Below are 461,373 nucleotides of genomic sequence, written 5' to 3' on the forward strand. Positions count from 1 at the left end.
CTCTTTCATCCCTTTCAATCTTAGTTAGCCAGTCTGGTTATTCAGTTAATCTCTCATTACTTGAATATTGGAATAATGTCGTTTTGCATCAAATATATATCGTCATATCGATTGGCGTAGTTAGTGGCAGTTTTAACAACCACTAAATCCAGTTCTTTGACTATACCAACCATCTGACCGCCGTGCCCGATGCCATAAATGGCTTTGTAGGTTTTGCCATCCACAAAGTGTTCGTCCAGCCACCAGTAGTAGCCATAAGCCCTGCTGTCTGCGTTTATTTTTAAATGGCTGTGAATGGAGTCTTTAATCCATTCTTTCGAAACAAGCTGTTCACCTTGCCATTTACCATCATCATTGACCAATATGCCAAGTTTTAACATATCCCGTGGGCGTAGATAGCCACCGCCAGCGGCATTGCTTACGTATCCCATTTGTCCCGAGATATAACCGTTTATGAAGCACAGCTTGGATAACGCGGAATCGGAAATGGCTTCAGTCAGGAATTCTTTGTCGTATTGCCGGGCGATGATTTCTCCCACCACCGTCACGTTACCGCCGTTGTAGTTAAATTTGGTTCCCGGTTTTTCGGAGAGAGGGTGGCTCAGAATAAATTCGAGCGGATCATAGCTCGCCATTTCTTTTGAACGTGGGTTGTTTGGGTTAGTGTAGGGAATGCTCCATTCGTCCCATTGAAGACCGGAACCCATCATAAGCATGTGCTTAAGGGTGATAGATGCTTTGTCACCCTGAAGGTATTCAGAATACTTGGGAAGAAGTTCAGCGACAGACTGATCGATACTTTTCAGTTTCTTTTCTTCAATGGCAACTCCCGTGGCAAGGGAAGTCAGACTTTTGGTTATCGACTGAATTGAATGGGGGTAATCGCGCTTCCAACCGTTCCGGTATTTTTCAATCAGCAGTTTGCCGTCTTTCATTACCAATAAGCTGGTGGTGTGCTGATATAACGGCGCGTTGTCATCAAACTTCTTGTAAAGTGCCGAGAGCTTTTCGCGGTCATAAACTGGGTTCTCATCTTTCTCTAGCCAGTCATCGTTACATTCCTGCTTTGAGTTGAGTGGTTGAATCCACGGTGTCTGGTAGAGCTTCTCTACCAACTTTTCGCCTGTGGCGTCTTTAATCCGATAAAGATCCAGCTCGTTGCCCCAATAAGTAATCGATGCCAGTCTGTATTCCCCATTTGCCCCTTTTTTGAACTGTCCTCTGGTGCCAGTGTTTTCGAGTTGAGAATGGAATTCGCCATTCTGCGAAATAGCAATGGGCTCATTTCCCCAGGCAGTAAGCAGGTAGTGTTTCCTTTTGTCGCGATAAAATTTTATATGAGGCAATCCATCGAATTTGGATGTGTACAATCCCAAAAACTGGTCGGTGTCACTCGATTCCTGAGCGTTGGCAGCCAAGGGCAGAGCTGCGGTCAGGATTGCGGCTAGTGTACAACTCAGGCATGTCAAAGACGAAGGTGTTCGCATCATAATATCCCCACAAAAGTCAGTATTTTTTAAGATATAGAAAACGGGTTTTCTATTGAACTTTGAATGTTCAAAATGCGATGTAGAAAATAAAATTGCTATAAATCAGTGAAATAGAGTTTAACTGAGGATGTTTAACGCAAGCTCGATAGGGCATTAACAATCGTTAATGCATGAGAATGAAGGTTGGCTAACATGCCGCTAGCCAACCAAAGTTAGAGAATATTAAGCGCCTGTACAGGTGTCTGCACCTTGATCCAGCCAAGCACCGAATTTGCCTGTGTCTGCTGGCTCTTCCTTAGTCCAGTGTCTTGCTTTCCAGATTCGGTCTTTCCAGCTCACTAATTCGCCCGACTGGTAAGCTTTTCCGCTTTGCCAGGTTTGTGCGCATCCGTCGCCCGGGTTAGTCGGACCAGAAGAATCCGTCACTGTCGCTTTAATCACGGCGGTGTGAACAGTAGTCCCCGTTCTGTCGGTTGTGAAATCCAGCTTCACTTCTGCTGTACCTGCGGCAGTTGCACCAAAGGTAGCCTGAATAGAACATGCACGACCCGCAAGCAGGGTTTCTGTCGTACATCTGTCGATGGTCATAGCTGGAGTTTCAGCAACGCCAGCGCCAGTCAGAGTGGCAGACGTAATGTTGATGTCTGCTGTGCCCGTATTACGGATTGTGAAGAAATGCTTCTTAGTCTGACCAAGTTCAAAGCCTTCAACCTGAAGTGATTTCTTGTAGCTGAAAGCAACCTGATCATCCGGGTTGGTAAGTACACCGTTGATCCAGTCGTGGTAATGAGTTACGTCGCTGTATACGCCGTATTTACCCGGACGCGCACAACCGCGACCCCAGCTCACTACCCCAAGCTGGCTCACTTGACCGCCCTGATTTACAACGATAGGACCACCACTGTCACCAGAACAGGAATCCTTGCCACCTTCCAGATAGCCAGCACAGAACGCCGATTTACCAATATAGCCATTCTGGTATGGTCCACCTGCTGCGTTACAGGTTTCTTTAGACACCAGAGGTACATCCACTTCTTGAAGTACTGTTGGAGGTGGTCCTTTCTCTGCCGTGCGTCCAAGACCCGCTACCGTCAGAAGATCACCAACGCGAACGTACTGGCTCAGGTTGTTCTGACCGAGATTGACCGCCGAGAAGCCTTGCGGAATGGTTTTAAGTTCGATGATAGCGATGTCGTTTAAACCGTATTCTGCAACATAGTCAGGATGCATAAATACGCGTTTAACGTCGAAGCGCGTTCCTTCTTTGTTTTCAAATTTGTATCCGCCAAGCTTCACATCAAAAAATGCGGTGTGCTTATTGCGAAGACAGTGCGCAGCCGTCAGTACAAAGCCGTCACCAATGTAGCTACCGCCACAGAATGAGCGTTCGCTGGAAGACGGGACGATCTGAGCGTAAAACGGCCAGTCGGCAGTGTTGGCGTCTGAACCGCCGACAATTCTTGGTGAAATGGTGTCTGAAGCACTTGCAGTAGCAGGCAAGATCAAGCTGGTAGCCACTGCCAGCATGCTTAGTTTCATCTGTGATTTCATGCTTTATCCTTTTTGTTAGTCGTACCCAATTTCTCGTTGTAATTTGGGTATATGCCTCAGTGGGCATAAAGCATGTTAGTCGTCCGAATTTTGCTCAACAAATGGATTTCGAAAATAAAACTAAGTTAATAAATGATTATGTACTGAGTATCAAAACACGGATTGAAACAAAGTCGTGATCGGACATTTTAGGGTGACTTTTATCTGAAATTATTGATAGATAACGCATTGAAATATAATAAGAATAACGTTCTTTAAATCTCTGTTGTTCACGCAGTGAAAACTGATGTTTTATGCAGAGAAAAAGAAAACTTACTCCCGGTTTTCAGGAAGAGAATGAACAATTTTCGATCAGTGAATCGGTTTCAGATTGAGGGATTGTTTAAAATAACTTTTGAATTGTGAGTTGCGTATACCCAAGTGACCTCATGATGCAGGATTCAGAGCCTCATATTCTGGTTCACTTCAAGGAAAAGAGTGCAGCGGAAGGACAAGTCCTTTCCAAGATCTTTGACGATGAAGTGGGACAGAATATGGGCTCCCAAGGGCGAGTTTAACTGGCTTTCATACTGCGTTACCGATTCTTGATTTAGAACCACTAGATCTTCCAATCGGTGTCTTGTCTGAAAGCCAGTTAATTCTCGCTGAACCGAGCATCTTGAGGTTACTTGGGTATAATACTATTTTTATCATTAGTGTGCCCAAGGAGAGGGAGTAAAAGTGACCAAATCATCGTCTGCAACCATCTCTGACGTCGCTCGAAAAGCAAACCTGTCGAAGTCTGCTGTCTCTCGTTATCTTAATGGGAATCTGAATCTCGCCCCCGAAACCGCAGAACGTGTAAACGAAGCGGTAAAAGCGCTTAATTACAAACCGAGCCGATTGGCCCGGAGGCTGAGTGCAGGCGTCAGTGAAACTATCGGGCTGGCGGTACCGGACCTTTCAAACCCCTTCTTTTCAGAATTGGCGGATTCCGCAGAAGCGACCGCGTCTCTACACGGATATGAGCTGACGATATGCATTACCCGAAGCGAACCTGATCGCGAAGGGTTGTACATCGGCTGGCTGGATACCCGCAATATTGATGGTTTGCTATTTATCACCAATCGACCTGATGACGGCAGTCTGAACACACTTATTGGTGAACGAACAAATGTGGTTTTGCTGGACGAAGATGTACCGGGAACAGGTGTCATCAAGATCTTTTCCGATAATGTGAAAGGCGGCTATCTGGCTACGCAGAAACTGATTGAACTGGGGCATACCGACATTGCTTATGTAGGTGGTCCCGAAACTCTAATGAGCGTGCAGGAACGCTTTGAAGGCTACCAGAATGCAATGGTTGAAGCGGGGCTAACTTGTCATTCTTCTCGCATTTTTTATGGCGAATATTCACGCTCTTACGGGAATCAGGTAGCAGATTGGATCGCAGCGTTAGAAAAGCGACCGACGGCGATTTTCTGCGGCAGTGACTATATCGCAATCGGGGTGATCGAAAGCCTGAAAAAATATGACATTCAGGTGCCTGACGACATTTCCATCATCGGATTCGATGACGTAAATTTCGCGGGACTGCTCACCCCATCGCTCAGCTCTATACGGCAATCTGCACAGGTTTTGGGGAGACTGGGCGTGGAAGCCCTGCTTGGCATTTTAAAGCAGACTGATCTGGAAGCGTCTTCCTCACCGACCAAACTGCGCCGTATACCTGTTGAGTTAGTGATACGGGATTCGATCAAATCACTCTCATAGATTGTTGGTCGCTGAAACAAAAAGGTTGGCTGAACACCCCATTCAATCGGAGTATTAGCCAACCATAGTTAAGACCCCTAAAAGGGAGCCTGACACAAGAATTCATCACGCGTTCTCACCAGAGGATCTGATCGTGATTGTGCGAAGACTTGTCTGAATTAGTCGAACGTAAACGGAGTGTTTGGACTGGTCACAACGCCGTTAATCCAGTCGTAATGATGAGGAACGTCGGCATACACACCATATTTTCCTGGGAGAGCACAACCTTCACCCCAACTTACGATTCCGAGTTGAGTGACTAACCCACCCTGATTAACCACGATTGGACCGCCACTGTCATAGGCACAGGAATCTTTACCACCTTCTTTCAATCCTGCGCAGAACGCCGATACGCCAATGTAGTCCTGAGCGTAAGAACCTCCCGCTTCGTGACAGGTTTCAGCTGAAACTAAAGGTACACTTACTTCCTGAAGTACATCTGGTCGCCCACCATGCTGAGCAGTGAAGCCAAGACCAGCGACGGTGAGGAGATCACCAGCACGGGCATACTGGGCAAGGCTGTGCTGACCAAGATCTACAGCCGGAAAGCCTTGAGGAATGGTATTAAGCTCTATTACCGCGACATCGTGTTTCACGGTAGTTGAGTTGTAACTTGGATGCGTAATTATCCGTTTTATATCAAAGCGAGTTCCGTCTTTGCTATTAAACTTATAGCCACCCAGCTTTACATCGAGTGTTGCACTGGATCGGTTAGCGACACAGTGTGCAGCGGTCAATACAAAACCATTGCCAATATAGCTACCGCCACAGAAAGGTTCGTCAGTGGAAGAAGGAATAAGTTGAGCAAAAAAACGCCAGCTTGCAGGGTTGGCATCCATTCCTCCAATGATTCTTGGCGATACGTTGTCTGAAGCATTAACTGTAGTGGGCAACATTAAGCTGGCAGCCACAGCCAGAATGCTTAGTTTCATCTGTGATTTCATGCTTTTATCCTTTTCTATTTTTGTCAGTAATATCCAAATTTACTTACGTATATGCCTCTGTAGGCATAAAGCATGTTAATCGTTTAAAAATTGCTCAACAATTGAATTTCTATAATTAAATGTAATTTATAAAATACACACCCAGAACATCAAAGCATGAGCTGAAACAAAGTGCCACTAGGACAGATTAGAGTGATTTTTATCTGAAACCTCAGCCAGAGCGTGAGGGTATTGAAGTAGCAAAGTCGCGTTTTCCTATTCGCTTATTGGTTTCCATCTTTTGAGAATTACGTGTGGATGAGGAACACTGCTTTTTCCTAACGAATTCAACTGGCTTGTTATGAAAGCCTGCGATCTCTCCATTTTTCTGTGATTAAAAAGTGACCGTTATTGTTGACATTATCAATTTCACTGGTTAATAATCGATCAGGTAAACCGGTTTACAAAACAAAAATGGACTTCAGAAAAGGACGAAGACAATGTTTAGGGAAACATGGAAATTACTCACTTCATTCACGGGAGTAGCCGCTTTGATTGTGGCTATGTCTTTTCAGCCAGCACTAGCGAAAGAGAAGCTGAGATTCGCGTTGGTTCAGATCAATCAGCAGGCTTTATTCTTCAATCAGATCAACGAAGGAGCGCAGAGAGCCGCAGACAAAGCTGGTGTTGAGCTTCTGATCTATAACGCTAACGACAAACCTTCTGCTCAGAACGACGCTATCGACGCCTACATCCAGGACAAAGTGGATGCGATTCTGGTGCTTCCCATTGACGTAAACGGTATTCGACCTGCCATTGTTTCTGCCAAGGAAGCGGGTATTCCGGTTGTGACCATTGATGGAATCGTTGAAGGAGTCAACGACGTTCAGGTGGGGGTTGATAACCTGCTTGCCGGTAAACAGATTGGCGAGTTTATGACTCAGTACATCAATGAAAAAAGCCTGAATAACCCGAGTGTGGGTGTAGTCGGGGCTCTGAATTCCTATATCCAGAACGTGCGCCTGGACGGATTTAAAAACGGGCTTTCCAAAGGAAAAATTGTCGACACGGTGGACGGTCGAAATGTTCAGGATGTTGCCCAGACTGCGGCTGAAAACTTGCTGATTGCGAATCCGGGAATGAATCTGGTGTACGCCACAGGTGAACCAGCACTGATTGGTGCACTGGCCGCGACGATTTCACAAAACGCCAAAGACAGAATGCGTGTATTCGGATGGGATCTGACCGCGCAGGCAGTAAAAGGCATCGATGAGGGCTGGGTAGTTGGTGTGATTCAGCAAAACACCTTCGGTATGGGCGAAGCAGGCGTTAACGCTGCGGTTGACCTGGTTAAAGGTAACGCCGTGGACAAGCAGATTGATGTTCCCGTCACCATTGTGACCAAAGCCAACGTGGATGATTTCCGGTTCATGTTCAAGTAGCGCACACAGCAAGCAGTAAAGGAGATCATTTGATGAATACGGATGTGCATCTGGATCGAATCAAAATGACCGGAATCAGCAAAACCTACGGGGCGATTCAGTCACTACGCAATGTCGATTTAACACTCAAAGCAGGTGAAGTGCTGGGCTTGGTGGGAGATAACGGGGCAGGTAAATCGACGTTAACCAAAATTCTGTCTGGGGCGGTGTCGCCAACCAGCGGCACTATTACCCTAGAAGGAAAACCTGTGGTGTTTGAATCTCCGGCTGATGCAAGAGCAGAGCACATCGAGATGGTGTATCAGGATCTCTCGCTGTGTGACACGGTTGACGTCGCCGGAAACCTGTTTATGGGAAGAGAGCCGCTCAAATCGGTGTGCGGTCTCAAGCTGATGGATAAGGCGGTTATGCATCATGAAGCGTCTGAAATGCTCAAAGGGCTGGGGGTGAAAATTCCCAATACCCGGACTCAGGTGCAACATCTGTCTGGCGGGCAGCGTCAGGCAATTGCGATTGCCCGCGCGGTGGGGTTCAACCCTAAGGTACTCATCATGGATGAACCCACTGCTGCGCTGGCGGTTGCCGAAGTAGAAGCCGTTCTGGAACTGATCAAAAAAGTGAGCGAGCTTGGTGTGAGCGTCATTCTGATTACTCACCGATTGCAGGATCTCTTTCTGGTCTGCGACCGGATTATGGTGATGGCTGAAGGGCAGAACGTCGCCGAGAAAAAAATCGATGAGACGGATCTTGCTGATGTGGTGGACCTGATTGTCGGGCAGAAATTTACGGCGCAATCCGCGCAGGGACTGCCATCTGCTAAGGGCTCCTCATCAGCTCGTGGCGAGCAACTCAACTCAGGAGGCGCATAATGGAGAGCCTTTCGATGACGGATAACTCAAGGGAACTGAACCACTCATTTTTCCGAAGACTGATGTTGGAACACGCAGGAGTGGTTAGCATCGCAGCGTTTTTCCTGTTGTGCGTGGTGGTGTTCTCGCTGAGTACTGATCACTTTATGACTTCCGGAAATCTGCTGAATGTTTTAAGGCAGAACGCACCGCTTCTGATTGTGGCGTCCATCATGACGCTGGTGATCACCACAGGAGGTATTGACCTTTCGGTGGGGTCAACTCTGGCACTGACTGGCGCATTGTCGGCGGTTGCGCTCAGCCACTGGGAAGTGCACTGGGCTGTGGTGGTGGTAGCTGCTCTGGCGCTGGGGGCTCTTATTGGAGCGATTAATGGCTACTTTATCGCGTATGAGGGGATTCCTGCTTTCATTGTGACTCTGGCTTCACTCACCATCATTCGGGGGATCGGGCTTCTGATTACTCAGGGATATTCCATTCCAATCCCGGATGACTCGCTATTTGCGCATATTGGTCGCGCCTGGCTGTTTGATGTGCCATTACCGGGCATCATCGCTTTTGCCGTGGTGGGCTGTGCTTACCTTACTCTGAATAACATGAGATACGGCCGTTACGTGACGGGCATTGGTTCAAACGCGGAAGGCGTAAGACGGGCAGGGGTGAATACCAAATCCATCATCTCTAGTGTTTATGTTCTCAGTGGGATGGCGGCGGCTTTAGCTGGAGTGATCATCACGGCAAGGCTGGGCAGTGGCTCGTCCAATCAGGGAGTGGGTTTCGAGCTGGAAGTGATTGCGGCTGTGGTGATTGGCAGTACCAACCTGTTTGGCGGGCGCGGAACCATAGTAGGGACAGTGCTTGGTGCATTGACCGTTGGGGTCATCAATAACGGTTTGATTCTGGCGCACGTTTCGCCTTTCTACACCCAGATTGTTACCGGTGTGATTATCTTGATCGCCATCTGGCTGAACACCCGAATCTTCAATCCATCATCCAGCTCAAAGGGGTAAGTCAGGTATGAAAAAAGGCACGATATTTACTCACCCTGATCCTCTGCCTCTTGGTGTGAACTCGGGTTGCGTCATGACGGTACTGGGTCCCATGCCAGTAGAGCAGATGGGCGTAACTCTGATGCACGAGCACATTTTGGTGGATGCATCAGGGAAATGGGTGCCCCCATGTTGCTGTTCCGACCGTCACTTTGCTGAGCGTGAAGTGAGCGTAGATATGCTGAGCGATCTACGTCGAAACCCCCTCATCAACAAGGATAACTGCCAGCTGTTCGACGAGGCGTTAGCCATTGAAGAGCTGATGTTTTATGTGGAGCTGGGGGGCGAAACTGTGGTTGACCCCACCAATATCGGAATTGGTCGGGATCCACTTGCGTTGCAGAGAATATCGCGCCGCACCGGGCTCAATATTGTAATGGGAACAGGGTTCTATCTTGAGTCTTCACACCCGGAATACGTAGCGTCCAGCTCTGTGGAAGATCTCACCGCTAAGCTGGTGTTTGATGTGGGTAGCAGCGAGGAAAAACCTTCGGTCATGGCTGGATTCATTGGTGAGATTGGCGTATCCAGCCAGTTTACTGCCAATGAAGAGAAAAGCCTTCGCGCTGCGGGAAGAGCCAGTGCGCTCACTCAGGTGCCCATTCAGGTACACCTGCCGGGCTGGGAGCGTTTGGGGCACCAAGTGCTGGATGTACTGGAGTCGGAAGGAGCAGACCTGAAACATGTAGTTTTGTGCCACATGAATCCGTCTTATGACGACGAGAGTTACCAGCACGAACTGGCAGACCGAGGGGCATTTCTCGAATACGACATGATCGGTATGGACTACTACTACGCCGAGGAAGATGCGCAGTCGCCCAGTGATCAGGACAACGCCAAAGCCATTCTCAAGCTGATTGAATCGGGCTACGAGCGGCAAATTCTTCTGTCTCAGGACGTGTTTCTAAAGTCGATGCTTAAAAAATATGGCGGCAACGGGTACGGCTATATTCTCAAGCATTTTGTGCCTCAACTTCGCAGGCTGGGTGTATCGGGTGAGCAATTGGAAACGCTGATGATCACCAATCCTACCCGTGTATTTTCAAATATTGATTAGACACCAATTTAGCGGTGCCCGGGAGGCTAGGGTCACCAATAACAAGGATGAAAAACCATGACAAAGAAAAATGTTTTACTGGTCGGTGAATCTTGGACGACCAATGAAAGCCATACAAAGGGGTTTGATTTGTTCGCGACCGCGACATTCAAAACCGGAGCAACGGATTTTCTGCAACAACTGGAAGACAGTAACTACCAGATCACCTACATGACAAACCATGAAGCGCAGGAAGGGTTTCCAACTGAGCTGGAAGAGCTGAATATTTACGACATCGTCGTACTGTCTGACATTGGCACCAATACTTTGTTGTTGCACCCAGACACCTGGGCAAAAAGCGCCAGAACCCCTAACCGACTCAAGCTGATTAAAGAGTATGTGCTGGGAGGTGGCGCACTGATGATGATCGGTGGTTACCTGAGTTTTCAGGGCATCAATGGCGCTGCCCGATACCACGGAACACCAGTAGAAGATGTGCTGCCAGTGACCTGTTTGCAACGAGATGATCGAGTGGAAGTGCCAGAAGGGTTCGTTGCCGAACTCGTTGCGGATCACCCTGTGTTAAGTGGCGTTAAGGACGAAGAATGGCCCTACCTGCTTGGGTACAATCAGGTAGAAGCCAAAGAGGGGGCAACGGTACTGGCTGTAGTACCGGAATCGCAGCATCCGTTACTAGTATGTCAGGAATTTGGTCGTGGGCGAGCATTAGTCTGGACGAGCGATATGGCTGTGCATTGGGTACCTGAGCCTTTCATTGCGTGGTCGGGTTATAAACGCATCTGGACGAACTGCTTCGACTGGCTGACAGAAATACCTGCCACCGCTTAAGACACGAAAAAGGTAAAGCTTATGGACGCGGTATCCCTGACGCAACGGCTGATCAACATTCAGACACTTAACCCGCCCGGTGATGAGCAAGAATGTTCGCGTTACCTCACGTCACTTCTGGAACTGGAAGGTTTTCAGGTTCGCACTCATTGTTTTGGTGAAGGGCGGGTAAACCTGATAGCGGAAATGTCAGGAGCAGAAGGAGGGGAGCCGCTTGGGTTTACCGGTCATATGGATACCGTGCCGCTGGGCAATGCCGACTGGGGGAAATCACCATTTGGCGGTGAAATCGAAAAAGGGCGCCTGTATGGTCGAGGCTCCAGTGATATGAAGTCCGGGATTGCAGCGTTTATATCAGCATGCATCAAAAACAAGGCGGTTATCAAAGAAGGTAAAGGAGTCGTTCTCATTTTGACAGGCGGAGAAGAAACGGGCTGTGACGGAGCAAAAGCCATGGTCGCCGATATCGTTGATTTCCCCGAAGTTGGTGCGTTGATTGTCGGCGAACCCACCAGTAATTACCCCGTAATTGGACATAAAGGTGCGCTGTGGCTGAAAGCGTCGTTTAAGGGAGTCACTGCCCACAGCGCCATGCCAGAGCAGGGGCATAATGCGATTTATGACGCGTCGGAAGCGGTGTTTTCTCTGAAGCATTTATCGATTGGAGAAAGCCACTCTCTGATGGGGAGTACCACTCTGAACATTGGCACTATTCAAGGGGGAATCAACATCAACTCCGTACCCGATCATTGTGATTTTCATATCGACATCCGTACCGTAGAGGGCATGAATCATTCTTGTGTCAGTCAGAAAATTCAGCAGCTAATTGGTGGTCAGGGGCACTTAGAAACGGTCATGGATTTGCCGCCTATGCTGTCAGACGCCAGTCATCCGTGGATAAACTTATGCTATCAAGTGTGTCAGGTGGACTCGTCCAAAGAACTGAAACCGGCGATCATGCCTTACTTTACCGATGCAGCCATTCTTAAGCCGCGGTTGAACAATATACCGACTGTCTTGTTGGGACCGGGAAGCCCAGAGATGGCGCATCAGACTGACGAATACTGTTATGTAGAGAATATTGTCCGGGCTGTTGATATCTATGGAGAGCTGATTTCTTGCTGGCAGTTAAACACGCAAGAGTCTTGAGTTAGTGTCTCCAGTCGATATCACCGAATGGTTCAAACACGAACTGGTGGGGCTGACAGAACTCGCTGGGTTTTCCTTCAAAATGGCATTCCTCTGTATGGAAGGCTTCAACTTGCTCTACGTCTCCACATGCCATTCCAACGGACAGGTTACTTAGTGCCTGTACTTCTCCCGGTTCCAGCTTATCCTTCCCCAGCGCGATACCACAATTGAAAGTACCATATTGATTGTGCACTTTAATGTTCATTTTTAAATCGGTTAGCTTGGTATCGGTGGCATTTTTAGCCACATAAATACAGCGACAGCCTGTAGGGGTCGTCGTGAAAGACTTGGGGTAAATGCCCACGGTCTGATTCATGACCGATGAGAAGATGTCCGTTTTCTTGGTCGATCGGGTTGCGGATTCATCGGTTAAGCAACCTGATAGTGCTGGCGTTAACATCAGCAGTAGGGTCCTGTTCATGATTGCACCTTATCTGATCAATCTTCTTGTTGTTTGAAAATAGACATTTAAATAGCAAAGAATATGCCTTTTGCGAATTCAGCTCTTGTCAAATCTTGATGGATTAATGCGAAAACCCCTCAAGTTCTTATTCTTGATACAAATACTTGTTTCAACGGGAAAATCCGTTGAGCTCATCATCAAAACTTAAATTTAAGCTGAACTTAGAGTACGAACAAAGCGGGCAATTATTTGCCCTATAAGCAACATTTTGCTTGAAGCCATATCTCCTATTGATGACGTTTTAAATACCGTTCTCTGAACTTTGCAGTAGCACACCTTTCTCACCGATGAACTGATGTATAACTTTGTATTTCCATACTTTTAGAGACGCGCATGACCCGCTTACTGATTGTTGAAGACATTCCCGCATATAGACAGTTTTTATCTCAGCTTTCGGATTCTGAGCAGATCAGCCATTGCGACAGCGCCAGTTGTCTGGCGGAGGCTTTCGAGCTGGTTAAGCAGCATCAATACGATTTAGCCTTGGTTGACTTGGGCTTACCCGATGGTAATGGTCGTGAACTGATCGCTCACTTAAGAACGCAATCCTCAAAAACGGAAATCATGGTGCTGACCATCTTTGGCGACGAAGACAATGTGCTCAAAGCCATCGAAGCGGGGGCTCGTGGTTACTTGCTGAAAGACACCCCATTCGAACAGATAGAGCAGGCGATTGCTAACCAACTCGCCGGAGGCGCGCCCATGAGTGCCGCCGTTGCTGCCCATGTGCTGAACCAAATTCAGGGAGGGCAAAAAGAGCCTTTGCCGAACCCATTAACGGGTCGGGAAAACGAAGTACTGACTTTGCTGGCAAAAGGGCTTAAAAGCAGCGAAATCAGTAATATGATGGGTATTTCTCATTACACAGTGAACGATCATATCAAAGCGATTTATCGCAAACTTGAAGTCAACAGCCGCTGTGAAGCGGTGTATGAAGCCAATCAACAGGGGCTGATCAAGTAGCTCTAAATAACAGAACATCTTTCTAACCCCTGCCTCAACTGGCTTACTTCGCTTCCAGCACCATGATACGCTCTTCCAATCGTTGAACCTGCTGGTGCAGTTGCTTGGTGGTTTCCAGCAGCAGAGGGATCAGCCCTTCATAGTCGACACTCTTCATGCCTTCTGCGTCTTCATCCACAAGTGATGGGATCACCGCTTCTACCTGTTGGGCAATCAGTCCGTATTCCGTGGTGTTGCTGTGGCTGTCTTTCCACAAAAACGTCACGCCATTCAACTGACTTAGGATTTGCTGTGGTGACAGGATAGGGTTGATGTTTTTCTTGAGCCTTTCATCAGACGTTCGGCGAAAGTTACGCGCTTTGATGGCTCCGGTTTCCCCATCGACGTGAATATCGGGGGTATCCTTGGGGGTGATGACTTTAATTGAACCGGTTTCGTTGTCGATGCGTTCTGTTACCGCTGCCACACTGCCCACACTGATTTCTTTGCGGCACTCCTGTTCTTCACAGAACACTTTATCGGACACGGTTGATTTGGTGCGAACGCGGTTTGGCGTAATAACCGTGCGGTTGGCGCGGCTAGAAAATTCTGAAGTGATGATTAAGTTGTCGCGCAGAATCTCAACGCCAGTGCCTTTGTTTTCTTCGGCTCGCTGACCAAAACGAAAGTGGTTTGCGATGTTGTCGATGCGGCGGGTGCCCAGTTTGATGTCGGTAGTCATAATTAAGTCCTTTTAGTTTTGAGTTGGCGTAGAAAAGAGCCCGAATGGTAGCGGAGTTCCGGTACTGCTGAGTGTGCCGTTGGCTTCTTCTAAATCGAATGAGAAGGTCGCGCCGTTGATCATCACTTGCAGATTCACGTTGGCGACTTTGTTCACCCCCGATGTCGCGCAGCGAAGGTGCAGTTTGCTGACGGATTTCATGGGAACTCGTGCTTCGGTATCCAGCACCACTTGTTCGGAAGCATAAAGCTTCATCGCCCCCTGATTCACCAGCGATTTCACCACCAGCGGAAACTTGCGATCCCCGTAATGGAGGTTGAACACCAGCTTTTCTGCGTTGCTTCTTGCTTGTACCGTCAGCGTTGCCCCCAGCATGTTTAACGTTTGATGAGGAATCAGATTTCGAAGTGAACCATTAAATGGAATTCCGAGTTCTTCCGTGGCTTTACGAACGCGATAATTCGGTGCGATTTGCCCCATCACTTTACGCAGACTGAAAGTGTGATGGTCGGTCATCATGGATTGCAGACGAGCAAAATACTGGTTTGCTCCGGATTTGTTGGGATGCAGCATGTGGGCTTTCTGGCAAGACACCGCAGTGAGCAGGTTTTGTCCCAGTTCCAACCCTTCCGATGCAGAAAAACTCAACGTTGCCTGATATTTCGGGCACATCTTGACGCGCTCGCGAGTGACCAGAGGATCGCCTCGCAAACCCCACACCTGCGGTTGCCGTGTGAACATGGCTTTGCTGGCGGACAAACCGGGGTGAACAAACCAGATGGGCGCTTTGCCGCTGGCGGTGAGTTGTTGGTTGACCTTGTTGGCTGCTCGCATTGCGCCCAGTTCCATGGCGGTATAGAACAGGTAAGCATTGAGCTTGATGATATCGAGCTGGTCGGCTGGCGCAGTCAGCCCGTCGCCCATCCAGCCGAGAATGTCATCAATGGGCGTGAGTGCTTCGGCAAACTCAATAATGGTGTCGGCAAAACGGTTTCCGGTTCGAAAGTTAGCAATTTCCTGCAACACCGAACCCGCTTGCTCCATCACGTCTAATACCTGCTCCACACTTTCAAATTTTGAATGCGGAGAAACGGCCGGGAAGTATCCCGTATAAATGATCAACGCATTGGGGCACTGATTTCTGGCTTTTACCAGAAACGGAATCAGGCGATCGTCGACCAGTCCATCTAGCTTTTGCACCGTCTTTTCAAAATCGGTGGCGGCAGACTTAAACCCCACGTCGTTGGCGATGCCGTTCATCAGCAGCAAGTCGACGGTTTCAGGTTGTTCGATGTCTGTGAGTTGTCTGGTTATGGTCGGGTACGACGCAGGCAAGTCACCAAAATAGGTGGGTTGCGGCAAGTTGGTGTCGTAGCTCGGGCGTCGGTGGTGCTCGTTGTCGTTTCCGATGATGGCACCAGAGTGGGCTTTGTAATCGCCAGTGACGGGTTGGTGAAGATCCCGCACGTTTGCGCCACTATTTACGTTTTGTCGAAGCCAACTGACGAGTTGATTCGCATAGGTTAAGTGACGGGGAATACCTTGCCCCCACATCACGGAATCACCAATAACGGCTATTCGCATCATGTCCTCCTTGAGTGTAGATAAGTGTTATCTGGCTGGTTTTTTCCTAGCGCAGTTACCAGTGCGGCAACTGTGCTAGGCAATGATGAATAATGTCGGCATCCCGCACGTTTTGCGTCCTTTCTAAAGGGGCGATCAGCTCCGTGGCGGAATCCACTTTTATGCCTTCGTGACCTCGCCCGGCGACCACCACGATTTCATCAGGCTGCTGTGTTTTTAAGGCTTGATAAATGGCGTCCGTCCGGTTTTTGATGACTCGGGCATGTGGCAGGACTTTTTTGAGTGGTGCGAAAATCTGTTCAGGCGGCTCGCTACGTGAGTTATCGCTGGTAATAAAGGCTTGGTCTGCAAACTGTCTGACACTTTCTGCCATGGGTGCGCGTTTGCTTCTGTCTCTATCACCACCGCAACCGAACACCACCACCAGCTTCTTGCCAAAGGTTTGATTCAGTGAATCCAGAGATTTGATAAGCCCGTCTGGGTTGTGGGCAAAATCGACAAACACCTGCCTGTTGCCTTTAGTGGCGATGGATTCTAGCCGACCGGGGGGCAGAGAAAGAGTGGGGATATATTGGCAAGCCTGTGTGAGTGCTTCCTTACCGTAAAGGCTCTGGACAATGCCGAGTGAAGTCAGCAGGTTTTGAACGTTATGTTCGCCAAAGAATGGGCAATCTCCCTGCCATGCATAGCCGTTAAGGTTGAGCGACAACGTGCTTCCCTCTAGCCGCCCAAACCATCCGGGAGTGGACGTTGAGTCGGCAAATAACCGAGCGTTCAATCCAGTACTCTGGCTTGCTGCGACCCATTTGGGGTGCATGGGATCTTGCTGGTTGATCCACACATCAGCGCCGGCTTTACAATGCTTCAGCAGCTTAAGTTTGGCATTGAGGTAGTCTTCGAGGGTGGGGTGGTAGTCCAGATGATCGTGCGTTAAGTTGGTAAAGGCGGCGCAATCGAACTCGAAATGTTGGTATTGCCCAATTTCTATCAGGCGACTAAAACACTCCATCAAACAGACATCCACCTGATTCTGTTCGGTGAGATCTTGAATGAATTCGTGAACCCGTTGGCTGGAATTGCAATACCAGGGGACTTCTTCAAACTCCCCATCCAACCCCACCCCTAATGTGCCCCAACTGGCTGCATGAATACCTAGTTTTGAAAGCAACTGCCTTGCTAATTCTACGCTGGTGGTTTTGCCATTAGTTCCAGTAACTGCTGCCCATTTCATTGTCGAATCCTTTCGAATCAGTTTACTTGCGTGACTGGATATTTACGTTACGCGGATAAGGGGGATTCACCATCCCCAGTTTTAGGGGGACTTGGTTGCAGAGTGGATAGAAATGACAGTAGACTGAGTTTTTATAAAATAGTGAACGGTATGCAATCGAGCGAAAGGACATCGCTGAACAGACCTGAAAGCGCATCTCGGGAAGTATTTGTGCGCTTGGCGATCATTGTTTTGGTGCCTGTTGTGGCAATTTACGCACTGGTATCGTTGCTAAGGTATGGTGATCTTGTTTCTTTGCCGTCGGTGCAGTCAGGTGTTCTGGTTCTTAATGACAATGAAACCATCAAGCTGATAGATGTCGCTCTACCTCATCATTACAGCCAGCACCTCAATTTTTCTTATGGCGAGTATCGGATCTCGCTTCCTATAGTCGACAAAGATTCGAACGCGACCACGGCTATCTTTCTGCCGCCTTTTCGTGACACTGCCGAGTTTTACTTGGGTGAGCAGTTGATTTGGCAGACGGCACCGATTGCTCATTCCCGCGACTCTATGATGCCAAGGTTTCGCTATCGCCCTTCCTATCATGAGTTGCCCAATTCGTTATTTGATGGGACGGAACTGCTACTCACTGTAAAAATCGCGTCCAGTGGCGGGCTGCAAATGCCCGAGATTTTTTATGGTACGCCAGAGCAGGTGAAGCCCTACTATCAGTTTCAGTACTGGTCGCAGATTGGGCTGCACATTGTGATGCAGTGGCTGACTCCGCTGATTACATTGTTTTACCTTCTGCTGTGGTGGTTTCGCGGCAACAACACTGAGTATCTTTTCTTTGCTTTGGGCTTTGCATGCTGGGCAATGAGTAATATGACATTTACGGTGTCGTCGCTACCTATTTCCCAACAAACTTACTGGATGACAACGGTTACGGTGCAGCCTTTCCTGACCTTGTTTATGATACTGTTTTTGCATCGCTGGTATCAGCTTAAACGTCCGTCTGTCGAGTTAATCGTAGGTGTGGCGACATTGGTTCTGGCTGCATCGTCTTTCGTGCTTTATGAATATGAACCGACCAAGCTATGGTGGCGGTTTAACGAAAGCGCTTTGCGTGGTTATGTCGCGTTGAGCTCGGTGTATATCGGCTATGTATTGGTGACTCAGGCGTTATTCAATCGCAGCAAAAGTGCCTTGTTACTTGCTACGGCAGGAATGATTGGCGTGGTATCTGGGATATTAGATTCGCTGGATGGGATGCAGCTTCTGGAGATGCATTTCCCGCTAAGCGCCCATGCAAACTTACTTATTTTTCTGACTTTGTGCGTGCTTCTTATCTATCGATATGCCAGTGCACTAAACCGCAGTGAAGAATTGCAAAGAACTCTAGAACAGAAAGTAGTGGAAGCCGTCGCGCTGTATAAAAAAGAGCAGGCAGTGGCGCATGAGTTGGAAAAGAAACAAGCATTAATGGATGAGCGTCAGAGCCTGCTTTCTGACATGCACGATGGATTGGGCAGCCAACTCGTTGAGCTGATTACGTTACTAAGAGTGCCGAACACCAACCAAACCGATATTCAGCTCAAAGCAACCCAGTGCCTGAACGATTTACGCCTGATTCTTGATTCACGCAACCCGCTTTTCGACGCACAATTCAGTGTGTTACTCGGGCAATGGCGAGCGCGCATTGAACCCGTGCTTCAAGCTGCCGATATAGAACTGGAATGGTTTGTGGAGTGTGAAGACAGCGCCGTGACTCTTACACCACAGTCCAAACTGGACTTGTTACGCATTCTGCAAGAACTGATTACCAACGTAATCAAGCACGCTGAACAAGCCACAAAAGTGAGCTTTCAGTGCATTCAAAACGACTCCCAGCTCATCATTCGGGTACAGGACAACGGGAAAAATTCCAAAGACTCTGTTGATAAGAAATCTGATGGATATGGTTTGTCGTCGATTCAAAATCGCGCAAAAAAGATGAATGGTCAGTTTTATTTTGAGCTGAAAAAAGAAGGGGGAATTGCGAAAGTGACAGTACCTTTGTAGAAACTTCAAAGGGTTAGGTGACAGGTCTTACTTCCATCTGTTTTGACTTAGATGAAAGCCTCACGTCTTTACTGAACAACAAGCTGCAAGAGGGGACATTACATTCATAACATTAGTCACAAATCTGATAATCATATAAAAAATCACGAGATTTATGACCCTGCTGGGCAATGTGCAATTCGGTTTTCTTCTACATACATTTCCACTGTGCAGTCACTCGAAAAGTATCACTGCTAAGTAAATACTCATTTGAGTGCGTCGCCAACTCTACGCAACATGTAAGTTGATCCAATAAAGCGGCTTCGAGCAAAAAGTGGAGCTGATAACGTTGAACATCTTACATCTGAGGTGCGAGAGATTTTAATGACAATTTTCAAGAAGAATAAACTCATTTTTGCCGTTTCTTTAGCCGTTGGTGCAATTAGCCCAGTCAGCGCATTAGCCGCTGATGTTTGTGCCGGCATCAATGAATACCCGAACTGGCCACAGGTCGATTGGGCTGGTAACCCGAACCACGCTAAAAAGGGTGACCAGATGCAATACCAGGGCAAGGCGTACACCGCTAACTGGCATACATCGTCTATTCCGGGTTCCGATGGGTCTTGGACGTTTGCTTTTGACTGTGCGGGTACAGATCCTGGCCCAGGTCCGGTTCTTGGTGATGCCACTCTGCTTATCCGTAAAGACCCAGTGAACTTAGAAGTGGCGGGCTGGCCAAGTAAGCTGGCTATCGGTACGTTCACAGATAACTCAGCGACACTAAATGGTGCGCTGGCAAGCTCTAAAGTTGATTCTGTATTCAGCGTCGTGACTAATGCGGCGGATGTGCTGGCAACACTTAAGCAGTCAAGAGAAGTAGAAAAAGTGAATGGCGGTGAAGCCATCGTACCAGTAGCGGCTGTTTCTACCGCGTCTGGTCTGGGTGATGCCGACATTCTGACTTACGCGAATCTGGTTGCGCATTATCAAAACCTTATCCAGATTGCCGCTCAGGTTCAGGTATTTAAAGACAGCGCTCATGCATCGCCGGGTTCTATCGTTCTAAACGAAGATTTATTGGCAACGTGGCAGGCGAACCAAGACACAACTTTCGCGACCACATTTGGTGTTGATGGGGCATTTACGGAAGTACAGGTTAAGCGTGCATTGCGTGAAGCGATCACTAATGCGGGTACCCTGACGGTAACGAACGCGGCAGGAACATCGCAAAGTATTTCAAGCCTGTACAACCTGTCGGCTATCGATACGGCAGTGACAAAACTGGAAGACAACATTAAGGGCTGGGTTGCGTCTCAGAACTTTGTGATTGAGCAGTTTGCCAAAGACGCGTCTTACGGTTGGTCACTAAGCGTTTCTAACCCGGGTACAACAAACTGGGTTCACAAAGACTACGCTGGGTTGCGCTCAACATGGAATGCGGCATCTCAGTCTGTGGTTTCATTTGTGAACTGGACAGGCGCTTACGCAGATGCGGCAGCGAAGCCTGACTTCCTGGTATTCAAGCAAAGCAGCAACAATGGTCTTTCCAATGCAGGTCGTGCAGAGCACGCATTTGGTCCTGTTGCATGGGATAACTACCTTGTTTATGTTAAGCAGGTGACCGATTCCATCAATGTACCAGCAATGTTGTACAAACTGCCGGGCGCACATCTGGCTACCAATTCACAATCTGGTAACTATGACGTGGCAACTCAGGCTGGTACTGCAGCCAGCTTCTTCATGGGCGATAAGTCTCTGGGTAAAACATCGGCTAACCTTCGTAGCGATGTTGCATCGATTGCTCTAGACAGTGCAACTTACGGTGTTTCTTCAGTTGCTTCTTTGGTCGAGCAGGAATCTCATGACTGGGGCGTAAGCCAACTTCGTCGCGCGGCTTACAGCAACGTATTCTCTATTCTTTGGGGAAGTGACACATCGACGCCTGTTGTCTCTGCTACAACGAACACGGACTGGCTGAAAGGCAAAGTGGCGGCATACCAAGCCAACCCAATTCCACTTTACTATGTGCCAGAAAGCCAGACAGCAACGCCGTTAACTTCTATCGCAGCACTTAATACAGACTTAGAAGGTGCTGAAACGGTAATGGATAACGAGGCGTTCTTGTATGAGCTTCCGGGCAACAAGTGGGCTCCTTCTACTATCTACAAGTGGAAAGACTTCTTGAAAGCACTGAACTCCATGCACAACGTTGGCGTTGCGGGTAACCAGTTCTGGCTGATTGATCCTAACGCAGATGTTGAAACCAATAAGAAGTACGCCAAAGTCGCTATTGCCGCGTTCCTGTCTCAAAGCATGCAGGAAACCATCCGTTACAACGCCTGTGATGAGAACAACTGGGCAGAGATTAAGTACGGTGCACCAGCAAACCACCCGAACAGCGCGTCTTGTGGTCAGCTAGACCAGAAATACGCCGATTACGGTTACAACCCTGTAACGGGCAAAGATCACCCTTACTCTTGTCCACGTAACAGCAAGCTGGAGCTTTCTGCAAATACGCACGCTTCATGGTATGGCGCGCCAGCTCCTATCTTCGTAGCACCAGATGCAGTGCTTAAAGAAGAAGGCAAAATGGTCGCGGGTGCCGCAGGTCGCTGGGATATCAATGGCGAGCACTGTATGACGAGCCCTCAAACCATCGACGAGAACAAGCAAGTTTGGGAACGCTCTAAGTGTGAGATCTACGCTGGTCAGAAAGCGGGTGCATTCTTGTGGGATGGCAGCAGCAAGCAGTCCATCGAAGGTTGTGGCTGGTGGGGTCGCGGTGTAATCCAGACCACAGGTCGTCAGAACTTCGGTACGCTGAACCACTTCATTGGTCGTAGCCATGTTGACCCAGAAACGGTTGGTCAAACTATCGAAGGGACTCTGGTTGAAGCAGCTCCGGCTAACCCGCTATACGCTGACCTAGACCTATGTTCTAACCCTCAGTTGATTTGTTCTACGGAAGAGAACACAGAGATCAAGTGGATTGCAGGTCTGTTCTTCTGGATGACGTCTGTACAGAACTACAGCGATGTAGGTGGCCCATACGCAGCCTGGAACTATCATGATGAGCTAAAAGCTTACGTTGATGGTGGCATGGTAGGTACTAAGTTTGTTGATGCGGTATCCGGTATTGTTAACCGTGGTTGCCCAGACGATGCTTGTCCGGTAAGTGGTAAAGTTCACGCGATTGCTGAACGTCGTGCAAACTTCAAACTGGTACTTCAGAAGCTTGGTCTGAACCCACAATAATTTGTTGGTCTAACTAACTTAATTTCCTTGAATGGAACAGAAAGGAGCTCTCATTGAGAGCTCCTTTTATTTCAGCTAGGTAACCCTAGCTGCATTTTCCAAACTTGATGTTCATGTTGTCTGTTTTTTTATCGTAAACAACGTCGCCTTTTTTGCTCAGCGCTTTTAGTGCTCCTGAACCTTCCCAGCCACCGATATTAGAAGCTTTGAGTAAACTTCTGAAATCTAGCTTGCTTAGCGAACATTTACCCGACTCTTCGAGTGTACTCTTCAGGCTTTCTGTTGGGACGGGTACCGCTTTTTCACCTCCACAAGCGGCTGTTTTGGCGATCACTTCGCCACCTCTGTCTTTGTATTCAAGCGTGCCTTGTTCAATGAGGTAATCCTTCATTAAATGAAGTGTGGGGTGAACCCTAACTCCTAAACTCTGAGAGATAGCTTGCGATGTTTCTAAATCCGTAAGGTCGGCAGAACAGTTATTCTGTTCAATTTTTTGAACGAAATCGGCAACGAGATTATCGATGGTATTGGCGGAAACAGAGGTAGAACCGAACGCCACGGTCAACGCCAGCGCAGTAGGAAGATTAAATTTCATTATTTTGTCTCATTAGGCTTTTGGATGAAAAGCCTAATGATGATTGGTTGCTCGAATGAATCTTTTATGTGTTTGTAAATTCTTGGTAAATAATCAAAATTGAGATGGCTACCCTCAAGTTCCAGCAACAAAAAGAGGTTTGTTCAAATTAGTCTGCTGGACCAATTTGAGAAGCTAAGTAACCCTTTAGGCTGGAAGCGGCAGCAATCACAAACAAGCCAGCCAGAGTGAATTCGACGTAAACTGCCGTCATGATTCCCTCATTTACAACACCCCGATCCAGTTCATGTAAGCCTAAAAATCCTAATGCCACCAATACAGTTGTGATCATTAAACAAAACTGAACTCTTAAATGCGGTTTGATTATTTGAAACCCTAGAATATTGAAAAACGCCATTCCTAACATCAGCATGGCGGCGCGCTTACCCATAAACAATGCATCTGCATTACCAGGTAAACCTACGTCAGATAAGAACGTAGATGAAGAGAAAAAGAGTAGATTAAACAAGTAAATAAATAACAACGCCGATATTGCAGTTAAAATCTTATAAAGCATAAATGCACCTCAATCTTTTGTTAAATCCAATTCTGGAGTCAGTTGTTGTTTAAATTATGTTCAATGATTTAATGAAAACACTATCGACAAATAAGATCAATATTAATTTTATATATATAGTGTTTTCTGTTTTCTGTTTTCTGTTTTCTGTTTTCTGTTTTCTGTTTTCTGTTTTATGTGAGAGATAAGGTCAAACCATCGTTAAGAAGGGTAACACCGCAACAGATGCTAGACATACGTAGATAGCAGCGATTGATAAGAAAAGTATGAAGAAGTGCTGAAAGGGGAGTTTTGATTCTTTTGGTGAGGATTAGATGTTCAGATTGCCATCTTAATCGACGACAATCCGAACTGTGTTTTAGAGTTAATTAAGGTCAGCTTGCTCGGTCTGACTGGTATTCGGAGAGTTGAATTTTGCTTGATTGGTCAATACAAGCAAAAACAGCACAACCATCAGCGATGCGGCGAACCAATATGGGAAGCTTTGATTGCTCTGGTACAACACGGTGGCAATAATAGGAACCAAAATAGAAGAAAGCCCTTGGACTGCCGAGATTGTACCTGCAGCTGCACCTTGCTCATCCTTCCCTACCGAATTGGCAGTGATTGCTTGTATTGTCGGAAACAGTAGCCCCAGCCCAAAAGCCATGAATACGTAACCCGCAATAAGAGCTAAGGCAGAGTGTGCGACGGAAACGATACACAAACCAGCAACAGAAGCGATAGGACCAATTATACAACTCTTGAGCAATAAATTGCCTTGGCTTTTAGCTAACATGCCCTGCGTGATTACCAATGTAATCCCTGTGATTGTCAGAACAATTCCCGAGAGTTGCGCTGTCTCTTCTGCTGTGTCTCGGATACGATCCAACACAAGAAAACCTATGATGATTTGAGCGGTGATAACAGCAAACATACAGATAAACATTGCGATTGCAGGAAAACGAAGCCGAGGATCGAAAAAGCTAATTGTGTTTTCTGGCGGCACAATGTTTGTTTGTGTTTCGGGCAGGCGGATTTTAATGAAAATCCATGCTATGACGGGGAATATTGATAATACGTAGAGTGGTAGCGTTAGCGAGTACTGAGATAGCCACCCTCCCAGAGCGGGACCAGCAACTAAGCCAATAGCACTAGCCGCCCCAATACTAGCCATCGCGCTTTGTCGCTCCTTTGCTGTGGTGATGTCTGCTACAAACGCAGTGCTGACAGGTGCAATAGCTGCCAAAAACAATCCAACCAGAGCACGGGCAACGATCATACCAACCAGTATGACGAATGTATTGAAAGTTGCTTGTAAAGATAAGTCCAACCATATCGTCATAAGTATAAAGGAGATGGCGTAACCTAAAGTAGCGATCAGCAATACAGGTTTTCGACCTTTTCGGTCACTGGTCGTACCCCATTTCTTAGCACTGAGCAACCACGTAATGCCCGACATGGCTACCACAAGCCCTCCGTGCCATTCCAATAGTCCCACTTCACGAATAATAGGGCCGATCACTGGAATGATCGACATCATTGCAGTCATGCAAACCGCATTTAATATAAATAACTGCTTGAGAGGGCTCATAATATTGATTTCCATATCAAAATGACAAAAACATCTTGTTGAATATACAAGCTATAAATTTCTATTAAAAGGAATTAATGAAAAAGATTCTCATTATCAATTTTGAGGTGCATAAAGGACTTGTTGACAACCTAACGGGAACAATACCCATATAGCATTCTGCTGAAATGACCTTAGTTAGACGGGTTGATAGCTCGTAGTGACTACCTAGTCACCAGAGTGCTATCTTTCTATCAAGGTGATGATACAACCTTTCGTTGGATAAGCTCGATGAACCCTTCCAAGAGTGAGCCCTACGCTAAATTATCGAGTGATATAAATTCGAATGGTGTACGGTTTGGTGGGAAATGACTTGTAACTAAATTTTTATTCGTAAGCGTTGTTTGATCGGTGTTGAACTATTACTCAATATTAATTGAATGGGATTCTTATGATGTATTTCAATCCATTGTCAGATTTTACCTGAATACTGCCCTCCAACGCCCATATAACGGTCATATAAATAATTGTCGCACTAAATCCTAAATGTTTATCAATTCTTTTGGTTGTGAAGAAAGGGTCAAAAATCTTTTCCAAGTTATTGAATTCCATTCCTACACCATTGTCTTGATAAATTATATTCATTTCTTTACCAATATTTTTAAATTCAATGTCGATAGCCCTACTTTTTATTCCTTCAAATGCGTGATCTATGGAGTTTTCAATTAATTTATCAAATAATTTGAAAATAAGTTTTTTCTTTGTCGGAACAGTAATGTTGTCGCAAGATAAATTCACTGTTACATCGTTCTTTTCAAGGAGTTTTTCATTTGACTCAACAACACTATTCATGAGTTCACAAAGATCGACTTCTTCTGTATCCGATATATCATGCACGGGTAATGTTTTAAATGCTGTAACCAGTTGATTTAATTTACTTAGATTGGTTGTAACTAGCTGTGAGATGTCTTTATCTTGGTCAATCCAATCACTAATATCATCTCGTTTAATGGTATTTGATTCTAGCTTAACGTTCATTTTTTCCGCGTGGTCCAGCAAATGGCTACTCGCTGTTACGCACACACCTATCGGCGTGTTCATTTCGTGCGCCACCCCCATGATAATATTGATCATAGATGATAATAACTGCGCACGATATTTCTCTTTCTGCGCTTGTATCATTGACAATACACTCTTAACGCGAACGAGCACTTCCCGAGACCGGAATGGCTTGGTTATATAATCATGCCCGCCAGCAGCAAACGCTTCTTCTATAGAGTTAGTATCTGAATTTGCGCTAATGAATATAATAGGGATTTCACTTAATTCTGGGTCTGATTTAATTTTTGTGCAGGCTTCAATACCACTAATTCCTGGCATGTTAATATCCATTAAAATGAGATCAGGAAGAAACTTAGCTGCGCTCTTTATGGCCATTTCACCGCTTATCGCGACTCTTATGTTGTAGCCTTCACCTACTAATATGGACTCTAAAAGTTTTAAATTAGCAGGCGTATCATCTACTATCATAATTTCGTTCATTCGAACTACCCCCAGTCCGCGATAGTTAATTTATTGGATTTTCGATGGAATTTAATCTATCCAAAATCTTCGCTAGTTCAAAACTCTCCAACATCTCTATTAACCATTTTGACTCGTTGGTTAAATCCGATGGTAAATCTACGCACAATTTGATTGCATTCTCGGTATCCCCTATCTCAACAAACTCGACGAGCGCGATGCGCTGATCGTCTGGCAGTAATCTCAAGTTGACATCTTGATACTCTATATTGTCGCCAGATCTGTCCTTATTAGAGCTTGATTCGACAATGGAATGTTCTAGATGCTTGAGCAAACAGCTAATCAATGTTTGTTTTGCCAGAGGTTTAGTTAATAGGTCATTACAGACTTTGAGTAGGTCTTTTTGTTCTTCAACCATCGCAGAGGCAGTCACCATAACCAACGGCATACAGTTGGAACCCATGTCCTCTCTGAGTTTAATGCACAACTCTTGACCATCAACAACAGGCATTTTGAGATCAGTTAAGATCAAATCTGGATTGAAATCATGAACTTTATCTAAAGCATCCTGCCCATGTTTTGCTTCTAGAATGTCAAACTTCCAGTCAGATAAATAACTTGAAATCAGATTTCTATTGTGTGGAATGTCATCAACAATCATGATCTTGGCGGGTTCGAAGAGTATTTCTTCAAAATCGATAGTTGAGCTCTCAGTGGCGAATTCGGTTAATTCTGCGCTGCACTTTTCGACATCAGGTATCATTATGCTAAAACATGAACCCTTATTTTCTCCCTCACTGGAAACATTGATTGTACCGCCCATCAAATGGACAATTTCTAGGGTAATGGCCAGCCCAAGACCCGTCCCTCCATATTCTGAACTTTTTTGCCCAGATATTTGCTCAAAAGCGTGAAAAATACGTTCCTGCTGGGATTTTGGAATGCCTTTCCCCGTATCGACAATGTCGATATAGATATTAACTTTGGCTTCATTGCTTGAAGCTGAAGTTCTGACCTTAACCGTGACACTGCCATCGCGGGTAAACTTGACGGCATTACTACACAGGTTAATCAAAACTTGTTTTAGCTTTAACGTGTCTAGCAACACGCATTCTTCTATGTCATCACTGAGTTGTATTTCAAACAGGATATCGCGCTCACTGGCTTGCTGGTAAAAGAAGCTGTGCAGTTCGTTTAAGAGGCGTTTGAGTGAAGTAGGGTTGTACTCAAGTTCCATTTTTCCCGACTCAATTTTAGCGAGATCGAGGACAGAGTTGATTAAAGCAAGCAAGGTATTACCAGCAGTGTTAATGGCCGTTAGGTAACTAATGCTTTTGCTGTCGTGCATTTGGGTCTTTAGCATTTCAGAAAAACCCAGCACGGCATTTAGTGGTGTTCGTAATTCATGCGACATGTTAGATAAAAACTGGCTCTTTGCTTGATTGGCGCGTTCCGCTTCATCTTTCGACATCTCCGCCTTTTTTCGAGCCTCTTCTGACTGCATCTGCGCTACTGACAGTTCCGCTGTACGCTCCTTAACACGTTTTTCAAGGTCCTGATTTAATCTTTGAATGTCACCAAGCATTGTCACTCTTAGAATTGCCGTGATCCCCATTCTGAAAAGAGTCGAGATAAATTCATTACCTATATGTTGTCGTTGAATGGTTCCTTCTTTGCCTGTGGCATCGAAGATGGCAATGACGCTGTCTTCATGAACCATAGGCATGCAGCATCTCAGCTCATCTCCATCCTGAGCAAACTCTACTTGTTTATGCTTGATTGAATCCGACATTAGGGTGTCGATGCTTTTGATTTCACCAAAATCTTTGCAGAACTGCTTATTTTCTTCGTCCCAAATGAATATTTTGCAAGAATCCAAGTGCAAATAATCTACGAGTACCTTTTGAATAATGGAAAGTATGTAAAGTTTTGATTGTTCTCGATTATCCGAGGAAATAAACTCTGAAAGCTCTTCTCCTGTTGTGTTTAAGGTATTTAAATTAGATATCTTTTTGCGAATGGAATCCCGCATAATCTCAAAACTATTGGCGAGACTTCCTATTTCATCTTCTCTCTCTGTCTCAATGTCATAAGATAAATTCCCTTTGGCTAATTCATCAGAAGATGTTTTTAGCTTTTGTAAGGGATTAATAATGACAATCATAAGAATCATATAAATAGCGACGTACAGTACTGTAAAAAGAACAATACTTTCGATAACGGTGGTGATGATTAAGTCTGTTAATTTATCTCTTAAAAATTTCTTCGTTACATAGACTTTTGCAACACCCATTATTTCATCATCGGCTGAATCGTCTGACCCCACCGAATTAAATAATATCGTTACTTCTTTATGATAAAGGTCTTCGCTAGTATTTTGAAAATCTTCACTAATGTTGACTAGATTCCAGTCTTTATTTCGGGTTTGACCATGGGTAACGTACGTGTTGGTTGCGTCTTTGATAAGGATTGAATGAACCTCTTTGTCATTCATTTCTGTTGTGATGATCTGATATACCTGGTCACCATAAAAATTGTAGAGCAATTTCCCTAACCCTAGCGATAATCGAGTTAGGGTGGCTTCCATTTTTTCTTCAACTTGTCTTTCCAGTTCTTTTTCAGACTGGTAGTAATTAAACACGCCCAATATAGAACTTATAATAATGAAAACTATAAGAAGGGGGACTCCAAACTTGCTACGAATACTATTGAATAAATTGGAATTTTTCATATTTTGAATTCTTCGTAGTTAATACAACGTATACCCCAGTAGCTTGTTATTTAGGCGTTGCCATAAGTGTAGTGCCAGTTAAAAGCCCCTCACATCATTCAGCGTGTATACATTTTTTTCCTTTTCTAGGTTGGCTATTGCCTGGGTCGCCCCTTGATTAAGAACGTCTACCGAAGACCAGATTGCGCCCTTAAAATCGGGGTTTTGCTTTAGGAATTCTTCTACTGCTGCTTGCGCTTCTTGTACAGATTGGTCCGAAAGAGCGATCTGAGTTCTGCCTTTAACATCAAGGTTGTCGTACGTTTTTAATACCGCATCCATAATCCTTGCTCTTCTTCGGGAAGCAACATTATCGTCCGCCGTAATAACCAATAATTCCGTCTTGCTATTTTTTGTCATTTTGTCAAACAGAAGTGGAGTGATTAACGCTGACAATGTGTAGTCGTTTATGGTTAATCCGTCATTCACTTCCAACCCCCAGCGCCCATCAAGCGTAGGCCAGGAAGAGGAGTCGCTGTATTGTTGAGAAAACTCTCCTGATTCGCTCCAGGGGAATTTACCAACAGGTGGGAGGTTATCTTGAGTGACCAGAATTGTAGGGACGTACAGGTTATATGGCACAACATCACCGCAATACACTTTCTCAGTTTCGGTGTCTTTGTTGAAAATGTCGTTCATGCAGTCCGCCACCTGTCTGCCCATCATCTCAAAGTTCTGAGACTCTGTTGCCAGAAAAGGTGGTCTCTGTCTGATCATGTCAAACGTCCATTTGTTTCCGTCAATACCTGTGGTGTATACGCTATTCCCTTTTCTTGCTTTCAAAATAGCTTGTGTAGCGCCAGCGGCAGGCTCGTCCCATGCAGCCCATACCGATCCGTCGAAGTCAGGGTTATTGCTTAAGTAGTCTGACACGAAGTTTCTCGAATCCTGCACTTGTCCGGGGATACTGGTGTGATGCATTTTGACTAATTCTATTTCTGGGTATTCAGCCAGAATGGCTTCCATTATGTCCGTTCTTTTTCGAATACCATGATGATCTAGCCAGGTAATGCCTAACAGTTCTTTCTTGTTATCAGTAAGCATTTTGTCAAATAAATATTTTGTTACTCTCGCGGACAAAAAGTAGTTATTTGAAGTGATATTTGTGACAACGTCTTTGTGGAATCCAGCATCACCATTTATCACTGGAATGCCTGCCTTTTTGGCTTTTAAGAGTGCAGACTCGATTAAGTTTGGATCCAACATGTCGTTGAAAATGGCATCAACATCGCGTTCTATGAATTCCTCAAAATATTGGTCTGCCTTACTATAATCGCCAAAAATTTCGGCTTTAATGACATTCCAGCCATATTCTTTGGCTCGTAATGAAAACGAATTACCAAATCTAAGCATCGTATTTGATTGAAAATCAACTGTAATGATGGCAACAGTCTTTTGCTTTTCGGCTGCCATCGAAAACAGAGGATTTAATAAAAAGACTGTGAAGATTATCGTTAGTAGCTTAGCTTTAGGATTCCACATTTATATACCCGCTTTCATATTTTCGTTTAAGGAAATAGCCTTAAAAATCTTTGCATTCTTACCTAAACTGAACGCAATAATTATTTGTGAAATCCGCTATTTTTCTAGGTTATGTTGTCTAAACAGCGATGAGGAAAACACATTTAAAAAGATAGTTTAGGTTGATTTAAAACGCCAACCATAGAGACAATAGGATAAGAAGTATTATATCGGTTACCGCGTTTTTTTATGTCTGTTCACACACTTATCGCGACTCACATGGAACCGAAAAAGTTAGGGAGATTGAGCTTTTACAAAAAGAGGGCTTTGGTATAAATCCTTACTGCAGGATCAAGCGTTGGTGTAGCAAATCGGGTGCCACAGTATTTTAATGAACTCTCATCAGCCAAATAGCTAAATGGGAAGCAGTTATTACCCAGTTACCTGAACAATGTTTGTCGGTCCTGTTATGCCTGCGCCGCCGGTACTCTCGATATTGTTATCTATGGCAGTACCTAAGATCTGAACATGCTCGGCATACCGACCCAAGTAAAACCCGTATCGCTGCCAATGACCTCGATTACTTTCATTTTTATCGTAAGCACTGCATGTGATTAGCTGAATGTGTTCGCCCCAGGGGATATGGAACCCATCAAAGTCAGCCGACGGATCATCCGATTGCCAACTATTGGAATCGGCATGGCAACTTGTCAGAGAGTTTGGACCAGCATCGATATAAAAACCATGTCCACTATTATCTTGAGCCTCGCAAACACTGTACATTCCGCGCACGCTGCGGATATTCCATCCGTTTAACCCCGAGTACCAAGCTTTGCAATTGGTGAAATGATTGTTTGCATGGTCTACATAGAAGCCATGACCCGCGCTGCTTCCAGCATCGCATTGATGGTACATACCGTCGGGTGAAGCTATGAAAAACCCATGAGCTTTGTTTCCCTCGGCAGCCCCTTCATCTCCGACATTGTAAACACGTATGTTGGATGCTTTTGTGGCGCGCATATAACTTCCCGCCACATGAAAACCATGTTGATTTGTTTCGTATATATAAATGTCTTCGAAGTGATGGATTGCGTCAGAACCCTCATCAAAGTCACCTTTTGAGTTAATGTGGTAGTAAATGCCCTGAACGTTTGCCCCATTGTAGCGATTGCCGTTAATGCTTAAGAATCCTACTCGTGATTTATGTATACGAGAATTCAATGGTTCAATCACTGCGCCTTGCTCACCATCCTGGGAGGTCCATGTGTCCACTGCCTTAAGAATCGTTGCCCGACCGCTACCGAGTAAAGTAGTGCGGTGGCGCATCTTGATAGCCCCTTTACAAACGTAGGTTCCGGGTGTCAGATGAACCACTCCACCTTTACTTCCTAAATCCGCCAAAGCTTGATTGATAAAGTTCTGATCGTTTCTTCCATTGCAAACATAATGTGCAGCCTCTTTGTCTCGGGCACTGGCATTTTTTGCCGCTACAATCAGACCGAAAAAGTGGTCGGAATCTGAACTTGTTTTTTGCGTAGCACGGCTTTCTTGTGGTTTATGCTCGTTGGCATTGGTTAGCTGACTGATAAACGTAGTGCTGCCAACGCCTGCTAGCCCTATACGTTTAAGAAATTTTCTTCTGTTCATTAGCTTTCCCTGTTGGTGTATTCATGAGTCAAAAACTTTGATGAGTACCACCATAAAAGCTCCGCCTGACCTACGACACCTCAACAACCTTGACGAGAATAAATGGTGGCAACGTTTACTCAACATCGAGTTCAGGAAGATGATTTATGATAATCACGAGAGAAAAAGCTTGTTAAGAGAGGGGAGTGGATAATCACTTAAGTTCTTATAAAAGAAACGGACTCTGTTATTAGGGGATGAATTAACTTTGTTGTTCAAAACTTAATTTCCCGCCACCCAGTATTTGGGTGGCAATATCTTTCTAGAGCTTAACCTTAGCAACAAGTTTTCGAATAAACAGCTTCAAATTATTCACTAAATTATTTGGTGCGCACTAACAATATGAACAGTCATCATCAGGGCTGTAGTAGAGGTACTCTGATTTGGTGGAGTCCCACCGAAAATATGAGATATGAGTATCAATGCATTGTTTTATGTCATCTATTACGTCTTGCACTTGGTCTTTCTTAATGATTTGAATATTAGCAATTCGATGGTAAAAAACAGTCCAGGAAACAACAGCGTGATCCCATCGAACGCCACCATCGTCACTGGTTGTGAATATGTAGCGCGGTGGATCTATTTTCCTGGTATGCTCCCACTCTTTGGCAATTAGTTTGTCTAACCCTTGGCTGCCAGCTTCACAGGAAGATAATGATACAAAGACTTCTCCGTCGTAATCATTCATGTCTGTAAAGATTGGTTTCATTGCTTCGAATACTTCTCGCCATCTGAGAAAATCGCTACCAAATTCTATTCCCTTTTTATTGCCGTGTGCTGAAATGTGGATACATAACGGCATGAGTTCTTCACCTCTCGGACCATGGCTAGAGTCGATGGAAGAGATGTAGTTGCAATACTTGATAAGATCTTTTTCCGAATAGGCGATAAATTTGGCGACTTTGTGGCCGAAAATTTTACACACTTGCTCTAGTGCTTCAGCCTCCGAGCGTTCGTTAAGCAAATCCATAGGGTCAACACATTCAATAATAAAAAGCCTGATTTTGTTGTACATTTTTCTAACTGATAACGTGGTCTTAATTTAATTGACAGGAGAGTAAATTAAGGAGGTAGGTGTGAGGAGAAACTATTTTTATTAGAGTAAAAATTGCGACAGAAGTAACAGTATCAGTATGGATTATACGCTTTCTTCGGCGTTGTTTTTCGCAGCTCCATTGCTTTTAGACACTCTTCCTAACTAAACATACTTTTCTTAATATCGTTCTATATATTGAAATACCAATGAATAAACTCATTCCAAGAAAACCATATTCTTTCTGGCTGATTTGGTTTTTCATTTGATGCACTGAATAGCAAAACACGATGACTCTTTAAGTCGTAAAAATAACAAGATTGCGCTTCCAAGTTGGTAATTGGTATGCAGTTATCTCCGACTGGAAATGAAGATTGAGCGCTAGAGAGAAGCAACGAATAGTCTGAATTGATAATAAACCAAGGAAGGTGGAGCAGTTCGATATGTCGACTTTTAAACGTCGGTCCGTCTTCCACGTGTAGGTAAAATTGCGCTATAGAACTTTGCAATTCTATCCCATATGAACTCAACGCTTTTTGATAGTCTTGAGTAGTTTCATCAAACCACCACGATTGCGATTTAAAGAACTGAACAGATTGTTTATCTAACATGTTTCTTCCCAAAGCTAACCAAAGAAAAAGCCCATAAAAGCGCACAGCTGGTCCTCTGGAAGGATCTCGCGAAGCTTTTGGTTGATATCAGCTAGATACTCTTCCTTATACTCTAGAGTGTCTTCGTTTAATACTTCAAAGTTATATTTCTTGTATTGAATATCAATAGCGGTATGTATGGATTGGAAAAAGTCTTCCAGGTTATCGGCGATTAACTTCGGATTTCCGCTCTCATAGGCAGCCCAAACCGCAGCCTGTTCACTTGTGGTATTCACCATAACGGGTTCATCGTCAAACAGTGCAATTACAACACAATCTTGATCCCACCCATTACATGGCTGCCCATTTGCGAGAGTGCGATAGCCCATTTGTGCTTCAGCTAGATTAGAAAAGGTAATGAAATACAAAACGGAGCTTCCAACCTCTAAGCATGTGCCAACTGTTGGACCCTTTGTAGAATAGTATTGTTCTAGTCGAACATTTGAAGGCAGATCTGTAAACCATTCAACAGAATGATTTTCTTGAAAGCCGCCGCGTTGTTCATGAGATTGCATCAATTCGTTTATTTTGTTTAAAGTAGAGTTGATTGGCACCTGATTGACCCCTATAACGTTATCCACTGAAGGTGAAGAAATTAACGGTAACAAAAACGATACTATTACCAATAGTTTAAGTGATGGGATAAACTCAATTTACTATATTTGGTAGCGCTTCTTTCAGCTCGTCAAGTTGCCTCTTATTGGCTTTTATCCATACTCTCTCTAAATTACGCATTGATGTTAGGGTATCTATTGTTTTTTCATGCTTAATTACATTGGTATCACTTAGGTATAGTGCCAATATACTGCTGTTTCCATGTAATGCCTCAATATTTAGTAACTGCTTATTGCTACTCATATCTAATATTTTAATATCTTCAAGAGAATGCATAATCGGGTCTATATTTAATTTAGGACATTTATTTAAAGATAAAAATTTTAAATTTTCGATATTTCCAGTGATTTTGGAAAGCTTACTAGCGTGAGATATACTTAACGCCTCGATAGACTCAGAAAGCAAATTAACAGATTCTAAAGATCGAACGATTGATAAGCTTAAAGATTTTGATTTAAATATCTCAATATTGTCTATTTTGGAGTTGAATATACTTACGTGATCATTGTTTTCAATTGATTCTGAAGGTAAATTTTGCTCTAGATACCCCTTACGTATGAAAGCTCTTATTGCTATCCAATTGTCTTTAGACCACTGAACTTCGTTAATAAACTCAAGTACAGGGTCTAAAGAAGTAAAAGTTGGTAACGAGCTTTCCCATGTTTTCCAGTCTGATACACCTTTAGGCGCAGATTCTATGTAATTTTTAAAAGTTGAAATATTCATACTGAAAATCAGAGAACCTAACTAATTAATAATACTCGGTTGTACTAATTGATTCAAACAATACGATTGATTGCTTCCGCGAGTATCTACTTTAGATTTTTAAAAATTATGACTTTACTTTCTTGAATTCTAGGCCTTTAAGGTTTGAACACATATCTTTTATATTTTGGTTAATTATTATGTAGCCATTTTTCTCTTTAATTCTAAAGATAGGGGAATTTCCTATTTTTTTAGTGTCAATGTACAAGTCAATAATTCTCATTGACTGTGTTCCGCTTCTATACTTTTTATATTTTATCTCAGATCTTTCAGTATCAACACACTCATAGCTATTTATAACAAATAGAGCTGAGAAATCTGAATTACTGTTCCCACTTTCATCTATTATTTTTGCTGGGAAAGTTACTATGTCTTTCTCTAGAAATTCTGAAAACACAGATATTAGCTTTCTACTTACAAGAGGTAGACCTATAGTAGGTAGGATATCGTATTCATTGATTTTATTATCTATTTTCTCGATTTCATAAATTAGCTCTTTGCCCTGAGGGATTTTTCCGTTAAGAGCGTCAACATAATCTACTTCATTATTATCAGAGTAGTTGAAACAAACATCTTTAAAATAGAAATCTTGCAAATCAAAGTACATGACTTTCTCCATCAGTGTTTATATTTTTTAACCACATACAGCTTTACCTTGTCTAAGGTTTTGACGAGTTTCTCTACGTAGATCGTCGACTGCATCTTTATATTGTTGCTGGCTCCATTTTTCTTCTTTTCCAATCGCTGAAATTTCATCGAGCTCCGCTCTCATATCTCTATTGTATTGTGCATGCGCTTTGTTCCAACCATTATGTACACTCCTTGTTGGATGTATGGAACGATCTTTTGGAAGGTAGATTAAGTTCTTAGTGCCATCTATGTCAAAGCCTGCCGATTTTAATGCTGGGTGAGCTTTCATAGATCTGGGTATAACGTGGTGGTTTTGGTATCCGCTGATCTTAGGCATGTTAGTGTAATTCCAACCAGAAGCTGGTTGTGTTTTGCCGAGAACTAAACCAGAAGGATCCACCCAATCCATCGGATTGTGCACGTACGCTTGTGGTCTTAAACCACCAGCAAATCCGATGGGGTCTGAGCTTAAATACTGACCGCTGTCTGTATCGTAGTAGCGGTGCCGATTGTAGTAAAGCCCCGTTTCTCGGTCGTAAATCTGCCCTTGGTAACGCAAGTCACATTCAATTGGGTCGTTAGCCGCATCACTGGCGTATTTCTTTAACAAGCCTTGTTGATGTTGCTGCTTATAGCCACCCCAAACTTCATGCTGCCCCCGCCAGATGATGTCACCTTGTTCGCTGCACAGCTCACGTGGCGTACCAGCGTGATCGGTCACCACATAGCTGAGTGCCGACGTGCCAAGCACGTTATCGGTATTGATTTGCGCCAGTGGTCGGAAACTGTCGGGTTCATACACCCATTCAATGGTGCTGAGGGCCGTGCCATCCGCACACACTTTCTGCTGCTGAATCAGGTTGTCACCGTCCCACAAGTAATGCAGGTTAGCTTGTTCGGTCTGGCTTTGCTCGCACTCTTTTGCGATGCGCCTTCCAAAAGGGTCATAACGATATCGCCAACGTTCTTGGTTGGGCAGTTCGACTTTAATTAACTGATCAAAGGCGTTCCAGACGAACTTGGTGCTTTTCGCTCTGTAACCATTCTGCTGCTCGATTTTTTCTATAACCCGACCGCATTCATCGTAGCGATAGGTGTAAGGACCTTTTTTCTCAACCCTGCCCGCACGGTCGTACTGGTGTGTGTGCTTCTCTTCGCGCTTTTGGGCGAGCTCAATTACGTTGTCAGCTAGCGGTAGAGTGCTTTGCTGGTTGAGGTTGAAATCGCTGTCGTAGCCGAAGAGCTGAACCTGAGTCGCCTTATCTTTCCAGGATTTTGTTTGCCGCACTTCGCTGATTTGACCATTCGGATTCAAGCGAAGGTCGGTTTTACCGAAGTAAGATTCATCGATGCCGACCAGGCGGTCGAGGGCGTCGTATTGATACTTACGCAGTAAATATCGGTCTCTCGGCTGCGCGGCAAGGTCGGCGGTTTGCTCGTTCAAAAAACCAAGCTGCTGATGTTCCAGTAAGCCCGTTTTGCTCCACTGATGGTGTAGCCTGAATCCGTTCTGGTTGTCCCTTAAGGTTTCAAAGCCCGCCTTGCTGTGGTTAAAATTTAGAGGTTGATGGCTGCCAATGCCTAATTGTTGGAGTTGTCCTTTCTGCCATAGCAACTCTAACGGTGTGTTTGTCCCTTCTAACGATTCGCGAATGCCCGCGCTGTCGTAGCGGTGTGTCAGGGTTTGCCCATTCAGCGTTTCTTTAATGACCTGTCCGGAAGCGTTGTATTCAAACCCAACCCAAGCGTCGCCATTCTCTGCGCTAAGAAGGCGAGAAGCCTCATCGTACTCAAACCATGTTTTACTCGTGGCATTGCCTTCGTGGTCGAAGGTTTGTATCTCGGCAAGCTGACCGCTTTCGTTGTAGTCGTACTGCAGCACATGGTCATTGGGTTTGGTTTGAGAAACAATTCGACCCGCGGCATCGTAGCCGAAATGGTGTTTGCGCCCGTCGTAGTGACGCTCAGTTTTCACTCGCCCTAGGGCATCAAATTCGTATCGCCATTGGTGTCCCTTACTGTTGGTCACACCCGCGAATTCGGTTTCCACGTTGTAATGGTAGTGGGTAGTCGCGCCTAATGGGTCGGTGGCAGACGCCAATTTATCGAATGCGCCATATTCATAGCGAGAGACATTACCAAGGGCATCAGTAATGGCGGTGATGTTGCCTTCAATATCGTACTCGAATTGGGTTTTCGACCCGTCTTCATACTCAACTTGGTAAGGAGATAAGCTATTGCCTTTGTAGTACCAGCGCCGGGTAAGTTGCTCATCACTTGTGCGTTTCACCAATCGACATTGTTTGTCGTAGTAAAAGGTAAATCCAACTCCGTTGTCGGGGGAAACCCGTTCCAGCATCCCCTGAGAGTTGTAGCCATAGCGTGTTTCTGAACCATCGGGCAAAGTTGTCAGTGTTCGCTGACCTAGCGCGTTGTATTCATGTCGCCACTCACGAGAATCGGGATCTTGTACCGACACCAGTGAGCCAGCCGAGTTATAAGCGTAATGCCACGTACTCGCCAGTGGGTCCGAGTAGCTCAGCAGCTGTCCGTTTTCATCGTAGGAATAGGTATGAACCTGCCCATTAGGCTCGGTGACCCGAGTGACGTTACCCCAATCGTCGTATTCGTATTCGGTGCGCTGACCTAAAGGATTGGTTATAGCGATTAAATTATCAAAATCCCATTCTTGAGTAGTTTGGTTCCCATCAGGATCTACGATTTTTAAAATTCTATTTTTTTTATCGCGATAATATTCAGTTACACCACCAAAAGAACTTTTATAGTAGGTTATTCCTTTGTTGTCATCATATCTAACTTGATCATTCCAATAGCCTTCTGCACTGCGAGTTGCTATTGCCCTGCCTTTTTCATCATATTCATGTTCTACCCAAGTATTAGATAAGTCATCCCATCGGGTTAACCAACCTTCGTCAGAATACTGGTAGTTAAAGTTTCTTCCTTCGCTAGCTCTTACAGAAACTAAGCGCCCACGCTTATCATAGCTATAGCTAGCTATCGTTTGAATGAACTGTTTGTTTTCAGTCAACAAGTCTAGTTTATGTATACGTCGATTTTTGGTGTGAACCTTAATAAGCCTATTATTGGAAAGTACTATCCATTTTAAGGTTCCCCTATCACTTAAGAAGTGAATCTTATTACCACTACGATCTGATATTTTGGTTAATCGAAGCTGATTACCCAAAGCATGCCCAAAATGCAGGTTTATTCCAGTTCTGCTCTTTAAAACCATTTCTTCATTTGTTCGGTACAAACGTAATTCTGGTTTAAGAGAAGAACTAGTGGATTCACTTTCTTTTGGAATCAAAAATGTAGCCGTAGAATAGTCTATGTCTACAAATGTTGCTAAGTTGCCATTTATTTGTAGGTAAATATCCCAGTTACTTCTCCATTGAGAACCTAATAATCCAACTTCTTTTGTACCATTAGAGTGGTAGTAGCGTTTATGCTCGATAGATAATAGGCCAGGTAAGTTAAAATCTTGCCTCACTTCATAGACTTTGCCTGTGGACATATCAATTGGTTCACCACGACCATTACAAACTCCAGAACATGCTTCTTTATCAGCGTGTTGAGCATCAGAAGCGCTTCCATTTTTTGTAGAAGAATTTTGCCGTTCTCTTCCCGCATTGGTGTTTTCAGGCTTTTTAGCCGACCCTTTCTTCTTCGCCGTACCTGTCACGCGCGTTACGACTTTCCCAATAAACTCTTTTACTTTATTGGTGAGCCAGGCAATCATGTCAGCCACCTTTTCAGACAGCTTTTTCATGGCATTAATCATGCCTTGAAAGGCGTCTTTCATTAGCCTGATGATCCATGATGCGCCGTCTTTGAGAGCCTGAACAAGACCAGCGATGATCTTGTCGATCAAATCGACCGCTTTCTTGCCGTACTCTTGCAGCTTAGAACCAAAGTCAGACAGGTATCTGACCACGTTTCCGTTGGACAAGCTTCGAATGGTTTTAATGGCAAGTTGGATGGCTGCTGAATCGGATTTACGCAGTGCATCAATGACCGCATTACCGGTTTTTTTCACTGCATCACCTAAGCCAGGAACAAAGCCGATACCAATCAATGCGCCAGAAGCCCAGTGCCAAGTATCGAGATCTTTACCTTCGTAGGTTTTCCAACCCCAATCACCCAGGTCGTACAAATCCATGGCTTGCCCGACAACAGGAACAAACCCAAGGGCAATCTGGCAAAAAAGAAGGATGGCAGAATTGTCCTGAGACTGACCCGCGACTTCTGCAGCCAGGCTGGTATGAATGTTTTTGACCGCAACACGAAGATCTCTGGGACCTTCGTTTATCTTTTCATTTAGCTCCCAAAAACGCCGATACGCCGGGTCGTATTTGTCTTCCACACTCCAGGTACCAAACCAGCCTTCGTCATCAATATCGATAAATGCATCAGAGCTGTCATCCTTGTCATAAGTTAGGATTTTTTCTCGACTCAGAATGCTGTAAAGCGAGAAGTATTCTCCCGCAATCGCGGCATGAATTGGGTTGTGTTGAAGAGAAGGGTTGTTCGCGATCGCTTCCTCTGGGCTGAATTCATCGCTGCCTTCATCAAGCAATAACTCGAATCCACCACAGCCCATGTTTTCGATCTTGCAAAGCCCTTTATCGTCAGTGGTGCCCTCGATATCGGTGCCATTACTGTCTTTCAGAATAAATGGAGCATTAGGCACTGGCTTTTCGTCATCGTAGTGATAGCGGATGAACACCTCGCAGCCGCACTCGACACAGCCGCCAGAAAGCACGTTGTCGGTCGAGAAATTCTGCTCGGCAGCTTCTGCGCTGCTCATAAGCTGTGTTTTTCTGTCCTGACTCATCCTTTCGGCTCCTTATCCAGTTCTTCTAAAGCTCGTTGATACAGCATATCCATGCGGGACTGAGTACCAATCGCCGCAGGTTTTTTAAGTTGTTGTTTTGCCCATGGGGTTTCAACAAATTGCTCACCAAATACCGTGGCTAAGCTCAAATAGCGAACGACATCTTTTTCTGTGTTGAACTTGAGTTGGTTAGCAGTATCGATGTTGCGAAGTAAAAAAGAGGAGAGGTCTTCATCGCTCCAGTTTTTTACTTCGCCGTGATGTTTCTTTAAATGATCCGCGTATTTCTTATGCTGGTGGCGATGCGCAAACGCTCTGAGAGCCGAGTTTTGAGTTTCACTAATAAGCTGCGGTGAGCGGTGTGCAAGGGTTTGCTGCGCTTTGGCTTTCAACCTAATTTGCTGAACGTCATCTTGATCTTTGTGCCAGTAAGCAAAGGCTTCTATTGGACCAAACAGAGAGGTGAGCTCTACGTCGTTGCTGGCATTCAGTAAAACTTGTAAGACATCCCAGTCGGAAAGGCGCAGAAGCATTGGACCCTGATCTCCGCTCTCTTTTGGCGGTTCAATAAACGTCCACTCACGAATATGATTTAAGAGATAAAATAACGGGTTTTCGTATTTTGCTTTATCTTCATTCAGGGTGAGGATAATCCCCCAATTAGGCTGGAAGGCGATCGTCTCTTCAAAATCTTCCCAGCTATCCAATTTCAACAAATAGGGTGAAATGGACGCATGAACCCTACCCATTTCCCCCCAATACAGGCAGTTTTCTTGGTTTTCAGAAGGGCTTTCATTTAGCGCTTTGTCTGCCAATGTTCTGACCTGAGGGTTGATGACAGATTCAGCCAGCACAAATATTGGTTTGTCTTGAGCGTTTTCCTGCCATTGGGCAAGCGGAACTCTGTCAAAGATAAGGGGGTGGGAATCAGTCATTGCTTAACTCCGCATGACCTTCGATGCCTAACCAGCCTTCTTGTTTATATTCATTCAGTAAATCAGGTTCCCGTCGCGATCGTTCATGAAAATGTTTGATTGACTCGCGAAGAGGGTACTGACGCAGAAGTTTTTGAAAATCAGGGTGATTATCAAAATGGCTACTTAAATAAAACCGGTACATAGCGTAGGTTTCGTGAGCGAGTGAAGACTCGTCGGGGAATTTCTCAATGGCGATAGAGAGACCTTCCCAAAATCTTTCCCGCACATTGACGTAGGGCAAAAGCCAACCGTATCTAGGAGCGAGTTCTTCGTGAAGTTTGCAAGCTAAGGCATTCACACGTTTTTCGTAAAAGAGAGCGTCGTACTGAGTTTGTGTCAGTGTTAGTTGGATGAACGCTTTTTGCGATTCTATCTGTTGTTCGTTTAACCAAGCTTGATCGGATATTTTGACCAGTGCCTGGGTTTTCTCTGGAGAGTGCGGAGCATATAAAGAATCGTGCTGACCGCTAAAAGCTGATTGCTGATTTGAAGTAAAGACTCGCCACAATTTTTGGAGCACTGAAAAGTCGTAGAAACGCAAGATAGCCTGATCCCCGTTTGGGTAAATGCAGGTTAGCCACTTAGCCCAATGTGCCTGGATGTCATTCAGTGAGCCCGGATAAACGCCAACCAAACCAAAGCGAAGAAACGCGTCACCCTGCTCAAGCAACCAATGGAAAAGCGTTTCTCCGGGGTTGCCGTTTTCTATCTCAATGAGTAATGGGGAAAACTCAAGAAGCTGGTGATATTCCGTATCTCGGTAAAGAGGGATAGATCGAGCATCGTGACGACCAGAAAAAGCATTCCAGAACTCATCCAATTTAGGAAACAGCTGTTTGTCGACAAGTAAATAAAGAGTGCCAGTCGTATTCGACATAATATCGAACAGCGATACGCTTTTAGTTTCTATATCGTCGTTGGAAGATTCTGGCATCATAAGTACTATCCCGATCTGTATTCGTCAGATCTTCATGTTTCGGAAACTTTGGTCTTGCAGCGCTAAAAGCGGTGCTCTATACCAAAACGTTCTTTAAGGATCTTTTCATCTAGGCGTTTTTCTTGCTCGGTTTGTTCACCTAGGAACTCATTCACACCTTCCACTTTGCATTCGGCTTTAGGCATATAACCGTGTGGTTCTTGGCAAAATACAATGTTATTGCGAAAGCGTTCACCGAAAGGCGTCAGAGCAGGAAATTTCACACCCTTTTCAACAAGTTTCTGCTGGATCTTGAGCATCTTTTGGTAGGCTTCGGTGGATTGATCCATATGCTCTAATTCTTCTTGAACACTGTAGGCAACCGAAATTCCTTCATTATTCATCGCATAAGGATCCGCTCCATGGTTTAGCAAGTAGAGAGAATCATCAAACCGAACTGGAAGAATATGTATCAAAGGTGTATTGCCAAGAGTATCTCGGGCATTCACATCGGCACCATATTCGACCAAAAGCTGCATGGCATTGCTTTGCTCAAGCGCAGGCGTATTAAATATCAAAGTTCGTAAGCTTCCTTCATTCGCAGTATTGGGGTCCATACCACTTTCAAGAAGAGCTTTTAGTGGTTCGTCACTTTTTCGCCACATGGCGTGGTAAGCGACGCTGCCTAATTCCGGCAACTCAATAGACGGATCGGCACCTAATGCCATCAATGCTTTGATGGCTACGGGGTTTTCATCATTTACAGCAAAGCCAAGCAGTGTCATCCCGTGTTTTCCTGGGGCATCGATATCTTCAAGCGCTTTCCCAAGTTTGGTGATTTTTTCGCCGTCTTTTTTCTTTATCGCCTTTGCAATGTTCAGCATATCCCCTTCAAAAAAGGCGTCGGCATAAGGTTTGCTGCCAAAAATATTCATCAAATCTCCTTTTGCTGCCATAGATAAAGCAAGCAGCCCTGCAATCAGAAGCCATCCCCACTTTTTCATTAAGCTCCACTCTTAGTTAGTGTGTGTAAGTCGTTCACTTTACGCTCTTCTAAGGCTAAGCGCACTTGATCCATTCCGTGCATATCGACTTTTTCTTTGGCTTTTACCGCACCATAACTGATAGGAGCAGCAATCGGTGAAACTAAGCCCGTCGCCGTTGCCGCCCCTATCGCTTGGGGGGTAAGAGACTTGGTTTTTGGTAATGTTGTGTCTAAGGATTTATTACGCACTGCATCGTGCATAAAATGCTTTGACAGAAAGTTCTGTTCTTGAACGTAGGTCAACATATCGCCATCAGTTCGATACCCTTTAATCAACGTATCTGGACCTTGCTGGGCTTTAGGGACGCCGTAACGCGCTACTGTGTTAGGGTGTAAACCGGCAGCATTGAAAGTTGTCGCTTCAATATTGGCCGCTTTAGCCGTAGCACTGCTCATTCCTCCCCCGAGAGAATGCCCTGCTGTTTCTACTGGCTTTCGACTCTTTCTGAGCTTTTTACCTATCTGGACAGCTCTTTCGTAGTAGGCGGATTCTTTGTCTAAACCCTGATTTACATTGTTTTTCCAATCATCCAGCTTGGTCATTTCTGTTCCCCGCAACACCACTACGGGCTTAGCGCTAGAACCAAAGACGTTTTTGTCGGGCATGTATACTTGCGCACGAAAATTGCTGTCTGGAATGGTTAAATCTTCTGGGTACAATCCTAATGAAGATAACTGTTCAGGTGATGCTTCAGACCATCCAGAATCGCCTTCAAAGTCCTTTCTTAGCTGTAAGCGCCGCTCGTCTAGTTTGTTATCGGGTTTGCCAACTGTGTAAACGTGGTCAGATAACATGGCCTTCTCAGCCGCATCCATATCCATAGAGAATCGACCTGCGGCTTCTGGGTTAGTCGATTTTGCCCGCTCTGTAATTTCTTCTCGCGCTTTTCTTCGCTGTGCTTTTGTGGTGTTGGTTTCTAGCACATCTAGCATTTCTTGTTTGTCTGCACCGTTGTCGACTGCCGTAATAATGGACTGTGCCAGAGAACTCATTTCTTGCAGCTCCATGGCTTTGTTCAATAGTGCGATGTCAGCTTGAACTGCCATTTTCTGCAATGCAGATTTGTAGAATTCAGGTGTAAAGATAGAGCTCGCCCAACCACTGCCCAGCGGCTCCGCCAAAGGCGTTATCTTTAAAAACGGTGACTTGCTTGCAGCCGCGCCTTCCGCACATTTGTGTGCGGGTGAGGAGTAGGGGGTATCGCCAATGAACACGTCACCAGAACCTGCGGCAACGGAGCCTCCACAACCAATCGCATCGCCTACTCGAGAAGCCGGCTTTCCATTTATGGAAACGGTGGAAGAGCCTGCCGAAATGCTTCGACCATGGATACCATGTGGCATCTTGGGGCAAGGGCAGGCGTGCAGCAATACCGTATCGCCCTGTCTGGCGGCAGGTTTACCGTTGATGAACACATCGCCACTGCCTGCAACAATCGGTGTGGCGGGAAAACAGCCATGTCCGGCACAGCTGTCTCCAAGTCGAGCTGCTGCTGGCATTAGGTTCTCCTGTCCGGATCGTCCGGCTCTTGCGGTTTCGCAGGTGGCTGTGGCTCAACCGCTTTTGGTGCGGTGCCGCTTCCTGGCGAACCACCTTCGTTAATCTTCACCACGTTTCCTGAAATGGTGATCCCACCGCCATCGATTTTGACGAAGCCTCCCGGACCTTTGATGGTCAGTTCCTGTTTGGCTTCCAGTACGATGTTAGTGGCATTCAGATAGCTCTCATTGTTCACCGCGATACGTTGGTTGGCGCCGATCTCTTTTTCTTCAGACGCAGACATCGACGTGACGCTGCCCCCTTCAATTTTGGTGACCATACCGCCAGAGATAAAACGGTTCACTGCGCCAATGACTCGCTGAACTAAGTTACGACCGACTTTGTAGTGGTGATCCTGACCAAACTCTTCGGTCACATTCTTACCCACCAAACGGTGCGTATTTTCTGTCACCATCTGGAAGAAGTGCTGACCGACTTTTTGGTGAAAATCGAGACCAATCGATTCGCGACTGATGTTGTTAATCACGACATCTTTGTCTTTTTGAGCATGAACATAGATCTGTTCGCGAGACGCTTCATCTTCAAATCTCAGCTCATTAAAACCTTCGCCCAAATGCGTTTGGGTTTTGAGTACTGTCCGAGTCTTATGGCTCGGCAAAATATAAGGCGTTACGTTGGTGGCGTGATAAGTGCGCCCTGTAATGATCGGCTGGTCAGGGTCACCATTTAAGAAAGAAACAATCACTTCATGCCCAATGCGTGGAATGGCGATCATGCCATATTGTCCGCCTGCCCAGCCTTGGGAAACCCGCACCCAACATGAGCTGTGTTCATCTTGTGAGGATTCGCGATCCCAAGGGAAGTGAACTTTTACCCGACCGTGTTCGTCGCAGAAAATCTCTTCGCCAGCAGGACCCACAACCATAGCGATCATCGGACCGTCTACCTGTGGCTTAGGCAGAGGCTTGGCTCTCCACTGAGTTTGCGCCGGAATCACAGTAAACTGGTTACTGTAGGTGGTCGCTCCGCTTCCTCCTTCCTCTTCAAGTGCCTGAGGCTGAGTGCCTGAGTGAACGGCATTTATTATGATCCATGCGCGATTACATTTCGGGTCAAGGTGGTCGGTAAGCGTGAATTTAACCCCGGCTTGCAAACCAGCGTGATTGCTTTGTCCATGCGCAATATGAGATTCGCGGCGAAGGTATTCCAGACGATATTTACTGAATGCCTGACCACTTTCGTCGTCTTTGTAGCGCGTTGGCGCATCGTAATGTTCGTACCCATCACGCTGGTACGCCATATCCTTGCCAAGCTGTTCTTGTTTAAAGGAATAGGTGGGCTTCTTAAAACTGTATTCCTGAAAGGTTACGTTGGTGACGTCTGAACGAACTCTTTCATTTAAGCCGAAGACATAGGGAGTATCTATCTGCCCCCCTGCCAATGCATTGTAAGTAACAGGCAGAGGTAACTCATCGTAGGTTTGGCTGTCGTCACTGAAAACAATGGTGTGCTTTCCTACTTCATGAGTAATTCGATAAACCAACCCTTCTTCAGCCGCCAAACGGTGCATAAATTCAAGATCAGTCTCGCGGTACTGAACACAAAACTCCCTTGGCTGGCAGGATCGTTTTAGGGAAAAGGCATAATCGTTGATGCCCATTTCCTGAAACAACACCGACAAAATATCGGGCACATTCTGGTTCTGAAAAATCCGGCTATTCTGGCGCAGCGATAATCGTTCGATTGCTGGCACTAAAGTAAGAGAATAAAACGTGTGCTGTCGACCCGTATCTCCTTTAAAAAAGGCTCTGACGATGCCGTGTACAACTTGCGTCACTTCCCCGTTTTGAATGATGGTTAACCAGGCGCTTTTATCTACGATTTGATCTGGAGAAATATCAGTCTGGCGACTAGCCAGCTCAATCTGGTATTTGAATCCATGGCAATGATTGTAATCAGATAGCGACTCTTGTCCCTCATACTCTCGAACGATAAGGGTATCTGGAGCCAACCCATCAACATCTAGGGTAAAATTTAAGGTGCCCATGCATTCATTCCGTTTTGCAATCTAATCCGCGCCAAAGCGTTGAGTTGGTAGTGAAAACGCAAAGCCACAATTCGTGACTTTGCGTCATTGCAGATGACCAGTATCTTGGGGAGCACGCCAGTACAAGGGGGAGCAAGCACTGGCGAAGCGTGATACTGGTCATATACCTGATTATGCTTCGACAGGTTTACGCCAGTCGTCTGAACCTGAAGTACCAGCGTTCACGTGATCCCAGTTGATCTTGCGGTAAGACAGAGAAACGGTAACGTTTTGCGTGAAGTCGGCGTTTGTTGGATCCTGACAGTGTGGCATCTCACAGTGGATATCAACGATAGAAGCGCTCTCAAGAGAGGTTGTGAAGAAGTTCTCTTGTTTACCTTCAATCGATGTGCGGTACCACTTCAACTCAACAGATTTCATTTTCTCGCCAGACGCCAATGCGTTGTACAACAGCGGAACAGCTTTGTTCAGTGCCACCGTAAATTTGAACGGCTTGTGCACACGCTGACCTGAAGGCTGCCCAGATTGAGGGTCTGTAGGTACTGTCACGTTGTGGTCAAACTGCTGAACTAGCATTTGGTCTTCGTGACCTTCAACGAATGCATCACCGATAGAATCGGTAGACAATGCACCTGCGGTAATTAGCCCCTGCGTTTCACCTTCGATGGAGATATAACATGGAGTTGGCATATTCAATCCTCTTTTGACTTGGGCAGCTCCTAATTTGGCAACAACCCCGTTTTAAGCAACATATTAATAACAAATAGATGTAAGCGTTTATTCGCTTTTTTCAGTTGTCAATCGACGAGTCTAATAAGGCAATTGCCGTGCCAAATAATAAATAACTCTAAAATCATAGGGTTATGTTTATTGCGATATATGACCAAGCAATTAATTGCTTTTGTCTGGGCAATTTATTGCTCGAACAGCGAATAAATGCCTGGATCAAAGTCACGTGATAATAAATTTCACCGAATTAACATTTAATTAGTAATTGTGAGGTTAATACAATAATTAATATTTTAGTAATTGCTTGTGTTTGCGTGATTGTCTCAGTTTTGATTTTATAAATATCTTGATTAATACAGCCTATTGTGAATGCATGAATGATAAATGAAAGAAAACTTTCTATTGGCAAAATATATTAGATCAAGTAACAATGATAAATGTCATCAGAAATTTCATATCAAACTTTTACTGTTGGGAAATGTGGTTAACTGTTGAATAGCAAGAATTTTTATAGTGGTTTGTTGCATTTGATCTATACATTTAAGTTTGATGATTAATGATTGTAATTTAGTCACTTACGGTAGTGTCTGTCTTTTAATTGAGATGTTTATCATCTTGTTTTTGTGATGGTTGTAACGGTTTTACTTTATCTTGATATAGTAGGTTAAACACACAAATTGATTGAGCTGAATCGGAAGATAAATAAAAGAACTGATCGCAAAATCATAATGAAAATAATCTTAAAAATGAGAATTAAATAATTTTTCGCTTTGGCTGGTGAATTTCTAGACTGATATTTAAAAATTGGTTCTAATTAGGCTTTAATGGTGTATATGGATTTATCGTACAGCAGATGTACGCGCTTTCTCATACCTTGTTTATACGTCATCCTGTCATTCTTGACTCTCCTAAATAGAAGCTCATTACAAAGTATATAAAGAATTTTGCTCTGGTTAGCAGGGCGAATCTGTGTTTGTTTATTGCCATTCAACTTGTTTTTGGAATTGCGAAAGCAGTGGTGAATTCCAATTTCGAGGCGGAAGTTTGTTCGCAATAAATTCAACATTGTATGGGTTTAAGACCCTAGAAAAATTGGGACAAACGAAGGAGACCGTAATATGTCCAAAGAAGGCAGTGTTGCCCCGAAAGAAAGAATCAATATCAAGTACATTCCTGCAACGGGCGATGCTCAGGCAGAAGTGGAATTGCCGTTGAAAACTTTAGTGGTTGGGGACTTTAAAGGGCATCCAGAAGAAGCCCCTTTAGAGGAACGTAAACCTGTCAGCATCGACAAGAATAACTTTGAATCTGTAATGAAAGAGAGCCAGCTGACGCTGTCTACCTCAGTTTCAAACAAGTTAGTTGATGAAGACGACGCTGATTTACCTGTCGAATTGTCATTTGAGTCTCTTGCAGACTTTACTCCAGACTCCATCGTCAAACAGGTTCCTGAACTAAGCAAACTGATCGAACTTCGCGAAGCACTACTGGCGCTGAAAGGTCCATTAGGCAACGTGCCAGCATTCCGTTCTCGTCTTCAAGAGCTCCTGTCTTCAGATGAATCACGTGAAAAGCTGCTAGCGGAACTGGATCTTGTGGCAAGTGATGAGAGCGAAACCTCTGATCAGGGAAATGAATAACCAGCGTGAAAAACAGGAACGAAAGGATAATTCCGATGACAACAAATGAAGTCGCTGTAGAAAGAACAATAGAGCAGCAGCCAGCAAATTTACTTGATGAAATCATGGCGCAAACCCGTATTGCACCAAACGAAGAAGCCTACGACATCGCCAAAAAAGGTGTTGCTGCTTTCATCGAGAATCTCGTAGGTTCAAACCGCACTGAAGAACCCGTTAACAAGGCTTTGGTTGACCAAATGCTGGTGGAACTGGACAAAAAAATTGGTGCTCAGGTTGATGAAATTCTTCACGATGACGGTTTCCAGAATCTGGAGTCATCTTGGCGCGGTCTTAAGTTGATGATCGACCGCACCGATTTCAACGAAAACAACAAAGTTGACGTGTTACATGTAACCAAAGAAGAGCTTCTGGACGACTTTGAGTTCGCTCCAGAGACCACTCAATCGGGTCTTTACAAACACGTTTACTCATCCGGTTATGGCCAGTTTGGTGGTGAGCCAACCGGCGTTATCATCGGTAACTACGCGTTCACCCCATCTACACCAGACATGAAACTGCTGCAATACATGGGTTCGCTTGGCGCAATGGCGCACGCACCATTTATCTCCAGTGTCGGTCCCGAGTTCTTTGGCATTGATTCGTTTGAAGAGCTGCCGAATCTGAAAGACGTTAAGTCTACGTTTGAAGGACCTAAATACACCAAGTGGCGTTCACTTCGTGAATCTGAAGATGCGCGCTACCTGGGTCTGACAGCGCCTCGCTTCTTACTTCGTGTGCCATACGATCCAACAGAAAACCCTGTGAAGTCCTTCTCTTATGAGGAGAACGTCAGTGATTCTCACGAAAGCTACCTATGGGGTAACACCGCGTTTGCATTTGCCACTCGTCTGACAGACAGCTTTGCGAAATACCGCTGGTGTCCGAATATCATCGGTCCTCAAAGTGGCGGTGCGGTGGAAGATCTTCCTGTTCATGTGTACGAATCCATGGGTGCATTGCAATCCAAGATCCCAACGGAAGTATTGGTCACAGACCGCAAAGAGTTCGAACTGGCGGAAGAGGGTTTTATTGCTCTGACCATGCGTAAGGGCAGCGATAACGCCGCGTTCTTCTCTGCGAACTCAATTCAGAAACCAAAGATTTTCCCGAACACCAAAGAAGGCAAAGAAGCCGAAACCAACTACAAGTTGGGTACTCAGCTGCCTTACATGATGATCATCAACCGTCTTGCGCACTACATCAAAGTGCTGCAGCGCGAACAGATTGGTGCCTGGAAAGAGCGTCAGGATCTGGAGCGTGAGCTAAACGGTTGGATCAAGCAATACGTGGCGGATCAGGAGAATCCACCGGCAGACGTGCGCAGCCGTCGTCCACTTCGTGCAGCCGCTATCGAAGTGCATGACGTGGAAGGCGAGCCAGGCTGGTACCAGGTGTCGCTATCGGTTCGTCCTCACTTCAAGTACATGGGTGCGAACTTTGAACTGTCTCTGGTTGGTCGTCTGGATCAAGCCTAATGGGATACATCGCACCTGAAGAAAGTGTGTACGGTGTCAGCCTCTTCGAGCGTTTAGAGGCTGACGCTAAACCCATTTCACTTTCAAAAGGCCCGGACTCTGCCGAGGTACTGCGATCCATCAAAAGGAATGTGTCTAACATTCTGAACACCCGAATCGGAGAGTCACTGAGCTCTCCGAATCTTGGGCTGGTGGATTTCAACGATGCCACGATGGCGATGCTGGATCTGTCTATCCGCGTGAAACTGTCGATAAAGCGTTGCCTGGAGGAGTTTGAGCCTCGGCTAAAAGAAGTCGACGTGATGGTCATTCAGGATGAAAGAGAGCCCCTGAACTTACGATTCAGTGTGGCAGCGACCATAGATACATCAGCGATTCATGAAAGGGTAAAGATCAATTTACTCCTTGATAACAATAGAAAATACCGAGTAGTAACCTAGTGGCACAAGACAAATATTTCAGAGATGAGCTGGCGTTTTTAAAAGACCAAGGAAAACAGTTTACCGAGATTCATCCTCAACTTTCTCGCTTCTTGAATGGTCGGAATACCGATCCGGACGTCGAGCGCCTGTTGGAAGGCTTTGCCTTTTTAACCGGTAAGCTGAGAGAGAAAGTCGAAGATGAATTTCCCGAGTTAACCCACTCGATCATTAACATGCTGTGGCCGAACTACCTTCGTCCTATTCCCAGCATGAGCATTCTCAGATTCAGCCCGAAAGGCAATTTCAGTACTCGTCAGGTCATCAAAAAGCAGACCAAAGTCGATTCGGTGCCCGTCTTCGATACGCCTTGCCAGTTTCGCACTTGTCGTGATGTAGAAATCTACCCGATTGTTTGCGACCGAATCTCGGCGATTCACACCAAAGATGCCAGTAAAGTGTCGCTGGAAATGTCGATGCTGAACAAAGACGAATCGATAGGCTCAGTAGAACTGGATTCGCTCCGTTTTTATCTGGGCGGCGATACTTACAGCGCGCAAAACCTCTACTTGTGGCTGGGGCACTATCTAGATTCGATTGAAGTGGAATACGACGGTGGCAGCGTTAAAGTGCCGACTGATGTGTTTGATGTTGTCGGATTTGATAACGACGGTTTACTGCCATATCCGAAGAATGTGTATCAGGGTTACCGGATTTTTCAGGAATACCTCGCCTTTCCGGAATCGTTCCACTTCTTCGATTTGAAACACATTGGGCGTTATATTCCCGATCATGTAACGGGCAAGTTCACCCTTCGTTTCCACTTTACGCAGACCTTGCCGGGCAGCACTTTGGTATCGGATGAGAGCTTCATTCTGTACGCCACGCCAATAGTCAATCTGTTTCGCCATGATGCGGATCCGATTGATTTAACAGGCAAGCGAACAGAATACCGAATTGCACCCTCCAGTCGTTACCCAAGGCACTATGAAATATTCAGCGTCGATCACGTGGAAGGGTGGCAGGAAACCTCGGACGGAAGAGTCCGCGGTCAGCGCCGCGTATACACTCCCTTTGAAAGCTTCCAGCACGAGATAGAACTGGCTCGCCAGAGGCTGGCGCTGTACTACCGCGTTCGAGTGAAAGACAGCATCCGCAAAGACGGCTTTGATCATCATATTTCGTTTGTCCGCGGTGACGAAACTACAGGTTACCTGCTCGACGAAGCCGTCACGCTTGAACTGACGTGCACCAACCGACAACTGCCAGCAGAACTGGCTGTCGGAGACATTTGCGTCAGCACGGACACATCGCCCCCATTTGCTGATTTTGAAAACATCACCATCCCAACGCAAACCCTGCGCCCGGTACTGGATGGCAGTTTGCTGTGGACGCTGATCTCCAATTTGTCGCTGAACTACTTGTCGCTGCTGGACAAGAACGCGCTTTGCTCTGTGCTTCGCGCTTACGATTTCCGCTCACTGGTGGATCAGCAGGCGGCGCGCATCTCGCGTCAGCGTATGGATGGCATTGTATCGATTGAATCTGAACCCCTGGACAAGCTGATCGAAGGCATGCCTGTTCGTGGGTTGTTATCGCGAATCACCATGGACCCGAATGCGTTTGGTTCGGAAGGGGATTTGTACCTGTTTGGCACTGTACTCAGCCAGTTCTTTGCGTTGTACGCCAGTATCAACTCGTTCCACGAGTTAGTAGTGGTTAACGCCGAGAGTCGAGAGGAATACAGCTGGGGTAACCAGCATGGAATGCAGCCACTGATATGAGATCAACCAACCTTGAGCCGATTCAGGACGAGTTGGCAGAGCTGGATGTCAAAAGCTTCAACTTCTATCAGTTGGTGGAGTTGCTGCTGCAACTGAATGGCATGGATCCCGAAGACGAAGATTGGGAGCGCCAGTGTCAGTTCGTGTTTAAGTCGAACCCTAGTTTAGGGTTTTCAACGTCTGATGTGTCGTCGCTCGATACCAAACACGACGACAGAATGGAGCTGGAAACTACCTTCCTTGGGTTAACAGGATCGCAGTCGCCGCTTCCCGGGTATCTGCTGGAACAGGTGTTAACTGAAGGCGAGTTCGGCTTACGTGGACCGTTTCTCGATTTCTTTAACAACCGAATGATCACTCTGGTGTATCGGATTTGGCGAAAGTACCGCTATTACATTCGGTTTCAGGAAGGCGCGAGCGATGACTTTTCCGCTCAGCTTTTCGCATTGGTGGGGTTAGCCGACCCTGATCTTCGCGGCGAAACGCCCATCAACTGGTGCAAGATGCTTTCTTACGCCGGCATGTTGGCAGGGCGAAGCCGCTCACCACAGGTGGTGTCAGGGATCATTGCTCACTGTTTCGATATTGAAGACGTCGAGATTCGTCAGTGGGTGAAAAGAAAAGTCGATATTCGCAAAAACCAGCAGATGGAGCTGGGTTTAGCAAACATGAGTTTGGGTGAAAACACGGTCGTCGGTGAACGCGTGACCGAGTGTAATGGCAAATTCACTTTGGTACTGAAAGGACTGAGCCAGAAGAGGTTTCGCGATTTTCTACCAACAGGAAAAGATTACCTGCCACTTTGCAAAGTTGTGGAATTCGTTCTGCGAGAGCAAATGGCGTACGACCTGGAATTGCAGCTAGAGGAAGGCGCAGTATCTGCCATGGTACTGGATCATCGCATTGATATGCCTCTTGGCTGGTCCACCTTTTTAGGTGAAGGCGACACCAAACAGAGTGTCACCATTCAGGTCAGGCAGTAGAGGCGGATGGAAGTGGAACAGAACAAACGTTTGAACTTGATGGTGTCGAATACCAAGGAGCTGGAGCCCGGTTTAACGCCTTCCTGTGAGTTCACAGAGGAAGGCGGTGTGATTGGTTCCAGCCCAAGTTCGCACTGGATTTTGCAGGATCAGCGCCGAGAAGTGCAGGGCAGCCATTGTGAAATTTTGGTGTACGACAACCATTTCTGCGTACGCGATCTTTCCGGTCACACCTATGTGAACGGGGCAACCATGCCTGTCGGCAAAGGGAAGATGGCGCAAATCACCACCAAAGATACCCTGAAAGTAGGCGTGTACGAATTGATGGTGGTGAGTGGCACCAGTCGCGCTGCGATGAACTCTCACAACCAATCACTCGATCAGCTATTTACTGAAGATGCTGCTTTAGTCAAAGGCGATCCGGAAACAGAAAGGTTGGTCGCGTTGCGAGACGACGTTGAATACGTCGATCCGCTTGATGTTCTGGAAGGGGGAGAAAGCGCCCAGGAACACAAGCAACTGTACGCGGAAGAGGAAGAAAAACTTTCGCCAGAACAGATCGAGGCAAATCACCTTCTGGCGGATGAAGAACTGGAAAGTCGCGAAAAGCCAACCTTACAAGCAGACAGCGAATACGAAATTTCGTCTGCCATCAAATTGAAAAAACGAAGCCGCTTCAATCCATTTTCGTTTTTTTCCAAGTCAGAACCTGACGCTCAAGTACCCGAGCCAGAAATGGCAACCGAGAGCAGTGAAGCGCAAACCCATTCACAGCCAGTTGAAAACAGTCAGCAGGCTAATCAACCCATTGAATCGTACGTTGCGGAAAACGCAGGTGCGCAAAACGAGTTCAGAACAGAGGGCTACATGATGGACGATAAAACCCTGGATTTATTAGAAGAAGAAATCGCCCAAAACGAACAGTTTAAGGCAGAAATGCCGCTTGGCGATGACAATAACCACCTGCTATCGGGTCCTTTGTTCCGTGGTTTGGGTGTGTCCGTTGCACCGTCTCACCAGTCTGGCGACGTGCAAATGACTTCAGAGGAAATCGGGGCTGCGCTTCAGGCTGCGGTAAAAGGTCTGTTGGATCTGCACCAGCATGTGGACGATAGCCGCTATGGCGTGATCAACAAGAATCTCCAGCCGATAGAAGACAACCCACTTCGCTTGGGCATGTCTTATGAAGACACGGTAAAAACCCTGTTCAACACCAATCCGGGTGCCGTTCACCTTTCCGCGCCATCGGCGATTTCTGAAAGCCTGAAAAACCTCAAAGATCACAACGATGTGGTGCAAATGGCGACCACTCTGGCTCTGGGACAAATCGTTCGTGCCTTCTCTCCAGAAGTCTTGATGCGCCGTTTCCAGAACTATCGCCGCTCTTACCAGACGCCAGAACAAAATTCAGATGCGTGGGCGTGGGAAATGTACCAAAGCTACTACAAAGAGCTGACGTCGGATCGCCAGCAAGGCTTTGAAAAACTCTTCTGGGAAGTATTCGACCAAGCGTACGACCGCTTGCTACGTGAGAAGCAGATGGAGTCGTGATCGTGAGACAAGTGCTGTCCATATTGTTGGGCGTTGTGTTGTTAGCGGGATGCAGTTCCAGCGAAAACGTGAAAGAACTGCCGACCGTAGTGTCATTCAGCATGGTGGCAGATGAGGGCGTAAACCCGAACGTATTCGGCGAGTCTTCCCCTGTTGAGGTTCAGGTCTTCGAACTGGTGGACGATTCCATGTTCATGTCAGCCGATTTCGACCAGATCAATGAAGACCATAAAAAAGTGCTGAAAAGCAATTACATACAGGTGTACGACTACGTATTAACTCCCGGACAGTTCAAATACGTAGACGACATTTCAGTGGACGAAGACACCCGATACATCGGGGTACTGGCGAAGTTTGCCGAGCCAGAACTGAGTGAATGGAAAAAGGCAGTGAAGATCATCAATTTGGGTCGCAAGTACCACTTGCTGATGCTTTTTAAAGATTACGACATCAAGTTAGAGAAGGTGGAATAGAGTATGTATTCTCGAAATAGAGTCGTGTGGAGCGAAGGATTATTCATCAAGCCACAGCATTTTCAGCAGCAACAACGCTACATGGAATATGCGCTGGATGAGCGAGTGGCGTCAGCAAGCCAATATCTGTTTGGGGTGTCAGAACTGTCTCTGAACCCAGAATACTTAAGTTTTGGTCGCATAGCGATTGAACGCGCAGTAGGCGTAATGCCAGACGGCACGGTATTCAAAATTCCACAAGAAGATTTGATGCCCGAAGCGTTGGAAATTGCCGACGATTCACTGGCAAACCAGATCGTGTATCTGGCGCTTCCGCTTCGCAGTGATTCATTAGCCGAAATCAGCTTCCCGGATTCTCAAGGCACAGGTCGTTACACCGCGCGCAAACAAGAAGTGCGCGATGTGCATACACCGCAAGGCGACAGCACGGTATTGGATGTTTCGCCTGTTCAGCCTCGCCTGATGTTAGAAAAGCAAGATCGCAGTGCATTTGCTTCTATCGCCATTGCCCGAATTCTGGAAAAGAGACCCGATGGCAGCGTCATGCTGGATCCGGATTTTGTCCCTTGCCATTTCAACGTAGTCGGCATTCCGCATTTGCACCGCTTCATCAGTGAAATGTCGGGTCTGATGCGTGAGCGTGCCAAGAACATTGCCCAGCGCATTGGCTCGCCAAGTCAGGGCGGGGTCGCGGATGTATCAGACTTTATGTTGCTGCAATCGCTGAACCGACTGCAGCCACAACTGCAACATTTGTCTTCTCTACGCAGCCTGCATCCCGAGCGTTTGTACGAATCGCTGACCGCCATTTGCGGAGAGCTGGCGACCTTTACCGATGAAAGCCGAATGCCTCCGCAATTTACCGTGTACCAACACGAAATGCCGACCGAGTCTTTCCAGTCTCTGATGGTGAAATTGCGCCAGTCACTCAGCATTGTGCTCGAACCGCGTGCCGTCTCCATCCAGCTACAGAAACGTCGCTTCGGGCTTATGGTTGCCCCAATTCAGGACCAAAGTTTACTGGAATCGGCGGATTTCATTCTGGCGGTGCGCGCACGTATGCCACTGGAAGATCTTCGTCGTCTGTTTGTGCAGCAAACCAAAGTGGCGTCGGTGGAAAAAATCCGCGAGCTTATCTCTCTTCAACTGCCGGGTATTCCCGTCAACCCGCTTCCTGTGGCACCAAGACAATTGCCTTACCACGCGGGTTACACCTACTACCAGCTAGACAAAACCAGCGAAGCATGGCGCATGCTGCAAAACGCCAGTGGCTTTGCCTTCCACGTCGCGGGCGAGTTCGACGAACTGGATCTGCAATTCTGGGCAATTAGGAGCTAATCATGATCGTCACTGAAGAATTCAATAAAGACCGCTACGACGAGCTGCTGTTTGATCAGGTGAAAAGCATCGACGCGGATCAGGATTACTGGTTCAAGCTGCGCGGTGATAACCAGAACAAAATGATCGACGCTGCGACCCCGCTCCTGGGGCTGTCGCTGCGTATCCGTTCACTGGCCCAGTGCGACAACATCGAATCCATTTACAAGCAGGCTCAAGAAGAGATCAAAGCCATTGAAATGGAACTGGTTCAGGTGGATGTAGAACACGCGATGATCATGGCGTACCGCTACGTGTTGTGTGCAGTACTGGATGAAGCGGTGATGAGCACGCCTTGGGGGGCAGACAGCACATGGGCAGAACATTCATTACTGACCCGCTTTCACAACGAAACCTGGGGTGGCGAAAAAGTCTTCACCATTTTGAACCGCTTGCTTAGCGATCCACCTCGCTATCGTCCGTTGCTGGAGTTCATTTACCTCTGCCTGATGCTCGGGTTTGAGGGTAAATACAAAGTGGTGGAAGGCGGAAAAGAAGAGCGTGAACGTGTCGCCATCAAGCTTTACGAAACGCTTTCAAGGTTAGATGACAAAGAGCCAGAAGAGCTGACCAGCGCCACAGACCACGTGGTTGCCACCAAATATCGCTTGAGCCGTCAGATGCCGATTTGGCTGATTTTTGCAGGCTTCGCGGGTTTGTGGGCAGTGGTGTTTTTTGTGTACCGCTACATGCTTCACAGCAAGTCGCTTGATGTACTCAATCAGCTGAATCAGATTCTTTAAAACACATTCTATATAACTCAAAGATATCAATAGATTTTATTTTCATTTTTCAATGTCAAAGGTTGCGCCGTGATTCGAATCGAACTTCCTACATTAATCAGTAAACTGAACGACCAAAGCAAACTGGCTCTGGAGCAAGCTGCCTCACTGTGCCTTGAACACGAACACTCTGAAGTCACGTTCGAGCACTATTTGCATGTGTTACTGGACAATCCACTCAGTGATGTGCGCGAAATTCTGCGCAGTGGCAATACGGACCATCACGAAGTTCAGGATTTGGTACACGGTTCGTTTCCGCGTGAAACGGGACACGATACCTACCCGGTTTTCTCGCCATTGCTGATTGAATTGCTGCAAGATGCCTGGTTGTTGGCGTCGACGGAAATGAATCAGGATCATCTCCGATCAGGTGTGATTTTCCTGACCGCCATCATGCGTCCGGATCGTTATCTGCCGTTGCCTTTGGCAAACAAATTCCAGTCTTTGAATCGCGAAACCCTTCGCCGTGAGTTCTTCAACATTTTGAAAGACTCTTCTGAAACTCCGGTTGAAGAAAGTACAGGTAAGAAAAGCAAAGCACCTGTCGGCAACGACGGTCAGCGAGCGCTCGACAAATACTGCGCAAACGTCACCGCACAAGCGCGCAATCAGGAACTTGACCCTGTGCTGTGCCGAGATGAAGAGATCAATCTGATGATCGACATCCTCTGCCGTCGCCGCAAGAACAACCCAATTGTAGTGGGTGATGCCGGTGTCGGTAAAAGTGCGGTGGTTGAAGGTTTAGCCAATCGCATTATGGACGGAAAAGTACCCGATAAGCTGAAAAACATCGAACTGATGAGCTTAGATTTGGGCTTGCTGCAAGCGGGGGCTGCGGTAAAAGGCGAGTTTGAAAAGCGCCTTAAATCCATTATTGATGAAGTGAAATCGTCGCCAACGCCGATCATTCTGTTCATCGATGAAGCACACACGCTGATTGGAGCGGGCAATCAAGAAGGGGGAGGCGATGCCGCCAACCTGTTGAAGCCTGCGCTGGCGCGTGGTGAATTGTGCGCCGTGGCCGCCACTACCTGGAAAGAATACAAGAAATACTTTGAAAAAGATCCTGCTCTGAGTCGTCGTTTCCAACTGGTGAAGTTAGATGAGCCGTCTGCGGATCAAACCGTCGATATCCTTCGCGGTCTGTGCGAAGTGTATGAGAAGAATCATCAGGTTCTGATTTCAGACAGCGCGTTAAAAGCCGCGTCACACTTGTCGGCACGTTATGTATCAGGTAGGCAACTGCCGGACAAAGCAATTGACGTACTTGATACCGCGTGCGCGCGTATCTCCATCAATCTGAGTACGCCACCGTCTCGGATGTCGGAGCTGGAAACCCTACAGCATCAATACGAGTTAGAGCGTCGTATGTTGGAGCGTCAGGTTCAGATTGGTCAGAAGATAGATGAAGAGCGTCTTGCCACCCTGATCGCCAAAGACGAAGAGTGCAAAGCTGAGTATCAGGAAACCGAACAAGCCTGGCAGAAACAGCGCGATTTGATCAACGAGATGATCGAACTGCGAACAACATTGCTCAGTGATGACCAGTCGGAAGATGATCTTGCCAACACCAAACAAGCATTAGAGGCTCTATACGAACAGCTTGATCAAACGCCTTTTAAGGATCGCCTGATTCACCCAGAAGTTGACGACCAACAGGTTGCGGAAGTGATTGCAGACTGGACTGGGGTGCCAATTGATCAAATGAATACCGATGAGCTGACCAAGCTGACGCACCTTCCAGAGATTCTGGAAAACGCCATCAAAGGTCAGGATGTCGCCATCAATCGCATTCACAAACACCTGCTGACCGCCCGTGCCGATTTAAGACGCCCGGGAAGACCAAAGGGCGCCTTCCTATTAGTTGGGCCAAGTGGTGTGGGTAAAACCGAGACCGTGGTGCAACTGGCAGAAGAGCTGTACGGCGGTAAACGCTTCCTGACCACCATTAATATGTCGGAATACCAAGAGAAACACACAGTTTCCAGACTGATTGGTTCGCCTCCGGGGTACGTAGGCTTTGGTGAAGGCGGTGTGCTAACTGAAGCGATTCGCAAGATGCCGTATTCAGTCGTGTTGCTGGATGAAGTGGAGAAAGCCCACCCAGAAGTGCTGAACCTGTTCTATCAGGCGTTCGACAAGGGTGAACTGGCGGATGGAGAAGGTCGTTTGATTGACTGTCAGAACATCGTGTTCTTTCTGACTTCAAACCTTGGCTTCCAGACCATTGTCGATTACGCCGAGCGCACCGACGAAATGGACGACGCGCTCTACCCAGAACTGGCGGCATTCTTCAAACCAGCATTGCTCGCCCGAATGGAAACGGTGCCGTATCTGCCGCTAGGTGAGGAGGTGATGGAGAAGATTGTTCGCGGCAAGCTGAGCAAACTCGAAACCACCTTAACCGAGCGCTACAAAGCGACGGTCGATATTGCTTCCAGCGTGATCGAAGAAATTCTTTCCCGAACTACACGTTCAGAAAACGGCGCACGTATGCTTGAAGCCATCATCGAAGGGCAGATGTTGCCACCCATTTCTCTGGCGTTACTTGAGAAACTGGCGAACCAAGAAACCGTTACTCATATAGCCATCTCTGCCGAAGACGGCGAATTCATCGGGAAGGTGGAATAGCATGAGTGATTGGCTAAAAGTCGCAGACAAACTGGTGAACGCCAGAGAAGCCTCCGGCTTGGTTCAGGTCATGCTGGATACCTTGCAGCACGACCTGCATGTAGACAAGAGCTTCTTTGTTGCCGTGACACCAGACGGTCGCCAACTGATTACCTTAAATCGCGTGCCGGATCTCTGCTGGAACGTCACCGATTTTGAGTGCCCATTTGCCCATGTACTGCAAAACGGCGGGCAAAAAATCATTAATCACGAACATCTGGTCTATTGGGAAGGGGACACCAACTTTACCTCCCTGATCGACGGATGCAGACCGGATCAGAAAATTGTGATTACCCCACTTCACAGCCGTTCAGGCGCGATTTTGGCTTTGTCAGTCAACTTGGTGAATGTGGCGATGTGGATAAACGAAGTGGGGCAGTCGAACTATTTGCGTTTCCTTAACCTGTTCACCCGTCATTGGGAGTGGCTTGGTGATTTGAACGCTGCTTCCGCATCAAAAAGCCAGTTGAAAGAGTCGCTCTCCTATGTGGAGCAAACTCAGACTATTCTGAAACAGTCGGACTCTATCCGCAGCAAGCTGGTGGGCGACAGTACGCCGATGAAAGCGCTGCGCGAACAAATTGCGACGGCGTCACAGTCGGATATGACGGTGTTGATTCAGGGTGAAACGGGCGTGGGTAAAGACGTAGTGGCGTCTGCCATTCACGAGCTTTCCTCACGTCGGGACAAATCGCTTGTGGCGATCAACTGTGCTGCGATTCCGGAAAACTTGCTGGAAAGCGAGCTGTTTGGTTACACCAAGGGTGCGTTTTCAGGTGCAACCTCAAATAAGCCGGGGCTGATAGCGCTGGCAGATGGCGGCACCCTGTTTCTTGACGAAATCGGCGATATGCCACCGATGCTGCAAGCCAAGCTTCTTCGCGTATTGGAAACCCGCACTTTCCGTCCTTTAGGGGCAGAAAAAGAACAGAGCTCCGACTTTCGCTTGGTGGCGGCGACGCACGTGGAACTGCGCCAGAAAATTGAAGAGAAAACCTTCCGTCAGGATCTGTTCTACCGTCTGTACCAGTTCCCGCTTAACGTACCGAGTTTGAAAGAGCGGATGGAAGACGTCGAGGTGCTTGCCAAGCATTTTATCGACCAGTTTAACCAAGCCAATGGCACACGCGTGCGCGGTATTCACTTCAAAGCGCTCGATATGCTGATGCAATACACCTTCCCCGGAAACGTACGCGAACTGCGTCATCTTATTGAGTTTGGCTGTGCGCACCTGCACAACGGACACGAACTGATGGCGGATGAGTTAGGGCGATACATTCAGGATACCGGAGGGATGGCGGCCAACGAAGACAACGTTCAGGACGTGCCGGACGAAGAACAAACGCTGCTGTCGATTTCTGATCTCCGTTCAGCAGTGAAAAGTTACGAATCCAAGATCATTGCGATGCGCCTGCGTCAGTACAAAGGCGACCGTTCCCGTGCGGCAGAAAGCTTGGGAATTCCAAAGCGCACTTTGGCGGATAAATGTTCCAAACTGGAGATCAATATCTGATGTTTCGACGCACTTTACTTACGGCAAGTCTTCTTATTGGCGCTTCAGCTTCGGCATTTGCAGAAGACAAATCGGCTCAGGTTTCTTCTGCCGACGCGTTAATGGAAAAAGCGCAGCAGTGCCGAACCATTGCGTCCAAAGTCGAAAGACTGTCGTGTTTTGATAGCTTGTTTGGAACCCCCATCGCTGATGCAGCTGTAGAGCAGGAACTGGTGCGCCCAGAGCCTTGGCAACGTGCGGTGAAGAGTGAAGCTCAGCGAAACGGGCAAGTGGGCTGGCTTCGCAGTGAAACCATCGACAGCAATGGTGAGAAAGCCTTGTGGTTTACCGTCACCTCAAACCCTAGGGTGGAATCGACAGAAGCGCCCGTTATTTTAATGGCGAGCTGCATCAACAAAATATCCCGTTTAGAAATCTTGTTCCCAGAAGTGCAAAAAGGTGCGAGAGCCGATGTATCGCTGGGTTCTGAACGCCAACGATGGACGTTTGATGAGCAGGGCATGGTATTGCGCTCCGGTCGTGGGTTAGCCGCTATTGGCATCATGCGCCCTCTGGTTCGAGCGTCACAAATTCACGTTCGTTCCAATGCGGATCGTATCGATGGTCTGGTGTTTGAAACCGAAAACGGAAAATCAGCAATCACCGAATTGCGGGAGCTGTGCCGATGGTAGTCATGGATGAGCAACCTGTCAGCATGGATGACAAAGCGATTCGGGAAAAACTCCGCGCGCCCATTTCGGAAGACAGCCCGGTGGGTGAGCGTGTTGTGGATGATCCGGTGTTCGATTTTGTTGAAAGCCAGATGATGAAGGTCGGTTCGCTCTCTCATGCAGAAGTTCGCTGGGCAGAAGTGGAAACCGGGATCATTTCCCTGTTTGAGCAAAAAACCAAAGATCTGAAATTGATGACTCACCTGTTGCAGTGTTTTCACCACAGCAACACGGTGGACCGATTTTGCCTGTCGATGCAAGTGATGACGGACTTTATGGCGACCTATTGGGAAACTTGCTACCCAGCGCCCGGTGCGCGAGGCGTGTTGCCGAGGCGCAAATTCTATAGCCAGATTATTCAGCGTTTCGATACGGCGTTGGAAAAGCTGGTGAAAGGCACTCTTCCTGTCACTGAACAGCAGAGCGAAGCCATTGGTAAAGCCAAGATCGCGTGGAGTGATACAGCAGAGAAACTGTCTCTGGACAATGACAACTTTATCGCCTTCATCCGCAAACTGGAACGCTGGTTAGAGTCGAACAAGCTGCAAGACCTGCCATCTTCTGCGCCGGTTTCTTCGGCAGAGTCGAATTCTGTTTCCCAGTCTTCTGGAAATGCTGCCGTAACGCCAAGAGCAGTCGAAGTGGATACTGGCAACGAAAAAGCGATGAAGGCATCGTTGCAAAAGGTCGCCGATTTCCTGAGCGAATTTGAATACGGTCATGCACTGAGCGTTCGCGTTCGTCGCTTTTCCGTCTGGTCGTCGATCACGACGCCACCGGATGGTGACCATAAGGGTGAAACTCAGCTTCGCGCCATGGTGGGGGAGCGTGTCAGCGAATATTACGAACAGTTGCAACGCAACCCCGATCTGGCGTTGTGGCGCAAGGTCGAGCAGAGCTTAACCATCGCGCCTTACTGGTTTGATGGTCAGCATTTAAGTGCGCAAATTGCCGCTAAGATTGGTCAGCAAAGCTGGGCAGACGCCATTCTGGAAGAAACCCAGAACTTTCTGGCTCGCATCCCCGAGCTGTCGGGTATGAGCTTCAAAGGCGGCGTGCCCTTTATTGGGGAAGACACCCGAAGCTGGCTTAAGTCGAATGAGCGCGTGCAAACCACCTCTACCGTGAACAGCTGGGATGACAAGCGACAGGAAGCGTTTGTGATGGCTAAAGAAGCGGGGTTGTCCGTCGCCATGGCGATGCTCAACGACGGTTTGTCTGCCGCCAAAGAACCACGAGATGTCTTTTACTGGCGGCTGCTAACCGCCGATTTATTAGCAAACAACGGGCTAGAAGCGATGGCGCATCAGCACTATCAATCCCTTTATCAATCGGCTATCGAAACCAAGGTCGAAGACTGGGAACCGTCGCTCATCAATCAATTACAACAATTCGTCGTAACGGAATAATACAAGGTAAGAAACATGGGGAAGTTTATCAGCGGCTTGCTTAAAAAAATGGGTCAGAGCTTCAAATCGGCCATTCCGATTTTGCTGGTCGCGCTGTGTGTGCTGATCATCGTCGCCATCTGGTGGGCAGGTCCGATGCTGGAATATCAGGAGACATTCCCATTGTCTTCCGTGATGTCTCGCGTGATTGCGAGTGTGATTTTCTCGCTTATCTGTATTGCCTTCTGGGGCATGTATCAGTGGAAAGCGCTGAACCGCTTTAAAGCCAGCATCAAGCGAGAAGAACAGCTAAAAGCGGACCCAATTCTTCAGTTTGAAGAGCGTCAGGAAGTTGAGTTGAACCAGATCATGGTCAACATGAAGGAGAACCTCAACAAGCGCAATTACCTTTACGCCCTGCCTTGGTATTTGGTGATTGGTCTGGAAAATGCGGGTAAAACCAGCCTTATCAACCGTTCCGGTCAGAATTTTGTGTTCTCTACCGTGATGCGTGCATCGGGCAAGAAAAGCGAAAACCCTTACAGTTTCGACTGGTGGATTGGCGAAGAGTCGGTGCTGATTGACCCTGATGGCGAGCTGCTGACTCAAGGCTACAACAACGAAGACAACGACGGTCAGATGGAACGTCGCCTATGGGTGCACTTCATCGAATGGCTTGAGCGCACCAGAAGCCGTCGCCCTTTGAACGGCGTGGTGATTGCCCTTGATGTCGCGCAATTAGCCTCCGGCACAACTTCCAGCCGAAAAGCTTACGCCAGCCTGCTTCGCACCCGTTTACGCGAGCTGATGGAAACCTTGTCCACGCGTATGCCAGTGTATGTCACGTTAACCAAAATGGACTTGCTACACGGCTTCGAACCTTTCTTCCGTCATTACCCAAAGAGCAAACGTGACGAAGTGCTGGGTTTCACCTTCTCACTAGATTCAGTCGACAATCTCGACAAATGGCTGGATGAATTCACCGAAGATTACGGTCGATTTGTTGAGCGCATTAAAGAGAGTTTGCCACTGTCGCTGCTGGAAACCATGGACAACTCTGAACGTCAGAGCATTTATGGCTTTACGCGCCAGATCTCGGGTCTGAAAGAAGTGCTGCACGAATTCCTGCAAGATGCACTAGGCAGCGATCAGTTCTCGACGTCGGCTCTGGTTCGTGGTGTTTACTTTACCTCGGTATTCCAGCAGGGCGTGCCTTCCAACGCCTTTGATGATGCGGCATCGCGCCGTTACGGTCTGAGCCATGCGATCAACCGAGCGCAGGACGCGAAAAACTCCACGGTTTACTTCACTCAGAAACTGTTCAACGGGATCGTGTACCCAGAGGCGGGCTTGGCGTCGGACAACTTCCGCGTAGCTAAGCAGAAACGCCGTATTGTGGCGTTGTCGACGGTGGTATGCCTTATCGCCACCTTTATGTTGATTGGCAGCTGGCACGGGTACTACATCAAGAACGTCAATCAGGCGGATGCAGTACTGGCTAAGGTGAATGAATTCCGCAACAAGTACCCGGAAGATCTCTCTTTGCTGAATCAGAAAGAGATTCTGGAGCCATTGGATACCATTCGTGAAGCCACACTGGAGTTTGGTTTCTTCCGTGAAAAACCAGAATACATTTCGGACATGGGCTTGTACCAAGGGCATATGATTGGTCCTAAAGTCGAGCAGACATATCTGGCTTTGCTGGAAAGCCGTTATTTACCGTCTTTGATGAAAGACATCGCACTGGAATTGTCGAACGCGGAAAACGAAGAGCATCAGTTGGAAGTACTGCGCGTGTTCCGAATGATGATCGACAAGAGCGGTCGTTACAAAGAGTTCGTTATGGATTACTTCTCTAAAAACTGGCAGCGACAGTTTGTAGGGAACCGTGTCACTCAAGAACGTTTGCTAGAGCACCTCGATTACGCCATGAACCACACCGATTTGGCGACTCAGTACAAAGAAGGTGATCAGGCGGCAATTGCCTCGGTGAAACCTTACGAGGGGCTAATTTCTAAAGCGCAGCGTGATTTAAGTGCGATGTCCATCGAGCAGCGTGTATACCGTAACCTGAAATCCAATTCTTCAACCTACCTTGGTGCGCCCATCAATGTGCGAAATCAGGTGGGACCGGTATTTGATGTGGTCTTTGAAGAGCGTGTCATCGACAGTGAAAATCTGATGGTGCCGCGCATGCTGACCAAGCAAGGTTTTGATAGCTACTTTATCGAGCAGTCGGATTCGGTTTCTGAGCTGGCGTTGATAGACAGTTGGGTATTGGGGCAAACACAAGTGGCGGAATTCAGCGCTGCAGACAAGATTGCTCTGAAGAACAAAATCCGCTCGCTCTACGTCGTCGACTACACCAATACATGGCGAAACGCGATGAACGAAGTGGATGTGAAGTACTTCGTCGACATCAACAACGCTGTTTTGGTGCTGGATAACCTGACGGGTAGCACTCAGCCATTCACCCGTTTGCTTCAAACCCTTGAAGACAACACCCGCTTGTTCAGCGAGTTGCCAGAAAATGAAGAAGCGCGTGAAGAGTTGCTGAAATCACCGAAGTACAAAGTCGCGTCCATGATTCATGCGCCGTTTGCAGAGCTGAATTCCATGCTGCATGCGCAAGGCGCTCAGCCAGCGTACTTCGATGAAGTACAGACTGCGGTAGTGCAGTTGCTGAATTACCTGAAAGCGATTCAGGATGCACCAGACGTTGGGCGTGCTGCGCTGGAAGCGACCAAAGCGCGAATCAGTCTGAGCAACGCAGACCCTATCTACACGCTAAAACGCATCGCTTCTGGCTTGCCAAGCCCGCTCGACAACATGGTGTCTAAAATTGCCGACGAGAGCTGGTACGTGGTGAAGCAGGAAGCCATTAAGCATCTGGAGATCCGCTGGCAGCGTGACGTGTATTCGGTGTTCCAGGAGAAATTTGCCTCCCGTTATCCGTTCGACCAAGAGTCGCGTAAAGACGTGGCACTTGAAGATTTTGAAGAATTCTTCTCGCCAGACGGCACCTTGGACAGCTTCTACAGCGAGCAGTTAAAGATGTTCATCGAAGAAGGGATCTCCATTTCTGAAGATTCGGCGCAGCAATCGCTGATTCGTCCTGAAGTGCTGGCACAGCTTAAACAGGCGAAGAAGATCCAACGTGCCTTCTTTAACCGCAAAGGGATTCTGGATGTGGCGTTCTCTCTTGAGCCGATTCGCCTGACGTCTAACAAGCGACGCTCAGTGATCAACATCGATGGTCAGTATGTGGAATACAGCCACGGTCCTCGCCAGTCGGTGGAACTGATTTGGCCAAACACCTTGCGCGGAAGCTCGGTGTCGAAAGTGACGTTAGTACCAACCAAGTCGAACTTGTCGCCGCGTAGTATCGAGCGCAAAGGCCCTTGGGCGCTGTTCCGACTGCTTGATAAGAGTGAAGTGGTAGGGGGCAGCATCACCAGTGTGGATTACAAGTTCGCGATCGATCGCGGTGATGTGTCTTACCGCTTGTATTCCGAAGCGGCGGTGAATCCGTTTAAAGAACGTTTGTTCGATTCGTTCAAACTGTCGAGCACTCTGTACTAGCTCGCAGAAAGTCAGTCACACATTAAGATGCATGGCGCGTTAAATCGCGCCAGCAAAAATAAGGTATTTGGGTGTCAAACAAGATTTATATCGACCACGGAATTTTTACCATACTGAGCAACCAGCCTTCGCTCAGGGATTCCGAACGCTATCAAAAAATTCGCAGTGAAATTAATGGTCGAATGGGATTTTTATCTGGGGCGACTCAGTGGGAATCCGTGTTTAATGAATGCATCAAACTGGGCACCGAAGTGGGAATGGACTTCCTGCTTACCAGCTACTTTTCAGTTGCAGGGTTTAAGGTTGAGGGAGTGAAAGGCTTTGCATCGGGGTTAGAGCTGATGCTTGCCGCCTATGTGGAAGACAAAGATCACCAGGCACTTTCAAGCCATCACAAGCAAGAAATCATTCAGTGGATGACCAGCAAGGTCACGTCTGATCTCAAACTGATCAAGCCCAATAAGGACCAGATTCGTGACCTGTATCGCTGTGAGCGTGCTTTGCAGGATCTCAATGAGCTGTGCGAGCGTTTTCAGCCTGAATCCAGCCCGAATTTCGAAGGCATTGCCTTTAGTATTTTCGAGCATATTGACCGTATCGAAACCGTCACTCAAGTGGTTCAGAAGCCAGATTTGCCAACCGACAATACCAGTAAGTCTGGTCGGAATATCTGGATGTTTTTCTTTATCCTTGCATGGGCATTAACGGTTGCGGTGGCTTACTTTTACTCGGTTGAACGTTTAAAGGTCTGCTACGCCGTAGAAGGCATGAAGCGCACTGTGACTGCCCCAACGGAAGAGCTGCTTTCAAAGCTGACCGAGGAGTCGGTTGCCGAGCTGCCACCTGATGAACAAATTGTGATTCGCTCTGCATTGGTGGATGCCATGGACAGCGATTTGAAGATCACGGTTTACCAGCAGTACCTCAACGTCGTCATGTTGATGGAAAAAGCCAAAGAACTGTTCCCGGATAACCCGGAAGTGGAAGCCGCAATCAAGAAAATTGAGGTACAAAGCCAAGGGTATCGTGAAGAGTTACAACGCGATTTAGAGCGTTTCTATTCTGCGAGGACGCTGGCAGCGAATCTGGTGAATGAAACCAAGCACGCTAATAACCAGGAAAGTGCTGAGAGACTGGAGCAGTACATTTTGAGCCTGTCGCCCATCTACAGTCGCAACGCTTATATTCAGGAACAAATTGATAAGCAAAACTACGATCTCGCGAAAGAAGAGCTGTCGGTATTGCAGGAACGCGTCGCCCGGATCGTATGGCAATTGTCCTCTTATCAAAATGCGCTTTCAGACGTCGCTCATGACCCGGTCGTCGCGGTTAAGAGTAGTGAAGAAATTGCCATTGAAGAGCCAGGTGCCCAACCATTACCAGGTGCTCAACCATGAAAGGGGTAAAACAACTTCTGACGCTGTCACTGCTCTGTCTGCCATCAAGCAGTTATGCCTTGAATGAAATCGAAGACATCACTCCAGAGCAGGCGTTTGAAAAAGGGCGTGTGCTGAGGCTGCAATACCACAACGAACAGGCGCTGGAATACCTGAAACATGCCGCAGACTCGGGGCATTCAATGGCTGCTTTGCTGTACGCCGACGAGTTAGCCACACTGCCCCATGCGGTCAGGCGTCAGGAAGAGATTATCCACTACACCTTGCAAGCTGCAGAAGGTGGAAACATCTGGGCAATGGAGCGGTTGGCAAACACCAATCGCTCGGGTAGTGAAGAGAACCGGGTTAAGTGGCAGCAGCGCTTTTTAACGTCATTGAAGCAAGAAGCCGAAAACGGCAATACCAAAGCCATTCTGACGATGTTTTATCTGAAAAGAGATGAAAAATATAAGCAAGCCAAAATCTGGCTGACCAAAGCATTGCAACAGGAATCTGAGCGGGCAAAGCTGGCAGAAGTCGAGCTGGTGGAGCAGGGATACGAAGAGTGGTTTGTACTGCCGGGAAACCGAATGAAAGAAAGTAAACAGCGATACGCCGAACTGGCTGAAACAGGCTATCTGCCTGCTGTGAAAAAAACGATTCAGTTACTGATAGAAACCGACAAAACCCATCAGGCGGTGGTTTGGCTTGAGGAAGCGGTGCGAATGGGGGATGCGACGTCTTTGGCTCTGCTGGCAAAAGCATATGCAGGTAATTACCCCAAAACCCGAGTCGAGAAAGACTTGGTGAAATCCTACAGCTACTACCTCAATTATCTGGATGCGATGGGGTCAGACAGATTGATCGGAACCCGCAAGCGGATAGAGAAAGAGGAGCAAGCGGTGAAGGAACAACTCTCTGAAACGCAAATTGCTGACGCAGAAAAGCTTCATCAGGAATACAAGAAAAATCACACCGTGATGTTGTTTGAAACCCCTTGGAAATATGAAATGAACTAGGTCAACAACCTAGTTCATAGCCCTTTATGCTTTTCGATTTACTTATACTGTGTCTCCACCCCACTTCCTTATTGGTTGGGTATTTGGGAGGCTTGATAATCCTTGCGATTTTTTACTATTACTCAACGAAAGCGTTGGTTATTTTTGCTGGTTACTATCTTATCTGGGCAGTAGCATTTGCCCCCATATCTATCCCCACTCTAATTGAATTCCTCAAAGGTTGGCTACTTCCAAAGCACTTCAACTCATATGGTGACGTTGTCCCCTGGTTGCTATTTGGCAGTATCCCACTGGGGCTTGTTGTCACGTTCATCTGGACACTGTTTTGTCTGTTTGGCGAAGTGAGTCCAACGAAGAAGTGATGTCTCTCAAAGATATTTTCTATTTGATATTCCTTTCCGGTGGGCACAAACAGGTGCCTCAAATCTGAGAACACCTCCCTGCGCGTGTTAACTTTGAGATTAACGGACAGAGCTCAGAGTTATACACAGATTTTGTAAACATGGCGGACAAAACGCTGGCTCGAATGTGATAGAAATGCGGGAAGAAGATCGGCTGATAAGGCTTATGTCACCGATTTGTTGGCAGATTTATACGTTTCACGATTCCCGTAAAGATATAAAGTTGGCTTAGATGAAAACAAACACAGGGAACCCGTTGCTTTACTTAAAGGCTTTCATACTCTCCTTCGTGATCGCCATGTTGAGCTATTTTTCAATTCAGGGTGCAGTAGGGTATTACCTTTGGAAGGAGCAGAACAAAGACGCAATAAGAGTGCTTGAGACCGTCAGCAATGTTCACAAAGAAGTGGTGGAAGTGCTGACCACTCTGAATCATTTGCAACTGAGGACATGTTCTGAAGAACATAACCTGATGATGCGAAAGCTGCTCTTCACTTCCGATTACATTAAAGACATAGGGTATCTGGAAGACAACACCCTCTTTTGTACAACCGGAAAGGGCAAGCTGTCTCCACCTTTCGTTGGCGGTGCGACGCCACATCTGGTCACCGAGGAAGGCTTCAAATTCTGGCGTCATGTCAAACTCATCATTCTCGACAATACCTACGATTCTCTGGTGATCCGCAAAGGCAATTACAACATTGTGCTGGATGAGAAATCACTCAACGAATTGATTGATGACAGCTTTCTCTGGGAGCTGGTGTATCTGAAAAAATCAGACGTCATCCACTTTGGCGGTCATGAGGGAATTTTCTCATTACCCGAACCAACCCTCTGGAATTTTCTGGATGGAGAAGGCAATAATCTGGTAAAGCAGTGCGATATTCGAAGGGCTTTTTGTTTAGGGATGAAGTTGAACCCAAACAAACTGGATAGTGATACCGCTGTATTGAGAGTCTTCACCATCGCGACTAGCTTACTGATTGGTTTGTTCGCCTATATGTTCAGTGTGAGATGGTTAAAGTACCTTTTCTCTGACCGTTATCGAATCAGAAAGGCGATTAACTCGAATTCCTTCCATTGTGTTTATCAACCCATAGTGGATCTGCGAACCCAAAAAACCATTGGGGTCGAAATGCTCACACGCTATAGCGACCGTCGAGGTAGTATAGAGCCCAACGAGTTCATCCCTATCATCGTACAAACCGGTCAGACCTGGCAATTTACCCAGAACATGATGAAGAAAGCCATATCGGAGCTTCACCGAATAGATAACCTGCCAGCAGAATTCAAACTGAACGTGAACATCTTTTCTTCAGACATCAATAAGAAGTCGATTCTGGAACTAGTGAACGAAGAGGGAACCTACGATTTCCGAGGGGTATTGGTTCTGGAGGTCACAGAGAGTGAGGAGCTGGAAGACAGTTCAGCATTGCATAAACTCAGAGTCTTGCGAGACAAGGGGATGCAGATAGCAATTGATGATTTTGGCACCGGCTATTCCAACTTGCACCAGTTAAGAAAGATGAACGCTCACAGCCTTAAGATAGATCGCAGCTTTATTCAAGAGATGGAAGACGCCTCCATTCGCTCTTCTTTGATTGAGCATATTGTCGCGATAGCCAAGCAAGAGAATCTTTTGCTGGTGGCCGAGGGAATAGAGAACTCTATCCAACATCGTATTCTTAGAGAGATGGGGGTTGAGTATGGGCAGGGTTGGGCTTTTTCTAAAGAGCTGAGCCTTGTCGAGTTTGAAGAGTTTTGGTATCAGGAAATGGAAAGACAATCCAATTTAATTGACGTTTGAGTGTTGAATAAAAAATAGAAACCCATTAATTAGGATTTTCTTATTTTTTATAGGGCAGATATACAAAGCCGATAATTATTATCGGCTTTAGAAATAAAGACCCTAATATTTATTAGATAATATTATATTAAGTTTAATTGAATTAGTATTTGCTTAGTTAAAATACACTCTTACTTCATCAAAATAATCACAAATCTTGTGAGAGTGTGCATGGTCAATAAGAGCAACACGACGTCCATTTTGAGCTGCGGCGAGTAAGTTATCCAGTATTGAAGGCCCCATTGAATCGTTAAGGTTACGATAAATATCTAAGATGTAATCCTGACCATTAATGTTAACCACGACCATGCTGTCGTAGTCTCGACCATAGTAGCCACCAGTAGAGATGTTGTTGATGTAACCATTCACACATTCTTTTCCTTCTTTAGGTGTTGCAAGAGCAGGAGCAGAAATAACAGACGCGGCTAATATAGCCCCAAAAAGTGCTTTTCTCATATTATTATCCTCATTAATGTTGCCAAAGTTGGCGAAAATAGGCGATTTGCCTTTCGAGGAGAAATTAACAGCGAAAAAAGAAAAATTTGTTGAAAGTGCTCACATAAAAATAATGGAAAAAAGGTCACTTATTCTTGGGTTTCATTTATAGAACACGATGATGAAATAAATATGAGACAGGAATAAGGCAGTACAAAATATTATTTGTTACGATGAATTTCCAATTATATAATAACCGGATTTTTTGAGATTATAAGTAATTAACACCATTCACTCAGTAGTCAAATCACATTGGCTGTTACAGCCATTCTTAATAAACCGAGGCGCGCTTCACACATCTTAAGTTAGCTGTGTGCCAGCAGACGGTTAAATCAAAAAATGAACCGAACTCACTACAAAGTCTGATGTCCACATACCCGGCATAACAGACAACAGGGGCTAGGTTTGAAAGACTACAACGCATATCTTTTTGATATGGATGGGACATTGGTAAATTCCGAACCTTTAAAAGGGAAAGCCTTGTCGCTCGCGTGCAAAGACTTTGGAGCAGAAGTGGACTTCAATATCTATAAGCGCGTTATGGGGGAAAGCTGGGCTGCAGTAACCACACACTTTTTTGAAGAAGGGGGAATCTCCCCAGATCTGGACGCATTTAACCTGTGCTTTAGAAAGCACTATGAAGGGTTATTGAGCCAAGAACTCGCGTTGCATTCCGGGGCATTCAATTATCTGGTTTACCTCAAGCAGTCGGGAAAGGCATGTGCACTGGTAAGCTCTGCAGCCCCATGGATGGTTGAACAAATATTGAAATCCCTTCAGATAGAAAGCTTGTTTGATGTCGTTATCACTCAGGCAGACGTATCTGAGCATAAACCCAGCCCAGAAGCGTATCTTCTTGCACTTGAAAGATTGGATGTTTCACCGGAGGAAAGTGTTGTGATTGAAGATTCGGCGGCGGGAATAGAAGCCGGAAGAAGCAGTGGGTGTGATGTATTAGCTATTCGGCATGACTTCAACGCTATGAATGATTTCCAGCACGCGAAAGGTGTGATTTCAAGCTTTGAAGAGCTATGAATAGTTGAACGACACCTAAAAAGTTTTTCACTGGGCTGCAATTTTGCAGCCCAGTTTTTGTTGCTTTCAGCCACTAGGCTAAAGTTTCTTATGGTTGCTGAGCCAGCTTGGCTTCAAGATCCGCAATTCTTGCTTCTAATGACTTGATGTAAGCCATGATGTCACGATCACCGATAACCGCCATTGGTGCCATAATCATTTTTTCTGCTTCTACAAATGATGTTTTTACAGACTGTGCATCAACTGTTGTGCTGTCCTGCTTACCGTAAATAGATTCTTCAAATTTCAGGCTACCTGCTCTTATCTTGGTTTCTGAACGCCCGACAGAGAACCGATCTGACAGCGTCACATCTGTTGGACGAACATAGGTCTGGAAGTAAGTGCCTTCTGTTTTATTCGCTACATACACCTGATTTTGGTTGATACTGGTGTAGTTAGTGATCCCATCACCCGCTAGAATCTCGTCAGTTTTTACTCCCGCCAAAAAGCGATGAGGGTGTTCTAGCCTGATTTGTGACAACCCTGACTGACACTCTGGAATACTCTGCCAGAACCAGGAACTGGAAACATCAACGCCCTTGTGCGGATCATTCTGAGCACGGAAAAATGCCCCGTCTTTCTGAATCTCATCACCATTGTAATATTGTTGATGAATGCTGAATTCCGGGCAATGTGCAGCCATAGAAGGGAAAGCAATTAGTGCGACTACAGCAGATGCAATAAGTTTTAGTTTCATCGTGTTTCCTCGTTTCTGATTGAATGTCCGAGTGTAAATCTTAACCACGTCGAGAATTTTATATTCTTATCAATGATTTATATTTCATTCGATAGCTAATCGCTCTTGTTACGAGAAACTGCGACAGAATTGGCAAATCTTGGTGTCTTATACCCAAGTGTCCTCAAGATGTATGAATCAGATCCTCATATTCTGTTTCAGTTCAAGGAAAAGAACGCAGCGGAATGACAAGTCCTTTCCAAGTTCTTTGACGATGAAATGGAGCAGAATATGGGATCCCAAGGGCGAGTTTAACTGGCTTTCATACTGCGTTACCGATTCTTGATTTAGACCCACTAGATCTACAAATCGGTGTCTTGTCTGAAAGCCAGTTAATTCTCGCTGAACCATGCATCTTGAGGTTACTTGGGTATACATACAATGAAAAAATTTACGATATGCGCAAAGTCATAAATTGTTTTTGAAAGAATTATATTGTTAGTTCTATCAATATTTAGTCGTCCAAATAATTCCTGAATAATTTTGGTTTGAGTTAACCGTATTTCACTAGGTTCATTAATTAAAAAAGATGAAGAAAAGATCATAAATTTTATGACATGTATTCCATTGAGCCTGAAACGAAATGACAGAATAATGTTTGTAAAGTGGTTTCGAAAAATACGATAAAATTCACTCGCTTATTATTTATATAAGATTGAAGTAATACACAATATTAAAGCGGATTTTTTACAAAAGGCAGGTTTTACAATGTGCTAATAATGCGCTGATAGTTGATGAGCTTATGTATGAATTTAATTTATTTTATCTATTTAAAACAATGGTTTAAATTATTGTTGAATGTGTAACCTTTCCCCTGTGTATACACTAGTTTGTGTGATGTTAATTCCGGTCGATCCGTTTTGTATATTCAATATCGTGATAATGCTCACGGATGGTTAATCATTGTCCGTTTGCTGGTGTACTTCTAAATTTATTTGTTTAATTTAATTCGCAAGTTCAATTTATAAATTAGTGAATGTCATTCTGGATAAAGAAATAAATATTCAAATTTACAATATAATTAGCAGATAAAAATATCATTAACCTTGATGTGAATATCAAGGTGCGAGTTATGTTTTTTTTTAAATTAGCATCAATTAATTTCCAAAGTGGGTATCACTTGGGCGGGGAAGTTATGCCTGAATATAAAGTTTTCTGATCTTTCGAGGAGATTTCAGGCGCTCCAATTTTATCCATTAGTTCATGGTCATGAGTTTGAAAGAATTCGCACACTATTTCGGATAGAGGTGTGATAACGCCTACAGCTTTTAGGGTTGTAGGGAACTATCAATAACTCGTAATGAGTTGATTTTAATGTAATAAAAGTTGGAAGGATATCAACAATGAAATCGAAACTACGACTACTCAGTGTATTAGTTGCAGGCACATTCGGTACCGCATTTGTACAAGCGGAGGAAAACTCAGTGCAACCTCGTATTATCGGGGGGTCTGAGGTTGCTCATTCAAGCGTTCCATATCAAGTGGCTTTACAGACGCCTTCAGGTTTTCAGTTCTGTGGGGGAACCATCATAGCACGAGATTGGGTATTAACGGCAGCTCACTGTGTTCAGGGGAAATCTGCGAGCGGCGTTCAAATCAGAATTGGTGTTGCTGATCTCAGAACAAGCCAAGGGGAAAAGCACAATGTATCGCAAGTCATAATCCATGAAAGTTGGGGTACTTCAGGCGTAAATAACGACATTGCGCTTCTGAAACTCGCGACACCAGTTGATGCGAAATATCCAATCGCCAAACTGCCTACACCAGCAATTAAAGCGCAATTAGCTTCCGTGGGTAATTCTCTGAAAGCATCCGGTTGGGGACGATTCAGTACTTCTTCACGTGACACCAGCCCAGTTCTGAAAGCAACGGATCTACCAGTTATTTCTAACTCAGAGTGTCAGCGCGTAATGGGCAGTGCACCAGTAAGTGATCACTTCATATGTGGATATAAACCTCAAAATAGCGCATGTAATGGCGATAGTGGCGGTCCATTAGCTGCTAGATCGGGCAGTGACTACTACGTATTCGGTGCAGCAAGTTGGGTAACCAAGAACTGTACCACTGCTACTGCGTATACCGACGTGACCAAATTCGTTCCTTGGATCTCTCAGAAATCTGGAGTCACACCTGATGGTGGCGGCACAACGCCACCTCCAACAGATGGCTGTTCTGGTGTTGCTGCTTGGGAACTATACAAGCAATACAAACAAGGTGACCGTGCTGTTGCCAATGGCACATTGTTTGAAGCGAACTACCGCCATTACGGCGTGAATCCATTCAGCGATTACTGGGGCTACTGGACAATGGTTCAGACCTGTAACTGATCCTGCAATTCTTGCCAGCTACATATCGAAGCTGGCTTTCCAAAGTGTTAACGAAACATCTCGATATTTTCGAAGTATTCGAGCTTCGAAAAGAAATACACCCCAGAAGTGGAAATGAGGTCTGGGTGTGTATTGCTTGCAGATCAAAGACAACTGCAAGTTTTAAAGCTCGAAAGAGCATAACCAAAATCAATCATTTGGAAGGATATCAACAATGAAATCGAAACTACGACTACTCGGTGTATTGGTTGCAAGCACATTCGGTACCGCATTTGTACAAGCGGAGGAAAACTCAGTGCAACCTCGTATTATCGGAGGATCTGAGATAGCTCATTCAACCGTTCCATATCAGGTGGCTTTACAGGCGCCTTCAGGTTCTCAGTTCTGTGGGGGAACCATCATAGCGCGAGATTGGGTATTAACGGCAGCTCACTGTGTTCAGGGGAAATCTGCGAGCGACGTTCAAATCAGAATTGGTGTTTCTGATCTCAGAACAAGCCAAGGGGAAAAGCACAATGTATCGCGTGTAATCACACACGAAAGATTCAACTCTTCGAATTTAACCAACGATATCGCACTTCTTAAACTTGCTACGCCAGTAGATGCGAAATATCAAATTGCCAAACTGCCTACACCAGCAATTAAAGCGCAATTGGCCTCGCCCGGTAAAACATTGAAAGCCTCTGGCTGGGGGCGTTTTAGTGGCTCGTCGGGTTTTGGAAGCTCGATACTGAAAGCGGCTGACTTGCCTGTTGCAGATTGCCAGCAAATTACAGGAAGACCTGTAAGTAGCGATTTCATTTGCGGGTACAAACCTCAAAACAGTATATGCATGGGTGACAGTGGTGGTCCATTTGCAACCCAGCACGGTAATGATTACTACGTATTTGGGGCAACAAGTTGGGCGCCTGACACGACCTGTTCTGGAGCAAGTGGATTTACCGACGTGACCAAATTCGTTCCTTGGATCACTCAGAACTCTGGAGTCACACCTGCTGGTGGGGGCACAACAACACCTCCAACAGATGGCTGTTCTGGTGCTGCTGCTTGGGAGCTATACAAGCAATACAACCAGGGCGATCGCGCTGTTGCCAATGGCACACTGTTTGAAGCGAACTACCGCCATTACGGCGTGAATCCATTCAGCGATTCCTGGGGCTACTGGACAATGGTTCAGACCTGTAACTAATCCACTAAACCGAGCCAGTCCCGCATAGTGGCTGGCTCATCGCTGAAAGTGTTAACGCTCGAAAGAGCATGAATAAAATCAATCCTTTGGAAGGATATTAATGATGAACGGAAAACTACGACTATTGTCTGCGCTTATCGCAGGGTCGTTTTGCATTGCAAACGCTAACGCGGCTGAAAGTGATGTTCAGCCAAGAATTATTGGTGGTTCAGAAGTGTCTCACTCTTCAGTGCCTTATCAGGTTTCGCTGACTATGAATGGTGGTCACGGCTGTGGTGGTACTTTGATCGACACTAACTGGGTTGTGACAGCAGCACACTGTGTGGATAACGCTTCTGCGGGAAGTGTTCAAATTCGAGTTGGTGTAACGGATCTTCGTACATCACAGGGTGAAACGCATAACGTATCTCAGATCATCGTACACGAAGGCTGGGGAAGCAGTAACAAATCAAGTAATGATATCGCGCTGCTGAGGCTGGCTTCACCTGTCGGCTCCCAATACGCGATCGCTAAACTACCAACACCAGAAATTAAAGCTCAGATAGCGTCTGTGGGTAGCTCAGTGAAAGTATCTGGCTGGGGGCGTAACGTTGCTGCAATTCCTGCGGGAAGCCCTGTTCTGAAAGCAACCGATCTCAATATTATTTCTAACTCTGAATGTGCTCAGCGTAACAACTCGAGTGTGTCCGACGACTACATTTGTGGTTACACCGCCAATACAAGTGCTTGTATGGGTGACAGTGGTGGTCCATTTGTTAAGCGCTCAGGCAACGAGTACTACTTGATTGGTGCCGTAAGCTGGGGACCGGGTACTTGTGATGCAGCCACAGCATTTGCTGATGTTACGCACTTTACGCCTTGGATCACTCAGAAGTCAGGCGTTTCACCTGATGGTGGAGGTACAACACCACCACCACCACCACCGCCACCAACAGACGCTTGTTCCGACGTTGCAGCATGGGAGCTGTACAAGCAATACAATCAGGGTGACCGCGTTGTCGCAAACGGCACTCTATTCGAAGCGAACTACCGCCACTATGGCGTGAACCCATTCAGCGATTACTGGGGTTACTGGACAATGGTTCAGACCTGTAACTAATCCACTAAACCGAGCCAGCTCCGCACAGTGACTGGCTCATCGCTGAAAGTGTTAACGCTCGAAAGAGCATAAATAAAATCAATCCTTTGGAAGGATATTAATGATGAAAGGAAAACTAAAATTACTGTCTGCACTTGTTACGGGGTCATTTTTCATTGCAAATGCCAATGCGGCTGAAAGTGACGTTCAGCCAAGAATCATTGGTGGCTCGGAAATATCTCACTCCACCGTGCCTTATCAGGTTGCACTTACGAACAGCCGTGGCAGACAGTTTTGTGGCGGTACACTGATTGACTCTAAGTGGGTTCTTACTGCGGCGCACTGTATTGATGATAAATCTGCAGGAAACGTCAAAGTACGAGTGGGCGTTACTGACTTACGTACCTCTCAGGGGGATACACATAACGTATCTCAGATCATCGTGCACGAAGGATGGAGAGGTAGCGTAACTGCGGGGAGCGACGTTGCACTGCTAAGATTATCTTCGCCAGTCAGCTCAAAATACAAAATCGCAAAACTGCCGACACCAGAAATTAAGGCGCGTCTTGCTTCGGTAGGTAACTCCGTCAAAGTGTCAGGTTGGGGACAAACAGTAACGGGTAACCCTTCTGGAGGGAGCGCCGTGCTAAAAGCAACCAATCTGAACATCATCTCCAATTCAGAATGTAGCCAGCGAATTGCTCAGCCAGGTAGAAGCGTGCCAAAAGACAACATTTGTGGCTACAAAGCTCGCACAAGTGCATGTTATGGCGACAGCGGTGGTCCTTTCGTGAAGCAATCGGGTGGCGATTACTATCTGATAGGGGCAGTAAGCTGGGGTAAACCTGGTTGTGTTGCGGCCACGGCATTTGCCGATGTGACTCAGTTTGTTCCTTGGATCACTCAAAAGTCCGGTGTAGCACCAGATGGCGGAGGCACAACACCACCACCACCGCCGCCAACAGACGCATGTGCCGATGTGGCAGCTTGGGAACTTTACAAGCAATACAAACAGGGTGATCGTGTTGTTGCGAATGGAACATTATTCGAAGCGAACTACCGTCACTATGGCGTGAACCCATTCAGCGATTACTGGGGTTACTGGACAATGGTTCAGACCTGTAACTAATCGAGAAACTAGCCCGACTTACTGTAAGTCGGGCTTTTCATTACGAATCAATTTCTGAGTGTTGTTGCAATAAGCTATTGATATTGGGTATAAAGATTCAACGTCAGTAGATAAGGAATAACAATGAGAGACTCGCTCAGACAGAAAGTTCTGCAAGTATGCAATAAGAAAATCTCACAGAAAGGCGATAACGTAGGCGTTTCGTTTTACGCGTTTTTTGCCAACAAAAATGACGACCCAGAACTTCTTATGGAAGCCGCAACCTGGTGGATTCAGACCCATAAACTCGACCATTTTGAAAAAGCACACAAGATCATACAAATGGTAGAAGAAGGGTTGTGATGAAAGAGAAGTTTAAACAGTTGGCAGAGCTGGGTGCTGGGGATTTCCAGCATTTGAATGGTTCTCTGACGGAGCACTTAAAAGGCACTCAAAACATTCTTAAGCAGTGGGGAGCGTCGGAGGTGTTGCAAACCGCGGGTCTATTTCATGCTGCTTACGGAACAGCCGGTTTTGATGAAAATATGGTGTCTCTCGATCAGCGTAAGTACATTGCTGAGATCATCGGCGAGGAAGAAGAAGCGCTGGTTTACCTCTATTGCTCATGTGATAGAGATCATGTTTTCCCACAATTTAATAAAGAAAAATCGATAAAATTTCGCGATCGATTTAATGAGACATCGATCGAAATTGACGACAAAACCCTGAATTTATTTTGTGAGCTCACTGTCGCCAATGAGCTGGAACTCGTGCTGGCTAGCGACGACTTTAAGAAACAGTATGGAGAAGAACTGTTAGAGCTATTCAGGCGCATGGATGCCTACCTATCACCTCAGGCGGTAAAGGCTTACAGGGAAGCTTTATCTGACCTTTAGAGCTCATTTCTTTGACTGCTATTCCCAATACAAATCTTGTTAAGCTAGCCTAAACGCTGGCTTTTTCAATTGGCTCAATTGACTTATTTGTAATCAAAAACCCGTGAATTTTCCGCTCCCTCAAAAACATGATCAAGATCTCACTAATTTAGTCATAAATTAATTACCAGACATTATTCTATATTTTTATTTGTCAAGTTTTATTTTCTATTTGTTTGACTTTTATTTTGATGATCTTAAAAATTATCGACGTTTGTTCCAAATATTGGTGCTTGAATACGTGTTTCTGCACATATTTTAAGCGACCATCAAATGAGATAATTGTAAATGACAATCAAATGGAATCTTGGTCTTGGTGTGCTCTGCACCATGTTAATGTCGGGGTGTCAGCTTACTCAGCAAGGGCATCAAGGGCGTATTTACGATCCGACTAAGATAGACGAATACCAGTTACCCATTCTTATTGAAAATGTTCCTGTCGTTCAGAGTTTTCGACAAACCAGAGTGAATGAAACCTGGTTCTGGACTCAGTTAGGAAACGACACTTTTTTACCGGGAGAGAACCTAGTCGTACAAGTTCTTGGCACTCGCCCACTAGAACAACCTCCAGCCATGTTTGGTTTTAACTTACCAACAGAAAATGGCGCATTTTCTATCAATTCTCTCGGACCCTATCAGTCTTGGGCCAATGAAACCGAAAGTGGCGAACGTTGTATGCATGCTCGCCAGAATGCGAGGAAAGATTCGCTCTGGATTTCAATTTTTACTCGCTATTGCACATCTGACAAAGATAAAAGCCTTACTTGGGTCAGCCATTTCAAACCATCTTTAATTCTAGAGAAATACTAATATGAATCCTGGCTTCACGAAGCAGCTATTCAAGGGGCTGCTGCTTCTTTGCGCCCTTTATGCGCTGTATGTTCTTGCAACGCTCAATATTTCAACAGAAACCCATCTCTGGCTGGCGGCGAGTTCGTTCGTTTTGATCGTATTGCTGTCCAGAAATCTGTCGACAAGAGCAACCACATTTATCCTCTTCATCGGCGCGTTTATTTCGTTTCGCTACATTTACTGGCGATTTCAGGAAACCTTACCGTGGGAAAGCGGGCTGGACCTCCCGTTTGCCATGTTGCTGTTTGCCGCAGAGTGCTACGGCATTCTGGTTTATATCATGGGCATGTTTGTCACAGTTAAGCCATACGAACGTAAACGAGTCCCCATCAGCGAAGATGAACACCTTCCAACCGTGGATGTGTACATCCCTACTTACAACGAACCTATGGATGTGGTGGGACCTACTATTCTGGCGGCATCACGTCTTGATTACCCGGGGGAATTTCGTGTATTCGTGCTGGATGATGGTGGAACCCAGCAAAAGTTAAACGACCAAAATGCAGACGCAGCGGAAGAAGCTCGATCCAGAGCCGCTGCCCTAAAAACGTTTTGCGAAGAAGTGGGTGCGTCGTACATTACACGAGAAAAGAATCAGCAGGCAAAAGCCGGGAACATCAATCATGCGTTGGGTAAGACGTCCGGCGAACTGATCTTGATCTTAGATGCGGACCACGTTCCAACAAAAGACTTTCTGATGAATACCATCGGGCTTTTCCAGCAGGATTCCAAACTTGGTTTTGTGCAAACGCCACACTTCTTTGTTACACCCGGTCCGGTGGAAAGAAACCTTGGCATTGAAGACAAAGTCCCGTCAGAAAATGAAATGTTCTACAACAAAACGCTGGTGGGCATGGACTTTTGGAATGGATGCTTTTTCTGCGGAAGCGCGGCGGTGATTCGTCGGGCTGCACTGGAAGAGGTGGGTGGAATTTCAACAAAAACCATTACTGAAGATGCCGATACCGCACTGAACATTCACTCGAATGGCTGGAGCAGTGCTTACCTCAATATGGCGATGGTCGCGGGGCTATCTCCTGATACATTTGGTGCTTACGTGACTCAACGTTCCCGTTGGGCGCAGGGAATGATTCAGATCTTCTTACTCAACAACCCGCTTTTCAAAAAAGGGTTATCGTTGCCACAAAGGATCTGTTACCTCAATTCCACGCTTTATTGGTTCTTCCCGATATTCCGTACCGTGTTCTTGATTTCGCCTTTGCTGTATCTGCTATTGGATCTACAGATATTTGTCGGCAACACCAAAGACTTTCTGATTTACGTGATTCCACACCTTGTTATCAGCGTTATGATCACCCAGAGGCTGTTTGGCAAAACAAGGCGGGCATTTTTCTCAGAGCTCTATGAAACTGCGTTGTCAATTTATCTTTGCCTGCCGACATTATCGGTACTCATTAAGCCCAAGAAGCCAAGCTTCGTGGTGACGCCGAAAGGTGAAACCACTCAAACGGTTTCTTTCTCGAAACTAACACCGTTTATGGCGTCTCTATGTGGCTTGGTGGTATTGGCAGAAATATGGGGTATTTACCGTTACATCCAGTTCCCTGCCGAGCAAAGCCAGCTCATGCTGGTGATCATGTTTAACACTTTCAACCTGCTTCTGATTGTGCTGTGTCTCGGAGCCATGCTGGAAAGGCAACAACGTCGAAGCGAACCGAGATTACTGGTGAATGAAAAAGCGGTGATCAAGCAGGGTGAGCAAACCATTTACGCCACCTTGAATGACATTTCTCTTAAAGGCGCGAAGCTCACATTGCGAGGAGCAGGGCATGACGTTCAGCGCGGTGACATCATCAATGTTGGGTACTTCTCTGAAAGTGGTCGCTATTCCAAGAGTAAGAAGCCTCACTACAAATTTGTAAATCTGAACATGAGAGTGGTATCGGTGAAGAACGGACCTCAGGGTCATCAGATCAGCTGTCTACTCGCCAGTCAGTTGGCAGAAGACATGCAGGTACAGTACGCCAAGGCATATGGACAAAGCAGTCGATGGAAGCAACGCAGGCAGTATGAAGAAAGCCTGAAACGTGGCGTGATTGCCTCTGTTGTCGGGTTGTTTTCTCTGGCATGTCACCACCTCACCCGAGTACTGACAACGTCGGTGAAACAGAAAGTCAAAACATCGGATTATCAAGGAAGAAAGGAACTTCAAAGTGAATAGGTTAATGACGTTATTCATGCTTATTCTGGCACCATTGGTATACGCCGAAAAAAGCATCAAAGTGCCATTGCACTATGCGACAGACAAAACAGGTGACTTGGTTCTGAGAGGTCAGAGCCAGACCATCACCATTCCGATTTCCGTTTTAGATGGGCAAAAAGTTGAATCGGTAGATTTGGCACTTTCTCTGTATAACAATAATCAGATTGATCGCACGCTTCTTTGGATTGCTGCCGGAAATCGGAAACTGGCGAATGTTGAGCTAAGGCAGCGCAACCGGCTTCAAACGGTCGATATTAAAATTCCGCCTGAGCTGATTTCCGTACAGAATCCGCACATCAAACTGCGTGTTCAGCACCTGCTGGATAAAGAACCGGCTTCGTTTGATTCATCGGCATTGCAAACCACTCTGAATCTGGAGCAGTCGCACTATACGCTGACCTATTCTCAAGATTTAGGGGCAAGCATCCAAACCTTGCATTCTTTTGAGGAGATGATTCAAAGCGGACAAAATCGCCATTTCCCTATCCATCTAGTGTCTTTGATTGAAGAAAACAGCGCATATTCGCTGAACGTCGCTTCCTCATTGGTTCAGGGGTGGACATTGAAAAGTGGCAGGGACGATAACCAGTTTGACTATGCGATGGATTCAAATCGAATCACTCCATTAACCGGGCCAACCATCGTGTTCGGCAACAAAGACAGGTTGCTTGAGACTGGCTGGTTAGATGAAGATCTCTACGAGAAAATCAGTGGCCCTTTCCTGAGCACCGATGTTTCAGTGAAGGGCATAGAATGGTTGATGATTATTTCGGGTGAAAATGATGGAGAGGTGCGCAAAGCCGCGGAGTATTTTGCGCAAAGCAATCACCATCTTCCAAAGCAGCCCCATATTGTCGTGGCTGAGAATGCGTTGACGGAAAATCGCATCTTGAGCAGTGATACAGAGTACCCGCTCTCTCTGTTTACATCTCAGACTAACCTTACGGATTCGCCGCTGGATCTGAAGATCATCATGCCAAGCAACATTCTTTTCAGCGGGGAAGACAAGGCTCAGATAAACCTTTTGCTTTCCCACACTCGCGTTGATCCTGGGCAAGGCTCGATGGTGTTGCGTGTAAACGGAAACTTTACCAGCAGCCTGCCTTTGCGATCGAGTTACTGGAGAGATTCTCAGCACTATCGGCTGAACATCCCGATGCGAGATTTCAAGCCGGGCATTAATAAAATCAGTGTTGAGGTGCATGGTCCGGTTGGAATCCGCGATCAGCAAAGCCGATTCACTGCATTCATGTCGGACAAGTCAAACTTAAAGTTGGGGTCATGGGTCAGTTTTATTCCAACAGAGAGCCATCAGGTTTCCGCCGCTGATTTATTGGCTCTGGCGAACGAAAATGGCAGTTTGGCGCAGGTTACCGTTGATGATTCAAACCCCGCGCAACTGAGCAAATTGTGGCGACTACTCGGCTACGTTTCACATTCGACGCAGCAAGTGTCCAGCAAGCTAATGGTGACCGGCGAAGCCGAGCAGAAGCGAGAGTTTCACGTGGCACTTAACCCGATGGACCTATCAAGTGAATCGGTTAGTGAAACCAGTAATATCGCCGAAGTTAAACAGCAGTTGTTCGAGTTTGTCGCTGAAGATCAAAACAGTGAATACGCCAGTTCTGAGGTGCCTTTTGTATTTGCAGACGAAGCACAGGCAGTCGTAAAACACGACAAAGACACAGGCTGGTATCGAATTCAGTTTATGGAAAGCACCGTCCAGCAATTCGACAGCTTTCTTCGAAGTGACGCAGCAAAACCGCCTACAGGTGTGTTAAGCGAAAGGAATTTTTCAAGCAATATTCAGCAGTTCATTACCGCCGTATTCATTGGATACCCTGTCGGTCTGGCATTGTCTGCCCTGCTCATCATCTGGCTGATGTCAGCCGTGGTTACCCGCTATCTGGAGGAGCGAAAATGCGGTTAAAAGCGATTAAATTAGGTGGGTGTTCGTTACTCTTATTGAGCGGTCATACTATTGCGTCGCCAGCGTGCAGCAACGACAAATCCATGTGGACCACTTACAAGAAGAATTTTGTAACCCGTGAAGGAAGAGTCGTTGATAACGGCAATCGGTATATTTCACACAGCGAGGGGCAGGGATATGGAATGCTCATCGCTGAACACTTCGGTGACAAGAAAACCTTTGACCGTGTTTGGGAATGGACTCAGGTGAATCTCGGTCGCAAACAAGATGATCTGTTTTCCTGGAAATGGCAGCCGAAGAAGCCTCATGTCCCAGACATAAACAACGCCAGTGATGGCGATATTCTGATTGCATGGGCTTTGTTGCGAGCGGAACAGCGTTGGTCGGGAAACCAGTACCGCGCCAAAGCAAAACGAATCATCAATGAGTTAGAGCAATCGCACTTAAAAGACACACGTGGTGAGTTCATATTATTGCCGGGTGGTTATGGCTTCGAGTTCAGCGACAAAACCATTGCCAACCTTGCGTATTGGGTATTCCCGGCATTTGACGATTTCAGCCAATTCGATTCGACCTGGAATCACCTCTCGGTCAGTGGCATGGATATCTTGAATAAGAACCTGTATGGACACCATTTATTGCCGCCAGACTGGCTGGAAATAGGTAAGGGAGGTTGGCAGCCAGCGAAGAAGTTTGAGCCTCAGTTCAGCTACTCAAATTATCGGATTCCACTGCATCTGATCTGGGGAGAAAGACCTCACCGAGTGACCTGGATGTTCAATAACTGGTTAAAAAATAGCGATGCTGCTTGGGTAAACGTAAATACCGGAGAAACGGCACCTTACCCGCCACCAAAAGGCGCGATTGCAATTTCACAGCTTGTTGAAGCCGCAAGTAATCCGAAAATCCGTGATAAGGGAATTACCGTTCGACCAGAAGGTAAGGATTATTATTCAGACAGCCTGGTGCTGCTTTCCCATATCGCCTACAACGAGAGGTTCTGCCAATGAGACATTATCTGGCAATCACCGCATTACTGACCAGCCCGGTATACAGCCAGGTTGAACCGGATATTACGCTATTTGACGATCGTATTGTGGTTGAGGTGAGCGAAGAAACAACATCAGGTTTTGATGAAAACCAATATTGGACCATGCTCAATGAGCAAGGATGGGAAGCGACAAAGAAAGCAGTTCAGGGACAACCCATTTCTCCAGAATTGAGTGGGGAACTTACCTATCAGGAGACATTGAAACAACTCGATACTCTGGTAGCCAAAAGGAAAACCGCAGGCGCGACGGATCTTATTGATGAGCATCCCGAATGGCAGAGTTGCGATCGCATTCAGTGGCTGTGGCTGGATCTGAAAAACGAAGTGAGCACGGGTTATGGAAAAAACGCCCGCGCGAAATTCCAGAACATTCTGGATAACTGCTCGGGGCATGAACTCAGCACTACGCAAAAACTGCTGAGCTGGACATCAGGGCAGGCAAAATCTGATGTACTTTCTCGATACCAGTCCAGCCCTAATTACGATGCAAAATCAGGAGCTAAGATTCAAAGAGATTTAAATGCGGAAAAGCAGACGTTTGTCCGCATCGATGAAAACAATCTTGACCAGTCTGAACGACGCGTTGCAGGTAAGCAGGATGCCAAGCTGGCCGAGCTTCTGGGCTGGAGGTATCTGGAAAGCGGTCAGCCGGAAAAGGCATTAGAGTGGTTTGAAAATGCTATTGGTTGGGGGGGCGCAACCTCAAAACGTGTGGAAGGTAAACTTTTAAGCCTACAAGGTTTAGGTGAACAAAAGCGTTTGCACGTCGAACAACAGATCTGGGCGAAAGAGTTTTCTGAGATCGCTAAACTCGATTTTGGAGAAGGGGCAGAAATAGACCTCGCATGCGAATCGTCCCCTGAGACTTGTTTGGAAGCACTGCGTGATAAAGAGACGTTATCACCGCAAGAGCTCGCTCTGAAAGGTTGGAAGTTGTACGAATTGCAAAGACCTATCTCAGCAGCACTGGCGTTTGAGCAATCCCTCGCGACGTTGCCACCAACTGATGAGGACTGGGATCTGACTCAATACGGTTACATGCTGTCTCTGGAACATGCGGGATATACCGACAAAGCAGAGATGATCGCCACACAAATCAACGACACCGAAAAGCGCGGTAAAATCGACAGGCAGATTGCGTTAAAGCAGGTCTACTATGCCTTTGAGCAAAAAGAGTATGACGAAACGCTCTTTCGCATTTCACAGTACGAAGCTATTTTCGGAAAGGAAGTCGAGCTGATCGAAATGAAAGCCTGGGCTTTGTACAACAGTCGACGAAAGAAAGAGGCGCTGGACGCATACACTGTGCTGGCGGAATCTTTTCCGCATGATGAAAAAATCCAACGCTCGTACCAGATCCTGAAATGCGGTTTCGCTGTGAATTCCAGCGTATGCCAAGGTTTAGGATACTAACGGTCAAGATCTGTCTAAAGTAAAAAATGAAACCCCAAGCACCTTGTTTGGGGTTTTAATCCACTGTTATTTCCCTCAGAGCGGTAACAGAATATAGAGTTCTAAATCACACATCTTAAGGTGGTTTGGGCATACAGCCTTGCCAATATCTCCTGCCTTTGTGATCCTCGATATAAAATGAGGACACGACCATGACTTACGAAGAATTTAATCAGTTTTGTGGTGATTTACCGGCAACGACCCACGTTATTCAGTGGGGCGATTCACATGTCTGGAAAGTTGGGGGCAAGGTATTTGCCATTGGAGGCTGGGGTGAAGATAAAAAGCCCGCTTATATTTTCAAAACCTCAAATAACAACTTTGATTTTCTTAGTGATCACGAAGGCTACCGTCCTGCTCCTTACTTTGCCAACCGTGGGATGAAGTGGATTCAACAGACAGACACATCTAAAGAGAAAGACGAAGAACTGATTTACTACATCAAGGAGTCCTACCGAATCGTCTCTCTGGGGTTAACCAAAGCCAAGCAGAAAGAACTTGGGTTAAATCAGGATTGAAGCTGAATCGCTTCAAACCATCAATTCCAAAAGCCTCTTTATGTTGATGCTCGGATTGGGCTACATCCGAGCATCACGATTTCCCAATATTCTTTCTTCAAGACCCTGTTCTTGCGTCCTTGGCACAAATTTATCAACCATTACCTGAGGGTTAATTATTACCATCTTAAGATGATGGGATTTCTAGTTTTGTTCGAAAATTGCGCAATAAAATTTGACATTATTAATGTCAATGTGGCATTAATGATGTCATGAAAAAGACAAAAGAACTGTATGAATTGATTTGGGCGTCGCGCCCTTTGATGCAAGCGGCTGAAGTCGTTGTGGAGAAAGGTCTGGCTGGAACAGGGTTGACGGTGCGAATGCGTGCTGTGCTTGAGGTGTTGCATAACCAAGGTGGACTAGCGGTTCCTGAAATAGCACGTCATCTCGATATAAATCGCCAGTATGTTCAGGTTATGGTCAATGAAACCTTGAAGTCTGGGTTCACTGAAAAAACTGAAAACCCAAGGCATAAACGCTCTAGTCTTATCTCACTGACCCAGTCTGGTCGGGACGTTATCAGGCAAGTGATGGAGCAGGAGAAAGAGCTCCTTGATGAGATATCAACGGACCTACCTGAAAAAGACATCACAGCGGCTCTTTCGCTCGTAAAGTATTTGGTTAATGAGCTTAAAGCTAAGAGTAAGGATTGATAATGATGACAGGGTTTCTGATTGCTCTACCATTTATTGCCCTGGTTGCTTGGCTTGCCAACGGTATACGCCTTATTGGGAAAATCAGCGAAGGGCAACCTATAGGCGAACGACCCAATACGGCTATTTTAATGGTTGATCTTCAAAAAACCTTTTGGGACTCAAATCTGTTTACTGAACGTTCAATGTCTGATGCTCAGACAGCAATTATTGACGAATTGAAGAGCGCAAAAAAGCAAGGATTTCCCGTTATTGCAATACGACAGGAATGGTCCATCCTCTCAACGAAAGTACTGGCGCGTTTAACCATGGGAGGAAAAGCAATAGCAGGAACCGAGGGAACGGAAATCGCCGAGCCTTTTACCGGTTTTCCAGATTATGTTTTAACCAAACGGGTGCAAGATTCATTTGAGACGGGTGAGTTGGATCTGCTACTGGAAAAATTAGATGTCGGAGAATTACAGATCGTAGGTTTAGATGCCAGATACTGTATCAATAAGACGGCGATGGCAGCGCTTGGTCGCGGTTATAAGGTGACGCTTATAGAAAAAGGAATCTTGGCCGCTGAACCTAAACAAGGACGAAAGGTGTTGAAAACGGTATCTCAAGCCGGAGCAAAACTGAAATAGCGATATACGTGTGAAGTCCCAACTACAAGAAAATTAAGATAAATACATAAAACTTCCTATCCCAGCCAACCAGAGAATCTTGTAACATCCCAAAGCGGTATCACTGATTATCCTACTGGATATTCGACGATGCTCGACCATTCGCGAATTAATTTTATGTCTGTTTGACGAATTACTCGAACAGAGATTCGCCTATCTAAAATACGTATTAACAAGGTTAGGGATATGATGAAAAAGGTAGTTTTCACACTCATTGGTTTACTGTTTATAAATGGCGTTGCGGCTGCTGAGCGTTTTACCAACAGAACAATAGTTGGAGCTGGTGTTTATTACAGTGGATCGAAAAGTATTCTATTTATCGACATCAATGGAGATAAATCTGCGATGACAGGATGTGCTACGACTAAGCGATTTGCCATTGATAGTACTACTCCAAACTTCAAAGAAATGGTTACAGTCGCTATGACGGCATATGCGACAGGTGAAAATTCGGTTGATATCATTGTAAAAAAATCTTGCACTCATTGGAGTAATTCTCAAGATTTAGTTGGAATTAAGATTGGCAAGATGCCATTTTAAGTAATTGTTCTGAAAGGCATGCATAGCGTAGGGCTGAATCATTTAGTGAAGGTCTCAAACGGAAGTTTGATTTGGTTGAGACTATGTTTTTGTTTAAGGAGAAGAAATGGAAGTCTTTATGTATCTGGCGGCGTTGCTGCTGGTCGTCGTAACGTTTGCACACTCATATCTGGGGGAGCGCTACATTCTTATCCGGCTTTTTAAGCAAGACAACCTTCCCAAGCTTTTTGGCAGTGATGAATTCACCAAGAAGACCCTTCGCTTTGCATGGCATGTCACATCTGTTGCGTGGCTTGGGCTTGCGGCTATTTTAGTCGCGCTTACCCAGCCCGATCTCAGTAAACCTCTGATTGGAAAAATTATTGCTATTATTTTCGCTATCCACTTCCTCATTGCTTTATTTGGCTCAAAAGGGAAGCACCTTTCCTGGGTGGTGTTTGGCTTGGTAAGTGTGTTGGTATGGTTTGGTATTTCGATCTAACAATACACTTGATCATTCAGTTTTAGCGTTAGTCGAACTCGCTTCAGATTGTAGGTGTTCGACAAACATCGAGACTTTCTTCGGTAGATGCTTTCGCGATGCATGGTAGGCATACAGAACCAGATCGTCAGGCTGGTATTCAAGTGTCACAATTTCCAATAAGCCAGCTTCAACGTCTTTTCTACAGGAGTCTGCGGGCAGTATTGCAAAACCAAAACCTGCCAACGCGCCCGATTTCGCCAGGCTTCCACTGTTTACTTTAAACGATGACTTAACGTTTTGAGTAACTAACTCGCCATCTGGTTTTTTGAATATCCACGGTGTTCCCCCCGCAGCAGTGAGGCTGCTAATGCAGGGAACATGGTTCAAATCCGTTACCTTGTAGGGGCGGGAGGACTCCTTTATCCGGTTTGGAGACGCAACGACCACACTTTCCCATCGTTTGATTTCCTTAGCTACCCAATTATTGTCGGGCAGTGCTCCCCTGTGGAAACTTAAGATCAGGTCAAAGCCATCAAACAGATCTTCTTTAGGGCTTAAGCTGGTGTCGCAGCATAGCTCTATGGAAGGGTATTTCTTACAGAATGCAATCACTGATTTTGCCAATTCCGAGCTGTCTGGCATCACTATTTTAAGCTGTCCGATAACTTCATGTGAGTGCCGACTGATGTTTTTTAGGGCGTCATCCAGTTTTTCAAGCAAAGGCAAAGTTGCTGCGTAAAGTTGGTCTCCGGCGTGAGTAGGGGCGATTCGACGTGTTGTTCTTTCAAACAGCTTGGTATTGAGTTTGTCTTCCAAAAGAGCAATATGCCGACTGACGTTTGATGTGGGCAGATTCAAGGTGTCAGAGGCTTGTTTAAAACCGTTATTTTCGTACACACAATGAAAAGTTCTGAGCCATTGCTGTTCTACCTGATCAATCATTTATTGTCCCAATTTATTGGATTCTAAAATTCGTTTTCGACACTTTATCGCCAGAGGTGAGTTAATACAATGTTCTTACCGTTCATGAGTAAAGGCTCGATAAGTGAAAGAAAAAATAAAGAATAAAACTATCCATCTTCCTCAGTTTGAGATGACCATTCTGTTCCTGATACATTTTCTGGTTGGTCTTGATGCATTGGCTATTGTCCCTTTCAGTTCAATAATGACGTCATACGTTGGAGCTGACACCGCTTGGTCTGGTTATCTGGTTTCTGCATATTCCATCTCAGCCGCAATAACTTGTTTGTGTATAAGAGGGGCTTCTAACATCAGGCGTGAGAAGAATCGAATGCTCTTCTTTCTGGCAGGAATCATACTGACCACTTTCTTTACTACCTTGGTGCATGATTTCACCACAATGATTCTGTGCAGGATTTTGACCGGAATTTTTGGTGGTGCGCTGGCAGTGGTAAACCTGAACTACGTTATTCTGAGGTCTGGTGACGAGAACAAAAAGCGCAATACTGCGGTTCTGATGAGTTCGTTACCGCTGGCTCTTGCGGTCGGTGTTCCACTCCTGATTCTGTTGGCATCTGGGGAGAACTGGCGTCTCGCTTTTCAGTTTTTGTCCGTGAGTTTACAGCTCGTCTCCATTCTCCTTTTTGGAATTGATCGTTCTGGCGATAAACATCAGATCCCAAACGTCGCAGCTCCAAATAGTGACCTGTTTTCAGTGTCAGACGCGATAAAAAGTCGTACGGCTTGGTTTTCTATCCTATTGGCGTTTAGCGCGATATTAGGCACCTTTGCCGTTTCCACTCAATTTCCTGTCATGCTTTCTGTGAATTTGGGTATATCACCTAATCTCCTCAGTATTTGTTACCTCGTGAGTGGAGTAGGGGCTTTCGCCGCAGTACAGTTTTATGGTCGGACAAAAGCGAATGAAAGGAATGTAGGGCTCTTAATCCTGTTGCTGTCGATCGCTATGGTTGTGACCGTTATTTCGGGCTTTCAGACGAAAAGTGTCGAATTGGCGTCCATCGCATTCAGTGTATTTGTTGTTGTCAGTTCTACTCGAACGCTTGTGCTTGTTACTGAATTGATATGCGCCTTACCAGCCCGTGAGCGCGTGTTTTTAATCAGCGCTCAAAACTCTATCCAGCATCTTGCGGTGGGGGTGGGCGGAATGCTAAGCAGCTTGGTGATTTATTCGAAAATGGACTCAACTCTGGATTTCTCACCCTTGTTATACATCTCTTCACTCCTGGCGTTAAGCACGCCAATAATCTGGTATTGGTACAAAAAACAGTAAGTGTGAATTTTGATGTACGGAATAGGTGGAGAAAAAGCAGAGTAAAAAATCTGCCAGGTATTGACACTCAATCTTGCCATATCGGATAGTGAAAAATCTTTACTGTCACAGAGGTAACTTGTTATGGAACCAAGAAAAGTTGTAGAACAATGGGTTAAGGCTTTTAACCAAGGTGATGCAAATAAAATTGCTGACTTTTACCATACTAACGCCGTCAATCATCAAGTTGCCAATGAACCCGTAGAAGGGAAAGCTGCCATCAAATCCATGTTTGAGGCTGAGTTCTCAGCGGCAGAAATGGTATGCATTGTAGAGAATATCTTTCAGGATGGAGAGTGGGCAGTTTTAGAATGGAAAGATCCGATTGGCTTGCGAGGATGTGGATTCTTCAAGGTTGAGGGCGGTTTGATCATGTTCCAAAGAGGTTACTGGGACAAACTCAGCTTTTTGCGGGCACATAACCTGCCAATTCCAACTGAGTAGTGTCAACCCGTTCTTCATATTGCCCCGCTCTTCAGAGCAGGGCAATATTTCAATTCTTAAGCCTCTTCCTGCGACTTGCCCCCTAAGGTTATCGTATCCAGATCACGCATCAGATAAAGTGCCAGACATGCAGCTAGCATCGGCCATGCGGTGAAAAACAGAAGGTTGTTGAATGGGTCCAGGTATTTCATGAAAGACGAGAAAGTAGAAAAACCATGGAGAATCAGTGCCAGCAAGTAGGTCGTCGATTTTTGAATACCTAGCGCCAAGGCAGCGACAAACACAAGCTGAACCAAACCAATGATCAGTGAGAACCCTGCTGAAACATCCAGCCCGTAAAACTTAGCAAACACCTTGGTTGAGTGTTCGGGAACCAGAATTTTATCCATAGCCCAAATAAAGAAAACCAATGCGACAGTCACGCGAAGTGCGAGCAGGCCATAAGCGATTTGTTTTTGTTGTTTCGATGAGATATTCAAGGTTTGTATCCTCTGATTAAACGAATGCGGACACAGACAGACCGAGTGTCATAAGATTTTATTTCTGAATGTTCGGTTATTTTATAAATATGACGCAGTTATATTATGAAAATGAAGCAAAGTCACAATTTTAGTGTGCTGTATATTCAAACTAAGTGTGTAATTGTTTAGTGCGTCGAATATTTTTTGAGCATCTATTATCGGAGGAAGTCTTAATTTTTATTTACCCATAATCAAATTGGGATAATTCATGCGGGTCTTGAAGTTGAGATATTTTTTGGTATGACGTTGAAATTTTTTATTGATTATTTAATAACATGAAAATTAGAGTTTTCTTATTAATGTTTTTCGTTTTATTCTCAATATTAATAAAAAAGCAGCCGCATTTAGCGGCTGCTCTTGTTCAATTCTGATCAATCAAAGTACCGAAATTTCTTCAGCCTGAGGACCTTTAACTCCTTGAGATACTTTGAATTCAACTTGCTGTCCCTCAGCGAGTGTCTTAAAGCCTTCACCGGTAATTGCTGAAAAGTGTACAAAAACATCTGGACCATTGTTTTGCTCAATAAAACCAAAACCTTTTGATTCATTAAACCACTTAACTTTTCCGGTTACTTTATCTGACATGTTGTTCCCCTGAATTTCTTTATTGGAAATAGTTGTTTGAATGCGAATTTTGAAACTAACATATTTCTAATAAGGAACAAGTGGTAAATTCAATAATTAGATCATTATTGAATTAACTTAACTTTATTTATCCTTGAGTGCTTACTGTTTGTCGCGAAATTGATAAATCCTTTCAGAATAACATCAGATATTGGGTGAAAATCTCAGGTGTTTTAATTGCTTGTGTTTATTTAACTAGATCAAACCCTTCGTCTATCCACCCGGTGACGCCTCCGATCATCTTCTTTACTGGTCGACCAAGCTTCGCAAGGCGAATAGCTGCTTTCTCCGTTGCATTGCAATGGGGACCTGCGCAATACACCACAAACAACGTATCTTCAGTGTAATGGGACAAGTTCTTCGGGTTAATCTTTGAGTGAGGTAAGTTTATCGCTCCCTCAATAAAACCTTTTTCAAAGACCACTTCTCCTCGCACGTCCAGCAAAACGAAGTCTTGCCGGTTGTTGGTCATGGCATGATGCACATCCCAACAATCCGTTTCGAAGCGAAGTAAAGATTCAAAATGCGCCAATGCCTCTTCACTGGATGCCGCTGGAATTCTTGATACTGCTGATGTCATAAGTTTTTCCTTTTCTTAGTATTTGCCTATGACTCATTGTGGTTGAAGGTGGGTTGACTGACGATTGGCTTATAAGTCATAGTTCGATAACTTTCAGCCATTATTAAGACCAACAGATCTTAGAAGCCATGTCATTGGAGAGAGAACCATGCGAGTTGCTATATTGAGTTACCCAAACGTTGCTTTGTTTGAACTTGCTTGCGCCGTCGAGCTGTTTGCGTTGCCAAGACCTGAGTTTGACGATTGGTATGAATGCGATGTGGTCACGTTTGAAGATACGGAACTGGAGTCAACAGCCGGATTGACGCTTCGGGCAAAGTGCGTGCAAGATCTTGACCGCTACGATATGTTGATCGTTCCTAGCTGGTTGGCTGAGGGCAATGATATGCCAGGCGTTTTAAGGGCGTCGGTCCAGTCCTTTTATGAGTCCGGAAAACGCATTGTGTCCTTCTGTTCTGGCGCATTTTTGCTAGCAGAACTGAATGTTTTTCAAGGACGCGATGCGACAACACACTGGCGATACGCTGATAAATTCAGAAAGCGATTTCCTCATCTGAATTACATAGACGATGTACTTTACATTTATGATGGTCAGGTAGGGTGCTCTGCCGGAAGTGCTTCCGCGATTGATCTCGGGTTAGAAATCATCAGGCAGGATTTTGGCTACGCTATCGCCAATCAGGTCGCCAGACGGCTGGTGGTTTCTGCTCATCGCCTGGGCGGGCAATCGCAGTTTGTTGAGACTCCTATTCTGGCTGTACCAAATCAGTTCTCTGAAGCGCTGGACTGGGCGCTTTCTCATCTGAACGAGAACATTGAAGTGGACCACTTGGCCGCTCGCGCCAGCATGTCGAGACGAACATTTGATCGCAAATTCCGAAGCAGTTTTAATCTCAGCCCCAAAGCCTGGTTAACTCAACAGCGACTAGAAAAAGCTAAAACGTTGTTAGAGAACAAAACCTACAGTGTTGAAAAAGTCGCAGACCTCAGCGGCTTTGATAATGCGATCACCATGCGTCATCACTTCCGAAAACAACTCAGCATTTCACCCAATCAATATCGCCAGCAATTTGCGGATACCTGATTAAACTTTGTTCTCTCATCCCTTTATCTATAAGGGATTTGAGAGTTTTTATAAAACTACATCGCAAAATTGAAAGTAAGTGTTGCTATGCACTCGATTTACCAAATCTTCGTGGTAAATTCTCAGCAAGTTGTATTGCGTGCTCACCAGAAGCACCGAAGTTTTGTATTTTGTAGGTTTTGTAGTGATAGATTTGATGGCTGTTTCAGGGTTAGTCCTGTTTCTGCTAGGAAGTGTTCTTATCCTCACTGAAGCATTTCGTAAAAGTAAGCTCTGGGGATTGGGCTGCCTGTTTTTAGGTCCACTGATGGGGCTCGTCTTTACTTTTCTAAACTGGAACAAAGCCAAAATTCCAACCGCAATGTGGATCACAGGTTTAGTGCTTGTTCTTCTTGTTTTCTTCAAACAGCAACTCGCCACACAAAGCGGTGTTGTCCTTTAATTTCCGCTATATAGTTACCTTTATATCATCTATGTTATAAGTCCTTTATATCAATAAAAATTGCAGGGAGCAGGGTAGGTGATAGTTTGTGAAACGGATCATTTGATTATCCGTCATTATAATTTGGATGATGCGAACTTCATCATTCAACTTCTTAACGAAGAAGCCTTCATTCGCTACATCGGCGACAGACAAATTCGCACCATTGAAGCGGCACAAAGCTATCTTTCGCGCATCATTGCCAGTTATCAGGAGTATGGCTTTGGACTGAACATGGTGACGTTGAAAGACGGAACCCCAATCGGAATGTGCGGAATTCTAAAACGTGCAGAGTTGGAGAGCCCTGATCTTGGTTATGCGCTTTTGTCGTCTTACTGGGGACATGGTTACGCAGAGGAAGCAGGATCGGCGGTGCTAGCAAACGGATCGACAGAGCATAATCTCAGTACGATTCTTGCCGTCACTTTGCCAGACAATCAAAGCTCGAATCGGCTTTTGATCAAACTTGGTTTTGAGCTTACAGGAACGCAATCACTCTACGGTGAAGAGAATAACCTTTACGCCTACTCATCCTGAGCAATACAACTAAAATAAGGAAGCAATATGTACAAAGGAAGCTGTTTATGTGGCGGTGTGGAGCTAACCATTTCCGGATCGATAACCGACATCATTCATTGCCATTGCTCGTTGTGTCGAAAATCGAGTGGTACGGCTTTTGCGACCAACGGTTTCGTCAACACAAGTGAATTTGAAATCACCAAAGGCGCTGAACTGATGGGCTTCTACGAAGTTAAACCGGGTAAAAAACGCCATTTCTGTACCCGATGCGCCTCTCCTGTCTACAGCTCCAATGATGAAAACCCGAGTAAAATCAGAATTCGTCTGGGCATTCTGGATTCTGACATTGAAGAAAGACCCATCTCCCATAACTTCGTGACATCCAAAGCCAACTGGGACAGCCTAAATGAAGATTTACCTCAATATGAGACCTTTGAACCAAGCCGACTAAAGTAATGTTCAAATTAAAAATTAAGCTTAAGAAATAGAGAGTTACATTGTTAGAAAACTTGTGCTAGGCAGTGTTTTCATTAAGTAGCATATGATACTTTGAGTGTGTCAATTTGAATATGAGAATATTTGCGTATGAATTCACTTCCCAGTATGCAGCAACCTGAAGGTAGTCTGTATTGTGGCGCTTACTGTCTGGTGGCGACTCTTTATGCTTTCAATAAGCTTCCATTTCACTCCCCATTGACGCTCAATCGTTACAACCGGGTGGATAAAAGTTTTTCTAATACCAGTATACAGATTGAAGACAGTTCCAATCTGACGGAGCTGGCGATGGATTTTTATCAGGTGACCGGGATTCTTGAGGAAGGTTTTAACCCAGAATACATAGATGAAGCAGGGTACAATTCGCTTGGTGCAATGCTCTATATATTGAAGGAGTGTGGGTTGAAAACGGAGGTGCTGTTTAAAGATCCTGACACTCACGTACAGATCCAGGGTGCATTCCCAACTGAAATTGAATTGGTGAATAAACTTGAAGTGCCCATTTCCTACCTGAACTCTGATTCCTCCACGCCTGAAAATGGATTATTGATTTCCGTTATTAGCTACCCAAACTTGCACTACGTAGTCAATAATTCGAGTGGCGAATGGTTTGATTCTGACCTGGAAGAGCCTTTGTTCCACTGGGATCAGATTGAGCGATGGGATTCCAGTGACAACAAAAGAGAAAATTCCTCCTGGTTAGGCATTTCCGTCCGCGTGACACAATAGGATACGTATTCTCATCAATAAAAATCGGAGCCAAGGCTCCGTTTTTTAATTGAAGTTAAGGCTACATTTCTGCCAGAAAATCCTCTAAAGGCTTGATGTCGGCAAGCATGGTTAACTCAGCTAAAGCGGTTTCATGCACGACATCCGCAGTTATGGTTTTCTCTCCTAACTCAAGGTCTTTTGTTGCGCAGGCATCCTGAATCACCGTCGCCTGAAAGCCACGCTCCATGGCTCCTCGGGTTGTAGTGCTGACGCACATATGAGTCATCATTCCCGCTATTACAACTTGTTCTACTTCGAGCTCGCGCAAGGTGTTTTCAAGCGCTGTTTCCCAAAAAGAGTTGGGATAGTGTTTGGTAAGCACCGGTTCATCAGAATGAGGCGCCACACCAGCGTAGATCTCCTGCCCCCTTGTTCCGGGAATCATAAATCCCAGATCTTGCGATGCCGCAGCATGCTGAATGTGTATAACCGGGCGCTTTGCATCTCTGAATGCATCTAGCAATTTTTTAGCATTCTCGGCAGCTTGCACCGGACCCTGAAGTGTCAATGCACCCCCTTCAAAGTAGTCGTTCTGGATGTCTATCAAAACCAAAGCAGTATTGTTCATGTGGAAAATCCTTATTGCTATTTCAAGAAAACTGATTGCTAATTCAGGAGATAATGTACATAAACAGCCAAGATGATTTAATGGCGTAAATTGACTTTTTATGGTTAAATTTCGCCAATATGAAAACACTGAATATTTACATACTGACGTTTCCTGAAGTGATGCCTTCGGCGGTTCAGGGAGTCAAAGATCTATTTCAGATTGCTAATCAGCAGTTTGGGAGTAAGCAATTTGATGTAAGAGAGCTTGCTTATCAAAGCTCAGAACCAGTGGATGGGAATGCGTTGATTTTCATTCCTCCGTGTTTGTCTGCCGATCTGCCAGATTTCCAAACTGAGGCTGTCATCACTCTGATACGAGAATGGCACCGCGCTGGTGCTGTGATTGTCTCTTCTTGCGCTAGTGTGTTTTGGCTGGCAAATGCAGGCTTGCTGGATGGCAAATACGCGACGACTCACTGGCGGCTTTGCGATCAGCTTGAGCGCGATTATCCCTCTATTTCCAAAGTCTGCACCCATGAAATGCTGGTGGATGAAGGAGACATAGTGACTGCTGCGGGGCTTTACGCTTTTCAGGATCTGGCGCTTCACGTTATGGCGAGGTACGCCAATTTTGAGCTGGCTAAACAGGTCGCAGATTTTTGCCTGTTAGATTTTAAAGGCCGGATGCAGGCGTACTACCAGAGGTTTATTCCTGATCTTACTCATGGTGATGTTGTAGTGCTCAAAGCGCAGCAGTTTTGTGACGCGAACTTTAGCCAAGATCTGGCGGTGGCAGATATTGCGCAGCACTGTCACTTGAGCGAGCGAAGCCTGCTACGTCGATTTAAGAGTGCGACGGGCTACACACCAAAGCAATACATCATTCAACTTAGAGTTGAACGCGCCAAACAATTGATAGAACTGGAAAATATTACTATTGAAGCGGCGGGAGCTGCGGTAGGGTATACAGACGTCAGTAACTTTACCAAGCTGTTTAAAAAAACAACGGGTATTACTCCCGCAGAGTTTAAGCAGCGCGTAGGTTAGCTTCATGACGGTAAGGAGTAAAAATGAAAGGCTTTGCAACCTTTGCGATAGTCAGCAATACACTAGTGCTCGCGCTCATTGTGATTCTGGAATATTCGACCGGTTTTTTCGGTCTTCAATATTGGACGGACTACGCGTTTTTCAATCTTTTGGTCTTATGGGGAATAGCCATGGTGCTGTTCAAGTTTCCTCCGTTGACTAATGATTTTTCTGATACAGATAACAGATCAGCAGATGCGGCAGGATCTCTTGTAGATACTGAAATTGCTGATGAGATTGATGAAGAACGTTTTGAAGAGAATGTAGTGCTTTACCAGAAGTTTTTTGTTTCCGGTGTTCCAGCGCTATTGGTGTGTATAGCAAGTCAGTTTATTTGAGGTTAATAATGATAAGAAAATTTACCCAGTCAGATATTGATGCGGTACTGGATATTTGGCTGACCGCTTCCATAGACGCACACAATTTTGTTGAAGCTGATTTTTGGCGAGATCAGATAAGTAATATGCGAGACGTATACATTCCAGCGTCGGAAGTTTACGTGTTTGAACTGAACGGTGATGTCGTCGGCTTTTATGCGTTGTACGAAGACAGCTTAGCGGCGATTTTTGTCTACCCCGACTTTCAGGGGCAAGGGTTAGGGAAAAAACTCATTACGCATGCAAAGTCACGTCGTGATTCCCTGACCTTATCGGTTTACAAAGACAATCAGGCAAGTTACCAGTTCTATCTTTCACAAGGGTTTAAAGTGATCAGTGAACAAACGGACGAGCACACTGGCTATCCAGAGTACACCATGACCAATTAAGGTCAGTCGATTTGCCGTTGTTAAAGTAGACTTAAAACAGTTCTAAGGAATTTAAATGGAATTCATTCCTTTCAAACCTGAACACGCAGAAACCATCACTACATGGTTTAGAACCAGAGATGAATTTTTGGCTTGGGGTGGTCGCGTGTTTCACTGGCCGCTAACGGCAGAATCAATTTGCCAACGATCGAAAGAAGAAAATCTTAAATTCTATGTTTTGATTGATGATGAAGCTCCGGTCGGGTTTATCGAAATCAATCGTGTGTCTGCAACTGAATCCCGCCTTTGCCGAGTTGCCGTCAATCCGGATATTCGAGGCAAGGGAGTAGGTAGGAAACTGGTTGAATTTTCAATGCAGCAAATCAGGCAAGATCCTGCGGTAGAAGAAGTGTCATTGGCGGTATTTCACAGTAACACGTCAGCAAAACGTTGTTATGATTCGGTGGGTTTTAAGGTCGTGGATAAAGCGCCGTACTTTAAAGTGTTTGATGGAGTTGAGTGGCCAATCTACCAGATGAGTTATAAACTTGTAGCCAAGTGACTTCCAGAGACCACTTAGGTATAGATAAAACCGGGCTGTGATTCGCCCGGTTTTTGCTTTCTTTATCTGAATGATTTTGGGTTTAGCGTGAATCAGCTATCACGGGATTCGTACTGATAATCCACATCGACTACCGCACGGTATTGCACTTCTCCGCGTTTTTTCGAGAACGCTTCGATATGCATTTCAATGTCTTTCACTTCGACGCTGTTGTAAGAGACAGTGTAGGCGGTTATCGGCAGCTTCTTGACTAGCTCACTTGACGTCATTTGGTTGATTTCATCCATGAGAGTATATCCGGCGTTCATTGCCTGCTCCTGCGTGGCAAAGCCTTCTGTTGTTATCGAAGTGGCACTGTTGTTCAACTGAGTTGATGCGAATGCCGTAGAACTTAGTAACAGAGCGGTAGCTAACACGGTTACTTTCTTCATAACAATACTCCTTAAAAGATTCTTGGGGTAAACCAGCCTGATAGCTATCCGAGACTCGCCGAGAGGCTAGTGAGCGATTAGCTCTATTGCTATCAAGCTGGTAACACTCATATTACTGATTACTTTGTAAAGAGTCCGTCAGGCTAGGTAAAACTCCGTCTAGATATTTGTAAAGCTTCCATCAGCAAATTGACTTTGAAATCAGCTACTCTTCAAAATCTTTTAAGTAACCTTTTGGAGGAGGAGTCCAGCTTCGTTCAGATACGTCGTGTTTGCCGCGTCGGTCACTGTGTAAAGACGCTTTCAGCGTTTCCTCTAACTGCATAAAGAGCTTGAGATAATTGTTATCAAAACGCTGTTCTCCGTCTGACTCTTCTACCCAGGCTTGATACAGAACTTCAGAACCTTCTTTTTCTACATCGACATAGGCGGCTTTTTGCTGTTCCACCTGGAATGGATGCGTGCCCAGGCTTCTCAGAGCTTGTGCTCCAACCTCCAGTGCACTGTGGAATGTTTCCTTTTCGATAAAATCGGCGCCAGCCTGGCGAAGGGCGTGCTCATGAACTCTGTCGTAAGCGCGTGCAAGGATGGTCACTTTCGGGTAGGTGTGTTTCACGTACTGCACCAGTTCAACCGCACTTTCTCGGGCATCCATCGCCACAACCAAAAGCTTGGATTCTTCAATGCCTGCCGTGTGCAGCAAGTCTGGGCGAGTGGCGTCACCAAAGTAAGCCTTAGTGTTAATCTTGCGCAGGTTATCTACCTGAGAAGCCTCGCAGTCCAGAACCACAGTAGGGATGTGATTGCTCACCAGCAGTCGGTTAACTATCTGACCAAAACGACCGACACCAGCAATAATGACCTTGCCCGTTTCCTCAATATCGTCCTCGGCACGGCTGTTTTCATTGTCGATGTATTTTGGCACGATCACTTTATCAAACAGAATGAACAGCCCCGGTGTTAGGAACATAGACAGGGCAACAACCATAGATAAAGTTTGCGCCAGTTCGGTTGGCAATACGTGGCTTTGCACCGTGAAACTCAGCAGAACAAAACCGAATTCACCCGCTTGAGCCAGACTGAGTGAGAACAACCAACGGTTGCTGGCTCGAATGCCAAAGAATAAACTCAGCACCAATAGCACCGAGGCTTTGAGCAGCATGACCCCGATAGTCATGCCTATGATGGCAAAGAACTGGTTACCCAGAATATCGAAGTTAATACCAGCACCAACGGTAATAAAGAAAAGACCTAACAACAGCCCCTTAAACGGGTCGATATTGGATTCCAGCTCATGTCGAAACTCACTGTTTGCCAACACCACACCCGCGAGAAACGTACCAAGAGCAGGGGAGAGCCCGACCAAGCTCATTAGTGCAGCAATCCCGACGACCAGCATCAGCGCGGTAGCGGTAAAGATTTCACGCAGCCCGGAACTTGCTACAAACCGGAACAGAGGCCGGCTAGCAAAGTGACCGCCGACGACCAAAGCAACAATAGTAACGATGATCACCAGCCCGTAAGCCCAGCCCGGTAAACCCGCCACCAGACTCATTTCTTCGTGATGGTCAGCTGCTGCTTGCGCTGCACTTTGCGCTTTTTCAACCAGTTCCGGCAGCGCTAGTAACGGAATAAACGCCAGCATTGGGATAACGGCGATATCTTGGAAAAGTAATACCGAGAAGGCATTACGTCCGCCTTCGGTTTTAGACAAACCTTTCTCATTGAAAGTTTGCAGAACAATAGCGGTAGAAGAGAGCGCGAAAATGAGGCCGATACTGAGTGCAATAGTCCAAGGTTGATCAAGCCAAAGGGCAATGCCCATAACGGCAGCCGTAGTTAAACCGACTTGCAGACCACCCAATCCGATCAGCCTGTTTTTCATCGACCAGAGCATTTTGGGTTCCAGCTCTAAGCCAACTAAAAACAGCATCATGACAACACCGAACTCTGCAAAATGCTGAATCGTCGTTGTCTCTTCACCAACTAATCCAATAACCGGACCAATGATGACGCCTGCAATAAGGTACCCCAACACACTGCCTAAGCCGAGCCTTTTGGCGATAGGAACCATGACCACCGCGGCAATCAGGTAGATAAAGGCTTGAAGAAAATAACTGGTCATTGCGCCTTCTCCTTAAGCAGCGGTGATAAGTCGTTGGTAATTTTGGATGCGGTTGCTGCTTTATCCATATCAATCTCGTCTTCCACCAGAGCGGTAAGCAGTTCCTGATATCGTTTGGTGTGCCCTTCGATCCTTCCTTCTTCCGCTGCGGTGCGCGAGCCAAACAGAACGAACGGAGCTAAGTAGTTCATTCCGGTAAGAGACGACATCTGCTCCAGAGGCTGGAGTAACTCGCCAATGGTGAAGTGGTTGTATCCATCGGTACAGTAAGCGCTTTCAGTGCCGCCGGCAGTAATGGCGCACATAAAATGTTTTCCATGAAGAGCTTTACCTTCAGAGCCGTAGGCAAAGCCATATTCCAGCACCAGATCCTGCCACTCTTTGAGAATGGCAGGGGTCGAGTACCAATACAGAGGAAACTGAAATATCACAATGTCATGATCTCGCAGTCTTTGTTGTTCCCGGTCGATATTAATGTTGAAGCGAGGGTATTCGTGATAGAGGTCGACCAAAGTGACGCCTTCAACGTGTTGAGCCGCTCGGAACAGCGGGATGTTCACTTCAGATTTTTTATGAGACGGATGTGCAAAAAGCACCAGAACTTTCTTTTGGGGCATAGATCTTCCCTGAACTTTTTTGTTTGTTTACGAATACCATACAGTTTGTATCAGGTGTGTAACAAGGTTATTTATTTTTATACTCAAGTAATCTCAAGATACTTGGTTCAGCGAGAATTAACTGGCTTTTCAGACAAGACACCGATTTGAAGATCTAGTGGGTCTAAATCAAGAATCGGTAACGCAGTATGAAAGCCAGTTAAACTCGCCCTTGGGAGCTCATATTCTGTCCCATTTCGTCGTCAAAGAACTTGGAAAGGACGCGTCATTCCGCTGCGTCCTTTTCCTTTTCCTTGAACTGAAACAGAATATGAGGCTCTGAATCCTGCATCTTGAGGTCACTTGAGTATACATCTTGAGCAGAATTCTTGAGCAACCCCGCGATTTTTTGATTGTGCATGAGCCGCGAATAACTTTTTTCTGAATATGCGCTATCGATTATTTAAAAACAGAGGGCTTAGAGAGCCTTCTAGGTGCCTTAAATTGGCGATTTTGAGGGTTTTTAAGTTCTTGTTTTTTAAGGTTTTAAAATGTTTGTTTTTCAAAGGGTTAGAGTGTTAGTTTAGCGACACATTCAGTTTTTGAGAGAGCCCTAATGGAATTTATCGAACAGCACTTCACTGAAGAGTCTTTTGCCCGAAATGAAATGATGGAGTATCGATTTTTCAGGTGCACCTTTGAAAGGTGTGACTTTTCACGTGCCGACTTAACCGACGCACTTTTTGAAGATTGCCAGTTCTTTCAGGCAGGGGCACACGAAGGTTGTCAGTTTCAGTATGCCAATTTGAAAGACGCCAGTTTTAAAAACTGTCAGCTGGCATTGGCGCAGTTTACAGGTGCCAACTGTCTCGGTACTGAATTCCGACAATGTGACATGAAAGGTGCGAATTTCCTGAAGGTCAACTTTGCAAACCGCGTGAGTCATCAGGTCTACTTTTGCTCTGTTTACATAACGGGTTGCAACCTCTCTTACGTGAACTTTGAAAACGCCTGTATTGAGAAGTGCGACCTTTTTGAGAATCGCTGGACAGGTGCTAACCTCAATGGGGCTTCTTTTAAAGGCTCGGATCTGTCGCGAGGCGAGTTCTCAGAAGATGCGTGGTCGCAATTCCGTTTTGAGCATTGCGATCTTACTCATACGGAGCTTTATGGTCTGGATCCGAGGCGTATTTCCTTAAATGGTGTGAAAATCTGCGAGTGGCAACAAGAACAACTCCTTGAACCTTTGGGTGTGATTGTTCTTCCGTAGGTTTACTGGGAAAAATTCTTATTACAGCGAGATGTGAGAAGTCAATTCCATAACCGTGATGGTTAAAAATCTTGCGATAAAGCGCAGAAATCCGCCAGTTTCTTGATGGTTTTGTAATCTGGTGCACACCAGATCAATAAGTTATATGTTAACTTTTATTTCCTCTTGGTCTTGAGCCGTAAAATATACCTAAAATTATAAAGGTTAATGGCTCACAAAATGCCAGATATGAACAAGTAGGTTACGTTGAAATAGGATGTTTTGATGTTTAAAAAAGTGGACGTTCCTAGTATGACTTCTGCAGGGTTGAAAGTCGGTGACTCTGTGATTGATATAGAAAAGATTGAAGAGCTTTATGTTGAGGATTACACCACCTCAGACAAAATGAAACGCGCGTTGCTGATTGCGTTTGTTTTCAGTTTTGTTGGTCTTCTTGTCCACCCTCTGTACGCAGGTTTGCCTATATTCTTATTGGTTTTCTGGTACACCTACGCTAAGTCACCCGTGTATGAATTACGCGCTATTGTGAAATCTGGTAACCCAGAAACACAGGATCTGGATACAGGGCTTCACAAAACCATTTGCCGCGAAGATTACATTCTCGTGATAGAAAAGTTCCACGCTATCAAAGCGTATAACGAAATGACGGCACATTAGGTCAGGGCTTTATTGTGACTTGGTCATTTGCGCTGCTGGCGGCAGTCATTCATTTATTTACTCTTTCCAAAGCCCGTAGCTGGGCTTTTTATCTGAGCAAACCACTTCCTGTTATTTGTTTTCTGGTGCTCGCTGCAACGCATTCAGAAACTTACCCATTTGCCTGGCTTATTGCTTTTGGACTCGCGTTCTCTGCTATTGGTGACGTGTTTTTAATGCAACCGAAAGACAGGTTTATCGCCGGGCTGGTGTCTTTCTTTATTGCCCATGTCGCCTATGGATGTGCCTTTTGGAGTCTGATAGAGGGCAGTATGACTGCCTGGTTGCCAGCCGTGCTATTTTCGGCAGGCATCATGGTGTATCTGCTTTTGCTCCCTTCGCTTGGAAAGCTTAAGCTGCCTGTGGCGTTTTACATTTTGGTGATTGTTCAGATGACCTGGGCGGCAGGAGCCTGGTGGTTACAGGATCATTCTCTCGCAGCCAAAGCGGCATTTGTGGGTGCCATTGTTTTTATGGTTTCGGATCTTGTGTTAGCTATGGATCGATTTAGAAGTGCAGGGCGCTATGCTCAGCAAATATTGATGACCAGCTACTACGGAGCGCAGGCGCTGATCACCTATTCTCTTGTTGTCTATTAGGCTGAGAGTGTATTTGCCCTAAAGCCCATCAGCCCATAAAAGTGACACGCTTAATCAGTCCATCTACCACTTCATAAGCGGCGATAACTTTCACGCTGTTTTCCACTTCGCAAGAAGGCAGACTGGAAGATTCTGCCAGTTCATGATCCACCAGAAAACAGTCGTGAACAATGCGTTTAAGTGAGCTGGCATTCAGGTAATTCAGGCTGGCGAACTTCTTTCCATAGCGCTCAATCAGCGTATCTTTTCCTGTGTACATTAAGCCTTGAGAGAAAGAGTGTATTTCCACATCATCGTGATAGGTTGCCGCGAAAGCTTCGATATCACGAGCGTTGTAGGCGTCGAGTTGTTGATCGACGATGGCAATGGTGGCAAGTTCCGTTTCAGTATGCATCTGGTATCCCTATTTTTTGTTTGGCGAAGAGGGTATACACAATTAAGCAAAAGGTATAGTCAAATGGCTTCAAGATGCAATGTTCGCCAAGTATAAAACCATTCAAAATTAGGTGCCCCATGGTTCATTTGGGACTAGAGGGTGTTTCAAAGTTTATCGCTTTAAAGTAGTTCACAAGATATTGCGAGACGATACGGACACGCTCTGATTTACGTAAGTCCGGATGCGTAAGTATCCATAGATCACTGGTTTTCCCAGGTTCAAATTCGGCGACTTCTAACAGTCCTTCCCGCCGCTGGTCAACGGGCAAAAAGGCAATGCCGTGTCCGCTTTGAGCGTAATAAGACATTGCGGTTAACTCATCACACCGCATCACAATAGAACGAGAAAAGTGGGCTTCTAGCCAAGAAAAAGCAGGCAGGTTAAGCATGTTCCCCATACCACCAATTAAAGGAAAGTCGGCTAGTGTTTCTAAAGTAGGTAAGGCGGAATAGGAGTTCTCAAACTGCTTTGAAACAAACATTCCCCAAGGAATAGTTGCCGCTTTTCGCCCTATTAAGTGTTCAGGCGGAGAGCTGGTGGCTCTGATCGCAATATCGGCGACTCGGGAGTTAAGGTTGTATAAATCATTACTAGACAGAATTTCGTATCGGATATCGGGATAGTCACGGGTAATGGAAGCTAAGACCGGAGGCAAATAATGGTTGGTAATATTAAACGGAGCCGTAATTTTCACGATTCCCTTAGGTAAAAACTCCTTTCCGACGATATGACGCTCAATTTTCTCTGCGCTCTCCTGCATTGAAAATGCCAGCGCCAATACTTCTTCTGCCAGCGGAGTTGGCTTGTATCCTTTCGAGCCACGTTCAAAAAGCTTGCCACCAACCTCTTTTTCCAGAGACTCGATTCTTCTCAACACCGTGGTGTAGTTAACCCCTAAAGCCTTAGCGGCTGAGGTAATTGAGCCGTTTTGGGATACGTAGGTCAGCGTCTTGAGTGAGTTCCAGTCCATGATTGCAATTTTGCAGTTGTTTAATGCAAAAATTACAACTACCGACGCATTAATGCAATTTGTAAGCTTTGATTGTGGGCATCAAACAGGAAGCCTTCATGAATATTTCACCAAGGTAACGCTTGCTGAACCTATCCACTGCCTGACATTCGCAGTGGCAAATACGCTATTACCACGGAGGTAAACCATGCAAACTGAAAGCTTAGAACTCATTAGTTATAAACTGTGCCCTTATGTGCAAAGGTCTGTGATTACACTGCTGGAAAAAGGCATACCTTTTACTCGTACAGATATAGACCTTTCCGCTAAACCCGACTGGTTTAATGCACTTTCACCTAATGGCAAAGTCCCTCTATTGCGACTAGATAAAGAGCATATTATTTTTGAATCGGCGGTCATTTGTGAGTTTCTCAATGACAGTTCAGGTGGCACCTTGTTGCCTAACACACCATTGGCACGAGCAAAACACCGCTCATGGATAGAGTTTGCCTCACAGACCTTAAATGCGATAGGGCAGTACTATTCAGCCAAAGACAGAGCAACTTTCAACCACGCCAGGCAACAATTGCGCAGCCGCTTTGAAACGCTTGAAGAGGTGATATCTGGTCCTTATTTTTCAGGAACAGCATTCATGCTTGTTGATGCGGCTTATGCTCCCGTTTTTCGCTACTTTGATGTTTTTGAACAGCGCATGAGCAACGACTTGTTTGATGGGCTTGAGAAAGTAGGGCAATTGCGAGAGATACTGGCTACAAGATCGTCCGTTAAAGAGGCAGTAGCCAAAGATTTTGATTCGGCACTTATTGCTTTTGTTATGAAGAAGCAAAGTTATCTCGCGGGGTTACTCCACAGTGGTGATTTGGAAGGAACATAATTGCTGAAGGTGACTGAGTAACTGCATTAAACACTCATGCTGATCAATATTGAAAAGCGACATACCTTGTCTAATTTTTGCGCATTGCTTTTTTTATTTTCAAGGTATATAACTAGATAGTTACAATTTAAATTATTGGTTGTTGATCATTTACTAATGCAAAGGAGTGCAAAATGAAAAATGCAGTAATTACAGGTGCCTGCTCAGGAATGGGGCTCAGTGCGACCAAGCTTTTCCTGGAAAGAGGCTGGGGTGTCGTTATGGTAGACATTAGTGAGGATACGGGTGCTGAGCACATCAGACAGCTCAAAGAAGCAGGTTATGAAAACGTCTGGTTTTACTGCTGTAACATCGGTAAGCGTGATGATGTAGAAAAGCTCGCCAGCTTTACCATGGAAAACGCCAAGCACGTAGATTGTGTTATCAATAACGCTGGGATCTGGCGTGGTGGTGAACTGCACGAAACGTCTGAAGAGGACTGGGATGCGATTTTTGATGTGGACGTTAAATCTGTTTTTCTGACGACCCGAAGCTTTGTACCGCACATGATTGAAAATGGGGGAGGCACCATAGTGAACACCGCGTCGGTGTCTGGGCTATACGGTGATTACAGCATGGCGGCTTACAACGCAGCAAAAGGCGCGGTGGTGAACCTGACCCGAGCCATGGCGCTGGACTATGGCAAGTACAATATTCGAGTGAATAGCGTCTGTCCTTCTGCCTGCGCGACCCCGATGTTTTTGGCGAATCCAGATGATGTGATTGATCTGTTCAACAAAAAAAACCCGCTTGGCAGAATCTGTACTCCTGATGAAGTCGCTGAAGCCATGTACTTCCTTGCAACTGAAGCCTCCCGTTCATGCAACGGGGTGAACCTGCCAATCTCAGGTGGAATGGACGGACATACCGGGCAACCCGTTCAGTAGGTTGGCATACCCTGATTACAAACCCCCACTTCAAAATACTTTGAGGTGGGGGGAGAAGTTACCAGTTCAACACATTGAACGGCTTAGTGAGTTTGCCACTGACCAAGTCACTGTATATGGCTTGAGGATCGTCCATTTTCAGATCCTGAGTAAGATCATTCAGTGGAATTACCCCATCTAAAGACAACCACTTAAGCGCACGTTTGAACCCATCGAAGGTACTGTAAGGTGCGTTATTGTAACCTTCGTAAAGCTCTTCCCAGACAAAGTCCCTTGAAAGCAAAGGCACTTCCCATTCCCAGCCAGAACGAAGGTTGACGTAGTTGAAAAACACTTCATTCAAAATCGCATGAGCCAGCATGTCGGTGTTGGCTTTCCAGGGTACGCCTACCAAGACGACTTCGCCGTTTTTGCGTACTATTCGACACGCATCGAGTATGGCGGCTTCGTGACCGGAGCAGTCAATCACCAGCGCGACTTTTTTCGCGTAATCGGGATCCTCTAGAGGGAAAGAAGGCAAAGCATTAAGCCCGCTTTTTATCGCTTCTTCACGGCGTTGCGGATTGGGATCTATCACTGCAACGTCGTAGCCAGCCAATTTACATTGATGAGCGGCGAGATAACCAACGGGGCCCGCGCCAGACACAATCACTTTATCGCCCGGTCTGGCTTTTGTGGTCATCAAAGTGGTCATGGAAACGCCCATCAACCGAGCTATCACACCTGTGGATGCTGACATTCCTTTGGGCAAAGGCACCACATACATTTCATCAAACTGTTGTGCAGAGCGATGTCCGCCCATACACAAAACGAGTTGTCCCGGTTTGATGCTGCTAACCTTGCTGCCCAATTCCTGAGCTTCAAAAACTGCGGCGTACCCCGGTTTCAACGGATATTCCCCTTGGGTAAACCAAGCGGTTTCTGTACCGGGGCTAATCAGAGAGCACACCGTTCTACCCCGGATTTCTGTCTCTCCTAAAGGTGGGAGTTCAAATTCCCATAATTCAGCCGTATTGGGGGCGGTGAATACGATTTCTTTGTTCATGCTGCGCTCCGTTTTGCTGATGAAGAACCGCCATTTGGCAGGAGGTTTTCCTGAGTTGCCTTGTCAAAAATACTGACCTGAGACATATCGAAACTGACGAACAGGCTCTGCCCCTCAGAAAAGGACGTGGTACTGGAAACCAGCGCACACATGTCGATATCCCCAACCGTCAGGTTAATCAGTTTCTCCTGACCCAAATACTCAATCAGAGTCACTTTCGCTTCCAGTGACGGTACATCTTTAAATGCCTGATGAGAGAGAAGAAGGTGATCAGGGCGAACCCCAAGAACAATGTTGGAATCGGTGGGCGCTTTCGCCAGCTTGATAGCACTGAGTGGAAAGCTGGCACCATTAAACAGAACCTGATTTTCTGCCCCGTTTTGTTGGAGCTGTGCATCCAGCAGGTTCATTTCCGGGCTACCGATGAAGGTTGCTACAAAGGTATTTGCAGGGTGGCGGTAGATGGATTCTGGTGAGCCGATTTGCTCTATCAGCCCGTCCCGCATCACCACGATTTTATCCGCCAGCGTCATGGCTTCGATTTGGTCGTGGGTAACGTAAACGACCGTCGATTTTAACGTCTGGTGGAGCTTGGCGATTTCAAAACGCACTTTACTTCTTAGCTTGGCATCCAGGTTGGATAAAGGTTCGTCAAACAGAAACACATTGGGTGTGCGCACCATGGCTCTGCCCATGGCAACTCTTTGTCTTTGACCGCCCGAAAGCTGGCTGGGTTTTCTTTCTAACAAGGTGTCCAGCCCCAGCGTTTCAGAGACGTTTTTGATGCGCTCCTCCACTTCCGACTGCGAAAGCTTCTGAGGTTTCAGGGCAAACGCCATATTTCCCCGAACCGTCATATGCGGATAAAGAGCGTAATTCTGAAACACCATGGCAATGCCACGATCTTTAGGAGGCACATCGTTAACCCGCGAATCGCCAATACACAAATCCCCCGAGGTGACGTCTTCCAGCCCTGCAATCATACGAAGGGTTGTGGTTTTGCCACACCCAGACGGACCAAGCAGGACAACGAATTCGCCCGGCTCAATGTTTAAATCAATACCATGGACGATTTCGGTCTCTCCATAGCTTTTCGTGATATTTGTTAATGTCACTGATGTCATGAATTTTTCCTCTTAACCTTTAACCGAACCCATGGTGAGTCCTTTCACCAGCCAGCGCTGGCAAGTGAGAACGAAAATAACCCCCGGAATCAAAATGATGAATGAGCCCGCCATAATTCGACCCCACTGCACCGCATCGCTCGACCAGAACGACATGACCGCAACGGTGACCGTCTGAGCGTTAGACCCGGTGAGCATCAGCGCGAACAGGAACTCGTTCCACGAAAAGATAAAGCAGAACACGGCAGACACCGCGAGCCCCGGAGCGGTCAGCGGCAAAGTGACCCGGAAGAACACTGAAAGCAGCCCGTGCCCGTCTACCTGCGCAGCTTCTTCCAGTGCCATCGGGATCTCATCGAAGAACCCTTTCATTAACCAAACCGTCAGCGGAATGTTGAACGTGGAGTAAACAATGATGAGTGCCAGCGGGGAATCCAACAGATTGACCGATTTAAAAATGATGTAGTAAGGCACCACCACTGCAATCGGCGGGAACATTCTGAGAGAAAGGATCCAGAACGCGACATCGCCTACCCATTTCCCCTGAATCCGAGACAGAGCATAAGCTGCCGATGCACCAACAATAAGGCTGAATGCGGTTGACCCGAGCGCAACAATCAGGCTGTTGAGGATCTGCAAATGAAACGGCCTCATGGTGAACAGATCGTAATAGTGTTGCAGTGTTGGCTCGAAGAAGAATGCTGGTGGCTGAGAAAACATGTACGCAGATGGTTTTAACGACGACATCAGAATCAGATAGATGGGCGTCATAAAGAGCACAAGCGCAATGGCGACAAAGAAATAAGTGAGTAACTTCTGTTTCATGCGATACGCTCCTTACCCATTTGTCTGCGGGTTCTTCTGCAACGAGCGGAAGAACAGCGTGATCAACACAACGATGATGATCAGTGAAACGAACGATGCGGCAGCACCGACTCCCATACGCCAGAAGGTAAAGCTCTGGCGATAAATGAATAGCGAAAGCACTTCGGTTGAATCGCCCGGCCCACCTTTGGTCAGCACGAAAATGATGTCGTAAATTTTGAAGGCATCAATGGCTCGCAAAAACAGCAGGCTGATCAACACAGGCTTGAGCTGTGGCAGAGTAATATGGAAGAACACATCCCAGTTGGAATTGCCATCGATCTTTGCCGCTTCTAACGGTTCCGGTGGCATGCTCTGAATCGACGCGGCGATACCCATCATAAAGAAAGGCGTCCACTGCCAGATGTCCGCAATGGCTATGGCGGTAAGCGCCCAGTTGGTGCTGGTGATCCAGCCTACAGAATCAATGCCGACCAGCCCCAGAAAATAGTTGAGATAGCCCAATTCCGGGAAGTAGAGGAACAGCCACACCAGCCCGACAATCACAGGGGCGATCATCATAGGAATCAAAAGCAGCGTTCTTACTACAGCCATTCCGGGAATTGGACGCGTAACGAGATACGCCAGCCCCAACCCCAGAATTAATTGCACCGATAAAGTGGCACCCATCAGTTTGAAGGTGGTGACCAGTGAATGAAAAAAGGGTGAAGAAGTCAGAATTTCTTGGTAATTCGCAATCCCAACGAACACTCTGGGAATAAATGGCTTCGCAAGGTCATAACTGCGAAAGCTTAGCCAAAGTGCATACAACATTGGGTAAATAGTGACGGAAAACAGAACAACAACCGCGGGCAACAGAAACGTTGTGGCGAGTGCTCGGTTTCTCTGTTTGATAAAACTCATAGACGAAATCCGTGTCAGCACATTCTGTGCGAAGAAGACTGGGCGCCTGCCCAGCCTTTGTCCGTAATACAAAGGTCAACAAAACCCTAAGGTTCGCAAGCCCTAAGGTCTGTAAACCCTAAGTTATTGAAGAACCTCGACAGGCACGTCGTTGATCCAACGTAAGCGCATGTCTGTTGGGAAGATCTTCAGGCGAGAGTTGATTTGCGTACAGGCTTTCTCCAACGCTTCTTCAGCCGTTGCGGTTTCTCCTGCAACAAACTTGTTCAACTCAATACCAAACGACTCTTCGACATCGGCGTAAAACGGGTGGAAGATACGGCGTTTGGCGTTGTCCTGTGTTTCCAGAAGCACCTTGTAGTAAGGGTATTTTTTCTGAAGTTCAGGATCGGCAAGAATCGATTTATGGAACTGACTTACGCCAGAACCTTCATTAGCAAAGCGACGCATCAGATCGCGGCTGGTACTCCACTTAATGAATTCCCAAGCTGCATCTTTTTGCTTGGTGGAAGATTTGCTGTTGATAGCAAAAGACAGAGCACCGGTGTATGTCGGCTGCGGTTTACCTTCTCCCGTTGGGCTTGGTGCATAGCCTGCCTCACCAATAGTAGGCAGTACCGCTTCTTCCGGGTTGGTCAGACGGACGGTTCTGACCGACCAGTAACCGGATGTCGCTGTTTCGCCACGCTCCATGTAGCCTGTGCGGATATCCCACATCAAACCCAGATAATCAGGCGGGTTGAACTTCACCAGTTCCTTCATCACGTTTGCAGCTTTCACATGCGGTTCGCCCGTCATGGCGCAAAGACCTGTTTTCGGATCCCAGTAATCACCACCGAAACTTCTCATGATAGGGAAGTAATCGTGCGTGATTGCACCCGCTACCCGGCTAAATGCCTGCGCGTTGCCGTAGAAGTCCTTGGATAACGTTTTACCTGCTAAGGTATCGCCTTTCTTACGCGTAAAGAATTCCGCGATATCAATGTACTGTTTCCAGGATTTAGCAGGGGCTAAGTCATAGCCATATTTCGCTTTAAAAGCGGCTTTCTCGTCGGCATTTTCATACAGATCTTTACGGTAGTTCACCGACCAAATCATGCCAGACGCCGGGAAGGCGAGCAGTTTGCCCTGCCACGAATTTTCTTGTAGCTGAATTGGGATGATGTCATCCAGGTGAACTTCATCGGCATCGCGCTTCACGCGAGAGGTAAGATCTTCCAGCGCGCCGGATTCACCCAGAACCCCCACCCATGGGCTATCTACCCAAAGTAGTTGATAGGTCGGGCTATTTGCGCTCGATTCAATAATAATTTTGTCGATTAAACCCGGGTAAGGGAACTGATCAATTTGAACGTCGATCCCTGTTTTTTCTTTAAACTCTCCAATGATGGGTGCGACTCGGGTTACCGAGGTATCCCCAATGGCGAGCATTTTCAGTTTGGTTCCTGCGAAAGGTTTGTCCTGTGCGTGTCCGGGCATTGCCAGCAGCGCAGACAGACTGATCAAGCAAGCCGATATCATCCTTTTCATGGCTATGGTTCCTTGTGCTGTTCGTAGTTTGGTTAAATTCGCGCATTACGTCCTGGCGCGATGTTGTCTTTCTTAGGGTTTTGGCGACCACATTTTAGGACCGCCGTCCTTTTCGTAGCCCATTGGACCTTCGGTGCTGACAATTTCCATGTACTGACCCCAGGGAGTACGGAAATACAGCCAGTTCAGTCCTTCCATTGGACCTGCATCAATCAGAGTGGGACCTTCAAGTAAGTCGACACCCATGGCTTTCATTTTTTCGGCGCTTTCGTAAACGTTGTCGACTTCAAGCGCGATATGAAAACCGCCAATCTCACTGTTCATTTTCAGTGGTGAAGCGTCTTCACCGCTGTATTCGAATATTTCCAGTGCGCCACCTTTACCACACTGCAAAACGCGCATGTCTTTGATTCTTCTGCCCGCGTTTACACCGAGTCTTCTGTCCATGAACTCATCATCGACGTCCACATACCCCACATTCATGATGGTTTCTGCTCCGAATACTTCGGTAAAAAACTCGACGGCTTGCTCGATGTCTGGAACGGTGAAGCCAATGTGGTTAATTCCATGTACTTTGATCATATTCATATACCTATAAGTAACTAGTTAGTTATTGTTAGGGTAAAATACCCCCCATCCTTTTATTGGGGGGCAAAAATCAATCGTTAGGTGTTGGGGCGTCTTCTCGGATCAATTGTTGTTTTTTCAGCGTTTCCCAGAATTCGGTCGGAATCGCCTGATTGATCCAGTCAAGATTCTGCTGAAGCTGTGAAACGTCCCGGGTACCCGGAATAATGGAAGGCACACAAGGGTGCGCGAGCACAAATTGCAGCGCAGCCGCTGGCAGGGCGACGTTAAACTCTTCACAGACGGCTTCAATCTTCGCGACTTTCTGTTTGATCTCAGCAGGAGCGGGGGCGTAGTTGTATTTGGCTTTTTCGGTGGCACCTGTAGCAAGAATACCGCTGTTGAAACCTCCACCAATAATGATGGACGCGCCGCGGCTTTCACAAAGTGGCAGAAACTCGTCCAGCGCTTCCTGTTCTAACAAGGTGTAGCGACCGGCCAGCAAAAAGCTGTCGAAGTCTCTTTCAATCAAGGCTTGATGGCAAACCTGCCATTCGTTTACACCCACACCAATCGACTTAACAACGCCTTCGTCACGAAGTTGGCTCAACGCTTTGTATGCGCCATCCATGGCCTCGCGAAAACGAGCAGGCTGCGCATCTTTCCCGTGAGTAAAGTTATCGATGTCGTGTATGAAGGCGACATCAATTCGCTCCAGCCCCATACGCTGAATCGAATCTTCGATGCTGCGCATGGTGCCGTCGTAGCTGTAATCAAATTGCATTTCGAAAGGGAGGGCGTTCACCCAAGGCGTAAAATCGATTTTTTCGCGAGCCTGAGGTTTTAAAATTCGACCCACTTTTGTGGATAAGGTGAATTCGTTGCGGGGCTTCCAGCGCAAGGCATGACCGACACGTACTTCCGACAAACCATGACCGTACATAGGCGCAGTATCGAAGTAACGGATGCCTGCATTCCAGGACTTTTCAATCATGGCTTCGGAGGTGGATTCATCAATAGGGCGGAAGATATTTCCTATCGGCGCGGCACCGAACCCCATGGCGGTTACCTCAACGCCACTTCGACTGAACGTGTTGATTTTATTTGCTTTCATAACCATTCCTCTGGTCAACAGAATCTACAATTTGAAGTGTCTTCTCTTGAAGCCTACTGGCTCCATACGGCATGAGAATGAAAAAGCAATGTTGTAATTATGTAAACAGTTAGTTACTTATTTTGCAAGTGTCAATTCTAAGAAAGGTGATGGAGACGTTTTCCTGTGACGTCACCATATGGAGTTGTGGGCACATGGAATAGAGTATATAAGAGGGAAGTTTGGCTGATTTAGCGGAGGTAACGCTCGTGCTGACCGACGAGCGCCGAACTCCTTGTTTGATGAATTTAGGAAACTTTTACCTGAACTTTCAACACGTCTGGTCGGCTCTGGCTAGCAACCTGCTCAAAGGCATTCTGGATATCCTCAAGCGGGAAAGTACAGCTGTTAAAAGCGTCCGTTTTGAACCGATAGTGCAGAAGCAGCGTCATCGCATCGTGCATGTCTTGACCCATTCCGGCAACAGATCCCTTAATGGAGGTTTCTTTCAACACCATATCCAACAGCTTTAGTGAAAGGGCACCGTGTTCATCTGTAATACCAAACGCACTGACGTGTCCTCCCGGTCTGATCAGCTCAAACGCTTTTTCGTAAAGTTGCGGAATGCCGACACTCTCGATAACAATGTCCGCTCCTCTGCCTTCGGTATGGTTCATGACTACTTGCTGAAGCTGATTCATATTCGTTACCGCAATATCAGCGCCGACATCCAGTGCCATTTGCGTTCTTTCTTCTGAAAGATCAGCAATGATAATGGGCGCTGCGCCAATCAACCGCATCATTTGAACGTGTAAATTGCCAATGGGTCCAGCTCCCAGAATAACGACGCTTTGACCGAAACTGACCTGTGCTTTGCGCGCTGCCCGAACCACACAAGCAACCGGTTCAACAAGGGAAAGTAATTCTAATGATGTTCCCTCAGGTGCAACCAGCACCAATCTGGCTGGGACGCTGATGTACTCGGCAAACGCTCCATTTTCATGAATGCCTATTTGCGAAATATCCGGACAATTCATGATCTCGTTCTGGCGGCAGTAGTAGCAGTGACCGCAGCCTTTATTGATGTCCACGGTGACAGACTGACCAATTGAAAGGTGGTTCACGCTCTTGCCTAATTCCGTTATCACCCCTGAAAACTCATGCCCTAACACCATGGGCAGTTTGTCGGCGGAGTAATGACCGTTGAAGATGTGCATATCGGTTCCGCAAATGTTGCAGTTAGATACCTTAATTATTACCTCATCGTCTTTTGGGGTGGGTTTTGCCACTGTTCTCAGCTCGAATTTCCCTGGCTTGGTCAGGTATGCGGCTTGCATTTCACTCATATAAACCTCCTTGTTGCCGTTCAAGGCGAACGTACTTTAGTGAGAGATGGACTTGATAGTATGTAAATAGTTAGTTACATATTTGCAAGTAACAGCTCTAAGAAAAGTGACGAAGGCGTACTTTGAATTGGTCGAACAGAGAAAGATGGAATAGAGCGTGAAGAATGAAAAGAGGAAGCTGGAAGTGTGCCCGCACGGCTTGGCGAGCACAGCTTACAATCAGGCTTTAACCATTCGCAAAATGGTTTCCACATTAAATGCGAGACGCTCTTTTAGAGCATCCTCTGCCATCAGATCGCGGTTAAATAAAATTGAGCCTGTGTATCGGTTGGTGAAATAGTAGTAGCTCACCGCGGCCATGGTGATGATCAGCTGAACAGGATCGACGTCTTCACGGAACACACCAGATTTTACTCCGCGCTTAAGAATCTCCTGAATCATCGAAACAAACGGGTCACGTAAAGATTCGATGACTTCCGATGATTTCAAATGCTCAGCTTTATGAAGGTTCTCACTGTTAACCAGCGTAAGGAATTCAGGGTTATCCAAATAGTATTGCCAGGTAAACTCGACCAGTACGGTCAGTGCTCTCTCAGGCTCCATTTCTTCGAGATGAAGCGCTCGTTCGGCTTTTCGAATGTCGAAATAGGCTTGTTCCAGAACCGCTTTAAACAGCTTCTGCTTACCACCGAAGTAGTGATAGATCATGCGTTTGTTGGTTTCAGACCGTTCGGATATTTCGTCGACCCTTGCTCCCGCGTATCCATTTTGCGCAAATTCGTATTTGGCTGCCTGAAGAATACGTTCTTTAGTGGCTTCGCTGTCCCTTTGATGAATCGGTTTTTTCGCTTTCTGATTCGCCACAATTGTTTCCTGTTGAGTATGTTTACCGTTGTGCACAAGAGTTGTGCGGAATATTGGGTATCATAAAGTAACTATATATTTACTAGCCTGCAACTGCTAATCGGTACAGTGCGATCTTTCTATAAGTTTTCTAAGTCTAAACTCCATTTGTGATACGGGGTGAATCTTTTCATCTGTTCAGGAGGTCACATAAATAACAGTTGAAAATTTAATCGTTCAATTATATAACTAAATAGTTACTTGGTGTTCATTCATACAAAATAACCATTACAAAACACCAAAAAGTGAAACAAAGGAATGTGCTAAGGCACTAACATTTAAGGATAAAAGATGTACGACTATCTTATCATTGGTGGGGGTTCGGCTGGTTGCGTATTGGCTTCCCGACTCACTGAAAATCCCAACAATCGTGTTCTGCTACTGGAAGCGGGACCTGTCGACAAAGACATGTATATCCATATGCCCATTGGCTTCTTTAAGACCACCAAAGGTCCCTTGGTTTGGGATTACTTTACAAAACCAACGGAGCATCTTTCTAACCGTTCCATTGTTTACCCACAGGGAAAAGTGATAGGTGGCGGCAGCTCGGTTAACGCACAGGTATTTACTCGTGGCTGCCCAGAAGATTACGACCGCTGGGCGAATGAAGATGGCTGTGCTGGCTGGTCATATGAAGACGTAAAACCTTACTTTGTACGCTCAGAATCCAACCAGACGTTTGCCAACGAACATCATGGCACCGAAGGTCCTTTGTCGGTCTCCAACCTTATTTATAAAGATCCACTCTCTCACCGATTTATCCGCAGTGCTCAACAGGCGGGATTACCTTACAACCCAGATTTTAACGATGGGAAGCAGGCGGGCGTGGGTTTTTATCAGGTAACTCAAAAAGATGGCAAACGCTGCAGTGCCGCGGCTGGTTATTTAGCCCCTGCGCTCAAGCGACCAAACTTAACGGTGATCACTGGTTGCATGGTTCATAAGCTGCTGTTTGAAGGCAAGTCTGCCATTGGGGTGGAATGTGAACATGGCGGCAAGAAGCATACTTACAAGGCAAATCAGGAAGTGATTCTCGCTGCTGGGGCAATTGCGTCACCAAAAATTCTGATGCTAAGTGGTGTTGGCGATTCAGAATGGCTGGAAGAACATGGTATCGATGTGGTTCAGGAGTTGCCGGGTGTTGGTAAGAACCTACAAGACCATTATGACATCGATACGATTCATGAGCTGAACGGACCTTACAGCATGGAGCGCTACAACAAGCCGCTCAGCAAGCTGATGGTTGCGCTGCAATATCTGATCTTTAAAACGGGTCCCGTCACTTCCAACATAGCCGAAGCGGGTGCATTTTGGTGGGGGGACAAAGAGCAAAAAACGCCAGACATTCAGTTTCACTTCCTGCCCGGCGCTGGCGTTGAAGCGGGTATTCCAGAAGTACCTTCTGGTTACGGCGTGACGTTAAATTTCTACCAACTGAGACCACGTAGCCGTGGCACAGTGGAACTTGCCAGCACTAATCCTGCTGATAATCCGGTAGTGAACACCAATCATATGTCTGACCCTTACGACGTTCAGGTCGCGATTGAAGGGGTTAAGTTATGCCGAAATATGATCAATCAGCATGCTTTCAATGGCTTGATTGAGCGTGAGCATTTCCCAGGGTCGCATGTGGAATCTGATGAACAGATCATCCAGTTCTGCCGCGATCATGGTCGTACCGCTTACCATCCAGTCGGGACGTGCAAGATGGGTGCAGAGGACGATGCTATGGCGGTGGTCGATACCGATCTGCGAGTGAAAGGCATCAAAAACCTTCGTGTGATTGACGCATCGGTGATTCCAACTATTGTCAGCTCAAACACCAATGCTGCAGCCATTATGGTGGCAGAGAAAGGCGCAGATTTAGTGCTAGGAAAAAGCGCCTGATAGCGCGCTTTTTATTTGAATTTAAATTAACTAACTAGTTGGTTATATATTGAGGTGTTCATGGAGCACGTAGGAAAATCGAAACAATTGCAGGTGGGTGAGGTCGCTCCGTTGATATTTGACGGGGCAACCATCGCATTGTGTGGTTCTGGAGGTGGTTTGCTGGAAGCCGATGCTCTGTTCAAGGAATTGGAACAAAGCTTTCTGACAACAGGGCACCCTAAAGATCTCACTTTGGTCCATGTTTTAGGCATCGGCGACGCTCAGGAAAAAGGGTTACAGCGCTTTGCTCACAAAGGCATGGTGAAAAGGGTGATTGGGGCACACTGGAGCTGGGCACCCAACATGCAGGCACTGTGTCGTAATAACCACATTGAAGCTTATACGTTTCCTGCCGGGGTGATCTCAGGGGTACTGCGCGAGACTGGCGCTGGTCGCCCCGGCTTTTTTACCAAGGTTGGGTTGGGTACGTTTGTTGACCCGGACCACGGTGGCGGAAAAAGCAACGACGTCACCAAGCAGGATTTAGTTGAAAAGCTGAACGTGGATGGTGAAGACATATTGCACTTCAAACCCATAAAAGTGGATTTCAGTTTTATTCGCGGCAGTGTGGTCGACAATAATGGCAATCTTTCCACTCGTCATGAACCGGTTGATCTGGATGCGTACACCATGGCATTAGCCGCCCACAACTGCGGCGGTAAGGTGATTGCGCAGGTCAAAAGCCTAACCGATTCGCCCATTTTGCCTGCCCGAGCCGTCACAGTACCCGGCATTATTCTCGATCATGTGTTTGTCGAACCCAGCCAGGAGCAGTGTCGGATATCAGAATACGACCCTTCCATCAGTGGTGAACAATGGAGCCACGACGAAGGCAGCAATCCTGAACTGAATGAACTTCCTTCTGGCGTTCGCTTGTATATCTGTGAACGTGCAGCCAATGAAATCAACGGTGCTCGCTCAGCCAACTTTGGTTTTGGTATTTCGGGGGGCATTCCGGCGGTACTCGCTAAACGAGGTGTACGTTACTGGGGAACGGTAGAGCAGGGCATTCACAACGGCGACATGCTAGATGGTGAAATGTTTGGCGCGGCGAGAAACCCGCAGGTCATAATCAGTTCGCCGGAGCAATTCGACTTTTTTACTGGCGGCGGTATTGATATCACCTTCCTTGGGATGGGAGAAGTCGACCTGGAGGGCAATGTGAATGTCTCTAAAATTGGCGACAACCTTGTTGGTCCAGGGGGGTTTATCGACATCACCTCCGGTGCTCAAAAAGTCGTATTCTGCGGCACCTTCGAAGCCAAGGGGCTAAAGGTTCACAAAGATGCGCAAAGCAACCTGATTATTGACCATTATGGCAGTGTTCCAAAAGTGGTTGAACAAGTCGGTCACATTACCTTCAGCGGAAAGCAGGCGTTTAAAAACGGACAACAGGTTATCTACGTGACCGAACGTGCGGTGTTCAAACTGACCGAGCAGGGTTTGACACTGATAGAGATAGCCAAGGGAGTTGACCTTCAGAAAGATGTGCTCGACCGACTTCCTTTTAAACCTGTGATCGCACTGGAGAGCGCCAATGCGTGATTTCTCATCCAGCACGCAGGCGTTAGCACTGAACACAGCAACACTGGGGCACAACGTGCCGGGTAAAGGATTTGGCTGGAGCACAGAAGCGCTTATCGATAACTGTGCAGAGCTTGGCTTTTCAGGCATCACGTTCTGGCGTCAGGAGTTCAGTCAGCATCAGAATTTAGATTCAGTAGGTAGAGCCGTTAGGGGGGCAGGCATGTCGGTGTCGGGACTATGCCGCTCCCCATTTTTTTGCGGACCCTTTGCACCCGACCTAAAGCAGGTGAAGGATGATTTCAAACTTGCCATCGATCAGACTGCCGAACTTCAGGCAGAATGTCTGGTGATTCTGACCGGGGGTGTACCTATTGGGATGAAAGGCATAACTGCGGGCTGGGGTTTGATTGAATCCATTCTCGCAGAAGCCGCGGAGCATGCCGCCCAAAGTGGAGTCAAACTGGCGTTAGAGCCTTTACACCCAATGTACGGCGGCGATCGTTCCTGCATTGTGACCGTAAAAGATGCGCTGACCATCTGCGAAAATGTAGGTGCGCAAAATCTGGGTATTGCCGTTGATGTGTATCACGTGTGGTGGGATTCCCAGCTAGAAACTTCCCTTAAAGGTACAGATAAAGTGTTCTCCTTCCATCTGTGTGACTGGCTGGCTGAAACCAAAGACCTACTTCTAGACCGAGGCATGATGGGGGATGGTGTCGCCGACATCCCAGAGATCCGCCGAATCGTCGAGGACGTCGCTGGCTATCAGGGACTGTGCGAAATCGAAATATTCTCTGAATACTGGTGGAGCCAGCACCCCCGAAAAGTACTGGAGACATGTGTAGAACGGTTTAAAGGCTGTTGACTTCAAACCGAAAAACCAACCACTTCCGTTTGGCTGCGCTCGCAGCCTTTTACCTGAAAGTTACAAGCGTCTGGCTTAGCGAGATGAGTTCGCTATTTGCCATCAAATGTGATGAATTTGCGCTTTGTTAAAGTCTTTCTTAATCGCGAAAATGTGTTGTTGATTTTTAGTGAGATGCCGCTCATTTCTTTGTCCTCTTTTCCTCCTGCTTATCTATTTTTGTTCATAACATTTCCCATGCCTTTATCTTTTGTTTAAATATCAGTGAATTGAATGTTATTTGTCTTATTCATATGTCGCGTGACAGGCAGTGAATGATTTGTATAGACATCTCGTCATCTAATAATTTTTAGCTTTACAATGAAATGAGGATATAAAAACATGAAAAAGTTACTTTTGTTTCTGTCAGTACTGTTAGTTTCTAATGTATCGTTTGCTGATTCGTACAAAGAATGTGTAGAAAATACCTCCAGAGTCTATGTGGGTGATGATGGTATTCTCTGGCTTTCTTTCAAGGATGGGGGAAGTGCGTTGATTAAGCGTGACGATCCTGATTTCAAAAATATTCTAACAGTAGTGACTGCTGCCCACATGGCTAATAGAAGCATTATCGTTAGATATGTAGATCCAGCAGCCACATGTTCGGGGCCTGTTCGTTCTGATGTTCGCGGTGTTTGGTTAAATTAGAAGTTAACAAGAGAATCTAAGCTGACCTATAACACGTGGTATTTTTAGTTTTTTGGCAGTATCGCGATTGTAGTGGTTTTCAGTTACTGAATGTGGCTTCAAGTAGATAGAAGGAATTATCGAATGGAACTAAAGTGTCACTGCGGAAATGTCAGCTTAGAATTGAGTTCCATCCCTGAAGAAGTAGGTGAGTGTAACTGCTCCATTTGTCGTCGTTATGCCGCAGCTTGGGCGTACTTTTCTACTGATCAAGTTAAAATTAATTTTAATGAGAAAACCGCCTTCTATTGTTGGGGTGACAAAGAAGTCGAATTTCATCGTTGTAACTTATGTGGCTGTTTAACGCACTACATAACAACAGAGAAATGCTCGGAAGATATTTTAGCTATAAATATGCGAATGGCTGAAAATGAAGTGCTTTCACGTATACCAGTTCGCAAGATTAATGGTGCATCACGATAATTACCCTAACGCATTATCCCCGATCTCAATGAACATATTTCAGGGTGAGAGAGTAACATTAGAAAAGGCTAAATAAAGAACTCTTTAGCTTTTTTGTTTTTCATTGGTGTTAATTCGGATTGCAATTTAGTGCTTCCATAATTTTTGGTCTTACAGAGGCATCCATATCAGCAACACTTATGGATTCTAAATGCGTGAGCAATGAGTTTTCAGATGGTTACGTAAATTTTGTTCTGGGAACAATTATGACTGTGGTCTCTGCATTAGCGATAGTTTTAAGCTTTACCGCCTACGTCAAAAAAGAGAGCGAGCCACGCTAATGTACTTCTCCTGTTTTTGATAGAAAGCTTTATTGTTGTGGTAGTCTGGCAACTACTTGTACGTATGTTGTATGGCTATTAAGAAAGATGAAACAGTCCATTGTCGGTTACCATAAAGATGAATTTGATGATTGGGTGGCGGAATTACAGTGTGGTCATTTTCAACATGTCCGGAATAAACCTCCCTTTATAAACAGACCTTGGGTTGAAACGGAGACAGGTCGTGATTCTATGTTGAGCTACGAACTGAATTGCAAAAAATGCGATTTAGGTGAACCGAAAGATCAGATTTAGCCAGCTAGGTCTATGTATTCAATGATATTCTTACTTTGATGGCATCTAATAGGAAGAATTTAGGAGAAAAGGATGAGTGATGCAAAAGCAGGTGCTTGTTTGTACATATTGACAGGACTGTTACAGCGCTTGGAAAAGGAAAATTCAGGATTGATAAAAGATATGATTGAAGGAGTCAAAGCTGATCAATTGTCCATTTCAAATAGCCTGCCGGATCTGCCAGAAAGAGAAAAAATTGATGACGTGTTTAAAGAAACACTAGTTACTCTGGAGAGAGCAGACCAACTAATGGCTAACAGTAAAGATTCATAGTAGGTTGATTAAAAAAGGATCGTCAGAAATGAAGAACCCAGTTGGCTATTTTGAAATCCCTGTGCACGACATTGACAGAGCCATAAAATTTTATGAGGTCGTGTTCGGTCATCAATTTGAACGAGCCGTAATTGATGGCAATGAAATGGCAATATTTTCGTCCAACGATCAGTGGGAAGGGATCACCGGAGCTTTGGTTAAGGGAGAAAGCTATGTCCCGTCAAAAGACGGTTCACGGCTCTATTTCAATACAGAAAATATAGAAGAAACATTGACTAAAGTGTCGTCTCAAGGAGGTAAAGTTCTTTATCCCAAAACATCGATTGGAGAGTTAGGCTGGGTCGCCGAATTTGAAGATATTGAAGGCAACTGTATAGCACTCCACTCATCTTGAATTAGCAAATAAAGGTTTAATCAGGCTTCGGCTCAGATAGCCGAAACCTGAGTTCTTTAAGCTATATTTTCCTGCCGATGGACTTTAGAAGTTCTCCAATGATCCCTACTTCTTCACTTCCTAACCTTGAAGAGTTGTTTCCATGTAAGTCGTGATCTTTACTCAAGAATGCTTCAACAATTTTATCCTTAGAAGAATTATCATCAGATGAACCTTTATAAGCGACATAGAACTTTCTAATAAACATATCTTGCTCTTCTGTTTTAATAAGTTCGGCGTAATGGCTTCTATATAAGTTAGAAAGATATCTTAAAATTGCAATGAAAAATGTTGCGACAATTAATGATATTGAAAGCCGCTTAATCAAGTCATCTCTTAAAAATTCAGGCTTGTGTATTTCTTCGATAATTTCTTCTGATGCCTTTTGGGCTAATTCTAGAGCATTTTCTATTTCAGCTTTGTTATAAACTAGAGAATCTAAATAAATATCTATTTTTTTAATCACTTTTGACATTGTCAAATTGTCTTCGCTTTTTTGATTCGATGCTTTGTTAAATTTTTTCTCTGGTAATTCATATAAATAATATTTTAAATTTATTGCGTATCCTAGCCCAATTAGTTCATCAATTTTTGATCTAGCCTTTAAAAGCTCACCATCTTTTAAGTCAATAGGAATGTTCTCTGTTTTGATTCCTTCATTTTGTAAGTAATTAAGCAGAGATTTATTACTATTGTGGATATTAATAGATATGGCATCTATTTCATTACTTAAGATAGATGTGTATTTATAAACACCGGAGCTTGAAGTGTTGATTATGATGTAACCAAAAAATGAAATTGTAAATATAAATACTAGTCCCATTGATATTAGAGAAATTAAAAATCTATTTGTTGATTTTTGATAAGTGATACGTTTTTCATCTAATCTATGTAGTAAAAAAGGGATAAAGTCTAAGCCGTTTTTATTATCATTCTCTCCCCTAGGTAAGGATGTTCTTAGAGCTGTCGCAAACTCCTTTGAATCTAAAGTCTCACATACAATATCTTCTATATATTTGCTTTGATCGGCTTTGTTTATTTCTTTGATCTTACTATAAAAAATACTCCAGAATATAACTACAGCAAGAAAAGTATGAAGTATGTATTTTATGTTATACGAAAGAATAAAATAAATATCTATTAGTATACCTTCATAATCTAGTACTCTCCCTAAGTAATAATTCAAAGACTCAAGTGTTGAAATTGCCAAAAAATAAAATATTAGGCATTTTTTTGCTTCTGATGCTATATTTTGGGGTGCTTTTAAATATATGCACCTTATCCATGAGTAAATCCTCCATATCAACACTATTAAAATTACAATTATTGCGATTAGCATAGCTAATGCTTCATAATTTACTCTCATATATACGATTCCTTTCGCTATGTGTCAGAATAAGAATCATATTATAAGCATCTAATTTATATGTGACTTTGCTCTTATTAATTGAAAAAATACGTCTTTTTTTTGATGAAACTTAAATAAGTATTTGTAGTTATTACAAATATTTCGTAGATACTACATCCCCGAATAATTCGGTCCACTTGCACCTTCTGGTGGTGTCCAGGTGATGTTCTCACTGGGGTCTTTTATGTCGCAGGTTTTACAGTGAATGCAGTTCTGGCTGTTGATTCGAAAAGCGGGCTCTGCATCTTTTGAAAACTCCACCTCATAGACACCGGCAGGGCAGTAAAACTGTGCGGGCTCACCAAATAGCCGCAAGTTGGTGCTGATCGGTATGGTCGCGTCTTCAAGCTTCAGATGATTGGGTTGGTCGTCCCGGTGAGACAGGTTTGCCAGATAGACAGAAGACAATCGGTCGAAGCTGAGTTTGCCATCCGGTTTTGGGTAAGCGTAGGGCTCAACAGTCGATAAGGTTTGCAGTGATTTGGCATCTTCACTTTGGTGATGCAACTGCCATGGCGCGTTGCCTTTGAACAATCGGCTTTCGATGGTTTGCACTGCTCCGCCCGCCCAGCTTCCCCATTTTTTAATCGAAGGGATGAGGTTACGGGAAGCATAAAGCTCTTGGTGTAACCACGAACTTTCGAATAACTGGGTAAAACACTGCGATTTGTCCTGCTCTGTTTTCTCCCAGCTTTCAATGATGGACTGCGCGGCAAGCATGCCGGATTTCATTGCCGTATGAGTCCCTTTTATTTTGGCAACATTGAGCGTGCCTGCATCACAACCTAGCAAGAACCCGCCGTCGAAACTCATTGCTGGAAGCGCATGAAATCCACTCTTGTTGATGGCTCTCGCACCGTAGCTGATGCGTTCTGCGCCTTCGAGGAGATCGTTTAACCAGGCATGGTGTTTAAGGGACTGGAATTCCATAAATGGCTGTAAAGAGGGGTTACTGTAATCCAGATCGATCACCAGACCCAAAGAGACAAGGTTGTCGCCATAGTGGTAACAAAACGCGCCGCCATTCGCCTTTTGGCTGAGTGGCCAGCCAATGGCGTGCTCTGTTTTTCCTGGTACATGCTTATCTTTCGAGATTTTCCATATCTCTTTAAAACCCAACGCAAAATGGTTTGGATCTCTGCCTTTATCCAATTCGAAATGGCGGATCAGTTGCTTGCCTAAGTGACCTCTTGCTCCTTCACAGAAAAGGGTCTGTTTAGATTTGATGTGAATTGCCGGTACGTAGTTCGGGCTTTCAGAACCGTCTTCGTTTAAGCCCATTTCCCCCGTAATGATACCGTCAACCGCGCCATGTTCATCAAAGGCGATGGAGTCGGCGGTAAAGCCTGTAAAGATCTCGACCCCAAGGTTTTCGGCATGAGAAGCCAGCATCTGACACAAAGCGCCAAGGCTTATCACCCAATTTCCCGTGTTATCGAGCTCTCTAGGGAGTAACATGTGTGAAATACGGAGCTTGTCATCGGTGTTTTTAAGCCAGTAGAAATCATCCTGAGTAACAGGGTGACCAAAATCCGGTGACTGATCCCGCCAGTCGGGGATCAGCTCATCCAATGCTCGGGGTTCAAGCACCGCACCAGAAATGATGTGTGCCCCGACTTCTGCCCCTTTTTCCAATACACAGACAGACAGCGCTTTTCCCTGCGCTTCACCAAGTGTTTTAAGCTGAATGGCACTGGCAAGACCGCTTGGTCCTGCCCCTACAATCAGCACATCGTATTCCATTACATCCATAATAAATATCTAGTTAGTTACGCCATAAATCTTCAAAAAACGTTTCATTCTGTCAGCAGCAAAATCCGGATTTCTGAGCAGGCTGGCTTGATCCGCCAGTTTAAACAGCTCTGTGAAGTAGGTTATTGGTCGCATGGATTGTGCGCCGCCCACCATTACAAAGTGATCCTGAAAGCCGTTCAGGTATGCCAAAAAGACAACCCCAGTTTTGTAGAAGCGTGTAGGGGCACTGAATATCAGGCGAGAAAGTGGCACGGTGGGCTCTAAAATATTCATAAATGCCGACTGATTTCCTTTTCCCAGCTCCGTCAAAGCGAGCGCCGCTGCCGGAGCAATAGCGTCGAATATTCCAAGTAACGCATGAGAATAATGGGTACTGTCACCAGCAATCAGTTCGGGGTAGTTGAAATCATCACCTGTGTACATTTTCACGCCAGCAGGCAGCCTTTTGCGCAACTGGATTTCTTTCTCTGCATCCAATAGTGAAATCTTGATACCGTCGATTTTGTCCTGATTTTCATGAATCATATGAACAACCGTATCCATAGCTTTGTCGACATCAGCGGTGCCCCAATATCCTGTTAGCTGAGGGTCGAACATGTCGCCAAGCCAGTGCAGAATCACAGGGTTGTCCGCGTCTTTGAGCACGCTTTGATATACCTTAAAATAGTCTTGCTCTGATTTAGCAGTTTTCGCCAGAGCGCGACTTGCCATCAAGATGAGTTTCCCGCCGACAGACTGAATCGCATCGATTTGCTCTCGATACGCAGCGATGACTTCATCCAGAGAGTAATGTTGGTTATCGTCGAGTTGGTCCGTACCGCAACCGTGATAAATCAACGCATCAGGCATATCTGAAACCGCTTCCTGAGTATGACGAATCAGCGCCAGCGCATCGTCCCAGGTTAACCCCATTCCGCGTTGTGCGGTGTCCATCGCTTCAGCAATACCGAACCCCATCGACATCAGATAGTGACGGTAAGCCAGTGTTTTCTCCCAATCCAGCGAAGCTCGCCCAGAAGGCTCAGTCGACGTTAACGGGTTTGCCACAACATGCGCCGCTGAAAAAGCTATGCGGTTAAATACCCCAGAGTTAATGGCGCTTTCATCAAGCGTGTTTCCAATCACCTGATACTTGCTTAGCTTCTGCTGTTCATCAGGCAAGATGATATGTGTCATAAAAAGTCCTTTTAAAATCGGCTGACCAGCATGCCGGCATCAACCGAAATAGTTTGTCCTGTGGTATAAGGCAGTTGCGCTGTTGCCAAAGAGGTGACCACTTTTCCTACCTCTTCCGGTACCCCAATTCGAGGCAGAAGAGTAAACCCATTTTCCACCCGTTCCCTATAGAGGTGCATGGAAGGCGCGGTCATTTCGGTCTCAATAAGACCTGGCTGAATGTCGTACACCGCAATGTTTTCACGCCCCAACCGAACTGCAAATAAGTTAGATACCATCGCCGCAGCCGCTTTAGACACGCAATACTCAGAACGGTTTTCGCTAGCCGCCTTGGCGTTGGAAGAGGTGATGTTGATGATCGCAACCGGATGATCGCTCACCGGATTGGCGACACGCACCTTAGCGAATGCCTGCGAAAGAAAGAACATCGCTTTGGTGTTAATGAGCTGGCATCGGTCGTAGCTCTCTGGTGTTACATCCAGAAGATCGCCTCGGTTTTGTACCGAAACGCCTGCATTGTTTACCAAAGTGGTTATGCTGCCCAAGCTGGTTTCCACCTCTTTGAGCCAGTTCGCATGAGAATCAATGTCTGAAACGTCGCCGCAAAGCGCCATATGGGGCTGACTGATCTTTTTCAGCTCAGCCAGCGTTTCTTGCAATGCAGGGGAATCTTCCCGGTCATTCACCGCAACACGGTATCCCGATTTAGCCAACGCCAATGCGATGGCTTTACCAATTCCGCGAGCACCGCCCGTCACTAGTGCGACAGGCGAACTCATGATTCCGCTCCGTTTTTCAGAAGCTCTCGGGCGATAATGGTTCGCTGAATTTGGTTAGTCCCTTCGTAAATCTGAGTGATTTTGGCATCACGATACAAGCGCTCTGCTTCAACCCCGCGGATAAAACCGCCGCCGCCATGAATTTGCGCCGCATTAGCCGATTGGGCAACCGCCGTATCTCCGGCATAACATTTGGCGATGGAACACGCTTTTGTTGCGGGTTTGCCTGCGTCTAATAACATCGCAGCCTGATGAACCAGCGCTCTTGCCGCCGCAATCTCTTTCGCCATATCGGCCATCATCCACTGCAAACCCTGATTGTCGCTAATAGGCTTACCAAATTGTTTACGGGTCTGAGAAAACTCGACCGAAGCTTCTAAGCCAGCCTGTGCAATGCCTGTCGCCAGTGCAGCAATGCCCACTCGCCCTTTATCCAGTGCACTCATCATCATGTAAAAACCGCGACCTTCTTCGCCAAGCAAAGCGTTCTGATCCAGTTGAACATTATCAAAAAGCAGAGAGCCAACCTGCGACGCACGTTGCCCCATCTTTTCTTCTTTCGGCGCTTTGGTTACGCCTTCAAGTGCGCAGTCCACAATGAAAATACTCATCCCACGGTGACCTGCATCCAAATCGGTTCTTGCCAGTACAAAGGCGTAATCCGCAACAGGAGCATTATGAATCCAGATCTTTTCGCCATTTAGCTGCCAGCCTTGATCTGTTTTGGTTGCAGTGGTGCGAATGTTCGACACATCCGATCCAGCTTCGGCTTCTGTAATGCAGTAGGCGACGAATTTCTCAGCGGTCAACACTTGAGGGAAAAGCCGGTCTTGCTGCTCCTGATTGCCGTACTTACTCAGTAAGAAAGTAATCAGCTCTACCAAGCCACACTGGTCTGCAATAGACGCGTAACCGCGTGACAACTCTTCCATTACGATGGCGTAGCTTAATGTATCTAAGCCGATGCCTCCGTGTTCCTCTGGGGCGGTAATCCCCAGTAATCCGAGTTCTCCCATTTGCTTATAGATATCACTTGGAAACGCAGAGTCTCTGTCCAGTTGTTCTGCTCTTGGTTTTACCACTTCCTGTGCAAACCGACGGGTGGTTTGCTTTATGTCTTCATAGACGTCCAAAGGTAATTGTGGAGTCACTAACATTTTTCACTCTCCTTGTAACTATATAGTTACTTATAATGAAATCTTGTGCTAAGGTCAAACATAAATCGGTTAAAAAATAACTGATAATGATAAATGAATTATTAATTGGTTAAGTAAAACTACTTATAAAACAGAAAGATAAATTTACGTTGAGAGTGGAATATGGCAGTTCTTAGTTTACCAAAGGAAGTAACACACTATCAGATGTGGATAAATGGCGAGTGGACTTTAGGCTCGTCTAATAACGTATTTGAGCGACAAAGCCCTGGTCACGGCGTGGCGGTTTCTGTCTATCCGCGAGGAACGAAACAGGATGTCCTCGATGCGGTGAGCGCCGCCAGAAATGCCTTCGACGATGGCGCTTGGTCTCGCTGCTCTGGCGCAGAAAGAGCAGACAAACTGGCAGAAGTTGCACGACTGATTAAAGCCAGCCAAGAAGACATCGCTTACCGTGAAACATTAGAAACGGGTAAGCCTATTTCTCAAAGCCGGGGAGAGGTGATGGGCGCGGCGGGTTTCTGGGATTACGCAGCAGGGCAAGCCAGAGCACTGGAAGGAGAGAGCTTCAACCAACAGGGAGAAGACACGCTCGGTTTGGTGCTTCGCGAACCTATCGGGGTGGTGGGTTTGATCACGCCATGGAATTTTCCTTTCTTTATATTGTGTGAGCGCCTGCCTTTTATTTTGGCTTCAGGGTGCAGTGTGGTGATTAAGCCGAGCGAACTGACGGCGGGCACCACTCTGATGCTGGGTAAGTTGATAGAGCAGGCGGGCATTCCTAAAGGGGTAGTGAACATCGTGACCGGTCCGGGCTCAGAGCTTGGCAATGCCATGAGCCATCACGAAGACGTCGACATGATCTCCTTTACGGGCTCTACTCAGGTCGGCAAAAGCGTACTTGAAGGTTCTAAAGTCAACATGAAGAAGGTGGGTTTAGAACTGGGTGGCAAAAACCCTCATGTGGTGTTTGCGGATGCCAATCTCGATGAAGCGGTCGATGGCGTCGCCTTTGCCCTTTGTTTTAATGCGGGTCAGTGCTGCGTAGGAGGAAGCCGACTTCTGGTAGCATCTTCAGTGGCGGATGACTTTATCTCGCGTTTAAAAGATCGGCTTGCCAAAGTGAAGATCGGCGATCCCTTGGATGAAGATACACAGGTGGGTTCAATGATTGACCCAACGCATTTTGGCAAAGTGAATGAGTTCCTGGAAAGTGGCACCAAGCAAGGCGCGACATGTGCCTACGATTTCGGTGCGTGTACTGGCGTTCCGGAAAAAGGGCTGTATTTCTCTCCTAAGGTTTTCCGAGATGTACCGCCTGAAGCCGACATTGCTTCGGAAGAAATCTTTGGTCCGATCTTAACCGTCAGTGAATTCGACGATTATCAGGATGCACTAAAGCAGGCGAATGATTCGGTGTATGGCCTGTCTGCCAGTATTTGGACACAGAACTTAAGCACCGCAACCAAGGCAATGCGCGACATTCAGGCAGGTCGCGTCTGGGTGAATACCACCATTACCGGCGGTCCGGATATGCCTATTGGTGGCATGAAACAGTCTGGTTTAGGAAGAGAAACAGGTAAGTACGGGATTGACGAGTACACCGAGGTGAAATCGATCCATGTATTTACTGGCAAGCGCGATATGTGGGTATCGTAATTTATTGAATTAAGCGAGGAGGCGGAGACCCGCCTCTTTTTAGAAATTTAAATAACTAATTAGTTACTTGAGGTTGAAGTATGAAGGTATTGGTTCCGGTAAAAAGAGTGGTGGACCACAACGTTCGGGTTCGGGTGAATGATGAACAAACGGGCATTGAACTGAATAACGTAAAGATGGCCATGAACCCATTCGATGAAATCGCGGTAGAAGCGGCGATCGCGTTGAAAGAACAGGGGAAGGTGACGGAAGTGACCGCGATATCGATTGGCGAGAAAGAGTGTGAGAGCGAGCTGCGCCATGCTATGGCAATGGGGGCAGATAACGCAGTATTGATTGGATGCGATCAATCGCCAGAGCCACTTGCAGTGGCCAAACTGCTGGCGGCGTATTGTGAAGAAAACCCCTGTGACCTGGTGATTATGGGTAAACAGGCCATTGACGACGACTGCAACCAAACCGGGCAAATGCTAGCGGCGTTGATGAATTGTCCGCAGGCGACGTTTGCCTCGGAAATTGAAATCGAAGGCAGAGACATCAAAGTGACACGAGAGGTAGACGGCGGACTGGATACTTTGGCGTTTGAAGCACCGGGTGTGATCACCACCGACCTACGCCTGAATACCCCTCGTTTCGTCAGCCTGCCGAACCTGATGAAAGCCAAACGCAAACCCGTGGAACACAAATCCGCTGACGGTTTTGGTGTGAATGTTTCACCTAAGCTGGAGGTACTTTCTGTAGTGCCACCAGAAAAGAGAAGTGGTGGCGAAATGCTGGAAAGCGTTTCTGCGCTGGTGGACAAACTGAAATCGCATAAAGCCGTTTGGTAAGGAGTCAAAATGAAACTACTAGTGATTGGTGAATATGCCAACGACAAGCTCAGCGATGCGACAGCAAAAGTGGTCAGTGCCGCTTCTTCGGTTGCCGAAGATATTCATGTTTTGCTGACGGAAACCGATTCAGCCATAACCGAACAGGCAGCGAGTATCGAAGGGGTGTCAAAAGTCCTGAGCTGGGAAGTTGCTTCTCAACAGGCCGAAAGCCTTGCTCCGGCGATTGCCGAGATTGCACAACCTTATGACGCCGTGTGGGTATCAAGCTCAAGCTTTGGCAAAGACGTTTTGCCACGAGTCGCGGCGCTACTGGACGTGATGCAGGTTTCTGATGTGGTCGAAGTGGTCGACAGCAAAACCTTTGTTCGCCCTATTTATGCTGGCAACGCTCTGCAAACGGTGAGAAGCCACGATGATAAACAGCTATGTACCATTCGTGCATCCAGCTTTAGCGCAGCGAATACTGGTGATGCGCCAAATGCTCAAATCGAAACGATTCAAAATGAACAGCCTCAACCTAAGACCCGTCATGTCGGAACACAGTTGAACCAGAGCGAACGCCCAGAGCTGACCTCGGCTGAGATTGTGGTTTCAGGTGGTCGCGGGATTGGCTCGGAAGGGGCATTTCAGAGAATTTTGATGCCTTTTGCGGATGAACTGGGCGCGGCGGTTGGTGCTTCACGTGCAGCTGTCGATTCAGGCTTTGCTCCCAACGACTGGCAAGTTGGTCAGACAGGGAAGATTGTCGCTCCTGATTTCTATTTTGCAGTCGGCTTGTCTGGCGCTATTCAGCATATCGCTGGAATGAAAGATTCGGGCGTGATTGTGGCGATCAATAAAGACCCAGAAGCCCCCATTTTTGAGGTGGCCGACTACGGTTTGTGTGGCGATTTGTTCGAGATCTTGCCTCAGTTGCAAGCTGAACTGAAAGCACAATGAATGATGGGGTTATCTTGCCCTGTCCTTATTAACATAAATATCACATTTGCACATAAAATCACCATATTTTTCTTGAGAGGTCAAAGGGTGTGTGTTAAAAGTATGTAACTAGATGGTTACTTAAAAATAAGATCATCTACACTTGATCAAAAGCGTATCTGAAAGAAGGATTTTGTTATGTCATTCATCAAGACATTCCTGGAAAAGGAAACCATATCGAGACGCAACTTCATTATCGGCAGCGCCTATGGAGTGGGCGGTCTGGCAGCGGCATCCACATTTGGTACAGGGTCAGTTTTTGCTGCAGGGCAAAAAACGGCTCCCGTACTGGCTTGGGGCTATCGCACACCAGATAACCCTTACTGGAACACCATTGTGTCTGGCGGTAAAGCGTTTGCTGAATCTTTAGGTATGGACCTGACCCATATCATTCACGGCGGAAACAACGAAAAAGTTGTTGCCGACACCAAATCGTTGCTGTCCCTGACAAAAGGTCGTCTTGCTTTGGCGGTGGATGCGAACGATTCTCCAAACGCACGTGCTGTCGTTCAGGCGTGTAAAGATGCCAACGGATTTGTCAGTACCATCTGGAACAAAACTGACGATCTTCATCCATGGGATTTCGGCGACAACTACGTGTGTCACATCAGTTGGTCGGACTATGAGCCGTCACAAATGACAGCCAAGATCCTGCTCGACGCCATTGGCGGTAAAGGTGGCATCGTGGGTATCGGTGGTATCGCTTCTAATGTGCCAGCGATTGAGCGTAAAGCGGGCTTGTTGAAAGCAATGGAAAGCTACCCGGATGTTGAACTTCTTGACTGGCAGGCAGCCGACTGGAGTACGTCAAAAGCCGTTGATGTAATGAGTACTATGCTGACTCGCTTTGGCGACGACATTAAAGGCATCTTCTCATCCAACGACAGTATGACGCTGGGTATTCTGGAAGCCCTTCGAGCAGAAGGTCTGGCAGGAGAAATTCCAATTGTCTCCTACGATGGCACTCCTGACGTTGTCAAACTGGTAATCGACGGTGAAGTGCTGTGTACCGTGAGCACCAACCCATACTGGGCAGGCGGCATTGCGTTGTCTCTGGCGTATCACGCTGCGATTGGCACATACAAGCCTTCGGAAGAGCCAAAAGAACATCGCGAGTTCTATGGTCCTGCCGTCATCATTACTCAAAAAGACGCGAAAAAGTGGTACGAGGAAAACGTCGCCAAAATTCCGACCTATGATTGGGAAGACTACTTCTCGCTTACAAGTGGTCAGATTAAGTACCGAACGTTTTAACCACTGACATTTCATGGGGCATGAAAATGCCCCAAGTAAGAACATAAGGAAGTGATATGTCATTGAATATCAGTAAGTCGACACTGCAACGCTGGGCGCCCGTTTTGGTGCTGGTGGTGTTGTGTTTGATACTTACCGCCATCAATCCCAATTTCTTTTCGATTCGCAATTTTGCGCGTATTGCCACAGCCTCTGCTGCGCCACTTATGGTCGCGATTGGCGTGACTTTCATTATTCTGATGGGGTCGATTGACCTGTCAATGGAAGGGATTGTCGCATTCAGTGGAGCCATGCTTGCCATCTTGATTGGCTATTTCGGCGGGTTCGAATCCTGGGGCTGGCTTGCCATTCCACTGGCACTGCTTATTGGTGCTGCACTGGGTCTGGTGAACGGCTTGTTGCACGTGATGCTCAGAATCCCTTCGTTTCTCGCCAGTCTGGGGATGGGGTTTACCTGCATCGGGTTAACCATGTTCCTGACAGACGGAAACCGTATTCAAGCCAAAGACAGCGTATTTCGAATGCTGCTGACTGAGCGATTCTGGGGCTTCCCACTGATGGTATACGCCGCACTCGCGGCACTGGTTCTGGCGTGGTTTATTCAGAATCACACGTCATTAGGCAGACACTTCTACGCCATAGGGGGAGGGGAAGAACTGGCACACGCATCGGGTGTGAAAGTGAACCGAGTTCGCGTACTGGGGTTCGCACTGGCCGGGGCGTTCTTTGCTGCAGGTGCAATATTTGCGGTGGCGCGTATTGGCTCTGTCGCCAGTAACCTCGGAGACGGATACATGTTCATTGCCATTACCTCAGTGGTTGTTGGGGGTACGGCACTTACAGGGGGCGTCGGAGGTGTCTGGCAAAGCCTGATTGGTGTACTGATCGTCAACGTTATCAACAATGGCATGGTTTTGGTGGGCTTCCCTACCTACATCCAGCAAGGCGTTCTCGGGTTGATGGTGATTCTTGCCGTCGCACTTGCTACTAACCGCCAACTGGCGCAGCTCGTCAAATAGGAGTTTCTGATGTTGCAGTTTGTAGACGTAGATAAAACCTTCCCTGGCGTGCATGCCCTGAAAAAAATTAACTTCGAAATTCACCCCGGTGAAGTAGTTGGGCTAGTCGGGGAAAATGGAGCGGGTAAATCGACCCTGATGAAGGTGATTTACGGCGCTTATCAACATGATGGCGGTCAGGTTCTGATAGACGGTCAGCCCGTTAAATTTGAAAACCCAAGACAGGCGATGACTCAGGGGATCGGAATGGTATTCCAGGAGCAGTCCCTCATCCTTAATCTGAGTGTGATGGAAAACCTGTTCCTAGGGTTTGAAGACCAGTTCAAGACCTTTGGCATTTTGAACTGGAAAGCGATGGCAGAAGCCGCTCGTGTTCAGCTTAAAAAAGTGAAGCTGGATATTGACCCTAGCGTAATTACTTCGAGCCTTTCTTTTACCCAAAGGCAGCTAGTGGAGCTGGCAAAGGTACTGGCACTTGAAGAGCGCGTGGATGGCGATCTGGTGATCTTGCTGGATGAGCCTACATCGGTATTACCAAGAAAAGAGATTGAACTGCTGTTTGCCTTGGTTAGAGAGCTGACATCACGCGCTTCTTTTGTGTTTGTATCTCATCGAATGGATGAGGTGATCGAACTTTCTGATCGAGTTTACGTGATGAAAGATGGCGAAGTGGTTGAGCACCTAAAGCGCGAAGAATGCGACATCAAAAACATTCAACGCAAAATGGTGGGTCGGGATGTCGATCAGGAATACTACCGCGAAAACAAGCAAAAGCCTTATGACAGTCAGACACCGCTTATAAAAGTGAGCCAGTTGTCCAAAAGTCAGGCGTACCAGGACATCAACTTTGAACTGCACGCAGGCGAAGTTCTTTGCTTGGTCGGCACTGAAGGGTGTGGCAGCGAAGCGGTGATGAGAACACTGTTTGGTCTGGAGAGACAGGATGCAGGAGAAGTCCTCATCACTGGCTCAGGCAACGGGGCAGAGAGTGTCACTCAGGCGGTCAGTTCTGGAGTGGGATACATTCCACGTGAGCGCAAGATTGAAGGCATAGTTGGTGGTATGTCGGTATTCGAAAACATCACCTTGTCCGACATGCACAATTACGCCAAGTCGGGTGTATTGGATGTGACGAAGGAGCGCGCAGTCGCCGAGAAATGGGTATCAAACCTCTCCATAAAAACGCCGACCATCGACACCTTATGTTCCCGTTTGTCGGGAGGCAATCAGCAAAAAGTCGTGCTGTCGAAATGGCGAAATAGTGGGGCGAAAATTATCTTACTCGACCACCCAACTCGTGGGCTGGACATCGGCGCTAAGGAAGACGTTTACGAAATGGTGCGTGCCCTTTGTGATGATGGCTGTGGTGTGATCCTGATTGCCGACACCCTGGAAGAAGCCATCGGGCTTTCCCATACTCTGCTGGTGATGAAAGACGGTCAGGTCACGCAACGCTACGACAGTGCAGATGGCAAACCGGATCAGCAGGCACTGCTGTTTTATATGGTTTAAGGATAACGGATGTCTAGAACGAAAGTAATGTTGTCAGATAGACAGGAAAAGGAGCCGGGAAAAAACATGTGGAAATCGCTTAAAGGGACAGGAAAGTTGTCGGCCTATTTTCCGTTGATTACCTTGTTGATTCTTGTCTTGCTGGTGAGCTTGTACGATTCGAACTTTGTACGTATTCAGAACTTGCTGCAGCTCACCCAAGATATTTCAACGCTGTTTGTCATGGCATTGGGGATGACCTTTGTTATCTACATCGGCGGTATTGATCTGTCTTCCCAGTCGGTCGCCAGTATGACCACGGTGATTGTCACGCTGCTTCTGCCGACGTTAGGTGTGGGAGCTGCGTTAGCCGCAGTAGTGGTGGGTGCCTTGTTTGGCTTGATTTCCGGTTGGGTTCACGTTCGGTTCCGCATTGCCTCATTCATTGCCACGCTTGCAATCGGGGGGATTGCGTATTCGACGGGTCAGGTCGTATCGGGTCAGCGTTCCGGTTATATGGACGCCGCGGCAAGAAACGACAGCTTTGGCTGGATCGTGGGCAATACAGCGGGTATTCCTCACGAGATTCTGGTTGCGGCTGCGCTGCTTATCATTTGTCTGGTAATAGAAAAGCGCACCATTTTAGGTCGAAGCTTCAAAGCCGTTGGAGCAGGGGAGCTGGCAGCGGTTGCCAGTGGATTACGTGTTAACCGAATCAAGATCGCCGCGTTTGCTCTTTCAGGTGCACTTGCTGCGTTTGCCGGAGTGATGCTGGCAGCTAGGCTGTCGGGCGGCTCGCCCACCATGGCGGATCAGTTTCTGCTTCCTGCACTGGTGGCGGTGCTGATTGGTGGAACACCCCTGACAGGCGGCGTTGGCGGGGTGTTGAATACCTTAGTGGGCGCCATGATTGTTGCGGTAGTGCGTACCAGTATGACCTACCTGCATGTTCCCGCTCAGGCACAACAGATCTTCTTTGGCTTGGTGTTGATAGTCGCCATTGCGCTGACCATTGACAGAAGTAAGATCGACGTACTGAAATAACCCCTTCAAAAATACAATCAGGAAGGCAAGTTCTTCCTGATTGTTTATTCCAATATCTTTACCAACTCCAAATCGTTGAGAACCACCGAACTTAAACGTTCCTTGCTCCGTTTCCCTGTTTCGATAAATCCATGTTTCTTATAGAAAGTCAGAGCAGGTTTGTTTGTATCCAATGCCCATAACGTGACTTGGCTTACAGATGAACTTGCCAATTTCGATTCACATTCTTCCATAAGTTTAGAACCGACCCCTTTACCAAAATGGCTTGGTAACAGGTAGATAGAGCTGATTTCGATACTCTGAGATGGGAGGTTGGGTTGAGCTTTTTCAAAACAGATAAAACCGACGACTTTCTGATTTTCTTCGGCAATAAGTAAATTGGCGAGTCTTTTACTGACCACGTTTGTCCACAGCTTGGTTCTACGCTCAATAGTTTGCTGTTTAATAAATTCGTCGGGCATAAGACCGTGATATGCTGCCTGCCAGGACGTAACATGGACATGTGCTACCTCGGGTACGTCTTCTAAGACGGCCTCCCGAATTCTAATCTCCATTCTCCTATCTCCTTGAAATCATGAATATCCTTTGAACGGATAATACTGACTTTCAATGCGTTGTGTCTGTTTAAATTGTTTCAAAGACTCAATACTTGACCCGACTATAGGAACAGGGTTCAAAATAGAAGTTAAGAGACAGTGAAGGGTGAGTTATGTTGACAGTGACACAACTGGCGCGAGAGTTTGGTATCTCACGAGCCACGATTTTGTATTACGAAAAAGAAGGGCTGCTTTTCCCTGCCAACCGTTCTGAAAACGGGTATCGAAGGTATGGCACTAAGGAAGTGGAAAGGCTGGAAGCCATTACTTCTTATCGATCTTATGGATTGCCCGTTTCCCGTATTCGCGTATTGCTGGAGCAGAAAGGCAAATCTCAGACACAGATCCTCAAAGAGCACTTTTCTCAGCTTAAGCAAGAAATTCAGACCCTTCGAAACCAGCAAAAAGCGATCGTTACCTTGTTACAGGAACCGGAAATGCTGACGAAGAACATCGTGACAAAAGCGCGGTGGGTACAGATTATGGAAGCCGCAGGATTTAGTGAAAGTGACATGGTCACGTGGCATCAGAAATTTGAAGCCATAGAGCCGAGTGAGCACCATAAATTTTTGCAGTCACTCGGCATCGATGACGAGGAAATAAAGCGTATTCGTGACCTTTAATGATACTGCTCGCGATAGCTTCCCGGTGATACGCCTTTCCAGGTGGTGAACGCGCGAATAAAGGAATTAGCTTCCTGAAAACCCAATAAGAACGAGATCTCGCCCAACGACATCTGGGATTTTTCCAAATAGTGATCCGCCAGTTCAGCGCGAACCGACTGCAATACCGACTGATAGCTTTCCGCTTCGGCAGTCAGTTTTCGCTGTAAAGTTCGTTTACTCATCGCCAGTTTTTCTGCGACTGTTTCAATGGCGCTGTTGCCTGCGGGCAAAGACTCCATCAACACTGCTTTAACTCGTTCTGTAGTGGTGGCAGATGAATCCAGATCGATCAGTTTCTGATTCAGGCTGGACTCAAAAAATGCCCACATGGCAGCGTTGGAAGTTATAAAAGGTTTCAGCCCGTCCTCGGCTGAAAACTGAACTTGCACCTGCTCACCTTGGGTAAGCTTACAGCCAAAATACTCCTCATATTCCTGAACGCTTGGTGGTAGCTTGGGCAAAATGACCTTGGTGGGTTGCACTCGTTCACGAGTGGCTAACCTTGTGAGTTGTGTAAAAAACACCACTTCAGTTAACGCTAACGATTCTGGTAAAGCGCCAACATGCCCGTAACAACTGATGTTCAGGGTGGTGTGGGATTTTGAGAAATCCAGATCCAGAATCATGGGACCAATCAGTGGCTTGTATTGCTGGATGCGTTTTAACGCGGTATTGAGGTTAGGACTGCATATGGAAGCAAAAAGCGGTGGATCGAACGCCTCCACAGACAAGTGCTTCGCAATAAGAAGCGGAAATGCTCTTTCGCCTGCTGCTTTGGCTAACCCCTCCCATAGCTGGAAATACTCCAGTGGAGTCAACGTTGCGTTTGGGCGGCTGAAAAGGTCCGCAGGTAAGCCTGAATACGCCAGCACTGCGGCAACGTCAATGCCCATGTCAGTAACCAGTACCTTCCAGGAAGGAGACACAACGAACTTGCTGGCTCTTTTCATTGGTTGTTTTCTCTCTTATTAATGGCGTTGTTTTAAGCGGTCTTTTCCATGGTTTTGCGCGACAGCTTCAATACTGTTTTACGCGGCAAAAATGGGGTGATCCAATTTAGCATAAACTTAAGCCCGCCCTCATTGAAAGCCACCAGTTCACCTTTTTCCATCGCGGTGTAGCCACATTCCGCGACGGAACGAGGTGACTTAGCGTTCTTGAATACATCCACGCCTTCAAGGTCACCGGCTGCCACAAAACCAGTTGCAACTGCCCCCGGGCAAAGTGCGGTGACGGTCACCTTGGTGTCTGAAAGTTCTTCTGCCAATGCCTGTGAAAAAGACGTCACGAAGGCTTTTGTCGCGTAATAGACCGCCTGAAGTGGTCCGGGAATAAAGGAAGCAGTGGAAGATACGTTCAGGATTTGCCCTTGGTTACGCTCTACCATGCCTTTTAGATACAGGTGACTGAGGTTCATCAGTGTGGTGATGTTGACCTGAACCATCGACTGCTCGGCAGCAAGTTCTCGTTCATGAAAAAGCCCATGACCACCAAAACCAGCGTTGTTGATTAAGGTATCTATCTGCAAACCCAGAGATTCTGTCTGCTCAAAAACCTTGTTAGCAGCATCTGGTTGAGAAAGGTCTTCGGCAATCACATGCACCTCAACCTTGTGATTTTGCTTGAGTTCAGAGGCGAGGTTTTCTAGCTTATCTTTGGAGCGAGCCACCAAAACGACATCGCCGCCTTTTTCCGCGTGAATCTTCGCCAGTTCCAAACCGATACCGCCTGATGCGCCTGTGATAAGTGCTGTGTTTGCCATGATGTGTCTCCTAATGTCGAATGCGTTGTTCGTTGATGTAGGAGTATCTTAGCCATTCCAATCGCGCCACTCACTAGCGAAAGACGACAACTCGCTAGCAAATGGCGCAACTTAGTTATGGAATGATGACAATTGGAGCGGTCAGCCGTTCATGATTTTCATCAAAGGGGAAGGAATAAGCGGGGCTTCAGTCTGGCTCTGAACCTCATCGAAACGGACACCTTCAGCGATTTCAGTCATGACCATTCCCTGAGATGTGATTTCAAATACCCCCAGTTCTGTCACCACCATGTCGACCTGACCAGTGGCGGTTAAAGGGAGAGTACATTGTTTAAGAAGTTTGGGGTTGCCTTTGGCTGTGTGCTCCATGGCAATGATGACCTTTTTCGCCCCGACCACCAGATCCATTGCACCTCCCATCCCCGGCACCATTTTCCCCGGTACTATCCAGTTGGCCAGGTTGCCTTGCTCGTCCACTTCTAGTGCACCCAAAACGGTGGCATCGACATGACCACCGCGGATAATGGCAAATGAGTCGGCGCTATTAAAATACCCAGCTCCTTCAACAGCGGTGATGTATTGGGCTCCGGCGTTAACCAAATCCCAGTCTTTATTGGTTTCATCCGCCATTTCACCAATACCGAGTAAGCCGTTTTCTGCCTGAAAGAGAATCTCTATTTCCGGGCTGATTTCATTGGCAACCAGAGTCGGTAAACCAATGCCTAAGTTCACCACATCACCGTCGTTAAACTCTTGGGCTACACGCTTGGCGATGCGCTGTCTGATTGCTTGTTTGGATGTGCTCATCAGGATGTCTCTTTCTGGTAGATGTGGTCGACGTACAGGCTCAGAGTATGAATGGCTTCCGGTTTTATACTGCCAATGTCCACCAGCTCAATGGCTTCAACAATCACGGTCTCTGCGGCGGTCGCCATGATGGGGTTAAAGTTCTGAGTGGTTTTGTTGTAGAAGACATTGCCACGTGTATCGACTTTGGAGCCGCGAATCAGCGCCAAATCGGCTTTAAGTGGCGTCTCTAACAGAAAAGTTTCTCCATCGACCTCCACCGTTCTTTTTCCCTCTGCCACTAAGGTGCCCAGTCCTGTTGGGGTTAATACACCACCCAAGCCAGCCCCACCTGCCCGTATCCTTTCCGCTAAAGTACCCTGAGGAACAAGCTCAACTTCCAAATCACCCGAATTCATCTGTGCACCTGTTTCAGGGTTTAACCCGATGTGGGAAGCGTAGAGCTTTTTTACTCGCTTTTGCGCGATCAGTCGGCTGACACCGTGTTCCGGATAACCTGTGTCGGTGCTGATTAGAGTGATGCCTTTGATGTCATTCTCGATAAGTAGGTCTATCAAACTCTCTGGCGCACCTGTCGCCATAAAGCCACCAATCATGATGGTCATGTCGTCTTTGAGCAGTGAGGCTACGCCTTGTTTGTCGATACTTTTTTTCATTGGCTTACCTGCATGGTTTCACAATAACAGCGGTGCCCATGCCACCACCAATACACAAAGATGCCAGACCGAATTCGCTATTGTCTCTTCTTAGCTGGTAGATCAAGGTGGTGACAATGCGATTGCCAGAAGCCCCAATGGGGTGACCGAGTGCAATAGCGCCACCATTTGGGTTACTGCGTTCAGTTATCCAGTCTTCCGATACATTATGTTGCTCGCTAAGCTGTTTAATCACACCAAGTGACTGAGCAGCAAAAGCCTCATTGAGCTCAAAACAGTCGATCTGCCCGAGTGACATATCAGCTTTTCGCAGCGTATTGGCAATGGCGTTAACAGGACCGAGCCCCATTACTTCTGGCTCAATGGCAGCCTGACCGTATTCCACCAACTCAGCCAGCGGCATCAGGTTGTGTATTTTCACCGCACTGGCGGAAGCCAGCAAAATAGCGGATGCGCCATCATTAATCCCTGAGGCATTGCCAGCCGTTACACTGCCTTGTTTATCGAAAGCAGGACGAAGACCGCCCAGCTTTTCTAGAGTGCAGTCGCGCTTGGGAAATTCATCCTTCGCTATGGTGATTTCGGATTTGCGAGTGGCAATGGTGACGGGGGCAATTTCTTCATCAAAGCGCCCTTGGTCTTGAGCTTTAATGGCTTTTTGCTGGCTGCTGAGCGCATATTCGTCCTGCTGCTGGCGTGATATATCAAGCTTATCGACAATGTTTTCTGCCGTGATACCCATAGGGTAATCATGAAAAGCATCGGTCAGACCGTCTTTTAAAATCGTATCGACCACCGTTTGATGCCCCATGCGGTGCCCGCGGCGATTATCACCAGAAAGCACAAACCCGGCGTTGGACATGCTTTCCATACCGCAGGTCATCACCACTTCGCAATCACCCGCACGAATATGGCTGGCGGCATCGGTCAGGGCTTTCATGCCACTGCCACAAATCATGTTAAGGGTATAAGCCGGGACTGATGACGGGATCCCAGCGTGGATCGAGGCTTGTCTTCCCGTACCCATTCCATTGCCTGCGGTGAGCACATTTCCGACGATCACTTCGTCTATTTTGTCGGGGGCAATACCTGATTGCTCAATAGCCGCTTTCATCGCATGTGCGCCAAGTTCAACCGCACTGAGTGAAGATAACCCCCCATTGAAATTGCCTATTGGGGTACGTTTCGCAGCGACGATATAAATGGGTTCCATCTGATTTCCCTTCTTCCGGATCGTGTTTGTTCCAGTGTAGGGAAGTTATTGATGTAGGTGTTACAAGCAGAATTTCAAAGCCACTTTGCATATTTGCAAACTTCGAGGTCTACTAGGGATTCAAAAAAAGAAAGCCAGAATTTGAAAAGGAATTTAAAAAGAATGTGTTTAGAACATCTGGGGAATGTAGGGATATGATGTCGTTATCCAAACCCCAAGCCCGAAAACTCGCATTACTTTCACAAGGGTTACCGCCCAAGTCTCCTAAGTCTCACTCTCCTGCCCATACACTTAATGTGATGGAGCAAATCGGTTACGTACAGATTGATACTATTTCGGTGGTTCAGAGGGCACATCACCACGTATTGTGGAGCCGAAACCCTAAATACCGACCGGAGCATCTCGATAAACTGATTGCCGACAAAAAAGTGGTGGAATACTGGTCGCACGCTGCTTCTTTCCTTCCGATGAAGAACTATCGTTATACCTTGCCGCGTAAAGTTGCTATCAAATCTGGTGAGCAAGCTCACTGGTATAAGAAAGACCACAAATTAATGAACCACGTGATTACACGTATTCAGGAAGAGGGACCTTTACTCGCAAAAGATTTCGAATCAAAAGGCACCAAAATTAACGGTTGGGGCGCGAAACCCGCCAAACGGGCACTTGAATACCTCTTTATGCAGGGAGACTTAATGATTCCCGAGCGTCGAGGTTTTCAAAAAGTGTACGACCTTACTGAGCGCGTGTTGCCGTCGGATATTGATGTTTCTGTTCCTTCACCTCAAGAACACGCACGGTTTCTGGTTCTGAACTACCTGAAAGCCCACGGATTAGGGACCATTCCCGAGTTTGTTTACCTGCTCAAAAACGTAAAAACAGAGGTCGTCAGTGCCATTCAGCAATTGAGTGAAGAGGGTGTGATTGTTGAGGTGGGCGTAGAAGGGAATTCGTTTTGGGTGCTTTCGGAGTCTTTGTCTTTGCTAGATGCTAGGCTTAACCGAAAACAAGCGAAAATTCTGTCGCCGTTCGATAATCTACTGATACAAAGAAAGCGTGCCAGCACTTTGTTCAATTTCGATTACCTGATTGAATGCTATGTCCCTGAAGGCAAGCGCCAGTACGGGTACTTTTGTCTACCCATTCTCTGGAATGGAGCCCTTGTCGCAAGAGCTGACTGTAAAGTTGATAAGAAAACCGCCACACTAAATGTGCTTCATTTATTTCTGGAACCTTCGCTCAAAAAGAAAGGGGACTTTCTGGAGGCGTTGGAGCAGGAGCTAGCGATCTTTAGCACGTTCAATCAATGCGAACACTTTAAAATCTGTAAGATCTCGGAGTGCAGGTAAACCTGCTACTCCAGCAAGAATGACTTAAACAGTTTGGCGGCTGGGGAAGCCTTATGCTGAGGTTGATAATACAGGTTAAGGCTCCACTGACTGGTTTGGTACTCGTTTAAAAGCCGAACTAGCTCCCCCGTTTCCAGTTTGGGCTGAACAATGAATTCTGGCAGATAGGCAATGCCCGCTCCCTTTAAAACACCCTGCAACAATAAATCGCTGTCGTTCACCTCCAGCGATTTTGGCACTTTGACAATCAGAGTCTCCTTATCTTTTTTGAATATCCAGTCGTTACTGCCTGTCAGAGTGGTTGCGAACAGGCACTGGTGTTCGGATATATCGGTTGGATCGTTTGGTTTACCGTGTTTCTCTAGATACTTCGGTGAGGCGACAGGAATAAAAGGATCAGACATCAGCTCTCGACGGACAAGGTGAACGTCTCTGTCTCGGTATCCCTGATAATGGGCGTTTGCACTGATGATAAGATCTGCTTTATCAGAGTAATCCAACGCCCAGGGGGTCACATTCAGGTTGAACGTTACTTTGGGGTGCGTTTTCATGTACTCAGAAATTTTGTCCATTAAGAAGTGGTTGGCGTACACAGGAGTACAAGCCACATTGATATGCCCATTGGTTTCACTTTGAAAACCTTCCAGTTTGCGACGAATTTGTTCCGTGTTATCGACAATTGGAGCAAATTCATCAAACAGAGTCTGACCTGCTGGGGTGGGAGTGAGCAGCCGATTGGAGCGATGGCATAGCGTCATCCCAAAGTGTTGTTCCAATTCCTGCAACCAACGGCTCCCAGCCGATACAGAAAGTTCAAATTCTCTGGCAGCAGCCGAAATAGAGCCAGTGCGAATTACCGAAACAAAGAACGCCATTTTGTCGAGCATATCAGACCCTAGATACTGAAACCTTTATCTGGACTTTAAACGAAACTGCGAATTCTTGGTTCAGAAGAGAGTGAAAATGTGAGTTTGAGTGGTGCACAGCCCTGCAAAGCAGGGCGTAAAAAACGGCTATTGGGGTATAGAATCGCACGTTATAAGAAGTTTGTTATTACCTTTTCGAAGCGTAATGTGAGAGGACATACTGCCTTCGCCTTGTTCCCGAACTGAACTTCGTGTTACCAGCACTTCATCGTTTCTCTTGATGATAGTGTTAAACGCACTGACAAACGGCTTAGAAACGGAATGTTCCACAACGACTGCGTTTGCTAACGAAATTTCAATACCTGGGTATGAAAATAGCGAATAGCTTTCTGATTTATATTCGGGCTTTAGAGGGACAGGTTTGGCAATAACCATGTTTCCTTCGCCCTGCAAGAAGCCTTCGTTTAATAGCGCACAGCTAATCTGTGATGCAAAAACACTTGGTGCGGAAAATCCTGCGAACAAGATAATGAGCGATGTAGCAAAGGCAATTTTCATCACAATTCTAAAGTCATTTTTATGGAGCGTTACTCTAAATCAAAAACAGCATGGCTTTTAACTAACCATGCTGTTTTGCGATCAGGTGTAGACGTTTTCGATTTAAATTCTTACTTCGGGCTCGCATCTGAAAAGGCAGATAAGGCAAGGCAGTTGCTCTCTATTTCTTTCAGCCTTGGGTACGCCGCCAGATTGAACTCGAAGCGGTGCGCGTTAAAGAGTTGCGGTATCAGGCAGATATCGGCAAGAGTTGGGCTCTCACCACAGCAGAAAGTTGAATCAGATTTAGACAGCTTTTGCTCCAAGCCATTAAAACCTTCTTTTAACCAATGGTGATACCACGCCATTTTTTCTTCCTCGCTGTGCCCCAATTCACCAGTCAGGTGTTTCAGTATGCGGAGGTTGTTAAGCGGGTGAATGTCGCAGGTAACATCGTAAGCCAGTGCGCGGCATTGTGCTCGTTCAACCGGGTGCTCAGGTAAAAGTGGCAGCTCTGGGTAGAGTTCATCAAGGTACTCGATGATGGCCAAAGACTGAGTGATGATGTTGCCCTGCGTTTCTAAAGCGGGCACTAGTCCAGCAGAGTTCACATCCAGATACTCTGAACTTTTCTGATCACCATCCAGTAAAGAAACAGGGATAGACTCGCAGTCCACCCCCTTTAGGTTCAAAGCAATCCTCACTCTGTATGCCGCACTGGAACGAATGTAATCGTACAGTTTCATTGGTTTTCCTTAATCCAATTGATATTTGGCAACCGTTTGATCAATCTTTCCGAACAATGAATTGCCGTCTTTATCGAACATTTCAATTTCCACTCTATCACCGTACGTCATAAACGGAGTTAAAGCCTCACCTGAGTCAATGATTTCAAGCATACGCTTTTCTGCCAAGCAGCATGATCCTTTGCTGCGATCAATGTTGGAAACGGTGCCAGAACCAATGATGGTGCCCGCAGCAAGGTGTCGGCTTTTTGCAACGTGAGCAACAAGCTGGTGGAAGTTGAATGTCATATCTACCCCAGCTTCTGGTGAGCCAAATTTTTCGCCGTTAAGGTGAACATGAAGTGGTAGATGTACCTTACCTTCGCTCCATGCGTCACTCAGCTCATCGGGTGTAATGGCGACGGGCGAAAATGCCGATGCGGGCTTTGACTGGAAGAAGCCAAACCCTTTGGCGAGTTCGCCCGGAATCAGGTTGCGCAGCGACACATCGTTAACCAGCATGAGTAGCTTGATGTGTTTTTCTGCGTTTTCTGGTTGGGTGCTCATTGGTACATCGTTGGTGATGACCGCAATTTCACCTTCAAAGTCACAACCCCATTTATCATCGGCGAGTTGAATTGTTTCACGGGGACCGAGAAAACCATCTGACATCCCCTGATACATCAAAGGGTCGGTCCAGAAGCTTTCCGGCATGGTTGCGCCCCTTGCCTTGCGAACCAGCTCGACGTGATTGACATATGCACTGCCATCAGCCCACTGAAAGGCACGGGGGAGTGGGGAAGCGCAATCTTGCTCGTTGAACTGAAAGGCTTCTGGAACTTCCCCTGCGTTCAGTGCCTGATAGCGAGCTTCCAGCTTAGGCGAAATTTCTGTCCAGTTGTCCAAAGCAGATTGAAGGGTAGGCGTAATATCTGTTGCCAGCGCAGCATGCGTCAGGTCGCGAGACACAACCACCAGTTTCCCGTCTCTTCCGTGCTTGAGTGATGCGAGTTTCATCCAGTGTTCTCCTCAATTTTATGATGTTGTTATAGGTTATAGTCATTACTTGGCGGGGGTGCGCCAGGAATAAACGTAATCCGGGTTTTCTACCGACTTGGCAGTGTCTGTCATATCCAGTGGGATCCGGGTATCTATCATGACTGCCACTTCATCGGTTTCTTTTTTAGGGTTGCTCTGGCTTGCGGCTAATGCCTTAGGGTGCGGACCATGTGGAAAACCGCAGGGGTGGAGCGTGATCATGCCAGCATCAATATTGTCTCGGCTGAAGAAGTCACCTTTGTGATAGAAAAGCACTTCATCGTAGTCGTCGTTGTTGTGGTAGAACGGCACTTTAAGCGCACCCGGATCGGTCTCTATCGGGCGAGGGACAAAGGTACAGATAACAAAACCGTCTGCCACAAATGTGGTATGGGCGGAAGGTGGCAAATGGTAGCGGTGGCTCATCAATGGGCGAATGTCGCGCCAGTTCAGACGAAACACGGTTAGGTTGCCTTTCCAGCCAACGGCGTCGAGTGGGTTAAACGGGTAAGTGACACGGTTTAATTTGTTGCGGCTTTTGATGTGCACTTTCCAGCTTTCATTGCTGCTTTTCTGGCGATTGAATGCATCATCGATTTTCGGGTGAACCAATACTGCCGGGTCGAAGATGGCATGATCGCCCACCATACCTCGATCCGCACTCATATAAGAGCTGTTGGTGGCTTCTATCATTAGCATCACGACCTGATCTTCGGTTTCTATGCGCCATGAAGTAGATCTTGGGATCACCAGATAATCCCCTTCACTAAAACGGATATGCCCGTAATCGCAAAACAATGAACCTTCCCCTTGGTGGATAAACAGGCAGTCATCGCCATCACCATTTCTTACCAGATGTTTCATGCTTTCACTGGTCTTCCAGATTCGGACCCGAACATTGGCATTTTCCAGCAGGTTAGGCGCAGAAAGCGGGCAACTTTCATCGACTTCAACCTTGTTGGTATCAAACGCATGAGGGCGCAAGTCGCCTTCCCATTCTGTCCATCCGGTTGGGGCGTGTTCGTGATACATGTGAGTAGCCGGACCAAAAAAGCCTTCTTTTCCCACTTCTCGTTCAAACGCATTCTCTGGTAAATCACAGTGAGCCTGTACCGACGCTTCCCCTTCTTTTAAAGGGAAAGAAAACCATTTACGCATAACCTTCTCCTTGGTTTTCGACAACCAATTTATAAGATTGATAATCGAATTATAGTTTCAAATGTAACTAATTCGTATGTATGTTAGCCATCATTTAACCGTTAAATCAACAAAAATTTATCATATTGGTTACTTTTCTGTTGCATTTGATACTTTCGTGTGGTTGTATTTTTAACGTTGGTTACGAATTGAACGAAGGTTTGACTCGGAGAAATGGAAACACCAACACCTATAAATAAAATTACAAATGAAACCAAATGGAGTTCGACATGAGGAAGTTAAACTGGGCTGTGGGCGCTCTGGCCACGGTGTGTGTAAGTGCATCATTCCCTTCAATTGCTACGGATAAAACCCTTCTTATCAGTTCTTGGGCATCCCCGAATCACGGGATTAACAAGATCGTGTGGCCAACGTGGGGGCAGTGGGTAAGCGATGCCACTGACGGGCGAGTGAAAGTCAAAGTGGAATACAACATGGGTCCACCCCCAGCCCAAGCCGATATGATTGCTGATGGTATTGGTGATGTGACCTGGTTTTTCCACGGATTTAAGCCCGGTCGGTTTGAACTGACTAAGTTGCCCGAAATTCCTACTTTCGATAACACCCTGTCTTCAGAGGACGCTTCCATTGCCTACTGGCGAGTGTTCGATAAATACCTGAAAAAGGGGAAAGAACACCGTGGACTGGTTGTGTTAGGCGTTGGTGTACATGGACCCGGTTCGATCATTACCCGCGAGAAAGTGTCGACGTTCGATGAATTAAAAGGCAAGAAAATGCGCATTGCGGGCGATGTCATGTCGACCATAGGTAAGAACATGGGTGTTGCCCCAGTAGCGCTGCCCCCAACTAAAGTTTACGAAGCTCTGTCGCAAGGCGTGGTGGACGGCGCATTCTTTACACTCGAAACCCTCAAAAGTTTCCGCCTAAATGAAGTGGCACCTAATGTCGTGACCTTTCCGGGGGGCTTATATCGCGGCAGCTTTAGCATTTTGATGAACCCGGATACGCTGGACGGACTGTCTGCAGAAGATCGTAAAGCGGTGTTGTCTGTATCTGGCGAGAAGCTGTCTCGTCTGTTTGGACAAATGATGGATCAGGCAGATGAAGCCGGAGTCAAAGACACACTGGCAAAACAGGGCAACATTCAGGAAGCAACACCGGAAATGATTGCACAGGCGAAAACCTATGCAGAAGGTTTGGAAAAAGCCTGGCTGAAAAAAGCCAAAAAGCGCCGTATCTCCGACCCAGAAGGTGCTCTGACCTACTATCGCGAACAGGTTAAATCTCTGGGAGCTGAATAATGAGCCCTGTACTGAATCTTGCAGGAGGAATACGTCGGTGTCTGGAGGTACTGGCGTCACTCGCGCTGCTAATGATGCTGGTAGTGACAGTGATTGATGTGGTCGGGCGTTACTTTTTCAATGCTCCCTTACCCGGCGGAGTAGAGTTGGTAGAAATTTTACTGGCATTGGTGGTGTTTGCTGCTTTTCCTCTGATTACCTGGAATGAAGAACACATCTGCGTGGATTTACTGGATGACTGGTTTCCTCGTGCGATGATCGATTTGCGCCAGTTTGTCATCAGTCTGGGGTGCGCGTTTGCTCTTGGTCTGGTGGCATGGAAAGTGTGGGGGTTAGGCTCTCGCTCTCTTTCTTATGAGGAAGAGACGGATATTCTGGCCATTCCTCTGGGTTACGTGATGTACTTTATCTCGATAACCGGATGGCTATCGATGGTAATGACGCTACTGCTTGCGGTGCTGTATTTGGCGAAGAAAGGACCAATGTCGGCGCAATCGGCAGAAGGAGAGCAACCATGACAGTGACATTAATTGGTTTTGCCGTTCTTCTCGCGCTGGTGCTGTTCCGCATTCCTCTTGCCTACGCGATGGGCATCGTTGGGTTTGTCGGGTTCGGCGTTCTGGTTGACTACAACTGGACAGCCACACTTTCGATGGCAGCAAGGCGCATCATCGATACGGGACAGGATTATAGCCTGTCGGTGATCCCACTCTTCGTGCTGATGGGTAATCTGGTTAATCGAGCCGGTCTCTCTCAGGAATTGTACGCCGCCAGTAATGCGTTTGTTGGTCACCGGAAAGGTGGGTTGTCGATGGCGACCATTCTGGCGTGTGGCGGATTCTCTGCCATCTGTGGTTCCAGCCTGGCAACAGCGGCTACCATGTCCAAAGTTGCTATGCCGCCAATGCGCAAATACGGCTATCAGGACAGCCTTGCAGCCGCTTCCATTGCCGCGGGTGGCACCTTGGGGATATTGATTCCGCCCAGTGTCATGCTGGTGGTGTACGGCTTGTTGACAGAAACCAGTATTCGAGAGCTGTTTGCCGCAGGGCTGATCCCCGGTCTGTTAGGTGTCGGGCTTTATCTGGCGGCGGTGAGATGGGCGGTATTCAGAAATCCAAATTCTGCGCCCCCAATGGAAAAACTGCCGTGGCGCGAGCGCTGGCTGGCACTGAAAGGTGTTTTCTCAACGGTTGCTCTTTTTGTGCTGGTCATGGGGGGAATATACGCAGGTATCTTTACCCCAACCGAAGCGGCGGGTATTGGTGCGGCAGGTGCGCTAGTCATCGCAGGGCTAAAAGGTCAGCTTAACCGGAAAGTTCTGCATGAAGTGTTGCTGGATTCCGCGAAAACCACAGCGGTATTGTTCAGTGTAGTGATTTCTGCGTTGATCTTCTCCAACTTCATCAACCGTGCAGGTTTTACCGATGCATTGCTGGAATTTGTGACCAGTATGGATATGACCCCCTTCATGGTCATGGCAGTGATTCTGCTGATATACATTTTGCTGGGGTGCATTTTCGAGAGCATGTCGATGTTGCTGCTGACTGTACCCATTTTCTTCCCGCTTGTACAAAGTTTGGGCTTTGACTTGGTCTGGTTCGGTATTCTGGTGGTCGTAGTCACAGAAATCAGCCTGATCACGCCACCCGTCGGGATGAATGTGTTTGTATTGTCTGGCGTAATGAAAGACATTAAAACCAAAACTATATTTCGCGGAATAGTCCCATTCTGGACTGCCGACATGCTGCGTCTGGTGCTGATTGCACTTATCCCAGCGTTGTCTCTGGCTCTGCCGAATTGGTTGTACAGTGGTTGATTGAGGTATACATCTTATGGGGCAGTTTACATTTTCACTTGACGAGTTCTTACCCTACAAACTCGTCAGAACCGCAGAGCAGGTCGCGGATAGTCTGGCAGAACTCTATCAAAAAGAGTTTGGCATAACCCGACCGGAATGGCGCATTATTGCCAACTTAGGTGCTCGTGAAGATGTGATTGCCCGTGACCTCTCGGATGTCACTAATCTGGACAAAGTCAAAGTGTCCAGAACCTTAGCTAGGCTGGAAGAAAAAGAACTTATCACTCGCGAGAAAACCGAGAACGATCAACGTGCGACCCACATTCAACTGACTGAGAAAGGTCAGGCGTTGTATGAAAGAATCATTCCCCGTGCTTTGCAGTGGGAGTCCGAAATACTCGATGGTTTAACGGGCTCTCAGTATCGCGATCTGTTTCGCGCACTGGATGCGCTCAAGCAGTCTACCGATGCGGTTTACCAAAAGCACTCAGGTAAAAGCTAACTACGTAAGCATCCGTCACGTAAACACTGATCAGCCACGAGTTTTAACACCCTCTGCTATGCTCAAAGTGATGATGAATTTTCGTCATCACTTTTTTATTTGCTGTCGTTTAGGTAAGGGTTGTTATGGTTTTACGTTTTCTCGGAATAATGCTGGCTGTACTTGTTCATTCTCATGCAATGGCGACCAGCGCATCTTCGGCATCAATTCAGGTCGTCACAGGTAACCTTCCCCCTTATGCCTATGTAAAAGACGAAAGATTAGAAGGCGTAGCGACAGATATCGTTCGCGAAATCATGCGTCGGGTAGGACATGAAAAGCCAATTCGAACGGAGCCTTGGAAACGGACCGTCACCAAATCGGTGTCTGGGAGACTGTCTTTCCCATTTGCCCGAATTCCGCCACGTGAGGGTAAATACAAATGGATAGGTCCTATACTGCAAGACAGCTTTTCCTTTGCGACACTGGAATCGGATGAAGCAACTTACCTAAGTTCGGATGACTTCAAAGCCAAAACCATCGGAGTGAATCGCGGTGCACCAACGGCAGGCAGGCTGAAGAAGATGGGTTTTGAAAACTTAAACGAAGCCCGAAGTGAATCCGCCAATGTGAAAATGCTACAGGCGAAACGCATTGACGGCTGGTACTCCACACGGTTGATGATTCAGTCTCATATGGGAAAAGAGGGCGCGCCGTTCAAAGTCGCCTACGATGATCTGCCCATTGAGATGTATGTAGCAGCCTCGCTAGACATTCCCGACAGCATTGTAGAGAAATGGCAGGCAGCACTGGATAAGATGAAAGAAGACGGCACTTATGAAGCGATATTAGATCGCCACAGTGTCAGGCTTCCTTAGCTTAACGCTTTAATATTCATAAACGTTGAACTCTTTGAGCAGGGCGTCATAAGTGCCATCTGCTCTCAATTCACTCAATCCTTTGTTAAAAGCGTGCACCACTTCCTGTCCGTCTGGAATGTTTTTGGACACGAGCAGGTAAAGAGGGGAACGGCTGAGTGGCGGCTGAATGTAAACCACATCATCCAGTTTGCTGTGGCTCAGTGCTCTGGCTTCGTAACGGAAGACTGCGAAGGAAACCGCGATCATATCGACGCGTTCGCGAAATAGCTTCCTTACATTCAGAATCTGATTTGAAGCCTCTTCTTTGGTGAGGTAATCCGCACTGTCAAACTCTTTCCCGTTTGCCCAGCCTAAGCTGACTCCGATTCGATAAGGCTTCAAATCCTCTAGCGATTCGTAGTGCTTCACGCCCAATTTATTTAGTGCGACTAATCCAACATCTACATTGAAAATCGGGTCGCTGTAGAAATACTTTTCTGCACGCTCTTCGGAGTAATAACCGCCCATTGCGACATCGTATTCTCCTTTTTCTACGACTGCGAGAGCCCGTTTCCACGGAGTGAATCTTATGCTGCTCGAATAGTGAGAACGCAGAAATGCTTCCTGCACTATTGCAGTCACAACACCATTTCTTTTGAGCTCAGAGCCGTAGAAAGGTGCCCAGTCTACCGTCACCATTTTTACGGTTCTGGCATGAGTACCAACAGAAAAAAATGAGCATGCGAAAATAAAAGCGATAAATAAGGGTCTAATAACCAACATAACGTGTGTTCCGGGTTCTTTGTTTTTTTAGTAAGTATAGGAGCTGGTTAAAAAACGTACTTGCGTTTTGTATGTGGTGCAGGTAAACCTAAGGTAACCGCAATCGGCGAAAAGTCGCTTTTGTGGTCAGTAGATAAACACCAGACTGGGAGGTGTGAATGCAAGATGTTCCGCACGGATTAACAGAAGGAATAGTTACTCAACGTGTTGATTGGACAGACAATATGTTCACGATTCAGGTGCAGGCGAGTATCGAATCTTATGTGGCAGGTCAGTTCACCAAACTTGGATTAAAGATCGATAACGAAGACTGGGTGCGCCGGGCATATTCAATGGTGAACTCACCTAATCAACCTCAAGGTCCCGATTTTCTTGAATTTCTTATCATCTCAGATTCCGAAGGTCAGCTTTCTCCAAAGCTCTTTGAATTGCAGGTCGGCGATTCAGTTTATGTCGATAAACGACCTTCCGGTTTTATGATAATGAGCGAGATCCCTGAGTACGCGAAAGAGCTCTGGTTCCTATCGACGGGTACAGCGGTGGGTCCATTTCTTGCGATGCTGGAAGATAAAGAAGAGTTTGATAAATACGAAAAGGTGGTGCTGGTTCATGCAGTTCGCGCCAGTCAGGAGCTGATTTATCAGGATAAGATCGCAAAGGTCCACCACGATCTGGGTGGCAAGTTTATGTATGTTCCCGTGGTATCCCGAGAAGATAACCCTCAAGCCCTGAGAGGGAGAATTCCAAAGTTGTTATTGAACGGGGAGTTATTGCAGGCGACCAACTTAGATTTGGATTCCAGTAAGAGCTTCTTTTACCTGTGTGGCAACCCAGCTATGGTGAAAGACACATCAGAAGCGCTAAAAAAACTGGGATTTGAAAAACACTTACGTCGCAAACCTGGACATTTCAGCTACGAAAATTACTGGTAATTTAGAAAAACGATGAAAACTCAGCGAGGGAATGCATGAACATTGACAGGCTTAAGGCGGCAGAGACAGACTTTTTGATTCGTGTGCCGGGAGGGTTTAACAGTCCGGAGATGATCGAGATTGGCAAAAAGCACAAAATGGATCAGATGATCGCGCAGGCGCAGGAGGCATTCAGCGAGGAAAAATTTACGGATGCTCAGGGCACTGCGGAAATGATGACCAAAATGGTCAGTCGCTCTTCCATGGTTTCAATGTTTGAAAAACCAAAATTCCGGGATTACGTCAAAGCCATGACTCATCAGGAACGAGAGGCTTTAGCTTACTCCTTGAAAGACATACTTCATGGCGATCAGGAGTACGGTTTTAACACCATGCTGGACTTACTCAGACCTGTAAAGCTTGCCAAATGGTCGCTGGTCACCATCTTGCCTAACTACTATGCACCGCTGGATGAGGTGTTTGTAAAACCCACCACTGCCAAGGGTGTGATTAAGTTTTTTGAGCTGAAAGGGCTGGAATACAAACCTGCACCTACCTGGGATTTCTACCAAGAATACCGCAGGCAGATTTTAGAAATGCGCAAACACGTCAGTCAGGATCTCTCCCCTAACAACGCGGCATTCTGTGGTTTTCTGATGATGACCATGGAGAGCTAAGCTCCCGGTTTCTCACTCAATTCCGAAGATATCGAAAAGATGTCTGGAGAAAGATCAACGTGTTCACAAAGGGTAGGAATATCTTCGATTTCTATCCAATGCCCCGTCTCTCTGATGTACCCCTCATCCTTGAGTTTGGTGAGGGTGCGCGACAGGGTTTCTGGTGTCATTCCCAATTGAGTTGCCATCAGCTTCTTAGAAGCCGGTAAGGGGATTTTTCCTTCGTACTTCGCCGCTTCTTTTCGATATATCTCAGCGAGTTTCATGATCAACCTTTGCGGTGCACTTACTTGTGTGAGGATATCAACGGTATTCATTAGCTCGTGGATTTTGTTAGACATGAAGTGCATTGTTTTGAGCGAAATTTCAGGTTCGCTGGTGAACACTCTTGCCACATCTTTGTGATGAAACAGCGATAAAGTGGTGTCCTGATCTACTCGCGCGCTCATCGGGTACTGGCGCGGATTCATAAACATGGCCATTTCTGCTATCCATCCACCCGACATAAACACTTTAAAAAGCTTTTCATCGCCATTGGGCATCAACCGAAACAGCGAAACTTTGCCTTTTTCCACCCGAAACATGTGTTTTGCCTGATCACCCCGCTCAAACAGCACAGCACCCGCTGAGTAAGTTTTTTCTTTTCGGCAGCTGAGCAGGTCGGATTTTTTCTCGCTATCCAGCAGAGAAAGAATGGTGTCGGGCATTTTGGTTACCTCAGATTGATGATCGTCAAGCGCGGATCAAAGTCGTTTATTATAGATTGTAAATAACAATCATTATCAAAAGAAGGGGCGGCTACATGGAAAGTATCAGTGCACCATTTCGCTGGATCGCCATCATCTCTTTTTTGTTATTCCTACTTTCTATCATAGTTTTTACCTAGGAGCGCCAAATGACCGAAAGAACTGTTATGCCGGGCGAGGAAAGATCCGTCGATAAAATGCCCGGTCACTGGGTGTTAGCGCGCTTAGGAAAGAAAGTATTGAGACCCGGAGGCAAAGCGCTGACCGAGAAGATGATCGACTCGCTCAGCATACGATCATCAGATTTTGTGGTGGAATTTGCGCCCGGATTGGGCTTTACCGCCAGGTTGTGTTTGTCTCGGAATCCGGCGTCTTATACGGCAATTGAACAGAACGAACAGGCGGCTGAACTGGTGCGGCGTTATCTGGCTTCACCCAATCAACAATGTCTGGTGGGAAACGCACAGTCGACCGATCTGGATCAGGAATCGGCTTCCGTTGTGTATGGAGAAGCCATGCTGACGATGCAGCCTGAACCGAGAAAGTCAGACATCATCGGAGAGGCAGCTCGCGTTTTGGAAAGTAATGGTCGTTACGGAATACACGAACTCTGCTTAATGCCAAATGAAATTGATGAAGATCTGAAGCGTGAAATTCAACGAGACATCGCTCAGGCAATTCAGGCACCAGCAAAACCCATTACCCCCGAAGAGTGGGCTGAGCATTTGCACTCTCATGGATTTAAAATTCAGGCTACACACCTCGCCCCTATGCACTTGCTGGAATCTAAGAGAATGATCGACGATGAAGGGTTATTGGGGTTCTTGAGGGTGCTTAAAAACTTAATTCTGGATAAGGAGGCACGTAAAAGGGTGATAGGGATGCGAAAGGTATTTCGTAAGCATCGACAGCACCTTGGAGCAATCAGCATTGTCGCAATAAAAGAGTAAAAGAACAAAAGACGAAAGAGTATAGCGGAGGCAATGTTGCCTCCGCATTTTGTTCTATTTTTGGTAAAGCTCGGTTTCTGGATAGAACGCCTGCCAAGCGAACCAGAACACCATCACCGATGGAATCAGGTTTCCATTGCTGTCTTTCACGACAGGGTGGCGTGCATTTTTCTGATAACGCACCTCAAGTTTTTTGCCGCCTAAGGTGTCGCTAAATTCTGGGTTATTCTCTAATTCTGATATTGGATAGGCTTTGGCTTTCCCATCCACAATCACGCCAACAACCCATTCTTTCTGAGACAGTTCATCGCGAGTATTAGGGACAGGAAACATTGGGGTGTCAGACGCGAAATAGCGGGCGTATGCCTGACCAAAATAATCTCGGTGGAATCCGGTATCCAGAGATAGGACTTCGCCATTTGGGTTTCTTTCCTTCCACGCTTTCCAGGTCATGTGCTGCGAAGGCATCCACTTAAGGCGTGTGCCTGCTTCTTTGCCGCTAACGGACGTTAAACCTAGCTGTGTCCATAGCGACTCAGTTTCACGATCGTACATTAAAACGTCGCTTCTATAGAGCAATCCGGACACGCCAAAGCTTCGTGCTTTGCCGTTCACTCTTGCATCAAAGACCATCCCGGTGCCGCAAAGTGGGCAGTAGGTCACCGCAAACGGTGTTCCTTTGATTTGGTCGTTTACTATCTCATGCCACACCAAAATTCGGGTGGGATAGGCGCGAGCAACGCCATCGATTTCCACTCCAAGCACTATGTCATCATTTTGCAAATAGTCGACCTTGCTCGCAGCAATGAAATTTGGTTCATCGATTGATGGAATGCCGTCTCGCGGTGGTCCACCGTGCAAAATTTCGCTGGTTTCAATGGTGGCATCAGAGAGCTCAAATCCATTGAGTGAGTATGCATTTGCCTGAATAATCAAGGTAAACCACCCAATTAGCAGCACCGTCCCTAGTGTAGAAAGCTTCATAACCGTATCCTCGACGCTATTTTATCCTAGAGAGAGACCGTACAAATGACGGTGAAATTTCATGCTTTTAGCTATTGATAATTGTTCTCAATTCCATTACCTTGCGTGCCGTTGTGATGTTATACAATAACACTTTAATTAATAAACACAGTTGGAGATAGGTTAATGAAAGGACGTTTTTTGAAAGCACTTGGTGTAGCTGCTTTGGCTTTAGGCAGTGTTACGAGCGCTTTTGCTGACATTCATTTCAAGGACGTAATCGGTAGGGACATACATTTAGAAAAACCAGCAGAGAGCATTTTCCTAGGTTTTTATTTTGAAGATTATCTGGCGATTGCTGGACCAGATGCATACAAAAAGGTATCTATTTTCCCTCGTCACTCTTGGAAAGATTACCGCCAGTCTCAGTGGGAAACTTACAGCAAAATCATTCCTGAACTAGAAACTATCGTTGATTCTGGTTCCATCTACACAGGCACATTTGATTTTGAAAAACTGCTGTCGACTAAGCCGGATGTGGCATTGGTTGCGGCATGGCAATACAAGTCTCTTGGCGAAAAAGTTGAGATCCTTGAAAAAAGCGGAATCAAAGTTGTTGTTGTGGACTTCAATGCTCAAACGCTTGAAAAGCACGTAACCAGTGCTCGTGTTATCGGTAAAGTGATGGGCACAGAAAAGCGTGCTGAAGCGATTGCGACAGAATACGAAAATACAGTTAACGACGTAAAACAACGCGTTGCAAAGTACCTGAAAAACCACGATGCACGCCGTGTGTATGTTGAAATTGGTACCGGCGGTCCAAATGAGTTTGGCAAGTCTTACTCTAACGCGATGTGGGGTAACATCCTGAACATGGCGGGTGCGGATAACATCGCAAACGGCAAATTCAAAGGTTCTGCTCACCTGACTCCTGAATACGTACTGAGCAAAGATCCAGAAGTTATCTTTGTTTCCGGTGCTCACTGGGCGAAGCACAGCGACAGTGCATTGCTTGGTTTTGGTACCACAATGGAAGAAGCGCAGGCAAGATACCGTCCATACCTGAACCGTGCTGGCTGGAAACAACTGACAGCGGTTAAGAATGGCGACGTTTACGGCATGTATCACTCAGGTACTCGTACAATTTACGATCACGTATTCCTGCAATACCTGGCGAAATCTATCTACCCAGAAGCGTTTAAAGACGTTGACCCTAAGAAGTCGCACCAGAACTTCTTTAACAACTACATGCCGCAAGCTCTTAAAGGTACTTTCATGATTCAGGTGGAAGGCTAAGTCATGAGCGAAGCGGTCAAAGCGTCGTTGCCGTCTGATCTTAGTTCAGGCAGCGGCATCTATCAGCGAATGCAAAAGCGGCGGATCAAAGTTCTGCTGGCGACATTGCTGGCGGTGGGCGTTTCCGTTTTATTCGATATTGGTACTGGCTCATCGTGGCTAGGTGTGGATCAAGTTGTTGAGGCGCTCTTAGGCGGACCGTCTGGTGACAGCTTATCAACGACCATTGTCTGGCAGCTTCGGCTGCCAGTTACTCTCACCTGTATTGTGGTTGGTGCATCTCTTGGTCTGGCTGGTGGTCTGATGCAGACCTTACTTGCCAACCCGCTAGCAAGTCCCTATACCCTTGGTGTTTCTGCCGCAGCCGGATTCGGTGCTGCGCTGGCATTACTGTCAGGCTTTTCTGTCTTTGGTCTTCATTGGTTAGGCGTACCATTTGCTGCGTTTGTCACCTCTGGACTCGCGAGCATGGCGATCTACATGATAGGTCGAAGCCGAAACATGGATGCCAAAGTACTGATACTTGCCGGTATCGTTGTGCTGTTCTTTTTCCAGGCGTTGCAGTCTCTGGTTCAGTATCTGGCTTCCCCGGAAGTGTTACAGCAGATTGTATTCTGGCTGTTCGGCAGCCTGCTTAAAGCAAGCTGGTTGTCCTTCTTTGTTTCCGGAGCCATTTTGCTTTTTGGTCTTGCGTTTGCCTTGCCTAAGGTGTGGGCGCTGACGGCTCTGTCTTCGGGTGAAGAGCGCGCACAGGCTCTGGGCATTAATACCAGCAGACTCAGGTTACAAATGTTCCTGCTGTGTTCATTGCTAACAGCGGGTGCGGTTTCGTTTGTCGGAACCATAGGATTTATCGGTCTGGTTGCCCCTCATTTAGCCAGAATGCTGGTGGGTGAGGATCAACGTTTCTATTTGCCACTGGCAACCTTTATGGGCGCACTACTTCTTTGTGCTTCGTCCCTTGTTGCTAAGCTGATTGTGCCGGGCACCATCATCCCGATTGGTATTGTCACCTCTTTGGTGGGCGTACCGTTTCTTCTTTATTTGCTGGTAAGCAGGAGGTTTAGCTAATGAAGTCGCTTTCAATAGAAAATCTTGCCGTAACAGTCGGGCGAAAGCCTGTTTTGAAGAAGGTAGAAGCGAGCTTTAGTGGCGGAGAGTTTTCCGCCATTTTAGGACCGAATGGCGCAGGTAAAACCACATTACTCAAAGCCATTATGGGCATCATGCCTTACAAGGGTAAGGTAAGTTCACGTGGCAGAGACGGGCAGGCGATACCACCCAAGTCTTTCTCATATCTCTGCCAACTCAATAAGTCTTCCAGTCAATTAACTGTGATTGAAGTGGTGTTACTGGGCTTAGTTCATCAACTGAGCTGGAACATTACCTCTGAGCAGGAACAAAAAGCGGAAGCCATTCTTAATGATTTAGGTCTGATTCATCTTGCGACAAGACAGTTTTCTCAGCTGAGTGGCGGTCAGCAACAGCTCGTATCGTTGGCACAAGCGCTGGTTTCTGAGCCAGACGTATTGTTGCTGGATGAACCAACAAGTGCCCTGGACCTCAAACATCAGGTTCAGGTTTTAGACCTTGCTCGTCAATATACCCGAGCAAAAAACACCATCACCATTGCAGTGCTGCACGATCTGTCTCTTGCTGCTCGCTACTGCGACCATCTTCTGTTACTGGACGATGGCGTGGTGCAACACAGCGGTAAGCCAGACGACGTGCTCGATTCTGAAAAACTCAGCCGGATATATCAGGTACATGTGGACGTAGGTTGTTGCATACATGGGCACACTCACGTAACCCCAGTTCGAGCTCTCGAAACTGAGTAAGCATTATCAGGATTTACTATGACAATGACTAGCAGGCACTATCAATTATTAGTTGCCATATCTACCTTTGAATCTCAAATTCATACATTAACCAATTACAGCATTGAAAGTTGCGAGTGTTTTACGCTTTTGCAGGAAAAACTGGACGAGCTCTGCTCCTGGATTCTGCAGGAAAAACAGCAGACGATCAGTGATGAACTCGGGTTTAACCCAGAGCATGATCGTCAGGTCAAACGGCTGCGTGAAACTGCGGTAAAAGCGTTGTGTATGCTGGAAAAGCACCAGTCTCAATGTGCCAGAGAGCATCAGCTCAGCGTCAGTGAATACTTATGTCAGCTTTCTGAAAACGCACAAATTGAACTGCGAAGTGCGGGAATTGAAAACCACTCCCGAGTGTTGTTTATCGGTTCAGGCTCTTACCCGCTTTCAGCGTTTACTATCTCTCAACTGACGGGTGCCGTGGTTCATGGTATCGACATTGACGAGCAGGCGGTCGCGCTGGCAAATCAGTTAGATTCGTCTCATTTGTCTACCACCTTTGGGTGTCAGGACTTGATCACTGAATTTGAGTCCTTTCGCCCGACTCATGTTGTGGTGGCTTCTCTGGTTGAACATAAATGGGAACTGCTCAACCAACTTAAACCTTATCTTGATTGCTCTCACCGTGTATTGGTGCGATTTGGTAACGGTTTGAAATCGGCGTTCAATTACCCATTCAACCCTAACCTGATGGAAGGCTGGGATACGCAGTTGATTCACAACAAAGCCGCGGTATATGACACCGTGTTGATGGGGAGAACGTAATGGCAGCATCATTAGGCAGAGTACTCATTGCTGGTGCTGGTCCGGCAGCGTTTCAGACCGCCAGAATCATCAAGAATCAGTGCGAACAACTTGGTATCGTCAACCGTTCTTCAAAGCGATGGCAGCCAATGTTTGAATGTCTGAACAGTGAAGGTTCGGCGCAGGTGATTGCCGCAAAACCCTCTTTGGAGCCACTCGCCGGACAAGTTAAGTTCGATCTGGTGTTTGAAGATTTAACGGCAACGGATGGTCAGTGGGATACCTTGGTTCTCGCGACACCGTCTCATGCCTATTCAGACGTACTGGCGGCGTTGCCTAAATCTTGTCTGGGGTCTGTAAAACAAGTGATGCTGATTTCCTCCTTGTTTGGTGGTCACAAGCTGGTGAAAGGCTTTTTTGCAGAACTGGGTTTAGCGCCGAATGTGCTGGTGTTCTCCAATTACTTTGCTGCAACCAAATTCAGTGCCAGTGAAGCTGGTGTCAGTGTGACAACCAAAGCAGCGAAAAAGCGTATCTATGCTTATTCCAGCGCTTATTCGAGCCAAAGTGGATGTGCGGTGCTGAATTTGTTGGCTCAAACGTTAGCGGAAGTGGGTGTTGAAGTCGTTGAGCTAGACAATGGATATAGCGTAGAGGGGAGAAACATCACTTCTTACGTTCACCCCGCGTTTTTCATTACTCCTTTCTCTCTCAATCACATTCTGAGTGACTCGGGAGACATTAAGTACATGTACAAGCTGTTCCCAGAAGGGCCAGTTACGACAGAAACCATCCATACTCTGGTTGAGCTGTGGCGGGATATTTCGACATTAACGCAGCACTTTGACGGAACACCGTTTAACTTGCTCCAGTTCCTGAATGACGACAACTATCCCGTGCACCCGGAAACCATTCGTCGTGATCAAATTGATCAGTTCATGTCCCTTAGTGCCATTGAGCAGGAATACCTGATTTATGTCCGATACAGCGCGATTCTGATCGACCCGTTTTCTACGCCAGATGCAAATGGTCGCTACTTCGATTTCTCTGCGGTGCCTTACGCGAAAGGCAAAGTAGAGAATGGGAAGTTACATCTGCCTCGTGTGCCCAAAGAGGACTTACAGACTCTGTACTGGTTTAAAGCACTGGCGGACGAGCAGGGAATTGAGCTCCCGACGGTGAATCGTGTACTTGGCATATTCGAGTCCTGGTTGAGTGAACATGACCTTCCTAACCATTTAGTTGAAGAATTTCACACTCAGGCGAGCAACTGCCTTCACTGGGTGAGACGATCGACCGATCTTTAGAGGAAATCATAATGAATAAAGGTGTGGCGTTAGCCATATTTTCTGCGTTTATTTTTAGTGTGATGAACGCACTTATCAAAGCGGCCAGTTTAACCATTCCCAGCTCTGAAATTGTCTTCTTCCGAAGTGTCATTGGTACAGTGCTGATTCTGGGTCTGATGTGGCAGGCAAACGTCCGTTTTTCAACCTCTGGGGTTCCGCTACTGGTGCTGCGCGGTCTGTTTGGAGCTTTCTATCTTCTGGCATTCGTCTACACCATTGTACACATTCCTTTGGCGGATGCGGCAATTCTGGCGTACTTGTCTCCGTTCTTCGTGATATTGCTGTCCAGTCTGGTTTTGGGAGAAAAACTCCCCAAAAAAGCGGCGTTTCTGTTGCCTACCGTGCTGGTCGGGGTGGCGTTAGTCGTGAATCCGTTCAACTTCGATTCGTTTAACATCTACGCTCTTGCGGGTGTGGCGAGTGCGTTGTTTGCGGCGGGTGCCTCCATCACTATTCGTCATCTGAGCAAAAAGCATCACACCTACGAGATTGTGTTCTACTTCCTGTTCACCGCTATGCTGGTGTCGGGTTACCTGATGAAAGACGAGTTTGTCATTCCACAAGGTATTGCCTGGGTTTACCTGATTGCCATTGGTGTGGTTTCTTTAATTGGACAGATTTTCCTGACCAAGGCGTTTACCCATGAAAACGCAGCGGTAGTCGCGGTAACGCGTTATATCGGTCTTGTTTTCAACGTGCTTTGGGGCGTTATCTTCTGGAACGAAATCCCGGACTGGATGACCACACTGGGTGGAGCCACTATCGTTGTGGCGTGTATTGCACTTTCCTGGAAGAAGCAGCCAGCCAAACCAGCAAACGAAGAACCAAAACCAGCAGACGCTAAAGCGTAGCTTGAGTATAAGACATTGAATTGCCTCTCATTCACGCTATAGTTAGCAAAAACATGGAATGTAGGGGCAGAAATGAAAATAGTTAAGCTGGGGTGGCAACAGACCATCCCTGTGCGACATGAGGTACTTTGGCCAGATATGCCACCAGACTTTTGTCATGTGCCGGGCGATGAAGATGCGCTGCACTACGGTGTGGAAGTCGATGGCAATATTGTTTGTGTAGCGTCCATTTTTATTGATGCGGTGGCAAAGTCCGCAAGGCTGCGTAAGTTCGCCACTCTAATTGAACATCGTCATCAGGGATATGGCAGCGCTGTCATTGAATATGTGCTCAACCAGTTACCTGAGCAGGGCATTGAATATTTCTGGTGTGATGCTCGTGAGTCTGCCATGGATTTCTACACCAAGTTTGGCATGTCTGCCGAGGGTGATGCTTTCTATAAGTCTGGAGTGGAGTACTACAAGATGGGGCGAAGCTTATGACCGATGGTTCTGTTCACGAGCAATACATGAGAAAAGCGCTTGAGCTTTCCAAACAGGCGCTTCCAGGCTGCCGACCTAACCCCCCAGTGGGCTGTGTGTTTGTGAAAGATGGGGAGATAGTAAGCGAAGGTTTCTCTCAACCTCCGGGGAATCACCATGCAGAGGCTGGAGCAATTGCCAGATACAAAGGATCGTATGATGGGCTGGTAGCTTACGTCACGCTTGAACCCTGTTCTTTTCAGGGTCGAACGCCTTCTTGTGCCAAAGCACTTGTTAAAGTCAGACCCGTTAAAGTGTATGTCGCTATTCTGGATCCGGACACTCGTAACAGTGGTGCTGGGATTAAAATTCTTCAGGATGCCGGTATTGATGTGGAAGTAGGGCTGTGTGGTGAAGACGTGTCCAACTTTCTCGAACCCTACCTGATAAAGAACTGAATCAAACGTTAATCTTGACCGGATATGGATATTAAAGCCGCCTCATAAAGAAGCGGCTTTTTTATCGAATTAATGCTACATTTATACGAATCATATATATTTCGCATATAAAACGTATAAAGAGAGCAGATTATGGGAATTGTTAAGATTGGCGATGAACTGCATGAAGAGATCCGAAGATCCAGCAGTGTTATGAACCGCTCCATTAATGCGCAGGCTGAATTCTGGATAAAGATGGGTAGGCTGGCAGAGCTGAACCCGACAAAAACTTTTCAGGAATTGATTCTAGAGCAGATGCACCAGGTGCCTGCTGAACTTAAAGGCGTGATTAATGAGTAGTGTACCGATTAAGACGGAGCAGGAAATCGAATGGATGCGTGAGTCTGGTCGATTGCTAGCAAAGGTGTTTACCTACCTCGATAGCAAAATCGAGCCGGGTGTCTCTACTTATGACATAAATGAGTGGGTAGAAGAGTATATTTTTGAAGTGTTGGATGCGCGCCCCGCCAGCATCGGGCAATACGATTATCAATACGCACTGAACAGTTCGATTAATCACGTCGTCTGTCATGGTATTCCAAACGAAAACGACATCTTACAAAACGGTGACATCGTTAATATTGACATCACGCTTGAGAAAAATGGGTTTATTGCGGACTCCAGTAAAATGTACGTTATGCCGGGGGCATCACCTCAGGCTCATCGCTTAGTCAAAGCAACCTACGATGCCTTGTGGAAAGGTATTGAACAGGTTAAGCCGGGAGCGACACTGGGGGATGTAGGGCATGCGATTCAGAGTCATGCTGAAGAAATGGGCTATACCATAGTTCGGGAGTATTGCGGACACGGGATTGGGCGTGAAATGCATGAAGACCCTCATGTACTGCATTACGGTCGCAAACGCTCTGGGTTGAAACTGAAAGCTGGTATGACGTTTACCATCGAGCCGATGGTGAATCAGGGTACTCACCGAACTAAACTGAAATCGGATGGCTGGACGGTGATCACCAAAGACAGAAAACTCTCTTCACAGTGGGAGCATACTGTTTTGGTGACCGAGACAGGCTATGAAGTGCTGACTTTGCGCCCTGATGAGGTTTAAACCCTATCTCTTGAATTAAGCTCCGAAGATTAGAATTTTTTCGGAGCGTAGCCAGTCATTGCTTGCAGTTTCAGTTCCTTACCCAGTTTTGTCATTGGATGGACGACAACCAAGCCTTTCACCGATTTCTTCAGTTTCCCCATATCCGCTTGTTCAGCTTTGGTGATTTCACGAGAGAATGGCATGTTAAGCAAGTTTTTACGCTCTTTGTTCATGTCGTATTGCTGCTTGTGCTTCATCGAGTTCGCTTTTTTACTCAATTTTTCTATTTCATCAGCGAACTTTGAAATCATTGCCTGATCACCGCGCCCTTTCGCCGCATCTAATTTACGCTGGCAGTTGTTTATACGGTTGTGAAGCTTTTGAAGTTCTTGCTTTAGGCTCATGGTGATCATCTCATTGAAAACAGAAAGGGCGGCGAGTGTAGCATAAGCTTCCACTACTGCCCTAGCTATAAATGCTCGTGTCTTTCACTGGAAGAAAGACGAGAGGGTTTAGTTTGTCCGTGAGGTCGAAATCACAAGGTGTTTTGTTATCTAAAGAGAGCCAAGCTTATCGGTTTCAGATTAAATCGACTGTCTGAGCCTTGCCAGCATGTCGGCGGCTTGATCAAACTGGAAATTATCCAGCAGCTCGCTCATTTCATTCAAAGGTGAAGAATCCGCCAGTTGATATTTCTGCAATTCCTCGACAATCGTCAGTGCTTCAGTATCGGCTTCCAGTAGCGCAGTGTTTAACTGTTCCAAAAGCTTATGAAAGCTACTGTCGATAGCAATTTTGTCCTGAGGTTTTTCTTCCGTTTCTTTGATTTGGGAATTCACCATTTCTACAAACGCCATCATCTTCTTCACATCATCAGTTGCAGGGGGTTCGCCACCTTTGATTTGTTTTTCCATGAATCGCGACATCTGGTGAATATAGTCGACCGAAAGATTGGCAGAGGCTCCTTTGATGGCGTGCAGTTTGTCCTTCGCCTGATCCAGTTCCTGATCCTGAATCATCGCGAGCAATTCCTTCAGATCAGATTCCTGTGATTTAAAGAATCGTTTCAGCGTGGAGAAATAAATCTCCGTATTACCGGAAAGACGCTTCAAACCACCTTCGAGGTCAATACCTTCCACTTCTGGGAATGTATGTTCGCCGTTCAAGTTGGCAGCCTTGTTGCTGTTCCCGTTCATCTCGATGGAACCCGCACGTTCCGCACTTGATGGAGCCGCATTGGATTCTTTGCCATTTCGGCTTTGCGTAAATTCGCTGATTTTTGCCAACAGGCTCGGTACATGTATGGGTTTGGCAATGTGCGCGTTCATACCCACATTCATGCAGCTTTCGACGTCTTCACGCATGGCATTTGCCGTCATGGCCAGAACGGGTAAGGTCTTGTCATCGTATATCTTGCGAATCTCTTTCGTGGCTGTCAGGCCATCCATAACAGGCATTTGCATGTCCATAAGGACAACATCGAAAGTATTGCTGTCCAGCATCTCCAGTGCTTCTATACCATGATTAGCGATGCTGACCTGTGCCCCTTCATTTTCAAGAATAGTGGATGCAATTTCTTGGTTAGTGATGTTGTCTTCCACTAACAGAATGCGAGTGCCTGAGATGTCGTGAACCACTTCTGGGGATTCTGCTGCTTCTTTAATCTCTTCTTTGCTGATGTAACTGCCAAGCGTATCGACGATGGTATCAAGAAGATTCGATGGATTAATGGGTTTCAGCACTAAGCCATCAATAATGTGCCCGTACTGGTCATTGAAATCGAGCTGATTGCCGTATGCGGTGATCAGAATCATCTTCGAACCGGGGCTGAGATCGTGCTTACGAATGTGTTCGATGGTCTGGATGCCATCCATTTCGGGCATTTGCCAGTCAACCAACAGCAAGTCGTATTGCTTCTGTGCCTCGTCGAGGATGTGGAACGCATCACTAGCATTGGATGCCACATCAACTTCAAACATCATATCCGACAACATACTGGCGACAATAAGCCTTGCGGTATCATTGTCATCAATAACCAATGCGCGTTTGTGCTGAGTGATGAGGTAGCGTTCTTTGGTTGGTCGCTCTTCTCCAATATCAAGCTCTAACTCGAACCAGAAATGCGATCCTCTGCCGTAATAGCTGCTGACCATGATCTCGCCACCCATCAGTTGAATGAGTTGCTGTGAAATGGACAGCCCGAGACCGGTTCCTCCATATTTACGGGTAGTAGAGGTATCACCCTGACTGAACGCCTGGAAAAGGCCAGACATTTGTTCTGGTGTCATGCCTATACCCGTATCCTCTACTGAGAATTTGAGCACTGCGCTTGATTCATTCCTAGATTCTTCTGATACCGTAACGATAACTTCACCACTATCGGTAAACTTAACGGCATTTCCGGCAAGATTGATCAACACCTGACCCAGTCTGAGCGGGTCACCAATCAGTTGGTTAGGAATGTTCGGTGAGACGTTAAAAATCAGTTCAATGCCTTTATTTTCGGCTTTAACGGACAAAACGCTGGCAAGGTTATCGAGTACCTTGTCGAGGCTAAAATCGGTGTTTTCAATTTGAAGTTTGCCCGCTTCGACTTTGGAGAAGTCCAGAATGTCGTTAATGATGCCCAGCAGTTGCTTACTGGAGTAATCAATTTTCTCAACATAATCGCGCTGCTTTTCACCGAGATCCGAAGACAGAACAAGGTGGGTCATCCCCATTATGGCGTTCATTGGCGTACGGATTTCATGACTCATGTTGGCAAGGAAATCACCTTTGATCTTGCTGAGCTTATCGGCAGATTCTTTAGACTCAATCAGGTCGCGTTCAAGACGTTTGGTTTCCGTGACATCCATAAAGGTACCAACGATACCCATGATGCCATTGTTCTGATCGTAGAACGGTGCTTCGTAAACAATGAGATTTCTGTCTTCACCTTTCCCATTGGTCAAAACCATTTCAAACTGCAGGCGTTTTGTCCCCTGAAGCAGTTCCAGTTCGTAACGTTTGAGTACATGAACCGTGTCTTCGTTAAACAAGTCTTCTATGTGGTTGCCCAAAACATCTTCCACTTTGAGTTCCATAAACTCACAGAACTGCTCATTTACACCAAGGTATTCGCCTAAGCGATTCCGGTAATACGTCGGGTTCGGAATGGAATCAATAATGTGCTGGTTAAGCTCTAACTGGCGTGTCACTTCCTGTTCGGTTTCTTTTTGTTGCTCGATGTTCAGACCAAGCTGGAACGCGATGCTAAAGTTTTCAACCAGCTCGTTCAAAATACGAAGGTTATTACCTGTCAGCTTGTTTACTGTACCAATCTGGAGCACGCCAAGTGGTTTATTGTTTGCCTGAATTGGGAATGCATGAAGCTCCAATAACTCAACTGTCATGTCACCCATGGCAAGTTTTAACGGCGTTTCTTTTTTGGCTTCCACCACCAGATGAGCACCGCTTTCTAAGCAGTAATAAGGGAAAGTGTGGCTATCGGGAGTCGGGTCGAACAAAGTACCAAAGTTGTCGATAGCGACTAAGTCACCGCTTTTGTTCTGGTAAAAGGTGATTAGCGGGAAAGAAAAATGGGTGCTTAAGAATTGCTTCGTTGCTGAGATGACTTCTTCTAACTGCTCTTTACCGCGAATCACGTCATTGTAATTCTGGACGGTTTGCCCAATTCGTAATTCGTTTCTCAGGTTGAATAGCAGGGAATTAATCGCACTGGAAAAGTCACCCAAGTCGCCTTTCACTTTTTCGCTTAGGGTAAAATCGTAATCCTGATCATTCACCTTAGAAATCACCTGATTCTGCATTCTTCCCAGAGGTGCGATATAGACGCTCCACAAGAGAAGGAAAGAGATCATCAGGAAGAACCCTAACATCAACACGCCGAGCAGCATCAGATTGGAGCTGGTTCCCACCATGTCTGCCGCGTTCTTATGTTCCACTGCCAAGCGGTCAATACTGGAAAGATAGGCAGTTTCGATGGCAGACATGATCTTGGATTTCTCATCGAAGTAGGTTTGTCCGTAAAGGAGGTCCAGCGCATTGCGCCTGCCTTGAGCAGTGGCGAGTTCAATTTGTTTAAAGGCTTCTTCTTCCAGTTTCACCAGTTGATCCGAAGTAGCGAGCGCCAAGGCGAGGTTGTTCACTTCGGTTTCGGACATACCCGCTTTATTGATTCGTTGAAGGAAGGTGTCGCCTACAAAACCGGGTTCGAGTGAAAACTGAAGGTTATTTTCGGTAGCGATGACATCCCAGTAATCGTATTCATGCCCCGGTGGGAGAGGGGCTTTGCCATTTCGCACGTCAAGCACTCGCTGGAAGAGCTGTTTCCATTTTGTGTCACCTGTGACGGCATAGGCACGAGCAAATTTGGTCAAATTATCAGAACTTTGCTTAAGTTCATTCCCCATTTTGATGAGTTCTGACTGTTGTAAGAGTATTTTTTCTTCTTCACTAAAAACATCTATCGTCCTGTTAGCCACAAAAATGATGCTAATGTTCACAACAAACATTAGTAAAAACAGTAGGCTAAACAGTGTTTTCATTTTCATTGGCGACACCAGGAGACATCTTGTACACATCTTTACTTAGCATAGTTAACAATGTGCACTTTACCCAAGAAGACAACTGTTTGATTTCAGAAATTTTAATTTGGCTCAATAACTCTCAATTTCCTCGTCTATACTTGAGTAAAAAACCAAGGTTTTGCGGGATATATGTACGAACTTTTGATTGTTGATGATGTAGCAGAAAATTTGCGGATGTTGCAGTTGATAATGCAGCAGCCGGAATATCGAATTCGAGCTGCAACCAGCGGACAAATTGCGCTAAAACTGGTTGAGAAGCAGAAACCGGATTTGATCATATCTGACATTAAAATGCCGAGAATGTCTGGGATTGAGCTGTGTAAAATCCTGAAAGAGAACACAGACACCAGCGATATTCCGGTGATCTTTGTCAGTGCGTTTACCGATGTGGAAAGCATAGTTGAAGCGCTCGATTCTGGGGGTGTGGACTACATTTCGAAGCCTTATCGCCCGCAAGAAGTTCTGGCGAGGGTAAAGACTCAACTTTCCCTGCGTGAAGCTCAAAAGAAACTTCTTAAAAAAGAGCTCACATCTGCTCTTAACAATTTGGTTGTCGGTGTTGCAAACGAGATTAACACCCCTCTGGGGACCAGTATCCTCACTTCCACACACATGAAAGAAACAATTTTGAGCTTTGAACAACAGTTCAGAGAGCAAAAGATTACCAGCGCGAAACTTAAAGACTTCATTATCTTCTGCCATGACAGTGTTGACCTAAACTTAAACAACCTGAATCGCGTTGCGGACATGATGGAGATGTTTAAGTCGATTTCAGCGACAGATAACGAGCTGGATATTGAAGAAATCAGCCTGATAAAAGTGATAGAAAAAGTGATTGCCCACTATCATGGCAAGCTCGCAGAATCCGGCATTATGGTGAAGCTGGACGGCGATCAGGAAACCCTGAAAACCGACCCTAAACTGCTGGGTATTGTATTCAATAACCTGATAGAGAATTCACTGGTTCACGCTTACAACGGAACCGATGAGAAGCGCAATATTCATCTTGCCTGGCAAAAAACAGGGCAGCATCTTACTATAACTTACTGGGATAATGGGGTCGGTGTGGAGCAGGAAGCGCTTTCTGAAGTCATTCGACCTTTCTATACCACAAAACGCGGGCGTGCTGGTCATGTGGGCTTGAGTGCGACCGTCGCAGCCAATATTATTAATTCATCTTTAGCCGGAAGCGCCAAACTTTTATCCGATGAGCGCGGTCTGGTGTGGCAAATTCAACTTCCATTCGAATTGTAGTATACGGCTGGAGTGCCTATGACTTATTCCGCAGCCATTCGCTGTTCTTTTATGAAAGCGACGAAAAAAGACCTACCCGCTGTTAATGCATTGATCCAAGACTCCAAAGCTTCCTGGGGCTACGAACCAGAGCTGCTTGCTTTGTGGAGGGAGGGTTTGACCATCCGAGAATCTCACCTAAGTGAACGAGAGCTGTATAAGGGGTTGACGCCAGACGGGCTGATTTGCTGCGTCTATTCGTTCAGTAAAACCACAGATGGTGTATTCGAGCTGGAAGACTGCTTCGTTGAACCAAGGTTTCTTGGGCTAGGGTTGGGGCACCAAATCATGGCAGATCTGCTTGCTCGGCTTAATGAGCTGGGGGCCAAGAAAGTAATTATCGTTGCCGATCCTAACGCCGTAGGCTTCTATCGAAAATACGGAGCAAATCAGGTGGGAACTTATCCATCGATTCCTGAAGGGCGGCAGTTGCCCGTGTTAGAAATTGAAATGCATGAAAAAGGCTGAGATATCTCAGCCTTTGCTTTTCTAAATTACCGCGAGTTCAGGTTAGTTTTCACTTAAAGCGAGTTTGGCACCCAGACCAGCAAAACTGGCGGCGAAGGTTTTCTGCAAATAGCTGATTGCGCGCTTAGACTGAGTAACGTACTGACTCACAGTATTGGCCAACAACCCGTACCCAATAAAGACAATAAACGTCATCAACATAAATACACTTCCAAGAATAAGCATGCTTCCTAGGGTGGAGCTGCTGTCAGCCGGGACAAACTGAGGCAAAAATGCCAAAAAGAAGAGAGAGAGTTTTGGATTCAGGATGTTGATTAAGCATCCCTGAATGGCAATTTTTTTGAAGCTGACTTCGTTTGATTTGGCGAAGGTCATTTCACCTTCTGAGCTAGAGCGCCACATTCCCCAGGCAAGATACAACAAGTAAGCTACACCAATGTATTTCACTACCTGAAAGGCGAGGGCGCTGGTGTGTAAAATGGCGCTTAGCCCGAGCACACAAGCCAGCAGCGCAGGTATGATCCCTAGTGTGCAACCAAAGGAAGCGGCGATACTGGCTTTTCTACCCTGAAACAAACCTGCAGAAATTGTGTAAATCACGCCCGTACCCGGAATCAACACCACAATGAGCGAAGTGAGCAAAAATTCCATACTTATCATCTGATTTTCCTTAAATTATTTTCTACTAACTTACCTTATTTCGGGTTAGTAGTTTCTTTATATCCCGACTAACTTTTTTTTAATTTTTGTTGGTATTTTTTTAACAACTTGGTTACCATTTATACGTTACTGAAGCGGTAACAAGCAATGACAATTTGGATAGCAAGGAGGGAATATTGGACTATCAAACCATAATTTTTGATTTTGACGGAACTATCATAGAGCCCCGGCAAGGCTTCATACGGTCCATAAATTATTCGCTGCAAGCACACAACTTCCCCAGTTACCCCGAGCAGCAATTAATAAACTACATCGGCCCCCCGCTAGACCTGACCTTCTATGACATCACCAAACAAAACGACCCAAAACTCATACAATCCTTAGTAGACAAATATCGCGAACGTTATTCCGAAGTCGGATACAAAGAAAACTCTCTTTACAGTGGTATAACCCACGCTCTCAAAACTCTTCATCAATCACAACAATTCTCCATTGGCTTATGCACATCCAAACGGGCTGATTACGCCAGTCAAATTTTGGAACTGCATGGTATTCGAGATCTTTTTGACTTTGTAGACGGTGCGGATATCGGCACCGAGAAGTGGCAACAATTAGAAGCATTAAAAGCCGAAGGCGTCATTTCTGAAAAGTCACTTATGGTGGGTGACCGAGCGGTAGACTTAACCGCCGCCCATAAAAATGGTTTGAAGAGTGCCGGGGTATTGTGGGGCTATGGTTCCAAGCAAGAACTAACCGCAGAAAACCCAGCTCACTTGTGGAGTAAGCCTGAAGAGATTTTGAAACTGCTGGAGCATAAATGCTCTGGTTGCCACTAATGTCCACACATCTTGGTAAAAATCGTTACAATGTCGCGTCATGTCTAGTGAGAACCATTAATGAGTGAAGAAATTGAAGTAGAAGCGCTAGGGGTAGAGGTCGCGTCTCAGCCAATAGAGCTCTATAAAGTGTTAAAGATTGCCAATGCAGTCAGCGGTGGTGGTGAAGCAAAGTACGCTATTTCAGAAGGCTATGTTGCTGTGAATGGTGAGCTGGAAACCCGCAAGCGTCGAAAACTGTATGACGGTGACTTGATTGAGTTCAATCAGGAATACTACGTTGTGATTTGCGATGCGCCTGTCACTGTAGCTGAACCCAAACCAGCAAAACAGGACAACCGCAAAGCCGAAGCCCCAAAAAACAAAAAGCCAGCTTCTGGTAATAAAAAACGGGCAAGCCATAAATCGGCAAATAATGGGAAAGCAGAGAAGAGCACTAACGTTTCCCGCGATGGGCAAACTGGTCGTGGCTCTATAGAGTTTTGATCTGAACACCGCTAAACGAGCCAACTGGCTCGTTTATTCTTTACTCAAATATTTTTCCATCTCTTCCTTCGGCACCATGCCGCCACCTGTCGCCCAGACCAAATGCGTTGCGTTTTTTAGCTTATTCGCATCAATACTAATCTGCTTTTGATACTCGCGGTTTGAGATGACATGTGAAGGTCCAGCCATCCCTGCCAAAGCGGATGGTTCGAGTTGAATGTTTTCCGATTGGTTGAGCAACTTTAGCAGGCGATACATATGTTCATCCGAAAGGGTATAGAAACCGCCCAGAAGGCGTTCCATGGCTTTTCCTACAAAGCCGGAAGCTCTGCCTACTGCCAATCCGTCTGCAGCGGTAATGTTATCAATCCCCAAATCTTGTACGGCAACCTTATCATGTAGCCCAGTGTGCACACCAAGCAGCATGCAGGGTGAATGGGTGGGCTCTGCAAATATACAATGAACATGATCGCCAAACGCCATTTTTAAGCCGAACGCAACACCACCTGGCCCTCCGCCTACACCGCAAGGTAAATAAACGAATAGTGGGTGGTTTTCATCGGGTGCGATACCTTGCTCTTCGAATTGTTTTTTAAGTCGTTCGCCTGCCACGGAATAGCCCAAAAACAGAGTCTGGGAATTCTCATCATCAATAAAGAAACAGTTGGGATCTTGCTCTGCTTCTTTGCGCCCTTGTTCCACAGCGACTCCGTAGTCCTGCGCGTATTCAACAACGTTTACTCCATGACTTCGGAGCTTGTCTTTTTTCCACTGACGGGCGTCCGCCGACATGTGCACTGATACCGAGAACCCCAGTTTAGCGCTCATGATTCCAATGGATAGCCCAAGATTCCCAGTAGAACCGACCGCAATGCTGTGCTGGCTGAAGAATGATCGGAACTTGTCGGTATTAAGTACTCGATAGTCGTCTTGATAAGTGAGAAGACCCGCCTCTGTTGCGAGCTTTTCGGCATGAGTGAGTACTTCATAAATCCCACCTCGTGCTTTAATGGAACCTGAAATGGGAAGATGACTGTCTTTCTTCAGCAGAACAGTACCGGGAAACTCTATTCCATACAGATTGCTCAATTCCTTTTGCATACAAGGGATAGCGACCAGTTCGGATTCAATAATTCCCCCTTTCTGTGCAGTTTCAGGGAACACTTCAGCCAGATATGGAGCAAATCTTTCCAATCGGTCGCTGGCGGCTTTTACCTCCTTATCGTTAAGCCCAACGTATGGCAGAGCTACCTCTAGGCTTGTGGCTTTTGGATTTGCCCAAAATACCTCTTCCAGATCCACCAACTTTTTCAGCAATGGGTAACGTTGAATTAACTGATGGGGATTTATCATGGTTTTTCCCTGAACTCTCTGTTGAATCATGTCGTCGAGGTTATTAAAACGCCTTCGATTCTTAATGACAAATGATGATTCATCACGTTTGTGTGAATTCAGTTCAACTAACAGATCTCGGTATCGCGTACATTCAAACAAGCACACGCGCCAGATAAGGACGGTTTATGAAAAATGCAAAAGATTTCTGGAATAAAAGTGCCCCTAAATACGCTAAGCGCAAAGTAAGAGATGAAGCGGTTTATCAGAAGAAACTGGCGATTACGCAAGACTACTTCGACAAAGACTGGAATGTTTTAGAGTTCGGTTGTGGTACGGGGACAACCGCGATTACTCACGCACCTTTCGTCAATCATATCTTAGCGATAGATATTGCCGAGACGATGCTGGAAATTGCCAGAGACAAAGCGCAACAAGCCGACGTAGAAAATATAGAGTTCAAAGAAGGAACACTTGCCAGCACTGGTCTTCAGCCAGCAAGCTTCGATGCGGTATTGGGTTTAAATGTGATGCACTTAATGGAGAATCTGGAAGACGAGGTAAAGCGAGTTTATGAGCTGCTCAAACCCAATGGCATTTTTGTTTCCAGTACGGCGTTAATTGGACAGTTAAATATGCTTTGGCAACTCGTCATTCCTGCCATGCAACGTTTAAATCTTGCACCATACGTCAACCGTTTCACCAAAGATGAACTGTGCACAATCCTGCTTAATACCGGGTTCTCAATTGAATATGAATGGCAACCTGAGAAGGATTCGGTATTTATCGTGGCAAGAAAGCCGGATTCAGAGTCATAGAGTCATTCTCTTGTTTGAAAGAAGAATACCCATGGGCGCGTTTATCGCGCCTTCTCATTTATCACTCGTTCTCATCAATACACAGAGTGATTAAACCTACCAATCGTTGCCTTAAGTAACAAATTCAGACCCTTACAAAAGCACCAAACAAATCCATATAGCTCTGATCTAATGCATGTTCGGCTAGGTCGAGCATGTCGATTTTGCATTTCTATTCCAGTTGAAAGCTGATTTTCAGGCGCCTTTTGGAGCAACAAACCTCAATTAATTCTCGCTATTTCTATTTATAACTTTATAAATATCAACTTAAGTATTGGTATTTTATAAATGTGATATTTTGCGCAATAAGGGTGAAACATTCCGAGTAGGCTGATTTTAGCGTTATTGAAATAGCGTTCTAAAAACGAGCATGTATTGCAATTCAATTAATACTAGGAGGTCATCATGCTTGATCGTAAATGGAAATGGATAGCTGCTGCTGTGATATTGGGTCTGGCTAACACCGCTTACGCTGGGTGTTTCAACCCAAAACTGGTCACTCAGGCTTTGAAAGAAACGGTAGGCACAACGCATAAACCGATAGTTGTTGCTCATCGAGGGTTATGGGCTGGAGACAAAACGAATAGCCTGCCGGAAAACAGTTTGTCTGCCCTAAAAGCTGCTGACCGTAAGTGTATCGAAGCGGTGGAGCTAGACGTAAGGAAAACACAAGACAATGTTCCATTTTTGATGCACGACTTTACTCTGGGGAGAACAACAAATGCTTATGAAGTATTAGGAGGTCCAAAGTTTATCCCAGAGAAAAATACCGGCACCAATCCTAAATCTGGGGATCTACCGTGGGCAACCATCAAGAATCTGAAGCTGCTAAGCCCTGATAGGAACAGTGTTACCGCAGAGAAGGTGGTGTCGATAAAAGAAGTCTACGATTACTATTATGAGCAGCGAATGAGCACGGTATTAGTCTTTGATATCAAGTCTAAAGAGAGCGCCATCGCTATTGCTAAATTGATCGATGAAGATACAAGAGATTACGGAGCGGGCATTAAAGCATCGGATATCACGATATTTAAGATCAAAGCGACGATGTACCCTTTCCCTAATGAGTTTGTTCAAGACCTTAATCAACATAACATCGCTGTCCAACCTATGGTGATGCCTATCTACACTACCAATATGCTTCAGGAGTTTCAGGACAAAGGCTGGAATATTTCTGACTCATTGCAGGCTTGGATAACCAGAGACAAAATGGCTGAAATTAACCTAAAACAGCCAAAAGGCTTGCTGAGTAACTTGGTACAAACTGCTCATGATGCAAAAGTCGCTCTTGGTAATTTCAATGCGATACCGGACTACAACGGTCCTGGTCCTATCCCGAAAGACATCCCGAGAAATAAAGCGTTTTACGATAGTAACGGCACATGTTGTTATCAATTGTCTGAAAGGTACGCTACTTTTGAAGGCGTAAGTGACACCGACGACAGACGAGGCGACAGAACGTTTCTTTTTGGTCAGAAAAGTCAACATTTCTCAGTAATTACAACGGATGCACCTACGAAAACAATCAATGAGTTGGAGAATTTGGGGTTAAGAAATACCCAAAATTATGGTGGTCCCCAAGCTAATGTGGCAATCCTTGCATGGGATGGAGAACCTGGCGGTCAAATCTGGGGGGATGGACCAGTCTGTATTTTCGATCACCCTACCAGTGTTACCGAGCCGCACCCTACCTTAAATGCGGGTTACGCGTGGATGTATGCCTGTGCTTTAGCTCAACCCTATAGAGCAGGCTATTCCGCAGAACTTGTTATAAATGCAATTGATCCTACGGCAGATTCGCAATTTGGTTCTGATGGTATAGGCACAAGAATACAGATTAAGGATAAAACAGGTAAATGCTTAAACTACGACATATCTTCAACAGAGACGTTTTTTGACACGAACTGTAGCGGTGCCTTTGCTACATTTTTCCGGACGAAAGACAAACATATTCGTACCAGTGCTAACGAGGGTTACTGTTTAGGTTCGCGAAGAGGAGGATTGTACTGGGCGAATGAGTATGGAGTAACTTATATCGCTGGATGTGAAATTAAAGATGTTTGGCAAAAGTGGCTCTTTACTAAAGATCCGTGGACGTACACTCCTCTGCCAAATTAGAAATCATCATAAAAAATGAGTTTCTGATTCAACATGCTCGGTCGTCAGACCGAGCATGATTACGCCACTATTTACGTCCCAAATATGAAACGAAAGGTATTTGAAACCTATTCAGCTTGGAATGCTTTGTCGGCGAAAGGTAAGGTTAAACGGATGACACGCAAGTTGTTGAGCGTTTTCCTAAAAACTTTCATCGATGGAGACGACATGGAAAAGACCCATCACAGTCGGCAACTGCTGGAAATTCTTCGAACAATTCTGACCAAATATTTGGTCGTCATATCCGCGACCTATCAAATGTTCCGTCACCCTCATGACTTTTCTGACTATATTGATGGTTCTTCAGAAAGCGTAAAACGGTCCATCATCTATTTCGCAGAGGCGATTGTATTGCTTTTTGTCGTGCCTTCGCTGGTGCTAAAAGATCAGTCTTCTCTGAGTTTTATAGAGCAGGACTTAATGATTCTGTTCTCCATTATTATCATTGCCGCTATTTGTTTCGTTTTTTACCACGCCTTGTGTTTCTTTGAAAAAAGACCTTTGAATTTCTGGGCAACCATGAGCGCTGCCTTTTACTCGTATGGTTTGGTGATGCTGTGTATTTTGCCGTCCATTGTGGTTGAGGATCTTTCTAAGCTAAAACCTAGTGTTAGAGAGGCTCTTAGTGGTTTTGAACTGATCATGTCTGTTATCGGTGTATATGGTATGTACATCTACGTTTTTGCTTTTCATCGTTGGATATCTGATATCAATGACGTCTCAGCGATAAAATCATTCTTTGTGTTTTGGCTGGTGGCGATCTCAAGCACGGTATTTTTTGCATTGCTCCCGTTGAAGTAGGATGTCAGAAGCTTCAGAGGCATTCATTCCAGTGTGCTGATAAACCAATCAACGAATTTTGTGTTAGCTTCATAATGGAATGACAGGCATTTCATGGAGCGATATGTGTACACCAAACAAGACCGATTTTCCAAGCAACAGACTCTGAGCAGTACGCAGCTATCTAAGCTGCATACGTTTGAAGCTGCCGCCAGACATGGTTCTTTCTCTCTAGCGGCAAAAGAGCTGTCTGTTACCCCGAGCGCCGTTTCCCATAAAATGACCAAGCTGGAAGAGGAGCTGGGTATAGCGCTTTTTCACCGAGTTAGCCGAAAAATCTCCCTGACAGAAGAGGGAGAGCGAATGTATCAATCCGTTCGAAGCACTCTGTTTGCCCTTAATCAAGAGCTGCTGGATATCAAAGTGGGTGACATATCTGGCACGCTCACAGTGTATTCCAGACCGTCTTTTGCCCAATGCTGGTTAGTGCCGAGACTGAAAGACTTCAACCAGCGTTATCCTGCGATTGAGATAAAGATCCTGACGGGAAATGAAACCATCCATCTCAAAGGATATGGCATTGATGTTGCCATTTACTTCGACGACAAGAAGCCGGGTAATCTCCAGTGCACTGACATTCTCTCAGAATCCGTATTCCCGGTTTGCTCACCAGAATATGCGGATCAGAACGATCTGTTTAATCACCCCCAAAATCTTGAGCGAGTAACCTTGCTCCATGATGATCAGGCGTGGGATATCGATTCTGGTCGAAGTGAATGGGAAGAATGGGCAAGTGCCAATCAAGTTCATTTAAGCCCTTCTTCGCAGTCGAGTATGTCGTTTGATCGCTCCGATCTTGCGCTATTTGCGGCAATGCATCACTCAGGTGTGGCTATGGGCAGAAAGCATCTGGTTCAGTCGATGCTTGATTCTGGCTCCCTGGTCGCTCCGTTTGAAGGGACAGAAGTCCCGTGCAAACAGAAGCATTACGCGGTAAATGAACCAGACAACACGCCTAAAAAAGTCACGTTGTTTCTAGAGTGGTTAAAAGAGCAGGCATTACACCGATAAAGAAATTCTTTATCGCCAGCTAAGAATTTATGATTCGTCAGCCGGATTTGAAGTTCCTATAGTGAACTCATTACCGAATACAAAGGCAAAACGAGTATGGAAAGCAAATCAAAAACGGCAGCTCAGCCGCATCTGGAATTTAATGTCGATTTCGAGAAGACGGTCAGTGTCCCGACACAGTCGCAGCAGTTTGCCCCAACACCCATGGTCGGTGTAGAAAGAATTATGTTTGAAAGACTGGGGGGCGAAGTTGTTAAGCGAGCGACATCAGTGGTGCGCTATCAGCCAGAGAGCTACTTTGAGTCGCATGTTCACGCAGGTGGGGAAGAATTCATTACGCTAAGCGGCGTCTTTTCTGACGAGAACGGCGATTATCCAAAAGGCGTTTACGTTCGCAACCCAGTAACGTCGATACACAGACCTCACTCCAAAGATGGCTGCGAAATCTTCGTGAAACTGGGGCAAATGCCCGAATCCGAGAACCAAACTTCTTTCGTGCTAGACACCACCCAGGCTAAGTGGCGAAAAGAAGACAACGGAATCGCGTCGCTTCAGTTGTGGCTATCAGAATATGAAGACACACAATTGATTCGATTACCTGCTGGTTCCGTTTTTCCTGAGCAGCAGTTTGATGCCTCGACGGAATTTTTTGTATTGGATGGCAGTATTCAGCTTAACGACGAACATTTGGATACACGTTCGTGGGCAAGAGTAAAACCGAAACAGTCCATCAATATACGCTCCAAAAACGGTGCAACCCTGTACCGCAAAATCGGGATAGGCTTCGTTAGAAGTTAGTTCTCCCAACCCCATAAAAACTTAAATCAATCATTATCACAACGATCTGTGAGGGATCATTATGTCTAAAGAAAATGAAATCACCGTTTATGAAACCACTGGTTTTCCAAACCCAGCTCGAATTCGTGCTGCACTAGCAGAGAAAAATGCCTTATCAGCCGTCACCTTTGTTGAAGTGGATGTGATGAATAAAGAACACCGAACTGAAAGTTTTTACGCCAAGAATCCCTTAGGGACGGTTCCTGTTATGAAAACCGCAGAAGGGGAATATCTTTCGGAATCGACGGCGATTACCGAATACATTGATCACCACTTTGACGGACCATCGCTTACAGGCAGCAGCGCGATCGAGCGAGGTCGAATTCACATGATGCAGCGCCGTGCAGAGTCTATGGTCATGGATGCGGTGGGGGCATGGTTTCACCATGGAACAGAGGGATTAGGGCCGGATCTTGAAGTCAACCCTTGCCCTGAATGGGGGAAGAAACAGCACGCAGTGGCGACAGAAGGTATGCGTTACTTTAACGAAGTGCTGTCTAAGTCTACTTATGTTGCAGGAGAGGCGTTTTCAATGGCAGACATTACCTTGTTTTACGGACTCGCTTTTGCGGACTTTGCCAGCGTAGTCATTCCTACTGAGTATCACCACCTTATAGAGTGGCGAGAAAGAATGGCTAAGCGCCCAAGCCTCGCATCGTAATTACACTTATATCTGAGTTATTAGCCAAACGTGAAAGTCTTTCGCCTTGGCTTTGTTGCATTGTTTAATCGGCGAAACCACGTAATAACTGTAGGAAGAACAGTAACTGGTATCTCCAAATGGGCGAATCAGCTTGGCCTCTTCCAAATCTTTCATAACCAATGCTTCTCTATCTAGAGCAAGCCCTTGTCCACGAATGGCGGCTTCAATCACTTCAGAAAAGCTATTGACCTTCAGCCCGCTGGTGGAGGTGGTCGACGGGATGTTGTTTCTGGTGAACCATTCTTGCCAGCCTGGGTATTCCTGGCTCTCGGGTACGGATAAGTCGTGAAGAAGAGGCAAGGCAGACCAATCGACTGAAGTCGAGGAAGATAAATTATGTTGCGCAGCAAACTCAGGGGAGCAGACCGGGAAAATCGCCTCATCCATCAGTTTGTCGCTTTGCACGTTTTCCCATTCACCACGACCGTATCGAATCCCCACATCAATGCCTTCACTGGTGTAGTCAACCGGCTTTATGTGGGTTTCCACTCTTAAATCGTATTCTGGAAATTGAGCTTGGAAGTCAGCAATTCTCGGCATGAGCCACTTTGAGCCAATCGATGGGCTCACAGCCACACGCAGCGTGTTATCGAATATGTCGCTGTTGAGCTTGCCCAAACCACTTAAAATACTGCTGAATCCCTGCTGGATATCTGGGTAAGCCAGTTTGGCTTCTTCAGTCAGTTTTAGACGGGATTGACCGGAATTGGAACGGATGAATAGCTGGACACCCAGCCATTCTTCCAGTTGTTTAACCTGCTGACCCACAGCGGCAGGGGTAACGTTCAGTTCATTTGCGGCTTGGGGAAAACTCAGATGCCTTGCCGTGGCTTCAAACGCACGAATCCCATTAAGGTGCGCCAATCGGTTCATAATTCACATTGAGAAAATCAGACAATAATCAATCTTATACCCGACTCACGATGAAATGCTAGTTGTGTGAATCGAGATTGTCCGCTGGCACTTGTTCACGCTGATTCAAACCGTAATCTCTTATCACATCGGCAACCCTTAAGCGGTATTGAGAAAACAGTTCGGTTCTTCCTTTCTCCTGAGCCACGCGATGTGAAACCTGTGTTCGCCACCTTTTAACGGCTTGTTCATCCCGCCAGAACGACAAAGATAAAAACTTATTGGGTGAGACCAGACTTTGAAAGCGTTCCACGGAAATAAAGCCGTCTATGGTAACCAGATCTTCTTTTAACTGGCTTGCGATATCAAAATACTCATCGGTGCCGCTTGCTCTGGGCTCTACCTCAAAAATGACGGCAATCACACAGCACCTCCCTGAGAGTTTGGAGCCTGTTTATAGGTGGAAGACACCACTTTTAGAAACGTCCGTTTTTCCTCGATGATGAACTGCTGATCCTTCGCGAAATTGAAGTTGGATTTTCCCTGTTCTGATTCTTTCAGCCTTTTTCTGTAGGCTTCATATTCTGACAAAGAGGGGAAACTGATGAGCCCGTAAGCACAATAGTTGGTGCCCTCGTGTGGGACAAAATAACCGAGCAAGTCGCCACCGCATTCGGGTATGATTTTGCTCCAGTTCTCCGCGTATTGTTCAAACAGGCTGACTTTAAATGGGTCGATTCGGTATTCAATAAAACATGTGATGGTCATGGTTTTGGTCTCCTTACTGCTTTTCCAACAGTCTAAGTGCCCAGATATTCCATGCTTCGATGCTCATCGAACTAAAGGTGCCCATTTTGGTGTAACCTCTTAGTTCAACAGACCCTAATCTCAACCACCTATTAGCTTCAACTTAACCAGAGGTAGAATTTCCAAATGGAACCGGACATTGCTTATATCGCCAGTTTGATTGGTGACAACGCACGCTCAAAAATGCTGATGGCGTTGATGGGAGGAAAAGCCCTTACCGCTACAGAACTGGCTTTGGAGGCGGATGTTACTTCACAAACTGCTAGCAGCCATTTGATGAAATTGGTGGAAGGCAGGTTGCTGGTGGTGCGAAAACAGGGCAGGCATAAATACTTCCAACTTAAAGACCAAAGAATTGCAGAGTTGCTGGAACAGCTTCTCAATATTACGGCGGCATTGGGGCAAGCCATTTCAACGGGGCCCAATGATGAGCGATTGAGACGTTCGCGCGTTTGTTATGATCATCTTGCGGGAGAGCTGGGTGTTCAGCTGTTTGATAACCTGGTAGAGCAGGGATGGGTCATAGAAAACGCCGACGAAGCGACTCTCACCGATAACGGTCATGCTTATTTCCAGAAAATGGGTTTTGACCACACTCAATTCAAAAGCCGACGTCCCACCTGCAAAGCCTGCCTGGACTGGAGTGAAAGGCGCAGCCATATGGCGGGTAAACTCGGGCAATGGATATTAGACGATGCGCTATCGAAGGAATGGGCAATTCGAGACCTGGATTCTCGTGCGATACAGTTTACCCCTCGCGGGCTAAGCCAATTTTGTAAGAAATATAAGATGTCCATATAGGGTGTAATCCCTTGCTATTTATGGGCTCAGCCGATAGCCTCTTTTACACTGTAAATTTTCTACTTGTTTGATTTAATGCCTGTTCCTGACTCCGTTTTTTCTTCAAAATTAATCTTGATTCGCCATGGTGAAACAGAATGGAACCGGGCAAAGATCATGCAGGGCTGGTTCGACAGTAAGCTAACGGCTAAAGGTCGCAATCAGATTCGAAGCGCAGCGGTTAAGCTTCAAGCACTTCAATGCCAGTCACCGATAGCGATTTATACCAGCGACCTCGGCAGAGCCATGGCATCGGCTCGAATCATTGCGAATGAAATCAACGGATATCTTGTGGTCGATAAAAGACTGCGAGAACGAAACTACGGTGAGTTTCAGGGCAAACTGATAGGCGATTTACCCCCATCTTCATTTCACCAAGCTATTGAATCAGGCAGCCAGTATCTAGATAGAATTCAATCTGTTATGTCAGATATCACCAGAAGAAAAAGCTCTTACCCTACAGTGGTGGTTGGTCACGGTGAATGGATAGGTACTTACCTAAAGCACTATTCCCACCAAGCTGCATTTGAAATCCCAAAAAATGGAGAGAGCTTTTTTGTCCGAGAGAAAGAAAATGCTGAAAACGGAGGCGTGCAATGATGGAGTGGCTAATTAGCCTATTGTTGAGCGTTCCATTTTCCATTTGTCTGGCGTTGCTATTGGATGCGTGGTTAGGTGAGCCGAAAAAATTCCACCCTTTGATAGGTTTCGGAAATGCAGCGAACTGGGTGGAACACAAACTTAACCAAGACGGGGCTTCACGAGCTTCTGGGTTACTGGCCTTGCACATTATGGTACTGCCCTTGGTGCTGATTATAGGGGCATTGTCTGTATGGCTGACCAATGTTTCAGGTTACGCCTTGTTTGCTTTGAATGTCGTGACTCTTTATGTATGTGTCGGACAAAAAAGCCTGATTCAGCATGCAGATTGGATCTTCCAGCCTTTAAAACACGGTGATATGGAAGGGGCAAGAGAAAAAGTAGGCTGGATTGTCAGCCGAGAAACTAGCGAGATGACGGAATATCAAATCACCTCGGCAACCGTCGAATCTGTTCTTGAGAATGGCAATGATGCGGTGTATGGCGCATTGTTCTGGTTCGCAATATTAGGCGCACCTGGTGCCGTTTTGTTCCGTGCCGCCAACACCCTTGATGCCATGTGGGGCTACAAAAATCCGCGTTATAAAGAATTTGGTTTTGTGGCTGCAAGGCTGGATGATGCGATGGGATACATTCCTGCCCGTTTAACCGCCCTGAGCTATGCCCTTTTAGGAAACACGTCAATCGCACTTCGCTGCTGGAAACAGCAAGCTTCGGCTTGTTCTAGCCCTAATGGTGGTCCTGTGATGACTGCTGGGGCTGGTGCACTCAACATTACGATTGGTGGTCCTGCGGTTTATCATGGCAAGCTTCAGGATAAGATCTTTATGGGCGAAGGGGACAGAGCCACAGCGGAAGATATCCCAAGAGCGTGCAGGCTTATCGTCCGAACTAGCTTACTGTGGTGTGGTTTGATGTTGGCTGTAAGTGCAGTAGGAGTGCTATTTTGATTCATCACGGTGGAAAGCTGCTGGAAATGGCAGATAAATATGGCATTCCTTCCGAAGAATGGCTTGACCTTTCAACTGGGATAAGCCCCTTTACCTATCCTGTGGGTGACATTCCCAATGTCATCTGGAACAGGCTGCCAGAAGAACAGGATGGGCTGCTGGAAGCTGCGCAAGCATATTATGGTTCTATGTCTTGTCTGCCCATTGCCGGGAGTCAGGCGGGTATTCAGACCGTGCCTCAGGTTCTTGTTGCTAATCACCCTAAATCAGAGCCGCTCACCGTGCTGTTGCCCGCAGTGGGGTACAAAGAACATCAACATGCATGGCAACAGCTCGAAAAGGCAGGTCGAGTTAGCATCGAGTTTTACCGCAATGAACCAACAAGGCTTCAGATAAAAAGTGCAGACGTGTTGGTGGTCATCAACCCCAATAATCCAAGTACCATTAAGTTCTGTTCTGAAACGCTAAAGCATTGGCTTGCAGACATGCCAGATAACTCAACTCTGATTGTTGACGAAGCTTTCATGGACATCACTCAGGAGCAATCCATACTGCGCTTTTACCCGCAAAGTGTGCCAGATAACCTTATGGTGTTTCGCTCCCTTGGCAAGTTTTTTGGATTAGCGGGGCTTAGGGTTGGGTTTCTGTTTGCGAGCGAATCAAAAATCCGCTCTGTGCATGAATTACTGGGACCTTGGGCTGTCTCTAACCCGGCTCGGTTTGCGGCAAAAAAGGCGCTTTTGGATTTGGAGTGGCAAGCCGAAAACCGAACCCGATTGCTTGAAATGGGAAAGCGCATGAAATCGCTACTCGCCCGGTATTTTGACAGCGTTGACGGACACACTCTGTTTTACACCGCCATGAATGATCGTGCACCAGAACTGTTTGAAAGACTAGCCGAGCAAGGGGTGTTGGTTAGGTTATGCGATGAGAAAAATGCACTGCGCTTTGGTCTGCCACTGCAAGAAGCACAGTGGCAGAGATTAGAGAAGGTATTGGATTGCGTAATTGAATAGCGAAGTAGGCGTTAAGACTTGTTCGCCGGTTTACGGCGCGGTCTTCGGTTACTCTTCTTTTGGTCATCGCCATCTTTTGAATTACGGCGATTCTTTGGCACGTAATTCAAGATAGAAATCGGCACTTCTTTCTTTGGCTGAAACCCTTCAACCTCTTTACGGACAATCAATTCGCCAATCAGGCTTTCAATCATGCAAAGGTTTTTGAAGTTGTCTTTCGAGACAAAAGAAATGGCTTCGCCAGACTTGCCTGCACGACCCGTACGACCAATGCGGTGAACGTATTCGTCTGGCGGGAACGGTAAATCGTAGTTCACAACGCGGTTTAGCTCGGCGATGTCGATACCACGCGCTGCAACCCCTGTTGCCACCAGGTATTTCAGTTTGCCAGCTTTAAAATCTTCCAGTAATTGGGCGCGTGCTCCCTGGCTTCGTCCACTGTGGAAGGCTTCAGCTTTGATGCCGCGTTTTTCCAGCTGCGTGACCAGTTTGGCTGCGCCGTGTTTGGTCTCTATGAAGATCAGCGTCTGATCCCAGTTATTTTCCGTGATCAAATGGCTAAGCAGGGCGGATTTCTTGTCTTTATCAACGGTAACCAACCATTGGTCAATCTTAGGCTTCTCCGCATTTTGCAGGTGAAGCGAAATTTCAACCGGATCAGGCACCGCAGTCTTAGCCAGCTCACGAACCTTGCGCGATAAAGTGGCAGAGAACAGCAGGTTTTGCACATCTTCAGGCAATCGCTCGACAATCTTATTGATGTCTTCGATAAAACCCATGTCGAGCATTTTATCGGCTTCATCCAGAACCAATATCTCTACTTCGTCGAATCGCACCGCACGCTGGGTGTATAGATCCAATAAACGACCCGGTGTTGCCACCAGAATGTCGATGCCCTCAATCAGCTTTTTCTTTTGCGGACTGTCATCCACACCGCCGTAGATCGCCAGCGATTTAAGGTTAAGGTGTTTCGCGTACGCTTTGATGCTTTTGTCTACCTGAACCGCCAGCTCGCGGGTAGGTGCAAGAATCAGCGCACGAAAACGCTTTTTCTTTTGAGTTTCAGACTGGCTCAGTGTTTCCAAAATCGGCAGGACAAAACTGGCGGTTTTACCACTGCCCGTTTGTGCCGCTGCAATGATGTTTTTACCCTTTAACGCCACCGGAATGGCTTGTTCCTGAATAGGGGTTGGCGTCTCGTATCCCAATTCAGAAATGGCTTGGGTGATAGGGCGGCTAAGACCGAGTTTGGAAAATGGCATGTGAAAATCCAATTGAGTTGAAGCACACGTCAACAACATTAACGCGTCAGAATGGCGCGGAGTCTAACACGAACTCGCTAAGGTTAGCTATTCACGACTCTCTTTGGAAACAGGTCGAGTTGGTCTGTTTGCTTCATGCCTAACTCAAAGGCTTGTCTCACACTCTTGTTGAGGCTGGAGAGGACATCACGTTTCTGGAATCCACGTCGGGTTGCCAGAACAATTTTCCGTTTGGGAAGGGGTTGAAGTACATCTCTGACGTAGCGGCGACGGCGTTGCCCCATGTAAAGGGAGGCGAGGCGGGGAATCAATGTGATGCCTTTGCCCAATTCTACAAATCGTCGCATGGTTTCGAGGGAACCGGATTCCATGATCAGGTTCGCGGTGTCCATGTTCATCAAAGGGTTACAAGACCCAAGCTGAGAGCCGATTTGTTCAATAACATCAGACGCCAGATGAAGCCCATGTTTAATGGCAATATTCATGTCGACACTGGCTTCGCCAAATAGAGGGTTGTCTTCAGAAACATAGGCGACATAGGGTTCGTCGCCTACCTTAAACTGATAAAACGCGTTTTCCTTTTCTGGAAGACAACAGATAGCCGCATCAATATCCTCATTAAGTAATGCCTGAGTTATTGCATCCACAGGCATTTCACGGATGTGGATATTGAGTTTGGGGTGAGTATTGCCAAAATCCGGAAGAAATAACGGCAGCAAGTAAGGTGCAATACTCGGGCAGATTCCTAATATACATTCGCCTGAAAGGTCATTTTGTTCGGATTCTGCCAAAATCTGGAATCGGGAAACCTCTTTTAAGATACACCTTGCCTGCTCAATAAGCTTTACGCCTTTTCGCGTGGGGACGACGGGTGTTCTTGTCCGGTCAAAGATCATCACATCCAATTTGTGTTCCAGCTTCTGAATCTCTTTGCTCAGTGTGGGCTGGGCTACGTGGCACAGTTTCGCGGCTCTGGCAAAGTTACGTTCAGAGTCAACAGAGACGATGTATTTCAGTTGTGACACGTTCATAAATCAAATGCAATTGATAATTATTATCATTTGAGTCTATGCATTTTTTCTTCGAGGTCAACTGTTTTGTTTAATAAATGCACAAAAAAGAATTGGTTAGTTATTTATAGCCTTTAGCTATGAGCTCTATAGCTAAAGGGATTTAGCGAGCTTTGATGTTCTGCTTCATGCTTGGTGACCGAAAGGAATCGAGTTTAAGGAGAATACCTATGGCTTTAGTGAATGAACTCGCCTCATACGTTGAAAATGCAAGCTTTGACCAGCTTTCCGACGATGCGAAACGCGAGTTAAAAATACGTCTATTAGACAGTTTAGGCTGTGCTATCGGGGCACTGGAAGGTGCACCCATCCGAAGAATTAAAGAACAAATTGACGAGTTTGGCGGAGCGCCTCTGGTCACGCTTATTGGAGGAGGAAAAACCTCCCCCGATCGAGCGGTACTCTACAACTCCGCCTTGGTTCGCTATCTGGACTACAACGACAGTTATCTGGCTAAAAAAGAAACCTGTCACCCTTCTGACAACATCGGAAGTGTGCTGGCAGCCACGGAGTACGCGAAAGGGCATGGTCGCGATTTCCTGACGGCGCTTGGTGTGGCTTATCAGGTTCAATGCCGTCTGTCGGATGTCGCGCCTGTCCGCCATAAAGGTTTCGATCATACCGTTCAGGGGTCATACGGCAGCCGCTGCTGGCGCTGCAAAAGCATTGAACCTGAATGCGGAACAAATCGCGAATGCAGTCAGCATTTCAGCGACCGCGTACAACGCACTTCGCGTTACCCGAACAGGCAACCTTTCGAACTGGAAAGGGCTTGCGTTCCCCTCTACGGGGTGGACTTCTACTCACTCAGCATTTCTGGCGATGCGCGGTATCACCGGTCCGGAAGAAGTCTTTGAAGGCAACAAAGGGTTTATCGATGCAATTGCCGGAGATTTCCAAATTCACTGGGCTGATGAGAATCTTGAAAAAGTCACCGATACCATTATCAAGAAATACAACGCCGAAATTCACTCTCAGTCGACCCTTGAAGGTCTGATTGAGTGGCGAAACGAGCATAACATCGACCCATCCCGAATCCGTTCAATTGAGTTAGAAACGTTTGATGTGGCTTATCACATTATTGGTGGTGGTGAAGAGGGCGGCAAAAAGCTGATTCGAACCAAGGAAGAAGCCGACCACAGCCTGCCGTATATGATGGCGGTCGCCATATTGGATGGACAGGTACTGCCTGCTCAGTACAAGCCAGAAAGAATCGAAAAACCGGACGTTCAGGAGCTGCTGCAAAAAGTGCATGTGAGTGAAAACCCAGACTACAGCGCAAGGTTCCCGGCACAAGAAGCCATCTCAGTCCGCATCACCTTAGACGATGGCACTCAGTTCGATGTTGCAAAAGTCGACTACGAGGGTTTCCACACTCGCCCTGCAAGCTGGGGGTTCATTAGAGAAAAATTCGACAGCCTGGCATCCCCGTTTGCTGACTCGCAGCTAAGACAAAATATTTTTGAAGTCGTCTCTTCATTAGAAGACTTCTCCATCTCTGAATTAACACAACTGTTGGCTCAAGTCCGCCGCGTTGCGGACTGATACAAGAAGGAACTTAAACATGACTGATATTAAAACCCATGATGTTGGATTTAACTTTCTCCAGCGCAATAAACGACCTGAAAAACCGCGCACAGTAGGGTTAACTGAAATACGCGCAGCGTACTATTCCAACTTTGGTCTGAATTATTTCAAAGACATCTTAGAAGCCTCAGGCAACTATGTGGATTCGATTAAGTTTGCCGGTGGGTCGTTCACCTTTATGAATCCGAAAAAAATCCGTGAGATTAACGATCTAGCCCACGATTATGGGGTGCAGGTTTCTACGGGCGGCTTCATTGAATATGTGATTCGCTATGGTCGTGATGCCGTACAGAATTATGTGCAGGACACCAAAGAGCTGGGCTTTGACATTATCGAAATCTCAACAGGTTTTATCTCCTTGCCGACTGAAGACTGGCAGCGAGTGATTGAAGATGTCCAGAAAGCGGGGCTGAAAGCCAAGCCTGAAATAGGCATTCAGTTTGGTGCAGGTGGCGACACCGAGCAGGCGGGTCTTGAAAGTGAAGGTATACAGGATACGGGCTTTGCGGTAGAGCAAGCTAAACGCTTCCTGGATGCTGGGGCTTACATCATCATGATCGAATCTGAAGGCATCACAGAAAATGCGGATCCGTGGCGTGTAGATGTACCGGCACAGTTCATCAATCAGGTTGGGTTAGAGAACCTGATGTTTGAAGCCGCCGACCCGAAAGTGTTTGAGTGGTACATCAAGAACTACGGCATCGACGTGAACCTGTTTGTGGATCACAGCCAGTTGGTTCAGCTCGAATGTTACCGTCAGGGTATCTGGGGAACTAACTCAGTCTGGGGGCGCATCAGTAGCTACCGATAGGTAGGCACAGAACGGGAAAAACTATCTTTGTTTGGACTTTATGGCGAGAGAGTCGTCCGCTCCACAATGTACTCTTAGCCTTTGTCATCCCCCGAATTTTTTCGGGGGATTTTTTTGCATTCGACCCATGAGTATAAAGAGCCAAATAATGATTAAAGGATTCCTTTACATGCAATTGTCACAGTGGGTTGTGAAGTACTCATCCATAGCGTTTTTTAGGTAACGGGACATGTCGTCGCGGTTGTACTTCCTCACGCTGTAGCTTTGTTCCAGATGAACAAAACGTTTCTGCGAACTGCTGGCATTAGTGTGGCAAGCGTTTGAAGAGTGGTTGGTGAAACGCCCCTGCACGTTCCAGGTGCCGCCTAAGCTGGTTGTGTCGTTCCCATAAATACAGGCTTCAATCAGGTTTTCACTTTCCACCTGACGACGCAATGCATGCATAAAGCTCGAGCTGTTGTCACTGGTGGCGTATCGCACCCCTTCACTGATATTGAGCATCTTACTGCTGGTGGTGCCACACTGCTTTTGCAGCTTTTTCAGGGTGGTAGAGCCAAAACCGTGGTACTGGATAAAGACGGTGTTAGGTGTCGCAAATTCATCAATGCTTTCATGCACAGACTGAAAATACGACGATGTTTGGTGGGCAACGTCGCTCTCTTTGTAATTGCCGTTGGTGCACTGGCTGAGTGTGGTATTGCTGTTTCGGTGTGTACCCGCCAGCATCAGATATTTACTGCTGGTGTAGAAAAAGTCATCAATGGACTGAGTGGCGGTAAACAGGTCGTGTCTGGGGTGTGGTGCCTGCAAAACTGCGCTGACGCCACTTGGGTCATAAACGTAGGTCCCCCCGCCGTTAGAGCGAGAATCACTCAATGGGTATTTTTCCTGCAACACATAAAACAGCTTCCCAGTAACCGAGTCGTGGTATTCAATCACATCGTAATCGAGTGGAGAAACCAAGTTAGAGGCTGCGGATGTGTTGCCGTCCATCAACGCCTGAAATGCCGATTTAAACGTCGCAAGATCCTGAGCTGAAGGCTGCTCCCAGGCATTATCTCCTTTCGACCCGTAATCGATGCCTTTCAAATACGCTCTCAAGTCACCGAGCATGATTTTTGTTTGAAAGTGTATCGGATTTAAGTGATCGGGAAACGGGGGCAATTGATTGGCAGCCGCAGGGAAAACAGCCAAAGCCGAAGCAATCGCAATTCCGGTCAGAGTAGTTTTACGTTTTGCTGCAAACTGACGAGTTATTTCTATCAACATGAAGACTCCTTTCAATATCTACCATTTATTGATTGTGTGAATGTAATGGCTAAGATATTTGAGCTTAACTGTATAACATGCTGATCTTTATGTAAGTTGAACGCTTTTTTCTAGTTTATAGACAAGTGTTTCATATTCGTGAAATCTTGCCTTTTGTGTAGAAAATTTGTTAGCCCGAAGTCAGGTTATCTGTGGTCAGCTTCTCTGTATGGTCGATGTTAAAAGCCCAGCGCCCACCATGGCTCCTCCTCCCACTTTATTGAGTACGACTCTGGATCGATAGCTTTGCATTTTGTGACTGATGATTCCGGAAAAATAGGCAAAACAGCTGATCGTAATGGAAATAACACCGAGAAACGTGACCATTAATATCAGTAACTGAGGTAACGCAGGTGAAGCTGATGAAACAAATTGGGGCAAAAATGCCACAAAGAAAACAATACCTTTAGGGTTAAAAGCAGTAACCAGAAAAGAGGATCGAAATAATCCAAAACTTGAAAGACCGGATCCTTTAAGAGTGATGTCTGTTTGCGGAGCTTCGCGCCACGCTTTAATACCAAGGTAGATCAAGTAGCCGACACCTAACCATTTCAACACGAGAAACAAACTCGCGGACGTCGCCAGAACAGCTCCAAGACCAATCAACGAAAGCGTCATCGCCGTCAGGTCTCCTAACAACACACCTAAAACCAATGGTGTCACCGATTTTCGACCATGCGCCAATGCCTGCCCAACAACTAAGATCACTGTTGGTCCCGGAATAATGGCAAAGACAAACACGACGGTAACAAAGGCAACCCAAACTTCCATGTTCATAGTTAAGTCCTCAAACAGTTCTGAGTGACCTTTGAGTGTAATTCACACAAAACAAAGCGGCTATCAACATAGGTGAGACTGTGAGTGATTTTTGTACGAATTGACGTTTGCTTTAGTCCGATGAAATTTGGTTACTTATATGTTTCATGATCTACTCTGTCTGCTGTTGCCAAGTGATCGTATGCGGCCTCACACCATTTGGCGATGTCTGCATATGCATCTACGTTTGCTGAATTTTGCTCGTGTTTAAAATCAGTGCTCACACTCATTAACAAGAGCATAGCTATGTGCTCAGGTTGAGGCTTCTGGATCATAAGCATTTTTTCGGCATAGTCGCGAATGTCATTACTTGGAATTCTATGACTCAGCTCTTGGTACTTGCTGGTAAGCCTATATACCGAATCAACTTGAAGATGCAGGCTTGAGAACCTGAAAATTGTCATTAATTCGAGATGCCAAAGAGCCTGCGATCTCTGGAAGAGTCACTGCAAAAAATTGGTCTATCGCCGCCTTGAAGTCCCGTTTTCGTTTGAAGTAAACGTTGTTCCTCGACTTCTCATTCATCACTTTCCATAGCCGCTCTATTGGGTTGAGGTTTGGACTGTAAGGCGGAAGATAATGCAGTTCAATATTCAAGACAAACGCCGCATCTTTGACTAAGTCACTTCGGTGATATCCCGCACCATCTAAGATGATATGAAGCTTATGGGTTAACGGATAGCTCTCTCTTAACTGACAGAAAAAACGAACAATCGATTCACTGTTAATGCGCTCATAATCGTGGACAATGGTTGCCCCAATATCCGAAAGGTTCAGTGCACCAATCATGTTCAATCGGCTACGATTACCCGTTGTTTCAATCACTTTATCCTGACCAGCTCGTATCCAGCCATGAGATATTTTTGTGGATAGTGTTGGGTGAACGGCATCGATAAAGACTATTGATTCACTCTTGCCACATCTTGCCTTTAGCGCTTCATAAGCCTCTATGAATGCAAGCTGCTTTGCTTCATCAAACTTGTGTGGAACGCCTTTCGGTTGCTTGTAGCTAAAACCATTGTGGTGAAGCCATTTGTTCATACCCGAAACCGTGTAATCAAGCCCAAATGCCTCTTTAACGTAGGCGACAATTTGATGTGTGTGAGAATAGGTTTTCTCAGTCAAATGCTCGATTAGGTTCATTGTTTGAGTAGCAGAAAGCTTACTTTGGCTTCCACCATTTTCAGGCTTGAGCTTGTTCGATTGCAGGTAATCTTTGATATGTTGTCGAACAGTGGATTCATGAATAAGAAGTGCATCAGCAATTTCCTCGGGACTCCAACCATTACTCGCGTGGATAACTGCTTTTATACGGTCACGAACTCGTCCATCACGAGTCGTGCTATGTTGTTTTTTGAGTTCTTGCTTCTGTTGATTGGTCAGAGTAATTTTCATAGCTGCTAGCATGATCCTCTATTCGAAGAAAATCAAGCACCTTCAATGATCACGGGTATAAACCATAACTCGCTTGGATGGTGTGGATTCTTCGGGTAACGTATTGACGGTTGCTTTTAATGCGTCAATTGCACACTTAGTTGATTTCTTTCTAAAAGAAAAAGCTCTTATTACAAACGCCAAAAATACAAAAACAAAAGCAAAAGTTACATATGTCATTACGTACCCTAAAGTTAACTGGTTAGCTACCGTGAACTAAAGTTTAGTACTATGCCTATAGTTTCGCATTTGTACTCGCTGGCGTATTTAAAGATCACATTAGCCTACGATATTATGTTTTTGGTGCAGTTTGTTTGCATCTGATCGCATATGCTTGATATCAGGCTTAAACCTAGTAGAGAAAGAAGTAGACTTGGCTTTTTTACTAGTATGTGAGTTTATTAATGCTTGAGTTTACATTTGAACTGAATGGTGAAGAGCTTTCTGAATTGAAATGTGGCGCTTCGTCTTATCCTGCATTCTCTGGTGAAGGGACAAACAGAAACGACAAAACGGCTCAATGTATCGTTGGGAGTGGTCCAATTCCAGTAGGGACGTACTATATTTTTGATAGGCAATCGGGAGGAACCCTTGGCCCGTTGCGTGACTATTTTTCTGGAAAAGATCAATGGTTTGCTCTCTACGCAGCTGACAGCAAAATGGATGATGAAACCATCTGTGTAAATATCAAGCGAGGACAATTTCGATTACACCCTAAAGGTCCTCTTGGCGTCAGCAAAGGTTGTATTGTTGTTGAGCATCAGAGTGACTTCGCAACTATCAGGGCACGACTAAAAAATACGTCCACAATTAAGGTACCTGGCGTCGGGTTAGAGACCTATGGAAGAGTGATTGTGAAATGAAAGCCATCGCAGTAAAGCTGATTCTTGTCGTAATTTCTACTTTATTTTTCTCATTTATTTGGTTGAGATATCCTCAGTTTTTTCCCAGCTTATCTGAGGATCAAGCTATTAAGTTAGTAAACTTTTTTGGAGCCAAAAATGGTGAGCAAATAGCCGATTTAGAATTATATTTGGTTATGACCTGTTCATTTGTTTTTTCCATAGCTCTATGCCTAGCGTATATTATTAAGGCGAAAACTAGTGACAAGTAGCGATTGAACGCTGAATAACCAAAGTTTAATGCAGGTATCTTGATAGCCGTTAATCATGATCAAATGATTAGGTTAAGCTTCTTGCAATCAATCCAACAAAAGCGCCTCGTCATCGGCGACGATCTCTACATTTGGGTGCAGCTTTAGCAGGCTGGCGGGGAGTAGGGTTGTGATGTCGCTGTCGAGAAGTTTGTTTAGGATTTGCTGTTTGTGTTTTCCCGTCACGACCAAAATCACTTTGTCACACTCCATTATGTCGCCCACGCCAATTGTGATTCCAAACTCCACATCATATTGATTGTTCACCATTGGGTGCTTCTTCGACATCGGGTGCAGTTCAACCACTGAAGTTCTGTGGGGCAAGGAATGCGAAGGTTCAAGAAAGCCAATGTGCCCATTCAGCCCCAGACCCAGGATGCACAGTGAGGAGGAGGGCATGTCCGCCAAACGTTCCCTTACTCTTTTGGCTTCATCTTCAATCGGGCTTGCTGATCCATCAAGTGAGAGATAGTGGTGAGGCTCAATTCCCCAAGGTCGAATCACTTCCCGTTGCAGTTGATATTCGCAACTGCTGCCATTGCCTTCAGGCAAGCCAACCCATTCGTCCAGTTTGATGATGGTGACTCGGGATGTATCGGTATACAGAAGTTGTTCTGCCGCAATCTGATAGGCGTCGGAAGGAGTGCCGCCGGATGCCAGAATAATTCGACACGCTGGGTTTAGCTGAACCTGCGCGGTTAGCTGGCGGGCTACATAAGTGGAGACATCTTGATGGGTTTTCAAATGAGTAATATTCATCATTTATCCTTTGATGGCACCTGCGGTTAAACCAGACACTATCTTGCGTTGAAAAATCAGTACCAGAACAACTAAAGGAACCGTCACTATGACCGACGCAGCCATGATTGCGCCAAAAGGCAGTTCGTAGCGGCTGGCTCCTGAAATAAGAGCGATGGCGACAGGAACGGTGCGCACTTCGTCATTCAGCACAAACGTAAGCGCAAACAGAAATTCGTTCCATGCCGCGATAAACGCCAGTAATCCGGTACTGACCAGAGCGGGGGCGAGTATCGGAAAGAAAACATGAGTGATGATTCGCATGGTAGAACAACCATCCATTCGTGCCGCGTCTTCCAGTTCCTGTGGCAGTTCTTTCATAAAAGTGGTGATGACCCAGACAGTAAACGGCAAGGTAAAAATCATGTACGACACGATCAGCGCCCAAAGAGTGTTGTACAAGCCGAGCAGATTGATCATGCCCAGCAAGCCAGAAAGAATCACCACCTGCGGAAACATCGACACACTGAGAATCGCCATCAGCATCGCCGTTCTGCCTTTGAAGTTAACTCGCCCAAGCGCGTATGCGGCAGTAACAGACAGCACTAACGAAAGTACGACCACAGCGGTTGCGACAAACAGGGAGTTAAATATGTTTCGGATAAAGGTGCCATTGCTGAGCACGCTGATGTAGTTATCCCAATGAATGGCAGGAAAGAACTCCACTTTGAACAGGTCGGCACCTTGTTTAAATGAAGACACGATTGACCAGTAGAACGGAAACAAAGTGTAGAGCGCAATGATGATAACCAAGAGATAAAACAAAGCTCGGCTTAGTGCTGTTTGTGTGGAGTATTTCATCGGGACTCCTTACTTGTCAGGCTGCTGCGAGACACGTAGAGGTAGCCGACAGTGACAAGGGCGACAATAAAAAACAGTAATGTTGAAGCCGCAGCGCCAAACCCTAAGTCCTGAAAATCGACCATCTGTTTTCTGGCAAAAATGGACATGGTGATGGTGGATTCGCTGCTGCCCGTGAGCACATATGCCAGATCAAACATCCGTAATGCGTCAAGCAGGCGGAACACTACAGCAACCAAGATGGCAGGTTTTAGCAGTGGCAAAGTGATGTGCCAGAAAACGCGCCAGGCGGGAACATTGTCGACTTTAGCCACTTCATAAATGTCTTTAGGGAGCATCTGAAGCCCCGCCAGAATCAGCAGGGTCATAAATGGCGTGGTTTTCCATACATCGACAAAGATGATTGCAGTCATTGCCCATTCCGGATCTGCCGTCCAGGCGATTTTTTCACTGATGATGCCCAGCGACATGGCAAGCTGATTAATCACACCATACTGATCATGGAACATCCATTCCCACATTCTGGCAGACACAATGGTGGGAATTGCCCACGGAACCAGCACAACAGCACGCATAATGCCTTTAGTGGGGAGGTTGGCGTTAAGTATCAGGGCGATACCTAACCCCAATATTGTTTCGAATGCGACGGATACTACCGAGAAGTACAAAGTATTCCAGACAGAGTTCCACCAGCCAGAGTCGGTCAGCAGAAAGGCATAGTTTTCAAACCCGACCCAGCCAGCCTGTTCGGGTTCCATAAGTTGGGCATCAGTGAAAGAAAAGTAGAAATTCTTCAGTAGTGGGTAAAGTGCCACAAACGCCAGCACCAGTGCCATTGGCAAAATGTATAGCCAGGCTTCATACACCTTTTGCTGCCTGAGCCGATACCCAATCGGCGCTTTGTCAAAATCGCCGCTCATGGGTTTGTCCGCGCATCAATGTTTTTGCCATTGGCATCAAAGCAGTGAATCTCATCCCAGTTAAGCGCCAGCCAGACTTCTGTATCGGGTTGATAGCGGTGCTGACCATCGACGGCAACCACGAGTTTGAGGTGGGTACTGACTTTGCAATAAACATAGCTTTCACCCCCCAGAATTTCCGTGTGCGTAACGTGAGCTTTGATATCGTTGGAAGAGGATTCGAGAGAAAGTGCGATGTCTTTAGGGCGAACCCCAATCATCATTTTCTTGTCCATCAGCTTTCCTTCGACAAGATCGAGGTGCCCGCCCTGAAAATAGAATCCGTCGGCTTTCATTTCGCCTTCAATAAAATTCATTTTCGGAGAGCCGATAAACCCGGCGACAAAGCGATTCTTTGGCTTGTTGTATACGTCCAGCGGCGATCCAAATTGCTCGATCACACCGTTATTCATGACTACGATTTTGTCAGCCAGCGTCATGGCTTCGACCTGATCGTGGGTCACGTAGATGGTGGTGGCATCCAGCCTTTTGTGGAGTGTTGCAATTTCGACCCGCATATCCACCCGAAGCTCTGCGTCCAGATTGCTCAGGGGTTCATCGAACAGGAAGATTTTCGGCTCGCGTACTATGGCTCTGCCAATGGCGACTCGCTGACGTTGTCCGCCAGAAAGCGCGGCGGGCTTGCGATCCAGCAGGTACTCCAGTTTGAGAATTTCAGCCGCGTTTTTGACCCTTTTGGCGATGGCGTCTTTGGGTAATCGCGCAGTTTTTAAGGCAAATGCCATGTTGTCCCAAACGTTCATGTGAGGGTAGAGGGCGTATGACTGAAAGACCATTGCCAAGCCTCTCTGACCCGGAGCGACGTCGTTGACCTTTGTTCCGTCAATGAACACGTCGCCATAAGATTGCAGTTCCAGCCCGGCAATTAAGCGCAATAACGTCGATTTTCCGCAGCCTGACTGACCGACAAAAACGATGAACTCGCCCTGCTCAATGGATAAATTGATGTCCTTGAGGACTTCAGTCTGACCAAAGGATTTGTAGATATTCTTTAAAGACAAAACTTCCATGCACTGTCTTCCTGTTTCACCCTAACTCATGTGTTCTGCAATGGCTAAAGCAGCGCCTACGGTGCCAGAGCGATGACCAAATTTGGCTTTGTAGATGGGAATGTTCTGACACTCTTCCGCCCAGATTCGGTCTCTGAGCGTCACTTCCATAAACATATGGTAAATGTTGTGGGCGCACCCCAGACCACCTCCCATCACGATCGCTTCCGGATCCAGCATATTGACCATTTGGGCGAGCAAGCTTCCCAACACTTCACTGGCTAACTTTATGTATTGCCTTTCTTCACCGATGGAGAGCTCCGCTTTGGTCAATAGTTCGGGCAGAGTGTTGTAACGCTGGTCTGGATGGCTCATATTCCAGCAGTTCAGCAGCCCTGAACCGGATACCAGCGCTTCTGGCAAATAGTTAACTGCGCGCAGGTCAGGCGTGCAGGCAGTTAAGGTATTGCTGGCGAAGTGAATCGCGTACCCGTTTTTACCGCGCCAGGGCTTCCCGTTGTTAAATAAGGTATAGCTCAACCCAGTGCCAAGTGAGACATAGACAAAAGACTGGTGATCTTTACCTGCTCCCAGAGCAGCTTCGGCAAGCCCGGCAACCCGTACGTCGCTCTCAAACAGAACGTTTTCCACCGGGAAATCAGACTGGCTTAATGAACGTAAATTGAAATTCCAGTCACTCACGATTTTTCCATCGCTGTTCACCAGTTCTGGAAAGGCAATGCCGCATCCCTTGACCGGAATACTCTTAACGCTGGCGAACTCTAGGTGATGAGAGAGCAGCTTTTGAATGTCTGCAATGATGTCTTTTTTGGGGCGCTGCTTTTGAGTCGCCATCTGGGTTTCGCACAGTATTTTCCCTGTAGACACATCCACTAATGCCGACGCCATTTTGGTTCCGCCGATGTCGATACCAACGTAGGCATCGGGCAAGGCTTCCGCTGTTTTGTATACCGCTTGTTGACTCATGGTGTACCCAGCCCGAGTCGTCTGGCGTAGTCAAAACTGTTTTTGGCATGGGTATACGCCATGTTGTGAATGTCAGGGTAGATGTCTTGTTCAATGACGGCAAAACCTTTAAACGACTGCTTTTCCAGCTCTTGTTTGATGGCGTGAAAATTCACGGCACCTTCGCCAAGAGGCACCATTACTCCGAGCTCGAATGCTTCGTCGTCACTCAGGTTTTTCTGTTTCACCTTTTCACGAATGGATTGGCTCATGTCCTTGAGGTGGTAATAGTGAATTCTGGACCCAAACTCGCGAATAAAATCCTCTGGCACGCCTCCGGTATATAGGTGATGCCCGGTATCAAAGCATAGGTTGACGTAATCAGGGTGGGTGTCATTCAGCAAGCGTAAAATCTGATGCTCGTTTTCAATACATGTGGAGATATGTGGGTGGAAAACGTACTCCAGCCCATACTCTTCCTTAACTATTTTGGCGGTTTCCCCTATAACGGAAACCACGTGTTTCCAGTCCTTAAGGCTAAGATTTCTGTCGCTGGGGTGTTTGTAGAGACTGTCACCATCCATAAAGACAAAATACTTTGCGCCCAAGGCTTCCAACAACGGGCAGATCTTATTGATGTCTCGTTTAATGTTGTCCAGTGCATTGGGGACGATTAAGTCAGACATATGGGCAGAACTGCACACCTGAAGGTGGTGGGCATCCAGTTCATACTGAAGTTGACCTATGTCTGTTGGCAGATAGCCGTAAGGGCCCAGTTCAATGTTTCGGAATCCGCACAAGCTGGCTTCATCAAGAAATTTTTGCCAGTTTGGTTGCATGTGATCTTTGGGATACCAAACCCCCCAGGAACATGGGCAGGTGGCTAAGGTAATCTTGCTGCTCATGACTTACCCTCTTGCTGGCGATCTTCTATGTATAAGTTCTCTGCGATGCAGTCTATGGCTTGCAGAACCAACTCTAAGTCCTGTTGTGAATCCTGCAGGCTGGTGAGCACGGGGGCGTTGGTCGTGAGAGTTTTATGCCAGTAGAGAAGCTCCAAATTGAACTGATCCTGATAGAACGGACCGTGCATTTCGCTTGGATGATGCCCCTCACCACTTTGAAGCTCCAGGCTGGTGGGTAAATTGCGAATGTAAGGGGTGGGGTAGTTGATCTTCAGTCGCTTGGTGTCGGACGTAATTTCTATACTGGCATCGACTCTTGGGATGTTGTCGATCAGGATTTCATAGGTTGCGAAAAATGACCCGTAATCCAGCGTCAGCCCGATATTTTCACCCGTTGGATTACAAAATGCACTGACGACGCGTTTTGGCGGCTGAATCAGTTGCCGAAGCGCGGCCAGGTTGTGAATCGCAGCCCCGGTCAGCACTCGGTAACATTTCCACAAAAGATCAGAATGCGCTTTTGCTCCGAGTAATTCGTGCCTCTGGAGATCTTCTTCCAACTTGCTTCGCTCAATCTGACTGATGTCATGATCAGAAGGGTAATAGAGGTCGGATACTTGTGGCAGAAAGTAATCGCCTTCGCGTTGCAGATCTTTCACCCGAACGCTTTTGATTTCGCCTAGTTCAGAAAGCTTGGTTTGAGCAAGGGCGTACGCTTTGGCATACACTCGCATGTATCCGACAGTAACGTCGACCTGATGCTGAGCCGCTAATTCTATGAGCTCACTGACATGTCGGGGAAGCAAACAACTGGGCTTTTCCAGTAGTATCGGTTTGCCTGCCTGCACGGCCAGTTTAGTGTGTGCGAAATGCATCGGGTCGGGGGACATGATGATCACCGCATCAACGCTGTCACTCTCTATCAGTTCTTCCGCGCTGTTGTAGCCATTGGCAACGTGATAGCGCTGGCAGACTTCAGTAACCAGTGTCTGGCTGATATCAAATACCGCAGTGACCTGGAATTTATCGGGGTGATGAAACAGGGTTGGAAGGTGCAAACTTTGAGCGGCTTCTCCCAAGCCAATGAGCCCCAGTCGAACAGGTGATGTCAGCATACTGTTCTTGTTTCCCTAATGTTCTCTGATTGACTGGGCAGGAGCGAATTTCGCCCCTGCCGTTATTATGATTATGGGTTACCACTTACCACGACGCTTCAGGCGTTTCAGCTCGGCTTCCATTTCATCCAGCGCTTTCTCGGCACTGATGTCTCCTGCCAGAGCCTTATGCACTTTTGTCCAGATAGCGTTACTCACCCTGCTGTACTGGTCACCAGTAACTTGTGAAGGTCTGGCGACCACATTGGCGAACGAGGTTTGCATGTCTGCAAGAAACGGATTGGCGTTGAGGACATCGCTGTCTTTATAAAGCGCAGGTAACGTCGGGCTGTAGCTGGCTTCAATCGCGCGTCTCTTTTGCTCTTTCATACCTGTCAGATATTCCACCAGACTTACGGCAGTTTCTGGCGAGCGAGAGTACTTGGAAACCCCAAGCAGAGCGGTTCCGTAGCAGCCTGCATTGATGCCGTTAGCCGCACCTTTCGGAAGCGCCATTACACCAACTTTGTCTTTGATAACAGAGTCTTCAGAATTGGCGAGGCTCCATACGTAGGACCAGTTACGGTGGAACAAGGCATTGCCGTTCTGGAATACGCCACGTGAGGACTCTTCATCGTAGTTCAGAGTGCCCGGCGGGCTAATGGTGTTTATCCAGCCAGCGGCGGTGCTCAGTATTTCGCGATTGGCTGGCGTGTTTACGGTCACGTTGCCATCGCCGTCAATAATGGTGCCGCCATCCGTCGAACCGAACCACTCGATGGCATTACAGGTCAGCCCTTCATAAGAACGTCCTTGCCACGCATAGCCCCAGAAATCGGCATTGCCTGCCGCTCTTTCTTTCTTCTGAACATCCGAAGCGATTTTCGTCAGCTCCTGATAGGTGGCTGGTGGCTGGTGCCCGTATTTTTCCAGCAGGTCTTTGCGATAAAACAACATGCCTGTGTCCATGTACCAAGGAACAGAAAGGACTTTTCCATTCACTGTGGTACCGTCGACAGCCGCTTTAAAATGCTGATTCAGCGTGTCGGAAGAAACGTGTTCACGCATATCCAAAAGGTGGGATTTAAGTGCTCCCGGCCAGATGGTATCGAGAATCAGAACATCAATGTCTTTCGACTTAGAGACCAAAAGTTGTTGATAGAGCGGCAACACGTCGTCCCAGCTAGCGGGTAACGTGACCACATTTACGGTATTTCCTGTCTGTTTCGCCCAAGCATTTGTGCCATCCTTGCACAGCTGTAACTCCACTCCGGATGAACTACAAAACACTGTGACTTCTTCAGCTGATGCTTTAAGTGCAAGGCTGTTTGCCAGTACACCTAAAGCCAGTATGGGTATGAGCTTTTTCATATCACCTCCATGTGCTTCGTTATTAAATCCATTAAATGGAATTAAATGATAAAACTGTCATTATTGTATATTTTTTGATCGATTATTTGTGATCTCGGAATGGTTTAATTTCTTATAATGAGAAAAATCAGTCGGTTAAAATTTGGACGAATTTTTTATTCAACCGAATTGGTATCTGGGCATGATTCTGGACTTCTGGTAACGTGAAAAATCAGAGCATAAGAATATGCTTAATAAAACATGAGAGATCCTCAACGCGTATCTAAGAGGGCACAAAGGAAGCAAAGAGGCGGTTTTGAAAGGAAAGAATCACGTACAAACAAAGCGTTCTAATCTCAGTGTGGTGTTTGAAATCATACGCCAAAACCCTCGTATTAGCCGTGTTTCAGTGGCGCAAATGTCCGGTCTGCGCAATCAGACCATCACTAATCTGGTTCGTGAACTGATTCAGACGGGGTACGTTCTGGAAGTCGGTAAAGTTCAGGGCAAGCGGGGGCAGCCACAAACCTTACTGGAAGTGAACCCAGCCTCCTGTGTGTCTATCGGTTTGCAGATTGATCAAGGCTTCATCAGCGGAAGTCTGGTAGACCTGAATTTGGAAACGTTGGCAGAGCATCAGGTTGTGCTGGATAGCCTTGAACCCGCTTATGTTGTTTGCCAGCTTTCTGCACTGGTTGAAATGCTGATTCAGTGCGTTCCCGATTCCAGAAAAAGTATGATTGGAGTTGGCGTAGCCGTGGCAACGCTGGTCAAGGACGACACCGAGCGACATCTGGTTGGTGTAGAATGGGAGTCGTGGAACAAGTTTAACCTTACCGAGCAACTTAGCCAGAAGCTTGGCTACCCTGTGTATCTGGAAAATGATGCGACCTCTGCGGCAATTGGTCACAGTTTTGGAGGCGGTCGCGACCGGTTAGAGAACTTTATATACCTTTACATTGGCAATGGCTTAGGGGCTGGTATCATTACCAATAACCAGCCATACAAAGGGGCGTGGAGCAATGCAGGTGAAGTTGGTCGTATCCACTGGCACTGTTCTGGAGACGTGGAGTACATAGAAACCCATCTGTCGGTTCAGGCATTAAAAACCATGGTTAACTATTCGGGATCCGATATAGAACTGCCTGCCTTCATCGATCAAAACTGCCTACGCAGTAAAGCGTGTGAGAACTGGGTTGTTGAGTCAGCAAAGCGCCTTCGGTATGTCATCAATATTCTGGAAAACTTGTTTGAACCGGAAAGTATTGTGGTTGGAAGCCGGCTTTCTGGAGAGGTAATGGACCGTCTGGTGGATGCTACTTTGCCCCTGTTTCCGTCGATTTGTGAGCGTCATGAACGAACGCGAAAAAGGATCACTCTCAGCCATCATTCCGTGTCTGTAGGGGCGGCTTCATTGCCTTTGTTTGGGCTGTGTCACCCTGATCGACATGATCTCTTCGAGTGCTCGCACCAACTCCCTCCTACATTCAAAGTGGTTGATTTGGAAGAATAGATATAAATATGATAATGCTTACCTACTTAGCCAACACCTAAAATCGAATGAATACAGCGAACCAAATCAGACTCGTTTCTTTTCAGATTGAAGAATTTCCCAAGGCATACGCCATTTTCAAAGAATACATGAAGCCAGTGATTGATGACGCGCTAGGCTGGGATGAGGCGTTTCAATCTGACGGCTTTTTTAACCGTTTGAAGCCGGAATGGTGCTACTGGATAGAAAGTGAAGGGCACAACCTAGGTGTGGTGATTCACAAAACCACTGAGGAATCGGTTCATGTGCACTTTCTGGTGGTGTTTTCGCAAGCTCAGGGGAAGGGAATTGCGCAGCAGGCGATGAACCTGATTGAGCAAGATGCGATTTCAAAACAGCTTCCGGTGACCTTAAGTTGTTTTAAGAACAATATTGCCGCGTTGAATTTATATCAAGGGCTTGGTTTTAAGGACATTTCAGAGGATGAATTGTTTTTTGATATGAAAAAGCAGGTGGAATAAAAAGGCAGGAAACCCTGCCTTTGAAATACTTTGGGATAGATTACAGGCTTGCCAGGATGGTTTCTGCTTTGCTGCCTTCGAATGTTTTTGGAGGCTCTACATTCAATGTTGTCACCACACCATCTTCAATGATCATCGCGTAACGCTGAGAGCGTACTCCGCCGAATGATTCCGTATCCATTTCCAAACCAAGTGCTTTTGTAAATGATGCATCACCATCCGCCAGCATTTTGATTTCGCTAGCGTTCTGCGCATCGCCCCATGATTTCATTACAAATGCATCGTTTACTGAAACACACGCAATTAGATCGACACCTTTTGCTTTCAGCTGATCAGCGAGCACAACGTAACCCGGCAAGTGCGCTTCAGAGCATGTTGGTGTGAAAGCACCAGGTACCGCAAATAACACGACTTTTTTGCCTGCAAATAGCTCGGCTACATCGTGGTTAGTCATGCCATCTGCTGTCAGTTCGCTGAGTGAACCTGCTGGAAGCTTTTGTCCTTGTTCAATCATTACTTCATTCCTTTTTCATTGTATTGGGGGGATTGAGTGTACGCCGATTCAGGGGAGGTAAAAACACTCAGACTTTGAGGTTAATTGGATTGTGGCACCGAGTTATCATGCTCATTCAAAAAAGAGACTTCTGGGTACTCCACCCGATAACCCAAATCATCCAGAATGGCGACAGTGATTATCCCAATATTCTCTCCATTTGCGCCTACTTCATGAGTCAGTGGAGGAATCCTATTTCCGTTTTGGTCATAGCGAACAGGGTCATCAATCAGAACATGGTCATACAAATGGTCACCCGTGCGGGAAAAAGGCAAGCAAGGGTACTGGTTGTCGTAGAGGTGGTTGTACCATCTCACCGCCTGACTGTGCTCCAGACAATAGGCGGGTCCCCGCATAAGGGCGTTATCTTCAAGGTAGGCACCCGTTAAAATCCCGATTCCAAACACATGTGCCAGTTCGTGGCGCAGGGTGGTTTGATAGTCGGTGGGATCAAATTCGGGGTGATGTGTACGGGTATGTATTCGTATCGTTGCTGACTTTGGAAAAGCGGCATCCGCAATATCGACATATTCTTCAATAACAGCATCACCATCTGACTCGATGGCATCTGTTAATTCGAAGTGTATTGATATTGTATGATGAGAAATACCATCAACGGCTTTGACGTACTTTAGCCATTCCGAAGCCGCATCCAGATATCGGGTTTTATCGTATTCTGAAGCATTCTGAGAAAAACTCAGGTTCATGGTTATTCCCTCATTTTGGACGTGTTGATTAAGAGCACCAAAGCTACTGAATGAAAAAATGACACTGATAAAAGCGAGCAAGTGGCTCAGTTGTTTTAAAAGATTTCTACAAATCAGGCAGAGTAAAGGCTGAATATAAGTCATCTGTGGGCTTACTGTTTGAAAATCCATTTATTGAAAAGGATTATACAAATTTATCAGTAAAGTTATGTAAGGCTGTGTAACTGGCATTTCATTATTAAAATATAAGGAACGAGATAGGATAAAATTACGATTCTATTCACAACCTATTAATATTATGGAGAGAAAAAGAGACCGATTCTTGTCTTATATTTAAGAGCGAAAATGCTAACTCTGTACTATAAAAAACACTATTTTTAAAAAGTGTGACCTTCAACCAGAGAGTATTAATAAAACACATTTTTATTTTTCTAATTCGACACAGCTAAATTAATAATGCGTTCATCTTAGAAAGGGTGGATGCTATGAGCAAAATTATACTGTACTTTGTTTTGATTTTGGGTGTCGCCGCATTGGTCGTTATTGACGAGAAAGACGAAACTCAAGATCACCAAAAGGCAAAACAAAGCGTGGAAAGCAGTGATGGTACAGCACCATCTTCCCCTCCAAAAGAAACGAGCAATAACTTAAGCGATGGTACAACTGTCGTTATACATTCAGGGGTGAGTGTCGTTGAGTCAGCTGAATCTTCCTATGATTCAGAGCCCACTCAGGTGTCAGACCCTTGGTTTGAAGTGACGGATACGCTAACCATCGATAGTCTTAAGCCATTAAGTGAAGCCATTGAAACGTTGTTGGCTATTGAGTTTAAAGATATCGACGAACTGGCTGAACTTGCTTCTGGCGATAAGGTGAATCTCACTCTGCCTAACGGAGAAGGAATTTTAATCTCCGTTACACATGCCAAACAACAACCTAATCATATTAAAACCTGGTCAGGTATATTTGAAACACAGGGTTCTCAATTTCCCGTTGTATTTACTTTCGGTGAAAGCAATGTATTTGGATTTATCGGTCATCCTGATGCGGAATACAAAATAACGGGTATTAAAAATACCGCGTGGTTATACGAAGTTCCTACCGAACACTATTTTGAAGCCCCTCATTAACTATTTTCTAACTCAGACAACCCTCAAATAATAAAGGAAAAAGTATGTATAAATTAGGCATTGCTGCAGCCTTGGTGGCAGGAGTCTTTACGCCTGTTATTCACGCAAATGAAGCCCCTGTTCCCGTTACTACACAGATAGATCTGCTTGGCGTGTATACTCCGGGTTTAAAGAAACACTACAACGATGAGCCTGTAACTGCCATTCAGCACAGGGTGAATGTCGCGAACATGGTGTTTGAGATGAGTAAGGTGGACGTGAATGTCAATCTGGTTGGAACCATGGAAGCCAAATACGATGAAGGGGAAAGGCAGATCTCGCAGACAGATGCTTTAGGAGCCATAACACCCGATACCAAAGGTTACACCAACAAAGCGTTCAACAAGGTTGAAGGAAAACGTAAAGAACTGGGCGCTGATATGGTGACTTTGTTTCGCAATCTAAACGTGAATAACTCCCCCGATCACAGGAAGAAAAAGATCACCAAAGGAAACAAAACCTACACGTCTATTTCTACGAGCTGCGGAAGAGCCCATACGTTAAGGAAATACGAGCACGACAACGCCCCAGCGCTAGTGAAACGTAAGCTGTATAGCCACGTTTATACCAACGAGTGTAAAGACGATACCTTAGTACACGAGCTCGGACACAATATGGGGCTGTATCACGCGCGCGAACAATATTCAGGGAAACTGCCACACACCAATGGATATTCGTTCCCGGGAGCATACGGCTATGGCGTTGAAGGTCAGCTAGCGACTACCATGGCATACAACCACAAGTTTAAGGTGAGCAAAAGCACCTATACGTTTTCTAACCCAGATATCCAATGCAATGGGGTTCCCTGTGGTCTGAAAGACGTCGCCAATGCGGTGAAAACCCTTCGCTATACGGCGCCATTGGTTGCCAAAGTAATGACAAGACCTGTTCCTCAGCCTCAGATAAATTAAAAACTTCCTGATTCCATCTTGCTACATTCAAGTGCGGGTTGTGCCCGCACTTTTTCAATTCAACGAATTTGGTTACTTATCAAATTACCCGTTTCCAACTAATAAAACACTCAACCTCCTACATTCGAATGTTCATTTCCTCTAAGCCTACCTATATTTTCATTAGAGCTTACAGCGAATGCTGATGAGCTTTTAAAAACAATAAGGCGACCCCGTTTGTGCTGTCGGAGGTTAGCCAATATGACACTGGAAACAACAAGGAAAATCTGATGAGCAAGCCGATAGTAGCTGATAATAAGCCGATCAAAGTCGATCTCAAAAAAGGAGACGATTACTACTTCTGCGCCTGCGGGCGTTCCAAAAACCAGCCGTTTTGCGACGGCTCACACGCAGGGACAGACTTCAAACCAAAACATTTTACGGCTGAAAATGATGGAGATGCCTACCTGTGCCAATGCAAGCACACCGCCAATGCACCGTTTTGCGATGGCAGCCATAAGCAGTTTACCGCTGAGCAGGTAGGTCAGGAAGGGCCAGGAGTTCAGATTCAGGCTGGGTCAGCACCAACTGCGTCTGCAACCAAAGAAGAACCCACAGTGGAATTCATTCACCAGTTGGCAAGAGAAGGGCTGTCGAAACTTGGTCATCATGGTCCCATGACGTCTATGGGGGTGCCGAGATACCAATTGCCACACTGGGATGATTTACAGGTAATGGTGGCGCAAATGGCCACGAAGCCACTTCTGGAAGATGTGGCAGTAAATACCGAACTGGTCATAGGTCCTGAAACTAAAAAGCCTCTGACCTTAAAGATACCGCTATTTGTCTCGGACATGAGCTTTGGTGCGCTTTCAGAAGAAGCCAAAGTGTCGTTGGCAACCGGCGCTGAACTGGCTGGAACGGGTATCTGTTCTGGCGAGGGTGGCATGTTGCCAGAAGAGCAGGCAGCCAACTCTCGCTATTTTTATGAACTTGCGAGTGCGGGTTTCGGATACAAAGAAGAATTGCTCACCAAGGTACAGGCATTTCATTTCAAAGGTGGACAAGGTGCAAAAACAGGCACTGGAGGACACCTTCCCGGCACCAAAAACATTGGTAAGATCTCGCAGGTTAGGGGGATTCCGGAAGGGGAGTCTGCTATCTCGCCTCCAACCTTTAAAGATTTGAATTCTGCAAAGGATTTCAAAAAATTTGCCGATCGAGTGCGTGAAGTCAGTGGCGGCATTCCCATCGGATTTAAGCTGAGCGCCAACCATATCGAGAAAGACATCCAGTTCGCACTGGATGCCAGCGCAGACTACATCATTTTAGATGGGCGAGGCGGTGGCACAGGCGCTGCACCAGAAATGTTCCGGGATCATATCAGTGTGCCTACCATTCCGGCGCTAGCCCGAGCGCGTCGCTACCTTGACCAGCAGGGAGCAAGTGGGCGTGTCACCTTAATTATCACTGGCGGCTTAAGAGTCCCTATGGACTTTGTTAAAGCCATGGCGCTTGGTGCGGATGGTATTGCGGTATCCAACAGCGCAATGCAGTCCATTGGCTGTGTGGCAGCGCGCATGTGTAACACCAATAATTGCCCCGCAGGGATAGCGACACAAAAAGCGGATCTGCGACAGCGATTAAATGTTGCCAAAGCATCGAACCAGTTGAAGAACTTCTTTGAAGCCTCAACAGAACTGATGCAGGTAATGGCGCGAGCTTGTGGACATCACTCCTTGAGTCAATTTAACAAAGAAGACTTAGCCACCTGGCATCGTGAGATGGCGCAGCTTTCTGGGGTGAGGTATTCAGGATTTGAGTCCATTTAACCTCAGGAGCGAAACAGAATGCCCATCGAATCATTCGATGGGCATTTTTATAAAATGCTATTATACCCAAGTCACCTCAAGATACTTGGTTCAGCGAGAATTAACTGGCTTTTCAGACAAGACACCGATTTGAAGATCTAGTGGTTCTAAATCAAGAATCGGTAACGCATATGAAAGCCAGTTAAACTCGCCCTTGGGAGCCCATGTTCTGTCTCATTTCATCGTCAAAGAACTTGGAAAGGACGGGTCATTCCGCTGCGCTCTTTTCCTTGAACTGAAACAGAATATGAGGCTCTGAATCCTGCATCTTGAGGTCACTTGGGTATATATTCTTAGGTATAATCCCAACCTTTTCAGAAAGTAAAGTCAGAAGGGAACACAAGGTGATTGAAAGAAAGCGTGGTATTTATCAAGGAAGAAACAAGTCTTCCGCATACAAAGATCTGGTCTGGACGGTTGCTACGTCCTCCGATACGTCGTTGGATATTGTTGGTCAGACTCAGCTTACGTTAGATACCATTCAGAACAATCTGAACGAACTCGACAGTGACAAAACGCAGATTGTGTCGGCGCAAGTTTATATCGCGAATATGGCTGACAAACCCCTAATGGATAAGGTGTGGTGTGACTGGATGGGTGAGAACCCAGATCACTGGCCTCAAAGAGCGTGCTTAGGTGTCGACTTGGAAGGGGATGTGCTCATTGAAGTAACGGTGACAGCAGTCAGATAACCAGATATAGCCACTCGAAATTCCAATTAGCGCCCAATCTTATTATTGGGCGTTTTTGTGCCAACCTTCAAATATCCAGCCGCAGTCTTTATCTGAAAACAGGGTATATTGAATAGCTGTTCTATTCCAAGGAAGGTAGAAATGGAAACATTACTCAAAGAATTTCCCACCGTAACCGAAATACAAGTCGCGTGGGGAGAAATGGACGCTCTTCAGCACGTGAATAACGTCGTTTATTTTCGCTATTTCGAAACCGCAAGATTGGATTACTTCAAAAAGATTGGTCTGCTTGTTGATATTCAGCAGTCTCAGATTGGTCCGGTATTGAGCGAAACGCAATGTCGCTACAAGCTTCCGGTTACGTTTCCAGATACGCTTTGGATTGGTAGCCGGGTAATTGATCTTCAGGAAGACCGCTTCACCAAGGAATATCACGCGTTTAGCGAAAAGTGGGGAAAGATAGCCACTATCGGTAAGGCGACTTGCGTGATGTTTGATTTTAAGAACAACACGAAAACCCGCATTCCGGACAACATCAGGGACTCTATATTGTCGGTGGAAAGTGAAGTGGGAAATACACTCTAAAACCTGTGGCAAGTAAAAAAGCGAACTCCATTTGAAGTTCGCTTTTTCTATGTTAATCGCGTGGACGGCGTCTGTTTTTATTTTGCCCAGAAGATCGGGCTTTGTGGGCTGAAGCTGCCTTAGCCTGAGACTTTAGAATGGACTCGACTGTCAGCTCCATGGGCTCTTTTGGATCCAGCCCATGTCTGAATGTGCGAGCGCGCGGCGGAAGTTGATACTCTTCTTCTGAAGCGCGAGGCATTCGCTTAAAGCGATACAGATAAAAGTTTTCTACCTTCTCCCTCGCCCAGTCTGTCTTTTTTAAGTACTTAACGCTGCTGGCAATGGAAGGCTTGGTGTGAAAACAGTTAAAGCGCATCGCAGCGTCTAAAATATCCCATCCGTAGAAGTCCACCAGCTCCTGCAACATGGTTTCCATTTTTAAACCATGGAGCGGGTTATTTTTTTGAAGTTCGATTCTTTCTTCTTCAGTCATCATAGCGATTTACCTGTTCATACGGACTTGGGTGGCGCATGGTGTCACGGCTTTGTTTTCTTGTCACCAATTTAAATGAATTTACTTATTCGCAAACCCAACCATCACTTTGGTGAGTAAGCGAATCAGTTCCTGTTGTTCATTCTGTTCCAGGTGAGAAAGGGCACCCTGATTAACTTGATGCGCTAAAGGCTGAAGTGTGTCTTTAAGCTTTCTGCCTTCTTCAGTCAGATAAATCCGATAAGATCTCCGACTGTTTGGATCCGCTTGTCTTTCCACCCACCCTCGATCTTCAAGTTTATCTAGGGTTCGCGTTGTGGTGGAATTCTCGATACGGGATTTGTCAGAAAGCTCTCGCTGAGTCACGCCTTCCTGCTCCCACAGACACATCATCGTTGGCCAAAAGCTTTTGGGGAAATCATGTTTTGCCAGCTCTTGTTCAAGCATCTTAGCCATGTGTGATGCGACGACGTTTACTTTCCAACCAAAACTTTTCTCACGTTCAAATGTTTCGCTCATTGTTATCTCTTATGCAAATGCAACTGTTGCAATGGTAACGGAAATTGCAAGCACTAGCACCATTAACGCACGAGTATTCGACGCAAAATAGAGGCTTGTGTTCGCGCTGATTTGTTTTTGAACCCCGGTGACCATCGCCCAAGTCAATGGCGTGCCTTTGAGTTTGTAGATAAGAACAGCACCAACATGAAAAGCGATCAAACCTGGAAGTAAGTTCGCTCCGATCATGTGCAGTTGCTCAACGATCATGAACACTTCCTCGGTTAGCAAATTTCCGACGATGGGCATTTCGTCCAACATACCCGCAATTGTCATTCCAGAAATACACTGGAAAAGTAAGGCAGAAAGCATCACCACCACCATCCACCCTCCGGCTGGGTTATGGCCTAACGACGCAGATTTGCCCGATTTTAGGTAGTTCATAACGGCTTTAGGCGAGGCAATAAACTGGCGAAATCGACTGGTTTGACTGCCAGCGATTCCCCACAAAACACGCCATACCAGTAATGTGAATAGTGCCAACCCTAGCTGGACATGAGGTCCATTTCCCGAGAACCCTGAACCCATTAAGGCTACAAAAAGCAGAGCCTGAAGCCAGTGATAGATGCGTGTTGGTAAGTCCCAGATTTTCATAACTCGTTTCCTCTTTCTTTGTTGTGCCACTAATAATTTAAAATGCAACTATTGCAAATGCAATAGTTGTTGTGTAAATTGTTTCCATTCCAAAGATAAGAGGGGTGTTTAAATGGTGAGAGCGTCTAACAAAATGGCATTAACGGTAATGACAGGGTTGATGCTAACTGTGCCAACTTGGGTGCAAGCGGGTCATCAAGACTGGATTACTATCCGGCAAGAAGCCTTTGAGTTGATCGAAAAACAAACCGATCAGGTGGCGGCACTTCTCAGAAAAAGATTGGCAAGCGGTTTTGGAGGTGAGCGAGCAACTGGCTGAAAACAGCGTCGATGTTAAAAGACGCGTTTCCGCCAGAGAGCCAAGCCGGAAGTAAAGCGAAAGATTCGGTCTGGACTAAACCCGAAAAATTCCATTCATTAATGCACGACTTTGGAGAAGGGTACGCAACTCTTCTTTCCGCAAGTAAAGAACAAAATTTGTCGTTAGCGGAGCAGGGACTGAATCAGGCAGAGAAGACCTGTCGTGCCTGCCACAGAAGCTATCGATCACGTTGGTAGGCAACATGTTCCCACTTATCGTGGGAGATCGGTGCTCTCGTTTACCTTTGTACTCAACGAGGTGACCGAAAACATTACAACTATGAGGTAATGCAATGAAAATTATGATTAAAGCGATCGTTTTGGTAGGCGCAATGCTGTCAGCTTTTACCGTATATGCAGTGGACTTTGGGGTAGAGCTGAAATGGAACACACAGGATCAAGACAAAGTCCTGAAAGCCATGCCGGAACAGAAAGAAGCATTTGGGCAGCTTATTAAAAAGGGCTCGATTAAAGACATGTACATCTACGAAAGTGAGATAGATGGAAAACCGACCAGACTTATCAGGTTTGTTATCAGCGGGGACAGTGAAAAACAGGTGCGGAATACTCTAGAGAAGCTGCCACTGTACAAACAGAATCTGGTCAAGATAGTTGATGTTCTTCCTTTGGGATCCAAATGGCTGGATAAGACCCCTCTGGTATACAACTACGGAATTACCATGACCTGGAAAGAGGGGATTGACCCTGCTGAAATAGACCGTGTTCTGGGCATCGACCTGCAACGCGTCGTAAGCCTGAATCAAGCCGGATTTCTAACCTCTGCGTATCTGAATACGCAAGAAGTGAGCAAGGGTGTGACTCGTCCGGTTTACCATGTGGCATTCATCGCTCAAGATGAAGCTCATGTAAAAGAGCTTTCCAAGCAATTTGAAGCCATTCGCATGGGCTATGCTGAAATTCAGGTTCAACCTTTGGGTAATAAAGTGAACCTCGACAATCTGGTCGGCAGCCAATAACAGGATAGATAAGGCAGCGAAGCTGCCTTTTTTCACTAGAAACCAACGACAAAAGTTGATCGGTTAGAAGTCGCGAGCGTATTAAGAAGGGTGCACACTTTTTCGCTAATTCGACGCCGAGCCTCTATGAAAACAAAAACCATCCGCTTAATTCTGGGCGACCAACTGAATTACCAACATTCTTGGTATCAAAACATCGATGACTCCATTCTCTACGTGATTGCAGAGCTCAAACAGGAAACCGACTACACCAAACACCATATCCAGAAAGTGTGTGCGTTTTTCTCTGCAATGGAGTCCTTTTCTGCTTGGTTGACTGAATCGGGTCATCAGGTCAAGTATATGAATCTTGACGACACAGCGGCTTTTGCCGACCTGCCTGACTTGCTCACGAATTTATGCCTTCAAACAGGTGCCAGTCAGCTGCAATATCAGTCCCCTGATGAATACCGGTTGTCTCAGCAACTCTCTAAACTGGACATTGAAGGTGTTTCCATAACATGCGTGGATACTGAGCATTTCATGCTGAGCGTGGAGTTAATCCCCGGTCAGTTCCCTAAAGGAAAGCATGTGCTTATGGAGCATTTCTATCGGCGGATGAGAAAGCAGTTTGGCATTCTGATGGACGCCAATGACAAACCTGTTGGCGGAAAGTGGAATTACGACGCCAATAACCGAAAGAAGCTAAAGCCAGCAGATATCGACCAGCTTCCTGAGCCGCTAATGTTTGCCAACGACATCACGACCATACTTGAGCGAATTGAACGCCATGGCGTAGTGACGATGGGAAACATTGGTGAACAATTACTGTGGCCGGTAAATCGTTCCCAGGCGTTGAACTTGCTCGCCCACTTTTGCCAGATCTGCCTGCCGCTTTTTGGCACCTTTCAAGATGCGATGACCAGCCAACACAAAGCGAAATGGAGTCTGTATCACAGCCGGCTTTCTTTCGCGATAAACGCAAAAATTTTGTCACCGCTGGAAGTCATCGATGCCGCACTGACTCGCTATGAGCAACCTAGCAGCAATGTATCACTAGACCAGATTGAAGGCTTTGTTCGCCAAATTATCGGATGGCGGGAATACATCCGGGGTGTCTATTGGGCGAACATGCCGGAATATGCTGAAAAGAACCATCTGAACGCCACGCGTGCATTGCCCGACTATTTCTGGACAGGTAAAACCCAAATGCACTGCATGAAACAGGCGATCGACCAGTCATTGGATTATGCTTACGCACATCACATTCAAAGACTAATGGTGACAGGCAATTTCGCCTTAGTTACAGGCTGCCAACCAGACGAAGTCGACGACTGGTATCTGGGCATTTACGTGGATGCTATTGAGTGGGTAGAAATGCCTAATACGCGCGGCATGGCTCTGTTTGCCGACGGTGGTGTGATTGCGACCAAACCCTATGCTGCAAGTGGATCTTACATCAACAAAATGAGCGATTACTGCAAAGGTTGCCATTACGACGTGAAACAGCGCAGCGGAGAAAGTGCCTGTCCATTTAATGGTTTTTACTGGCGATTTATGAATCAACACCGCGAACTACTCAGCAAAAACCCAAGAATAGGGATGATCTATCGAAGCTGGGACAATATGGATCTGGAAGTTCAGGACGCGATACTCGATACAGCAGAAAGAAACTTACAAAGAATTGAGGAGCTTTAAATTGAACCGAATGGTCGTAGGAGGAAATGGGGGAATTGGGCTGGCAATGGTCAGGCACCTATTGGATGCATACCCAAACGATTGGGTATTTGCCACTTATCGTCGTGAGAAGCCAGTCATTACAGCGAAAAACCTTCGCTGGGTGAACATGGATGCTTCGGATGAAACTTCAGTAAAGTCTGTGTTTGATTCCATCGACGATTTGGATTGGCTGATCAATGCCGCAGGTTTTCTCCATTCACAAAGCAAACATCCAGAGAAGAACATTCAACAAACCGACAGTGCCTTTTTTCTGGAAACCATGAGCGCCAATACGCTACCAACTCTGTTGCTTGCAAAACACGCCTATCCTTTGCTGAGAAAGAGTAAGCAGCCAAAATTTGCATCGCTGTCTGCGCGGGTAGGGAGCATCAGTGATAATCGGCTAGGAGGGTGGTACAGCTATCGCGCATCCAAAGCAGCACTTAACATGATCATCAAAAACCTGAGCATTGAGTGGAGCCGGACCCTTCCTAAAGCCACGGTTCTGGTGCTCCACCCAGGCACAACGGATACCGCATTATCAGAGCCGTTTCAACGAAATGTGCCCAAAGGAAAACTGTTCACACCCGAACGTGTAGCATGGGATTTAATCAACATTGTCGAAAGCGCTGAGCCATCACAAACCGGTCTTTTTCTGGCGTATGATGGCTCAGTGATTCCTTGGTAGCAGGTCGTTTTTACCTTTTATTCAAAGTAATCTAGCTACCAAAAATATGACTCCATTTATCTTTACATGCCTGTTCGTATGACGCATCGCTTGAAAAACCAAGTTTTGAGAGCATGTTACTGCGTTCACTATCACTGAAAATATGGGCGTCGTGGTTACCCGGAAGAGTACCGCGCACCATTTCCAGGCAAGTCTTATGGTTCGCTGGGTCAGTCAGATAACCCTCGAGTGTTTTGTTGATTTTCCAACGTGAAGAAATGCACAACCCAACACTATCTTGCCCTTTACAAGCTGCAAGCTCAGCCGCCTTGGTAAACTGCGATTTTGGGATAGTAATATCCAGCTTATCTTCAACGTATCGGAAAAGATCTCTTTCGCCGTAAATGTCATCACCATGACTTAACCAGCGATCCACCGTTGGGAAATACAGCATGGAATGGTTCAAAGAAAACGGAGACTCGGCGGCTGGTAGCGCGTTATTACCTAAAACAATGGATGAAGGAATATTCAGTGTTTTCGCTAATGAATGAACAATTCGGGTTGCACTATGGCAGCCTTTAATTGCCATGTGTGGGGTTCTCAATCGAAGGAAAGAAAACGGAACTGGCATGTACCTTGGTACATCAATACTGCTCTCCACATCGATGGGAGTCGATTGCCCGGCTCTGTTCTTGTAAAAAATGTCGGAGCTGGAGCCGTGCTCGAACTTCTGAGTCAGTTTAAACAGTTCTCTCAAGGCATCTTTCTGAGTGCTCGAAGCCGAGATTTTCGTGCCAAAGCTTTCCATCAACCACTGATAGTTCTCGTAAGGGGAAGAGTTGTAGATATAGGTAAACTTAGGTGAGAAGAACGAGGCAATGTCAGCAACCGTCACCGAATCGAGGGAAGGGTGCTTGGTGGTGAAACGTCGGGTGGCAGTATTCAACATTTCATAAGATGTGTAGGCCATCAGAACGTTTTTCTCTTTCCACATCGAGTGAAGTTCTTCAGAAGTGTTATTGGTAAGAGACCATGGAACGCGGTCGTTTACGTCCATCCATAGTGCCAAGGCAATGTGGCTCGCGATGATCTGGGTGGTTTTGTACAGCGGTGTGGTGTGCTCTTTCCAGTCTTGGCAGTTTCGCTCAATGTGGTCAATTTTGCAGGCGAGATTGGCTTTGCGTTGTTCCTGATAGGGAAGGTGCTTTGATCTCTCCGAGCAGGTTTCACCAGAAATAATGGCGCACTTCTGAATGTTCTGCTCTGGTTTATAGTCTATTAGTGAACCCTGACCAGACTCCAAAAGCTCCAAAGAGTCGCCAATTTTTCGGGTTAAGAACGCATTTCTTTTGTCTATCCATTCTTCGACCAAAGGACGTATCTGTTTTAACTCCGGTGCTTTCTCTAGGTAATATTCCGAATCAATCGCAGTCACCATCGCATCAACAATGTGCTGGTTAGCAGGTTTAGACAGAAAGTCCTTGTACTTGTGGGGCATAGACCCCCAATCATATTGCTGAAAGTCTCCTGAACTCTGCGCGTGCGCTTCAGAAGAAGAAAATGGCAAAGCGGAAAGCAGTGACGTGGAAATGATGAGTGTGGAAAAAATGGATCGGCGAGTATTCACAAAATACCTTTGCTATGTGATTGAAGAAGCAAGGATTTTAGATATGTCAATACGCCCATGCAATTTGTCGATCTGGCTTTTATGATGTCCATTCAGCAAGAAAGAGGGTATTGCGAAACTTCTTATTTTTGAGCTTTATATGTAATTCTTAGGTTGTTTTAAAGTCTCAGTTACCCAGTGATATCGACCCATTTAGTTCATATTGCAAGCGAGCTGATCTTTCAAAATTAGATGTCGTTTTTTTTAATCTGCCAATAAAAGTAAAGGACCATCGAAATCGCAACTAAGTGTATGGCAGCATAAGAATATTGGGAAACAAAACTAGAACTGAACAGGAAAAGCCAGCCTGCTGCTGCACCCCAGACTTTTCCTACATCAAAAGACAACGACAATATACTTGGCACTATAGTAAGAGCGCTAAAAGAATGGATGATTATGTACAAAATAGTGGATTGGCTATCACTTCTTAGTTGTATAAGAGGTAATATCTCATTGCCAACAATCGCAGCGCAGAAAGAAAGGAAAATAAGCGTTGCGAGAACCCGCAAATACTTTACATTTCGCTCGAACATCTCATGTCTTCCTACAGATTAACCCTTAATTGAGCAGACACAATGCTTTAAACACTAAAACTGCCGTAAACACCAAATGCTATGGATGTTTGTCGGGCTGAGCTTTTGTTAGCACTAGCCACTAATATAAAAATATCTAACGGTTTCAGTGTCTCCCCAAAGTGAACAGCTATTGGTACCAATTACAGTAACGTCCTTTCCTGTAGAATAAGCCGTTAGTATGCCTGAAAGTTGGGCTTTACCGGCATCTGTCTTAGCATCGATAGCCCACCTATTCCTAAAGTTATTGCCAACACATGCAGGAACATCAGTGCGTGCGCCCGTATGACGAAATAAAATCACCCCATTAGCATTAAACTCAATTAGTGTGACTTTTCCTTTACCTCCATTTCCTGCCATGGAACTAAAAGGCAATAAAATTAATACAAATAAAAACATTCTAAACATATTACTTCTCCAGATTTAAATATTAGAGCTAACGAATGACTGGATTCACCTTTGAGAACTCAGCCACGCTGAGGCGGTATCGACTTAGCGAAAAATCACTTTAGTATCCACGTCGTCGACTTCAAAGGGAAGGTCATTATCCAAAAATACGTCACTCGTCCTAAGCTGCTGACTACCATAGCAAATATGCCACCTATGCGTATAGAATTAGAAGCATGTGGCGGCGCGGATTTTTGAACGAAAAGCATACGGTTTAAACGAGGTTAACCGATGAATGTCTAGTGCCCCAACGAAGAGCCGTTGGCTGCGCTGATACCGCAATAAGAGAGTCTCTATATGTGCTTGTTGTAAGCCATGCATAATGACCGAAATGACAAAAGGAAGTAGATGACTTTGTTGTTCGAGATGGATTGGCTGCTAGCGCAGCCAAGAGAATCTTATTGCCTATTGACAGGGGGAAGGCTTATATGTGTTAGATTTATTTAATCCAAACGGCTTCAGTTATTTGCTTCACAGTAGGTGTGCAGCTAGCAGGTGACCCATCCTCACCTTGGAGGTATCTAAAAGTCACGCTTTTACCCCCCATATGTGCAGAAAGTAGAACCGACAACATTCGATCTACAATTTTCTCATCATTTGCAACAAATGGTAACCTTACTACACTCGGGCTATACCCATCACCATGCTCAACATGTATTTTTGAAGTGGTGGATGTGTAGCCTGTAAAAATACTTTCAATAGGTCGCATACATTCCTTTCTTGCAAAAGCATCTTGACATGAAATAACTAAAGCGATTCCAACTAATATCTTTGTTTTGATCATAACTTCATCCTTAAAACTAACGAATGACATGGATTCCCCCTTCCTAAAATCTGCCACACTGAGATGGTATCGATTAACACTGGAAGCACCATGTCTAATTGTGCTTATTTTAGCGGTATCGACTTAGCGAAAAATTACTTCAGTATCTGCGTCGTCGACTTCAACGGGAAAGTCATTCTTCATATGTCAGGCCCTCGCCCTAACTTACTGACTAAAATAGCAAACATATTACCAATGCGTATAGGATTAGAAGCGTGTGGCGGCACGCATTTTTTGAAGTGATGAATCCAAGAGCTGCAAGGCTAACCGATAAATACCTAGTGCCCCAACGAAGAAGCGTTGGTGCGTTAGATCGCAATAAGAGAGTCTCTATATGTGTTTGTCGTAAGCCGTGCTTAATGACCGAAATGACAAAACGAAGTAGATGACTTTGTTGTTCGAGATGGATTAGCTGCTGACACAGCCAATAGAGCGTTATTGCCTATTGACAGGCGGAAGGTTCATATATGTTATATGCAATCACACGACTATTATTGGTTCTTGTGGTGAACAATAGCCAGAACTTATTTGTAAACGCTGTAGTTTCATTGGATGAATCTGCATCTGATAGAAGCCTCCATCTTTAACAGCATGGAATAAGCCTATTTCTGTTCCATATTGTTTATTTACTTTATCAATTAATTTCTGAGCTTTTATACATTGCTCAGTTGTTACCCTACAGCCTAAAATAACAGCTTGCAGTGTTTCGACATCAAAATTATGCGCTGTTTCAGAAGATTGCCCAAAATAACGGATTTCTTTTTCATATGCCCATGCTTCAGACTTTGTACAAATCAAGTTTGGGATATACATTTCTAGCTGTGCTTCGGTGGTAGAATTTTCAAAAACTAGTAAGTCAGGAACTTTATTACTGTATTGAACACTCTGACGTTTGAAGTTTCCTTCGAACTCAAGGTTATCTCTGTCAAAGCAGTAACACACACCCTTATGATCATTAGCATAATGTGCCCACATCAATGGTTCAGTCGGTCTTTCAGTAAAGCAGGTTACGACCACCTCTTGCAGCTTACTTTCAATGAAGTCTTTAACTCTATTACGATCACCCCACTCAGCACCATCAAAGATTTCCGACTCTGAAAACGCTGTTGCGCGTTGCTCTGTCGCCAATATATGAACATGATTATAGGACGCTTCGAAAGGGTCATTTAAGCTATCAAGCTTTGAGAAGCCAAGCGTTTTATTGTTTAAAGTTCTCTCAAGATCCTCAAGTTTTCCGTATTTATAAATATAGTTTTCTTTTTCTTCAAAATTCTTCAATTTCATACTACTTCACTTGCACATAACGCCAAAATCATGGGCTGGCAGGCGCGCTTTAGGGCGCTTGCGGCCTGCACCTGACTGTCCCGATGAATTTATTGGTTATGTTTTTTCTCCAAGCCTAATGTTATGTACCTTGAAGATGCCTCCGCAATGCTCATCTATTGTGTCGTATTTGATTGCTACTGGCTTATCTCCCATATAAGCTGCTAATGCGATAGATTGAATCGAATTAGATGTTTCTGGAGTATAAAACCACTTTCCGTTTACTTTTATATTTACGGTATCGCTTTGACATTTGTGAACATCGACAGCTTGAATGGTTTGAATAGGTCCTTATTCCCATTTTTCAGCTGCACTAGCTGATAGTGAGAGTAAAAAGCACAGTAATAATGAATGTCTCACGATATCTCCTAATTAAAAGGTAAACATAACGAATGACATGGATTCCCCCTTTCTAGAATCTGCCACACTGAGGTGGTATCGATTAACACTGGAGGCACCATGTCTAATTGATCTTATTTTGGCGGTATCGACTTAGCGAGAAATCACTTTAGCACCCACGTCGTCGACTCTGACGGAAAAGTCATTCCCACAAATCCTTTACTCGCCCTAAGCTGCTGACTACCATAGCAAATATGCCACCAATGCGTATAGGATTAGAAGCGTGTGGCGGCGCGCATTTTTTGAAGTGATGAATACAAGAGCTGCAAGGCTAACCGACAAATACCTAGTGTCCCAACGAAGAGCCGTTGGCTGTGGTGAGATCGCAATAAGAAAACCTCTATATGTACTTGTCGTAAGCCATGCTTAATGACCGAAATGACAAAACGAAGTAGATGACTTTGTTGTTCGAGGTGGATTGGCTGCTATCGCAGCCAATAGAATGTTATTGCCTATTGACAGGCGGAAGGCTCATATGTGTTATGTGGTCAGTAACCCAGTTCCGATTCAAATTCCTCATCTAGCTCTAACGATTCAATCTCTTCATTGTAGTCACGCCAATGAGTAAGAGGACGAATAGCCGAACTTAGAATAGTACTGCTCTTAACATCAAACTCTAATCTAACTAGAAATGATGCCACTGTCCTTAACCCGACTTTGGTCCATACTGAGTCTAGAACTTTCTTCCATAAAATCTGCTCTTCACGAACTATAGACTCAGCGCTATTGAAGCCAATGTCACATGAGAAGTTACCGATTATAGAAAGGTCACAATATATATAATAAATATCTTCAACCTTATGCCTAACTTGAGGAATATCTAAACTAATCAACTCTTCTAAATTATATAATTGAATATTTTCTGCATCATATGGAGTCCCTGCCCAACCGGGATCATCAAAATCATATCCATCCAACTTGCTTTCTAAATTACATTCAACCCAATCCCATATATCAAGGTTATGCAAATTATTAGTAATTGCTGCTCTTCGTAGCGCTTGAGAACTAGTTTCCTTATCACCATCAAATTCAGCAATAAACTCATCTACAGATCTATGAAACCTCATTTCCCACGAACGCTCTAACTTATTTTTTGCTTCTAGGGCAATGTCGGGATCAGGTTTTTTTGAATGAGGCTTAAAGAAATCATTTGTATTAGCAGTAATGAAGGATACACGTGTGTCTTCTTGAACCAAATCCAGAGTACTAAGCCAAATGAGCGTGTCTCGAAAACCTTTATCACTTTTAGTAAACGGTTTTATACGTTTTAATGACCGTTCTGCAATCTTCTCTACATCTACCTTAGGCGTTTCTAATATTTCTCCGCCAAACGAAGTAATAGTGCTTTCGATAAAAGATTCCCATCTAGAAACCAAGTCGTCAACATCCCAACTTTCCTCATCCGGAACTAAACTTAAATTAAATAAGCGGACTAGGTTCCCTAAATTGCCTTGAGTACGTGCATTATTCTCGTCTTTTTTTCTGATTAGCGTTTCGACTCTATTTCTCAGGTGGTTACTTGCTTCTAAGAAAGCGATTTTAGGAATGACGGGCTTGTGCTGAAGAAAACTATGTGTCAGTAAATACTGAAAGCCTTCACTCTTCATCCAGAAATCCTTGATCAATACATTGGCGTCGAAAACGACGTAATAGTTTATTTTTTCAATCATATTTCATGTATCTCAATTTTAAAGATTCCATAATGCATGGCATGGATACCCCCTCCTTAGAATCTGCCACACTGAGGTGGTATCGATTAACACTGGAGGCACCATGTCTAATTGTTCTTATTTTGGCGGTATCGACCTAGCGAAAAACCACTTTAGCATCCACGTCGTCGACTCTGACGGAAAAGTAATTCTCCACAAATCCATTGCTCGCCCTAAGCTGCTGACTACCATAGCAAATGTGCCATCTATGCGTATAGGATTAGAAGCGTGTGGCGGCGCGGATTAGGTAATGGCACTCAGTTTGATAAGAGCCGAGATTTCTCCGCTTTGTTAGGGTTGGTTCCCAAACAGTATTCGACAGGAGGGAAAACCCGACTGGGCAGGATAACTAAGCATGGCGACAAGTACCTGAGAACCTTGCTGGTTCATGGAGCACGAACCGTGATAGCCAACTTAGGCGATAAGCAAGACAGGCTCAGCCAATGGTGTCGCGGCATATTAGAACGAAGAGGGATGAATCGGGCGATTGTCGCACTGGCGGCTAAGAACGCTCGAATTATCTGGTCACTGTTACACAACCAGACGGAATATGAGAATTACGCTGCTTAGTTCCCAATAAACCAAGCAGCAGAAAGAGAGTACCCACCGGGTCAGAGCAAACGCAATGGATGGAGATAGGTTAAGACCACGAGCGGAGAGCCTGTTAAGTTGGGCGGATATACTCAATGTATAGCTGCAGTCCAAAACCTATCACTTAAAGTTTAGTAAGTGCTTGACAGTGTGTAACTCCATACCGCTAGTTTAAGCCACAGATAACATACGGACTAAGCTCCTCAATATTGTATGCACCATAAACCAAATGTGCCACGTGTTGGTTGTAGGTTTTAACTCTATTATGTTTCTATTAAAACTTTCTTAGAACTTGCTGTGGAACCAAGAAGCATCAGTGTTATCTAGCGTAGGGTAACCTTTGTAGCAGCCATTAGTTCTAACCTGAACAGGTTTCCCAGAAGCATGAGCAGCTAATGCAATACTTAGCCATCGATCAATTTGTGGGTGATTTGGCGCAACGTCAATACGGTTGCGAGGACATCCTGGTTCGTTAATCGTTACATCAAATGCAACAAAAAATCGCCCATCACCATAAGTACCAGTATAAGTTACATTAGCTATTAGATTATCTGATGCCGATATGCTGAACGGTGAATACATTAAGCCTACTAAAATAAAAAGCTTTTTCATGTTAACTCCTTTTACCTATAAGAAATCAAAAAACATAACGAACAACATTGACTCCCCTTTCCTAGAATCTGCCACACTGTGGTGGTATCGACTAAGCGAAAAAACACTTTAGAATTCAGGTCGTCGACTCCAACGGAAAAGTCATTCTTCACATGTCCGTTCCTCGCCCTAACTTACTGACTAACATAGCAAACATACTACCTATGCGTATAGGATTAGGAGCGTGCGGTGGCGCGCATTTTTTGAAGGGATGAATACAAGAACTACAAGGGTTAACCGATAAATGCCTAGTACCCCAACGAAGAACCGTTGGCTGCGGTAAGACCGGAATAAGAGAGCCTCTATATGTGTTTGTCGTAAGCCATGCTTAATGACCGAAATGACAAAACGAAGTAGATGACTTTGTTGTTCGAGGTGGATTGACTACTATCGAAGCCAATAGAATGTTATTGCCTATTGACAGGCGGAAGGCTCATATGTGTTATGTATGTACTTACTGTTTTTATTGTGACCAAGAAAGTTCGTTTTTCAACTTACACTCAAGGCTCGTCTTTAACATTGAACGAAAACCTTTTTCTTGGTTGCCGTTTGCATAAGTGTCAACAAGATCATCCAAAACTATTATGATGTCGTTAGCTTGCTCATCATTTAGGTCAAATTCTGCTTTGTAGTTGGGAGTATTTACTGTTTGCCAATTAGTTGCGTTGATATTTCTCGAGTAGATCGATGACAAGCTCTTCCCATTTTCCATAGTCACTGTTGCTTTCAACTCTGTAACAGGTTGTTCTTCTGATATTTTTTCAATAGCCAAAGTACACTTTGTCATTTCCTATTTCCTCCAAATACATAACGAATGGCATGGATTCCCCTTTCTAGAATCTGCCACACTGAGGTGGTATCGATTAACACTGGAGGCACCATGTCTAATTGTTCTTATTTTGGCGGTATCGACCTAGCGAAAAACCACTTTAGTATCCACATCGTTGACCACAACGGAAAAGTCATTCTCCACAAATCTGTTACCCGCCCTAAGCTGCTGACTACCATAGCAAAAGTACCACCAATACGTATAGGGTCGTAAGCGTGCGGAGCGCGCATTTGTGAGCGAAAAGCATAGATCCAACCAAGGCTAACCGATAAATGTCTAGTCCCCTACGAAGAAGCGTTAGATCGCAATAAGAGAGTCTCTATATGTGCTAGTTGTAAGCCATGCTTAATGACCTAAATGACAAAACGAAGTAGATGACTTTGTTGTTCGAGATGGATTGGCTGCTAGCGCAGCCAATAGAGTGTTATTGCCTATTGACAGGCGGAAGGCTCATATGTGTTAAATGCGTTCTAATTGTTTCTTTGCCGCAAAAATAAGCTCGTCAATTGCTCTGTCTTTTCTGCCATCAATGTACAAGTAATCTTGTAACAATGGAGGAATATCCTCATGTGCAACCCCTAGATTTACAACAATCAGGGATTTGTTTTTTTTCATTCGGTTGCTAATAAAGAAGTTTGATTCTGCTTCTGTCCAACCTGAATGTTTCGACAAGAAGTTGTTGGACATGAAAAGTACACCCAAATCACATTCATTTAGCCCTTCATTAATTCGGGACGTGATACTGTCCCCTGGAATTATCTCCTCTTTGTCATACCAAGCTTTGATTTGTGATTTTTGTAGCTGACTAAAATAATCATCAACTACATGCTTGTCTCGCGATGAATGTGACAAAAATATTTTTTGCTTTTGCATAATAGGTGCACCCCATACTTCATACATTAGCCCCCGATCTGGGAACAAGAACAATTCATTAGCTTCACTAGAGAATATAAGATCAACTTCTTCTGAGTCGCAAAATGTAGTAATTGAATACCCACGCCTAGAAAATGCAGCTTCTGTAAGCTCATCCATTAACACATTAAACGTGCGGCTCTTGTTTGGATAATGAACAGACAACCAATGATCAAAATCACAGTCATCTTTTTCAAAGTTTAGGAAAAGAAACAGCTCCAAGTTATAAGGATTGTTATTGATTAATGTTCCACACCCTACGAGAGTCTGACTATCGAATCTATCAAGTATTTCTTTAACAAAAACCTTTTCTTCTGCTCGATTACCGTAATCTAATGAAAACAGATACATCTTATGATTCATTTCAAACAGTTTCCTTATGGTTATTAACCACCATTGTTACAATACAAAAGTATCAATACTTAAGTATTTAACGCTCCGCTAAGTGGCTAGCAACGTATAACACAATACATAAAGATAGCTGCCGTAAACACTTTACCAAACTAGAACCAAAATTGCCGAGCGTTGATAGTCCGTCTTGAGCGGTTTGTTATGTACTCAGACTTCTACGTCAATCTAAAAACTACCCTGATCTATATCACACTAAAAAACGCCGCCTAACTGCGGCAGTAAAAAATGGACTCCAGATACGTACTCGCAATAGCATTGACTACAGCCCCAGGAAGTCTGGGAATTTTCACCAACAAGGGAGACTATAGTGATTGAACAATTCTTAATTAGCTTCATAGCCAGCGTACTTGCAACATTAGTCGTAGATCTATATCAAAATAGGGATAACTAAGTCATTCGAGTGGCAAGCTTAAGGTCTTGCCACTTCTTACTAACTCTCATTCTCGGGTACATAACGCCACGCTTAATCCGCTGCCAACGCAATACAACGGCTACCGCATTGCACCTAAACACAATTATTAATGCAAACCAAAAATGCCACGTGTTGGCGGTCGGCTTGAAGCTTTGTATGGATAATCTTTCCTGAATTCGGGTAATGTGAGACCCAGGCTTTAGCTGCAACTAAAGCTTTCTATAGGGTAGTTCGATTGAATGCTGGCTCCTCTGTCGAGAGACCGATAACAAACATGAACACCCCATAGGACTCCAAGCACAAACCTCGAATAGTCGACTGGGTCTCGAACCCGCATTTCGCAAGCAAGAGTTAGCTTATTATGATTACCAACACACTTCAAAACATTAATATCGGCGTTGATACTGGCAAGGCGCAACTCGATATTTTTATACGACCACTTAATCTCTTTTTCACTGTCTCAAACAACAACAAAGGCATCAAAGACGCCATCAAAACGATAAAGAAACACTCACCTGAACGCATCGTTATTGAAGCAACCGGACGTCTAGAAATGCCCTTTGTCCTGGCATGTGCAGAAGCCAAATTACCTATTGTTCGTGCCAACCCTATTCACATTAAACGCTTCGCAGGAGCCATTGGTCGAAGAGCTAAAAACGACCGATTAGATGCTGAGCTTATCGCTCATCACGCAGAAGCAATCAAGCCCGACATCTCCATCATAAAAGCAGAAAACATACGATTGATGAGTGACTTAGTCATACGTCGCAATCAGCTACTCTCTATGCAAACAATGGAGAAGAACCGTATTCAGGTATTGCCAAAATCTCTCCATTCGACCATCAAGCCAATCCTAACTGCCATGAAAAACCAGATTTCAAACATCGAGGATAAGCTGGTTAAACTCATCGAATCATGTCCAGACTATCAGACCAAAAACGACATCCTGCATAGTGTTCCTGGCATTGGAAATATCGCATCAGCATCAATCGTCAGCAACGTTCCCGAGCTGGGGTACATCACCAATAAACAAGCCGCTTCCCTCATTGGTGTTGCACCCATTACTCGAGAAAGTGGGCGTTACAAAGGCAAGCGGGTGATTCAAGGAGGAAGAGCGCAAGTTCGAACCGTTTTATATATGGCGATGATGTCTGCTATGCAGTGTAACCCTATTTTCAAAGCGACTTATACGCGCCTCGTTCAATCAGGAAAACCGAAGAAAGTCGCTATCATCGCCTGCGTTCGCAAGATGGTTGTCATCTTAAACTCAATGCTAAGAGATGGCGTCATGTGGGATGAAAATATAGCTAAGAACTAGCTATTGACGCCATAGTCGTTTGTTATAGCTCAGATGCCACTTGCTCATACAAATTAAGAGCATTTTTTGCATTGTTCTCGACACCAATAAACCGCGAAAAACCAGACCTTAGACCTTCATAATTTCCTGAGAGAACAGCGCCGCTCCCTGCTTTTATTTTTTCATTAATTTCATTGAGCTCATTATATAGTAGAGTCATTAGCTCTAACTGGCGTTGATTAGTAACATGAGAACTCTTCATTACGTCAATCAAGTAATTATTCTTGAGATAAGACGGCTGATAAAGAAAAAGCAATCTATTATCATTGTTTAGGTCATCCGCCAAAAACGTTAGTAGATTAGTATTAATTTTTTTCTCCGCAAGAAACGCAGCTCTCCATTTATGAACTGACTGTAGCTCTTTGTTTTTTCGATATTGTAATTCCAGTAAATTTGCATTTTCAATTGAATGTTTAAGTTCCGTCTTGGTTATACTTAACTGCTCTTCTAGTTCATGCTGTTTCGACAAAGACTCGCTTAGGCTGCTCTCCAAGCCAGCAAGCAGCGCTTGATTCTCACTTTTATCCACACTATCAAAGTAGATTTTTCCACCACATAAAAAAAACACTATAAAACTGTTTATAGCTAATGACTTTGCAATTACAGCTTTTCTTCTCCACCAATTGTCATGGAAATCTTCTGCTATCAATGTAAGTGCACCCAAAAGTGCGGATAAAGTGGTAAATATAGCTAGAGCTATTTCAATAATCATAAGTTCCCTTGAGCTATAACGAATGACATGGATTCCCCTTTCCTAGAATCTGCCACACTGAGGTGGTATCGATTAACACTGGAGGCACCATGTCTAATTGTTCTTATTTTGGCGGTATCGACCTAGCGAAAAGCCACTTTAGCATCCACGTCGTTGACCACAACGGAAAAGTTATTCTCCACAAATCTGTTACTCGCCCTAAGCTGCTGACTACCATAGCAAATATGCCACCTATGCGTATAGGATTAGAAGCGTGTGGCGGCGCGCATTATTGGGCAAGAACACTCAATAAACTGGGACATGATGCTCGCATTATGGCGGTTAAATATGTGGTGCCACACCGAGTGAAAGGAAAGAATGACCTCAATGATGCGGTCGCCATATGCCAAGCCGTTCAACACACATCCACTCGCTTTGTGCCTGTAAAATCCTCCGAACAACAAGCCATATTGTCGGTACATCGAATGAGAGAGCACTGGGTTCGTGAGCGAACGGCATTGATGAATCGCATACGAGCCTTGCTGTCCGAGTTTGGACTTATCATGCCCGTCGGTCAGTCCTCTTTAATGAAGCAAGTCCCACTCCTCCTTGAAGAGGCGGAAAACGAGCTGCCACAACTGGCAAGAGCCACCATTGCTGATGCCTACCACCACTTGGAGCACCTGAACCAGCGTATCGCCGACACAGAACAAGCTTTTCACGCATTCGCTAAAGTCAGTGACAATGTTCAGCGCATTATGAAAGTCAGAGGCATCGGTCCACAAACTGCCACCGCAATCCTCGCTTCCATAGGTAATGGCGCTCAGTTTGATAAGAGCCGAGATTTCTCCGCTTGGTTAGGGTTGGTTCCCAAACAGTATTCGACAGGAGGGAAAACTCGACTGGGCAGGATAACTAAGCATGGTGACAAGTACTTGAGAACCTTGCTAGTTCATGGAGCACGAACCGTGATAGCCAACTTAGGCGATAAGCAAGACAGGCTCAGCCAATGGTGTCGCGGCATATTAGAACGAAGAGGGATGAATCGGGCGATTGTCGCACTGGCGGCTAAGAACGCTCGAATTATCTGGTCACTGTTACACAACCAGACGGAATATGAGAATTACGCTGCTTAGTTCCCAATCAACCAAGCAGCAGAAAGAGAATACCCACCGGGTCAGAGCAAACGCAATGGATGGAGATAGGTTAAGACCAAGAGCGGAGAGCCTGTTAATGCGGCGGACATACCCAATGTCATCTAACGAATAAGGCACCGCAGTCGCGCAAAGTCATCAGGGTCATGGTGAGCATAAATCACCAGCAAACAGACCGAATGTAGAGCGGCAGTCCAAACCCCATCACCTGAAGTTTAGCGGATGTTTGACAGCCGGGGGAACCCATGTAGCCCTGTTAAGGTGATGAGATGGTCTCCCCCTACCACTTCACTTCGTGTTAAACCATGTTTGAAGTGAAGACATCAAAATGATGAAGGAACTGACCATGTCACATCACAAAATCATCGGCATCGACTTAGCCAAAAACGTTTTCTTTCTCTTTGAAATCAATCATAAAGGAAAAAACATTGGGCGTAAAAAAATCTACAGAACTAAGTTACTTAGCCACATCGCAAATATAGAATCTTCCACCATTGCCATGGAAGCGTGCTCTTCTGCTCACTACTGGGCTCGGGCATTTTCAAATTTTGGGCATCGCGTTCTTCTCTACCCGCCTCAACATGTCAAAAGCCAGCGGCGAAAACAGAAAAATGACTATAACGATGCTGAAGCGATTGCGGAACTCGCTCTTTATCAAAGAGACCACCCCGTCCCTCATAAATCCATTGAACAGCAGGATGTACAGTCGCTCATCAAAATGCGCAGACTTCTTGTGACGGAAAGAACTCGCTTAATCAATCAGGTTCGAGGGCTTCTTGCTGAATATGGTGTCATTATTGCCCGAGGGAAAGCCTCATTCAGAAGAGCCATTCCAGAGGTCTTAGAAAACCCGGATAACCAACTCTCTCCGATTCTTCGTGAACTTATTCAGCAGCAGTATGAGAGGTATCTGTCTATCGAACGACAAGTCGACTGGTTTGAAAACAAGTTGGCTCAGACACTCAAGCAATTTGATAATGCAAAACGGCTCACTTCCATACCTGGATTCGGTCCTTTAACCAGCCAGGCTGTGGCTGTCCGGTTAGGGTCAGGACAGCAGTTTAAGTCTGGTCGGGATGCTTCCGCCGCTATGGGGCTGGTGCCCAAACAGGATACGACCGGAGATAAAGTCGTGCTATTGGGAATAACCAAACAAGGCAATACCTATATTCGGTCGTTGCTTGTTCACGGTGCCAGAGCGGCATTAAGAAGGGCAAAGTACAAGTCAGACAAACTGAGCTTGTGGACACTGGAGCTTGAAAAACGGCGAGGCCCTAACCGCGCTGCCGTCGCGTTAGCCAATAAACTGATGCGGATTGCATGGGCTGTCATCCGCAGAAATGAAGAGTATCAACCAGCCTAAAAGACAATACCGTAACCTTTTGCAAAGTACGTAGTGAGATGAATAACAGGATAAATCCTACACGTTGAAAACCTTCTGCTCACGTTGGTTATTAAAACCGATAAGGTGATTAGGACTTCGTGTTCGACTGCCTCATCTTGGCCAAGGCAATAGCCGCTAAAACAGGCCGTATATATGGTAGTTAACCTGCGCTTTGAATCGGACTATTGACTTGCAAAACAGGGGGAGACCATATATGTGAGCAACGATTGGCTATACTTGAGCGAAGCGAAACTGCCAAGCGTTGCGAATCACTCTTAAATGCTTTGTTATAAGCCGTTAACTCAGATTTCAAAACCTACAATCTTTGATATTACTAACCGTTGAAATTCTACTGACTTTTTAAGTGGAAAGTACACCGTGCCCTTTTTATACTTAGCTGTAGGATGCGTAAGTACATTCCTTGTATTTCTTATATATTCAACCATATCATCGAATATAATGTTTTCGCCAAGTTCTGAAACAACCTCTTGTTTAAAGTTAATATTCATCTCGGTCAAGAACTTTGAAAACTTCGACTCACCATTTGAAGATTTCTGATTACGTGCTAGATACTCTAATATTTTAAAATATGGTATAAACCTTAATTCTTCTTTTATTTTATAAGCTTTGGCTATTAATTCGTATAACTTATCATTATTCTTTGATATATAGCTAGAATTATTAAAATCTTGGAATTCACCAATAAGTTCTGACAGTGAGGGTTGATCAAAACCAAAATCATCATCCAGATCGTCAGAATCACTGTCAGGTTTAAATACATCATCCGGAGAAAGGTAAGAATTTCCTTTGGCTAATACTCTATTTACTAGTGCTTGTGCATATTGTAGAACAGCTGCCGCTTTTGTTTCCTTAGTCGAAAATGATATAGAAACATAATGATACATGTCATTTTCAACATAATAACTTTTCATAAATGGATTTTTACAACCGATCACTAAGATCGAAAAATCACTAGGGGACCCGATGCGAACCGTGACTGAGTCAATTATCGTATTTACTTCGTACTTTTCAGAATGACTATCTAGAAATTTGTCACCATCAACTTTGAAGATAAACTCGTAGTAGTTATCTACTTTCAGTCCATTAAATCCAATTCTTTTAACTTTCAAAGTACTTAGAAACTGATTTGAGGCAGTCAAGTGCTGATCGTTTAGATCAGACTCGTCTTGTAATGCTTCCGCTACCAATAAAGGGATTTCAAACCTACGTCCTTGTAACTCAACTATTTTGTTTTCTAAATCAATTCTCATCATTTTCCTCTAGGCTTATAACAATTATTATCAGACAAAATGTCCAAATAATTCATCCACAAGCGCCTATTTCGGCTTGTGGATTTCTGTTTTAGGCTAGCACATAACATTATGTAATACATGGAATTATTGTGTATTCGGGCAGGAAGCTGGTCACAAGAATATGAGGCGTTTTAAAACAAAGTGGACATTGCGCATTATTTAATCAGCCAGTGCGTAAAAACAGTGCTGGTGCACCAAATGAAAAAAGTCTCTTTTTATTGAACGCGCAAGAACCGTAGTTATTTTTCCTCTTGTTCCGAGTTCATGGTCAGGAGTTCAATAATCGCTTCGACTGCCAGCCCCATATCTTCATCAGAAGTAAATTCGGCAGGGTTGTGACTCAGCCCATTTTCACTGCGAACAAACAACATACCCATGGGAACCAAATCAGCCATGGCGGAAGCATCGTGTGTTGCGCCAGAGGGCAGGGTAAACGAAGGCTGACCAATATTCTTGAGCGCGGTTTGCAATCTTGATTGAAGTTCATCCGAACAAGGTTGCGCGACCTGCTGGTAGGTTTTTTCTGTAGTGACCTGCAATGAACGTTCTTTTGCGAGCTGAGCAGCGTATCGGTGAATATGCTCTCCAGCCTCTGTTCGCGTTGCGTCGTCGGGGGAGCGTATCTCAACACTAAAAGCGGCGTGGCTGGGTACGGCATTAACCACATTAGGTTCGACATGTAACCGACCAACGGTAGCTTTGAGATCCGCGGTTTGCCGCGCATAGGATTCAGCCTCAGCAATAACATGGGCGGCGGCACTTAACGCGTCTTTCCTGAGCTCCATTGGGCAGGTGCCAGCGTGGGCAGATTCACCGACAAACTGGATCTCATGCCGTTCAATACCGCAGATTGCAGTCACAACACCGAGTGCCAGGTTATTGGATTCGAGGACCGGTCCCTGTTCAATATGCACTTCTAAATAACCTAATAGGTCTTTTGGATCTCGGGTAAGCAAGTCTAAACCTTTGCCTGATAAACCAAACTGAATCATGGCTTCACGAATGCTGATGCCTTGCGCATCTTTAAGATCAAGCACAGAAGTATCTAGAGTGCCTGCCAGTGCTCTTGGTCCGATTAGTGCTGTAGGGAATCGAACGCCTTCTTCGTCGGCAAAGACCATGATCTCAACAGAAAAAGGGAGTTCGACCTTTTGTGAAAGAATCTCTCCCATTGCAATTATCGGTAACACAACGCCCATGATCCCGTCGTACCTGCCGCCTTTTCTAATCGAATCCTGATGAGAACCAAACAACAGGGTTTTAGAAGAAACCGGGCTGTTATAGCGACCAATTAAGGTGCCCGCGTTGTCTAGCGTTACCTCTAATCCGGCTTGCTCCATCCAAAGCGTAAGCTGATCAATGGCTTGTTGGTGTTCGCTGGTGAAGGGGCGGCGGGTCACACCTTCCTGAGTCTCAGAATATTTTGCCAGTTGGGTTAACCAGTTTTGTGCTTTAGTGCCGTAATTTTTCATGAATGGTTCTCGGGTTTTAAATGGGTAGGAACGGATGTTAACCACTGCTGATATTGCGGGTCGCAGGTTTTGACGTAGAGGTTTTGCAGCGCTTTAACAGGGGCTTCGTTGTCGTCAATCCGAAGTGATAGTGGCGGCTTATCTGGGGAAACAACGAGTAGAGCCGCGGATTGCAACCCTCGTATGTCTCCTCCGGCACATTCCCCCATGGCAAGGCTGTGCAGCAAGCGCTCAATAAAGGGCAGGGTTGAAGACTGGGCGAACTCGACCATCCGAGACAGCACCTCTTCACCGGTTAACAGGTTTCCTGCGGCTACCCCGTGATCAAACTGAATATTGCCTCGGTATTGGGTGTTTTGAGATCCAGTGAATACCGCAGTCTGCCCATGAACGTTCAAAGCCGCGAGTTGTCTGTGCTCTTTTCCAATATCGGGCATTACCACCTTGTCGAGCGCGTTTTCTGGGGATAACCCTTTTTTCATCAGTGTCAGCACATTTTCACCCCACAATGTGCTCGGGTCAGAACCCTGAGAGGCTGAAATACCACTCAACGGATCCGCCCTTAAAACCCAGCCCCCTACGCACAAGTTACCAGTCGCCGCTACGCCGCCGAGCGCATTGCTATTGGGATCCTTCATCAGCAATGAAAAGGTCATCTGCCATCCTCTTTCCTATGCTTAGTAATCTAAGCAATAGATATGTTCGTAATGTATTTATCATAATAAATGCTTGCGACATTATATTTATCATGATAAATCTGTTTAAACAATAGCCAGGAAGAGTAAAAAACACACTAAGGAAGGAGATAACACAATGAACGTGTTCCACCGACTATTTACAATTTGCGTATTGGTAATGGGAATAGTACTCCCCACAGCGCAAGCTCAAACTCCGCCTAACGTGCTGATTGTTGGGCAGATAGCGGAACCAAAAAGTTTGGATCCACATGCAGTGACAGCCGTGAATGATTTCCGGATTCTGATGAACGTCTACGACGGTTTAGTACGCTACAAAAGCGGAACGTTAGAAGTGGAACCCGCACTGGCAACGAGCTGGACAATCAGTGAGGATGGCAAAACGTACACCTTTACGTTGCGCGATGGGGTGAAGTTTCACGATGGCAGTGTTTTCAATGCTGAAGCGGTGAAATTTAACTTTGATCGTATGCTGGATGAGAAACATCCGTACCACAATACAGGACCATTTCCGCTTTCTTTCTTCTTTTCTGCCATCGAAAACGTTAAGGCAGTGGACAGCAAAACCGTTGAGTTTACCCTTAACGCGCCTTACGCCCCTTTCTTGTCGAACCTTGCGTATCCTACAGGGTTGATTGTTTCTCCTGATGCAGTAAAAAAACACCAGAAAGACTTTGGACGTCACCCTTCGGGCACTGGCGCATTCAAGTTTGCTGAGTGGGAATCCAATGCCAAAGTCGTGGTGGTCAGAAATGATAACTACTGGGGAGACAAAGCCAAGCTTGAAGCGGTTGTTTTCCGCCCAATTACCGATGCCAACACCCGTGTTGCGGAAATGCTGGCGGGTAGCTTAGACATCATGGTTGAAGTGCCGCCTAACGCATTGGCTGAATTCAACTCCGACCGTTTTGCTGTGAAGCAACAAGCCGGACCACACGTCTGGTTCCTTATCCTGAATGCCAAAGAAGGACCATTCGCAGATAAACGCGTTCGTCAGGCAGCAAACTACGCCATCAATAAGAAGGCGTTGGTAGACAATGTTCTGGAAGGAACGGCAGAAGTGGCCGCGGGTCCGACGCCACCTGCATTTGCCTGGGCATATAATGAATCGCTAGAGCCTTATCCTTACAACCCTGAAAAAGCGAAAGCTCTTCTGAAAGAAGCGGGTGTAGAAGGGGCGAAACTGACGTTTTATGTGACCGAAGGGGGCTCGGGTATGCTGGATCCTATCCCAATGGGAACCGCAATTCAGGCAGACTTAAAAGCGGTTGGTCTGGATGTCAGCATTGAAACCTACGAGTGGAATACGTTCTTAGGCAAAGTGAACCCAGGTCTTGAAGGCAAAGCAGACATGGCGGAAATGGCCTGGATGACTAACGATCCGGATACCTTGCCATACTTAGCGCTTCGCACTCAGGCGTGGCCAGATAAAGGCGGATTCAACTCTGGATACTATTCAAACCCAGAAGTGGATAAATTGCTGAATGCGGCACGTGAGTCCACGGATCAGGCGGAACGCGCCAAACTGTACAAAGAAATGCAAAAAATTGTGCAAGAAGACGCTCCATGGGTTTTCGTTGCCAACTGGAAGCAAAATGCCGTCACCAGTTCGTCGGTGAACGATTTTGCTTTGCAACCGTCTTTCTTCCTACTTTTGAATAACGTCAGCAAGTAATTCACTTACTGCGTTATTCACTGACTAAGCTTACAGTAGCCGGAGCCAATGCTCCGGCGCTGATTCCCCTTATACCAATGGAGTAATGGTATGGGTCAATACCTGCTGCACAGGCTGATTTCCTCAGTGCCCGTATTGTTGGGCATCACAGTGATCGTGTTCCTGATTATGTCTCTGATTCCCGGCGATCCTGCTACCGCCATATTAGGGTCGTACGCAACACCTGAAAATGTACAAAAACTGAATCAGGAACTTGGGCTCGATAAAAGCCTGATAGAGCAATATTTTATCTGGATTTCTAACCTGCTACAGGGGGATCTGGGGCGTTCGTACTCGTTGAATCGACCAGTATTGGATGAGGTGTTAGAACGTTTTAATGCCACCTTAATTCTGGCTGGAACCAGTTTTGTTCTGTGTGCGTTTTTTGGTGTGGTGGTTGGTGTTATCTCTGCGGCGCGTCAGTTTTCGTTCACCGACAGACTGACTACATTCGTCGTCTTGCTTGGCATTTCTATCCCTTCATTTTTCCTCGGCATGATGATGATTCTGCTGTTTGCGATTCAGCTTCGCTGGTTCCCAGTGTCTGGCATGTTCGCAATTTATGGCGGGGGCGATTTGCCCGATCTTATTTCCCACTTGGTGATGCCTTCGCTGGCCTTGGCTTCCGTTGCCACAGGGGTGATTGCGCGCTTGGCTCGTTCAGCCATGCTGGAAGTCCTTAGGCTGGATTACATACGCACAGCCAGAGCAAAAGGGGTCCGTGAGCGTTCGGTGATTTGGAAACACGCCCTGAAAAGTGCCATGGTTTCGATTGTTCCTGTACTGGGGATTCAGGCTGGGTTTGTTATCTCAGGGGCGGTTTACATCGAGATGGTGTTTCAGTGGCCGGGAATCGGGCGCATGTTAGTGAACGGCATTTTGCAGCGAGATATTCTGTTAGTGCAGGGCGGCGTTGTGTTTGTCGCCGTGTGTTACGTGTTATTCAATATATTGGTGGATATCCTACAAAGCCTGCTAGACCCGAGGATTCGTTCATGAAGCTGTTTTTTTCGTTATTGCTCAGGAATCCTCTGACCGCGATTGCACTCATTGTTTTTGGCTTCTTGATACTGCTGGTTTGCCTGACGCCTTGGTTAGGTCTTCAGGATCCAGATGCCACCAATACGGCGAACAAGTTTTTGCCCGTGTTTTCTCCCAATCATTTTTTAGGAACCGATCACTTGGGGCGCGATCTCTTCTCTCGTCTGATGTGGGGAACGCAGCTCAGCCTGCTGGTGGGTATCTCTGCATCCATTGGTGCGGCGGTGATTGGATCCGCGATTGGTATTGTTGCCGGTTACTTTGGTGGTCGGGTCGATAACCTGTTTATGCGGACTGTCGACATGCTTATGGCGTTTCCTTACATTCTCCTTGCCCTGGCGATTGTGGCGGCACTGGGACCGGGTTTGATGAATGCGCTGATTGCTGTTGTTGCGGTCAACATTCCCTTTTTTGCCCGAAACATTCGTGGGGTAACCGTTGGCATTGCTCATAAAGAGTTTATTGATGCAGCACGTTTAGCGGGCATGTCTCACTTCAAAATTATCTTGTTTGAAGTGCTGCCCAACGTGATTCCAATTATTGTGGTGGCGATGTCGACCACCATTGGATGGATGATTCTTGAAACGGCCGGGCTTTCTTTTCTTGGCTTAGGTTCTCAACCTCCTCAGGCGGATTTAGGTTCCATGCTGGGGGAAGCGCGTAATGCCTTGATCTCATACCCACACGCCAGTGTTGTGCCCGGGCTGATGATTTTCCTTATCGTTATATGCGTGAACTTACTCGGTGACGGAATCCGTGATGCTCTTGATCCGCGTTTGAAATCCGGGGCTTTGTCGCGCCCTGCGGCAGCAACCAAAGTGAACCTGGAAGAACCGAATTCAGCCACGCCCGACCACCCGCAAGATGCACTGCTTTCTGTATCGGGTTTACACACGCGCTTTTACATCGGGCAACGAGTGTACAAAGCCAGCAATGGAGTGTCTTTTCACATAAAGGCAGGGGAATGTCTGGGTATAGTGGGGGAGAGCGGTTCAGGTAAGTCGGTCACTGCACTCTCTATTATGGGGCTGATTCCTTCGCCACCCGGTGTGATCACTGGTGGGTCTATCCAGATGGGAGGGGAAGAACTGATTGGCATGCCATATCCGCGTTTGCGACAACTTCGCGGCGACAAAGTGGCGTATATTTTCCAGGATCCTCTGTCCACTTTGCATCCGCTACTGAAAATTGGAGAACAGTTGACCGAGGCGATTCTCGTTCACCACTCCATCTCGAAATCACAAGCCAGAAAGAAAGCCATCGACCTGATGGAAGCGGTACATATTCCCAACGCAGCGGAGCGCATTAACGCGTACCCTCATGAGTTGTCTGGTGGTATGCGACAGCGCATTGCCATTGCTATGGCGTTGATTAACGACCCTGAACTGATCATTGCAGACGAGCCAACCACAGCTTTGGATGTGACGGTACAGGGGCAGATACTGGCGCTGCTTGATGAATTAAGGCGCGAACGTGGTGTCGCGATTTTGTTTATCACTCACGATTTTGGTGTGGTTTCACAGCTGTGCGATCGGGTTGCCGTGATGTATGCCGGCGAGATCGTAGAAGAGGGCAGTACTCAGAACGTCTTGGCTTCGCCAAAACACCCGTATACCCATCGGCTTATTCAATGTGTACCTGAATTGGGGCGGGGGAAAACACAATTGCATGCGATAGAAGGGTTGCCTCCACTCACCAGCGATTTACCCATTGGCTGTAATTTCGCTGCCCGTTGCAGCAAAGCCACCGAGACTTGTCGCCAGCAATCACCGAAAGAAGAACGATCATCGGATCGGTTTGTTCGCTGTCACTTCCCAGAGGGTTCCCAAGCATGAGCACGATATTAAACATACAGTCCCTATCGAAAACTTATTGGGTATCGGCGGGATGGTTCAATCGCAATAAAAAAGGCGTTAAGGCGCTCAATAATCTCTCTTTAGCGGTCGAGAAAGGCGAAACATTAGGAATCGTTGGCGAGTCTGGCTGCGGGAAATCGACGCTCGCCAGAATGCTGGTGGGGTTACTGGAGCCGAGTGAGGGGCAACTCTCGTTTGAAAATGAATCGTCGAACTCGGGTGGTCAGCTCGGGCAGCACATTCAATATGTTTTTCAGGATCCTATTAGTTCACTGAATCCGCGAAGAACCATTCAAGCTTCCATGGAAGCACCATTAAAAGCGTTGCATCAATTGCCTAAAACTGAACGGGAAGAGCGAATCAGAGAAGCCTTTAAGCAAGTGAGTTTGCGAGAAGAATTTTTAGAGCGTTATCCCCATGAGTTTTCGGGTGGGCAGGCACAGAGGATCGGAATTGCACGAGCACTGGTCGCCAAACCCGAGATATTGGTCCTTGATGAGCCTGTTTCCGCGCTTGATGTGTCGGTTCAGGCACAGGTGTTGAACCTTCTGGCAGACATCAAGGAAGAAAATAACCTGACGTACCTGTTCATCAGCCACGATTTAGCGGTGGTCGAAGCGGTCAGCGATCGGGTTGCCGTGATGTATTTTGGAACATTAGTCGAGCTGGGTCGCGCAGAACAGATTTTCAAATCACCCAAACACCCTTACACTAAGTTGCTAGCGGAAAGTGCTCCGGTTGTAGGACGTGCAATTCAGGTTCCTGATAAAGACGCTGAATTGCCCGATCCACTTAACCCTCCGAAAGGGTGTGCCTTTGCTTCCCGTTGCCCCAATGCCAGTCACCAATGCATGGAAAGCGTTCCGAAATTGAATGAGCTAGAAGGAAATCAGTTTGTCGCGTGCCACCACCCCGTTTACCAGTAACATTCTGAACCAAGAGAATACCGCGAAATTAAGACGCCCTTATCGCGCTGCAGAAGCCATTAAACAGTGGATAGTGGAACACGGGTTGCAGCCGGGCGATCCTCTTCCGCAGGAGCATGTCTTGATAGAGATGTTCAAAATGTCGAAGGGCACTATTCGTGAAACCATGCGTATTCTGGAAGTGCAGGGGCTTATCCGCACTCGTACCGGTCCCAAGGGTGGCGCGTTTGTGAATGCGGTTTCCGAACCGTTGGCGAGTAACCTTCTCAGCAATTATTTCTACTTCCAAAACCTTTCTCTTTCTGATATTTACCAGCTTCGTCGTACTCTGGAGCCTGAACTCGCGGCGTCGCTAGCGGGCAAGCTGAGTGAAACGGATTTAGATCGGCTAGAAAACATCATCAACAAATACGCAGAACCCGCAAAAACGCTGGAAGAAGAACGCGATCACCATGTCGATTCGCTGCAATTTCATATCGCTCTCGCTGAGTTGGCAGACAACCCATTGTTAGGTTTTGTGATTCGGTTTATGAGCAGGATGCTGACGGATATGACGGTGACTCGGGAACTGTATAACCCACCAAATATCGAGCTATGGGAGAAAGGGACGGCTTATCAACTCAAGTTGATCGAGGCGTTAAAATCCGGGGATGCAAAAGCGGCAAGAGAAATCATGGCAGAACACATGGTAATGGCACAAGAGCGAATGGAAGATCAGGAAGTGGAGCTATCAAAGCGCTTTTTGCCTCCCGTTGGACATGCGTGATGCAGCATGAGCGGGTTGATATCCATTTGTGTTTAAATTGTATTACAGCACCGCTTTGTATCTGTAAGCTTTCCGGTTTGCCTAATAAATGAGAATTATTGAAAAATATATCAATAATGAATCTATTTTCCGTTCCTAATTACCCACAATTTGAATAAGACTATAGCTATGCCTTACTCGGTGGGGAAAGAAGATGTACCTCAAGAACAACAAAGTCGCTCATTTAGAAGCGTCGGTCAGAAGAAAGCTCATCAACTTGATTCTGGTTTTAGGCAGCATTTACAGCATATTTGGATTGATTGCGCTCGCTGTCCGCACCTGGAACTTCGGTTTCAACAGCACACTGATAGTTAACTTTATTTTGATGTGCTGGCTGCTCTTTATCACCATCCGTCGACACAAAATCCGAACCCGCAGAAAAGCCATTTATATTGTCATGATCCTTTTCATTAATTTTGCGATAGGATTTGTGTCAATCGGACCGATGGCAGGCAGTATTCTGTTGTTTCCATTATCGATATTTGTGGTTTCCATGTGTTTCCGGCAAAGCTGGACTAATCGCTATATTGCCGTGATCTCGCTGTTTTGTATTAGTGTTGCTGTCGCCTTCATTACTGATTTTCTAACGCCCAAAATTCTGGTTGCCGATCTATTGCACAGCCCGGCACACTGGGCTGGTTATGTGATCTGTATGATGATGTTTTTCAGCATTACCAGCTATTCACTGTACAAGTATCGGGATGCAACCCGACGCCTGATCCACGAACTGCAACTCCAGCGGGACTATATTCAGTGGCAGGCGAGTCATGATGACCTGACCCAGTTGCCCACTTACAAATTAATGCGTGAGCTTTACTATCAGGCGTTAAAACGCAACAAAAACACCAAATATCAGGTTGGGTTGCTGTTTCTGGATTTGAACAAATTTAAAGAGGTCAACGATACCTACGGGCATGATGCCGGTGATCATTGCTTGAGGATCACCGCAGAAAGACTAAAAACCGCCGTCAAGCATGATGGGTTTGTCAGCCGGATCGGCGGAGATGAGTTTATCGTGGTACTTGAACAAGTGCGTGAAAAGCAGGATGTTCAGGCACTCACCGACAGAATTCATACCCTGATGCGTGAACCAATCATGCATGATGGTCATTGCTACGTCGTCGGTGTTAGCGTAGGGGCAGCCATCGCACCAGAAAACGGGCACGACTTAGAAAGGGTGAAAAAAGCGGCGGATCAGGCGATGTATCAGGCCAAACTGTCGAACCAGCCTCAGTGCATTTTTGCCACATAGCGATACGCATCTGAATTGGAATAAAAGCTGGTGAATCATTCACCAGCTAATCTGTCTTGTTGCCCCCAGAATTCAGCAAACTCATTCAGAGTCATGCCTGCTTTGTTTCGCAGATTCGGATCGCATTCATGACCATAAAGTGTCTTAGCAATCGAAAATTCTCCCTTAATGAGAGCACCCATAATGGCAGTGTTTCCCCGTTTATCCTGAATACAGGAATCGGCTCCGTGTGCCAGCAAGGTATCTACGATGTCGGACTGACCATGATAAGCCGCGACCATAAGTGCGGTGTAACTTTGTGGGTTGGTTTGATTTATGGGGAATCCGGCATTGAGAAAGGTTTTTATCACGTCGGATTCACCGGTTCTGGCAGCGGCAAAGAAGTAGCGAATAAGCGAGCTTTGCTGCTCTGCAAGTGACTCGGATGAAGAAGCCTGCGGCTGGCTGGCATAAGCCAGTGAGCAAGTGAACAACAGACTTGCGAATGAGGCAAAGATGGATACGAAAATGGATTTCATGACAACCTCCAGTATTTGAGGTGCCCGTACACCACCACTCTAATTGGCAGAAAAGAGCAGGGGAAGTGGCGCACGGGGCTTGGATATTTAATTTTTAATTACATATTTGCGAACTACATGCTTGCGAACTACATCCTTGCGAACTTGGTCACCTTCGCCATGTCGCCTTTGACTGCGCTGGTAATGGCTTTACCGAAGTCTTCATCAGCACGGTAGAAGTGGCTAAGCATGATGTGTTTGATTTCATCATCGGCTACTTTGCCCAAATCGCCCGCCAGATTAGTCACCAGGTCTTCCTGTTCCTGTGGTGACAAGCTTCGATACAACACACCAGCCTGGAAGAAGTTGCGCGGATTGCTGATCGCCTGCTGTTGCACTGTGCCATTCAGCGGAGTGCGAACTGCTCTGAACTTGGTATCTTCCGCCAGATCTAGCTTGCGGCTAGGCTGATAGTTGATATCGGAAGTTGTGTTACCAAAGTTGGACGCGCCCTCCTGGTTGTGATTACGCACTTCCACTTTCGGACGGTTCACATGGAATTGAGAGTGGTTTGCGCCTAAGCGATAAATTTGCGTATCGGCATAAGAGAAGATGCGACCTTGCAGCAAACGGTCTTCCGAAGGCTCAATACCCGGAATTAAGTTAGAAGGTGCAAAAGCGGATTGCTCGGTTTCCTGAAAGAAGTTATCTGGCACACGGTTAAGTGTCATAGTCCCGACTTTCTGATCCGCAACGTCCAACCACATTTTAGTGGCGTCTAAGCCGTTGTAATCGAGCTTCATCAGAGCTTCAGGTGTCAGAACTTTTACGTAAAGGTCCCATTTAGGAAAGTTGCCTTTATTGATTTCCTGATAGAGATCGTTGGTCAGGTGGTTAAAGTCTTTACCCTGAGTTTCTACCACTTCATGAGGGCGTAAACCTTGTGTTCCCTGCTGGCTCTTCCATTGGAATTTAACGTATTTCACGTCACCCGATTCGTTAATCCACTTAAAAGCATGTACACCAAAACCGTCCATTTTACGGTAGCTGGCAGGTACACCAATGTTCGAGTACACCCAGGTAAGCATATGGGTTGACCCTGGCTCATGGCTGAAAAAATCGAAGAATCGATTCGGGTCTTGCACGTTAGAAATAGGAGACGGCTTCAGTGAGTGAACCATGTCCGGGAACTTAATCGCATCACGAATAAAGAACACAGGCAGGTTATTCCCTACCAGATCCCAGTTACCCTGATCGGTATAAAATTTTGTGGCAAACCCACGTGGATCACGCAGTGTCTCGGGAGATCCCTTAGGATGAACGACGGTAGAAAAACGCACAAATACCGGCGTTTTCTTGCCTTTTTCTGCAAACGGCGCAGCAATGGTGAGATCGGAATAATCCCCACTAGAAACAAATTCACCATGAACACCTGTTCCTCTGGCATGCACAACACGCTCAGGGATTCGCTCACGGGCAAATCTTTGAAGTTTCTGAATTAAATGCACATCCTGCAGCAGCACGCTGCCCGTAGGACCTGCCGTAATCGAATTTTGGTTATCTCCAACTGGTGCGCCGTTGTCACGTGTCATTGTTGTACTGTGTGCACTAAACGTAACGCCCATTGATAAGATAAGTAAGCTTTTGACGACCTGCATATTTGCTTCCTTTATATACAAGATTCAAAGCTCTTTTCTGCCAACAAGCAGTATAGGGTTTTTATATTTCTGATTGGAAATAGGTTTTTTCTATAAAATTAATTGGTGATTTCTATTAAAACGTTTTCTGTGCAACTTGGGAGGAATATCAATATCAGGCAGGCGAAAATCACTATAGCGTAAATTTCACGCAATTGACACATTAATCAAAAAGGATGTGAAACGAATTAGTTTCAATCGCTAAAATTCAATAAAACCACGTTAAATGGTAGGAAATTCAATGCAACGTTGATTAACGTGCAGAAAACGATCATAAATTTGTCATGTTCAATTTTTACTCTTGTCCGTAGTTTTTATATGGGTTTGAAGTGAATATGAACATCAAAGATGTCGCTCAGCTTGCGAACGTGTCCACCACTACAGTGTCTCGATACATGAATAAGCCAGAGTTGGTCGCACCAGATGCGTCAGAACGTATCGCCAAGGTCATTGAGCTAACGGGCTACTCTCCAAGAAAGCAATTCACCGGAGTTAAACTCAACACCAATCCCACTGTAGGGTTGATGATTCCCAGCCTGAATAACCCGGTGTTTGCGGAAATCGCGTCTGCCATTCAGTCTAAAGCTCGGTTCTACGGATACTCCACCCTCATCATTGATACTCAATACCAGAGTGAGCTCGAAAAGCTGGCCATTATCACTCTGTTGCGCCAACGGGTTGCCGGAGTGTTGCTCACGGTATCTTCGACACAGAACAACGAAGCGCTCTCTCTGCTGCGAGAGTTTGGCTTTCCTTATTGCTTGCTACATAACCAAAGTGAGTCGGAAGAAGCGTGCGTTTACGTCGACAACTATCAGGCGAGCCGAGAAGTCGCTTTTGCCCTGCATAAAAAAGGTCATACCAACTTTGGTGTTGTCACTATGGATTTTTCTGCCTCTGATCGCGGCAAAGCAAGATTCGCGGGTTATACCGATGCGTTAAAGGAGCTTGGTTACGACATCAGCCAGATCACCCATGTGGAACAGCCTCCAAACAGACATGCCCCAGACATTCACGATGACAGCTTTTGCCCTAACAGTAATGTGACCGCGTGGTTTTGCACCAATGATCTGCTGGCACTGCGCACGTTGAAGGCACTTCGCAAGCAGGGAGCAAAAATTCCGGAAGACGTGAGTGTTGTTGGTTTTGACGGAATGGCACTGGGAATGCTGTATCACCCACAATTAGCCACGGTTTCGGTTCCATACCAAAAGATGGGAGAAGTTGCCGTGGATTTACTGCTGAATGAACGCATTGCCCATAACCGGACGAGGCAGATCAGCAGACAGATTGAAGTAGGTCATCAACTGATGATGACTGGAACGGTGGCGTAAGCGCTACAGGAAAAACTTAACTTTTACATCAAGGAGTGAAACCCATGTTATTTAAGTCGATTGCCGGGCTTAGCCTGGTTGCAATCACCTTCGCTGCATCTGTGCAGCCAGTGCTTGCCTCAGACGCCACCTGTTACAACTGCCCGCCAGAGTGGGCTAACTGGGGTGGTCAGCTTAAACAAATCAAAAAGGAGCTGAATATATCGGTTCCGATGGATAATAAAAACTCAGGTCAGACGCTCTCTCAGCTGATTGCTGAGAAAAACAGCCCAGTTGCTGACGTGGCTTATTACGGCGTCTCTTTTGGTATCAAAGCGGCAGAGCAAGATGTCGTCACGGGTTATAAGCCAAAGAACTGGGACCAGATCCCGGCTGGCTTAAAAGATCCGGATGGTAAATGGTTCGCCATTCATTCAGGGACTCTGGGTTTCTTTGTGAATAAAGATGCTCTGGAAGGAAAGCCAGTACCTGAATCCTGGGCTGATTTGCTTAAGTCTGATTACCGAGGAATGGTGGGGTATCTTGACCCGACCAGTGCGTTTGTTGGTTATGCGGGTGCAGTAGCGGTAAACCGTGCAATGGGAGGCGATTTGTCGAACTTTGATCCGGCGATCGAATACTTTGCCAAGTTAAAGAAAAACAAACCGATTGTGCCTAAGCAAACTTCCTATGCGCGTGTGCTTTCTGGTGAGATCCCAATTCTCCTCGATTTTGACTTCAACGCTTATCGAGCCAAATACAAAGACCACGCTAACATCGAGTTTGTCATCCCTAAAGAAGGTTCTCTGGTGGTGCCCTACGTGATGAGTCAGGTGAAGAACTCCCCAAATCCGGAGAATGGGAAAAAGATTCTGGACTTTGTTCTCTCAGATAAAGGCCAGAAAGTATGGGCACAAGCTTTCTTAAGACCTGTTGTGGCATCGGCTATGGATGAGGAAACCAAGAAGAAATTCTTACCTGCGAGTGACTACGCTCGTGCCACAGCCATTGATTTTGCCAGTATGGCAGGTGCGCAAACGGGATTTGCTCAGCGTTACCTGAAAGAAGTGAAGTAACCGGACTGGGCGGCAGTATCACTGTCGCCTCTGTTTGAGTGAGATATGAATAAGTACCTAATTTTGATTCTTCCTGCTGTGGTCATTAGCCTAGCGTTTTTCGTTTTGCCTGTTGCTCAGCTGATTGCTTTGTCTGAACCCATGAATTACCTTGCCATTATAACCAACGAACAGTACTACCTGAGCTTGTGGTCCACCGTGGTGCTTGCTGTTGTAGTAACACTTTTGACACTGGTGATCGCCATCGTTTGTGGTTTGTTTCTGACTCGGCATGAATTTTTCGGTAAGCGTTTCCTGATTGCGATGATTAGCTTTCCTCTGGCATTCCCCGGTGTTGTTATTGGCTTTTTCGTCATCATGCTGGCAGGCAGACAAGGGCTGTTTGCACAACTTGGGCTATGGATGGAAGGCGAACGATGGACGTTTGCCTATTCTATTGCAGGTCTGTTTGTTGGTTATCTCTACTTTTCCATTCCTCGGGTGGTGCTTACGGTGATGGTCGCGGCTGAAAAGCTGGATTATAGCTTAATGGAGGCTGCTCGTTCACTCGGTGCAGGTCCATTAAGAACATTCAGAGACGTGACATTGCCCGCTTTGGTTCCGGGTTTGATTTCCTCTGGTTCGCTTTGTTTTGCTACTTCCATGGGGGCTTTTGGTACCGCTTTTACATTGGCAACAGACCTGAATGTGCTGCCGATGACCATCTACACCGAGTTCACGCTCAGTGCCAATCTTCCTATGGCAGCGGCGCTCAGCATTGTGTTAGGTGCGGTGACCTGGCTTTGTCTGATTGTTGCTAAGCACTATGGCATGGCTGCTGTCAGCATGGGAGCATAACAATGAAGCGAAACTACACGTTTTATCTGCCTCTTGCTTTTACCGTTCTGGTTTGTGCGTTCTTGTTGGTTCCGGTGATCATGTCGGTTCTGGCTGGTCTCACCAATAACTATTTTGTCGGTCTCAAAAGCGGTCTGACCCTGCGATGGGTCATCGAAGTATGGACGCTTTACGCAGACACATTATGGCTGACTCTGCTGGTGGCAGTGGCATCTGTGGTATTCAACCTGATTGTGGGAATCCCTCTGGCTTACTACCTTGCTGCCCACCAGTTCCGACTATCGGAAATACTGCAGGAGCTGATTACTCTGCCGATTGCCGTCCCGGGCTTAGCGATCTCTATCGGGCTTATCACGACCTATGGGCACTTTTCTGATTTCCGATCTAGTTGGATGTTTATTCTGACAGGGCACGTAATTTTCACGTTGCCTTTTATGGTCAATGCCATTCTTGCTGCGCTCAAGAGCATAGATTTTAAAGTGCTGGAAGAAGGTGCTGCCAGCCTGGGAGCCAGTTTCTGGCGTCGATTTGTCGATATCATCGTGCCCAACTGTATGACAGGCATCGTCAGCGGCACCCTTATGACGCTGACGCTTTCTATTGGTGAATTCAATCTTACCTGGATGCTCCAAACTCCGCTGACCAAGACTCTGCCTGTCGGTTTAGCCGATGCTTACGCTTCCATGCGCCTGGAGATTGGTTCCGCCTATACCCTGATATTTCTTTTGCTTTTACTTCCTCTCCTGATTGCCACTCAACTTCTAAAGCGCAGTCAGAAATCGCCAACTGTTACTGACCCTATGTAAGGAGCTGTCTTAGTGAGTCATGTTAGTCAAAACCCGGGTATTAGCCTGAACAGAGTAAAGAAGACCTTTCCTGACGGTTCCGTTGCCTTACAAACTACCGATCTGGAAATAGAACCCGGTGAAATTCTGGTGTTGCTTGGACCTTCTGGATGCGGAAAAACCACCACTCTAAGAATGATTGCTGGTCTGGAAAACTGTGACAGTGGTGGAAACATTCTGTTCGGTCAACAAGATGTCACCGATCTGCCAATTGAGAAGCGTAATGTGGGGATGGTATTTCAGTCTTACGCGCTGTTTCCCAATATGAATGTTTCGCAGAACATTGAATATGGGCTAAAGATTCGTGGAGTGGCTGAAGAAGAACGTAAGAAGAAGCTTGAAGATATGCTCTCCATGTTTGATTTAAAGCCGTTTGCGCTTCGAACCGTTTCGCAACTCTCAGGCGGACAAAAACAGAGGGTTGCACTGGCTCGCGCCATTATTGTTGAGCCTGCGGTACTACTACTGGATGAACCCTTATCCGCATTAGATGCGTTGTTGCGTAAGCGTTTAAGAAATGACATTCAAGTACTGCTTAAGAAGCTTCAGATTACCGCTGTCTATGTGACGCACGACCAGGAAGAAGCCATGGCAATTGGCGATCGCATTGCGGTACTCGATCATGGACGAATCGCGCAGATTGGGTCACCGGAAGAAATCTATCGTCAGCCCAAATCCGACTTTGTGGCGGACTTCATCGGGGAGATCAATCACTTCAAAGGTGTGAAAGATGGGGAGCGTCTGAGGTTGTCTAATCTGCAGACATTGCCCTTGCCAGAAGAATTTCAAAAACCTGCGCAGAATGGCAGAGCGTTGTCGCTGTTGGTTCGCCCGGAAGACATTGTGGTTTCTAATCAGGAGCATGATGACCTGTGCGGCAGAGTGTCACATATTGCCTTTTTAGGAGACAGAACGCGTATAACCATTGACTGCGGCTTAGATCAGCCAGTACTGGCTGACTGTTTCGACCGACGGGAATTCAGGTTAGATCAGGTTGTTCGCCTGTCTGTTGAATGTCAGCACATGATTTATATGGAGGACAGCAATGTTTATCGCACAACTGACTGATTTACATATCAAACAAGATGGAAAGATCGCTTATCAGAAGGTCGATACGTTGCAATGTTTTAAGGATGCCATTGAGCATATTAATGCCTTAAACGTTGATCTGGTGGTGTTAACTGGGGATTTAGGCGATTTCGGAAAGGAAGAAGAGTACGTCATTATCCGTCAGGAATTAAAAAAACTGAATGCTCCAATTCGTATTATTCCCGGCAATCACGACCATAAGGTCAAGCTGCGTGAAGGGCTGTCTGATTTAGTCGATTATGAACATCCGCTGGAGTGCAATTTCGCCCTAGAAACCGAGCATCATCATTTGATTGGTCTGGATTCTTCTGTTGTCGGTAAGCCCTTTGGCAATATCGCAAAGGATAGCCTGAACTGGCTGCGGGAAAAGTTACTGGATACCTCTAAACCAACGCTACTGTTTATGCATCATCCTCCGATAAAAGTGGGGGTTGAGCATATGGATGTGCAAAACCTTCATAACTCAGAAGATCTCTGGGATGTGATTGCCCCTTTCAATCAGGTCAAAGCGGTTGTGACGGGTCACCTGCATCGACCAGTTTGCGGAATTTGGAAGCACCTTCCGGTTTGGGTCGGACCTTCTCATAGCCACAGTGTCGCGTTAGATTTTGATAAAGAAGGCATTCCATCGTTTCAGTTGGAGCCCAAAGCGATTCGTCTGTTTAAACTTGATGAGCAGGGCATTGTTGGTCACATCAGTTATATCGGACAGCACGAAGGTCCTTTCCCGTTTTTTGATGGAAGTGCACTGCTAGACTAAAAAGCGCCGCGAGATCCCCTCGCGGCGCTTTCATCTACAAAGCTTTAGCAGCAAGTTGCTCGGCAATGTAATCCGCTTGACGAATAGCCAAGGCGACTATGGTTAGCGTCGGGTTTTCTGCTGCGCCAGTGGTGAACTGGCTACCATCGGAGACGAACAGGTTCTTGATGTCGTGAGACTGTCCCCACCGATTGACGACGCCGTCTCTGGCTTTTTCACTCATCCGGTTAGTACCTAAGTTATGAGTAGAAGGATAGGGCACTACTCGGTGAGTTTTTACTGCACCAACGGCTTCGTACACTTGTTCCCCTTTCTCATAGGCGTATTCTCGCATGGCGACATCGTTGGGGTGGTCGTCATAATGCACATTTGGAATCGGCAATCCATGGGCATCTTTCTCATCCGTGTTCAGAGTGATTCTGTTTGATGAGCGAGGCATGTCTTCCCCCACCAGCCACATACCAGCCATGTTTTCATACTGCTCCATGGCGTTAGCAAAGTCATTGCCCCACGCACCCGGTTTGAGAAATGCAGCGAGGAAAGGAAGACCGAGCGAAAGGGTTTCCATTTCAAATCCACCGACAAATCCCCGGCTAGGGTCGTGAACCGATTCGTCTTGAATGATCCCTGCCATCGTGGTTCCGCGGTACATGTTCACAGGTTTACTGAACTCGGCATACACCGATCCTGTCATATGGCGCATGTAGTTTTTGCCCACTTCACCCGAACTGTTAGCCAGCCCGTCTGGGAACATACTGGATGCAGAGTTGAGCAAGATTCGTGGGCTTTCTATGGAGTTACCCGCTAAACAGACCACCTTGGCTTTCTGGTGATGATGATTGCCTTCCTTATCGGCGTAGAGCACGCCGTCTGCCAGCCCTTGGTCGTTATGAGTGATTTTCAAAACGGTTGATTCGGGTCTGAGCTCGAAATTGCCTGTCGCTTCTGCTTTCGGGATTTCCGTGTAAAGGGTCGACCATTTTGCCGACATTCGACATCCCTGAAAACAAAAGCCCAACTGCATGCACGCAGGTCTGCCATCACGAGGCTGAGAGTTGATCGCCATTCTTCCAGAATGAACCTGCTTATACCCCAGCTTTCTGGCACCAGCCTCCATCACCTTGAAGTTGTTATTTCCCGGTAAACCCGGAATACCGTGAGTTCGGGTCACGCCCATCTTGTCTTCTGCTTTGTCGTAGTAGGGTTCTAGTTCTGCAAGCGTCAGGGGCCAGTCGAGTAGGGTCGCATCTTTAACCTCGCCATAATGGGTAAGTGTTTTGAACTCGTGTTCCTGAATTCTCAGGCTTGCACCCGCCCAATGTAATGTTGAACCCCCAACCGTTTTACAGATCCAGGCAGGAAGGTTGGGGAAGTCTCGTGCTACTTCCCAAGTACCTGATGTGGTTCTTTTATCCAGCCAGGCTTCTTTGCCGAACATATGCCATTCGTCATTTTTGAAATCACTGGCGAAATTTAAGTGAGCACCAGCTTCGAGACACACGACCTTAACGCCTTTTTGGCACAATTCATTGGCGAGTGTGCCACCACCTGCTCCCGAACCAATAACCACGACCACACTGTTGTCTGATAAATCAAATTTAGCCATGGGCTCCCTCCTTACTCACTTTTGGTAGCCAGTCGATATCATCAAATCCGCGGTGCATATATCCTCCTTTGGGGAAAGAAGGACCTTCATAGCCAAAGCGCTCCCAAATCTTAGGGTTGTTGTAGAGTGACACGACCATGTTGCCACGCACGCTTTGGAAGAAAGGGTCAGTAGCTATGCTTTCTAACATCGCTTGCTGTTGTGTCACCGACATATCAGCAAACTTGGCAGCTTTTAGCTTGCTCAAACCTTGCTGGAACGCACTGAGTGCATCACCCGATAAGGAGGCATCAATACTCTCCACACAAGATCCGTAGAAAAAATCTTCCAGGTGAGGGTGTGGGTAAATACGCCGACAGAGTGTCAGCAGTAATCTGGCTTCATCCGTGTTCAGGTTACTGACGCTGAGCTGCCATTTCTGATCGGCTAACGAGTAGCCTGATAAGCTCAGTGTGAGGGCGGTTGCCGCGCTGATGCTCGAAAGTTTTAAAAACTTCCTGCGGCTAAAATTGCGATCGTTCATCCTTACGACCTCCAGTGTAATTTCCGTTATTGAAAGCGACCGTATTTCTGTAAGAACTCGATTTTGTAGCCATCGGGATCCGTTAAGAAAAAGAATGTCGCCATGGTTTTATTGTTATGTTGCATTGATTTAACTGGTGTCGGAGAAAGGGCTAGATCGACCAGTTTTTGGTGCACTTCATCAATATTTTCAACGCACACAGCAAGATGCCCATAAGCGTCACCATGGACGTATGGCGTTTCTCTGCCGTGATTGAGGGTTAATTCAACTTCAAAACCCGATTTGGGATCACGCAGATAGGTCAGAGTGAACGTCTCAAATTCAAATTGATCCGCCAGCTCCAAGCCGAGTGCTTGGGTATAAAAGTGAATGGAACGATTCAGGTCGAGAACCCGAATCATAGAGTGGATGGTTTTTGTCATATGTGGCTCACTTTGCTTTGTTGATTTTTTAATCAATATAAACGTGAACCACGGGTAGGTGGTGGTAGCATACTACCACATGTTAAAAAAATGTAACTTTTAGATGATTGATGCTAGCAGCACTAGTGAGCTTGTACCCGAAGCTGATGCTTTGCGGTATTGATAACGTCCGCAGGTTGTGACAGATACATCACGCAGGAGCAGCGTAACAGCGACGCAAAATTGGATACTTCGCCGTGCAGCTCGGTGGCTTCATCATAGAGGAGTGACAAGAACTGCCCGGTCGTCATGTGCTGTTTTTCCGCAATATCATCAATGATGGTCCAGAACTTCGCTTCCAGCCGGACACTGGTAGAGTGACCACCCAAACGTACGGAGCGGGAGATGAAATCGTAACTTTCTGGCGATTGCCCTGCAAATACATAACACATGACGTTCTCCTTAACGGTCTGCATGCACTTCCGATTCGGGTAAACAAAATCCAGAGATCGGAAATGGGTTGCGCACTTAATGGTTGTTCACTTTTGGTGCAAATACAAATTGTGCAGAAGCGGGTTTAAAGGGCGATTTATTTCTAATTAGTTGATTTTAAAAAGACCTACGCTTTTGGTTTCACATATCCTTATAAGATAAAGATGTTTGCTTCTCGTTTATGAGACGGCGTTTATGAGCGAATGGAATAAGTGGCAGTCTTATCTTTCCATATCGAAATAGAGTGTTTTTGTTAACCTAGTTGTTAAACTTAAAACTGAACGTTGCGAGGAAAAATGGAACAGAGCATTGTCCATATCGCATTGGTTGTAAAAGATTACGATGAAGCGATCGATTTTTACGTCAATACACTGAATTTTGAACTGGTAGAAGATACTTACCAACCCGAGCAGGACAAACGCTGGGTGGTGGTTTCACCTCCCGGTTCAAAAGGTGTCACCTTGCTTCTGGCCAGAGCTTCAAAGGAAGAGCAGGAACCGTTTATCGGAAACCAGGCTGGCGGTCGAGTGTTCTTATTTCTGCGTACCGATGATTTCTGGCGCGACTACGAAAGCATGAAAGCGAAGGGCATTACTTTTATTCGAGAACCCAGTGAACAAGATTACGGCACAGTAGCGGTATTTGAAGATCTCTACGGAAACCGCTGGGATCTGCTTCAGCTTAACCCTGAACATCCAATGGCAAAGCGCTAGTGGGCAGCTCTCTCTGATAGAGTTCTGACTCCGAGACTGATTCACTCCAGTACTTTACCTAACCTATCGATTAAACCGCGAACTTCGGGAAGGTGTCGGTCATCTTGATGGGTCACAAGCCACTGGTTGTGACCCAAACCTTCCACAATATTCCCCTGACGGACTAGGGTTGCCTGGGAATCGCCAATGAATGTCGGCAGTAGGGCAATGCCTTTTCCAGCCAACGCCAGATCCAGACTGTTCCTTGGTTCATTAACTTCACAGACGGTATTGTTTCCTACATGCTTATCTAGCCATCTGGCAGATGGGATGTCCGCCAATACTTTGATCCATACATCAGGGGCATTTTGGGTTGAATAGGGTGCAAATTCTACTTTTTGGAGCCGGCGGCATACCAAGGTTTCTTCTGTTGGTCTCTGATTTCGGATGCCGATAACCACTTCCCGATGAGTAATATCCAACACCTTTTCCGTAGACACAAAGCGAAGCCTAATGTCAGAGATGCCGTCCATAAGTGTATTCAGGTTTTCTATCAGATACAGCGTCGTCCATGTACCCGCGGAAACTTTGACTAGAGGGCGAATAGCATTAGATGTGAGTGGTGTTGTCACGTTAACGATCTTTTCTTCTATCTCGCTTAGTTCTTTGAGCAAGGCTTTGCCTTCTGCCTGTAACTCGTAGCCTTTGTCGTGCCTGATAAACAGCTCTTTACCGAGACCTCTTTCCAGTGCATGCATTCTTCTTCCAAGAGTTGCCGCACTTCGTTGAGTTGATTTGACCGCAGCGGACAAGCCGCCCTCGCGAGCCACTGCTAAAAACAGCTGAAGGTCATTCCATTCGATGTCCTTTTTATTCATGAAAAGCACCTTTCATTTCATTCCATTGATAAAAAGATACTGAACCTTAATCTGGTAACAGGTCAAGGTTATTTAGCGACTTTGCATCGCGGAGGTCAGCAATGAATCTAAAAATGCTATCAAGACAAAGACAGGTAGAAAGTCACACAACTTACGAGAGGAAGACGATTGAACAAAAAGAGGAAGACGAGTTTTACGAGTTTTTTGGGACGGATGATATAGGCCATTTTTACAAACTGATTTGCGCCATCTCTTCATTTTTTGGCTTCGCTGCGACCGTATTGAAGAGGATGAAGGCTAAAGCAATGAATTTCCAGTTCTGGAGGAAAACCAAGTGTTAAGTTCGACTTGGAAATCTGAGTTCAATTTACTCAAGCAGTTTTTATAAATTTCATAGATGAATGTCAATGAACAGAATTTAACCTCAGTTATACTGGCTTCCTTTAAATACAAATGTCAGGAAAGCTATGAAAGAATTCGAAAAAATGTGCCAAGGTCTGGATTATGATGCGTTTAGCCCTGAGTTCGATGTACTAAGAAATCAGGCTTTCGATTTACTCCAGAAAATCAACCAGCGACAGTTTGAAGCCGCCAAACCCTACGTCGCAGAGCTGTTTGCGCATGTGGGGGAAGGCAGCGTGGTGTGTCCGCCTTTTCAGTGTGAATATGGCAAAACCATTTCGATAGGTGATGGATCCTTTATCAATATGGGTGTCACTATGTTGGACAACGCTCCGATTCACATTGGTAATAACGTGCTTATCGGTCCCAGTGCTCAACTGTATACACCAACGCATTCTTTAGACCATAGATTGCGTAAAAAGTGGGAAATTCAGTGTTTACCTATCACGATTGAAGACGACGTCTGGATTGGTGGCAATTCAGTGATCTGTCAGGGTGTAACCATAGGCGCTCGCTCAGTCGTGGCGGCTGGATCGGTTGTGACTAAAGACGTCGAACCTGACACTCTTGTCGGCGGGGTGCCCGCGAAGAAGATTAAGTCTCTCAACAGTAGCCAATAGTTGGCAGACATATAACGCATAGGCTGCTTGGGCAGCCTATTAGAGGAAACCGTTAGTCTGGGAGGTTTCTCATTTATTTGACTCAGTTCAAAATTCATGAAAATTTGGTTTAAGAACCTTATAGGTCGCTGAGGACTATTTAAGGTTTTTTTAAAATTAATTTACTTGTTCTCGTTATTTTCTAATAAATTTTAAATTAACTTTATTTTTATTTTCTTGTGAATTAACGAGGAGCTTTTCGATACCTACTTGTTTAATTGATATTTTAGATACGTCTTTTCTAATATTGAGTGATATATATCTGAATGATAATTTATAAAAATCTCAACGACTGTTGGTATTAATGTCAAACGGATAAGGAATATTAATTATGACAATAGAGTTAAAGAAAAGGGATTATGCGATAACAGTTCACGATATTGATTTAGACTATATCAAGGGTTCTGAAGTTCGTATTATCGAAGAAGGCTTTATTCACCATTATGTAGCAACTTCAGATATTTCTCAGGGAGTGCCGATATCTAATCCTTTGTGGGAACATTTGTATACGGTGAAACGAGATACGAGTCCAGCTAGTCAGCGAGGCCTAATTCCAGAACTTGATATGGATAACTTGCCGCCTCCTTTTGATACCTTAGAAGGTCGTGACCGTGAATACCTGTTTTTTGAATGCCTTCGAGTCGGTGTCGATTCACCTAATGGCTACGTGTTAGGGCGTATCGGTAAAAATCAGTATGGTGATGAGTGGTCTTTGGCGGGCAACTCTGCTGGCTTTCAAATAATTGATGGCGTGTTAAGTGTTCAGGATTCTTCCCAAATAACGACGACTGACACACGTATTATTGAGGTATCCAGAACGCGTAATAACCTGACTCAAACCACTAAACTTGAAGTCACCGTTTATAATGATGCGATGAATGCACGTTTTGTTGTTCAACATGGGGATGCCGGCAACGACGGAAAACAACCTCATAAGCCAATTTTGGAATCAGAGCTGTCAGTCCCAGTTTCTTATCAAATTCATGAAATATACTATCGAAGGGGCGACATATTTGAGCTTGGTATAATCATGAATGAGGATCAGACCTATGGCGCATTTGGTGATCCTCATTTAAATAAACCCAAAATGATAGTGACTGCTAATACGGCATTAGTTCAAAGCAACGGTAACTATCGTGAGCATCTGGTTGAAGGTATGAGGTATCCACTCGAACCAGACGGTTCAAAAGGCAAAATTATTAAAGATAAAAAGAATACATTGATTAAAGACATTGAGTTGGACTCAAAAAGCTCGGATTTGTCAGGCACAGATATGACGGGACAAGTCCCTATATATGTCTTCGGTTCGGAGAATGTAAGTTTACTTAGAATAACCCTGTCCGGAAATGATAAGCATGCTAATTCTGCTGGAATAAAGTTAATTGAGTCTAAAGGAACAAAAATAGAGTTTTTGCGAGTAGTGAATGTCTATGGTGATGGAATTTATGGCAAGGCAGTGAACAGAGGAGATGGGGTTCTACGACCAATAGAAATCTCGTTCAGTTATTTCGATATACCCCTAGGAGGTGGCGCTGATTGCATTCAGTTTACGGAAGAAGGTGATGGTTTGAGTGGACGATGTTACGATATTTGGGTACATGATTGTGTCTGTTTGCAATCTTTCGAATCAGATAACCTGAAAGGTTCAATGTCTATTGAAGCCAATTATTATCTGGTTGAGAACTGTATATTTGGTGGCAAGTTTTTTGGTATTGGTCTTGGAGGTCGTAAAGGTACCTGTCGTAACATCTATGTACATTCAGGTGGAATACGAGCCGATCATCCAGCCCTTTCGAGTACGTTTGGCATAGGTGTTGCGGCTAAACATGTATCACGCTCTATTAGTATCTACGATAACACCATTGGAGGTCACTTAGGGATGGCTTCAGGTATCCTGATTTCAGGCTATGATCTTGGGGATACCACTGATCGGGAAAATGAACGCCGGCGTTTCGATATATTGGTTAATCACAATCGCGTCTCTGCGGTTAGGTGGTGCGCCAGTGTCCGCGTTCCCTGGACGGGTGAAATTGTCAACAATCTTTCATTCGACAACACCATTAGCGATGTATATCTGCGAGGCAATTCAGATGTATTAGGTGATTATGTCAGATATGCCAGAGACAGTAACGGTGACATCATTAAAGATGGTAATAACCAGCCCGTTGTTGAAGAAGTTCTGTCGACCATAAACCATCAGATAATAGAAGCACCTAAATTAAGCAGCAAAGCATTTCGTCTGAGTCGTCCGCTATTACCTATTACCGGAACGCCCGCTGTGGGGAATACTCTTTCAGTGAGCGCTGACAGTGAATTGAAAGATGATGAAAAAGTGGAGTCTTATCAGTGGCGAATGAATGGTCAGTTGATTCCTAATGCCAATCAGGCGTCATATACCGTAACTGAGCTGGTGGAAGACCCTAGAAAACCTCGATTTTCTAGTATGAATAGTGCGGAATTCAGTTGTGTCGTGACCATCTCTAAAAACGGTGACAGAAACCAGATTGATTTTCTGTATAGCGAATATTTGAGAGCTTAGTCCTGTTGTAAATCTGAGTGTTGGTTATCCAACACTCAGATAAATCGACTCAGTAAGTATCAAACAGACCTGACTGATAGTCGCGTATGGTCTGTTCAATTTCTTCCATCGAATTCATTACAAACGGTCCGTAATGAACAATCGGCTCATTGATGGGCTGACCCGCGAATATCAGCACTCCGGAATCGCCCTGTGATGTCAGCTCTACGCTTTCTCCAGCAGAGAGCAATGCCATGTGACCTTGCTTGAGGTCGCGGTCACCAACGGTGATGTTACCTTTGTAGGCATAAACCATCATGTTAAACTCCGATGGAGTGGTCAGCGTTACATTTGCTGTATCTGGTGCTCGCCAGTCTGCCACTGTTGCAGGTACACCTGTTTTATTCAATGGACCTTCTAGCCTTTCGCCATCAACCGTTAGCGATCCTGCCAATAGGCGAACTAAGCTGCTTCCGACAGGATGTTCCGTCACCATTTCAGGTTGGAAATCGAAGTACTGAGCGGGCTTCATTTTGTCTTTGGATGGCTGGTTAATCCAAATCTGAAAACCGTGAAGATTGCCCTCTTCCATTATCGGCATTTCGCTGTGAATCACACCGCGACCCGCCGCCATCCATTGTGCGCCTCCGCTTCTTAATTCGCCCACATTTCCCATGTGATCTCGATGCTGGAAATGACCTTCCATCATATAGGTTAATGTTTCGATGCCGCGATGTGGATGAGGAGGAAACCCACCCACATAATCTTTTTTATCATCCGATTTCAGTTCATCAACCATTAGGAATGGTGAAAAAGCCTGGTTATTGAAACCGGCGATACGGCGAATTTTTACTCCATCTCCATCAGACGTTGCCTGAGAAGGAATGATCTGACGAATTTCTCTAGTGGACATATCTCACCTCATATGAACTGTGATTAATGGACTCAGTATAAGGCGACAACTCCTTCAAGAAGATAGCAAGACTTCGAGAGTCTTGTTCGAAAAATTCGAATGATCGAAACCCTAATTATTCATGGCACGATTACTTCCTGTTGATTCGCCAGACAGAGAAAACCACCAGCATCATGCCAATCGCGTGATACACAGTAAACGCTTCGTTAAGAATGGTGATGGCAAACAAGGCGGTGATTGAGGGACCAATATTGCTGGTAATACTTAAAACCGACGGTGTTAGCCGAGCCATAGCCGCCGCCATAAAATACGAGGGCACGACGGTACAGAACACCCCCAAGGTAACCCCAAGAACGATTAACTGAGGTGACAAAGCACCGAGCTCAATACCGTGGTAGACGTGCTGCCCCATGATCGCTAACCCTGCACTTGCCATGCCGACACTGTTAAACAGCTGGCTCCCCATTTTTCCAATGATTCTTTTACTTAACACCAGATAAACAGCGAAGATAAGCGCAGAGCCTGCTGCCATCAGGCTGCCCAACCAAACCTTGTCTCCAAGCTGCTGCATGTCATGCGACACGATGAAAGCGACACCAAGGTACCCAAGAAGGATGGCTGTTATCGTTCCGGGTTTGGGTTTCTCTTTCAAAAATATCCAACTGATAGCAACAACAAAAGAAGGAAACAGGAAAATCACCAAACGTTCCAGCTGGGCTGAAATATGTTCCAGAGCCAGAATATCCAGTAAGGCGGCGAAGTAATAACCGAGGATACCCACAAGAGCGGCTTGCCAGCCATATGTGCGGAGCGATGTACGCGATTCCTGGCTGCGGCATAGCCAGAACAGAATTGCGATGTAGAGAGGAAGTGAGCTAAGCGCACGAAGACTCATGATTGAAGTGGCATCGCCACCATACTCGTAAGCCAGTTTGATGAAAACTGGTTTGATTGAAAACATAACGGTACCCGCCAACGCGAACATTACGCCTTGCCGATACTGGGTTGAAGAGGATGCTGCTGCCGCTGTGTCGCTCATTATTCACTTCCTTTGTTTTTGAACATCGGCTGTGAGAAATGGCATTAGACTCCGGCTGCATCACTCACAGCCGGAAATAGAGAATCCTACCGACTGAATGGCATAAGTTTGAGAAGCCAGAGTGATAGGATGAAGGTATTCATAAGAATCTCAATTCGTGATGAACTTTTAACCTAACCAAGGCGTTAACCAAACGCAAGCGTTTTCTTTTAGGGGTGATGAAACTCCAATTAACTTGTTGCACAGTAAAGATGGTGCAATGAACACAGAAGCAATTCGGCAATCTGGTTAGTATGTATTTGCACAAAGCACTTTGAGTGATGTTGATGCGTTTACTTAAAACAGGTGATTACCGATGAATATTAATAAAGAAGAACGGGAAGCCGTTTACAAAACGATTTTTTGCCGCCGGGACGTTCGAAGAGATTTCAAACCAGACCCCATCCCAGAAGAGACATTGATGCGAGTGCTGACTGCTGCACATCATGCGCCGAGCGTGGGTTTCTCTCAGCCATGGGATTTCATTCTGGTAAAAAGTGCTGAGACGCGAGCAGCAATTAAGCGAGACTTCGAAGAAGCGAATGCCTATTCAGCTGAGTTGTTTAAAGAAGAGAAACAAGAACAGTATCGGACGTTCAAACTGGAGGGTATTGAAGAAGCGCCAATGGGGATCTGTGTGACTTGTGACCGGGAGCGCAACGGTCCTGTGGTGATTGGTCGGACAGTCAAGCCAGAGATGGATCTCTATAGTACTGTGTGTGCAGTCCAGAATTTGTGGCTGGCAGCTCGGGCAGAAAACCTTGGGGTAGGTTGGGTGAGCATACTCAATGATCAGGCTTTGCGAGAGACGCTTAACATACCCGAGAGCAAGGCGATCATCGCTTACCTATGCATTGGTTTTGTGGAGAAATTCAAAGACAAACCAGAGCTGGAGACCGCAGGGTGGTTACCCAGAAGCAGTCTGGAATCTGTAATACATCATGAGCAGTTTCAAACTAAAAGCTAAAATTATTTTAGGATGACTCCAAACAAAAAAAGCGCGGGAATGTCCGCGCTTTGATAGGAGATAAAATCGGATACTATCCCGCGTTTGCCATGCCGTCTTGCTCTTCAATATTCAGATCAAGCGGAACCTGTATCTTAAAACACGCGCCTTGGTTTTCTTCGGCAACACATTGGACATTCCCTTTCAGCAACTGAACCACCATATTGTAGATGATGTTGGCACCTAAGCCGCTGCCGCCTCCACCTCGCTTGGTGGTAACAAAGGGCTCAAAGATTTTCTCGCGTACTGATTCATGGACCCCTTTACCTGTATCCCGATACACAATGTACAGGTTGTCCATGTCAGTTTGAATGTCTATGTAGATGTTGCGTTCGCCATCCCACTGATCAAATCCATGTCGGATGCTGTTGGTGATTAGGTTGGTAAAAATCTGAATATACGAGCTAGGATAGCTTTCCAGTTCGATGTTGCTGGCACATTCCAGATTGATGGTAACTTTGGCAACACGAATTTCATGCGACAGTGATAAGAGCAGTTTGTCGATGATTTCCCGCATATTAAATTGGTAAGCGGTCTGGCTGGTTTGATCCACCGCGACTTCCTTGAAGCTGCACACCAGTTTCTCAGCCCTTTGCAGATTGGTCACTAATATTTCCGTCGACTGCTTGAGAGACGTTAATGTTTTGGAGAACAAAGCTTTAGACAGGTTACCTGTTTCAAATCCTTTGCTCAGAGCGTCAACGTTTTCCTCCAAAAAGCTGGTGGCGGTAACACTGATTCCAAGAGGCGTATTGATTTCATGGGCAACACCACCCACCAATCCACCTAATGACGCCATTTTCTCTGCTTCCACCAAACTTTGCTGTGCTTCCTGCAGCTTTTTCAGCGTGAATTGCAGTTCTTCATTTGCGGTTTCCAAAGACTGAGTTCGCTCACGTACTTTTTCTTCCAAACTGTGGTTTAGCGTTTCCAGTTGTTGTTGTGCCTGACTAAGTTGAGTGACGTCGTCACCGAAACAGAGTACCCGGTTTGATTGATCATCCAGTTCAACGAAGCGCCACTGAATGGTCATGGGTTCGCCATTACGGTCTTTGGTGGACACCACCACTTGATCGCTCGGCAGATTGACGATCATCTGGTTCTCTTCTTCCAGATTCCAGAATCCATAAGCAAATACTCGGAACCAGTACTGGTTGATAACCTCATCTTCTGTTTTGCCTATGCGATCCAGCGCTTGAGCATTCACCATCAAAATAGTGAATTCCAGTCTGTCGATCATGCAAAGCAAGTTTGGGGAATTATCGACAATGGTGGCGTTGTACTGCATTTGCTGCGTCAGGTTTTGTTTGTCTTTAATCTGCTCTGTCACGTCCGTGAACACGTAGCAGCGACCACCGCCTTCTAGCTCCAGCTCTTTGTAGCCAATGAAAATATTGTTTTTAACCAGCAAGGAATGGGGTTCAAACACTTCAGAAGAGGCACTGCCAGACACAAACTGACTGAATTCTGGGCATCGACGCCAGCCCAAATCGCACAGGCAGTCAATCATTCCAAACGGGTGGTCCTGTAGCAGAGTGTCGATCTCACTGAACCTTTCACCAACAATTCTCTCGAACGGCGGATTGCTGGAAACCATTTCTTTGTCGTCGTTTACAATGGCGATACCGTGCCCAATGGAGTTGAAGGTGGTATTCAGATAATGCTGAACGCGTCTTTTTTCTTCTTCTGATTTCTTGAGGGAGGTGATTTCGATGCCGCTCATCAATACGCCGACCTGTTCACCATCGGCATTTAATCTTGGCTGGTATTGAATACTGATAAAGCGTTTGTTTTCAGTTTCTGTAGGGAGCTCGATTTCAAAACTGATTGATTCCCCAGCTAACGCCCGCTCAAGAAGTGGCGCTGCGTTGGCATAAACAGGAGGGGGCAATGCTTCTTTGACTGTTTTGTTGAGTACTTTGTCGCTTGTGGAGCGGATAAAGTCGAGATATTGCTGGCTGACAACGATATAGCGCAAATCGTTATCCAAAACGGCAACCATGATGGGGATACTATGAAAAATACTGGACAGAAGAGAAAAGCTCATTGAGCTGTCTACGGAATCCGTGGCTTTTAGCGGCATATCGTCCCTCAATTCCCAAAGGTTCAAAACGAACCAATCCGAGATTTATCCTTATCCCTAAAATTTAGTAGACGAATGGAGGTTATACAAACGGCTCAAATATTTTAAAGGTGGCGACCTTATTCGCCTTTGAAAAGGTTGGGGTGGCTCTCGTAAGAGTAGCGAGAGCCGAAAGTGCTAATGAGCAGTGAGCATCCCCTCAGTGATAATGAAATCGATAATGGTATCTAAGCCGACTGCCTTCTTTAGATTAGTAAATACATAAGGTTTGGTCGGGCGCATTCGAGCCGTGTCTCTGTCCATCACTTCCAGTGAAGCCCCAACATGGGGAGCGAGATCGATTTTGTTGATCACCAGTAAATCGGAGCGAGTAATACCGGGTCCTCCTTTGCGTGGGATTTTTTCACCTTCGGCGACATCAATAACATAGATGGTCAGATCTGCTAGCTCAGGGCTGAACGTCGCACTCAGGTTGTCGCCGCCGCTTTCCACAAATACTACATCGAGGTTTTGGTGGCGTTTGGCAAGTTCATCAACGGCCGCTAAATTCATGGAAGCGTCTTCTCGGATAGCGGTGTGTGGGCATCCGCCCGTTTCAACACCAATGATCCGGTCAGGAGCCAGCGCTTCGGCTTCGGTCAAAATTCTTGCGTCTTCCTGAGTATAAATATCGTTGGTGACGACGGCGATATTGAGTTTGTCTCGGATGGTTTTGCAAAGCACTTCTAGCAGTGCTGTTTTACCAGAACCGACAGGACCACCTATTCCGATCCTTAAAGGTTGTTTGTAACTTTCCATGATGATTCATCCTGTTTCTTTTGCGAACTATTAGGTGCGAAATAGCTAGGAGCGAAATAGCCGGGTGTACTGGGTTTCATGCTTGGCACTGGCTATGGCGTGCGATGGCGTAAAGGCGCTGACTTCATCATCTGCAATGACCTTTGAACGTTTTATGGCATCGGGGAATAGCGACGAAATTTCCAGTAGCGTTTCCTGACCGTCTGTCTGGCCGAGCGGAATCAGCTTAACGCCTGCCATCACAATGTTTTCTGCCCAGCTCCAGAGGTATCCTTGCAACAGCGCCTCTTCGCTAATACCCCAGTGGTGAGCAGCAAGGCAAAAGCCATGAAGCTGATTTGGATGAGTTTCTGGCATCGACTGAGTCACACTCAGCTTGGTTAACAGTGTGAATAGAGCATGCCCACGTTGCTTTTCTTCTGCGCGTAATTCGCTGGTTTCTCGGCACGCATACAAGTAGGCGTTCCAGTATTCGACTTGTTCAGTTTGCCCCTTTCCGATTGCGCTATATAAGCGTCTCATGATAGGCAGTTCCAGTGTCGTCATTGAATGATTCAGAACCGTTGCCAACCAGTTGATAAAGGTTGTTTTGTCACTTATCCAGCCTGCTTCTACCGCCCATTCCACCCCTTGCGAATAAGTGAATCCGCCAATGGGAAGAGAAGGGCTGATAAGCTGAAACAACCTATAGGGGGCAACGCTTTGGTTGAAACCTGTCTGCATAAAACGTCTCTAATTCAGGGCAACCAGTAAGCTGCTTGCGGCAATGCCCCACGCCGCCCAATGAGAGAATACGGTGCTGCCGACTTTGCTGAATGCGGTAACAATCAAAGCCGCGCTGACCATCATGCCCAGACTAAAGGCGAAGACATTACCGATGGCTTCAACACCGTGGGCGTAACCGTGTACAGACAACAGGCACAAGCCAACTGCAATAGCAGCACTCGACCAAAATGAGTCACGGTGAATGGGAGAGCAAAGCGCGAAACCCGACAGGAGCAAAGAGGTGGCAATTGCGATCTCCATGCCAGCAAACCCACCCATTGCAGTACCTAGTGCTAAACCCACACCCAGACTTAAAACGGCAAACACCATCAGTTTGAGCTGAGTACCGAGTGAGGATTGCTTAGCATTAAGCAGCCCGATAGCGGCAAGCATAAGCAAATGATCCAACCCGAAAACAGGGTGCGTCAGTCCGCTGAAGAACGCAGAGCTTAACGAGATCGAAGGTTCGTGCAGTACGTGAGCAAAAGCGCCCTGAGAGGCCGACAGGGTTATGGCAGCGAGAAAAATACGTTTCATAAGAATAAGTCCTTTTATTGATCTAGTGATGATGGTGATGACCACCCGATGTACCGCCATAAGCCCCATCTTCAGGCTCGAAAGGCGCAAATTCAGAGGTTACGGTTCCCCCCAAACCTTCAACCATGTCATCCAGTACATGATCGTGCTGGTAGCGCAGCCAGTCTGCAGTGACCTGAAGTGGCACATGTCGGTTGCCTAAGTGATACGCCATGCGAGCAAGCAGCAAGGCATCTTCACAGTAAATTGTGGAAACGGGTTCAGGCGCCGCTTTGATTTCCACCACTTTTCCGCATTCACTTTTTAGTTGCATGCCATCGCGTAGCGTGTATCCACGTGGCACAAACAAGCCAGCTTCGGAGCCGTCATCCAGCTGCACTTTCTGGCGGCTTTTGATGCGTTTCTCTATGGTCAGGCTCAAATAGCCGTCTGGTGAGTCAGAATGGCAGTCATTGAATTGAGTCAGTTCAATCAAAACAAAGCTCCTTGTCAGAATAAAAAGTAACGCTGCGCCATTGGCAGCACACTGGCAGGTTCACAAGTCAACAATTGTCCGTTGGCACGCACCTGATAGGTTTGGGAATCGACTTCTATCGTTGGCTGCCAGTCGTTGAGCTTCATGTCGGCTTTGCGAATGGAACGGCAGGCTTTTGCAATGCCAATTTGGCTGGTTAAACCTATGTTTTCAGAGACACCATCGTCCGCTGCTTGCTGCGAAACAAACAGCATGGATGTGCTGCTCGCTGCTTTCCCATAGCTGCCAAACATGGAGCGATAATGTACGGGCTGCGGAGTAGGGATGGAGGCGTTCGGATCGCCCATTGGTGCCATGGCGATCATGCCGCCTTTGATGATCAAACTGGGTTTGATGCCAAAGAATTGCGGTTTCCAGAGCACCAGATCCGCGAGTTTCCCGACTTCCACCGAGCCAATCTCATGACTCATCCCGTGGGTGATGGCCGGGTTAATGGTGTATTTGGCGATGTAGCGTTTTAGCCGAAAGTTGTCGCTGTGCTCAGTATCTTCGTCTAACGTGCCGCGCTGCACTTTCATTTTGTGTGCGGTTTGCCAGGTGCGGGTAATCACTTCGCCAACGCGACCCATGGCCTGAGAATCGGACGCGATCATGGAGAACGCGCCAAGATCATGCAGGATGTCTTCGGCGGCAATGGTTTCTCGGCGGATTCGCGATTCAGCGAACGCCACATCTTCTGCAATAGAGGGAGAAAGATGATGGCAAACCATCAACATGTCTAAATGTTCATCCACCGTGTTGACGGTGTAAGGTCGAGTCGGGTTGGTGGAAGAGGGCAGAATGTTAGCTTCCCCGCACGCTCGGATAATATCGGGGGCGTGACCACCCCCAGCGCCTTCAGTGTGGTAAGTGTGGATCACTCTGTCACCAATTGCGTTGAGTGTGGCTTCCACAAAGCCGGATTCGTTGAGTGTGTCGGTATGAATCGCGACCTGCACATCCATCTCTTCTGCAACCGTCAGGCAGGTATCAATAGAAGCAGGCGTGGTGCCCCAGTCTTCGTGGAGTTTTAACCCCACTGCACCTGCTGCCACTTGCTCGCGTAGCCCCTCTGGTTGACTGGCGTTACCCTTGCCGAGCAGTCCAAAGTTCACCGGAAAATGATCTAATGCTTGCAGCATGCGATGCATGTTCCATGGACCGGGCGTGCAGGTTGTCGCGTTAGTGCCTGTTGCGGGTCCAGTGCCACCACCAATCATGGTGGTCACTCCAGACGCCAAGGCTTCTTCGATTTGTTGTGGACAGATAAAGTGGATGTGGGAATCGATGCCACCTGCGGTCAGTATGGACCCTTCTCCGGCGATCACCTCAGTTCCGGGACCAATAATAATGTCCACATTAGGCTGAACATCGGGGTTGCCCGCTTTGCCTATGGCGCAGATGCGACCGTCTTTGACCCCAACATCGGCTTTCACTATTCCCCAGTAATCGAGGACGACCGCGTTGGTGATCACCAGATCAGGGGTTTCAGATGAAGGTCTCTGGCTTTGCCCCATGCCATCGCGAATAACTTTACCGCCGCCGAATTTCACTTCATCCCCATATTGGGTGAAGTCTTTTTCTACTGAAAGCCACAAATCCGTGTCGGCGAGTCTGAGCCTGTCGCCAACCGTAGGACCAAACATTTCTGCGTAGGCTTGTCTTGAAATACTTGCCATCAGAACATCCTTGTTAGTTGAATCACTTAAACGGGACCCATGACTTTCCCTTGAAAGCCATAGATGGTTTTGTCGCCGGAATACTCAACCAGCTCAACCGTGCGAGACTGACCCGGCTCGAATCGTGTTGCAGTACCCGCGGGGATATTGAGACGAAAGCCTTTGGTGGATTCGCGATCAAACAGGAGCGCGTCATTCACTTCATAAAAGTGATAATGCGAACCGACCTGAATCGGTCTGTCACCATGATTTTGCACCTTTACCGACAAGGTGTTTCGGTCGGCGTTGATGGCTAAATCTTCCTCTGGGGTTTGAAGTTCTCCGGGTGTGATGTCCTGACTGGACGCTGCTCCTTGAGTGATGGGTTCATGCACGGTGACCAGCTTGGTGCCGTCGGGAAAGGTAGCTTCCACTTGAACGTCTGGGATCATCGAAGGCACGCCTTCCATCACCTCGTCGGAGGTGAGCAAAGTTTGCCCAAAATCCATCAGCTCAGAAACGGTTTTACCTTCTCTTGCCCCTTCTAAAATGGCGCTACTGATATAGGCAACCGACTCGGGGTAATTCAGTTTTAGCCCCTTCTCTTTACGCTGTTTGGCGAGCATGCCAGCGCAAAAAATCAGGAGCTTGTCTTTCTCTCTGGGTGTGAGTTCCATTCTTTTCCCTTCTTCCTTTTCCCACAAATTAGCAAGCGCGAAAATATCTATGTCGCCCAAATCCTTGGTGCGTTATTTTTCAACCCCCATTGCTCGCGAATCACGGTGCGCACCTGAGTGAACGCGTCCATCATGGATTCTGTCCACTTGCTGATGGCACGAACCACCATCAAACCATCCACGACTGTGACAGCAATGGTGATGGGGTCGGATTCTGAGCTGTGGTCCTTTTCAAACTGATGGAGCAAACCCTGTACCAACTCCAGTGCGTTTGGTGATGCACCGAAAACGTATAACGATCCCATTGTGGGGCATTGCTGTAACCCACTGTTAAAAAAGCGCTTATCCATACCATTTAGGTTCAGCCCTTCAATCAGGAGGGGGGAACCGTATACTCGTATCTGAGTTCGACCACTGATTTTTCCTTTAAGGAATCCCTCATTCAGTGCAGGACGACCAAAAGAGTGCATTTCCCAGCCCATAAATCGGGCATCGCTCGCGAGGTTGATTTGCGTTTCAAGGTGAGCAATGGCACCAGAGAAATAGATGTTCTCCAGCGGGAACCACTCCAGCGTAGCGCCACTCTCGACGTTCAAATTGAGGGTTTGCTTTGCAAGACGATCATCAGACAGATAAAACTTAGTGGCGCCGGGGGTAGTCACCAGCGCGTGAGCGCCTGTTTGAGATTGAGTTGAGATGGACAAGCTGTCGCCACCGACCACACCACCCGGCGGATGCAGCAGGTAGGTATGACAGACTCCGCCTTCGGGGTAGAGCGGGCGTTGAACGGCGAGCGGACCACGTTGCTCCCTTTTGCTCAATACCGTTCTGCCACCTTGTGCTGAGCCGTTTGGATTGCTGAATTCCAGATTGAGTCTGGCTTTCCAGCCAGACTGCTTATTGGTTTCGGTTTGGCTGGTTTTGGTGTGGTTGGCTTCAATAGAAGAAGCCAGATCTCGTGATGCGGTCATACTGTCAGATACTCCGCAATCAACTTGTTGTTGAGTTCATCCATCTGCCCGGACGCGACAATTCGCCCGCGATCCAGCAAAGTAAATCTGTCGCCCACCTTTCTGGCAAAGGGCAGCTTTTGCTCAACCAGTAACACTGTCAGCCCAAGCTTCTGGTTCAGCATTTTGATGATGTCGCCAATTTCCTGAACAATATTCGGCTGAATGCCTTCCGTTGGCTCATCCAGAATCAGAAGATCCGGGTTCACCACTAAAGCGCGCCCTATAGCGAGTTGTTGTTGCTGACCACCGGATAAATCACCGCCACGGCGATGCTTCATTTCTTCCAGAACAGGGAAAATTTCGTAGATGAAATCCGGAATCTTTCTGTCGGCTTTGTCGCGAATTGGCAATCCGACGGACAGGTTTTCTTCCACTGTGAGCATTGGGAAAATTTGTCGTCCCTGAGGAACATAACCCACGCCCAGTCTTGGTCTGTCTTCGGCAGGGCGAGTTTCAATACTCTGACTATTCAGCACAATGTTCCCGTTGCGAATGGGCGTTAAACCCATAATGCATTCGAGTAAGGTACTTTTTCCTACGCCATTTCGACCCATCAACACTGTGCATTCCCCTTTGGGAATAGAGAGCGACAAGTCCCACAAGGTATGGCTTTCCCCGTAATACTGGTCGATGTTTTTGACTTCTAACATTAGGATTCTCCCAGATAGACTTGTTTCACCATAGGATCGGACTGCACCTTATCCATTGAGCCTTCTGCCAATACGTGCCCTTGGTGCAGTACGGTGACGTGTGAAGCGATGGAGCGGACGAAATCCATATCGTGTTCGACCACCACTACGGAATGCTTGCCCGCCAAGCCATTGAGTAATTCAGCTGTGCGATCCATTTCCTGATGAGTCATCCCTGCAACCGGTTCGTCCACCAGTAAGAGTTTGGGGCTTTGCATCAGCAGCATTCCAATCTCTAGCCACTGTTTCTGACCATGAGATAAATTCCCTGACGCGAGATGTGCCTGATCGTGCAGGTGAATCAGCTCAAGCACGGATTCCAGCTTACTTTGTTGCTCGCCAGAGAGCTTGGCGGTAAAGGTATTCCAGAGATTTCGAACGCCAGACATGGCGAGCTCAAGGTTTTGCCAAACGGTTAAGCATTCAATTACGGTTGGCTTCTGGAACTTGCGACCAATCCCCGCGTTGGCGATCTGTGCCTCGGTCATCTTGAGCAGGTTCAGGTTAGATCCCAGCCAGACTTGCCCGGTATCGGGTTGAGTTTTGCCAGTGATGATGTCCATCATAGTGGTCTTCCCAGCGCCGTTTGGACCGATGATACAGCGCAGTTCACCCTCCTTGATGTATAGGTTTAGGTCGTTGATGGCCTTGAATCCGTCAAAGCTTTTGTTCACACCTTCGAGATACAACAAGATGTTGTGAGTGGTATCGATCAGTGGGTGAATATTCGGCTTCATAAAGCTGAATACCTGATCACGTTTGACTAGTTCTGAAGTCAGCATTATGACTGCTCCTTACTGGCTGGAAGGTTTCGTTTCCATTTAGGGAAGTTCGAGAACAAGCCCACAACACCTTTGGGTAAGTACAATGTGGAGAGCACAAACAAACCACCGAGTGCAAATAACCAGATCTCCGGAAACTCTACGGTGAACCAACTTTTGGCGTAGTTGACCAAAATCGCTCCCACGACCGCCCCATACAAAGTGGCGCGACCTCCAAGGGCGACCCAGATGACGATTTCGATGGAGTTGAGCGGAGCGAATTCTCCAGGGTTGATGATGCCCACCTGCGGGACATACAAAGCGCCAGCCAGACCTGCGATCATGGCGGAGAGAACAAAGATCCCGAGTTTGATGTTATCGACGTCGTACCCCATAAAACGGGTACGCGACTCAGAATCACGAATCGCTAATGAAACGCACCCCAATCGGCTCTCCATAATGGTTCGGCAAAGCAGGTAGCAGACGATTAACGCCACACCAGTGCAAAGGAACAACGCTAACTTGGTCGCATCGCTTTGCAGGCTAAAGCCAAGAATGTCTTTAAAATCGGTTAGCCCGTTGTTGCCTCCAAAGCCCATTTCATTTCGGAAGAATGCCAGCATAAGCGCGTAGGTTAGTGCCTGAGTCATAATGGACAGATAGACACCAGACACACGGGAGCGGAAGGCAAGATAGCCGAAGACAAACGCCAGTACACCCGGCACGAAAAAGACCATAAGCGCGGCAAACCAGAACTGATCAAATCCGAGCCAGAACCAAGGCAGTTCCTGCCAGTTGAGGAACACCATAAAGTCGGCAAGAATCGGGTCGCCATACACGCCTCGGTCGCCAATTTGACGCATCAGATACATGCCCATGGCGTAGCCACCCAGCGCGAAAAATGCCCCATGCCCCAGGCTGAGAATACCCAGATAACCCCATACCAAATCGACAGACAGCGCGAGCAGGGCATAACTCAGGTATTTCCCCATTAGTGAAACGGTAAAGGTTTCAATGTGTAGCGGATGACCTACCGGCATCAGAAGATTACCTATTGGCACCAGTATCAGCAGTGCTGCGATGATGCCCAAGGTGGCTTTTCCACCTTTGTCGTTCTGTAATGCACGAAAGATGATAGAGCGTGACGCGAGTGTTGAAGTAGCCGACATAACTTAACCCTCCGCCGCGCGACCACGTTGAGGGAATAACCCCCTTGGTCGTTTTTGAATGAAGAGGATAATAAAGATCAGCACCACAATTTTTGCTAATACGGCACCTGCCCAAGGCTCCAGTATTTTGTTGAACAGCCCCAGGCTTAAACCTGCCACGAGCGTTCCCCAAAGGTTCCCGACGCCGCCGAATACCACCACCATAAATGAGTCGATGATATAGGCTTGCCCCATGTTGGGTCCTACATTGGTGAGCTGTGAAAGTGCGACACCTGCTATTCCTGCCACACCGGACCCTAAGCCAAAGGTCATGATATCGACTCGTTCTGATCGAATACCCATGGCACGCGCCATAGAGCGGTTTTGGGAAACCGCGCGAACCTGTAACCCAAGAGGGGTCTTTTTCAGGATCAGCATGAGTGCAGCGAAAGCGGCAATACAAAACAGGATGATGTAAAGGCGGTTGTAGGTCAGCGCCAACATCGGATTAATCTCTAATGAGCCTGAAAGAAATTCTGGCGTGGTGACTGAGCGGTTAAGAGGTGAGAAAATAGAGCGAACCGCCTGTTGTAAGATCAAGCTGATACCAAAGGTCGCAAGAAGTGTTTCCAGCGGTCGTCCGTATAAATGACGAATCACACTGCGCTCGATCCCGATGCCAACTAACCCAGATATGATAAAAGCCGCAGGAATGGAGAGAATCAACGCCACACCGGGGTAGGAGGGCAAAACCTGCTGAATCACATAGGTGGTGTATGCACCAATCATGATGAGTTCACCGTGCGCCATATTGATCACGCCCATCACGCCAAACGTAATGGCTAAGCCGATTCCTGCCAGCACTAACACCGAACCCAGACTCAAACCGAAGAATACGGTTTCAATACCCGAATACAGGCGCTGGCTTTGCTGATATTTTGCCAGTGCTTTATTGGCGGCGGCGATAACGGCTGAATCATCACTGGTTTCTAATATCTGGTTCAGCGTTTGGAACACCTGTGGTGCTTTAGAACCCGAGATGTTTTTTATCGCTTCAAGCTTATTGTCGTCCTTTTCTGAGGCGGCTCTGTAAAGATTTAAGGCTAGAGTCAGGTTGCCTTTTATTTCCTTGTCAGTTTCGGATTTTAACTGCGTCTGAATCAGCGCAATCAGATCGGTATCTTTAGTTCCAAGCAGCTTTTGGCTGGCTTCCAACCGAGATGTAGGATCCGAAGAAATCAGATCTATCTTGGCGATCAGGACCTTAAGATACGAACGCAGCTTGTTGTTCAGCTTGGCTTTTTTGAACGCGCGTTTGGACTCGACAACCACTTGTCTGTCCGAAGCGATTTGATAGGCCAACTGACCTTTTTTCAGCTTTTCAATGGAGTAAAAACCCGGATTGGTTTTGTGAACGTAAAGTGCGCCATTCAGCCAGTGAGTGAGCATCACCTTTGCGAGTTCTGGCTGATGAGTGACAAGCCAGTCTGCCGCCGCTTTACGTTCTTCAAATTTCCGACTGAGTACCTGAGGCGCAAGATCATTAAGACCTTCAGCCTGCGTACTTGCCGAACTCTGGAACGCGCTGAAACAGGCGACCCAGATGAGGAAGTATCGAATAAATTGCATTTTGATGTCCGTGCTAAGCAAAAAAAGCCCTTCACAAAGTGCGAAGGGCAAAAGGGGTATCAATCAGTTTGTGCCAGAGCACTTTTTGGTTTCTACGTTGAAACTGCCGCAAGAAAACGGCTGCAACCAGCTTGAGTAAAGGTTTTTAGAGCCCGGTAAGAAGTCTGACCAAGCATCGCCTGCAACTAATCCTGTGGTTTCCCAAACTACGTCGAACTGTCCATCGTCTTGAATTTCACCGATCAGCACAGGCTTGGTGATGTGGTGGTTTGGCAGCATTGTAGAGTAGCCACCAGACAGGTTAGGTACAGAAACGCCAATCAGCGCACTTTGTACCGATTCTGGGTCGGTGGTTCCAGCATTGGTAACGGCTTTCGCCCACATGTTGAAGCCAATGTAGTGTGCTTCCATTGGGTCGTTGGTGACGCGTTCTTCACTTTTGATGAAGTCTTGCCACTGCTCAACAAACTCTTCGTTTGCCTCGGTATCGACGCTCATGAAGTAGTTCCATGCAGCAAGGTGACCAACAAGCGGAGACGTATCCATACCTGATAGTTCTTCTTCACCGACCGAGAATGCAATAACGGGAATATCTTCAGAAGAGAGTCCTTGAGCGCCCAGTTCTTTGTAGAATGGCACGTTAGCATCGCCATTGATGGTGGAGACCACGGCGGTTTTCTTACCCTCGGAACCGAATTTCTTGATGTCCGACACTATGGACTGCCAGTCACTATGACCAAACGGGGTGTAGTTGATCATGATGTCTTTCGCCGCGACGCCCTTGTCTTTCAGGTACGCTTCTAAGATCTTGTTGGTAGTGCGAGGGTAAACGTAATCCGTACCAGCCAGTACCCAGCGTTCTACATCCAGTTCATCCATCAAATAATCGACAGCAGGAATGGCTTGCTGGTTTGGCGCTGCGCCAGTGTAGAAAACGTTTTTCGAAGACTCTTCCCCTTCGTATTGCACGGGGTAGAAGAGAATGGAATTCAGCTCTTCAAACACAGGGAGCATGGATTTGCGTGATACCGATGTCCAGCCACCGAATACGACATCCACTTTTTCCTTTTCAATCAGTTCGCGCGCTTTTTCTGCAAAAAGAGGCCAGTTGGACGCAGGATCTACCACCACGGCTTCGAGCTTTTTACCAAGCAAACCGCCTTTTTTGTTCTGTTCATCAACCAGCATCAAAACCGTATCTTTGAGGGTTGTTTCACTGATCGCCATGGTGCCTGATAGCGAATGCAAAACGCCGACTTTGATGGTGTCTTCCGCTAGAGCCGGTGCAGAAAGTGAAATGAGTGTCCCTAAAGCAGCAAGTTTTAATTTGAACGTCATGTTCTTCATTGTGTATCTCCTTATTGTGAATAAAACTTCATCAACAAGAAGTGTGCCAGTCATTTTTTAAGATTGAATTATATTGTAACTGTTTGAATGTAAATATTATTTTGTTTTTGGTTGGTATCTGTTTAATTGCATATCTAGGTATATGGCTTGAATGTTTTTGGTGCAAACGTAATCAAGTTTTCACTAAAATTGTGAAATGGAATCGCTAAGGCGCTTTATAAACAATCAGTGATGGCTTTGCCGTTACGGTTACTCAGTAAAGTGAAATAATGTTCGATGATTTTTTGGTGCTGCCCGGAGTGCTTAAGCTTAATTAAACCTTGGTTGAGCGTAGACACCAGATACTCGGCTCTGGGAGAGGCTTTTGATACCAGAAAATAAAAGCCAACCGGTTCTTCATTTAATTGCTGACAATGCACATTCTCCTGGAGCATTAAATTTTCAATGGCGACACTTCCTGCGAGGATTGCCGCTGGCACTTCCATGATTTCACATCTGCCTTTGTCGAGCATCATTAACAAGCTACTTAAACTGGCGTTACTACTGGAAACGATGTTTTCCTTGGGTACGCCGTGTTTCGCGTAGTAATCGTTAAAAATTCTGCCATCGCTCTCACACACAGTGAAGTGTCGCATCTCTTTCACTTTAGTAATTTTGTACGCAGATTTAGGATTAAATACCCCTTTGGGGAACTGGTTCTTTGAGTAAAAAATGGCGCGTGATAAGGAATATGCAGGACCGACAAAGTAGAAATCTTTCTCTTTATCAGCGGTGTAAGTGACATCGGACGTGATTTCATGCTTCTTTTGATTGCCATGTTTTTGAGTGTTGTGAAGGCAACGTTTGTGTGGCATCAGCTCAAATTCAAAATCTAACCCTGACGCTTGCGATATGGCTTTTAAAATATCTACGTTGATGCCCATGATTCTTGGAGGAGTTTGGCTTTTGCTTTCAGGATCCTGGTAATAGAAAGGCGCCCAGGATTCACTGCATACGCTGACCTTTTCTTGGTTATCCTCACTGGCAACCGAATGGCTAATGTTCGTCATCGCCAACACGGTGAGCAACCAAATAAGAGAACGTATCCGCATCCTTGAACCTCAGTTTCCAGCTTATTAATTTGAGTATAGATAAGGCTATAAAACTTGCATCATGGGGTCTTAGGGTGAATCAACGTTCTGAAATCGAAACTGCAATAATGAGAGCACATTCATCTTCGTGGTAGATTAAGTTGTCTATTATTTGTACAGGTGCAATTTAATACCAATAAGCAATGTGGATCTCTGGAGTGGATGATGGAACAGACACCAAGACATGTAATGATGGAACTGGGTTACCTGGGGTTACTGCCTTTTTTGGGATGCCTGATACTGATAATTGCGGACATTTCTCTTTTTGGGCATACCCCACTAGGGCTTTTTGTTACGTACAGTGCCGTTATTTTAAGTTTTCTTTCTGGCGCGCTTTGGGGAAATGCGATCGATCATTTCTCTCATTCATTGAGTCGAAATGGCATGCTTCTGAGTAACTCCTTTACGTTTATCGCTTGGGCTGTGTTACTGCAATCGCCAGAAAATCATTGGATATCCTTAATCATGCTGGCATTTGGGTATATTGCAGTTTGGTTTACCGAGGCAACATTGAGAAATTCCGAACATGAAAACAGCGCCAAAGGGTATAACGCGCTCAGAACACGTCTAACCATTGGCGTTGTTGCATTTCATGGTGTGGCTTTGGTTATCTGAAGCTGTTAGATTTTAATACCGCTCACTCAGGCTTGCCTGAGTGTTAGATTGGCGACCCAGCGTTTTTGGCGATAGCGCTGGAAACACAGTGAAAAACGCACGATTTCTTCTGTAATTATCGCCAGATAAACCCAGCCAAAACTCCACTCTCCGATGAAAGCCCCATAAGCGGTTAGGGGAATTCCAACAACATACATGGCTAAAAAGTCCATGCGAATAAAAAACATGTGCTCTCCACCCGCTCGAAGAATGCCGTTAATAATGATCATATTGAGCATGCGTATCCAGATACCAAATGCCATCACTCCTATCGCAGGCAGAGCAAGAGGGTAGAGTGCACCAGTATTTAGATTTAGCATATCAATGACTTGCTCTCTCAATAGGTACAAGGCACTTCCCAGCCCTAAACCGAGTAAGAATACCCAGCGCAGGATCGTAGTGGAGATCACTTGAGCATGTTCGAACTCGTCCCGCCCAAGAGACTGACCAATGAGGACGGAGCAGGCAACCGAGATACCAAAGAAAACGGAATAGCATAAGGATTCAAAAGGACCAACCATGCTAAATACCGCAAGCTCTTGCGTACCCATGTGACCAAATATCATTTGGTAAGTCAGTGTGCCGAATGCCCACAATACCGCACCAAATGCACTTGGAATTGCCAGTCTTTTGAACGACATCCACAAGGTATGATGGTTATTGATTCCGGTTGTGGTGATAAGCCAGTTTTTCTGCCAGCTAAGTACCGCGACAATCAGAATAACCTGAATCAATCTTGCAAGAGTGGTTGCCAGTGCTGCACCTGCAACGCCCATGGCAGGAATGGGTCCGGCTCCTTTAATAAAGACAAAGTTCAGACCAATGTTCAAACCTACGGTAATAGCGCCAATGATCAGTGGCAGCATTGCGTTTCCGCTGGCTCTTAAACTTGACTCGGCAGTCAGTACAACATGCGTAAGCAATAAAATTGGAAAGCCATAAACAAGGTAATCGGCACCTAATTCAATGACACTATTATCTGCTGTTTGCAGGCGCATTATTTGAGAAGCAAAGAGGGTCAAAAAAACGGTGACTGGAATAATCAGTACCGTTCCAAACTTTAAAGCCTGCACCGAGACAGTTTTAGCGTGGACCTTATCGTCTTTTCCCCAATACTGTGCCACAAGCACACCGTTGGCTGCGGCTAAACCTGCGATAATCATGGTCGCAACAAAATACCATTTAGTTGCGATACCCACCGCAGCCGTCGCTTCCTGTCCAAAATCACTGACCATTAAAACGTCTGCCAGCGCAAGAATTGCCACCAAGGCACTTTGAATAGCTACCGGAAACGCAAGCTTTGCTACCTGTGGTAAAAGGGCATTAGGTCTGATGGTGGGTGTTAAAGAATGCGCTTTCATAATGTATCCTTAAACCAGAAAATCGTTTAGCTATTGCTGGGTGGCTAATATATCTAAGGTATGAGGCAAACAAAATGTTCGGAAAATCAGAAAAACTGTGTAAATCCGTCATTGACTCATTTTCTGTTCAGAATGAATGGCGTGATGAAATATTCCTCGGCGACGCATGTAAGGAGCGTTTTCTTTCCCAGTCTGATTTTCCTGAGTTTGTTAAAAGTCACCTGTATATGGCGGGCCAGTCTGAGATAAGTGGTGACTATCATGTGGAACGGATTGGCCCGGATTTCCATACATTACTGTTCACTAATGAAGGCGGCGGAGTTCTAATTACCGAGAGTCAGGTGGTTACCATCGATCCGAATACCGTCACTTTCCTTCCGCCTAACCAGCCCTTTCGTTTTGAAATTGCCGACAAGAAAATAGGCTGGCGTTTGTCCTGGCTACTGCTTCAGGACACTTCAAAGTGGAATGTCTTGTCTAAGGGAGGTAGAAGGGTGGAGCCATCCAGCTACTGTGAGCAGGTATGGTCAATTTTGAGTTTGCTGTATAACGAGAACGAGGGAAGGGGAACATACCGAAAGCTTTACGTCAGCGAGCTTTCGAGAATGCTGCTTGGCGATCGCAGTGAAGAGTCCCCGTCGGACAGCCATGTTCGGGTTCAAAGCGTATTTAACGAAGTAGAATCCCAGCTTCACTATTCCTGGACGGTTAAATCCATTGCAGAACGTTGCTTTTTAAGTGTTGAGCAGTTGAATCGAATTACAAAACAGCTTTTTGGATGCAGTACTCAACAAAGGCTGATTTCATTAAGAATGGAACGCGCAGCCGATCTTCTTTTGTATGAATCCTGGTCGGTAACCATGATTGCTCAGCGTTTGGGGTACCCAGAGCCTTTCAATTTTACTCATCGATTTACCCGATACCACGGTTGCTCACCGAGAGAATTTCGGAAAAACAAAGGAATACGTCTTTAGTGATAATGATTATCATTGTTTTTTGATGGCACGTTGATATTATTCGTAGCCAAGTCAGTGCCAGGTAGTGGCGGCTAGAAATGAATAATTTAATCAGGTAGGAAACCATGATACGCCAAGAATGGCACCCGTTAACTAATGCGCAGCAATCGTATTGGGATGAATACTTACAACACCCCGATAAGCCTTTTTCAAATGTTGCCCATTGTTTGGAAATCAGCGGAAACATAGATATTGAAAAGTTGCATCAAGCTGTGCAGATGACATTCAGTGAAGCTGAAGTCCTTAAATTGAAGTTCAAAAACGAAGAGGGTAGCGCGTATCCTCTTCAGTCTCTCGAAAGTAACGATTCAAAATATGTAGAACTTACCGATTTACGTTCCTTTGATGATGCCGAGATGCGGGCAACTAAGGCAATGGAAACCGATGCGCTTTGCCCTCTGAATTTAGAAAGCGATGCCATTTCTAAGCTGCAATTGTATGTTTTAGCCGATGATAGGGTGTGGTGGTACATTCGGACACATCATATTGCTGTCGATGGTTATGGCATGAACTTGATCGAGCAAAGGTGCGCACTGCTCTACAGTAGTCTGGTTAATGGGCAAAAACCTCACTCGGGGTTTAAAAGCTTGGATACTTACCTTAAAGAAGACAGCGACTACCGTTTTGGTGAAAGATTCGAAGTCGACAGGCAGTTCTGGGAAAGCTATCTATCTGAAGCGAAATTGACTCGCGACAATTCAGAAGAGATTTCGTTAGAAACCCACAGTGATGATAAACAAATCCCTCAAGCCATTACGGAAACATTACAGTCTCTTTCTAAAAAACTCATGATTGGTTGGACGGATATTCTTGTCTTACTCATTTCTGCTTACCTGTATGAAGATAAAAAGGGACAGTCTCAAAATGATGACCCTCTTCCGGTTTGGCTTCCATTTATGAACCGAATGGGAAACTCTTGCGCAAATACACCTTCATTAATGGTCAATATTATTCCTTTCTTAGTGTCGAAAAAAGCTAATGAAGGAGTAGAAGAATATTTAAAGCGAGCTGCTAAAGAAATTAGACAGCTGTATATACATGGTCGATTTCGATTAGAGAATAAAGTGCAGTGTAAAGAGCAAAGTTATTTTCTTTCACCTTTTATTAACATATTGCCATTTGATTCACCTGAATTCATTGGTTGCCAAACGAAGCATAGAATAGTTGCGAGTGGGCTGGCTGATGGCTTCAATATCACCGTTCGCAGTGCCAGAGATGCAACGAATATGAGTTTAAAAGTGGAAGGAGAGAGTCGACTCTATTCCCAGGAAGAAATAACACGGCATTCTGATAATTTATTGAAATATATAAGTAAAGTATTAGAAATTTAGCTCTAACCTTGCTCTCTGCTATTGTTTTATTTGTCAATAGTGGGGAGTTACACTCTATTTGTCCGTCATTTCCTACGCGCGCCTCAACCCAAAAACATGATCTCCTGAACAAATTCATTGTTGATAATAATAATTATTACTAAATATAAATGAGAACGCTTTACATTTATATTTGTGATCGCTAGAGTACAATCCAGAATTCGTCAAGACACAGATAGAAAAAACTTAGCATTTATCCAAAGTTTCTTCTTTGGTGCCCTTTTTCCTCTATCAAATTGTCGGATTCTAGTCGGAATTTTTGCGCTCAAATATCCAATGCAGTGGTTAATGAGAGACATAGGAAGTCAAGATAAATACTCATTTCATGAGTCCATCGCCTTTTCAAAACACTTGAATTAGCTTCCTTTTACTCCTCCTCATTAAGCTCGGGTATTTGTGTGCACCCATTGTTAATGCTCAGTTAAGGAGAATTTTAAATGACAGCATTACGCCCAGCGCGAATGAATGTGCCAGGAAACAAAACATTCAAAATGCGCACATTATCCGCGGTTATCATGGGGCTCTGCGTCGGTGGTCAGGCTTTTGCAGAAACAAACAATAATAATGCAGCCGCTCAGGACGGAACCATTTCTGTAGTAACAGTCATTGGTGAGAAGACAGAACGTTCCATTTACAACACTGGCTCAAGTGTTGAGGTCTTTGACGAAGACCGCATCAATACCACGCCAGGTGCCACAGAAGTTGACGACTTGCTTCAGCTGACGCCAAACATCGTAGATTCCGGTCAAGGTAACAACTTGCCTGCGATTCGTGGTGTTGATGGTTCAGGTCCTTCTATTGGTGGTTTGGCTAGTTTTGCTGGTACTGCTCCTCGAATAAATCTGTCAATTGATGGGCGCTCTTTAACTTACTCAGAGCTAACATTCGGTCCTCGTTCTTTGTGGGATATGCAACAGGCTGAGGTTTATCTTGGACCACAAAGTTATGCACAAGGTAGAAGTGCGTCAGCGGGTGCAATTGTTATTAAATCAAAAGATCCTACGTATCACTTTGAAAGTGCGGTAAAAGGGGCAATTGCTGAGCAAAACTATACTCAGACTGCTGCGATGATTTCAGCGCCAATCGTTGAAGATGAACTGGCATTTCGTTTAAGTGTTGATCAACAAAAGCGCAAAACTCATGTTGACCTAGCAACATATGATCCTGTAGGTGATGCCAGAAGAATTGAAATGACAACTGCTCGCGGTAAATTCTTATATGAGCCGTCATCGGTACCTGGGTTTAAGACCACCTTTACTGTGACTCGTATGGATACCCGATCTCCACAGTCGGAACATGAGGTTGGTGATATCTATGGAGCGAATCGTGCAATTTATGAAACATACTCAACTAGTGGTATTTGGGATGTATCCTACGTCATTAACGATAACATTACGTTTGAGAATAACGTAGGTTACACGAAGTTTGGTTACGATCGTGTGACTGATCCAACTGGTGGGGCACAACAAGATTTTTATACCGATGGCAAAGAAATCCAATTAGAGCAGTTGGTTCGAATTTCATCGGACGATCGTAAGTTAAACAGCCTATATGGATTACGTTATTTCCGAACAAATCAAGATGATACTTACGCGACAGCCCGTGGTGACGCTCCAATGACTGATGCGACCACCGTTACCTCAGCATTTGCTGAAATTACGTACGCGGTGGCTCCACAGGTTGACGTAACCGTTGCTGGTCGTCTTGAAACCGAAAGGAAAACTCGAAAAGTAGAACTGTTGAAGCTCGATCATGATGAGAGTGCAACCGTATTCTTACCGAAATTTGATATTGCCTATAAGCCAGAACCGAACCAAACGTTCGGATTTAAAGTTGCTAAAGGTTATAACTCCGGTGCAGCCGGCTTGAGCTTCTATACTAAGAGAATTCCTGAAGGTCAGCCTCCAAAACCGATGATTCCTTACGCCTACGATAGTGAGTTTGTGTGGAACTATGAACTGTACACTCGACATCGTCTAAATGATGGCACTTTAGAGTTAACATCTAATATCTTCTACAATGATTACCAAGATATGCAGGTACAACAACTGCGCTCTGATTTCTATGCAATTGTTGAGAACATAGATGGTGCCAAAACTTATGGTGCTGAAGTCGGTTCCCGCTGGCTAGCTACATCTGATTTGGAATTCTTTGCAAACTTAGGCCTGTTGAAAACTAGCTACACAGAGACCGAAGCCCAAGGTGGTAAAACTAAAGAGCTTCCTCGTGCACCGTTAGCTACAGCGAGCCTTGGAGGACTTTACACTTTTGCAGAAGGTTTCGAGCTAAGTGGAAATGCTAGCTACACAGGAGACTATTTCTCTGACCTGGCAAACACCAAAGGGACAAAGGTTGATTCTTACTGGATAGCAAATGCACAGTTGGCATACGTATTTGATGGTGGTAGAGCAGCGCTATTTGCTCAAAACCTGTTCGACTCTGATGCTAAGACTTCAAGTGTGGCTTCAGGGAGCAAAGATGATCCACTGCGTCTAGCACCTCGCCAGATTGGTGCTTCTATAGAATTGCACTTCTAATTGTTCAAAACTAAATAAAACGCCTTGCTTTGAGCAAGGCGTTTTTAGGTATCAGGATTCGCAAATAAACTGTTTAACTTATCTTACTTTATTTTTTCAGATTGACGTTTCATCAGAAAAAACTAACTTTTCCCATGATTCTAATGTTGGATTTTCCATTAACTGCGCAAAGTTGATATCCAACCCTGCATTTCTTAACTGACCCGTAAGACGCATCATACTGATTGAATCCAAGCCGAGCTCTATTAGGTTTACGTCAGGTTTTATTGATTCAGTTGGGACTCCCAACAATTGGCTAATCGTGGACAACAAATCAATATTCGCTTCTTGCTTTGACAAAATAATATCCTTTTTTTTCGGAAGCTTACGTCTTTCTTCCAATGTTTGATTCAAATTCGTTGTACACAATATCATTACTTGATTGTGGTGTTCAAATGATTATTATTACCATTTAGATAAATAGTAGTCGTCAGTTGGATTGAATTTGCTCAGGTAATTTTTTTCCTTCTGAACACTTGTTTTGACATCACAAAAATGTAACCGGGAATAACATGGATACTGTCCTCAAGGAGAATGCGGATCAACACAGCTTATTGCACGGCTTTATTGATCATCCCGCACATCAATCCGAAAAATTTAAAAATGCCAACCTATGGCTAAATACACCCTTGTGGGGAATTTTAACTGAAGGCGTCAACAAACACCCAGCTAAGAAGGCTGTCGCTGATTCTGGAGGTGGGCTTTCCTATGAAGAATTATTGCGAGAAGCAGACAGGATCGCTGCAGGTTTAAAAGAGAATGGTCTACGTTCTGGAGATCGGGTGGTCTTTCAAGTTTCAAATAGCCTTGAGTTCGCGAAGGTATTTTTTGGGATTCAGAGGTTGGGTTTAGTGCCTGTGCTAGCATTACCTGCACATGGAATTGTTGAAATAAGTCATTTTATGAAAGTGTCTGGAGCAAAGGCATATTTTGGCTCCAATCTGGAAAATGACGGAAAAGCAATAAAAATTTCAGATGCATTATCTGAAGAATTTTCTGAGCTTGAGCATATCTACATAGCTGGTGATTCTGGAAAATACTGCTCTATACCTCAAGGTGAGGTAAATCAATTTGTTCCTGATGATTCTAATCCGAATCATCCTGCATTATTTTTAGTTTCCGGTGGTACTACTGGTCTTCCCAAACTGATTCCCAGAACACATAACGACTATCGTTTCAATATTCAAAGTTGCTCAACTGCTAGTGAGTTAACGAGTGAAGAGGTTTATCTTGCTGTACTACCAGCCGCCCACAATTTCACCTTGGGTTGCCCAGGGTTGCTAGGTGCCCTTCATTCCGGTGGGCAGGTTATTTTTAGTTCAAATCCTAGCCCCGACTATTGCTTTGATCTTATTGAAAAGAATGAAGTTACTGCCACGGCTTTGGTTCCTGCGTTAGCTCAGTTGTGGACCGCTGCCAAGGAGTGGGAGAAAGCCGATACATCGAGTTTGAGACTACTACAGGTTGGCGGTTCTAAACTTGCGTACTCCGACGCGCTCAATGTTCAGAAGTCCTTCCCTGGAGCGCTTCAACAAGTTTTTGGAATGGCGGAGGGACTGATTGCCTGTACCCGTCTTGGAGACAAAGATGAGTTAATTGCAACTAAGCAAGGTCGCCCTGTAAGTCATTGGGATGAGGTTCGCGTGGTTAATACAGATGGTGACCCAGTTTCAGTTGGTGAAGAGGGAGAGTTGCTTACACGTGGACCATACACCTTAAGAGGTTACTACCGTGCCGAAGAGCATAATGAGCGCTCTTTTACTCAGGATGGATATTACCGAAGTGGTGACCGTGTAGTCGTGGATGAGAACGGTTATATAGTAGTAACTGGAAGAATTAAAGATGTTGTTAACCGCGCAGGTGAATGCATAGCAACTGATGAATTAGAAGAACAGTTACTTGCGCACCCCAATGTTGCGCAGGTAGCTGTAGTGGCGGTACCAGATAAGCATCTAGGTGAAAGGATTGGAGTCGCGATAGTAAAGAAAGGAGCAGTCCCTACGCTTCAAGATTTAAGAACCTTTCTTCAAGAGCGAGGTATTGCATCGTTCAAACTGCCTGATGAGTTAAATATCTTGATGAGCTTACCCAAGACAGCGGTTGGCAAGATTGATAAAAAACGCGTTCCTGGTCCAGATGGTACCCCTTGGATCTCTACACCTATATAAGCGAGATTAGGCTGTTAATTTACGGTTTAATTTTATTTTAAAACCAAAGGTATACCGATTGAATATTATTCGATAATAAGATACATTCTCATTTCGTTTTAAAGGCGAAAAATTTCTATTTTTTCATATTTTTCAATGAGTAAAGAGTAAAAATAGAAGGCAGGGAATGAAATTTAAAGGAAATTAACGTGTCATCTTTAAAGAAGCCAGAAGCTTGCGAAAGTCTTAACGATATCCGGATAGGAATTGATACCCTCGACAAAGAGATTGTGCATATTCTTTCAAGGCGAATGGGGTATGTAAAAGCAGCAGCTCAGTTTAAGCCCAATGAAGAGAGTATCCCAGCTCCTGAACGCGTCGTTGTGATGTTAGAAGACAGGAAAAAGTGGGCAGAAGAAGTCGGGATATCAACAGAATATGTTGAAACATTATTCTCTAACATCATCGATTGGTACATTAACCAACAAATAAAGCACTGGCGTACTGAGAGAGGGCTTTCAATTGAAGAGTCCGAAGATACGGCAACTTGATAATAACTTTTTAAGCTTTCTAGTTAAGTGAGAAATTAGAGTACTTCATAATATTATTACTTTAGTTGTTGAGCGCAAAAGATCTGATTTATCAGGCTATTAAACTAAGAACGTCAGGTGCTAATTAGAGTATTAAGGACAATCACAAATGGCTATACCTAAAATTGCGAGTTACGACTTGCCTGAACACAAAGAATTTCCAGAAAACAGAACTAACTGGAAAATTAACCCAAGTGACGCTGTGCTGTTAATTCACGACATGCAAGAATATTTTGTGAATTATTATGAGGTGAATGCCTCTCCTATGGCTGATATTTTAAAAAATATACAAGAGCTAAAAAAGAAAGCCAAAGAAGCGGGGATAGCAGTTGTATATACAGCTCAACCTGCAAATCAAGACCCTAAAGAAAGAGCACTGTTAACCGATTTCTGGGGTCCCGGGTTAAATGGCGACCACACCCCAGTTGTTTCGGTACTCTCGCCAGAAGAAGATGATATTGAGTATGTCAAATGGCGTTACAGTGCATTCAAAAAAACGCCATTACTTGATTATCTGCAAGCTAATGGCAAAACTCAGTTAATCATTTCTGGGATCTACGGTCACATTGGCATTCTATCCACAGCGCTTGATGCCTTTATGTTGGATATTCAGCCGTTTATTGTAGGGGATGCAATTGCTGATTTCTCTCGTGAAGACCATATCCATACACTGAACTATGTTGCGGGTAGAGCGGGTAGTATTAAAACACTCGATGAGATTGTCGAGGAAATCAAATCCTCTGAATGTCCCGCTCTAAGCTTGGATATTTTGCAGTCTGATGTAGCTGAAACGCTAGGTGTCTCTGCGGAAGATATTGATGTGAATGAAAATCTTATGTTTATGGGATTGGACTCTATGAGAGCTATGACTCTTGTAGAAAAGTGGAACAAACAGGGTGCAAATGTCTCGTTTTCTCAGCTTATAGAGGCGGTTTCATTGCAAGAATGGTGGCAAACAATACAAGCAACTGCCAACAACAAAAAAGAAGAAGTTTCAGCATAAACATCCTATGCAAGATAGTTCCAATTTCTTCAATATCTATAAGGGGTAAATTTATGAGCGATAATTCGGGGCGTTTATATCCGATGTTGTTGAACTTCGTGCGTAAAAAAAACGTTTCTAAAAACTTGCTAAGAGTTACAGTAACTGGTGAAGATCTAGAAGGATTTCCTGAAAATCAAAATGGTTCACATATAAAGGTTTTTTTCCCAAATAGGGAGAATGGAATTTTGCAGCTACCATATAGAGAAGGGGAGACAATCTTTTGGCCTGAGCATAAACCTGTTCCTAGAGCCTATTCAGTCAGGGAATACCGGGCTGATGTGAATGAGCTTGACATTGATTTTGTCACTCACGGTGAAAATTCTCCTGGTGGAGGATGGGCAATCAAGGCTAATGAAGGCTCTCAGATTGGTCTTGTTGGTCCCGCTGGTCCAGACCCACTTATTGCACCGGCGGATTGGCATGTACTTGCTGGCGATCTTACGGCTGCTCCAGCTATTTGCGCTATTTTGGAAGAGTTTCCCTCTGATACCATTGGTTTTGCATTTATTGAGATTGATGATATTGAAGATAAGCACGATATCAAGCATCCAGAAGGTGTCGTCGTTGAGTGGATTCTAAGAGGACCGAAAGACGGTCACGCTCAGCTAAGCGAGGCTATCAGTAATCTAACCCCTCCGAGTGGTGCTGAGACGCTCTCTGCTTTCATTGCTGGTGAAAATGAAAGTGTTCTCGCTTGCCGAAAAGTGCTTAGAGAAGAATACAAACTGACCAAGAAAAACATGTATGCCATTCCTTACTGGAAACGAGGTAAGGACGAAGAGGCTTATCATGCCGAGCGTCACGAAGTCATGGATGAAGAATACTAACTCCTTCTAGTACATCTAACAAAAAAACCGAACTCATTGAGTTCGGTTTTTTTATTGGTTCTTAGGCCATTGAAAATTAAGCTTGAGCGTATTCCTCTCGAAGCTTTTTCTTGTTGATTTTACCTACTGAAGTTTTTGGTAATGAATCGACAAATTTAATGAGATCAGGAATTTTGTAGTCCGCCAAGCCGCAATCGCGCAAGAAGTATTTCAGCTTGATCGGATTAACTTCGAAGCCCTCTGCCTTCACGATCACCGCGCAGCTACGCTCTCCCAGGTAATCATCAGGAATAGCAACCAACGCGGCATCATGAACACCATCATGGCGAAGCAACTGGTTTTCAACTTCTTCGGCAGCAATCTTCTCGCCACCTCGGTTGATCTGATCTTTATCTCGACCCGTTACGATGATATTGCCTTCCTCGGTGAGTTTGACAATGTCCCCAGTGCTGTAAAACCCGTCTTGATTAAATGAACGGCGATTATGCTCCTCTGCGCGGTAGTAGCCGCGAATGGTGTAAGGTCCCTGAGTCAGAAGAAAGCCTTCTTCCCCTGTCGGGACAAGGTTTCCATCTTCGTCTACCACCTTGACCTGATCATGCTTAGAAATAGGTCGACCTTGGGTAGAAGCAATGACTTCAATCGGATCATCCAGTCTAGTGTAGTTAACCAAACCTTCAGCCATACCAAATACCTGCTGAAGCTGACAGCCCAGCTTTGTCGGCAGTTCTCTAGCGGCAGTTTCGCTAAACTTTGCTCCTCCCACCTGAACCAGTTCAAGGCTTGAAATATCATGGTGAGTGGATTGAGCTTGATCCATCCACAGCAATGCTAATGGCGGGACTAGACCAGACACTGTTACGTTATGATCTTCAATCAGCCTAAATGCAGACTTTGGAGTTGGATCTTGGGTTAACACAACGGTTCCACCCGCAAAAAAGACGCCTAACGCACCTGGAGAACTCAATGGAAAGTTATGAGCAACGGGCAGTGCACAAAGGTAACGTGTGTTCTCATCAAATTCACAGATGACGTTGCTGCCAACCACACTGTAAGCGTAATCATTGTGTGTACGAGGAATCAGCTTTGGTGTTCCCGTCGTGCCACCAGACAGTTGGAAGAAGGCCAAATCTGATGCGTCTGCAGTTTGGGTATGATCGGGTTGCCCTTTAATCTCATCCAGTGCAGTGAATCTTTCGTCTTTAATGTTTGAAGAGTCGCCTCTTACCAAGACATGTTTAAGTGCGTTGTCTTCGCTAAGAACTTGCTTTGCCAGTTCCTGATAGTCAAACCCAGTGTGGTCGCCATCGATAATGTAGGCTTTTGCTTCAGCATGGGCGCAAAAATAAGACACTTCAGAAAATCGATGGGCAGGCAGAGCTAATACGGGTCGAATTCCTTTCTGCAATAATGCGAAGTAGCAGAGATAGAACTCAGCGACGTTCGTCATTTGCAGCACAACATTATCACCCTTTTCCAAACCCAGAGATTGAAATCCAGACGCCAGCGTGGAGATTCGTTCAGCTAAATTCTGGTAGGTAAATTGGCGTTCACCACATACAAGAGCAATGTGGTCACCAAACTGAGCGACGGAATGTTGGAAATGGTCAAAAAGTGTCTTGTCTTCCCAGTATCCAAGAGCCTTGTATTGAGTGACCAGAGAGTCTGGCCACAAGGTAAAATCTAAATGATTATTCAATCCCACAAATTCACCTATGCTGTCAGCATGTCTTTTAGCTGGATACCAGCGGCAGTCAAAATGGTGTTCATCTTCGCGCCTGTTTCATCCAGCTCACTTTGAGGCTGAGATTCATCAACAATGCCCGCGCCGGCAAACACTTTCATTTGTCGCTTCTGCACTTCAGCACAACGGATGGTCACTACCCATTCACCATTGCCTCTTGAGTCACACCAACCCACCATGCCCGTAAAGTAACCGCGATCGAACTGTTCCAGTTTTCTGATTGCGTCGTATGCTTTTTCACGTGGGTAACCACACACCGCTGGGGTAGGGTGTAATTCTGCAGCCACCTTCAACACGTTGATTGCTGGGTCATTAACCTGTCCTTCCAGAACAGTTGAAAGGTGCAGCATCGTTTTGGTTTCGATAACTGAAGGAATCATTGGTGTGTAGAGGTTGTAGCAGTATTGGCTCATTACACGCTCAACTTCTTCTACAACCAGACCATGCTCGTAGAGATCTTTGTTGGTGTTTAACAAAGAGTTAACGGAATTTTGGTTCTGTTCATCTGAATCAGAACGTGGGCGAGAACCTGCCAGCGGGTTGGAGATCAAGTGACTTCCTTTTTTTGCCACCAGAAGCTCTGGGCTCGCTCCCATTAGCTTTTGCTCGTCACTGATGTTTGCAGCAAAGGTATACCCCTTAGAATTGATCGATAAAAGATTACGGAGTAGAGCCTGCTGTTGAATATCGGTATCAGTGGCGACTTCAATTGCACGAGAAAGTACCACTTTAGACAGCTCGGTATTGGCAAACATGTCCAGAAGATCAGAAACGCCTTGCTTGTAATGATGACCACTTGGCGAAGAGATAACTCTTGCGTCGGAAGAAGATTGCGAACTTGGTCTGAGTGCCCTTGTACTACTTGAAACGTACAGTTTTTCAGGAACAATAAATTTGGTCGGGTTTTCTTCGTTAAACGGTACGACACCAAATAGGACAGGATTATCCGATTCACTTTTCTTAGCTGCTTGGAGCATTTCGTTCGCTTTTTCAGCCAACTTTGAAAATTCAATAGGTTCGTGGAATTCGTTTTCGACTCCAGAGCCCATCATTGTGTTATTTGGGGAAGCGAAGAAAAATGGAGACGACAACAGCTCGCTATCCAACAGCTCACTTTCCATTTTTGAGTAGCCAATCACTTCTCTTTTCATAACAGATCCCTCTTGAAAATTAGATCGTGATGAAAGCCTTTGTGCAGAATCGTAAGAACGACCCAGTCATAGGTTTGTTCATCATCCGGTTGCTTATTTTTGGGACTAAGATTACAGTTACCAACGATCAAATGCTAATGATAATAATTACCATTTGCTATTAATTCTCATTATTGAATATTGGTCACATTTCACAGCGATTTCTATTAAGGATATGTTAACGAGATTGCTTTTTTGATTATTTTTCATTCGGTTATTTGCAAATATGCCAAAATTTCTTGATGGACAGCACGTTTTTCTGACAGGGGCTGCAAAAGGTATCGGGTTTAGTGCGCTGGAAAGCTTATTAGATGCAGGAGCGAAAGTATTAGCAACGGACATTGATGAGCAGTTACTCGCCAAGAAGTCCGATTTCCTATCTACACAATTCCCAGGACAACTTCGAATTGCGAAATTGGATCTATCGCAACCTGAGTATGTTAAGGAATGTATTCATGGTTGGATTGAAGAGCACGGATATTTCGACCATATGGTGAGCTGCGCCGGTATTCTTCATCTCGGAGCCTTGTGTGATATGCCATTCGAGCAAGTTGAGCATACATTCATGGTGAATTCGTTTGGGGTATTGGCTGCGATGCAAGCAGTATCTGTAAGCATGAAACGACGTGGCAAAGGCAATATCGTTGTTGTTGGTTCCAATGCGGCAAACACGCCGAGAGCAAATATGGGGGCTTATGCCGCTTCAAAATCCGCACTGCATATGTTTGTAAAGTCGATTGGTATTGAGTTAGCCCCTTTAGGGATTCGCTGTAATATTGTGAGTCCGGGCTCTACACGTACAGAAATGCAGCTGCAGCTTTGGAATGAAAATTATGGTGAAGAGCAAGTGATTGCAGGTAATGCCGAGCAGTTTAGATTGGGCATACCACTCAAGAAAATCGCAGAACCTGAGGATATAGCGAAAACCATTTTGTTCTTGATGTCAGAAGGGGCTAATCATATCACCATGCATGACTTGCGAGTGGATGGTGGGGCCACATTAGATAACTAAACTGGTTGTTTACACGAAATAAAAAGAAAGCGGTGCGATGCACCGCTTTTTACATTCAGTTTTGTTAGAAACCGCTACGTAGAGAAATCGATTGCTTTTTTGCGCTAGGCAACGGTGGAAAACTGCTTACGCTCGGCTACGGATACCGCTTCAGAAAAGATATTCAAAATATCAATGGTATCTTCCCAGCTCAAACACTCATCAGTGATCGACTGTCCCTTGGTTAAAGGGAAGTCACCGATTTTTTGCGCGCCACCAACCAAGAAGCTCTCTGACATAACGCCAGCAATATATTGCTCACCCTCTATAATTTGGTTGGCAATATTTCTAGCCACATCCAATTGGTTTTTGGCCACTTTAAGGCTATTACCATGACTGCAGTCAACTACAAGGCGAGGGTTGAGATCACTTGCCTCAAGTTGTTTGGTTACTTCACAAATGTTCTCATTGGAATAGTTTGGCTGCTGACCGCCTCTCAGGATGATATGTCCGGCTGGATTTCCTTTGGTCATCGCTGCGATAGGTGCGTCTCCAAAACCTGGCACACAGATTAGATGGGAGGAATTAGCAGCGTGAATGGCGTCAATCGCGATATTTACGTTGCCGTCAGTTCCATTTTTAAATCCGATGGGACAAGGAATGCCCGACGCCATTTGTCTATGGGTTTGAGACTCTGTTGTCCTGGCTCCAATCGCACCCCAGCAAATAAGATCAGAAATATATGGGTAAACGGTGGTATCTAAAAACTCGGTTGCTGTAGCCAGTTTCAAATCAACAACGTCTTTCAAGAATCGACGAGCAACAAACAGCCCTTTTCTCATGTTGTGGCTATCGTCCAAATCAGGATCGACAATCAACCCTTTCCAGCCTACTCGTGTACGGGGTTTTTCAAAGTAGGTTCTCATTACAATCAGAAGTTCATCCTGATACTGGCTCTGAATGCTAGCCAGCTTTCTAGCATACTCCAGACCCGCTTCAGGGTCGTGTATCGAACAGGGACCAATTATCACCAATAATCGACTGTCTTCACCATTCAGTATCTGGGTGATTTCTGTTCTTTTTTGATTGATGAATGATTCACTCTCTGAATCCAACGCTATTTCATTAACCACATCAGGCACTCTTGGGAGTGTGCCAATAGGCGTTGAGTGAATCAGCTTTTGTAGATCTTGCATCCTTCCTCCTACAAGAAGTGTTCCTTGATGCTTTACCTTTAAACAAAGTTGAACCCAAATATGCAATTAGTTGGGTTAAATTTTAAACAAATGATAATCATTATCATTTTGGCGTTGGGATTATTAAGATATGAACGCCCTAATGTCAAGCCTATTATCTGAGCTGAACTTAGTATTCTAGATAATAAAATCAATGATATGGCGTTAAGTCATTCAAATACTCATTAAACTTCGGTGATATACAACGGATCTCATTTATGAAAATGATAATAATTATTATTAATGTTTGAGTTGAGCCTAAATGTGGTGTATTTAAATAATCAGTTTTGCCATTGGGCACATTTTTAATGGATTAAATACAAATGAAAGAACTGACAACCATACAAGCAGCTTATTTGGTCGGCAGACAATCTGGTCAATCGATGGGAGGGGTTGCCGCTCATATTTATGCGGAATTTGATGGAGAAAATATTAATGAGGAGCGGTTAGCACTTGCGGTAACCAGACTTTATGCTGGTCATTCTATGCTAAGAATGAAAATCACCCCTGAAGGGCAGCAGACCATTTCTCCTTTGTCCTCAATTCATAAGCTTGTTGTTGATAACATCGAACACTTAAACTCAGAAGATACCGAGTCATTTTTACTAGACAAACGTACCACTAAAACGGATCAAAAACTCGATTTAGAAAACGGTCAATGTATAGAAATTAGCGCCACTTTTCATTCAAAAGGTCAATGCCGCCTTCATATTGACGTGGATATGATTGCTGTTGATGCGCAGAGTTTTCGAATTTTAGTAGAAGAGTTAGCCAAATTTTACACAAATGAACAATCTGGAAATGACGCTCCACAAGGGGTTCCTTTCTTTGAATATTTAGAAAGACAAGCCGCAGACAAGTACTTAGTCTCAAAAAGAAAAGAAGATAAAAAATGGTGGCAAGAACGATTGGAAAGTGTTGCAGATGCGCCTGCATTTCCTTACGTTAGCGAGAATATTGACCGTCAACATGGTCACAGTCAGCGATTTACTCATTTGTTCACACCTGACGAAAGAGCGTCTATTGAAAGCCTGGCTAAAACGCATCGTTTAACTCAGACTCAGCTCTTTTTGACCTTGTTCTCACAAGCTATTGGGAGTTCTTGTAACGCTCCGGATTTCCGATTGAATGTGCCCACCTTCCATAGAGGGTTTTATGAAGGTGATGTCGACGCCATCATTGGTGATTTTTCCAACTTGCTGATTTACAGCGCCAGTTTAAAAGCGCAAGAATCTACTCTTAACCATTGTCGTCGCACAGCCAATCAGCTTAATCAATTACTTAGCCATGAACACTATTCAGGTGTTGCGTTGATGCGTGATCTCTCTCGTCATCATGGTACGGTGCAAGCTTCACCAGTTGTATTTACTTCGGGTCTGGATTTTGATGGAGATAACCTGTTCACTGATGCCGTCACCAAGGCATTCGGTAAGATGAATTGGGTGATCTCTCAAGGTGCTCAGGTAACTTTAGATGCTCAGATAGCCCCCGCATACGATGGAATATTCGTGAATTGGGATGTGCGGATGGACGTCTTCCCCGAAGGTTTTGTTCAAACACTCTTCGATAAGTTTATAGCTATTGTAAGATCGTTGGCAGCCAACCCAGAAAGCATCCATCTCTCATTGGAACAGACGTTGGCAAATCTGGGATTTGATTGCCCTTCACTACCTTTAAATAGCGCATCACCTAAGCCATTGACTGAACTTCAAAAATCTTATCTCTTAGGTCGCTCCACTCAGATTCCGATGGGTGGCACTGCAATGCATGAATTCAGGGAATACCGAGGCAAGATCGACTCAAGTTTGGTTGAATCCCGCTTAAAATTGTTAGTTAAAAAATTCGACGCACTTCGCACGCATATAGATGAGCATAAGCTTCTTCAGCATGTCTCTGCTAAAGCAGTTCTTAACTTTCATTCTCACGATCTTCGACACCTTTCCATTGAACAATCACTGGAAGAAATAGAAACAATTCGCGTGGCAAGTAATCATGCGATGCACGATCTCTCAAGGTCTCCTTGGTCTGTATCAGTAATCCAGTTACCTGAATCGAAGTTGGATTATCAAACAGTTGTATTTACAAGCTTTGATGCGTTAATCGTTGATGGAAGAACACATTCTCTTATTCTTTCTGAGTTACTGAAAAAGAATAGCGATCAACTGCAAGAGATCAGCACGAATCAAGCGCCTGTTTCAACCCAAGAAACCGAAAAAGATAACGCTAAAAAACTTGCAGACGAAACATACTGGGAGAACAAACTGAATCCAGAGTGCGCGCCACCTTCACTTCCTTGGAAGCAACGATTAGAAAACATTAAAGCTTCACGTTATCAACGAGAAAGTATCGTCATCGAGAAATCGATGGTGACTCAGTTAACGATGGCGAGTGCTGCTAACAGTTTGTTCTTAAATTCAGCCCTTTCAGCTCTAATTCTTGAAGGGATGTCTTATTGGACTACAGAGCAAGAGATGAGGGTAGGTTTTCCAGTTGCTATCCCGCAAAATGATCGTCCACTGGGGAATGACTCTACGTTTGTTATTCTGGAATACCGAAAAAATGAAGGCACTTTATTAGACCGTGCTCGAAGCATGCAGAGTGACATGCTTGAGGCCCTCGACCATCTGGACTTCTCAGGTGTTGATATTAATCGGCAACTCATGAGTACCCGTTCGACAGCACTGGCTCTACCTGTAGTGGTCACCAATGGTCTGGCTTGGGATACCCTTTCAGAGGAAGACGATTTAGTGTTCTTTTCGGGTGTGACACAAACACCTCAAGTTGCCCTCGACATTCGGCTTAACTTTGATGAAAGCAAGAACTTGGTTCTGAGTTTCGACTACGCTGTGGATGCTCTAGACAAGCAAGTTGTTGTTTCGATACTCGCGTCAATTGAGCGTCATGTGCAAGCCTTGTGTGAGACTAAGAATTTCGATATTGCCTCACACAAAGTCGTTAACCTTGACCACTATAAGCTCAATTGCGATGAATCAGAATTTGAGTGCTCTAAGTTTTTAGCCAAGATTGCAAAAAATGTAGGTGAGAACGCTTCTAGCGATATTGCGGTTATATGTGGTGACAGACAGATAAGCTACAAAGCCTTTGGAGAAGATGTCCACAAGGTGATGCAGCACATTTCCCATCTTGGTTTGAAACAAGGTGATGTGTTGGCAATATGCATGCCTAAAAGCCCAGAGCATCTGGTGATGACTATTGCCTGTTCATTATCTGGAATCATTTGGGTACCCATTGATGCTTCTTCACCAGAAGAACGCCTGGACTACCTGCTGAGTAACTGCAATGCGAACTTGGTTGTAACTAGGCAACCATCCGACAGAGCGAACTCAGTGACGTATGAGTCACTTTTACAACCTGTCGATAAAACCTACGCCTTACTTTCCAACGATGAGTTAGAAGCGTTAAGCAAAAGTGAACAAGGCTCTTACTACTTGTATACCTCAGGGACAACAGGGAAACCTAAATGCGTGGTGGTAAACAGTAGAGCAACTTCCAATGTTGTGGGGGAAACCTGTAAGGCATGGGAAATTACCTCTGACGATGTCTTGATGTGTGTGACACCTTTCCATCACGATCTTTCTGTATTCGACATCTATGCGTCATTCGCGACAGGCGCAACCATTGTGTTACCTGCTATGGGGGAAGAGAAAGATGCCATTAGATGGAATCAATTGGTTGAACAGCATGGCATCACCATCTGGCAATCTGTTCCTGCTCTTATGGAAATGTTGCTGTCCTGTATGCAGGGCGAAAAACTAAAATCCTTGCGACTAGTTTGTCAGGGCGGCGATTACGTTAAGCCTAAAACCATTCAAGAACTTCGTGCACTTGAGCAAGATATCCGTATGGTTTCGATTGGTGGTCCAACAGAAACAACGATCTGGAGTGTATGGCACTTTGTGACAGACGAAGATATCACAGTCATTCCGTATGGTAGACCATTCCCTGCAAACCAGTACTTTATTATGGACGGTTTAGGAAAACACGTACCTCAGGGCGTTGTTGGTCGAATCATGACGGTTGGGGTAAACCTTGCTTCAGGATACCTAGAAGACGGTGAGCTAAAACAAACTGACTTTGTGACTATTGTTGATGATAAAGGTGACGAAGTCAGAGCCTTTAGAACAGGAGACCTGGGGTATTACCGCGAAGATGGAAATATCATCTTTGCTGGACGAGTTAATGGATACGTTAAGGTGAGAGGGGTGCGCGTCTCACTTCCTGATGTTGAGAAAGAACTCAATCGATGCCCTACGATTGAGCAAGTATTGATTGTTGATTATACCGAGCGTAACGGTGATATTGCTTTGGGCGCGATTTATACTGTTGCTGAAGGTCAATCAGCGAGCGCAGTTGATATCCGTGATTTTGCCCAGCAATGTTTGCCGAACTCTCATGTTCCGTCACAACTGCTTGAGCTAGAAAAACTTCCATTATCACGAAATGGTAAGTTCGATCGAATCCAAGCGAGAGAGCTATTAATTGGTTCAATTAATCAAAAAGAGTCAGTAAAACAACCAGAGTTGAATGTAGCTTCAGGCATTGTTTCTCAAAAGAACAGATCAATTGATACATTGGATCATAAGAGGATTATTGAAGCTTATGAGAAGGTGATAGGAAAGCATCAGGTTGGATTTGATGAACAAAGTCCATTCTTGTCTTTAGGACTTAAGCCATCTCACCTAAAGGAGATTGCTACTCAACTCAATCACGTTTTTGGTTCTAAAATTGTCGCACGTAAGCTGATCAAATGCAGAAATGCGAAAGAGGTTGGTAAGGTGATTTCAATCTGAGGTCACGTTGCCTTTAGTTAATAACAGCTGAACCAAACCAGATGGTTCAGCTGTTTTTAATTAACCATACAAAATTGAGTTGCTTGCCTGCGAACTGAAATTGACAGTATTAAGGGTATGAAATCTATAGGTTTAAATGTTCACGCAAAGTCGAACCTTGATACTCCTTTCTGAACATTCCTGACTCCGAAAGCATCGGCATTAGCTTGCCAAAAAACAAATTCATTGATTCGATGGAGCCGCCCGGAACGGCAATGATACCGTCGGCTGCGCCTGCCTGGAAACGCTCCTTAATTTCATTGAAGGCATCTTCAGGCGTACCTACTATGAGCCAATGTGAAGAGCCTGCTACTTCTGGTCGCTTTAGGAGTTCAGCTACAGTTGGTTGTTCCCGTTCGATCAGGCGTCTCATTAAGTCTGAGTGCGTTTTACTTCTTACCTGCCTATCTAATTTTGGAAGCATGTCAGGGGTAAGAACTGTTTCTTCTGATAGTAAACTGATATCCAGACCTATCGCTTCTTTTACATAATTGTGCTTCCGAGATAGCGGAACTTGGGCATGGGTTTCCTGATAGAGCTCTTCTGCTTCTTCTTTAGTTTTAGCCAGGTACAGGCTAATGCCCGGAAACACCTTGATTTGGTCTGGGTTTCTGCCTTGTGTCTCTGCTCGTTTTCTTAGGTCTTTTCTTAGCTCAATACCTGCTTCGATGTCAGGTGTTGCGGCAAAAACAGCATCTGCCACGCGAGACGCGAAGTTTCTCCCTGAATTGGATGAACCTGCCTGGAAAAGAGGAATAGAACCACTTGGGTGACCAGGAACATTCAGAGGACCTTCTACAGAGAAGTAGTCCCCTTTATGTTCAATTGGGGAGATTTGGCTCGTGTCCGCATAGTGACCAGTTTCTTTGTCCATAATCAGTGATTTGTTCGGGTAACTTTGCCAAAGTTCTTGTACGACCTTAGTAAACTCTTCAGCTTTTATGTATTTTTCTTCAGAAGACATCATTGTGTCTTCACCAAAGTTTTTATTTCCGTCGATAGCTGTGACGACATTCCAACCGATGCGCCCTTTGGTTACCCAATTCAGAGATTGCAGTTGACGAGCAACAACGTAGGGAGGGTTATAGGTTGTGGATGCTGTTGAGATGAGACCGATTTTTTCAGTTTCACGTGCTAATGTCGCGATGAGAACCATTGGATCCAAGCTACTAAAACCAGGTTCTGAATCTAGCACTGCCGTATTCACAAATAACGTATCTGGTCTGAACAGAAAATCTAATTTGGCTTTTTCTGCTTTTTTAGCGAGCTCAACATAGAAATTGGTAGAGTAGAGATCTTCAATGCCGCTGTTGCTGCGACGCCAACCATTCTTGGTCATCCAGCTAGCGGCTAAAGCCATACCGACGCAAAGCTGCTTATTCTCTTTCATCTTCTAATTATCCTTTTTATTACAGCAAAACCTTTGAAATGGTATCGCACTAGCATCAACTGTTTTTGACGAGGTTTCTCAGGGATTTATCTTGATCTATCGATATGAAAGTAGTTAGCATATCCCGAGATTAACGTCATTCAGAACAAGTACCTAGGGTCTAAAAACCTAAGCAAATGATATAGAGTAACTCTGAATCCAGTTATAACCCCTTCATATAGTAAGATAATTGTAAATGATAACCGAAATGAGAATTACTTTTATAACTAAATGCTTTATTTTTTGCATGGCTTTACTTTCCTCAAATGTGTTTGCAAATAACACGTTAAACGCCTCCGACGCTTATCCTCGAGTATTTGTGAATGCTGATGGATCCGAAACAGTTATTCCTGCCAAACCTAAACGGATTCTTTCTACATCCGTGACGATAAGCGGAACTTTACTTGCTATTGATGCGCCTCTAATTGCTAGCGCTTCTAACTATGAAGGTAAATTTTTTAAGCAATGGGCAGACTTGGCTAATCAGCGACAGGTTGAAAGCGTATGGCCTGCAGGCAGCGTTGATTTGGAATCAGCGTATATTTACGAGCCCGATTTAATTGTTGTTGCATGGCGAGGAGCCGATTCGGCCAGAGAGCAAGTAGCAGAATTTCAACAAATCGCACCTACGATCATATTGGATTACACTGCCCAATCTTGGCAGGATTTGGCTATCAAGCTTGGAGTCGCATCAGGGCTAGAGAAACAAGCGAAACAACGTATTGATGAATTCGACCTACTTATAGAAGAAAGTAAGAGTAAAATAAGAATCCCTGAAGGAGAGACAAATATTGTTGCCTATTATGGCGCGGGAGCGACCAACGCTATTGCACTGGAAACAGGAGTTCACGCGAAGTTGCTTTCTGACCTTGGTTTTAACATGGAGGTGCAGAATCGCCAATGGCATGATAATACAATTCCGCTTTCCGATTTCTTGCGAGTACACTTTGAGCTCCTTACGCAGCTTAAAGCTCAGACTACCTTTTTGTTAGAGGCGAATGACAAAAGCGCAGAAGCGTTTATGCAGGATCCTATTCTTGTAAACCTTCCCTCTGTAAAGAAAAAACAAGTTTTTGGCTTGGGTATGAATTCGTTTCGAATCGACATGTATAGTGCGATGGAAATTGTTAATGGAATCGTTGAAAGGTTTGGCGACCAGAATAATTCGGGCTAATGCATAAAGGATATTTGAGATGACAGCAAAGACCAACGCTGCTCCTTCAATTATGTCTAAAGATTCAAGAAACAAAAGAAGACGTACTTGGTTCTTTATTGGATTAGGTCTACTGTTTGTAGTTTCTTGCTTCAGTCTTTTTATCGGAACGCACTACATCTCACCTAGCGTGACATTAGATGCGATATTCTCGTTTGATCAGAGCAATAGTGACCATCTTCTTGTTCAGCACCTGAGAATTCCCAGAACGCTTCTTGCTATCGTAGTCGGCGGAGCCCTAGGCGTATCTGGGGTTGTCATGCAGGGTTTAACACGCAACCCTCTGGCTGATCCTGGAATACTGGGTGTTAATGCAGGGGCTGCCGTTGCAGTGGTTTCGGCGATAGCGTTTCTTGACCTCTATGAAGTGGTTTACGTCATGTGGTTTGGCTTGCTCGGGGCTGCGATTGCAGGGGCTGGTGTGTTTTTGCTTGCTGGCGTCCGAAAAGGGGTCAATCCTGTCCGGGTAGTATTGGCTGGTACAGCGTTGTCGGTCGTATTACTTGCGTTAACTCATATGATTACTGTTAACAGTCATGAGATGGTGTTTGAGCAGTTCCGGCACTGGTCAGTAGGTTCATTTCAAGGGCGTGGTTACGATGTAGTTATTCCAACCTCAATGTTAATTGTTGTAGGGATGATTATCGCGTTCTCTTTAAGCAAAGCTTTGGATACCGTATCACTGGGAGAAGATATAGGCCATGCCCTTGGTGTCAATCCTTTGAAAATATGGAGTCTGGCTTCAATAGCTATCATTATTTTGGCCGGTGCCTCAACAGCAGCTGCAGGACCGATCACTTTTGTTGGCCTTACTGCCCCCCATATTGCACGTATGATATCCGGTCCTGATCATAATTGGTTAATGCCTTTTTCCTTACTTATAGCATCCATTCTGGCTGTAGTTGCAGACGTATTAGGGAGAATCATTGGTTACCCTAATGAGATAAGCGTGGGAATCATGATTGCATTGATTGGAGGTCCATTCTTTATATTCTTGGTTAAACGCTGGAAGATTTCCCAACTATGATTAATCAACTTTTTTCTTCTTATCAGTTGAATAATGGCTTTGTCTGGCGTTTTGGTCGTTTTTCTATTTCGTATCAGCCTGTACACATCTTTGTAGCATCAATACTTCTGTTGTTTGTTTGTGTGCTTTCTGCCTATTCAATGACACTTGGCAAATTCAATATCTCGTTTATTCAGGTTGTCGAAGCAATATTTGGGATGGGCGAAGGTGGCGTTAAAGAACGGGTCATCCTTAACATCAGGTTGCCAAAAGTTCTGACCGCCGTTTTTGTTGGCGCGGCATTGGGGCTATCTGGTGCGGTATTTCAGTCAGTGTCACGTAACGCTCTCGGTTCGCCGGATGTCATTGGTTTTACGACTGGCGCTGCAACGGGGGCAATTGCTCAAATAGTGTTGTTTGAACAAGGGGCGCTCGAAGTTGCATTAGCCGCAATTATAGGCGGAATTCTCACAGCCGTTATCGTTTATCTGTTGGCTGTAAAAGCTGGAGTTGTCGGTGGGTATCGATTGATACTGACCGGTATTGGTATAGGATCTATTCTCAGCGCGCTTAATGGTTTAATGCTCGTAAAGGGCAATCTGGATAACGCAATAATGGCTAACCTTTGGCTTGCGGGTTCTCTGCACGCCAGAACATGGACACACGTATACCCTGTACTTATTGGTGTCTTGTTGCTGTTACCCGTGATGATGATATTAAAGCGTCCATTGTCCATGATAGAGATGGGGGACGATATCGCGACTCAACTGGGAATTCGGGTTGAGCGGGTTCGCCTTTCGATGATTTTCTTCGCAGTAGTATTAGCTGCATTGGCAACAGGCGCAGCAGGTCCGATAGCTTTCATAGCGTTGGCTGCCCCTCAACTCGTTACAAGACTAAGGCAGTCAAGAGCACTATCCCTACTTTCCTCTGCTCTAATGGGCGTATTGTTGGTCTTAATGGCGGACATTTTGATTCAGTGGTTGCCGTTCCAAGCGAGTGTTCCCATCGGTCGAATGACAGGTATTGTTGGTGGCATTTACTTGATTTGGCTATTAACACGATCAAGACAATTTTAAATTATTCATATGAATCTTATTTAATTTTTATTTATGCAAATGAGAATACTTTACATTTAGATTTGTTGAGAATAAAGTAACTTCCCTGAATTTCAATCGCCTAAATATGAAAGCCCAATCTAGCAGTACTAGTCTCTGTAATCATTCGGCTTTGGCTCCCTTAAAGGACAACTCTGGACTCATTCAGAGTAGGAGAAAGGAACATGACAAATAATAAGCTCCACTTACAGGAAAAGAGTGGGCGTGGCAACGCAGTAACGGAATTTGAAGAGCGAGTTTGGATGCACCATCAACAGAACGAAGATGGAACAAGTCAATACTCCGCAGCATACCACCTCATAGGGAAAACAAACATCGGTAGGTTGGTGGCGGCATTAAGCAAACTTCCTCAATTTGTGCCATCCCTTAATGTTTGCTATCAGTTTGATGAAGATGCTGGATTGTTGAAATCGGGAGGGAACTCTGCGTCTCACACCATCAATATTGAAGCCGTAGATTCTGTTCAGGGCGCAATTTTCCATCTTCAAAGTAAGCAATCAACTCCTATCGCTCTTGAAAGCCAATCTCCGATCCAGTTCACGGTCTATATTTGTGAAGAAAAAGAGATCGTCTTGGGTGTGATTTCCCACCAAATATTGAACGGTGAGGTATCTTGGAAAGAGACTTTTGAGGTGCTGAGTTCTTTGTACAACCATGGTCTTTCCGCGATAGATAACCCAGCAAGACACACGCAACTGACTGGTTTTACTCCACTGTCAAAAACGCAAGACCTATCGGTCTCCCGCTTGCCTTGGATTAAACGATCTGCACAAGACATTGAATTGGTACAAACGGGTGTCAGCGAAGACATTTCGTCTTACCTACAAGCACCAGTGTCAAGAAAGTTCTCGACGTCTATCCAAAGAAGCAGCTACGAAACACGCTTTGGAAGAGCGATGAGTGAGGTAGAAATCCTCTCAGCGACGGCAGTTCTGTTTGCCCGATATGTATCAGAATCTAATGGTCTGGACAGCCTGAATGTATTTATTCCAGTAGACATTAGCCAAAAAGATCACGAAATCAATGGCTCAATGATTGAGTCTGGTTTGACCCATTTGAATTTAGGCAATTTGAACGTTGATCTTGGTGAAGCGATCACTGAAGTTGCGGCGCACTTAAATTCTGCAGATCAATCAGAAGCCGGCTTTGATACGGTTGCTGAATCTGCGGCTCTGGTGACCTGGCTCGTCGATCCGGCAGAGTATCTATCACTTGAAGACGTAAAAGCGAAGAAACTACCAGTCGCACCTCTTCAACCTAAGTTTGAAATTTCCTTGGGTGTCGGTATTGACCGACAAGGTGAACTGAGTTTTGAACTTGTCACAGCCTCATCCGTTTCACCTCATATCGGTGCTTACTTATTCGAGCAGTTCATTGCGTACATTGGTGGTGAACGAGTCGCTAAGCCAGTTACTGAGGTGCAGAATACAGCTTTTAGCGAATTACCTAGCCAGGTCAATGAGCAAACTCATTCCGTTTCAGATGTGATATTGGTTGAGTTTCGTGAGGCATTATCATCGGAGAATATGACGAAGGATGATGACTTTTTCGATTTCGGTGGACATTCGTTAATTGCAACCAGAGTTATTGGTCGATTGCTTACCAATCATGGAATAGAAGTCCACATTAACGATTTATTCAGTCATCCAACTGCAGCTGAACTGGCAAAACACGCTAAGAGTGACAAAGATATTGAGCCCTTAGACGTGAATACAAAGATTGTTGAAGATCAGCAATCCGACACTGTTAATCTTATTTTGGCTGAATTTAAAGAAGCATTGGCATCAGATTCAATGACTGCAACTGATGATTTCTTTGATTTTGGAGGGCACTCCCTTATTGCCACTCGGGTAATTGGACGTTTACTGACAACCTACAATATAGAAGTCAATATAAACGATCTATTTAGTTATCCAACAGCTCAGTCTTTGGCTGAACATGCTGTGGTTCATGACTCTGAACAGACTGATGAGCAAAAGCTTGACGCTGAAGTTGGGACTTCTAGTGCGCCATTGTCATTTGCACAAAATTCACTTTGGAAGGCGATTACCAAGTACTCAAAATTTGGTCTAGATACGATTTTCAATTTGCCATTTGCATTACGTTTTCTTGATGAAGTGGATGAAGTTGTATTTGGAGAAGCATATAGAGATATTCTTGTTCGCCATACAGGCTTACGTAGCCAGTTCTTTGATGATAACGGAGCTCCACTTCAAAAGGTCGTTGACGCAAGGGAAATCGATAATTACAAGTGGTTCTGGACTTCAGATGAATGTGAAATTGAAGATAGAGACGAGTTTCTTAAACAAGAAGCTGGTCATGCTTTTGATTTAGAGAATGAACTGCCACTTAGAGTACGTTTTATTCGCTGTAAAGAAACAGGGCTTCAATTCCTTTCCTTCCTATTCCATCACATTGTACTTGATGAGTGGTCTGTGAATTTAATGATGGATGAACTGGTACACGCGTATAAGCAGCGTTTGCAAGGTAACCCCCCAGTTTGGAGAAGCGAACCGTTACCATTCCACGAATTTGCCCGTCAGCAGAGAAGTTCAGGAATGAACCAAAAACATCTAGATTATTGGTTAAACAACCTGAAAGGCGTGCCTTGGGCGACACCAATTTTCCCAGAAGATCACCCTCTGAAAGGTAAAGGCGAAACTTCTGTGGCAGAAGGTGGATGGGTTGAAATTCAGATTGAAAAAGAGGTTAGGGAGGGGTTATATACTCTTGCTAAATCTCAAAGTGCGTCTCTCTTTAACGTTGTTTACGCATCAATTGCAACATCTCTACACTTCTTGGGAGCACCTGAAAAGTTAATTGTCGGAACACCGTCAGCAGGGCGATTAGACGCGGAGTACTTTGATACAATCGGGTATTTCACGACTATCGTAGTTCATCTGGTTAAATTTGCAGGTGTTCAAACGGTATCTGACTTGATTGCTCAGGTTAAAAACAATATCAACGAATCGATGCCATATACAGACATCCCTATTGATCTTATCGAAGAGGGGCTTGTCGGTGGTGAACCCGATGTTGAAGGTCACATGTTCGAAGTCTTCATTCAGCTTCATGCAAAGAATAAGTTTAACGGTGCTCTTGAGTTACCTAACGGTGATCGACTGGATTTCCAACAGGTTGACCCGGATAAAAGTGAATCAGGTTTAGGTTTGCAATTTGAAGTATTAGAAGAAGTGGTTAACGGCGAACAGGTTTTGCGTGTGATGATGAGTTACATGTCTAAGAACTACAGCCCAGCACAGGTCAAGCTTCTGTCTGATACAACAAGTGCTCTATTTGCCGAGTTTGCGAAATCTGCCAAGGGTGACCAGTTGCTTGAAGATATAAAAGGGCGTGTTATCGATTCTGAAACTGTGTAGTGCTCGTCATGCATTAGTCATTACACAATAAGAATTCGTTGCGTTTGAGCGGCATTGAGGGGAAGATACTCTCAATGCTGCTTTGTTTTTTTAATACCGTTAAATCAGAAAGTTATGACCCTATCTACACCAACCAAATCCAACACTTCATTTCGGTTAAAGGGTGAGAACCTCAAACTTGCCTACGAAAATCGGGTCATCTGTGAAGATCTCGAACTCAGTATTCCCGAAGGAAAGTTCACAGTAATCGTTGGACCTAACGGTTGTGGCAAGTCTACGTTGCTAAGAAGTCTGTGTCGTTTGCTAAAACCTGTTCACGGGCAAGTGTGTCTGAATGGTAAAAACATTCAGGAAATGCCAGCAAAAGAATTAGCCAGAGAATTAGGCTTGTTGCCTCAAAGCTCTCAGGCACCTGATGGTATTCGTGTTGTTGATCTTATAGCTCGCGGGCGTTACCCCCATCAAAAGCTATTTAAACAATGGAGCCCGGAAGATCAGGAAGCGGTAGCTCAGGCAATGGAAGACACTGGTGTGACGGAACTGGCTGAAAGGCAGGTGGATGAGCTCTCAGGTGGGCAAAAGCAACGAGTCTGGATTGCGATGGTACTGGCACAGAAAACTCCAACGGTTTTGCTGGATGAACCAACGACCTATCTGGACGTGGCACACCAAATTGATCTGCTGGAATTGTTTCGAAGCCTCAATCGAGAAAAGAAACACACCATTGTTGCCGTGCTGCATGACCTGAATCAGGCATGTCGATACGCGGATCATCTTATTGCGTTTTCCGGAGGGGAGATTGTTGCTCAAGGTGAGCCTAAAACCCTGATCGATGCTGCTCTGGTCAAGAAGGTATTTGGTCTGGACAGCGTCATCATAGATGATCCCGTCAGCCATACGCCTATGATAGTGCCACTAGGAAAGTAACGATTAAGATGTCTTTTCTGGCTGAATTACAAATCCGAACACTCGGACCTGTCAAAATCTGGCAGCGTCAGTTTGATGTGTCCCAATACTCTGATTCTCATTCTTCCGAATTAGCCATTGAATTGCCCCAAGAAATGAACCGTGCTGTACCAAAAAGGAAAGCCGAGTTTACTGCTGGTAGAGTTGTCGCCAGGGAGGCTCTGCAAGACTTAGGAGTCATTCACACCAAACTACCTATTGGTGAGCATAGGGCACCTATTTGGCCTAAAGGTTACTTAGGAAGTATTTCCCACACCGACAACTTAGCTCTTGCTACGGTTGCACATGACAGTGAAGTATCTATGCTAGGGCTGGATGTAGAAAACCTGATTGATGAATCGCAAGTCGAAACGCTAATGCCCATGTTTGCTTCTGATGCCGAAATGGATTGGCAGCCAACAAGTGGACTTTCATTACAGCAATTTGCGACTCTGATTTTCTCAGCCAAAGAGAGCGTTTTTAAAGCTATCTACCCCTACGTAAAAAACTACTTAGAATTCTCAGATTCGATACTGCGAAATGTGGATGTTGAATCGGGGACTTTACAGCTTCAACTATGTAATCAAGCTGAAAAACTGTTTGGTGAACCACTGATTTTAAAGGTTTATTTTACTTTTGAAGCGGAAAACGTCTTCACTTTGATTTGTGACCATCGAAAACATCGATTGATATGATAGAAATTATCTAATTTATCAATAGTAAGCCCTGCAGTACTCTGTAAACGTGGTCAAATCAGCGTTTACAAAAGAATAAAGGTACTGTCGCATGGCTGAGTTAAGTGAAATATCGGGCAATAGAGCATTGATCGTTGAAGGTGGTGCAATGCGGGGGATATTTGCTAGCGGTGTTCTGGATGCCTTTCTGATTGACGATTTTATGCCTTACGATTTTGCCATTGGTGTATCTGCCGGTGCTTCCAACCTCATTGGCTATCTGGCTAAATTACCCAAACGCAGTCAACGCGTCATCACTGAACTTGCGACCCAAAAACGTTTTTTCAATCCAACCAGATTTGTGCGTGGTGGAGACTTGGTGGATGTCAAATGGTTATGGGAGCAGGCGAATGCTCTTTATCCTGTTGATGAAGAACTTCTGTTTTCGTCTATCCCTATGTTCGCTGCGGTCACCAATGCCGTGACAGGAAATGCCGATTACTATCGCATAAAGCCGACAAATATTGCGGATGTAATGGAAGCGACATCGGCACTACCAATTGCTTATCGCACCACGCCTTGCTTCTCTGGTGGATGCTACACCGATGGTGGCGTAGCGGACTCAATTCCGGTTCGAGAGGCTTATCGACGAGGTGCCAGAGACATTACCGTTATCCTGTCTCACCCCTTGTCCTACAACATGCCAGAGATGAAGTTTCCAAAACTGATGGATCAACTGCTAAAACGTTACCCAAACATTGCCGAGGCGATGAAGCAGCGGGCTAAAAACTATAACGCCTCACTGGATTTCATCCGTCAGCCACCGAAAGGCTGTGTTGTTCGTGTTATTGCGCCAGATGAGCATTTCAAAGTGGGTCGATTCACAATGAGAAAAAGCACGTTACTGGCTGGTTATGAGATGGGAATTGAAGCGGGTAAAGAGCATATGAAAAAACGCTCGGGAGTGTTTGGTCTTTCGGAAGAAGACTGTCATTTCTGTGTTTAAGTAATCTAAATTCAAAAAGCAGCGGTATAGCCGCTGCTTTGTGTCTGCACTTTTAATTCTTGTGTGCTGGGTTGATGCGCGCCATGTGGTAAACGTTGACGAATTCGCCATCTCTGAATGAAGCATCGATCGCTTCACCTTCGATTTCAAACCCGAACTTTTTATACAGCGCAATGGCGGGTTCATTATCACAATTCACGTCCAGCTCTATACGGCGAAGGTTCAGCCACTTATCAGAAAGGTGAATGATGGTTTCTATCAGCTTGCTGCCAATCCCTTTTCCGTGATAATCGTCGTGAACGCCAAGCCCAAACCGACCGACATGCCTAAGCCGAGGGCGCTGCATGTGCTCAAAGCCGATATTGCCCACCACCTTGCCATCTGCTTCTGCGACATATGTATAAACGTGTTCAGGAATGTTACTTATGCGTTTATGCCACATTTGCGGTGAAGGTAAAGGGAGCTGTAAGGTTTCACGATGTGCTTTTGGCTGGGTGTAAATCTCGCACAAAGCATCCACATCTTTTATTTCTGTTGGTCGGATTATAATTTCCATACTGCTCTCCTTTTTCTACATGTATCAGTTCATTTTTCTGCATCTTTTGAATGAATGAATAATCAACATACCGAAAAAAGTTAAGCAAAATCAATGGTTAATTTATATTTCTATCAAAGCAACAACAATGCCATGATCGCTGCCCATCGAATCTTCATCATATTCAGGTTGTACGAGATGTTTATCGAGGGTTTTATGCTGAATTTTTGCACTCGAAAACTCCTGGGATAGAAGAATATAATCCAGAACATTTCCGCTTTCTCCATGATAGTGAGAAGGCTGACGTGGGGTATCAAGTTTTGCAATCTGCCAGGAGTCGCTCAGGTAGAGTTTTTGACTGTCGCGGTCAGTAAAGTGTTGCTGCGGTTCAATTAAGCACTGAACAGAAGGCGAGTTTATATTCTGGTTCATGTCGCCCATCAGAATCATTGGACGTTTATTCTGAGCTTTAATTTGTCTAAGTTGATACCTCAGTGCCATGGCTTCGTCGTTGCGCTGCTGGCTGGAGAGCACGGATCCAATGTAATCATTCGTATAGCGAGAATACTGCGCCCCTTCATTTTCGACGTCCATTGGGCGCTGAGATTTTAAGTGAACAACCACAACATCGATTAAGCCTAGCTTAGGATGACGGACTGTGGCGTGAAGTGGCATTCTCGAATACCTGACACTGGAATCAAACCCAAGTGCTTTCTGAACATGCTTGTCTATTCTCAACCCGAAACAGGAATGGATGGGAAGTTTAGATGCCAACCCAGTGACGGGGCTGAAATACACGTAATCGCTTTCTACGGCTGGTGTATCGACAGTTTTAAAATGAGAGTATCCCTGTCGTTTACATAGCTGAGCAAGTGCCCCAGCGCTGAATACTTCCTGAAAGCCAATAAGATCAGCACATGTTTCACGAAGTACTTTTTCAGTCCAGTCGCATTTTCTTTGCCATTCGTCGCAGCTGTATATGTTATCGAACTCGTAAAACGCATTAGGTGGCTCGATGAAGTTAAATAGGTTAAATGTCGCGACAGTTAAGGAAGATGTCATGGCTTGGAAAAGTACCTCTAATGTTTGTCTAAGATATTATTAAGTGACTTAAAATGTAACGTTTGATTAAATGGTTGATAACAAACAGTGTAGCCCGGTCAGAATATGGATCATTCTAAAGCAAATTCCACCAAGTCAGGAACTTGGAAAACGCCTCATAACTTTTTAATTCTTGTATCAATCGTTGTGCCCATCGCTTTTTCAAGCTGGCAGGCATTGCTGAATAACTTCGTTATAGAAAAAGCAAACTTCACTGGTGCAGATATTGGTCTGTTACAGAGTGTTCGTGAGATTCCTGGCTTTCTGGCGTTTACTGCCGTCTTTATTCTGCTTTTCCTACGTGAGCAACGGTTTATTATTCTCTCTCTTATTATGTTGGCTGCAGGGACAGCGATCACTGGCTTTTTTCCTTCCCTTGTTGGGCTGTTGTGCACAACATTACTCATGTCTGTCGGCTTTCATTATTTTGAAACGCTGAAACAATCCCTTTCTCTGCAATGGCTGACCAAAGAAGAAGCGCCGGAATTTTTAGGAAAACTTATCTCGGTCGGGTCTTTGGCTGCACTTTGTACTTATGGCGGTCTTTGGGTTGTGTTAGAGCTTATGGAGATGGAATACAAGTGGGTTTATCTACTTGCAGGAGGAGCTGCATTAATCATTATCGCGTTTATCATGATGTCGTTTCCTGAGTTTGAATCTCATACTCAGCAGAATAAGTCTCTGGTTTTAAGAAAGCGTTACTGGTTGTATTACGCTTTGACATTTATGAGCGGCGCTCGCAGACAGATCTTTGTGGTATTTGCCGGGTTCTTAATGGTAGAGAAATTCGGTTATACCGCCGCAGAGATTACCCTCCTTTTCCTGGTTAACTATGCGTTTAACTGGCTGTTTGCGAAGAAGATTGGTCAGATGATTGCTCGTTTCGGCGAGCGAAATGCCCTGATATTTGAATACGCAGGTTTGATTTGTGTGTTTGTGGGCTATGCGTTTGTAGAAACCGCCGAATGGGCGGCTGCGTTGTACATCATCGACCACCTGTTTTTTGCTTTTGCCCTCGCGATAAAAACCTACTTCCAGAAAATTGCTGATCCAGCGGATATGGCGTCTACGGCTGGCGTTGCATTTACGATTAATCACATAGCCGCCGTGGTCATTCCCGTCTCATTTGGCTTCTTGTGGCTGGTATCTCCACCAAGCGTCTTTCTGGTTGGGGCGGCAATGGCTCTGGTATCTGGAATCCTGTCTTTAAACGTTCCCGCCAAGCCTGAAGAAGGGAACGAAGTGCGCTGGGGACCAACACTTTCTCAGTGATATTGATGCCACTTTAGAGACTAAAACAGCAAAAACCAGTCTCAGAAATGGACTGGTTTTTTTATATCTCTAGATCTTTGAATTCGTTGACTATACTTAAGTATATATTTAGAGTACTAACCAATTTGTCAATGGGAGTGAAGATCGACTCAACAAGATGCCAGACATCACTGGGTTTTACGATCATCTGTTGCACAATCAAATGGTGTATTACGTGTTGATATGCTTAGTGCTCTAAATAAATTTATTTTGAGTGAATTAATAAAGAGGAAGGAAGCTCGATGAAATTGAAACTGACCGCGTTGGCATTATTGGCATTAGGCGGTACATCAACCGTAAGCGCTGAAGAGTGTGGCGAAGTATCTATTGCCGACATGAACTGGAACTCAGCAAGTCTTATCGCCAATATTGACCGCTTTATTCTGGAGCACGGTTTTGGATGTGATGCCGAGCTCGTTCCTGGCGATACCATGCCAACAGGAACCTCAATGATTGAAAAAGGACAGCCAGATGTGGCTCCAGAGCTTTGGAGTAACAGCCTGAAAGCAGCACTGGACAAAGGTGTTGAAGAAGGACGATTGCGTTATGCAGGCAAAGCCCTAGTTAATGGTGGCGAAGAAGGCTTTTGGGTGCCGTCTTACTTAGTCAAAAAGTACCCCGAAATGGCAACCATTGAAGGGGTGAAAAAGCACGCTAAGTTGTTTGAACATCCAGAAGATCCAGATTCATCTGCATTTTATAGCTGCCCGGCTGGTTGGAACTGTCAGATTTCGGCAGGTAACCTTTTCAACGCACTTGATCTAGAGAAGTCTGGATTCAGTGTTGTAGACCCAGGTTCAGGTGCGGGTTTATCCGGCTCTATTGCTAAAGCTTACGAACGTGAACAGGCATGGTTTGGTTATTACTGGGCTCCAACGGCGATCCTCGGTAAATACGAGATGGTTAAAGTCGATTTTGGTAGTGGCGTCAGTGTTGAAGAGTATCTTGGCTGTACCACCCAGGAAGAGTGTGCAAATCCAAAACCAACCATGTACCCGCCTTCACCTGTGCATACGGTGACAACCGAAGAATTTGCGGCTCGCGTTCCAGCGGCATACGACTACTTCACTAAGCGTGGGTTCACCAATGCTGACATGAACAAACTGCTGGCGTGGATGGAAGACAACCAGGCTGACAGCGAAGAAGCCATGGCGCACTTCCTAAGTGAGTATCCGCAAATCTGGCATCAGTGGGTATCTAAAGACGTCATCAGCAAGGTAGAAAAAGCGCTTTAATAGCGCAGAGTTGGTCTGGCAAATTGCCAAGACCGTACAAAGTAGTACACCGGGGCAGTGAGAGGGTCTTATTGCCCCGGTTGGTAAAGGATTGATTATGTCTGACAGTAGCTGGTTAACCAGTTTCCCCGAAATGGATCGCGCCGATCTGAGAACCATTCGAAAAACATTGGATGGCGCATACAAAGATTTTTCTCGTGAATATGGGGATTTAATTGAATCCATATTCGACCCGCTCCTCACCTTTCTCGTCTGGTTTGAAAAGCTCCTTATCTCAACACCTTGGTTTATCGTTCTCGCGGTGTGTACGGGCTTAGTTTACCTTGCCAGTCGTTCATGGAAGCTGACTCTGGGTTGTTTTGTCTCCCTGTTATTGATCGGTTACTTCGGCATGTGGGAAAACACCATGCGAACTCTGAGTATCATTACGGTTTGTACGCTGCTTTCCATTGTTATCGGCATTCCTATAGGCATTGCCATGGCGCGTTCAAACCGTGTCCAGTCGGTGGTGACGCCATTGCTCGATATTATGCAGACGATGCCTGCGTTTGTTTACCTGATACCAGTAGTGATGCTATTGGGTATCGGCAAAATACCGGGGCTAATTGCCGTGGTGATTTATGCGATTCCGCCTGTTATTCGACTGACCAATCTGGGTATACGATTGGTAGACCGAGAGGTGCTTGAAGCTGCTACGGCATTTGGTGCCAGCAAAAAGCAAAGGTTGTGGGGCGTTCAGCTGCCACTGGCGATGCCAACGATAATGGCAGGTATTAACCAAACCATCATGATGGCACTTTCTATGGTGGTTATCGCATCTATGATCGGTGTGAAAGGGTTAGGTCAACCGGTTCTGAAATCCATCACCAATCAATATTTCACATTGGGCTTGTTAAATGGCTTTGCCATTGTGGCACTGGCGATTCTGTTTGACCGCGCTTCTCAAGCTTACGCAAAGCGTACTCAGGCTCATTTAGGAGGGCTTAAACATGACTAAGCCACTCATTGAAATCAGTCAGCTTTCCAAAGTATTCGGTACGAAACCCATGTCGGTTATCGAACGAGTGGAAAATGGTGACTCAAAAGAGTCCATTCTGGCAGACACCGGACACACCGTAGGGCTTAGGGACATCAACCTTAAAATCAACAAAGGCGAAATTTTCGTCATCATGGGTTTGTCTGGTTCAGGTAAGTCTACACTCATTCGCCACTTCAACCGGTTGATTGACCCGACCAAAGGCAAAATCATCGTTGAGGGTATTGATGTAATGAGCCTGGACACTAAAGGGCTGGAAGATTTTCGTCGTCATAAAATGTCCATGGTATTCCAGCGCTTCGGTTTATTGCCTCATAGAACCGTAATCGAAAACGTGGCATATGGCTTGGAAGTTCAGGGTATTGATAAAAAACAACGTGTTGCCAAATCGATGGAGTGGCTAGAAACCGTGGGCTTGAAGGGGTATGAAAATCAATATCCGTCGCAGCTTTCAGGTGGTCAACAACAACGTGTTGGTCTTGCTCGTGCTTTGTGTACGGATGCTGAAATTCTATTGATGGACGAAGCCTTCTCGGCGCTCGACCCGTTGATTCGTAGTGAAATGCAGGATCAACTTATCGAGCTGCAGGAAAAGCTGCATAAAACCATCGTCTTTATCACCCATGATCTCGATGAGGCGCTTAGGCTGGGGGATCGCATTGCGATTCTGAAAGATGGACAGCTAGTGCAGGTTGGTGCGCCAGAAGAGATTCTTCTTCAACCCGCAGACGAGTATGTCGAAGCCTTTGTTAAAGATGTAAACCGAGCGCGTGCTCTAACGGTAGAAACCGTCATGCAGCCGCCTGCTTATCGCGTATCGGCAAAAACCATTGAAGAAGCATTGGTGCAGATGAAGCAGCTTAAGAATGAATACGCTTACCATGTCACCGAAGATGGTTATCAGGGCGTACTCACCAAAGAAGGGTTGCAAGATGCCGCGGCGATGAAAGACCGCACGGTAATTTGCGATGAGTTATATGAAGAAGTGCCAGCGGTATCTCCGGATGCGGTTCTGGAAGAAGTTCTGCCAGACACCATGTGCTGCGACTACTCTCTGCCAGTAGTCGATGAGGAAGGTAACCTGAAAGGGGAACTGGAGCGTAGCGCTGTCGCTGACATTTTCTCTGAATCTCCAGAAGAGGAGACTGCCGACCGAAAGTTGGCAAAGGTGGGGTAGAAACACACACCTGACAAGTCTAAAACCGGTGATGACTCACCGGTTTTTTTATGTTGGCGGAATGCTCTCTCGCTATGGTATAAGCGGTTTCGACATCCCATACCTTCTCCGTTTCTCAAAATCCACTCATTCTTGTTCTACTTCGCATATTCGTTCTATTCGAATACAAATGAAATGAAGAAGTACTGAAATCCGGTCTATATTTATATTGATAAGTTTATTATGGAAAGCTTATTTATATGTGAGGTGTCGATGTATTCAAACATATATAAAACCGCCTTAAACACAATGCCAGATGGTGTTTTGATTACAGATAGTAATCGAGGAGTAATTTACTCCAATGCTCGCTTTGCACAGATGTGGGGAATCCCAAGCAAATTAATCGATTCCAAAGATGATGACCGAATGCTCCAGTTTGTTCTGGGAAAGCTCGAAGAGCCGGAGGTGTTCCTAAGAGAAGTCAACCGGCTCTATAACTCAGACGAAGCTTCTCAGGATCTCCTTAAGTTTAACGACGGGAGAACCTTTATGCGTCGTAGCGCCCCGTATGAAGACAAGCGAGTGGGGAAAGGAAGAATCTGGATTTTTTCAGACGTGAGTAAGCTACTGGAGCTGGATCAGATTGCTTATGTCGATTCATTAACCGGGCTGAACAACCGGAGAATGCTCGACGAAATGAGCCAGACACTGTTTGAAAAGTATCAGGAGTCCAAAGCTACTTCCTGTATCGTCTTGTTCGACCTCGATGGGTTTAAATACATCAACGATACCTATGGTCATCAGATGGGCGATAAGTTGCTTCACCTGCTGGCAAAAGCGATAGAAAAGACCCTTCGATCCGATGATATTGCTTTTCGCCATGGCGGCGATGAATTTTGTCTGGTGCTTAAAGACACAAGAACAGAAAGTGTCGATGGTGTGATGTCCCGCTTATACGAGACCTTTAACTCGATACAGAAAGAAACGCTAAATCTTCCTGAAGCCATTAGCTTTTCAGGTGGTTGCGTCTGTTTCATTAGCGAAGACAGTTCCCCAAGGGATGCACTCGCTCGTGCCGATGTGCTTCTGTATCAAGCCAAAAAGAAAGGGAAAGGGCAGATCATATACGGTTCATGTGTTCGCGCGGCATCATGATGGTTTCATGATGATGGTGAAATCTTCTTCCATATAGTCGCGGATGATCTCTACATCGTCCGTCAAATTGCGACATATCGAAAGAACCTCTTTTGGGTCATACGCTTGCAGCAATCGGTCTTCTCTGAAATAGTCACTGTCCAGCAAATTAAAGCCAAATGCTTCCCGGCTGGCAGAAAAGCCTGCACGTATGACAGTGGGAAGATAATTCTTATTATTGCTGCGGTAATTCAATGAACCTGAAGCGATGGTGATGTCGTGAACAGGCAAGCGCATTTGCGCGAAGTTACCGTGTAGAAACCGCATAGAATTATCGGCGTTTAGTTTCGCCTGTTTGATAAAACTCTTGTGAAAGTCGATACCTGTGTAATGCTTGATGGGTTGTTTGACTCTAAGAAAGTGGACCAGATCGCCATAGCCACACCCAAGATCTAGGATGGACTTGTCGCGTAGGTTGAGTGACTTCTCAAACACTGAAAATCTGGCAAACTGCGTTTGTTCGCTGCTCCAGCCAAGAATACGGGCGGGATCTTCTGTCCACTTTTTTTCACGGTCAGAGTGGTAAAAATAAACATTTAATCGCTCAAGAAAATTCACAGATATCCGGTCTATTGGATTTAACACTCCATAATTCTAACAGGAAATACGTATCAGCATGATCGAGATTGAACCACTAACACCTCATATAGGCGCTCGCATTCACGGGCTTTCCTTGGCGCATTGTACCGATTCAGACTTTGAAGCCTTATATCAGGCATTTCTGGCTCATCAGGTGGTATTCATAGAAAAACAGACTCTCACGCCGGAGCAGCACCTTTTCCTTGCGAGTCGTTTTGGAGAGCTAGAACCGATTCATCCATTCTTTCCTAACGTGCCTTCTCATCCACAGGTATGTGTGATTGAAACCACTCGCGGCAACGCGCCGCTGGAAAGTTTGTGGCATACGGATCTCACGTGGCGCAGTAATCCTTCCAAATGTTCGCTTTTACACGCCCAACATTTGCCACTTGTTGGTGGTGACACCATGTGGTGTTCTATGACTGCTGTGTTTGAGTCCCTCGACAGTGAAATGCAGGATTCACTCAGAGCACTGACAGCAGCCCATTCTCTGGTTGCATTTGAAGACATCAATCCCGATCTAGTTGAGCTGGACTGGCATAAAGACGTCGTGAAAACGTCTCGAGATAACCCTCCGGTTATACATAATGTGGTGCAGCAACATCCCGAAACCGGAAAAGAAACTCTCTACATCAACGAGCAATTCACGCGCAAATTTAATGAGCTAGAACCAGAGAAGAGCCAGACACTACTTAATAAACTCTTCGCGATAGCTAGGCAGCCTGAATTTCAGGTGCGTTACAAATGGGCGGATAATGCCATGGCGATTTGGGATAACCGGGTCACCCAGCATTATGCTGTGATTGATTATGGAGATACACCAAGAAAACTCCATCGTGTCACGGTTATCTGATGGCATTTTCAGCACTTAACGCTATTTGAGTGTAATTAACTGATTCATAGTATGGATATTGTCGGTTAGGTTGATATAAAATTCCGCGCCTGTTCTCGTTCCAAATCTCAACATGATCGATTTATCCATACTCCCTGTCTATCTGACAGCGGTACTCGCTTTACTTCTGATTCCCGGTCCCGACATGCTACTCATTGCCAGTTCAAGCATGAGCTATGGGCGAAAAGTGGGATTGTTCGCCAGCCTGGGCAATGCCACGTCTGGAGTGATCTTGACCATTCTGGCTGCGATTGGTGTATCAGCACTTATCGCCATGAGTCCAGTTGCTCTGACAGTTTTGAATGTCGTTGGTGGTGTGTATCTGTTAAAAATGGGGGCAGATTGTTTTACCTCCTCTGCTGCACTGACCCCAGAGACATCGAATCAGAATCAACTTGCCAGCGCTTATTACCAGCGAGCGCTGCTGAGCAACCTGTTAAACCCGAAAGCGCTGATGTTCTTTGTGCTTTTCCTGCCTCAATTTGTTTCAGGCAACATTGCGGCTAGTTCGGGCGAGCAAATGATGGCTCTGGGCTTACTGCTCAATATACTCGGATTAACGTTTAATTTACTGCTGGTGGCACTGGCGGGCACCTTGGGCAAACCACTTTTAGAGAGCAAAAAGTTCAGGCACTACCAGCACAAAGTCATGGGTGGAGTCTTCGTTATTCTAGGTGTGTGGATGCTTGGGCAAATCGATTTCCTATAAGCATCAGAGTGCATTTTTCTTTCTTCAGTAATGCACTCATTTCCTAACTTCTGCGTAAAGAATTGTAAATAACCATCGTCGCCTGCAAGGGTGGCTATAGTAATGGGGTCATGTGAATAAGCTGTCTTATACAGTGATAAACAACGACCCCACACGCAGAGTAAAAGGAGTGACTATGTCTGATAGACCAATACCGCAGGAAGCGTTTGACTGGTACGACGAATACGCCCATGGATTAATTGATCGCCGAGAGTTTATGTCTCGTCTTGGTGGATTAGTTGCACTCGGTTTTACCATGACGGCACTGACGTCCGCTTTAATTCCTAACTACGCACTTGCCAAGCAAGTTTCATTCAACGATCCCGATATCAAAGCAACATACGTGACCTTCGCATCGCCTCAAGGGCATGGTGAGGGCAGGGGTTACATGGTGAAACCTGCCAACAAATCAGGTCCATTGCCCGTTGTTCTGGTTATTCACGAAAACCGAGGGCTTAACCCGTACATAAAAGATGTCGCGAGAAGGTTGGCGAAAGTTGGTTTTATTGCGTTCGCGCCAGATGCATTGCATCCATTAGGGGGATACCCCGGTAATGATGATGAAGGGCGCGCGATGCAGAAATCGCTAGAGCGCGGCAAAATCGAAGAAGACTTTATTGCAGCGGCGAAATTCCTGAAAAGCTACAAGAACAGTTCAGGGAAACTGGGCGCCGTCGGGTTCTGTTTTGGCGGCTACGTCGTCAATATGCTGGCTGCAACACTAGGCGATGGTCTTGAAGCAGGAGTGCCTTTCTACGGAACACCAGCCGCGAAGGACATTCGTCAAAACATCAGGGCTCCGCTGTTGCTGCAGTTTGCTGAAAATGACAAACGGGTTAACGCTACCTGGCCAGAATACGAAGACGATCTAAAGCGGATAGATGCAAGCTATCAGGCACACATCTACAAAGACACTCAGCATGGATTCCACAACGATTCCACGGGAAGGTATTCGAAAGAGGAAGCCGAGCTCGCATGGAGCCGAACTGTAGAGTTTTTTAAATCACAGCTCATATGATTTTTATATACGGTGAGTTAAATTAAGGGGAACGTCTTCCCCTTAATTCTCTACTAACTTACTCATGATCAAACTCACCCGAATAGCCTCGACCTCCATTCCGATTGAACTTCTTCTTGAAGCCGACCCCGATAACAGTGCAATAGAGCAGTACCTGCATCAGGCTCACTGTTTTGCGGTGACTGAAAATTACATGGTGCTGGCTGCTTGCGTATGTAAACCAACTAGCGAAACAGAATGTGAACTAATGAACATTGCGGTTTGGCCATCACAACAGGGGAGAAAGCTGGGAAGCCAGTTACTGAATTTCACTATCGAGGAATTGAAAAAAGAAGGTTTTAAGAAGGTGAGTTTAGGTACGGGTACGTTTGGGCACCAACTGACGTTTTACCAACGCACTGGCTTTCGGGTGATCCGAGTTGAGCGCGATTACTTTCTTGAGCATTACCCGGAGCCTATTTTCGAGAATGGCATTCAACACAAAGACAGGTTGTGGCTGGAGCTTGATCTTACATGTTAATGTCAAAGATTTGCTGTTACCAACAATATATCTAGGCGGAGCCGACAAACTATAAAATCGGCAATGTTGAAACCGTAGGAAACACAAAAGCCAGCAGTTATCCTGCTGGCTTAAAAGGTTGCGAGATCAGTTTATTTAGCTCACGTAGCATATTCTCGCTTTAGTCATTGTAGGAAACACAAGACGCGTAATTTTTTAGACCAGTAGAATGAGACTTGGTAATGTTGTTCACTAAATCTACAGAGTAAAATCTGCTTTCTTTAGCGGGATGATTGGTCCAATACTCGTAATACGCTGGCCAGCCATAGTTTGCCGTAAGATCTCCCAGTGAGTAAACCAGGCTGTACAACTCGTATCTTGTTGGTCTTTTCCAATTAGTGCGCCCCAAGAATTTTAGTGTTCCAAGTTCTTCGCAGTATCGATCTAATTGCCCATAGCGACCAAAGTCAGCGCTTTCTGGGTTATCTTGCCAGCCCCAACCATCGTATCTAAAGCGAGCAAATTCCCCATCTATACGAGTTTCCCGATAAATAGCGCCATAAGAACGACCGTAGTTGTATCGTGAGTCATCTAACTTGTAACCAAGTTTATCCATCACCTCAAGGCTTGGTGTTGCGGTAAACAACTTATTAACCGCTTCACCGGAATAACCTTCTATGACCTTAAGGCAGTATCCGCCAGCATTGTACATATCCGTATCATTGATTTGTCCTCCACATGGTAGAAGACCCGTAGTGACGGTAATAGTAATGGTGTTGCTCGTTAAACCATCAATGGTAAACGATACAGTAGTGGTTCCTCTTGCATGTCCGGTTAGTTCTCCAGACTCATTTACGCTAGCAACGTAACTGTCACTAATATGCCATACCAGCGGTTTGCCAATCAGAGACGAACTTGAACCGTCTCCATGGATGCCTCTAGGGCTTAATTGAATCGAGTGATTTTCGGGAACCGTGTCCATTTCAGAGCTTAGGGACAAATTATATAACGTAGTTTTGTCGTCATACGCGTAAATGGATTCTTCAGAAGTGTCTGATTCAGTCTCAGTCGTCACCTGATCGCTAGTGGTTTGTTCTGAACTAGAAGGCTCAGAAGTGCTGTCAGGACTAGCTGTCTCAGTAAATTCGGTAGCAGTTTCCTCAGTGTTATCTGTTGTTTCTGATTGAGTCGAAGTCTGTTCTGTATTCTCAATGTTTGCTTGAGTCTCAGTAGTCACTTTCTCGCTGGCAGTTTGCTCCGAACTGGTTGATTCAGCAGTGTTGTCAGTACTGGTCGTCTCCGTGGGTTCGGAAGTAGCTTGCTCAGTATTGTCTTTAGCTTCCGATTGAGTCGAAGTTTGTTCTTCATTCTCAATGTTTGCTTGAGTCTCAGTAGTCACTTTCTCGCTGGCAGTTTGCTCCGAACTGGTTGATTCAGAAGTGCTGTAAGTACTGGTCGTCTCCGTGGGTTCGGAAGTAGTTTGCTCGGTACTATCTATAGCTTCCGATTGAGTCGAAGTTTGTTCTGTATTCTCAATGCTTGCTTGAGTCTCAGTAGTCACTTTCTCGCTGGCAGTTTGCTTCGATCTGGTTGATTCAGAAGTGCTGTCAGTACTGGTCGTCTCCGTGGGTTCGGAAGTAGTTTGCTCGGTACTATCTATAGCTTCCGGTTGAGTCGAAGTTTGATCTGTATTCTCAATGCTTGCTTGAGTCTCAGTAGTCACTTCCTCACTGGTGGCTTGCTTTGAACTGGTTGATTCAGCAGTGGTGTCAGTACTGGTCGTCTCAGTGGGTTCGAAAGTAGTTTGCTCGGTACTATCTGTAGCTTCCGATTGAGTCGAAGTTTGTTCTGAATTCTCAATGTTTACTTGAGTCTCAGTAGCTACCTGCTCGCTTGTGGTTTGCTCCGAACTGGTTGATTCAGAAGTGCTGTCAGTACTGTTCGTCTCAGTGGGTTCGGAAGTAACTTGCTCGCTGGTGGTCTGCTCTGAACTGGTAGTTTCCGAGGAAGTATTTGTGCTAGTCGATTCAGTGGATTCGGCTTCAACTTGCTCTTTATTTTCGGTAGTTTCGGATTGGGTAGAGGAGTTATTTGCATCGTTTGTGTCATTACTGGTTTCAGCATGGGGGTGCCTTATATCAGGTGCATCAATATCATTGCTGGATTCGGACTCGCTTTCAGCGGAGTCATCTGCGGTATTGTCGGTTTTATGGGCACTTGTGGTGGTGTGGGGAGAATGATCTATTTCGGGTTCTTCTACTTCATTGTTTGACTCAGTTTCGCTTTCATCAGAAGTACCAGAACTGGGGACATTTTGGTGTGGTTTCGATTCATGCTTGTTGGTGTTAGATGTTTCGTTACCGTCAACGGATGTAGAATTTTCTTCTGGTTGAACGGTTTTGATTTCCTGAGATTGTGATGAATTATTATTCTGATCTGACACAATAGTGCCATTTGAAGACACTGTTTTTGTTTCTGACTCTGCGTCACAGCCAACTAATATAATGATTACAAGTGGTATGAATAACTTAAGTGCGCCCATAAGAACTCCTCGTAAATCTACTGTTGACTTTTATATATGCGTAATAAGTAACTAAATATTCGATGTTGTCGAATAAGAAGCCAGTCAACTTTGAAATACATAATCTATAGGTGAAAAAATAATTTAAATATAAACGTTTGTTTGAAATGTTATTAACTGAAGTAAACTCTTTTCTCAAATCTCTCCTTAAAAATTTGGTGTAAGAAAGTGTGATTTTTTGTAATTATTCATATTTGTAAAATGTTATCACTTGGATTATAAATATGTCAAAAGTGCACCTATATAACATGCCGTTTAGTATTTATCAAAAACCTTACAAAATAAGTGGTTAGGTATTTTGCTGATTAAGGGGCTTGAATGCGTTTTTTGTTATTAGTTGTTTAATAACAATTGGTTGTAAAATATTTTTGATTTATTTTATTTTGTTAAAAATAAAGGTTATATCGTTTTTTTGTAATATAAGTGAAATAATTAAATTAAAAAATATATTGAAATTGCGTTTTAATTATGATTCTCTGATTTCTGTTGCTAAGTTTTTGAGCTTATTTTATTTTGTTATGAGCTTTTTGTGTAACTGTTTAATCTATATTTAAATGTATTTGTTACAGGCTTTTATTCTATAAAATTTTCAGATTAACTTTTATTTACTCTTGTCTATCCATTAATTTTTGTACTGGCTTCAATATCTAGTTTAGAAGATTCATTTGTTTTGATTGTTCTTTAATCGTGGTTTCCATGTGCCTACAAGGTAGCTTTTTCACAGTAATGCTCAGTTGTGTAATGCACCTAAAATATACGGTCTAACATTATTGTTATTACAACGAAGCATAGTTTGTTAAGCGTTGAAACATTAGAATTTAATATATTACAGCGACTCTTAATACCCTGAGAGATAACCCGTAACAGACTAGCCTTTCTCACTCAGTAAGGTTGGCGACTAAGCCAGAATGGAGTTGTCTTAGTCAGAAATGTGGATTTGTTCACAATGGTTGTTCTTTGCGATAGAGGTGTTTAAGCAGCACGGAATAGTTGTGCTAGTATGGTATTTCCATATTTATAGTGTGGATAAAGGTGTTGTAAGTTGTTGGCTAATGTCCTCCTGAACGATTGGTTTACTGGGTGACAATATGTGTAACTTAAACAAGGATGTTGTCGGTAGTGATAATGAAATAGTCGTTAGGACGAATAAACTAAAAGACAAAAGACAAAAGACAAAAGACAAAAGACAAAAGACAAAAGGCAACGAGGCATCGTAACGAGGTCATATCGTTATCGGGGTAGTAGCCTTCCTCTTTTGTATAAAATCATTGCTATCTATGCTGTATTACTGTTGGTTCTGGTCTCTGTGGGCAGGTACTTTGTGTCAGAGAGAGGATTTGAGATTCAGGATTCGCTACCAATAATGGACTTAAAAGTCTCCTTGGTAGAAAAAATGGTGACCAATCGTGCGCGCCTTCAATTAATGAGAAATAAACTTGTAGAAGCAGAATGGCGTGCTCACAACCGACGGTATCAAGTCCTATTAGATCAAATAAATGAAAAAATTGATTTCTACGATATGAGTATTGATGAAATTAAGCAGGTCAATACGTTAGGCTCGTTTTCAAATGAAGAAATGAAGGTTCGTCGGGCTGCTTTATACGAGTCACTTCGCTCTGAGTTGGAATATGAGAGTACTCTTGATAAATACCAGTTATTGGTACTCGAACTTATGTTGAGTGCCGATAAGCTAAATAACGATAAACACATCGCACCCCCAGGGAATAATTGAAGCTACAGTGTTGATAGCTCTGCCTGGCCTTTACGGGGGGATAGGGTCAGGCAGAAAATAAGACCTTAGCTTATCTTAGGTCTTCGACAGGAATGTGGTCCATGTCGGTAAAGGTTTGGTTTTCTCCAACCATACCCCAGATAAAGGTGTACGCCTGAGTACCAACACCAGAGTGAATCGACCAGCTTGGTGAGATCACTGCCTGCTCATTGTGAATCAGCAAGTGACGAGTCTCCTTAGGTTCACCCATAAAGTGGAATACGGCTGCGTCTTTATCCATGTTGAAGTAGAAATACACTTCCATTCTGCGATCGTGTGTGTGACACGGCATGGTGTTCCAAAGGCTGCCATCTTCCAGCTTGGTCAGACCCATCAATAGCTGACATGTTGGCAATACATCAGGAACAATGTACTTGTAAATTGTACGTTTGTTGCTTGTTGCTACGTCACCTAAAGTGACTGGAGCGGCTTCTTCCAGTGTAATTTTCTTATTCGGGTAATGAGTGTGTGCAGGGGCACAGTTGTAGTAAAACTTAGCTGGGTTTGCTGAGTCGACGCTAGAGAAGGTCACTTCTTTTGCACCCTGTCCAATGTATAGCGCTTCCTGATGATTGATGCTGTATTCTTCGCCATCAACCACGATTACACCATCGCCACCTACGTTGATTAAGCCAAGTTCTCTTCGTTGCAGAAAGTAATCTACGCCGATTTTAGCACCCAGTTCCGGGTCTAGCTCAACTGTGGTTTCAACTGGCTGCACACCACCAAAAATGATTCGGTCAATATGGCTGTATGTTAACGTCAGTTGGTCGGCAACAAAGATGTTCTCTACCAGAAACTCATCTCTAAGTGCTTCTGTTCCTAGCGTTTTCGCATGCTCGCTGTGAATAGCTTGGCGTACTTCCATTGTTTGTTCTCTCTTATGACTAAAGGCAGGGACGTTACCCTTGATGAGCTTCACTTTATCACTGAGATGATTATCGATAAATTTTTGAAATACCGTTTTATAATCCCTGTCACATAATTTCTATTTAATCATAAAAATAAATGAAACGGCTTTTTAAAAATGTTGTTGGTGCGTTTTTTATTCGTATAATGACGTCAAATCAGTCAGTAAGTGGTTGAGCGAATCGGAGCGTCTTCAATGAAAAAACAGCGCCTAACAGCTAAGAGCTTTTTCTCTTTTATCTCCTGGGGGAAAAGCATCAGTGCGTCGACTTTAAAAGCCGATCTACTGGCAGGGCTAACGGGTGCCATCATTGTTCTGCCACAAGGTGTGGCTTACGCCATGATTGCTGGTCTGCCACCTGAATACGGTTTGTATACGGCAATCATCCCGGCTGTGGTTGCCGCGCTATTCGGTTCGTCTCATCATTTAATTTCAGGTCCCACTGCTGCTTTATCAGTTATCGTTTTTACAACGGTCAGTCAGTTTGCTGCGCCAGGCAGCGATCTCTATATACAACTCGCGATTTCTCTCACCTTGTTTGCAGGCATTGTTCAGTTGGTATTGGGGCTTCTTCGGTTTGGGGCGGTGGTTAACTTTGTGTCTCATTCCGTGGTACTGGGCTTTACTGCGGGTGCTGCGATCGTTATTAGCGCCAGCCAGATCAAGCATATGCTGGGTTTGAACTACCCATCCGGTGCAACCGCTGTAGACAATCTTGTATTAGGATGGCAACACCTGAATGACTTCCATATCGCACCGCTCTTGATAGGTGTGGTGACCATTTTGACTTGTATCGTGATCAAAGACCTTTCGCCGCGATTGCCTTATATGCTGATCGCCATGATGGTATCAATGGCACTGGCTTTCAGCATGAATGGTGCTGGGTTTGATATTTCATTAGTGGGTGAAGTCTCTGGCGGTCTTCCTCCATTTTCTGTCCCTGATGTTTCAGCCTTTCCTTATGATTCTATGATCAGTGGGGTTGTTGCCGTGGCTCTACTCGGGTTGGTCGAAGCTATCTCCATAGCCCGTTCAGTCGCCTTAAAATCCAAGCAGAACATCGACAGCAATAAAGAGTTTATCGGGCAGGGGTTATCAAACATCGCGGGTTCGTTTTTCTCCTGTTACGTGTCCTCCGGTTCATTCACGCGCAGTGGTGTGAACTATGCGAGCGGAGCCAAGACCCCGTTAGCGGCAGTGTTTGCCGCCATTTTCCTTGCGGTCATCATGTTGTTTTTCGCTAAATATGCCGCGTACATCCCTATTGCCGGGATGGCGGGTATCCTGCTGGTTGTGGCGTTTAACCTTATTGATGTGCCCCATATTCTCGATGTGGTTCGACACGACAGAAAAGAATTCATCGTGCTGGCTTCGACCTGTATTGCCGCACTGACTATGCACTTAGAACTTTCGATTTACGTAGGTGTGGCTGTTTCCCTGTTCTTCTATTTACGCCGCACGTCCAGACCTGTAGTGGATCATCTGGATTGCGAAGAACTGGCGATGGACAAAAGGCTTAACGGGAAAGTTCAGGTGGTTCGGATCAATGGTTCAATCTTCTTTGGCAGTGTTCAGCATCTGCACAGCGAGCTACAGAGTATCGACACGCCTAACATCATCATTTTAGGGCGTGGTATCAACTTTATTGATCATCTGGGGGTGCGCATGCTAGCGGAGTTCTCCCAGTCTTCTGGCAAACAAGTGTTCTTTTGTCGCTTCAAAAACACGCCACGAGAGAGCTTGCTCAAAGGGGACAAGACGTTCTCAGAGCGCCAGTTTTACCCCAGTTTAACGCGGCTGATGTCTGACATGGCATCAACCTAGTCTTCCATAGACCAGAGAATGGATAAGCAGTAATGAATGACATGTTATCTGAAATATTTGATGCCACAGAACATCCGCATCGTCGATACAATCCGCTGACGGAAGAGTGGGTACTGGTGTCGCCGCATCGCGCCAAAAGGCCGTGGCAAGGGCAACAGGAAATGAACGATGAGCAGGCTTTACCATCTTACGAGCCGGACTGTTTTCTCTGCCCGTCGAACACGCGGATCAGCGGAGATGTGAATCCCGATTATTCAGGTACCTACGTTTTCAAAAATGACTTTGCGGCGCTTACTGAGAGTGTACCAGCGGCAGGTTCTGGTGACGATCCTCTATTTAAGCTGGAAAGCGCAACAGGTGAGAGCCGAGTGATTTGCTTTTCTCCGGATCACAGTAAAACACTGCCAGAGCTTGATACTCAAGCAATAGAGAAAGTGATCGATACCTGGGTAGAACAAATTCAGGAGCTAGGTAAAACTTACCCATGGGTTCAGGTGTTTGAAAACAAAGGGGCAACCATGGGGTGTTCGCAGCCTCACCCACATGGTCAGGTCTGGGCAAACAGTTTTGTTCCTACGCTTGTTGCCAAAAAGGATAAGTCTCAGCGGGAATATCTCGCTCTGCACGAGTCAACCATGCTGGTGGATTATGTTCAGCGTGAACTAGCAGTAAAAGATCGTATTGTGGTGGAAACCGAACACTGGGTCGCACTCGTTCCTTATTGGGCAGCATGGCCATTTGAAACCATTTTATTACCTAAAGCTCACGCTCCAAGGCTGACGGATCTCAATGCCGAGCAAAAAGCCGATCTGGCGATCGCCATTAAAGAACTCACCACTCGCTACGACAATCTCTTTAACTGCTCATTCCCATATTCAATGGGCTGGCACAGTGCGCTAGAGAGGGAAGAGAACCCCAAACACTGGCAAGTTCATGCATCGTTTTACCCGCCACTACTGCGCAGCGCTACCGTCAGAAAATTCATGGTGGGCTACGAGATGATGGCAGAAAGCCAGCGCGATCTCACTCCAGAGCAGGCTGCACAGCGATTAAGAGATGTCAGCACGACACACTACAAATCGAAGAATTAAGAGTTTAATCACATATCCGTTACATAAAAATTTTTTGCCTTAAAATTTAAGTGAAACAATGTTTCAATATAAACAAATTAAAGTTTCTTTTCTTTGTTTGAGAACGCTCTAGAAACGGATAATTACAACAATAGGAAGAAGAACATGGTGTTAGATACCTTTAACCTGAAAGGAAAAGTTGCTCTCGTCACTGGCTGTAATACAGGTTTGGGACAAGGTATGGCAGTTGCACTGGCGCAGGCAGGCTGTGACATAGTTGGCGTTAACTACTCCGATCCGGAAGATACTCCCGCACTTGTTGAAGCGGCGGGTCAGAACTTCTACTCAATCATCGCAGACCTTAGCAACAGCGATGTGATTGCTCAGGTGGTAGACAAAGCCACCAGCATGGCAGGTCGTATTGATATTCTGGTGAATAACGCAGGCATCATTCGTCGTGACGATGCGCTTGAGTTTTCAGAAAAAGACTGGGATGACGTAATGAACCTCAACATCAAGAGTGTTTTCTTTATGTCTCAGGCAGTTGCCAAGCAATTTATTGCACAGGGTGAAGGAGGAAAGATCATCAACATCGCCTCTATGCTGTCTTTCCAGGGGGGCATTCGCGTACCTTCTTACACTGCATCGAAAAGTGCGGTAATGGGTGTGACCAAGCTTCTTGCTAACGAATGGGCGTCGCAAGGCATTAATGTAAATGCTATCGCTCCGGGTTACATGGCGACCAACAACACAGCGGCATTGCGCGCAGATAAGGAAAGAAATCAGGAAATATTGGATCGAATCCCTGCTCAGCGTTGGGGTTTGCCAAAAGATATTGCTGGTCCAGCCGTATTCCTAGCATCGCCTGCATCGGATTACGTGAATGGTTACACACTGGCGGTCGATGGTGGCTGGTTAGCGCGATAACCAAAATCACAAACAGCCAAAGCCTGAGCCAATGCTCAGGCTTTTTCAATATTGGAGAACATTCAACTAGAACACAATGTTATCTACCTTTTGTAGAGTCTCCACGCAGAGTCATGACTGTACTGGATGCAAAAGCAACCACCTGACCATCTGAACGAAAAATTTGGCATTGATAGTGGCTTATCGTTTTGCCAAGCCTTACCGGACTAGCCTTGGCCGTTAGAATCGATTTCCAAACTGGACGGAAGAACTTAACTTGAAGATCAATGCTTGTGAATGATTCACCAGAATTAATCGCAGTTGAATGTGCAGTCCCTATAGCCGCATCCGCGAGCTCACTCAGAAACCCTCCATGAACAGTACCTTGTTGATTACCATGAATACTAGGGTCTGCATTTACCTCTATTGCTGCGTGTCCCTTTTCAATAGCGGTGATTCGGAAGCCTAAAAGTTTCGATATAGCTGTAGGGTATTGCATTTCAGTGGTTACATTAGAAGATAATCTACCTTCAATATATTGTTGTAGGAATAGCAAAGTAGGAAGTACGGTTGTCATAAATACCCCTTGTTTTATTGAGCATATACTTAACAAAATATCAATTCTTTTAATATAGTTATATTCAATTGTTCCTCTTGGTTGATATAGGAGTTTTCTATGTTAAAAGTTCAGCATTTGAGATTTCTAGTCTCAGTAGTCGATTATGGTAGCGCTATCAAAGCTTCAGAACGGCTACACGTCTCCCAGCCTTCAATCTCTGCTGGCTTAAAGGCTTTGGAGGAGGAATTAGGAGGGGCATTATTTGATAGAAGTGGACCAGCTAATCGACCATTACGCTTAACCCCTAAAGGGCAAATTTTTTATCATCGAGCGATTGAGATCCTAAATCAATGTGAATCTGCTCAAGCAGAATTTGCAGGAGATAGTAACCAGACATCAAAATGGATATTGGGTGTCCTTGATACGTTTTCTCAGGATATCGTAGTTAAGGCGCTTCGAACGTTTGAGCGTGACAATCCCGATACCAGAATCGATATATGGGAAGGTTCAGCAAACAAAATTGAAAGCTGGTTTGCGAAGAAACGTGTGGACATGATTTTGGGTAATGTAGGGCGCTTAATGCCGAATGAAAAATTGTTATGGAGAGAGCCATTAGTTGCGGTAGTAGCCCCCGATCACCCTTATGCAAGAACAGCCAATGCGATTTCAATCCGAGACCTTACCAAGTTCCCCTTTATCCATCGTTCCAACTGTGAATTAGATCCAATTGGCAGAGCAAGGCTTAAAGCGGAAGGCGTTAAACTGAACATTCAAGCTAGGACATGGCGCGAAAGCCTCGCGTTTGAGTTAATCAGAAATAGCCAAAATATTACTCTGGCTCCCAGAAATCTTGTACCTCAAAACCTCACCAGTATAAGAGTCTCAGGGTTAGACATTGAGCGAGGTGTCGGTTTGAGATGGCAGGAGACAACCCCTATACAGGTTACTTCTGCACTTTCTGAATCCATTATAAAAGTTATCGGGGAGCCTGTCGGCTTATATTCTTAAGGGACGAAATGGATATTTCTATTTTATCGGCGACAAGCGAATCGACATCTCCGCCGAAATACTTTCTCCATTCGATAAGGTCACCAGCCCCGGCATGCTTCGCTGATTATGTGCATCCACCGGATGGCTGACGGGTTCTAAACACAAAAACTCAGCGCGCTGATCAGGGGAATAAAGAATAAGGTAAGACAACAGATCTGAACCCGTCACCCGAATCGAAAGCCCATCTTCCGGTTGCACTATGGTGGCTAAGCCATTCCATTCGGTATACGCATTATTGATGAGGTGCTCCGGCATTGCTCTGAACTCATTGAAACTCCAGTTAGCGGCTTCAACTAAGCTCAGATGTTTGGTGGGCAAATGCTCTTCGTCTTCCAGCCATATTCCCAACGCCTCGAAATAGACTTCTGTTCCTTCATGCCGGTAAAACCACGGGTGAAAACCGATTCCAAATGGCAAAGGCTTATTGCCTCTGTTGGTTACCTTGAGCTTGCAGTTGAGAGTGTTGTTTTGAATCGAATACTTGAGTTCAGCGTCGTAATCAAAAGGAGGAAAAGACGCGTTTTCTAAGCGATATAGAATTTCAGACTCGCTTTGCGACTCCATTTCCCATTCGGATTGCCAGGCATTTCCGTGAAGGGGGTAGGTTTCGGCTTCTACGTTTCTGTTGATTGGGTGTTTAACGCCTTCAAACTCAAAACCGCCTTTCGATATTCGGTTCGAGAAGGGAGCTAAAACATACATGCCATTGGCGTTGATTTTGCCACTCTGGGACTGGTCGGAATACAGAAATGGTACCCACTGCCCATTCACCTTTGCCTCACCTTTGGTGATTGCAGCACCATGCTGAGCTGAAAACTCTATTCGCAGGAACTCATTTTCCAAATATTCCATCAGGACCATCCACCGTCTATGCCTATATTTTGACCAGTGATCATACTAGCGCAGTCAGAACATAAAAAAGCAACCAAATGTGCGACAGATTCCGGTTGAATACGCACCTTTAGGCACTGCCTGTCCAGCACCCAGTCACTGTATTCCTGAGCTTTATGACCAAAAACGCGCTTTTCCGCATCCGAGACAATGGCACCGGGTGCAACGGCGTTAACTGTAATTCCAAACTCGCCCAACTCCCGAGCGAGAGACTTGGTTAACCCAAATAACGCCCCTTTGGATGCCACATACGGCACATAGCCTTCTATCTGACCATTTAAGGTAATTGAGGTGAAATTGATGATTCTTCCCCAACGGTTGGCTTTCATATGGGGAGTCACGCTGGAGAGCAAGGCAAATGCAGCGGAGGAGTTGACTCGGATCTGGCTTTCATATTCTTCCAGAGAAAATTTTTCAAAGGGGCGATTGATGATCAAAGCAGCATTGTTGATCAAGATGTCCACGCCACCCTGTTTGGCGATGCAATCCGAAACGATCTGCTGGGATTCTTTCATCTGGCTCAAATCGCAGGGAACAAGCGTTACGTTGGGATTTGTATTTGAATGAGTATCGACAAGATTGGGCAAATCTAGAGCTAGTACGTACGCGCCAAGTTTTGTTAATTGCTCCGTCTGAGCCTGACCTAATGTGCCTAATGCCCCCGTCAGTAATACGCGCTTTCCTTGTAATGAAATCATCGTTTCTCCTTACAGCATTGACTGAACCTCTTCAATGCAGGTGTCTTCAATTCGTTTATCCAGAACCACTTCGCCCCTTGCCATGGCGACCACTCGATCGCAGCAGGCAAACACATGGTGCATATTGTGGCTGATGAAAATACTGGTGATGGACTGATGCTTAAGCCCCGAAACAAAGTCGATAACCTTGTTGGTTTCTTTTACTGACAGGTGATTGGTGGGTTCGTCCAGAATCATCACTTTGGATTTGAAATGCATGGCTCTGGCGATTGCCACCCCTTGCCGCTGACCGCCAGAAAGCTCGCCAACCAAGGCATCGGGAGAGCGCAGGTGCAGATCGACATCCGCTATCGCTTTAATGCTCTCTTGCCGCATTTTCTCCTGATCTAAGATACCGATACCGCCTATCGACATTTTCATCGGCTCTCGACCGATAAAGATATTCCTCGCAATGGACATGGTGGGCACCATCGAATTGTACTGGTAGATGGTCTCTATCCCTTTGTTCATGGCATCTCTGGGTTTACGCAGAGTGAGAGGCTTTTCTTCCATAAACATTTCACCTTCATCGGGAACCTGAGTACCCGACAGGATATTAATGAGCGTCGATTTCCCGGCGCCATTGTCTCCCACCAGACCAAGTGCTTCATTGGCGTAGATATCCAGACTCACACCGCGCAAGGCATGAACACCCGAATACCACTTGTGAAGATTCTTACATTCCAGAATGGTGGACTGCATGTTACACCTCCACTTTCATCGATTTGGCACGCTTGCGAAGCCAGGCATTCAGAACCACCGCAATAATCGTGAGCAAGCCAATCGCCATTTTGAACCAGTTAGCATCCACACGGCTCAATACCAACCCGTTGTCGATTACGCGGATTAAAATCGCGCCAACAATGCCACCTAAAATGGTGCCAATGCCGCCAGTTAATGCGGTTCCTCCAATCACTGCCGCTGCCACAGCTTGCAGCTCCATTCCTTCTCCAATCGAAGGCAAGGGCGCGCCAAGGCGCATCACCTGAATGCAACCGGCGAAACCAGCAAGTAATGAACACAACACAAAACAGGCAATTTTGACTTTAGCAGTCGGAATTCCCATAGACTGAGCAGCAGGGAGAAACCCACCAGTCGCGCGAATCCAGTTTCCTAAATTGGTTCGCGACAGCAGAACGGATACCAGAATCGCAATCGCCACAAACCAGAGCACCGACATCCTGAAGAAATCGTAAGGTCCGACATAATCGGTGAACAGCCATTTCGGCAATACGCCTAAAGGCAGAAGGGGAGGGAACCCACCGGAAATCACAATGGTAAGAGAACGCACCACAAAGAGCATACCGAGCGTGGCGATAAAACTGGGGATATCAAAGCGTATGGTCAATATGCCATTGATAAGCCCAATCACCATCGCCATCAACAACCCCAATGGAAAAGCCACCCCAAATGCCCAGCCTTGTTCTAACAGAACCGCCATAAACATAGGTGAGAAAGCGAAGGTCGACCCTACGGACAAGTCGAACTCACCGCTGATCATCAGCAAGGTGACTCCAATGGCGACCAGCCCCATTTCAGGTAATAGCCCCAGAATGCCTCTTAGGTTTTCGCTGTTAAGAAAAGCGCCGTCGGAGCGGATTTCAAATATCACACCGAGCAGAATGAGGAATACGATCCCCACCAGTTCGGGTTTTTCCATGTAAAGCTTTATTAGTCTCTTCATCGCAATATCCGGCTCGTTCCATTTGCGTACTAACGAAGCCCTTTACGGGCAAGATCCCATAGCTGGTCGACGTCTTCTTTAACAACCAAGCCCTGTCCGGTATCGATGTCGGCGGGTGAGAGACCAAAGTTTTTCGCCAGATAAGCCTGCATCACAGGCATAAACCCTTGCATATAGGGTTGCTGGTCGACCTGAACCTGAATGTAGCCTGCTTTCATTTGCTGAAGCACTTCGGCAACAATATCAAAGCCGCCCATCAGCACTTTTCCGGGTGGAATGCCTTTGTCTGCCAGAGTCTGCGCAACGTAGGCGTGCCACAAGCCCGTATCGAAGTAGACGGTAATATCCTGATTGGCGTTCACATAAGCACCGACACGTTCGGCAACCACTGCGCCATCTGTCCCGGTATCCAAACGAACGATTTTCACATTGCGTGAGGGGTTCGTTTCTTTAAATTCATTTAGGAAGTTGAGCACACCAGCGCCCCGTTGTTCCGACCAATTCTGCCCGGGAGCAGAGATGCCCACAACAGCATGAATAGGTCCTTCTTTGGGGAAAAACTCCGCCATTTTTTTCGCTAGCGAATATCCCGCAGGAGCAAAACCCTGTCCGATAAAGGCCTGTCTTGCATTGCCGTTCGCCCCTTCGAGGTCATCTACATTGGCGGCGATGACAATGGTGCCGTTGGCACGAGCACGGCTGATGATTTCATCAAAGGCGTTGTTATCGACAATCGATGTGATCAGCACATCCGGTTTGGTGGCTAACGCAGCGATCATGTTGCTTGCCTGCTGATCAATCGCCCCTTCGGTTTGGGTAAAAATCATCTGGCATTTGGCATCGATTTTGTCGCAGGCGTCATCAAATCCTTTTTTTACCGCTTGCCAGAAAGGGTTAGATGCCGACGAATGGTGCGTAAACACCACATTCAACGGTTTTGCCCAAGCCGCACTTGAAAGCATGACCGCAGATAATGCGATTAGAGTAGTTAGTTTCCTCATCGTGTCCTCCTGATTGACGTTCATAGGGAAACATTGGATAGCCCGTTTAGGGCGCTCCGCTACCGTTTGCTGATACGGCGTGAAACGGTAAACGCTTTATCGAGATCAGGATTGAGCTCCAGCCCTAATCCTGCCCCGGGTGGCACGGTGATGGTGCCGTTGGTAACAGTGGGTAGCGCTGTCACCAAATCTTGATACCAGGTGTTGTAATAGGCCCTTACGCTCTCCTGAATGAGGGCATTGGGCGCATTTAATGAGAGGTGGGTCGATGCTGTCAGCACCACAGGTCCCGTGCAGTCGTGTGGGGCAACGGGTAAGTGCCAGGTTTCTGCCATGGTCGCGATCTTTTTGGCGTCAGACAGCCCGCCACACCAGCTCACATCAAGCATTACAATTCCGGCGGCTCCAGTTTGAAGATAATCTCTGAATGCCGCTCTGCCCCCTAAGGTTTCCGACGCACAAACTGGCGCTTTAGACGCACTCGCGTAACGGACAAGGTCATCCAGATTTTCCATTTTGATTGGGTCTTCATGCCAGTAGGTATCGAACTCTGCCAGCTCTCGGGCGATTTCCATGGCAGGCAACAACTGCCACATCGAATGAAACTCCACCATGATGTCGATTTTGTCGCCCACCGCTTTCCGAATCTTTTCGAACGGAATTAACGCCTGCTTGAGATCGGATTTGGAAATCGACAGCCCACGGTTTTTCTCTGCTGCCATATCAAACGGCCAGATCTTCATGGCGGTGATACCGTCATCAAGCAGTGATTCTGCAAGCTCGTCTGCTCTGTGCAGAAATCCATTCAGGTCGTCGTATTTATGGCTTTTTCCAGCTAACCCGTAGTTTTCAGTTCGCTGACCTTTGGCTTCTTTCATGTATTCGATACCTGCGCAGGTGTTGTAGGTTCGAATTTCATTTCGGGAGAAACCACCAAGAAGTTGGGCGATGGGTTGCTGTGTTAACTTTCCAAACAAGTCCCAAAGGGCAATATCAAAAGCGGAATTACCGCGCGTTTCGACGCCCGTTGAACGAAAGCCTAAGTAAGTGGATATGGACTGGTTGAGTCGGTCAATCTGGCGGGGATCTTGCCCCAAAACCAAGGGCGCTAACGTTTCATGAACATACGCTTCGACTGCTTTTGCGCCGAAAAACGTTTCCCCTAATCCAATAAGCCCGACATCGGTGTGAACCTGAATCCACAACAAGTTAGGGTGTTCGGCGACGGTGATGGTTTCAAGCTGGGTAATTTTCATATCCTACCTAACCTTTATTGAATGCCCGCTTCCAGCAGTGCCCGAACACTTTCATCAAAGTGAAGCGCCATCTGCTTATTGGCTTCTTGTGGGTTGCCATCTCTTATGGCTTCGGCAATCGCGAGGTGCACATTCAGCATAAATTCTTGTTTGTCCTGCGACTCTCTGCTTTTCCACCCAACCGGCCAGGTGAGTTTAGTGACCCCTTCAAACGCGCCAATCATCAGAGCGAAAATAGGGTTGCAGGAAGCCATGGCGATAGTCTGGTGGAACGCGATGTCATGGCTCATGATGTTTTCTGGGTTATCTCGGTGTGCCACCATCGACTTAGCGTGAAATAGTATGGTTTCTGCCTGAGTTTCACTTCGTCTTAACGCTGCTAATGTAGCCGTTCGCATTTCGATAGTTCTTCTTACGTCGTACACCTGCTGAACCGAAATTTGTTCGGTATGGATGCCGTGCTCAATCACAGGTGAAATGGTGGAGTAATCCAGCGCCGCCACTTCAGCCCGCTTGCCAGCGTTCAGCTTGATCAGGTTTAACGCCGCCAGAGAGCGAAACGCTTCCCGCACCACGGTTCTGGATTTGTTCAGCTCGCGTGCAAAGTAGGATTCGCTGGGTAACTTGTCTCCGGGCGACAAATCCGCACCCCTCATAAAAGCGGTGATTTCTCCAATCGCTTCACTCACTAAGCTGCTGTTTGTGCTTTCGATGTAATTCATGGCAATAACGGAAGTCGCACTCTAAATTCTGCAATCTGTAAGGCTACCTTCCACCGATAAGTAAAAACCTGTCATACAGGTTTGTAGCTAATTGTGAACTGTTGCTCAGAAATTGAGTGGTAAAAATGGGTGAAGTTGCTTAGTGTTGTGGGTGTTTTGTTGCTTATCTAGAGATGAGATGTTTATGAATGAAGCTCAGCAACGCATAAGGTTTTCTTTGTCAGAAGAAGAAAGAGCTAAGATTTGTTTTCTGATTTACTTTCTCTCAGCCTGAAATGGTGTTTCTTACCAATTGATTGCAAGCTTCCATCCAAGTGTTCAGAACAATTTCTAGTCGACCAAAAATGGAGGGAAAAGCTAGGAAGATATGTCCTAGCTTATCATCTACGATTTGCTGTTCAGATAAAGGTATAAAAGAGATATTTGGTGATATTACGTAGATCAAAAATAAATAGCACATGGCACTGTGGTTTTGTCCGAAATTAAGAATGAGTGGCAAATGCGAAGAGAGTTTTATTTATGTCACTTTAAGAAAATTCCACCAATTAAGTAATGATCTTTTTGTGAAATGCGATAATTTGTACATGTCCATATAAAGGGGTAAGTTTGGGTTAAACGTAATCAAACCGGAAGCTTATAGACAAAAAATTATTTTCCGTTAAGAAGGTTAGTTCCTGTGTTATTAACTTAGATCGCAAATTTGTATGTAATTGAAAATAAGTTTTCATATATTGAATGAAGTCATTGATGGAATAATTCAAATTGACATAAAATCAATGATTTGAATTTTATGTCAATTCTAAAGCTATAAGAAAATAATCTTTGGCTATTAATACAGCTGTGCTAGAGAGATAATATGAGTGAAATAGATATTAAAAGATTTAAGGCTGATGAGCTAACGAAAGAGAAAATCTCAGAGTTAGTAGAAGCTAAAGACTCTTTTCAAGTCGTTGCGGTGAGGGATATCTCATTTGTAGTAAATAAGATAGAAGGTGAAATAGAAAAACAAAACTTGAGTTGTCGTGTATATACCGAGTATCGAAGTGCCGCAATGGGAGGTATGGTGATCCCTACAGGAGTTACTCAAGTTGCTGGAATATTTACAGCAATAGGGGTTGGTATTCACAATTTGGCAACCTATAACCCTGATTATGAAATTGCAAAAAATAAATTTAATAGTACATTGACAGTAATATACCAAAGAGACTGAAGAAAGTAGTATCTTACACGTATTAAGGTCCTACCCGTCAGTAGCTTATTGTACTCTGTTGGCTGCATTCGCAGCCAATTCCTGTCGAAAACTAAAGTCATTTACTCCGATTTATCACTTTGATTATAGAATATAGAGGGACAAAATATATACATAAATTTTCTTATAGATGTATCTCCGCCATCAAATTTATCTGATTAGGCACGAAACATTTGTCGTCCGAGTCTAAGACATGAACATGAAGGTAATCTTTAGCTAATTCTATGCCTCCATTATAAGAACTATTATATATGGTGTTTACAGTTTTAACCGATGCCATATCTATGTTGTCAACTTTTAGACAGGGTGTTTACGTTAATCGTTATATTTCAGTTACTAATTTTTTTCAGTAGGAGTAGTTGTGGATCTTTTTGAATTTTGGCGTGAGGTAACCGTTGATAAGTCTGGTAGATGTATTCATCATGAAGATGAGATAATTTTGAGAGAACTTAGTCATCTCGTCGGTGATGATTTGGATTTTTCGTTTCCTCCTGGTGCAATATATGGACCTCTAAAAACTGCAAAAATTGTTTTGTGTTATGCAAATCCAGGAGTTGATGATTTGTCATTAGATACAGTCCGAAGTCCTGAGTTTAAATCGGAGCTATATGACCAATTACTAGGAACTAATGACTATCCACACCATTTGCCAGGTTGGAACCAATGGTTTGGGGTGATAGCCAATAGTTTATTTGATGGTCACATTGAACTAGCAGGCAAACATATTTCGGTTTTCAATCTTGTTCCATATGCATCAATTAACATGGATAGAGTTAAAAAAGTTGCGAATTGCCTCCCAAGTGCTTGGGTTGCACAGAATTATCTTAGAACCGTCCTTATCCCAAAGGCTAAATCTGGTGATATTTTGCTGATCATGTGTAGGTCTGGTCATTTATGGGGCCTCAAATCCATGTATGGATGTGACAATATCGTAATAAATGGCGTTCGTTATGGTTTTAGTCGAAGTGTTAAGAAAAAAGTCAAAGAGTGGCGTAATCTAAATGGCATATAAAACATATTAACCTCCATCGCCCAATACCCAATAATAGCCTACCGACATTGGCTGCATCAGCAGCCAATCCATCCACACAACAAAGCCATCTACCGAAGGGGAGCTGTCAAAGAAACATTAATCTCAACGCGCGACCTTTGAAATTCGTCTGTATTGTGAGAAATTCGTTTACAGTGCCGACGTAATAGGATGCCGCAGATATGGATATAAGCTTTAAGATTGCCTTTAGTGGATTAGCAATTGTCCTTACGTTTGTTGCATTTGTTCCTTATATCAAGTCAACAGTCTCAGGTAAGACGAAACCGCATGTGTTTTCGTGGATTATATGGGGTACAACTACTGGCATCGTATTTTTTGCCCAACTTGAAGCCAAAGGCGGTATAGGTGCGTGGCCTATCGGAGTTTCAGGCGCAATCACTATACTTGTCGCCCTCTTGGCATTTATTAAGAGCTCCGATGTATCGATTACACGTACTGATTGGGTATTCTTCCTGGCAGCTCTGACCTCGTTACCATTTTGGTACTTCACTTCTGATCCTCTATGGGCTGTGGTTGTGCTGACGACCGTTGACTTACTTGGCTTCGGACCGACAATCCGAAAAGCCTATGATTTCCCTCACGATGAAAATGTTCCTTTCTTCCTGCTTTTCATGGCAAGGAATACCTTTGCGCTTCTGGCACTGGAGCACTATTCAGTCGCAACTGTATTGTTCCCTCTTTCTGTCAGTATCGCGTGTTTACTTTTACTCGTCATGGTTAGCTATCGCCGCAGAGTCGTTCAAGTTTAAATCTTGGAGCGAAGAATAATCGATCAGTGCTTAGCATTTTGAGGATGTGGATTGAAGTTACTTTGGGCTGCTCATTTTTGCGTATAGCACCTTATATAAAGACGAATTAATTTATTAGAAATCAATGTACTGTGTGCTATTTTACGCCCCCTTTGCGCGTTGTATGGTTCGCAACGAATATATTGGAATAAGTACTAGGAATAAATGGGGAGGACGCTTGCAGTACAGGAAAATTCATATCATTGGTGGTCCCGGAAGCGGAAAAACGTACAGCGCCAAGAAATTGCAGCAGACATCCGGTTTAACTGCTTACGATCTCGACCGGGTGTTTTGGGACCAAAGCCAGGATTCTTACGTCCGCGCCAGTGAAGAAATGAGAACAAAGAAACTCCTAGAAATCTTGTCCAATGAGAGTTGGATAATTGAAGGTGTGTATTACAAATGGCTGGAAGAATCGTTTCAAAAAGCCGATATCATCGTGATCTTGAATCCACCTCTTTTCAAACGCCAGTGGCGCATACTGAAAAGGTTTCTTGTGCGGAAATTCATTCTAGGTCACTTTAGGAAAGAAACATTTTCATCCTTCATTGAGTTGTGGCGGTGGAACAAAAAATTCGATAGCGACAACATGATGCGAATCGCTGACTTCACCTCAGAATATAAAGACAAAACAGTTTATTGCTCAAATTACGAAGAATTAAAGCAGGCAGTAGGTCGCTAATAAACTCATTTGTTATTGAGTCTACTTAAGCTGATGCCTCCAATTGATCGGGCGTTAGGTCTTTTTTGAGTATGTTATTTTGTATGTTCTGATTTTTTATCCTTAAGTATCAGATAACTGTGTGATATTTTGAGTTCTTTATTAGTATGTATTTTCGTAAAGCAACAATTAACTTCTAAGGAGAGTCAGTGGATAATACAAAAAGAATAAAATGGTTTGTGGCATTGGAGCTATTCCTTGTAGTAGCAAGTGTAATAGTTGCATTTTCGTTGGAGTCGCAACTGCCACCATTACTGCAGGAATACCTTACTCAAGAAATGGAGTCAGAGTTTACTTCCACGGATTCAGCGGTACTATTTATAGCGATTCCTTTTCTGGTAATTTATTTTGTTTCGACGATTGGTATATTGCTAACCAAGCCATGGGCAAAGAACTTGTATATATTTAGTGTGGTTTCAGGGGTTGTTTTCATGCCTTTTATGGGGCCAACAGTGGATCACGCTATTTCTTCAACCATCAATTACCTCGCAACCCTAACAATGGGTATAGTTTTGGCATTGTTGCTTTTTACTCATTCAGTATTTAACAAGCCAAATCAGCAAGACTCTTAGGTTGCTGATCGCTAATAAACATCGACTAAACTGAAAGAAAAGATATGCCATCAAAGGCTAAAGAAACAATCCTTTAGCCTTTTTGTCTTTTTAGTCGTTTTGTAGAGTTTACGATTTCTCAGTTTGGGTAATGTTCAACACCTTCACCTTCTTGGAATTTAAATAAGTGAATCTGGTTTTTGACTGGCGGCAATATCGCAAAACAGCACTTGACCCGTTCGTCTATGATGCCTACCATATCTCCATTATTTGAATCCCGTTGCTCACTTCCCTCCATACTTCGCCTTTTCTGGGCATTTAAATTTTCTCTTGAATCCATCAAAAAGAGAAAATGCTAATGAGCGACTCAACACAAAACATAAATCCACTTTTCACTTCAAGAATTCACTATCCAGTCAACTTTGATGGTCACTGTGAATCGAACATACCTTACGACGTAAATCCTTCGCTAGTTATGGATATTTATTACCCTAAGTCGATGAAGAGCTGTGTTCCCGTCGTCATTTTTGTCACAGGGTATCCCGATTTTGGCTTTGAACAGATGACGGGAATGAAGATCAAACAAGTTCAGCAATATATATCATGGGCACAGCTCTTTGCTGCGTCTAGGATTGCGGCAATCACTTACACAAATGTTAATCCTGAGAAGGATATTTTCACCTTGCTCCAGTATCTGGACGACAATTCTACTGCGCTAGGTATTGACCCAAACAAAGTCTCTATTTGGTCTTGTTCTGGAAATGTACCCAATGCGTTGTCTGTTCTTGCTGAAAATACTCAAGTCAAATGTGCAGCTTTCTTATATGGCTATGCGATAGATGGTTTCGGTTCACAAGCCGTTGAACTTGCCTCGAAATCCTTTGGGTTTGTTCATCCAGGCAATGAGGGGATATTAGCGAAGCTGCCTCCAGTATTGGTTGTAAGAGCTGGGAGGGACGAAATGCCAGGGCTAAACGATTCAATTGACTCATTTGTATCGCAATGCTTGAGGCAGAATCAGCCTTTAACCTTGCTCAACTTGCCCAATTCGAATCACGCGTTCGATATCGTTGATAACCAAGGGTGCACACAGCAAGCAATACGCACGATATTAGGGTTCTTTAAAGATCGCCTTACTTTCTGATCCCGCTATTTCTGGTCCAACAGCTGCGGAGAGTTTCCTCTTGTAGCTGTTGGATCCTATTAGCAACGCTGTATTACCCAATTATATAAATAAGTGTCTTAGTAGAAGTGGCGCAAAGTGCGTTAAGCTAAACCCACTCATTTTGATAGCTAGTTATGCGCATCAACAATACATATTGAAACAGAGCAGGGCGAGATGGAACTACTGTACCAATCACGGATAGACAGGGTTATTGATTACATTCAGGCAAACCTTGATAAGGACCTTACTGTAGAGCAACTCGCGAAACTGGCGTGTTTTTCAGAGTTCCATTTCAACCGAATCTTCAAGCAACGTGTTGGTCAGAATGCCTACCAGTTTGTACGTCGTCTTCGGGTAGAAAAAGCGGCAAGGCTGCTTATTTTTGAATCCAGAACCATCACAGACATTGCATTAAGTTGCGGCTTTTCCAATTCAGCCTCATTTGCCAAAAGCTTCAAGCAGGTTTTTGGCAAAAGTGCGACCCAATGGCGCGATGATTATCTAGCTCGGATTGACTCCGACAGAGCTCAGGTGCATTTGCCTATCACTCGCGAACCGCTTTCTACTGTCGTGATTGAGCAGATGCCCGCTCTCCGGGTGGCTTATGTTCGAAACATTGGCAATTTCATCTCTAACGGTCAGTTGTTTGAAAGCCTCTACGGTCGGCTTATGCAATGGGCACAGCCAAGGCAGATTGCTTTATCGCCTTCTTATCATCTTTATCACGACAGCCCTTTTATAACGGACAAATCCCAACTTCGAGTGATGGTTGCCATTCCAATAGAAGAGGGGATAAAACCAAGTGGAGACGTCAGTGCCACAACATTGAGTGGAGGTCTTTACGCCGTTCGAACTTTTTACCTGACAGAATCGGAGTTTTCCTATGCCTGGGATTGGATGGTCTCTGTCTGGTTACCAAAATCCGGTTATCAGATGGATAATGAAAGAGAAGCGATAGAGCGGTGCAATGTTCCGGTCGAGCACGAAGGGCAGCGCTTTTTCCATGTCGATCTTTGTGTGCCCATTATTCCGGCTAAATAGCAGTTCTGGACAAACGGTTAGCAGGAATGGAAAAGTCTTATTTTATCGTCTGTAGATAATGAAGGTTATCTCACGACAAGAAGGCGATAACCATGAAGATAGAACCCATTGGTCAGGTCCATGCAGAAAATGGCACATTCCAGCTCCAAATTCAGCCTCAATATCAAAAAGGGTTAGAAGATCTCCAGAACTTTAGCCACATCCAGCTTCTATGGTGGGGGCATCATTCTGATACCGAAGAATTAAGGCAAACCTTGACCTGCACTAATCCCTACCACGGGGGACCCGATACATTGGGTGTATTCGCTACGCGTTCACCATTTCGTCCCAATCCTTTGCTGCTTTCTATTGTCGAGATTCAGAGTATAGATGTAGAAAAAGGCGTTATTTCACTCTATTGGGTCGATGCAGAGCATGGTACGCCAATCCTTGATATTAAACCGTATCTCCCTTGTTCTGACCGTGTAAAAAACAGCAGGGTAGCGGAATGGTGTCAGAATTGGCCGGAATGGTACGAAGATTCTGCTCACTTTGATTGGAGTAAGGTATTGGTGTACTAGCGTGAATATTAGCAATGGCGGGGTAGCGATATGGAATATATCTCACTGACTCAATCCAACATAGCTTCGGAGCATATATGCTGCGCTATTTCAGACAAAAAGTGCAAAGAGAGCTATGAAGCCAAAAAGTCCTGGTTAACTGAAGAATTCAGCAAGGGGTATGAATTCATTCGATTGGATGAACGGGCTAAAGTCTTCATTGAATTTGGTCCAGCGGAGAATTCATGGCTACCAATAAGGGCGGATAACTATATTGCGCTCGGGTGCTTTTGGGTGTCGGGAAAATACAAAGGTGCGGGTCATGGTAAGCAGTTGCTCGGCAAAGCTAAGTTGGCGGCAGAAAAGCTCGGAAAAAATGGTCTGGTAACCGTTGTCGGGAAGAAGAAAAAAGGCTTTATGAGCGATACGAACTGGCTTAAAAAGCAGGGCTTTTCTATCTGTGATGAAGCGCCAAATGACTTTGTTTTACTCTATTTGCCTTTAAACGATGAAGCAGAGCCACCTCGCTTTTTACCTCATGTTCAATCCCCTGAAATTGAATTCGACGGATGCGTTGCTTATTACTCGAACCGCTGCCCATTTTCTGAATATCATGTTTTGAGTTCGTTGGTTGAAAGCTGCAATAAGCGAGGTATTCCACTAAAAATCGTCAAACTTGATACTTTGGAGAAAGCACAGAGTTGCCCGTCTCCGGCAACAATATTCAGCCTGTATTATCGAGGTCATTTCGTCACAACAGACATCAGTGCCTGTATGGATACTCGGTTTGATAAGTACATAAAAGAGTCAATTTGAAGATAAAGAAAGCCGTCCAATCCAGACGGCTTTCCTGTTTATAGTGGGGTAGTTGATGTGACACTCTGCGCAGGGTTACTTCATCGTCAGCTTCATATCAACAATTACAGGTAAGTGGTCAGAAATTTCATACCAGGCTTTACCCGAAACTTTATCTGTCGGCTTTGGAACCGCGACGTTTTGTATGTCCCATTGCTGGGCAGCGCTTGTCATAATGTAATCGATTTTTCGATCAGGATTCCATGCTGGTGCCGTTAGCTTCAAGTCTTTATCGGTTTCTATAAACCACTGCTGAAGTTCAAAATATTCGTTTGATTGAGTTGGCAGGTTTAAATCCCCGATGATCACGGGTAACCCGTTTTTAAAGTGCCAGGCAGAGAAATTACCATTCAATGTTCTGACTTGATCGAGTCTCAAATCTGTATCGGTGTGGTCTAAATGAGCGGTTACCGCGATAACAGGAGCCGGATAATTTGGCACCTCAACTTTAACCGCGCACGCAACCCGTTGCTCCTTGTCGTCTTTATTTGGTAGTTCGACTTTTTTGACTATCTCGACAGGATACTTAGATAAGACTGCATGCCCGTACTCACCGCCATCAAACTCGATCGCTTGGCAGAACGCAAAATGTAACCCCAGCTCTTTGGCAAAATATTCAGCCTGGTTGATTGGCGCTGAGTCTGCTTGACCAAAGTTAGTGGCAGATCGACCCGTTTTGTTATCTACCTCTTGGAGTCCAATGATATCGGCATCAATTGATTTTATTGCGTCTCGGATGGCTTCTGTGTCCCCCATACGCGAAGCCATGATGTTATAGGAGGCGATTCGAATAGATTCGGTTTCTACAGGACCGTCAATATTGAGGTCGGGGTTAGCGAATGATACAGAGTGAGCAAGCAAAGAGGTCACTACAAGCGTTAACTTTTTCATGAGAAGTCCTTTATTCTTGTTGATAATTTACTTTATAAAATAAATGGACGTTTCATAAAATTCTTGGCATGGCTTCACAAAGAAGCATAAATAGTTCAGTTTTTGTTCAATCTTCTCGCCAAATTCAACAGAGAAACAGCCCCTTTTTTAAAAGTGAAAACTAAATGGTGTCTCTTTTGAATATCTCGAAAGGGAACTGAATTACTTGCATTATCACTTTTGGTAATTGCTAATGATAATCAATATCAATTATGGTATTTCCGAGCATACTAATCAGTGAAGGAAATACGATGAGTTTAAGTAAGGGAAGTATAAAACTAATTGGGACGCTGGTCGCCGCTTTAGGTTTGTCGGGTTGCTACGAGAGTGACATCGCTGCGGGCGGTGCACACACCATTGCGTACAAGGATGGAACGCTTTATACATGGGGGCGAAACACCAGTAATCAGGCTGGAAACGGTGAGACTAGCCGAACGGTTGATCTGCCCACCGCCATTGATTTGCCACTGCCGAGGCGCGTTGGTGTTATTGATATCAAAGCGAATCTGAATTTCACATTGTTGCTTGATAGCGCCGGAGACGTATGGGTATGGGGCACCAATCGAGAAGGTCAGATCGGCAACGGAACCAATGATAAAGTCATGAAACCGACCAAGGTTGAAGCGCTTGATCGAGTCTTCATCACCGACATTGGGGCAGGGCAGAGACATGCGCTTGCCGTCTCCAAACGTGGGTATGTCTGGGCTTGGGGTAACAATGCTGCTGGTCAGTTAGGCTTTGAAACCGACGCAAACACCCCCGCCACAAACAATGTGCTGACACCGACTCGTGTCCCTGAGCTAAAAGACATTGTGGATGTCGAAGGTGGCGGTTCATTCAGCTTAGCCGTTACGCGAAGAGGTAAACTCCTGTCGTGGGGAAGTAATGACAACGGACAGCTAGGCGTCGACCCTGATGTACTGGAATTTCGTCATGCACCAGAAGTGGTGAGTGGCATAAACAAACGCGTAAAAGCGGCGGCTGCGGGCAAAGACCACGCTGCTGCTTTATTTTATGACGGCAGTATTATGGCATGGGGGCAGAATTACTCGGGTCAACTGGGAATAGGCAGCGACGAAGATACGCACACCCCAACTCCGGTAAAAACCAATGGCGTAAAGATGAGGTCGATTTCTGCTTCGGGTAATTTCACATTAGCTGTATCAAAACAGCGCGATCTTTACTCCTGGGGGCAAGACCTGCTTGGTAGTTTAGGTACAGGTCCGTCGGACACCAATGTGCCGACCAAAGTGGAATTCTTCACACAACCCGTTAAAAAGGCGGTTAATGGATTGGGGCACACTATCGCAATTACGCAGGAAGAAGATGGTAGCGAAGCATTCTGGACATTCGGTCTGAACTCGTTTGGTCAGATCGGCGTCGAGGATGCACCTTTTGCTAATTATGATCCGCTCCGAGTGGTTTTTGACGCCAAGTAAGTCAGGTAAACAAAGGTCGCCAAATAACGGTGACCTTTTTCTTTTCTAAACAGATAGCGGCTATCCTCTTTCCCTATCCTGAATCGCCCGAAAACAATACGTCAACAGACCACAATTCATTGCTTTTGATTGTTTACCATTCATTTTAAATTTAAATATTGAAACGTTGTTTTAAAAATGTGAGCGGGCTGCATTTTTCTTTCCCAGATCTCAAGTACTATTCGATTTATCAAAAACACCGCCACTTGATGCTGTGTAAAGTGAAAGATAAGAGAGTAGTAACTTCATGACTGACAACGTTATTTTGCCAGAGCTGCCTGCAACACTTGATGAGCAGCGTGTGTTGAATCATCTACCTGTCGTGGTAGACGCCATCAAAAGAAACATTCCTAAGATTGGTGAGCGAAACCCTAAAATCGGTACGGAAAAGAACCATTGGCAGTACTGCGATCAGTTCGACTGGGTATCTTCTTTCTGGACAGGTGAGCTTTGGCTTTGTTACCAGATGACGGCGCAAGAGCAGTTTAAAAACAGTGCAAAACTGCGTAAATCTTACTTTGCCGACATGCTTCTGGACCCATTCTGGCTGGATCACGATCTTGGCTTTCAATACAGCTTGAGCTGTGTGGCGGATTACAAACTGACGGGTGATGAAGAATCGAAAATGATGGCGATTCGCGCCGCAGACCACCTTATTCACCGTTTCAGAAAGATTGGTGGCTACATTGTGGCGTGGAATGACACGCATCCACTGGGTCCAGAAATTACTCAGGGTAAGTCTATTATCGATTCTCTGCAAAATACCGCGTTGTTATTCTGGGCTTCCAAGGTGACAGGGTCACCTGTGTATGCTCAGGCAGCGAAGCGACACAGCGAGACTCTGGCTAAACACATTGTTCGTGACGATTTCTCTACTTACCACTCGTTCAATTTCCATCCAGTGACTCAAGAACCCATTAAAGGTGAAACATTCCAGGGCTATGCTGATGATTCATGCTGGGCTCGTGGTCAGTCGTGGGCAATTCATGGCTTTGCACAAACATATCTTTACACTGGTGAAGTGGCGTTTTTAGAGCTTGCCAAGAAGCTGGCGAAGTACGCACTGGAACAAATCACACCTGATGGCGTACCAGTCTGGGATTACTCTTTACCAGCCGACGAGATTCAGTACAAAGACAGCTCCGCAGGCGCGATCACCGCGGCAGGTTTACTGTTGATTGCTCAGTGTATTGAAGACGCGTCAGAAGCCAAGCAATACCGAAACTGGGGTCTGTACATGCTGCAAGGGCTGATGGATTCCTGTGATTTAACTGGCGATGAAAATGCGCTTGGTTTGTTGGCTCATGGGGCATCTTTTGTGAAAGTCGGTCTGTGCGACAACATGTTGCCTTATGGCGACTACTACTATTTGGAAGCCTTGATGCGTGCCAACGGATACGAGAAATTCTTCTGGTAATTCAATAAACAAAGCGGGTGGCTGCCCGCTTTATCTCAAGTTTTTATCGGGTTCTGGAAGAACCTGTATCCTCAATTTTGGAGTTTATTATGACAACCCATGCCTCTCGTAAAGGTCATATGACCCTGCCTGTTGAAGCAGGTCAGGAAGACGTGGTTCTCGATCTCTTTCAGCGTTGGCAGGCGGATGCGTTGCGCGACAGTGATGGCACAACCATGCCAGAGTCTTTAGCCAAACAGGACAGCGACATTTACTCAGTGATGTGTCTGGTCAGAGCCGATCAGGATTACGCCAATCAGCATCCTGAATACCTGCACAGAAAATATTTGATGTCTTTCCCTGTGACTGCGATGTCTGAAGAAGTGGTGATTACGCCGCTAAATGGTTACAGCAAAGATAAATATGAGCTGGACGACGACAGCGATCCTAAAGAGTGGTGGGAAGTTCGAAATCGCACTACCAATGAAGTTATTCCTGCCAGTCACTGGCATTTTGATGTGGAAACACAACAGGTAAAAGTGGAGCAGGTAACGCCCTATCACGAGTACGCGGTCACGTTTCTCGCTCGTCAGGTCTGGGACAGCGTGTCCATGTATAACGCCCTGACAAACGACTGGAAAGGCCCAAGAATTAAGAGCCTCGACCCTTACCACCCAGAGTGCCGTGCTCATCTGCTGAAGCATTTTGCTCACTGGCTAGAAACGCACCCAGACACCACAGTAGTTCGGTTTACTACGTTCGCTTTCTTGTTTGTTATCGATACAGGCGAAAAGAATCAGGACATTTACCGTGACTGGACAGGTTATGGGGAAACGGTCAGCCCTCGTGCGTTGAAAGACTTTGAAGAACGCTTTGGTTACGCCTTAAGCCCGGAAGATTTCGTCGATGCGGGTTACTACAACGGTACTTACAAAGTTCCTTCTAAGCGCTACAAAGACTGGATGACCTTCGTTCAGGAATTTGTGGTCGGGTTTGCCAAAGAGCTGGTCGATATGGCGCATCAAGCTGGCAAAAAGACAGCCATGTTTCAGGGCGACCACTGGATAGGTACAGAACCTTTCTTAGAAAGCTATCAGCAAATTGGTCTGGATATTAACATCGGAGCGGTTGAAGATGGAGTGGCACTGCGTCGTCTTACAGACTCTGGCGGCGATCAGGTTCGCGAAGCCCGATTCTATCCGTACTTCTTCCCAGATGTCTTCCGCGAAGGAAACGATCCTGTTGTCGAGTCTATGTCTAACTGGACCAAGATCCGTCGTGCCATGCTTCAAAAACCGTTAGACAGAATTGGCTACGGTGGTTATCTGTCGCTGGCGAACAAGTTTCCTCACTTCATCGATCATGTGACCGAAATTTCCGCTCAGTTTGGTGATTATCTGGACAATACGCAACGTACTGAATCTCAGAAACTGCCGGGGAAAATTGCCGTGCTGAGTGCATGGGGTAAAGCGCGTAGCTGGCTTCAAAATCAGGCTCGTGACCAACGTTTCTACGTTCCGCCGCGCCCGGATGTGATGGAGTTCGTTGGAAACAACTTGCTTGAATGCCTGTCTGGTCTGCCATTTGATATCGAATTTATCAGCTTTGAAGACATCGCAGAAAATGGTATTAGCGACGACATTAAAGTGGTGATCAATACCGGTGATGCCAATTCTGCCTGGAGTGGTGGTGAACATTGGGATAACCCTCAGGTACTGGTTGCGTTAAGAAAATTCGTTGCGCAGGGTGGTGGCCTTCTAGGTGTCAGTGACCCGTCAGCATTCCAGAAAAATGGTCGTTACTTCCAGCTTGGTGATGTATTCGGGCTTGAGAAAGAAACCGCGTTGACCATGGGGCGTGTGGCAATGCCGGTAAAATTAGACCGAGAGCACTTCCTGGCTAAGCATCTGAATGGCAGTGTGGATTTCGGCAACCCGAGTTATGTGTATCCTCAGGCGGAAGATCTGAGCGTGATAGCAGCGCAGGGGCAACATTTGGCTCTGACGGCTCGCGAATACGGTGAAGGGCGAGCGGTCTATCTTGGCAATCTGCCGTTTTCAATGGACAACGCCCGATTGCTTCAGAATATTCTGGTATGGCTAGGTAAGAATGACGGAACTGAACATCAGTGGCTGTCTTCTCATCCTGATATCGACTGTGCTTACTTCCCTGAAACGGGTAAGGCGACCGCAGTCAATTTCAGTGCGGAACCTCAATCGCTGGAAGTAACGGATCACCTTGGTAATCTACGCGTGATTGAACTGGATGCCTATGAATGGCGTTGGTTTTCCTAAATAACCCGATCGCCAGTCGTTTTATCGGCTGGCGCTTTCTTTCCTCTTTTTCATAGATTTACCTCTCATTTTTCCATCTCACTCCTGAGACGTATTGCATCACAAAAAACACATCAATCAAGATCGAAATTCCATTCTTTATATTTTGAAATGGTGTTTCTATATTTTGTTTGATAGGGTTAAAATGACTCCTGATATTTGTATTAACAGGAGAAAATACCAATAACTTATAAAAAGTTAACTTCTCGCGCTGGAACTAAGGGGCTTAGAGCCGCTGCTTGTTCCAGAACCAATGTACCCTACAAATAAGGAAGCATTATGATAAATACACTCGCCTCCAAGTACATTAAGACCGCCTTAATCGCACCAGTTTTACTGGCAAGTCAGCTGGTTTTTGCCGATGACATTTCAACATTAAAACAACGTATTGCCCCAAATTATGCGAATCAGGAAGCTTCGTCTGCTCAAAGCAAAGGGCAAAGCCTGGCAGATTTGGTGAGCCAGCACATTGCCAGCCAGAACGCCGATGGAAGCTGGCCTGACATTGCCTACGATAAGATGGCAACTGAGGAAAAACCGATTCGGGATCACCTTGATCGTTTAAAAGTTCTGGCGGCTGGCGTTAAACTGAATTTGAATCCCGGTGCCTACGACGCCGTTGTGAATGGTCTTAACCACTGGTATTCCATTAACCCGGTGAACGATAACTGGTGGTGGAACGATATTGGCAGGCAGCTTCGTCTCGGACCCATTGCCATGATGTTGGGTGATAGACTGCCCTCCAGTCTGGTCACACAAATAGCAGGGGATATGCCATCCAGCCCGAGTAAAACCGGAGCCAACCGTACCGACCTTTCCAAAGGGGTGATCTGGGGAGGATTGTTGAATAAAGATACAGCCCAGGTAGGACGAGGGCTTGATGGCATTGAAGAAACCATCGTGATCACCAGTGATGAAGGTATTCAGGCCGACTTCTCATTCCAGCAACATGGTCCGCAGCTTTATACCCGTGGTTATGGTGAAGTCTTCTTTAAGGCAGCCTCTTTCTGGGCGTATCAGGTTCGGGATTTATCCTGGAAATTTAGCCCTCAAAGTGTAGATGTACTGACAGATTACTTCTTAGAAGGCGTTCGCTGGTCAAACAGCAAAGGTACACTGGATTATAATGCCAGTGGGCGTGGTATCAGCCGAAAAATGACTCTGAATCCAGCCGTTTTGACCAGTCAGTCTGATTACATTGCAGGGCTTAGCCCACAGCGTGCTGGCGAAGCAAATGCGTTTAAACAGCATGTTAATGGTGGTCCTTCTGGGCTTAATGGTTTTAAATCATTCTGGCGTTCAGACTACGCGACAAAAGTGGGTCCTGAGCACTTCATTGGTATCAAGATGAACTCCGCCCGTATTGAGCCGACAGAAGCGGGCAACGGTGAGAACCTGCTGGGTTACTGGCTTGGTTTTGGTAGCACAATGATCATGCAAACGGGCGATGAATACCATAACCTGTTCCCTGTGTGGGACTGGACGTTAGTGCCGGGGGTAACTGCACCACATATTGCGCCTAAACCTGCGGACTGGGGACAGATCGAGCAACAAACGACCTTTGTTGGTGGTGTATCCAATGGCAAGTATGGTGTTGCCGTGATGGATATGAACGTCAAGAACACTCAGGCGAAAAAAGCGTGGTTTAGCTTTAACGACGAACTTGTTGCTCTTGGTGCGGGCATTTCATCCACACATGAAAAATACGTAAGTACGACGATTAACCAGACTCGCCTGAGAGGACCTGTCACGGTGGATGGCAATGTTTATCCTAAGGGAAGCCGAGAGCTGGTGGAAGCTGGCTGGGTTCATCACGATAACATTGGCTATGTTTTCCCAGATCGTTGGTACGGTCACATGGATAATGAAACCAAGTCAGGTAACTGGCATACCATCAATACTGGGCAGGAAAACAAAGTTATCACCGATGATGTGTTTATGCTTCGCATGGGTCACAGTTGGCAGCCCACCAATGCGACTTACCAGTACATCATCGCGCCAAACAAAACGGCATCTCAGACTCAGCAATATGCTGCCAACCTTCCAGTAACCGTACTTAGAAATACGGATAAGCTACAGGCGGTTCGTCATGCCGGGTTAGGTATCACGGGAATTGTGTTCCATCAGGCGGGAACGATTGATCTCACCAGTGGTGCAACGGTTACCGTGAATAAACCGAGTGTGGTTTTGGTGGATGAGTCGGCTTCGACAGAGCAGATAACGCTGTCGACTCCGGGAGTCGGAACAGGTGTCGAAATTACATACAATAAAGGTGGTCAAAGTAAGAATACGACGGTTTACACCTTTGGAAACCCAAACCAACTTGGAAAGGGTGTGATGGTAGACTTTAATGCCCCTGTGGTTGTTCGACCGGTTACCGTACCAGTGCTTGCTGACGCCTTTGTTCGCGACGGTATGTATCAGGACAAAAGCTACGGTAACAATAGCTATCTTGTCGTCAAAAAAGACGGATTAAACTACAGTCGTAAAACGGCGTTGAATTTTGATCTGACAGCGCAGGATGTGACAGCTTCTACCCGAGCGGTTTTACGTCTTAACATCAAAAGTGTGAACACGGATTCCAGCCGGACTATCACCGTTTCTAAGCTGAATAACGGTAACTGGCAGGAAAACGGCGTTACCTGGGCGACGCTACCAGCAGTTTCGACGTTTGGGGCAGGGATAACGATTCAGCCTTCCGATGCGGGTAAATGGGTTGAAGTGGATGTGTCTGACCTGATACACAAAGGTATCGTCAGTCTGGTGTTAGAGAACCGAGGCACCGCAAGTGGCAAATCTGATGTCGGCTTTTCCAGCAAAGAGAGTGGGCAGGGTGCGCAACTGGTTTTAACGCCTTAGTACTTATCGTGTTCCAACATCAAATTGATGAAAACAAGGCTCCCTCAGGGGAGCCTTTTTAGTTTTGAGAGCGACCCATATAAAGAAAGCCCCTCAGCTTTCACTGAGGGGCTTAATCATTGAGCAGTTATGCTCGATTATTTCACATCGATAGAGCGACCAACACGTCCGTTAGCAGCAACAGTACGTACTTTAACGCCAACTGAAGCGGCAGGTTGATTTGTTGCATCGTAGTTCTGCCATGTTGTGCCGTCAGTTGAGTACTGAATCGTCACACCAGGGAATGCAGAGTTAGCAACCAGTTTGCCACCTTCGATTTTCGCACCTGGAACAGGTAGACGGTAGTAAACGCCAGCCTGGTCAAGTTTCGCGAACTCTTTGTAACCTAGGGTGTTAGCAAACACTTCCCACTCTGCGTCACGAGTTGCTGTGTCAACGTGAGAAGTACCTACGTAGCCATCAACGTTAGTTTTGAACGTAATCGTTGAATCGTAATCTAGCTCCCAAGAAGCCTTAGACCATGCACGCTCAGCCATTGCAAGCAGACGTGGGAACGCCATGAAGTCTTGCTGGCGAGCTGTACGGATGGTCTCAGACCATAGGTGACCCTGAATACCTTTGAACTTCTTGTTCAGTGCAACGCCATCCGCCGCAGCGTAGGTCATTGGTGCACCCATACGGTCAGTCAGAGTTTCAGAGTTTGCTGGCAAGTTTTCAGGCATGAAACCAAATACTTCACGAGTATCGGTTTCACGAGAACCCCAGTAGTATCCTGGCTCCGCTGGATCAACTTCGTAAGGGAAGTCGAAGTAAGTCGTATCTGGTGCAGAAACCACCACTTCGTAACCTGTGTTAGCGATAGTGTGCGTTTCGTTTGCGCCGCCCCAGAACAGAGTGCTCCAAGCGTAAGCAGAAGTCTTATCACCCGCTAGTGTGTATGGGTTGATGTATTCGCCGTGTTTCAGACCATCGTTCCATGCAGCAAGAGTCAGGCTGTATTTCTCTAGGATCCAGCTGATGCGCTGAATGAAGTAAGGACCTAAGTCTTCAACATTGTTGATGCCATTCCACTCAACAGCAAACATTTGCTGACAGATTGGAGACTCAACCCACGCACCTGCTGTTTCATCAGCACCGATGTGGTAGTCAGTCAAAGGCTGTCCAGCATTGTTGTGCTGAGCAACAATCTCACCAATCACTTTGTCCATGAACTTGAAGCTAGACTCCATACATGGGTTGATAGTGTTGTTGGTGTAGTTCTGAACAGAGAAGTACTTAGTTGTGTCGTTTGGATCCGTTAACAGGAACTCTTCCGCTTTCGCCAAATCACCTTGAGCTGCGTATGTCTTGTAACGTGCTTCCATTGCAACAACCGCTGCTTTGGAGTGACCAGGCATGTCCATAGAAGGAATAACCTGAATGTTACGCGCGTTAGCGTAAGCTAGAATTTCCGCGTAATCAGCAACCGAGTAGTACTGCTTTTCAGCCGCAGCATCAGGACCAGAACCTAGCTGAGGCAGAAGACAAGTTGTTTCATCCAGGTCGTGACAACGCTTAGCACCGATATCCGTTAGCTCTGGAAGACCAGGAATTTCAAGACGCCAGCCTTCATCATCCGCTAGGTGGAAGTGGAATTTGTTCATCTTGTAAGCAGCCATCTGATCAAGGAACTTAAGTACTTGTTCCTTAGTCTGGAAGTTACGAGAAACGTCCATGTGCATGCCACGGTAATCGAAACGTGGTGCATCGTAATCAACGGTTACTTTTGGAAGCTCGCTGCTGCCGACAGTAACCAGTGAGGCAAGTGACTGAAGACCGTTGAATACACCTTCGTTGTCGCGACCAACAACAGTTACGCCAGTAGCGTCAACTTTCAGAGTGTAAGCGCCTTTAACTTCACGACCAACAAATGCCTGATGTCCTGCATTGCTGATGGCTTTCACTTCAACGCCTGCATTTGTTGCAACACCAAGTTGAGCCAGACGAGCGTTAACCGCTTCTACCTGATCTGCACGAAGTGCATTGTTTACTGGTTTGATGTTAAGACCTGCAGCAATGTCGATTGTACCAGTCTGGATAGTTAGCTCTACCGGAGTAGGAACGATTTGCGCAGAAACTGCTGCCTGACCAAGGTCTGCAACGTCAGAGTTTTTCTCGAAACGAGAGCCTGCTGTCGCGACGTTTGTTTTGTCGTCAGCAGTACGACGCCACTGATCGGTATCAGCTGGGTCGTTGCTAATTGGCGTTAGGAAACCAGACAGGTCTTCAAAACCTGTGTCTGCTTCTTTCACCGCAGTGTTTTTAATTAATTCGCCTTTCAGACCATCAGCAGAAATATAGTAGTTAGGCATGAAGTCGCTATTTACGATCTGCCAGTATTCTGCATCGTATTCTACAGTGACGGACTCGCCAGGTTGCAAGCCGTTAAATTTCGCAGTTGGCGATACACGGTGTAAGTCACCGTCAATATGAGTGATAGTAAATAAATCACCACGAGTATCAAGAACACGGTGAATGCTTGGGAAATATAGATCCCAATCTTTATTTACCGCTTTATCACTTGTGTTAGTAATTGTAATTTCAGCTCGGTAGCAAAGTCCCCAAGGACACTCTGCTTTTGAGTCAGTAGGTTGGTTTACAACCAGAGAAGTGGATACGTTTAATGAATCAGCAGTGGCTTTAAGATCTTGTTGTGTCTGAGCGTGAACGCCAGAACTAGCAAGGGCTAGAGCCATAGTCAAAGCAGTTACTTTAAATTTCAAAACTCAATCCTTTATGTTTTTATACGCGTTAAAGCTATGTCAGGTTACGACGTGATTCTGCCACCAGAATCTACCTGATAGTATTGATGAACCTGTCAATTCAAGCTCATTTCTCCTTCCTATTTAGTTAAATTATCAGGAGCTTTTCAATCGATTAATTCGCGTTGCGAAATAAAATTTTTAAAAATATGCCATACAGCAAATAAAGGAATGAAACTTGTAACTGATATTAATAACATTAGGTTATTAAATTGATTTAAAACAATTTTTTTATTTTAATGATTTTAATGTCACTAATATTTATCTTTCATTAAATATTCATATTACGGAAAGTTTTTATATTGAATTATTAAAGATTTATAGGGGTTTTAATTCCGTAAAAATAAAATCAACAGAAAACGTTAAAATACAAAAATCGGCAATGCTTCTGGGAAAAAATACGGACTCAGAGTCACAGTTCAGCATGTTAATTTTTATGCAATAAAGTTCATTTAATGAATTAGCTCGCAAACTATAAAAACACTTCATTCCTATGACATCGAATTCATCGCTAGCCTCTACGCTTATTTTCGGATTATTTGATAGAAGGAAATACGATGAAACGTCTAATTGGATCGCTAACACTAGCGTTATCCGTTTCTACAGCAGTGATGGCAGCAACAGCGGCTCCGACGCCTTGGGAACCAGGCAAAACGGTGGTAAATAATGGCGATGTGGTTCTGTTCAATGGGCTGTGCTACGAAGCGCAAAATAGCCCGGGAGCGTGGGATTCTCCGGGAACCAGTACCTGGTTTTGGGCTGAAGTTCCGTGTGATGGAACAACGCCACCAAAGCCACCGGTAGACCCAATTGATCCACCGAAACCTGATCCAGGTGGTAAAACAGTGATTCGTGACGGCAATGGCGGATACCTAATGCCACGATCAGAACTGACGGCTCGTGAAACTGCATTGACCAGCACGCCACTGTTTGATCTTGTCCGCGCTGATATTCAGACTCTGGACAACGCATCTGTTGAAGCTGTACTGCCTTTACGTTCTGCAAACCCAGTTAACGTACAGCGAGTGGAGTCTATCGTAGATGAAGCGATGTGGGACTTCCTGTTCCCAATTCGAAACGAAAAATACACTTACGTTAACTTCCTGAAAGGCATTGCTAAATTCCCTGCATTCTGCCGAACTTATACCGATGGCAGAAATTCTGACGAAATCTGTAAACGTTCACTTGCAACAATGTTTGCACACTTTGTTCAGGAAACTGGGGCACACGCTCCGGGTTGGGATGGTGCGAAAGGTAACCCTGAATGGCGTCAAGGTTTGTACTTCCTGCGTGAGCGTTACAAGTCGGAAGATGTTTACAACGGCACATACAATGCCTGTACTGGCTGGCAAGGTGAACGTTGGCCATGTGCACCCCAGAAGAGTTACTTTGGTCGTGGTGCAAAACAGTTAAGTTGGAACTACAACTACGGTCCGTTCTCGGAAGCAATGTTCGGCGATAAATCTGTCTTGCTGAACGATCCGGCTTTGGTTGCCGATACTTGGTTAAACTTGGCTTCCGCCGTATTTTTCTACGTTTACCCTCAACCACCTAAGCCAAGTATGCTTCACGTGATTGATGGCACCTGGCAGCCGAACGCAGCGGATAAAGCACAGGGCATTGAGCATGGCTTCGGCTCTACAATCCAGATCATTAATGGTGCATACGAATGTGGAAAAGGTACAACAACGCCTCAGGCTGCAAACCGCATTAAGTATTACAAGCAAATCACAGCAACGCTTGGTTTAGACATTACTGGTGAAAAACTCGATTGTGCCGACATGAAAGCGTTCAACACCGATGGTGCTGGCGCAATGATGATTTACTGGGACAAAGAGTGGGGCTGGGATGCAAACACACCTGACAACCACAGCTTTGAGTGTAAGTTAGTCGGCTACCAAACCGCGTACAGCGCATGGTTCCAAGGTGACTATGAAAACTGTGTTGAAAAACACTTTAACGTAAGAGCGACTGATGCGAATGGACAAGTGATTCCAGACGGTCAGTAATTTAATGAAGCTAAACCAAGGGAGTTTTTCCAATATAGAAGAACTTCCTTGGTTATTATTTATTCAAAGAATTTTTGGCTCTAAACAAATTCCCTTTAATGTTTAAATTTATCATTTGATTTCTGAAGGAATCTAATGGTTGCTTTAAATTAAAGCTTACATACTCTTGTTCTTATTCGTTAATTTTATTTTCAAATGTTAAAAATATAAATTATAGCCTCCGCGTCCTTCCCTTATTAAACTCTGAAATAAAGATCGTCAATATTTTGTCAAATGTGCGTTAATAATTATGTAAGTGCTGATTTTATTTTAAGTATATGATTTTTATTATTTTATTTGTTTTTTTCGTCCCAATGTAAGCATGTTTTTTGAGTTCTTACATTTAAAATTGTGAGATGCGTTGAATAAATCCTCAGCGTCAATAAAATGAACTTCAAGTAATCAATTCATCAATAATCTTATTGATGCTCATTTAAAAAGGTATAAGAATATGCTGACTAAATTATTTGTTAACGCTCAACTTGCATTTGAAAACTTTAAAAAAGACGAGCGCGGTGTAACTGCGATTGAATATGCAATTATTGCTGTTGCGATTTCAGGTGTTGTATTTACTGTGTTTAAGGATTCTGGACCTTTAAAAGCCGCTCTCGATGCTGCTATGACAAAGATTACAAGTAACATTACCAACGTTAGTAAATAGCATTAAATTCATGACCAAAGTAGCTATTACTTTGGTCTAGTTAGGTTTTCTAAAATTGAAGGTCCAGTTTGAAAAACAAAATTATCATTGCTATAGCGCTTCTTTTGATCCTGTTTGGTCTTTATGGTTTAGCCGGAAGTTTAAGTCAAAGTGACGAAACGACCGAAGTCGCAAAGGTCGAAGAAGCAAAAGTGAAAACGTGGGTGCTCAAGTCTTCGGTAAGCAAAGGTGATTTTGTTAAGCAGGACCTCCTTAAAATCCGCTACATCCCTGAATCAGAAGCACTCGAATATGGGGTGTCTGAAGATGTGGAGCTAGACAATGTGATTGGGTCGGTTTTCCGCTCTTCCATGCCAGCCAATCAAATGTTGTATAACGCCGACATCATTAATCCAGAAGATGATGGTTACATCCACTATGTCATTGCAGCGAATCGTGTGCCTTATGCGATTGAAGTGTCGCCTTCCGACGTAATTGGTGGAGTGATCTCACATGGAAGCATGATTGATGTCGTTGCTTTGTCACTCCCAGACAGTGAATTGGCATCGAACAACTCACTTCGCAGAACCATGTCTATAACTCCGGTGTTAATTGGGGTTAAGGCATTACAAATCAAAAATCCGATTTCTACTCAATCTGGCGACATGGACAACTCCGATATACAAAAAGTCAGCGTTATCTTAGAGCTAACACGCAAGCAGGTTGCCAAACTGACGGTTGCCAAAAGAATTTCAGAACTTGAAGTGCATAAATCTATTGGGCAATACGCACCAGAAGATCTTCAAGCCGATGCGGGTGACGTACTCGCAGACTTTCGCTCTATCACCGAATTCCGCGCTGGCGAATCTGCCATTAAATAAGGGAATACCTCAATGCTTTCTATGCTTAAGCGCTTCGCGCTTATCTTTGTGGCTTTGCTTGCCTCATTTCCCGGACAAGCTGCCCGTATCTGGAACCTCGCTGAAGGTGAAGCCAGAAGCTTATCTACTGAACAAGAAATCACATCAGTCTTCATTTCAAACCCTAAAGTGGCGGATTATCAAGTTATCGATAAACACAAGGTAGTGGTATTTGGCAAGTCCCTTGGGTCGAGCTCTTTGCTTGTGTTTGATGAAACGGGCAAAACCATCGCTAGCCGTAATCTAGTCGTCAACAAAAGCTTGGTGCACATTCAGCAACAAGTTCAGCTTAAATACCCTCACGCGGAAGTCACCATTTATAACCTAGGTAAGCAAGTTGTGCTGAGTGGTGTGGTAGCGACCGAACAAGAAAAAGACGAGATCAACATATTGGTTGGCGAGTTGATGGGCAAAAAGTCCGAAGACTATCAGCTAGAGTGGGACTTAGGTGACAACCAATACGAAATGGAGTTTATGAAACGCCGTCATTTTGAAGGCATCGTAAACAACATTGAAGTCGCCTCAACTAAGCAGGTCAACGTTAAGCTTTCCATTGCCGAAGTATCGCACTCGTTTTTAGAAAAGTTTGGTGTTGAATACGGCAGCCTAGGGCATACCGCGGGCAACTTTGCCGACATGATCAAGAATTTCAGTGCGGATGATATCGTTTCTATCATCAGCGCCAGTGGTGATGACACCGTCGGGCAGATTCTAGCGGAACCCAACCTTTCTGTTATTTCAGGTGAAAGCGCCAGCTTTCTAGTCGGTGGTGAGTTACCTATCGTTTTGGTGCGTGATGGCACCACCGAAGTTCGTTTTAAAGAATTTGGTATTCGTTTGGAGCTGATGGCAAAAGTACTGCGTGACGAGAAAATCAAATTGTCCCTTATGCCGGAAGTGAGTTCACTCGATACCCAATACTCAAACGATATGTACAACCTACCTGCGTTAAAAACTCGCCGAGCAAGAACTACGGTAGAGCTTGGCGACGGTCAAAGTTTTGTTCTTGGTGGCTTATTGAGCACAGAAGATATTGAATCGCTGAGAAAAATTCCTTACATCGGCGACATTCCTGTGTTGGGCTCGCTGTTTAGAAAATCCGACACCAAACGCAACAAAACCGAGCTGATCATTGTGGCGACTGTGAATTTAGTGAAGCCGATTCACCCATCTCAAGTTCAGCTTCCAACCATGAAGAAATCCAGCACCTTATCTCGCTTCTTTGCGTTAGACAAAGAGTACCAAAAGGCGAGCGAAACATGGGCAAATGAAATTCTGGCTACCGGAGGCTTTAAGCAATGAGAAATCTAGGATTAGTCGCAGCAATCTTTCTTTTTTTAAGCGGTTGTGCAGACAAAGCAATTGAACGCTCAGGCTCCGATATTCATGTTGTTCCAGTAACGTACTCCATTGCGCTGAACATTGAAAAAAACAAGAGAAAGAGTGCGCAAAAGAAGCTGGATGAATTTGTAAAAGAGCATTGGGACGTCATTGTTAACCAAACCGTAGAGCTCAGCTGGCGAACGCGTGAAGGCAAAAAGTGGGCACAAAAGACGCAAGCTCAGCTTCAAAAGCAAGGCGTATCGCCAGAACAAATCCGCATCATTCAAACCGATGCAGGGTTTGGCGAGCGTTTTGATTTTGAATTCAAAACGGTGGTCTATAGAGCGCAAGTGGAAAGTTGCGATTACGAGCAAGTCGGTTCTTATGGTGGAGTGAAGTATGGTTGCTTTGCCGAAAATGCTCGCTGGCAGTCGATGGAAAACCCAGAAAAAATGTTGACCAATTCACCACAAAAAAACGGTGAGGGTCAGTAATGTTTGACTTAGTTGATCTGCTTAAAACAGATAAGGCACCCGTTGAGCAGGAAGAAAAAATCACCTCTGTGCTCTTCCATCAAACCCAAGAATGCAAAAACTTGGTGGAAGAAGCGTACCGCTTTGAAGGGATCAGCGCGCCAGCAGTGTTGGAAAATACCGACGCTGAAATACGCAAGCACATTCGTGAATCGACCATCGAAATCGTCATTGTAGAGCTTAATATCAGCGACAATGTGACGGAAGATATGCGCCAGATCAGTCACTTATTACCTAACCATGCGTCGGTTATCGTAATAGGCAGTGAAGATGCGATATCAACCATCCGACATCTCAAAGACATGGGGTTCTATTACCTGTTTTGGCCGGTGACTAAACCGGAATTGATCGACTTTGTTCGTAACGTTAATGACAACCGTCATCGAAATAGTGGTTTAGGCAAAAACAGAAGCGCCAAGAAAGTCGCTGTTGTTGGGGGGAAAGGTGGGGTAGGTGCCTCCTTACTTTCTGTCGAAATGGCCTATGAACTGACCACCAAAAAAGACAGCAACTGTGTCTTGGTTGATCACAGTTTCTTTGGCGGCAATCTCGATATTTTATTGGGGATGAAACGTTTTAAAAAGCGTTCCATTTCATTGGGTGCATTGAGTGCCAACCTTGATGCATCGTACGCGCATAGCATGACTACAACAGTCAACCCAATGTTGTCGCTGTTGTCTGTGGATTCGGATGAGCTGAACGAAACCCAGCTAAAAGAGTACACGCGAACGTTGTCGGATCAGCTTTCAGATCAAAACAATTTCATCATTGAAGATTTATCGCGCTCGTCGTTCAGTAAAGCCGATATGGATTACATGGCAAGCGAGTGCGATATCGTTGTTTTGGTAATAGAACCGACCGTTTCGTGCCTAAGAGCGATGGCATCGTTGGTGGCGAAAATGGAAACGTTGAACTCCACTGCGCGTTTTATCACCGTTCTCAATTACACCATGCCTGAAAAAGCCTCCACCGTTAGCCGCCAGGATGTGGTGAAGTTCCTTAAACAGCCCATTGATGTGGAATTCCCTTATGAACCGAAAGCGGGCGAATTGATCCTAGAAGGCAAGCGACTGTGTGACAGCAAATTGGGAATCAGTGGGAGCATTCACAAGCTAACGTCGTTGATGTTGGGTGAATCCGTAGTGTCGCAAAAGAGCAGCATATTTAAACGCCTAGTGAAGAGAGCGTGATGATAGACCAATCCAGATCCATATATATCGCTATTCGTGAGCAAATCTTCGAAGCGTTAGAAGCCGAAGCGGTGACCACATTAACGAAAAGCCAACTCAGTAAACAATTAGCGAACGCCATAGATGTACTGATCGAACGTCAGAACCTATCGGTTGCGACTATTGTTCGCGAAGAGTTTGTGAAAAGCCTAGTTGATGAATTGCACGGGTTAGGACCATTGCAAACGCTTATGGATGACGAATCCATCAGTGACATCATGATCAATGGCCACAAAGACGTGTTTATTGAACGAGGCGGGCTTGTAGAAAAATCGCCAGTCACGTTTATCGATGAAACCCAGTTGCTTAATATCGCCAAGCGTATTGCGTCACGCGTGGGTCGCCGAGTGGACGATTCTTCCCCGACGTGTGATGCGCGATTGGAAGACGGAAGCCGAGTCAATATTGTTATTCCACCTATCGCGATTGATGGGACGTCGATTTCCATTCGTAAATTCAAGAAACAGAGCATTGGCTTAGAACAGCTTGCTGGCTTTGGGGCAATGAGCGCAGAAATGGCAAAGCTTCTGATGATTGCTTCGCGTTGCCGACTCAACATTTTGATTTCTGGTGGTACGGGGTCGGGTAAAACTACCATGCTGAATGCGCTGTCTCAGTTTATTTCTGAGAAAGAGCGCATCGTAACCATCGAGGATGCGGCTGAACTTAAAATGATGCAGCCGCACGTAGTTAGGCTCGAAACACGAAAAGCCGGTATTGAAGGAACAGGGGAGATTGATCAGCGAGGGTTGGTGATCAACTCTTTACGTATGCGCCCCGACAGAATCATCGTGGGTGAGTGTCGTGGTGGTGAAGCGTTTGAAATGCTTCAAGCGATGAATACCGGGCACGACGGTTCCATGTCTACGTTGCACGCCAATACCCCACGCGATGCCCTTGCTCGTGTTGAAGCCATGGTGATGATGGCAACCAACAACCTGCCACTGGAAGCTATCCGGCGCACCATTGTCAGTGCCGTAGATTTGGTTATCCAAATCAGCCGATTACACGACGGAAGTCGTAAAGTGATGAGCATTTCCGAAGTTGTTGGTTTGGAAGGCAGCAGTGTTGTTCTCGAAGAAATTTTTCGCTTTCAAGCCTCTGGTGAACATGCCGATGATGGGAAAATCAAAGGCAATTTCATCACAGCTGGTTTGATGCAACGTTCTGTTTTGGTGGAAAAGGCGCGATTTTTTGGTCTAGAAAGCCAACTGAACGAAGCCTTTCAGCTAGGGCAACAGTCATGATCTATTGGATAGCGCTTTTGGTTGGTGGGGTATGTATTATCCTGCTCAATCGTAACCAAACGTCTAAATCCAATCCATATTTGGAAGAATTAAACCAAACCATTTTGGTCTCTTCCATGGATGGGGATAAGCAGGCGGTCAACCTAAATTCATTAACCAATGAATCTATCTCAGAAAAGCTCCGCCGCTATGTAAAAACAACGCGTAGGCAGCTTGGCGCCTTACCTGAAATTAAAGCAATATGCTTTTGTATCGTATTGGTTCTGGTCGGTTTGTATTTCAATCAAAACTTTGTTCGAGGCAATCAATTGATTGTGATTGCCGTTGTGGAAGTGGTAGGGATTGCGTTTGGTCTCCATTGGTTACAAAAGAGAGAGCGGAACCAGTTTGAAGATTCCTTCCCTGACGCACTCAACATGTTAGCCAGTGCGGTTAGTGCGGGTGAAAGTATTATGCACGCCATCTCTTTTGTGGGTAAGAACTTAGAAGGGGAAGTGGGCAGAGAGTTCAAAGTAATGGGGGAGAGGCTACAGCTTGGAGAATCGCCAGACACGGTTTTTGCCAAGTCGTGTAACCGTTTCCCGTATCCGTCGTTCTACTTCTTCGTTATTACCTTGCGTGCCAACATGCAACGTGGTGGTCAATTAAAAGACATCATTATGCGCCTCAACCGGCTGATGTTCGATGCACGAGCAATTGAAAAGAAGAAGTTTGCTCTGACGTCCGAGGCACGAACGTCCGCCAAAATTGTTGCAGCAATTCCATTTATCTTCATTTTGATGCTCAAGTACATGAACCCTGAAAACTACGAGTTTGTCATGTTCAACCCAGAGGGGCGCCCCATTCTCTATTACGTACTGGGTAGCGAATTTATTGGGATCACCATTGTTTGGTTGCTCATGAAGGCGGTGAAATGATGTTGAATTCTCAGCTTGAGCTTTTTCTGTTTCTCTCTTTTATTGTGTTTGGTTTGGCGTTTTCTGCTTACGCCCTATATAGCCATTTCGATAAATCCAAGCGAATGAAACACTTTACGACCATTGACGAACCTTTAGCAAAGAAACCTTTATTTGTAGAGCTACTGGACAAGGTCGAATCTCTTTTTTCTAAAAGCGATAACGATGTCGCCGACAAATTTTATGCGGCAGGTTTTTATCATTTCAAATACGCCAACCTTTATATTCCAACCAAATTTACCCTATTAATTGGTGGCGCTGCTGGTTTTTATTTCCTTTCGAGGCATCTAGGTTGGGAACAAAATTCAGGCTTTATCGCCATAGGGGTATGGGTTGTATTTTGTTTGATCGCACCAGATGCGTACCTCAATTCCAGAATGAAAGCGCTAAGAGGGAAATTGTCGAGTCAACTCCCTTACTTGCTTGATTTGCTGGCCGTTTGTGTTCAAACCGGTATGACGATTGAAGCCGCCATGACGTACTTATCGAAAGAAATGTCCGGTTTCGATAAAGACTTAGCCCAGTTGCTGAAAAATACCAATGACCGTTCACGCATTGTTGGCTTAGATAAAGCGCTCGATGAGCTGTACGACCAAGTACCGACCAACGAAATGCGCAGCTTTACCATGACGTTAAAGCAAAGCCTGCATTACGGCACATCTATCTACGGTGTTCTCACGACATTAGCGGCCGATATCCGCGATGTCACCATGCTTTCTATGGAAGAGAAAATCGGCAAGCTCGCCGCCAAAATGTCGGTTCCCCTAATCCTATTTATTATGATGCCAGTGGTAATTCTGATTGCCGCACCAGGTGTGATGAGGATGATGTCCAATGTTTAAAAAATCCTTTGCTCGTGTTTGCCACCATAGCCGTGTAACGGCGTGTCTATTGGCTATTTCCGTGTTATCTGGATGTGCTACCCAGCCCGAGCCAACGTCATTGATTGAAGAAGAAACGCTGCTAATACAGTCGGGAAACCATGAAAAATTGGTGGAGTACTATAAAGCGCAACTTTCCAAGAGTGAAAACCGTCAAACACGCATGAAATTAGCGCTGGCTTACCTGAATTCTGGTGATCCGGAATCGGCACTTTTCTTTGTTTCGCCGCTAAACATGGGTCAAGAAGCCCATGCAGAACCTCTTCTTATCGAAGCGAAAAGCCTCTATTCCCTTGGTCAATTTCGTAAAGCAAAAACTCAGGCATTAAAAGCTTATGAGTTGAAGCCTAACAACGCTGAAATAGAGAACTTGTTGGGCATGATTTGCGCGGCAAATTCTGATTTGGAAGAAGCAAGGCAGTATTTTACGTCTGCAAGGACCAACTTGTACGACGACATCAAAATTAAGAACAATCTGGCTGTTTTAAACATCGTTGAAGGTCATTACCAAAAAGCGGTGCAACTGCTATTGCCTATCTATTTAAAAGGCAAAGCGGACAAACAGATAGAAGCCAACTTAACGTTAGCCATGGCAAAGATTGGCAACGTTTCTTACATCAAGGATATGTCGAAAGGCGAGCTATCGGATCAAGAAATATTCGAGCGCTACCGTGCGCTGAAAGACAGCAAGGCTATCGGAGAATTCAAGGCGGATGACGTCAAGGTGAACGATGCCAAGGTGATTGATTCCAACGTTAGCCATATCAAGACGAGTGAAATAAGCCATGAAGGGTAGCAAGAAGCGAATACGAGGCGTTGCGTCTATCGAGTTTGCGCTTGGTTTCATGGCGTTTTGGATGATGTGCATGTTCTGGGTGGAGGTGAGTTACATGTCCTTTGTTTCTGCTGTCACCGATATCACCATTTCGGAAGCCGCTAGAGAATCCAAAAAGAGCGAGCAGAGCTACGACAAAGTTTTCCAGAATGTCATCAATAACAGTGGCAGTGTGTGGGGAAAAGTGATCGACCAATCCAAGCTGCGAATGTCTGTTCAGTATTTGGCATCCGTTAGTGATTTAGAGCGTCATAAAACCCCTTGTAAGATCCCCAAAAATACCCCGTTGGCTACGTGCGGGAAAGAGAACAACAGTGCCATTGCCGTGTATCGATTGGATTATGAATTCTCGCCAATCTTCACGTTGTTTATGGACAATAGCTCGCTGTTTCGTCGGGAAGTCATTGTTATTCAGGAATACGAACGTGACAAATTTAAAATTTAAACAGAAAGGCAACTTTTCTGTGGAGTTTGCCATTGTTGGTGCTTTTGTTTCTTTGTTATTGGTGTTTAGCGCTGATGTGATTTTAAAGATATCGGCAAAAGGAAAGCTCGATAGGCTTTCTTACTCCTTGGTCAACGTCTTGAAAGAGCGTACGCAGCTATACGGAAACAACTACAAAATCACCCGTTCTGAAGCGAATGCCATTGTCATTATTGGTCGAAATTCTTTGAGTCGCACCATGGGAAGTTTCAATGAAAACCAATTTGGGGCGTTAGTAGAAGAGCTGACTTTTAAAGGTATTAAGAAACCGAACCCATTAAAAAGATATGCCATCGGTGGGCAGGTTTGTAACGTCGCTCAACCACTTAGTGAACTCTCTCATTTGTCTGTCGTCACCTCTTGGGAACGTCAGGCGACGTTGTACCGCATTACCCTATGTTACGAAACGGACAATTGGTTTGGTTCGATTATTGGCGACAGTTTTATTACGGTGAGTTCGTCTTCCGTCATGCTGGGTCGTTAAATCTCAATATTGGAAACAGTGAATGAAAACTCATTTTCTCTGTGCTGGCTTACTCACTCTGTTGGCCACAACAAACGCATACTCTTCCGAAACCTACATCTTTATAGACGGAAGCAATGATACTCAAAAAAACTGGGTGGAAAATCTTAACTCTTTATTTCTTCAAGAAGATTTGGAGACAAAAGAGATTGTTATTATTGATATTTCGGACAGTCAGCAAACATTTACGGGTGAATTTGATTACATCCATGATCGTGATGGTGTCTATATGGCGACGTATCTTCCGCGCCGGATTCCAGAAGTGATCGAAACTCAGCACACTTTTAACTCTCATTCTAAGCTCGAAGATTTTGCGGCCAAGTTGCTGAAAAAGATCGATAGCAATACTAAGGAACAATAATCATGACACAACTTCTTACGCCTATCTTTGCCGCGTCCATTTTGTCCATTTCGTCCCTGGCTGCGAATGCAACTGAACGTGAAACACACGCGTTAAATGTTTACTGTGGTGGAGAGAACATTGAGTACGAGAAAAAGATTGAAGTTGGGCAGGGAACGCGGGTAGCGATCAATCAGGGGCCTTTCTATCAAATTGAACAACTAGACCAAGAGCCTGCGACTCAAGCATTTATTACCCAACAAATTGTGTCTAGCGGCATTGATAAAGAGTGCAGTGAATATTTGCTGACCAATAGTACATTGCAATTCGTGAATGAATCTCAGGTAATTGCTCGGGTATTCTTTGGTTTTGATCAGTCTAAATTGACGCAAAAGTCGCGCTACATTCTGAATACCATCGCCAAACAGATCTCAACAAGCCAAGGTAACTTGGTCGTAGAAGGGCACACCGACAACATAGGCGGTGAAAGCTACAACATGACATTAGGTTTGAAACGTTCTGAAACCGTTGCAGAGTATCTCGAAAATCAAGGTGTTGATAAGTCTTTGTTAACCTTGACGTCTAAAGGCGAAACTAAGCCTGTTCAAAGCAACCAATCTGACAATGGCAGAGCGTTGAATCGACGTGTCGAAATCAAGCAATAGTCGCTTTCCGCTGTAAATCACCCCATACATCACTCCAATCACTACGAGTCAGTTATGCGTTCATCATTACAACAACAGCGCGGTCACGCTGCTATTTTATTTGCGATTGCCCTTCCTGCTCTTTTTGGGCTCTTTGTGCTTGCGACAGACGGCGCTTATGCATTGCAAGCCAAAGCGCGAATTGATAACGCGACGGAAGTGGCTGCTTTGGCATTGAGTGCAAAAGACGCAAGTAATAAAGACAGTGCAGGAGCCGGAAGTGGGAGTGCTGTTAATCGCAAGATCGCTATCGATTATATTGGCGCATACATGGCGGATAGAACCAAAGTTAAAAACCTCAGGATCACGCGTTTGGAATGTGAGCAAATTCCAGAGTGCAAAGCAGGAATAAAAAAAGGCGAGCAGAGGTACATCCAATTTAATGTGAGAGCGGATTATGATCATGCCACTTTCTTCACAAGTGGCGATCCAGCAAGTGGGTTTGATGGCAAAGTCACCGTGAGCAGCGCTGCTACATCACAAAAATTTGAAGGGGACGCCGTAGACATTATTTATGCAGCGGATTTTTCGGGTTCAATGAATAAGGGGTGGAGTGGCGGTAACAAATCAAAAGTCGAAGATTTGAAAGACATCATTGTAGAAGTGAATGAAAAGCTGAAAGACTACAACGATAAAAACAACCGGAAGTATGTGAACACGGTCGGCATTATCCCTTTTAGATCTGCCATTAAAGCCAAAATTCGTGGAACTAATCGATACTGCGAAATGAGCCAGCTGGTTAGAAAAAGCAAGCGCTACTCGTGGGAAAAGTTAAGGCCACATGAAATCAACTATTCAAAGACTGCCAAACAAATTTTTGTCGAGAAAGGCAGCTCTAATTGCGTGCACCAACCAAATTGGGCACGTGATAAAGAAATTGAATTGACGACAAATTTTAGCGACTTCAATTCTAAGTTAAATGGCTTTGTCGCCCACTGGGGAACCGCTTCTTATCAAGCCATTATCCGCGGGGCGCAGTTGTTGAAGGAAGGAAAAAACGCTAGGCGTTTAATCATTGTCCTTTCAGATGGTGCCGATTCCAACATCGCAAATATCAATAATGCCACGGTTCATCAGAAGCTGGTTGATTTAGGTTACTGCGATACCATCCGAAAAGAACTTTCTAAAGGCAAAACAAAGGACGGTAGAAAGATTAAAGCAAAAATAGCCGCCATTGGTTTTGCGTACGATGCTGAGAAAAACCGAGCCCTTAAAGAGTGTGTTGGTGCTGACAATCTCTATAAAGCCGAGAATAAAGCGGAAATAAAGAGTAAAATCCTCGACTTGATTACAGAGGAAATCGGACATCTTAAATAAGGAACTTTATGAAAACCGTTTTGATTACAGGCTTTGAACCATTTGGGGGAGCGGACGTAAATCCTGCGTTGGAAGCCGTAACGCTACTTGAAGGTAAGCTGCTTGAAGGCGGAAGGATTGTGACTTGTTCTGTGCCAGTAGTAAGAGGTAAGTCAGTCAACACGGTGATTGAAGCAATAGAACAGCACAAGCCAGACATTGTTATAACCGTCGGTCAGGCTGCTGGTCGGGGCACAATAACGCCGGAAAGAGTAGCGATCAATCTGGATGATTATCGAATTCCCGATAATGAAGGTAATCAGCCCATTGACGAGCCAGTTGTTGAAAACGCTGATGCAGCTTATTTTTCCACCTTGCCTATTAAGGCTATCTGCCGTGCTTTGAATAATCAGGATGTACCTGCCAGTGTGTCTAACACTGCGGGAACTTACATATGCAACCACCTATTTTATGGCATTCAGCACTATCTCCGGGATTCCGTTATTCGTCATGGTTTTGTTCATATCCCTCTGCTGCCAGAGCAGGCTGAAGAACTCAATATGCCCGGGATGGCGCTGGATACCATTGTAAAAGGGCTAGAACTATTCGCTCAGACATGTATCGATTTTGAGGAAGACATCGTCGAAACAGAAGGTGCGATTTGCTGACCTTTTGATTTGCCCTTGTATCCCATAAAAAAAACAAAAGCCAACTGAAATTTCAGTTGGCTTTTGAGTTAATGCACTCTGCCCATGGAGTGCATTCAGGCTCTATTGAAACATGCGGGTGTCGCTGCCCGTTGATCCAACATTCAGCGAATCGGTCTCGCACAGAGTCAGCATTGATGAGAGAAACTCATTCGCGACCAGATTCGCCACTTCTTCACTGATCTCAGTGCCGTCAAAGAAGAGGGTGTAGCTCATTGCATGACCCGGGGTCAGACACAATACGAGCTGGTGGTTTGTTCCACTGACTGTCCCCAATTTCTCTAAAGACAGCATTTTTGAAGTCGGATGGTTTTCCTGATCAGGGTAATTATCGAACACAAACAAAGTCCCGAATGGCGCGACAGGCTTCCAGTCTTCGTCGTATTCGTTCAGGTCAAAGAATCCGTATTCAAGGCGGTTAGCGCTGTTCTCCACCAAGTTAGAGAGCGCAAAGGCAATGTTGCCAGACACATTCACTCTGACAGGTGGCGTGGCGAGGAAAAGACCGACCATATGAGTTATTGCGTGGATGCTGGATGGGCGCTTAGCCAGTGTTGTACCAAAGACCACGTCCTGCTTGCCCGTCACTTTACTTAGGGTATGTGCCCAGCAAAGCTGACAGAACTGGTTGGTCGTCACGTTATAAGCTCTTGCTCGTGCAGCTATCTGACCGGTTTCGATGTCTGTCAGTTGCATGTTCACATTTTGGATACGCGTTGGCACCTCATTAAATGTGGTGTTGGAGCGAGGTAGGCGGAAGTTTTTAGGTGCATTACGCAGATAGTTACGCCAGAACGATTTTGCCTTACTGTCGTTTTGGTAATCCGAAATGTAATGAGAGAAAGGTTCAAAACTCATCGGATAAATGCTGGGCGACAGACCTTGCACCAGAGCATCATAATCACGCATGATTTCAGACAAAAATGTCTGCATAGACCAGCGATCAAACAGCACATGGTGAAAGGTGAAAATCATGGTGTGCTGATGTCCGCCCAAATCACCCAGCCAGAGCCTCATAAGTGGTGAAGACAACTCATTTATCTCTTTCCTTCTCTCGGATATCAGCCTCTCCTCCAACTCTTCCTGCTGAGATTCGGCCGATAAATGCGACCAGTCTTCATGGACGATGCGCATTTTACTGACTTCAGGAACGATGACGATTGGGCTGCCTCGATCAAATGCATCGCAAAACACGGCTCTGAGAATGTCGTGTCTGGCAAGTGCAATGTCCCATGCTTTCTCGAAGGCATTTAAGTTCAGGTCGCCACCGATTTGGTAGTAAACCTGATCGATCTGATAGTCTCGGTTCAGCCTGTGAAAATAAAGTAATTCTCGTTGAAAATGAGTGGCTGGGTAAATCGCCGACAAGGTGCCAATCTTGTTTTCGATTGCCTCAATATGCTGTTGAGTCAAATCCAGATTGGTAAGGTCAGACGGTGTCAGCGCTGGAACGGTACGCTTGTCGGTGCAATGGGAAACAATGGAGCGAATTTCGTCCGCGAAGTTCAGGATCATAGAAGTCAGGTTGATTTTTAAGCTGGTGACTTCCACCTGAATATGCAGCTTCTGATCTTGGATCCAGCAATTGATTTCTATTTCTCGCAATGCTTTGTTTCGTTCATTGACCAGACATTCCTGCTTATTGATAAGCAAAGGCCAGACTTCTGAATCTCCTGACGGGTAGTCGTCATGATACTTGAAGCTGATAGGGGCATTAAGGCGGTTTTGAAGCCGCCGCTTCACACCCGAATCAGGGTGGTGGTAAGCCAAATGCAGATAGTTTGCGCCGTTGTTTGGCACATTGCGGACCGCTTCCTTCACACGTTTGATCTGCTGGCTTGCGTGACTTTTCGTCGAAGGCAGATCTAAAGGGTACACACTGGCAAACCAGCCCACCGTGGCATCCACTTTGATGTTACTGGCGAGGTTTTGTCTGCCCTCGCTTTCCATCAGCACTTCAATGTGTTCCCCGCGATCACTCAATAGATTAGCTAAGGCAGTAAGAAGTAGCTCATTTGGCTGAGTATTGTAAGGTTTGTTTGCCTGATCTAACAGCTGCGCTGTCACGCGCTCATCGATGGTGATGGTCTCGACGCGGGCTGGAAAGCTTGACCGACATTTCGGGCTGAAGCTGTCACTTTTTAGCCAGTAATTGGTTTCGTTTTTACAGATTTTTTCTAGCTGAGCATTCAGGGTTTGTGCGTATATCTGAACGCCAGAATATTGCGGCAGTCTGGTTTCACAGTCGCCTTCATACAAGGATTGTAAATCTCGTGCGATGACTTTCCAGGACGTGGCATCGACAATCAGGTGGTGGGCGCACATATAAAGAAGCGCGCGGCACTCACTCCTGAAGCGATACAATACCGCTTTGAACATGACTCCTTCGCCAGAGTCCAGCTCAAAGCTTTCATTAAGGTTGGCAAGGTAAATATCACATTCATCCTGATTCGCGAACGACTCTTCGGCAAAAGAAATGAGTCCTTCCGTAGACTCAATAAAAGTCTGCCGACTGGTTTCATGAAAATGGTTAAAACGCGAACGGAATATGTCGTGATGCTCCGTCAGCCTGATAAGCGCCTGTTCAAGGCGAACACAGGAAATGTCCTCCGGCAGAGCGATAGTTGCTGCGTGGTTGTAATGGTTAGGTTGCATGAAATCCTGTTCGAAGAACCATCGCTGAGCCGGCAGCAGATCAATGTCGCCTATGTTTTCGCCTTTCAAAATTTGGGTGTGAGTCTCTTGTTTTATGTGTTGGGACATTTCTGAAAAGACTCGGTATTTCATAATGTCCATGGTGTCGAGTTTCATGCCGATTGACTCCAATTCTACAGATAGTGTGACGGCCGAGATCGAGTCACCGCCTTGTTCAACGAAATCGTCATCAATAGATAGAGAGGCGAGTTGTAGAACAGAACATGCTTTAGAAAGCAGTTGTTTTTCGGAGCTGGTAAGGTCGTCTAGATTGTTCTTTGGCTCGAACTTTGGTTCAGGCAAAGAAGTCGGGTTGTAACTGGTGTTTATCACTGCGGATGGTTGTTCTATAGGATATGTCGGTGCGGAGGAATAACCGCTAAAAGAGGGTTCGGGTTCCAGCCATATAGGTGGTCTGCATTCTTTGTATTCTCTGTACATGGAGGGCGTTTGATATTCGCTGACTTGAACTCTGGGGTAACCAAAGGCAGAGACGTCTGCGTATTCAATGGGCACTTCTAAGCAGAACTCAAAATCGTAGGGTAGTGAAATCGATTTCATGCGTAGCTCCCGTTCAGCGACAAATTGAAGAATTTGATAAGAAATTTGGCAACGCCATCGTTTGCGTTGCTGTGCGTAAATAAAGGATTGGGGAGGCGACGAGGCAGTTCAGGCATGGCGTTTTGCATAACCACACCCATCGCTGCTGTTTTTAATATGTGTTCATCGTTCATTCCATCCCCAAACGCGATGGTTTCTTTATTTAAATCAATGCCTTTTAAAGATAAGTGCCTTTCTGCCGCTGTGGCTTTTGTCACATACTTAGGGCTGATTTCGATAGTGTTGTCCGACGCCATGGCAACTTCACATTCATTTTCAAACAGAGTCTTTAAATGGCTTTCAATCTTGTGAATGTCGTTGGCAGACCAGACAAGGAGCTTATTGGCTCGCAAAGTGAGCAGGTGATTGTACTGATGAAGAAAATACGGAAAGCGAGATTTAGAAGAGTAAGAGCTGACCATGTCATTCACTTCACTGACATGCCAGCCATTGACATCAAACACGCTGACGTGGGTACTGGGCCCCGCCAGAAATCGCATTAACTGTCGGTATGTATAGGGTGGAAAGGTGATATTTTGAGCGTAAATGAGCTCATTAGCCTGAGTTTCTAGCGCGCCATTGCACCCAATTATCGTGGGTGCAAAATCAAGTGGTTTCACAAGATTGACCACATCTCTGGGATGTCGCCCTGTCGCTAAAACTATCTCTATTCCACTGACGTAAAGCCTGGTCAGAATACAGCTGGTGTATTCTGTGATATTCCCCTCGGGATCGAGCAAAGTGCCATCCAGATCTGTAACTATTGCTTTAATAGTATTTCCGTTAACGATCATAATAATAAACCTGTAGATATAGTTATCTCTCACTGACATGTCCCCACGCAGCAGTGGTGGTCTTTGACCTTATAGTTTTGTTTTTTAATTTAAGGCTAAATTAATATTTGGCTTGTTATTTAACTCGTGAACTTAAAATCTAATTTAGTGAGCTTTTTATTAAATGATTATAATGTATTGATTTAATGGGTTTTTTTATGCACTCAATTTCTTACCAATTAAACGTTGCCCGCATAGTAAGCATATTTTTTGGTGAAAAAAATCCCTAAATGGCGCTGAGTATTATTTGGCTCAATATTGGGAAAAGTGATCATTGGATTCTAATTTTTGATTATTTGACCCTCTTATCAGTAAGGAGAATTTATTTGCAGCTTTACAGTATCGATATGACGGTGGTCTGATTAAGAAATAAAATGTAAATGGGAAACTTGTTTTTTATTTCCTAATTAGCTCGTTTTTTTAGATTTTTAATTTCTACTGATATAAGCTCAACTCTTTTATTATTTGTATCAAAATATTTCAGTGAATTATTAAGATATTGAATTTATTAAATATTATTTATAGTGAGTTTTTATTTCATCCATTGAATTTAATTATCTCAAATTCAAGAACTGAAATGCCATTTTATTAGTGTGTGGATAAGCGAAAATTTATGACTTAATTTTCATATTATCTCTTTAATAAAGAAATTCATTGTGAAGAATTGGTTTATGGAATCCGGTCTCAAGCCAGATTATGCAACGTTTAGGAATTCATTTGCGGAATGGAATAGAGGTCTAAAAGCGCTTTGAGTCGATAATGAAATAAGTTGTCACTAGGTTGTCACAGAGTTTGACAACAAAAAAGAGCGCCTAAATGGCGCTCTTGATGGATTCGAAATAGAAAACGTTAAGCTTGAGAAGTTTCGGTAGAAATCGACTCTTTCCCTGTTTTGTTGAAAACGTCTTCGTCCAGTTCGCCTTCGCTCTTTGCAACTAGCGCAGAAACCATCAGGTCGCCACATACGTTTACACTGGTTCGCGCCATATCCAGAATACGATCGATACCAGCAACGATGGCTAAACCTTCCAATGGCAGACCAACCGTAGTCAGAACCAGAGAAAGCATAATCAGACCTGCACCCGGAACACCCGCTGTACCAATTGAAGCCAGCGTTGAAGTCAGGATGATCACCATATAGTCGGATGCTTCCAGAGTAACGCCAAATGCCTGGGCAATGAATAGTGCGCAAACGCCCTGATAAAGTGCTGTGCCATCCATGTTAATGGTCGCACCCAGAGGCAGAACAAAGCTGGAAACGCTTTTAGACACGCCATGCTCTTCCTGAGAAGCTTTGATGGTCGCAGGAAGCGTGCCAGAGCTACTGGTTGTTGTGAAGGCAACAGTGGCAGGGTTGACAATGCCTTTCAGGTATTGCACTGGGTTTAGCTTACCTACAACCGAAATCAGACCGCTGTAGAAAACAAGAACGTGAATCACGCAGCCGATATAAACTGCCAGAATCACTTTGCCTAAAGGCAGAAGCACTTCCAAACCGTATTTACCCGCTACCCACGCCATCAAACCGAAGATACCGTAAGGAGCTAGTTTCATGACCAGTGAAGTCAGCTTGTACATGCCTTCCGCCAGGCTTTCGAAAACCTTGATAGCAGGCTCGCCTTTTTCTCCGATCAGAGAAAGTGACACACCCAAACCAATCGCAAAAGCAATGATCTGAAGAATGTTGCCTGAGGCAAGGGCATCAACAGGGTTCTTAGGAATGATGTTCAGCAGTGTCGTCACCAGAGAAGGCGACTCTTTGGCGGCGGTTGCGGCTTCTGCCGTTGCGATGTTGATGCCAGCACCGGGAGTAAGAAGGGTTGCCAGCGCTAAACCGATAGAGATTGCGATAGCAGTAGTAGAAAGATAGAGAATGACAGCTTTGCCGCCGATTCTGCCCATTTTGCGTGTATCTTTCATTGAAGTGATACCCACAATCAGGGAGCAGAATACCAATGGTACGATCAACATTTTGATCAGGTTAATAAACAGTGTACCTATGGGTTTCAGTACTTCAGCACTAGGTCCGAAAATGGCACCTACTGCTACCCCAGCCACCATACCAATAACGATCTGTTTCCAAAGGCTCATGCCTGCTGTCTTAGCATCAGGCTTCGCCGTAATATTGTTAGACATTTTTTATCCTTGTCCTAAATTGTTCTTTAATTTTTATGTGTTTCGCTGAGTCATCCCCATTACTCAACGAACTGCCCGACACGTCATCGAGCCTTGCCCACCAACCAGGTATCATACGTTCATTTTTGATTCTGCCTGATCGTGTGATAAGCAGAATCAATAATGAATCTCTATACCGAACCTAGTTCGACTACAGGGGAAGTTCGCAAATCTATGAACAGCACCTGATTACAGATTAATCAAGTAACATAGTTATAAAATGCAGTGATATCTGTACCATAATTTATAATTTACGTAATAATAATTTTGGGTGAAATATGCTTTGAATCTAATTATTCATCATCGCCCGCTACATTAGTGTTTAGTAAATTTCAACGCAGATCTCATCAATCGGTCTGAATGTGACCACAACCATTGGATAAACATGGATATCGTTTGAAATTTTTGAACGTATTAATCAGGAATAAATACTTCCCTTAAATACTCAGTGACTTAATATTAAGAAAAACAAAGGAGTCAACTATGTTTCATGCGCACGTTTATTTCGCGCTCAACAATGTTCAGGGTGCGAAAGACTTCCACGCTCAGATTCGACGCGAACGCAGCGATGTGACCGCGATTTTTCCGTTGGTAGAGCGCTTGGTAGGACCCCACAAAATGCCGATGTTCGAACTGCATTTTGAAGATAACAGCAAGGGCATCATAGAGTGGCTGGATGAAAACAGAGGAAAGATGCCCGTTTTGATTCACCCTGTAAGCCATGAACATTTACTCGACCACACCGAAAGAGCAATCTGGCTTGGGCAAGAACTGGGGATCTTCGAAGAAACCCTGAGTTAGCTCTATCACCGATTTGATATCCAAAGCCCGTTTCGACGGGCTTTGTCATTTAAATGAAGCCAGTGCTTCACTTAGCGCGATTGCTTCTTACTGACAATGCTTTCTAGCTTGGCTGCCAGTTCGTCAACTTTCTCAGGCATTTCAGTAGCCAGGTTTTTCACCTGACCTACGTCGTCATGCAAGTCAAAAAGCTGCGGCTCTGGAGTGTTGCCTTTTTCATTGCCTGTGTACTGACAGATAAAGTCGTCGTCGTGAGGAGGAATGTAAGCGTACTGCTGGTCTCGGTAGACCTTTTTGTATTGCATGCCTTCCAGCACCATATCATCGCGCCCAACTGGATCCTGACCAGTCAGAGCGCCAAACAGGTTTTGGCTGTCTGGGGCTTCCTGTTCTTTCAATGGCTGCCCGGTCATGGCAGCGAACGTCGCGTAGAGATCCACCTGATTGATGAGTGCATTAGAATCGCCACGCTGAATGCCTTCTGGCCAACGGACAATAAACGGAACCCGAGTTCCGCCTTCAAACAGGCTGTATTTTCCTCCACGCAATGGTCCTGCCATTTTGTGGTCTCCATTGAGATCAACCGCTTCGTCTTTGTAGCCATCGTTAAGTACAGGACCGTTGTCACTAGAGAAGATGACAATGGTGTCATCCTGCAGATTCAGTGCGTCAAGCTTGTCCAGAACCTGCCCTATGCACCAGTCCATCTCGACAATGACATCCCCCCTGACACCGTGCGGCGTGGAGCCTCTGAATTTGGGGTTCGGGATTCTGGGTACATGAGGTTGGTGCAATGCATAGAAAAGGAAGAAAGGTTCGTTCTGGTTTTTCTCAATGAAGTCGATGGCTCTGTTGGCAAACACTTCCCCCATGGTTTCATCATTCCAGACGGCAGACGCGCCACCACGCATGTGCCCGATGCGGCTGACGCCATTAATAATGGTGCCGTCGTGGCCATGGTCGTACATCACATCTAACAGTTCGGGGTTATGACGACCGGTAGGTACGTCATCAAAAGCCTGATCCCATTCATACGTCACTTCAATCGGGTCGCTTGGATCCAGATTTTCCACCTCTCGGTTGTCGATGTACACGCAGGGCACCCGGTCGTTGGTCGCTGCCATGATGTAGGACTCATCGAACCCGACATCGTTTGGTGTTCCGTCAATGGTGTCATTGAAATTAAGGTCGCCATTACCCAAACCTAGATGCCATTTACCCACGATACCGGTCTGGTAACCCGCTTTCTGAAACATGCGTGGCATGGTGTCGTCCAGCTTACCGATGATCTGAGGAGCATCGCCCGGCAATACGGCCGCATCTGGGTTTCGCCAAGGGTACGAGCCAGTCAGCAGGCTGTATCTTGAAGGTGTACAGGTTGCAGCGGTTGCGTAGCCCTGATGAAACTTGAGTCCGTCTTCGGCGAGCTTATCTAAGTTCGGTGTTGGAATTTCATTGGCACCGTAACAGCCTACATCACCAAAACCCAGATCATCAGCGTACATGATTATGACATTAGGGTGGCTTTGCTTTTTCTTTTGGTTTTCTTCGGTCATTGTTTTTCCTGTTTGCATTCGGTGTCGTAAGGAATAAGGTCTGCCAGAATCTGCTGCTCTGCCCACGGATCAGAGATACGGTTTAGTTCGCTGGCAAGTTGAAGGAGCAGCGCCTGTTCAACAGAGTGGGTGGGGTTGAAGTCAAGGCTTTGTAGTTGGTAAGGATCGGTCTGGTTATCAAACAGCAGTACAGAATCCAGTTCACGCTGACGATTTATGGTAAGCACCAGACTGTAGCGTTTCGTTTTGATTCCTCGACTTACCGGAAAATAGCTGACGATTTTTCCCTGATCATCACGTTCCCCATCGAGGTTTTTGATGTACAAAGCGCAGCCGGATTTGTCTTTGTTCGCGATGATTTCGGGGGCGATATTGATGCCTTGAATATGTTGAGGCGTGTTTTCTGATAGTCCCAGTAAGCCCAGAACTGTCGGCATAATATCGGGGCTACTCATAAATCGATGGGAGATCGCTGAGCGAATCTGAAAGGGCAGTTTCATCAGAAACGGAACGTTGAACGCTTCGTTGTAAATGGCGTTTTTCGCATCGTCCAACCCGTGAGCGCACAGAGTTTCACCATGGTCTGAGGTAAACACCACCAGAGTATTCTCCCATTCTCCCGTCTCTTTTAACGCTTTCAGTATTCGACCAAACTCTCTGTCGACGCCTGTCACGTTGGCAAAGTAATAAGGCGCTGAAGCCGCTTTGTCGCAGTTTAGATCTGCGTTTTCACGCACCAGCAACTGTTCCAGGGATTTATCCTGATACAAAGCCAAATCTTCTTGCATGCAATCATCCAAAGACTGATATGGGCTGTGCGGTGGATTCATGGAAACAAAAAGCGCAAATGGCTGGTTGGGATCGCGTTGGTTATCTGAATTATTCAGGTAAGCAATGGCTTTATCGGCTTCGTGCTTGGCTGACCACTCTTTTGGCTCAGTACGCTTTCCATCGTTGTCGTAGTAATGGGGGTTTTTATGCTGGTCGAACGTGCCGTAGCCGTACCAGTAATCAATGCCGTGCCGGCGAGTAGGCTCGGTGTAAGAATCCCATGCAGGCGTGTTGGGGTCGACAAAACCCCCCGGATTTTCAGGATCATTAGCGGTAGGAAAATCCAGATGCCACTTGCCAATATAGCCGACGCTGTAACCCGACTGAGCAAGCACATCCGTCAGACAGGTGGCGCTTTTAGGGAGATCGGAGTTCAGGCGATCTGAATTACAGTTCAGTGGAACGCCACTTCTGTTTGGGTACATCCCGGTAAACAAGCTTCCGCGATGCGGACTGCACAAAGGGTAATTGCTGACCGCATTGGTTAATACCAGTGCCTCTTTGGAGAACTTGTCCAGATTCGGGGTATGAACCGGATCCGGTTCACCGGGCAAACAATCTTGAAAATCTGGATCATTCCAGAACCCCATCGCCATTTGACGAAACTGATCAGGAAAAACGTAAAGAAGGTTTGGGCGCTGCACATCTACCTCGAATCTGAAATGAATGGCGATATGATAATTTGAAATGCCATTTCAAAAAATTAAACACGATCACATTTATTGATAATTTGGAAAGGCGTTTTAAAAATATTGTTGTATTGTTTCTTATGTTGAATTGCCATTAGAAACATACTTATGAATGCAATAAGCCCAGCTCTCGATGCTATCCGGGAAATGAGGATTCCTGCCTGTTCCCCAAAAGCAGCACGACCATTCCATGTGCTCAGCAAACCTATTGGTCCACTGTGTAATCTGGATTGTGAGTATTGCTTCTATCTGGACAAAACTGAGTACTACCCAGGACAAAATCGCTTTGACATGTCAGACGAGGCATTGGAAGCGCATGTAAAAAGTTACATTGAAAGCCAGCCTAATGGCTGCCGGGAAGTGGTGTTTGGCTGGCAGGGCGGTGAGCCCACTATGCGCGGAATCTCCTTTTTTGAAAAAGCCGTGATGTTCCAAAGAAAACACGCTCGACAGGGTATGCAAATCAGCAACACAATTCAGACTAATGGTGTGCTCATTGACGACCAGTGGGCCGTTTTTCTGAAGAAGCACCAGTTTTTGGTGGGTATCAGCATAGACGGCGACGAGGAACTTCATGATCACTTTCGTAAAACCCGCAGTGGCAGAGGGTCGTACCAACAGGTCGTTCGAGGGCTACGGACTCTGCTGGCGCATGGTGTCGAGACCAACGTTCTTACGGTGGTACAAAGCCACAACGGGCATCATCCCAAGCGGGTTTACGACCATATCATCAGCCTAGGGGCGCAGTTCATTCAGTTTATTCCTGTTGTCGAAGCAGAGAAGGGCAAAGGGGTCTCACACCGTAGTGTCAGCGCCGAGCAGTTTGGTCGCTTTATGATTGGTGTGTTTGAACGCTGGCGAGAGAAAGACATTGGTAGAGTGTTTGTTTCGCACTTCGATAATGCGTTGGGCATGTCACTAGGGATGCCTTCAACAAACTGCGTTCATTCACCTCAATGCGGAGAAAACCTCGTGGTTGAACACAACGGGGACGTGTACAGCTGCGATCACTTTGTCTATCCCGAATTCAAGCTGGGAAACGTGCGACGCAATGATTACCCCAACCTGATTGAAACACCAGTTCAGCAGTCATTTTCCCAGCGTAAGCCCGTTGGGTCGGCATTGCATTGTTCCGGTTGTAATCAACGTGACTTATGCCACGGTGCTTGTCCCGCACAAAGAATCAATGATCAGGGTGAGTTAGCAATAGACGCTAAACACAGGCTCTGTGAAGGTTATTATGCGTTCTTTTCTCACATCCGACCTTATTTATCCGCCATGGGAGCGTGCTTAAAACGCGGTTGGAATCCTCAAAATTACAAACACTTCCTGTATTCGGAGAGAAAGTAGGCGCTGCAGCGTATTGAGTTCTTCATCAGAAAAATGTGACCTCATCCAACGATAATTAATAAAAATGAAACGTAGTTTTGATCTGAATAACACAATTTTGAAAAAGCGTTTTAAAAAATAATTTTGATGAGTTTTAATCTGCATTAAAGATGAGACATCATCATAAACCAAGCTCAAGACAGGAGAGCTGATGAGCATTCGATTAGCGCAATGGCTACCTACCAAAACAAACTTTGACAGTAAGGATAACACACTGAATGTGTTACGTTTCCTGCTTGATAAACAGCCATTTACTAAAACGCTATCAAGCGTATCGGATCCCTTGTCCTATTGCGCTGCTCATTATGATTCTGAAGCGACACAAATCGAGTTTGTTGCAAGGCTTATGTGGGGAGCCGTTCCTGCCCATCAGCAATTAAAAAGCGAGAACCACAAACTGGCAGAATGGCTGAAGCAAGGTGTGAACGGTACTAGCGGTACGCCATGGAAAGAGCCGAAAAACTACGACCAGATGATCGTTGAAATGAGCGCTTTTGCCGTAGCGATGGTTGATGCCAGTGAAATTTACTGGGAGCCGCTAACTGATACAGAAAAACAAAGGTTTGCAGACTGGATGAAGCCAGTTCAAGAACTGGAGATTCCACCAAACAACTGGCGTTGGTTTCGTGTATTGATAGTGACGGCATTGCAAAAACTGGGTTTTGACATCGACCAGAGCAAACTTGAAGACGATCTTGCATTTATTGATGCGCACTACTTAGGTCAGGGCTGGTATCAGGATGGCGCTGAGCCCGTACTGGATTACTACAACCCTTTCGCGTTCCACTTTTACGGGCTGACTTATGCTCGCTGGGTTCAGGATTCTGACCCACAAGCAAGCCAGAAATACGTAAAGCGTGCGGTCGAATTCGCAGAAACTTATCAATACTGGTACGCCACAGATGGTGCTCAGCTTTGCTATGGTCGGTCGCTAAATTATCGATTTTCTGGTGCTGCTTTCTGGTCAGAACTGGCAAGCTTTGAGCCTGCTGGCATTGAAATGTCCTTGCTCAAATCCATGTGGACAAATTCAATGCGCTGGTGGAGTGAACAACCCATCTGGGCGCATGACGGACATTTATTACCGGGCTTTGCTTACCCTAATTTACTGGCGAGCGAGTTTTATACCAGCCCGGTATCTCCTTTTCTGGCTCTCAAAGCGTTCAATTGCCTGAGATTGGACGCGAGCCACCCTTTTTGGCAGACAAGTGTTGAGCAGATTGATGCGTCTTTAGCTCCGAAGTTTGTCTGCAACCAACACCTGTTATGGCGGGAAGAGGGTTGTTACCTCATCAGTAATGCGCCTGCAAGTGGTGAGTTAAGACACTGCAACGACAAATACAGCAAGTTTGCCTACAGCAGTGACCACGGGCTGTGCGTTGAAAGCGAAAAGTGGATTGACCAAGGGTTTGCAGGCGACAACATGCTGGCGTTTCTTCACCCCTTTACCAATACCTGGCATACCAGAACTCGCAATATCGAGAGCTGGCGTGAAGGGGATGCGCTGATGTCTGTCTGGCAGCCTTTTGAGGGCTGCACCGTTACCACAGAGCAGTATCTGGATGAAGAGCGAATCGAACACAGAAAGCACGTTATCAAGAGCGACATAGAGCTGAGTTATTTAATGACGGGTCATGCGGTTGACCTATGGAAACCGTGGTTCAGCCACACAGATGAAACCTACTCCAGAGTAGAGTCATCGAAGCTTTACAGTGAAATTCAATTGGTACAGGGGGAAGGCAAGAGCGCCGTTTACCCTTGTGCTCCAAACACCAATTTGTTGTACGCCCATGCCAGCGTTCCCGCTGTATCCGGGAAAGTAAATAAAGGCAGCTCCACCCTCAAAGCACTTGTCTTGGCTGGGCGTACAGCTTTCGTTCCTGAGTCGGGTTGATCAGGAAAATCGTCTTCGGGAAAAGGCGACCATTTTTATAAATAGAAACATCAGGGAGTGACTGATGAAACATAAATTAAATTTACCTCTGTTTGGCAAAGTAGCCGTTGCAGTAACTGCAGCAGTATCGATGTCAGCCTACGCGCAGACGTTTAATGAAGCGCCACAACTGGCTGAGTTAGTGAAGCAAGGCAAACTTCCTGTGGTGGAAGAGCGTCTGCCTTCAGAGCCATTGGTTGTAACCCCATATGAAAAAGTGGGTCAGTACGGCGGCACTCTGAATCTGGTCGGTAAGGTTGTAGATAATGGTCACCGTATCCGGACTATCGCTTACGATAACCTGTTCAACTTTGATGAAACCTACTCAAAAGTTGTGCCTAATCTGGCAACGGGCTTTACATCAAACGAAGCAAACACCGAATACACGATTACCCTTCGTAAAGGTGTGAAGTGGTCAGATGGTCATCCTTTCACTGCAGAAGACGTTGCGTTTTACATCAACGATGTATTGGGGGATGAGAAACACGCGGGCAACCGACCTCTGATTTTCCCAACGTTTGATTCTGCGAAAGCGGAAGTTCTGAACCCTCATACGGTCAAAATCGTTCTCAAGAAAGCGAATGGTATGTTTATTCGCCATCTGGCAACGGTAGACAGTGAAAGCTTTACGGCGTATCCAAAACACTACTGTTCAGAGTTTATGCCATCGTTTAACGACAAAGCAGAAGCGAATGCCAAAACCGCTGGATTTGATTCATGGCGGCAGTATGCAGGAACCAAATGTAACGCTCATTACTTCATCGAGCACTACAACAACGTAGATCGCCCGGTACTGACTGCTTGGATGGTGAAATCTGCACCGGGGCCAAACGCAAGTTTTGCCGAGTACGTTCGTAACCCTTATTACTGGCAAGTGGATACGGAAGGTAACCAGCTGCCATATCTGGACAGTGTACGCTGGCGTTACAGTGAAGACCTGGAAGAAATGGTACTAAGAGCGGCGAACGGTGAAACCGATTACCAACACCGCCACATTGGTAAACCAACACACCGTCCGCTGCTTATCGACAACGAGAAGAAAAGTGGTTACACCTACAAATTCCGCCCAAGCACGGTGAGCTCTGAGTTGGTGATTGCGCTTAACCAGACAGTGAACGATCCGGTGAAGCGCGAACTGTTCGCCAATAAAGATTTCCGTGTTGCGCTTTCTCACGCGATTGACCGTGACGAAATCAGCGAAACGGTATTCTCTGGTGCGGTTGGTCCTTATCAGGCGGCCCCACTTGAAATCTCGCCGTATTACGATGAAGAAATGGCCTACCAGTACACGGATTTCGATCCTAAGAAAGCCAACAAGATGCTGGACGCTCTTGGTCTGACGAATCGTGATAAAGAAGGCTTCCGTTTGATGAAGAATGGACAGCGTCTGCGCATTGAAGCGATTTCTAAGGTCAACGACAAAGGTGTACTTGCCGATTCACTTGAACTGGTGAAGAACCAGTGGAAAGACGTCGGCGTGTTCCTGGATATCCGAATCATGGAAATCAACCACGTAACCAACCTTCGTCTGACGAACGATTACGACATGATTCCAATCTTCGGTGATGGTGGAGCAGGGGTACTGGACGATGCACGTCACTACCTTCCATTCAGCCCTGAATCTACCTGGGGTCTTGGTTACTACAACTGGGCGAAAGGTCGTGACAATGCAGTCGAGCCACCAGCGCACGTGAAAAAGCAGATTGAGCTTTGGAACAAGCTAGAGAAGACATCTTCTCAGGAAGAACAGATGGCACTGATGGGGCAAATCATGGAGATAGCGAAAGAGCACTTCTACGTGATTGGTACTGTTGAGTCACTGCCTGTTGGTGTGGTAGTGAACAACAAACTACGAAACGTACCTGAAAACATGCCACAGTCCTGGACATTCCCAACACCTGGACCAATGCGTATGAGTCAGTTGTGGAAGCAGCAGTAAACGATTAAAAAAGCATCAGATAAGCAGAGCCAATTGGCTCTGCTTTTTTTGTTCTCCAAAGCTCAAGATTATTGAATTAACGCTCAATAAAAGTTGCAGTATTTGGTGATGTTCATTCCAATGTTTTTGGGGGCATAAATTTACTGGCTGAGATTAAAATTCACTCATTTTATATGCATTTCAATGATTATTAAAAATTAGCTCTATTTGCATAAATCCCAATATATAGTGTCTCAAAATATAGATTTGGTGAGTATCTTGTATTTTTACTGTGTTTTGTATCAGCTCTCTTTGTTTTCTTTTTGGCTCATTTTTATGTCCGAGGAATGTCATTATCAAACCTGGATCAATTAATTGAGTTCTGATTGAATTTTATCGTTGAGTGAGAATTATTAATGCCCCAAAATGCGACTGGGTGCACAAGTGACTAGGAAAGACAATGGTACATATGGATGCGGGCATCGAGTGGCTGAATCGATCTCAGTCCTTTCGGAGCAACATGTTAAAAGGTGTATCTTTTATTACACTGGTTGCTGGTCTTGTGTACGGTTTTCTCAATTTGTTTGCACTCGAACAGAAAATCCTTGGTATTACCGAACTCTTCTTTTCTATCTACTCAGCTTACCTCTTCTGCTACTCCAGCTCTCTCAATAACAGAAAGTTGCACTCTGCCGCCTATGTGATTTTTCTGTTTACTCTGGTTTACCTTGGAATTTATGTCACCGACACACAAAACACTCTGTTTGTCTGGCTGTTTTTGTGCCCTGTAGTCGGATACCTTTTACTTGGCAAAAGTACCGGTCTGAAAATTAATGCCTTAATGGTGCCGATAGGCGCGGCATTTTTTTATTGGAAATCGACACAGCCAGAATCCGGGCTTGCGCTGCACTCTTCTATTAATGTTCTGGCGTGTTTAATGGCAATATGGGCAATCGCCCATGTGTACGAACACAATCGAGAGCAGACCGAAGAACAGTTAACTTCCCTGGCGCTGCTTGACCCACTCACCAGAATTGATAACCGCTTAAGCCTCGCATTCAGTTTCGAACAGATGGTGACCATGCACAGAAGGAAAACCGATGTGTTCAGCATGCTGGTGGTTGACCTCGACTTCTTCAAATCCATAAATGATAAATACGGGCATGACGTAGGCGATGAAGTTCTCAGGCAGGTGGCTAAGTTACTTAAAGATTCAGTGCGCCGTTCAGATTCCGTCTATCGCGTGGGTGGAGAAGAGTTTTGCGTGTTGCTGCCTTACACCGAAAGGAAGGTCGCTTGTGCTGTCGCAGAACATATCCGAAAAGTGCTGTGTCGCAATACGTTCAGAGTGGCTGAAAACCGAGTGAACGTCTCCGCCAGTATCGGGGTTTCCGTGTATGGAGAAGACGGTGCTCAGTTAGAAGACATGTTCAAAGTTGCCGACGATTACCTCTACCACGCGAAAGGGGCTGGGCGAAATCAGGTGGTTTACGGAGTCTGATTCTCCAGTTTATTCTGAACCAGAATGTTCTTAATCCGGGCTTTGATTGAAGGCGCTTCTTTGCGCAGAGCGATTTTGAACAGACGCTTCACATCTCCCAGGTATTCCGGATACTGCTGACTTAGCACAAACAGTGCATTGTATGCCCAGGCACGAAGAAACTTGTTTCTGTCGCCCAGACAGGCACGAACAAAGGTTTCCACCAGCGGTTTGTTGTTTTCAGATATCGGCATATAAGGGATGGCTTGTAGCAAGTGCAGTTTAGCCTCCCAGTTCTCAATGCCGTTTAGCTTGCCGTAAACCGCATCAATTTCAGAGTCTGTTAACTGCTCCTCAGCTTCAAAGTGATGTTTGAGCAACCAGGTAGCACCGGAACAATACGATTCTTCCTCACTTAGCTCAATAATCTGAGTAATGAAGTAGGGTTCAAAATGATGTTCCTGATAAATCAGTGTGATGGCATCGGTGTTCTTTCCATCCCATTGCTCTAGCTCGGTCTTCAATTCCACTTTGATGTTCCTAGATTCAGTATTTACTAAATTGAGCATAAGCCATACGCCCAAGTTTTCCATTCAAAATGATCAAGATTTAACGAAATCAGCCATTTTGTTTGAAGCTCATGTTGCCCACTGATGAAGCACAAGAATTTATGGGACAGCACCGAAATGCTGCCCAAGTGGTTTCTAGGTCGATATATTAGATCTGAAAAGTGTATTGAACTCCTGATTCTTCAACAAAAACAGGGTCATGGCTTACAAGAATAAATCCCGACTGATAGCCTGCAAGCATATTCGCGAGTAGCTGTTTACTGGCAATATCAAGATGGTTGTCTGGTTCATCTAACAACAGTAAGCAAGGTTGCGCCTGTTGGCTGGCGATCAAAACAGACAGCTTCATTTTTTCACCACCGCTCAACTTCTGACAGCAACGAAATACAGAGTCTCGCCGAAACCCAATGGCTGCCAGCAGGTTGCGAATTTCACTGTCGTTAAGATGTTCCAAATGCGCTTTTACCACATCAATCATGGGTAACTCGTTTCCGAGAAGTGAAAAGTGCTGATCGATATATAAGCATTCTTTTAGGTTACTTGAACCCAAGGAAAACGACAGCTCACCGGACAAACACTTGAGCAGTGTCGATTTCCCTTTGCCATTTTTACCCGATATGTGCAACTTATCCCCACTGTGTACGGACCAAGTGATCGGGGCATCAGAACCAAATGGCAGAATACAGTTTTCCAGAAACACCAACTGTCTCTGCTTTTGTGAGTGATTTTCAAAACTCAAAGACATAGAGTGTTGCTGAGCTTTCAACTGGCTCAGAGATTGATAGGTATCGGTAAGCGTTTGCTTGCGTCTTTCATGCATATTCTGTTTGGCAGATGCCGATTTCTCTGCACTTTGCTTTGCACCATCCAGAATCAACTTACTTTGGCTACCAGATTTTCGCAGCCTGTTTCCCTGGGCGGCTCGCTTCTGAGCTTTTTCATGATCCTCCTGAGCTTTTCGAGCGACCTGCTTTTGTTGTTTTTCAATGTGCTCCAGTTTGCGAGCAATTGCCGCTTGTTCGACGGCTTTGGTTTGATGGTAAGCGTCATAGTTTCCTGAATAGTGGTTTAGCCCAAGGTGCGAAAGCTCAAAAATGCCATCGGCGTATCTGAGCAGTTGTCTGTCGTGGCTGACAACCAGTACACAGCCTGAAAACTGGCGCAACCGGTCAATGAGCCACTGTTTCCCTTTCTGATCGAGGTGATTGCTCGGTTCGTCCAGAATAAGAACATCAGGATTGGACTCAAATAGTTGCCAAAGCTTAAGGCGGGTCAGCTCACCACCGCTAAGCGACGTTATCCTTTGAGCTAAGTGACAACACACGCCCATCGCTTCTAATTCGGTTTCAAGACGCTCTCTTATATCCCAGTTATCTCCTACGGTTTCAAAATCGTTAGCATCAATGCTGCCTTGTTCAATTCGTGTGATTGCCTCAAGAACAGGCGTTATGCCTAAAAAGTCCGAAATAGATAGGTCGTCTGAAATAGATAAGTTGTCAGAAGCGAGCTCGCTGGGCTGGTATTCCTCATGTAACTGAACCAGATGGGCGACTTCGCCCGATAACTCAATCTGACCCGACGTGGGTTGTCTGACGGACATCAGTAAATCGCAAAGCAGGCTTTTACCGCAGCCATTGTTACCCACCAGACCATAGAACCCCTGATGCGCGATTAAGTTAAGGTTTTGAAATTGCCACTCTCCGTCTGGGTGCTGATAGGAGAGGTTGCTGGCACGTATGCCGATATTTTTTTGTGTGATCATAAAGACTCCGACATTTCATAGTCAGGGTCTGAGACGCGATCGAATCAAAACAGAACAGCTGAATGGCTGAAAGAAAAGCAGAAATTTGACGAAGACACGCCCACTAACCCTGTAATCCAAAAATAAAATTCATTTGGTTTTAGGGGGTTAGTTGTTCATTAGGCATGTGCTCCTACAGAAATGTTGGGCTAAGTGTATGCGATATGAACGACATGAGACAACCGAGTTAGCTCACAAAATTGCTCTATTAGTCGTCATAAAGAGTGTGTTTTATGGGTATAGTTAAAATAACTGGTTGAAAATTAAACAGGTGAGAACATGGACGAAAGCATCAAAAATGCGTGCATTGCCTTTTCATGTGGAGATGTGGATGAGCTCATCCCTTTTCTGACTGACAAAACCGAATGGCAAAACGTCGGTAAGGACGTCATTGTCGGGACAGATAATATTCGTTCCATCTGCTATCAAATGGAGCAGGAAGACGTCAGCCTGAAAGTCTCTAAGCAGCTTGAAGCTTCAGAACATCTCGTCGTTCAGGGGCATGGGGAAGCAGAGCAGCCTTTCTTTTTCTGCGACATATTTCAAATCGAAGATGGCAAGATCAGCGCCATCACTTCCTACCTGATAGCTCAGAGTAAAGCTTAGGTAGACAGCTTTGTATCAGAAACGAGTTGGATACTTAGAGATATAGCTAAAATGTGAGCTTGAGCAGAAAATACACAGCTGCGTTAGAAAATCAGCCAAATTATTAAAAATGAAGCAAATAGGAGCAAAAATCTGTACTAGGCTTTGAACGGAGAAGGTGTTTTGTTTAACCTGCTGTGGGCTCAAGAATGAAACTTTTTAGATTTGCTCTAACTCTGCTGTTGCTGTTTATGGGTGCCGGTGCAAACGCGCTTGAGCTTGAATATGGGCGTTATAATGTTAACGCTTACCCACATCCCGACTGTATCAATACCGTATGTCAGGTGAATTTCGAGAAAACCTACAACACGGTGCCGATGGTGTTTTTCATGAGCACCATTTCCTTTCTTAATGAACAAGACTCTCCGTCTGCGATTAAAGTCCTTGAAGTAACCAACACCTATGTGCGCTTCAAACAAAAAATAGCGCCAGACCGTCGTGCCCCCTCCAGTAATGAAGATGTGCCCATGAAAGTAATCGATTACGTCGTCATGGAAAAAGGGATACACGATTTCAATGGCGTAAAAGTGATCGTGGATGAAATTTCAACCCAGAAATACATGTACCGATTGGGCACCAATAGTGCGGGGAACGTGAACCGCAACAAGAGAGAACGAATTTACTTCAACAACTACTCGAACCAAGGTTTTAATTCATTCAGTGGTACGCCCGGTATCATCCATCAGGTACAAAGTATCAATAACGGTGAGGATTTCTGGCTCACTTCTACCGTTCCAGTGGTAAACCGTAACTACTTCGATATTGCTCTTGAGCGGAGTGAAATCGATGGTTACAAAAGCAAAAATTCCCGCTTATACCCAACCCAGCCTGAACGTATCGGATTCATAGCAGCGTACGGCAGTGGTGAACGAGACGATATTAAATTCGCTGTAAAAAACCAGATCACCATTAACTCTTATGACACGGGTGATCCGGTTACCACAGGGTGTGAAACCTACGCAGACTATGATGAGAACTACGATGTAGTGCCGATTATCGTGGCTTCTAAAAACACTCGATACGGTAACAACGGTGGTTGGCTAAGGCGTTGTCGACTGGAAACGGGTAAATCCAGTTTCATGGTAGAAGAAGATCAGGATGCGGATTCAGAACGTAAACACATCGCGGAAAGATTAGGGTACATCATTTTTGAGGTGCCATTCGATGTTGAGCAATGTATCCAGTTTACGGGCCCTGCACAGACCTGGGATACGTCCGGTCAGATCACCATGGTGGGCAGCTCTAAAATATCCGGTGCCGTTAACGGAAATCAGTTGGGGTATTTCAACGTAAACACCCACTCAAACAATAGCTGTACGTCGGGTAATTGTATCGCCAACAACAGCTTGCTGGTTCCGAATTACAATTTTGCGGCGTTTACACCAGGGCCAACCTCGATCAACCTAAACAACGGTACCCACAGCGTCAGCCCCGGTCAGTATGATGAAATTAACATATCAGGCAGTGCGGTTGTGACGCTTACCGCGGGTGACTACTTTGCCAATGAAATCAACATAACTGGTAATGCCGAAGTGAAGGTGAGCGGACAGGTATATCTGCACAGTAAAGGTACTGTTGTAGCTAATAGCGGTCGGGTCAACTTGTCAGGCGTTCCAAATGATATCTATTTTGTAGTCCATGGTGACTCGTCACTGTTCAGGATGTACGGCAACGTTGACGTTACGGCCTTTGTCATTGCAGAGAACAATATATCCATTGAAGGAAGCAGTAAGCTCACTGGTGCTATGGCATCGCTGACTGCCAGTATGTCTGGGAATACAAGGCTGAACGGTGACATATCCAGTTGTAATCAACCTGTCTATCAACTGCAAATTACTCCGCAGTCCGCGACGGAACTGGTGGGTAATTCCATTCCCATTACCTTTAACCTGATCAACAGTGAAGGGAATGTCGATAACGACTTTTACGGCAACCTGATCATTACACCTGAAACCAGTACGCCGCCTTGCTGGAAAGCAACCGATCAGGCGTCTGCTGCTTGTATTGCAGACACCAGTACCATGCCAATTCAAGGGGGAACAGCGACTTACTACCTCTACAGTGATACCGTTGTCGAAGTGGCAACAGTCACCGCAACCGTAGTTAACTTCCCATCCATTACTGCGTCAGCCGGACCATACAATTTCAACAATACAGGGTTTATCTTTGAGCCTTCTCCACTCAAGATCATTGCCGGTCAGCAGACCAATGTCACCATCAAAGCGACAAGAGAAACTTCGGGCAGTGGTACTGAAACCATGGACGACTATGACGGCACCAAAACCCTTCAGTTCACAACTACGTCTCACATAGTGCCAAGTTCAGGTACTTTGCAGGCTGTGCTTGTGAATAGCAATGTCGTCTTTACTGACGGCGTTGGCACAATGACCCTCAGATACAACGATGCCGGGCAAATTAACGTCACAGTTCGGGATGATGCCAACGATATCGAAGGGGTAATGGTCGTCGAGGCAAGGCCAGACAGGTTGGCACTCTGCGATGTTTCGGTGGGCGGCGTGACGAAATCCCATGATGGTACGGCAACCTCAGGTCCCGGTTTTGCGCGGGCGGGGGAGTCTTTCTCGGTACGTATTAAACCTGTGATTTTCGACAATACTGTGGCGAACGACTGCTCACGTGCAACCACACCTAATTTCCACACTGAAAGTGGTCATTTTGCGCAAGCGAATTTGGGGTATAGCTTACACAGTCCGTCTGGTGGTAATGCGGGAACGTTAACCCACGAAAATACGGATATCACTGGTACAGTGTACGAGTTTAAAACCAGTGCCAACGCAAGAGACGGCATTCTGGCAAATCTGAACTGGAATGAGGTGGGCAGTATTAATCTAACGGCGACAAGTCTGGCTTATGACTATGGTGAGACCAGCGGGATAGACAGCGATACCATTCCGGTTGGGCGTTTCTACCCCTATCAGTTTGAGTTAACCCAAAACTACACACAAGAAGGTCAGGCGCCAAACCCCACGTATCAGACAGCAGGCTTCACGTATATGGAGCAAAACTTTAAATCAGAATTCGAGGTCACAGCTCAAGGCAGAAACTTGGTTGCTAACTCGGATCCTGCACAATATACCTTTACGACCACAACTAACTATGGCGGATTTGCTGAGTCTGTGGCTATGCAGTTAAATCTGGTGGCATTGAATAACGCCATTGATCCGGCGAGTGCGAATAACGATCTGACCAACCGACTCATTACGGGCAACATTGCGAACGCTAACTGGTTTAAAGACTGGAGCGATGGGACTGCCTCCATTCCTTCCACTGTGTTTGAGTTTGCTCGTCTAACGTCTCAGGTAACTCCTAGAATTACCCAGCCCGATGGACCGTATGAAGTCCGCCTTGGGCTTGAAGCCAGTGAGCACAGCATGAACTGTTCAGTCGTGGGTTGTACGAATTTTGTTGACGCTGTGCAGATTCGAAATGACGGCAATACCATCTATAACGGTCGTAAATTTACCGCATCATTAGACATGCGCTATGGTCGGCTGGCGCTGGACGATGTTGGTACCAACAGTGGACAGAACGTTACCGTGCCAGTGCGCGCGGAATACTGGAATGGTTCTAAATTCGTCGCGAATACCGATGATGTCGAAACGGATTTTGACGGGGCTAACTATTGTCGCCAGTTAGTATGGCCAACAGGTGGGTCAACGAGTGCTGACTTGACGGGGTCACACACCAACATCGACAACGGTACAAGCAGCAACTTAATCGCAAGGCAAAATGCGACAGTGGAAGGAACGCGTGAGCAGGTTCGCCTTAAACTCAGAATAGGTGTGCCAGCGGCGGGAGAAACAGGGCTATCCTGTGCAGGTAACAACGCGCAAGAACTTGAGTTCCTGCACTTCAACTGGCTCGGGGAAGGTGATGATAACCCGTCAGCCATTGTAACGTTTGGTGTGTACCGAGGGAATGATCGGGTTATCTTCCGTGGAGAGCCTCGTATTTATTAGGGTCAACAACCTTTAAAGTGCTCAAGCCTAGGGTGGTGATTTTATATGTACATGATTTTAAGACCACCCGCTTGGTTGCTGGTACTTGTTGGCTTGATGCTGAACATTCTGGCGCTGTTGATCTCCAGTTTAGTGCTCGAAGACTACAGCCAGCTTAATGCGCGATATCAGGAGAAGAAAGAAGGGAATCAGCACCAGATTCAACTTGCATGGAGTCGCATTGAAAACCTGGAGCGTAAGCGGGAAGCGTTGTTAACCTTCGTCACCACCTTGCCAACGCTCAGCAGTGAAGATGCGCTGATTCTTGAACAGGAGATGTCTGAGCAGCTTGAGAGCTGGGTGGGGCAACCCGTCCCGAACATCGCCATCGGTTCTCTAAAAGAACTATTCCAGTTAATTGAAACAGCGCAGCAAACTCAGCGTAATCGCATCGATGATTTGTATCTTGAGAACTTAGAACTCACCGATGAAATGTCCCAAATCCACAAAGATTCAGCCCAATACAATAACCTCGCCTTATTCCTCCAAATCTTCGGGTTGGCACTGATTTTGGCCAGAGACCTCGCCAGAAAGCCGACGTAAACTCGACTACTCTTGCAAATGGAAACTCTTGCAAATGGAAGCCCTCAACAATCGTTTTGGGCTTCTTTTCATTTGAAAACACTGCATAATTGTCGAAAAGGGAATGAGAACTAAGGACAGAATATGAAATTACGAATGCGTGTGTTTGATGCCTTTACGGATAAGCGGTTCAAAGGCAATTCAGCGGCGGTAGTGATCACCGAAAACTGGCTAAGTGACGAACTGATGCAGAACATTGCCATTGAGAATAACCTCTCCGAAACAGCGTATCTGATTCCTGAAGGGGGCAATAAATATGCAATTCGTTGGTTTTCACCGATAACCGAAATCGACTTCTGCGGACACGCTACGCTTGCCTCTTCTTATGCTCTGTTTTCTGACTTTCCTGAGTATGATGAACTCGAATTTTCGACCAATGAAGTAGGAAATCTGACGGTCAAAAAGCGGGAAGACGAGATGATAGAAATGCGTTTTCCGATCCGGGCTCCAGAGCCGGTAGACGTTCCAGAACCTTTACTTGAAGGCTTATCTATTCGACCAGTAAAAGTACTGCGCAGCCCGCAGGCGTATTTTGCGATTTACGATAACGAATCAGATGTTCTGAATGTAGAACAGGAGCAGGAAAGTCTTAAAAAACTGGCACCTTACGACGTAGTAGTGACCGCCAGAGGAAGCAGCCACGATTTTGTATCCCGTTATTTCTGGCCAGCCAATGGTGGCGATGAAGATCCGGTGACGGGTTCTATTCATGCGGGTTTGGCACCTTATTGGGCAGACGTTTTAGGTAAGTCGGAACTGAAAGCTTTGCAGGCATCCAGACGATCGGGTGAATTAGATTGCCGTGTGACAAAAGACAGCGTTTATGTCTCTGGCAGAGCAGTGAAATATCTGGAAGGTGAAATCGAAGTATAATGCGTAATATTCCCGCACCGATTTCATATATTTATTGAGATTATGTGGGTAAGTATCACTATTAATACAATTGTCATTTGATGTGACTGATTCTCATTGTTAATGTTGGTCTCCTAAGGAAAACAAAGATGCCCGAGCCTTCTCCCATTCATCGGTGAGTGGTGATGTAGAGGGAATCCGGGTGTTAAGAATGGCTAGTAGCAAAAGGCTTGGATGTGCACCTGCACTGCTAATGGAGAGCAACAGCCATGAAAGCAATGGTATATACGCCCTTTGGGGACACCGATGTATTGCATTTCTCAGAAGTTGAAAAGCCAAAACCTGCTGCTGATGATGTCCTGATTCGCGTAAAAGCGACGACAGTGACCAAAAGTGACGCTCCACACCACATTCCGAAACTGCTTTGGGTGCCTTCGCGAATCGCGTTAGGTGCCTTTATGCCATCAGAAGAAATTCTCGGGACGGAATTTGCTGGAGTCGTTGAAGCGGTAGGTAAAAACGTTCGCTTGTTTAAGCCCAATGATCATGTATTTGGGATTGTTGGGGTAAACAGCGGAACCTATGCGGAATACATTCGTGTACAAGATGACAGCATGATCACCCTCATGCCAGAAAATACGACATTTGAAGAAGCCGCTTCTTTGCCTTATGGCGCATTGATCGCACTTCAGATGTTACGCGATAAAGCCAAAGTTCAGGTAGGTCAAAAGGTATTGATTAATGGCGCATCCGGTGCGCTGGGGGTTGCAGCCGTTCAAATTGCAAAATGGCTGGGCGCTGAGGTTACTGGTGTTTGCAGTACTGCAAACATGAAGTTTGTACGCTCTGTCGGGGCTGACCGTGTGCTGGATTACTCATTACACGATTTCACCTTAGGCGAGAGAAGTTACGATGTGGTGTTCGATGTCGCCAATACGGTGTGCTTTGATTCTTGCTGCAACGTGCTAAAACCAAATGGTATTTGCCTGAAACTGGAAGCTGGGTTAGCGGAATACTATCAGATGATGTCTGCCATTTTTTTTGGTAAGCGCAGGCTAGCCTGCAATCACGGGATAGACACAAACCTCGATCTTGTTTTGCTAAAAGATTTGGTGGAACTTGGTTTCCTCAGACCGACCATTGATCGCCGTTACCAGTTTGAAGAACTGCAAGAAGCTCGTCACTATGCCGAGCAAATGCATAGTAAGGGCAGTATCGTTATAACCGTTTAGCGGGCTAATAAGCCCGCTTTTTCATTAAAAGCGAAACAATGGCTCGCAGTCTGCTGATATTGCGGAGTGGTTAAGTGATTGCTGAGCTTTGGCTATGTTACTTTGCCAGTGTTCGTCTTTTGCCCACATTTCCAACACGATAGGTACATTGAAGTGCTCCTTTTTCATGGTCGACAGTACTGCGGAAAAATCGACCTCGCCATCACCAATCGTTAAATCCCGGAACTGACCATCAAAGGCATCGCGTTTATTTAACACGTCTTTTAAATGGATCTGAACAATGTGGTGTTTACTCAGCGCCAGTTCAGTCAGAATATCGTAATTGTTGCCGGTAATGTTTCCGATGTCTGGGTAAGCTTGAAAGAAAGGCGAGGGGACTTCTCTTTTCAGAATCTCGAACTTAGACAGGGAGTTCAGGTAAGGTGTTTCCATGATCTCGACAGCCATCATAACGCCAGCCTGCTCAGCTAATTTGGCGCTTCGGTTCATTCCCTCAATAAAGCGTTGATGGCTAAGTTCTGTAGAGGGTTCGTAGTACACATCGTAGCCCGCTAACTGGATGGTTCGAATTCCGAGGTCATAAGCCAGATCAATGGCTCGCTCCATGCATTCCCACGCCTTTTCCCGAGTCTTGCTGTCTGCCGAACCAAACGGATACTTACGATGAACGCTTAAACACATCGATTGAATCGGCGAAGAGTGCTCTTCAATAGCAGCACGAACCGTTTGTCTTTGTGAGTCGTTCCAGTTAAGCCTCGCGGAACGCTCATCGCTTTCATCAACCGACATTTCAATAAAATCAAAGCCCAGCGACTTCGCGGTGCCAATTTTTTTCGGAAGCTCCCAGTCTAGTGGCATCGCCTTTTCATAGATTCCCATTCTGGGGCGCATTAATGTCGAATTTAACATGATGGTATTCAGTCCTTTTGTCCGTAATAGGCGTCCTTGCCATGTTTTCTGAGATAGTGCTTGTCTGAAAGGCTTTGCGGAAAGGTGACGGTTTCATTGAGGTGTTGAGTGTGAAGTGCCATTGCTGCCACTTCTTCCATCACAACCGCGTTGTGGACTGCATTCTCCGCATTTTTTCCCCAACAAAAAGGCGCGTGTCCTTTCACCAGAACCCCAGGAATGGCGGCAGGGTCTAACTCCTTTTGTGAGAAACACTCAATGATTGCTCTGCCAGTGTTGCGTTCGTATTCTTCGGCAATTTCCTGATTAGTCAGCTGTCTGGTACAGGGAATATCACCGTAGAAGTAATCAGCATGGGTTGTGCCAAGGGCAGGCAAGTCCAGACCAGCCTGAGACCAGATGGTTGCGTGTCGGGAATGGGTATGAACAATACCGCCAATATCACGAAACTGGCGATAGAGTTCAAGATGAGTTGGCGTATCACTGGAAGGGGATCCCTGCCCTTGGATTTGGTTACCTTCCAGATCCAGAACAACAATGTCGTTAACTGTCATGACCTCATAATCGATGCCTGAAGGCTTGATCGCAAACACCCCAAGTTCACGGTCAATTTCAGACACATTGCCCCAGGTGAAGGTTACTAAGCCATATTTGGGTAAAGAAAGGTTGGCATCGAGCACTCGCTGTTTTAGTTCCTGATACATAAACACCTCACAGAGATCGCGCGGAGTGGGTTCTCCAAAGAGCACCCGAACAGACGTTGAATATAGAGGCAGTTCATGGGCGTAAGACCACTTTGACCGACTCCGGACCACGCGCGCATTCAAAGGCTTCTTCCCACTGATCCAAGGAGTATTCGTCAGTTACCACCCCTTCAGAGGTCATTAATCCGCGAGAGAAGAAGCCAATGACCGTTTCATAACAGTACGGACCCAAATGTGCCCCTCGAATATCAAGCTCTTTGCGGTCGCCAATGATGGACCAGTCAACAGTCACGTCCTTGCCAAACACGCTGAATTCCACAAAACGACCAAGCTTGCGAACCATATCCAAGCCTTGTGATACCGCTGCTGGGTTGCCAGTGGCTTCAATGTAGACGTCGCACCCGTAGCCGCCAGTCAGGGCTTTAACCTCTTTGATTACATCTTGTTTCAAAGGGTTGAAGGTAATGTCGGCACCATACTGTTTCGACAGTTCTAGTCGTTCATCAATGGTGTCTATAACGATCAGTATTTTTGGGGTCTTTAGTTTCAATGCCTGAACCATTCCGAGTCCAAGAGGACCAGCCCCAGCTAGTACCACCACGTCGTTAAACTGAACATCAGCACGGTTTACGGTGTGAACAGAGCAGGCAAAGGGCTCAATCAACGCAGCTTCAGGCATAGTCATGTCATCGGGGACTTTGTGGATGATGGAATCAGAGTTGAACAGTGAATATTCCGCCATGCCTCCTTCTGCCACCTCTTTCTGGAATCCGCGGATATTGTGTACTTCGCACATCCAGTATTTACCAGTCTTACAGAATCGGCACTGATTACAGGGGACAATCTGTTCAGAAACAATTCTGTCGCCAATGTCGACACCAAAATGCTCGGACGCACCTTCTCCCAACGCTACTACCTCACCATAAAACTCGTGCCCTGGGACGACAGGTGTTTTTACCCACGGATCTTCTCCCCAAAACATTTTGGCTCCTGATTCACACTTGATGTCACTGGCGCATATCCCGCAGGCACTGACTTTTATGAGCACTTCCTTGGCTTTTGGTTTTGGGAGCGGAATGGTCTCTAATCGATAGTCTTTCGGACCATGACAAACCAGTGCTTTCATTGATTCAGGCAAATTACTCATGTTCACTTCCTTATGTTGACGTTGTCATTTTTTAGGAATGAAAAATGACAATCAGGTATCCGTTTATTGTTGTTTGAATGCCAAAAATGATGACGATAACAAATTAGAGTAAACAACCATCCCAAAGCTTATGCATCTCAAGCGGCTTTAACCCTTTGCCAGCTATGACACTTGCAGATATTCAGGCTGGTTTACTCGTGTTGTTTAGCGTTACTTTTTATGTTGACGATAACATTAGCAGCCAAAAACGATGGAATAATGTGATTGAGTGCTCGTTTTTTAATCGTTGTGAGGTTTTTCGATCGGAAAATTTGATCCCGATCGATTGTCAGTCATGTTGATTTGTCTGTGAAGGAAATCGAAAGATTTTAATTAAGTTAAATAGAAACAGTGAGTTACTCTTTTAGATTGCCATGAACGAAAAGTCGGTGTTCGACTTCTTTACCATCGACCAAGCCAAAAATCATCTCGGAGACGTTTTTCCCCCAGGCTCTTGGGTCGTTGACAATGCAGGGCACATGGAAACCAAAAATGTCACTGTTGGGCACTTCATCGATTGAGAAAAATTGCACATTGTTGAGGTTGGTTTCTCTTGCCACCTTGATGGCAGCGAGGGAGATCAATCCATTGACGCCGATGATACGTTCAGGCGTGAAGTCGAGTGATTGAAAGGCATCCCGAATCTTAGGTAATGCTTTTTCATAGTCATACTCAGAATAGATGGTTTGGATATCTACATTCTTTTTTTTCAGCAGCTTACGAAGCCCTGCGATGCGATCTTGTGTGATTTCAGAATCACTCGGACCGCCAATAATTAAGATCGATTTTTCATTGAAATTTGCCAAGTACTGGCTAGCTTTCATGCCGATTTCATAGTTGTCCAGAAACACGCCCGGCAGGTTTTTATTGGGTATGTCGCGGTCGATAAGAACGATAGGAATGTTAAAGGCTTCAGCCTGCTCAAGATAAGCAGGGGTGTAGTTTTGAGAATCCCGAACCGGAGAAAGCAAAATTCCTGATGCCTTGTAACTGAACAGAACGGAAATGGCGCGGGCTTCGGCTTCTTCGCTGCCATCAGTTTCAAACATCATCACCGAATAGCCTTTTGCGGCGGCTTCCCGGCAAAGGGTTTTGGTAATTTCTGAATAGACAGGGTTGAAGGTACTGTCGGTCACCAGCCCTATGATATTGCTTTGGCTGCCTTTTAAGGTTCGGGCAAAGGCATTAGGGGAATAATTCATCTCGCGGGCAATAGCAAGAATTCGCTCTCGCGTTTCCGGTTTCACCAGTTCCGGTTTGTTAAAAGCTCGTGAAACTGTAATGTTAGTAACGTTCGCTTTTTCGGCGATATCAATGATAGTAACGTTCCCTTTTTTCTCACTCAAAGCCTTTTCCTTACTTTTAAGACGACAAAATTTACCGATTTGATTTTGAAATAACCTTTTGATTTTAGTTTACTTAGTGACCAATGTTCGCCTTATATGTAAATACTTGTTGATTAAAAAGTACGCTAACTTTGGGCGGCGTCACAGAAAATGACTAAATTGTAATCTAGGTTATAAAAATGTTGACGTTGACATTGAAACAGATCTGCTCACTTAGTCAAGTGAGCATTTTTTAAAACTGAGAATGTTAACGTTGACATTGGTGTGAAACAGGGAATATCCAACACAAAAGGAAGAAATTATGTCTCTACTATCGAAATCGCTCAAAGTCGCTGCGAGCTCAGCTATGTTGCTGGCAGCGACATGTTCGACCGCTTTCAGCAAGGACTTAACCATTGGTATGTCCTTTCAGGAAATGAATAACGCCTACTTTGTGACCATGAAACAGTCGCTGGAAGATGCCGCAAAAGAGATCGGAGCCAAAGTGATTGTGACGGACGCGCGTCACGATGTGTCTAAACAAATCAGTGATATCGAAGACATGCTGCAAAAAGACATCGATATTTTGCTGATCAACCCAACCGATTCCGTTGGTGTTCAGTCGGCAGTACTTTCGGCAAAAGAAGCGAGCGTAATCACGGTGGCAATTGATGCACAGGCTGAAGGTCCTATCGATTCATTTGTCGGTTCCAAAAACTACGATGCTGGTTATCAGGCGGGTAAGTTCCTGGCAGAAAGCATTGGTGGTAAGGGTGAAGTGGCGATTCTGGACGGAATCCCTGTTGTGCCAATTCTGGAACGTGTTCGAGGGTTTGAAGACGCCATTAAAGAGTTTCCTGCAATCAAAATCGTCACTAAGCAAAACGGTAAACAAGACCGTGCTATTGCGCTCAACGTGACCGAGAACATTCTTCAGTCTGCGCCGAATCTTAGCGGTCTGTTCAGTGTGAACGATGGCGGTGCTCTGGGTTCACTGGCAGCAATTGAAGCTTCTGGCCGAGACGTCAAACTGGTGTCTGTGGATGGTCACCCTGAAGCGGTAAAAGCCATTGTAAAAGGCAACTCACCGTTTATTGCGACTTCTGCTCAGTATCCTCGTGATCAGGTTCGTATCGGTTTGGGTATTGCTCTGGCGAAAAAGTGGGGAGCAAATGTGCCTACCACCGTACCCGTTGACATTAAACTGCTCACTAAAGACAACGCCAAAGGCTTTGCCTGGTAACCCCCTCTCGCCCTGCCCGTTCGGGTAGGGCAGCCATACAGCTAGGAGCAGTTATGACAGCGTTACTAGAGCTGAACGGAATCAGCAAATCGTTTCCGGGTGTGAAAGCTTTGGAAAACATCTCTCTTTCCCTGAATGCTGGCGAAGTCCACGCTTTGCTGGGTGAAAACGGAGCCGGCAAGTCGACTCTGATGAAAATTCTCTGTGGTATTTACAGCAACGACGAAGGCACCATATCGGTTGAAGGGCGAAAGGTCGCATTTTCCGGGTATCTGGATGCGATTGATGCAGGGATCGGAATCATCTTTCAGGAATTTTCATTAATCCCAAGCCTCAATGCGGTTGAAAACATCTTCCTCAACCGAGAGTTTCGAACTCGGTTTGGCACGTTAGACAGAGCCAAAATGAAGATTGCCGCACTGCAAATTTTCAAAAGGCTAGAGGTGGAAATCGATCTGGATTGCCCGATTTCTGAGCTCAGTATTGCCGAGCAACAATTTATCGAAATAGCGAAAGCACTTTCTCTTGATGCCAGAATTCTGGTGCTGGATGAACCGACTGCTACCTTAACGCCAAAAGAAGCGGAGCGCCTGTTTAACGTGATGTCCGATCTTAGAAAACTTGGGGTAGGGATGTTCTTTATCTCTCATCATCTGGAAGAGATTTTTGAAATCTGCGACCGAATCACTGTGCTCAGAGACGGGACTTACGTTGGCACCAAAGAGGTTTCGGAGAGCAGCGTTGATGATCTGGTCGAGATGATGGTGGGGCGCAAAGTCGAAAATACCTTTCCTGCAAAGGAAGAGCACATTGAACGGTCAGAACCGATTCTCTCGGTGGACGCCATTCAGTTGTCTGCCGACAGCCCAAATAATCAGTTCAAACTCTATCCGGGCGAGATCCTGGGCTTTGCCGGATTAGTCGGTTCGGGCAGAACCGAAACGGTGAAAGCGTTAATAGGCGCAGACCCCGCACACAATAAGCAGGTTACTTTAAGTGGCGAGCGGGTGTCGCTATCGAACCCTGCTGTTTCGTTGTCAAAAGGCATTGGCTTGTTACCAGAAGACAGAAAAGAAGAAGGTCTGATCCTGCCATTTGCCGTAAAGGACAACATTACATTAAACAATTTTGCAGACGAACTGGTCATGGGGCGTTTTATTCATAAAGACAAGGAAGCCTCCAAAGCGCGAGACCTGATTCAAAAAGTGCAGATCAAAACGCCGGATGAAGAAACCGAAGTCAAAAATCTCAGCGGCGGGAACCAGCAAAAAGTGGTGATCGCTCGCTGGTTAAATAACGACTGCAAAATTCTGATTTTCGATGAACCCACTCGCGGCATAGACGTGGGCGCGAAAGCGGAAATTTACGAATTGATCCGAGCGCTTACCCGACAGGGCATCGCCATCATTATGGTGTCTTCCGAATTGCCCGAAATTATTGGGCTGTGCGACAGAGTCGTGGTGTTTCGTGAAGGCGAAATCGTCGCCGACTTAACCGATCAAGACATCAACTCAAACACAATAATGTTACACGCAACGGGGCAAGCAGCATGAGTACGCTTTCAAAAACAGACAATAAATCCAATGCGAATTCAGCCTCTACAACAAACCAGAATACGGCGAATTCAGGAGCAGCAAAATACTTCAGGCAATGGTCAAAACATCCGGTGTTTTACCCACTACTCGGATTTCTGGCTGTCTTTCTTATTATGGTGGTAGCGGACGACAATTTCCTCACTGCTAACAACCTGACGAACGTTGCCAGACAAGTTTCCATCAACGCCATTATTGCGGTGGGGATGACCTGCGCCATTCTCATTGGGGGCATCGACCTTTCTGTAGGCTCGGTGATGGCTCTCGCAGGCACAGTTACCGCCGGATTAATGATTGCGGGTGTCTCGCCTGAGCTGGCGATTATTGGTGGTCTGGCACTGGGTTCGTGCTTTGGTGCTATCAATGGTTTTCTTATCGCCTACGGGAAAATGCCCGCCTTTATCGTGACCCTTGCTGCGCTTGGTATCGCCAGAGGGCTAGCTCTTATCTACACAGGCGGTTACCCGATCTCTGGTTTACCGAGCTGGTTTAGTTTTCTTGGCAGGGGAGATGTGTTTGGTTTGCAAACCCCCATTTTGATTATGCTGGTGGTTTATCTTATCGCTTATATCTTCCTGAACCACACGCCTTTTGGTCGCCATGTTTACGCCATTGGTGGCAACTCAGAAGCTGCGCGCCTAAGTGGCATTAAAGTGCCCAAAATCACCATGATTGTGTACACCATCAGCGGTCTTACTTCTGCGGTCGCAGGAATCATTCTTACTTCACGCTTAATGAGTGGTCAGCCCAACGCGGGTGTTGCTTTTGAGCTAGACGCCATTGCAGCCGTTGTATTGGGAGGCGCTGCAATGAGCGGAGGGAAAGGTGCCATTCTCGGTACTCTGGTTGGCGCAATGCTGTTGGGCGTACTGAACAATGGTCTCAACTTGGTTGGGATATCACCCTACGTACAAAACGTTATCAAAGGCATTATCATTCTGGTGGCGATTTATGTCGGAACAGATAAGAGCAAGAAAGCCTAAAAACGGATAAACGCGGAGCAGCCCATGGCGTATTTTATTGGAATCGATTTAGGTGGCACCCTGACCAAAGCCGGTGTATATGATGCCGAAGGGCAGGAGATGGCAGTAGCAGAAAAGAACGTCCCTTTGCTCTCTGAACACCCCGGCTTTGCAGAGCGCAATATGGAGGACCTGTGGTTAGCCGTGTGTGAGGTCACTCAGTCTGCGATTGCCCAATCTCAAATTGCCAAACATCAGGTAAAAGGCATCAGCTTTTCGTCTCACGGTAAGGGGCTGTATCTGCTGGATCGCCATAATCAGCCACTTAGAAATGGCATCGTGTCATCAGACACTCGGGCTGCAACTTTGGTCTCTGACTGGCAAAAAAACGGAGTAGAAGATCGTACCTATCCGAACAGCCGGCAACAGATCTGGACAGGGCAACCTGTTTCTCTGCTCGCGTGGCTAAAAGAGCATGAACCAGAGAATTACCAGAAGATAGACACGGTTTTGATGGTGCACGATTACATCCGCTTTATGATGACGGGAGAGAAAGGGGCAGAGCTGACGAATATTTCAGGCAGTAACCTTTACGACAACCACACCAACCAGTATTCAAAACAACTTGCCAGCGCGTTTGGGGTATCGGATATTCTTTCAAGCCTGCCGCCTACGGTCGAATCATCAGAACATTGTGGAAGCGTGACGCTTGGCGCAGCCAAAGCGCTGGGGCTAAACGCGGGTACTCCCGTTTTTGGCGGGTTGTTCGATGTGGTGGCTTCTGCCATCGCTTCTGGCTTAAACGACAACCAAGCCATCAGTATCGCTGCCGGAACCTGGTCCATTGCCACCGCGCTATCCAAATGGATAGAACCGAGCGATCATCATTACATTTGGGGGCGCTATTGCACCAAAGACACCTACTTTGTGCATGAGGGTTCTCCAACTTCTGCCAGCAATCTTGCTTGGTGGAGGCAACATTTGTTGCCCGATGTGAGTCTGCAACAGTGCAACCAATGGGTAGAGCAGACACAAAAGCAAAACACCGAAGAAGTCTATTACCTGCCTTATCTTTACGGTTCAAACGGTGGATCGGGGCTACATGGCAGCCTGATTGGTTTACAAGGTCACCATGGTAAGCAAGAAGTCATCAACGCGATTTATGAAGGCACCGTATTTTCACACCTGATTAATCAAGACAGAATCCTGAAAATCACCCCCAATGCACAGCGGATAAAAATGACGGGCGGTCCCACCAAATCACGAGTCTGGGTAAAAATGTTTGCCTCGGCTTCCCAACTGCCAATTGAAATCTCGTCCACCGAACAGGAAGGCTGCCGCGCCGCCGCATTGTGCGCCGCAGTAGGAAGCGGGCATTACAAAGACTTCAACGAAGCCATTAGCGTTACCCACACCCCCGGAAAAATAGTAGAGCCAGAACCTAAGCAGTCAGCAAGGCTAAGAGAGAAGTTTCAACGCTTTCAGGAGCTCAATGCAGTGCTTTCTAAGTGACGGAATGATTCAAACGCCAAACTCTCAATAGCTCCTTTGCCTGTGAGCGTTTGAGTATCCGATACTCAGGCGCTTTTTGCTTTGGATTTACCTATGCCCACCTTCCTCTGGTTTTTATTTCTTCTTATGTGCTCTATTTCTTATATTTCGGTTTTTATTATTAAATATCAGTGAATTGAATGTTAGATTCGCGTCTGATTGCGGCAGGCTGTGGATAAATTATATGGACAGTGTGTCGGGTAATAATTGTTAGCTTTTCAAGAGAGTAAATTACATGGAAACAGCAGAAGTATCTAAGAGTTTTTGGGGTGATAAGCTCTATCAACAGAGAGCAAGAAAAGCACTTCCACTCATTGTAAGGCAAGCATTAATAGGAGAGACAATATTTTATTCTGATCTTGCCGATGAGCTAGAAATGCCTAACGCAAGGAACCTTAATTATGTATTAGGTTGCATTGGAACAACTCTAATTGAGCTTTCAAAAAAAGTGGATGAGAAAATTCCGCCAATTCAATGCTTGGTCGTAAATAAAGCAACAGAACTTCCTGGTGAAGGTTTTGGTTGGTTTATCTCCGAGAAAGACTTCAAGAAATTAAGTAATAAACAGAAAAAGGTTGTTGTCGATAGCCAGCTTGCAAAGATTTTTTCTTACTCTGATTGGTTGTGGGTTCTAGATAAGCTTGGGATTGAGCATCCAGACTTCCCAAAACTATCGGAATCTACAAAAAGGCAAAGAGGTGGTGGTGAAGGTCAGCAACATAAAGAGCTAAAAGAGTATATTGCCAATAACCCATCAGCTATCGGTTTGTCTGATAGTTGGCCAAAAGGAGAAATAGAGTTTGGCTTACCTTCTGGAGATTCTGTTGATGTAATGTTCTCTTATCGACAACAAATGGTTGCAGTGGAAGTAAAGTCAAGAATCTCAGATTCAGCAGATATAAACCGTGGTTTGTTCCAGTGTGTTAAATATCAGGCAGTAACAGAAGCTATGCTTGGTACGCAGGGAAAGCCGCAAAATGTTCAAACTTTATTGGTTTTGGAATCCAGTTTTCCTAAGGAATTGACCCCAATAAAAAATATGTTGGGTGTCAGAGTTATATCTAGTGTTGGTAGTAAGAAAAGCTAACAAAGCCATCAATACGACCACCAACGCCCGGCATTCTAGGTATGAATTGGCTTTAGTGTTTTCGGTGGTTATATCAACATTGTCGTAATACGTTGTGGCGTATTATGGCAGGCGTTATGTGCTTTGAGGGAATGATTGATAGTGGAAGTTAAATTTAGAGGCTTTATTGACTCTGATGGAGAGATCTTGGAGGGGATTTTGGCTGAAAATGGTCAGTTTGATTACCCAGAAGTTGAAGATAAAAAATCAATGAAAAGAGTCTCTCAATGTGATGGGGCAATTTTTGTAGTCGCTGAAATTGAAGGTGTCATTGGCGGGTTTGCTAAAGGTTTTTACGATGGCTCTCGAGCACAAATTCAATTAGTTTCTGTTGCCAATCGATTTAAGAAAAAAGGTGTGGGCTCGAAGCTAGTTGACGCTGTGATCGGAAGACTGAAGGCGAAAGGTGCTCCAACAGTTTCGGTGGTCAATTTAGAGAGTACAGCAGAATATTGGTCTAAACACGGTTTTGAAAAACTGCCAGTTCATGTAATGGTAAGACGCACGTAGCAAAACGTTTGAGATAGATTCCTAATGCTTGGCATTTTGAATGTTAATCGTTGGGTTTTGTGTTTAAGGTGGTAATGTTTAGTGGTAGCGTTGCTCTCTACTTAACGTGGTGTCAGGTATATATGGAATTTCTACACAAATTTGCCTGTTTTGACTGTCGTATTGCTTTTAAAAGGCGTGCAACGGAAAAGTCAGATACAGGGAGTGCATGGCAAGCAGATTCAGAGTTAGCACATAGATGTCCTAATTGTGGTCATAGAATGGCTTTTCTAGGTCGTAACTTTCGAGCGCCTAAACAATCAGACAAGCAAAAATGGCAGGCAGCTAAGCTGTTGTGGGAAGCCGGTTTTAGATATTGCGGTAATGGGAGTCATGAAGATCCAGTACTTCCAGAAAGCAAGGTGGAAGCAATAGAGTTTGTTAAAGCCAATTTGAACCACTCCCAAAAAATAGCTGAAACTAACTGCTGGGAAAAGTATACCTAACAAACAACGTGTCGCATTTTGGGTTTTCGGTGAATTTAGTGTTTAAGGTTTAATGCAGCGGCTTGGGTATTACGCACCTCACACCTTGATGTGGCGTTAGATAAACAGAGGGAAAAGATGGAATTTGAGTTAGATTTAGATCCATCAGACGAAAGCATCAGTGAAATTCGAAATGGTTTAGTTGAATATAATTCGCAATTCCTGAATGGAGTTAAGCGAAATAAAATAGCTTACTATATCACAGAAAAAGATAAGAAAACGGCAGGTGTTACCGCTGAAATCTTTGGAAGTTGGTTACTTATAAACTTCCTATGGGTAGACAAGGCGTGTCGTGGTTCAGGGGTAGGAAGTGAGCTATTGGCAAAGCTTGAATCTTATGCCAAATCTAAAGGATGTACTTCTGCAATGGTGGATACCTTTAGTTTTCAAGCTAAGCCGTTTTACGAGAAGCTTGGATATGAGTGTCAGATGACTTTGGAACAGTATCCAGTTTCCCATGCGCGGCACTATTTCACGAAGCAATTGACAAGTAGCTAACAAAACCATCCCCCGATTCTTTCTCGCCGTGTCTTTTTGTGCTTGATGTAACCGCCAAGCGCAAAAAGGCACTCTGGTCAGTTATGGGTGATGGCAGCCAATTCATTTCTAACCCCAAGCTCTCAATAGTTCCTTTGCCTGTGAGCGTTTGAGTATCCGACACTCAGGCGCTTTTTGCTTTGGAGCTAGCTATGCTCACTTTCCCTGTTTCTGTTCCTACTTATGTGCTTTATTTCTTATTTTTGGGTTTTTCTTATTAAATATCAATGAATTGAATGGTAGATTCGCGTTTGAATACGACAAGTTGTGGATGAATTATATGGACAGTTTGTCGGATAATAATTGTTATATCACTCAAAAGGGAAAAACTATGAAAGGAATATTATTTACCATCGCATTACTTATGAGTTCTAGTGTTTTTGCGGATGCAAATCTTCCAGCTCAGAATATTTCAGGTATAGCTACAGGCTGGGGGAGTGAAGGTAACTATTTGTTCTTTGATGGCAACAACATTGTGGAAGGGTGTACGAACAATCGAGTAAGAATCCAAAGAGACCACCCTATGGCAAAAGACATTCTATCCATAGCTTTATCTGCATTTCATACAGATAGAAAGGTTATAGTTCGAGTTTCAGGCTGTCTAGGCTCAGATATGAATGGAATCGCCATTCATATCGTAAAAAATTGATGTAATGCAAGCTTAAAACCGACAGCCAACGCGCAGCATTTTTGGTTTGTAGCAAATTTAGTGATTAAGGCGTAGTGTAGCGGCTTGTTTTGTGCGTTATTTGCGGTTTAAGTTGGTGTTTATATTTTTAGGATATTTATGAAAAAGATATTAGTTCTACTTTTATTGTTTCCCTGCTTGGGGGTCGCCCAAGAGTGGGGACCTACAGGAAAAGTTACCGAAATTAATTCTGGGTATGTAGATGGGAGTATTATTTTTGGGACAACCGCTCCTCTCCATAACCCCAAAAACTGTAGTTCTGGCTTATATTATGTAGGATCAGAGTATGCGAGTGTAAGTAATACATTGTCTCTTTTACTGTCTGCTCAAGCGCGTGGTGCAGATATTAAAGTCGCGGTAAATACAAATGCCTGTGGTAAATATGGTCATCCAGTTGTAACGAGAATAAAGCTTTTACCCTAGGTATCAGTACCAAAAGCGCTTTCAAGCTAACTCTTATCGGATTAGAGCTTTTGATATCTTAAACTATTTAGACTCTCAGTCGGTTAAGCTTCAAGGCGTGATCTGGTCTTTGATAATTATGTCACTACTGAGTTTGGCTGTGCTTGGTCTCTTTGACTCCAATGTTTTGCAAATAGTTCATGAGTCCTGGTTTGTAGCTGCTGGGACCGTGGCTCTATACCTTATGGATGTCCAACGAAAGGCGGAAAAGCAACTAAACAAGAATCGCACATAACAAACTGCTCAACGGAACATAATACATGCGCCACTTTTGGTTCGCTTTGCATAGTAGTTATGGGGGCTGTCTGGGTACAATAATTGGTCAGTTTCCCCTTGATAAGGCGTTATATTTTATGCCTTGTAGTTCGTCGAACACGGGCTGAATAGAAGCGAAGTACACAACGAGGTATATATGGTTAGAGTTGAGTTTATTCGGCTCCACTTGATGGAGAAAGGGGTTCCAGCAGACCTAGTAAACCCATCTCCATTCATTTGGTCAAAGCACCTATATCCATTAGGTAAGCCACTAATTTTTCAATCCCATCTTCAGATCATGATGCATAGTTTATCTCTTGCGATTGTTTGGGGAGGTGTCCTTTGGATGTTACTGCATGATTTCTACCCAGAAAAAGTTATATCTTCTGTAGTTTTTGGAGTACTAATAGGTGCTTCCCTTTGGGTTCGAGTTCTTTGGAATAGAAAGAAGTTATGTCTTGGTAGTTGGGAGGAGTGGTGCGAAAATAATTATGAAACGACACATGAGCTTTCGCCCACCAATTGAAACATCCTCTACCGAACAGGAAGGCTGTCGCGCCGCTGCATTGTGCGCCGCAGTAGGAAGCGGGCATTACAAAGACTTCAACGAAGCCATCAGCAAAGTTCATACCATCGATCAAATCGTAGAATCAGAACCTAAGAAGTCGGTAAGGCTAAGAGAGAAGTTTCAACGCTTTCAAGAGCTCAATGCGGTGTAACCCACACCCTAAATACAGCCTTCGGTTAGTGAGTGTTTGAGCATCCGATGCTCAGACACTTCTTTGCATCGATTCTACTCATATCGACTTTCCTCTGGTTTTTGTCTTTATTTATGTGCTATGTCTCATATAAATTAGAGCTTATTAATAAATATCAATGAGTTGAATGGTATTGTTGTATTTTATTACGACAAGTTGTAGATGAATTATTTGGGCATTTTTTCAGATAATAATTGTTAGCTATTAAACGAGGAAAGAAACTTGGTCTATGCAGTGACTTTAATGGTAATTTTAGTATGTTCACTTACGTATTATGTGGCAAGATTTGAGAAAAAACCGTTACTACATGAGTTTGTAAAACTCACTTTATCACTTTCGACGTTATTTCTTGGTGTATTTTTAGCTCAATATTCAAGCAATATATATCACCAGTCACTACAAACCCAACACACCATAAAGTTACTACGCGTAACGTATAATGAAGTAAATGACTTCAATGAATTCATTCAATACATTCCGAGTAACTATTCACAGGCTAAGCAACAAATTTATGGGTATAAACCTTCTGACCTCTTCAGACACAATAAACTTGAGATTCCCTCAATAGTAAACACGACATTAAGTGACACTAGTATCGTTAGAAAGATGCATCCTCAATCTATAGCATCAATTTTTGCGTCACTGGGCAATACTAAGACTTCAATTGAGGCACTAAATTTGTACGAAATATCGGAAGGACAGTTACAAAGCTTCATAGATAAAACCTCAATTCATACAAATAGTTTGGCAAAGTATCTTGAATTTGAAATAAGATTCCAGACGGGTGATATATCTGAAGAAGAGCTATTTGACCTTCATAGAGCCGAAATCAAGTTCTTTGAAGACAACCCAGTAAGCTCCCTTCAACAAGTAAGATAATAGCTAACAAATTGTTCAAGTATACAGCAAACAATCGGCGGCCTTGATACGATTGATTACAGTGCTTTTTTTGAGTGTAACGGTAGTTAGCTGCTATTTAACAAGGTGTTATACGTATTGTAGATACCACCAGCTTACAACTTTATAGATAATGTAGATCTGAAGAGGAGTTATATGAGTTTAGTAGATATATTAAGTGTGATTGGAAGTATATTTTCAATACTATCATTCTTTGTAGCTATATTTATTGCCTCTAGAGTAATTAACATTAGTAATAAGGATAGTGGAAGTGTTTCTATTACAGGAGATAGAAATAGTGGGGTGACAGGAAGAGACAAAAATGTTCGATAAAGATAGCGAGGTATCCATCAAGGGAAATGATAACTCTGTCATAGGGAGAGATTTGGTCATCAATATCGGTGACATAAAAGGCTCTGACAACAAGTTGTACAAGATAATAGAGAGGAAGCTGCAAACAATAGATAGGATAGTTTCAGAGCGGGTTAAGGGAATTAAATTACACTACAAGGATGATTTAGAGCCTTTTAGTAGCGAAAAAATAATTGCATCTATGGGTAGGATTGGAATTCCTTTAACTCCATCTATAAAAGCTGTAACGATTGCAGCAAGGATCATTGTTGGTCAATCTAGCGAAAAAGATGTTTTTAAAACATCAGATGTGCGAAGGTGTATTACTGAAGCGCTATATACCCTTGATGAGAACGAGTTTTGCTCGAATGACATCGAAGACTGGGCTGGGAGTTACGTAAGAAGGTACGGAACTGAGACAGTCATAAAGGTGATCATGGGGTCGAAAACAGAGTCTTTCGAAGAAAACCTTGCTCATAAGTTTATTCTCAACACTTTGTTGCCTGATGTTTATAATGCAATATCGGGGGAAGTAAAACATGACAGCAAAAGTGATATAACTGATGTGGCATCAACAAATATGATGAGACGCATGGCAATATCAATACTTGAAGCAGTAAAGTCGCTCAGTCTGTACCGCATACATTATGATGTTCTTTTTGCTTTGACTAAGGAAATGGCATTGCAACCACCCCATCCTTGGTTTGCGCCGAAGGTTAGGTCTTTTGATTATATATATTACGACTATAAACAGTACAAGCGCCATTTCGAAAAATCAAAAAGATATTATTCTTCGGGTGACTATGGTGGTCTAGTTCATTCGATCAAGGAAATGGTAGATCACTGTTGCTCTGCTGTACTATGCCACTACAGTATATACATGGGGTGCGGTACTCTTGCATCATTTTACGTTTTAAAAGACCTTGTCAAAGAGATATGCAAGAATAAAGGTTCAGATGCAGCATTGTTTTTTAGAACAAATGAGATCAAATCAGACTTTTCAATGTTAAGTATAAATATTGAAGAGTTTAGCGCCCTTCTAAATAAGCTCTATCGCGGACTGGAAAGGGATAGAAATCGAGATGAACTATCAATAGAATCTGTATATTTGGATGCGCAGACGTTGGTAGAAATCACTACGAAAATTATCGCCCCATTTATAAGAAGGAATAAGTACGAGCAAACACGGAAAATGCGTACTATTAGTTTGGATGACATTTTTCTTGGTTTTCCTTTTCTTAAGTGGACACCTCATGAAAGCAGTCAGGCCTATTGGATTAGTCATAATTACGACACCCCTCTTTTTAGGGAGATTAAGTCGCAAATTCTGGTCGTTCCTTTAGATGTACTAGAGATAAAATGTAGTGATATTAAGTTTTGGGTTTCTGAAGTGGAAAATAAGATAAACTTCTCAAATACCATAATATTTATCTACAGAGGGGCAGACTCTTTCCCTAGGGAAAATTTTTACAATGAAAAGAAAGTTGGAATTAACTTAATAAATGTCCCGTTCGATGATTTATTAGAAGCGACAGTATCTGATGAGCCTATGAGGAAAGTCGCTGATTTGCTGTTTGAGAACTCGTATTGCGTATAACAAAACCATCCACACTATGTCTTCCCGTCTATCTTTGAATTCGTAGTAGCACTCTGTTGGCTGCACTAGCAGCCAATCCGTCTCGAGCAACAAAGCCATCTACTTCGTATTGTCGTTTCGGTCATTAAGCATGGCTTACTAAAACATATATAAAGGCTACCTTACGGCTGTATCAACGCTGCCAAGTCCCTAATTCTATATTTTTTTTAACTCAAAATCAGTTTGTTAGTGTTTTTCTGGTTATGGGGAGTGACTTTACCGTTGGAGTCAACAGTTGTGGATACTAAAGTGATTTTTTGCTAAATCAATGCCGCCTCAGTGTGGCAGAGATTTGCAAAGGGTTTAGTCCACTAACTAGCTGAGCTAATACTCGGCATGGGCACACCAGCCCATACTTTGAATCTCTGTTCGGAGTGTGTTTGGGGTAGGAATCTATTTAACAACTTTAAATTTGTTTGATTTTTCATCCTTTTCTATTTCAATATCGATGGATATTGATTTCTCCGGCATTATGTCCTCTGCGTTTTTGGGACCAGCAATTTTACCCTGACCTACAGCTTCAGCTAAATGTTCAGGGACATCTACTTTCTCAAGTTCTTCAAAGCGCTTTCTTGCTCGTTGCAAGAGCCATTCATCTAATTCCGGAGTTCCTTCCGGTGGTCTACTGTTTGACATCTTGTTTCTCCCTTGTAAGTTACGCCAAAGGTAGTCAGGGAAATTTATTCCTGCACCTTTAACTGCGGTAAACCCATATGATTCATAATAGCTAATTACATCGTTACTCACAGGTCTCATGATTCGAAGTTGTGTTGCGCCGAACCTCTCTGCATAGGTTTCAAATACAGCGATTGATAACTTTACTATCTGGCGCTTTAACGGATGTTTTTGAGGAGCACCTTCGATGATATCTAAGGTCATTTTTGAACCATTGTTTGAAGGCTTACCAATTGAAAGACCAGAAAGTTGTGCGTTGGCGTACCAGATGGCTAAATCAAGTCTCTTTGGGTGTCGATAAGCATAGCTTCGAAAGCCTTTGTTTCATGACCAAGATGTATCATCATGACGCTCATGATAGTCTTGCTCAGTTTTGGCATGATTTAAATTCATAATATCAATATGGTTAGGATAATCACATTCCAACTACTGGTGTGTAAAACATCAAAAAAACGTTTAGTGGCAGTTAACAAACGTGTATAGAGTTAATCGCTAGATTTCTAGGTTTACCTGCCACAGCAACCATACATAAGTAGCCTTAAGAAGGGAGAGAGAACAAATGGAACTGCAGCAGTTAAACAAAAAGCAACTTCATCAATTGGTTGTTGGAGGAATGAATGCTGAACTAGAGTTTTGCGACGGCTCTATCCCGCCTAATCATGTATTGAATCGCTCGTTTCAATATGCTCAGAGTGTAATGGCGGAGATGTGGTCTTTACCTTACGCGATGTTATACCAAGATAAAGTTGTTGGATTTTGTGGGTTTAAAAATGAGCCCAAAACTGGTGAGGTCGAGATTGGATATAACGTTGCTCCACAGCAACAAGGACGAGGATTAGCAAAGGCTGCCGTTAAAAAACTTTGTGACTTAGCATTCACTTCTGACTCAGTTCATAACGTTGTTGCTTTGATTTCATCAACCAATATAGCTTCACTTAACGTCGTAAAAGCTAACAATTTCGTTTTTAAAGGTTTTGTCATTGATGACGACAATGAAGAACTGGAGAAATGGATACTGAACAAGACATCTTTTACTTGATACATACAAAACTTCTACCTTTCAATAGATGACGGCCTGCTCTTTTCTGTAACAACGGATAATCTCTCTCAAACGGACTAAGCTATCAGTTTGCGCATAAAATTATTAATTTAGAATCGAATTTTTAGCACATCCCATTCTATTATCTTACTGATAATAATACTTTAATCTTTATTTCTTCGACTTGAATAAATAGCTCAAAAATACGCAAGGCAATTCATATTTTCTGAATCACGACCTAACTTCTGATTGTTCAAATCACAATTTGGTATCAGTTACTTTATAAAGTGTCGGTAGTGTTTCACATCAATAAACTTATAGGTTTGTATTATGAAGAAATGTCTGATTCCCGTCTTATTTATGAGTCTGATTCCGAGTGTTACTCACGCAGTTGTTGCTGGGGGAATGGTTTCTTATGGTCACCATTTCCCTGCGGCTGGTAACCATTTGGAGTATGAGTACAACATCCTCGATGATGGCGATTCAAATTCAAACTATTACTGGGCGACTCAGTTTTGGTTTAAAAACGGCAATGGTGGTTATGCTGGTTTACAACGTGGTAGTGGCAAAAGAATTAATTTTTCTATTTGGGATGTAACCGAGTGGGATAATAACAGTGCGGCTTACTGCCGATCGTTTGACCATGAAGGTGATGGCGTTCAGTGCTCCTACCAATATGACTGGGTTGAGGGTGAAAATTACAAGTTTGACCTGACAAAAGAAGGTCGTTCTGTTTCTCTGTCCGTGACAGCAGCATCAACCGGAGTTGTTACTGAAGTTGCCACAATATATGTTCCAGAATCATGGGGAAACATCAAAAACAACATCAACACATTTGTAGAAGAGTACTCTCAGGGAGCGGGGCAGTTGCAAAGTTGCAATGCTATGGCGAACACCTCATCGAAGATAGAAAGTGTAAAAATGGATGGTCGAGCCGCCATATTTGCCACGACAAAGCAATATGGGAACTGTGGTTCCTACGCTGAGTCATTGTGCACGAATGATGGCACCTGTTATTCAAAAACAGGGGAAGACTACGTTAAATTTGATTCAACCGAGATGAAGCTAATTAACAAGTCGACAGGCTATTGTGTTGATAATCTAGCTGGTAGCGGAGTCATCGGATTTTGGGCATGTGATGGGAACCAAAACAGTAACCAAAACTTTACGTACGACAAGGGCTCTTCATTATTAAAACTGTCAGATTATGGACATGCCAAGTGTATTACCCTCGCTGCTAATGGCTTCATTAAAACGACTTCTTGCGCCAATTCATCACAATGGTGGTATGAACCCGTTCATCAAAACTTAATCGAAGCTGATAAAAATGTGTGTATCGGTCCAACAGAGCTACAAGCTGGGTATCGCTTAAAAGAGCAAGCGTGTTTGCCTAATGATGATCAAAGCTTTCGATTTGAGAAAAAATAATAAACCTAGAAGGGCATATTCTTGGAAGGAATTTCGGGCTTCACTTTGAACCGAGAGAAAGGTACTGAGTATCAAAGCATAATTCGTGAAAATACAGTTAATACCCATAAGCCCTTCGGATTTTAATAGATAACAATTTACTCTTGGCTGCGTCAGCAGCCAATTTTTCTTAAACAACAAAGTCACCTGCGTCGTTCGTTATGCCTCTCATAAAGAATGGATGATGGCAAATGTCTCTAAAGTCTCTATTACAAAGGTTCTACTATCATTTACGTGCTTTGACTCCTATTTTGATATGCGTGAAGTTTGTTATATTAGTTGGCAATTTAGGATGGGCAACGAATCTTCAATGTTACAGGTTCTACATCAGTGAGGTAAATCTTTTGGGAGAAAATCCATCTGATTTGTTGAGTAAATAAGGAGAATAGTGAGTTGATATTTGGAGAGCTTGAATCATTTTTTTCTTTGGTAGATAGAGCAATAAAGCCTTTCAGGAGGAATCAGGAGGTCGACACCTCAACTCCTGAGTTGCTGTCAACACGTCTAGTTGGCGTATATGAAGCTCATGGAGTACATCGAAACCAGATTCCTAAGGTTGTTGGTCATGGTTTAACTCTTTTCGATGTAAGTACGGATGAACTGTTGCTTAAGAAGCTTGATGAAAAAATACTAACTTCAACATGTCAGCTTTTTGGGATAAATAGAGACTGGCTAGATGGTGCATCGGAAGAAGTTTACCCCACATATGATTTCTACAAATATCCAGATAAATTTGAAGACTTCTTATCCTCGCTATTGGAAATTACTTGTAGTGAAAAGCTTGATGGCATTCTTCTAACAGTTGACAAAGTTGATCGAGGAACACAAAGTGTCCTTGTACTTCAGGAAACAATAGGCTCCATTAACGATAAGGAGTTTTACCGCTACTATCTCTGTAATGGTTGGGTCTCCTCTTATTGGAAATCGAGAGGATACTTAGCTGCTTGTGTTGCTATGTGTTGGAAAAATAAAATATATATTCGTGGTATGTATTTGGACAAGTCTATAGTGAACAAATATGCGCATGGGCACAATTTATTAAGTTTTGGAAGCGACGGTATATACAAACTAAATGGGACCCCTTGGTATGCAGAAGATCTAGCTCTAGTACCCGAAATATATTTGAGAAACGTCGATCCGGAAGAAAGAAGATTTGGTTTAATTGCAGCCCTATCACTGTGGTTCCAACTTTTTAATCAAGGTTATCTCGAGACAGGTTGTCCCGTCGGTAATGTAGAATCAAAATTCGAAGAAGCAAGAAGAAAAATCGTATAAATAAAGACCCAGAGTGTCATTTTTTATGAGTACTAAAGAATAATATATGCACGAGACAAAATGGCGAGAACTTATATGTGAGTGGATGCGTTCTACTTGGCCTAGGGACATTTATGTTGAGGAAGCTTATACACCTTACGGTACCGACAACATACATGAGCGTTTGGCAAGACCTGATATTCTTAGGTTTTCTCCAGAAGGTGGAATAAGCATAGTTGAAGTAAAAAAATGGGGTAGTTCTGAGTTCAAAAAATGGGCAGTGCTTGGCCAATTGCAGCTTTATCCGTTTCTTACTGAAACTCAGTACCTTCAAGATAATGAAAATTACTTTTGGATGCAAAACCTTATAAAGAAGGGGTTATTGAGCCAGTCCGTAATCGATCATATTGAGAATCGCCTTAATAGTTCAGGTAACATAGTAGACGATTGGTGTATTGTAATTGTTGACGGAAAGAAAGACGAAATTGAGCAATTTGAAATTCTCTGGCATATGTATGACTTCGTGAACTTAAATCTAGAGACTAATTCAAACTTCCGACCTTTAACTCTTCTGCATGCGACTGAGAAAAATGGTGAATATAGTTGCGACAACCTTTTCAATTAAGCAATTTATCCATTCGTAGCACGCTATGTTATATAGTCAGGAGTTGTCGTGTATAACCATGAACCGAAAAACTATTTGTGTCCGTTTTGTCGTATGAGCCAAAACGGGATCAGTCAGGAAAATGATATTGTTTATGAGGCAGATAATGTCTTTGCTTGTATAAGCCTAGATCACCATGAAAATTCTGGTCCTACGTTTTTAGTGGTACCAAAGCTGCACGTAGAAAATATTTATTATATCACGGACGAATTATTATCGGAGATCATGAGGGTTGCAAAGTCTATAGCTATACAAGCGCGAGAGTTATGGGACACTGATGGAATCACGATTTGGCAGCACAATGAGCCTAGTGGTTCGCAGGATGTTTGGCACTTGCATGTGCATGTAAAATGCAGGTTTGCAGGCGACAATTTGTATGCCTCTAAAAACATTAAGACAGAAGACGCATTGAGAAACAGCTGGGCGAGAGACCTAAGAACACACCTTTCATTATCTCAAGAGATTTAAGTACGTCTTCTCGCAGTACTCTGGCTATGAATCTGCTACACTCTGCGCCAAATATCGGTATTCAGGAATTGCAGTAATGAGCCAGGAACAACCTAATAACCCTTTGCACGGTTTAACCCTTGAGAAGATACTCGTGCGCTTACAAGAACACTATGGATGGGAAGGCTTAGACGCAGAAATCCAAATCAACTGTTTCTATAACAACCCGTCCATCAAGTCTTCTTTAAAGTTCCTGCGCCGTACTCAATGGGCAAGGGACAAAGTTGAAGCTCTGTATATTGAAACCTTTTGTAAGTAACCTTAACTTGGGACAGCTACTCGCTTCACTCTTTGAGAATCCCGTCAAATCAAAGGTAATACGTGACTCAAGATACTTCCTATCAGCCGCTTACCAAGCTTCGAGCGCATCTGTCCCAGTTCGTTTCTATCTCCGATGAGGAATGGGAAATGATCTCAGAAAGCTTCACGGTTCAGAATTTTGAGAAAGATATAAGCCTGCTTGGGAATGGTCAGGCTTGCCGGAGTATGTATTATCTCAGCTCTGGCATTACACGCTCTTTTGCCATTGACGAGAGCGGGCGCGACTTTACCACTTGCTTCCACTTCAACGAACCTTCCTCAACTGTGAAAAACCTGTTCCTTACTGATTTTTCCAGCGTGATCCGCAACGAACCATCCCAGCTACATTTTCAAACGCTGACCGAAGTACAAGCGGTTGAGTTACCAACTCATGCGATATCTGGGCTTTACGAACGTGGTGCAAAATGGGAAAAGCTGGGTCGAAGACTTTCAGAAGAGGCGTATTACCACACCCAGCAACGCGCCATGTCTTTGCTGATGAAAACCGCAAAGCAACGTTATGCTGAGTTGTGTGAACAGATGCCTCACCTGATCGAGAGTATTCCAGAATATTACGTGGCGTCCTATCTGGGCATTACGCCCCAATCTCTCAGCCGAATTAAAAGTTGAAGCCAAATTACCATATGGTAATGCTTTGTTTTTCCAGCGATATTATCTTGCTCCAAAACAGATTGGAGAGCAGTAATGTCTATACGTAAAATCGTTCAGCACCAGCAAAACACTTACGGTCATTTTCACCAGCATCAGGGCAATTTCCTGATTCATTTAATCATGGTTCCGGTATTCATTATTGGGTTCTGGGGAGCATTGGTTTCGTTGGTTCTTGGCAAGGTTTTGATGGCTGGAGGCTTGGTGTTATTGCCCCTTGTCTCTATCGCTGTTCAGGGTATTGGACATAAAAAAGAACATCTCCCGCCAGAACCTTTCACCAGTCCGGTGAATGCAGTTACCCGAATTTTGCTTGAACAGCTTTATACCTTTCCAAAGTATCTGATTTCAGGGAAGTGGAAGAAAAAGCGCCAGTAACGGCGCTTTAGTAATTATTTAACTATTGTGTTGTTATGGCGATCAGCGAATTCTGAATGATTTCAATTGCCTCTTCCAGAATATGGTCCTCTACCGTTAATGGCGGTAATAACCTTACCGCGTTTCCAAACTGACCACATGGCAGCACGATCAAGCCATTGTTGCGACAGTGGGTGATAAACGGAGCAACGTGCTCGGGTGCTGGGGATTCACCGTCTACAAAGTCGAAAGCGATCATAGCTCCGGCATGCCGGACGTAGGCAATTGGAGTGTCTGGGTGAGCGTCTTTCACCTGCTTAATGGCGCGCTCGATTTTTTGCCCGATAACCTGTGCTTTATGGTTCAGGTTTCGGCTTTCGAGTTCATCCAGTACTGCATGTGCTGCTGCACACCCTACTGGGCTGCCCCCATAAGTTCCGCCCAATCCTCCAGGGTTGGGGCTGTCCATGATTTCAGCCTTTCCAATAATGCCAGAAAGAGGGAAGCCGCCAGCCAGCGCTTTGGCCACAGTAATCAGATCGGGTTGAACGCTGTAGTGTTCGCTCGCGAGGGTTTTTCCGGTGCGACCAAACCCCGTCTGCACTTCATCAAAGACCAGTAAGATCCCATGCTGATCGCAGAGCGCACGCAAGTGCTCCATCAATTCAGCGGGCGCTGCGTAAAACCCGCCTTCACCCTGAATCGGTTCAATCACAATGGCAGCTACTGAATCGGGAGAAATGTCGGTTTTGAATACTTTTTCCAGCGACTTCACGGTGTAGTGAGTATCCATTCCCTGATAAGGAATGGGAAAGGGCACATGGAAAATATCAGCAGGGAAGGGACCAAAGCCTTCTTTGTAAGGGGCGATTTTTCCGGTCATGCCCATGGTTAGCATGGTTCTGCCATGAAAGCCTCCGTGAAAGGCAATGACGCCACGGCGCTTCGTATAATGACGCGCAATCTTCACAGCATTTTCTAACGCTTCTGCCCCTGTGGTCATGAGTATGGTTTTGGCGTTATCGATTGGCGCGAGGGAATTCAACCGCTCGGCAAGTGCAATGTAGGTTTCGTAACCCGCAACCTGAAAAGCGGTGTGGCTGAACAGGTCAATTTGATTGATAACCGCTTCGCTTACTGCCGGGTTGCAATGCCCCGTATTGACGACTGCTATTCCAGCTGCAAAATCGATATATCGACGGTTTTCTACGTCCCAAATCTCCGCATTTTTTGCGCGTTTCACAAACAAAGGGGTAGCCGAAGCCACGCCTCTGGGGACCGCCTTTTGCCGGCGCTCCATCAGTGACTGATTGTTCATGTGTGTGTTCCTTTTAAAGACAGATAAAGATTGTTACGACGGATAAAAGCAGCTAAGACAGCCCACCAAAACAGATGTATTTGGTTTCCAGATACTCTTCGATACCCAGACGTGAACCTTCCCGACCTAAGCCCGATGATTTCACCCCGCCAAATGGTGCGACCTCATTGGAAATAATGCCTTCGTTGACGCCTACCATGCCGTATTCCAGCGCTTCACTTACTCGAAGGCATCGGTGAATATTTTGCGAGTAGAAATACGCCGCTAGCCCATATTCGGTGTCGTTCGCTAGTCGAATAGCTTCGTCTTCGGTATTGAATTTGAAAATGGGTGCCACAGGACCAAAGGTTTCTTCAGAGGCGATTCGCATCATAGGGGTCACATCGCACAGCACGGTGGGCTGATAAAACAAACCACCTAAAGAATGGGCAGAGCCGCCAGTCAGCAGATGCGCGCCTTGGCTCAACGCATCACGAATGTGGGCATCGACCTTGTCCAATGCTGGCTCACTAATCAAAGGACCGATCTGGTGTTTGGGATTAATACCTTCACCCACTTTGAGTTTGCTGACGGCCCTGGCAAATTTTTCGCAAAAGGCGTCGTAAACACCCGACTGCACCAGAATCCGGTTGGTACAGACGCAGGTCTGCCCTGAATTTCGGAATTTAGAGGCAACCGCGCCTTCGATTGCGGCGTCGATATCGGCATCATCAAACACAATGAATGGTGCATTGCCGCCAAGTTCTAACGACACTCGTTTTACCGTGTCGGCGCACTGCTTGAGAAGTTGCCGACCGACCGCGGTAGAACCTGTAAACGACAGCTTTCTGATACGCTCATCCCGAGACAGCACCTGACCGATTTCAACTCCGTTGGAGGCTGTCACCACGTTGATGACCCCGTCCGGAATCCCCGCTTTTTTAGCCAGTTTTGCCAACGCCAGTGCGGAAAAAGGTGTCGCTTCGGCAGGTTTGATGACCATGGTGCAACCTGCTGCTAAAGCGGGAGCCGCTTTTCGGGTGATCATGGCAACCGGAAAATTCCAAGGCGTTATCGCAGCGCAAACCCCGACAGGCTGCTTGATGGTCTGCAAGCGCCTGTCTGCAGCGGTGGAAGGAATAATGTCACCATAAGCCCGTTTTCCTTCTTCGGCAAACCACTGAACGAAAGAAGCGCCGTATAAAACTTCACCCATCGATTCTGCCAGCGGCTTCCCCGATTCCTGAGTGATCAACTCCGCCAGTTGCGCCTGATTTTCCAACATGAGTTGATACCAGTTCATCAGGCATTCGGCTCGTTGCTTGGCGGTGGTTTTGCTCCACGTAGAAAACGCAGCGTGGGCGGCAGAGATGGCAACCAGTGTTTCTTCCACGCCCATCTCTGGCACGGTTCCAAGCTGGTTGCCATTGGCTGGGTCGAGCACGGCAAATGTCGTGCCGCTAGCGCTGTCTTGCCATTGACCGTTAATGAAGGCTTGTTGCTGAAGTAAGGTCACTGGTTCACCCCACTGCTTTGGATGTGGTGTTTCGCTTTGTCTAGTAGAGACTGATATTCCTTACGCGCTGCCAACGCTTCTTCCATCGAAACCTCAACAAAACGCGTGGAGGTATTGGGCTGCATCTGACCAATCAGATCCATATCGCCAGAAATTACCGTGCCAATCATAAAGTAGCCCCCACCAGAAACCGCATCGCGGTGCAGCACGATGGGCTCTTTCCCTGCTGGCACCTGAATGGAGCCATATGGGTAGCAGCCATCCACAATATTGGAGGGGTCAGAACCCGCGCCAAATGGTTGTTCGCGTTCATTAAATTCCAGTGGCGTGCCGTTTTTAAAGCGGTACCCAATGCGGTCTGCTTCCGGTGCTACTTGCCATGTATCTTCAAAAAACTGTTTGCCAGACGCCTCTGTAATCCGATGCCAGTAGAGCCCAGTAACGACTCTTAATTCATTAGAATTCGGTCGGCGCAGCGATTCTGGTAATGAGCGTACCTCAAAGCCCGAATCGGATTGTCCTACCGGGAGTTTGTCGCCCTGCTGAATCGGTCTGCCTTCAAAGCCACCCAGCGCGCCAAGAGTGTAGGTTGAACGGCTGCCCAACACTTCAGGGACATCAATCCCTCCAGAAACAGCTATGTAAATCCGGGCACCTTGAGTCAGGTGAGAGAACGTCAGTTCTTGTCCTGCTTTAATCGCAAAACTTGTCCAGGTCGTTTGCGCTTCACCATCAACAAAAGGCGTCATGTCTGCGCCAGTAACGGCGACGGTGCAGTCGTTAGAAAAGGTGAGTTTGGGTCCCATAAAAACCGCTTCCAATACTGCGGCGTTTTCGTCGTTACCAACCAACCAGTTGGCGCAGCGACAAGCGAAACGGTCCATGGCACCAGATACCGGAATGCCGAGATGGAAATACCCAGTTCGACCGAGATCCTGAACAGCGGTCGCCAGACCCGGGTGGTTAACCTTAATGCTCATAAAGCGCCTCCTTCAGTGCTGTGTTGTAGCTGGCAATGTCCTGTTCAAATTCCGCCAGAGAAAACTCAGTAGACTGGATTCTTGGTTCGTACGTGCCGTCTTCAACCTGACTGACAATGTCGTGATATTCGGATTCCTCAATCGGGCGAAACTTCACGATGTCGCCGGGCTGGAAGAACACCAGGAAATCTTTCAGGTGAGCGGCGTTCTGGCTTGGGTCATAGATTGGCATCGGGGTGACACCAAACATCTGATAACCGCCAGCACCACGAACAGAATAAATACAGGAAAAACAGCCGCCGTAACCGACAGTGTGTTTTGGCGTGTCGGTTCTTGGGCGAACATACTTGGGCACTTGTATCTGCTTCTCGCGTTCTACCATCTGGAACATAAAAGGCAGCCCCGCCACAAAGCCCACCATGGTCACAAACCAAGGCGATTCAGAGTGCGCTTTAATGAAGCTTTCGACCGAATCATAGCCGTTGATTCGGGCGGCATAGGACAGGTCCGTTCCATCAGGATCCTGATGACGGTCTCTAAAGCGCATGAGGGTTTCGTGTGTCCACGGGTCTTGATAAAACACAGGGACTTCAATGATCCGAGTGGCAATTTTGGCTTCTGTCTGTGCCATGGACGTTTCGATGTCCTGAATGGTTTTAAGCATCACTTCAGGTGAACAAATGTCCGGGTTGTACTTCACCTGAAAAGAGGCATTGGCAGGGCAGATCTCTTCGACACCGTCAATGTTGGCGTCGCGGATCGCCTGCGTCATAGACAGGCTTTTGAAAAAGGCGGCAAGTGACATTTCTTCGCTGACTTCCACAAAGATGTGCTCGTCTCCGCCGAATGAATAGCGTGTTTTCATCGTCTTTCCTTATGATGCCTGAGACAGTGAACGGTCCGTGTTCTCGGTGCTTTCTGTCGGGTTTAAATTTTCTAACCAGCTTTCCAGCCATGCAGTATTAAAGTCGCCACGTAACACGTTTTCAGACTCACACAGTTTCTGGAACAGAGGCTGAGTGGTTTTTACGCCTTCGACTTCAAGTTCATTTAAGGCTCTCGCCATACGCTGGATGGCCGTGTCACGGTCGGTGTCCCAGACGATTAACTTGCCCAGCAACGAATCGTAATAGGGTGGAATGGCAAAACCTGAATAGATCAGCCCGTCGAACCGAACCCCTGAACCCATCGGCGGGGTAAACTGCTTAATGATGCCGGGGAAGGGCAGAAAGCCATTAAACGGGTCTTCAGCATTGAGACGAATCTCGATGGCATGGCCGCGAATTTCAATATCGTCCTGGTTAAGGCGAAGAGGTTCACCTGATGCAATGCGCAGCATTTCCCGAATCAAATCCACACCCGTAATGCATTCCGTAATCGGGTGCTCCACCTGAATTCGGGTATTCATTTCAATAAAGTAGAACGACTGGCTTTGGTCGTCGTACAGGTATTCAATGGTGCCCGCACCCTGGTAATTCACGCTTTCAGCCAGAGCAACGGCAGACTCACACATGGCTTGGCGAACGCTGTCTGGAAGCACAGTACAAGGCGCTTCTTCCCACACTTTCTGGCGACGACGCTGCAACGAGCATTCACGTTCAAACAGGTGAATGGCACGGTTACCATCCGCCAGAATCTGCACTTCCACATGGCGAGACTGATGAATGAATTTTTCAAGGTATAAGGTGCCGTCACCAAAGGCGGCCTGTGCTTCTGCGGCGGCCTGATGATAGTTTTCCAGAAATTCCGATTCCTGATTGATGACGCGAATACCGCGACCGCCACCCCCTGCGGATGCTTTGATCATCACGGGAAAGCCGATCTCTTTGGCGGTTTTCAGCGCCAGTTGTGGGTTTTGCATCGGAGAACTTCCGGGCACCACAGGCACGCCTGCGGCTTCAGCCGTTTCCCGGGCAACCGCCTTATCCGCCATCTGGCGCATGGTGTCCCCGTCGGGGCCGACAAATATCAACCCGGCTTGTCTCACCTGATCAGAGAAATCCGCATTTTCAGAAAGAAACCCATAGCCGGGATGAATCGCGTCTGCACCAGAATCCAGTGCTGCCTGAATGATCTTACTTCCATCGAGATAAGACTGGTTCGCCATTGGGGCGCCAATGCATACGGAGGTATCTGCAAGCCTGACTGCCAGCGATTCGCTGTCGGCTTCGCTGTAAACCTGAACGGTACGAATCCCCATTTCCTTAGCTGCGCGGATGATCCGCACAGCGATTTCCCCTCGGTTAGCGACGAGTAAGGTTTGAATTGTCATAACAACTCCTTGTGTTCATTCTGCGAGCTATTGATTAGCGTTGGCTACTTGAGCCGGACTATTGGCTGACCCGCGTTCACTGGTTTCTCGTTTTCCAGAAGAAACTCGTCTATCACTCCAGAGACTTCCGCTTTGATCTCGTGGAACGATTTCATCACTTCCACTAAGCCAATGGTGTTTCCCTCTGTTACCGTGTCACCTATCTCTTTGTAGTTCGGTTGATCGGGGGCTGATGAGCGGTAGAAGATGCCCGGCAGTGGGCAGAGAATTTCTTTGTCTGACATGTTTCACTCCTTTGAAAATCAAGAAACATCAAATTCTTTTGATGACTGCGGTAAATGGTGCTTAAGGGCTGCATTGACCGCTTTGGCAATATCCAGTGCGTTAGGGGTATCCGAATGAACACAAACGGTTTGGGCGCTGACTGGGATCTCGTCTCCGTTAGTCGCAATCACCGTGCCTTGCTCTACGGCTTTTAACACCCGCTTTGCTGCTTTGATCGGGTCGGTTGCGTCATGGGTTTGAGTAATCACTAAGTGCCCATGTTGATCATAGTCCAGGTCGGTGAAAAACTCGGGGACGAAAGTAACGCCTTTGCGCTTGTACACTGTCTCATGGCTGGTATTGGTTAGCCCGAATACGGGAACGTCGTAATGCAGTGCGATGTTGGCAATGGTTTCAGCAATTTCCGGATCCGATGCCGCCATGCCGTATAAAATGCCGTGAGGCTTAAGGTGGTTCAGCGGCATACCCAGCATATCCAGGAAGCCTTTTAACGCCCCAATCTGATAGACGATCATGTTGTGCAGTTCTGGCTGAGAAAGGTGCATTTTTCTGCGTCCAAAGCCTTGTAAATCGGGCAATGAGAAATGCGCGCCCACTTTTACATCGTATTGTTTTGCGAGCTCCACAGTACGCTTCATGTGGTTAGGGTCGGAGGCATGGAAACCGCAAGCTACGTTGGCTTCGGTGATGTAAGGCATGAGCGCTTCATCGTCACCTAATTTGTAGATGCCGAAGCCTTCCCCCATGTCGCTATTTATGTTGATCATAGAAATACCTGCTTATGAAATTTTGATTCCAGACGAATGCCATAGTTTTCTTTTTTAACGATGCGCGGAGCCTACTGAGCCCCGAGGCTCGCTCGCATTCGAATACGAATTTGGTCGATGATGACGGCGAAGATCAGCAGTGCCCCAATCACCACGGTTTGGAGATAAGATTCCACTCGGGTGAGGTTCATCCCGTTCTGAACGAGGCTGATGAAAATGGCACCGAGCACCACGTGTTCAACTCGGCCCACACCACCGCGCAGACTCACCCCTGCAATCACGCATGCGGCAATAGACTGGAGTGGCATGGCTGCGCCGATGTTGGCTTCGCCAGTATCCAGACGGGCGGTAATCAGCATGCCTGCCACCGCAGCGAAAAATGCGCAGAGCAAGTACGCCAGAATCAGCGTTTTATGGGTGTGAATTCCAGAGAGCTGCGCGGCGTGAATATTTCCGCCCACGGCGTAGAAGTAGCGCCCCAGACGAGTCCGGTTAACGATGACTAAGGCAGCTATCATCATCAGAATCGCAGCAAGAATTGGGGTTGGAATACCAAGAATACTGCCAAACCCGAAGGTGTCGCCAAATTCCATCGGCATACCGTAAACGGGGGAACCGCCCGTCATGTACAGAGCCGCTCCGAATCCTACAGAGGAAATGCCAAGGGTCATGACGAATGGAGACACATTGAAATGCGCGACACCCACACCGTTTACCAAGCCCACGAGCAATCCCACACCTACACCCGCTAACAAGCCAAGGGCAATGGCGAGGTATATTGCGTCGGGCATGGCGGCATACACGCTTGCCATGGTGGTTGCACCCACTACAGACGATAGTGCGATGATGGTGCCGACAGAAAGGTCAAACCCCGCAGTAAGCAACACAAACATCTGCCCGATGGCTACCATGATGAGGTAAGAAGACTGGCGCAAAAGGTTAAGGAGATTGCGCGAAGTCAGAAAGTTATCCGACGTGCTGGCAAAAATAACGATGGCAGCAATCATCAAAATAGGCAGCACACCAAGTTTTACAAAGAGTCGTTTCATCTGGTTCATTACATTGCTTCTGGATGGGTTAGACACTGGTTTTTCAGTGGAGGAATCCATTTTTATTGGCTTAGTGTTCATGGAGAAGCTCCTCATTCTGAGACGGCATAGATTCAAAAAAGTGGGAGAGGGCATTAGGTTCGGTGATCTCGTCGCCTTGTAGGTGCGCTTCGATTTTTCCTTCCCGCATGATGTAAAGACGGTGAGAGAGATGAACCACTTCCGGTAAATCGGAAGAGATGATCACCACTGCTGCGCCTTGTTCGCAAAGGCTGGCAATAAATCGATAGATTTCAGCACGCGTGCCAACGTCCACTCCAACCGTGGGTTCATCGAATACATACAGAGACACGTCTCGGGTCAGGCATTTTGCAAGCAATACCTTTTGCTGGTTCCCGCCACTGAACTGCCCGACATCGCGCTCGGTTTTGTTTGGGTACAGTTTGAGCTTGGTGGCTAGGTGTTCGGTCTGCGCTTGTTCATGAGCAATGGACAGTGCGCCTGTACTGCTTGAGTATTGCGGGGTTCGGATCGCAGCCAGACTCATGTTTTCACGGCAGCTACGAATCATCACCAAACCTTCAGCTTTGCGATCTCTGGAGTTATAGAAAAAACCGCGATCTAACATGGCACGAGTACTCAGATTGGTGACGTTTTCGCCCTGAAAAACCACGAAGCCCGAAGAGACAGGTTCCAGACCAAAGCAGGCGCGCAGTGCCTCCGATTTGCCACAACCGACTAACCCTGCAAACCCAACGACTTCACCTGCTCGTGCATGGAATGAAAGGGTGTTCAGATTGCCGTCTCGGGTGCTCATCTCGCGAACTTCAAGAACGGTTTCTTTGGGCGAGAACGGAATGTCTGGATAGATTTGATCCACAACGCGCCCCGTCATCATGGTGATGAGCTCTTGCTCTTCAACCTCTTCACACGCTTTGGTGCCGATATAGCGGCCATCACGCAACACGGTAATTCTGTCTGCAATCTGGCGAATTTCAGCCATGCGATGGGAAATGTAGATGATGCCCACACCCTGCTGTTTGATTTGGGCAATCAGGTCAAACAGTTGTTCGGTTTCTTTGTTGGTCAACGAAGCGGTCGGTTCATCCAGAATCAATACAGAAAGCTCGCCGCGCAACGCTTTAGCAATTTCCACCATCTGCTTTTCAGCGCGGGAAAGTTCACCCACTAACACATCGGGATCAAGGTTAAAACCCATTCGCTCCAGAAGGCTTTTCGCTTTCTGTTGTAAAGAGCTGGTATCCAGAAAACCGGATTTCAAAGGCTCTTCCCCCAGAAAAAGATTCTGAGCGATGGATAGGGTATCTACGAGTGAAAACTCTTGAAACACTGCACTGATGCCGTTGCTTCTTGCGTCGAATACACTCTTAAAGTTCACTGGCTGATTGCGAAACCGTATCTCTCCTTTTGTGGCGCGATTTGCACCAGAGATAATGGAAATCAGCGTTGATTTTCCTGCCCCGTTTTCACCAAACAACACATGTACTTCGCCTGCTTCCAGAGTGAAATCCACATCGTCCAGTGCTTTTACACCGGGATACTGTTTGTGTATCCCGTGTAAAGAAAGGATGGGTGAGGTTGAACTCATCATCATTGTGGTTTCACCGAAAACGTAGGTTTAAAGTTTGCTGGTGCTAATGAGCTGTCGCGGTCGAAGTGGTCAATGATGGAGGCATCGATGACGTACAACTGAGGACCGACGTGCTTGGTGTAAGGTTTGCCTTCCAGAATTCGAACCGCCTGATCAATGGCAACCCTTCCCTGAATCACCGCAGAATCGGTCGGTGCCGCGAGGATCAGCTTCCTTTTAATGCCCTGATAAACGCCGGGTGTGAAGTAGTAAGAAAGCACCTTGATTTGATTCGTTAGTCCGCGGGCTCTTAACAGGCTGGTGGCGGCTTCTGCGGTAACCGCCGTTCCGACGATGTATTCCAGATCCGGATGCGCTTCTAAGGTGTCTTCCACCAGTTTGAGCTGAACTTCTTTACCGGTATCGCCGTATTTGGTTTCGACCACTTCGATGTTGGAGCCTTCAATTGCCGACTGAAAACCTTTGTTGCCCGCTTCTACCCAGCCCGCGCCGGGAGGACCGGGGAACCAGCCCACTTTGACTTTCTTATTGTCGTGCTTGTGAACATCGGCTAGGTACTTACCGATTTTCGAGCCCATTTCGCCAAAGGACACCAGCGATTTAGCCGAAAGATCAGGAGAGGACATGCCGTTGACGATATCAATCACTGGAATGCCCGACTTGGCGATGTTCTTAACCAGATTGTTTAGCCCTTCATAAGAGATGGCACCGATGATGACGGCATCTGCACCCGAGGCAACGCAGTCTTCAATCTGTGAAATCTGGTTATTAAGGTTGGTGTAGCCGCCAGCTTCAACAAGCTGCATTCCGACACCAGTTCGCTTGGCTTCGGCGACCACACCATAGTTAACGGCTGTCCAGTAGGCGTCTTTTAAATGAGGGAAAGAAACACAGATATCCCAAGGCTTTTGCGCCTTAGCGACGGGTTTGTAATCCATCACTTTTCTGTCGCTGGACATATCGAAGGGGGTTGTCCATACGTCTACCGTGTATGACCAGTCTTTTGCATGAGAGGTTGGGCTACTGGCGACAGCAAAAATCGCCGTCAGCGTAAGCCATGCCGCGTGAGAGGTGTTTCGTTTCATCGTTCTTCTCCCTGTTGTTCGAACGTGTTGTCAACGACCACCAGCCGAAACATATCCATGTTGGCTGTTGTTTGAGTTGGGTATTGTTTGAGTTGTTAATAACAGGTTAAAATTGCAGCGCTGATATGTAAAATATGGAATTCAGTCTAGTGTTATTAGAAAAACAGATAACGCAGAGAGATGTGATTTGCTTACATGAAATTAAGTTATCTGTATGAGATTTAATGATTAAAACGTCTGGGCAGGGGTAGGTAAGGTTAAGCCGTTCGCTATTGATATCAGTTTTATTAATGCAAGAGTTAAGGAAAACAGAAATGCAGCCAACCATGAAACAGATCCGCTACTTTATTGCGACCGCCGATTCCGGTCAGGTGTCTCAGGCAGCCAATGCAATGCACGTTTCTCAGTCTGCCATTACCACTGCCATCAAATCGCTGGAAGAGATGCTAAATGTGAATCTGTTTGTGCGTCAGCCGCACGGAATGATGCTGACGTATGAAGGCAACCAGTTCTATCAGCACGCGACTCATATCGTGAAAGAGATTGAAGAGGCGATGTTGCTCTCTCATCGCAACTCTAATCAGGTACAGGGTGTGATTCGCCTCGCCATGTCTTATACGGTGGCAGGGTATTTTGTGCCACCTTACTTAACCCGTTTTCAACGCAGTTACCCCAAAGTGGACGTCAAGCTGGTGGAAGCGACACGGAGTGAAATTGAAGAAGGGGTGGTCTCTGGCGATTACGATCTGGCTTTTATGCTGACCTCGAACCTTATCAATCAGGAAGACATCAGCTTTCAAACGTTGTTAAGCTCGCCCCGTCGTTTGTGGGTCAGTTCCAGCCACCCATTGCTGGAAAATAAACTGGCGACTTTTCACGATGTCGCTCAATACCCTTACATCATGCTCACCGTCGATGAAGCGAGTAATACCGCTCAACGCTACTGGAACCAGACTCCCTACCAGCCAAACACCATTTTTCGCACGTCCTCAGTGGAATCGGTGCGCAGTCTGGTGGCCAATGACTATGGTGTCACGATTCTTTCCGACATGGTCTATCGCCCTTGGTCTCTAGAAGGAAGAAGGGTAGAAGTGCGACCACTGGCCGATCACGTGCCGGATATGGAAGTCGGGTTAGTGTGGTCTAGAAAAAGAGAACGCAGCACTGCGGTGGCTGCGTTCTGTGAGTTTATGGAAATGTCGGTGTCACCGAATCAGGATTTGATGAATCGGTACTAACTTTACCTGTGTATTCCTGGTTTGTTTCTTTTTATCCACCATTTTATGGGTGGTGAGTCGCGATCCATTGGTTTGATAAACTTTTCCAATTCGTGCTGGCTGTCTACCACTGCGCTAGGGGCATAAGGTTTGCCATCACGAGTAAATTTTTTCCTTACACTCTCTTGATGACTTGTTAGAACCTTGAATCGGGCGAAAGACTCGTAGGGTTGGAAACCTATTACGGTATTACACCCAAATGCGTGCCGCGAGTGAGACTCTGCATAGATTGGTGAATGAACTGTAATGAAGAATGTTACGCCATCCAACTCGATTTTAGAGCGCTCGTCATTGAAGTTAAGCGTTTCTATAGACTTGTTTTCGATGGCGACAAAGAGGCCATTCATCAAGTGATAGAAAAAATCAACCAATTGGTCGATATGAGTATGATCGTGGCGAAAGCACATAAAAAGTATGTCGACATCTTTCTGTCGCTGATTTTGCAGAAAGGACTTCATTGCTGTGTTTGCTTCAGCCAGGCTTATCTCTTTGGTGCCATTCTCTTCGACGTAAAACAGATTGGCTCTTTTAGAGTAAGGGCAAGAGGTTTTGTTTTGCAGTTGAACGAGATCATCCGAAGCAGGTAATTGCGAAAGCGTGCGGATCATATAGTCACCCGTGATTATCAGACAAATGACGCCAATTAATGGTTAAGCATTCCTTGGTGTTGGCACATTCTTCAAATGTATCGAATGCCACATGTTCTACCGAATCCAAAGATGGATTAACATGAATGCCTTTCCAGCCGCATTGCAAAGCCGGGGATATATCTTTTTCGAATGAATCTCCAACAAATAACGCGCTGTAAGGATCAATGTTTTCAATTGACTCTAATGCTTGTATCAGTTTGGGGTTAGGTTTTCTCATTGCAATTTCGTCGTCGCCACTGGCGTATACGAAATCAAAAGCATCTTTAAACCCAAACTGATCAAGAATGGCATGTTGGCAAGCTGATGGACCGTTGGTCAGTATTCCAACACGACATTGATATTTTTCTCGTAATTTTTGAGGTAATTCTTTTACCCCAGAGTAAAGCGATTGCGATAGTGCCCACCTTGCGTTCAGTTCATGGAATTTTTTCTCGGCATCAGTGACAGACAATTCAGGAAAGCAGTGTTCTACGGCTTCTAGCCCAGTGCACGCACCATCGAAGGTGATTTTATTTAACCACTCGGTTCTCACCGATGCCATTGACACATTGAAGGTCTTTTCAAAGACCTGTTCAAAGCTAACGGTTGGGTAACATAACGTCATATCCATATCAAATACGATGGTTTTAAACATAGTGAGTACCTAAGTAAACATGATGTGATTTTTAAACATTTGAAAGTCAGCTTCTATGTGAGATTTTTCTTTTGAGCTGACCAAGTAGAAGGCAGCGTTCTGGCTGACGGATTCAGACACATTTAATTCGTCTCCAACATTCACATTGTTATAGAAAAATTCGACGTCAGACTGAAAAGTTGGTGTGTCTATTTTAGTCACGCAGGTTAATTTAGGGCTGGGAACCATGAAGAAGGTACAATATTTTTCACGCTTTCCAACACTGCGCGGCTTGTATCCGTTAAGCATTTGAATCTTCATGGCTTCCTGAGCGAAATCGACACCGTGGGCGATTCGATGCAATGGGACTAGTCCACCTCCTGGTGGTCGCCCTGCTATCTCTAGAAATATAATGTCTTCGCCATCGATGAATAGCTCTAAGTGAATAACATGGTTCCCAGATAAGTGGGACAACAAAGCTTCGTTGTACTGTGTGAGCTTGTTATAAAGTGGGGATGCCTCAGTCAGTTCCAGCGAACTGATCACTTTGCCGTTTTTGTATTCGTAGCATGGGAAAGAGTATTCAAAAGGTTTGGAGTAAATTATTTTTCCGCCTTCAATGATGGAATCAATATGATAAAGGGTTCCATCAATGTATTTTTCAGCTTCAAACATGCCAGAGCAGTCAATATCACATTCTATAAACTCTGCTTCGTTGTGAACTAAATAGGTTTTTCTCGCGCCATGCCCGTCAATGGGTTTAACAATAAAAGTGTCGGTATCCAACAGTCGGGATAGGTCTTGATAGCTTGTTGAGTGAGATATCACCGCATGCTTGGGGACGGCGAACCCCCAATTTTCGACTTTTTGTTTCATCACCACTTTGTCCCGAAAGAAAACAGAGGTTTCTAGACCGGGACCATAGGTACATAAGTTCAAATGCTCTCTTAACTGACCTGCCAATACAAAGTACTTTTCTTCAGTACAGACAACGGCAATCTCAGAACAGTCAGAAACGTATTTTTCTAACTCATCGATAATGTATTCAAAAGTTAACTCCGAGTCTTTTTTGATAATCGTCACATTTGAGGCGATATCACTATTATCGGGTAAGCGACCTGTTTGGTCATAGAAACACAAAATTTTGTCGTTTAGCGAAGTGACTTGGTGATACGCGTAATAGCGGTATCGATCTTGGTTCAATACAACAATCAGTTTTTTAGAATTCATAATGAAAACTTTCCGAAATAGACCGAGCTTGGTTAATTAGATCATCAATATCTGCCTTGTTGGCATCATCAAAAATAGTCACAATGTGTCCACCAAAGCGGCAGTAACGTGAGGGGTGAACAGATTCTACCGTGTCTCCAATATCGAATGAGGGGTAAGGTGTTATGGTTCGCTGATATGCCGAGTTTGATGGTGGGTGGAAACGAACTCCCCTGACGATACCTTGTTGACATGAAATACCCGCGACAGCAGCAGCACGCTGAGTTTGGTGAATGCCCAACGGTACTTTTTCACCAAGAAGACGACGTGTGTGATGACGAAAAATATCCACTAGCGTTGTGGCTCTTGTCAGTTCCCAAATTGATAACCCACCAGTTCTTAGATGCCCTTCCAATAAGTAGAGCTCGCTTTTATCCGTTAAAATAAACTCGGTGTGTGTTGGACCAAGTGGGTACCCGATATCAGAATAGAAACGGTTCAATAGGTTTTCGAGTCGATCTTTTATCGCATTGGGGATGAATTTAAGCAAAGACTCCGATTGGACATGAACCGTTTCCACATAGTTAGGTGGAGCGGGGGGGTGTTTGCCTGTTAAGGCGACAATGGTATGCCCATTTTGATCCATAAACCCTTCAACGCTAAACTCGTAACCTTCTACGTACTTTTCGATAATGTAGGGCTCGATTTCCAGCTCAACAGTTGCGATGATGTGGTTAATGTCGTCCTTGTTGCTGACAACATGCACATCTCTTCCTCCGACACCGCCAGCAGGTTTGAGCACTGACTTCCCATGTTTTTCAATAAATTTTTCTAGCTCGCGCTCATTAGTGTATTGCTTAAATTCAGTGCTGACATCTCCAATATTATTGGCAATTTGGCGGGTTTTTAACTTATCCCGAATGAGTTCAGATGTGCGAATGTCAGGTCCCGGAATGCTGAGTTTTTTGGCGATACGTGCGCATATAGGTATGGACAACTCGTAGTGACTGAGAGTGGCGCTAAAAGGTGAAGCAGCATGTTCATAAAGCGCAATACTCTCGCAACATTTCCGATCGGTAATGTTTGTAAAGTAGGTTTTCACCTGCATGCAAGGAACCATCTCTTTATGACGCCCCCTTGGCAGTAACACAACAATGTCGTAACCACCTTGTACAAGAGAATGGATTTGATCAAAGTAACCACCAATCACTAAAATTCGATGAGTCATAGTGCCTTCTCTTCGCTGTAAGTTATCGCCAATTGTCTCAATAGTACCCATGAGAGAACAAGTGTTATCACAATGGTCATGGCGATCATGATTGGTGAGGTTACGTCATGGAATACGAGCATTAACGGAGCAATCGAGCTGGCTAACCTGAACATGACACTATTAACGGCTGAATATGCCCCTTTCTTATCAGAAGGCAGTAACCTTGAAAATAGGTCGTTTCTGCCAGACTTAAAAAATAACTCTCCAATTGACAGGCAAGTTACACAAAACAGCATTTGAATTATGTTTGTCGAGAGGAAAAGACCGCCGAAGCCGATTACCTGAAGTACCCCCCCCAAATTGATCTCAATTTGGGGGCTGATGTTTTTGAGGTAGCGCATTTGTAGAATTCCACCTAGAAGTAGTATCGCCGCGTTTAAAGTGATGAGAAGCCCAAACAAATACAGTGGGTCTAGAGTAAACGAGAAGAGTAACCAATCTCTGTTTGCTTCCACTAAGGTGACAGACAGCAGGCTTATTGCCCCTATTTCAATAATCAATTGCATTGATGAGGCAATGGTATATTTCCTCATGTTTTTGTCTTCTCTTAAGAGATTAAGAGGGATTTTTTTAGGGTGATAGTCACGCAGTGTTAATGGGCGATAGTTTCCAGGATCATTGAGCTGACGAATAACCAGAATGTCTACAATCGATACCGCAAAAAGCCCAAAAAACAACACATCTTGATGCTCCGCAATGAACATGCCCCCTAAGAGGTAACCCGTTAGTACGGTGATGTTCCAAACCCAGTAGTGGAGTCGAAGCACAAACTTTCTGTTTTGGTCTGTGATGTTGTCGTAAATAAGTGCATCACCAGCAGGACGACCGTATGCTGCACCTAGGCTATGAATTGAAAAACCAACAACAAGTAAAGCATAATTCGGGTCTGATCTCATGAATCCTAAAGCGAGGCATAATGCCCCGGCTAACCTTAAGTATTCGCTGTGCATCAACGTGTTCTTTCGACCTTTTTTATCTGCATGAGGACCGCCAATAAGACCAGCGAAAAGTGCAAAAATTCCGCTAATAACCAGCCAAAACCCAGCTTGTGAAGCTCCAAGCCCCACGGCCAGAATCGCAGCAAAAAAGGGTTTGATTAAATTTCCTGCCAGTCCACCAGTAAAAAGCTGAAAAAGTCTTAGCTTCAATGTTGAATTCAAATCATTCATAACGATGTTTCTAGCCTAGTTTTCCAGTGCTGATTCGCTTCTGCTCGTTGATAGATATTGATGATTTGGTTCTCCTTTGTCAGTAAGAAAACTGAAATTAAAGGTTGCGACCACTGATGTTCTAACGAGGCGGTATATGCACCACAGTTGCCGATAAGAACTTGCTCTGATATTGCCAGTGGTTTGGATAAGCTGATGTCGTCAACAATCGTATTTACGGGGCTGAGTATTCCGTCTGAAAGAGTGGCTTTTTCTTCAATCTTGAGAGGCAACTTAGTCTCGTTTTTCTGACCAAATTCCCAATCTTGAATGAGCTGATATCGTTTACTGTCTGTGGGAACTAATAAATTTGTGCCGACGTTAACAAAATAGTGGTGGAGGTGCGTTCTGGATCGTCGCCCAGTGATGGTTGATAAACAGATACCACAACTATTAACCAATGCCCGACCTGGTTCAAATATAAGTGTCTGACTTGGCAATATTGTAGTAAATTCATCGCAAATCTGCGTCACCACCTCTTTTGTGTTAAAGCTTTCCATGGATTCTAATCCACCGCCCAAGTCGCAAAGCTTCACTTCCAATTGGTGAGACTCTTTCAACGAGCGGATCAGCTTCGCCATCATGTGAATCATTTTTTTGTATTCCAACGACTGAGCTTGGTGAATCAATTGATGGCAATGAATGCCTTCAACAGAAACGTGATCCGACTGGGTGAGTACATCTAGACAGCGGTACATCTCACTGCTGTATGCTATTACTCCAAGTTTGCTATTGATGCCATTGTATTTAATGGAAGAATCAAGACTAGGAAAAGAAATTCGCAATAAAATGTTGTAGCGTGAACCCTTTGTAGGTGGTTGAAACTGGCAGACGGCAATAGCATCAAACAACGAATTAACAACCAGTAAATCCTTTGATGTGTCCAATCGTTTGAGTACATCAGAACATGGAACCAACCCCGAGTAGATAATGGGATACTGATCTCGGAATAGGTGTTGTACATGCTTAAGTTCAGTTAGCGACATAACTTCAAACCCAGATATTCCCGAATTTGCCATAAGACGCAGGAGCGCGGGCTCATAAGATGCTTTTACAGGGAAAAACACCTGGCCTTTGGCAAGGGCAGAGATTGGACCGACTATTGCTTTACACTGATCCAACAGGATACGTTCGCTATACACAAGACAAGGACTTTGCTCTTTTAACAACTGTCGAATTTGTTGACACTCTTTAGCATGTTTTTTATACATTTTTTTCTCTAATTCACGCAGCGACAAAGCTCATTATTCAAACGTTCGAGCAGTACCTGTTTGTTCTGTTCAAAATCATCTGCCCAATCAGTAGCATTCTGATGATGAAAATCCTTTCTCATTGCTCCTAGGATCATGTGTTCAAGCCAGACGAGTTCATAAAACTGACAAAAAACATCACAATTAAACGCCTCTGGCGTTGAAATAGAGTTGGAATAACGGATATAGCCGCGAATGAGCGAGATAGTGGCGCTCATGTTCAAAGCCGGGTTTTGGGTGTGGTGTAAGTGGCTGCTGTTATTTTGATAGACCAATTGAAGAAAAGTCTGGCAGAAACTCGCAATATCGTAATAAGCAGAACCTGTTGCCATGTTATCAAAGTCTATGAACACGCATTGCTGTGATTTGGTTACGATGACGTTGGAAGGAGAAATATCGCCATGAATGGTATGGGTTCGTAAATCTAAACCTTCAAGTTGAAGTATTAAGTCAAAGAGGCGCTTCACTAAAGCAGCTGAAACTCCACAATTTAGAGCAGAACGACCGAATTGCTTTAACTCCATAAACAAAGAACCACTGCTATTATCTGGCTCACTGATCGTCGCCATACGGTTGTGAAACAATGCTAGATCTCGGCTAACGATGTCACCATATTCTTTTGCATCCCAAGGGTGAATGCCATCAACTTTGTCTAGCAAAATATACCGTTGGTCTGACTGGTGAAAATGCAGCCTGCCATTTAACCCAGTTCGAGTAGAAACTAAAAGCCCGCCGTGGAGATCGACTTGTGCCGATAACCAAGCCGAATATTCGGCATTGTTGTCGGTCAAGTACTGTGGTCTCTCTTTGAGGATAAAACTTTGTTTATTCTCTCGGTCAGAAAGCTCAACTTTGTTGGATGTACGTGTCATTGCGAGCGTACTGGGTAACTTCTGATTGATAAACAGGTCCAAGCCATAAAATTGACGCAGTTGTTGTAGAAAGCACTGGTCACTAACATCAACCTTTCCATCCGCCAAATGCATACTAATTTCCTGATTGATAATCTAAATAAGTTTTACTGGCTGACGGACCAGTTGAGCCTTGATATTTACCGTCATACAATTCGATTTCGCCTTCAGGAACCCAAAACGTCACCTGACCAATCAGCATGTTTGGGAAAATTCGAACAGGCAAGGTCGCGTACATTTGAAATGTAATTTTACCTTTAGAGCCGATGTCAATAAGATCCGCCGTTACATGCACAAACAACCCTGCACGCGCGATACCTGACTTTGCATGAATTATGGGCACAAAATGATCGCTCCCCACTACTTCACACGATTCACATAGAATGAAGTCCCCTCGATTCAGCACTAGCCCCTCACTAGGTATTGACAGTATCTCATGCTCAGCGCTTACTTTCGGGTCAATGATCTCTTCAGTGTACCTGATGTATTTTTCACCCAAAGCGAGGTCGTAGGAGTTTGATGTGACACGTTCACTAAAATATGGTGAAACAGTGATGGCTCCAGTCGACACTTGATGATGTATTTCTCTTCCTGTAAGAATCACTTGTATCCCTCTGTAGGTAGGTTATGGGCAGCGAAGTTCTTACCGAAACAATGAATTTCTCCCGAGTTATTCCAGAAAGAAATCTGCCCAATGATCATGCCTGCATACAATCGAATGGGCATCGCTGCAACCAGCTCTAGCGTCCATTGATGGCAGGAGGTGGTGTGACCAAGGTCGGCGCTCACCTGCAAAAACAGCCCATATCGACCAAGTGAACTGCGACCAATAAGCCGCATGGCATAGAAGTCACTACCCAGTGTTTCTTGTGTATGCCCAAGATACATCTTATGAGGTTCTAAAATAATGCCGTCTCTAGGTATAGATAGGGTCTCAAACTGATGAGTATTTTCGTTGTATTTTTTTATTACCGAACCGAGCCTGTAATTGTAGCTATTGGGGTTTATCTGGTTTTCTACAAAGGGTTCAATGGTAATTCTTCCTGAATTCCTTTGTTTCCTTATCTCTGTTCCAGTTAATATCATTGAGCTATCCCAATTTTTAAAAAAGCTCTACATATCGAGAAGGATATTCTTCACTTTCATAACCTAGAACAAGAACAGAATACTTTTGATATTCCCTTAAAATGTTAGACATGACACGAATACTCATGAGCCTATCGAAACAAGCCTCTTCGACTTCAATATTGCTACTACTACTATTATTTTTAAATCTATCTATAGTGGAACGACAATAATGCTCTAACTCAGACTCCGATTCCTGAATAATGTCGAGTCTATCCTCATATTCTACTCTTAGACCTTCATAAATATTCATGACATCTTTATATCGAACATTAGTTGGCGTAATTCCAAATACGCTTTCTGCTTCAATTATTAAAGATTCTGGTACATCTTTCATTGTATAAAATGGGCTGGCAAGCACCTTTCCCTGTTGATCAAAGGCATTAAGTGAATGAAGAAGCATCTTTTTAGGAGAAGGAAAAAACTGCAAAGCGGCACCAAAAATAACATGAGTAAAACCACCACTTAGCATATGATTTGTCGCATCGGAATGTTCAAAGCGGACACGGTGGGCAAGCCCCATTTTCTGCGCGTTTAGATTTGCCGTATTGACCGATTGACTCGAAATATCGATACCTAGACCTGTAGATCCCGTTTTTTTACAAATATTTAATGTTGAAAACCCTGTTGTACTTGCAAATTCAATTAACCGACTACTTTCAGATATATCAGAATTAACAATCCAACGAGTTAAAGTGGAATGTGAACCAGGGGGAACGTTAGTTTGATTTACAAAAGCAATAAAGTCGGTATATGACAGCGAAAATACATCACCTCTCGTCATTATTTTTTTCATAACAACATCCTTGTTTTTTGTTTATTTTATTTGTTAGTTGATGGTTATTTAACAAAATTGAAACAAAACTTATCAGCGGAAAATAAGCGTGTCAAACAGTCTTATTGATAATTAAGTTTAAAACGGTATAAATATCAAATGTGTGATCTTGTGCCTGATCGCAAATGATGGGTTAGTAGAATTAGTATCAAATAAGAGACGGTGTTAATGGCACTCAAGTATCGATTTAAAACATATGAAGTGGAAACGCAGCACTGCGGTGGCTGCGTTCTGTGAGTTTATGGAAATGTCGGTGTCACCGAATCAGGATCTGATGAATCGGTACTAGCGCTATTTTTATTGCGTTAACACATCTGTCTTTGCAATCCGCTCATGTCTAACAAGCGGGTGGCAATTTCCTCTACCGAGAGAGAAGTGGTATTCAGATAAGGAATCGCTTCACGGCGGAATAGGGCTTCTACGGTATTGAGCTCTTTCTGGCACTGATCCTGACTGGCGTATTCACTGTTTGCCATTCTTCCTTCACGAATGGCGTGTAAACGTTCTGGTTCAATGGTCAGCCCGAAAGTTTTGTAGCGAAATGGCTCGATGGCGCTCGGCAGTTTTAATCTTCCCATGTCTTCTTCAATGAAGGGATAATTCACGGCGCGAATTCCGAATTGCATGGCCAGATACAGGCTGGTCGGGGTCTTTCCGCAACGTGAAACACCCAGCAAAATGATGTCTGCCTGATCCAGATTATTCAATGAAATACCGTCATCATGTGCCAGTGTGTACTCAATTGCAGCGATCCTGTCCATGTAGCTGTGCACGTCTTTTTTGATGCTATGAGAGCGTTGCAGTTTGGGCTTAGGTTGCAGCCCCAGGTCTTTACTTAGCGGTTCAACCAGTGCATTAAGCACGTCGTACAGCTGGGCGTTCGATTGTTCAATAACCTGCTTGACTTCGGGCACTACGATGGAAAAAAACACCAATGGCTTGTTGCCAGTTTCTTCATATGCTTTATCTATCAGTGCTTTAACGTCATTTGCGCGCTCTACATTCTCGACAAATGGCAGAGTTGTCTGTCTGGTTTCGATTGAAAATTGCCCTAAAACCGCGTGTCCCATGGTCTCCGAGGTGATGGCGGTACCGTCTGAAACATAAAACACGTCACGAAAACTAGTTTTGCACTGCATAAAAAGTTGAATCCTTAAAATATTTTTGTAGTGTGAGTTTCATAATAAAAATATATGTTTATTTACATTACAGGGGATCGATACCCGTAAATGTGACGCTGCCGGAAAAATTTTTTAAATCCCAAGCCAATCGTTTGCGCTGATTCAAGCCCCACTAAAACCCTACAGATCCAATAACAAGGAGATTATCCCATGCAACAAAATGTTGTTTGGTATGACGCTTTATCAATGAATGACGTTGATAAAGTTGGTGGTAAAAACGCTTCACTCGGTGAAATGGTGGCAAACCTTGCCAACGCTGGTGTGAAAGTCCCTAACGGTTATGCCACCACCTCTTTTGCGTTTAATCAGTTTCTCGAATCCGGTGGGCTGAACGAACGTATTTATGCCCTGCTGGAAACACTCGACGTTGATGATGTGCAAGCACTGAAATCAACGGGAGAGACCATTCGAAACTGGGTGCTGGAGCATCCATTTACTGAAGAACTGGAAGCTGACATCCGCCGCTGTTACGCGGAATTAGGCGAAGGTGACGAGATGCTTTCTGTGGCTGTTCGCTCTTCCGCGACGGCTGAAGATTTGCCAGATGCGTCCTTTGCGGGTCAGCAAGAAACTTTCCTAAACGTACGTGGTATCGATGCGGTGATTGAAGCCGTAAAACACGTATTTGCTTCCTTATTTAATGACCGTGCGATTTCTTACCGTGTCCACCAAGGCTTCGACCACAAAGGTGTGGCGTTGTCTGCGGGCATTCAGCGCATGGTTCGTTCCGACAAAGCGTCGTCAGGCGTGATGTTTACTCTGGACACCGAATCTGGCTTCGACCAGGTTGTCTTCATCACTTCCTCCTGGGGATTGGGTGAGATGGTGGTTCAGGGGAGTGTAAACCCCGATGAGTTTTACGTTCATAAACCTAGCCTTCAGGCGGGTCACCACTCTGTGGTTCGCCGTACATTGGGTTCAAAACTTATCAAAATGGTTTACGCCGAGGGTTCGGAACTGGGTACTCAGGTTGAAACCATTGATACCTCAGCCGAAGAGCGCAGTTCATTCTCTTTGAACGATGAAGAAATTCAGGCGCTGGCGCAGCAAGCCTTAATCATCGAAAAACACTATGGTCGTCCAATGGACATCGAGTGGGCGAAAGATGGTGTAACTGGTGCGCTGCTTATTGTTCAGGCGCGCCCAGAAACCGTTCGCTCTCGTGACGACAAAAACGTCATGGAGCGCTTCCATCTGAACCAACAATCTGAAGCCTTAATTGAAGGTCGAGCGATTGGTCAACGCATCGGTTCTGGTGTGGTTCGTGTAGTGGAATCACTGGATGAAATGGATCAGGTTCAGGAAGGCGATGTACTGGTTGCGGACATGACAGACCCAGATTGGGAACCTGTGATGAAGAAAGCTGCCGCTATCGTCACCAACCGTGGCGGTCGAACCTGTCACGCGGCGATCATTGCCCGCGAACTTGGTATTCCTGCGGTCGTAGGTTGTGGTAACGCAACTGAGCGCCTAAACAATGGCGCACAAGTGACCGTGTCCTGTGCACAGGGTGAAACCGGTTATGTTTACGAAGGTGAACTGGACTTCGAAATTCGCCGTTCCTCGGTCGACGATTTACCGGAACTGCCACTTAAAGTCATGATGAACGTGGGCAACCCGGATCGTGCCTTTGATTTTGCCACTATCCCGAATGAAGGTGTGGGGCTGGCGCGACTAGAGTTCATCATCAACAAGATGATTGGTATCCACCCGAAAGCCCTTCTGAATTACGACGATCAGCCGTCTGAAATCAAAGCAGAGATTGATCAACGTATCGCAGGTTACGAGAATCCGGTTGAGTTCTACATCGAGAAGCTAACCGAGGGTATTTCAACGCTAGCCGCAGCCTTCTGGCCGAAGCGTGTGATCGTTCGTATGTCGGATTTCAAATCGAACGAATACCGTAATCTGGTGGGTGGTGTGCGTTACGAGCCAACTGAAGAAAACCCAATGCTGGGCTTCCGTGGTGCATCTCGTTATATCTCTGAGCAATTCCAGGACTGTTTTGCACTGGAATGTGAAGCCATGAAGCGCGTGCGCGGCAAAATGGGTCTGAAAAATGTAGAAATCATGATTCCATTCGTCCGTACAGTAAGCGAAGCGGCGTCGGTGATAGATTTGCTGGCGAAGCACGATTTGCGTCGTGGTGACCAGGGTCTGAAAGTGATCATGATGTGTGAATTACCATCTAATGCAGTATTGGCAGAAAGCTTCTTGAAATACTTTGATGGTTTCTCCATTGGCTCCAACGATATGACTCAGCTGACGCTTGGTTTGGATCGCGATTCCGGTGAAATTGCACACCTGTTTGATGAGCGTAACGAAGCGGTGAAAGCCATGCTTTCCATGGCGATTCAGGCAGCCAACAAAGCGGGTAAATACGTCGGCATTTGTGGTCAGGGACCTTCCGACCACGACGATCTCGCACAATGGTTAATGGAGCAAGGCATAGACTCTGTTTCGCTTAACCCAGATACCGTTTTGGAAACCTGGTTGCACCTCGGTAAGTAACCTTATGATCTAAAAGAAAATCCCTTAGCTGTATAGTTGGGGGATTTTTGTTTTACCTACAAAATATCAATTCATATAGAAAATACGCATTAGTATGCGTACCCCGCATTGCTCTCTGATTCATATCCAGATAACCAATCTTGTGATCGCTATTCAATATCCCGCCATTTTCAATATTGATCGGTTAAAAATCGATCAAGTGTATGCAGTGTATACACAGTATTCAGAAAAGCATCAATTTAAAAGAGAGAATCCAATGCGAAATCACCGTTATGACTATTTGACGGCGTCCGAGCAAGCGTATCGGGTGATAAGAGACATGATTCTCGAAATGGAGCTATTGCCCCACCAGCCATTATCGGAGCAAATGCTGGCAGATAAGCTGGAAATGAGCCGAACGCCGGTTCGTGAGGCGGTAGCGAGACTAACAACGGAAAGGCTAATTGATAACGCATCCCGGCGTCAGCTTATGGTGGCACCTATCCGTGTCGCCTTATTTGAAACGGCTTACTACGTCAGAAGAACGTTAGAAGCTGATTTGGCGCAACTGGCGGCAAAAAACACCATTAGCGAACTGGATCAGCTCAGTCTGGAGACGTGTTTAAATGAGCAGGAAATTGCGGCAAGAAACAACAATTCGGAAATGTTTTACAACTCAGACGAGCGTATGCATCAGCTTATTTGTGAATGCGCCGGTAAACCCATGGTGTGGGGCATCATCTTAGATTCAAAGTTTCACATGGACCGAATTCGTAAGCTGATTTTGAAAAATAGAACGACTGTTTTGACCGAATTGATTGATGAGCACCGGCAGATAGTCCATGCGGTTTTGGTCGGTAATGCGCCAGCAGCGAAGGATGCGATGCTTGCCCATATTGCTCATGTTTTCCCGGATTTGGATGTGATTCAAAAGCAGTTTCCAGAGTATTTCGCCCACTAGCCCACTAGCCCACTAGCCCATTAGACATCATCAAGGAAGAGGAGTCGGTAATGAACGGAAATAGCGCAAAGGCTGTGTTAGTCACGGGCGGTTCTCGCGGGATCGGACGTGCCATGGTGGATCGCTTTTTATCCGCAGGCTACAAGGTGGCATTCTTCACCAATGATGAACAGTCTCGTGAATCCACGATTGCAGACCATAATCACAATGAAAATCTGATGGGTATCACCCTTGATGTCAGCAACGCTGACGCAGTGAAAGCGGGCGTGGAGAAAGCGGTTTCTGCTTTTGGACGTTTGGATGTGGTGATCAACTCCGCAGGCATTCAGCGGTACGGTGATGTGGTGGATACCAGTGTCGAACTTTGGAACGAAGTCATTGGTGTCAATCTAAACGGCGTTTTTCATACCTGCAAATACGCCATCCCTGAAATCAGAAAACAGGGGAAAGGTGCCATCATCAATATCGCTTCAGTTCAGTCATACGCTTCTCAAACTGGTGTGGCAGCCTATGCCGCATCCAAAGGCGCGATTCTTCAGCTTACCCGCTCTATGGCGCTGGACTGCGCAGCGGATCAAATCACAGTCAACGCACTGTGTCCTGCCTCTGTGAATACACCCATGTTGCATTGGGCTGCCGACCTCTGGAAAGGGGACAAAACACAAGAAGCGGTATTGGATTCGTGGGCAAAAGCTCATCCGTTAGGACGAGTAGCGGAACCGAGTGAGCTTGCCGAACTGGCACTGTTTATCGCAGAAGGTAAATGCGCCTTTATGACAGGGGCTGACATTCGCGTTGATGGCGGCGTGATGAGCCAGGTCCCCATCATATTGCCGGAATAACAAGGATGAAATGACCATGACTAAGGACTATCGCAGCGAAGCCTTCTTAACCTCGCACATTCAGAGCCTCATCGATTTTTATCACCCTGAATGTATCGACAGGAAACGAGGAGGCTACATCAACCAATTCAAAGATGACGGCACCATTTTCGACGCCGATACCAAGCATCTGGTGGGTACCTGTCGGTTCGCATTCAACTATTCGCTGGCGTATCTGATTACCGGAAAACAGGAATATCAGGACGCTGCTGAACACGGGGTTCGTTTTTTGCTGGAGCACCATAAGCAACAAGATGGTGGATACGCTTGGGTGCTGAATGGGCTGGATGTAGAGGATGGCACCCGCCATTGCTACGGGCATGCGTTTGTCCTGCTTGCCGCCGCAGCTTCCATCAAAGCAGACACGCCCAGTGGCCGAACATTACTCAACGATATTTGGGAAGTGCTTGAAGTGCGTTTCTGGGATAACGATGCGCAGCTTTATGTGGATGAGATTTTAGAAGGTAGCTGGAGCAACGTATCTGCATACCGGGGTCAGAATGCCAACATGCACATGTGCGAAGCGATGATCTGCGCGTATGAAGCCACTAAAGAGGCTCGCTTTCTGGATAGAGCTTATACATTGGCGAAGCGAGTTTGTGTCGAACTGGCATCAAAAGCCGATGGCTTAGTGTGGGAGCATTATGACCAGAACTGGCAACACGACTGGGAATACAATCTGGACGACCCCAAGCACCTCTTTCGCCCCTGGGGTTACTTGCCCGGACATTTCACCGAGTGGTCCAAGCTATTGCTGATTCTGTCCCGTTATCGCCGCGAAGAGTGGATGATCGAGATCGCCGCTCACCTCTTCAACACTGCTCTGGAGGTGAGTTGGGACCCTAGCACAGACGGCATGAACTACACCTTCTCACCGGACAGGCAAGTGGTCGATACCGACAGATATTACTGGGTGACTGCGGAAACCATTGCCGCGTCCGCCGCTCTGGCGGTTGAAACCGGAGAAGACAAATATTGGGACTGGTACGACACCATGTGGTCGGTGGCAGAAAGACACTTTATTGATCATCAATACGGCGGCTGGTATCGGGTGTTGGATACCGATAACAAGCGCTACGACGACCTGAAAAGCCCACCAAGCAAAACGGACTATCACCCATTATCTGCATGTTTTGAAGTTCTGCAGAGTTTGAAACAACTTTAACCGCGTGAATACAGAATCTGACTATGGCGCTCCTCAAAAGGGAGCGGCACGGAGTTGTCATATCTGAAGAAACGTAAATCTGTTCAAAAGGACGAGGAATAGAGTCATGTTTAACTGTAAAAAACTCACGGTACTGAGTGCCTTGCTTAGTACGACCCTGTTGGGATTCGCTTCCCCCAGTATTGCAGCCGAGAAGGAAAAAACGCTGCGATTCACTTACCTGACCCAAACGGGTATCGATAACACCTTCTGGCAAACCATTAAACGTGGGATGGACGATGCGTGTGAAACGCTGAAAGCGGACTGCCAACTGCTGTTTACGCAGGAAAACGGCAACCTCCAAATGCACCTACAGAACTTTGAAACCGTGGTGAACCAAGGGGTAGATGGCATTGTTACCGTGGTGGTGGATGACAATCTTTACGACGAAGCGATTCAGAGAGCGGTCGATAAAGGTATTCCAGTGATTGTGTCCAATGTGGATGACACCCAAGGTGAATTAGGCAGCGCAAGGCTGGCGTTTGTTGGTCAGGATCTCTTCCAGGCAGGTTACGAAGTCGCTAAGGGTTTAGCGGAACAATTTGATCGCAGCAAACCCGCACACGTGTTGCTTGGTCTCGCCAGACCGGGGGAAAGCTGGGCAGAAGACCGTATTGGTGGTGCGAAAAAGTACCTCAAAGAACTCAATGATCAAAACCCAGACTGGAAAGTGACCTTCGACGTGATCGACTCGGGCAACGATCTGTCGATAACTGGTTCGCGTATCTGTCAGTACGTTCAGGGGCACCCAGAAACCAGTGCGGTGATTGGTGCTGGATTCTGGTTCGCAGGGGCTGGGGAATGTCTGCGCGATCTGGGCAAAAAGCCAGATGAAATACTGATGGGTGGTTTCGACCTTGTGCCAATCCTTATCGATGAAATGAAGAAAGGCTACGTTCACCTAACGGTTGATCAGCAACCCTATCTGCAAGGTTATCTGCCGATTCTACAGCTCCACCTAATCAACAAATTTGGCTTGAGCGCGTGGGATGTCAACACAGGTAAAGCTCTGATCACCAAGAAAGATGTACCCACGCTTGAGAAGTACATTGATCAGGGAGTTCGCTAAGCATGGAACAAGAATTAAGGGGCGATTCCGCCCCTATTCAAAAGGAATCCAGAATGAACGTGCGAAGACAAGTCAAAGACCTGCTTTCAAGACCTGAAGTCAGTGCCTTTCTCATGCTGCTGATTATGCTGGCGTTGTTCTCTGCCTCGAATCCGTATTTTCTGACGCTGAACAATTTCATGATCATCTTGCAGCCGATACCGGAAATTACCCTGATAGCAATTGGCGTCACCATATTGATGGTATCGGGCGAGTTCGATTTATCTGTCGGTTCCGTGTTTGCTTTTTCGCCCATGATCATGGTGCTGCTGCTTGCTGCGGGCATTCCTGTCGGGCTGGCTATCGTGGTCGCACTCATTGGTGCAGCAGCCGTCGGGCTTTGTAACTCGTTTATCACTCTGAAAATCGGTTTGCCCTCATTTATCACCACGCTAGGCATGCTGTTTATGATCCGCAGCCTGACGATCGTGATGTCCGGTGGGTTTCCGCCTCCGTTTCCAAGAGATATGGATACCTCATGGCTAGTTGGACGAATCGACTTGCTGAGAGCATCGATTTTCTATCTGGTGGCTTTTGCCATCGTGCTTGCCATGTGGCTGAGAAGAACCGACTTCGGAAGCTGGATTTACGCCACAGGAGGCAACACTCAGGCTGCACATGATATGGGTATCAATACCGCTTTGGTAAAGACAACCGCCTTTGTGCTGTGTTCTGTGCTGGCAGGCTTTGCAGGCATCATTCAGTGCTTTCGTATCAAAGCCATCATTCCAACCATGGGAACCGGATTTGAACTTCACGCTATTGCTGCCGCGGTGATTGGCGGTGCAGCTTTGACAGGGGGCGTGGGCACGGTAATGGGAGCCATCATAGGTGCGCTGCTTATCGCGTTTATTGAAAACATCATCATCATCAACCGAATCGATGCCAACTGGTTCAAGTTTGCGGTCGGCGCAATGATTGTGTTCTCGGTAGCACTCAATACTTACACCCGCCGTGCGGCGGACAAAATGAAAGTGTAGGAGGGAAGCATGAACGAATCTCCATTGCTGGAATGCAGAAATATTTCCAAATCCTACTCAGGTGTTGAAGCGCTGAAAAATGTGAACTTCTCGGCGGCGAGGGGGGAAGTCATTGGGTTGATTGGCGACAACGGCGCAGGCAAATCCACCCTTATCAAAATATTGTCGGGCGTTCACTCACAGAGCAGCGGCGAGATACTCATGGATAATGAACCTGTTCAGATTCGAAACCCACGGCACGCGATGGGTTTAGGGATCGAAACCATTTACCAATACACCGCCATGGTTCCTGAAATGTCGATTGTGAGGAACATGTTCATCGGGCGGGAAATGAGAAGTAAAGGTCCTAGGGGTTTTGGCTGGCTCAGTGAAGCCAAAATGGCAGAAGAAGCCGTAAGAGCAATCAAAGATGTGGGGTTGGATCTGGAATATCCGCACCGACCGATAAAAGAGCTGTCTGGCGGGCAACGCCAAGGGGTCGCCATTGCTCGCGCCATCTACTTTCGCTCGCGAATTCTGATTCTCGATGAACCCACAAACCACCTGTCCGTTAAAGAGACAGACAAGGTGCTGGAATACATCGAGATGCTGAAAAATCAGGGCGTAACCTGCATTTTCATTAGCCACAATTTACACCACGTCTATCAGGTATCCGATCGAATTGTGGCAATGGCTCGGGGTGAGAAAACCGCCGATTTAGCCATTGAAGATACGTCTGTCGATCACATGGTTAGGTTGATCAGTTAAAGGGAGAGAAGAATGAAGCACCCAAAGATTACGGATATCAAAGCCACCA

The 461,373-nt window shown here is 45.6% G+C and carries 427 protein-coding genes and 7 pseudogenes (1 of these 434 only partly in view); 254 read left to right on the forward strand and 180 right to left on the reverse strand.

All coding sequences use genetic code 11. The features are described 5' to 3' along the window. Positions 1–56 precede the first annotated feature (56 nt). Positions 57–1,490 carry a serine hydrolase domain-containing protein gene (locus INR79_RS20420; RefSeq protein ID WP_223099496.1) on the reverse strand — a complete coding sequence of 478 codons (1,434 nt, stop codon included), beginning with the start codon at positions 1,488–1,490 and terminating at the stop codon, positions 57–59. A 222-nt stretch (positions 1,491–1,712) separates the two neighbouring features. Beyond that, positions 1,713–3,041 carry a trypsin-like serine protease gene (locus INR79_RS20425; RefSeq protein WP_022560768.1) on the reverse strand — a complete coding sequence of 443 codons (1,329 nt, stop codon included), beginning with the start codon at positions 3,039–3,041 and terminating at the stop codon, positions 1,713–1,715. Positions 3,042–3,469: 428 nt separating this feature from the next. On the opposite strand from INR79_RS20425, the gene INR79_RS28150 reads away from it, so the two are divergent. Both INR79_RS28150 and INR79_RS20430 read left to right on the forward strand, forming a co-directional pair. Next, on the forward strand, positions 3,470–3,598 hold the full coding sequence (locus tag INR79_RS28150; RefSeq protein ID WP_022603357.1) for a hypothetical protein: 129 nt from the start codon (positions 3,470–3,472) through the stop codon (positions 3,596–3,598). A 163-nt stretch (positions 3,599–3,761) separates the two neighbouring features. Beyond that, positions 3,762–4,793 carry a LacI family DNA-binding transcriptional regulator gene (locus INR79_RS20430; RefSeq protein ID WP_223099508.1) on the forward strand — a complete coding sequence of 344 codons (1,032 nt, stop codon included), beginning with the start codon at positions 3,762–3,764 and terminating at the stop codon, positions 4,791–4,793. 158 nt (positions 4,794–4,951) lie between these two features. Here the strand turns inward: INR79_RS20430 and INR79_RS20435 are convergent, their stop codons facing one another. Beyond that, on the reverse strand, positions 4,952–5,776 hold the full coding sequence (locus INR79_RS20435; RefSeq protein ID WP_004406742.1) for a S1 family peptidase: 825 nt from the start codon (positions 5,774–5,776) through the stop codon (positions 4,952–4,954). 479 nt (positions 5,777–6,255) lie between these two features. Here INR79_RS20435 and INR79_RS20440 point away from each other — a divergent pair, with 479 nt between their 5' ends. The 6 genes from INR79_RS20440 to INR79_RS20465 are packed head-to-tail and all read left to right on the forward strand — an operon-like array spanning position 6,256 to position 12,149. Further along, the gene (locus INR79_RS20440; protein WP_022593771.1) at positions 6,256–7,197 is read left to right on the forward strand and encodes a substrate-binding domain-containing protein; all 942 of its coding nucleotides are present in this window, start codon (positions 6,256–6,258) and stop codon (positions 7,195–7,197) included. A gap of 32 nt (positions 7,198–7,229) precedes the next feature. Then, positions 7,230–8,066, forward strand: a complete 837-nt coding sequence (locus INR79_RS20445; protein ID WP_223099510.1) for an ATP-binding cassette domain-containing protein — start codon at positions 7,230–7,232, stop codon at positions 8,064–8,066. Continuing rightward, a complete protein-coding gene (locus tag INR79_RS20450) occupies positions 8,066–9,076 on the forward strand; it encodes an ABC transporter permease (RefSeq protein WP_223099512.1) in 1,011 nt (336 codons plus the stop codon). Before INR79_RS20445 ends, INR79_RS20450 begins: the two co-directional genes overlap by 1 nt. A 7-nt stretch (positions 9,077–9,083) precedes the next feature. After that, complete coding sequence (locus INR79_RS20455; protein WP_223099514.1) at positions 9,084–10,172, forward strand: phosphotriesterase; 1,089 nt, start codon at positions 9,084–9,086, stop codon at positions 10,170–10,172. 57 nt (positions 10,173–10,229) lie between these two features. Next, positions 10,230–11,000, forward strand: a complete 771-nt coding sequence (locus INR79_RS20460) for a glutamine amidotransferase (RefSeq protein ID WP_223099516.1) — start codon at positions 10,230–10,232, stop codon at positions 10,998–11,000. Positions 11,001–11,021: 21 nt separating this feature from the next. Continuing rightward, entirely contained in the window at positions 11,022–12,149 is a 1,128-nt protein-coding gene (locus INR79_RS20465; protein WP_223099518.1) for a M20 family metallopeptidase, read from the forward strand. A 1-nt stretch (position 12,150) separates the two neighbouring features. On the opposite strand, the gene INR79_RS20470 is transcribed toward INR79_RS20465, so the two are convergent. Continuing rightward, positions 12,151–12,612 carry a hypothetical protein gene (locus INR79_RS20470; protein ID WP_022560776.1) on the reverse strand — a complete coding sequence of 154 codons (462 nt, stop codon included), beginning with the start codon at positions 12,610–12,612 and terminating at the stop codon, positions 12,151–12,153. 375 nt (positions 12,613–12,987) lie between these two features. Between INR79_RS20470 and INR79_RS20475 the strand changes: the two genes are divergently transcribed. Beyond that, on the forward strand, positions 12,988–13,617 hold the full coding sequence (locus INR79_RS20475) for a response regulator (protein ID WP_022589923.1): 630 nt from the start codon (positions 12,988–12,990) through the stop codon (positions 13,615–13,617). 43 nt (positions 13,618–13,660) lie between these two features. Here INR79_RS20475 and INR79_RS20480 read toward each other — a convergent pair whose 3' ends face one another. From INR79_RS20480 to INR79_RS20490, 3 genes are read right to left on the reverse strand one after another with little or no spacing between them, the layout of a single operon-like run. After that, the gene (locus INR79_RS20480; RefSeq protein WP_004406761.1) at positions 13,661–14,338 is read right to left on the reverse strand and encodes a tail fiber domain-containing protein; all 678 of its coding nucleotides are present in this window, start codon (positions 14,336–14,338) and stop codon (positions 13,661–13,663) included. A gap of 12 nt (positions 14,339–14,350) precedes the next feature. Continuing rightward, positions 14,351–15,925: a hypothetical protein gene (locus INR79_RS20485; RefSeq protein ID WP_235187376.1), complete on the reverse strand. Its 1,575-nt coding sequence runs from the start codon at positions 15,923–15,925 to the stop codon at positions 14,351–14,353. Positions 15,926–15,977: 52 nt separating this feature from the next. After that, the gene (locus INR79_RS20490; RefSeq protein WP_223099522.1) at positions 15,978–17,153 is read right to left on the reverse strand and encodes a Mur ligase family protein; all 1,176 of its coding nucleotides are present in this window, start codon (positions 17,151–17,153) and stop codon (positions 15,978–15,980) included. Between the two features lie 150 nt (positions 17,154–17,303). Between INR79_RS20490 and INR79_RS20495 the strand changes: the two genes are divergently transcribed. Both INR79_RS20495 and INR79_RS20500 read left to right on the forward strand, forming a co-directional pair. Beyond that, on the forward strand, positions 17,304–19,196 hold the full coding sequence (locus tag INR79_RS20495) for an ATP-binding protein (RefSeq protein ID WP_262415450.1): 1,893 nt from the start codon (positions 17,304–17,306) through the stop codon (positions 19,194–19,196). Positions 19,197–19,559: 363 nt separating this feature from the next. Continuing rightward, entirely contained in the window at positions 19,560–22,430 is a 2,871-nt protein-coding gene (locus INR79_RS20500) for a cellulose-binding domain-containing protein (protein ID WP_223099565.1), read from the forward strand. A gap of 85 nt (positions 22,431–22,515) precedes the next feature. On the opposite strand, the gene INR79_RS20505 is transcribed toward INR79_RS20500, so the two are convergent. The 19 genes from INR79_RS20505 to INR79_RS20595 form a co-directional block, all read right to left on the reverse strand. Next, positions 22,516–23,025 carry a hypothetical protein gene (locus INR79_RS20505; RefSeq protein WP_223099567.1) on the reverse strand — a complete coding sequence of 170 codons (510 nt, stop codon included), beginning with the start codon at positions 23,023–23,025 and terminating at the stop codon, positions 22,516–22,518. Between the two features lie 148 nt (positions 23,026–23,173). Further along, positions 23,174–23,581, reverse strand: coding sequence for a hypothetical protein (locus INR79_RS20510; RefSeq protein WP_045965620.1), 408 nt, complete (start codon positions 23,579–23,581; stop codon positions 23,174–23,176). Positions 23,582–23,945: 364 nt separating this feature from the next. Beyond that, a complete protein-coding gene (locus INR79_RS20515; protein WP_223099568.1) occupies positions 23,946–25,154 on the reverse strand; it encodes an MFS transporter in 1,209 nt (402 codons plus the stop codon). Positions 25,155–25,565: 411 nt separating this feature from the next. Further along, positions 25,566–26,675 (reverse strand): hybrid sensor histidine kinase/response regulator, encoded by a 1,110-nt coding sequence (locus tag INR79_RS20520; RefSeq protein WP_223099570.1) that lies wholly within the window; start codon positions 26,673–26,675, stop codon positions 25,566–25,568. A 25-nt stretch (positions 26,676–26,700) separates the two neighbouring features. Continuing rightward, entirely contained in the window at positions 26,701–29,385 is a 2,685-nt protein-coding gene (locus tag INR79_RS20525; protein ID WP_223099572.1) for an ATP-binding protein, read from the reverse strand. A 78-nt stretch (positions 29,386–29,463) separates the two neighbouring features. Beyond that, on the reverse strand, positions 29,464–30,906 hold the full coding sequence (locus INR79_RS20530; protein WP_223099574.1) for a substrate-binding domain-containing protein: 1,443 nt from the start codon (positions 30,904–30,906) through the stop codon (positions 29,464–29,466). Positions 30,907–31,317: 411 nt separating this feature from the next. After that, positions 31,318–32,532, reverse strand: a complete 1,215-nt coding sequence (locus INR79_RS20535) for a glycosyl hydrolase family 28-related protein (RefSeq protein ID WP_223099576.1) — start codon at positions 32,530–32,532, stop codon at positions 31,318–31,320. Between the two features lie 373 nt (positions 32,533–32,905). Next, on the reverse strand, positions 32,906–33,586 hold the full coding sequence (locus INR79_RS20540) for a hypothetical protein (protein WP_223099578.1): 681 nt from the start codon (positions 33,584–33,586) through the stop codon (positions 32,906–32,908). Positions 33,587–33,795: 209 nt separating this feature from the next. After that, positions 33,796–34,215, reverse strand: coding sequence for a hypothetical protein (locus tag INR79_RS20545; protein ID WP_223099580.1), 420 nt, complete (start codon positions 34,213–34,215; stop codon positions 33,796–33,798). A gap of 14 nt (positions 34,216–34,229) precedes the next feature. Further along, positions 34,230–34,808, reverse strand: coding sequence for a hypothetical protein (locus INR79_RS20550; RefSeq protein ID WP_223099582.1), 579 nt, complete (start codon positions 34,806–34,808; stop codon positions 34,230–34,232). 94 nt (positions 34,809–34,902) lie between these two features. Then, complete coding sequence (locus INR79_RS20555; protein ID WP_223099584.1) at positions 34,903–35,595, reverse strand: hypothetical protein; 693 nt, start codon at positions 35,593–35,595, stop codon at positions 34,903–34,905. A 106-nt stretch (positions 35,596–35,701) separates the two neighbouring features. Next, on the reverse strand, positions 35,702–36,241 hold the full coding sequence (locus tag INR79_RS20560) for an imm11 family protein (RefSeq protein WP_223099586.1): 540 nt from the start codon (positions 36,239–36,241) through the stop codon (positions 35,702–35,704). Between the two features lie 27 nt (positions 36,242–36,268). Next, positions 36,269–41,119 (reverse strand): RHS repeat-associated core domain-containing protein, encoded by a 4,851-nt coding sequence (locus INR79_RS20565; protein ID WP_223099588.1) that lies wholly within the window; start codon positions 41,117–41,119, stop codon positions 36,269–36,271. Continuing rightward, complete coding sequence (locus INR79_RS20570; protein ID WP_223099590.1) at positions 41,116–42,054, reverse strand: DUF4123 domain-containing protein; 939 nt, start codon at positions 42,052–42,054, stop codon at positions 41,116–41,118. The genes INR79_RS20565 and INR79_RS20570 overlap by 4 nt, the downstream gene beginning before the upstream one ends. Next, the gene (locus tag INR79_RS20575; RefSeq protein ID WP_223099592.1) at positions 42,047–43,033 is read right to left on the reverse strand and encodes a DUF4123 domain-containing protein; all 987 of its coding nucleotides are present in this window, start codon (positions 43,031–43,033) and stop codon (positions 42,047–42,049) included. Before INR79_RS20575 ends, INR79_RS20570 begins: the two co-directional genes overlap by 8 nt. A 62-nt stretch (positions 43,034–43,095) precedes the next feature. After that, complete coding sequence (locus INR79_RS20580) at positions 43,096–44,016, reverse strand: ankyrin repeat domain-containing protein (protein WP_223099594.1); 921 nt, start codon at positions 44,014–44,016, stop codon at positions 43,096–43,098. Continuing rightward, entirely contained in the window at positions 44,016–45,557 is a 1,542-nt protein-coding gene (locus INR79_RS20585) for a PAAR domain-containing protein (RefSeq protein WP_223099596.1), read from the reverse strand. The genes INR79_RS20580 and INR79_RS20585 overlap by 1 nt, the downstream gene beginning before the upstream one ends. Continuing rightward, entirely contained in the window at positions 45,557–47,605 is a 2,049-nt protein-coding gene (locus INR79_RS20590; protein ID WP_022560802.1) for a type VI secretion system Vgr family protein, read from the reverse strand. The genes INR79_RS20585 and INR79_RS20590 overlap by 1 nt, the downstream gene beginning before the upstream one ends. Before the next feature lie 171 nt (positions 47,606–47,776). After that, entirely contained in the window at positions 47,777–48,295 is a 519-nt protein-coding gene (locus INR79_RS20595) for an Hcp family type VI secretion system effector (protein ID WP_004404988.1), read from the reverse strand. 1,157 nt (positions 48,296–49,452) lie between these two features. On the opposite strand from INR79_RS20595, the gene tssB reads away from it, so the two are divergent. The 18 genes from tssB (at position 49,453) to INR79_RS20685 (ending at position 73,323) form a co-directional block, all read left to right on the forward strand. Beyond that, entirely contained in the window at positions 49,453–49,974 is a 522-nt protein-coding gene (tssB, locus tag INR79_RS20600) for a type VI secretion system contractile sheath small subunit (RefSeq protein ID WP_004404986.1), read from the forward strand. A gap of 35 nt (positions 49,975–50,009) precedes the next feature. Further along, positions 50,010–51,488, forward strand: coding sequence for a type VI secretion system contractile sheath large subunit (gene tssC / locus INR79_RS20605; RefSeq protein WP_004404985.1), 1,479 nt, complete (start codon positions 50,010–50,012; stop codon positions 51,486–51,488). Next, positions 51,488–51,928, forward strand: coding sequence for a type VI secretion system baseplate subunit TssE (gene tssE, locus INR79_RS20610; protein ID WP_004404983.1), 441 nt, complete (start codon positions 51,488–51,490; stop codon positions 51,926–51,928). The genes tssC and tssE overlap by 1 nt, the downstream gene beginning before the upstream one ends. Further along, positions 51,928–53,691, forward strand: a complete 1,764-nt coding sequence (gene tssF, locus INR79_RS20615) for a type VI secretion system baseplate subunit TssF (protein WP_223099598.1) — start codon at positions 51,928–51,930, stop codon at positions 53,689–53,691. The genes tssE and tssF overlap by 1 nt, the downstream gene beginning before the upstream one ends. Continuing rightward, positions 53,688–54,674, forward strand: coding sequence for a type VI secretion system baseplate subunit TssG (gene tssG / locus INR79_RS20620; protein ID WP_223099600.1), 987 nt, complete (start codon positions 53,688–53,690; stop codon positions 54,672–54,674). Before tssF ends, tssG begins: the two co-directional genes overlap by 4 nt. A gap of 12 nt (positions 54,675–54,686) precedes the next feature. Then, the gene (tagH, locus tag INR79_RS20625; protein WP_410482913.1) at positions 54,687–56,225 is read left to right on the forward strand and encodes a type VI secretion system-associated FHA domain protein TagH; all 1,539 of its coding nucleotides are present in this window, start codon (positions 54,687–54,689) and stop codon (positions 56,223–56,225) included. A 2-nt stretch (positions 56,226–56,227) separates the two neighbouring features. Further along, positions 56,228–56,698, forward strand: a complete 471-nt coding sequence (gene tssJ / locus INR79_RS20630) for a type VI secretion system lipoprotein TssJ (protein WP_038123881.1) — start codon at positions 56,228–56,230, stop codon at positions 56,696–56,698. 3 nt (positions 56,699–56,701) lie between these two features. Further along, a complete protein-coding gene (gene tssK, locus INR79_RS20635; RefSeq protein ID WP_004404970.1) occupies positions 56,702–58,036 on the forward strand; it encodes a type VI secretion system baseplate subunit TssK in 1,335 nt (444 codons plus the stop codon). 2 nt (positions 58,037–58,038) lie between these two features. Then, positions 58,039–58,818, forward strand: coding sequence for a type IVB secretion system protein IcmH/DotU (icmH, locus tag INR79_RS20640; protein WP_022560806.1), 780 nt, complete (start codon positions 58,039–58,041; stop codon positions 58,816–58,818). Positions 58,819–58,887: 69 nt separating this feature from the next. Then, a complete protein-coding gene (tssH, locus tag INR79_RS20645) occupies positions 58,888–61,488 on the forward strand; it encodes a type VI secretion system ATPase TssH (RefSeq protein WP_223099604.1) in 2,601 nt (866 codons plus the stop codon). Position 61,489: 1 nt separating this feature from the next. Further along, entirely contained in the window at positions 61,490–63,040 is a 1,551-nt protein-coding gene (locus tag INR79_RS20650; RefSeq protein WP_223099606.1) for a sigma-54 interaction domain-containing protein, read from the forward strand. Continuing rightward, the gene (gene vasI / locus INR79_RS20655) at positions 63,040–63,711 is read left to right on the forward strand and encodes a type VI secretion system-associated protein VasI (RefSeq protein ID WP_223099608.1); all 672 of its coding nucleotides are present in this window, start codon (positions 63,040–63,042) and stop codon (positions 63,709–63,711) included. Before INR79_RS20650 ends, vasI begins: the two co-directional genes overlap by 1 nt. Continuing rightward, complete coding sequence (gene tssA, locus INR79_RS20660; protein WP_410482914.1) at positions 63,705–65,159, forward strand: type VI secretion system protein TssA; 1,455 nt, start codon at positions 63,705–63,707, stop codon at positions 65,157–65,159. Before vasI ends, tssA begins: the two co-directional genes overlap by 7 nt. A 15-nt stretch (positions 65,160–65,174) precedes the next feature. Further along, a complete protein-coding gene (gene tssM, locus INR79_RS20665; RefSeq protein ID WP_022590342.1) occupies positions 65,175–68,720 on the forward strand; it encodes a type VI secretion system membrane subunit TssM in 3,546 nt (1,181 codons plus the stop codon). A 71-nt stretch (positions 68,721–68,791) separates the two neighbouring features. After that, on the forward strand, positions 68,792–70,117 hold the full coding sequence (locus INR79_RS20670; RefSeq protein WP_223099610.1) for a type VI secretion system ImpA family N-terminal domain-containing protein: 1,326 nt from the start codon (positions 68,792–68,794) through the stop codon (positions 70,115–70,117). Continuing rightward, positions 70,114–71,115 carry a hypothetical protein gene (locus INR79_RS20675; RefSeq protein ID WP_223099612.1) on the forward strand — a complete coding sequence of 334 codons (1,002 nt, stop codon included), beginning with the start codon at positions 70,114–70,116 and terminating at the stop codon, positions 71,113–71,115. The genes INR79_RS20670 and INR79_RS20675 overlap by 4 nt, the downstream gene beginning before the upstream one ends. An 83-nt stretch (positions 71,116–71,198) precedes the next feature. Next, complete coding sequence (locus INR79_RS20680) at positions 71,199–71,477, forward strand: hypothetical protein (protein WP_223099614.1); 279 nt, start codon at positions 71,199–71,201, stop codon at positions 71,475–71,477. 271 nt (positions 71,478–71,748) lie between these two features. Then, entirely contained in the window at positions 71,749–73,323 is a 1,575-nt protein-coding gene (locus INR79_RS20685) for an EAL domain-containing protein (RefSeq protein ID WP_223099616.1), read from the forward strand. A 153-nt stretch (positions 73,324–73,476) separates the two neighbouring features. Here INR79_RS20685 and INR79_RS20690 read toward each other — a convergent pair whose 3' ends face one another. Next, the gene (locus tag INR79_RS20690) at positions 73,477–73,818 is read right to left on the reverse strand and encodes a hypothetical protein (protein WP_004407517.1); all 342 of its coding nucleotides are present in this window, start codon (positions 73,816–73,818) and stop codon (positions 73,477–73,479) included. A 444-nt stretch (positions 73,819–74,262) separates the two neighbouring features. On the opposite strand from INR79_RS20690, the gene INR79_RS20695 reads away from it, so the two are divergent. Beyond that, positions 74,263–74,892: an HAD family hydrolase gene (locus tag INR79_RS20695; RefSeq protein WP_223099618.1), complete on the forward strand. Its 630-nt coding sequence runs from the start codon at positions 74,263–74,265 to the stop codon at positions 74,890–74,892. A gap of 88 nt (positions 74,893–74,980) precedes the next feature. Here INR79_RS20695 and INR79_RS20700 read toward each other — a convergent pair whose 3' ends face one another. Continuing rightward, a complete protein-coding gene (locus tag INR79_RS20700) occupies positions 74,981–75,628 on the reverse strand; it encodes a hypothetical protein (RefSeq protein ID WP_022560819.1) in 648 nt (215 codons plus the stop codon). 1,382 nt (positions 75,629–77,010) lie between these two features. Here INR79_RS20700 and INR79_RS20705 point away from each other — a divergent pair. The 16 genes from INR79_RS20705 to INR79_RS20780 all read left to right on the forward strand — a co-directional run bounded on the left by INR79_RS20705 (position 77,011) and on the right by INR79_RS20780 (position 92,715). Further along, the gene (locus INR79_RS20705; RefSeq protein WP_223099620.1) at positions 77,011–77,994 is read left to right on the forward strand and encodes a S1 family peptidase; all 984 of its coding nucleotides are present in this window, start codon (positions 77,011–77,013) and stop codon (positions 77,992–77,994) included. Positions 77,995–78,208: 214 nt separating this feature from the next. Continuing rightward, a complete protein-coding gene (locus tag INR79_RS20710) occupies positions 78,209–79,183 on the forward strand; it encodes a S1 family peptidase (protein ID WP_223099622.1) in 975 nt (324 codons plus the stop codon). 100 nt (positions 79,184–79,283) lie between these two features. Next, the gene (locus INR79_RS20715) at positions 79,284–80,282 is read left to right on the forward strand and encodes a S1 family peptidase (protein ID WP_262415451.1); all 999 of its coding nucleotides are present in this window, start codon (positions 79,284–79,286) and stop codon (positions 80,280–80,282) included. Positions 80,283–80,382: 100 nt separating this feature from the next. Continuing rightward, positions 80,383–81,390 carry a S1 family peptidase gene (locus INR79_RS20720; RefSeq protein WP_262415452.1) on the forward strand — a complete coding sequence of 336 codons (1,008 nt, stop codon included), beginning with the start codon at positions 80,383–80,385 and terminating at the stop codon, positions 81,388–81,390. 123 nt (positions 81,391–81,513) lie between these two features. Next, positions 81,514–81,732, forward strand: a complete 219-nt coding sequence (locus INR79_RS20725; protein ID WP_022599750.1) for a DUF6500 family protein — start codon at positions 81,514–81,516, stop codon at positions 81,730–81,732. Beyond that, on the forward strand, positions 81,732–82,265 hold the full coding sequence (locus INR79_RS20730) for a DUF6817 domain-containing protein (RefSeq protein ID WP_022599751.1): 534 nt from the start codon (positions 81,732–81,734) through the stop codon (positions 82,263–82,265). The genes INR79_RS20725 and INR79_RS20730 overlap by 1 nt, the downstream gene beginning before the upstream one ends. A 327-nt stretch (positions 82,266–82,592) precedes the next feature. Then, on the forward strand, positions 82,593–83,114 hold the full coding sequence (locus INR79_RS20735) for a hypothetical protein (RefSeq protein WP_223099625.1): 522 nt from the start codon (positions 82,593–82,595) through the stop codon (positions 83,112–83,114). Between the two features lies 1 nt (position 83,115). Then, positions 83,116–85,338 carry a UDP-forming cellulose synthase catalytic subunit gene (gene bcsA / locus INR79_RS20740; RefSeq protein WP_223099627.1) on the forward strand — a complete coding sequence of 741 codons (2,223 nt, stop codon included), beginning with the start codon at positions 83,116–83,118 and terminating at the stop codon, positions 85,336–85,338. Then, positions 85,331–87,310 carry a cellulose biosynthesis cyclic di-GMP-binding regulatory protein BcsB gene (locus INR79_RS20745; protein ID WP_262415453.1) on the forward strand — a complete coding sequence of 660 codons (1,980 nt, stop codon included), beginning with the start codon at positions 85,331–85,333 and terminating at the stop codon, positions 87,308–87,310. The genes bcsA and INR79_RS20745 overlap by 8 nt, the downstream gene beginning before the upstream one ends. Next, a complete protein-coding gene (locus INR79_RS20750; protein WP_223099629.1) occupies positions 87,301–88,320 on the forward strand; it encodes a glycosyl hydrolase family 8 in 1,020 nt (339 codons plus the stop codon). Before INR79_RS20745 ends, INR79_RS20750 begins: the two co-directional genes overlap by 10 nt. Beyond that, complete coding sequence (locus INR79_RS20755) at positions 88,317–89,774, forward strand: hypothetical protein (protein ID WP_223099631.1); 1,458 nt, start codon at positions 88,317–88,319, stop codon at positions 89,772–89,774. Before INR79_RS20750 ends, INR79_RS20755 begins: the two co-directional genes overlap by 4 nt. A 191-nt stretch (positions 89,775–89,965) precedes the next feature. Continuing rightward, positions 89,966–90,331, forward strand: a complete 366-nt coding sequence (locus INR79_RS20760; protein WP_022560829.1) for an MmcQ/YjbR family DNA-binding protein — start codon at positions 89,966–89,968, stop codon at positions 90,329–90,331. A gap of 251 nt (positions 90,332–90,582) precedes the next feature. Then, a complete protein-coding gene (locus INR79_RS20765; RefSeq protein WP_223099641.1) occupies positions 90,583–91,026 on the forward strand; it encodes a MarR family winged helix-turn-helix transcriptional regulator in 444 nt (147 codons plus the stop codon). A 2-nt stretch (positions 91,027–91,028) separates the two neighbouring features. Beyond that, positions 91,029–91,655 (forward strand): cysteine hydrolase, encoded by a 627-nt coding sequence (locus INR79_RS20770; RefSeq protein ID WP_262415454.1) that lies wholly within the window; start codon positions 91,029–91,031, stop codon positions 91,653–91,655. 225 nt (positions 91,656–91,880) lie between these two features. Next, the gene (locus INR79_RS20775; RefSeq protein ID WP_022595914.1) at positions 91,881–92,234 is read left to right on the forward strand and encodes a hypothetical protein; all 354 of its coding nucleotides are present in this window, start codon (positions 91,881–91,883) and stop codon (positions 92,232–92,234) included. Positions 92,235–92,340: 106 nt separating this feature from the next. Beyond that, positions 92,341–92,715, forward strand: coding sequence for a hypothetical protein (locus tag INR79_RS20780; protein ID WP_223099642.1), 375 nt, complete (start codon positions 92,341–92,343; stop codon positions 92,713–92,715). Between the two features lie 12 nt (positions 92,716–92,727). On the opposite strand, the gene INR79_RS20785 is transcribed toward INR79_RS20780, so the two are convergent. Beyond that, positions 92,728–93,639: a LysR family transcriptional regulator gene (locus INR79_RS20785; protein WP_223099643.1), complete on the reverse strand. Its 912-nt coding sequence runs from the start codon at positions 93,637–93,639 to the stop codon at positions 92,728–92,730. A 103-nt stretch (positions 93,640–93,742) separates the two neighbouring features. Here INR79_RS20785 and INR79_RS20790 point away from each other — a divergent pair, with 103 nt between their 5' ends. Then, positions 93,743–94,951, forward strand: a complete 1,209-nt coding sequence (locus INR79_RS20790; protein WP_223099644.1) for an MFS transporter — start codon at positions 93,743–93,745, stop codon at positions 94,949–94,951. A 123-nt stretch (positions 94,952–95,074) separates the two neighbouring features. Next, positions 95,075–95,434 (forward strand): nuclear transport factor 2 family protein, encoded by a 360-nt coding sequence (locus tag INR79_RS20795; RefSeq protein WP_223099645.1) that lies wholly within the window; start codon positions 95,075–95,077, stop codon positions 95,432–95,434. Positions 95,435–95,490: 56 nt separating this feature from the next. Here INR79_RS20795 and INR79_RS20800 read toward each other — a convergent pair whose 3' ends face one another. The 3 genes from INR79_RS20800 to INR79_RS20810 all read right to left on the reverse strand — a co-directional run bounded on the left by INR79_RS20800 (position 95,491) and on the right by INR79_RS20810 (position 97,159). After that, entirely contained in the window at positions 95,491–95,913 is a 423-nt protein-coding gene (locus INR79_RS20800; protein ID WP_022560836.1) for a hypothetical protein, read from the reverse strand. 417 nt (positions 95,914–96,330) lie between these two features. Continuing rightward, a complete protein-coding gene (locus INR79_RS20805) occupies positions 96,331–96,540 on the reverse strand; it encodes a cold-shock protein (RefSeq protein ID WP_004407470.1) in 210 nt (69 codons plus the stop codon). A 226-nt stretch (positions 96,541–96,766) separates the two neighbouring features. After that, positions 96,767–97,159, reverse strand: a complete 393-nt coding sequence (locus INR79_RS20810; protein WP_022595925.1) for a rhodanese-like domain-containing protein — start codon at positions 97,157–97,159, stop codon at positions 96,767–96,769. A 148-nt stretch (positions 97,160–97,307) separates the two neighbouring features. Between INR79_RS20810 and INR79_RS20815 the strand changes: the two genes are divergently transcribed. The 5 genes from INR79_RS20815 (at position 97,308) to INR79_RS20835 (ending at position 100,467) form a co-directional block, all read left to right on the forward strand. After that, positions 97,308–98,243: a helix-turn-helix domain-containing protein gene (locus INR79_RS20815; RefSeq protein ID WP_022595927.1), complete on the forward strand. Its 936-nt coding sequence runs from the start codon at positions 97,308–97,310 to the stop codon at positions 98,241–98,243. Between the two features lie 139 nt (positions 98,244–98,382). Then, positions 98,383–98,685: a hypothetical protein gene (locus INR79_RS20820; RefSeq protein ID WP_004407462.1), complete on the forward strand. Its 303-nt coding sequence runs from the start codon at positions 98,383–98,385 to the stop codon at positions 98,683–98,685. 78 nt (positions 98,686–98,763) lie between these two features. Continuing rightward, a complete protein-coding gene (locus tag INR79_RS20825; RefSeq protein WP_022595930.1) occupies positions 98,764–99,261 on the forward strand; it encodes a GNAT family N-acetyltransferase in 498 nt (165 codons plus the stop codon). Positions 99,262–99,288: 27 nt separating this feature from the next. Then, entirely contained in the window at positions 99,289–99,699 is a 411-nt protein-coding gene (locus INR79_RS20830; protein ID WP_004407455.1) for a GFA family protein, read from the forward strand. A gap of 129 nt (positions 99,700–99,828) precedes the next feature. Next, entirely contained in the window at positions 99,829–100,467 is a 639-nt protein-coding gene (locus INR79_RS20835) for a hypothetical protein (RefSeq protein ID WP_223099646.1), read from the forward strand. 61 nt (positions 100,468–100,528) lie between these two features. Here the strand turns inward: INR79_RS20835 and INR79_RS20840 are convergent, their stop codons facing one another. After that, complete coding sequence (locus tag INR79_RS20840) at positions 100,529–101,077, reverse strand: cysteine hydrolase family protein (RefSeq protein WP_223099647.1); 549 nt, start codon at positions 101,075–101,077, stop codon at positions 100,529–100,531. A gap of 119 nt (positions 101,078–101,196) precedes the next feature. On the opposite strand from INR79_RS20840, the gene INR79_RS20845 reads away from it, so the two are divergent. Genes INR79_RS20845 through INR79_RS20860 form a run of 4 tightly spaced genes read left to right on the forward strand, consistent with a single transcriptional unit; the run spans position 101,197 to position 103,451 of the window. Continuing rightward, positions 101,197–102,105, forward strand: coding sequence for a GlxA family transcriptional regulator (locus INR79_RS20845; protein ID WP_223099648.1), 909 nt, complete (start codon positions 101,197–101,199; stop codon positions 102,103–102,105). A gap of 23 nt (positions 102,106–102,128) precedes the next feature. Beyond that, positions 102,129–102,482 carry a hypothetical protein gene (locus INR79_RS20850; RefSeq protein ID WP_022595938.1) on the forward strand — a complete coding sequence of 118 codons (354 nt, stop codon included), beginning with the start codon at positions 102,129–102,131 and terminating at the stop codon, positions 102,480–102,482. Positions 102,483–102,490: 8 nt separating this feature from the next. Continuing rightward, positions 102,491–102,910, forward strand: coding sequence for an N-acetyltransferase (locus INR79_RS20855; protein WP_022560845.1), 420 nt, complete (start codon positions 102,491–102,493; stop codon positions 102,908–102,910). Positions 102,911–102,965: 55 nt separating this feature from the next. Beyond that, positions 102,966–103,451 (forward strand): GNAT family N-acetyltransferase, encoded by a 486-nt coding sequence (locus INR79_RS20860; RefSeq protein WP_022595940.1) that lies wholly within the window; start codon positions 102,966–102,968, stop codon positions 103,449–103,451. 92 nt (positions 103,452–103,543) lie between these two features. On the opposite strand, the gene INR79_RS20865 is transcribed toward INR79_RS20860, so the two are convergent. The 3 genes from INR79_RS20865 to INR79_RS20875 all read right to left on the reverse strand — a co-directional run bounded on the left by INR79_RS20865 (position 103,544) and on the right by INR79_RS20875 (position 106,624). Continuing rightward, positions 103,544–103,882, reverse strand: coding sequence for a DUF3316 domain-containing protein (locus INR79_RS20865; protein ID WP_022590889.1), 339 nt, complete (start codon positions 103,880–103,882; stop codon positions 103,544–103,546). A gap of 205 nt (positions 103,883–104,087) precedes the next feature. Then, positions 104,088–106,007, reverse strand: coding sequence for a monovalent cation:proton antiporter-2 (CPA2) family protein (locus INR79_RS20870; protein WP_223099649.1), 1,920 nt, complete (start codon positions 106,005–106,007; stop codon positions 104,088–104,090). Continuing rightward, positions 106,004–106,624: an NAD(P)H-dependent oxidoreductase gene (locus INR79_RS20875; RefSeq protein WP_223099650.1), complete on the reverse strand. Its 621-nt coding sequence runs from the start codon at positions 106,622–106,624 to the stop codon at positions 106,004–106,006. The genes INR79_RS20870 and INR79_RS20875 overlap by 4 nt, the downstream gene beginning before the upstream one ends. Positions 106,625–107,219: 595 nt before the next feature. Between INR79_RS20875 and INR79_RS20880 the strand changes: the two genes are divergently transcribed. The 3 genes from INR79_RS20880 (at position 107,220) to INR79_RS20890 (ending at position 109,168) form a co-directional block, all read left to right on the forward strand. Then, positions 107,220–107,873 carry a Qnr family pentapeptide repeat protein gene (locus tag INR79_RS20880; protein ID WP_004403601.1) on the forward strand — a complete coding sequence of 218 codons (654 nt, stop codon included), beginning with the start codon at positions 107,220–107,222 and terminating at the stop codon, positions 107,871–107,873. A gap of 264 nt (positions 107,874–108,137) precedes the next feature. Further along, positions 108,138–108,530, forward strand: a complete 393-nt coding sequence (locus INR79_RS20885; protein WP_223099651.1) for a hypothetical protein — start codon at positions 108,138–108,140, stop codon at positions 108,528–108,530. Between the two features lie 14 nt (positions 108,531–108,544). Then, on the forward strand, positions 108,545–109,168 hold the full coding sequence (locus INR79_RS20890) for a lysoplasmalogenase (protein ID WP_022560857.1): 624 nt from the start codon (positions 108,545–108,547) through the stop codon (positions 109,166–109,168). Between the two features lie 28 nt (positions 109,169–109,196). Here the strand turns inward: INR79_RS20890 and INR79_RS20895 are convergent, their stop codons facing one another. Both INR79_RS20895 and INR79_RS20900 read right to left on the reverse strand, forming a co-directional pair. Then, positions 109,197–109,562, reverse strand: a complete 366-nt coding sequence (locus INR79_RS20895) for a nuclear transport factor 2 family protein (RefSeq protein ID WP_223099652.1) — start codon at positions 109,560–109,562, stop codon at positions 109,197–109,199. Positions 109,563–109,686: 124 nt separating this feature from the next. Then, complete coding sequence (locus INR79_RS20900) at positions 109,687–110,574, reverse strand: LysR family transcriptional regulator (RefSeq protein ID WP_223099653.1); 888 nt, start codon at positions 110,572–110,574, stop codon at positions 109,687–109,689. A gap of 187 nt (positions 110,575–110,761) precedes the next feature. Between INR79_RS20900 and INR79_RS20905 the strand changes: the two genes are divergently transcribed. Further along, positions 110,762–111,448 carry a glutathione S-transferase family protein gene (locus INR79_RS20905; protein WP_223099654.1) on the forward strand — a complete coding sequence of 229 codons (687 nt, stop codon included), beginning with the start codon at positions 110,762–110,764 and terminating at the stop codon, positions 111,446–111,448. A gap of 173 nt (positions 111,449–111,621) precedes the next feature. Continuing rightward, the gene (locus INR79_RS20910; RefSeq protein WP_223099655.1) at positions 111,622–112,374 is read left to right on the forward strand and encodes an SDR family NAD(P)-dependent oxidoreductase; all 753 of its coding nucleotides are present in this window, start codon (positions 111,622–111,624) and stop codon (positions 112,372–112,374) included. Between the two features lie 58 nt (positions 112,375–112,432). Here the strand turns inward: INR79_RS20910 and INR79_RS20915 are convergent, their stop codons facing one another. The 9 genes from INR79_RS20915 to INR79_RS20955 all read right to left on the reverse strand — a co-directional run bounded on the left by INR79_RS20915 (position 112,433) and on the right by INR79_RS20955 (position 121,671). Then, positions 112,433–113,419, reverse strand: coding sequence for a zinc-binding dehydrogenase (locus INR79_RS20915; RefSeq protein WP_223099656.1), 987 nt, complete (start codon positions 113,417–113,419; stop codon positions 112,433–112,435). After that, complete coding sequence (locus INR79_RS20920; RefSeq protein WP_223099657.1) at positions 113,416–114,543, reverse strand: ABC transporter ATP-binding protein; 1,128 nt, start codon at positions 114,541–114,543, stop codon at positions 113,416–113,418. Before INR79_RS20920 ends, INR79_RS20915 begins: the two co-directional genes overlap by 4 nt. A 12-nt stretch (positions 114,544–114,555) precedes the next feature. Further along, positions 114,556–115,368 carry a carbohydrate ABC transporter permease gene (locus INR79_RS20925; RefSeq protein ID WP_004403632.1) on the reverse strand — a complete coding sequence of 271 codons (813 nt, stop codon included), beginning with the start codon at positions 115,366–115,368 and terminating at the stop codon, positions 114,556–114,558. A 12-nt stretch (positions 115,369–115,380) separates the two neighbouring features. Beyond that, the gene (locus INR79_RS20930) at positions 115,381–116,271 is read right to left on the reverse strand and encodes a carbohydrate ABC transporter permease (protein WP_004403633.1); all 891 of its coding nucleotides are present in this window, start codon (positions 116,269–116,271) and stop codon (positions 115,381–115,383) included. Between the two features lie 123 nt (positions 116,272–116,394). After that, positions 116,395–117,801 (reverse strand): extracellular solute-binding protein, encoded by a 1,407-nt coding sequence (locus INR79_RS20935; RefSeq protein WP_223099658.1) that lies wholly within the window; start codon positions 117,799–117,801, stop codon positions 116,395–116,397. 72 nt (positions 117,802–117,873) lie between these two features. Beyond that, positions 117,874–118,383 (reverse strand): VOC family protein, encoded by a 510-nt coding sequence (locus INR79_RS20940; RefSeq protein WP_004403646.1) that lies wholly within the window; start codon positions 118,381–118,383, stop codon positions 117,874–117,876. A 76-nt stretch (positions 118,384–118,459) separates the two neighbouring features. Beyond that, a complete protein-coding gene (locus INR79_RS20945; protein WP_004403647.1) occupies positions 118,460–119,482 on the reverse strand; it encodes an aldo/keto reductase in 1,023 nt (340 codons plus the stop codon). A 287-nt stretch (positions 119,483–119,769) separates the two neighbouring features. Next, positions 119,770–120,807, reverse strand: a complete 1,038-nt coding sequence (locus INR79_RS20950; RefSeq protein ID WP_223099659.1) for a zinc-dependent alcohol dehydrogenase — start codon at positions 120,805–120,807, stop codon at positions 119,770–119,772. A 219-nt stretch (positions 120,808–121,026) separates the two neighbouring features. Continuing rightward, positions 121,027–121,671 carry a TetR/AcrR family transcriptional regulator gene (locus INR79_RS20955; protein ID WP_022560866.1) on the reverse strand — a complete coding sequence of 215 codons (645 nt, stop codon included), beginning with the start codon at positions 121,669–121,671 and terminating at the stop codon, positions 121,027–121,029. 330 nt (positions 121,672–122,001) lie between these two features. Here INR79_RS20955 and INR79_RS20960 point away from each other — a divergent pair, with 330 nt between their 5' ends. The 8 genes from INR79_RS20960 to INR79_RS20995 all read left to right on the forward strand — a co-directional run bounded on the left by INR79_RS20960 (position 122,002) and on the right by INR79_RS20995 (position 128,500). After that, the gene (locus tag INR79_RS20960) at positions 122,002–123,597 is read left to right on the forward strand and encodes a GMC family oxidoreductase (protein ID WP_223099660.1); all 1,596 of its coding nucleotides are present in this window, start codon (positions 122,002–122,004) and stop codon (positions 123,595–123,597) included. A gap of 60 nt (positions 123,598–123,657) precedes the next feature. Beyond that, positions 123,658–125,184: a CoA-transferase gene (locus tag INR79_RS20965; protein ID WP_223099661.1), complete on the forward strand. Its 1,527-nt coding sequence runs from the start codon at positions 123,658–123,660 to the stop codon at positions 125,182–125,184. Then, a complete protein-coding gene (locus INR79_RS20970; RefSeq protein ID WP_223099662.1) occupies positions 125,177–126,031 on the forward strand; it encodes a sugar phosphate isomerase/epimerase family protein in 855 nt (284 codons plus the stop codon). The genes INR79_RS20965 and INR79_RS20970 overlap by 8 nt, the downstream gene beginning before the upstream one ends. 381 nt (positions 126,032–126,412) lie before the next feature. Then, positions 126,413–126,718 (forward strand): hypothetical protein, encoded by a 306-nt coding sequence (locus INR79_RS20975; RefSeq protein ID WP_022560870.1) that lies wholly within the window; start codon positions 126,413–126,415, stop codon positions 126,716–126,718. Positions 126,719–126,841: 123 nt separating this feature from the next. Further along, positions 126,842–127,180: a GFA family protein gene (locus INR79_RS20980; protein WP_223099663.1), complete on the forward strand. Its 339-nt coding sequence runs from the start codon at positions 126,842–126,844 to the stop codon at positions 127,178–127,180. Positions 127,181–127,587: 407 nt separating this feature from the next. Further along, a complete protein-coding gene (locus INR79_RS20985) occupies positions 127,588–127,794 on the forward strand; it encodes a DUF3565 domain-containing protein (RefSeq protein WP_223099664.1) in 207 nt (68 codons plus the stop codon). A gap of 72 nt (positions 127,795–127,866) precedes the next feature. Further along, positions 127,867–128,106, forward strand: a complete 240-nt coding sequence (locus tag INR79_RS20990; protein ID WP_022590916.1) for a hypothetical protein — start codon at positions 127,867–127,869, stop codon at positions 128,104–128,106. A gap of 28 nt (positions 128,107–128,134) precedes the next feature. Next, entirely contained in the window at positions 128,135–128,500 is a 366-nt protein-coding gene (locus INR79_RS20995; protein ID WP_223099665.1) for a VOC family protein, read from the forward strand. 61 nt (positions 128,501–128,561) lie between these two features. On the opposite strand, the gene INR79_RS21000 is transcribed toward INR79_RS20995, so the two are convergent. The 5 genes from INR79_RS21000 to INR79_RS21020 all read right to left on the reverse strand — a co-directional run bounded on the left by INR79_RS21000 (position 128,562) and on the right by INR79_RS21020 (position 134,814). After that, the gene (locus INR79_RS21000; protein WP_223099666.1) at positions 128,562–129,905 is read right to left on the reverse strand and encodes a hypothetical protein; all 1,344 of its coding nucleotides are present in this window, start codon (positions 129,903–129,905) and stop codon (positions 128,562–128,564) included. Between the two features lie 153 nt (positions 129,906–130,058). Then, positions 130,059–131,699 carry an electron transfer flavoprotein-ubiquinone oxidoreductase gene (locus tag INR79_RS21005; RefSeq protein WP_223099667.1) on the reverse strand — a complete coding sequence of 547 codons (1,641 nt, stop codon included), beginning with the start codon at positions 131,697–131,699 and terminating at the stop codon, positions 130,059–130,061. 9 nt (positions 131,700–131,708) lie between these two features. Beyond that, positions 131,709–132,878 carry a dihydrodipicolinate synthase family protein gene (locus tag INR79_RS21010; protein WP_223099668.1) on the reverse strand — a complete coding sequence of 390 codons (1,170 nt, stop codon included), beginning with the start codon at positions 132,876–132,878 and terminating at the stop codon, positions 131,709–131,711. Between the two features lie 11 nt (positions 132,879–132,889). Further along, positions 132,890–133,657, reverse strand: coding sequence for a 3-ketoacyl-ACP reductase (locus tag INR79_RS21015; protein ID WP_223099669.1), 768 nt, complete (start codon positions 133,655–133,657; stop codon positions 132,890–132,892). Continuing rightward, a complete protein-coding gene (locus INR79_RS21020) occupies positions 133,654–134,814 on the reverse strand; it encodes an acyl-CoA dehydrogenase family protein (RefSeq protein ID WP_004400725.1) in 1,161 nt (386 codons plus the stop codon). The genes INR79_RS21015 and INR79_RS21020 overlap by 4 nt, the downstream gene beginning before the upstream one ends. A 162-nt stretch (positions 134,815–134,976) precedes the next feature. Between INR79_RS21020 and INR79_RS21025 the strand changes: the two genes are divergently transcribed. From INR79_RS21025 to INR79_RS21055, 7 genes are all read left to right on the forward strand, one after another. Continuing rightward, positions 134,977–136,470, forward strand: coding sequence for an aldehyde dehydrogenase family protein (locus INR79_RS21025; RefSeq protein WP_262415455.1), 1,494 nt, complete (start codon positions 134,977–134,979; stop codon positions 136,468–136,470). A gap of 80 nt (positions 136,471–136,550) precedes the next feature. Next, positions 136,551–137,300 (forward strand): electron transfer flavoprotein subunit beta/FixA family protein, encoded by a 750-nt coding sequence (locus INR79_RS21030; RefSeq protein ID WP_022605034.1) that lies wholly within the window; start codon positions 136,551–136,553, stop codon positions 137,298–137,300. Between the two features lie 9 nt (positions 137,301–137,309). Then, positions 137,310–138,242, forward strand: a complete 933-nt coding sequence (locus tag INR79_RS21035; protein ID WP_223099670.1) for an electron transfer flavoprotein subunit alpha/FixB family protein — start codon at positions 137,310–137,312, stop codon at positions 138,240–138,242. 177 nt (positions 138,243–138,419) lie between these two features. Continuing rightward, positions 138,420–139,535: a sugar ABC transporter substrate-binding protein gene (locus tag INR79_RS21040; RefSeq protein WP_223099671.1), complete on the forward strand. Its 1,116-nt coding sequence runs from the start codon at positions 138,420–138,422 to the stop codon at positions 139,533–139,535. Between the two features lie 56 nt (positions 139,536–139,591). Further along, positions 139,592–140,554, forward strand: a complete 963-nt coding sequence (locus INR79_RS21045; RefSeq protein ID WP_022560898.1) for an ABC transporter permease — start codon at positions 139,592–139,594, stop codon at positions 140,552–140,554. Positions 140,555–140,563: 9 nt separating this feature from the next. Next, entirely contained in the window at positions 140,564–142,066 is a 1,503-nt protein-coding gene (locus tag INR79_RS21050) for a sugar ABC transporter ATP-binding protein (RefSeq protein ID WP_223099672.1), read from the forward strand. A gap of 9 nt (positions 142,067–142,075) precedes the next feature. Further along, a complete protein-coding gene (locus tag INR79_RS21055) occupies positions 142,076–143,089 on the forward strand; it encodes an ABC transporter permease (RefSeq protein ID WP_022590925.1) in 1,014 nt (337 codons plus the stop codon). A 44-nt stretch (positions 143,090–143,133) separates the two neighbouring features. On the opposite strand, the gene INR79_RS21060 is transcribed toward INR79_RS21055, so the two are convergent. After that, complete coding sequence (locus tag INR79_RS21060) at positions 143,134–143,643, reverse strand: GNAT family N-acetyltransferase (RefSeq protein WP_223099673.1); 510 nt, start codon at positions 143,641–143,643, stop codon at positions 143,134–143,136. A gap of 155 nt (positions 143,644–143,798) precedes the next feature. On the opposite strand from INR79_RS21060, the gene INR79_RS21065 reads away from it, so the two are divergent. Then, positions 143,799–144,308: a MerR family transcriptional regulator gene (locus tag INR79_RS21065; RefSeq protein ID WP_223099674.1), complete on the forward strand. Its 510-nt coding sequence runs from the start codon at positions 143,799–143,801 to the stop codon at positions 144,306–144,308. Here the strand turns inward: INR79_RS21065 and INR79_RS21070 are convergent. From INR79_RS21070 to INR79_RS21090, 5 genes are all read right to left on the reverse strand, one after another. Continuing rightward, a complete protein-coding gene (locus INR79_RS21070; RefSeq protein ID WP_223099676.1) occupies positions 144,305–145,300 on the reverse strand; it encodes an AraC family transcriptional regulator in 996 nt (331 codons plus the stop codon). The two genes, INR79_RS21065 and INR79_RS21070, sit on opposite strands and share 4 nt — an antisense overlap. Before the next feature lie 32 nt (positions 145,301–145,332). Further along, entirely contained in the window at positions 145,333–146,112 is a 780-nt protein-coding gene (locus INR79_RS21075) for an SDR family NAD(P)-dependent oxidoreductase (RefSeq protein ID WP_022590928.1), read from the reverse strand. A 141-nt stretch (positions 146,113–146,253) separates the two neighbouring features. Further along, complete coding sequence (locus INR79_RS21080) at positions 146,254–146,919, reverse strand: 3-oxoacid CoA-transferase subunit B (RefSeq protein ID WP_223099678.1); 666 nt, start codon at positions 146,917–146,919, stop codon at positions 146,254–146,256. Beyond that, on the reverse strand, positions 146,919–147,575 hold the full coding sequence (locus INR79_RS21085; protein WP_223099680.1) for a CoA transferase subunit A: 657 nt from the start codon (positions 147,573–147,575) through the stop codon (positions 146,919–146,921). The genes INR79_RS21080 and INR79_RS21085 overlap by 1 nt, the downstream gene beginning before the upstream one ends. A 4-nt stretch (positions 147,576–147,579) precedes the next feature. After that, positions 147,580–148,788 carry an acetyl-CoA C-acetyltransferase gene (locus INR79_RS21090; RefSeq protein WP_223099682.1) on the reverse strand — a complete coding sequence of 403 codons (1,209 nt, stop codon included), beginning with the start codon at positions 148,786–148,788 and terminating at the stop codon, positions 147,580–147,582. Between the two features lie 194 nt (positions 148,789–148,982). Between INR79_RS21090 and INR79_RS21095 the strand changes: the two genes are divergently transcribed. After that, the gene (locus INR79_RS21095; RefSeq protein WP_223099683.1) at positions 148,983–150,137 is read left to right on the forward strand and encodes a winged helix-turn-helix domain-containing protein; all 1,155 of its coding nucleotides are present in this window, start codon (positions 148,983–148,985) and stop codon (positions 150,135–150,137) included. A 5-nt stretch (positions 150,138–150,142) separates the two neighbouring features. Here INR79_RS21095 and INR79_RS21100 read toward each other — a convergent pair whose 3' ends face one another. From INR79_RS21100 to INR79_RS21120, 5 genes are all read right to left on the reverse strand, one after another. Beyond that, positions 150,143–151,024 (reverse strand): LysR family transcriptional regulator, encoded by an 882-nt coding sequence (locus INR79_RS21100; RefSeq protein ID WP_022605044.1) that lies wholly within the window; start codon positions 151,022–151,024, stop codon positions 150,143–150,145. Between the two features lie 126 nt (positions 151,025–151,150). Then, positions 151,151–151,561, reverse strand: a complete 411-nt coding sequence (locus INR79_RS21105) for a hypothetical protein (protein WP_223099685.1) — start codon at positions 151,559–151,561, stop codon at positions 151,151–151,153. Between the two features lie 110 nt (positions 151,562–151,671). Then, entirely contained in the window at positions 151,672–152,286 is a 615-nt protein-coding gene (gene maiA, locus INR79_RS21110; protein ID WP_022560910.1) for a maleylacetoacetate isomerase, read from the reverse strand. A 9-nt stretch (positions 152,287–152,295) separates the two neighbouring features. Further along, positions 152,296–153,282, reverse strand: a complete 987-nt coding sequence (locus tag INR79_RS21115) for a fumarylacetoacetate hydrolase family protein (RefSeq protein ID WP_022596048.1) — start codon at positions 153,280–153,282, stop codon at positions 152,296–152,298. Positions 153,283–153,327: 45 nt separating this feature from the next. Next, entirely contained in the window at positions 153,328–154,461 is a 1,134-nt protein-coding gene (locus INR79_RS21120; RefSeq protein WP_004403229.1) for a homogentisate 1,2-dioxygenase, read from the reverse strand. A 269-nt stretch (positions 154,462–154,730) separates the two neighbouring features. Between INR79_RS21120 and INR79_RS21125 the strand changes: the two genes are divergently transcribed. The 5 genes from INR79_RS21125 to INR79_RS21145 all read left to right on the forward strand — a co-directional run bounded on the left by INR79_RS21125 (position 154,731) and on the right by INR79_RS21145 (position 158,922). Then, the gene (locus tag INR79_RS21125) at positions 154,731–155,762 is read left to right on the forward strand and encodes a TRAP transporter substrate-binding protein (RefSeq protein ID WP_223099687.1); all 1,032 of its coding nucleotides are present in this window, start codon (positions 154,731–154,733) and stop codon (positions 155,760–155,762) included. Further along, positions 155,762–156,280 carry a TRAP transporter small permease gene (locus tag INR79_RS21130; protein ID WP_004402461.1) on the forward strand — a complete coding sequence of 173 codons (519 nt, stop codon included), beginning with the start codon at positions 155,762–155,764 and terminating at the stop codon, positions 156,278–156,280. The genes INR79_RS21125 and INR79_RS21130 overlap by 1 nt, the downstream gene beginning before the upstream one ends. Then, on the forward strand, positions 156,277–157,581 hold the full coding sequence (locus tag INR79_RS21135; RefSeq protein ID WP_022560915.1) for a TRAP transporter large permease: 1,305 nt from the start codon (positions 156,277–156,279) through the stop codon (positions 157,579–157,581). Before INR79_RS21130 ends, INR79_RS21135 begins: the two co-directional genes overlap by 4 nt. Positions 157,582–157,597: 16 nt before the next feature. Beyond that, positions 157,598–158,065, forward strand: coding sequence for a MarR family winged helix-turn-helix transcriptional regulator (locus tag INR79_RS21140; RefSeq protein ID WP_004402464.1), 468 nt, complete (start codon positions 157,598–157,600; stop codon positions 158,063–158,065). 125 nt (positions 158,066–158,190) lie between these two features. After that, the gene (locus INR79_RS21145) at positions 158,191–158,922 is read left to right on the forward strand and encodes a substrate-binding periplasmic protein (protein WP_080927957.1); all 732 of its coding nucleotides are present in this window, start codon (positions 158,191–158,193) and stop codon (positions 158,920–158,922) included. Between the two features lie 9 nt (positions 158,923–158,931). Here the strand turns inward: INR79_RS21145 and INR79_RS21150 are convergent, their stop codons facing one another. After that, on the reverse strand, positions 158,932–159,687 hold the full coding sequence (locus INR79_RS21150; RefSeq protein WP_262415456.1) for a substrate-binding periplasmic protein: 756 nt from the start codon (positions 159,685–159,687) through the stop codon (positions 158,932–158,934). 158 nt (positions 159,688–159,845) lie between these two features. Here INR79_RS21150 and INR79_RS21155 point away from each other — a divergent pair, with 158 nt between their 5' ends. Both INR79_RS21155 and INR79_RS21160 read left to right on the forward strand, forming a co-directional pair. Beyond that, positions 159,846–160,619 (forward strand): ferredoxin--NADP reductase, encoded by a 774-nt coding sequence (locus tag INR79_RS21155; protein ID WP_022590943.1) that lies wholly within the window; start codon positions 159,846–159,848, stop codon positions 160,617–160,619. A 35-nt stretch (positions 160,620–160,654) separates the two neighbouring features. Next, a complete protein-coding gene (locus INR79_RS21160) occupies positions 160,655–161,275 on the forward strand; it encodes a hypothetical protein (RefSeq protein WP_223099689.1) in 621 nt (206 codons plus the stop codon). On the opposite strand, the gene INR79_RS21165 is transcribed toward INR79_RS21160, so the two are convergent. After that, entirely contained in the window at positions 161,272–161,982 is a 711-nt protein-coding gene (locus tag INR79_RS21165) for a Crp/Fnr family transcriptional regulator (protein WP_223099691.1), read from the reverse strand. The genes INR79_RS21160 and INR79_RS21165 overlap by 4 nt on opposite strands. Before the next feature lie 188 nt (positions 161,983–162,170). Here INR79_RS21165 and INR79_RS21170 point away from each other — a divergent pair, with 188 nt between their 5' ends. Then, positions 162,171–162,971: a class I SAM-dependent methyltransferase gene (locus INR79_RS21170; protein WP_223099693.1), complete on the forward strand. Its 801-nt coding sequence runs from the start codon at positions 162,171–162,173 to the stop codon at positions 162,969–162,971. 54 nt (positions 162,972–163,025) lie between these two features. On the opposite strand, the gene INR79_RS21175 is transcribed toward INR79_RS21170, so the two are convergent. Continuing rightward, positions 163,026–163,955 (reverse strand): DUF3179 domain-containing protein, encoded by a 930-nt coding sequence (locus INR79_RS21175; protein ID WP_223099695.1) that lies wholly within the window; start codon positions 163,953–163,955, stop codon positions 163,026–163,028. A 165-nt stretch (positions 163,956–164,120) separates the two neighbouring features. Between INR79_RS21175 and INR79_RS21180 the strand changes: the two genes are divergently transcribed. The 10 genes from INR79_RS21180 (at position 164,121) to map (ending at position 172,073) form a co-directional block, all read left to right on the forward strand. Beyond that, complete coding sequence (locus tag INR79_RS21180) at positions 164,121–165,230, forward strand: ABC transporter substrate-binding protein (RefSeq protein WP_004407399.1); 1,110 nt, start codon at positions 164,121–164,123, stop codon at positions 165,228–165,230. A gap of 3 nt (positions 165,231–165,233) precedes the next feature. Next, positions 165,234–166,301, forward strand: a complete 1,068-nt coding sequence (locus INR79_RS21185; RefSeq protein WP_223099697.1) for a FecCD family ABC transporter permease — start codon at positions 165,234–165,236, stop codon at positions 166,299–166,301. Next, positions 166,301–167,068, forward strand: a complete 768-nt coding sequence (locus INR79_RS21190) for an ABC transporter ATP-binding protein (protein ID WP_022596056.1) — start codon at positions 166,301–166,303, stop codon at positions 167,066–167,068. The genes INR79_RS21185 and INR79_RS21190 overlap by 1 nt, the downstream gene beginning before the upstream one ends. A gap of 18 nt (positions 167,069–167,086) precedes the next feature. Beyond that, positions 167,087–167,872: a nicotianamine synthase family protein gene (locus INR79_RS21195; protein ID WP_022560927.1), complete on the forward strand. Its 786-nt coding sequence runs from the start codon at positions 167,087–167,089 to the stop codon at positions 167,870–167,872. Next, positions 167,872–169,158: an opine metallophore biosynthesis dehydrogenase gene (locus INR79_RS21200; RefSeq protein WP_223099699.1), complete on the forward strand. Its 1,287-nt coding sequence runs from the start codon at positions 167,872–167,874 to the stop codon at positions 169,156–169,158. The genes INR79_RS21195 and INR79_RS21200 overlap by 1 nt, the downstream gene beginning before the upstream one ends. 11 nt (positions 169,159–169,169) lie before the next feature. Then, the gene (locus INR79_RS21205) at positions 169,170–170,051 is read left to right on the forward strand and encodes a DMT family transporter (protein WP_223099701.1); all 882 of its coding nucleotides are present in this window, start codon (positions 169,170–169,172) and stop codon (positions 170,049–170,051) included. A gap of 72 nt (positions 170,052–170,123) precedes the next feature. Further along, entirely contained in the window at positions 170,124–170,534 is a 411-nt protein-coding gene (locus INR79_RS21210; protein WP_223099703.1) for a GNAT family N-acetyltransferase, read from the forward strand. Next, complete coding sequence (locus INR79_RS21215; RefSeq protein ID WP_223099705.1) at positions 170,531–170,971, forward strand: bifunctional diaminohydroxyphosphoribosylaminopyrimidine deaminase/5-amino-6-(5-phosphoribosylamino)uracil reductase RibD; 441 nt, start codon at positions 170,531–170,533, stop codon at positions 170,969–170,971. Before INR79_RS21210 ends, INR79_RS21215 begins: the two co-directional genes overlap by 4 nt. A gap of 132 nt (positions 170,972–171,103) precedes the next feature. Beyond that, positions 171,104–171,310 carry a ParD-like family protein gene (locus tag INR79_RS21220; RefSeq protein ID WP_004407380.1) on the forward strand — a complete coding sequence of 69 codons (207 nt, stop codon included), beginning with the start codon at positions 171,104–171,106 and terminating at the stop codon, positions 171,308–171,310. After that, positions 171,303–172,073, forward strand: coding sequence for a type I methionyl aminopeptidase (gene map / locus INR79_RS21225; RefSeq protein ID WP_022560932.1), 771 nt, complete (start codon positions 171,303–171,305; stop codon positions 172,071–172,073). Before INR79_RS21220 ends, map begins: the two co-directional genes overlap by 8 nt. A gap of 29 nt (positions 172,074–172,102) precedes the next feature. On the opposite strand, the gene INR79_RS21230 is transcribed toward map, so the two are convergent. Further along, the gene (locus tag INR79_RS21230; RefSeq protein ID WP_223099707.1) at positions 172,103–172,459 is read right to left on the reverse strand and encodes a YibL family ribosome-associated protein; all 357 of its coding nucleotides are present in this window, start codon (positions 172,457–172,459) and stop codon (positions 172,103–172,105) included. A gap of 180 nt (positions 172,460–172,639) precedes the next feature. Then, the gene (locus tag INR79_RS21235) at positions 172,640–176,608 is read right to left on the reverse strand and encodes a hybrid sensor histidine kinase/response regulator (protein ID WP_223099709.1); all 3,969 of its coding nucleotides are present in this window, start codon (positions 176,606–176,608) and stop codon (positions 172,640–172,642) included. Positions 176,609–176,773: 165 nt separating this feature from the next. Between INR79_RS21235 and INR79_RS21240 the strand changes: the two genes are divergently transcribed. Continuing rightward, positions 176,774–177,898: a hybrid sensor histidine kinase/response regulator gene (locus INR79_RS21240; RefSeq protein ID WP_223099711.1), complete on the forward strand. Its 1,125-nt coding sequence runs from the start codon at positions 176,774–176,776 to the stop codon at positions 177,896–177,898. Between the two features lie 18 nt (positions 177,899–177,916). Then, entirely contained in the window at positions 177,917–178,405 is a 489-nt protein-coding gene (locus tag INR79_RS21245) for a GNAT family N-acetyltransferase (RefSeq protein ID WP_223099713.1), read from the forward strand. 42 nt (positions 178,406–178,447) lie between these two features. Here the strand turns inward: INR79_RS21245 and INR79_RS21250 are convergent, their stop codons facing one another. After that, on the reverse strand, positions 178,448–179,065 hold the full coding sequence (locus tag INR79_RS21250; RefSeq protein WP_223099715.1) for a LysE family translocator: 618 nt from the start codon (positions 179,063–179,065) through the stop codon (positions 178,448–178,450). A gap of 176 nt (positions 179,066–179,241) precedes the next feature. On the opposite strand from INR79_RS21250, the gene INR79_RS21255 reads away from it, so the two are divergent. Both INR79_RS21255 and INR79_RS21260 read left to right on the forward strand, forming a co-directional pair. After that, complete coding sequence (locus INR79_RS21255; protein ID WP_223099717.1) at positions 179,242–179,901, forward strand: HAD family hydrolase; 660 nt, start codon at positions 179,242–179,244, stop codon at positions 179,899–179,901. Between the two features lie 60 nt (positions 179,902–179,961). Further along, positions 179,962–180,387 (forward strand): RNA-binding S4 domain-containing protein, encoded by a 426-nt coding sequence (locus INR79_RS21260; protein ID WP_223099719.1) that lies wholly within the window; start codon positions 179,962–179,964, stop codon positions 180,385–180,387. Positions 180,388–180,420: 33 nt separating this feature from the next. On the opposite strand, the gene dsdA is transcribed toward INR79_RS21260, so the two are convergent. Next, the gene (gene dsdA, locus INR79_RS21265; RefSeq protein WP_223099721.1) at positions 180,421–181,740 is read right to left on the reverse strand and encodes a D-serine ammonia-lyase; all 1,320 of its coding nucleotides are present in this window, start codon (positions 181,738–181,740) and stop codon (positions 180,421–180,423) included. Positions 181,741–181,907: 167 nt separating this feature from the next. On the opposite strand from dsdA, the gene INR79_RS21270 reads away from it, so the two are divergent. The 6 genes from INR79_RS21270 (at position 181,908) to INR79_RS21295 (ending at position 188,082) form a co-directional block, all read left to right on the forward strand. Next, the gene (locus tag INR79_RS21270; protein WP_223099723.1) at positions 181,908–182,537 is read left to right on the forward strand and encodes a class I SAM-dependent methyltransferase; all 630 of its coding nucleotides are present in this window, start codon (positions 181,908–181,910) and stop codon (positions 182,535–182,537) included. A gap of 444 nt (positions 182,538–182,981) precedes the next feature. After that, positions 182,982–184,694 carry a glycerophosphodiester phosphodiesterase family protein gene (locus INR79_RS21275; protein ID WP_223099725.1) on the forward strand — a complete coding sequence of 571 codons (1,713 nt, stop codon included), beginning with the start codon at positions 182,982–182,984 and terminating at the stop codon, positions 184,692–184,694. Between the two features lie 207 nt (positions 184,695–184,901). After that, positions 184,902–185,534 carry a hypothetical protein gene (locus tag INR79_RS21280; protein ID WP_223099727.1) on the forward strand — a complete coding sequence of 211 codons (633 nt, stop codon included), beginning with the start codon at positions 184,902–184,904 and terminating at the stop codon, positions 185,532–185,534. 105 nt (positions 185,535–185,639) lie between these two features. After that, positions 185,640–186,584 (forward strand): DNA-binding transcriptional regulator DsdC, encoded by a 945-nt coding sequence (gene dsdC, locus INR79_RS21285; protein ID WP_223099729.1) that lies wholly within the window; start codon positions 185,640–185,642, stop codon positions 186,582–186,584. A 96-nt stretch (positions 186,585–186,680) separates the two neighbouring features. Continuing rightward, positions 186,681–187,382: a cupin domain-containing protein gene (locus tag INR79_RS21290; RefSeq protein WP_223099731.1), complete on the forward strand. Its 702-nt coding sequence runs from the start codon at positions 186,681–186,683 to the stop codon at positions 187,380–187,382. 61 nt (positions 187,383–187,443) lie between these two features. Further along, a complete protein-coding gene (locus tag INR79_RS21295; RefSeq protein ID WP_223099733.1) occupies positions 187,444–188,082 on the forward strand; it encodes a glutathione S-transferase family protein in 639 nt (212 codons plus the stop codon). A gap of 6 nt (positions 188,083–188,088) precedes the next feature. On the opposite strand, the gene INR79_RS21300 is transcribed toward INR79_RS21295, so the two are convergent. The 3 genes from INR79_RS21300 to INR79_RS21310 are packed head-to-tail and all read right to left on the reverse strand — an operon-like array spanning position 188,089 to position 189,744. Next, positions 188,089–188,997, reverse strand: coding sequence for a LysR substrate-binding domain-containing protein (locus INR79_RS21300; protein WP_223099735.1), 909 nt, complete (start codon positions 188,995–188,997; stop codon positions 188,089–188,091). A 58-nt stretch (positions 188,998–189,055) separates the two neighbouring features. Beyond that, positions 189,056–189,400, reverse strand: coding sequence for an antibiotic biosynthesis monooxygenase family protein (locus tag INR79_RS21305; RefSeq protein WP_022612675.1), 345 nt, complete (start codon positions 189,398–189,400; stop codon positions 189,056–189,058). Beyond that, the gene (locus INR79_RS21310; protein WP_223099737.1) at positions 189,397–189,744 is read right to left on the reverse strand and encodes an NIPSNAP family protein; all 348 of its coding nucleotides are present in this window, start codon (positions 189,742–189,744) and stop codon (positions 189,397–189,399) included. The genes INR79_RS21305 and INR79_RS21310 overlap by 4 nt, the downstream gene beginning before the upstream one ends. Before the next feature lie 165 nt (positions 189,745–189,909). Here INR79_RS21310 and INR79_RS21315 point away from each other — a divergent pair, with 165 nt between their 5' ends. The 4 genes from INR79_RS21315 to INR79_RS21330 all read left to right on the forward strand — a co-directional run bounded on the left by INR79_RS21315 (position 189,910) and on the right by INR79_RS21330 (position 193,189). Beyond that, complete coding sequence (locus tag INR79_RS21315; protein WP_223099739.1) at positions 189,910–190,584, forward strand: ArsR/SmtB family transcription factor; 675 nt, start codon at positions 189,910–189,912, stop codon at positions 190,582–190,584. Between the two features lie 75 nt (positions 190,585–190,659). Continuing rightward, positions 190,660–191,223 (forward strand): histidine phosphatase family protein, encoded by a 564-nt coding sequence (locus tag INR79_RS21320; protein WP_262415476.1) that lies wholly within the window; start codon positions 190,660–190,662, stop codon positions 191,221–191,223. After that, positions 191,220–192,173 (forward strand): adenosylcobinamide-phosphate synthase CbiB, encoded by a 954-nt coding sequence (gene cbiB / locus INR79_RS21325; RefSeq protein WP_262415457.1) that lies wholly within the window; start codon positions 191,220–191,222, stop codon positions 192,171–192,173. Before INR79_RS21320 ends, cbiB begins: the two co-directional genes overlap by 4 nt. Beyond that, the gene (locus tag INR79_RS21330; protein WP_223099743.1) at positions 192,170–193,189 is read left to right on the forward strand and encodes a threonine-phosphate decarboxylase; all 1,020 of its coding nucleotides are present in this window, start codon (positions 192,170–192,172) and stop codon (positions 193,187–193,189) included. The genes cbiB and INR79_RS21330 overlap by 4 nt, the downstream gene beginning before the upstream one ends. A gap of 11 nt (positions 193,190–193,200) precedes the next feature. Here the strand turns inward: INR79_RS21330 and INR79_RS21335 are convergent, their stop codons facing one another. Next, positions 193,201–194,451, reverse strand: a complete 1,251-nt coding sequence (locus INR79_RS21335) for a DEAD/DEAH box helicase (RefSeq protein ID WP_223099745.1) — start codon at positions 194,449–194,451, stop codon at positions 193,201–193,203. 83 nt (positions 194,452–194,534) lie between these two features. Further along, positions 194,535–195,482, reverse strand: coding sequence for a LysR substrate-binding domain-containing protein (locus INR79_RS21340; RefSeq protein WP_223099747.1), 948 nt, complete (start codon positions 195,480–195,482; stop codon positions 194,535–194,537). Positions 195,483–195,691: 209 nt separating this feature from the next. Between INR79_RS21340 and INR79_RS28155 the strand changes: the two are divergent. From INR79_RS28155 to INR79_RS21350, 3 genes and pseudogenes are all read left to right on the forward strand, one after another. Further along, positions 195,692–196,090: pseudogene (locus INR79_RS28155) on the forward strand (MmgE/PrpD family protein); the annotation flags it as partial. A gap of 16 nt (positions 196,091–196,106) precedes the next feature. Continuing rightward, positions 196,107–197,066: an MmgE/PrpD family protein gene (locus INR79_RS21345; protein ID WP_262415458.1), complete on the forward strand. Its 960-nt coding sequence runs from the start codon at positions 196,107–196,109 to the stop codon at positions 197,064–197,066. Between the two features lie 19 nt (positions 197,067–197,085). Beyond that, positions 197,086–197,919, forward strand: a complete 834-nt coding sequence (locus INR79_RS21350) for a phosphosulfolactate synthase (RefSeq protein WP_223099749.1) — start codon at positions 197,086–197,088, stop codon at positions 197,917–197,919. 165 nt (positions 197,920–198,084) lie between these two features. Here INR79_RS21350 and INR79_RS21355 read toward each other — a convergent pair whose 3' ends face one another. From INR79_RS21355 to INR79_RS21365, 3 genes are all read right to left on the reverse strand, one after another. Beyond that, a complete protein-coding gene (locus tag INR79_RS21355; protein ID WP_223099751.1) occupies positions 198,085–199,188 on the reverse strand; it encodes a hypothetical protein in 1,104 nt (367 codons plus the stop codon). A 195-nt stretch (positions 199,189–199,383) separates the two neighbouring features. Beyond that, positions 199,384–200,004, reverse strand: a complete 621-nt coding sequence (locus tag INR79_RS21360) for a LysE family translocator (protein WP_223099753.1) — start codon at positions 200,002–200,004, stop codon at positions 199,384–199,386. A gap of 402 nt (positions 200,005–200,406) precedes the next feature. After that, positions 200,407–201,438, reverse strand: a complete 1,032-nt coding sequence (locus INR79_RS21365) for an IS630 family transposase (protein ID WP_223100227.1) — start codon at positions 201,436–201,438, stop codon at positions 200,407–200,409. A 443-nt stretch (positions 201,439–201,881) separates the two neighbouring features. Here INR79_RS21365 and INR79_RS21370 point away from each other — a divergent pair, with 443 nt between their 5' ends. Then, positions 201,882–202,340 (forward strand): DUF2778 domain-containing protein, encoded by a 459-nt coding sequence (locus INR79_RS21370; protein WP_022612665.1) that lies wholly within the window; start codon positions 201,882–201,884, stop codon positions 202,338–202,340. A gap of 338 nt (positions 202,341–202,678) precedes the next feature. Here the strand turns inward: INR79_RS21370 and INR79_RS21375 are convergent, their stop codons facing one another. The 8 genes from INR79_RS21375 to INR79_RS21410 all read right to left on the reverse strand — a co-directional run bounded on the left by INR79_RS21375 (position 202,679) and on the right by INR79_RS21410 (position 210,534). Continuing rightward, entirely contained in the window at positions 202,679–203,392 is a 714-nt protein-coding gene (locus INR79_RS21375; protein ID WP_223099755.1) for a 6-phosphogluconolactonase, read from the reverse strand. Further along, positions 203,393–204,229 carry a carbohydrate ABC transporter permease gene (locus tag INR79_RS21380; RefSeq protein ID WP_004406955.1) on the reverse strand — a complete coding sequence of 279 codons (837 nt, stop codon included), beginning with the start codon at positions 204,227–204,229 and terminating at the stop codon, positions 203,393–203,395. Then, positions 204,226–205,149, reverse strand: coding sequence for a carbohydrate ABC transporter permease (locus tag INR79_RS21385; RefSeq protein ID WP_004406957.1), 924 nt, complete (start codon positions 205,147–205,149; stop codon positions 204,226–204,228). The genes INR79_RS21380 and INR79_RS21385 overlap by 4 nt, the downstream gene beginning before the upstream one ends. Then, positions 205,146–206,219: an ABC transporter ATP-binding protein gene (locus INR79_RS21390; protein WP_223099757.1), complete on the reverse strand. Its 1,074-nt coding sequence runs from the start codon at positions 206,217–206,219 to the stop codon at positions 205,146–205,148. The genes INR79_RS21385 and INR79_RS21390 overlap by 4 nt, the downstream gene beginning before the upstream one ends. A 21-nt stretch (positions 206,220–206,240) precedes the next feature. Further along, positions 206,241–207,185 (reverse strand): ROK family protein, encoded by a 945-nt coding sequence (locus tag INR79_RS21395; protein ID WP_223099759.1) that lies wholly within the window; start codon positions 207,183–207,185, stop codon positions 206,241–206,243. Continuing rightward, positions 207,182–208,069 (reverse strand): sugar phosphate isomerase/epimerase family protein, encoded by an 888-nt coding sequence (locus tag INR79_RS21400; protein ID WP_223099761.1) that lies wholly within the window; start codon positions 208,067–208,069, stop codon positions 207,182–207,184. The genes INR79_RS21395 and INR79_RS21400 overlap by 4 nt, the downstream gene beginning before the upstream one ends. Beyond that, a complete protein-coding gene (locus INR79_RS21405) occupies positions 208,066–209,184 on the reverse strand; it encodes a Gfo/Idh/MocA family protein (protein ID WP_223099763.1) in 1,119 nt (372 codons plus the stop codon). The genes INR79_RS21400 and INR79_RS21405 overlap by 4 nt, the downstream gene beginning before the upstream one ends. A 78-nt stretch (positions 209,185–209,262) precedes the next feature. Continuing rightward, positions 209,263–210,534 (reverse strand): ABC transporter substrate-binding protein, encoded by a 1,272-nt coding sequence (locus INR79_RS21410; RefSeq protein ID WP_223099765.1) that lies wholly within the window; start codon positions 210,532–210,534, stop codon positions 209,263–209,265. Positions 210,535–210,829: 295 nt separating this feature from the next. Here INR79_RS21410 and INR79_RS21415 point away from each other — a divergent pair, with 295 nt between their 5' ends. Further along, positions 210,830–212,026, forward strand: a complete 1,197-nt coding sequence (locus tag INR79_RS21415; RefSeq protein ID WP_223099767.1) for an ROK family transcriptional regulator — start codon at positions 210,830–210,832, stop codon at positions 212,024–212,026. Between the two features lie 47 nt (positions 212,027–212,073). Beyond that, positions 212,074–212,526 (forward strand): GNAT family N-acetyltransferase, encoded by a 453-nt coding sequence (locus INR79_RS21420; protein ID WP_223099769.1) that lies wholly within the window; start codon positions 212,074–212,076, stop codon positions 212,524–212,526. A gap of 40 nt (positions 212,527–212,566) precedes the next feature. Here INR79_RS21420 and INR79_RS21425 read toward each other — a convergent pair whose 3' ends face one another. After that, positions 212,567–213,040, reverse strand: a complete 474-nt coding sequence (locus tag INR79_RS21425) for a peroxiredoxin (protein ID WP_022560969.1) — start codon at positions 213,038–213,040, stop codon at positions 212,567–212,569. Positions 213,041–213,120: 80 nt separating this feature from the next. After that, on the reverse strand, positions 213,121–213,786 hold the full coding sequence (locus INR79_RS21430; protein WP_223099771.1) for a hypothetical protein: 666 nt from the start codon (positions 213,784–213,786) through the stop codon (positions 213,121–213,123). Between the two features lie 485 nt (positions 213,787–214,271). On the opposite strand from INR79_RS21430, the gene INR79_RS21435 reads away from it, so the two are divergent. From INR79_RS21435 to INR79_RS21455, 5 genes are all read left to right on the forward strand, one after another. Further along, positions 214,272–214,916, forward strand: a complete 645-nt coding sequence (locus INR79_RS21435; protein ID WP_223099773.1) for a hypothetical protein — start codon at positions 214,272–214,274, stop codon at positions 214,914–214,916. Positions 214,917–214,960: 44 nt separating this feature from the next. Then, the gene (locus tag INR79_RS21440; protein WP_223099775.1) at positions 214,961–215,866 is read left to right on the forward strand and encodes a zinc-dependent metalloprotease family protein; all 906 of its coding nucleotides are present in this window, start codon (positions 214,961–214,963) and stop codon (positions 215,864–215,866) included. A gap of 269 nt (positions 215,867–216,135) precedes the next feature. Beyond that, positions 216,136–217,677, forward strand: a complete 1,542-nt coding sequence (locus INR79_RS21445; RefSeq protein ID WP_223099777.1) for a glutamate synthase-related protein — start codon at positions 216,136–216,138, stop codon at positions 217,675–217,677. 383 nt (positions 217,678–218,060) lie between these two features. Further along, positions 218,061–218,408 (forward strand): RidA family protein, encoded by a 348-nt coding sequence (locus tag INR79_RS21450; RefSeq protein ID WP_223099779.1) that lies wholly within the window; start codon positions 218,061–218,063, stop codon positions 218,406–218,408. A gap of 141 nt (positions 218,409–218,549) precedes the next feature. Further along, positions 218,550–218,993 (forward strand): acyl-CoA thioesterase, encoded by a 444-nt coding sequence (locus INR79_RS21455; protein WP_022590993.1) that lies wholly within the window; start codon positions 218,550–218,552, stop codon positions 218,991–218,993. 52 nt (positions 218,994–219,045) lie between these two features. Here INR79_RS21455 and INR79_RS21460 read toward each other — a convergent pair whose 3' ends face one another. From INR79_RS21460 to INR79_RS21470, 3 genes are all read right to left on the reverse strand, one after another. Beyond that, entirely contained in the window at positions 219,046–219,471 is a 426-nt protein-coding gene (locus INR79_RS21460; protein ID WP_223099781.1) for a VF530 family DNA-binding protein, read from the reverse strand. 78 nt (positions 219,472–219,549) lie between these two features. After that, positions 219,550–219,987 (reverse strand): MarR family winged helix-turn-helix transcriptional regulator, encoded by a 438-nt coding sequence (locus tag INR79_RS21465; protein WP_004406978.1) that lies wholly within the window; start codon positions 219,985–219,987, stop codon positions 219,550–219,552. 9 nt (positions 219,988–219,996) lie between these two features. Next, on the reverse strand, positions 219,997–220,620 hold the full coding sequence (locus INR79_RS21470) for a cytochrome b/b6 domain-containing protein (RefSeq protein ID WP_223099783.1): 624 nt from the start codon (positions 220,618–220,620) through the stop codon (positions 219,997–219,999). Positions 220,621–220,732: 112 nt separating this feature from the next. On the opposite strand from INR79_RS21470, the gene INR79_RS21475 reads away from it, so the two are divergent. From INR79_RS21475 to INR79_RS21495, 5 genes are all read left to right on the forward strand, one after another. Beyond that, positions 220,733–220,939 (forward strand): hypothetical protein, encoded by a 207-nt coding sequence (locus INR79_RS21475; protein WP_223099785.1) that lies wholly within the window; start codon positions 220,733–220,735, stop codon positions 220,937–220,939. Between the two features lie 11 nt (positions 220,940–220,950). Beyond that, complete coding sequence (locus INR79_RS21480) at positions 220,951–221,178, forward strand: cytochrome c (RefSeq protein ID WP_223099787.1); 228 nt, start codon at positions 220,951–220,953, stop codon at positions 221,176–221,178. Between the two features lie 95 nt (positions 221,179–221,273). Continuing rightward, the gene (locus INR79_RS21485) at positions 221,274–221,957 is read left to right on the forward strand and encodes a hypothetical protein (protein ID WP_200768425.1); all 684 of its coding nucleotides are present in this window, start codon (positions 221,274–221,276) and stop codon (positions 221,955–221,957) included. Positions 221,958–222,083: 126 nt separating this feature from the next. After that, a complete protein-coding gene (locus INR79_RS21490) occupies positions 222,084–223,634 on the forward strand; it encodes a cryptochrome/photolyase family protein (RefSeq protein WP_223099789.1) in 1,551 nt (516 codons plus the stop codon). 1 nt (position 223,635) lies between these two features. Beyond that, on the forward strand, positions 223,636–224,343 hold the full coding sequence (locus INR79_RS21495; RefSeq protein ID WP_223099791.1) for an SDR family oxidoreductase: 708 nt from the start codon (positions 223,636–223,638) through the stop codon (positions 224,341–224,343). A 31-nt stretch (positions 224,344–224,374) separates the two neighbouring features. Here the strand turns inward: INR79_RS21495 and INR79_RS21500 are convergent, their stop codons facing one another. Both INR79_RS21500 and INR79_RS21505 read right to left on the reverse strand, forming a co-directional pair. Beyond that, the gene (locus INR79_RS21500; RefSeq protein ID WP_223099793.1) at positions 224,375–225,949 is read right to left on the reverse strand and encodes a hypothetical protein; all 1,575 of its coding nucleotides are present in this window, start codon (positions 225,947–225,949) and stop codon (positions 224,375–224,377) included. A gap of 686 nt (positions 225,950–226,635) precedes the next feature. Then, positions 226,636–226,968, reverse strand: coding sequence for a hypothetical protein (locus tag INR79_RS21505; RefSeq protein ID WP_223099795.1), 333 nt, complete (start codon positions 226,966–226,968; stop codon positions 226,636–226,638). Positions 226,969–227,046: 78 nt separating this feature from the next. On the opposite strand from INR79_RS21505, the pseudogene INR79_RS21510 reads away from it, so the two are divergent. Continuing rightward, a pseudogene (locus INR79_RS21510) lies at positions 227,047–227,202 on the forward strand (IS110 family transposase); the annotation flags it as partial. Between the two features lie 244 nt (positions 227,203–227,446). On the opposite strand, the gene INR79_RS21515 reads toward INR79_RS21510, so the two are convergent. Further along, a complete protein-coding gene (locus INR79_RS21515; RefSeq protein WP_022609538.1) occupies positions 227,447–227,791 on the reverse strand; it encodes a hypothetical protein in 345 nt (114 codons plus the stop codon). Between the two features lie 90 nt (positions 227,792–227,881). Here INR79_RS21515 and INR79_RS21520 point away from each other — a divergent pair, with 90 nt between their 5' ends. Continuing rightward, complete coding sequence (locus INR79_RS21520) at positions 227,882–228,073, forward strand: hypothetical protein (RefSeq protein WP_223099797.1); 192 nt, start codon at positions 227,882–227,884, stop codon at positions 228,071–228,073. A gap of 237 nt (positions 228,074–228,310) precedes the next feature. Here INR79_RS21520 and INR79_RS21525 read toward each other — a convergent pair whose 3' ends face one another. Further along, positions 228,311–229,114: a DUF2971 domain-containing protein gene (locus INR79_RS21525; protein WP_223099799.1), complete on the reverse strand. Its 804-nt coding sequence runs from the start codon at positions 229,112–229,114 to the stop codon at positions 228,311–228,313. Between the two features lie 525 nt (positions 229,115–229,639). Here INR79_RS21525 and INR79_RS21530 point away from each other — a divergent pair. Beyond that, positions 229,640–229,794, forward strand: a pseudogene (locus INR79_RS21530) (IS110 family transposase); the annotation flags it as partial. Positions 229,795–230,040: 246 nt separating this feature from the next. Here the strand turns inward: INR79_RS21530 and INR79_RS21535 are convergent. Further along, positions 230,041–231,222, reverse strand: a complete 1,182-nt coding sequence (locus INR79_RS21535; protein WP_262415459.1) for a PIN domain-containing protein — start codon at positions 231,220–231,222, stop codon at positions 230,041–230,043. Positions 231,223–231,325: 103 nt separating this feature from the next. On the opposite strand from INR79_RS21535, the pseudogene INR79_RS28255 reads away from it, so the two are divergent. Beyond that, positions 231,326–231,831: pseudogene (locus tag INR79_RS28255) on the forward strand (transposase). Positions 231,832–232,137: 306 nt separating this feature from the next. Here INR79_RS28255 and INR79_RS21545 read toward each other — a convergent pair. Then, entirely contained in the window at positions 232,138–232,464 is a 327-nt protein-coding gene (locus INR79_RS21545; RefSeq protein ID WP_223099803.1) for a hypothetical protein, read from the reverse strand. Between the two features lie 113 nt (positions 232,465–232,577). On the opposite strand from INR79_RS21545, the pseudogene INR79_RS28170 reads away from it, so the two are divergent. Continuing rightward, positions 232,578–232,706, forward strand: a pseudogene (locus tag INR79_RS28170) (IS110 family transposase); the annotation flags it as partial. A gap of 260 nt (positions 232,707–232,966) precedes the next feature. Here INR79_RS28170 and INR79_RS21550 read toward each other — a convergent pair. Beyond that, positions 232,967–233,290: a hypothetical protein gene (locus tag INR79_RS21550; RefSeq protein WP_223099805.1), complete on the reverse strand. Its 324-nt coding sequence runs from the start codon at positions 233,288–233,290 to the stop codon at positions 232,967–232,969. Between the two features lie 93 nt (positions 233,291–233,383). Between INR79_RS21550 and INR79_RS21555 the strand changes: the two are divergent. After that, positions 233,384–233,539: pseudogene (locus tag INR79_RS21555) on the forward strand (IS110 family transposase); the annotation flags it as partial. 252 nt (positions 233,540–233,791) lie between these two features. Here INR79_RS21555 and INR79_RS21560 read toward each other — a convergent pair. Further along, positions 233,792–234,607: a toll/interleukin-1 receptor domain-containing protein gene (locus tag INR79_RS21560; protein WP_223099807.1), complete on the reverse strand. Its 816-nt coding sequence runs from the start codon at positions 234,605–234,607 to the stop codon at positions 233,792–233,794. Between the two features lie 821 nt (positions 234,608–235,428). Between INR79_RS21560 and INR79_RS21565 the strand changes: the two genes are divergently transcribed. After that, the gene (locus INR79_RS21565) at positions 235,429–236,385 is read left to right on the forward strand and encodes an IS110 family transposase (RefSeq protein ID WP_223099809.1); all 957 of its coding nucleotides are present in this window, start codon (positions 235,429–235,431) and stop codon (positions 236,383–236,385) included. A 22-nt stretch (positions 236,386–236,407) separates the two neighbouring features. On the opposite strand, the gene INR79_RS21570 is transcribed toward INR79_RS21565, so the two are convergent. Next, positions 236,408–237,136, reverse strand: coding sequence for a hypothetical protein (locus INR79_RS21570; protein ID WP_223099811.1), 729 nt, complete (start codon positions 237,134–237,136; stop codon positions 236,408–236,410). Positions 237,137–237,225: 89 nt separating this feature from the next. On the opposite strand from INR79_RS21570, the gene INR79_RS21575 reads away from it, so the two are divergent. Together INR79_RS21575 and INR79_RS21580 are read left to right on the forward strand one after the other, a co-directional pair. Beyond that, a complete protein-coding gene (locus INR79_RS21575; RefSeq protein ID WP_223099813.1) occupies positions 237,226–238,251 on the forward strand; it encodes an IS110 family transposase in 1,026 nt (341 codons plus the stop codon). Between the two features lie 364 nt (positions 238,252–238,615). Then, positions 238,616–239,632 (forward strand): IS110 family transposase, encoded by a 1,017-nt coding sequence (locus INR79_RS21580; protein WP_223099815.1) that lies wholly within the window; start codon positions 238,616–238,618, stop codon positions 239,630–239,632. A 323-nt stretch (positions 239,633–239,955) separates the two neighbouring features. Here the strand turns inward: INR79_RS21580 and INR79_RS21585 are convergent, their stop codons facing one another. The 3 genes from INR79_RS21585 to INR79_RS21595 form a co-directional block, all read right to left on the reverse strand. Next, positions 239,956–240,927, reverse strand: coding sequence for a hypothetical protein (locus INR79_RS21585; protein ID WP_223099817.1), 972 nt, complete (start codon positions 240,925–240,927; stop codon positions 239,956–239,958). 278 nt (positions 240,928–241,205) lie between these two features. After that, positions 241,206–242,438, reverse strand: a complete 1,233-nt coding sequence (locus INR79_RS21590; protein ID WP_223099818.1) for a M20 family metallo-hydrolase — start codon at positions 242,436–242,438, stop codon at positions 241,206–241,208. Beyond that, complete coding sequence (locus INR79_RS21595) at positions 242,435–243,094, reverse strand: DUF1028 domain-containing protein (RefSeq protein ID WP_223099820.1); 660 nt, start codon at positions 243,092–243,094, stop codon at positions 242,435–242,437. The genes INR79_RS21590 and INR79_RS21595 overlap by 4 nt, the downstream gene beginning before the upstream one ends. A gap of 157 nt (positions 243,095–243,251) precedes the next feature. Between INR79_RS21595 and INR79_RS21600 the strand changes: the two genes are divergently transcribed. The 6 genes from INR79_RS21600 to INR79_RS21625 all read left to right on the forward strand — a co-directional run bounded on the left by INR79_RS21600 (position 243,252) and on the right by INR79_RS21625 (position 250,727). Further along, positions 243,252–244,808, forward strand: coding sequence for an ABC transporter substrate-binding protein (locus tag INR79_RS21600; RefSeq protein WP_223099822.1), 1,557 nt, complete (start codon positions 243,252–243,254; stop codon positions 244,806–244,808). Positions 244,809–244,898: 90 nt separating this feature from the next. Beyond that, complete coding sequence (locus INR79_RS21605; RefSeq protein WP_223099824.1) at positions 244,899–245,846, forward strand: ABC transporter permease; 948 nt, start codon at positions 244,899–244,901, stop codon at positions 245,844–245,846. Then, positions 245,843–247,723, forward strand: coding sequence for a dipeptide/oligopeptide/nickel ABC transporter permease/ATP-binding protein (locus INR79_RS21610; protein WP_223099826.1), 1,881 nt, complete (start codon positions 245,843–245,845; stop codon positions 247,721–247,723). Before INR79_RS21605 ends, INR79_RS21610 begins: the two co-directional genes overlap by 4 nt. Then, the gene (locus INR79_RS21615) at positions 247,720–248,670 is read left to right on the forward strand and encodes an ABC transporter ATP-binding protein (RefSeq protein ID WP_223099827.1); all 951 of its coding nucleotides are present in this window, start codon (positions 247,720–247,722) and stop codon (positions 248,668–248,670) included. Before INR79_RS21610 ends, INR79_RS21615 begins: the two co-directional genes overlap by 4 nt. Next, complete coding sequence (locus tag INR79_RS21620) at positions 248,639–249,436, forward strand: FadR/GntR family transcriptional regulator (protein WP_223099828.1); 798 nt, start codon at positions 248,639–248,641, stop codon at positions 249,434–249,436. Before INR79_RS21615 ends, INR79_RS21620 begins: the two co-directional genes overlap by 32 nt. Before the next feature lie 193 nt (positions 249,437–249,629). Then, positions 249,630–250,727 (forward strand): GGDEF domain-containing protein, encoded by a 1,098-nt coding sequence (locus INR79_RS21625; protein ID WP_052704020.1) that lies wholly within the window; start codon positions 249,630–249,632, stop codon positions 250,725–250,727. Between the two features lie 35 nt (positions 250,728–250,762). On the opposite strand, the gene INR79_RS21630 is transcribed toward INR79_RS21625, so the two are convergent. Both INR79_RS21630 and INR79_RS21635 read right to left on the reverse strand, forming a co-directional pair. Continuing rightward, complete coding sequence (locus INR79_RS21630; RefSeq protein WP_223099829.1) at positions 250,763–251,245, reverse strand: ankyrin repeat domain-containing protein; 483 nt, start codon at positions 251,243–251,245, stop codon at positions 250,763–250,765. A gap of 128 nt (positions 251,246–251,373) precedes the next feature. Then, positions 251,374–252,882, reverse strand: coding sequence for a catalase (locus tag INR79_RS21635; protein ID WP_223099831.1), 1,509 nt, complete (start codon positions 252,880–252,882; stop codon positions 251,374–251,376). Between the two features lie 374 nt (positions 252,883–253,256). Here INR79_RS21635 and INR79_RS21640 point away from each other — a divergent pair, with 374 nt between their 5' ends. The 6 genes from INR79_RS21640 to INR79_RS21665 are packed head-to-tail and all read left to right on the forward strand — an operon-like array spanning position 253,257 to position 258,841. Further along, positions 253,257–254,255 (forward strand): substrate-binding domain-containing protein, encoded by a 999-nt coding sequence (locus INR79_RS21640; protein WP_223099833.1) that lies wholly within the window; start codon positions 253,257–253,259, stop codon positions 254,253–254,255. Between the two features lie 44 nt (positions 254,256–254,299). Further along, positions 254,300–255,310: an ABC transporter substrate-binding protein gene (locus INR79_RS21645; RefSeq protein WP_223099835.1), complete on the forward strand. Its 1,011-nt coding sequence runs from the start codon at positions 254,300–254,302 to the stop codon at positions 255,308–255,310. A gap of 45 nt (positions 255,311–255,355) precedes the next feature. Continuing rightward, on the forward strand, positions 255,356–256,147 hold the full coding sequence (locus INR79_RS21650; RefSeq protein ID WP_223099837.1) for an ABC transporter permease: 792 nt from the start codon (positions 255,356–255,358) through the stop codon (positions 256,145–256,147). Between the two features lie 2 nt (positions 256,148–256,149). After that, complete coding sequence (locus INR79_RS21655; RefSeq protein WP_223099839.1) at positions 256,150–256,953, forward strand: ABC transporter permease; 804 nt, start codon at positions 256,150–256,152, stop codon at positions 256,951–256,953. A gap of 12 nt (positions 256,954–256,965) precedes the next feature. Next, the gene (locus tag INR79_RS21660; RefSeq protein WP_223099841.1) at positions 256,966–258,060 is read left to right on the forward strand and encodes an ABC transporter ATP-binding protein; all 1,095 of its coding nucleotides are present in this window, start codon (positions 256,966–256,968) and stop codon (positions 258,058–258,060) included. Beyond that, a complete protein-coding gene (locus INR79_RS21665; protein ID WP_223099843.1) occupies positions 258,038–258,841 on the forward strand; it encodes a phosphodiesterase in 804 nt (267 codons plus the stop codon). The genes INR79_RS21660 and INR79_RS21665 overlap by 23 nt, the downstream gene beginning before the upstream one ends. 34 nt (positions 258,842–258,875) lie before the next feature. On the opposite strand, the gene INR79_RS21670 is transcribed toward INR79_RS21665, so the two are convergent. From INR79_RS21670 to INR79_RS21685, 4 genes are all read right to left on the reverse strand, one after another. Continuing rightward, on the reverse strand, positions 258,876–260,447 hold the full coding sequence (locus INR79_RS21670) for a GMC family oxidoreductase (RefSeq protein WP_223099845.1): 1,572 nt from the start codon (positions 260,445–260,447) through the stop codon (positions 258,876–258,878). Beyond that, positions 260,440–260,970, reverse strand: a complete 531-nt coding sequence (locus INR79_RS21675) for a twin-arginine translocation signal domain-containing protein (protein WP_223099847.1) — start codon at positions 260,968–260,970, stop codon at positions 260,440–260,442. Before INR79_RS21675 ends, INR79_RS21670 begins: the two co-directional genes overlap by 8 nt. A 26-nt stretch (positions 260,971–260,996) precedes the next feature. Beyond that, positions 260,997–261,392, reverse strand: a complete 396-nt coding sequence (locus tag INR79_RS21680) for a VOC family protein (protein WP_223099849.1) — start codon at positions 261,390–261,392, stop codon at positions 260,997–260,999. A 122-nt stretch (positions 261,393–261,514) separates the two neighbouring features. After that, positions 261,515–261,823, reverse strand: a complete 309-nt coding sequence (locus tag INR79_RS21685) for a ribbon-helix-helix domain-containing protein (protein WP_022561013.1) — start codon at positions 261,821–261,823, stop codon at positions 261,515–261,517. Between the two features lie 336 nt (positions 261,824–262,159). On the opposite strand from INR79_RS21685, the gene INR79_RS21690 reads away from it, so the two are divergent. Continuing rightward, positions 262,160–262,576, forward strand: a complete 417-nt coding sequence (locus INR79_RS21690; protein ID WP_223099851.1) for a VOC family protein — start codon at positions 262,160–262,162, stop codon at positions 262,574–262,576. Between the two features lie 41 nt (positions 262,577–262,617). Here the strand turns inward: INR79_RS21690 and INR79_RS21695 are convergent, their stop codons facing one another. After that, on the reverse strand, positions 262,618–263,433 hold the full coding sequence (locus tag INR79_RS21695) for a LysR family transcriptional regulator (RefSeq protein ID WP_223099853.1): 816 nt from the start codon (positions 263,431–263,433) through the stop codon (positions 262,618–262,620). Positions 263,434–263,900: 467 nt separating this feature from the next. Here INR79_RS21695 and INR79_RS21700 point away from each other — a divergent pair, with 467 nt between their 5' ends. Together INR79_RS21700 and INR79_RS21705 are read left to right on the forward strand one after the other, a co-directional pair. After that, positions 263,901–264,455, forward strand: coding sequence for a sugar O-acetyltransferase (locus tag INR79_RS21700; protein WP_022561016.1), 555 nt, complete (start codon positions 263,901–263,903; stop codon positions 264,453–264,455). 370 nt (positions 264,456–264,825) lie between these two features. Next, a complete protein-coding gene (locus INR79_RS21705; RefSeq protein WP_223099855.1) occupies positions 264,826–267,033 on the forward strand; it encodes a hypothetical protein in 2,208 nt (735 codons plus the stop codon). A 49-nt stretch (positions 267,034–267,082) separates the two neighbouring features. On the opposite strand, the gene INR79_RS21710 is transcribed toward INR79_RS21705, so the two are convergent. Further along, entirely contained in the window at positions 267,083–267,925 is an 843-nt protein-coding gene (locus INR79_RS21710; RefSeq protein ID WP_022598794.1) for a pirin family protein, read from the reverse strand. Between the two features lie 130 nt (positions 267,926–268,055). After that, complete coding sequence (locus INR79_RS21715) at positions 268,056–268,964, reverse strand: DMT family transporter (RefSeq protein WP_022598793.1); 909 nt, start codon at positions 268,962–268,964, stop codon at positions 268,056–268,058. 355 nt (positions 268,965–269,319) lie between these two features. On the opposite strand from INR79_RS21715, the gene bluB reads away from it, so the two are divergent. Further along, positions 269,320–269,970: a 5,6-dimethylbenzimidazole synthase gene (bluB, locus tag INR79_RS21720; RefSeq protein ID WP_004405030.1), complete on the forward strand. Its 651-nt coding sequence runs from the start codon at positions 269,320–269,322 to the stop codon at positions 269,968–269,970. Between the two features lie 73 nt (positions 269,971–270,043). Here bluB and INR79_RS21725 read toward each other — a convergent pair whose 3' ends face one another. From INR79_RS21725 to INR79_RS21790, 14 genes and pseudogenes are all read right to left on the reverse strand, one after another. Further along, positions 270,044–272,092, reverse strand: coding sequence for a PAS domain-containing protein (locus tag INR79_RS21725; RefSeq protein ID WP_223099857.1), 2,049 nt, complete (start codon positions 272,090–272,092; stop codon positions 270,044–270,046). Between the two features lie 177 nt (positions 272,093–272,269). After that, complete coding sequence (ureG, locus tag INR79_RS21730) at positions 272,270–272,890, reverse strand: urease accessory protein UreG (protein ID WP_223099859.1); 621 nt, start codon at positions 272,888–272,890, stop codon at positions 272,270–272,272. 45 nt (positions 272,891–272,935) lie between these two features. Next, entirely contained in the window at positions 272,936–273,613 is a 678-nt protein-coding gene (locus tag INR79_RS21735; RefSeq protein WP_223099861.1) for an urease accessory protein UreF, read from the reverse strand. Between the two features lie 9 nt (positions 273,614–273,622). Further along, positions 273,623–274,192 carry a HupE/UreJ family protein gene (locus INR79_RS21740; RefSeq protein ID WP_223099863.1) on the reverse strand — a complete coding sequence of 190 codons (570 nt, stop codon included), beginning with the start codon at positions 274,190–274,192 and terminating at the stop codon, positions 273,623–273,625. Positions 274,193–274,214: 22 nt separating this feature from the next. Further along, complete coding sequence (gene ureE, locus INR79_RS21745; RefSeq protein ID WP_004405040.1) at positions 274,215–274,667, reverse strand: urease accessory protein UreE; 453 nt, start codon at positions 274,665–274,667, stop codon at positions 274,215–274,217. Between the two features lie 14 nt (positions 274,668–274,681). Then, positions 274,682–276,385, reverse strand: coding sequence for an urease subunit alpha (gene ureC / locus INR79_RS21750; protein ID WP_223099865.1), 1,704 nt, complete (start codon positions 276,383–276,385; stop codon positions 274,682–274,684). Positions 276,386–276,411: 26 nt separating this feature from the next. Further along, positions 276,412–277,041: an urease subunit gamma gene (ureA, locus tag INR79_RS21755; protein WP_223099867.1), complete on the reverse strand. Its 630-nt coding sequence runs from the start codon at positions 277,039–277,041 to the stop codon at positions 276,412–276,414. A 47-nt stretch (positions 277,042–277,088) separates the two neighbouring features. Next, positions 277,089–278,012 (reverse strand): urease accessory protein UreD, encoded by a 924-nt coding sequence (locus tag INR79_RS21760; RefSeq protein WP_223099869.1) that lies wholly within the window; start codon positions 278,010–278,012, stop codon positions 277,089–277,091. Further along, positions 278,009–278,704, reverse strand: a complete 696-nt coding sequence (gene urtE, locus INR79_RS21765; RefSeq protein ID WP_223099871.1) for an urea ABC transporter ATP-binding subunit UrtE — start codon at positions 278,702–278,704, stop codon at positions 278,009–278,011. Before urtE ends, INR79_RS21760 begins: the two co-directional genes overlap by 4 nt. Next, positions 278,704–279,525 carry an urea ABC transporter ATP-binding protein UrtD gene (gene urtD / locus INR79_RS21770; protein WP_200768467.1) on the reverse strand — a complete coding sequence of 274 codons (822 nt, stop codon included), beginning with the start codon at positions 279,523–279,525 and terminating at the stop codon, positions 278,704–278,706. The genes urtE and urtD overlap by 1 nt, the downstream gene beginning before the upstream one ends. Beyond that, complete coding sequence (gene urtC, locus INR79_RS21775; protein WP_223099873.1) at positions 279,525–280,673, reverse strand: urea ABC transporter permease subunit UrtC; 1,149 nt, start codon at positions 280,671–280,673, stop codon at positions 279,525–279,527. Before urtC ends, urtD begins: the two co-directional genes overlap by 1 nt. Before the next feature lie 3 nt (positions 280,674–280,676). Continuing rightward, positions 280,677–281,669: pseudogene (gene urtB, locus INR79_RS28260) on the reverse strand (urea ABC transporter permease subunit UrtB); the annotation flags it as partial. Positions 281,670–282,344: 675 nt separating this feature from the next. Continuing rightward, positions 282,345–283,628: an urea ABC transporter substrate-binding protein gene (gene urtA, locus INR79_RS21785; protein ID WP_004405062.1), complete on the reverse strand. Its 1,284-nt coding sequence runs from the start codon at positions 283,626–283,628 to the stop codon at positions 282,345–282,347. A 215-nt stretch (positions 283,629–283,843) separates the two neighbouring features. After that, positions 283,844–284,719, reverse strand: a complete 876-nt coding sequence (locus INR79_RS21790; RefSeq protein ID WP_223099877.1) for a substrate-binding periplasmic protein — start codon at positions 284,717–284,719, stop codon at positions 283,844–283,846. A gap of 204 nt (positions 284,720–284,923) precedes the next feature. On the opposite strand from INR79_RS21790, the gene INR79_RS21795 reads away from it, so the two are divergent. After that, positions 284,924–285,373, forward strand: a complete 450-nt coding sequence (locus INR79_RS21795) for a DUF3429 domain-containing protein (RefSeq protein WP_004405068.1) — start codon at positions 284,924–284,926, stop codon at positions 285,371–285,373. Between the two features lie 26 nt (positions 285,374–285,399). On the opposite strand, the gene INR79_RS21800 is transcribed toward INR79_RS21795, so the two are convergent. Next, positions 285,400–286,773 carry an MATE family efflux transporter gene (locus tag INR79_RS21800; protein ID WP_223099879.1) on the reverse strand — a complete coding sequence of 458 codons (1,374 nt, stop codon included), beginning with the start codon at positions 286,771–286,773 and terminating at the stop codon, positions 285,400–285,402. A gap of 74 nt (positions 286,774–286,847) precedes the next feature. Here INR79_RS21800 and INR79_RS21805 point away from each other — a divergent pair, with 74 nt between their 5' ends. From INR79_RS21805 to INR79_RS21815, 3 genes are all read left to right on the forward strand, one after another. Continuing rightward, positions 286,848–287,747, forward strand: coding sequence for an AraC family transcriptional regulator (locus INR79_RS21805; RefSeq protein ID WP_223099881.1), 900 nt, complete (start codon positions 286,848–286,850; stop codon positions 287,745–287,747). A gap of 107 nt (positions 287,748–287,854) precedes the next feature. Continuing rightward, entirely contained in the window at positions 287,855–289,120 is a 1,266-nt protein-coding gene (locus INR79_RS21810; RefSeq protein ID WP_223099883.1) for a condensation domain-containing protein, read from the forward strand. A gap of 476 nt (positions 289,121–289,596) precedes the next feature. Further along, complete coding sequence (locus INR79_RS21815) at positions 289,597–291,696, forward strand: TonB-dependent receptor plug domain-containing protein (protein WP_223099885.1); 2,100 nt, start codon at positions 289,597–289,599, stop codon at positions 291,694–291,696. A 96-nt stretch (positions 291,697–291,792) separates the two neighbouring features. Here INR79_RS21815 and INR79_RS21820 read toward each other — a convergent pair whose 3' ends face one another. Continuing rightward, on the reverse strand, positions 291,793–292,035 hold the full coding sequence (locus INR79_RS21820; protein ID WP_038124130.1) for a phosphopantetheine-binding protein: 243 nt from the start codon (positions 292,033–292,035) through the stop codon (positions 291,793–291,795). Between the two features lie 212 nt (positions 292,036–292,247). On the opposite strand from INR79_RS21820, the gene INR79_RS21825 reads away from it, so the two are divergent. From INR79_RS21825 to INR79_RS21840, 4 genes are all read left to right on the forward strand, one after another. Then, on the forward strand, positions 292,248–293,903 hold the full coding sequence (locus INR79_RS21825; protein WP_223099887.1) for a (2,3-dihydroxybenzoyl)adenylate synthase: 1,656 nt from the start codon (positions 292,248–292,250) through the stop codon (positions 293,901–293,903). 188 nt (positions 293,904–294,091) lie between these two features. Then, on the forward strand, positions 294,092–294,433 hold the full coding sequence (locus INR79_RS21830) for an isochorismate lyase (protein WP_022598767.1): 342 nt from the start codon (positions 294,092–294,094) through the stop codon (positions 294,431–294,433). Positions 294,434–294,581: 148 nt separating this feature from the next. Further along, positions 294,582–295,475 carry an isochorismatase family protein gene (locus tag INR79_RS21835; RefSeq protein WP_022598765.1) on the forward strand — a complete coding sequence of 298 codons (894 nt, stop codon included), beginning with the start codon at positions 294,582–294,584 and terminating at the stop codon, positions 295,473–295,475. 53 nt (positions 295,476–295,528) lie between these two features. Then, positions 295,529–296,344 (forward strand): siderophore-interacting protein, encoded by an 816-nt coding sequence (locus INR79_RS21840; protein WP_223099889.1) that lies wholly within the window; start codon positions 295,529–295,531, stop codon positions 296,342–296,344. Between the two features lie 76 nt (positions 296,345–296,420). Here the strand turns inward: INR79_RS21840 and INR79_RS21845 are convergent, their stop codons facing one another. Together INR79_RS21845 and INR79_RS21850 are read right to left on the reverse strand one after the other, a co-directional pair. Then, complete coding sequence (locus tag INR79_RS21845; RefSeq protein ID WP_022611165.1) at positions 296,421–298,049, reverse strand: (2,3-dihydroxybenzoyl)adenylate synthase; 1,629 nt, start codon at positions 298,047–298,049, stop codon at positions 296,421–296,423. A gap of 8 nt (positions 298,050–298,057) precedes the next feature. Next, positions 298,058–299,239 (reverse strand): isochorismate synthase MenF, encoded by a 1,182-nt coding sequence (locus tag INR79_RS21850; protein ID WP_022606140.1) that lies wholly within the window; start codon positions 299,237–299,239, stop codon positions 298,058–298,060. A gap of 265 nt (positions 299,240–299,504) precedes the next feature. Between INR79_RS21850 and INR79_RS21855 the strand changes: the two genes are divergently transcribed. Further along, positions 299,505–300,290, forward strand: a complete 786-nt coding sequence (locus tag INR79_RS21855) for a 2,3-dihydro-2,3-dihydroxybenzoate dehydrogenase (RefSeq protein ID WP_223099891.1) — start codon at positions 299,505–299,507, stop codon at positions 300,288–300,290. A 104-nt stretch (positions 300,291–300,394) separates the two neighbouring features. Here INR79_RS21855 and INR79_RS21860 read toward each other — a convergent pair whose 3' ends face one another. Continuing rightward, positions 300,395–301,465 (reverse strand): 3-deoxy-7-phosphoheptulonate synthase, encoded by a 1,071-nt coding sequence (locus tag INR79_RS21860; protein WP_223099893.1) that lies wholly within the window; start codon positions 301,463–301,465, stop codon positions 300,395–300,397. Positions 301,466–301,827: 362 nt separating this feature from the next. Here INR79_RS21860 and INR79_RS21865 point away from each other — a divergent pair, with 362 nt between their 5' ends. Then, a complete protein-coding gene (locus INR79_RS21865; RefSeq protein ID WP_262415461.1) occupies positions 301,828–306,315 on the forward strand; it encodes an amino acid adenylation domain-containing protein in 4,488 nt (1,495 codons plus the stop codon). A gap of 124 nt (positions 306,316–306,439) precedes the next feature. Here the strand turns inward: INR79_RS21865 and INR79_RS21870 are convergent, their stop codons facing one another. Continuing rightward, complete coding sequence (locus INR79_RS21870; RefSeq protein ID WP_223099896.1) at positions 306,440–307,744, reverse strand: NtaA/DmoA family FMN-dependent monooxygenase; 1,305 nt, start codon at positions 307,742–307,744, stop codon at positions 306,440–306,442. A gap of 247 nt (positions 307,745–307,991) precedes the next feature. Between INR79_RS21870 and fepB the strand changes: the two genes are divergently transcribed. The 7 genes from fepB (at position 307,992) to INR79_RS21905 (ending at position 317,125) form a co-directional block, all read left to right on the forward strand. Beyond that, positions 307,992–308,957: a Fe2+-enterobactin ABC transporter substrate-binding protein gene (fepB, locus tag INR79_RS21875; protein ID WP_081275235.1), complete on the forward strand. Its 966-nt coding sequence runs from the start codon at positions 307,992–307,994 to the stop codon at positions 308,955–308,957. 19 nt (positions 308,958–308,976) lie between these two features. After that, positions 308,977–310,023 carry a FecCD family ABC transporter permease gene (locus INR79_RS21880; RefSeq protein WP_022598754.1) on the forward strand — a complete coding sequence of 349 codons (1,047 nt, stop codon included), beginning with the start codon at positions 308,977–308,979 and terminating at the stop codon, positions 310,021–310,023. Beyond that, entirely contained in the window at positions 310,020–311,081 is a 1,062-nt protein-coding gene (locus INR79_RS21885; RefSeq protein ID WP_223099898.1) for a FecCD family ABC transporter permease, read from the forward strand. Before INR79_RS21880 ends, INR79_RS21885 begins: the two co-directional genes overlap by 4 nt. Before the next feature lie 203 nt (positions 311,082–311,284). Beyond that, a complete protein-coding gene (locus INR79_RS28265) occupies positions 311,285–314,500 on the forward strand; it encodes a condensation domain-containing protein (RefSeq protein WP_223099900.1) in 3,216 nt (1,071 codons plus the stop codon). 114 nt (positions 314,501–314,614) lie between these two features. Next, positions 314,615–315,427 carry an ABC transporter ATP-binding protein gene (locus tag INR79_RS21895; RefSeq protein ID WP_022611173.1) on the forward strand — a complete coding sequence of 271 codons (813 nt, stop codon included), beginning with the start codon at positions 314,615–314,617 and terminating at the stop codon, positions 315,425–315,427. Positions 315,428–315,435: 8 nt separating this feature from the next. Then, on the forward strand, positions 315,436–316,140 hold the full coding sequence (locus INR79_RS21900) for a 4'-phosphopantetheinyl transferase (RefSeq protein WP_223099902.1): 705 nt from the start codon (positions 315,436–315,438) through the stop codon (positions 316,138–316,140). Positions 316,141–316,231: 91 nt separating this feature from the next. After that, positions 316,232–317,125, forward strand: coding sequence for a patatin family protein (locus INR79_RS21905; RefSeq protein ID WP_223099905.1), 894 nt, complete (start codon positions 316,232–316,234; stop codon positions 317,123–317,125). Positions 317,126–317,177: 52 nt separating this feature from the next. Here the strand turns inward: INR79_RS21905 and INR79_RS21910 are convergent, their stop codons facing one another. Next, a complete protein-coding gene (locus tag INR79_RS21910; protein ID WP_022561053.1) occupies positions 317,178–317,681 on the reverse strand; it encodes a GNAT family N-acetyltransferase in 504 nt (167 codons plus the stop codon). Positions 317,682–317,783: 102 nt separating this feature from the next. Next, positions 317,784–318,722, reverse strand: a complete 939-nt coding sequence (locus INR79_RS21915; RefSeq protein WP_223099907.1) for an endonuclease/exonuclease/phosphatase family protein — start codon at positions 318,720–318,722, stop codon at positions 317,784–317,786. A 105-nt stretch (positions 318,723–318,827) separates the two neighbouring features. On the opposite strand from INR79_RS21915, the gene INR79_RS21920 reads away from it, so the two are divergent. From INR79_RS21920 to INR79_RS21940, 5 genes are all read left to right on the forward strand, one after another. Further along, positions 318,828–320,033: an MFS transporter gene (locus tag INR79_RS21920; protein ID WP_223099909.1), complete on the forward strand. Its 1,206-nt coding sequence runs from the start codon at positions 318,828–318,830 to the stop codon at positions 320,031–320,033. A 281-nt stretch (positions 320,034–320,314) separates the two neighbouring features. Further along, on the forward strand, positions 320,315–321,307 hold the full coding sequence (locus INR79_RS21925; protein ID WP_223099912.1) for an ABC transporter substrate-binding protein: 993 nt from the start codon (positions 320,315–320,317) through the stop codon (positions 321,305–321,307). Positions 321,308–321,404: 97 nt separating this feature from the next. Then, positions 321,405–322,304, forward strand: coding sequence for an ABC transporter permease (locus INR79_RS21930; RefSeq protein ID WP_004400296.1), 900 nt, complete (start codon positions 321,405–321,407; stop codon positions 322,302–322,304). Then, positions 322,297–323,520 carry a glycine betaine/L-proline ABC transporter ATP-binding protein gene (locus tag INR79_RS21935; protein ID WP_223099914.1) on the forward strand — a complete coding sequence of 408 codons (1,224 nt, stop codon included), beginning with the start codon at positions 322,297–322,299 and terminating at the stop codon, positions 323,518–323,520. Before INR79_RS21930 ends, INR79_RS21935 begins: the two co-directional genes overlap by 8 nt. A 252-nt stretch (positions 323,521–323,772) precedes the next feature. Continuing rightward, complete coding sequence (locus INR79_RS21940) at positions 323,773–324,654, forward strand: sensor domain-containing diguanylate cyclase (protein ID WP_022561058.1); 882 nt, start codon at positions 323,773–323,775, stop codon at positions 324,652–324,654. Here the strand turns inward: INR79_RS21940 and INR79_RS21945 are convergent. Continuing rightward, positions 324,649–325,251, reverse strand: a complete 603-nt coding sequence (locus INR79_RS21945) for a class I SAM-dependent methyltransferase (RefSeq protein ID WP_022561059.1) — start codon at positions 325,249–325,251, stop codon at positions 324,649–324,651. The genes INR79_RS21940 and INR79_RS21945 overlap by 6 nt on opposite strands. Positions 325,252–325,309: 58 nt before the next feature. Here INR79_RS21945 and INR79_RS21950 point away from each other — a divergent pair, with 58 nt between their 5' ends. The 4 genes from INR79_RS21950 (at position 325,310) to INR79_RS21965 (ending at position 328,450) form a co-directional block, all read left to right on the forward strand. Next, the gene (locus INR79_RS21950; RefSeq protein WP_223099916.1) at positions 325,310–326,125 is read left to right on the forward strand and encodes a TauD/TfdA dioxygenase family protein; all 816 of its coding nucleotides are present in this window, start codon (positions 325,310–325,312) and stop codon (positions 326,123–326,125) included. Positions 326,126–326,237: 112 nt separating this feature from the next. Further along, positions 326,238–326,873 (forward strand): LysE family translocator, encoded by a 636-nt coding sequence (locus tag INR79_RS21955; protein WP_022589237.1) that lies wholly within the window; start codon positions 326,238–326,240, stop codon positions 326,871–326,873. A 175-nt stretch (positions 326,874–327,048) separates the two neighbouring features. Further along, the gene (locus tag INR79_RS21960; RefSeq protein ID WP_223099918.1) at positions 327,049–327,930 is read left to right on the forward strand and encodes a dienelactone hydrolase family protein; all 882 of its coding nucleotides are present in this window, start codon (positions 327,049–327,051) and stop codon (positions 327,928–327,930) included. Positions 327,931–327,994: 64 nt separating this feature from the next. Then, the gene (locus tag INR79_RS21965) at positions 327,995–328,450 is read left to right on the forward strand and encodes a GNAT family N-acetyltransferase (RefSeq protein ID WP_223099920.1); all 456 of its coding nucleotides are present in this window, start codon (positions 327,995–327,997) and stop codon (positions 328,448–328,450) included. Between the two features lie 160 nt (positions 328,451–328,610). Here INR79_RS21965 and INR79_RS21970 read toward each other — a convergent pair whose 3' ends face one another. Next, complete coding sequence (locus tag INR79_RS21970; RefSeq protein ID WP_223099922.1) at positions 328,611–330,872, reverse strand: hypothetical protein; 2,262 nt, start codon at positions 330,870–330,872, stop codon at positions 328,611–328,613. A 1,501-nt stretch (positions 330,873–332,373) separates the two neighbouring features. On the opposite strand from INR79_RS21970, the gene INR79_RS21975 reads away from it, so the two are divergent. Then, complete coding sequence (locus INR79_RS21975; protein ID WP_223099924.1) at positions 332,374–332,742, forward strand: hypothetical protein; 369 nt, start codon at positions 332,374–332,376, stop codon at positions 332,740–332,742. 70 nt (positions 332,743–332,812) lie between these two features. On the opposite strand, the gene kduI is transcribed toward INR79_RS21975, so the two are convergent. After that, positions 332,813–333,649 carry a 5-dehydro-4-deoxy-D-glucuronate isomerase gene (gene kduI, locus INR79_RS21980; RefSeq protein WP_022598735.1) on the reverse strand — a complete coding sequence of 279 codons (837 nt, stop codon included), beginning with the start codon at positions 333,647–333,649 and terminating at the stop codon, positions 332,813–332,815. A 237-nt stretch (positions 333,650–333,886) separates the two neighbouring features. Here kduI and INR79_RS21985 point away from each other — a divergent pair, with 237 nt between their 5' ends. The 3 genes from INR79_RS21985 (at position 333,887) to kduD (ending at position 337,512) form a co-directional block, all read left to right on the forward strand. Further along, complete coding sequence (locus tag INR79_RS21985) at positions 333,887–335,515, forward strand: SulP family inorganic anion transporter (RefSeq protein ID WP_223099926.1); 1,629 nt, start codon at positions 333,887–333,889, stop codon at positions 335,513–335,515. Between the two features lie 41 nt (positions 335,516–335,556). After that, on the forward strand, positions 335,557–336,606 hold the full coding sequence (galT, locus tag INR79_RS21990; protein WP_223100264.1) for a galactose-1-phosphate uridylyltransferase: 1,050 nt from the start codon (positions 335,557–335,559) through the stop codon (positions 336,604–336,606). A 144-nt stretch (positions 336,607–336,750) separates the two neighbouring features. Next, positions 336,751–337,512 carry a 2-dehydro-3-deoxy-D-gluconate 5-dehydrogenase KduD gene (kduD, locus tag INR79_RS21995; protein ID WP_004402094.1) on the forward strand — a complete coding sequence of 254 codons (762 nt, stop codon included), beginning with the start codon at positions 336,751–336,753 and terminating at the stop codon, positions 337,510–337,512. Positions 337,513–337,591: 79 nt separating this feature from the next. Here kduD and INR79_RS22000 read toward each other — a convergent pair whose 3' ends face one another. After that, a complete protein-coding gene (locus tag INR79_RS22000) occupies positions 337,592–338,068 on the reverse strand; it encodes a PaaI family thioesterase (protein ID WP_223099928.1) in 477 nt (158 codons plus the stop codon). A gap of 99 nt (positions 338,069–338,167) precedes the next feature. Here INR79_RS22000 and INR79_RS22005 point away from each other — a divergent pair, with 99 nt between their 5' ends. Then, the gene (locus tag INR79_RS22005) at positions 338,168–339,058 is read left to right on the forward strand and encodes a LysR family transcriptional regulator (protein WP_223099930.1); all 891 of its coding nucleotides are present in this window, start codon (positions 338,168–338,170) and stop codon (positions 339,056–339,058) included. An 18-nt stretch (positions 339,059–339,076) separates the two neighbouring features. On the opposite strand, the gene INR79_RS22010 is transcribed toward INR79_RS22005, so the two are convergent. Genes INR79_RS22010 through INR79_RS22040 form a run of 7 tightly spaced genes read right to left on the reverse strand, consistent with a single transcriptional unit; the run spans position 339,077 to position 345,391 of the window. Continuing rightward, positions 339,077–339,952, reverse strand: coding sequence for an aldose 1-epimerase (locus INR79_RS22010; protein WP_223099933.1), 876 nt, complete (start codon positions 339,950–339,952; stop codon positions 339,077–339,079). Beyond that, on the reverse strand, positions 339,952–340,689 hold the full coding sequence (locus tag INR79_RS22015) for an SDR family oxidoreductase (RefSeq protein WP_223099935.1): 738 nt from the start codon (positions 340,687–340,689) through the stop codon (positions 339,952–339,954). Before INR79_RS22015 ends, INR79_RS22010 begins: the two co-directional genes overlap by 1 nt. A gap of 9 nt (positions 340,690–340,698) precedes the next feature. Further along, positions 340,699–341,430 (reverse strand): ATP-binding cassette domain-containing protein, encoded by a 732-nt coding sequence (locus INR79_RS22020; protein ID WP_045965376.1) that lies wholly within the window; start codon positions 341,428–341,430, stop codon positions 340,699–340,701. 1 nt (position 341,431) lies between these two features. Then, positions 341,432–342,412, reverse strand: coding sequence for an ABC transporter permease (locus INR79_RS22025; RefSeq protein ID WP_262415462.1), 981 nt, complete (start codon positions 342,410–342,412; stop codon positions 341,432–341,434). A gap of 29 nt (positions 342,413–342,441) precedes the next feature. Then, positions 342,442–343,413 carry a sugar ABC transporter substrate-binding protein gene (locus INR79_RS22030; RefSeq protein WP_223099937.1) on the reverse strand — a complete coding sequence of 324 codons (972 nt, stop codon included), beginning with the start codon at positions 343,411–343,413 and terminating at the stop codon, positions 342,442–342,444. Positions 343,414–343,472: 59 nt separating this feature from the next. Next, complete coding sequence (locus INR79_RS22035; protein ID WP_223099940.1) at positions 343,473–344,669, reverse strand: mandelate racemase/muconate lactonizing enzyme family protein; 1,197 nt, start codon at positions 344,667–344,669, stop codon at positions 343,473–343,475. Between the two features lie 14 nt (positions 344,670–344,683). Then, a complete protein-coding gene (locus INR79_RS22040; RefSeq protein ID WP_200768753.1) occupies positions 344,684–345,391 on the reverse strand; it encodes a FadR/GntR family transcriptional regulator in 708 nt (235 codons plus the stop codon). An 856-nt stretch (positions 345,392–346,247) separates the two neighbouring features. Here INR79_RS22040 and INR79_RS22045 point away from each other — a divergent pair. The 9 genes from INR79_RS22045 (at position 346,248) to INR79_RS22085 (ending at position 353,312) form a co-directional block, all read left to right on the forward strand. Then, a complete protein-coding gene (locus INR79_RS22045; protein WP_262415463.1) occupies positions 346,248–346,601 on the forward strand; it encodes a hypothetical protein in 354 nt (117 codons plus the stop codon). A 400-nt stretch (positions 346,602–347,001) separates the two neighbouring features. Next, on the forward strand, positions 347,002–347,652 hold the full coding sequence (locus INR79_RS22050) for a hypothetical protein (RefSeq protein WP_223099941.1): 651 nt from the start codon (positions 347,002–347,004) through the stop codon (positions 347,650–347,652). A 200-nt stretch (positions 347,653–347,852) separates the two neighbouring features. Then, on the forward strand, positions 347,853–348,440 hold the full coding sequence (locus tag INR79_RS22055) for a hypothetical protein (protein WP_223099943.1): 588 nt from the start codon (positions 347,853–347,855) through the stop codon (positions 348,438–348,440). 163 nt (positions 348,441–348,603) lie between these two features. After that, positions 348,604–349,161, forward strand: coding sequence for a DNA topology modulation protein FlaR (locus INR79_RS22060; RefSeq protein ID WP_262415464.1), 558 nt, complete (start codon positions 348,604–348,606; stop codon positions 349,159–349,161). A gap of 188 nt (positions 349,162–349,349) precedes the next feature. After that, positions 349,350–349,772 (forward strand): hypothetical protein, encoded by a 423-nt coding sequence (locus INR79_RS22065; RefSeq protein ID WP_223099947.1) that lies wholly within the window; start codon positions 349,350–349,352, stop codon positions 349,770–349,772. Positions 349,773–350,109: 337 nt separating this feature from the next. Then, entirely contained in the window at positions 350,110–350,895 is a 786-nt protein-coding gene (locus INR79_RS22070; RefSeq protein ID WP_223099949.1) for an alpha/beta hydrolase, read from the forward strand. A 195-nt stretch (positions 350,896–351,090) separates the two neighbouring features. Further along, positions 351,091–351,957, forward strand: a complete 867-nt coding sequence (locus INR79_RS22075; protein WP_223099951.1) for a GyrI-like domain-containing protein — start codon at positions 351,091–351,093, stop codon at positions 351,955–351,957. A 92-nt stretch (positions 351,958–352,049) separates the two neighbouring features. Further along, positions 352,050–352,517, forward strand: a complete 468-nt coding sequence (gene tsaA / locus INR79_RS22080; protein ID WP_022598707.1) for a tRNA (N6-threonylcarbamoyladenosine(37)-N6)-methyltransferase TrmO — start codon at positions 352,050–352,052, stop codon at positions 352,515–352,517. Positions 352,518–352,547: 30 nt separating this feature from the next. After that, positions 352,548–353,312: a YoaP domain-containing protein gene (locus INR79_RS22085; RefSeq protein WP_223099953.1), complete on the forward strand. Its 765-nt coding sequence runs from the start codon at positions 352,548–352,550 to the stop codon at positions 353,310–353,312. A gap of 75 nt (positions 353,313–353,387) precedes the next feature. On the opposite strand, the gene INR79_RS22090 is transcribed toward INR79_RS22085, so the two are convergent. Then, positions 353,388–354,242, reverse strand: a complete 855-nt coding sequence (locus INR79_RS22090; RefSeq protein ID WP_223099956.1) for an endonuclease/exonuclease/phosphatase family protein — start codon at positions 354,240–354,242, stop codon at positions 353,388–353,390. A 290-nt stretch (positions 354,243–354,532) separates the two neighbouring features. On the opposite strand from INR79_RS22090, the gene INR79_RS22095 reads away from it, so the two are divergent. From INR79_RS22095 to INR79_RS22110, 4 genes are all read left to right on the forward strand, one after another. Beyond that, positions 354,533–355,720: an RCC1 domain-containing protein gene (locus tag INR79_RS22095; RefSeq protein WP_223099958.1), complete on the forward strand. Its 1,188-nt coding sequence runs from the start codon at positions 354,533–354,535 to the stop codon at positions 355,718–355,720. A 286-nt stretch (positions 355,721–356,006) separates the two neighbouring features. Then, positions 356,007–357,176, forward strand: coding sequence for a glycoside hydrolase family 88 protein (locus tag INR79_RS22100; RefSeq protein ID WP_223099960.1), 1,170 nt, complete (start codon positions 356,007–356,009; stop codon positions 357,174–357,176). A gap of 89 nt (positions 357,177–357,265) precedes the next feature. Further along, the gene (gnpA, locus tag INR79_RS22105; RefSeq protein WP_223099962.1) at positions 357,266–359,449 is read left to right on the forward strand and encodes a 1,3-beta-galactosyl-N-acetylhexosamine phosphorylase; all 2,184 of its coding nucleotides are present in this window, start codon (positions 357,266–357,268) and stop codon (positions 359,447–359,449) included. 318 nt (positions 359,450–359,767) lie between these two features. Beyond that, positions 359,768–362,347 (forward strand): polysaccharide lyase family 8 super-sandwich domain-containing protein, encoded by a 2,580-nt coding sequence (locus tag INR79_RS22110; RefSeq protein WP_223099965.1) that lies wholly within the window; start codon positions 359,768–359,770, stop codon positions 362,345–362,347. Between the two features lie 137 nt (positions 362,348–362,484). Here the strand turns inward: INR79_RS22110 and INR79_RS22115 are convergent, their stop codons facing one another. Continuing rightward, complete coding sequence (locus INR79_RS22115; RefSeq protein ID WP_262415465.1) at positions 362,485–365,109, reverse strand: beta-N-acetylhexosaminidase; 2,625 nt, start codon at positions 365,107–365,109, stop codon at positions 362,485–362,487. Positions 365,110–365,705: 596 nt separating this feature from the next. Here INR79_RS22115 and INR79_RS22120 point away from each other — a divergent pair. The 16 genes from INR79_RS22120 (at position 365,706) to pcp (ending at position 379,775) form a co-directional block, all read left to right on the forward strand. Continuing rightward, entirely contained in the window at positions 365,706–367,157 is a 1,452-nt protein-coding gene (locus INR79_RS22120) for a chitinase (RefSeq protein WP_223099967.1), read from the forward strand. Between the two features lie 490 nt (positions 367,158–367,647). Further along, positions 367,648–367,857: a Flp family type IVb pilin gene (locus INR79_RS22125; RefSeq protein WP_022561091.1), complete on the forward strand. Its 210-nt coding sequence runs from the start codon at positions 367,648–367,650 to the stop codon at positions 367,855–367,857. 68 nt (positions 367,858–367,925) lie between these two features. Further along, complete coding sequence (cpaB, locus tag INR79_RS22130; RefSeq protein ID WP_223099969.1) at positions 367,926–368,717, forward strand: Flp pilus assembly protein CpaB; 792 nt, start codon at positions 367,926–367,928, stop codon at positions 368,715–368,717. Positions 368,718–368,729: 12 nt separating this feature from the next. Continuing rightward, the gene (locus tag INR79_RS22135) at positions 368,730–370,058 is read left to right on the forward strand and encodes a type II and III secretion system protein family protein (RefSeq protein WP_223099972.1); all 1,329 of its coding nucleotides are present in this window, start codon (positions 368,730–368,732) and stop codon (positions 370,056–370,058) included. Further along, a complete protein-coding gene (locus INR79_RS22140; protein WP_126609313.1) occupies positions 370,055–370,573 on the forward strand; it encodes a hypothetical protein in 519 nt (172 codons plus the stop codon). Before INR79_RS22135 ends, INR79_RS22140 begins: the two co-directional genes overlap by 4 nt. Next, positions 370,573–371,802 (forward strand): CpaE family protein, encoded by a 1,230-nt coding sequence (locus INR79_RS22145; protein ID WP_126609312.1) that lies wholly within the window; start codon positions 370,573–370,575, stop codon positions 371,800–371,802. The genes INR79_RS22140 and INR79_RS22145 overlap by 1 nt, the downstream gene beginning before the upstream one ends. Beyond that, a complete protein-coding gene (locus tag INR79_RS22150; protein WP_410482916.1) occupies positions 371,802–373,088 on the forward strand; it encodes a CpaF family protein in 1,287 nt (428 codons plus the stop codon). Before INR79_RS22145 ends, INR79_RS22150 begins: the two co-directional genes overlap by 1 nt. Continuing rightward, positions 373,085–374,005 (forward strand): type II secretion system F family protein, encoded by a 921-nt coding sequence (locus INR79_RS22155; protein ID WP_223099974.1) that lies wholly within the window; start codon positions 373,085–373,087, stop codon positions 374,003–374,005. Before INR79_RS22150 ends, INR79_RS22155 begins: the two co-directional genes overlap by 4 nt. Next, on the forward strand, positions 374,002–374,886 hold the full coding sequence (locus INR79_RS22160; RefSeq protein ID WP_223099977.1) for a type II secretion system F family protein: 885 nt from the start codon (positions 374,002–374,004) through the stop codon (positions 374,884–374,886). The genes INR79_RS22155 and INR79_RS22160 overlap by 4 nt, the downstream gene beginning before the upstream one ends. Next, positions 374,879–375,721 carry a tetratricopeptide repeat protein gene (locus INR79_RS22165; RefSeq protein WP_022561098.1) on the forward strand — a complete coding sequence of 281 codons (843 nt, stop codon included), beginning with the start codon at positions 374,879–374,881 and terminating at the stop codon, positions 375,719–375,721. Before INR79_RS22160 ends, INR79_RS22165 begins: the two co-directional genes overlap by 8 nt. After that, positions 375,711–376,205: a TadE/TadG family type IV pilus assembly protein gene (locus INR79_RS22170; RefSeq protein WP_223099980.1), complete on the forward strand. Its 495-nt coding sequence runs from the start codon at positions 375,711–375,713 to the stop codon at positions 376,203–376,205. Before INR79_RS22165 ends, INR79_RS22170 begins: the two co-directional genes overlap by 11 nt. Further along, positions 376,186–376,728 (forward strand): tight adherence pilus pseudopilin TadF, encoded by a 543-nt coding sequence (tadF, locus tag INR79_RS22175; protein WP_223099982.1) that lies wholly within the window; start codon positions 376,186–376,188, stop codon positions 376,726–376,728. Before INR79_RS22170 ends, tadF begins: the two co-directional genes overlap by 20 nt. A gap of 22 nt (positions 376,729–376,750) precedes the next feature. Further along, positions 376,751–377,128, forward strand: a complete 378-nt coding sequence (locus tag INR79_RS22180) for a hypothetical protein (protein WP_223099984.1) — start codon at positions 376,751–376,753, stop codon at positions 377,126–377,128. A 2-nt stretch (positions 377,129–377,130) separates the two neighbouring features. Next, on the forward strand, positions 377,131–377,772 hold the full coding sequence (locus tag INR79_RS22185) for an OmpA family protein (RefSeq protein WP_223099986.1): 642 nt from the start codon (positions 377,131–377,133) through the stop codon (positions 377,770–377,772). Positions 377,773–377,826: 54 nt separating this feature from the next. Then, on the forward strand, positions 377,827–379,128 hold the full coding sequence (locus INR79_RS22190) for a TadE/TadG family type IV pilus assembly protein (protein WP_223099989.1): 1,302 nt from the start codon (positions 377,827–377,829) through the stop codon (positions 379,126–379,128). Positions 379,129–379,136: 8 nt separating this feature from the next. Continuing rightward, positions 379,137–379,775: a pyroglutamyl-peptidase I gene (gene pcp / locus INR79_RS22195; RefSeq protein WP_223099991.1), complete on the forward strand. Its 639-nt coding sequence runs from the start codon at positions 379,137–379,139 to the stop codon at positions 379,773–379,775. Positions 379,776–379,877: 102 nt separating this feature from the next. On the opposite strand, the gene INR79_RS22200 is transcribed toward pcp, so the two are convergent. The 3 genes from INR79_RS22200 to INR79_RS22210 all read right to left on the reverse strand — a co-directional run bounded on the left by INR79_RS22200 (position 379,878) and on the right by INR79_RS22210 (position 386,077). Beyond that, complete coding sequence (locus INR79_RS22200) at positions 379,878–383,069, reverse strand: condensation domain-containing protein (protein WP_223099993.1); 3,192 nt, start codon at positions 383,067–383,069, stop codon at positions 379,878–379,880. Next, positions 383,066–383,902 (reverse strand): Cof-type HAD-IIB family hydrolase, encoded by an 837-nt coding sequence (locus tag INR79_RS22205; RefSeq protein ID WP_022589283.1) that lies wholly within the window; start codon positions 383,900–383,902, stop codon positions 383,066–383,068. The genes INR79_RS22200 and INR79_RS22205 overlap by 4 nt, the downstream gene beginning before the upstream one ends. An 888-nt stretch (positions 383,903–384,790) precedes the next feature. Continuing rightward, positions 384,791–386,077, reverse strand: coding sequence for a dicarboxylate/amino acid:cation symporter (locus tag INR79_RS22210; protein ID WP_022613846.1), 1,287 nt, complete (start codon positions 386,075–386,077; stop codon positions 384,791–384,793). Positions 386,078–386,599: 522 nt separating this feature from the next. Here INR79_RS22210 and INR79_RS22215 point away from each other — a divergent pair. Then, positions 386,600–386,917, forward strand: a complete 318-nt coding sequence (locus tag INR79_RS22215; protein ID WP_004398143.1) for a DOPA 4,5-dioxygenase family protein — start codon at positions 386,600–386,602, stop codon at positions 386,915–386,917. Positions 386,918–386,988: 71 nt separating this feature from the next. Here INR79_RS22215 and INR79_RS22220 read toward each other — a convergent pair whose 3' ends face one another. Then, positions 386,989–388,473, reverse strand: a complete 1,485-nt coding sequence (locus INR79_RS22220; RefSeq protein ID WP_223099995.1) for a sulfatase family protein — start codon at positions 388,471–388,473, stop codon at positions 386,989–386,991. After that, entirely contained in the window at positions 388,470–389,948 is a 1,479-nt protein-coding gene (locus INR79_RS22225) for a sulfatase (RefSeq protein WP_223099998.1), read from the reverse strand. The genes INR79_RS22220 and INR79_RS22225 overlap by 4 nt, the downstream gene beginning before the upstream one ends. A 153-nt stretch (positions 389,949–390,101) precedes the next feature. Between INR79_RS22225 and INR79_RS22230 the strand changes: the two genes are divergently transcribed. From INR79_RS22230 to INR79_RS22245, 4 genes are all read left to right on the forward strand, one after another. Continuing rightward, positions 390,102–391,343, forward strand: coding sequence for an anaerobic sulfatase maturase (locus tag INR79_RS22230; RefSeq protein WP_262415466.1), 1,242 nt, complete (start codon positions 390,102–390,104; stop codon positions 391,341–391,343). Between the two features lie 190 nt (positions 391,344–391,533). Beyond that, positions 391,534–393,276 carry a DUF2264 domain-containing protein gene (locus INR79_RS22235; RefSeq protein WP_223100000.1) on the forward strand — a complete coding sequence of 581 codons (1,743 nt, stop codon included), beginning with the start codon at positions 391,534–391,536 and terminating at the stop codon, positions 393,274–393,276. 64 nt (positions 393,277–393,340) lie between these two features. Further along, positions 393,341–395,254 carry an ABC transporter substrate-binding protein gene (locus INR79_RS22240; RefSeq protein ID WP_022589289.1) on the forward strand — a complete coding sequence of 638 codons (1,914 nt, stop codon included), beginning with the start codon at positions 393,341–393,343 and terminating at the stop codon, positions 395,252–395,254. Positions 395,255–395,693: 439 nt separating this feature from the next. Next, a complete protein-coding gene (locus INR79_RS22245) occupies positions 395,694–396,734 on the forward strand; it encodes a GGDEF domain-containing protein (RefSeq protein WP_004398156.1) in 1,041 nt (346 codons plus the stop codon). Here the strand turns inward: INR79_RS22245 and INR79_RS22250 are convergent. Both INR79_RS22250 and INR79_RS22255 read right to left on the reverse strand, forming a co-directional pair. Beyond that, entirely contained in the window at positions 396,722–397,243 is a 522-nt protein-coding gene (locus INR79_RS22250; protein WP_223100002.1) for a hypothetical protein, read from the reverse strand. The genes INR79_RS22245 and INR79_RS22250 overlap by 13 nt on opposite strands. 187 nt (positions 397,244–397,430) lie before the next feature. Next, complete coding sequence (locus INR79_RS22255) at positions 397,431–399,044, reverse strand: ATP-binding cassette domain-containing protein (protein ID WP_223100004.1); 1,614 nt, start codon at positions 399,042–399,044, stop codon at positions 397,431–397,433. A 318-nt stretch (positions 399,045–399,362) separates the two neighbouring features. On the opposite strand from INR79_RS22255, the gene INR79_RS22260 reads away from it, so the two are divergent. From INR79_RS22260 to INR79_RS22280, 5 genes are all read left to right on the forward strand, one after another. After that, a complete protein-coding gene (locus INR79_RS22260) occupies positions 399,363–399,689 on the forward strand; it encodes a nuclear transport factor 2 family protein (RefSeq protein ID WP_004398161.1) in 327 nt (108 codons plus the stop codon). Positions 399,690–399,877: 188 nt separating this feature from the next. Beyond that, positions 399,878–403,708: a DUF6701 domain-containing protein gene (locus INR79_RS22265; RefSeq protein WP_223100006.1), complete on the forward strand. Its 3,831-nt coding sequence runs from the start codon at positions 399,878–399,880 to the stop codon at positions 403,706–403,708. 51 nt (positions 403,709–403,759) lie between these two features. Continuing rightward, a complete protein-coding gene (locus INR79_RS22270; protein ID WP_223100279.1) occupies positions 403,760–404,290 on the forward strand; it encodes a DNA mismatch repair protein in 531 nt (176 codons plus the stop codon). 123 nt (positions 404,291–404,413) lie between these two features. Continuing rightward, positions 404,414–405,202: a PhzF family phenazine biosynthesis protein gene (locus INR79_RS22275; RefSeq protein ID WP_223100008.1), complete on the forward strand. Its 789-nt coding sequence runs from the start codon at positions 404,414–404,416 to the stop codon at positions 405,200–405,202. A gap of 248 nt (positions 405,203–405,450) precedes the next feature. Next, the gene (locus tag INR79_RS22280) at positions 405,451–406,413 is read left to right on the forward strand and encodes an NAD(P)-dependent alcohol dehydrogenase (protein WP_223100010.1); all 963 of its coding nucleotides are present in this window, start codon (positions 405,451–405,453) and stop codon (positions 406,411–406,413) included. Between the two features lie 24 nt (positions 406,414–406,437). Here the strand turns inward: INR79_RS22280 and INR79_RS22285 are convergent, their stop codons facing one another. From INR79_RS22285 to INR79_RS22300, 4 genes are all read right to left on the reverse strand, one after another. Further along, positions 406,438–407,322: an L-ribulose-5-phosphate 3-epimerase gene (locus tag INR79_RS22285; protein ID WP_223100012.1), complete on the reverse strand. Its 885-nt coding sequence runs from the start codon at positions 407,320–407,322 to the stop codon at positions 406,438–406,440. An 8-nt stretch (positions 407,323–407,330) separates the two neighbouring features. After that, positions 407,331–408,026 (reverse strand): L-ribulose-5-phosphate 4-epimerase, encoded by a 696-nt coding sequence (locus tag INR79_RS22290; RefSeq protein ID WP_223100014.1) that lies wholly within the window; start codon positions 408,024–408,026, stop codon positions 407,331–407,333. 73 nt (positions 408,027–408,099) lie between these two features. After that, the gene (locus INR79_RS22295; protein ID WP_223100016.1) at positions 408,100–409,173 is read right to left on the reverse strand and encodes an alcohol dehydrogenase catalytic domain-containing protein; all 1,074 of its coding nucleotides are present in this window, start codon (positions 409,171–409,173) and stop codon (positions 408,100–408,102) included. Between the two features lie 395 nt (positions 409,174–409,568). Then, on the reverse strand, positions 409,569–410,558 hold the full coding sequence (locus INR79_RS22300; protein ID WP_223100018.1) for a LacI family DNA-binding transcriptional regulator: 990 nt from the start codon (positions 410,556–410,558) through the stop codon (positions 409,569–409,571). 301 nt (positions 410,559–410,859) lie between these two features. Here INR79_RS22300 and INR79_RS22305 point away from each other — a divergent pair, with 301 nt between their 5' ends. From INR79_RS22305 to INR79_RS22375, 15 genes are all read left to right on the forward strand, one after another. After that, positions 410,860–411,780 carry an ABC transporter substrate-binding protein gene (locus INR79_RS22305; RefSeq protein WP_223100020.1) on the forward strand — a complete coding sequence of 307 codons (921 nt, stop codon included), beginning with the start codon at positions 410,860–410,862 and terminating at the stop codon, positions 411,778–411,780. 53 nt (positions 411,781–411,833) lie between these two features. Further along, a complete protein-coding gene (locus INR79_RS22310) occupies positions 411,834–413,333 on the forward strand; it encodes a sugar ABC transporter ATP-binding protein (protein WP_262415467.1) in 1,500 nt (499 codons plus the stop codon). After that, on the forward strand, positions 413,330–414,355 hold the full coding sequence (locus tag INR79_RS22315; RefSeq protein WP_223100022.1) for an ABC transporter permease: 1,026 nt from the start codon (positions 413,330–413,332) through the stop codon (positions 414,353–414,355). The genes INR79_RS22310 and INR79_RS22315 overlap by 4 nt, the downstream gene beginning before the upstream one ends. A 24-nt stretch (positions 414,356–414,379) precedes the next feature. Then, a complete protein-coding gene (locus INR79_RS22320) occupies positions 414,380–415,846 on the forward strand; it encodes an FGGY-family carbohydrate kinase (protein WP_223100024.1) in 1,467 nt (488 codons plus the stop codon). Positions 415,847–416,120: 274 nt separating this feature from the next. Further along, the gene (locus tag INR79_RS22325; protein ID WP_223100026.1) at positions 416,121–416,972 is read left to right on the forward strand and encodes a hypothetical protein; all 852 of its coding nucleotides are present in this window, start codon (positions 416,121–416,123) and stop codon (positions 416,970–416,972) included. Positions 416,973–417,113: 141 nt separating this feature from the next. After that, the gene (locus tag INR79_RS22330) at positions 417,114–417,521 is read left to right on the forward strand and encodes a GNAT family N-acetyltransferase (RefSeq protein WP_223100028.1); all 408 of its coding nucleotides are present in this window, start codon (positions 417,114–417,116) and stop codon (positions 417,519–417,521) included. A 122-nt stretch (positions 417,522–417,643) separates the two neighbouring features. Then, complete coding sequence (locus INR79_RS22335) at positions 417,644–418,006, forward strand: hypothetical protein (RefSeq protein ID WP_223100030.1); 363 nt, start codon at positions 417,644–417,646, stop codon at positions 418,004–418,006. 117 nt (positions 418,007–418,123) lie between these two features. Then, positions 418,124–418,543, forward strand: a complete 420-nt coding sequence (locus INR79_RS22340; protein ID WP_223100032.1) for a GNAT family N-acetyltransferase — start codon at positions 418,124–418,126, stop codon at positions 418,541–418,543. Between the two features lie 370 nt (positions 418,544–418,913). Then, positions 418,914–419,231 (forward strand): hypothetical protein, encoded by a 318-nt coding sequence (locus tag INR79_RS22345; protein ID WP_223100034.1) that lies wholly within the window; start codon positions 418,914–418,916, stop codon positions 419,229–419,231. 138 nt (positions 419,232–419,369) lie between these two features. Beyond that, on the forward strand, positions 419,370–419,693 hold the full coding sequence (locus INR79_RS22350) for a hypothetical protein (protein ID WP_223100036.1): 324 nt from the start codon (positions 419,370–419,372) through the stop codon (positions 419,691–419,693). 451 nt (positions 419,694–420,144) lie between these two features. After that, positions 420,145–420,513, forward strand: a complete 369-nt coding sequence (locus INR79_RS28270; protein ID WP_223100038.1) for a DUF6404 family protein — start codon at positions 420,145–420,147, stop codon at positions 420,511–420,513. Continuing rightward, positions 420,479–420,706, forward strand: a complete 228-nt coding sequence (locus tag INR79_RS22360) for a hypothetical protein (protein ID WP_022589308.1) — start codon at positions 420,479–420,481, stop codon at positions 420,704–420,706. Before INR79_RS28270 ends, INR79_RS22360 begins: the two co-directional genes overlap by 35 nt. Positions 420,707–420,967: 261 nt before the next feature. Further along, positions 420,968–421,624, forward strand: coding sequence for a hypothetical protein (locus INR79_RS22365; protein WP_223100040.1), 657 nt, complete (start codon positions 420,968–420,970; stop codon positions 421,622–421,624). 174 nt (positions 421,625–421,798) lie between these two features. Continuing rightward, positions 421,799–421,975 (forward strand): hypothetical protein, encoded by a 177-nt coding sequence (locus tag INR79_RS22370; protein ID WP_022589310.1) that lies wholly within the window; start codon positions 421,799–421,801, stop codon positions 421,973–421,975. Continuing rightward, on the forward strand, positions 421,965–423,590 hold the full coding sequence (locus INR79_RS22375) for a hypothetical protein (RefSeq protein ID WP_223100042.1): 1,626 nt from the start codon (positions 421,965–421,967) through the stop codon (positions 423,588–423,590). Before INR79_RS22370 ends, INR79_RS22375 begins: the two co-directional genes overlap by 11 nt. A 432-nt stretch (positions 423,591–424,022) precedes the next feature. On the opposite strand, the gene INR79_RS22380 is transcribed toward INR79_RS22375, so the two are convergent. Next, complete coding sequence (locus INR79_RS22380; RefSeq protein WP_223100044.1) at positions 424,023–424,508, reverse strand: hypothetical protein; 486 nt, start codon at positions 424,506–424,508, stop codon at positions 424,023–424,025. A 355-nt stretch (positions 424,509–424,863) separates the two neighbouring features. On the opposite strand from INR79_RS22380, the gene INR79_RS22385 reads away from it, so the two are divergent. From INR79_RS22385 to INR79_RS22420, 8 genes are all read left to right on the forward strand, one after another. After that, complete coding sequence (locus INR79_RS22385) at positions 424,864–425,343, forward strand: GNAT family N-acetyltransferase (RefSeq protein ID WP_223100046.1); 480 nt, start codon at positions 424,864–424,866, stop codon at positions 425,341–425,343. A 330-nt stretch (positions 425,344–425,673) separates the two neighbouring features. After that, positions 425,674–426,771, forward strand: a complete 1,098-nt coding sequence (locus INR79_RS22390) for a DUF3472 domain-containing protein (protein ID WP_223100048.1) — start codon at positions 425,674–425,676, stop codon at positions 426,769–426,771. A 432-nt stretch (positions 426,772–427,203) separates the two neighbouring features. After that, a complete protein-coding gene (locus INR79_RS22395) occupies positions 427,204–428,085 on the forward strand; it encodes a hypothetical protein (RefSeq protein ID WP_223100050.1) in 882 nt (293 codons plus the stop codon). Positions 428,086–428,131: 46 nt separating this feature from the next. Then, positions 428,132–428,689 (forward strand): hypothetical protein, encoded by a 558-nt coding sequence (locus INR79_RS22400; protein ID WP_223100052.1) that lies wholly within the window; start codon positions 428,132–428,134, stop codon positions 428,687–428,689. Between the two features lie 48 nt (positions 428,690–428,737). Then, positions 428,738–429,196, forward strand: a complete 459-nt coding sequence (locus INR79_RS22405; RefSeq protein WP_223100053.1) for an HIT family protein — start codon at positions 428,738–428,740, stop codon at positions 429,194–429,196. A 76-nt stretch (positions 429,197–429,272) separates the two neighbouring features. After that, positions 429,273–429,494, forward strand: a complete 222-nt coding sequence (locus tag INR79_RS22410) for a VF530 family DNA-binding protein (protein WP_004400149.1) — start codon at positions 429,273–429,275, stop codon at positions 429,492–429,494. Positions 429,495–429,556: 62 nt separating this feature from the next. Further along, on the forward strand, positions 429,557–430,165 hold the full coding sequence (locus tag INR79_RS22415; RefSeq protein ID WP_223100055.1) for a Crp/Fnr family transcriptional regulator: 609 nt from the start codon (positions 429,557–429,559) through the stop codon (positions 430,163–430,165). A gap of 75 nt (positions 430,166–430,240) precedes the next feature. Then, complete coding sequence (locus tag INR79_RS22420) at positions 430,241–430,582, forward strand: terminase (protein ID WP_223100057.1); 342 nt, start codon at positions 430,241–430,243, stop codon at positions 430,580–430,582. A gap of 22 nt (positions 430,583–430,604) precedes the next feature. Here the strand turns inward: INR79_RS22420 and gabT are convergent, their stop codons facing one another. The 10 genes from gabT to torT all read right to left on the reverse strand — a co-directional run bounded on the left by gabT (position 430,605) and on the right by torT (position 441,424). Beyond that, positions 430,605–431,879: a 4-aminobutyrate--2-oxoglutarate transaminase gene (gene gabT, locus INR79_RS22425; RefSeq protein ID WP_223100059.1), complete on the reverse strand. Its 1,275-nt coding sequence runs from the start codon at positions 431,877–431,879 to the stop codon at positions 430,605–430,607. Between the two features lie 52 nt (positions 431,880–431,931). After that, entirely contained in the window at positions 431,932–433,374 is a 1,443-nt protein-coding gene (locus tag INR79_RS22430; protein WP_223100061.1) for an NAD-dependent succinate-semialdehyde dehydrogenase, read from the reverse strand. Then, positions 433,371–434,354, reverse strand: a complete 984-nt coding sequence (locus INR79_RS22435; RefSeq protein ID WP_223100063.1) for a biotin-dependent carboxyltransferase family protein — start codon at positions 434,352–434,354, stop codon at positions 433,371–433,373. Before INR79_RS22435 ends, INR79_RS22430 begins: the two co-directional genes overlap by 4 nt. Next, positions 434,344–435,219 carry a 5-oxoprolinase subunit B family protein gene (locus tag INR79_RS22440; protein WP_223100065.1) on the reverse strand — a complete coding sequence of 292 codons (876 nt, stop codon included), beginning with the start codon at positions 435,217–435,219 and terminating at the stop codon, positions 434,344–434,346. The genes INR79_RS22435 and INR79_RS22440 overlap by 11 nt, the downstream gene beginning before the upstream one ends. Before the next feature lie 9 nt (positions 435,220–435,228). Next, positions 435,229–436,626 (reverse strand): acetyl-CoA carboxylase biotin carboxylase subunit, encoded by a 1,398-nt coding sequence (locus INR79_RS22445; RefSeq protein ID WP_223100067.1) that lies wholly within the window; start codon positions 436,624–436,626, stop codon positions 435,229–435,231. Positions 436,627–436,670: 44 nt separating this feature from the next. Further along, the gene (locus INR79_RS22450; RefSeq protein ID WP_223100069.1) at positions 436,671–436,910 is read right to left on the reverse strand and encodes an acetyl-CoA carboxylase; all 240 of its coding nucleotides are present in this window, start codon (positions 436,908–436,910) and stop codon (positions 436,671–436,673) included. 18 nt (positions 436,911–436,928) lie between these two features. Further along, entirely contained in the window at positions 436,929–437,678 is a 750-nt protein-coding gene (gene pxpA, locus INR79_RS22455) for a 5-oxoprolinase subunit PxpA (protein WP_022561144.1), read from the reverse strand. Positions 437,679–437,749: 71 nt separating this feature from the next. After that, positions 437,750–438,808: an ABC transporter permease gene (locus INR79_RS22460; RefSeq protein WP_223100072.1), complete on the reverse strand. Its 1,059-nt coding sequence runs from the start codon at positions 438,806–438,808 to the stop codon at positions 437,750–437,752. Next, positions 438,798–440,342: a sugar ABC transporter ATP-binding protein gene (locus INR79_RS22465; protein WP_262415468.1), complete on the reverse strand. Its 1,545-nt coding sequence runs from the start codon at positions 440,340–440,342 to the stop codon at positions 438,798–438,800. Before INR79_RS22465 ends, INR79_RS22460 begins: the two co-directional genes overlap by 11 nt. After that, positions 440,339–441,424: a TMAO reductase system periplasmic protein TorT gene (gene torT / locus INR79_RS22470; RefSeq protein ID WP_022589327.1), complete on the reverse strand. Its 1,086-nt coding sequence runs from the start codon at positions 441,422–441,424 to the stop codon at positions 440,339–440,341. The genes INR79_RS22465 and torT overlap by 4 nt, the downstream gene beginning before the upstream one ends. Positions 441,425–441,738: 314 nt before the next feature. On the opposite strand from torT, the gene INR79_RS22475 reads away from it, so the two are divergent. Next, entirely contained in the window at positions 441,739–442,662 is a 924-nt protein-coding gene (locus tag INR79_RS22475; protein ID WP_223100074.1) for a LysR family transcriptional regulator, read from the forward strand. 2 nt (positions 442,663–442,664) lie between these two features. Here INR79_RS22475 and INR79_RS22480 read toward each other — a convergent pair whose 3' ends face one another. The 11 genes from INR79_RS22480 to INR79_RS22530 form a co-directional block, all read right to left on the reverse strand. Next, on the reverse strand, positions 442,665–443,309 hold the full coding sequence (locus INR79_RS22480; protein WP_022610641.1) for a YqcI/YcgG family protein: 645 nt from the start codon (positions 443,307–443,309) through the stop codon (positions 442,665–442,667). Positions 443,310–443,313: 4 nt separating this feature from the next. Then, positions 443,314–443,985, reverse strand: coding sequence for an HAD family hydrolase (locus INR79_RS22485; RefSeq protein WP_022610640.1), 672 nt, complete (start codon positions 443,983–443,985; stop codon positions 443,314–443,316). 9 nt (positions 443,986–443,994) lie between these two features. Further along, positions 443,995–445,194 carry an acetyl-CoA carboxylase biotin carboxylase subunit family protein gene (locus tag INR79_RS22490; RefSeq protein ID WP_022610639.1) on the reverse strand — a complete coding sequence of 400 codons (1,200 nt, stop codon included), beginning with the start codon at positions 445,192–445,194 and terminating at the stop codon, positions 443,995–443,997. Beyond that, entirely contained in the window at positions 445,184–446,401 is a 1,218-nt protein-coding gene (locus tag INR79_RS22495; RefSeq protein ID WP_223100076.1) for an acetyl-CoA carboxylase biotin carboxylase subunit family protein, read from the reverse strand. Before INR79_RS22495 ends, INR79_RS22490 begins: the two co-directional genes overlap by 11 nt. Then, positions 446,398–447,612 (reverse strand): MFS transporter, encoded by a 1,215-nt coding sequence (locus INR79_RS22500; RefSeq protein ID WP_223100078.1) that lies wholly within the window; start codon positions 447,610–447,612, stop codon positions 446,398–446,400. The genes INR79_RS22495 and INR79_RS22500 overlap by 4 nt, the downstream gene beginning before the upstream one ends. Then, entirely contained in the window at positions 447,609–448,862 is a 1,254-nt protein-coding gene (locus tag INR79_RS22505; protein ID WP_022610635.1) for a hypothetical protein, read from the reverse strand. Before INR79_RS22505 ends, INR79_RS22500 begins: the two co-directional genes overlap by 4 nt. Positions 448,863–448,870: 8 nt before the next feature. Beyond that, positions 448,871–449,887, reverse strand: coding sequence for an aminoglycoside phosphotransferase family protein (locus INR79_RS22510; protein ID WP_223100080.1), 1,017 nt, complete (start codon positions 449,885–449,887; stop codon positions 448,871–448,873). Between the two features lies 1 nt (position 449,888). After that, entirely contained in the window at positions 449,889–450,416 is a 528-nt protein-coding gene (gene dcd / locus INR79_RS22515; protein WP_022610633.1) for a dCTP deaminase, read from the reverse strand. Continuing rightward, complete coding sequence (locus tag INR79_RS22520; protein WP_022610632.1) at positions 450,413–450,898, reverse strand: dCTP deaminase domain-containing protein; 486 nt, start codon at positions 450,896–450,898, stop codon at positions 450,413–450,415. The genes dcd and INR79_RS22520 overlap by 4 nt, the downstream gene beginning before the upstream one ends. 16 nt (positions 450,899–450,914) lie before the next feature. Then, positions 450,915–451,733 (reverse strand): SAM-dependent methyltransferase, encoded by an 819-nt coding sequence (locus INR79_RS22525; RefSeq protein WP_223100082.1) that lies wholly within the window; start codon positions 451,731–451,733, stop codon positions 450,915–450,917. 344 nt (positions 451,734–452,077) lie between these two features. Then, the gene (locus INR79_RS22530; RefSeq protein ID WP_022589329.1) at positions 452,078–452,911 is read right to left on the reverse strand and encodes a pyruvate, water dikinase regulatory protein; all 834 of its coding nucleotides are present in this window, start codon (positions 452,909–452,911) and stop codon (positions 452,078–452,080) included. Between the two features lie 192 nt (positions 452,912–453,103). Here INR79_RS22530 and ppsA point away from each other — a divergent pair, with 192 nt between their 5' ends. The 8 genes from ppsA to INR79_RS22570 form a co-directional block, all read left to right on the forward strand. Then, entirely contained in the window at positions 453,104–455,464 is a 2,361-nt protein-coding gene (ppsA, locus tag INR79_RS22535) for a phosphoenolpyruvate synthase (RefSeq protein WP_223100084.1), read from the forward strand. Between the two features lie 256 nt (positions 455,465–455,720). Next, positions 455,721–456,404 carry a GntR family transcriptional regulator gene (locus INR79_RS22540; protein ID WP_022561149.1) on the forward strand — a complete coding sequence of 228 codons (684 nt, stop codon included), beginning with the start codon at positions 455,721–455,723 and terminating at the stop codon, positions 456,402–456,404. 50 nt (positions 456,405–456,454) lie between these two features. Further along, complete coding sequence (locus INR79_RS22545) at positions 456,455–457,246, forward strand: SDR family NAD(P)-dependent oxidoreductase (RefSeq protein ID WP_022598565.1); 792 nt, start codon at positions 456,455–456,457, stop codon at positions 457,244–457,246. 10 nt (positions 457,247–457,256) lie between these two features. Then, positions 457,257–458,450: an AGE family epimerase/isomerase gene (locus INR79_RS22550; protein ID WP_223100086.1), complete on the forward strand. Its 1,194-nt coding sequence runs from the start codon at positions 457,257–457,259 to the stop codon at positions 458,448–458,450. A 106-nt stretch (positions 458,451–458,556) separates the two neighbouring features. Further along, positions 458,557–459,558, forward strand: coding sequence for a sugar ABC transporter substrate-binding protein (locus tag INR79_RS22555; protein ID WP_223100088.1), 1,002 nt, complete (start codon positions 458,557–458,559; stop codon positions 459,556–459,558). Positions 459,559–459,560: 2 nt separating this feature from the next. Continuing rightward, entirely contained in the window at positions 459,561–460,577 is a 1,017-nt protein-coding gene (locus tag INR79_RS22560) for an ABC transporter permease (protein WP_022589334.1), read from the forward strand. Positions 460,578–460,586: 9 nt separating this feature from the next. Continuing rightward, complete coding sequence (locus INR79_RS22565; protein ID WP_004400143.1) at positions 460,587–461,324, forward strand: ATP-binding cassette domain-containing protein; 738 nt, start codon at positions 460,587–460,589, stop codon at positions 461,322–461,324. 12 nt (positions 461,325–461,336) lie between these two features. Then, positions 461,337–461,373: the start of an enolase C-terminal domain-like protein gene (locus tag INR79_RS22570; protein WP_223100091.1), read on the forward strand. It continues 1,202 nt past the right edge of the window; the window shows 37 of its 1,239 coding nt (coding positions 1–37); its start codon is at positions 461,337–461,339; its stop codon lies off the right edge, out of view.

Origin of the sequence: Vibrio sp. SCSIO 43132 (assembly GCF_019904195.1) — a bacterium.
Classification (GTDB): Bacteria; Pseudomonadota; Gammaproteobacteria; order Enterobacterales; family Vibrionaceae; genus Vibrio; species Vibrio nigripulchritudo.

Coding starts and splice junctions, on each gene's coding strand:
- INR79_RS22345 (WP_223100034.1), top strand. CDS start 418,914: ATGAAAGGAATATTATTTACCATCGCATTACTTATGAGTTCTAGTGTT.
- INR79_RS21575 (WP_223099813.1), top strand. CDS start 237,226: ATGTCTAATTGTTCTTATTTTGGCGGTATCGACCTAGCGAAAAGCCAC.
- urtC (WP_223099873.1), bottom strand. CDS start 280,673: ATGTCGGCTACTTCAACACTCGCGTCACGCTCTATCATCTTTCGTGCA.
- INR79_RS22180 (WP_223099984.1), top strand. CDS start 376,751: ATGAAAACTCATTTTCTCTGTGCTGGCTTACTCACTCTGTTGGCCACA.
- INR79_RS22200 (WP_223099993.1), bottom strand. CDS start 383,069: ATGAAATCGATTTCACTACCCTACGATTTTGAGTTCTGCTTAGAAGTG.
- INR79_RS21465 (WP_004406978.1), bottom strand. CDS start 219,987: ATGAGCGAAACATTTGAACGTGAGAAAAGTTTTGGTTGGAAAGTAAAC.
- INR79_RS21560 (WP_223099807.1), bottom strand. CDS start 234,607: ATGAATCATAAGATGTATCTGTTTTCATTAGATTACGGTAATCGAGCA.
- INR79_RS21020 (WP_004400725.1), bottom strand. CDS start 134,814: ATGTTAGTGACTCCACAATTACCTTTGGACGTCTATGAAGACATAAAG.
- INR79_RS22125 (WP_022561091.1), top strand. CDS start 367,648: ATGCTGACTAAATTATTTGTTAACGCTCAACTTGCATTTGAAAACTTT.
- INR79_RS20940 (WP_004403646.1), bottom strand. CDS start 118,383: ATGATCAAAGTACATGGAATTAACCACATTGGCTTCACCGTTCCAGAC.
- INR79_RS20750 (WP_223099629.1), top strand. CDS start 87,301: ATGCGGTTAAAAGCGATTAAATTAGGTGGGTGTTCGTTACTCTTATTG.
- INR79_RS22120 (WP_223099967.1), top strand. CDS start 365,706: ATGAAACGTCTAATTGGATCGCTAACACTAGCGTTATCCGTTTCTACA.
- INR79_RS21675 (WP_223099847.1), bottom strand. CDS start 260,970: ATGAACGATCGCAATTTTAGCCGCAGGAAGTTTTTAAAACTTTCGAGC.
- INR79_RS21155 (WP_022590943.1), top strand. CDS start 159,846: ATGCAAGATGTTCCGCACGGATTAACAGAAGGAATAGTTACTCAACGT.
- INR79_RS20730 (WP_022599751.1), top strand. CDS start 81,732: ATGAAAGAGAAGTTTAAACAGTTGGCAGAGCTGGGTGCTGGGGATTTC.
- INR79_RS21070 (WP_223099676.1), bottom strand. CDS start 145,300: ATGAAAAGAGCCAGCAAGTTCGTTGTGTCTCCTTCCTGGAAGGTACTG.
- INR79_RS21950 (WP_223099916.1), top strand. CDS start 325,310: ATGATCGAGATTGAACCACTAACACCTCATATAGGCGCTCGCATTCAC.
- INR79_RS22540 (WP_022561149.1), top strand. CDS start 455,721: ATGCGAAATCACCGTTATGACTATTTGACGGCGTCCGAGCAAGCGTAT.
- INR79_RS20865 (WP_022590889.1), bottom strand. CDS start 103,882: ATGAAGAAAGTAACCGTGTTAGCTACCGCTCTGTTACTAAGTTCTACG.
- INR79_RS21015 (WP_223099669.1), bottom strand. CDS start 133,657: ATGAGTTCGCCTGTCGCACTAGTGACGGGCGGTGCTCGCGGAATTGGT.
- INR79_RS21230 (WP_223099707.1), bottom strand. CDS start 172,459: ATGAGCCTAAAGCAAGAACTTCAAAAGCTTCACAACCGTATAAACAAC.
- INR79_RS21010 (WP_223099668.1), bottom strand. CDS start 132,878: ATGACACATATCATCTTGCCTGATGAACAGCAGAAGCTAAGCAAGTAT.
- INR79_RS21160 (WP_223099689.1), top strand. CDS start 160,655: ATGAACATTGACAGGCTTAAGGCGGCAGAGACAGACTTTTTGATTCGT.
- INR79_RS20885 (WP_223099651.1), top strand. CDS start 108,138: ATGTTTAAAAAAGTGGACGTTCCTAGTATGACTTCTGCAGGGTTGAAA.
- tssA (WP_410482914.1), top strand. CDS start 63,705: ATGGTAGTCATGGATGAGCAACCTGTCAGCATGGATGACAAAGCGATT.
- INR79_RS20795 (WP_223099645.1), top strand. CDS start 95,075: ATGGAACCAAGAAAAGTTGTAGAACAATGGGTTAAGGCTTTTAACCAA.
- INR79_RS22475 (WP_223100074.1), top strand. CDS start 441,739: ATGCAGCCAACCATGAAACAGATCCGCTACTTTATTGCGACCGCCGAT.
- INR79_RS21405 (WP_223099763.1), bottom strand. CDS start 209,184: ATGCTGACATCACCTGTTCGACTGGGGCTCATTGGCTTGGGAGAAGCC.
- gabT (WP_223100059.1), bottom strand. CDS start 431,879: ATGAACAATCAGTCACTGATGGAGCGCCGGCAAAAGGCGGTCCCCAGA.
- INR79_RS20970 (WP_223099662.1), top strand. CDS start 125,177: ATGCGTGATTTCTCATCCAGCACGCAGGCGTTAGCACTGAACACAGCA.
- INR79_RS22110 (WP_223099965.1), top strand. CDS start 359,768: ATGATAAATACACTCGCCTCCAAGTACATTAAGACCGCCTTAATCGCA.
- INR79_RS20850 (WP_022595938.1), top strand. CDS start 102,129: ATGAAAGGCTTTGCAACCTTTGCGATAGTCAGCAATACACTAGTGCTC.
- INR79_RS20500 (WP_223099565.1), top strand. CDS start 19,560: ATGACAATTTTCAAGAAGAATAAACTCATTTTTGCCGTTTCTTTAGCC.
- INR79_RS22015 (WP_223099935.1), bottom strand. CDS start 340,689: ATGATTTCATTACAAGGAAAGCGCGTATTACTGACGGGGGCATTAGGC.
- INR79_RS22070 (WP_223099949.1), top strand. CDS start 350,110: ATGAGCGACTCAACACAAAACATAAATCCACTTTTCACTTCAAGAATT.
- INR79_RS21625 (WP_052704020.1), top strand. CDS start 249,630: ATGTACCTCAAGAACAACAAAGTCGCTCATTTAGAAGCGTCGGTCAGA.
- INR79_RS21475 (WP_223099785.1), top strand. CDS start 220,733: ATGGTGAGAGCGTCTAACAAAATGGCATTAACGGTAATGACAGGGTTG.
- INR79_RS21865 (WP_262415461.1), top strand. CDS start 301,828: ATGAAAGAACTGACAACCATACAAGCAGCTTATTTGGTCGGCAGACAA.
- INR79_RS20560 (WP_223099586.1), bottom strand. CDS start 36,241: ATGTACTTTGATTTGCAAGATTTCTATTTTAAAGATGTTTGTTTCAAC.
- INR79_RS21965 (WP_223099920.1), top strand. CDS start 327,995: ATGATCAAACTCACCCGAATAGCCTCGACCTCCATTCCGATTGAACTT.
- INR79_RS20905 (WP_223099654.1), top strand. CDS start 110,762: ATGCAAACTGAAAGCTTAGAACTCATTAGTTATAAACTGTGCCCTTAT.
- INR79_RS21835 (WP_022598765.1), top strand. CDS start 294,582: ATGGCTATACCTAAAATTGCGAGTTACGACTTGCCTGAACACAAAGAA.
- INR79_RS20960 (WP_223099660.1), top strand. CDS start 122,002: ATGTACGACTATCTTATCATTGGTGGGGGTTCGGCTGGTTGCGTATTG.
- INR79_RS20650 (WP_223099606.1), top strand. CDS start 61,490: ATGAGTGATTGGCTAAAAGTCGCAGACAAACTGGTGAACGCCAGAGAA.
- INR79_RS21345 (WP_262415458.1), top strand. CDS start 196,107: ATGTCGCGCCTGTCCGCCATAAAGGTTTCGATCATACCGTTCAGGGGT.
- INR79_RS20810 (WP_022595925.1), bottom strand. CDS start 97,159: ATGACATCAGCAGTATCAAGAATTCCAGCGGCATCCAGTGAAGAGGCA.
- INR79_RS21100 (WP_022605044.1), bottom strand. CDS start 151,024: ATGCTCGACAAAATGGCGTTCTTTGTTTCGGTAATTCGCACTGGCTCT.
- INR79_RS21000 (WP_223099666.1), bottom strand. CDS start 129,905: ATGAGAGTAAATTATGAAGCATTAGCTATGCTAATCGCAATAATTGTA.
- INR79_RS22555 (WP_223100088.1), top strand. CDS start 458,557: ATGTTTAACTGTAAAAAACTCACGGTACTGAGTGCCTTGCTTAGTACG.
- INR79_RS21080 (WP_223099678.1), bottom strand. CDS start 146,919: ATGAGCACATCCAAACAAGCAATCAGACAGCGCATCGCCAAGCGTGTA.
- INR79_RS20565 (WP_223099588.1), bottom strand. CDS start 41,119: ATGAGTCAGGACAGAAAAACACAGCTTATGAGCAGCGCAGAAGCTGCC.
- INR79_RS20575 (WP_223099592.1), bottom strand. CDS start 43,033: ATGATGCCAGAATCTTCCAACGACGATATAGAAACTAAAAGCGTATCG.
- INR79_RS20715 (WP_262415451.1), top strand. CDS start 79,284: ATGATGAACGGAAAACTACGACTATTGTCTGCGCTTATCGCAGGGTCG.
- INR79_RS21425 (WP_022560969.1), bottom strand. CDS start 213,040: ATGATTGAACAAGGACAAAAGCTTCCAGCAGGTTCACTCAGCGAACTG.
- INR79_RS22565 (WP_004400143.1), top strand. CDS start 460,587: ATGAACGAATCTCCATTGCTGGAATGCAGAAATATTTCCAAATCCTAC.
- pcp (WP_223099991.1), top strand. CDS start 379,137: ATGAAAACCGTTTTGATTACAGGCTTTGAACCATTTGGGGGAGCGGAC.
- tssM (WP_022590342.1), top strand. CDS start 65,175: ATGGGGAAGTTTATCAGCGGCTTGCTTAAAAAAATGGGTCAGAGCTTC.
- INR79_RS20700 (WP_022560819.1), bottom strand. CDS start 75,628: ATGAAACTAAAACTTATTGCATCTGCTGTAGTCGCACTAATTGCTTTC.
- INR79_RS22235 (WP_223100000.1), top strand. CDS start 391,534: ATGAGCATTCGATTAGCGCAATGGCTACCTACCAAAACAAACTTTGAC.
- INR79_RS22030 (WP_223099937.1), bottom strand. CDS start 343,413: ATGAGGAAACTAACTACTCTAATCGCATTATCTGCGGTCATGCTTTCA.
- INR79_RS20965 (WP_223099661.1), top strand. CDS start 123,658: ATGGAGCACGTAGGAAAATCGAAACAATTGCAGGTGGGTGAGGTCGCT.
- INR79_RS21290 (WP_223099731.1), top strand. CDS start 186,681: ATGGAAAGCAAATCAAAAACGGCAGCTCAGCCGCATCTGGAATTTAAT.
- INR79_RS21630 (WP_223099829.1), bottom strand. CDS start 251,245: ATGAAATCCATTTTCGTATCCATCTTTGCCTCATTCGCAAGTCTGTTG.
- INR79_RS21030 (WP_022605034.1), top strand. CDS start 136,551: ATGAAGGTATTGGTTCCGGTAAAAAGAGTGGTGGACCACAACGTTCGG.
- INR79_RS21955 (WP_022589237.1), top strand. CDS start 326,238: ATGATCGATTTATCCATACTCCCTGTCTATCTGACAGCGGTACTCGCT.
- INR79_RS22310 (WP_262415467.1), top strand. CDS start 411,834: ATGACAGCGTTACTAGAGCTGAACGGAATCAGCAAATCGTTTCCGGGT.
- INR79_RS20470 (WP_022560776.1), bottom strand. CDS start 12,612: ATGAACAGGACCCTACTGCTGATGTTAACGCCAGCACTATCAGGTTGC.
- INR79_RS28265 (WP_223099900.1), top strand. CDS start 311,285: ATGACAAATAATAAGCTCCACTTACAGGAAAAGAGTGGGCGTGGCAAC.
- INR79_RS22490 (WP_022610639.1), bottom strand. CDS start 445,194: ATGAATTCTAAAAAACTGATTGTTGTATTGAACCAAGATCGATACCGC.
- INR79_RS21295 (WP_223099733.1), top strand. CDS start 187,444: ATGTCTAAAGAAAATGAAATCACCGTTTATGAAACCACTGGTTTTCCA.
- pxpA (WP_022561144.1), bottom strand. CDS start 437,678: ATGATCAACATAAATAGCGACATGGGGGAAGGCTTCGGCATCTACAAA.
- INR79_RS21580 (WP_223099815.1), top strand. CDS start 238,616: ATGTCACATCACAAAATCATCGGCATCGACTTAGCCAAAAACGTTTTC.
- INR79_RS20480 (WP_004406761.1), bottom strand. CDS start 14,338: ATGACTACCGACATCAAACTGGGCACCCGCCGCATCGACAACATCGCA.
- INR79_RS21725 (WP_223099857.1), bottom strand. CDS start 272,092: ATGCCGCTAAAAGCCACGGATTCCGTAGACAGCTCAATGAGCTTTTCT.
- INR79_RS21375 (WP_223099755.1), bottom strand. CDS start 203,392: ATGATGAATATTACTCATTTGAAAACCCATCAAGATGTCTCCACTTAT.
- INR79_RS21355 (WP_223099751.1), bottom strand. CDS start 199,188: ATGTTGATAGAAATAACTCGTCAGTTTGCAGCAAAACGTAAAACTACT.
- INR79_RS21215 (WP_223099705.1), top strand. CDS start 170,531: ATGACCGATGGTTCTGTTCACGAGCAATACATGAGAAAAGCGCTTGAG.
- INR79_RS21205 (WP_223099701.1), top strand. CDS start 169,170: ATGAATAAAGGTGTGGCGTTAGCCATATTTTCTGCGTTTATTTTTAGT.
- INR79_RS21105 (WP_223099685.1), bottom strand. CDS start 151,561: ATGAAAATTGCCTTTGCTACATCGCTCATTATCTTGTTCGCAGGATTT.
- INR79_RS21060 (WP_223099673.1), bottom strand. CDS start 143,643: ATGGAGATTAGAATTCGGGAGGCCGTCTTAGAAGACGTACCCGAGGTA.
- tssB (WP_004404986.1), top strand. CDS start 49,453: ATGTCCAAAGAAGGCAGTGTTGCCCCGAAAGAAAGAATCAATATCAAG.
- INR79_RS20755 (WP_223099631.1), top strand. CDS start 88,317: ATGAGACATTATCTGGCAATCACCGCATTACTGACCAGCCCGGTATAC.
- INR79_RS20535 (WP_223099576.1), bottom strand. CDS start 32,532: ATGAACAGAAGAAAATTTCTTAAACGTATAGGGCTAGCAGGCGTTGGC.
- INR79_RS21240 (WP_223099711.1), top strand. CDS start 176,774: ATGTACGAACTTTTGATTGTTGATGATGTAGCAGAAAATTTGCGGATG.
- INR79_RS21145 (WP_080927957.1), top strand. CDS start 158,191: ATGGTTTTACGTTTTCTCGGAATAATGCTGGCTGTACTTGTTCATTCT.
- INR79_RS21090 (WP_223099682.1), bottom strand. CDS start 148,788: ATGGAACCCATTTATATCGTCGCTGCGAAACGTACCCCAATAGGCAAT.
- ureG (WP_223099859.1), bottom strand. CDS start 272,890: ATGGAAAGTTACAAACAACCTTTAAGGATCGGAATAGGTGGTCCTGTC.
- INR79_RS20505 (WP_223099567.1), bottom strand. CDS start 23,025: ATGAAATTTAATCTTCCTACTGCGCTGGCGTTGACCGTGGCGTTCGGT.
- INR79_RS21270 (WP_223099723.1), top strand. CDS start 181,908: ATGAAAAATGCAAAAGATTTCTGGAATAAAAGTGCCCCTAAATACGCT.
- tssE (WP_004404983.1), top strand. CDS start 51,488: ATGGGATACATCGCACCTGAAGAAAGTGTGTACGGTGTCAGCCTCTTC.
- INR79_RS20520 (WP_223099570.1), bottom strand. CDS start 26,675: ATGAACGAAATTATGATAGTAGATGATACGCCTGCTAATTTAAAACTT.
- INR79_RS22160 (WP_223099977.1), top strand. CDS start 374,002: ATGATGTTGAATTCTCAGCTTGAGCTTTTTCTGTTTCTCTCTTTTATT.
- INR79_RS21040 (WP_223099671.1), top strand. CDS start 138,420: ATGTCATTCATCAAGACATTCCTGGAAAAGGAAACCATATCGAGACGC.
- INR79_RS21645 (WP_223099835.1), top strand. CDS start 254,300: ATGTTATTTAAGTCGATTGCCGGGCTTAGCCTGGTTGCAATCACCTTC.
- INR79_RS22560 (WP_022589334.1), top strand. CDS start 459,561: ATGGAACAAGAATTAAGGGGCGATTCCGCCCCTATTCAAAAGGAATCC.
- INR79_RS22320 (WP_223100024.1), top strand. CDS start 414,380: ATGGCGTATTTTATTGGAATCGATTTAGGTGGCACCCTGACCAAAGCC.
- INR79_RS21085 (WP_223099680.1), bottom strand. CDS start 147,575: ATGAAAAAAAGTATCGACAAACAAGGCGTAGCCTCACTGCTCAAAGAC.
- INR79_RS21065 (WP_223099674.1), top strand. CDS start 143,799: ATGTTGACAGTGACACAACTGGCGCGAGAGTTTGGTATCTCACGAGCC.
- dsdA (WP_223099721.1), bottom strand. CDS start 181,740: ATGATAAATCCCCATCAGTTAATTCAACGTTACCCATTGCTGAAAAAG.
- INR79_RS22500 (WP_223100078.1), bottom strand. CDS start 447,612: ATGAATGATTTGAATTCAACATTGAAGCTAAGACTTTTTCAGCTTTTT.
- INR79_RS22230 (WP_262415466.1), top strand. CDS start 390,102: ATGAATGCAATAAGCCCAGCTCTCGATGCTATCCGGGAAATGAGGATT.
- INR79_RS21135 (WP_022560915.1), top strand. CDS start 156,277: ATGACAGTGACATTAATTGGTTTTGCCGTTCTTCTCGCGCTGGTGCTG.
- INR79_RS21925 (WP_223099912.1), top strand. CDS start 320,315: ATGAAATTGAAACTGACCGCGTTGGCATTATTGGCATTAGGCGGTACA.
- INR79_RS21585 (WP_223099817.1), bottom strand. CDS start 240,927: ATGATGAGAATTGATTTAGAAAACAAAATAGTTGAGTTACAAGGACGT.
- INR79_RS20990 (WP_022590916.1), top strand. CDS start 127,867: ATGAGTGATGCAAAAGCAGGTGCTTGTTTGTACATATTGACAGGACTG.
- INR79_RS21210 (WP_223099703.1), top strand. CDS start 170,124: ATGAAAATAGTTAAGCTGGGGTGGCAACAGACCATCCCTGTGCGACAT.
- INR79_RS20585 (WP_223099596.1), bottom strand. CDS start 45,557: ATGCCAGCAGCAGCTCGACTTGGAGACAGCTGTGCCGGACATGGCTGT.
- INR79_RS20710 (WP_223099622.1), top strand. CDS start 78,209: ATGAAATCGAAACTACGACTACTCGGTGTATTGGTTGCAAGCACATTC.
- INR79_RS22480 (WP_022610641.1), bottom strand. CDS start 443,309: ATGATCCGCACGCTTTCGCAATTACCTGCTTCGGATGATCTCGTTCAA.
- INR79_RS22085 (WP_223099953.1), top strand. CDS start 352,548: ATGGAATATATCTCACTGACTCAATCCAACATAGCTTCGGAGCATATA.
- INR79_RS21360 (WP_223099753.1), bottom strand. CDS start 200,004: ATGAACATGGAAGTTTGGGTTGCCTTTGTTACCGTCGTGTTTGTCTTT.
- INR79_RS21870 (WP_223099896.1), bottom strand. CDS start 307,744: ATGAAAGAGAATAAGCAGCTTTGCGTCGGTATGGCTTTAGCCGCTAGC.
- INR79_RS20725 (WP_022599750.1), top strand. CDS start 81,514: ATGAGAGACTCGCTCAGACAGAAAGTTCTGCAAGTATGCAATAAGAAA.
- INR79_RS21655 (WP_223099839.1), top strand. CDS start 256,150: ATGAAGCGAAACTACACGTTTTATCTGCCTCTTGCTTTTACCGTTCTG.
- INR79_RS20995 (WP_223099665.1), top strand. CDS start 128,135: ATGAAGAACCCAGTTGGCTATTTTGAAATCCCTGTGCACGACATTGAC.
- INR79_RS21430 (WP_223099771.1), bottom strand. CDS start 213,786: ATGAACCTGAGTTTTTCTCAGAATGCTTCAGAATACGATAAAACCCGA.
- INR79_RS21805 (WP_223099881.1), top strand. CDS start 286,848: ATGTTCGGAAAATCAGAAAAACTGTGTAAATCCGTCATTGACTCATTT.
- tssK (WP_004404970.1), top strand. CDS start 56,702: ATGTATTCTCGAAATAGAGTCGTGTGGAGCGAAGGATTATTCATCAAG.
- INR79_RS21615 (WP_223099827.1), top strand. CDS start 247,720: ATGAGCACGATATTAAACATACAGTCCCTATCGAAAACTTATTGGGTA.
- INR79_RS21665 (WP_223099843.1), top strand. CDS start 258,038: ATGTTTATCGCACAACTGACTGATTTACATATCAAACAAGATGGAAAG.
- INR79_RS20595 (WP_004404988.1), bottom strand. CDS start 48,295: ATGCCAACTCCATGTTATATCTCCATCGAAGGTGAAACGCAGGGGCTA.
- INR79_RS21570 (WP_223099811.1), bottom strand. CDS start 237,136: ATGATTATTGAAATAGCTCTAGCTATATTTACCACTTTATCCGCACTT.
- INR79_RS21260 (WP_223099719.1), top strand. CDS start 179,962: ATGAGTGAAGAAATTGAAGTAGAAGCGCTAGGGGTAGAGGTCGCGTCT.
- INR79_RS22520 (WP_022610632.1), bottom strand. CDS start 450,898: ATGATATTAACTGGAACAGAGATAAGGAAACAAAGGAATTCAGGAAGA.
- INR79_RS22155 (WP_223099974.1), top strand. CDS start 373,085: ATGATCTATTGGATAGCGCTTTTGGTTGGTGGGGTATGTATTATCCTG.
- INR79_RS20425 (WP_022560768.1), bottom strand. CDS start 3,041: ATGAAATCACAGATGAAACTAAGCATGCTGGCAGTGGCTACCAGCTTG.
- INR79_RS20925 (WP_004403632.1), bottom strand. CDS start 115,368: ATGAAACAGAAGTTACTCACTTATTTCTTTGTCGCCATTGCGCTTGTG.
- INR79_RS22545 (WP_022598565.1), top strand. CDS start 456,455: ATGAACGGAAATAGCGCAAAGGCTGTGTTAGTCACGGGCGGTTCTCGC.
- INR79_RS21840 (WP_223099889.1), top strand. CDS start 295,529: ATGAGCGATAATTCGGGGCGTTTATATCCGATGTTGTTGAACTTCGTG.
- INR79_RS21485 (WP_200768425.1), top strand. CDS start 221,274: ATGAAAATTATGATTAAAGCGATCGTTTTGGTAGGCGCAATGCTGTCA.
- INR79_RS21200 (WP_223099699.1), top strand. CDS start 167,872: ATGGCAGCATCATTAGGCAGAGTACTCATTGCTGGTGCTGGTCCGGCA.
- cbiB (WP_262415457.1), top strand. CDS start 191,220: ATGATGGAGTGGCTAATTAGCCTATTGTTGAGCGTTCCATTTTCCATT.
- INR79_RS20765 (WP_223099641.1), top strand. CDS start 90,583: ATGAAAAAGACAAAAGAACTGTATGAATTGATTTGGGCGTCGCGCCCT.
- INR79_RS22215 (WP_004398143.1), top strand. CDS start 386,600: ATGTTTCATGCGCACGTTTATTTCGCGCTCAACAATGTTCAGGGTGCG.
- INR79_RS20835 (WP_223099646.1), top strand. CDS start 99,829: ATGAATTCACTTCCCAGTATGCAGCAACCTGAAGGTAGTCTGTATTGT.
- INR79_RS21760 (WP_223099869.1), bottom strand. CDS start 278,012: ATGACCGCATCACGAGATCTGGCTTCTTCTATTGAAGCCAACCACACC.
- INR79_RS21905 (WP_223099905.1), top strand. CDS start 316,232: ATGGCTGAGTTAAGTGAAATATCGGGCAATAGAGCATTGATCGTTGAA.
- INR79_RS20475 (WP_022589923.1), top strand. CDS start 12,988: ATGACCCGCTTACTGATTGTTGAAGACATTCCCGCATATAGACAGTTT.
- INR79_RS20870 (WP_223099649.1), bottom strand. CDS start 106,007: ATGACCAGTTATTTTCTTCAAGCCTTTATCTACCTGATTGCCGCGGTG.
- INR79_RS20860 (WP_022595940.1), top strand. CDS start 102,966: ATGGAATTCATTCCTTTCAAACCTGAACACGCAGAAACCATCACTACA.
- INR79_RS22000 (WP_223099928.1), bottom strand. CDS start 338,068: ATGACAACCGTACTTCCTACTTTGCTATTCCTACAACAATATATTGAA.
- INR79_RS21715 (WP_022598793.1), bottom strand. CDS start 268,964: ATGAGCGACACAGCGGCAGCAGCATCCTCTTCAACCCAGTATCGGCAA.
- INR79_RS22445 (WP_223100067.1), bottom strand. CDS start 436,626: ATGACAATTCAAACCTTACTCGTCGCTAACCGAGGGGAAATCGCTGTG.
- INR79_RS20845 (WP_223099648.1), top strand. CDS start 101,197: ATGAAAACACTGAATATTTACATACTGACGTTTCCTGAAGTGATGCCT.
- INR79_RS21855 (WP_223099891.1), top strand. CDS start 299,505: ATGCCAAAATTTCTTGATGGACAGCACGTTTTTCTGACAGGGGCTGCA.
- ureC (WP_223099865.1), bottom strand. CDS start 276,385: ATGGCAAGTATTTCAAGACAAGCCTACGCAGAAATGTTTGGTCCTACG.
- INR79_RS20455 (WP_223099514.1), top strand. CDS start 9,084: ATGAAAAAAGGCACGATATTTACTCACCCTGATCCTCTGCCTCTTGGT.
- INR79_RS21515 (WP_022609538.1), bottom strand. CDS start 227,791: ATGATCAAAACAAAGATATTAGTTGGAATCGCTTTAGTTATTTCATGT.
- INR79_RS21850 (WP_022606140.1), bottom strand. CDS start 299,239: ATGAAAAGAGAAGTGATTGGCTACTCAAAAATGGAAAGTGAGCTGTTG.
- map (WP_022560932.1), top strand. CDS start 171,303: ATGAGTAGTGTACCGATTAAGACGGAGCAGGAAATCGAATGGATGCGT.
- INR79_RS21195 (WP_022560927.1), top strand. CDS start 167,087: ATGACAATGACTAGCAGGCACTATCAATTATTAGTTGCCATATCTACC.
- INR79_RS20775 (WP_022595914.1), top strand. CDS start 91,881: ATGATGAAAAAGGTAGTTTTCACACTCATTGGTTTACTGTTTATAAAT.
- INR79_RS20910 (WP_223099655.1), top strand. CDS start 111,622: ATGAAAAATGCAGTAATTACAGGTGCCTGCTCAGGAATGGGGCTCAGT.
- INR79_RS21435 (WP_223099773.1), top strand. CDS start 214,272: ATGAGCAAAATTATACTGTACTTTGTTTTGATTTTGGGTGTCGCCGCA.
- INR79_RS21825 (WP_223099887.1), top strand. CDS start 292,248: ATGGATACTGTCCTCAAGGAGAATGCGGATCAACACAGCTTATTGCAC.
- INR79_RS21975 (WP_223099924.1), top strand. CDS start 332,374: ATGGACTTAAAAGTCTCCTTGGTAGAAAAAATGGTGACCAATCGTGCG.
- INR79_RS21250 (WP_223099715.1), bottom strand. CDS start 179,065: ATGATAAGTATGGAATTTTTGCTCACTTCGCTCATTGTGGTGTTGATT.
- INR79_RS21115 (WP_022596048.1), bottom strand. CDS start 153,282: ATGAAACTCGCATCACTCAAGCACGGAAGAGACGGGAAACTGGTGGTT.
- INR79_RS21175 (WP_223099695.1), bottom strand. CDS start 163,955: ATGAAGCTTTCTACACTAGGGACGGTGCTGCTAATTGGGTGGTTTACC.
- INR79_RS22325 (WP_223100026.1), top strand. CDS start 416,121: ATGGAAACAGCAGAAGTATCTAAGAGTTTTTGGGGTGATAAGCTCTAT.
- INR79_RS22040 (WP_200768753.1), bottom strand. CDS start 345,391: ATGAATTACATCGAAAGCACAAACAGCAGCTTAGTGAGTGAAGCGATT.
- INR79_RS20490 (WP_223099522.1), bottom strand. CDS start 17,153: ATGAAATGGGCAGCAGTTACTGGAACTAATGGCAAAACCACCAGCGTA.
- INR79_RS22190 (WP_223099989.1), top strand. CDS start 377,827: ATGCGTTCATCATTACAACAACAGCGCGGTCACGCTGCTATTTTATTT.
- INR79_RS21910 (WP_022561053.1), bottom strand. CDS start 317,681: ATGGAAATTATAATCCGACCAACAGAAATAAAAGATGTGGATGCTTTG.
- INR79_RS20880 (WP_004403601.1), top strand. CDS start 107,220: ATGGAATTTATCGAACAGCACTTCACTGAAGAGTCTTTTGCCCGAAAT.
- INR79_RS22290 (WP_223100014.1), bottom strand. CDS start 408,026: ATGTATCAGGAACTAAAACAGCGAGTGCTCGATGCCAACCTTTCTTTA.
- INR79_RS20495 (WP_262415450.1), top strand. CDS start 17,304: ATGCAATCGAGCGAAAGGACATCGCTGAACAGACCTGAAAGCGCATCT.
- INR79_RS22145 (WP_126609312.1), top strand. CDS start 370,573: ATGTTTGACTTAGTTGATCTGCTTAAAACAGATAAGGCACCCGTTGAG.
- INR79_RS21800 (WP_223099879.1), bottom strand. CDS start 286,773: ATGAAAGCGCATTCTTTAACACCCACCATCAGACCTAATGCCCTTTTA.
- INR79_RS20980 (WP_223099663.1), top strand. CDS start 126,842: ATGGAACTAAAGTGTCACTGCGGAAATGTCAGCTTAGAATTGAGTTCC.
- INR79_RS20515 (WP_223099568.1), bottom strand. CDS start 25,154: ATGAGCCCTCTCAAGCAGTTATTTATATTAAATGCGGTTTGCATGACT.
- INR79_RS21700 (WP_022561016.1), top strand. CDS start 263,901: ATGAAAGAATTCGAAAAAATGTGCCAAGGTCTGGATTATGATGCGTTT.
- INR79_RS21790 (WP_223099877.1), bottom strand. CDS start 284,719: ATGCGGATACGTTCTCTTATTTGGTTGCTCACCGTGTTGGCGATGACG.
- INR79_RS20510 (WP_045965620.1), bottom strand. CDS start 23,581: ATGCTTTATAAGATTTTAACTGCAATATCGGCGTTGTTATTTATTTAC.
- INR79_RS22385 (WP_223100046.1), top strand. CDS start 424,864: ATGGAACTGCAGCAGTTAAACAAAAAGCAACTTCATCAATTGGTTGTT.
- INR79_RS21740 (WP_223099863.1), bottom strand. CDS start 274,192: ATGAAACGTATTTTTCTCGCTGCCATAACCCTGTCGGCCTCTCAGGGC.
- INR79_RS21165 (WP_223099691.1), bottom strand. CDS start 161,982: ATGCCCGACACCATTCTTTCTCTGCTGGATAGCGAGAAAAAATCCGAC.
- INR79_RS20675 (WP_223099612.1), top strand. CDS start 70,114: ATGAAAGGGGTAAAACAACTTCTGACGCTGTCACTGCTCTGTCTGCCA.
- INR79_RS22045 (WP_262415463.1), top strand. CDS start 346,248: ATGAGTGAAATAGATATTAAAAGATTTAAGGCTGATGAGCTAACGAAA.
- INR79_RS21410 (WP_223099765.1), bottom strand. CDS start 210,534: ATGAAAAAGCTCATACCCATACTGGCTTTAGGTGTACTGGCAAACAGC.
- INR79_RS22375 (WP_223100042.1), top strand. CDS start 421,965: ATGTTCGATAAAGATAGCGAGGTATCCATCAAGGGAAATGATAACTCT.
- INR79_RS22505 (WP_022610635.1), bottom strand. CDS start 448,862: ATGTATAAAAAACATGCTAAAGAGTGTCAACAAATTCGACAGTTGTTA.
- galT (WP_223100264.1), top strand. CDS start 335,557: ATGTTATCTGAAATATTTGATGCCACAGAACATCCGCATCGTCGATAC.
- INR79_RS20760 (WP_022560829.1), top strand. CDS start 89,966: ATGACTTACGAAGAATTTAATCAGTTTTGTGGTGATTTACCGGCAACG.
- INR79_RS21130 (WP_004402461.1), top strand. CDS start 155,762: ATGAGCCCTGTACTGAATCTTGCAGGAGGAATACGTCGGTGTCTGGAG.
- INR79_RS22360 (WP_022589308.1), top strand. CDS start 420,479: ATGAAACGACACATGAGCTTTCGCCCACCAATTGAAACATCCTCTACC.
- INR79_RS22185 (WP_223099986.1), top strand. CDS start 377,131: ATGACACAACTTCTTACGCCTATCTTTGCCGCGTCCATTTTGTCCATT.
- INR79_RS20590 (WP_022560802.1), bottom strand. CDS start 47,605: ATGGGCACCTTAAATTTTACCCTAGATGTTGATGGGTTGGCTCCAGAT.
- INR79_RS21315 (WP_223099739.1), top strand. CDS start 189,910: ATGGAACCGGACATTGCTTATATCGCCAGTTTGATTGGTGACAACGCA.
- INR79_RS21695 (WP_223099853.1), bottom strand. CDS start 263,433: ATGAATAAAAAGGACATCGAATGGAATGACCTTCAGCTGTTTTTAGCA.
- INR79_RS21650 (WP_223099837.1), top strand. CDS start 255,356: ATGAATAAGTACCTAATTTTGATTCTTCCTGCTGTGGTCATTAGCCTA.
- INR79_RS20785 (WP_223099643.1), bottom strand. CDS start 93,639: ATGATTGATCAGGTAGAACAGCAATGGCTCAGAACTTTTCATTGTGTG.
- INR79_RS22295 (WP_223100016.1), bottom strand. CDS start 409,173: ATGAGTAATTTGCCTGAATCAATGAAAGCACTGGTTTGTCATGGTCCG.
- INR79_RS21185 (WP_223099697.1), top strand. CDS start 165,234: ATGAGCGAAGCGGTCAAAGCGTCGTTGCCGTCTGATCTTAGTTCAGGC.
- INR79_RS21690 (WP_223099851.1), top strand. CDS start 262,160: ATGGAACAGAGCATTGTCCATATCGCATTGGTTGTAAAAGATTACGAT.
- INR79_RS20830 (WP_004407455.1), top strand. CDS start 99,289: ATGTACAAAGGAAGCTGTTTATGTGGCGGTGTGGAGCTAACCATTTCC.
- INR79_RS21445 (WP_223099777.1), top strand. CDS start 216,136: ATGAGCAAGCCGATAGTAGCTGATAATAAGCCGATCAAAGTCGATCTC.
- INR79_RS21365 (WP_223100227.1), bottom strand. CDS start 201,438: ATGAAAATTACTCTGACCAATCAACAGAAGCAAGAACTCAAAAAACAA.
- INR79_RS20840 (WP_223099647.1), bottom strand. CDS start 101,077: ATGAACAATACTGCTTTGGTTTTGATAGACATCCAGAACGACTACTTT.
- tssG (WP_223099600.1), top strand. CDS start 53,688: ATGAGATCAACCAACCTTGAGCCGATTCAGGACGAGTTGGCAGAGCTG.
- INR79_RS21275 (WP_223099725.1), top strand. CDS start 182,982: ATGCTTGATCGTAAATGGAAATGGATAGCTGCTGCTGTGATATTGGGT.
- INR79_RS22530 (WP_022589329.1), bottom strand. CDS start 452,911: ATGCAGTGCAAAACTAGTTTTCGTGACGTGTTTTATGTTTCAGACGGT.
- INR79_RS21005 (WP_223099667.1), bottom strand. CDS start 131,699: ATGGATGTAATGGAATACGATGTGCTGATTGTAGGGGCAGGACCAAGC.
- INR79_RS22510 (WP_223100080.1), bottom strand. CDS start 449,887: ATGCATTTGGCGGATGGAAAGGTTGATGTTAGTGACCAGTGCTTTCTA.
- INR79_RS21670 (WP_223099845.1), bottom strand. CDS start 260,447: ATGGCTAAATTTGATTTATCAGACAACAGTGTGGTCGTGGTTATTGGT.
- INR79_RS21710 (WP_022598794.1), bottom strand. CDS start 267,925: ATGTCCACTAGAGAAATTCGTCAGATCATTCCTTCTCAGGCAACGTCT.
- INR79_RS21960 (WP_223099918.1), top strand. CDS start 327,049: ATGTCTGATAGACCAATACCGCAGGAAGCGTTTGACTGGTACGACGAA.
- fepB (WP_081275235.1), top strand. CDS start 307,992: ATGAGAATTACTTTTATAACTAAATGCTTTATTTTTTGCATGGCTTTA.
- ppsA (WP_223100084.1), top strand. CDS start 453,104: ATGCAACAAAATGTTGTTTGGTATGACGCTTTATCAATGAATGACGTT.
- INR79_RS21395 (WP_223099759.1), bottom strand. CDS start 207,185: ATGAGTCAACAAGCGGTATACAAAACAGCGGAAGCCTTGCCCGATGCC.
- INR79_RS21595 (WP_223099820.1), bottom strand. CDS start 243,094: ATGACCTTTTCATTGCTGATGAAGGATCCCAATAGCAATGCGCTCGGC.
- INR79_RS21545 (WP_223099803.1), bottom strand. CDS start 232,464: ATGAAAAAGCTTTTTATTTTAGTAGGCTTAATGTATTCACCGTTCAGC.
- INR79_RS21565 (WP_223099809.1), top strand. CDS start 235,429: ATGATTACCAACACACTTCAAAACATTAATATCGGCGTTGATACTGGC.
- INR79_RS21520 (WP_223099797.1), top strand. CDS start 227,882: ATGTCTAATTGTGCTTATTTTAGCGGTATCGACTTAGCGAAAAATTAC.
- INR79_RS21220 (WP_004407380.1), top strand. CDS start 171,104: ATGGGAATTGTTAAGATTGGCGATGAACTGCATGAAGAGATCCGAAGA.
- INR79_RS21420 (WP_223099769.1), top strand. CDS start 212,074: ATGAATACAGCGAACCAAATCAGACTCGTTTCTTTTCAGATTGAAGAA.
- INR79_RS20525 (WP_223099572.1), bottom strand. CDS start 29,385: ATGAAAAATTCCAATTTATTCAATAGTATTCGTAGCAAGTTTGGAGTC.
- INR79_RS21050 (WP_223099672.1), top strand. CDS start 140,564: ATGTTGCAGTTTGTAGACGTAGATAAAACCTTCCCTGGCGTGCATGCC.
- INR79_RS20460 (WP_223099516.1), top strand. CDS start 10,230: ATGACAAAGAAAAATGTTTTACTGGTCGGTGAATCTTGGACGACCAAT.
- INR79_RS22340 (WP_223100032.1), top strand. CDS start 418,124: ATGGAATTTGAGTTAGATTTAGATCCATCAGACGAAAGCATCAGTGAA.
- INR79_RS22090 (WP_223099956.1), bottom strand. CDS start 354,242: ATGAAAAAGTTAACGCTTGTAGTGACCTCTTTGCTTGCTCACTCTGTA.
- INR79_RS20555 (WP_223099584.1), bottom strand. CDS start 35,595: ATGAATATTTCAACTTTTAAAAATTACATAGAATCTGCGCCTAAAGGT.
- INR79_RS21190 (WP_022596056.1), top strand. CDS start 166,301: ATGAAGTCGCTTTCAATAGAAAATCTTGCCGTAACAGTCGGGCGAAAG.
- INR79_RS20530 (WP_223099574.1), bottom strand. CDS start 30,906: ATGTGGAATCCTAAAGCTAAGCTACTAACGATAATCTTCACAGTCTTT.
- INR79_RS21460 (WP_223099781.1), bottom strand. CDS start 219,471: ATGATGACTGAAGAAGAAAGAATCGAACTTCAAAAAAATAACCCGCTC.
- INR79_RS22450 (WP_223100069.1), bottom strand. CDS start 436,910: ATGTCAGACAAAGAAATTCTCTGCCCACTGCCGGGCATCTTCTACCGC.
- tssC (WP_004404985.1), top strand. CDS start 50,010: ATGACAACAAATGAAGTCGCTGTAGAAAGAACAATAGAGCAGCAGCCA.
- kduD (WP_004402094.1), top strand. CDS start 336,751: ATGGTGTTAGATACCTTTAACCTGAAAGGAAAAGTTGCTCTCGTCACT.
- INR79_RS21810 (WP_223099883.1), top strand. CDS start 287,855: ATGATACGCCAAGAATGGCACCCGTTAACTAATGCGCAGCAATCGTAT.
- INR79_RS21380 (WP_004406955.1), bottom strand. CDS start 204,229: ATGAAATACTCCACACAAACAGCACTAAGCCGAGCTTTGTTTTATCTC.
- INR79_RS22315 (WP_223100022.1), top strand. CDS start 413,330: ATGAGTACGCTTTCAAAAACAGACAATAAATCCAATGCGAATTCAGCC.
- INR79_RS22265 (WP_223100006.1), top strand. CDS start 399,878: ATGAAACTTTTTAGATTTGCTCTAACTCTGCTGTTGCTGTTTATGGGT.
- INR79_RS21310 (WP_223099737.1), bottom strand. CDS start 189,744: ATGACCATCACATGTTTTATTGAATACCGAATCGACCCATTTAAAGTC.
- INR79_RS21180 (WP_004407399.1), top strand. CDS start 164,121: ATGAAAGGACGTTTTTTGAAAGCACTTGGTGTAGCTGCTTTGGCTTTA.
- INR79_RS20685 (WP_223099616.1), top strand. CDS start 71,749: ATGAAAACAAACACAGGGAACCCGTTGCTTTACTTAAAGGCTTTCATA.
- INR79_RS21045 (WP_022560898.1), top strand. CDS start 139,592: ATGTCATTGAATATCAGTAAGTCGACACTGCAACGCTGGGCGCCCGTT.
- INR79_RS22335 (WP_223100030.1), top strand. CDS start 417,644: ATGGAATTTCTACACAAATTTGCCTGTTTTGACTGTCGTATTGCTTTT.
- INR79_RS21735 (WP_223099861.1), bottom strand. CDS start 273,613: ATGCAGACAGGTTTCAACCAAAGCGTTGCCCCCTATAGGTTGTTTCAG.
- INR79_RS21895 (WP_022611173.1), top strand. CDS start 314,615: ATGACCCTATCTACACCAACCAAATCCAACACTTCATTTCGGTTAAAG.
- INR79_RS20545 (WP_223099580.1), bottom strand. CDS start 34,215: ATGTTAGATAAACAATCTGTTCAGTTCTTTAAATCGCAATCGTGGTGG.
- INR79_RS20915 (WP_223099656.1), bottom strand. CDS start 113,419: ATGAACAAAGAAATCGTATTCACCGCCCCCAATACGGCTGAATTATGG.
- INR79_RS21170 (WP_223099693.1), top strand. CDS start 162,171: ATGACCGAAAGAACTGTTATGCCGGGCGAGGAAAGATCCGTCGATAAA.
- INR79_RS22460 (WP_223100072.1), bottom strand. CDS start 438,808: ATGAACACTAAGCCAATAAAAATGGATTCCTCCACTGAAAAACCAGTG.
- INR79_RS20855 (WP_022560845.1), top strand. CDS start 102,491: ATGATAAGAAAATTTACCCAGTCAGATATTGATGCGGTACTGGATATT.
- INR79_RS21525 (WP_223099799.1), bottom strand. CDS start 229,114: ATGAAATTGAAGAATTTTGAAGAAAAAGAAAACTATATTTATAAATAC.
- INR79_RS21400 (WP_223099761.1), bottom strand. CDS start 208,069: ATGAGCAGCAAGATTACCTTAGCCACCTGCCCATGTTCCTGGGGGGTT.
- INR79_RS21075 (WP_022590928.1), bottom strand. CDS start 146,112: ATGGCAAACACAGCACTTATCACAGGCGCATCAGGCGGTATCGGTTTG.
- INR79_RS21035 (WP_223099670.1), top strand. CDS start 137,310: ATGAAACTACTAGTGATTGGTGAATATGCCAACGACAAGCTCAGCGAT.
- INR79_RS22410 (WP_004400149.1), top strand. CDS start 429,273: ATGAGCCAGGAACAACCTAATAACCCTTTGCACGGTTTAACCCTTGAG.
- INR79_RS21340 (WP_223099747.1), bottom strand. CDS start 195,482: ATGAACGTGTCACAACTGAAATACATCGTCTCTGTTGACTCTGAACGT.
- ureA (WP_223099867.1), bottom strand. CDS start 277,041: ATGGAACTCACACCCAGAGAGAAAGACAAGCTCCTGATTTTTTGCGCT.
- INR79_RS21385 (WP_004406957.1), bottom strand. CDS start 205,149: ATGAGCGGCGATTTTGACAAAGCGCCGATTGGGTATCGGCTCAGGCAG.
- INR79_RS22140 (WP_126609313.1), top strand. CDS start 370,055: ATGAGAAATCTAGGATTAGTCGCAGCAATCTTTCTTTTTTTAAGCGGT.
- INR79_RS22150 (WP_410482916.1), top strand. CDS start 371,802: ATGATAGACCAATCCAGATCCATATATATCGCTATTCGTGAGCAAATC.
- torT (WP_022589327.1), bottom strand. CDS start 441,424: ATGAAACGAAACACCTCTCACGCGGCATGGCTTACGCTGACGGCGATT.
- INR79_RS21390 (WP_223099757.1), bottom strand. CDS start 206,219: ATGGAAGTTTTGTCTTTAAAGAATATCTACAAATCCTTTGGTCAGACT.
- INR79_RS20950 (WP_223099659.1), bottom strand. CDS start 120,807: ATGAGTGAAATGCAAGCCGCATACCTGACCAAGCCAGGGAAATTCGAG.
- urtA (WP_004405062.1), bottom strand. CDS start 283,628: ATGAAGAACATGACGTTCAAATTAAAACTTGCTGCTTTAGGGACACTC.
- INR79_RS21815 (WP_223099885.1), top strand. CDS start 289,597: ATGACAGCATTACGCCCAGCGCGAATGAATGTGCCAGGAAACAAAACA.
- INR79_RS20580 (WP_223099594.1), bottom strand. CDS start 44,016: ATGAAAAAGTGGGGATGGCTTCTGATTGCAGGGCTGCTTGCTTTATCT.
- INR79_RS22420 (WP_223100057.1), top strand. CDS start 430,241: ATGTCTATACGTAAAATCGTTCAGCACCAGCAAAACACTTACGGTCAT.
- INR79_RS20875 (WP_223099650.1), bottom strand. CDS start 106,624: ATGCCCCAAAAGAAAGTTCTGGTGCTTTTTGCACATCCGTCTCATAAA.
- INR79_RS22465 (WP_262415468.1), bottom strand. CDS start 440,342: ATGATGATGAGTTCAACCTCACCCATCCTTTCTTTACACGGGATACAC.
- INR79_RS21860 (WP_223099893.1), bottom strand. CDS start 301,465: ATGCAAGATCTACAAAAGCTGATTCACTCAACGCCTATTGGCACACTC.
- INR79_RS21300 (WP_223099735.1), bottom strand. CDS start 188,997: ATGAACCGATTGGCGCACCTTAATGGGATTCGTGCGTTTGAAGCCACG.
- INR79_RS22170 (WP_223099980.1), top strand. CDS start 375,711: ATGAAGGGTAGCAAGAAGCGAATACGAGGCGTTGCGTCTATCGAGTTT.
- INR79_RS20975 (WP_022560870.1), top strand. CDS start 126,413: ATGAAAAAGTTACTTTTGTTTCTGTCAGTACTGTTAGTTTCTAATGTA.
- INR79_RS22260 (WP_004398161.1), top strand. CDS start 399,363: ATGGACGAAAGCATCAAAAATGCGTGCATTGCCTTTTCATGTGGAGAT.
- INR79_RS22075 (WP_223099951.1), top strand. CDS start 351,091: ATGGAACTACTGTACCAATCACGGATAGACAGGGTTATTGATTACATT.
- INR79_RS21885 (WP_223099898.1), top strand. CDS start 310,020: ATGATTAATCAACTTTTTTCTTCTTATCAGTTGAATAATGGCTTTGTC.
- INR79_RS22275 (WP_223100008.1), top strand. CDS start 404,414: ATGAAATTACGAATGCGTGTGTTTGATGCCTTTACGGATAAGCGGTTC.
- INR79_RS22055 (WP_223099943.1), top strand. CDS start 347,853: ATGGATATAAGCTTTAAGATTGCCTTTAGTGGATTAGCAATTGTCCTT.
- INR79_RS21025 (WP_262415455.1), top strand. CDS start 134,977: ATGGCAGTTCTTAGTTTACCAAAGGAAGTAACACACTATCAGATGTGG.
- INR79_RS21125 (WP_223099687.1), top strand. CDS start 154,731: ATGAGGAAGTTAAACTGGGCTGTGGGCGCTCTGGCCACGGTGTGTGTA.
- INR79_RS21480 (WP_223099787.1), top strand. CDS start 220,951: ATGTTAAAAGACGCGTTTCCGCCAGAGAGCCAAGCCGGAAGTAAAGCG.
- INR79_RS20935 (WP_223099658.1), bottom strand. CDS start 117,801: ATGAAAAGGATGATATCGGCTTGCTTGATCAGTCTGTCTGCGCTGCTG.
- INR79_RS21600 (WP_223099822.1), top strand. CDS start 243,252: ATGAACGTGTTCCACCGACTATTTACAATTTGCGTATTGGTAATGGGA.
- INR79_RS20690 (WP_004407517.1), bottom strand. CDS start 73,818: ATGAGAAAAGCACTTTTTGGGGCTATATTAGCCGCGTCTGTTATTTCT.
- INR79_RS20815 (WP_022595927.1), top strand. CDS start 97,308: ATGCGAGTTGCTATATTGAGTTACCCAAACGTTGCTTTGTTTGAACTT.
- tsaA (WP_022598707.1), top strand. CDS start 352,050: ATGAAGATAGAACCCATTGGTCAGGTCCATGCAGAAAATGGCACATTC.
- INR79_RS20735 (WP_223099625.1), top strand. CDS start 82,593: ATGACAATCAAATGGAATCTTGGTCTTGGTGTGCTCTGCACCATGTTA.
- INR79_RS21490 (WP_223099789.1), top strand. CDS start 222,084: ATGAAAACAAAAACCATCCGCTTAATTCTGGGCGACCAACTGAATTAC.
- INR79_RS21685 (WP_022561013.1), bottom strand. CDS start 261,823: ATGTGTTATGTATTTGCAGGGCAATCGCCAGAAAGTTACGATTTCATC.
- urtD (WP_200768467.1), bottom strand. CDS start 279,525: ATGCTGACTTCAGAACTAGTCAAACGTGATCAGGTATTCAGCTTTATG.
- INR79_RS21280 (WP_223099727.1), top strand. CDS start 184,902: ATGGAAAAGACCCATCACAGTCGGCAACTGCTGGAAATTCTTCGAACA.
- INR79_RS21915 (WP_223099907.1), bottom strand. CDS start 318,722: ATGACATCTTCCTTAACTGTCGCGACATTTAACCTATTTAACTTCATC.
- INR79_RS21320 (WP_262415476.1), top strand. CDS start 190,660: ATGCCTGTTCCTGACTCCGTTTTTTCTTCAAAATTAATCTTGATTCGC.
- INR79_RS22220 (WP_223099995.1), bottom strand. CDS start 388,473: ATGACCGAAGAAAACCAAAAGAAAAAGCAAAGCCACCCTAATGTCATA.
- urtE (WP_223099871.1), bottom strand. CDS start 278,704: ATGTTAGAAGTCAAAAACATCGACCAGTATTACGGGGAAAGCCATACC.
- INR79_RS21095 (WP_223099683.1), top strand. CDS start 148,983: ATGATGTCGTTATCCAAACCCCAAGCCCGAAAACTCGCATTACTTTCA.
- INR79_RS22525 (WP_223100082.1), bottom strand. CDS start 451,733: ATGAAAAAAATAATGACGAGAGGTGATGTATTTTCGCTGTCATATACC.
- INR79_RS22025 (WP_262415462.1), bottom strand. CDS start 342,412: ATGAAGAGACTAATAAAGCTTTACATGGAAAAACCCGAACTGGTGGGG.
- INR79_RS20720 (WP_262415452.1), top strand. CDS start 80,383: ATGATGAAAGGAAAACTAAAATTACTGTCTGCACTTGTTACGGGGTCA.
- INR79_RS22005 (WP_223099930.1), top strand. CDS start 338,168: ATGTTAAAAGTTCAGCATTTGAGATTTCTAGTCTCAGTAGTCGATTAT.
- maiA (WP_022560910.1), bottom strand. CDS start 152,286: ATGAAACTGTACGATTACATTCGTTCCAGTGCGGCATACAGAGTGAGG.
- INR79_RS21055 (WP_022590925.1), top strand. CDS start 142,076: ATGTCTAGAACGAAAGTAATGTTGTCAGATAGACAGGAAAAGGAGCCG.
- INR79_RS28150 (WP_022603357.1), top strand. CDS start 3,470: ATGATGCAGGATTCAGAGCCTCATATTCTGGTTCACTTCAAGGAAAAG.
- INR79_RS21120 (WP_004403229.1), bottom strand. CDS start 154,461: ATGCGTAAATGGTTTTCTTTCCCTTTAAAAGAAGGGGAAGCGTCGGTA.
- INR79_RS22380 (WP_223100044.1), bottom strand. CDS start 424,508: ATGACCTTAGATATCATCGAAGGTGCTCCTCAAAAACATCCGTTAAAG.
- INR79_RS21705 (WP_223099855.1), top strand. CDS start 264,826: ATGACAATAGAGTTAAAGAAAAGGGATTATGCGATAACAGTTCACGAT.
- INR79_RS20770 (WP_262415454.1), top strand. CDS start 91,029: ATGATGACAGGGTTTCTGATTGCTCTACCATTTATTGCCCTGGTTGCT.
- INR79_RS21930 (WP_004400296.1), top strand. CDS start 321,405: ATGTCTGACAGTAGCTGGTTAACCAGTTTCCCCGAAATGGATCGCGCC.
- INR79_RS22350 (WP_223100036.1), top strand. CDS start 419,370: ATGAAAAAGATATTAGTTCTACTTTTATTGTTTCCCTGCTTGGGGGTC.
- INR79_RS21335 (WP_223099745.1), bottom strand. CDS start 194,451: ATGCCATTTTCCAAACTCGGTCTTAGCCGCCCTATCACCCAAGCCATT.
- INR79_RS21920 (WP_223099909.1), top strand. CDS start 318,828: ATGGATCATTCTAAAGCAAATTCCACCAAGTCAGGAACTTGGAAAACG.
- INR79_RS22440 (WP_223100065.1), bottom strand. CDS start 435,219: ATGAAAACACGCTATTCATTCGGCGGAGACGAGCACATCTTTGTGGAA.
- INR79_RS21795 (WP_004405068.1), top strand. CDS start 284,924: ATGGAACAGACACCAAGACATGTAATGATGGAACTGGGTTACCTGGGG.
- INR79_RS20485 (WP_235187376.1), bottom strand. CDS start 15,925: ATGATGCGAATAGCCGTTATTGGTGATTCCGTGATGTGGGGGCAAGGT.
- INR79_RS21590 (WP_223099818.1), bottom strand. CDS start 242,438: ATGAAAAATTACGGCACTAAAGCACAAAACTGGTTAACCCAACTGGCA.
- INR79_RS22205 (WP_022589283.1), bottom strand. CDS start 383,902: ATGATCGTTAACGGAAATACTATTAAAGCAATAGTTACAGATCTGGAT.
- INR79_RS22035 (WP_223099940.1), bottom strand. CDS start 344,669: ATGAAAATTACCCAGCTTGAAACCATCACCGTCGCCGAACACCCTAAC.
- INR79_RS20440 (WP_022593771.1), top strand. CDS start 6,256: ATGTTTAGGGAAACATGGAAATTACTCACTTCATTCACGGGAGTAGCC.
- bcsA (WP_223099627.1), top strand. CDS start 83,116: ATGAATCCTGGCTTCACGAAGCAGCTATTCAAGGGGCTGCTGCTTCTT.
- INR79_RS20985 (WP_223099664.1), top strand. CDS start 127,588: ATGAAACAGTCCATTGTCGGTTACCATAAAGATGAATTTGATGATTGG.
- INR79_RS21880 (WP_022598754.1), top strand. CDS start 308,977: ATGACAGCAAAGACCAACGCTGCTCCTTCAATTATGTCTAAAGATTCA.
- INR79_RS22255 (WP_223100004.1), bottom strand. CDS start 399,044: ATGATCACACAAAAAAATATCGGCATACGTGCCAGCAACCTCTCCTAT.
- INR79_RS22165 (WP_022561098.1), top strand. CDS start 374,879: ATGTTTAAAAAATCCTTTGCTCGTGTTTGCCACCATAGCCGTGTAACG.
- INR79_RS21935 (WP_223099914.1), top strand. CDS start 322,297: ATGACTAAGCCACTCATTGAAATCAGTCAGCTTTCCAAAGTATTCGGT.
- INR79_RS21350 (WP_223099749.1), top strand. CDS start 197,086: ATGACTGATATTAAAACCCATGATGTTGGATTTAACTTTCTCCAGCGC.
- INR79_RS22400 (WP_223100052.1), top strand. CDS start 428,132: ATGCACGAGACAAAATGGCGAGAACTTATATGTGAGTGGATGCGTTCT.
- INR79_RS21640 (WP_223099833.1), top strand. CDS start 253,257: ATGAACATCAAAGATGTCGCTCAGCTTGCGAACGTGTCCACCACTACA.
- INR79_RS21245 (WP_223099713.1), top strand. CDS start 177,917: ATGACTTATTCCGCAGCCATTCGCTGTTCTTTTATGAAAGCGACGAAA.
- bluB (WP_004405030.1), top strand. CDS start 269,320: ATGAATATTAATAAAGAAGAACGGGAAGCCGTTTACAAAACGATTTTT.
- INR79_RS21550 (WP_223099805.1), bottom strand. CDS start 233,290: ATGACAAAGTGTACTTTGGCTATTGAAAAAATATCAGAAGAACAACCT.
- INR79_RS20780 (WP_223099642.1), top strand. CDS start 92,341: ATGGAAGTCTTTATGTATCTGGCGGCGTTGCTGCTGGTCGTCGTAACG.
- INR79_RS21985 (WP_223099926.1), top strand. CDS start 333,887: ATGAAAAAACAGCGCCTAACAGCTAAGAGCTTTTTCTCTTTTATCTCC.
- INR79_RS21605 (WP_223099824.1), top strand. CDS start 244,899: ATGGGTCAATACCTGCTGCACAGGCTGATTTCCTCAGTGCCCGTATTG.
- INR79_RS22495 (WP_223100076.1), bottom strand. CDS start 446,401: ATGACTCATCGAATTTTAGTGATTGGTGGTTACTTTGATCAAATCCAT.
- kduI (WP_022598735.1), bottom strand. CDS start 333,649: ATGGAAGTACGCCAAGCTATTCACAGCGAGCATGCGAAAACGCTAGGA.
- INR79_RS21535 (WP_262415459.1), bottom strand. CDS start 231,222: ATGATTGAAAAAATAAACTATTACGTCGTTTTCGACGCCAATGTATTG.
- INR79_RS20435 (WP_004406742.1), bottom strand. CDS start 5,776: ATGAAATCACAGATGAAACTAAGCATTCTGGCTGTGGCTGCCAGCTTA.
- INR79_RS20420 (WP_223099496.1), bottom strand. CDS start 1,490: ATGATGCGAACACCTTCGTCTTTGACATGCCTGAGTTGTACACTAGCC.
- INR79_RS21455 (WP_022590993.1), top strand. CDS start 218,550: ATGGAAACATTACTCAAAGAATTTCCCACCGTAACCGAAATACAAGTC.
- INR79_RS21470 (WP_223099783.1), bottom strand. CDS start 220,620: ATGAAAATCTGGGACTTACCAACACGCATCTATCACTGGCTTCAGGCT.
- INR79_RS22100 (WP_223099960.1), top strand. CDS start 356,007: ATGACTGACAACGTTATTTTGCCAGAGCTGCCTGCAACACTTGATGAG.
- INR79_RS20945 (WP_004403647.1), bottom strand. CDS start 119,482: ATGAAAGCAAATAAAATCAACACGTTCAGTCGAAGTGGCGTTGAGGTA.
- INR79_RS22285 (WP_223100012.1), bottom strand. CDS start 407,322: ATGTTAAATTCGACATTAATGCGCCCCAGAATGGGAATCTATGAAAAG.
- INR79_RS21440 (WP_223099775.1), top strand. CDS start 214,961: ATGTATAAATTAGGCATTGCTGCAGCCTTGGTGGCAGGAGTCTTTACG.
- INR79_RS20705 (WP_223099620.1), top strand. CDS start 77,011: ATGAAATCGAAACTACGACTACTCAGTGTATTAGTTGCAGGCACATTC.
- INR79_RS22370 (WP_022589310.1), top strand. CDS start 421,799: ATGAGTTTAGTAGATATATTAAGTGTGATTGGAAGTATATTTTCAATA.
- INR79_RS22550 (WP_223100086.1), top strand. CDS start 457,257: ATGACCATGACTAAGGACTATCGCAGCGAAGCCTTCTTAACCTCGCAC.
- INR79_RS21610 (WP_223099826.1), top strand. CDS start 245,843: ATGAAGCTGTTTTTTTCGTTATTGCTCAGGAATCCTCTGACCGCGATT.
- INR79_RS20895 (WP_223099652.1), bottom strand. CDS start 109,562: ATGCATACTGAAACGGAACTTGCCACCATTGCCATCGTCGATCAACAA.
- INR79_RS21370 (WP_022612665.1), top strand. CDS start 201,882: ATGCTTGAGTTTACATTTGAACTGAATGGTGAAGAGCTTTCTGAATTG.
- INR79_RS20445 (WP_223099510.1), top strand. CDS start 7,230: ATGAATACGGATGTGCATCTGGATCGAATCAAAATGACCGGAATCAGC.
- INR79_RS22010 (WP_223099933.1), bottom strand. CDS start 339,952: ATGGAATATTTGGAAAATGAGTTCCTGCGAATAGAGTTTTCAGCTCAG.
- INR79_RS22435 (WP_223100063.1), bottom strand. CDS start 434,354: ATGAGCATTAAGGTTAACCACCCGGGTCTGGCGACCGCTGTTCAGGAT.
- INR79_RS22245 (WP_004398156.1), top strand. CDS start 395,694: ATGGTACATATGGATGCGGGCATCGAGTGGCTGAATCGATCTCAGTCC.
- INR79_RS22390 (WP_223100048.1), top strand. CDS start 425,674: ATGAAGAAATGTCTGATTCCCGTCTTATTTATGAGTCTGATTCCGAGT.
- INR79_RS20930 (WP_004403633.1), bottom strand. CDS start 116,271: ATGAGTTTTATCAAACAGAGAAACCGAGCACTCGCCACAACGTTTCTG.
- INR79_RS20450 (WP_223099512.1), top strand. CDS start 8,066: ATGGAGAGCCTTTCGATGACGGATAACTCAAGGGAACTGAACCACTCA.
- INR79_RS21140 (WP_004402464.1), top strand. CDS start 157,598: ATGGGGCAGTTTACATTTTCACTTGACGAGTTCTTACCCTACAAACTC.
- INR79_RS21235 (WP_223099709.1), bottom strand. CDS start 176,608: ATGAAAATGAAAACACTGTTTAGCCTACTGTTTTTACTAATGTTTGTT.
- INR79_RS20805 (WP_004407470.1), bottom strand. CDS start 96,540: ATGTCAGATAAAGTAACCGGAAAAGTTAAGTGGTTTAATGAATCAAAA.
- INR79_RS21900 (WP_223099902.1), top strand. CDS start 315,436: ATGTCTTTTCTGGCTGAATTACAAATCCGAACACTCGGACCTGTCAAA.
- INR79_RS21680 (WP_223099849.1), bottom strand. CDS start 261,392: ATGACAAAAACCATCCACTCTATGATTCGGGTTCTCGACCTGAATCGT.
- INR79_RS22280 (WP_223100010.1), top strand. CDS start 405,451: ATGAAAGCAATGGTATATACGCCCTTTGGGGACACCGATGTATTGCAT.
- vasI (WP_223099608.1), top strand. CDS start 63,040: ATGTTTCGACGCACTTTACTTACGGCAAGTCTTCTTATTGGCGCTTCA.
- icmH (WP_022560806.1), top strand. CDS start 58,039: ATGATCGTCACTGAAGAATTCAATAAAGACCGCTACGACGAGCTGCTG.
- INR79_RS22095 (WP_223099958.1), top strand. CDS start 354,533: ATGAGTTTAAGTAAGGGAAGTATAAAACTAATTGGGACGCTGGTCGCC.
- INR79_RS20900 (WP_223099653.1), bottom strand. CDS start 110,574: ATGGACTGGAACTCACTCAAGACGCTGACCTACGTATCCCAAAACGGC.
- INR79_RS20920 (WP_223099657.1), bottom strand. CDS start 114,543: ATGACATCAGTGACATTAACAAATATCACGAAAAGCTATGGAGAGACC.
- gnpA (WP_223099962.1), top strand. CDS start 357,266: ATGACAACCCATGCCTCTCGTAAAGGTCATATGACCCTGCCTGTTGAA.
- INR79_RS28270 (WP_223100038.1), top strand. CDS start 420,145: ATGGTTAGAGTTGAGTTTATTCGGCTCCACTTGATGGAGAAAGGGGTT.
- INR79_RS21505 (WP_223099795.1), bottom strand. CDS start 226,968: ATGTTTAGAATGTTTTTATTTGTATTAATTTTATTGCCTTTTAGTTCC.
- INR79_RS20465 (WP_223099518.1), top strand. CDS start 11,022: ATGGACGCGGTATCCCTGACGCAACGGCTGATCAACATTCAGACACTT.
- INR79_RS22060 (WP_262415464.1), top strand. CDS start 348,604: ATGGTTCGCAACGAATATATTGGAATAAGTACTAGGAATAAATGGGGA.
- INR79_RS21150 (WP_262415456.1), bottom strand. CDS start 159,687: ATGTTGGTTATTAGACCCTTATTTATCGCTTTTATTTTCGCATGCTCA.
- INR79_RS22240 (WP_022589289.1), top strand. CDS start 393,341: ATGAAACATAAATTAAATTTACCTCTGTTTGGCAAAGTAGCCGTTGCA.
- INR79_RS22020 (WP_045965376.1), bottom strand. CDS start 341,430: ATGCAGTCCACCATTCTGGAATGTAAGAATCTTCACAAGTGGTATTCG.
- INR79_RS22305 (WP_223100020.1), top strand. CDS start 410,860: ATGTCTCTACTATCGAAATCGCTCAAAGTCGCTGCGAGCTCAGCTATG.
- INR79_RS20570 (WP_223099590.1), bottom strand. CDS start 42,054: ATGACTGATTCCCACCCCCTTATCTTTGACAGAGTTCCGCTTGCCCAA.
- INR79_RS22135 (WP_223099972.1), top strand. CDS start 368,730: ATGCTTTCTATGCTTAAGCGCTTCGCGCTTATCTTTGTGGCTTTGCTT.
- INR79_RS22210 (WP_022613846.1), bottom strand. CDS start 386,077: ATGTCTAACAATATTACGGCGAAGCCTGATGCTAAGACAGCAGGCATG.
- INR79_RS22485 (WP_022610640.1), bottom strand. CDS start 443,985: ATGTTTAAAACCATCGTATTTGATATGGATATGACGTTATGTTACCCA.
- INR79_RS20540 (WP_223099578.1), bottom strand. CDS start 33,586: ATGTACAACAAAATCAGGCTTTTTATTATTGAATGTGTTGACCCTATG.
- INR79_RS22270 (WP_223100279.1), top strand. CDS start 403,760: ATGATTTTAAGACCACCCGCTTGGTTGCTGGTACTTGTTGGCTTGATG.
- INR79_RS21940 (WP_022561058.1), top strand. CDS start 323,773: ATGTATTCAAACATATATAAAACCGCCTTAAACACAATGCCAGATGGT.
- INR79_RS21635 (WP_223099831.1), bottom strand. CDS start 252,882: ATGCAGGTCGTCAAAAGCTTACTTATCTTATCAATGGGCGTTACGTTT.